The sequence below is a fragment of the Cupriavidus sp. 01L415 genome (assembly GCF_056400065.1).
In genome coordinates this window covers 394878-845737 of the sequence record NZ_JBFTSP010000001.1, presented here as the reverse complement: position 1 = coordinate 845737, position 450860 = coordinate 394878, and the positions used below count along the sequence as shown (strand labels likewise).

Annotated in this window: 405 protein-coding genes, 6 tRNA genes and 3 pseudogenes (2 of these 414 cut by a window edge); 211 read left to right on the top strand and 203 right to left on the bottom strand. The window is 64.9% G+C overall.

The window, feature by feature from the left end; genetic code table 11:
• On the top strand, positions 1-268 hold the end of the coding sequence (locus AC1DOX_RS03890) for a DUF6538 domain-containing protein (RefSeq protein WP_441615228.1). Its footprint begins 1187 nt before the window's first position; only the last 268 of its 1455 coding nucleotides appear in the window; its start codon lies off the left edge, out of view; the stop codon is at positions 266-268.
• Positions 269-273: 5 nt separating this feature from the next.
• Here AC1DOX_RS03890 and AC1DOX_RS03885 read toward each other — a convergent pair whose 3' ends face one another.
• Entirely contained in the window at positions 274-729 is a 456-nt protein-coding gene (locus AC1DOX_RS03885; RefSeq protein ID WP_441615226.1) for a DUF4145 domain-containing protein, read from the bottom strand.
• Positions 730-1598: 869 nt separating this feature from the next.
• Here AC1DOX_RS03885 and AC1DOX_RS03880 point away from each other — a divergent pair.
• The 5 genes and pseudogenes from AC1DOX_RS03880 to AC1DOX_RS03860 form a co-directional block, all read left to right on the top strand.
• A complete protein-coding gene (locus tag AC1DOX_RS03880) occupies positions 1599-2168 on the top strand; it encodes a recombinase family protein (protein WP_441615224.1) in 570 nt (189 codons plus the stop codon).
• Positions 2169-2377: 209 nt separating this feature from the next.
• Positions 2378-2614, top strand: coding sequence for a hypothetical protein (locus AC1DOX_RS03875; protein ID WP_441615222.1), 237 nt, complete (start codon positions 2378-2380; stop codon positions 2612-2614).
• A 223-nt stretch (positions 2615-2837) separates the two neighbouring features.
• Complete coding sequence (locus AC1DOX_RS03870) at positions 2838-3614, top strand: hypothetical protein (RefSeq protein WP_441615220.1); 777 nt, start codon at positions 2838-2840, stop codon at positions 3612-3614.
• A 901-nt stretch (positions 3615-4515) separates the two neighbouring features.
• Positions 4516-5022: a hypothetical protein gene (locus tag AC1DOX_RS03865; RefSeq protein ID WP_441615218.1), complete on the top strand. Its 507-nt coding sequence runs from the start codon at positions 4516-4518 to the stop codon at positions 5020-5022.
• A pseudogene (locus tag AC1DOX_RS03860) lies at positions 4955-6232 on the top strand (adhesin); the annotation flags it as partial. The gene AC1DOX_RS03865 and the pseudogene AC1DOX_RS03860, both read left to right, overlap by 68 nt.
• 245 nt (positions 6233-6477) lie before the next feature.
• Here AC1DOX_RS03860 and AC1DOX_RS03855 read toward each other — a convergent pair.
• Positions 6478-8079, bottom strand: a pseudogene (locus AC1DOX_RS03855) (efflux RND transporter permease subunit); the annotation flags it as partial.
• 410 nt (positions 8080-8489) lie between these two features.
• Between AC1DOX_RS03855 and AC1DOX_RS03850 the strand changes: the two are divergent.
• The 6 genes from AC1DOX_RS03850 (at position 8490) to AC1DOX_RS03825 (ending at position 16097) form a co-directional block, all read left to right on the top strand.
• Positions 8490-9782, top strand: a complete 1293-nt coding sequence (locus tag AC1DOX_RS03850) for a dicarboxylate/amino acid:cation symporter (protein WP_441615216.1) — start codon at positions 8490-8492, stop codon at positions 9780-9782.
• A gap of 4 nt (positions 9783-9786) precedes the next feature.
• Positions 9787-10689 carry an amino acid ABC transporter substrate-binding protein gene (locus AC1DOX_RS03845; RefSeq protein ID WP_441615214.1) on the top strand — a complete coding sequence of 301 codons (903 nt, stop codon included), beginning with the start codon at positions 9787-9789 and terminating at the stop codon, positions 10687-10689.
• Between the two features lie 218 nt (positions 10690-10907).
• Positions 10908-13220, top strand: coding sequence for an FdhF/YdeP family oxidoreductase (locus AC1DOX_RS03840; RefSeq protein ID WP_441615212.1), 2313 nt, complete (start codon positions 10908-10910; stop codon positions 13218-13220).
• A 52-nt stretch (positions 13221-13272) separates the two neighbouring features.
• A complete protein-coding gene (gene fdhD, locus AC1DOX_RS03835) occupies positions 13273-14163 on the top strand; it encodes a formate dehydrogenase accessory sulfurtransferase FdhD (RefSeq protein WP_441615632.1) in 891 nt (296 codons plus the stop codon).
• A 60-nt stretch (positions 14164-14223) separates the two neighbouring features.
• The gene (locus tag AC1DOX_RS03830; protein WP_441615210.1) at positions 14224-15651 is read left to right on the top strand and encodes an aminotransferase-like domain-containing protein; all 1428 of its coding nucleotides are present in this window, start codon (positions 14224-14226) and stop codon (positions 15649-15651) included.
• Positions 15648-16097, top strand: a complete 450-nt coding sequence (locus AC1DOX_RS03825; protein WP_441615208.1) for a hypothetical protein — start codon at positions 15648-15650, stop codon at positions 16095-16097. Before AC1DOX_RS03830 ends, AC1DOX_RS03825 begins: the two co-directional genes overlap by 4 nt.
• On the opposite strand, the gene AC1DOX_RS03820 is transcribed toward AC1DOX_RS03825, so the two are convergent.
• Genes AC1DOX_RS03820 through wrbA form a run of 3 tightly spaced genes read right to left on the bottom strand, consistent with a single transcriptional unit; the run spans position 16071 to position 18571 of the window.
• Positions 16071-17504, bottom strand: coding sequence for an FAD-binding oxidoreductase (locus AC1DOX_RS03820; RefSeq protein WP_441615206.1), 1434 nt, complete (start codon positions 17502-17504; stop codon positions 16071-16073). The genes AC1DOX_RS03825 and AC1DOX_RS03820 overlap by 27 nt on opposite strands.
• 30 nt (positions 17505-17534) lie before the next feature.
• Positions 17535-17972: a DUF2069 domain-containing protein gene (locus tag AC1DOX_RS03815; protein ID WP_441615204.1), complete on the bottom strand. Its 438-nt coding sequence runs from the start codon at positions 17970-17972 to the stop codon at positions 17535-17537.
• Positions 17969-18571 carry an NAD(P)H:quinone oxidoreductase gene (gene wrbA, locus AC1DOX_RS03810; protein WP_092138216.1) on the bottom strand — a complete coding sequence of 201 codons (603 nt, stop codon included), beginning with the start codon at positions 18569-18571 and terminating at the stop codon, positions 17969-17971. Before wrbA ends, AC1DOX_RS03815 begins: the two co-directional genes overlap by 4 nt.
• A 202-nt stretch (positions 18572-18773) precedes the next feature.
• On the opposite strand from wrbA, the gene AC1DOX_RS03805 reads away from it, so the two are divergent.
• Positions 18774-20204: a YihY family inner membrane protein gene (locus AC1DOX_RS03805; protein WP_441615201.1), complete on the top strand. Its 1431-nt coding sequence runs from the start codon at positions 18774-18776 to the stop codon at positions 20202-20204.
• 139 nt (positions 20205-20343) lie between these two features.
• Here the strand turns inward: AC1DOX_RS03805 and AC1DOX_RS03800 are convergent, their stop codons facing one another.
• The 3 genes from AC1DOX_RS03800 to AC1DOX_RS03790 are packed head-to-tail and all read right to left on the bottom strand — an operon-like array spanning position 20344 to position 22872.
• Positions 20344-20661 (bottom strand): Mpo1-like protein, encoded by a 318-nt coding sequence (locus AC1DOX_RS03800; protein WP_441615199.1) that lies wholly within the window; start codon positions 20659-20661, stop codon positions 20344-20346.
• A gap of 46 nt (positions 20662-20707) precedes the next feature.
• Positions 20708-21556: an alpha/beta fold hydrolase gene (locus AC1DOX_RS03795; protein ID WP_441615197.1), complete on the bottom strand. Its 849-nt coding sequence runs from the start codon at positions 21554-21556 to the stop codon at positions 20708-20710.
• Positions 21556-22872: an O-acetylhomoserine aminocarboxypropyltransferase gene (locus tag AC1DOX_RS03790; protein WP_441615195.1), complete on the bottom strand. Its 1317-nt coding sequence runs from the start codon at positions 22870-22872 to the stop codon at positions 21556-21558. The genes AC1DOX_RS03795 and AC1DOX_RS03790 overlap by 1 nt, the downstream gene beginning before the upstream one ends.
• 236 nt (positions 22873-23108) lie before the next feature.
• Here AC1DOX_RS03790 and AC1DOX_RS03785 point away from each other — a divergent pair, with 236 nt between their 5' ends.
• The 5 genes and pseudogenes from AC1DOX_RS03785 to AC1DOX_RS03765 form a co-directional block, all read left to right on the top strand.
• Positions 23109-23555 (top strand): CBS domain-containing protein, encoded by a 447-nt coding sequence (locus AC1DOX_RS03785; protein WP_092138211.1) that lies wholly within the window; start codon positions 23109-23111, stop codon positions 23553-23555.
• Between the two features lie 125 nt (positions 23556-23680).
• Complete coding sequence (locus tag AC1DOX_RS03780; RefSeq protein WP_441615192.1) at positions 23681-25582, top strand: MFS transporter; 1902 nt, start codon at positions 23681-23683, stop codon at positions 25580-25582.
• Positions 25583-25662: 80 nt separating this feature from the next.
• Complete coding sequence (locus AC1DOX_RS03775) at positions 25663-26445, top strand: glutathione S-transferase family protein (RefSeq protein ID WP_441615190.1); 783 nt, start codon at positions 25663-25665, stop codon at positions 26443-26445.
• A gap of 59 nt (positions 26446-26504) precedes the next feature.
• Complete coding sequence (gene aroC, locus AC1DOX_RS03770) at positions 26505-27614, top strand: chorismate synthase (protein WP_441615188.1); 1110 nt, start codon at positions 26505-26507, stop codon at positions 27612-27614.
• A 169-nt stretch (positions 27615-27783) separates the two neighbouring features.
• A pseudogene (locus AC1DOX_RS03765) lies at positions 27784-28973 on the top strand (MFS transporter); the annotation flags it as partial.
• Here the strand turns inward: AC1DOX_RS03765 and AC1DOX_RS03760 are convergent.
• Complete coding sequence (locus AC1DOX_RS03760; RefSeq protein WP_441615186.1) at positions 28895-30001, bottom strand: NAD(P)/FAD-dependent oxidoreductase; 1107 nt, start codon at positions 29999-30001, stop codon at positions 28895-28897. The pseudogene AC1DOX_RS03765 and the gene AC1DOX_RS03760 sit on opposite strands and share 79 nt — an antisense overlap.
• A 70-nt stretch (positions 30002-30071) precedes the next feature.
• Positions 30072-30773: a FadR/GntR family transcriptional regulator gene (locus AC1DOX_RS03755; protein ID WP_441615184.1), complete on the bottom strand. Its 702-nt coding sequence runs from the start codon at positions 30771-30773 to the stop codon at positions 30072-30074.
• Positions 30774-31159: 386 nt separating this feature from the next.
• On the opposite strand from AC1DOX_RS03755, the gene AC1DOX_RS03750 reads away from it, so the two are divergent.
• Complete coding sequence (locus AC1DOX_RS03750) at positions 31160-32095, top strand: flagellar brake protein (protein WP_441615182.1); 936 nt, start codon at positions 31160-31162, stop codon at positions 32093-32095.
• 81 nt (positions 32096-32176) lie between these two features.
• Here AC1DOX_RS03750 and AC1DOX_RS03745 read toward each other — a convergent pair whose 3' ends face one another.
• Complete coding sequence (locus AC1DOX_RS03745; RefSeq protein ID WP_477113987.1) at positions 32177-33856, bottom strand: electron transfer flavoprotein-ubiquinone oxidoreductase; 1680 nt, start codon at positions 33854-33856, stop codon at positions 32177-32179.
• A gap of 390 nt (positions 33857-34246) precedes the next feature.
• Here AC1DOX_RS03745 and AC1DOX_RS03740 point away from each other — a divergent pair, with 390 nt between their 5' ends.
• The 5 genes from AC1DOX_RS03740 to AC1DOX_RS03720 all read left to right on the top strand — a co-directional run bounded on the left by AC1DOX_RS03740 (position 34247) and on the right by AC1DOX_RS03720 (position 38785).
• A complete protein-coding gene (locus AC1DOX_RS03740) occupies positions 34247-35032 on the top strand; it encodes an SDR family oxidoreductase (RefSeq protein WP_092138203.1) in 786 nt (261 codons plus the stop codon).
• A gap of 286 nt (positions 35033-35318) precedes the next feature.
• Positions 35319-35945 carry a TRAP transporter small permease gene (locus AC1DOX_RS03735; protein ID WP_441615178.1) on the top strand — a complete coding sequence of 209 codons (627 nt, stop codon included), beginning with the start codon at positions 35319-35321 and terminating at the stop codon, positions 35943-35945.
• Positions 35942-37246, top strand: a complete 1305-nt coding sequence (locus AC1DOX_RS03730; protein WP_441615176.1) for a TRAP transporter large permease — start codon at positions 35942-35944, stop codon at positions 37244-37246. The genes AC1DOX_RS03735 and AC1DOX_RS03730 overlap by 4 nt, the downstream gene beginning before the upstream one ends.
• Before the next feature lie 55 nt (positions 37247-37301).
• Positions 37302-38330: a DctP family TRAP transporter solute-binding subunit gene (locus tag AC1DOX_RS03725; RefSeq protein WP_441615174.1), complete on the top strand. Its 1029-nt coding sequence runs from the start codon at positions 37302-37304 to the stop codon at positions 38328-38330.
• A 53-nt stretch (positions 38331-38383) separates the two neighbouring features.
• Entirely contained in the window at positions 38384-38785 is a 402-nt protein-coding gene (locus AC1DOX_RS03720) for an acyl-CoA thioesterase (RefSeq protein WP_441615172.1), read from the top strand.
• 15 nt (positions 38786-38800) lie between these two features.
• Here the strand turns inward: AC1DOX_RS03720 and AC1DOX_RS03715 are convergent, their stop codons facing one another.
• The gene (locus AC1DOX_RS03715) at positions 38801-39346 is read right to left on the bottom strand and encodes a PAS and helix-turn-helix domain-containing protein (protein ID WP_092138199.1); all 546 of its coding nucleotides are present in this window, start codon (positions 39344-39346) and stop codon (positions 38801-38803) included.
• Between the two features lie 195 nt (positions 39347-39541).
• Between AC1DOX_RS03715 and AC1DOX_RS03710 the strand changes: the two genes are divergently transcribed.
• Together AC1DOX_RS03710 and AC1DOX_RS03705 are read left to right on the top strand one after the other, a co-directional pair.
• Positions 39542-40240, top strand: coding sequence for a CoA transferase subunit A (locus tag AC1DOX_RS03710; protein WP_441615170.1), 699 nt, complete (start codon positions 39542-39544; stop codon positions 40238-40240).
• An 11-nt stretch (positions 40241-40251) separates the two neighbouring features.
• The gene (locus AC1DOX_RS03705) at positions 40252-40890 is read left to right on the top strand and encodes a CoA transferase subunit B (RefSeq protein ID WP_092138197.1); all 639 of its coding nucleotides are present in this window, start codon (positions 40252-40254) and stop codon (positions 40888-40890) included.
• 135 nt (positions 40891-41025) lie between these two features.
• Here the strand turns inward: AC1DOX_RS03705 and AC1DOX_RS03700 are convergent, their stop codons facing one another.
• Both AC1DOX_RS03700 and AC1DOX_RS03695 read right to left on the bottom strand, forming a co-directional pair.
• Positions 41026-41508, bottom strand: a complete 483-nt coding sequence (locus AC1DOX_RS03700) for a DUF411 domain-containing protein (protein ID WP_441615167.1) — start codon at positions 41506-41508, stop codon at positions 41026-41028.
• A gap of 10 nt (positions 41509-41518) precedes the next feature.
• Positions 41519-42295 carry a 3-hydroxybutyrate dehydrogenase gene (locus AC1DOX_RS03695; protein ID WP_441615165.1) on the bottom strand — a complete coding sequence of 259 codons (777 nt, stop codon included), beginning with the start codon at positions 42293-42295 and terminating at the stop codon, positions 41519-41521.
• Between the two features lie 298 nt (positions 42296-42593).
• Between AC1DOX_RS03695 and AC1DOX_RS03690 the strand changes: the two genes are divergently transcribed.
• From AC1DOX_RS03690 to AC1DOX_RS03625, 14 genes are all read left to right on the top strand, one after another.
• Complete coding sequence (locus AC1DOX_RS03690; RefSeq protein WP_441615163.1) at positions 42594-43475, top strand: alpha/beta fold hydrolase; 882 nt, start codon at positions 42594-42596, stop codon at positions 43473-43475.
• 39 nt (positions 43476-43514) lie between these two features.
• Complete coding sequence (locus tag AC1DOX_RS03685) at positions 43515-43877, top strand: RidA family protein (RefSeq protein ID WP_441615161.1); 363 nt, start codon at positions 43515-43517, stop codon at positions 43875-43877.
• A gap of 16 nt (positions 43878-43893) precedes the next feature.
• Complete coding sequence (locus AC1DOX_RS03680; protein ID WP_441615159.1) at positions 43894-46125, top strand: RelA/SpoT family protein; 2232 nt, start codon at positions 43894-43896, stop codon at positions 46123-46125.
• Between the two features lie 21 nt (positions 46126-46146).
• Positions 46147-46223, top strand: a tRNA-Val gene (locus AC1DOX_RS03675).
• A 141-nt stretch (positions 46224-46364) separates the two neighbouring features.
• The gene (locus AC1DOX_RS03670; RefSeq protein WP_441615157.1) at positions 46365-46562 is read left to right on the top strand and encodes a hypothetical protein; all 198 of its coding nucleotides are present in this window, start codon (positions 46365-46367) and stop codon (positions 46560-46562) included.
• 51 nt (positions 46563-46613) lie between these two features.
• Complete coding sequence (thrS, locus tag AC1DOX_RS03665; protein WP_441615155.1) at positions 46614-48521, top strand: threonine--tRNA ligase; 1908 nt, start codon at positions 46614-46616, stop codon at positions 48519-48521.
• Positions 48522-48567: 46 nt separating this feature from the next.
• The gene (gene infC / locus AC1DOX_RS03660) at positions 48568-49089 is read left to right on the top strand and encodes a translation initiation factor IF-3 (protein WP_441615630.1); all 522 of its coding nucleotides are present in this window, start codon (positions 48568-48570) and stop codon (positions 49087-49089) included.
• A gap of 168 nt (positions 49090-49257) precedes the next feature.
• Positions 49258-49455, top strand: coding sequence for a 50S ribosomal protein L35 (rpmI, locus tag AC1DOX_RS03655; protein WP_011297448.1), 198 nt, complete (start codon positions 49258-49260; stop codon positions 49453-49455).
• Between the two features lie 28 nt (positions 49456-49483).
• Complete coding sequence (rplT, locus tag AC1DOX_RS03650; RefSeq protein WP_008650487.1) at positions 49484-49840, top strand: 50S ribosomal protein L20; 357 nt, start codon at positions 49484-49486, stop codon at positions 49838-49840.
• A gap of 187 nt (positions 49841-50027) precedes the next feature.
• A complete protein-coding gene (gene pheS / locus AC1DOX_RS03645; protein ID WP_176860982.1) occupies positions 50028-51053 on the top strand; it encodes a phenylalanine--tRNA ligase subunit alpha in 1026 nt (341 codons plus the stop codon).
• A 63-nt stretch (positions 51054-51116) separates the two neighbouring features.
• A complete protein-coding gene (gene pheT / locus AC1DOX_RS03640) occupies positions 51117-53564 on the top strand; it encodes a phenylalanine--tRNA ligase subunit beta (RefSeq protein ID WP_441615152.1) in 2448 nt (815 codons plus the stop codon).
• Between the two features lie 77 nt (positions 53565-53641).
• The gene (locus tag AC1DOX_RS03635; protein ID WP_092138188.1) at positions 53642-54058 is read left to right on the top strand and encodes an integration host factor subunit alpha; all 417 of its coding nucleotides are present in this window, start codon (positions 53642-53644) and stop codon (positions 54056-54058) included.
• A gap of 174 nt (positions 54059-54232) precedes the next feature.
• Entirely contained in the window at positions 54233-54667 is a 435-nt protein-coding gene (locus tag AC1DOX_RS03630) for a MerR family transcriptional regulator (RefSeq protein WP_441615150.1), read from the top strand.
• Between the two features lie 55 nt (positions 54668-54722).
• Positions 54723-54799, top strand: a tRNA-Pro gene (locus AC1DOX_RS03625).
• 91 nt (positions 54800-54890) lie between these two features.
• Here the strand turns inward: AC1DOX_RS03625 and AC1DOX_RS03620 are convergent.
• The 10 genes from AC1DOX_RS03620 to cyoA all read right to left on the bottom strand — a co-directional run bounded on the left by AC1DOX_RS03620 (position 54891) and on the right by cyoA (position 67109).
• Positions 54891-55532: a YajG family lipoprotein gene (locus AC1DOX_RS03620; RefSeq protein ID WP_441615148.1), complete on the bottom strand. Its 642-nt coding sequence runs from the start codon at positions 55530-55532 to the stop codon at positions 54891-54893.
• Between the two features lie 249 nt (positions 55533-55781).
• Positions 55782-57239: a hypothetical protein gene (locus tag AC1DOX_RS03615; RefSeq protein ID WP_441615146.1), complete on the bottom strand. Its 1458-nt coding sequence runs from the start codon at positions 57237-57239 to the stop codon at positions 55782-55784.
• Between the two features lie 7 nt (positions 57240-57246).
• Positions 57247-58860, bottom strand: a complete 1614-nt coding sequence (locus AC1DOX_RS03610; protein WP_441615144.1) for an MBOAT family O-acyltransferase — start codon at positions 58858-58860, stop codon at positions 57247-57249.
• 408 nt (positions 58861-59268) lie between these two features.
• Positions 59269-60303, bottom strand: coding sequence for a class I fructose-bisphosphate aldolase (locus AC1DOX_RS03605; RefSeq protein WP_441615142.1), 1035 nt, complete (start codon positions 60301-60303; stop codon positions 59269-59271).
• A 512-nt stretch (positions 60304-60815) separates the two neighbouring features.
• Positions 60816-61355, bottom strand: a complete 540-nt coding sequence (locus tag AC1DOX_RS03600; RefSeq protein ID WP_441615140.1) for a DUF934 domain-containing protein — start codon at positions 61353-61355, stop codon at positions 60816-60818.
• On the bottom strand, positions 61348-63087 hold the full coding sequence (locus AC1DOX_RS03595) for a nitrite/sulfite reductase (RefSeq protein WP_441615138.1): 1740 nt from the start codon (positions 63085-63087) through the stop codon (positions 61348-61350). Before AC1DOX_RS03595 ends, AC1DOX_RS03600 begins: the two co-directional genes overlap by 8 nt.
• 28 nt (positions 63088-63115) lie before the next feature.
• Complete coding sequence (cyoD, locus tag AC1DOX_RS03590; RefSeq protein WP_441615136.1) at positions 63116-63493, bottom strand: cytochrome o ubiquinol oxidase subunit IV; 378 nt, start codon at positions 63491-63493, stop codon at positions 63116-63118.
• Entirely contained in the window at positions 63490-64134 is a 645-nt protein-coding gene (gene cyoC / locus AC1DOX_RS03585; RefSeq protein ID WP_441615134.1) for a cytochrome o ubiquinol oxidase subunit III, read from the bottom strand. Before cyoC ends, cyoD begins: the two co-directional genes overlap by 4 nt.
• A gap of 4 nt (positions 64135-64138) precedes the next feature.
• Positions 64139-66115: a cytochrome o ubiquinol oxidase subunit I gene (cyoB, locus tag AC1DOX_RS03580; protein ID WP_441615132.1), complete on the bottom strand. Its 1977-nt coding sequence runs from the start codon at positions 66113-66115 to the stop codon at positions 64139-64141.
• A gap of 1 nt (position 66116) precedes the next feature.
• Positions 66117-67109: a ubiquinol oxidase subunit II gene (cyoA, locus tag AC1DOX_RS03575; RefSeq protein ID WP_441615130.1), complete on the bottom strand. Its 993-nt coding sequence runs from the start codon at positions 67107-67109 to the stop codon at positions 66117-66119.
• A gap of 213 nt (positions 67110-67322) precedes the next feature.
• On the opposite strand from cyoA, the gene AC1DOX_RS03570 reads away from it, so the two are divergent.
• From AC1DOX_RS03570 to AC1DOX_RS03555, 4 genes are all read left to right on the top strand, one after another.
• A complete protein-coding gene (locus tag AC1DOX_RS03570) occupies positions 67323-68711 on the top strand; it encodes an aminotransferase-like domain-containing protein (protein WP_441615128.1) in 1389 nt (462 codons plus the stop codon).
• 88 nt (positions 68712-68799) lie between these two features.
• The gene (locus AC1DOX_RS03565; RefSeq protein WP_441615667.1) at positions 68800-68997 is read left to right on the top strand and encodes a hypothetical protein; all 198 of its coding nucleotides are present in this window, start codon (positions 68800-68802) and stop codon (positions 68995-68997) included.
• A 164-nt stretch (positions 68998-69161) separates the two neighbouring features.
• Positions 69162-69347 (top strand): hypothetical protein, encoded by a 186-nt coding sequence (locus AC1DOX_RS03560; protein ID WP_441615126.1) that lies wholly within the window; start codon positions 69162-69164, stop codon positions 69345-69347.
• A 2-nt stretch (positions 69348-69349) separates the two neighbouring features.
• A complete protein-coding gene (locus tag AC1DOX_RS03555; protein WP_441615124.1) occupies positions 69350-69613 on the top strand; it encodes a hypothetical protein in 264 nt (87 codons plus the stop codon).
• Positions 69614-69645: 32 nt separating this feature from the next.
• Here the strand turns inward: AC1DOX_RS03555 and AC1DOX_RS03550 are convergent, their stop codons facing one another.
• From AC1DOX_RS03550 to msrB, 4 genes are all read right to left on the bottom strand, one after another.
• Positions 69646-70134, bottom strand: coding sequence for a GAF domain-containing protein (locus AC1DOX_RS03550; RefSeq protein WP_441615122.1), 489 nt, complete (start codon positions 70132-70134; stop codon positions 69646-69648).
• An 82-nt stretch (positions 70135-70216) separates the two neighbouring features.
• Positions 70217-70951: a peptide-methionine (S)-S-oxide reductase MsrA gene (gene msrA / locus AC1DOX_RS03545; RefSeq protein ID WP_441615120.1), complete on the bottom strand. Its 735-nt coding sequence runs from the start codon at positions 70949-70951 to the stop codon at positions 70217-70219.
• A gap of 27 nt (positions 70952-70978) precedes the next feature.
• Positions 70979-72832, bottom strand: a complete 1854-nt coding sequence (locus AC1DOX_RS03540; protein ID WP_441615118.1) for a cytochrome c biogenesis protein DipZ — start codon at positions 72830-72832, stop codon at positions 70979-70981.
• Between the two features lie 25 nt (positions 72833-72857).
• On the bottom strand, positions 72858-73379 hold the full coding sequence (gene msrB, locus AC1DOX_RS03535) for a peptide-methionine (R)-S-oxide reductase MsrB (RefSeq protein WP_441615116.1): 522 nt from the start codon (positions 73377-73379) through the stop codon (positions 72858-72860).
• A 179-nt stretch (positions 73380-73558) separates the two neighbouring features.
• Between msrB and AC1DOX_RS03530 the strand changes: the two genes are divergently transcribed.
• The 3 genes from AC1DOX_RS03530 (at position 73559) to AC1DOX_RS03520 (ending at position 76357) form a co-directional block, all read left to right on the top strand.
• On the top strand, positions 73559-74302 hold the full coding sequence (locus AC1DOX_RS03530) for a response regulator transcription factor (RefSeq protein WP_441615114.1): 744 nt from the start codon (positions 73559-73561) through the stop codon (positions 74300-74302).
• Positions 74299-75756, top strand: a complete 1458-nt coding sequence (locus tag AC1DOX_RS03525) for a sensor histidine kinase (protein ID WP_441615112.1) — start codon at positions 74299-74301, stop codon at positions 75754-75756. Before AC1DOX_RS03530 ends, AC1DOX_RS03525 begins: the two co-directional genes overlap by 4 nt.
• A gap of 172 nt (positions 75757-75928) precedes the next feature.
• Entirely contained in the window at positions 75929-76357 is a 429-nt protein-coding gene (locus tag AC1DOX_RS03520) for a TOBE domain-containing protein (RefSeq protein ID WP_441615110.1), read from the top strand.
• Between the two features lie 3 nt (positions 76358-76360).
• Here the strand turns inward: AC1DOX_RS03520 and AC1DOX_RS03515 are convergent, their stop codons facing one another.
• Positions 76361-76855, bottom strand: a complete 495-nt coding sequence (locus AC1DOX_RS03515) for a molybdopterin-dependent oxidoreductase (RefSeq protein WP_441615108.1) — start codon at positions 76853-76855, stop codon at positions 76361-76363.
• Positions 76852-78126 carry a DUF2325 domain-containing protein gene (locus AC1DOX_RS03510; protein ID WP_441615106.1) on the bottom strand — a complete coding sequence of 425 codons (1275 nt, stop codon included), beginning with the start codon at positions 78124-78126 and terminating at the stop codon, positions 76852-76854. The genes AC1DOX_RS03515 and AC1DOX_RS03510 overlap by 4 nt, the downstream gene beginning before the upstream one ends.
• Before the next feature lie 102 nt (positions 78127-78228).
• Between AC1DOX_RS03510 and AC1DOX_RS03505 the strand changes: the two genes are divergently transcribed.
• Positions 78229-78639 (top strand): winged helix-turn-helix domain-containing protein, encoded by a 411-nt coding sequence (locus tag AC1DOX_RS03505; protein ID WP_477112293.1) that lies wholly within the window; start codon positions 78229-78231, stop codon positions 78637-78639.
• Positions 78640-78706: 67 nt separating this feature from the next.
• On the opposite strand, the gene AC1DOX_RS03500 is transcribed toward AC1DOX_RS03505, so the two are convergent.
• On the bottom strand, positions 78707-79033 hold the full coding sequence (locus tag AC1DOX_RS03500) for a hypothetical protein (RefSeq protein WP_441615102.1): 327 nt from the start codon (positions 79031-79033) through the stop codon (positions 78707-78709).
• A 553-nt stretch (positions 79034-79586) separates the two neighbouring features.
• Here AC1DOX_RS03500 and AC1DOX_RS03495 point away from each other — a divergent pair.
• The 4 genes from AC1DOX_RS03495 (at position 79587) to AC1DOX_RS03480 (ending at position 80919) form a co-directional block, all read left to right on the top strand.
• Positions 79587-79787 (top strand): hypothetical protein, encoded by a 201-nt coding sequence (locus tag AC1DOX_RS03495; protein ID WP_477101390.1) that lies wholly within the window; start codon positions 79587-79589, stop codon positions 79785-79787.
• Positions 79788-79828: 41 nt separating this feature from the next.
• A complete protein-coding gene (locus tag AC1DOX_RS03490; protein WP_441615098.1) occupies positions 79829-80062 on the top strand; it encodes a hypothetical protein in 234 nt (77 codons plus the stop codon).
• A 139-nt stretch (positions 80063-80201) separates the two neighbouring features.
• Positions 80202-80420 (top strand): hypothetical protein, encoded by a 219-nt coding sequence (locus AC1DOX_RS03485; RefSeq protein WP_441615096.1) that lies wholly within the window; start codon positions 80202-80204, stop codon positions 80418-80420.
• 79 nt (positions 80421-80499) lie between these two features.
• Positions 80500-80919 carry a hypothetical protein gene (locus AC1DOX_RS03480; protein WP_441615627.1) on the top strand — a complete coding sequence of 140 codons (420 nt, stop codon included), beginning with the start codon at positions 80500-80502 and terminating at the stop codon, positions 80917-80919.
• A 30-nt stretch (positions 80920-80949) separates the two neighbouring features.
• On the opposite strand, the gene AC1DOX_RS03475 is transcribed toward AC1DOX_RS03480, so the two are convergent.
• The 4 genes from AC1DOX_RS03475 to AC1DOX_RS03460 all read right to left on the bottom strand — a co-directional run bounded on the left by AC1DOX_RS03475 (position 80950) and on the right by AC1DOX_RS03460 (position 88316).
• Entirely contained in the window at positions 80950-85833 is a 4884-nt protein-coding gene (locus AC1DOX_RS03475) for an NAD-glutamate dehydrogenase (protein ID WP_477112292.1), read from the bottom strand.
• A gap of 119 nt (positions 85834-85952) precedes the next feature.
• A complete protein-coding gene (locus AC1DOX_RS03470) occupies positions 85953-86474 on the bottom strand; it encodes a MarR family transcriptional regulator (protein WP_441615092.1) in 522 nt (173 codons plus the stop codon).
• Between the two features lie 329 nt (positions 86475-86803).
• The gene (locus AC1DOX_RS03465) at positions 86804-87175 is read right to left on the bottom strand and encodes a hypothetical protein (protein WP_092138274.1); all 372 of its coding nucleotides are present in this window, start codon (positions 87173-87175) and stop codon (positions 86804-86806) included.
• A gap of 160 nt (positions 87176-87335) precedes the next feature.
• Positions 87336-88316: a tripartite tricarboxylate transporter substrate binding protein BugE gene (locus AC1DOX_RS03460; RefSeq protein ID WP_092138158.1), complete on the bottom strand. Its 981-nt coding sequence runs from the start codon at positions 88314-88316 to the stop codon at positions 87336-87338.
• Positions 88317-88353: 37 nt separating this feature from the next.
• Here AC1DOX_RS03460 and AC1DOX_RS03455 point away from each other — a divergent pair, with 37 nt between their 5' ends.
• Positions 88354-88683, top strand: a complete 330-nt coding sequence (locus tag AC1DOX_RS03455) for a hypothetical protein (RefSeq protein WP_441615089.1) — start codon at positions 88354-88356, stop codon at positions 88681-88683.
• A gap of 6 nt (positions 88684-88689) precedes the next feature.
• On the opposite strand, the gene AC1DOX_RS03450 is transcribed toward AC1DOX_RS03455, so the two are convergent.
• Positions 88690-88765, bottom strand: a tRNA-Lys gene (locus tag AC1DOX_RS03450).
• Between the two features lie 125 nt (positions 88766-88890).
• Here AC1DOX_RS03450 and AC1DOX_RS03445 point away from each other — a divergent pair.
• Both AC1DOX_RS03445 and AC1DOX_RS03440 read left to right on the top strand, forming a co-directional pair.
• Positions 88891-89790 (top strand): LysR family transcriptional regulator, encoded by a 900-nt coding sequence (locus AC1DOX_RS03445; protein WP_441615087.1) that lies wholly within the window; start codon positions 88891-88893, stop codon positions 89788-89790.
• Positions 89791-89906: 116 nt separating this feature from the next.
• The gene (locus AC1DOX_RS03440) at positions 89907-91298 is read left to right on the top strand and encodes an 8-oxoguanine deaminase (protein WP_441615085.1); all 1392 of its coding nucleotides are present in this window, start codon (positions 89907-89909) and stop codon (positions 91296-91298) included.
• A gap of 120 nt (positions 91299-91418) precedes the next feature.
• On the opposite strand, the gene AC1DOX_RS03435 is transcribed toward AC1DOX_RS03440, so the two are convergent.
• A tRNA-Lys gene (locus tag AC1DOX_RS03435) sits at positions 91419-91494 on the bottom strand.
• A gap of 299 nt (positions 91495-91793) precedes the next feature.
• Between AC1DOX_RS03435 and AC1DOX_RS03430 the strand changes: the two genes are divergently transcribed.
• Entirely contained in the window at positions 91794-92057 is a 264-nt protein-coding gene (locus AC1DOX_RS03430) for a DUF1488 family protein (protein ID WP_092138273.1), read from the top strand.
• A gap of 119 nt (positions 92058-92176) precedes the next feature.
• Here AC1DOX_RS03430 and AC1DOX_RS03425 read toward each other — a convergent pair whose 3' ends face one another.
• The 5 genes from AC1DOX_RS03425 to folD form a co-directional block, all read right to left on the bottom strand.
• On the bottom strand, positions 92177-94042 hold the full coding sequence (locus AC1DOX_RS03425) for a SulP family inorganic anion transporter (protein WP_441615083.1): 1866 nt from the start codon (positions 94040-94042) through the stop codon (positions 92177-92179).
• Positions 94043-94046: 4 nt separating this feature from the next.
• On the bottom strand, positions 94047-94844 hold the full coding sequence (xth, locus tag AC1DOX_RS03420) for an exodeoxyribonuclease III (protein ID WP_441615081.1): 798 nt from the start codon (positions 94842-94844) through the stop codon (positions 94047-94049).
• Positions 94845-94875: 31 nt separating this feature from the next.
• On the bottom strand, positions 94876-95283 hold the full coding sequence (locus AC1DOX_RS03415; protein ID WP_441615079.1) for a hypothetical protein: 408 nt from the start codon (positions 95281-95283) through the stop codon (positions 94876-94878).
• 39 nt (positions 95284-95322) lie between these two features.
• Entirely contained in the window at positions 95323-97410 is a 2088-nt protein-coding gene (locus tag AC1DOX_RS03410) for a M3 family metallopeptidase (RefSeq protein ID WP_477113986.1), read from the bottom strand.
• 116 nt (positions 97411-97526) lie between these two features.
• Positions 97527-98387 carry a bifunctional methylenetetrahydrofolate dehydrogenase/methenyltetrahydrofolate cyclohydrolase FolD gene (folD, locus tag AC1DOX_RS03405; RefSeq protein ID WP_441615075.1) on the bottom strand — a complete coding sequence of 287 codons (861 nt, stop codon included), beginning with the start codon at positions 98385-98387 and terminating at the stop codon, positions 97527-97529.
• Positions 98388-98537: 150 nt separating this feature from the next.
• Between folD and AC1DOX_RS03400 the strand changes: the two genes are divergently transcribed.
• Entirely contained in the window at positions 98538-99236 is a 699-nt protein-coding gene (locus AC1DOX_RS03400) for a hypothetical protein (protein ID WP_441615625.1), read from the top strand.
• A gap of 96 nt (positions 99237-99332) precedes the next feature.
• Here AC1DOX_RS03400 and AC1DOX_RS03395 read toward each other — a convergent pair whose 3' ends face one another.
• Positions 99333-99965, bottom strand: a complete 633-nt coding sequence (locus AC1DOX_RS03395) for a response regulator transcription factor (RefSeq protein ID WP_092138152.1) — start codon at positions 99963-99965, stop codon at positions 99333-99335.
• 138 nt (positions 99966-100103) lie between these two features.
• On the bottom strand, positions 100104-102806 hold the full coding sequence (locus tag AC1DOX_RS03390) for a PAS domain S-box protein (protein ID WP_441615073.1): 2703 nt from the start codon (positions 102804-102806) through the stop codon (positions 100104-100106).
• A gap of 407 nt (positions 102807-103213) precedes the next feature.
• Here AC1DOX_RS03390 and aceE (AC1DOX_RS03385) point away from each other — a divergent pair, with 407 nt between their 5' ends.
• The 5 genes from aceE (AC1DOX_RS03385) to AC1DOX_RS03365 all read left to right on the top strand — a co-directional run bounded on the left by aceE (AC1DOX_RS03385) (position 103214) and on the right by AC1DOX_RS03365 (position 110687).
• Positions 103214-105901, top strand: a complete 2688-nt coding sequence (aceE, locus tag AC1DOX_RS03385) for a pyruvate dehydrogenase (acetyl-transferring), homodimeric type (protein WP_092138150.1) — start codon at positions 103214-103216, stop codon at positions 105899-105901.
• A 192-nt stretch (positions 105902-106093) separates the two neighbouring features.
• Positions 106094-107764, top strand: a complete 1671-nt coding sequence (gene aceF / locus AC1DOX_RS03380) for a dihydrolipoyllysine-residue acetyltransferase (protein ID WP_477101388.1) — start codon at positions 106094-106096, stop codon at positions 107762-107764.
• A gap of 168 nt (positions 107765-107932) precedes the next feature.
• The gene (locus AC1DOX_RS03375) at positions 107933-108562 is read left to right on the top strand and encodes an Ntn hydrolase family protein (RefSeq protein ID WP_092138148.1); all 630 of its coding nucleotides are present in this window, start codon (positions 107933-107935) and stop codon (positions 108560-108562) included.
• A 39-nt stretch (positions 108563-108601) separates the two neighbouring features.
• The gene (gene lpdA / locus AC1DOX_RS03370) at positions 108602-110392 is read left to right on the top strand and encodes a dihydrolipoyl dehydrogenase (RefSeq protein WP_477101387.1); all 1791 of its coding nucleotides are present in this window, start codon (positions 108602-108604) and stop codon (positions 110390-110392) included.
• Between the two features lie 88 nt (positions 110393-110480).
• A complete protein-coding gene (locus AC1DOX_RS03365) occupies positions 110481-110687 on the top strand; it encodes a helix-turn-helix domain-containing protein (RefSeq protein WP_441620397.1) in 207 nt (68 codons plus the stop codon).
• 435 nt (positions 110688-111122) lie between these two features.
• Here the strand turns inward: AC1DOX_RS03365 and phaP1 are convergent, their stop codons facing one another.
• On the bottom strand, positions 111123-111701 hold the full coding sequence (gene phaP1 / locus AC1DOX_RS03360; protein ID WP_092138146.1) for a TIGR01841 family phasin PhaP1: 579 nt from the start codon (positions 111699-111701) through the stop codon (positions 111123-111125).
• A gap of 477 nt (positions 111702-112178) precedes the next feature.
• On the opposite strand from phaP1, the gene AC1DOX_RS03355 reads away from it, so the two are divergent.
• The 5 genes from AC1DOX_RS03355 to pbpG all read left to right on the top strand — a co-directional run bounded on the left by AC1DOX_RS03355 (position 112179) and on the right by pbpG (position 116815).
• Positions 112179-113186 (top strand): histone deacetylase family protein, encoded by a 1008-nt coding sequence (locus AC1DOX_RS03355; protein WP_441620399.1) that lies wholly within the window; start codon positions 112179-112181, stop codon positions 113184-113186.
• Positions 113183-114118 carry a DMT family transporter gene (locus AC1DOX_RS03350; protein WP_441620401.1) on the top strand — a complete coding sequence of 312 codons (936 nt, stop codon included), beginning with the start codon at positions 113183-113185 and terminating at the stop codon, positions 114116-114118. The genes AC1DOX_RS03355 and AC1DOX_RS03350 overlap by 4 nt, the downstream gene beginning before the upstream one ends.
• A gap of 105 nt (positions 114119-114223) precedes the next feature.
• Positions 114224-114673, top strand: a complete 450-nt coding sequence (locus AC1DOX_RS03345) for an acyl-CoA thioesterase (RefSeq protein ID WP_092138143.1) — start codon at positions 114224-114226, stop codon at positions 114671-114673.
• Positions 114674-114711: 38 nt separating this feature from the next.
• On the top strand, positions 114712-115467 hold the full coding sequence (locus AC1DOX_RS03340) for a nitroreductase (RefSeq protein ID WP_441620404.1): 756 nt from the start codon (positions 114712-114714) through the stop codon (positions 115465-115467).
• Between the two features lie 163 nt (positions 115468-115630).
• The gene (gene pbpG, locus AC1DOX_RS03335; protein ID WP_441620406.1) at positions 115631-116815 is read left to right on the top strand and encodes a D-alanyl-D-alanine endopeptidase; all 1185 of its coding nucleotides are present in this window, start codon (positions 115631-115633) and stop codon (positions 116813-116815) included.
• A gap of 78 nt (positions 116816-116893) precedes the next feature.
• On the opposite strand, the gene AC1DOX_RS03330 is transcribed toward pbpG, so the two are convergent.
• A complete protein-coding gene (locus AC1DOX_RS03330; RefSeq protein ID WP_092138141.1) occupies positions 116894-117679 on the bottom strand; it encodes an IclR family transcriptional regulator in 786 nt (261 codons plus the stop codon).
• A 236-nt stretch (positions 117680-117915) separates the two neighbouring features.
• On the opposite strand from AC1DOX_RS03330, the gene AC1DOX_RS03325 reads away from it, so the two are divergent.
• From AC1DOX_RS03325 to AC1DOX_RS03315, 3 genes are all read left to right on the top strand, one after another.
• Positions 117916-118653, top strand: a complete 738-nt coding sequence (locus tag AC1DOX_RS03325) for a (Fe-S)-binding protein (RefSeq protein ID WP_441620408.1) — start codon at positions 117916-117918, stop codon at positions 118651-118653.
• Between the two features lie 92 nt (positions 118654-118745).
• Positions 118746-120158, top strand: coding sequence for a LutB/LldF family L-lactate oxidation iron-sulfur protein (locus AC1DOX_RS03320; protein WP_441620410.1), 1413 nt, complete (start codon positions 118746-118748; stop codon positions 120156-120158).
• Entirely contained in the window at positions 120155-120421 is a 267-nt protein-coding gene (locus AC1DOX_RS03315; protein ID WP_441620412.1) for a hypothetical protein, read from the top strand. Before AC1DOX_RS03320 ends, AC1DOX_RS03315 begins: the two co-directional genes overlap by 4 nt.
• 172 nt (positions 120422-120593) lie before the next feature.
• On the opposite strand, the gene AC1DOX_RS03310 is transcribed toward AC1DOX_RS03315, so the two are convergent.
• The 15 genes from AC1DOX_RS03310 to AC1DOX_RS03240 form a co-directional block, all read right to left on the bottom strand.
• Positions 120594-121388: an ABC transporter ATP-binding protein gene (locus AC1DOX_RS03310; protein WP_092138137.1), complete on the bottom strand. Its 795-nt coding sequence runs from the start codon at positions 121386-121388 to the stop codon at positions 120594-120596.
• A gap of 1 nt (position 121389) precedes the next feature.
• Entirely contained in the window at positions 121390-122286 is an 897-nt protein-coding gene (locus tag AC1DOX_RS03305; protein ID WP_441620415.1) for an ABC transporter permease, read from the bottom strand.
• A gap of 200 nt (positions 122287-122486) precedes the next feature.
• Positions 122487-123467: an ABC transporter substrate-binding protein gene (locus tag AC1DOX_RS03300; protein WP_441620417.1), complete on the bottom strand. Its 981-nt coding sequence runs from the start codon at positions 123465-123467 to the stop codon at positions 122487-122489.
• A 292-nt stretch (positions 123468-123759) separates the two neighbouring features.
• The gene (locus AC1DOX_RS03295; protein WP_441620419.1) at positions 123760-124818 is read right to left on the bottom strand and encodes an aldo/keto reductase; all 1059 of its coding nucleotides are present in this window, start codon (positions 124816-124818) and stop codon (positions 123760-123762) included.
• Positions 124819-124956: 138 nt separating this feature from the next.
• On the bottom strand, positions 124957-126000 hold the full coding sequence (locus tag AC1DOX_RS03290) for a quinone-dependent dihydroorotate dehydrogenase (RefSeq protein WP_441620557.1): 1044 nt from the start codon (positions 125998-126000) through the stop codon (positions 124957-124959).
• A 174-nt stretch (positions 126001-126174) separates the two neighbouring features.
• Positions 126175-126972 carry an arginyltransferase gene (locus tag AC1DOX_RS03285; RefSeq protein WP_441620421.1) on the bottom strand — a complete coding sequence of 266 codons (798 nt, stop codon included), beginning with the start codon at positions 126970-126972 and terminating at the stop codon, positions 126175-126177.
• 340 nt (positions 126973-127312) lie between these two features.
• The gene (aat, locus tag AC1DOX_RS03280) at positions 127313-128056 is read right to left on the bottom strand and encodes a leucyl/phenylalanyl-tRNA--protein transferase (RefSeq protein WP_441620423.1); all 744 of its coding nucleotides are present in this window, start codon (positions 128054-128056) and stop codon (positions 127313-127315) included.
• 25 nt (positions 128057-128081) lie between these two features.
• Positions 128082-128666, bottom strand: coding sequence for an NUDIX hydrolase (locus tag AC1DOX_RS03275; protein WP_441620425.1), 585 nt, complete (start codon positions 128664-128666; stop codon positions 128082-128084).
• Positions 128667-128883: 217 nt separating this feature from the next.
• A tRNA-Met gene (locus tag AC1DOX_RS03270) sits at positions 128884-128959 on the bottom strand.
• Positions 128960-129082: 123 nt separating this feature from the next.
• Positions 129083-129835, bottom strand: a complete 753-nt coding sequence (locus AC1DOX_RS03265) for an RES family NAD+ phosphorylase (RefSeq protein ID WP_441620427.1) — start codon at positions 129833-129835, stop codon at positions 129083-129085.
• Positions 129795-130184, bottom strand: coding sequence for an MbcA/ParS/Xre antitoxin family protein (locus AC1DOX_RS03260; protein ID WP_441620429.1), 390 nt, complete (start codon positions 130182-130184; stop codon positions 129795-129797). The genes AC1DOX_RS03265 and AC1DOX_RS03260 overlap by 41 nt, the downstream gene beginning before the upstream one ends.
• 101 nt (positions 130185-130285) lie before the next feature.
• Positions 130286-131548 (bottom strand): benzoyl-CoA 2,3-epoxidase subunit BoxA, encoded by a 1263-nt coding sequence (boxA, locus tag AC1DOX_RS03255; protein WP_441620431.1) that lies wholly within the window; start codon positions 131546-131548, stop codon positions 130286-130288.
• Positions 131549-131616: 68 nt separating this feature from the next.
• Entirely contained in the window at positions 131617-133044 is a 1428-nt protein-coding gene (gene boxB / locus AC1DOX_RS03250; protein WP_441620559.1) for a benzoyl-CoA 2,3-epoxidase subunit BoxB, read from the bottom strand.
• 53 nt (positions 133045-133097) lie between these two features.
• The gene (gene boxC, locus AC1DOX_RS03245; RefSeq protein WP_441620433.1) at positions 133098-134795 is read right to left on the bottom strand and encodes a 2,3-epoxybenzoyl-CoA dihydrolase; all 1698 of its coding nucleotides are present in this window, start codon (positions 134793-134795) and stop codon (positions 133098-133100) included.
• A gap of 183 nt (positions 134796-134978) precedes the next feature.
• Positions 134979-135917 carry a helix-turn-helix transcriptional regulator gene (locus AC1DOX_RS03240; RefSeq protein ID WP_441620435.1) on the bottom strand — a complete coding sequence of 313 codons (939 nt, stop codon included), beginning with the start codon at positions 135915-135917 and terminating at the stop codon, positions 134979-134981.
• Between the two features lie 319 nt (positions 135918-136236).
• Here AC1DOX_RS03240 and AC1DOX_RS03235 point away from each other — a divergent pair, with 319 nt between their 5' ends.
• The 8 genes from AC1DOX_RS03235 (at position 136237) to AC1DOX_RS03200 (ending at position 145950) form a co-directional block, all read left to right on the top strand.
• Positions 136237-137952: a benzoate-CoA ligase family protein gene (locus AC1DOX_RS03235; RefSeq protein WP_441620437.1), complete on the top strand. Its 1716-nt coding sequence runs from the start codon at positions 136237-136239 to the stop codon at positions 137950-137952.
• Between the two features lie 28 nt (positions 137953-137980).
• On the top strand, positions 137981-138796 hold the full coding sequence (locus AC1DOX_RS03230) for an alpha/beta fold hydrolase (RefSeq protein ID WP_441620439.1): 816 nt from the start codon (positions 137981-137983) through the stop codon (positions 138794-138796).
• A 97-nt stretch (positions 138797-138893) separates the two neighbouring features.
• Entirely contained in the window at positions 138894-140087 is a 1194-nt protein-coding gene (locus AC1DOX_RS03225) for an ABC transporter substrate-binding protein (RefSeq protein WP_092138121.1), read from the top strand.
• Between the two features lie 100 nt (positions 140088-140187).
• The gene (locus AC1DOX_RS03220) at positions 140188-141054 is read left to right on the top strand and encodes a branched-chain amino acid ABC transporter permease (RefSeq protein ID WP_092138120.1); all 867 of its coding nucleotides are present in this window, start codon (positions 140188-140190) and stop codon (positions 141052-141054) included.
• A 27-nt stretch (positions 141055-141081) separates the two neighbouring features.
• Positions 141082-142170, top strand: a complete 1089-nt coding sequence (locus AC1DOX_RS03215; protein WP_441620442.1) for a branched-chain amino acid ABC transporter permease — start codon at positions 141082-141084, stop codon at positions 142168-142170.
• A 5-nt stretch (positions 142171-142175) separates the two neighbouring features.
• Positions 142176-142943 (top strand): ABC transporter ATP-binding protein, encoded by a 768-nt coding sequence (locus AC1DOX_RS03210; RefSeq protein ID WP_441620561.1) that lies wholly within the window; start codon positions 142176-142178, stop codon positions 142941-142943.
• Positions 142940-143662, top strand: coding sequence for an ABC transporter ATP-binding protein (locus tag AC1DOX_RS03205; protein ID WP_441620444.1), 723 nt, complete (start codon positions 142940-142942; stop codon positions 143660-143662). Before AC1DOX_RS03210 ends, AC1DOX_RS03205 begins: the two co-directional genes overlap by 4 nt.
• 389 nt (positions 143663-144051) lie before the next feature.
• Entirely contained in the window at positions 144052-145950 is a 1899-nt protein-coding gene (locus AC1DOX_RS03200) for a potassium transporter Kup (RefSeq protein ID WP_441620446.1), read from the top strand.
• Positions 145951-146053: 103 nt separating this feature from the next.
• Here AC1DOX_RS03200 and AC1DOX_RS03195 read toward each other — a convergent pair whose 3' ends face one another.
• Entirely contained in the window at positions 146054-148417 is a 2364-nt protein-coding gene (locus tag AC1DOX_RS03195) for a Tex family protein (protein WP_092138117.1), read from the bottom strand.
• Positions 148418-148582: 165 nt separating this feature from the next.
• Between AC1DOX_RS03195 and AC1DOX_RS03190 the strand changes: the two genes are divergently transcribed.
• The 3 genes from AC1DOX_RS03190 (at position 148583) to AC1DOX_RS03180 (ending at position 152131) form a co-directional block, all read left to right on the top strand.
• On the top strand, positions 148583-149377 hold the full coding sequence (locus AC1DOX_RS03190; RefSeq protein ID WP_441620448.1) for a hypothetical protein: 795 nt from the start codon (positions 148583-148585) through the stop codon (positions 149375-149377).
• Between the two features lie 51 nt (positions 149378-149428).
• The gene (locus tag AC1DOX_RS03185; RefSeq protein WP_092138115.1) at positions 149429-149632 is read left to right on the top strand and encodes a YdcH family protein; all 204 of its coding nucleotides are present in this window, start codon (positions 149429-149431) and stop codon (positions 149630-149632) included.
• A gap of 210 nt (positions 149633-149842) precedes the next feature.
• Complete coding sequence (locus tag AC1DOX_RS03180) at positions 149843-152131, top strand: DNA repair helicase YoaA (RefSeq protein ID WP_441620450.1); 2289 nt, start codon at positions 149843-149845, stop codon at positions 152129-152131.
• Positions 152132-152299: 168 nt separating this feature from the next.
• On the opposite strand, the gene AC1DOX_RS03175 is transcribed toward AC1DOX_RS03180, so the two are convergent.
• On the bottom strand, positions 152300-153130 hold the full coding sequence (locus AC1DOX_RS03175) for an outer membrane protein assembly factor BamD (protein ID WP_092138113.1): 831 nt from the start codon (positions 153128-153130) through the stop codon (positions 152300-152302).
• A gap of 15 nt (positions 153131-153145) precedes the next feature.
• On the opposite strand from AC1DOX_RS03175, the gene AC1DOX_RS03170 reads away from it, so the two are divergent.
• Both AC1DOX_RS03170 and pgeF read left to right on the top strand, forming a co-directional pair.
• Entirely contained in the window at positions 153146-154357 is a 1212-nt protein-coding gene (locus AC1DOX_RS03170; RefSeq protein WP_441620452.1) for an RluA family pseudouridine synthase, read from the top strand.
• The gene (pgeF, locus tag AC1DOX_RS03165; RefSeq protein WP_441620454.1) at positions 154341-155141 is read left to right on the top strand and encodes a peptidoglycan editing factor PgeF; all 801 of its coding nucleotides are present in this window, start codon (positions 154341-154343) and stop codon (positions 155139-155141) included. Before AC1DOX_RS03170 ends, pgeF begins: the two co-directional genes overlap by 17 nt.
• A gap of 43 nt (positions 155142-155184) precedes the next feature.
• Here pgeF and AC1DOX_RS03160 read toward each other — a convergent pair whose 3' ends face one another.
• The gene (locus AC1DOX_RS03160) at positions 155185-155430 is read right to left on the bottom strand and encodes a hypothetical protein (RefSeq protein WP_441620456.1); all 246 of its coding nucleotides are present in this window, start codon (positions 155428-155430) and stop codon (positions 155185-155187) included.
• Positions 155431-155762: 332 nt separating this feature from the next.
• Here AC1DOX_RS03160 and phaC point away from each other — a divergent pair, with 332 nt between their 5' ends.
• From phaC to AC1DOX_RS03115, 9 genes are all read left to right on the top strand, one after another.
• Positions 155763-157619: a class I poly(R)-hydroxyalkanoic acid synthase gene (gene phaC / locus AC1DOX_RS03155; protein WP_441620458.1), complete on the top strand. Its 1857-nt coding sequence runs from the start codon at positions 155763-155765 to the stop codon at positions 157617-157619.
• Positions 157620-157710: 91 nt separating this feature from the next.
• Positions 157711-158892: an acetyl-CoA C-acetyltransferase gene (locus AC1DOX_RS03150; protein ID WP_441620460.1), complete on the top strand. Its 1182-nt coding sequence runs from the start codon at positions 157711-157713 to the stop codon at positions 158890-158892.
• A 105-nt stretch (positions 158893-158997) separates the two neighbouring features.
• Positions 158998-159738: a 3-ketoacyl-ACP reductase gene (locus AC1DOX_RS03145; protein WP_092138108.1), complete on the top strand. Its 741-nt coding sequence runs from the start codon at positions 158998-159000 to the stop codon at positions 159736-159738.
• A 376-nt stretch (positions 159739-160114) separates the two neighbouring features.
• Positions 160115-160666, top strand: a complete 552-nt coding sequence (gene phaR, locus AC1DOX_RS03140; RefSeq protein ID WP_092138107.1) for a polyhydroxyalkanoate synthesis repressor PhaR — start codon at positions 160115-160117, stop codon at positions 160664-160666.
• A 333-nt stretch (positions 160667-160999) separates the two neighbouring features.
• The gene (locus AC1DOX_RS03135) at positions 161000-161980 is read left to right on the top strand and encodes a tRNA dihydrouridine synthase (RefSeq protein ID WP_441620463.1); all 981 of its coding nucleotides are present in this window, start codon (positions 161000-161002) and stop codon (positions 161978-161980) included.
• Between the two features lie 170 nt (positions 161981-162150).
• A complete protein-coding gene (gene rimO / locus AC1DOX_RS03130; protein ID WP_441620465.1) occupies positions 162151-163533 on the top strand; it encodes a 30S ribosomal protein S12 methylthiotransferase RimO in 1383 nt (460 codons plus the stop codon).
• Between the two features lie 123 nt (positions 163534-163656).
• Entirely contained in the window at positions 163657-164841 is a 1185-nt protein-coding gene (gene bktB / locus AC1DOX_RS03125; protein ID WP_092138104.1) for a beta-ketothiolase BktB, read from the top strand.
• Positions 164842-164877: 36 nt separating this feature from the next.
• Positions 164878-165522, top strand: a complete 645-nt coding sequence (locus tag AC1DOX_RS03120) for a hypothetical protein (RefSeq protein ID WP_441620468.1) — start codon at positions 164878-164880, stop codon at positions 165520-165522.
• A 189-nt stretch (positions 165523-165711) separates the two neighbouring features.
• Positions 165712-166923, top strand: a complete 1212-nt coding sequence (locus AC1DOX_RS03115; protein ID WP_441620470.1) for a cystathionine beta-lyase — start codon at positions 165712-165714, stop codon at positions 166921-166923.
• A 13-nt stretch (positions 166924-166936) separates the two neighbouring features.
• On the opposite strand, the gene AC1DOX_RS03110 is transcribed toward AC1DOX_RS03115, so the two are convergent.
• From AC1DOX_RS03110 to mfd, 7 genes are all read right to left on the bottom strand, one after another.
• Positions 166937-167383, bottom strand: coding sequence for a cupin domain-containing protein (locus tag AC1DOX_RS03110; protein WP_441620472.1), 447 nt, complete (start codon positions 167381-167383; stop codon positions 166937-166939).
• 221 nt (positions 167384-167604) lie between these two features.
• Positions 167605-169236, bottom strand: coding sequence for a PepSY-associated TM helix domain-containing protein (locus tag AC1DOX_RS03105; RefSeq protein ID WP_441620474.1), 1632 nt, complete (start codon positions 169234-169236; stop codon positions 167605-167607).
• 10 nt (positions 169237-169246) lie between these two features.
• Complete coding sequence (locus AC1DOX_RS03100; RefSeq protein WP_441620476.1) at positions 169247-169537, bottom strand: hypothetical protein; 291 nt, start codon at positions 169535-169537, stop codon at positions 169247-169249.
• A complete protein-coding gene (locus AC1DOX_RS03095; protein WP_441620478.1) occupies positions 169534-169839 on the bottom strand; it encodes a hypothetical protein in 306 nt (101 codons plus the stop codon). The genes AC1DOX_RS03100 and AC1DOX_RS03095 overlap by 4 nt, the downstream gene beginning before the upstream one ends.
• Before the next feature lie 229 nt (positions 169840-170068).
• On the bottom strand, positions 170069-170923 hold the full coding sequence (gene serB, locus AC1DOX_RS03090) for a phosphoserine phosphatase SerB (protein ID WP_441620480.1): 855 nt from the start codon (positions 170921-170923) through the stop codon (positions 170069-170071).
• Positions 170924-171167: 244 nt separating this feature from the next.
• Positions 171168-172382, bottom strand: coding sequence for an acetylornithine deacetylase (argE, locus tag AC1DOX_RS03085; protein WP_092138096.1), 1215 nt, complete (start codon positions 172380-172382; stop codon positions 171168-171170).
• Between the two features lie 81 nt (positions 172383-172463).
• Positions 172464-175916 (bottom strand): transcription-repair coupling factor, encoded by a 3453-nt coding sequence (gene mfd / locus AC1DOX_RS03080; protein WP_441620482.1) that lies wholly within the window; start codon positions 175914-175916, stop codon positions 172464-172466.
• A gap of 116 nt (positions 175917-176032) precedes the next feature.
• On the opposite strand from mfd, the gene ispD reads away from it, so the two are divergent.
• Together ispD and ispF are read left to right on the top strand one after the other, a co-directional pair.
• Complete coding sequence (ispD, locus tag AC1DOX_RS03075) at positions 176033-176833, top strand: 2-C-methyl-D-erythritol 4-phosphate cytidylyltransferase (protein WP_441620484.1); 801 nt, start codon at positions 176033-176035, stop codon at positions 176831-176833.
• A 39-nt stretch (positions 176834-176872) separates the two neighbouring features.
• Entirely contained in the window at positions 176873-177379 is a 507-nt protein-coding gene (gene ispF / locus AC1DOX_RS03070; protein WP_441620486.1) for a 2-C-methyl-D-erythritol 2,4-cyclodiphosphate synthase, read from the top strand.
• A gap of 22 nt (positions 177380-177401) precedes the next feature.
• On the opposite strand, the gene AC1DOX_RS03065 is transcribed toward ispF, so the two are convergent.
• The 6 genes from AC1DOX_RS03065 to ompR form a co-directional block, all read right to left on the bottom strand.
• Positions 177402-177983, bottom strand: a complete 582-nt coding sequence (locus tag AC1DOX_RS03065) for a GNAT family N-acetyltransferase (protein ID WP_441620488.1) — start codon at positions 177981-177983, stop codon at positions 177402-177404.
• A gap of 235 nt (positions 177984-178218) precedes the next feature.
• Positions 178219-178743 carry a carboxymuconolactone decarboxylase family protein gene (locus AC1DOX_RS03060; protein WP_441620490.1) on the bottom strand — a complete coding sequence of 175 codons (525 nt, stop codon included), beginning with the start codon at positions 178741-178743 and terminating at the stop codon, positions 178219-178221.
• 118 nt (positions 178744-178861) lie between these two features.
• Complete coding sequence (locus AC1DOX_RS03055; protein WP_092138091.1) at positions 178862-179410, bottom strand: peroxiredoxin; 549 nt, start codon at positions 179408-179410, stop codon at positions 178862-178864.
• A gap of 396 nt (positions 179411-179806) precedes the next feature.
• Positions 179807-181096, bottom strand: coding sequence for an MFS transporter (tcuC, locus tag AC1DOX_RS03050; protein ID WP_441620492.1), 1290 nt, complete (start codon positions 181094-181096; stop codon positions 179807-179809).
• Positions 181097-181351: 255 nt separating this feature from the next.
• Positions 181352-182701, bottom strand: coding sequence for an ATP-binding protein (locus tag AC1DOX_RS03045; RefSeq protein WP_092138089.1), 1350 nt, complete (start codon positions 182699-182701; stop codon positions 181352-181354).
• A gap of 24 nt (positions 182702-182725) precedes the next feature.
• Positions 182726-183448, bottom strand: a complete 723-nt coding sequence (gene ompR, locus AC1DOX_RS03040) for an osmolarity response regulator transcription factor OmpR (protein WP_006576352.1) — start codon at positions 183446-183448, stop codon at positions 182726-182728.
• Between the two features lie 284 nt (positions 183449-183732).
• Between ompR and AC1DOX_RS03035 the strand changes: the two genes are divergently transcribed.
• Complete coding sequence (locus AC1DOX_RS03035; RefSeq protein WP_441620494.1) at positions 183733-184131, top strand: hypothetical protein; 399 nt, start codon at positions 183733-183735, stop codon at positions 184129-184131.
• 53 nt (positions 184132-184184) lie between these two features.
• On the opposite strand, the gene AC1DOX_RS03030 is transcribed toward AC1DOX_RS03035, so the two are convergent.
• Both AC1DOX_RS03030 and hpnD read right to left on the bottom strand, forming a co-directional pair.
• On the bottom strand, positions 184185-185447 hold the full coding sequence (locus AC1DOX_RS03030) for a Zn-dependent hydrolase (RefSeq protein WP_441620496.1): 1263 nt from the start codon (positions 185445-185447) through the stop codon (positions 184185-184187).
• A 35-nt stretch (positions 185448-185482) separates the two neighbouring features.
• On the bottom strand, positions 185483-186319 hold the full coding sequence (hpnD, locus tag AC1DOX_RS03025; protein WP_092138087.1) for a presqualene diphosphate synthase HpnD: 837 nt from the start codon (positions 186317-186319) through the stop codon (positions 185483-185485).
• 406 nt (positions 186320-186725) lie between these two features.
• Between hpnD and AC1DOX_RS03020 the strand changes: the two genes are divergently transcribed.
• Positions 186726-187931 carry an efflux RND transporter periplasmic adaptor subunit gene (locus tag AC1DOX_RS03020; RefSeq protein WP_441620499.1) on the top strand — a complete coding sequence of 402 codons (1206 nt, stop codon included), beginning with the start codon at positions 186726-186728 and terminating at the stop codon, positions 187929-187931.
• Positions 187932-187941: 10 nt separating this feature from the next.
• Positions 187942-191052 (top strand): efflux RND transporter permease subunit, encoded by a 3111-nt coding sequence (locus tag AC1DOX_RS03015; protein ID WP_441620501.1) that lies wholly within the window; start codon positions 187942-187944, stop codon positions 191050-191052.
• A 95-nt stretch (positions 191053-191147) separates the two neighbouring features.
• On the opposite strand, the gene AC1DOX_RS03010 is transcribed toward AC1DOX_RS03015, so the two are convergent.
• The 6 genes from AC1DOX_RS03010 to AC1DOX_RS02985 form a co-directional block, all read right to left on the bottom strand.
• Positions 191148-191384, bottom strand: a complete 237-nt coding sequence (locus tag AC1DOX_RS03010; protein WP_092138084.1) for a hypothetical protein — start codon at positions 191382-191384, stop codon at positions 191148-191150.
• A gap of 113 nt (positions 191385-191497) precedes the next feature.
• A complete protein-coding gene (locus tag AC1DOX_RS03005) occupies positions 191498-192400 on the bottom strand; it encodes an HpcH/HpaI aldolase/citrate lyase family protein (RefSeq protein WP_441620503.1) in 903 nt (300 codons plus the stop codon).
• 8 nt (positions 192401-192408) lie between these two features.
• Positions 192409-193368: a Bug family tripartite tricarboxylate transporter substrate binding protein gene (locus AC1DOX_RS03000; protein ID WP_092138082.1), complete on the bottom strand. Its 960-nt coding sequence runs from the start codon at positions 193366-193368 to the stop codon at positions 192409-192411.
• Between the two features lie 42 nt (positions 193369-193410).
• Positions 193411-194427: a cyclase family protein gene (locus AC1DOX_RS02995; RefSeq protein WP_441620506.1), complete on the bottom strand. Its 1017-nt coding sequence runs from the start codon at positions 194425-194427 to the stop codon at positions 193411-193413.
• An 11-nt stretch (positions 194428-194438) separates the two neighbouring features.
• The gene (locus tag AC1DOX_RS02990) at positions 194439-195671 is read right to left on the bottom strand and encodes a CaiB/BaiF CoA transferase family protein (protein ID WP_441620508.1); all 1233 of its coding nucleotides are present in this window, start codon (positions 195669-195671) and stop codon (positions 194439-194441) included.
• Between the two features lie 24 nt (positions 195672-195695).
• On the bottom strand, positions 195696-196718 hold the full coding sequence (locus AC1DOX_RS02985; protein ID WP_441620510.1) for a tripartite tricarboxylate transporter substrate binding protein: 1023 nt from the start codon (positions 196716-196718) through the stop codon (positions 195696-195698).
• A gap of 117 nt (positions 196719-196835) precedes the next feature.
• On the opposite strand from AC1DOX_RS02985, the gene AC1DOX_RS02980 reads away from it, so the two are divergent.
• Positions 196836-197711: a LysR family transcriptional regulator gene (locus AC1DOX_RS02980; RefSeq protein ID WP_092138079.1), complete on the top strand. Its 876-nt coding sequence runs from the start codon at positions 196836-196838 to the stop codon at positions 197709-197711.
• On the opposite strand, the gene AC1DOX_RS02975 is transcribed toward AC1DOX_RS02980, so the two are convergent.
• Entirely contained in the window at positions 197683-198630 is a 948-nt protein-coding gene (locus tag AC1DOX_RS02975) for a LysR family transcriptional regulator (RefSeq protein ID WP_441620512.1), read from the bottom strand. The genes AC1DOX_RS02980 and AC1DOX_RS02975 overlap by 29 nt on opposite strands.
• Before the next feature lie 117 nt (positions 198631-198747).
• On the opposite strand from AC1DOX_RS02975, the gene AC1DOX_RS02970 reads away from it, so the two are divergent.
• On the top strand, positions 198748-199614 hold the full coding sequence (locus tag AC1DOX_RS02970) for an NmrA family NAD(P)-binding protein (RefSeq protein ID WP_441620514.1): 867 nt from the start codon (positions 198748-198750) through the stop codon (positions 199612-199614).
• A gap of 26 nt (positions 199615-199640) precedes the next feature.
• Here AC1DOX_RS02970 and AC1DOX_RS02965 read toward each other — a convergent pair whose 3' ends face one another.
• The 8 genes from AC1DOX_RS02965 to AC1DOX_RS02930 form a co-directional block, all read right to left on the bottom strand.
• Positions 199641-200960 carry a S1 family peptidase gene (locus AC1DOX_RS02965; protein WP_441620516.1) on the bottom strand — a complete coding sequence of 440 codons (1320 nt, stop codon included), beginning with the start codon at positions 200958-200960 and terminating at the stop codon, positions 199641-199643.
• Between the two features lie 205 nt (positions 200961-201165).
• A complete protein-coding gene (locus tag AC1DOX_RS02960) occupies positions 201166-201579 on the bottom strand; it encodes a DUF3830 family protein (RefSeq protein WP_092138076.1) in 414 nt (137 codons plus the stop codon).
• Positions 201580-201700: 121 nt separating this feature from the next.
• Positions 201701-202894 carry an amidase gene (locus AC1DOX_RS02955; RefSeq protein ID WP_441620519.1) on the bottom strand — a complete coding sequence of 398 codons (1194 nt, stop codon included), beginning with the start codon at positions 202892-202894 and terminating at the stop codon, positions 201701-201703.
• 35 nt (positions 202895-202929) lie between these two features.
• Positions 202930-204021, bottom strand: coding sequence for an ABC transporter ATP-binding protein (locus AC1DOX_RS02950; RefSeq protein WP_441620521.1), 1092 nt, complete (start codon positions 204019-204021; stop codon positions 202930-202932).
• An 18-nt stretch (positions 204022-204039) separates the two neighbouring features.
• Positions 204040-205116 carry an ABC transporter ATP-binding protein gene (locus tag AC1DOX_RS02945; RefSeq protein ID WP_441620523.1) on the bottom strand — a complete coding sequence of 359 codons (1077 nt, stop codon included), beginning with the start codon at positions 205114-205116 and terminating at the stop codon, positions 204040-204042.
• A 2-nt stretch (positions 205117-205118) separates the two neighbouring features.
• Positions 205119-206018, bottom strand: a complete 900-nt coding sequence (locus tag AC1DOX_RS02940) for an ABC transporter permease (RefSeq protein ID WP_441620525.1) — start codon at positions 206016-206018, stop codon at positions 205119-205121.
• A 9-nt stretch (positions 206019-206027) separates the two neighbouring features.
• Positions 206028-206978, bottom strand: a complete 951-nt coding sequence (locus AC1DOX_RS02935; RefSeq protein WP_441620527.1) for an ABC transporter permease — start codon at positions 206976-206978, stop codon at positions 206028-206030.
• A gap of 131 nt (positions 206979-207109) precedes the next feature.
• Positions 207110-208777 (bottom strand): ABC transporter substrate-binding protein, encoded by a 1668-nt coding sequence (locus AC1DOX_RS02930; RefSeq protein WP_176860980.1) that lies wholly within the window; start codon positions 208775-208777, stop codon positions 207110-207112.
• A gap of 188 nt (positions 208778-208965) precedes the next feature.
• Between AC1DOX_RS02930 and AC1DOX_RS02925 the strand changes: the two genes are divergently transcribed.
• Entirely contained in the window at positions 208966-210213 is a 1248-nt protein-coding gene (locus AC1DOX_RS02925; protein WP_441620529.1) for a Zn-dependent hydrolase, read from the top strand.
• Positions 210214-210277: 64 nt separating this feature from the next.
• Here AC1DOX_RS02925 and AC1DOX_RS02920 read toward each other — a convergent pair whose 3' ends face one another.
• A complete protein-coding gene (locus AC1DOX_RS02920; RefSeq protein ID WP_441620531.1) occupies positions 210278-211090 on the bottom strand; it encodes an IclR family transcriptional regulator in 813 nt (270 codons plus the stop codon).
• Positions 211091-211320: 230 nt separating this feature from the next.
• Between AC1DOX_RS02920 and AC1DOX_RS02915 the strand changes: the two genes are divergently transcribed.
• The 5 genes from AC1DOX_RS02915 (at position 211321) to AC1DOX_RS02895 (ending at position 215905) form a co-directional block, all read left to right on the top strand.
• On the top strand, positions 211321-212019 hold the full coding sequence (locus AC1DOX_RS02915; RefSeq protein WP_176860973.1) for a GntR family transcriptional regulator: 699 nt from the start codon (positions 211321-211323) through the stop codon (positions 212017-212019).
• Between the two features lie 35 nt (positions 212020-212054).
• Positions 212055-212732: a DUF2848 domain-containing protein gene (locus AC1DOX_RS02910; protein ID WP_441620533.1), complete on the top strand. Its 678-nt coding sequence runs from the start codon at positions 212055-212057 to the stop codon at positions 212730-212732.
• The gene (locus tag AC1DOX_RS02905; RefSeq protein WP_441620535.1) at positions 212729-214051 is read left to right on the top strand and encodes an amidase; all 1323 of its coding nucleotides are present in this window, start codon (positions 212729-212731) and stop codon (positions 214049-214051) included. Before AC1DOX_RS02910 ends, AC1DOX_RS02905 begins: the two co-directional genes overlap by 4 nt.
• 147 nt (positions 214052-214198) lie before the next feature.
• On the top strand, positions 214199-215524 hold the full coding sequence (locus AC1DOX_RS02900) for an MFS transporter (protein ID WP_441620537.1): 1326 nt from the start codon (positions 214199-214201) through the stop codon (positions 215522-215524).
• Between the two features lie 294 nt (positions 215525-215818).
• Positions 215819-215905: transfer RNA gene (locus AC1DOX_RS02895), tRNA-Leu, on the top strand.
• Between the two features lie 132 nt (positions 215906-216037).
• Here AC1DOX_RS02895 and aspA (AC1DOX_RS02890) read toward each other — a convergent pair.
• Positions 216038-217456, bottom strand: a complete 1419-nt coding sequence (gene aspA / locus AC1DOX_RS02890; protein WP_441617912.1) for an aspartate ammonia-lyase — start codon at positions 217454-217456, stop codon at positions 216038-216040.
• A 213-nt stretch (positions 217457-217669) separates the two neighbouring features.
• On the opposite strand from aspA (AC1DOX_RS02890), the gene AC1DOX_RS02885 reads away from it, so the two are divergent.
• Positions 217670-218572, top strand: coding sequence for a M28 family peptidase (locus tag AC1DOX_RS02885; protein WP_441617910.1), 903 nt, complete (start codon positions 217670-217672; stop codon positions 218570-218572).
• A 28-nt stretch (positions 218573-218600) separates the two neighbouring features.
• On the opposite strand, the gene AC1DOX_RS02880 is transcribed toward AC1DOX_RS02885, so the two are convergent.
• Entirely contained in the window at positions 218601-221432 is a 2832-nt protein-coding gene (locus AC1DOX_RS02880; RefSeq protein WP_441617908.1) for an AMP-binding protein, read from the bottom strand.
• Between the two features lie 213 nt (positions 221433-221645).
• Here AC1DOX_RS02880 and AC1DOX_RS02875 point away from each other — a divergent pair, with 213 nt between their 5' ends.
• Entirely contained in the window at positions 221646-222287 is a 642-nt protein-coding gene (locus AC1DOX_RS02875) for a TetR family transcriptional regulator (RefSeq protein WP_441617906.1), read from the top strand.
• Positions 222263-223351: a metal-dependent hydrolase gene (locus AC1DOX_RS02870; RefSeq protein WP_441617904.1), complete on the top strand. Its 1089-nt coding sequence runs from the start codon at positions 222263-222265 to the stop codon at positions 223349-223351. The genes AC1DOX_RS02875 and AC1DOX_RS02870 overlap by 25 nt, the downstream gene beginning before the upstream one ends.
• 115 nt (positions 223352-223466) lie before the next feature.
• On the opposite strand, the gene cuyB is transcribed toward AC1DOX_RS02870, so the two are convergent.
• Genes cuyB through aspA (AC1DOX_RS02855) form a run of 3 tightly spaced genes read right to left on the bottom strand, consistent with a single transcriptional unit; the run spans position 223467 to position 227778 of the window.
• On the bottom strand, positions 223467-224924 hold the full coding sequence (cuyB, locus tag AC1DOX_RS02865; RefSeq protein ID WP_477112286.1) for a cysteate racemase: 1458 nt from the start codon (positions 224922-224924) through the stop codon (positions 223467-223469).
• A gap of 51 nt (positions 224925-224975) precedes the next feature.
• Complete coding sequence (locus AC1DOX_RS02860) at positions 224976-226289, bottom strand: dicarboxylate/amino acid:cation symporter (protein WP_441617900.1); 1314 nt, start codon at positions 226287-226289, stop codon at positions 224976-224978.
• Between the two features lie 55 nt (positions 226290-226344).
• Positions 226345-227778 (bottom strand): aspartate ammonia-lyase, encoded by a 1434-nt coding sequence (aspA, locus tag AC1DOX_RS02855; protein WP_092138057.1) that lies wholly within the window; start codon positions 227776-227778, stop codon positions 226345-226347.
• Between the two features lie 255 nt (positions 227779-228033).
• Between aspA (AC1DOX_RS02855) and AC1DOX_RS02850 the strand changes: the two genes are divergently transcribed.
• Positions 228034-228987 (top strand): LysR substrate-binding domain-containing protein, encoded by a 954-nt coding sequence (locus AC1DOX_RS02850; protein WP_441617898.1) that lies wholly within the window; start codon positions 228034-228036, stop codon positions 228985-228987.
• A gap of 13 nt (positions 228988-229000) precedes the next feature.
• On the opposite strand, the gene pcp is transcribed toward AC1DOX_RS02850, so the two are convergent.
• A complete protein-coding gene (gene pcp / locus AC1DOX_RS02845; RefSeq protein WP_441617896.1) occupies positions 229001-229648 on the bottom strand; it encodes a pyroglutamyl-peptidase I in 648 nt (215 codons plus the stop codon).
• Between the two features lie 92 nt (positions 229649-229740).
• On the opposite strand from pcp, the gene AC1DOX_RS02840 reads away from it, so the two are divergent.
• Both AC1DOX_RS02840 and AC1DOX_RS02835 read left to right on the top strand, forming a co-directional pair.
• Positions 229741-230676, top strand: coding sequence for a LysR family transcriptional regulator (locus AC1DOX_RS02840; protein ID WP_441617894.1), 936 nt, complete (start codon positions 229741-229743; stop codon positions 230674-230676).
• A gap of 804 nt (positions 230677-231480) precedes the next feature.
• Positions 231481-231711, top strand: coding sequence for a hypothetical protein (locus AC1DOX_RS02835; RefSeq protein ID WP_441617892.1), 231 nt, complete (start codon positions 231481-231483; stop codon positions 231709-231711).
• On the opposite strand, the gene AC1DOX_RS02830 is transcribed toward AC1DOX_RS02835, so the two are convergent.
• Entirely contained in the window at positions 231708-233246 is a 1539-nt protein-coding gene (locus tag AC1DOX_RS02830) for a sensor domain-containing diguanylate cyclase (protein WP_441617890.1), read from the bottom strand. The genes AC1DOX_RS02835 and AC1DOX_RS02830 overlap by 4 nt on opposite strands.
• Positions 233247-233460: 214 nt before the next feature.
• On the opposite strand from AC1DOX_RS02830, the gene epsC reads away from it, so the two are divergent.
• Positions 233461-234396: a serine O-acetyltransferase EpsC gene (gene epsC, locus AC1DOX_RS02825; RefSeq protein WP_441617888.1), complete on the top strand. Its 936-nt coding sequence runs from the start codon at positions 233461-233463 to the stop codon at positions 234394-234396.
• Positions 234397-234450: 54 nt separating this feature from the next.
• Here epsC and AC1DOX_RS02820 read toward each other — a convergent pair whose 3' ends face one another.
• From AC1DOX_RS02820 to AC1DOX_RS02790, 7 genes are all read right to left on the bottom strand, one after another.
• Positions 234451-235803, bottom strand: coding sequence for an LLM class flavin-dependent oxidoreductase (locus tag AC1DOX_RS02820; protein WP_441617886.1), 1353 nt, complete (start codon positions 235801-235803; stop codon positions 234451-234453).
• Between the two features lie 2 nt (positions 235804-235805).
• Positions 235806-236735 carry a TauD/TfdA dioxygenase family protein gene (locus AC1DOX_RS02815; RefSeq protein WP_441617884.1) on the bottom strand — a complete coding sequence of 310 codons (930 nt, stop codon included), beginning with the start codon at positions 236733-236735 and terminating at the stop codon, positions 235806-235808.
• Positions 236736-236756: 21 nt separating this feature from the next.
• Positions 236757-237554, bottom strand: coding sequence for an ABC transporter ATP-binding protein (locus tag AC1DOX_RS02810; protein WP_477113985.1), 798 nt, complete (start codon positions 237552-237554; stop codon positions 236757-236759).
• Between the two features lie 20 nt (positions 237555-237574).
• On the bottom strand, positions 237575-238381 hold the full coding sequence (locus AC1DOX_RS02805) for an ABC transporter permease (RefSeq protein ID WP_441617880.1): 807 nt from the start codon (positions 238379-238381) through the stop codon (positions 237575-237577).
• A gap of 12 nt (positions 238382-238393) precedes the next feature.
• Positions 238394-239227: an ABC transporter permease gene (locus AC1DOX_RS02800; RefSeq protein WP_441617878.1), complete on the bottom strand. Its 834-nt coding sequence runs from the start codon at positions 239225-239227 to the stop codon at positions 238394-238396.
• Between the two features lie 2 nt (positions 239228-239229).
• Positions 239230-240330: an ABC transporter substrate-binding protein gene (locus tag AC1DOX_RS02795; RefSeq protein WP_441617876.1), complete on the bottom strand. Its 1101-nt coding sequence runs from the start codon at positions 240328-240330 to the stop codon at positions 239230-239232.
• 182 nt (positions 240331-240512) lie between these two features.
• Complete coding sequence (locus AC1DOX_RS02790) at positions 240513-241163, bottom strand: TetR/AcrR family transcriptional regulator (protein WP_441617874.1); 651 nt, start codon at positions 241161-241163, stop codon at positions 240513-240515.
• A gap of 180 nt (positions 241164-241343) precedes the next feature.
• Here AC1DOX_RS02790 and AC1DOX_RS02785 point away from each other — a divergent pair, with 180 nt between their 5' ends.
• The 3 genes from AC1DOX_RS02785 (at position 241344) to AC1DOX_RS02775 (ending at position 244255) form a co-directional block, all read left to right on the top strand.
• Positions 241344-241745: a nuclear transport factor 2 family protein gene (locus AC1DOX_RS02785; RefSeq protein ID WP_441617872.1), complete on the top strand. Its 402-nt coding sequence runs from the start codon at positions 241344-241346 to the stop codon at positions 241743-241745.
• A gap of 187 nt (positions 241746-241932) precedes the next feature.
• Entirely contained in the window at positions 241933-242859 is a 927-nt protein-coding gene (locus AC1DOX_RS02780) for a LysR family transcriptional regulator (RefSeq protein WP_441617870.1), read from the top strand.
• A gap of 289 nt (positions 242860-243148) precedes the next feature.
• On the top strand, positions 243149-244255 hold the full coding sequence (locus AC1DOX_RS02775) for an alkene reductase (protein ID WP_441617868.1): 1107 nt from the start codon (positions 243149-243151) through the stop codon (positions 244253-244255).
• Positions 244256-244338: 83 nt separating this feature from the next.
• Here AC1DOX_RS02775 and araD read toward each other — a convergent pair whose 3' ends face one another.
• Both araD and AC1DOX_RS02765 read right to left on the bottom strand, forming a co-directional pair.
• Positions 244339-246069 (bottom strand): L-arabinonate dehydratase, encoded by a 1731-nt coding sequence (araD, locus tag AC1DOX_RS02770; RefSeq protein ID WP_441617866.1) that lies wholly within the window; start codon positions 246067-246069, stop codon positions 244339-244341.
• An 18-nt stretch (positions 246070-246087) separates the two neighbouring features.
• Positions 246088-247494, bottom strand: coding sequence for an MFS transporter (locus AC1DOX_RS02765; protein ID WP_441617864.1), 1407 nt, complete (start codon positions 247492-247494; stop codon positions 246088-246090).
• 287 nt (positions 247495-247781) lie between these two features.
• On the opposite strand from AC1DOX_RS02765, the gene AC1DOX_RS02760 reads away from it, so the two are divergent.
• Positions 247782-248870, top strand: coding sequence for a mannonate dehydratase (locus AC1DOX_RS02760; RefSeq protein WP_441617862.1), 1089 nt, complete (start codon positions 247782-247784; stop codon positions 248868-248870).
• Between the two features lie 26 nt (positions 248871-248896).
• Here AC1DOX_RS02760 and AC1DOX_RS02755 read toward each other — a convergent pair whose 3' ends face one another.
• Complete coding sequence (locus tag AC1DOX_RS02755; protein WP_441617860.1) at positions 248897-249916, bottom strand: LacI family DNA-binding transcriptional regulator; 1020 nt, start codon at positions 249914-249916, stop codon at positions 248897-248899.
• A 221-nt stretch (positions 249917-250137) separates the two neighbouring features.
• Between AC1DOX_RS02755 and AC1DOX_RS02750 the strand changes: the two genes are divergently transcribed.
• The 4 genes from AC1DOX_RS02750 (at position 250138) to AC1DOX_RS02735 (ending at position 255156) form a co-directional block, all read left to right on the top strand.
• A complete protein-coding gene (locus AC1DOX_RS02750; protein ID WP_441617858.1) occupies positions 250138-251355 on the top strand; it encodes a UxaA family hydrolase in 1218 nt (405 codons plus the stop codon).
• A 47-nt stretch (positions 251356-251402) separates the two neighbouring features.
• Complete coding sequence (locus tag AC1DOX_RS02745; protein WP_441618048.1) at positions 251403-252932, top strand: UxaA family hydrolase; 1530 nt, start codon at positions 251403-251405, stop codon at positions 252930-252932.
• Between the two features lie 76 nt (positions 252933-253008).
• On the top strand, positions 253009-253998 hold the full coding sequence (locus AC1DOX_RS02740; RefSeq protein WP_441617856.1) for a Bug family tripartite tricarboxylate transporter substrate binding protein: 990 nt from the start codon (positions 253009-253011) through the stop codon (positions 253996-253998).
• Between the two features lie 24 nt (positions 253999-254022).
• Positions 254023-255156 carry an L-talarate/galactarate dehydratase gene (locus AC1DOX_RS02735; RefSeq protein ID WP_441617854.1) on the top strand — a complete coding sequence of 378 codons (1134 nt, stop codon included), beginning with the start codon at positions 254023-254025 and terminating at the stop codon, positions 255154-255156.
• A 293-nt stretch (positions 255157-255449) separates the two neighbouring features.
• Here the strand turns inward: AC1DOX_RS02735 and AC1DOX_RS02730 are convergent, their stop codons facing one another.
• The 3 genes from AC1DOX_RS02730 to AC1DOX_RS02720 all read right to left on the bottom strand — a co-directional run bounded on the left by AC1DOX_RS02730 (position 255450) and on the right by AC1DOX_RS02720 (position 258936).
• Positions 255450-256844, bottom strand: coding sequence for an IS1182 family transposase (locus tag AC1DOX_RS02730; RefSeq protein ID WP_441617852.1), 1395 nt, complete (start codon positions 256842-256844; stop codon positions 255450-255452).
• A gap of 173 nt (positions 256845-257017) precedes the next feature.
• Positions 257018-257908, bottom strand: coding sequence for a LysR substrate-binding domain-containing protein (locus AC1DOX_RS02725; RefSeq protein ID WP_441617850.1), 891 nt, complete (start codon positions 257906-257908; stop codon positions 257018-257020).
• Between the two features lie 71 nt (positions 257909-257979).
• The gene (locus AC1DOX_RS02720; protein WP_441617848.1) at positions 257980-258936 is read right to left on the bottom strand and encodes a TIGR03571 family LLM class oxidoreductase; all 957 of its coding nucleotides are present in this window, start codon (positions 258934-258936) and stop codon (positions 257980-257982) included.
• Between the two features lie 394 nt (positions 258937-259330).
• Here AC1DOX_RS02720 and AC1DOX_RS02715 point away from each other — a divergent pair, with 394 nt between their 5' ends.
• From AC1DOX_RS02715 to AC1DOX_RS02700, 4 genes are all read left to right on the top strand, one after another.
• Complete coding sequence (locus tag AC1DOX_RS02715; RefSeq protein WP_441617846.1) at positions 259331-259705, top strand: hydroxyquinol 1,2-dioxygenase; 375 nt, start codon at positions 259331-259333, stop codon at positions 259703-259705.
• Positions 259706-259783: 78 nt separating this feature from the next.
• Complete coding sequence (locus tag AC1DOX_RS02710) at positions 259784-260968, top strand: efflux RND transporter periplasmic adaptor subunit (RefSeq protein ID WP_441617844.1); 1185 nt, start codon at positions 259784-259786, stop codon at positions 260966-260968.
• Complete coding sequence (locus AC1DOX_RS02705; protein WP_441617842.1) at positions 260965-264156, top strand: efflux RND transporter permease subunit; 3192 nt, start codon at positions 260965-260967, stop codon at positions 264154-264156. The genes AC1DOX_RS02710 and AC1DOX_RS02705 overlap by 4 nt, the downstream gene beginning before the upstream one ends.
• Positions 264153-265544 (top strand): efflux transporter outer membrane subunit, encoded by a 1392-nt coding sequence (locus AC1DOX_RS02700; RefSeq protein WP_477101380.1) that lies wholly within the window; start codon positions 264153-264155, stop codon positions 265542-265544. The genes AC1DOX_RS02705 and AC1DOX_RS02700 overlap by 4 nt, the downstream gene beginning before the upstream one ends.
• A 214-nt stretch (positions 265545-265758) precedes the next feature.
• On the opposite strand, the gene AC1DOX_RS02695 is transcribed toward AC1DOX_RS02700, so the two are convergent.
• Positions 265759-266667 (bottom strand): LysR family transcriptional regulator, encoded by a 909-nt coding sequence (locus AC1DOX_RS02695; RefSeq protein ID WP_441617838.1) that lies wholly within the window; start codon positions 266665-266667, stop codon positions 265759-265761.
• Positions 266668-266794: 127 nt separating this feature from the next.
• Here AC1DOX_RS02695 and AC1DOX_RS02690 point away from each other — a divergent pair, with 127 nt between their 5' ends.
• The 5 genes from AC1DOX_RS02690 to AC1DOX_RS02670 are packed head-to-tail and all read left to right on the top strand — an operon-like array spanning position 266795 to position 272917.
• Complete coding sequence (locus AC1DOX_RS02690; RefSeq protein ID WP_441617836.1) at positions 266795-267799, top strand: Bug family tripartite tricarboxylate transporter substrate binding protein; 1005 nt, start codon at positions 266795-266797, stop codon at positions 267797-267799.
• A complete protein-coding gene (locus AC1DOX_RS02685) occupies positions 267792-269888 on the top strand; it encodes an acetate--CoA ligase family protein (protein WP_441617835.1) in 2097 nt (698 codons plus the stop codon). Before AC1DOX_RS02690 ends, AC1DOX_RS02685 begins: the two co-directional genes overlap by 8 nt.
• 3 nt (positions 269889-269891) lie before the next feature.
• Positions 269892-270662 (top strand): enoyl-CoA hydratase/isomerase family protein, encoded by a 771-nt coding sequence (locus tag AC1DOX_RS02680; protein ID WP_441617833.1) that lies wholly within the window; start codon positions 269892-269894, stop codon positions 270660-270662.
• Entirely contained in the window at positions 270659-272074 is a 1416-nt protein-coding gene (locus AC1DOX_RS02675; RefSeq protein WP_441617831.1) for an aldehyde dehydrogenase family protein, read from the top strand. The genes AC1DOX_RS02680 and AC1DOX_RS02675 overlap by 4 nt, the downstream gene beginning before the upstream one ends.
• A gap of 24 nt (positions 272075-272098) precedes the next feature.
• Positions 272099-272917, top strand: a complete 819-nt coding sequence (locus tag AC1DOX_RS02670) for an enoyl-CoA hydratase (protein WP_441617829.1) — start codon at positions 272099-272101, stop codon at positions 272915-272917.
• 238 nt (positions 272918-273155) lie between these two features.
• Here the strand turns inward: AC1DOX_RS02670 and AC1DOX_RS02665 are convergent, their stop codons facing one another.
• The 4 genes from AC1DOX_RS02665 to AC1DOX_RS02650 are packed head-to-tail and all read right to left on the bottom strand — an operon-like array spanning position 273156 to position 276236.
• Positions 273156-273449: a Dabb family protein gene (locus tag AC1DOX_RS02665; RefSeq protein ID WP_441617827.1), complete on the bottom strand. Its 294-nt coding sequence runs from the start codon at positions 273447-273449 to the stop codon at positions 273156-273158.
• The gene (locus tag AC1DOX_RS02660) at positions 273443-274930 is read right to left on the bottom strand and encodes an aldehyde dehydrogenase (NADP(+)) (protein WP_441617825.1); all 1488 of its coding nucleotides are present in this window, start codon (positions 274928-274930) and stop codon (positions 273443-273445) included. The genes AC1DOX_RS02665 and AC1DOX_RS02660 overlap by 7 nt, the downstream gene beginning before the upstream one ends.
• 18 nt (positions 274931-274948) lie before the next feature.
• Positions 274949-275410 (bottom strand): nuclear transport factor 2 family protein, encoded by a 462-nt coding sequence (locus AC1DOX_RS02655; protein ID WP_092138024.1) that lies wholly within the window; start codon positions 275408-275410, stop codon positions 274949-274951.
• 16 nt (positions 275411-275426) lie between these two features.
• On the bottom strand, positions 275427-276236 hold the full coding sequence (locus AC1DOX_RS02650; RefSeq protein WP_441617823.1) for an RraA family protein: 810 nt from the start codon (positions 276234-276236) through the stop codon (positions 275427-275429).
• A gap of 198 nt (positions 276237-276434) precedes the next feature.
• Between AC1DOX_RS02650 and AC1DOX_RS02645 the strand changes: the two genes are divergently transcribed.
• Positions 276435-278030 carry an IclR family transcriptional regulator domain-containing protein gene (locus AC1DOX_RS02645; protein ID WP_441617821.1) on the top strand — a complete coding sequence of 532 codons (1596 nt, stop codon included), beginning with the start codon at positions 276435-276437 and terminating at the stop codon, positions 278028-278030.
• 24 nt (positions 278031-278054) lie between these two features.
• Here AC1DOX_RS02645 and AC1DOX_RS02640 read toward each other — a convergent pair whose 3' ends face one another.
• The 4 genes from AC1DOX_RS02640 to AC1DOX_RS02625 all read right to left on the bottom strand — a co-directional run bounded on the left by AC1DOX_RS02640 (position 278055) and on the right by AC1DOX_RS02625 (position 280534).
• Entirely contained in the window at positions 278055-278306 is a 252-nt protein-coding gene (locus AC1DOX_RS02640; RefSeq protein WP_092138021.1) for a DUF1488 family protein, read from the bottom strand.
• Between the two features lie 73 nt (positions 278307-278379).
• Positions 278380-278697 carry a hypothetical protein gene (locus AC1DOX_RS02635; RefSeq protein ID WP_092138020.1) on the bottom strand — a complete coding sequence of 106 codons (318 nt, stop codon included), beginning with the start codon at positions 278695-278697 and terminating at the stop codon, positions 278380-278382.
• A gap of 110 nt (positions 278698-278807) precedes the next feature.
• Positions 278808-278945 carry a hypothetical protein gene (locus AC1DOX_RS02630; protein WP_441617819.1) on the bottom strand — a complete coding sequence of 46 codons (138 nt, stop codon included), beginning with the start codon at positions 278943-278945 and terminating at the stop codon, positions 278808-278810.
• 263 nt (positions 278946-279208) lie between these two features.
• Positions 279209-280534: an aminotransferase-like domain-containing protein gene (locus AC1DOX_RS02625; RefSeq protein WP_441617817.1), complete on the bottom strand. Its 1326-nt coding sequence runs from the start codon at positions 280532-280534 to the stop codon at positions 279209-279211.
• A gap of 79 nt (positions 280535-280613) precedes the next feature.
• On the opposite strand from AC1DOX_RS02625, the gene AC1DOX_RS02620 reads away from it, so the two are divergent.
• Together AC1DOX_RS02620 and AC1DOX_RS02615 are read left to right on the top strand one after the other, a co-directional pair.
• Positions 280614-281243, top strand: a complete 630-nt coding sequence (locus AC1DOX_RS02620; RefSeq protein WP_441617815.1) for a LysE family translocator — start codon at positions 280614-280616, stop codon at positions 281241-281243.
• A gap of 104 nt (positions 281244-281347) precedes the next feature.
• Complete coding sequence (locus AC1DOX_RS02615; RefSeq protein ID WP_441617813.1) at positions 281348-281872, top strand: metal-dependent hydrolase; 525 nt, start codon at positions 281348-281350, stop codon at positions 281870-281872.
• 43 nt (positions 281873-281915) lie between these two features.
• Here the strand turns inward: AC1DOX_RS02615 and AC1DOX_RS02610 are convergent, their stop codons facing one another.
• A complete protein-coding gene (locus AC1DOX_RS02610) occupies positions 281916-282749 on the bottom strand; it encodes a class II aldolase/adducin family protein (RefSeq protein ID WP_441617811.1) in 834 nt (277 codons plus the stop codon).
• Between the two features lie 253 nt (positions 282750-283002).
• Between AC1DOX_RS02610 and AC1DOX_RS02605 the strand changes: the two genes are divergently transcribed.
• Positions 283003-285228, top strand: a complete 2226-nt coding sequence (locus AC1DOX_RS02605) for a rhodanese-like domain-containing protein (RefSeq protein ID WP_441617809.1) — start codon at positions 283003-283005, stop codon at positions 285226-285228.
• A gap of 40 nt (positions 285229-285268) precedes the next feature.
• On the opposite strand, the gene metC is transcribed toward AC1DOX_RS02605, so the two are convergent.
• The 9 genes from metC to AC1DOX_RS02560 all read right to left on the bottom strand — a co-directional run bounded on the left by metC (position 285269) and on the right by AC1DOX_RS02560 (position 294085).
• Positions 285269-286468, bottom strand: coding sequence for a cystathionine beta-lyase (metC, locus tag AC1DOX_RS02600; RefSeq protein ID WP_441617807.1), 1200 nt, complete (start codon positions 286466-286468; stop codon positions 285269-285271).
• Between the two features lie 13 nt (positions 286469-286481).
• Positions 286482-287336, bottom strand: a complete 855-nt coding sequence (locus AC1DOX_RS02595) for an amino acid ABC transporter ATP-binding protein (protein ID WP_441617805.1) — start codon at positions 287334-287336, stop codon at positions 286482-286484.
• A complete protein-coding gene (locus tag AC1DOX_RS02590; RefSeq protein WP_441617803.1) occupies positions 287323-288144 on the bottom strand; it encodes an amino acid ABC transporter permease in 822 nt (273 codons plus the stop codon). The genes AC1DOX_RS02595 and AC1DOX_RS02590 overlap by 14 nt, the downstream gene beginning before the upstream one ends.
• Positions 288134-288880, bottom strand: a complete 747-nt coding sequence (locus tag AC1DOX_RS02585; RefSeq protein ID WP_441617801.1) for an amino acid ABC transporter permease — start codon at positions 288878-288880, stop codon at positions 288134-288136. The genes AC1DOX_RS02590 and AC1DOX_RS02585 overlap by 11 nt, the downstream gene beginning before the upstream one ends.
• The gene (locus tag AC1DOX_RS02580) at positions 288877-290106 is read right to left on the bottom strand and encodes an aminotransferase class I/II-fold pyridoxal phosphate-dependent enzyme (protein WP_441617799.1); all 1230 of its coding nucleotides are present in this window, start codon (positions 290104-290106) and stop codon (positions 288877-288879) included. Before AC1DOX_RS02580 ends, AC1DOX_RS02585 begins: the two co-directional genes overlap by 4 nt.
• Before the next feature lie 161 nt (positions 290107-290267).
• The gene (locus AC1DOX_RS02575; protein ID WP_441617797.1) at positions 290268-291149 is read right to left on the bottom strand and encodes a transporter substrate-binding domain-containing protein; all 882 of its coding nucleotides are present in this window, start codon (positions 291147-291149) and stop codon (positions 290268-290270) included.
• A gap of 9 nt (positions 291150-291158) precedes the next feature.
• Positions 291159-291932: a transporter substrate-binding domain-containing protein gene (locus AC1DOX_RS02570; protein WP_441618046.1), complete on the bottom strand. Its 774-nt coding sequence runs from the start codon at positions 291930-291932 to the stop codon at positions 291159-291161.
• Between the two features lie 174 nt (positions 291933-292106).
• Positions 292107-293099 carry a tripartite tricarboxylate transporter substrate binding protein gene (locus AC1DOX_RS02565; RefSeq protein WP_477112280.1) on the bottom strand — a complete coding sequence of 331 codons (993 nt, stop codon included), beginning with the start codon at positions 293097-293099 and terminating at the stop codon, positions 292107-292109.
• A 161-nt stretch (positions 293100-293260) separates the two neighbouring features.
• Complete coding sequence (locus AC1DOX_RS02560; RefSeq protein WP_441617793.1) at positions 293261-294085, bottom strand: MetQ/NlpA family ABC transporter substrate-binding protein; 825 nt, start codon at positions 294083-294085, stop codon at positions 293261-293263.
• A 219-nt stretch (positions 294086-294304) separates the two neighbouring features.
• On the opposite strand from AC1DOX_RS02560, the gene ydfG reads away from it, so the two are divergent.
• Positions 294305-295054: a bifunctional NADP-dependent 3-hydroxy acid dehydrogenase/3-hydroxypropionate dehydrogenase YdfG gene (ydfG, locus tag AC1DOX_RS02555; protein WP_441617791.1), complete on the top strand. Its 750-nt coding sequence runs from the start codon at positions 294305-294307 to the stop codon at positions 295052-295054.
• Between the two features lie 32 nt (positions 295055-295086).
• Here the strand turns inward: ydfG and rhmD are convergent, their stop codons facing one another.
• The 4 genes from rhmD to AC1DOX_RS02535 form a co-directional block, all read right to left on the bottom strand.
• A complete protein-coding gene (gene rhmD / locus AC1DOX_RS02550; RefSeq protein ID WP_441617789.1) occupies positions 295087-296274 on the bottom strand; it encodes an L-rhamnonate dehydratase in 1188 nt (395 codons plus the stop codon).
• Between the two features lie 65 nt (positions 296275-296339).
• Complete coding sequence (locus AC1DOX_RS02545) at positions 296340-297656, bottom strand: MFS transporter (protein WP_441617787.1); 1317 nt, start codon at positions 297654-297656, stop codon at positions 296340-296342.
• Between the two features lie 129 nt (positions 297657-297785).
• A complete protein-coding gene (locus AC1DOX_RS02540) occupies positions 297786-298538 on the bottom strand; it encodes an SDR family NAD(P)-dependent oxidoreductase (RefSeq protein WP_441617785.1) in 753 nt (250 codons plus the stop codon).
• Entirely contained in the window at positions 298535-299398 is an 864-nt protein-coding gene (locus AC1DOX_RS02535; protein ID WP_441617783.1) for an ureidoglycolate lyase, read from the bottom strand. The genes AC1DOX_RS02540 and AC1DOX_RS02535 overlap by 4 nt, the downstream gene beginning before the upstream one ends.
• A 116-nt stretch (positions 299399-299514) precedes the next feature.
• Here AC1DOX_RS02535 and AC1DOX_RS02530 point away from each other — a divergent pair, with 116 nt between their 5' ends.
• Positions 299515-300516, top strand: coding sequence for a LysR family transcriptional regulator (locus AC1DOX_RS02530; protein ID WP_441617781.1), 1002 nt, complete (start codon positions 299515-299517; stop codon positions 300514-300516).
• 54 nt (positions 300517-300570) lie between these two features.
• Here the strand turns inward: AC1DOX_RS02530 and AC1DOX_RS02525 are convergent, their stop codons facing one another.
• The 4 genes from AC1DOX_RS02525 to AC1DOX_RS02510 form a co-directional block, all read right to left on the bottom strand.
• A complete protein-coding gene (locus tag AC1DOX_RS02525; protein ID WP_441617779.1) occupies positions 300571-302064 on the bottom strand; it encodes an alginate export family protein in 1494 nt (497 codons plus the stop codon).
• Positions 302065-302196: 132 nt separating this feature from the next.
• Positions 302197-302823: an isochorismate family cysteine hydrolase YcaC gene (ycaC, locus tag AC1DOX_RS02520; RefSeq protein ID WP_092138008.1), complete on the bottom strand. Its 627-nt coding sequence runs from the start codon at positions 302821-302823 to the stop codon at positions 302197-302199.
• A gap of 28 nt (positions 302824-302851) precedes the next feature.
• Positions 302852-303529 carry an isochorismatase family protein gene (locus tag AC1DOX_RS02515; RefSeq protein WP_441617777.1) on the bottom strand — a complete coding sequence of 226 codons (678 nt, stop codon included), beginning with the start codon at positions 303527-303529 and terminating at the stop codon, positions 302852-302854.
• Positions 303530-303642: 113 nt separating this feature from the next.
• Entirely contained in the window at positions 303643-304518 is an 876-nt protein-coding gene (locus AC1DOX_RS02510; RefSeq protein ID WP_441617775.1) for a pirin family protein, read from the bottom strand.
• 130 nt (positions 304519-304648) lie between these two features.
• Between AC1DOX_RS02510 and AC1DOX_RS02505 the strand changes: the two genes are divergently transcribed.
• A complete protein-coding gene (locus AC1DOX_RS02505) occupies positions 304649-305557 on the top strand; it encodes a LysR family transcriptional regulator (protein ID WP_441617773.1) in 909 nt (302 codons plus the stop codon).
• A gap of 93 nt (positions 305558-305650) precedes the next feature.
• Here the strand turns inward: AC1DOX_RS02505 and AC1DOX_RS02500 are convergent, their stop codons facing one another.
• The 6 genes from AC1DOX_RS02500 to AC1DOX_RS02475 all read right to left on the bottom strand — a co-directional run bounded on the left by AC1DOX_RS02500 (position 305651) and on the right by AC1DOX_RS02475 (position 311412).
• On the bottom strand, positions 305651-306856 hold the full coding sequence (locus AC1DOX_RS02500) for an alpha-hydroxy acid oxidase (protein WP_441617771.1): 1206 nt from the start codon (positions 306854-306856) through the stop codon (positions 305651-305653).
• Between the two features lie 20 nt (positions 306857-306876).
• Positions 306877-307878 carry a Bug family tripartite tricarboxylate transporter substrate binding protein gene (locus tag AC1DOX_RS02495; RefSeq protein WP_441617769.1) on the bottom strand — a complete coding sequence of 334 codons (1002 nt, stop codon included), beginning with the start codon at positions 307876-307878 and terminating at the stop codon, positions 306877-306879.
• A 74-nt stretch (positions 307879-307952) separates the two neighbouring features.
• A complete protein-coding gene (locus tag AC1DOX_RS02490; protein WP_441617767.1) occupies positions 307953-308879 on the bottom strand; it encodes a fumarylacetoacetate hydrolase family protein in 927 nt (308 codons plus the stop codon).
• The gene (locus AC1DOX_RS02485; protein ID WP_441617765.1) at positions 308876-309754 is read right to left on the bottom strand and encodes a TauD/TfdA dioxygenase family protein; all 879 of its coding nucleotides are present in this window, start codon (positions 309752-309754) and stop codon (positions 308876-308878) included. Before AC1DOX_RS02485 ends, AC1DOX_RS02490 begins: the two co-directional genes overlap by 4 nt.
• Positions 309755-309830: 76 nt before the next feature.
• Positions 309831-310976 (bottom strand): iron-containing alcohol dehydrogenase family protein, encoded by a 1146-nt coding sequence (locus AC1DOX_RS02480; RefSeq protein WP_441617763.1) that lies wholly within the window; start codon positions 310974-310976, stop codon positions 309831-309833.
• A 4-nt stretch (positions 310977-310980) separates the two neighbouring features.
• On the bottom strand, positions 310981-311412 hold the full coding sequence (locus AC1DOX_RS02475; RefSeq protein ID WP_441617761.1) for a nuclear transport factor 2 family protein: 432 nt from the start codon (positions 311410-311412) through the stop codon (positions 310981-310983).
• A 127-nt stretch (positions 311413-311539) separates the two neighbouring features.
• On the opposite strand from AC1DOX_RS02475, the gene AC1DOX_RS02470 reads away from it, so the two are divergent.
• Positions 311540-312442 carry a LysR family transcriptional regulator gene (locus AC1DOX_RS02470; protein ID WP_092138000.1) on the top strand — a complete coding sequence of 301 codons (903 nt, stop codon included), beginning with the start codon at positions 311540-311542 and terminating at the stop codon, positions 312440-312442.
• Here the strand turns inward: AC1DOX_RS02470 and AC1DOX_RS02465 are convergent.
• On the bottom strand, positions 312417-313112 hold the full coding sequence (locus tag AC1DOX_RS02465; protein WP_441617759.1) for a dihydrofolate reductase family protein: 696 nt from the start codon (positions 313110-313112) through the stop codon (positions 312417-312419). The genes AC1DOX_RS02470 and AC1DOX_RS02465 overlap by 26 nt on opposite strands.
• A gap of 61 nt (positions 313113-313173) precedes the next feature.
• On the bottom strand, positions 313174-314103 hold the full coding sequence (locus tag AC1DOX_RS02460) for a LysR substrate-binding domain-containing protein (RefSeq protein ID WP_441617757.1): 930 nt from the start codon (positions 314101-314103) through the stop codon (positions 313174-313176).
• Between the two features lie 104 nt (positions 314104-314207).
• Between AC1DOX_RS02460 and AC1DOX_RS02455 the strand changes: the two genes are divergently transcribed.
• From AC1DOX_RS02455 to AC1DOX_RS02435, 5 genes are all read left to right on the top strand, one after another.
• Positions 314208-315227, top strand: coding sequence for an aldo/keto reductase (locus tag AC1DOX_RS02455; RefSeq protein ID WP_441617755.1), 1020 nt, complete (start codon positions 314208-314210; stop codon positions 315225-315227).
• Positions 315228-315237: 10 nt separating this feature from the next.
• Positions 315238-315663 carry an SRPBCC family protein gene (locus AC1DOX_RS02450; protein ID WP_092137996.1) on the top strand — a complete coding sequence of 142 codons (426 nt, stop codon included), beginning with the start codon at positions 315238-315240 and terminating at the stop codon, positions 315661-315663.
• A complete protein-coding gene (locus AC1DOX_RS02445) occupies positions 315660-315782 on the top strand; it encodes a hypothetical protein (protein WP_441617753.1) in 123 nt (40 codons plus the stop codon). The genes AC1DOX_RS02450 and AC1DOX_RS02445 overlap by 4 nt, the downstream gene beginning before the upstream one ends.
• 69 nt (positions 315783-315851) lie before the next feature.
• Positions 315852-316937, top strand: coding sequence for an alkene reductase (locus AC1DOX_RS02440; protein WP_441617751.1), 1086 nt, complete (start codon positions 315852-315854; stop codon positions 316935-316937).
• 190 nt (positions 316938-317127) lie between these two features.
• Positions 317128-317772: a glutathione S-transferase family protein gene (locus AC1DOX_RS02435; RefSeq protein WP_441617749.1), complete on the top strand. Its 645-nt coding sequence runs from the start codon at positions 317128-317130 to the stop codon at positions 317770-317772.
• Between the two features lie 18 nt (positions 317773-317790).
• On the opposite strand, the gene AC1DOX_RS02430 is transcribed toward AC1DOX_RS02435, so the two are convergent.
• The 6 genes from AC1DOX_RS02430 to AC1DOX_RS02405 all read right to left on the bottom strand — a co-directional run bounded on the left by AC1DOX_RS02430 (position 317791) and on the right by AC1DOX_RS02405 (position 322260).
• The gene (locus AC1DOX_RS02430) at positions 317791-318693 is read right to left on the bottom strand and encodes a LysR family transcriptional regulator (protein WP_441617747.1); all 903 of its coding nucleotides are present in this window, start codon (positions 318691-318693) and stop codon (positions 317791-317793) included.
• Positions 318694-318961: 268 nt separating this feature from the next.
• Complete coding sequence (locus AC1DOX_RS02425) at positions 318962-319957, bottom strand: TRAP transporter substrate-binding protein (protein ID WP_441618044.1); 996 nt, start codon at positions 319955-319957, stop codon at positions 318962-318964.
• 279 nt (positions 319958-320236) lie between these two features.
• Positions 320237-320503, bottom strand: a complete 267-nt coding sequence (locus AC1DOX_RS02420) for a DUF4148 domain-containing protein (RefSeq protein ID WP_441617745.1) — start codon at positions 320501-320503, stop codon at positions 320237-320239.
• A gap of 405 nt (positions 320504-320908) precedes the next feature.
• The gene (locus AC1DOX_RS02415; RefSeq protein ID WP_441617743.1) at positions 320909-321376 is read right to left on the bottom strand and encodes a cupin domain-containing protein; all 468 of its coding nucleotides are present in this window, start codon (positions 321374-321376) and stop codon (positions 320909-320911) included.
• 163 nt (positions 321377-321539) lie between these two features.
• Positions 321540-321764: a DUF2188 domain-containing protein gene (locus AC1DOX_RS02410; protein ID WP_441617741.1), complete on the bottom strand. Its 225-nt coding sequence runs from the start codon at positions 321762-321764 to the stop codon at positions 321540-321542.
• A 259-nt stretch (positions 321765-322023) separates the two neighbouring features.
• Positions 322024-322260, bottom strand: coding sequence for a GDCCVxC domain-containing (seleno)protein (locus AC1DOX_RS02405; RefSeq protein WP_441618042.1), 237 nt, complete (start codon positions 322258-322260; stop codon positions 322024-322026).
• Positions 322261-322418: 158 nt separating this feature from the next.
• Here AC1DOX_RS02405 and AC1DOX_RS02400 point away from each other — a divergent pair, with 158 nt between their 5' ends.
• Positions 322419-322886 (top strand): MerR family transcriptional regulator, encoded by a 468-nt coding sequence (locus AC1DOX_RS02400; protein ID WP_441617739.1) that lies wholly within the window; start codon positions 322419-322421, stop codon positions 322884-322886.
• A 51-nt stretch (positions 322887-322937) separates the two neighbouring features.
• Here AC1DOX_RS02400 and AC1DOX_RS02395 read toward each other — a convergent pair whose 3' ends face one another.
• Together AC1DOX_RS02395 and AC1DOX_RS02390 are read right to left on the bottom strand one after the other, a co-directional pair.
• A complete protein-coding gene (locus AC1DOX_RS02395; protein WP_092137992.1) occupies positions 322938-323177 on the bottom strand; it encodes a DUF2789 domain-containing protein in 240 nt (79 codons plus the stop codon).
• A gap of 266 nt (positions 323178-323443) precedes the next feature.
• A complete protein-coding gene (locus AC1DOX_RS02390; protein ID WP_441618040.1) occupies positions 323444-324172 on the bottom strand; it encodes an IclR family transcriptional regulator in 729 nt (242 codons plus the stop codon).
• Between the two features lie 161 nt (positions 324173-324333).
• On the opposite strand from AC1DOX_RS02390, the gene AC1DOX_RS02385 reads away from it, so the two are divergent.
• From AC1DOX_RS02385 to AC1DOX_RS02360, 6 genes are all read left to right on the top strand, one after another.
• Entirely contained in the window at positions 324334-325293 is a 960-nt protein-coding gene (locus AC1DOX_RS02385; protein WP_441617736.1) for a tripartite tricarboxylate transporter substrate binding protein, read from the top strand.
• A 30-nt stretch (positions 325294-325323) separates the two neighbouring features.
• On the top strand, positions 325324-326022 hold the full coding sequence (locus AC1DOX_RS02380; RefSeq protein WP_092137989.1) for an RraA family protein: 699 nt from the start codon (positions 325324-325326) through the stop codon (positions 326020-326022).
• Complete coding sequence (locus AC1DOX_RS02375; protein WP_477112278.1) at positions 326019-326960, top strand: NAD(P)-dependent oxidoreductase; 942 nt, start codon at positions 326019-326021, stop codon at positions 326958-326960. The genes AC1DOX_RS02380 and AC1DOX_RS02375 overlap by 4 nt, the downstream gene beginning before the upstream one ends.
• Before the next feature lie 84 nt (positions 326961-327044).
• Entirely contained in the window at positions 327045-328016 is a 972-nt protein-coding gene (locus tag AC1DOX_RS02370) for a Bug family tripartite tricarboxylate transporter substrate binding protein (RefSeq protein ID WP_441617732.1), read from the top strand.
• A gap of 14 nt (positions 328017-328030) precedes the next feature.
• On the top strand, positions 328031-328954 hold the full coding sequence (locus AC1DOX_RS02365) for an SMP-30/gluconolactonase/LRE family protein (protein ID WP_441617730.1): 924 nt from the start codon (positions 328031-328033) through the stop codon (positions 328952-328954).
• Between the two features lie 165 nt (positions 328955-329119).
• Positions 329120-329452, top strand: a complete 333-nt coding sequence (locus AC1DOX_RS02360; RefSeq protein WP_441618038.1) for a hypothetical protein — start codon at positions 329120-329122, stop codon at positions 329450-329452.
• Between the two features lie 12 nt (positions 329453-329464).
• On the opposite strand, the gene AC1DOX_RS02355 is transcribed toward AC1DOX_RS02360, so the two are convergent.
• Positions 329465-330817 (bottom strand): dicarboxylate/amino acid:cation symporter, encoded by a 1353-nt coding sequence (locus AC1DOX_RS02355; RefSeq protein WP_441618036.1) that lies wholly within the window; start codon positions 330815-330817, stop codon positions 329465-329467.
• 373 nt (positions 330818-331190) lie between these two features.
• Here AC1DOX_RS02355 and AC1DOX_RS02350 point away from each other — a divergent pair, with 373 nt between their 5' ends.
• From AC1DOX_RS02350 to AC1DOX_RS02340, 3 genes are read left to right on the top strand one after another with little or no spacing between them, the layout of a single operon-like run.
• Positions 331191-332594 (top strand): carotenoid oxygenase family protein, encoded by a 1404-nt coding sequence (locus tag AC1DOX_RS02350; RefSeq protein ID WP_441617728.1) that lies wholly within the window; start codon positions 331191-331193, stop codon positions 332592-332594.
• Entirely contained in the window at positions 332591-333175 is a 585-nt protein-coding gene (locus tag AC1DOX_RS02345; protein ID WP_441617726.1) for a septation protein IspZ, read from the top strand. Before AC1DOX_RS02350 ends, AC1DOX_RS02345 begins: the two co-directional genes overlap by 4 nt.
• A gap of 30 nt (positions 333176-333205) precedes the next feature.
• Positions 333206-333907: a TetR/AcrR family transcriptional regulator gene (locus AC1DOX_RS02340; protein ID WP_441617724.1), complete on the top strand. Its 702-nt coding sequence runs from the start codon at positions 333206-333208 to the stop codon at positions 333905-333907.
• Between the two features lie 55 nt (positions 333908-333962).
• On the opposite strand, the gene AC1DOX_RS02335 is transcribed toward AC1DOX_RS02340, so the two are convergent.
• The 4 genes from AC1DOX_RS02335 to AC1DOX_RS02320 form a co-directional block, all read right to left on the bottom strand.
• Positions 333963-334937: a Bug family tripartite tricarboxylate transporter substrate binding protein gene (locus tag AC1DOX_RS02335; protein WP_092137981.1), complete on the bottom strand. Its 975-nt coding sequence runs from the start codon at positions 334935-334937 to the stop codon at positions 333963-333965.
• A gap of 88 nt (positions 334938-335025) precedes the next feature.
• A complete protein-coding gene (locus AC1DOX_RS02330) occupies positions 335026-335784 on the bottom strand; it encodes an SDR family oxidoreductase (RefSeq protein ID WP_441617721.1) in 759 nt (252 codons plus the stop codon).
• Between the two features lie 58 nt (positions 335785-335842).
• On the bottom strand, positions 335843-336529 hold the full coding sequence (locus AC1DOX_RS02325) for a fumarylacetoacetate hydrolase family protein (RefSeq protein ID WP_441617719.1): 687 nt from the start codon (positions 336527-336529) through the stop codon (positions 335843-335845).
• 13 nt (positions 336530-336542) lie between these two features.
• Complete coding sequence (locus AC1DOX_RS02320) at positions 336543-337496, bottom strand: 2-hydroxyacid dehydrogenase (protein ID WP_441617717.1); 954 nt, start codon at positions 337494-337496, stop codon at positions 336543-336545.
• A 107-nt stretch (positions 337497-337603) separates the two neighbouring features.
• Here AC1DOX_RS02320 and AC1DOX_RS02315 point away from each other — a divergent pair, with 107 nt between their 5' ends.
• Positions 337604-338755, top strand: coding sequence for a citrate synthase (locus tag AC1DOX_RS02315; protein WP_441617715.1), 1152 nt, complete (start codon positions 337604-337606; stop codon positions 338753-338755).
• A 24-nt stretch (positions 338756-338779) separates the two neighbouring features.
• Here the strand turns inward: AC1DOX_RS02315 and AC1DOX_RS02310 are convergent, their stop codons facing one another.
• The gene (locus tag AC1DOX_RS02310) at positions 338780-339964 is read right to left on the bottom strand and encodes a GGDEF domain-containing protein (RefSeq protein WP_477113994.1); all 1185 of its coding nucleotides are present in this window, start codon (positions 339962-339964) and stop codon (positions 338780-338782) included.
• Positions 339965-340191: 227 nt separating this feature from the next.
• Between AC1DOX_RS02310 and AC1DOX_RS02305 the strand changes: the two genes are divergently transcribed.
• Together AC1DOX_RS02305 and AC1DOX_RS02300 are read left to right on the top strand one after the other, a co-directional pair.
• Positions 340192-341244 (top strand): CAP domain-containing protein, encoded by a 1053-nt coding sequence (locus AC1DOX_RS02305; RefSeq protein WP_441617713.1) that lies wholly within the window; start codon positions 340192-340194, stop codon positions 341242-341244.
• A 63-nt stretch (positions 341245-341307) separates the two neighbouring features.
• Positions 341308-341781, top strand: coding sequence for an isochorismatase family protein (locus tag AC1DOX_RS02300; protein ID WP_441617711.1), 474 nt, complete (start codon positions 341308-341310; stop codon positions 341779-341781).
• 72 nt (positions 341782-341853) lie between these two features.
• On the opposite strand, the gene AC1DOX_RS02295 is transcribed toward AC1DOX_RS02300, so the two are convergent.
• The 5 genes from AC1DOX_RS02295 to AC1DOX_RS02275 form a co-directional block, all read right to left on the bottom strand.
• Complete coding sequence (locus AC1DOX_RS02295; protein WP_441617709.1) at positions 341854-342789, bottom strand: hypothetical protein; 936 nt, start codon at positions 342787-342789, stop codon at positions 341854-341856.
• Complete coding sequence (locus AC1DOX_RS02290) at positions 342786-343697, bottom strand: LysR family transcriptional regulator (protein ID WP_441617707.1); 912 nt, start codon at positions 343695-343697, stop codon at positions 342786-342788. The genes AC1DOX_RS02295 and AC1DOX_RS02290 overlap by 4 nt, the downstream gene beginning before the upstream one ends.
• Before the next feature lie 130 nt (positions 343698-343827).
• The gene (locus AC1DOX_RS02285; protein WP_441617705.1) at positions 343828-345369 is read right to left on the bottom strand and encodes an efflux transporter outer membrane subunit; all 1542 of its coding nucleotides are present in this window, start codon (positions 345367-345369) and stop codon (positions 343828-343830) included.
• Complete coding sequence (locus AC1DOX_RS02280) at positions 345366-346442, bottom strand: HlyD family secretion protein (RefSeq protein ID WP_441617703.1); 1077 nt, start codon at positions 346440-346442, stop codon at positions 345366-345368. The genes AC1DOX_RS02285 and AC1DOX_RS02280 overlap by 4 nt, the downstream gene beginning before the upstream one ends.
• A 12-nt stretch (positions 346443-346454) precedes the next feature.
• The gene (locus tag AC1DOX_RS02275; RefSeq protein WP_441617701.1) at positions 346455-348080 is read right to left on the bottom strand and encodes an MFS transporter; all 1626 of its coding nucleotides are present in this window, start codon (positions 348078-348080) and stop codon (positions 346455-346457) included.
• A 236-nt stretch (positions 348081-348316) separates the two neighbouring features.
• On the opposite strand from AC1DOX_RS02275, the gene AC1DOX_RS02270 reads away from it, so the two are divergent.
• From AC1DOX_RS02270 to AC1DOX_RS02195, 16 genes are all read left to right on the top strand, one after another.
• Positions 348317-348790 (top strand): LysR family transcriptional regulator, encoded by a 474-nt coding sequence (locus AC1DOX_RS02270; protein ID WP_441617699.1) that lies wholly within the window; start codon positions 348317-348319, stop codon positions 348788-348790.
• Between the two features lie 390 nt (positions 348791-349180).
• On the top strand, positions 349181-352012 hold the full coding sequence (locus tag AC1DOX_RS02265; protein ID WP_441617697.1) for a 2-oxoglutarate dehydrogenase E1 component: 2832 nt from the start codon (positions 349181-349183) through the stop codon (positions 352010-352012).
• Between the two features lie 6 nt (positions 352013-352018).
• A complete protein-coding gene (locus AC1DOX_RS02260) occupies positions 352019-352597 on the top strand; it encodes an AraC family transcriptional regulator (RefSeq protein ID WP_441617695.1) in 579 nt (192 codons plus the stop codon).
• Positions 352598-352904: 307 nt separating this feature from the next.
• A complete protein-coding gene (ilvB, locus tag AC1DOX_RS02255) occupies positions 352905-354770 on the top strand; it encodes a biosynthetic-type acetolactate synthase large subunit (protein WP_441617693.1) in 1866 nt (621 codons plus the stop codon).
• A gap of 139 nt (positions 354771-354909) precedes the next feature.
• Positions 354910-355305, top strand: a complete 396-nt coding sequence (locus tag AC1DOX_RS02250) for a hypothetical protein (RefSeq protein WP_441617691.1) — start codon at positions 354910-354912, stop codon at positions 355303-355305.
• A 360-nt stretch (positions 355306-355665) separates the two neighbouring features.
• Positions 355666-356616: a Bug family tripartite tricarboxylate transporter substrate binding protein gene (locus AC1DOX_RS02245; protein ID WP_441618032.1), complete on the top strand. Its 951-nt coding sequence runs from the start codon at positions 355666-355668 to the stop codon at positions 356614-356616.
• A gap of 328 nt (positions 356617-356944) precedes the next feature.
• On the top strand, positions 356945-357316 hold the full coding sequence (locus tag AC1DOX_RS02240) for an XdhC family protein (RefSeq protein ID WP_441617689.1): 372 nt from the start codon (positions 356945-356947) through the stop codon (positions 357314-357316).
• A gap of 8 nt (positions 357317-357324) precedes the next feature.
• A complete protein-coding gene (locus AC1DOX_RS02235; RefSeq protein ID WP_441617687.1) occupies positions 357325-357657 on the top strand; it encodes a TIGR00366 family protein in 333 nt (110 codons plus the stop codon).
• 75 nt (positions 357658-357732) lie between these two features.
• Positions 357733-357930, top strand: coding sequence for a DUF3311 domain-containing protein (locus tag AC1DOX_RS02230; protein WP_092137965.1), 198 nt, complete (start codon positions 357733-357735; stop codon positions 357928-357930).
• Positions 357927-359429, top strand: a complete 1503-nt coding sequence (gene mctP / locus AC1DOX_RS02225) for a monocarboxylate uptake permease MctP (protein ID WP_441617685.1) — start codon at positions 357927-357929, stop codon at positions 359427-359429. Before AC1DOX_RS02230 ends, mctP begins: the two co-directional genes overlap by 4 nt.
• Positions 359430-359570: 141 nt before the next feature.
• Positions 359571-360647 (top strand): porin, encoded by a 1077-nt coding sequence (locus AC1DOX_RS02220; RefSeq protein WP_441617683.1) that lies wholly within the window; start codon positions 359571-359573, stop codon positions 360645-360647.
• 396 nt (positions 360648-361043) lie between these two features.
• On the top strand, positions 361044-363725 hold the full coding sequence (aceE, locus tag AC1DOX_RS02215) for a pyruvate dehydrogenase (acetyl-transferring), homodimeric type (protein WP_441617681.1): 2682 nt from the start codon (positions 361044-361046) through the stop codon (positions 363723-363725).
• Positions 363726-364035: 310 nt separating this feature from the next.
• Positions 364036-365085 carry a thiamine pyrophosphate-dependent enzyme gene (locus tag AC1DOX_RS02210; protein ID WP_441617679.1) on the top strand — a complete coding sequence of 350 codons (1050 nt, stop codon included), beginning with the start codon at positions 364036-364038 and terminating at the stop codon, positions 365083-365085.
• A 17-nt stretch (positions 365086-365102) separates the two neighbouring features.
• The gene (gene mug, locus AC1DOX_RS02205; RefSeq protein ID WP_441617677.1) at positions 365103-365711 is read left to right on the top strand and encodes a G/U mismatch-specific DNA glycosylase; all 609 of its coding nucleotides are present in this window, start codon (positions 365103-365105) and stop codon (positions 365709-365711) included.
• Between the two features lie 4 nt (positions 365712-365715).
• The gene (locus AC1DOX_RS02200) at positions 365716-366294 is read left to right on the top strand and encodes a hypothetical protein (protein ID WP_441617675.1); all 579 of its coding nucleotides are present in this window, start codon (positions 365716-365718) and stop codon (positions 366292-366294) included.
• A 210-nt stretch (positions 366295-366504) separates the two neighbouring features.
• Positions 366505-367500 (top strand): SLAC1 anion channel family protein, encoded by a 996-nt coding sequence (locus AC1DOX_RS02195; RefSeq protein ID WP_441617673.1) that lies wholly within the window; start codon positions 366505-366507, stop codon positions 367498-367500.
• A gap of 61 nt (positions 367501-367561) precedes the next feature.
• Here AC1DOX_RS02195 and AC1DOX_RS02190 read toward each other — a convergent pair whose 3' ends face one another.
• Positions 367562-368635, bottom strand: coding sequence for a GlxA family transcriptional regulator (locus tag AC1DOX_RS02190; RefSeq protein WP_255371273.1), 1074 nt, complete (start codon positions 368633-368635; stop codon positions 367562-367564).
• Positions 368636-368970: 335 nt separating this feature from the next.
• On the opposite strand from AC1DOX_RS02190, the gene AC1DOX_RS02185 reads away from it, so the two are divergent.
• Both AC1DOX_RS02185 and AC1DOX_RS02180 read left to right on the top strand, forming a co-directional pair.
• Positions 368971-369642, top strand: a complete 672-nt coding sequence (locus AC1DOX_RS02185; protein ID WP_441617671.1) for a GIN domain-containing protein — start codon at positions 368971-368973, stop codon at positions 369640-369642.
• Between the two features lie 383 nt (positions 369643-370025).
• Entirely contained in the window at positions 370026-372848 is a 2823-nt protein-coding gene (locus AC1DOX_RS02180) for a 2-oxoglutarate dehydrogenase E1 component (protein WP_441617669.1), read from the top strand.
• A 100-nt stretch (positions 372849-372948) separates the two neighbouring features.
• On the opposite strand, the gene AC1DOX_RS02175 is transcribed toward AC1DOX_RS02180, so the two are convergent.
• The 4 genes from AC1DOX_RS02175 to AC1DOX_RS02160 all read right to left on the bottom strand — a co-directional run bounded on the left by AC1DOX_RS02175 (position 372949) and on the right by AC1DOX_RS02160 (position 376795).
• Positions 372949-373956 (bottom strand): bestrophin family protein, encoded by a 1008-nt coding sequence (locus AC1DOX_RS02175; protein WP_441617667.1) that lies wholly within the window; start codon positions 373954-373956, stop codon positions 372949-372951.
• 77 nt (positions 373957-374033) lie between these two features.
• The gene (locus tag AC1DOX_RS02170; RefSeq protein WP_143018467.1) at positions 374034-374219 is read right to left on the bottom strand and encodes a hypothetical protein; all 186 of its coding nucleotides are present in this window, start codon (positions 374217-374219) and stop codon (positions 374034-374036) included.
• A gap of 114 nt (positions 374220-374333) precedes the next feature.
• Positions 374334-375773 carry a catalase gene (locus AC1DOX_RS02165; RefSeq protein ID WP_441617665.1) on the bottom strand — a complete coding sequence of 480 codons (1440 nt, stop codon included), beginning with the start codon at positions 375771-375773 and terminating at the stop codon, positions 374334-374336.
• A 77-nt stretch (positions 375774-375850) separates the two neighbouring features.
• On the bottom strand, positions 375851-376795 hold the full coding sequence (locus tag AC1DOX_RS02160; RefSeq protein WP_477113993.1) for an alpha/beta fold hydrolase: 945 nt from the start codon (positions 376793-376795) through the stop codon (positions 375851-375853).
• Between the two features lie 518 nt (positions 376796-377313).
• On the opposite strand from AC1DOX_RS02160, the gene AC1DOX_RS02155 reads away from it, so the two are divergent.
• Positions 377314-377823 carry a DUF1993 domain-containing protein gene (locus tag AC1DOX_RS02155; protein WP_441617661.1) on the top strand — a complete coding sequence of 170 codons (510 nt, stop codon included), beginning with the start codon at positions 377314-377316 and terminating at the stop codon, positions 377821-377823.
• Positions 377824-377900: 77 nt separating this feature from the next.
• Here the strand turns inward: AC1DOX_RS02155 and AC1DOX_RS02150 are convergent, their stop codons facing one another.
• The gene (locus tag AC1DOX_RS02150) at positions 377901-379109 is read right to left on the bottom strand and encodes an MFS transporter (RefSeq protein ID WP_441617659.1); all 1209 of its coding nucleotides are present in this window, start codon (positions 379107-379109) and stop codon (positions 377901-377903) included.
• Positions 379110-379206: 97 nt separating this feature from the next.
• On the opposite strand from AC1DOX_RS02150, the gene AC1DOX_RS02145 reads away from it, so the two are divergent.
• The 6 genes from AC1DOX_RS02145 to AC1DOX_RS02120 all read left to right on the top strand — a co-directional run bounded on the left by AC1DOX_RS02145 (position 379207) and on the right by AC1DOX_RS02120 (position 384785).
• Positions 379207-380136: a LysR substrate-binding domain-containing protein gene (locus AC1DOX_RS02145; RefSeq protein ID WP_441617657.1), complete on the top strand. Its 930-nt coding sequence runs from the start codon at positions 379207-379209 to the stop codon at positions 380134-380136.
• A gap of 165 nt (positions 380137-380301) precedes the next feature.
• Positions 380302-380937 (top strand): 7-carboxy-7-deazaguanine synthase, encoded by a 636-nt coding sequence (gene queE, locus AC1DOX_RS02140; RefSeq protein WP_092137950.1) that lies wholly within the window; start codon positions 380302-380304, stop codon positions 380935-380937.
• A gap of 3 nt (positions 380938-380940) precedes the next feature.
• Positions 380941-381417 (top strand): 6-pyruvoyl trahydropterin synthase family protein, encoded by a 477-nt coding sequence (locus AC1DOX_RS02135; RefSeq protein ID WP_441617655.1) that lies wholly within the window; start codon positions 380941-380943, stop codon positions 381415-381417.
• A gap of 17 nt (positions 381418-381434) precedes the next feature.
• On the top strand, positions 381435-382067 hold the full coding sequence (gene tadA, locus AC1DOX_RS02130; RefSeq protein ID WP_441617653.1) for a tRNA adenosine(34) deaminase TadA: 633 nt from the start codon (positions 381435-381437) through the stop codon (positions 382065-382067).
• Positions 382064-382987, top strand: a complete 924-nt coding sequence (ldcA, locus tag AC1DOX_RS02125) for a muramoyltetrapeptide carboxypeptidase (protein ID WP_441617651.1) — start codon at positions 382064-382066, stop codon at positions 382985-382987. The genes tadA and ldcA overlap by 4 nt, the downstream gene beginning before the upstream one ends.
• 175 nt (positions 382988-383162) lie before the next feature.
• On the top strand, positions 383163-384785 hold the full coding sequence (locus AC1DOX_RS02120) for an ABC-F family ATPase (RefSeq protein WP_441617649.1): 1623 nt from the start codon (positions 383163-383165) through the stop codon (positions 384783-384785).
• A 140-nt stretch (positions 384786-384925) separates the two neighbouring features.
• On the opposite strand, the gene AC1DOX_RS02115 is transcribed toward AC1DOX_RS02120, so the two are convergent.
• Positions 384926-385552 (bottom strand): hypothetical protein, encoded by a 627-nt coding sequence (locus tag AC1DOX_RS02115; protein WP_441617647.1) that lies wholly within the window; start codon positions 385550-385552, stop codon positions 384926-384928.
• 197 nt (positions 385553-385749) lie between these two features.
• Between AC1DOX_RS02115 and AC1DOX_RS02110 the strand changes: the two genes are divergently transcribed.
• The 4 genes from AC1DOX_RS02110 (at position 385750) to AC1DOX_RS02095 (ending at position 391353) form a co-directional block, all read left to right on the top strand.
• Positions 385750-387180, top strand: coding sequence for an aldehyde dehydrogenase family protein (locus AC1DOX_RS02110; protein WP_441617645.1), 1431 nt, complete (start codon positions 385750-385752; stop codon positions 387178-387180).
• A 189-nt stretch (positions 387181-387369) separates the two neighbouring features.
• Positions 387370-389838 carry a penicillin acylase family protein gene (locus AC1DOX_RS02105; RefSeq protein WP_441617643.1) on the top strand — a complete coding sequence of 823 codons (2469 nt, stop codon included), beginning with the start codon at positions 387370-387372 and terminating at the stop codon, positions 389836-389838.
• 37 nt (positions 389839-389875) lie between these two features.
• On the top strand, positions 389876-390625 hold the full coding sequence (locus AC1DOX_RS02100; protein WP_441617641.1) for a glutamine amidotransferase: 750 nt from the start codon (positions 389876-389878) through the stop codon (positions 390623-390625).
• Positions 390622-391353: an MOSC domain-containing protein gene (locus tag AC1DOX_RS02095; RefSeq protein WP_441617639.1), complete on the top strand. Its 732-nt coding sequence runs from the start codon at positions 390622-390624 to the stop codon at positions 391351-391353. Before AC1DOX_RS02100 ends, AC1DOX_RS02095 begins: the two co-directional genes overlap by 4 nt.
• Here the strand turns inward: AC1DOX_RS02095 and AC1DOX_RS02090 are convergent.
• The gene (locus tag AC1DOX_RS02090) at positions 391344-391598 is read right to left on the bottom strand and encodes a DUF1289 domain-containing protein (protein WP_441617637.1); all 255 of its coding nucleotides are present in this window, start codon (positions 391596-391598) and stop codon (positions 391344-391346) included. The genes AC1DOX_RS02095 and AC1DOX_RS02090 overlap by 10 nt on opposite strands.
• 255 nt (positions 391599-391853) lie before the next feature.
• On the opposite strand from AC1DOX_RS02090, the gene AC1DOX_RS02085 reads away from it, so the two are divergent.
• Positions 391854-392318 (top strand): PaaI family thioesterase, encoded by a 465-nt coding sequence (locus AC1DOX_RS02085; RefSeq protein WP_092137940.1) that lies wholly within the window; start codon positions 391854-391856, stop codon positions 392316-392318.
• 69 nt (positions 392319-392387) lie between these two features.
• Here AC1DOX_RS02085 and AC1DOX_RS02080 read toward each other — a convergent pair whose 3' ends face one another.
• The 5 genes from AC1DOX_RS02080 to prpB form a co-directional block, all read right to left on the bottom strand.
• Complete coding sequence (locus tag AC1DOX_RS02080) at positions 392388-393512, bottom strand: asparaginase (RefSeq protein WP_092137939.1); 1125 nt, start codon at positions 393510-393512, stop codon at positions 392388-392390.
• A 293-nt stretch (positions 393513-393805) separates the two neighbouring features.
• On the bottom strand, positions 393806-394999 hold the full coding sequence (gene prpF / locus AC1DOX_RS02075; protein WP_441617635.1) for a 2-methylaconitate cis-trans isomerase PrpF: 1194 nt from the start codon (positions 394997-394999) through the stop codon (positions 393806-393808).
• A gap of 76 nt (positions 395000-395075) precedes the next feature.
• The gene (gene acnD, locus AC1DOX_RS02070) at positions 395076-397673 is read right to left on the bottom strand and encodes a Fe/S-dependent 2-methylisocitrate dehydratase AcnD (RefSeq protein WP_441617633.1); all 2598 of its coding nucleotides are present in this window, start codon (positions 397671-397673) and stop codon (positions 395076-395078) included.
• 66 nt (positions 397674-397739) lie between these two features.
• Positions 397740-398897, bottom strand: coding sequence for a bifunctional 2-methylcitrate synthase/citrate synthase (gene prpC / locus AC1DOX_RS02065; protein ID WP_441617631.1), 1158 nt, complete (start codon positions 398895-398897; stop codon positions 397740-397742).
• 74 nt (positions 398898-398971) lie between these two features.
• On the bottom strand, positions 398972-399880 hold the full coding sequence (gene prpB / locus AC1DOX_RS02060; RefSeq protein WP_441617629.1) for a methylisocitrate lyase: 909 nt from the start codon (positions 399878-399880) through the stop codon (positions 398972-398974).
• A 415-nt stretch (positions 399881-400295) separates the two neighbouring features.
• Here prpB and prpR point away from each other — a divergent pair, with 415 nt between their 5' ends.
• Together prpR and AC1DOX_RS02050 are read left to right on the top strand one after the other, a co-directional pair.
• Entirely contained in the window at positions 400296-402242 is a 1947-nt protein-coding gene (gene prpR / locus AC1DOX_RS02055) for a propionate catabolism operon regulatory protein PrpR (RefSeq protein ID WP_441618030.1), read from the top strand.
• A gap of 127 nt (positions 402243-402369) precedes the next feature.
• Entirely contained in the window at positions 402370-402807 is a 438-nt protein-coding gene (locus AC1DOX_RS02050) for a carboxymuconolactone decarboxylase family protein (protein WP_441617627.1), read from the top strand.
• A 264-nt stretch (positions 402808-403071) separates the two neighbouring features.
• Here the strand turns inward: AC1DOX_RS02050 and AC1DOX_RS02045 are convergent, their stop codons facing one another.
• From AC1DOX_RS02045 to AC1DOX_RS02030, 4 genes are all read right to left on the bottom strand, one after another.
• Positions 403072-403527 (bottom strand): cupin domain-containing protein, encoded by a 456-nt coding sequence (locus AC1DOX_RS02045; protein ID WP_441617625.1) that lies wholly within the window; start codon positions 403525-403527, stop codon positions 403072-403074.
• Between the two features lie 9 nt (positions 403528-403536).
• Positions 403537-403974, bottom strand: coding sequence for a carboxymuconolactone decarboxylase family protein (locus AC1DOX_RS02040; RefSeq protein WP_441617623.1), 438 nt, complete (start codon positions 403972-403974; stop codon positions 403537-403539).
• Between the two features lie 265 nt (positions 403975-404239).
• The gene (gene egtB, locus AC1DOX_RS02035; RefSeq protein ID WP_441617621.1) at positions 404240-405529 is read right to left on the bottom strand and encodes an ergothioneine biosynthesis protein EgtB; all 1290 of its coding nucleotides are present in this window, start codon (positions 405527-405529) and stop codon (positions 404240-404242) included.
• 353 nt (positions 405530-405882) lie between these two features.
• Complete coding sequence (locus AC1DOX_RS02030) at positions 405883-406503, bottom strand: FMN-dependent NADH-azoreductase (protein ID WP_092137929.1); 621 nt, start codon at positions 406501-406503, stop codon at positions 405883-405885.
• A 158-nt stretch (positions 406504-406661) separates the two neighbouring features.
• On the opposite strand from AC1DOX_RS02030, the gene AC1DOX_RS02025 reads away from it, so the two are divergent.
• The 3 genes from AC1DOX_RS02025 (at position 406662) to AC1DOX_RS02015 (ending at position 408823) form a co-directional block, all read left to right on the top strand.
• On the top strand, positions 406662-407642 hold the full coding sequence (locus AC1DOX_RS02025; RefSeq protein WP_441617618.1) for a LysR substrate-binding domain-containing protein: 981 nt from the start codon (positions 406662-406664) through the stop codon (positions 407640-407642).
• Positions 407643-407798: 156 nt separating this feature from the next.
• Entirely contained in the window at positions 407799-408212 is a 414-nt protein-coding gene (locus AC1DOX_RS02020) for a DoxX family protein (protein ID WP_441617616.1), read from the top strand.
• A gap of 71 nt (positions 408213-408283) precedes the next feature.
• Positions 408284-408823, top strand: a complete 540-nt coding sequence (locus AC1DOX_RS02015) for a DUF4136 domain-containing protein (protein WP_441618028.1) — start codon at positions 408284-408286, stop codon at positions 408821-408823.
• 36 nt (positions 408824-408859) lie between these two features.
• Here the strand turns inward: AC1DOX_RS02015 and AC1DOX_RS02010 are convergent, their stop codons facing one another.
• A complete protein-coding gene (locus tag AC1DOX_RS02010; protein WP_441617614.1) occupies positions 408860-410101 on the bottom strand; it encodes an EAL domain-containing response regulator in 1242 nt (413 codons plus the stop codon).
• Positions 410102-410261: 160 nt separating this feature from the next.
• Here AC1DOX_RS02010 and AC1DOX_RS02005 point away from each other — a divergent pair, with 160 nt between their 5' ends.
• From AC1DOX_RS02005 to AC1DOX_RS01995, 3 genes are all read left to right on the top strand, one after another.
• Positions 410262-413981, top strand: a complete 3720-nt coding sequence (locus tag AC1DOX_RS02005) for an FtsK/SpoIIIE family DNA translocase (RefSeq protein WP_441617612.1) — start codon at positions 410262-410264, stop codon at positions 413979-413981.
• A 22-nt stretch (positions 413982-414003) separates the two neighbouring features.
• Positions 414004-414348 (top strand): cupin domain-containing protein, encoded by a 345-nt coding sequence (locus tag AC1DOX_RS02000; RefSeq protein WP_441617610.1) that lies wholly within the window; start codon positions 414004-414006, stop codon positions 414346-414348.
• 128 nt (positions 414349-414476) lie between these two features.
• A complete protein-coding gene (locus tag AC1DOX_RS01995; protein WP_441617608.1) occupies positions 414477-416051 on the top strand; it encodes an ABC transporter permease/substrate-binding protein in 1575 nt (524 codons plus the stop codon).
• A gap of 74 nt (positions 416052-416125) precedes the next feature.
• Here AC1DOX_RS01995 and AC1DOX_RS01990 read toward each other — a convergent pair whose 3' ends face one another.
• The gene (locus AC1DOX_RS01990) at positions 416126-417556 is read right to left on the bottom strand and encodes an aminotransferase-like domain-containing protein (protein WP_441617606.1); all 1431 of its coding nucleotides are present in this window, start codon (positions 417554-417556) and stop codon (positions 416126-416128) included.
• Between the two features lie 211 nt (positions 417557-417767).
• On the opposite strand from AC1DOX_RS01990, the gene AC1DOX_RS01985 reads away from it, so the two are divergent.
• From AC1DOX_RS01985 to AC1DOX_RS01975, 3 genes are all read left to right on the top strand, one after another.
• Positions 417768-417953: a DUF2970 domain-containing protein gene (locus tag AC1DOX_RS01985; RefSeq protein WP_092138242.1), complete on the top strand. Its 186-nt coding sequence runs from the start codon at positions 417768-417770 to the stop codon at positions 417951-417953.
• A gap of 81 nt (positions 417954-418034) precedes the next feature.
• Entirely contained in the window at positions 418035-419348 is a 1314-nt protein-coding gene (locus AC1DOX_RS01980) for a c-type cytochrome (protein WP_441617604.1), read from the top strand.
• Complete coding sequence (locus AC1DOX_RS01975; RefSeq protein ID WP_441617602.1) at positions 419345-421183, top strand: flavin monoamine oxidase family protein; 1839 nt, start codon at positions 419345-419347, stop codon at positions 421181-421183. The genes AC1DOX_RS01980 and AC1DOX_RS01975 overlap by 4 nt, the downstream gene beginning before the upstream one ends.
• Before the next feature lie 11 nt (positions 421184-421194).
• On the opposite strand, the gene AC1DOX_RS01970 is transcribed toward AC1DOX_RS01975, so the two are convergent.
• Positions 421195-422175, bottom strand: coding sequence for a glutathione S-transferase family protein (locus AC1DOX_RS01970; RefSeq protein WP_441617600.1), 981 nt, complete (start codon positions 422173-422175; stop codon positions 421195-421197).
• Positions 422176-422276: 101 nt separating this feature from the next.
• Between AC1DOX_RS01970 and AC1DOX_RS01965 the strand changes: the two genes are divergently transcribed.
• On the top strand, positions 422277-423194 hold the full coding sequence (locus AC1DOX_RS01965) for a LysR family transcriptional regulator (protein ID WP_441617598.1): 918 nt from the start codon (positions 422277-422279) through the stop codon (positions 423192-423194).
• 62 nt (positions 423195-423256) lie between these two features.
• On the opposite strand, the gene AC1DOX_RS01960 is transcribed toward AC1DOX_RS01965, so the two are convergent.
• Positions 423257-423697 (bottom strand): MarR family winged helix-turn-helix transcriptional regulator, encoded by a 441-nt coding sequence (locus AC1DOX_RS01960; protein ID WP_092137919.1) that lies wholly within the window; start codon positions 423695-423697, stop codon positions 423257-423259.
• 473 nt (positions 423698-424170) lie between these two features.
• Positions 424171-424710, bottom strand: a complete 540-nt coding sequence (locus tag AC1DOX_RS01955; protein ID WP_441617594.1) for a carboxymuconolactone decarboxylase family protein — start codon at positions 424708-424710, stop codon at positions 424171-424173.
• Between the two features lie 169 nt (positions 424711-424879).
• Here AC1DOX_RS01955 and AC1DOX_RS01950 point away from each other — a divergent pair, with 169 nt between their 5' ends.
• The 3 genes from AC1DOX_RS01950 (at position 424880) to AC1DOX_RS01940 (ending at position 427782) form a co-directional block, all read left to right on the top strand.
• On the top strand, positions 424880-425857 hold the full coding sequence (locus AC1DOX_RS01950) for an AraC family transcriptional regulator (RefSeq protein ID WP_441617592.1): 978 nt from the start codon (positions 424880-424882) through the stop codon (positions 425855-425857).
• Between the two features lie 171 nt (positions 425858-426028).
• Complete coding sequence (gene ku, locus AC1DOX_RS01945; RefSeq protein WP_441617590.1) at positions 426029-426928, top strand: non-homologous end joining protein Ku; 900 nt, start codon at positions 426029-426031, stop codon at positions 426926-426928.
• A 23-nt stretch (positions 426929-426951) separates the two neighbouring features.
• Entirely contained in the window at positions 426952-427782 is an 831-nt protein-coding gene (locus AC1DOX_RS01940; protein ID WP_441617588.1) for a tetratricopeptide repeat protein, read from the top strand.
• A gap of 24 nt (positions 427783-427806) precedes the next feature.
• On the opposite strand, the gene AC1DOX_RS01935 is transcribed toward AC1DOX_RS01940, so the two are convergent.
• The 3 genes from AC1DOX_RS01935 to AC1DOX_RS01925 all read right to left on the bottom strand — a co-directional run bounded on the left by AC1DOX_RS01935 (position 427807) and on the right by AC1DOX_RS01925 (position 432012).
• On the bottom strand, positions 427807-429144 hold the full coding sequence (locus tag AC1DOX_RS01935; RefSeq protein WP_441617586.1) for an Nramp family divalent metal transporter: 1338 nt from the start codon (positions 429142-429144) through the stop codon (positions 427807-427809).
• Positions 429145-429279: 135 nt separating this feature from the next.
• The gene (locus tag AC1DOX_RS01930) at positions 429280-431535 is read right to left on the bottom strand and encodes a xanthine dehydrogenase family protein molybdopterin-binding subunit (RefSeq protein ID WP_441617584.1); all 2256 of its coding nucleotides are present in this window, start codon (positions 431533-431535) and stop codon (positions 429280-429282) included.
• Positions 431536-431538: 3 nt separating this feature from the next.
• On the bottom strand, positions 431539-432012 hold the full coding sequence (locus tag AC1DOX_RS01925) for a (2Fe-2S)-binding protein (RefSeq protein WP_092137912.1): 474 nt from the start codon (positions 432010-432012) through the stop codon (positions 431539-431541).
• Between the two features lie 299 nt (positions 432013-432311).
• Between AC1DOX_RS01925 and AC1DOX_RS01920 the strand changes: the two genes are divergently transcribed.
• A complete protein-coding gene (locus AC1DOX_RS01920) occupies positions 432312-433370 on the top strand; it encodes a tripartite tricarboxylate transporter substrate binding protein (protein ID WP_441617582.1) in 1059 nt (352 codons plus the stop codon).
• A 29-nt stretch (positions 433371-433399) separates the two neighbouring features.
• Positions 433400-434377, top strand: coding sequence for a D-2-hydroxyacid dehydrogenase family protein (locus AC1DOX_RS01915; RefSeq protein ID WP_441617580.1), 978 nt, complete (start codon positions 433400-433402; stop codon positions 434375-434377).
• A gap of 92 nt (positions 434378-434469) precedes the next feature.
• On the opposite strand, the gene AC1DOX_RS01910 is transcribed toward AC1DOX_RS01915, so the two are convergent.
• Entirely contained in the window at positions 434470-435045 is a 576-nt protein-coding gene (locus tag AC1DOX_RS01910) for a redoxin family protein (protein WP_441617578.1), read from the bottom strand.
• Positions 435046-435451: 406 nt separating this feature from the next.
• Between AC1DOX_RS01910 and AC1DOX_RS01905 the strand changes: the two genes are divergently transcribed.
• The 5 genes from AC1DOX_RS01905 (at position 435452) to AC1DOX_RS01885 (ending at position 441190) form a co-directional block, all read left to right on the top strand.
• The gene (locus tag AC1DOX_RS01905) at positions 435452-436408 is read left to right on the top strand and encodes a Bug family tripartite tricarboxylate transporter substrate binding protein (RefSeq protein WP_441618026.1); all 957 of its coding nucleotides are present in this window, start codon (positions 435452-435454) and stop codon (positions 436406-436408) included.
• A 29-nt stretch (positions 436409-436437) separates the two neighbouring features.
• Complete coding sequence (locus AC1DOX_RS01900) at positions 436438-437235, top strand: enoyl-CoA hydratase/isomerase family protein (protein WP_441617576.1); 798 nt, start codon at positions 436438-436440, stop codon at positions 437233-437235.
• Positions 437236-437253: 18 nt separating this feature from the next.
• Positions 437254-439362 carry an acetate--CoA ligase family protein gene (locus AC1DOX_RS01895; RefSeq protein ID WP_441617574.1) on the top strand — a complete coding sequence of 703 codons (2109 nt, stop codon included), beginning with the start codon at positions 437254-437256 and terminating at the stop codon, positions 439360-439362.
• A 14-nt stretch (positions 439363-439376) separates the two neighbouring features.
• The gene (locus tag AC1DOX_RS01890; protein ID WP_441617572.1) at positions 439377-440258 is read left to right on the top strand and encodes an alpha/beta fold hydrolase; all 882 of its coding nucleotides are present in this window, start codon (positions 439377-439379) and stop codon (positions 440256-440258) included.
• Positions 440259-440383: 125 nt separating this feature from the next.
• Entirely contained in the window at positions 440384-441190 is an 807-nt protein-coding gene (locus AC1DOX_RS01885; RefSeq protein WP_441617570.1) for an IclR family transcriptional regulator, read from the top strand.
• Between the two features lie 56 nt (positions 441191-441246).
• Here AC1DOX_RS01885 and AC1DOX_RS01880 read toward each other — a convergent pair whose 3' ends face one another.
• Positions 441247-441516, bottom strand: a complete 270-nt coding sequence (locus AC1DOX_RS01880) for a zinc ribbon domain-containing protein (RefSeq protein ID WP_092137906.1) — start codon at positions 441514-441516, stop codon at positions 441247-441249.
• A 124-nt stretch (positions 441517-441640) separates the two neighbouring features.
• Between AC1DOX_RS01880 and AC1DOX_RS01875 the strand changes: the two genes are divergently transcribed.
• A complete protein-coding gene (locus AC1DOX_RS01875; protein ID WP_441617568.1) occupies positions 441641-442075 on the top strand; it encodes a MarR family winged helix-turn-helix transcriptional regulator in 435 nt (144 codons plus the stop codon).
• A 162-nt stretch (positions 442076-442237) separates the two neighbouring features.
• Positions 442238-442768 (top strand): DUF3016 domain-containing protein, encoded by a 531-nt coding sequence (locus AC1DOX_RS01870; protein ID WP_441617566.1) that lies wholly within the window; start codon positions 442238-442240, stop codon positions 442766-442768.
• 46 nt (positions 442769-442814) lie between these two features.
• Here AC1DOX_RS01870 and AC1DOX_RS01865 read toward each other — a convergent pair whose 3' ends face one another.
• Both AC1DOX_RS01865 and AC1DOX_RS01860 read right to left on the bottom strand, forming a co-directional pair.
• Positions 442815-444191, bottom strand: coding sequence for a sensor histidine kinase (locus AC1DOX_RS01865; RefSeq protein ID WP_441617564.1), 1377 nt, complete (start codon positions 444189-444191; stop codon positions 442815-442817).
• Positions 444188-444880 (bottom strand): response regulator, encoded by a 693-nt coding sequence (locus tag AC1DOX_RS01860; RefSeq protein WP_441617562.1) that lies wholly within the window; start codon positions 444878-444880, stop codon positions 444188-444190. The genes AC1DOX_RS01865 and AC1DOX_RS01860 overlap by 4 nt, the downstream gene beginning before the upstream one ends.
• A 217-nt stretch (positions 444881-445097) precedes the next feature.
• Between AC1DOX_RS01860 and AC1DOX_RS01855 the strand changes: the two genes are divergently transcribed.
• Positions 445098-446159, top strand: coding sequence for a porin (locus AC1DOX_RS01855; RefSeq protein ID WP_092137901.1), 1062 nt, complete (start codon positions 445098-445100; stop codon positions 446157-446159).
• A 93-nt stretch (positions 446160-446252) separates the two neighbouring features.
• Here the strand turns inward: AC1DOX_RS01855 and AC1DOX_RS01850 are convergent, their stop codons facing one another.
• Both AC1DOX_RS01850 and AC1DOX_RS01845 read right to left on the bottom strand, forming a co-directional pair.
• Complete coding sequence (locus tag AC1DOX_RS01850; protein ID WP_441617560.1) at positions 446253-447587, bottom strand: PQQ-dependent sugar dehydrogenase; 1335 nt, start codon at positions 447585-447587, stop codon at positions 446253-446255.
• Between the two features lie 125 nt (positions 447588-447712).
• On the bottom strand, positions 447713-448198 hold the full coding sequence (locus AC1DOX_RS01845; protein WP_441617558.1) for a GFA family protein: 486 nt from the start codon (positions 448196-448198) through the stop codon (positions 447713-447715).
• A gap of 323 nt (positions 448199-448521) precedes the next feature.
• On the opposite strand from AC1DOX_RS01845, the gene AC1DOX_RS01840 reads away from it, so the two are divergent.
• Positions 448522-448857, top strand: a complete 336-nt coding sequence (locus AC1DOX_RS01840; RefSeq protein ID WP_441617556.1) for a hypothetical protein — start codon at positions 448522-448524, stop codon at positions 448855-448857.
• Between the two features lie 71 nt (positions 448858-448928).
• Here the strand turns inward: AC1DOX_RS01840 and AC1DOX_RS01835 are convergent, their stop codons facing one another.
• The 3 genes in view from AC1DOX_RS01835 to garL are tightly spaced (at most 60 nt apart) and all read right to left on the bottom strand, a layout consistent with a single transcriptional unit that may run on beyond the window.
• Positions 448929-449864 carry a LysR family transcriptional regulator gene (locus tag AC1DOX_RS01835; protein ID WP_092137898.1) on the bottom strand — a complete coding sequence of 312 codons (936 nt, stop codon included), beginning with the start codon at positions 449862-449864 and terminating at the stop codon, positions 448929-448931.
• Positions 449864-450799, bottom strand: coding sequence for a 2-hydroxy-3-oxopropionate reductase (locus AC1DOX_RS01830; RefSeq protein ID WP_441617554.1), 936 nt, complete (start codon positions 450797-450799; stop codon positions 449864-449866). The genes AC1DOX_RS01835 and AC1DOX_RS01830 overlap by 1 nt, the downstream gene beginning before the upstream one ends.
• Positions 450800-450859: 60 nt before the next feature.
• Position 450860 carries a 1-nt sliver of a 2-dehydro-3-deoxyglucarate aldolase gene (gene garL / locus AC1DOX_RS01825; RefSeq protein ID WP_441617552.1) on the bottom strand. Its footprint extends 791 nt past the window's final position, so a 1-nt sliver of its 792-nt coding sequence is all that appears in the window; its start codon lies beyond the right edge, outside the window; the stop codon is cut by the window's right edge — 1 of its three bases falls inside, at position 450860.

Genomic DNA, 450860 nt, shown 5'->3' with positions numbered 1-450860 from the left:
CAAGCATGGGATCGTGTCTGCCGCCTTTTCGAAGCGCTATGGTCGGCTGCTGCGCAATACCCTCAAGATCAAGGACAAGCGCATCACCTTCCATTCGTGGCGACATGGTTTTGCTGACATGTGTCGGGCCGCTGGTGTGGCGCCTGACGTGCGCATGGCCTTGATGGGGCACGCAGAGCAGGGCGTTGCTGCTGCATATGGAGCGGGCGATGGGCTGCCCGCTCATCGGCTGATTGGCGCCATAGAACGGCTGACAACAGGCGGCTAGCTATCCTATGGATTCGGCTGAGCAGCACCCGCACCCTGAGTCGGACCAGCCTTCCGCGCGGCTTCTTTCTGGGCAGCTAATGCTTGGATTGCCGCATGGCGCTCTGCCCGTTGCTGACGTGCAATGTACCAGTCCTCGATCAGTGATTCGATCAATCCGATTAGCAAGCCAGCCTCCTCGGGTTCGACATCGACAATTACGTTGATGTCCTTCTCCATATGCGCGCCGATGTTCCCGATCTTGCGCACTGCTTCAATGGAGTCCCACGTTACCGGGTCAATCTTGTCCTTGATCTTCTCAATTTCTTTCGCCAAGGTGCCCTCCCTGACACCATGGAAGTCCCGAATCATCCCTTGTAGGCAACGACGAGAAAGTGTCGCAGATGCCTTGGGGCTGAGGTCGCGAATGCGGCATGCTTCCTCGTAGTCAACGACGATCGGACGAGGCACATAAGGCGGCATCGGCTTGGCGCTTGACTCGGGGCGCAGTCTCCAATCTTGGCGGGGTTTGCTGTCCCTTTCGTACGCCCCAGACTTTTTACTGTGCCCATACAACCTTACATCAATGGTGTATTCGCAGCACTGCGGGTTTGGGCAGACAATGATCGTCGTAGTCAGAGAAGATAGGCCATCCTTGTTCCCGCGATCGAAGTTGTGTGAGTCGCTGGATACGTTGCCCTCGCCGACCGTGGCGTGACGGCCGCAGTATGGACATTGCCAGGGAAAAGGCACGTTGCCCCCTTTGCACAAAATTGAGATTCGCCATTGTAATAATTTGAACCGTGATCCCCGGACCAAATTTCGCTTTGGCACATCGCGCGCAGTTGTGGCAACGAATGACGCGCGTTTTCCCCCGTAGGCCCGGCACTGATGCAGCCGATGCCGGGCTATCCCATCACTTGCCCTTCGTCGGTTTAGGCGGGGGCGACCGCTTCTCTGTCACCGTCGTGTTGGGGTGCGACTTCGCATATCCCGGCGTTACATACCGGCCCGTTACAGCGCTACGGTTATTCCCGTTGCCACTGCTTCCACCATTGCCTTTAGTTGCCATTTCGAACTCCTAAGGGACTTCCGTCAAACCTGCCGAAGCAGGGGTGGTGGCACTAGATCTTGTGGTGCAACGCAAAACAATTACTGCCAGTAGTGCCGATAGACAATCTACTCTTAATTTTTCGCTTTCGCCAGTGTTGACGACCTGCGCAGGAGTGGTAATTAATCGACCGTTTTGCTACCACCTGAGAGCGGGTGGCTAGGATGGTAAAGAAGTCCTTGTAAACGGATTGATTACCACATATGATTGCTACCACGTTTGATTACCACTTGGAGCAGTCATGTCCCGCACGTTCCTCTACGCTCGCGTCTCCACCGAAGACCAGACCACAGATAACCAAGTCCTCTTGGCAGAGCAGGCCGGGTACAAGGTGGATGCCAAGCGCGTGCATGCTGAAACGATTAGCGGCACAGTGCCCGCGATGGACCGTCCAATATTTGCCAAGCTACGCGACAAGCTGGAGGCGGGCGACGTTCTGGTTGTGACCAAGCTGGACCGCCTAGGCCGTAATGCTGCGGATATTGATCGCACAGTAGAGTCGTTGCGTGCCGATGGCATACGGGTTGTCGTGCTCGACTTGCCAGTCATGGAAGTTACTAGCCCTGCGGGTGAGCTAGTGCGCCGCATGTTCGCGGCCTTCGCCCAGTTCGAACGGGACCAGCTAGTGGAGCGGACACATGCCGGGCTGGCGCGGGCCAAGGCCGAAGGCAAGAAGCTGGGTAGGCGTGACGCACTGACAGACGACCAGAAAGCCGAGATACGAGACAAGCTGGCTGCTGGCGCATCTGCCCGAGCCTTGGCGAAAGACTACGGGGTGTCGCATCCCACCATACTCAAACTGGCCCAGTAGCCAGCCCAATACCGCCCCGGAATGGCCGCCTGTTGGCGGCTTTTTGCTTTTGCGGGCCGCTACACCCACCGGCTTGAATTCGTCCAGGCGAGGGGCGCGCGGTATTTCTGGACCCTACAACGACAGACAAGGACCAGCCTGTGTATTTCTGGACCCTTCAGAAAGGAACACGGCCCCGAATCCCACGATCAGTTCAAGGAGTTACCAGAATGACCAATGCCAAGAATTTCAGTGCAGCCCGTGGCGGTACCGGCTCACTTCATCCCCTTGAGGACAATGCCGCCGAGCAGGCTTACGCCACCACCCTGAGGGCCGCCAAGAACCACCACGCCATTGCTGCATACCGTCGCGCCGTGGAGCAGACCACGGGCTACCTGCCGACATGGCTACAGCGCAAGCGTACCGGCCCAAAGCCAAAGTTTCCGACCGCAGCAGAGGCGCTGTAATCGCTTCGGATCAGCGGCCATCCCATCAGCGGGGTTGGGACCGCGCAGGCGCATAGGGGGCGTGTACGCCAGCCAGAGGGGCCACTGCTCCCGCGCACCGATGGCGTAGGGCGAATACCGGCCACTGCACCCGACAGCCCTTGCAACTTTTCAGTGAATTGTGCGTGAGTTGCACAATGTTTTTTTAATCAACATTCGGCAACCGCCGCACGACGGGAGACCAATGACCCGAGCATTACCCGACCAAACGAAGGCCGACCACAAGGGCGTGCTGGCTGAGTTTGCCCAGCGCCGCCGCAAGCATGACGAGGTGCTTGCACAAGAGGCCGCCCGCCGTGGTGTATCCCTCGGGTTCACGCCATCGCATGCTTACGAGAAGAACAGTCCGAATGCGGGGTTGTGGCCTATGACCCTGACCGATCTGCTTATCGCCAATCCCGAGCGGGCCAAGGATTCTAACGAGGTGCTATTGGAGGAAGTCACCAAGGCACTTAGTCTCACAAAGCCGCTCAAGAAAGAACAGATGTCACGTCCGGTCACTGCGAAGCAATCCAAGCTGGTGAAGGAGAAACTAGATCGCGCTGGCTATGCCTCAGACATCCGCACGATGTCCGACACGAAGCGATCCGTGCGCAGCGGCAAGGCCCGCAAACCCACCGACACCGAGGAATCCCCGAGCATGCAGGGCAACAGCACAATTACCTTTCTGGCTGACGGCATCATCGTCAATGGCGACCAGTACCAATTCATTACGGCGCGGCGCGCTGCTACTGGCAACCTGCTTCGTGACATCACGGTGCGCATGCATGGAGCATACGTGCCGCTATCCGTGGTTCTGGCATCGGCTGGTGTGACTGAGGCGCAGGGTCTGCGAGGTATCGCAGCGGCGACAGAAATTGCTGCCAAGCGCAAAGAGGAACAGGCCAAGCGTGCGGCAGCTACGGCAGCGATAACCCAGCGCATGGCCGAGCAAGCCGAGCTAGATGCTATCGCGCTATGACGCGGCGGCACTCAACATCAATCCCTTAGGGTCGGCCTCGCGCTGGCCCTTGTCCTTTCTGGAGACCAATCAATGTCAGCAGCAACCATGGGGCACTTCATGATGGCCCGAGCAGCACGCAGCGCTGCCGCACACCGTGGCTGGGTTGGCCGCAGGACAAGAGCGCGCTATGCCCGGCAGCCGTAAGCCTGATCCACGATTCGTCCTACACGGCCAGCAGCCACGGGCCGACAAGTTATCCCTAAGGCAGCGCCGCATCGCGCGACTAGACCCGGCATTTGCAGAAGCGCTGCGGCAGCGGGTATCAAGCACGGCCCGATGGTCAGCATTCATGCTCGGCCAGCGCACATACACCGGCAAGCCATGCCCGAGGTGCGGAAGCGCGGAGCGCCGGGTGCGAGACCGCTCCTGTTTTGCTTGCCTACTGGCGAAGACCGAGCCAGCGATGCGCGCGATCCGACAAGGGCAGCGGCCACCAGCCACACGATCCCGAGACTCCCACATTCAACGGCTCGCAATGCTCAAGCAAGGTGCGCGCACTTTCAAGCGTGGCCCATGGACGGTGACTGTTACCGGAATTGACCGGACCACGCTGCATAACCCTGCGGCCAATATCGCATGCGCTGACTTGCTCAAGGCAGTACGCGACAACCCCGAACACTGGTTCACCCTCGCACAGAGGGACCGCCATCTACAGACCCTGCTGACTGCCGATCTTGGCTGGTGAGTAGGGCACCGACCTTCCCCGCAGTGTAGAGCCGCGCCGCGAGGCGCCCCGCCGGATAACTCCCGGCCCCCATTCCCTACGCTTGCGCTTGCGCGCTGGCGACATTCAACGGCTCAAAAATGAGCTACCACGGTGCGCGCGATTTGCGCGGCCACGTCCCAAAAGGAAATTGATATGAGCAACCTCCAAGGTACTCCCCGCTTTATCGACGGCCATGCATTCAGCAGCATGGAGGCCCGCATTGTCAGCATCAAGTCTGGTATCGCGGCGGTACAGAAGCTGGCCGATGACTTCGAGCGACTGCGCAAGGCAGCAGAAGAAGCCCAGGTACTGCGCGACGACCTCGCCAATGCCGAGCACGACCTTGCACAGATGCGGGCCGATAGCCTCGCCTACGCCATGCAGCGTATTGGCACTCCGGTTATTTCGTATCGTCCGCTTCCCGGCGACGACAACCCCATTACGGCACAGATTGACGTGACTTTCACCAGCCCGGAGGGGGGGTGCCGGACCGTTCCGCTGCGTAGCCTATCCGCATGGAGCAATGAGGCCAAGGCTCTGTATGCGCAGCCTGAAATCTGGCCCGGCTCGCTAATGGCGCTCGGCAACGGCAAACAACATCACGCTCAATGTAGCCGGAGCCATCACCAATACGCTGCCGCCGCCTGTACAAGCCCATGAGAACTACGGCACGCAGCAGCAGTACGCTGGCTGCATGACTGCTGGCGGTTACAAGGAGAGCTACTGCGAGGCCTACGTCGACCAACAGTCCGGTAGTTCCTCGGTGATCTCGGCCGGCAATACCCTGCAGATCAACGCGGGATCGCTGACTAACGTCGGCAGCCTGATCTCGGCAGGGGCCAAAGCCGTCATCAATGTGACGGGCCCGGTCGTCAACAGTGCGCAGACGCTCAATGCCTACTGGCACTCTCACTGGGTGCAGGAAACGGGCATGTTCAGTAGCGACAAGCGCCACGACATCTGGGCATGCGGATCACCCGAGCAGTGCGCGGCGCTGTATGGCAGCGCCTATGCGGCTACCGGGGGCGTGATTAACCCGCCGACGCCGGTGGGCAACATCGCCGCCACCATCCAGGCGCCTAACCTGACCATCACCTCGGGTGGCCAGATCCAGAACGTGGGCAACGTGATTGGCACGGAGGTGTCACTGACTGGCACACGGCTGATCAATGGCATTACGACGGCCAACACCTACACGCCGCGCGTGAACGCGCCGTCCCAGGTGATCTCGATTACGCCGCAGACGATGCCGGGCCTGAACCTGGGCGTGCCGCGGTCAGTGGGCACCGGCCAGTTGCCGACACCGGTGGCGGGCAAGGCATCCTATGTGGATGGACAGCTGAGCCCGGCGCTGTCGGCCGGCATCGGCCCGCAGACGCTGCTGGACAACCTGCCGCCAAGCCTGCAGCCGGGTTCGACGCTGTTCTACTACAACCCCGAGGAAGAGAACCTGATGCTGCAGCAGGCGGCGCTCGCCCAAACCGGCAAGGCGAGCTTTGTCGACGGCCTGTCCTATGACAGCAAGCAGAACCTGTCGACCACGCAGCAGGAGAAGGGCGTGCTGTACCAGAACGCGCTCGACTATGCGCAGGCCAACGGCCTCCAGTTGGGCACAGCGCTCACGCAGACGCAGGTCAATGAACTTGATAAGCCGATGCTGTGGTATGTGGAGCAGACCGTTCCGGACCCCAGTTGCAGGGCGAACGGTGCCGTTACCTGCCCGACCATCACGGCGCTGATGCCCCAGGTGTACCTGCCGGCGAACACGACGGCGATGACGGCGGGCGGGAACATCAGTGGCACGGATGTCACGCTGGATTTTGGCAAGGGTAGCGGCGGCAGCATCCAGAACACCGGCAGCATCACGGCAGGCGCTAACCGCTGAGCGGAACAAGCTTGCCCACCACTTTCTCGAAAATTGGCAGCCAGATTCAGCGGTCGCTATGGCAGCAACATCTGCCTATCTGGACGGACAGCACGAGAAGATAGTCGCCATGAGACAACGGCTCACGGGAATGCACAGGTCAATGGCCGCGCGATCTCGCGCAGTGACAACCCCTGGGCCTTGAGCACATGGATCTGCATCCACTGTTCCTTCAAAAGCATCGTCGGCCTTCGCAGGCGCCGGCGTTGCAGCCGTTGCACCCAGCCCGCGTAGCGATCCGTGAGCGCGGCAAAACGGTGCTCGAACCAGGCCAGCCTGCTGCGCGACGGCTGGGCGCCGTGGCGCAGCAGGCTGGCGCACATTGCCGGCGCGAGCGACAGCGCGAAGAACAGCGAGAACGCGATCGACACCGCCAGCGTGATTGCGAAATGGCGATAGATCACGCCCACTGCGCTGCCGAGGAAGGCCATCGGCACGAACACTGCGCAGAGCACCAGCGTGACGGCGAGCAGGGCGCCAGAGACCTCGCGCATGGACCGCGCGGCCGCCGCGCCCGCATCGATACCTTCCTCGCGCATGATGCGCTCGACGTTCTCGACGACCACGATGGCATCGTCGACGAGGATGCCGATGGCCAGCACCACGCCAAACAGCGTGATCACGTTCAGCGACAGGCCCAGCGCGTAGAGGCAGGCTACCGTGCCCAGCAACGAGATCGGCACCACGATGCAGGGGATCAGTGTGGCGCGCAGGTTGCCGAGGAACAGGTAGAGGATCAGGAAGACCAGCACCGTGGCTTCGGCCAGCGTGACCAGCACGCGCGTGATCGAGCTCTGCACGAAGTGGGCCGAATCGTAGGAGATGTCGTAGCTCACATCGGCCGGGAAGCCCTTGGCGGTGTCGTCGAGCGCGGCGCGCACGGCGCGCGAGGTGGCCAGCACGTTGGCGCCATCCGCCAGCTTCAGGCCCATCGACGCCGCGTCGCGGCCATTGAGCGTGGAGCTGTAGCGATAGTCGCTCGCCGCCAGTTCCACACGCGCGACGTCGCGCAGCAGCACCGCGGAGCCATCCCTAGCCGAGCGCAGCACGATCCGGCCGAACGATTCCGCATCGGACATCGGCGCCGGCGGGCGCACGATCGCCTGGTACGACTGGCCTGCGACAGCCGGTGCGCCGCCATGCTGGCCCGGCGTGACGCTGCCATTGCGAGCCCTGATGGCGGCCTCCACATCGGCGGTGGTCAGGCCGTAGGCATGGAGCTGGTCGGGGTCGAACCATACGCGCAGCGCGTACTCGGCTCCGTAGGGCTCCACCTTGCCGATGCCGGGCAGGCGCCGCAGCATCGGCAGCACCGTGCCGGCCGCATAGTCTGCCAACGCAGTCTCTGACAGCTGGCCGGACTTCGACACCAGCGAGACGTACATGAACGGGCTGGCGCTGGCCTGGTCGACATACACGCCGCCGCGCCGCACCGTCTCCGGCAGCAACGGCTCGGCCTGCGCGACGCGGTTGCGCACGTTCACCTGCGCCAGTTGCGGATCGGTGCCCTGGCGGAAGCCGATGGTGACCGTTGCCGTGCCGGCCTCGCTGCTGGAGTCGATGTAGAGCAGGCCGGGAATGCCGTGCATCTGCTGCTCCAGGACGGCAGTCACGCGATCCTCCACGGTGCGCGCAGTGGCCCCCGGATAGTCGGCGTAAAGGATTACCGTGGGCGGCGCCACGGCGGGATATTGCGCCACTGGAATGCGGGTCAGGGCAACCAGGCCCGCAACCATGGTGAGGATGGCCAGTACCCAGGCAAATGCCGGGCGGCGGAGAAAAAAGTGCGCCATATGCGACGAGCGACAACAAGCGACGGAAGTCTGGCCGCGCGTATGCGATGGCGCGGCCAGGCCCGGCGTGGGGTGGATCGGGAATCAAAAAATCTGGCGCCTGCGGGGAAGAATGGCAGGCGGCGGGCCGTCAGGCCCTGTGGCGCGGTCCGCGTGGCCCGGTGGCTCAGCCGGGCGGCACTGCGCGCTTGTCGGTATGACGCCCTGGCGGAAAGCTGCGGAGGCGAGTGTGCCGGATTATAGACATGGCACTCCTTTGGGGCAATCGATGGAAGGGTTGCGGAGGCTTCCGCAAGGCGTTCAATGCGGTCGGATTTGCGGATTCCGGTCCCCACGACCTATCGTTACCTAGGGTCACCTGAGTGCCGACCCCGACGCAGGACATCCACCCGGAAGCCCAAGGAGTCGTCATGAGCAAGAAGTCAAATATCACGACCTGGATCTTGATTGCGATGATCCTCGGCGCCGGGGTGGGCTATGCCTGCAACGCGGCGTTCCCCGATCCGAAAGTGGCCAAGGACATCGCCGGGTATATCTCCATCATCACCGACGTGTTCCTGCGGCTGATCAAGATGATCATTGCGCCGCTGGTTTTCTCGACCCTGGTGATGGGTATCGCGCACATGGGCGATGCCAGCACGGTGGGCCGCGTGGGGGTCAAGGCGCTCGCCTGGTTCATCACGGCATCGCTGGTGTCCCTGACGCTCGGGTTGATCATGGCCACGCTGCTACATCCGGGCGTGAACATCGGCCTGCCGCTGCCGGACGTTGGCGCGGCGACCAACCTCAAGACCAACGCCTTCACGCTGAAGGACTTCGTGGCCCACCTGGTGCCGAAATCCGTGGCGGAAGCGATGGCCAACAACGAAATCCTGCAGATCGTGGTGTTCTCGATCTTCTTCGGCACGGCCATCGCCACGCTGGGCGAACGTGGCGCACGCATGGCTGCGGTCATCGAGGATCTTGCGCAGATCATGCTCAAGATCACCGGGGCGGTCATGTGGCTGGCGCCAGTGGCCGTGTTCGCGGCGATTGCCTCCACGGTGACCACGCAGGGCCTGGGCATCCTGGTCACGTTCGCCAAGTTCATGGGCAGCTTCTACCTGGCGCTGTTCGTGCTCTGGGGGCTGCTGGCGCTGGCGGGCTTTATGTTCCTGGGCAGACGCGTGATCCAGTTGATTCGCCTGATCCGGGAACCGTTCCTGCTGTCATTCTCCACGGCCAGTTCCGAGGCGGCCTATCCGAAACTGCTCGATTCGCTCGATCGGTTCGGCGTGAACCGCAAGATTTCGAGCTTCGTGTTGCCACTGGGCTATTCGTTCAACCTGGACGGATCGATGATGTACTGCACGTTCGCGGTACTGTTCATCGCCCAGGCCTATGACATCCACCTGCCAATGGGCACGCAGATTACCATGCTGCTGCTGCTGATGCTGACGTCCAAGGGCATGGCGGGCGTGCCCCGCGCGTCGCTGGTGGTGATCGCCGCCACGCTGAACCAGTTCGGCATCCCCGAGGCGGGGTTGCTGCTGATCATGGGCGTCGACCAGTTCCTCGACATGGGCCGTTCCGCGACCAACGCGGTGGGCAATTCGATCGCCGCCGCCGTGGTGGCCAAGTGGGAAGGGCAACTGGCCTCCGGACCGGTGCCCGAGACGGAGCAGGACATCCCCGGCGCCAAGCCCGATGCCGCGGAGGCCTGATGCCATGCGCGGATTCGCTGCGAAATTTCTGATTGCACTGTGGCTGGGCTGCGCCGCGGCCACGCTGGCTGTTGCGCAGGATGCCGTGGTGCTGAGCGGCACGCTGAAGAAGGCCAAGGACACGGGGGCGCTGATCGTCGGCTACCGGGAATCGTCGCTGCCGTTCTCGTACCTGAACCAGGCGAAGCGGCCGATCGGCTATTCGATCGATATCTGCCAGGCCATCGTGGAGACCGCCGCCGCCGAAATCGGACGCGACCTGACGATCCAGTGGGTGCCGGTCACGTCCGAGAATCGCTTCGATGCGATGATGTCGGGCAGGATCGATCTCGAATGCGGATCGACCACGCGCAATGCCGAACGCATGCGCATCGTGGGGTTCTCGCCGGTGATCTTTATCGCGGGGACCAAGCTGATGGTGCCGCGCGGATCGCCGATCAAGTCGTTCCGCGACCTCAAGGGCAAGACTGTGGTCGCCACGGCTGGCACCACCAATGCCGACGCGATCGAGAAGGTGTCGGCACGATTCGGCCTGGACGTGAAGATCATCCGCGCGCGCGACCATGCCGACGCTTTCGAGATCCTGCGTCACGGCGGCGCCGACGCCTACGCCGGCGACGATGTGCTGCTCTACGGTTTTCTGGCGCACTACAACATGGCAAAGAAGTTTGACGTGACGCGCGATTTCCTGTCCTACGACCCATACGGGATCATGCTTCGCAAGAACGATCCGCAGTTCGCGGCCGTGGTCGACCGGGCGGTGCGGAACGTGATCACCTCGGGCGATCTGGAACGGCTCTACAAGCAGTGGTTCCTGAGCAAGCTGCCGACCGGCGAGCGGCTCGATATCCCCATGAGCGCCCAGCTCGAGGACATCATCCAGGCAACGCCGGAGCAACCGGAGTAGGGAAGAGTAGGGGGCGCGCCTCGTTCATGCCACCCCGATAAGCACAGTTCCCAATTTGTGCGCCGCAATGGTGCAAACTGTACTCTTCAATCCGTAGCTGTACTGTACGTTCCTCGGATCACTTTTCGGGCCTAGTCTGCATCCATCGCTTCGGGTGCTCTGGAAACACGGAAAACCGGGCCGGGCACTCGGGCAATTGTTCAGGAAGTCGCCCCCCGATGAGTACTCCGACCCCCGAAAAGGGACATGTCGCGCCCTACACGCACCCGGCCGCTGGCTGGGGCGCCCTCAAGTACGTTGCCATCAACCTGATCAAGGAGAAAGTTGCAGGCGGCAAGTACAAGACACTGTTCAAGCAGAACCAGCCCGACGGCTTTGACTGTCCGGGTTGCGCCTGGCCGGACAAGCAGCACGCGTCGACCTTCGAATTCTGCGAGAACGGTGTCAAGGCCGTGGCTGCGGAAGCCACCAGCAAGCGGGTCACGAACGACTTCTTCGCGAAGTACACGGTGACCGAGCTAATGCAGCAGTCGGACTACGAGCTCGAGCAGCATGGCCGGCTGACCCATCCGGTGGTCTACGACGCCGTCACGGACAAGTACGTGCCGGTAGCCTGGGACGATGCCTTCGCGCTGATCGCCAACCACCTGCGCAAGCTGGATGACCCGGATGCCGCCACGTTCTATACGTCAGGCCGGGCCAGCAACGAGGCCGCCTTCCTGTTCCAGCTGTTCGTGCGGATGTACGGGACCAATAATTTCCCCGATTGCTCGAACATGTGCCACGAGGCCACCAGCCGTGGCTTGCCGGTGACGGTGGGCGTGGGCAAGGCCACCGTGCTGCTGGATGATTTCCAGCTGGCCGATGCCGTGCTGGTGTTCGGCCAGAACCCGGCCACCAACCATCCGCGCATGCTGAATGAGCTGCGCGATTGCGCAAAGCGCGGGGCGACGATTGTGTCGATCAACCCGCTCAAGGAGCGCGGCCTGGAGCGCTTTACCAGCCCGCAGCACGCCACCGAAATGCTGACGGGGTCCAGCACGAAGATCGCGTCGATGTTCGTCCGGCCCAAGCTGGCCGGCGACTTCGCGCTGATCAAGGGCCTCGGCAAGCGTGTGATCGAGCTGGATGACGCCGCCATCGCCACGGGCAACAGGCACGTGGTGGACGTTGACTTCATCGCGCAGCACACGGCTGATTTCGAAGCCTTCGCGGCGGATCTGCGCGCCGAGAGCTGGGCGGACATCGTGGCCGATTCGGGCGTGACGCGCGAAGACATCGACGCGCTGGCGGATGTCTACGTGAAGAGCGAGCGCACCATCGCCTGCTGGGGCATGGGCCTGACTCAACACAAGAACTCGGTCCGCACGATCCAGATGCTGTCCAACGTAATGATGCTGCGCGGGAATATCGGTCGCCCGGGCGCCGGGCTGATGCCGGTGCGTGGCCATTCCAACGTGCAGGGTGACCGCACGATGGGCATCGAGGAGCAGCCGGACGGTGCCTTCCTGGACCGACTGGGCGCCACGTTCGGCTTCGAGCCGCCGCGCGAGCACGGCCAGGACGTGGTCGGTGCGATAAATGCGATGCTGGCGGGCAAGGTGAAGGTGTTCGTGGGGCTGGGCGGCAATTTCTCGATCGCCACGCCGGACACGCCGCGCACCTGGGAGGCGCTGCGCCAATGCGACCTGACCGTCAATATTGCCACCAAGCTCAACCGCAGCCATCTGGTGATCGGCAAGGCGTCGCTGCTGCTGCCGACGATGGGCAGGACGGAGATCGATCTGCAGGACGGCGTGCCCCAGGGTGTGACCGTGGAAGACTCGGTCTGCATGGTGCATATCTCCTATGGGATGAACAAGCCGGCATCGCCCGACTTGCTGTCCGAGACCGCGATCGTCGCCCGCATGGCCGCCGCGACGCTCGGTTCCGAAAAGGTCGACTGGCTCTGGTACGCGCAGGACTACGCGCGCATCCGCGACGCCATCGAAAAGGTGATTCCGGGCTTCGAGCAATTCAACGCACGCGTGAACCAGCCGGGCGGGTTCCACCTGACGCCGGCTTCGCGCAACCGCGTGTGGAAGACGGCGTCCGGCAAGGCCCAGTTCCTGGTGCATGCGATTGACAAGGACACCCCGATCCAGCGTGCCCGCGCGGCATACGGCGACGACCTGATGGTGATGATGACCACGCGGTCGCACGACCAGTACAACACCACGATCTATGGCCTGGACGATCGCTATCGTGGCGTGTTTGGTCTGCGTCGCGTGGTGTTTATCAACCCGGTGGATCGCGAGCGGCTGGGCTTTGCCGAGAGCGAGCGCGTGGACATCACCAGCGTCTGGGAAGACGGCATCACGCGCCACGCGCAGGACTTCCTGCTGGTGGACTACGACATTCCTGCCGGCTGCCTGGGTGCCTACTATCCGGAAACCAATCCGCTGGTGCCGCTGGAGAGCATCGGCGACCGGTCCGGCACGCCGACGTCGAAGTCGATCCCCGTGCTGCTGGCACGAGCCGGCGGCGCCTGATGGCCCTCCGGAGACACGCATGAACTCATCGTCCCGGGAGCCCGCCGCGACTCTGGCGCCGTCATCGTTGCAGTCGCCGCTCGGTTATCAGCAGCGGAGCACTCACCGCCACAAGGGCGACCTGAGTACGCTCGACCTTGACAACGTGGCCGAGGAGGTGCCGGTAGCGCTGGTTTACAACGGCATCTCCCATGCCGTGATGATGGCGACGCCGCTGGACCTGGAAGCATTCGCCTTTGGGTTCTCGCTGACCGAGGGGATCGTCGACGGCGTCAAGGAAATCTACGATGTCGAGGTCGTGCCGGGATGCGACGGCATCGAGGTGCGTATCGACATCAGCCAGCGCGCCTTCATGGCGATGAAGGCACAGCGCCGGGCGCTGGCCGGGCGCACGGGCTGCGGGGTCTGCGGCATCGAGAGCCTCGAGCTGCTGGACCTGGCGCCTGTGCCGATGGCGGTGCCGCGTCGCCGGATCGAGCCTTCCCGCGCGACGATGCAGCGTGCTGCCGCCGGGCTGCCTAGCCACCAGGTCCTGATGCGTGCCACGGGCGGCGTCCATGCCGCGGGCTGGTGCGCGCCTGATGGCGAAGTGCTGTGCGCCTTCGAGGATGTGGGCCGTCACAACGCGATGGACAAGCTGATCGGCCACTTGGCGAAGCGCCGGATGCCGATGGATGACGGCTTCGTCTTCTTGTCCAGCCGCGCCAGCTATGAGCTGGTCCGAAAGGCGGCACGCATGCAGATCCAGATGCTGGCGACGATTTCCGCACCGACTTCGCTGGCCATCCGCATCGCCGAACAGGCCGGTCTGCGTCTGCTGAGCTTCTGCCGCAAGGACGGGTTCGTCGAATACACAGGTGTCGCGCCGGCCACGCCCCAGGCCGGTCCGGCCGCCGGGACGGATTTCGTATTACGATCTGAGCCGCTGGCGCTGCCGGGCTGAAGACTGGCCTGCCGATCGCCAGCGTCCAGACAACTCCAGACGTGGCGAAAGGTTGGCGGTGTGACTCTGTATGAAAAGCTTGCGGCCGACATCGAGGCGCTGGTGCAGCAAGGCGTCTTGCTGTCCGGGGAAAAAATCCCCTCGGTGCGCCAGGCGGCCCAGCACCACCGCCTGAGCATCACGACGGTAGTCCGCGCGTATCTGCTGCTGGAATCGCGCGGCATCCTGGAAAGCCGGCCCCAGTCCGGGTACTTCGTGCGCTCCCGGCCCGGCGAGCCCACCATCGAACTGCAGCCAACCCGCCCGGCGGCCAGGCCGTCGCCGGTGGATGTGAGCGCGCTGGTGCTGTCGACGCTGCGCTCGATCCGCGCCGACGATGCCATTCCGCTCGGCTCGCCATACCCCGACCCCAAGCTGTTCCCCTGGCAGCGGATCATCCAGTATGCCAACACCATCGGCAAGCGCTATGACACGTGGAACCTGCTCGATGACCTGCCACCAGGGTCGCCGCAACTGATCCGCCAGATCACGCGGCGCTACCTGGAAAACGGCTACGCGGTCGATCCCAACGAGGTGATCGTGACCATCGGTGCCACCGAGGCGATCAACCTGTGCCTGCAGGCGGTGGCCAAGCCGGGCGACACCATTGCCGTGGAGTCGCCAACCTACTATGCGATGCTCCACGCCATCGAGCGGCTGGGCATGCGCGCCGTGGAGGTGGCTACCGATCCGGTGGAGGGCATCGACGTCCAGGCACTGGCGAAGCTGATCGACGAGCGCCCCATCGCCGCATGCATGGTGATGCCGAATTTCCAGAACCCGCTCGGGTTCCAGATGTCGGACGCGCGCAAGCAGGAACTGGTGACGCTGCTGACCGCGCGCGACATTCCGGTGATCGAGAACGATGTCTATGGCGAGCTTTACTACGGGGATGCCCATCCCACGTCGCTGAAGGCCTACGATACGGCCGGTATCGTGCTGCATTGTTCGTCGTTTTCCAAGACGCTCACCAACGCCTACCGGATTGGCTGGGCGTTACCGGGACGGTACAAGGAGCAGGTCGAGCGGCTGAAATTCCTGAACACGCTGACCACGCCGGCCATTCCGCAACTGGCCATCGCCGAGTTCCTGAAGAACGACGGCTACGACTATCACCTGCGCCGTGTGCGCAAGACCTACGCGCAACAGGCCAACATCATGGCCGCCGCGGTGCGGCGATTCTTCCCGGCGGGGACGCGGGTCTCGCGCCCGGCAGGGGGCTATGTCCTGTGGGTGGAATTGCCGGAAGAGGTCGACGCCATGGCGCTCTACCATGCGGCGCTGGAGCGGCGGATCACCGTGGCGCCGGGGCATATCTTCTCGCCAGTGCCGACCTACACCAACTGCATCCGCCTGAACTACAGTGGCGCATGGTCGGCGGAGGTGGAGTCCGCCGTCGTCACGCTGGGCAAGCTGGTGGCGTCACTACAAGACAAGGAGACAGAATGATGCGCAAATCCAACCGGGGCGATGCTGAAACGGACGCCCCCGGGATCGACGAGGCAGCAGACGGACAAGACGGACAAGAGGACGGACTAGACAGCGTCGGCGGACTGGACCCGGCGCTGGCCGGCATCCTGGACGTGCTCTGGCGCGAGGCGCAGATGCCCGAAGGCAAGGTGCTGTCGCTGGCGCGGATCAGCAAGCGGGCTTCGGTGCAGATGAGCGTGCTGCGTCGCGTGCTGACCCAACTGGCCGACGCGGAACTGGTCGTCATGACGATGGAAGAGGATGGCCGGGGAACGGCCAGCCTCACGCCGGAAGGCGAGGGGCTGTGCAGCCAGTTGTTCGGCGGCCCGGATGTGGGTCCGGAGGCCGATCCGGAGATGGGTCCGGATCAGGATCCGGATGCCAACCGATCGGCCGGATCAGATGACCTTCCCCGGATTCATTAGCCCCTGTGGGTCCAGCGCCTGCTTGATGGCCCGCATCATCGCCAGTTCCACCTCGCTCTTGTAGCGCTGGTTCTCCTCGCGCTTAAGCTGGCCAAGGCCGTGCTCGGCGGAAATCGAGCCGTTATGCGCCTGCACGCTGTTGTGGACGACCAGGTTGATGGCGTCCTGGTGCATCAGGAATTGGTCGTTATCGACACCCACCGGCGGCGATACGTTGTAGTGCAGGTTGCCGTCGCCAAGATGGCCGAAGGTCACCATCCGCGCACCGGGGAAGGCATCCTGCAGCAGCGCATCGGTGGTCTCGATAAAGTCGGCCACGCGCGAGATCGGCACGGCGATATCGTGCTTGATGTTCTTGCCTTCCTCGACCTGGGCCAGCGGAATGTGCTCGCGCAGGTTCCAGAAATCGCGCGACTGTTGCACGGACTCGGCGACCACCGCATCGATCACCACGCCGCCCGCGAACGCGGTTTCCATCATCTTTTCGAAGATCGCGCGCGCGTGTTCCTCGCCTTCGCTGTCGGACAGTTCCAGCAGCACCAGTTGCGGGTGCGTGGCGTCGAACGGGTAGCGTAGTTGCGGGAAGTGCTTCGTCACCAGTTCCATGCATAGCGCGGACATCAACTCGAAGCCGGTCAGCATCGCGCTGGCGTGTGATTGCGCGATGGCCAGCAGGGCCAGCGCCGCGCGCGGGCTCTGCACGGCGGCCAGCGCCGTGACGCGCGCGCGCGGGGCCGGAAACAGTTTCATGACGGCCGCCGTGATGATCCCCAGCGTGCCTTCGGCGCCGATGAACAGGTCACGCAAGTCGTAGCCCGTATTGTCCTTGCGCAGGCCGCGCAGGCCGTCCCAGATCTCGCCCCTGGCCGTCACCACTTCCACGCCCAGGCACAGTTCACGCGTATTGCCGTATCGCAGAACCGCGGTGCCGCCGGCGTTGGTCGACAGGTTGCCGCCGATCGTGCAGCTACCCTCGGCCGCCAGGCTCAGTGGGAACAGCCTGCCATGGGCCTGCGCCGTTTCCTGCAACTGCTGCAGGATCACACCGGCTTCCACGGTGATCGTGTTGTTCAACGGATCGACGTTGCGGATGCGGTTCATGCGCTGCAGCGACAGCACGACCACACCGTTTGCCGCCGCCTCACCGGCGGCCGGCGTCGCGCCGCCGCACAGGCCCGTGTTGCCGCCCTGAGGCACCACGGCCAGCTTGTGGGCATGGCAGGCATGGGCCACGGCGGCGACTTCCTCGGTGGAGCCAGGACGCAGCACGGCTACCGCGTCGCCCGTATAGCGCCGGCGCCAGTCGGTCAGGTAGGGCGCCTTGTCGGTGGCATCCGTCAGCACGTTTTGTGGGCCCACCGCGGCGCGGCAGAGATCGAGGAACGAGTCGAGGTGCGAGGCGGTCATGGCAGGAATGGAAGTTTCGGCGACGGCAACTTACCGGGGCGACGAGGGTGACGAGGGCGGCGCGACGGTATCCGACGCCTTCTGTGCCTTGGCACGTCGCTTGTAGGGTCGCAGGTAGAGAATCGTGCTGAAGAAAAACAGCACCGTGAGAGCGACTTCCGCCCACGCCAGGGTAGACGACGGCGCGCGGTCGCTGGTGGCGCGCACGATGCCTTCGGTGAAATACAGCAGGATCAGCATCGACGACCACTGCATAGTGTAGCGATTGCGCGTCAGAACGCCGCGCAATACCGGCAGCAGCAGGATGCACTTCAGGACCAGCCACGAGCCGCCCGGGCGCAATGGTGCGAGGAACCATTCCCAGGCGATGCACAACGCCATCAGCGCGATCACGCTGCCCACGCTCAGGCGCCATAGCCCGGGGCTGTGCAGGTCGCCGTCGCGTGCTGAGGCGTCGGCGGGTGTCATCGCGCGGCCCCGGCCAGCTTCAGCGCCGTTTCGGCCAGCCGGCGTCCCATGGCGGTCGCCAGCGCGGCTTCGTGGTCGGTTACCGGGCCGTGGTTGTCCACGTGGGCATGGTGGCTCGGGCCATAGGGCGTGCCGCCGGCCGTCGTCGTCATCAGGCCGGGCTCGGAATAGGGCAAGCCCATCAGCAGCATGCCGTGGTGGAACAGCGGCAGCATCATCGACAGCAGCGTGGTCTCCTGGCCGCCATGCAGGCTGCCGGTGGAGGTGAACACGCAGGCGGGCTTGCCGGTGAGCGCACCGGACAGCCATTGGGCGACGGTGCCGTCCAGGAAGTACTTCATTGGCGCGGCCATGTTGCCGAAGCGGGTGGGGCTGCCGAGCGCCAGGCCGGCGCACTCCTCGAGATCGCGCAATTCCGCGTACGGCGCGCCTTCGGGCGGGATATCGGGTGCAGTGGCTTCGCAGACCGTCGAGACTGGCGGCACGGTGCGCAGGCGCGCTTGGGCGCCGGGCACGCTCTCGATGCCGGTCGCGATCAGTTCGGCGAGTTTGCGGGTGCTGCCGTGGCGGCTGTAATAGAGGACGAGGATGTCGGTCATGGATGGGCTGGCAGTCCGCCGGCCGGCCGTGTTGCCGGCCAGGGCGGGCGCGGCCCGGAACGGCGCCGCAAAACAATGCGCGTATTATAGTTGGGCCCTCGCGTCGGGTGCCGGATGCGAGACGCGTTCGACGAAATGTCGCACGTTTCCTTGATCCGGTGGCCCTCACCCCTCGTTTTCAGATAATGGAGCTTGCCCCCGCATGACAGCCGCACGCATCGCCCGCCTGCGCAGGGAATGGAACCTGCAGAAGGTGCGCGCACTCGCGCGCTACGCGCTGCGTCGCGCCGGCGAGGATCGCCTGCCGCAGGTGTCCGCCAGCCTGACTTTCACCACCGTCCTGGCCGTGGTGCCGGTGCTGACCGTGGCGTTCGCGCTGCTGGCCGCGTTTCCGGTGTTCCGCGATTTTCGCGGCCAGATCGAGGGCTTCCTGTTCCAGAACCTGATCCCGGGCGGCAACATCAGTGACTCGGTCTCGCGCTACATCGGCCAGTTTGCCAAGAGCGCGCGCGGGCTGACCGCGCTGGGCCTGGGCGGCCTGATGGTGACGTCCGTGCTGACGATGCTGACCGTGGAAGACGCGCTCAATGCGATCTGGCGCGTCAAGCGGCGGCGTCCGCTGGCGCAGCGGGTGCTGGTGTTCTGGGCTGTGCTGACGCTGGGGCCGGTGCTGATCGGCGCTAGCCTGTCCATCAGTTCGTACCTGATCTCGGTCTCGATGGGCTACGTCGGCAATCTGCCGATGGGGATGGGTCTGATGGTCAGCGCCGTTCCTGTGCTCCTGTCGGCACTGGCGTTCGCCTTCCTCTATATGGCGGTGCCCTACGCCTATGTGGATTGGCGCGACGCCATCATCGCTGGGCTGGTTGCCGCCATCGCCTTCGAAGTCGCCAAGCGCGGCTTCGGCTACTTCATCACTCATATTCCTACCTACACGGCGGTCTACGGCACGTTCGCCGTGTTGCCGCTGTTCCTGTTGTGGATGTACGTCAGCTGGCTGGTGACGCTGCTGGGCGCCACGATTGCGGCCAATCTGCCGGTCATCCGGGAAGGCCACTGGCGCCGCCGCACGTTTGCCGGCAGCGAGTTCTTCGACGCGCTTGGCGTTCTGTACCTGCTGTACCGCGCCCGCGAGGAGGTGCCGCGCAGTGTTGGCGAACTCGACATGGGCCGCAAGCTGCGGATGGAGGCAGACTACCTGGCTGGCCTGCTGGCAAAGCTCAAGGGGATGCATCTGGTCGGCAAGCTCCAGCAGGATCGTGGGCAGGCACACTGGGCGCTGCTGTGCGATCCATCGCACGTCACGCTGCGCATGCTGCATGACCGGCTGGTGCTGAACCTGGCGCGCCTGCCTCGGACGGCGCTGGCGCAGCAGATGCAGGGCGTGGACCTGCTGAAATCGATGCTCGACAACCCTCAGCTGGACCAGTCGCTGGAGGCCGTGTTCCGCCAGCAGGCGTCGGCGCCGGCGGCCAATGAGGCGGGGCGAGAGGACCGTAAGGACGGCAAGGGCGATAAGGGTGATACGGGCGGTGAGGGTGGTGAGGGCGGAAAGGCCGCCAAGGCCGACGAGGGTGGCGGCCAGCGTCGTACGTTCGAAGTGGTGCCGCCGGGCTGGCACGGCCAGGTCTGACGGCGGCTCTCACGCCATGCGTCAGCAGGACCGGCCCGCTGGCATCGTCAGACTCGAATCGTCACCGATCTGATTCGTTGCAATATCGACCATACCGGTCTGACCGGCACCCTCCGGTCAAACCGGGACCATCACCCGGTCAGAACGGAATCCGGCCCCGCCAGATATCCGCGTACATGACCCAGTCGCCCATCAGGCTGTAGATCGGGTGGCGGAACGTGGCCGGCCGGTTTTTTTCGAAACCGAAGTGGCCAACCCATGCGAACGCATAGCCGGAAACTGCCGCACCGAGCAGCCACCACGCGTTGCCCGTGGTCATCAGCGCCACGAGGCAGAGCAGGGCGACCGTCGATCCGACGAAATGCAGGCGCCGGCAGGTCCGGTCGCGGTGTTCGTTCAGGTAGTAAGGGTAGAAGGCGGCAAAGCTCTCAAACTCTTTGGCGTGGGCGTGAGGCATGGTGGTCTCCGGCGGCTCCCTGACGTTGTCGTTGTTGTCACACCTGCTATGACGCTCGTGCCTGCGTCGGCGTGCCGCTCGCCACGACTTTCCGCGCGAAGGCTGCCAGCGTGTCGAGGACTTCGTCCGGCTTTTCTCCCATCATCGCGTGCCCGCAAGGGACGGTGGCGACGGCGGCACTCGCCATCCTGCTGGCCAGTCCCTGGGCGGCCTTGGGCGACGTCATCATGTCCTTCGACCCCACCACAAACAACGCCGGGCAGGCCACCGACGCCGCCGCTTCCTCGCCATGCGCATAGGCGTTGCAGGCGGAGAAATCATTGTGGAAGACATGGGCGCCCGGATTGCGCGCGGCCACGCGCTCCATCAGCCGCTGGCTGCCACCGTGCATCCACGCGCCGGGGCCTGGCGAGGACGGCTTATTGGCGAGACTGGAGATCGACCACTGGTTGACCATCGCGATGGCTTCGTCTTCGCGGTTCAGCGCGGCATCGAGCAGCGCATCGGAAACCTTCATCGGATAGGCCGTGGCCAGCAGCCCGATCGCGCGCACCGCGTCGGGATGGCGCGTGGCGCACTCGAGCGCGATCAGTGACCCCATGCTGTGGCCGAACACCAGCGCAGGCGCCTTGACGCCCGCGGTTGCCACCAGCGTCATCACCCAGTCGGCCATCGACTCGACGGTGGTCAGCGGTGCGCCCTGGCTGCGGTTGTGGCCGGGGAGGTCCACGGCCAGCACGGAGAAGCCGTGGTTGGCAAACCAGCGCGTTTGCAACGCCCACACGCTGTGATCGTTTTGTGCGCCATGCACGAAGACGGCGCAGGGCAGGGCGGGATCGAACGGCTTGCCGCCGGTGTAGGCATAGGCCTTCTGGCCGGAAACATTCAGTTCCATCAGGCTTTCCCTCCCTTTGCGCCGCCGCTCATGGCCTTCTCCGCGGCCTTCAGGCCGCGTTTCAGGTCGTCGATCAGGTCGTCGGGGTCCTCCAGCCCGATCGACAGCCGGATCGTGCCTTCGCCGATGCCGGCCGCGCGCAGCGCCGCGGCATCCATGCGGAAGTGCGTGGTGGAAGCCGGGTGGATCACCAGCGAGCGCGCATCGCCCACGTTGGCGAGGTGTGAGAAGAGCGAGAGGCTTTCGATGAAGCGCTGCCCGGCCGTGCGGTCGGCCTTGAGATTGAAGCTGAACACCGCGCCGCAGCCGCGCGGCAGCAGGCGTTTGGCCAACGCATGGTCCGGGTGCGACTCGAGCTCGGGGTAGGCCACGGATTCCACCATCGGATGGCCCGCCAGGAACTGCACCACGCGGCGCGTGTTGTCGACGTGGCGGCTCATCCGCAGCGGCAGGGTCTCGATGCCTTGCAGCAGTTGCCACGCGGCCATGGGGTTCATGCAGGCGCCGAAGTCCCGCAGGCCTTCGCGCCGCGCGCGCAGCAGGAACGGCGCCACCGTGCTTTCCTCGGTGAACACCATGTTGTGGAAGCCCTCGTACGGCTCCGACAGTTCCGGGAAGCGGCCGGATGCCTCGAAATCGAACGTCCCGCCCTCGGCCAGCACGCCGCCGATGGTGGTGCCGTGACCGCCCAGGAACTTGGTGGCCGAGTGGTAGAGCAGGCCGGCGCCGAGGTCGAACGGGCGCAGCAGGTAGGGTGTGGTGAATGTGGAGTCCACCAGCAGCGGAATCCGGTGGTCCTGGCCGATCTGGGCCACGGTCTCGATATCGAGCACGTCCAGCCCCGGATTGCCCAGTGTCTCGCCGAACAGCAGCCGGGTCTCGGGGCGGATGGCGGCGCGCCAGGCGTCGATGTCGCGCGGATTGACGAACGTGGTCTCGATGCCGAACCGGCGCAGTGTGTAGTGCAGCAGGTTGTGCGATCCGCCGTAGAGCGCGGTGGAGGCCACGATATGCGACCCCGCGCCCATCAGCGTGGCCACGGCCAGGTGCAGTGCGGCCTGGCCGGACGCCGTGGCGATGGCCCCGGCGCCGTTTTCCAGCGCGGCCACGCGTTCCTCCAGCACCGCCACGGTCGGATTGCTGATCCGGGAGTAGACATGCCCGGCGCGTTCCATGTTGAACAGCGACGCCGCATGCTCGCTGTCGCGGAATACGAAGGACGTAGTCAGGTGAATAGGTGTGGCCCGGGCCCCCGTGGCGGGGTCCGGGGCGGCGCCGGCGTGCAGGGCCAGCGTGTCGAATCGGGTACCGGACATGGCAGTTCGCTCGTTGTTGTCTCCGTCCGGCATCCTAGCACCGCGCGGCATGTGCGCAATTGGGGGGATTCTCAATCCGAGCCCGCTCGGGAAGTCTCGCTCGCTTTACTTGAGGCGGCCGTTTGGGCTAGCATCGCCGCATGGGCATTGCCCTCACAACGACAAACAAGCCCCCACGGCGGGACGCCGGCGCACACGGCGCCAGGCCTTTGCAACGCGGCAGCGGAGACACCACCATGAAAGTCAGTGACATCCTGCAGATCAAGGGCAATACGCTCTATACCGTCACGCCGGATACGTCCCTGCTGGTAGCCATCCATACGATGGCCGAGCACGACATCGGATCGCTGGTGGTCATGGAGTACGGCGACCTGGTCGGCATGCTGACCTTCCGCGAGATCATCGAGACCGTGGCCGCCAACGGTGGCACGCTGGGTACCCATAGCATCCGCAAGGTCATGGACGACGCGCCGCTGACCTGTACGCCGGAAACCGACGTCAACGAGGTGCGCCGCATGATGCTGGAGCGCCACACGCGCTACCTGCCGGTGCTGGACAGCCGCACGCTGATGGGCGTGATCTCGTTCTATGACGTGGCCAAGGCGGTGGTCGAGGAGCAGAGCTTCGAGAACCGCATGCTCAAAGCCTACATCCGCGACTGGCCGGAAGAAAAAGCCGACTGACAACGCCGGCTGGTTTTTGCGCAACATTTTGCGCAACAGTCTCATAGCCGGCGCCGCCGGGCGCTGGCATGATGGCGGCGAACTGAAGCCCCGGCGGTCGCCGGGGTCCACCAACGCCTGCCTCCATGAGCCAACAAAGCCAGTTCCGCCTCCTTGGCGTGCGCCGTTTCGCCCCGTTTTTCTGGACACAGTTCCTCGGGGCCATGAACGACAACGTCTTCAAGGTCGCCTTCACCTCGCTGGTCACCTACCATACCGCGCTGTTCGAGGGGGTGGATGCCCATAGCGCGGCCTTCCTGATCTCGGCGATCTTCATCGCGCCGTTTGTCCTGTTCTCCGCCACCAGCGGCCAGATTGCCGACAAGATCGAGAAATCGCGACTGATCCGGCTGGTCAAGTCGCTGGAGATCGGCATCATGTTGCTGGGGCTGGCCGGATTTGCCTGGCACAGTGCCCCGTTGCTCTATCTCGGCACCTTCCTGATGGGGCTGCACTCCACGCTGTTCGGCCCCGTCAAGTTCGCCTACCTGCCACAGCATCTGGACTCGACCGAGCTGGTGGGCGGCAACGGGCTGGTGGAAATGGGCACCTTCGTCGCCATCCTGATCGGCACGCTGCTCGGCGGGGAGCTGGCGGGCGTTACACGCGGCGGCATGGTGGTCGGTCCGCTCTACGTGGGCATCGTCTGCGTGGCCATCGCCGTGGCCGGGCGCGCCGTGTCGCAAAGGGTGCCGCTGTCGCCCGCGCCGCAGCCGGACCTGCGCATCAACTGGAACCCGTTCACCGAGACCTGGCGCAACCTGGCGCTGGCGCACGAGCGCCGCGTCGTATTCCAGAGCCTGCTGGGGATTTCCTGGTTGTGGTTCCTTGGCGCAACCTTCCTGACGTCGTTCTTCAGCTTTGCCAAGGATGTGCTGGGCGGGGACCAGAACGTGGTCACGCTGTTGCTGGCGATGTTCTCGGTGGGTATCGGCACGGGGTCGCTGCTGTGCGAGCGACTGTCGGGCCGCCACGTGGAGATCGGCCTGGTGCCGTTTGGCTCGATCGGCATGACGGTGTTCGCGGTCGATCTCTACCTGTCGACGCACGGCCAGACGGCAGGCCCCGCGCTGACCGGCATCGGTGGATTCCTGGCATATCCGGGGCACTGGCGCGTGCTGGTGGACTTGTTCTGCGTGGCGATGTTCGGTGGCTTCTACAGCGTGCCGCTGTACGCGCTGATCCAGAGCCGTTGCGCGCCGACGCACCGCGCGCGGATCATCGCCGCCAACAACATCCTGAACAGCTTCTTCATGATCGGCGCCTCGTTACTCGGCGTATTCATGACGCAGGCCGGCTACACGATTCCGCAACTGTTCCTGGTGGTCGGGCTGCTCAACGCAGTGGTGGCGATCTACATCTACACGCTGGTGCCCGAATTCCTGCTGCGCTTCATCGCCTGGATCCTGGTGCACACGGTCTACCGGCTGCGCCGCGTCAACGCGGAACGGATTCCGGACCAGGGCGCGGCAGTGCTGGTCTGCAACCACGTGAGCTTTGCCGATGCGGTGGTGCTGATGGCCGCCAGCCCACGGCCGGTACGCTTCGTGATGGACCACAACATATTCAAGGTGCCGCTGCTGTCGTGGTTCTTCCGCCAGGCCAAGGCGATCCCGATCGCGCCGGCGCATGAGGATCCAGAGATGCTGGCGCGCGCCTACGATGCCGTGGCGGCTGCGCTCGAGGACGGCGACCTTGTGTGCATATTCCCCGAAGGCAAGATCACGGCCACGGGAGACGTCAATCCGTTCAAGAGCGGTGTGCAGCAGATCATCCGCCGCACACCGGTGCCCGTGGTGCCGATGGCGCTGCGCGGGCTATGGGGCAGCTTCTTCTCGCGCAAGGGTGCTCCGGCGATGTCGAGGCCGTTCCGGCGCGGCATCCTGAGCCGGCTGGAACTGGTGGTCGGCGAACCCGTCGCGCCGGATGCCGCCACGCCCGAGGCGCTCCAGCAGATGGTGCTGGCGCTGCGCGGCGACTGGAAGTAACCGGGCAGCAAATCACCGACGGAAGTTACCAAAGGACGTCACTGAAGGAAGTCACTGAAGGACATCACCGAAAGGCGATCATGATCACGCTCTACACCTTCGGGCCGGCTTTCGGGCTGCCCGACGCCAGCCCGTTTGTCATCAAGGCCGAGATGCTGCTTAAGCTCGCTGGCCTGCCGTACCAGACCGGTCGCGGGAACCTGCGCCGCGCGCCCAAGGGCAAGCTGCCCTATCTGGATGACATGGGCCGGATCGTCGCGGACTCCACGATGATCCGCTGGCATATCGAGAAAACCTATCACGTCGACTTCGACAAAGGGCTGACCCCGACGGAACGGGGTGTGGCCTGGGCGGTGGAAAAGCTCCTGGAGGACAACCTGTACTGGGCCGTGGCCCGGGTGCGCTGGCTCGACGAGGGCAACTTCGACCGCGGCCCTGCCTTGTTCTTCAAGAGTGTGCCGGCCCCGCTGCGCGGGCTGGTGACGCGGCTGGTCAAGCGCAAGATCCGCCAGATGCTATGGGCGCAGGGGCTGGGGCGCCATAGCGACGAAGACGCCGCGGCGATGGCCATCCAGGGGGTAACGTCGATTGCCAGCATCCTTGGCGACAAGCCGTACCTGATGGGCGACCGTCCTTGCGGCGCCGACGCCACCTTGTTCGCGTTTGCCGCCAGCCTGCTGTGCCCGATGTTCGAGACGCCGATCCGCACGGCGGCGGCGTCGTACCCGAACCTGCAGGCGTATCTGGCGCGGATGCGGGCGCAGTTTTATCCCGAATTCGTGGGCAGCGGGGTGTTTGCGCCGATGGATGCCGCACCGGCGGGCCGGCCGGAGGCAGTTGCCAGCGCCCAGAACTCACTGTGAATTGGGTTCTCAATGGCCGTACAATGTAGGCTGTCCCCAATCTCTGTGCGGTTCCCATCATGTCTGGCAACACCCTCGGCCTGCTTTTCACTGTCACCACGTTCGGCGAATCGCACGGCCCCGCAATCGGTGCCGTCGTGGACGGCTGCCCCCCGGGCATGTCGCTGACGGAAGCTGACATCCAGATCGACCTGGATCGCCGCAAGCCCGGCACCTCGCGTCATGTGACGCAGCGCCAGGAAGCCGACCAGGTGGAAATCCTCTCCGGCGTGTTCGAAGGCAAGACCACGGGCACGCCGATCTGCCTGCTAATCCGCAATACTGACCAGCGCAGCAAGGACTACGGCAACATCGTCGAGACGTTCCGTCCCGGCCACGCCGACTACACCTACTGGCACAAATACGGCATTCGCGACCATCGCGGCGGCGGCCGCTCGTCGGCCCGCCTGACCGCGCCCGTGGTGGCTGCGGCGGCCGTGGCCAAGAAGTGGTTGCGCGAACACTACGGCACCGAGATCCGTGGCTACATGTCGCAACTCGGCGAAGTGGAAGTCCCGTTCATCGACTGGAAGCACGTGCCGGAGAATCCGTTCTTCGCGGCGAATGCCGACATCGTGCCCGAGCTGGAAACCTACATGGATGCGCTGCGTCGCGATGGCGATTCCGTCGGTGCGCGCATCGAGGTGGTGGCCAGCGGGGTGCCGGTCGGCCTGGGCGAGCCGCTGTTCGACAAGCTCGATGCGGACATCGCTCATGCCATGATGGGCATCAATGCCGTCAAGGGTGTGGAGATCGGCGCCGGGTTTGCCAGCGTGTCCCAGCGCGGCAGCGTGCATGGCGACGAACTTACCGCCGAGGGCTTCCGCACCAACAACTCGGGCGGCATGCTCGGCGGCATCTCGACGGGCCAGGACATCTCGGTGTCGCTGGCGATCAAGCCGACGTCCAGCATCCGCACGCCGCGCGAATCGATCGACAAGGCCGGCCAGGCCGCGACAGTCGAGACCTTCGGTCGCCACGATCCCTGCGTGGGCATCCGCGCTACGCCGATTGCCGAGGCCATGCTGGCCCTGGTGCTGATGGATCACGCGCTGCGCCACCGCGCCCAGTGCGGCGATGTGCGCGTGGAGACGCCGCGCATTCCGGCGCAGACGCCCGCCAAGCCCTGATTTGGGCCGCGCTCGGGACGGCAGCGGCGACCACCGGGGCGGTCAGGCCTCGGCGGGCAGCGCGTCCGCCACGCCGCCCGATAGCGCTTTCACGCCGGGATCGATCGATCCCGCGACCTACCTCCGCTTCGGACTTTTCTACCTCGGCTACTACGGCTACGTAGGCGTTATCTCGCCCTACGTCAGCCTGTTTTTCTCGGACCGTGGCTTTTCGCCGGTGCAGATTGGCGTGCTGATGGCGTGCTTCCAGTTGAGCCGCATCGTCGGCCCCTATCTGTGGGGCTGGCTCTCCGATGTCATGCACACACGTGTGCGCCTGCTGCGGCTGGCGGCGATCAGCTCGCTGCTCGCGTTCCTGATGGTTCCTGGCGTCCACAGCTATGGCGGCATGATGGCGATGATGATCGGGCTCAACCTGATCACCAGCGCGATGTCGCCGCTGGGCGATGCGCTGACGATTTCCACGCTGCGCCGGCATGGCGCCTTCGACCACCGCTACGGGCGGGTGCGGATGTTCGGGTCGGTGGGGTTTATCGGCGCGGTGCTTGCCGGCGGGGCGCTGTTCGAACACTTCGGCATGGTGGCCTTTCCGTGGCTGGCCAGCGGCATGCTGGCGCTGTTTGCCATCGTGGTCCAGGGCATGCGCGACGCGCCCGACGAAGGCCCGCGCGTGCGCCCGCCGCCGGCATTGCCGCTGTTGTGCCGGCCCGATGTGGCGTGGTTCCTGGCTTCGGCGTTCCTGATGATGTTCGCTCACGCGGCGCTCTACGTGTTCTATTCGCTCTACCTGGAGCAGCTGGGCTACAGCAAGCTGGCGATCGGCGTGATGTGGACCATCGGCGTGGTCGCGGAGATCGTGTTCTTCTTCTATCAAGGGCGGCTGTTCGGCAGCCTCGCATTGCGAACGATCCTGGCCGGCACCTTCGTGCTGGCGGCCATCCGCTTTGGCCTGACCGGATACCTCGCCCAGTACGCGTGGCTGATGGCGGCCGTGCAGGTGCTGCATGCCGCCACGTTTGCCGCACATCACAGCGCCAGCCTCAAGCGGTTGCAGCGCTGGTTCGCCGGTCCGCTGCAGGGGCGCGGGCAGGCGCTCTATACGGGCATTTCCTACGGCGTCGGCGGTACGCTGGGTGGGCTGACGATGGGCTGGACGTGGAAGTCGCTCGGGCCGTCGCATACCTTCGGACTGGCCGCCGCGGCTGCGCTGGCCGGCGCGTGCTGCGCCGTGCTGAGTTTCAGCGGCGAGCACGCCGCGGTGCGGCCAGGCTGAATCCGGCTCAGGCCGCCGCGAGTTGCGCCACGCGCTCGGCGATGGCCAATGACGACGTGAGCCCGGGCGATTCGATCCCGAACAGGTTCACCAGCCCGGAGACGCCATGCGTCGCGGGGCCGTCGATGCGGAAATCGGCCGCCACTTCCTTCGGGCCGCTGATCTTCGGGCGGATGCCGGCATAGCCCGGCTGCAACGCGCCGTCCGCCAGCCCCGGCCAGTAACGGCGCACCTCATCATAGAAGCCGTCGGCGTCGTGCGGCGGCACGCTGTACTCGATCTCGTCGATCCAGCGCACATTGGGACCAAAGCGCGCCTGGCCGCCCAGATCCAGTGTCAGGTGCACGCCTAGTCCGGCCGCTTCCGGCACCGGATAGATCAGGCGTGAGAACGGCGCGCGGCCGGCCAGCGTGAAATAGCACCCCTTGGCGTAGTACTGCGGCGGAATGTGTGCGGGCGGCATGCCGTCGATGCGGCGCGCCAGCTCGGGTGCGGTCAGCCCGGCGGCGTTGATCACAGTGCTCGCCAGCAGCGTGGTGGGCCCCTCGGTGCTGCCCACTTCCAGCCGGATGCCGTCAGCGGTGACCGCCCCGGACAGCACCGGTGACTGCACCGCCAGCATCGCGCCGGCGTTCTCGGCATCGCCCAGCAGCGCCGTCATCAGGCCGTGGCTGTCGATGATGCCCGTGGAGGGCGACAGCAGCGCGGCATGGCATTCGAGCTGCGGCTCGAGCGCGCGGGCTTCGTCGCGGCTCAGCGATTGCATGTCGTGCACGCCATTGGCGGCGGCCTTGGCGCGGATGCCATCGAGCGTGGCCACTTGTGCCGCACTGGTTGCCACGATCAGCTTGCCGCAGCGCTGGTGCGCCACATGGTGCGACGCGCAGTAGTCGTACAGCATCGCCTTGCCGCGCACGCAGAGCTCCGCCTTGAGCGAGCCGGCCGGGTAGTAGATGCCGGCGTGGATCACCTCGCTGTTGCGCGCGCTGGTGATGGTGCCAAAGGCGTTCTCGGCCTCGAGGATGATGACCTCGCGGCCCTGCAGCGCCAGGGCGCGGGCGATGGCCAGGCCAACCACACCGGCGCCGATGACGACGCAATCCACTTGTTCCATGAGGGGCTCCTTCTTTGGGTCTCGGTCGTTTGTGTTGATCGCTCGTCGTCGCAATGACTGTGAGCCGTGTTCAGGCCAGGCCCATGCGGGCAGCCGCGGCGGACAGGTGCGCGCCGGCAGCCGCGCGGGCCGCGATCGGGTCGCCGGCGGCGATCGCGTCAACCAGCGCCGCATGCTCGGCATCCGCCGCACGGGGCGTGCCGTGTTGCGCGTCCAGGCGCGCGCTGTTTTCCCACGCAAACTGGCGCGCCACCAGCAACTGCTGGCTGACGAAGTCGGTCAGACCGGTAAAGCAAGGGTTGTGCGCAGCCTGGGCGATGGCATGGTGGAACGCGATGTCTGCCGCAGCCGCGCTCGGAAAGTCGGCGGCGTGCGTCTGCATTGCCGTCAAGGCGGCGCGGATGGCGTCCAGGTCGGCATCGGTCCGGCGCTGGGCCGCCATCTCCGCGCAGGCGGTTTCCACCACGCGGCGCAGTTCGAGCAATTGGGCGAGGGTTGGGCCCCCGTCAGGTTGGCTGGCCACGCGCCAGACCTGCCCACCGGGCGTGTCCGACACATAGGCGCCCGAGCCCTTGCGGGTGACGAGCACGCCATCCGCCTTCAGCAGCGCAATCGCTTCGCGCACGATTGGCCGGCTGACGTCGAAGGTCTCGGCAAGGGCTGATTCGGCCGGCAGGCGGCCACCGGCGGCGAAGCGCCCGGCCGCGATATCGTCGCGCAGCGTCTGGGCGATACGGCTTGGCAGGGAGGCGGGGCGGGATAGGCGATCCATGCGGTGGGGGCGGAGAGTAATGGGTTGTCAGGCTGTCAGACAGACTTGATGTGGGTCAATTCTGGCGACTGGCGGGCCGGCCGTCAAGCGCGAATAAGGGCGATAAGTACGAGTGGCGCGAGATGGGCGGGAGCGCCTGGGACCGGTGCGCAGCGGACACCGCCGCTTGTCGGCGCCATGCCAGCCTGATGTCTGCCCGGCGTTCGACAAATGTCTGCACAAAGGTCTGCCTCATCGGGAGGGTTCAAGCTTTGGCGGCAACGGTCGATAGCAGACACATCAACGGGTGGGTGCTGCATGGGCAGCCACCCATGTCGAACACCATCGCGCCGGTTCTTGAGATCGTTCTCATGCCGGATGTGCCTTCATGGAGACGATTCCGCGCCATGATCCAGCTTTCTCCCCACGACTTGCCCGTCGGGCAGCCGTTACCCTGGTCGCTACTCGACGCAGAGGGCAATCTCATGCTCGGCAGCGGCAGCGTCATTCCGGATGCCCGCGACCTGGCACTCGTGTTTCGTCACGGCACCGTTTGTCGCCCGGATGACATGCCAGACGCCGGCAATGAGACCCGCAATGAATCCGGTACCCATGCGGGCTCCCGGCTGGCCGCCGGTCCGCTCGGCCTGCAGGTCGGCACGCTGCTGCACGTCAAGACGCCGGGCGAGGCGTCGCGCGCCGCCGCCAGCCGGCTGATCGGGTTTGTCGACCAGGGCCTGTTCGTGACGTGGCCGACGCTCGGCGGCCGGGAACTGACGTTGCAGGCCGGTGAAGACCTGCTGCTGCGCGGGTTCTCGGGGCAGTCGATCCACAGTTTCACGTCGACGATCACGGCGGTCTGCCGCAGTCCGTTCCGGTACCTGGTGCTGTCCGGGCCAGCGCAAGCGGAGCAGATGCCGGTGCGCCGAGCGGCACGCGTGCCAACGCGGCTGGCTGCGTATCTGGTTGAGAACACGGATGAGGCCGGTGCGAGAGACGAGCTGCCCGCCGCGGAGGGCGTCGACGTCGACCAGCATGTCATGAACGGTCTGGCGCGCCTGGGGTTGATGTCGGACCTGAGCACCGGCGGTGCGCTTCTGCAGACGTCATCGCCCGCGCCGGCGGTGGGGTGCAAGGTGCGTCTGCGGTTCCAGCTGCGTACGGCGTCGCTGGACAGCGAGATCACCGTCGACGGCTGGGTGCGCAGTGTGTCGGCATCGCAGGAAGATGCCGAGTTTCCGGCCTTCGGCGTGGCCTTCGACGCGTTGGGCGAGCGCGAGCTGACGCTGCTGCAGTGCTTTATCTACGAACAACTGCTGACGAGCACGCGCATGCCGGTCTGATCCGGCCGGGCACCCACATCGGAACGCCCAAAAGAAAAGCCGGCCATGGAGGCCGGCTTTCCTGCGTCGGTCGATCGCGGCTTACATGCCCACGTAGTTCGGGCCGCCGCCGCCTTCCGGCGTGACCCACACGATGTTCTGCGTCGGGTCCTTGATGTCGCAGGTCTTGCAGTGCACGCAGTTCTGCGCGTTGATCTGCAGGCGCTCCTTGCCGTCGTCGTTCTGCACGAACTCGTACACGCCTGCCGGGCAGTAGCGCGACTCGGGTCCGGCGAACCTTTCCCAGTTGATGTCCACCGGCACGCTCGCATCCTTGAGCGTCAGGTGCGCCGGTTGGTTTTCCTCGTGGTTCGTGTTGCTGATGAACACCGAGGACAGGCGGTCGAACGTCAGCTTGCCGTCCGGCTTCGGGTACTCGATCTTCGGGCACTCGGCGGCCGGCTTCAGGTACACGTGGTCCGGCTTTTCACGGTGGATCGTCCAGGGCGGGTTGCGGATGCCCAGCTTCGGCAGCAGCCACTGCTCGATACCGGTCATCAGCGTGGCCGTGGTGCGGCCCTTCTTGAACCATTGCTTGAAGTTCTTGGACTGCAGCAGTTCCTTGTGGAGCCAGCTTGATTCAAACGCGGCAGGGTAGGCAGTCAGCTCGTCGTGCTGGCGGCCGGCCTGCAGGGCGTCATAGGCGGCTTCGGCGGCCATCATGCCGGTCTTGATGGCGGCGTGGCTGCCCTTGATGCGCGAGGCATTCAGGTAGCCGGCGTCGCAACCCACCAGCGCGCCGCCCGGGAACACGGTCTTGGGCAGCGACAGCAGGCCGCCGGCGGTGATSGCACGCGCGCCGTAGCCGATGCGSKTGCCGCCTTCGARATRCTKGCGGATCKMCGGRTGGGTCTTGAAGCGCTGGAATTCCTCGAACGGCGACATCCACGGGTTGGTGTAGTCCAGGCCGACCACGAAGCCAACCGCGACCTTGTTGTCCTCCATGTGGTAGAGGAACGAGCCGCCGTAGGTGGCGGGATCCAGCGGCCAGCCGGCCGTGTGTACCACCAGGCCGGGCTTGTGCTTGGCCGGATCGATCTCCCACAGTTCCTTCAGGCCGATGCCGTAGCTTTGCGGATCCTTGCCGGCGTCGAGCTGGAACTTCGCGATCAGTTGCTTGCCGAGGTGGCCACGCGCGCCCTCGGCGAAGATCGTGTACTTGGCATGCAGCTCCATGCCGAGCTGGAAGTTCTCGGTGGGCTCGCCTTCCTTGTTGATGCCCATGTTGCCAGTGGCAACGCCCTTGACCGAGCCGTCGTCGTTGTACAGGACTTCGGCGGCCGGGAAGCCCGGGAAGATTTCCACGCCCAGCGCTTCGGCCTGCTGGCCCAGCCAGCGCACGAAGTTGGACAGGCTGATGATGTAGTTGCCTTCGTTGTGGAAGCACTCCGGCAGCAGCGGGGCGCCCTTGGAGCCGGTCTCGTCGAGGAATAGGAACTTGTCCTCGGTGACGGGCTGGTTCAGCGGCGCGCCGAGTTCCTTCCAGTTCGGGAACAGTTCATTCAGCGCGCGCGGGTCCATGATGGCGCCCGACAGGATGTGAGCGCCGGGCTCGGATCCCTTCTCCAGTACGCAGACATTGACGTCGCCGCCTTTTTCCGCAGCCAGCTGCTTCAGGCGGATGGCCGTGGCCAGGCCCGCGGGGCCCCCGCCGACGATGACGACGTCGTACTCCATGGCTTCGCGTGGGCCGAATTGCTCCAGGAGCTGTTGCTGATCCATTGTCTCTAACCCTCTGTTTCTTCTGGGCGGCAATACTGCCGCATGATTGCAGCGCGGGATGCGGGCCTGCGGTTGTGGGATGCGGTGATCGTGCTCTGCGGAACCCGGATCGGGCAGGGGGGTGAGGCGCAAGCCGGCGTGGGCGGCCGGAGCGCGGCACGCGCCATCCTGGAGCCATCGGCGGATAACCGGGGCACTCTAGGCGTTTTTCCTCTTTCCCTTTGGAGACCAAGTTCCTAGAATCTTCGGCATTGTCCGGGACTCGACACCCTCAGGCAAGATATTTTTTGGAACGACCGTTCTTTTTTTTGGTATGCTGCCTTCTGCCCATTCATGGCGGGCTGGCGGCGAGCGTCCGGCCGGGCCGGACGCCCCCACACCGAGGTAATCATGGGTTTGTCGATCAATCTGGAAGGCAAGGTCGCGCTGGTGACCGGTGCCTCGAGCGGGCTGGGCACGCGCTTTGCCAATGTGCTGGCGGCGGCTGGCGCCAAAGTTGTGCTGGCGTCGCGCCGCACCGAGCGGCTCAAGGAATTGCGTGCCTCGATCGAGGCCGATGGCGGCAGTGCCCATGTGGTGCGCCTGGACGTGACGGACCCGGCCAGCATTCGTGCCGCCGTGGCCCATGCGGAAACCGAGGCCGGCGCCATCGATATCCTCGTCAATAATTCGGGCGTGTCGACCACGCAGAAGCTGACGGACGTTACCGCTGACGACTTCGATTTCGTCTTCGATACCAACACCCGTGGCGCGTTTTTCGTGGCGCAGGAAGTGGCCAAGCGCATGATCGCGCGGGCCAAGGGTGCGGAAAAGCTCGGCAATCCGCTGCCGCAGGCGCGTATCGTCAATATTGCGTCGGTGGCCGGGTTGAAGGTGCTGTCGCAGATCGGCGTCTACTGCATGAGCAAGGCCGCGGTGGTGCACATGACCAAGGCCATGGCGCTGGAGTGGGCGCGCCACGGTATCAATACCAACGCGATCTGTCCGGGCTATATCGATACGGAGATCAATCACCACCATTGGGATTCCGAGGCCGGCCAGAAGCTGATCCAGATGCTGCCGCGCAAGCGGCTGGGCCAGCCGGAAGACCTGGATGGTCTGCTGTTGCTGCTGGCCTCCGATGCGTCGCGCTTCATCAACGGCGCGGTGGTCACCGCCGACGACGGCATGGTCTGACCTTTTCCCGAATTTCAACAGGGTCCGTCCGCCCCGCGATGCGCGCCACAAGCGCGCGGCGGGGCGTGGCGCGTGAATGTCCAGGGCTTATCCGGTCCCCTTGGGCATGGCGCCAGTCAGAGGGATCCGCGATTCCTCGAATGTCTTGCCCACCAGGGCGGTCTCGGCGCGGGGCGCCAGAATTGGCATAATCCGCTTTGACTTCGAATGAAGTCATTACATACATAAACAAGAAATGCCGCGGCGGCCGCAAGGGCCCGAGCGGACCGGACCGGAGGCCGGGGAGATGGAGCCAGACAGGGAGGCACGGCGCGAGGCCGTGTCGCAACACGTCGTCGAATCGGTGGTGATTCCCGAAGCGGGCGACGAAGCGCGCGACAGCGAATTCCGCTTTTCGCCGCGCATCGAGGACTGGATCGGCGTGATCGTCATGGTGCAGCTGGTGGCCATTACGTTCGCCAACGTGGTGGTCCGCTATTTCACGGACGAATCATTTGCCTGGACCGAGGAATTCTCGGTCTTCCTGATGATCGTGCTGGCACTGGTGGCCGGCAGCGCCGCCGTGGCGCGCGATCGCAATATCCGCATCGAATTCTTCTTCGAACGTGGCAGCGCCGCGCGGCAGAAGCGGCTGGCCATCGTTTCGGCCGTGGCCGTGGCGGTGATGTTCCTGGCACTGGCGGTGCTTGGTGCACGCGTCACGTGGGATGAGTACACATTCGGCGAAACCTCGCCGGGCATCGGCGTGCCAAGCTGGTGGTACTCGGTCTGGCTGCCAGTGCTGTCACTGGCAATCGCCCTGCGCGCGCTGGCACTGGCCCTGCGCAACGTCCGCGCGCTTCGTGCCCTGCATGCGCATGGGGCGACCGGGTCGCCGGTATCCAACGGGGCAAACGGGGAGGGCGCGCCATGACGCTGGTCGCCATTATCCTGTTCGTTGTCTTTATCGGCCTGATGCTGCTGGGCGTGCCCATTGGCGTATCACTGGGCCTGGGCGGACTGGTTGCCATCGGCCTGTCCAACCTCGATACGCAGATGTTCGGCTTGCTGGCCGTGCCGCAGAACTTCTACGCCGGGCTGGCCAAGTACCCGCTGCTGGCGATTCCGATGTTCGTGCTGGTGGGGTCGATCTTCGACCGCTCCGGTGTGGCGCAGCGGCTGGTCACCTTTGCCATCGCCATCGTCGGGCGTGGGCCGGGCATGCTGCCGCTGGTGGCGATCCTGGTGGCGATGTTCCTGGGCGGCATCTCGGGCTCCGGGCCTGCCAACGCGGCCGCCGTGGGCGGCGTGATGATCGCGGCGATGTCGCGCGCGGGCTATCCGGGTTCGTACAGCGCCGCGGTGGTGGGTGCGGCGGCTGCAACGGACATCCTGATTCCGCCGTCGGTGGCCTTCATCATCTACAGCGTGCTGGTCCCGGGCGCCTCGGTGCCGGCGCTGTTCGCGGCGGGCATGATCCCCGGCATCCTGGCCGGCGTGGCGCTGATCGTGCCGGCGGTCTGGCTGGCACGCAAGCACAACATGGGGCATATCGAAGCCGGGCTGCCGCGTCCGCCGTTCTGGAAGAGCCTGCGTGAAGCCGCGTGGGGCCTGGTGGCGCCTTTCCTGATTCTGGGCGGCATGCGTGCCGGCTGGTTCACGCCCACGGAGGCCGCCGTGGTGGCCGTGGTCTACGGCCTGTTCGTCGGCATGGTGATCTATCGCAGCATCGGCATGCGCGACCTGTTCGTGATCTTCCAGGAAGCGGCCGAGACCTCCGCGGTCATCCTGCTGGTCGTGGCGCTGGCCGGCATCTTTGCCTACGCGTTGTCCACGCTGGGTGTGATCGATCCGCTGGCCAACGCCATCGCGCACTCGGGGCTGGGCGAATACGGCGTGCTGGCGCTGATCGTGCTGCTGCTGATGACGGTGGGCATGTTCCTGGACGGCATCTCCATCTTCCTGATCTTCGTGCCGCTGCTGTTGCCGATTGCCACGGCATTCCACTGGAACCCGGTGTGGTTCGGCGTGGTGCTGACGCTGAAGGTGGCGCTCGGCCAGTTCACGCCGCCGCTGGCCGTGAACCTGATGGTGTCCTGCCGGATCGCCCGGGTGCGCATGGAAGAAACCGTGCCCTGGGTGATCTGGATGCTGCTCGCGATGTTCATCGCGATGCTGATGGTGTTGGCCTATCCGCCGCTGGCGACCTGGCTGCCCGAGTATCTGGGCTACTGACCGAGTCATTCATCACGATCGACGTACCACAAGACTGAAAAGAGGAGATTCCCAAATGAAACGCCGTGCCCTGATGTTGTCTGTTGCCGCCACCATTGCCGCCGCCGCGCTGGCGCCGGCTGGCGCGATGGCGCAGACCTACAAGTCCGAATACAAGATGTCGCTCGTGCTCGGCCCCGCCTTCCCGTGGGGCAAGGGCGGCGAGATCTGGGCGGACCTGGTGCGCCAGCGCACCAGCGGCCGTATCAACATCAAGCTTTACCCGGGCACATCGCTGGTGGCGGGCGACCAGACGCGCGAGTTTTCGGCCATCCGCCAGGGCGTGATCGACATGGCCGTGGGCTCGACCATCAACTGGTCGCCGCAGGTCAAGGAGCTGAACCTGTTCTCGCTGCCATTCCTGATGCCCGACTACAAGGCGCTGGACGCGCTGACGCAGGGCGACGTGGGCAAGTCGATCTTCTCCACGCTGGAGAAGGCTGGCGTGGTGCCGCTGGCCTGGGGCGAGAATGGCTTCCGCGAGGTGTCCAACTCCAAGCATGAGATCCGCAAGCCCGAGGACCTGAAGGGCCTGAAGCTGCGCGTGGTGGGGTCGCCGCTGTACATCGAGACCTTCAACGCGCTCGGCGCCAACCCGACGCAGATGAGCTGGGCCGATGCGCAGCCGGCCATGGCATCCGGCGCCGTGGATGGCCAGGAGAACCCGCAGAGCGTGTTTGCCGCCGCCAAGCTGTACACGGTGGGGCAGAAGTACGTGACGACATGGGGCTATGTGGCCGACCCGCTGATCTTCGTGGTCAACAAGCAGATCTGGGAAAGCTGGACGCCGGCTGACCGCGAGATCGTGAAGCAGGCCGCCATCGACGCCGGCAAACAGGAAATCGCGCTGGCTCGCAAGGGGCTGGTGGAAGCCGGCGCTCCGGCGTGGAAGGACATGGAGCAGCACGGTGTGAAGGTGACCCAGTTGTCCCCGGCCGAGCATGAAGCCTTCCGCAAGGCGACCACCAAGGTCTACGACAAGTGGAAGAAGCAAATCGGCACCGACCTGGTGGCGAAGGCCGAAACGGCGATCACCAAGCGTTAAGGAGCAGGGCGCCGGCCGGCCGAAATGGCGGGACGGCGCCTGAGGAATTGCCGATGAAACACGTCTTCACGCACGTCATGCCCATCCGGTGGGGCGACATGGACGCCATGGGCCATGTCAACAACACGGTCTATTTCCAGTACCTGGAGCAGGCACGGATTGAGTGGTTCTCCTCGATCGGCCGTAGCGGCAAGGATGCCAACGGCCACGGGCCGGTGATCATCAACGCCCACATGACATTCCTGAAGCAACTGCGCTTTCCGGGCGATATCGAATGCCGCGTGTATGCGGGCAACCTGGGTCGCACGAGCTTCGAAACGCGCACGGAGATCCGCCGCACGGACCTGCCCGACGTGGTCTGGGCCGAGGGCGGGGCAAAGGTGGTGTGGTGCGACTACGCGGCGGAGAAATCCGTGCCGGTGCCGGAGGCAATCCGCGCGTTGATCGAAGTGTAATCCAGCTGCCTGGGGTCAGTGGTTGACCAGCCGCTGCACCAGGTCCACCACCGTGTGGGCCCCGTACTTCTTCATCAGCCGCGCGCGATAGATGTCCACGGTGCGCGGGCTGATCGACAGCAGCTTGCCGATCTGCTTGCTGGTCTTGCCCTCCACCAGCTGCGCGGCGATGTCGCGCTCCCGGGCGGTCAGTTCCGCCGTCACCGGACGCTTCTGCGACAAGTCTTCGAATGTCCAGATGCCTGCGCCCAGCGGCTCGCGCCGGTCCAGCGCGCGGCCCGTGACGTGGCACCAGAACAGTTCGCCGCCGGCGCGTTTCATGATCCGCTCGTCCGAATACATGCCTCGGGTGTTCATGATCGGCACAATGCGTGCGCCGGTGCGCTCGAATTCGTCGGCGGTGGGGTAGAGCACCTGGAACGATTCGCCCACCAGCGCTTCGCGCGTCGTGCCGAAGATCCGGCAGACCTCGTCGTTGCAATCCTCGATCACGCGAGCGCGCGACAGCACCAGTCCGACGGGCGCCAGCTGGAAAGCGGTCTGGTAGTCGATGGGGGGCATTGTCCCTTATGTACTTTTACGTAATGGCGTTGCCGGCACCCGTTGACGTATGCTGTCGGTCGGCAACGGACGGCTACTGACCGCCGATTGTACCGTTACAATTTCCCCGCGTGGCCCACCGTGCATGCGGGGGCAGAACGTCGAGGGATTACCCGCAGGGGATATCTCCACGGGACTACCGAGGAAGGAGCAAATATGAACAAGGTCTACGCCAGCGCCGCCGAGGCGCTCGCGGGCGTCGTAAAAGACGGCCAGACGATCGCCGTGGGCGGCTTCGGGCTGTGCGGCATCCCCGAAGCGCTGATCGCCGCGCTGCGCGACAGCGGCGCCAAGCAGCTCACCTGCATTTCCAACAACGCCGGCGTCGACGGCTTCGGCCTTGGCCTGCTGTTGGCCACCCGCCAGATCAAGAAGATGATCTCGTCGTACGTGGGCGAGAACAAGGAATTCGAGCGCCAGTACCTGGCGGGCGAGCTTGAGCTGGATTTCACGCCGCAAGGCACGCTGGCTGAAAAGCTGCGTGCCGGCGGTTCGGGCATCCCGGCCTTCTTCACCAAGACCGGCGTGGGCACCATCGTTGCCGACGGCAAGGAAATCCGCGAATTCGATGGCCAGCAATATGTGATGGAGCGGTCGCTGACCGCCGACATCGCGCTGGTCAAGGCGTACAAGGCCGACAAGGCCGGCAACCTGGTCTTCCGTCGCACCGCCCGCAACTTCAACCCGATGTGCGCGATGGCTGGCAAGGTCACGGTGGCCGAGGTGGAGCATATCGTCGAGACGGGCGAGCTGGACCCGGACGAGGTCCACACGCCGGGCATCTTCGTGCAGCGCCTGGTGCTGAACGCCACCCCCGAAAAACGCATCGAACAGCGCACCGTGCGTGCCAAGTAAGGAGAGACATCATGGCATGGACACGTGACGAAATGGCGGCGCGCGCGGCGCGCGAGCTGCAGGACGGCTTCTACGTCAACCTGGGCATTGGCCTGCCGACGCTGGTGGCCAACCATGTGCCGGACGGCATGGAAGTGTGGCTGCAGTCGGAAAACGGCCTGCTGGGCATCGGACCGTTCCCGACCGAGGACGAGGTTGACGCTGACATGATCAACGCCGGCAAGCAGACGGTGACGACGCTGGCAGGTTCGTCGATCTTCTCGTCGGCCGACTCCTTCGCGATGATCCGCGGCGGCCATATCAACCTGGCCATCCTGGGCGCGATGCAGGTCAGCGAACGTGGTGATCTGGCCAACTGGATGATTCCGGGCAAGATGGTCAAGGGCATGGGCGGCGCGATGGACCTGGTGGCAGGCGTCGGCAGGGTCGTGGTCTTGATGGAGCACACCGCCAAGAAGAAGGACGGCACCGAAGACATCAAGATCCTCAAGGATTGCAACCTGCCGCTGACCGGCGTGGGCGTGGTCAACCGCATCATCACCGACCTGGGCGTCATTGACGTGACCTCGGACGGCCTGAAGCTGGTGGAAACCGCCCCCGGCGTCAGCCGCGAAGAGATCCAGTCGAAGACCGGCGCAACGCTGATCTGAGGCGGTCTCCCTGGCCAAACTGTGTCGACTTAGGTTGTCGACACAGTTTGGCTGACGTGGATTGCCGTCAGCAAAACGCCCCCGCCAGCGCAAGACGGGGGCGTTTTGTATAGCGGTCCGGCGGTGACCGGAGAATCAGCCGTTTGCCTTGGTCTTGTTGTAGCTCGAGAAGACCGATGCGGCGCCGTCCGACTTGACCAGCAGCACGTCGAACGGGTCCTTGCGCGGTCCCATCTCCATGCCCGGCGATCCGGCCGGCATGCCAGGCACGGCCAGACCGACGGCCTTGGGCTTTGTGGCCAGCAGCTTCCGGATGTCGGCTGCCGGCACGTGGCCTTCCAATGCATAACCGCCGATCACGCCCGTGTGGCACGACCCGAAGCGGTCAGGCATACCGTAGCGTGCGCGGTAAACGCCGGTATCCTCGACGTCGTGCGTGGTCACGGCAAAGCCGTTGGTGCGCAGATGCTTGACCCAGTCCTCGCAGCAGCCGCAAGTCGGACTCTTGTAGACGTCGATAGCCAGCGGGCGCGATGCCTGGGCGAGCGCGCTGGTGATCGGAGACAGGGCGAGAGCACCGGCGCCCAGCGTGCGAAGGAAATGACGACGATGATGCATGGCGCCTTCCTTATTGCGCGACCCAGCCACCATCCATATTCCAGATGGCACCGCGCACCTGCCTGGCTGCCTCGCTCGACAGGAACACCGCCAGCGCACCTAGTTCCTCGGGCGTGACGAACTGGCCCGAAGGCTGCTTTTCCAGCACCAGTTCCCGCTTGGCTTGTTCGACGGGGATGCCTTCCTTCTGGGCGCGCGCTTCCACCTGCTTCTGCACCAGCGGCGTCAGTACCCAGCCCGGGCAGATCGCGTTGGCGGTCACGCCGGTCTGGGCGGTTTCCAGCGCCGTGACCTTGGTGAACCCGACGATGCCGTGCTTGGATGCCACGTAGGCGGACTTTTCTGCCGACGCCACCAGGCCGTGAGTGGAAGCTACATTGATGATGCGGCCCCAGTTCTTGGCCTTCATCGACGGCAGCGCCAGGCGCGTGGTGTGGAATGCGGAGGTCAGGTTGATGGCGATGATGGCATCCCAGCGGTCGGCCGGGAATTCCTCGATCTTCGCGACGAACTGGATGCCGGCGTTGTTGACCAGGATATCCACGCCACCGAAGTCTTTCTCCGCGTAGCGCATCATGTCTTCGATCTCGGCCGCGCGGCTCATGTCGGCGCCGTGGTAGCCCACCTGAATGCCACCGCCGGCCTTGGCAATCTCGGCCTTTGCGCCGTCCGCGTCACCAAAGCCATTGACGATGATATTGGCGCCTTGCGCGGCGAGTGCCTGTGCGATGCCGAGTCCGATCCCACTGGTCGAGCCAGTCACCAGTGCCGTCTTGCCTTTGAGCATGTAAGCCTCCGTCGGAGAAAATGCGGTAAGGGCCGGGACCACCGGTGCCGGCCGGTCGGGATGCGCGCGCGGGCGGTGACCTGCCTTCCCCGGCCGGACTTCCGCTGCTTGTCAGTCGGTTGCCAGCCGGTTGCCAGCGGGTCACCCTACAGGAGGGGCCGCGTGCGCCAATGTGCTGTGGCATTGTACTCGCAGGGCGTACAATCCTGCTTTGCCAAAAGCCGTACCGCCAACAGTTTTTAACACCGCTCAACCTCCGCGCCGTCACGCTGTCGGCGGGGAATTGCAGGGAGTTCAGATGTCTTCCAGTCCGCGCCTCGGCTTTGTTCAGTGCATCAGTCCCGCAGGCCTGCATCGCATGGCTTATCACGAGTGGGGCGACCCCACGAATCCGCGCGTGCTGATGTGCGTGCATGGCCTGACCCGTACCGGCCGCGATTTCGATACGGTGGCGAAGGCCCTGTCCGACGAATACCGCGTGGTCTGCCCGGATGTGGCGGGCCGGGGCCGTTCCGAATGGCTGGCGGATCCGCGCCGCTACGTCGTGCCGCAATATGTGTCGGACATGGTCACGCTGATTGCGCGGCTGAACGTCGAGCAGGTGGACTGGTTCGGCACGTCGATGGGCGGCCTGATCGGCATGGGGCTGGCGAGCCTGCCCAGGTCACCGGTGCGCAAGCTGTTGCTGAACGACGTGGGCCCGAAGCTTGCCGCCCAAGCGGTGGAACGCATCGGCGCCTACCTCGGGCTGCCGGTGCGCTTCAAGACGTTTGAAGAAGGTCTGGCCTACCTGCAGACGATCAGCGCCTCCTTTGGCCGTCATACGCCGGAACAATGGCGCGAGCTCAACGCCGCGATTCTCAAGCCGGTGCAGGCTGCGGAGGGGATGGAGTGGGGCTTGCACTACGATCCCGCGCTGGCTGTGCCCTTCAAGGAAAGCACGCCCGAGATGGTGCAGGCGGGCGAAGCCGCGCTGTGGACGATGTTCGAGGCTATCCAGGGGCCGACGCTGGTGGTGCGCGGTGCGCAGTCCGACCTGCTGCTGCGCGAGACCGTGGCGGAAATGGTGGCGCGCGGCAAGCAAGTTTCCTCGGTGGAAGTCCCCGATGTGGGGCACGCGCCGACGTTCGTCGATCCGGCCCAGGTGGCGATCGCCCGGAATTTCTTCCTGGGCCCCTGAGCGGTCGGCTTATCACTTTAATCAAGTACACGGATTGCCATGAGTGCCAACACCCTGAAGCGAGCCCACGTGGGCGCACGCTTGTCTGAATACGCGGTCTACAACGGCGTGGTCTATCTGGCCGGCCAGGTGCCGGAGGTGGACCCGAAGGCCGACCTGCGCGGCCAGACCCGCGAGGTGCTGGGTCACATCGATCGCCTGCTCGCCGAGGCCGGCAGCGACAAGACGCGGATCCTCATGTGCCAGATTTTTCTGACCGACGTGACCCGCATCGGCGAAATGAACGAAGTGTGGGACGCCTGGGTACCGCAGCGCAACACCCCGCCGCGCGCCACCGTCGAGGCGAAGCTGGCCAACCCCGATTATCTGATCGAAGTGGTGGTGACGGCCGCCCTCAACTGATGCCAGGCGGTACGACATGGTGACGTCGACGGACGTAACGGGGAAGGTCGTCGGAGTGCCGGATGCCGGCCTCGTCGAGCGCGCGCTGGCATATGTGCGCGAGGTGGCGGATGGCGACAAGCCCGCGATGCTGCCGACCGGCGAGAGCGTTCTGTCGCACGCCGAGGGGATGCTGCGGATCCTGGATGGCTTGCGCGTGGACGACGCCGCGCGTGCCGCGGCGTGCCTGTTTGCCGTGGCAGCGTTCGTGCCGGGCACCGAAGGCCAGATGGAGGAGCGCTTTGGCGAGGAAGTTGCGCGCCTGGTGAAAGGGGTGCGGCAACTGCTGCGAATCGGTGCGATTGCCGTGACGCAGACGGACGTGTCCGAGTCGTCGAAGACAGAAGCCGCGGCGCGCCAGGAACAAGTGGAAGCGCTGCGCAAGATGCTGCTGGCCTTTGCCCAGGACATCCGCGTGGTGCTGGTGCGGCTGGCGTCGCGGCTGCAGACACTGCGCTGGCTGGCGCAGACCAAGAGTGCGCCATTGCCGGGCGTGGCGCGCGAGACGCTCGACATCTACGCGCCACTCGCCAACCGGCTGGGGATCTGGCAGATGAAGTGGGAGCTGGAAGACCTGGCGTTCCGCTTCGAGCAGCCCGAGACCTACAAGCGCATCGCCCGCCTGCTGGACGAAAAGCGCATCGAGCGCGAGAGCTATATCTCGCAGGCCATCGAGCGATTGCAGTCGGAGCTTGCCGCGGCGGGCATTCGCGCGGAGGTGACCGGGCGCCCCAAGCATATCTTCAGCATCTGGAAGAAGATGCGCGGCAAGGAGCTCGACTTCGCCGATCTCTACGATGTGCGGGCGTTCCGCGTGATCGTGGATGACATCAAGGATTGCTACACGGTGCTCGGCATCGTGCACCACATCTGGCAGCCGATCCCGCGCGAGTTCGATGACTATATCTCGCGGCCGAAGTCCAACGGCTACATGTCTTTGCACACCGTAGTGATCGGTGACGACGGCCGTGCCTTCGAGGTCCAGATCCGCACGCAGGAAATGCACCACTTCGCCGAGTACGGCGTTGCGGCGCACTGGCGCTACAAGGAGGCTGGCAGCAAGGGCTATAGCGGGCAGTTCTCCGCGAGCGAGCGTTACGACGAGAAGATCGCGTGGCTGCGCCAGTTGCTGGCATGGAAGGACGACGCCGACCATTCGGTGGCGCACGAGGACTCGCCCTGGGAGCAACTGAAGCACGCGGCCATCGACGACCATATCTATGTGCTGACTCCGCAGGCGCGCGTGGTGGCGCTGCCGCAGGGCGCGACGCCGGTCGACTTTGCGTATTACCTGCACAGCGATCTGGGGCACCATTGCCGTGGCGCGCGTGTGGATGGCGCCATGGTGCCCCTCAACACGCCGCTCAAGAACGGGCAGACCGTGGATATCGTCGCGGTCAAGCAGGGCGGGCCGTCGCGCGACTGGCTCAACGCGGAGCTGGGCTATCTGGCGAGCAGCCGCGCTCGCGCGAAGGTGCGAGCTTGGTTCAACGCGCTCGATTCGCAGGAAACCATCGCGCAGGGCCGGTCGCTGATCGAAAAGACGCTCCAGCGCGAGGGCAAGACCGCGGTCAACCTCGATGACCTGGCCACGCGGCTCAACTTCAAGACGCCGGACGAACTCTATGCCGCCGTCGCCAAGGAAGAGTTCAGCCTGCGTCATGTGGAGCACGCGCTGCGCCATCCCGAGGGGGAGGTGCAGCCGCAGCTGACCGAGGAGGAGGCCGTCACCAAGAAGAGCCGCGCGACCAGCGTGGCGCGCGGCGCCAAGAGCGGCGTGCTGGTGGTGGGCGTGGATTCACTGATGACGCAGATGTCGCGCTGCTGCAAGCCGGCGCCGCCGGACGAGATCGTCGGCTTTGTGACGCGCGGGCGTGGCGTGTCGATCCATCGCCGCAGTTGCAGCACCTTCCTGCAACTGTCGTCGCGTGCGCCCGAGCGGGTGATCCAGACCGAATGGGGCAAGCGCAGCGACGCGGTGTATCCGGTGGACATCCACGTGGAGGCGATTGACCGTCAGGGCCTGCTGCGCGATATCTCCGAAGTGCTGTCGCGGGAGAAGATCAACGTGACGGGTGTGAAGACGCTGTCGAGCAAGGGCGTCGCGCGCATGCAGTTTACGGCCGAGGTTTCCGAGGCCACGCAACTCCAGCGCGCGCTGTCATTGATAGAAGATGTGCAAGGGGTGTTGCAAGCAAAAAGAAAGTGATGCTATACTTGCGTCTTCGCTAGGCTCGTAGCTCAGCTGGTTAGAGCACCACCTTGACATGGTGGGGGTCGTTGGTTCGAGTCCAATCGAGCCTACCAACGAATTGCAGTAAAAACGTACTACCCGTCAGCAATCGAAGGCTGGCGTGACAGCAGATCCGATCAACCTGACAAGGCACGGAAACGCATCATGAACATGACAACTCGAACTACTACCGCTGGTTAGCGACAGTAGTCGAGGTGCGCCTTCGAACCGGAGCGATCCGGGAAAAGACAGAAAAACGCGGCCTTGGCCGCGTTTTTTTTCGTCTGTCGTTTGCCAGCTGGCTGATAAGCTGCCGCATCGCCCGCGATGTGGGCAAGAAAAGTCCGTTGCCGGTGCTGTCCGATGCGCGTCTCGCTGCATCGGGCGACACCGGCGCCACAAAAGTTGTTTGATCCGATCGTCGCGGCGCCATGCCGGCGGTTGGACTCCTCGAGAGGTGCAAGATGATCGTAATCACGCTGCCGGACGGTTCCCGTCGCGAATTCCACGGCCCCGTCACGGTGGCTGAAGTGGCCCAGAGCATCGGCTCCGGCCTGGCCAAGGCGGCGCTTGCCGGCAAGGTCGATGGCCGCATGGTCGATACGAGCTACACGATCGACCGCGATGCGTCGCTGGCTATCGTCACGGATAAGGACGCCGATGGCGTCGACGTGATCCGCCACTCGACGGCGCACTTGCTGGCCTATGCCGTGAAGGAGCTCTATCCGGATGCGCAGGTCACGATCGGTCCGGTCATCGAAAACGGCTTCTACTACGACTTCGCCTATAAGCGTCCCTTCACGCCCGAAGACCTTGCGGCCATCGAAAAGAAAATGACGGAGCTGGCGCGCAAGGACGAAAAAGTCACGCGCGAAGTCTGGAATCGTGACGAAGCCGTGGCGCTGTTCGAGTCGATGGGGGAAAAGTACAAGGCGGAGATCATCGCCTCGATTCCGGCCGACCAGGAAATTGGCCTCTATCGCGAGGGTCAGTTTGTCGATCTGTGCCGCGGGCCGCACGTGCCATCCACGGGCAAGCTGAAGGTATTCAAGCTGATGAAGGTGGCTGGCGCCTACTGGCGCGGCGATGCCAACAACGAGATGCTCCAGCGCATCTACGGCACGGCCTGGGCGAAGAAGGAAGACCAGGAGGCGTACCTGCACATGCTGGAGGAGGCCGAGAAACGCGACCACCGCAAGCTCGGCAAGACGCTTGATCTGTTCCATCTGCAAGAGGAAGCGCCGGGCATGGTGTTCTGGCACCCGAAGGGCTGGCAGGTGTGGCAGGCCGTGGAGCAATACATGCGCGAGCGGCTGGGCAAGGCCGGCTACGACGAGGTGCGCACGCCGCAGGTGATGGAYCGTTCGCTCTGGGAAAARTCTGGCCACTGGCAGAACTACAAGGAGAACATGTTYGTCACGGAGTCGGAAAAGCGCGACTAYGCGATCAAGCCGATGAACTGCCCGGGGCATGTCCAGATTTTCAATCACGGTCTGCGTTCTTACCGCGACCTGCCGCTGCGGTTTGCGGAGTTCGGCGCCTGCCATCGCAACGAGCCGTCTGGCGCGTTGCATGGTCTGATGCGTGTACGCGGCTTCGTGCAGGACGATGCGCACATTTTCTGCACGGAAGAGCAGATCGTGGAGGAGGCCAAGGCGTTTAATGAACTGGCTTTCTCCATCTACGACGACTTCGGCTTCAAGGATGTGGCGGTGAAGTTGTCGCTGCGCCCCGAGAAGCGTGCCGGGTCGAACGAGGTCTGGGATCATGCCGAAGATGGCCTGCGTCTGGCCCTGCGCGCCTGCGGCGTGGAATGGGAGGAGTTGCCGGGCGAGGGCGCGTTCTACGGTCCGAAGGTCGAGTACCACATCAAGGACGCGATTGGCCGATCCTGGCAGTGCGGTACGCTGCAGCTGGATCTGGTGCTGCCGGAGCGCCTGGGTGCGGAATACGTCTCCGAAGACAACGCCCGCAAGCGGCCGGTGATGCTCCACCGCGCAATCCTCGGTTCGTTCGAGCGATTCCTGGGCATCTTGCTGGAGAACCATGCGGGTGCGCTGCCCGCCTGGTTGGCGCCGGAACAGGTCGTCGTGATGAATATTGCGGAATCTCAGTCGGAATATGCCGAAAGCGTCGTGCAACTCTTGCAAAAACAAGGGTTTAGGGCCAAGGCCGATTTGCGTAACGAGAAAATTACGTATAAAATCCGCGAGCATTCCCTTCAGAAGATTCCCTACCTGCTGGTAGTGGGCGACAAGGAACGGGATGCCAATCAAGTGGCCGTGCGTGCCCGTGGCAACGTGGATCTGGGCGTAATGTCCGTCTCCGCGTTTATGGAGCGTCTGCAACATGACGTCACCAAAAAAGCCTGAGGTGTCGAGCACGGCTTGTTTTTTTGTCTTCTTGAGGTAACGGAACATCGCTACAGACAAAGGTCACCGTATCAACCGGGAGATCAGCGCGCCCGAACTGCGCCTGGTAGGGGTTGATAACGAGCAGCTCGGCATCGTCAAGTTTATGGACGCGCTTCGCCTGGCTGAGGATAAGGACTTGGATCTGGTGGAGATCGCCCCTAACGCGACTCCCCCCGTGGCCCGCATCATGGACTACGGCAAGTTCAAGTACGAGGAAGCCAAGCGCGCCCATGAGGCCAAGCTGAAGCAGAAGATCATCCAGGTCAAGGAAGTGAAGTTCCGCCCTGGCACGGATGATGGCGACTACAACGTCAAGCTGCGCAACCTGAGACGCTTCCTGGAAGAGGGTGACAAGACCAAGATCACGCTGCGGTTTCGCGGTCGTGAGATGGCTCACCAGGAAATCGGCGCGCGCATGCTGGAGCGTCTGAAGGCAGATCTGGAAGAGCAGGGTCAGGTCGAGCAGATGCCGAAGATGGAAGGCCGCCAGATGGTGATGGTTCTGGCCCCCAAGAAGAAGAAGTAATTCTTGCGCGGGGCGACGGCCGGGGTGCCAGTTGCATCCCGGCGTTGTCTCGTGCGGAAACCGTACGTGGTCTCCTGCAGGCTGCGTACAACAACAAGTGGATGCGGGTCTTGCAAGCGTCGGCGTCAGCCGTCCACCTGCATGCATGTCATAGAGCTGGAGTTTTTCATGCCTAAGATGAAGACCAAGAAAAGCGCTTCCAAGCGCTTTACGGCGCGCCCGAACGGTTCGTTCAAGCGCGGCCAGGCCTTCAAGCGTCACATCCTGACCAAGAAGACCACCAAGAACAAGCGTCACCTGCGCGGCACCCAGGACGTCCATGAGACGAACCTGAAGTCCGTTCGCGCAATGATGCCCTACGCATAACCCCAAACGATAACGAAAGGAGTATTACATGCCTCGAGTAAAACGTGGGGTCACTGCACGGGCCCGTCACAAGAAGGTTATCGACGCTGCCAAGGGTTACCGCGGCCGTCGCAATAATGTCTATCGCATCGCCAAGCAGGCGGTCATGCGTGCTGGTCAGTACGCGTACCGCGATCGTCGCAACAAGAAGCGCGTGTTCCGCGCTCTCTGGATTGCACGTATCAACGCTGCTACGCGTGAGCATGGCATGACCTACAGCGTGTTCATGAACGGTCTGAAGAAGGCCTCGATCGAACTCGACCGCAAGGTGCTGTCGGACATGGCCATCCATGACAAGCCTGCCTTTGCCGCCATCGTCAACCAGGTGAAAGCCACCGTTGCCTGATGCCGGCTGCGGAAGCGCCGTATAGCGCTTCCGGGCAAGCACCGACCGCAAGGTCTGCTGAAACGGGGCTCCTCACCGAGCCCCGTTTTCATTTCGAATGCCGTGTCGATCGCTGTCGATGCGAAACGGCATCCGAGATGCAATACCGCACGCACGTGCCAACCATTCCACGATCGCCGTCATGTCCCTGGATTTGGATCAAATCGTCGCCGACGCACAGGCCGCCTTCGCCGCTGCCAACGACAACGCCACGCTGGAAAACGAGAAAGCCCGCTTCCTGGGCAAGACCGGCGCGCTGACCGAGCTGCTCAAGGGCCTCGGCAAGCTGGACCCCGAGGCGCGCAAGAGCGAAGGCGCCCGGATCAACCAGGTCAAGCAGCAGGTGGAAGCCGCACTGCAGGCCCGCCGACAGGCGCTTGCCGATGCGCTGATGAACGCGCGACTGGCCGCCGAGGCCATCGACGTGACGCTGCCCGGCCGTACCGTTGCGCGCGGCAGCCTGCATCCAGTGATGCGGACCTGGGAGCGCGTGGAACAGATCTTCGGCTCGATCGGTTTCGATGTGGCCGATGGCCCCGAGATCGAGACCGACTGGATGAACTTCACCGCCCTGAATAATCCAGACAACCACCCGGCGCGTTCGATGCAGGACACGTTCTACGTGGATGGCCGCGATACCGACGACAAGCTCCTGCTGCTGCGTACGCACACCAGCCCGATGCAGGTCCGCTACGCGCGCATGCATGTGCAGAAATACGCCGGCAAACCGATGCCGCCGATCAAGGTAATCTGCCCCGGCCGTACCTATCGCGTAGACAGCGACGCCACGCATTCGCCGATGTTCAACCAGGTGGAAGGCCTGTGGATTGGCGACAACGTGAGCTTTGCGGACCTGAAGGGCGTCTACACCGATTTTCTGCGCAAGTTCTTCGAGCGTGACGACATCCAGGTGCGCTTCCGTCCGTCGTACTTCCCGTTCACCGAGCCGTCGGCCGAAATCGACATGGCCTTCGGCAACGGCAAGTGGCTGGAGATTTCCGGCTCGGGCCAGGTGCACCCCAACGTGCTGCGCAACATGGGCCTCGATCCCGAGCGCTACATCGGCTTCGCGTTCGGCTCCGGCCTGGAGCGCCTGACGATGCTGCGCTATGGCATCAACGACCTGCGTCTGTTCTTCGAAGGCGACGTGCGCTTCCTGCGCCAGTTCGCCTGATCGCGACCAGACTGCCCATCGTCCCAGAAGACACAACAGAATACCTACCGGATCAGAAGCGCCATGCAATTCTCGGAATCCTGGCTTCGTACGTTCGCCAATCCTGACAAGATCTCCACCGACGTGCTGTCGCACCGCCTGACCATGGCCGGGCTGGAAGTCGAAGAGGTCGGCCCGGTTGCGCCGCCGTTCAACAAGATCGTGGTGGCACGCGTCATCGCCACCGAACGCCATCCCAACGCCGACCGCCTGAACGTATGTCAGGTGGATGCGGGCACGGGCGAGACGCTACAGATCGTCTGCGGCGCGCCGAACGTGGCGCCGGGCATCCTGGTGCCGTGCGCGCTGGTGGGCGCTGTGTTACCGCCCGCCGAAGACGGCGGCCAGCCGTTCGAAATTAAGGTGGGCAAGCTGCGTGGCGTGGACAGCTACGGCATGCTGTGCTCGGCTCGCGAGCTCAAGCTGTCCGAAGACCACGGCGGCCTGCTGATCTTGCCGGAAGATGCACCGGTGGGGCAGGATATTCGCCAGTACCTGGACCTTGACGACCAGGTCTTCACGATCAAGCTCACGCCGAACAAGGCGGACTGTCTGTCGATCCACGGCGTGGCGCGTGAAGTCTCCGCGCTGACTGGCGCCGCGCTGACGCTGCCGGATATGTCGCCCGTGGCCGTGACGCTCCAGGAAAAGCTGCCGGTGAAGATTTCGGCGCCGGACCTCTGCGGCCGTTTCTCGGGCCGAGTCATCCGCGGTGTGAACGCCCGCGCCGCCACGCCAGCCTGGATGGTGCAGCGCCTGGAGCGCTCGGGCCAGCGCAGCATCTCGGCGCTGGTGGACATTTCCAACTTCGTCATGCTGGAGCTGGGCCGTCCGTCCCACGTGTTCGATCTGGACAAGATCCACGGCGGGCTGGACGTGCGCTGGGGCCGCAAGGGCGAACAGCTCAAGCTGCTCAATGGCAACACAGTAGAGGTGGATGAGCAGGTCGGCGTGATCGCCGACGACAAGGAAATCGAGAGCCTGGCCGGCATCATGGGCGGTGACAGCACAGCCGTGTCGCTGGACACTACCAACATCTACCTGGAAGCCGCGTTCTGGTGGCCCAATGCCATCCAGGGCCGCGCCCGCCGCTATAACTTCTCGACCGATGCCGCGCACCGCTTCGAGCGCGGCGTGGACTACGCCACGACCGTCGAGCATATCGAGCGCATTACGGCGCTGATCCTCCAGATCTGCGGTGGCCAGGCTGGTCCCGTGGACGATCAGATCGTCAACCTGCCGCAACGGACGCCGGTGAGCCTGCGCGTGGCGCGCGCCGAGCGCGTGCTGGGCATCGAACTGTCACCGGTCGAGATCGCCGACGTGTTCCAGCGCCTGAACCTGCCGTTCACCCGTTCGGAGGGTGCGGAAGGCGAGGTGTTTGACGTCACGCCGCCGAGCTACCGTTTCGACATCGAGATCGAGGAAGACCTGATCGAAGAAGTCGCCCGGATCTACGGTTTCGAGCGTATTCCCGCGCGCCCCCCGATCGCCGAAAACGAAATGCGCCCGACCAACGAGGCGCGCCGCTCGACCCACGCGGTACGCCACGCGCTGGCCGCCCGCGACTACCAGGAGGTGATCAACTTCGCCTTCGTGGAAGAGCAGTGGGAGCGTGACTTCGCCGCGAACGACAACCCGATCCGCCTGCTGAACCCGATCGCCAGCCAGCTGGCCGTCATGCGTTCCACGCTGATCGGCGGCCTGGTGGAAAAGGTTCGTTACAACCTCAATCGCAAGGCTGCCCGCGTGCGCCTGTTTGAAGTGGGCCGCGTATTCCACCGTGATGCCAACGTGACCGACGGCGGCCTGACCGTGGCGGGCTACCATCAGCCGATGATGGCCGCTGGTATCGCCTACGGCCCGGCGTTCGAAGAGCAATGGGGTATCGATACGCGCCCGGTGGACTTCTTCGACGTCAAGGGAGACGTGGAAACGCTGTTTCATCCGCGTACCGCCCGCTTCGAGCCGGTGGGGCACCCCGCGCTGCATCCGGGCCGTGCCGCCCGCGTGATCGTCGACGGCAAGCCGGTAGGCGTGGTGGGCGAGCTGCATCCGCGCTGGCTGCAGGAATACGAGCTGACCCATGCGCCAGTCGTATTTGAACTCGAACTGGATCCGCTGCGCGAGGTCGGCTTGCCAACCTACGCGGAGATCTCCAAATTCCCGGCCGCCGTGCGCGATCTGGCGGTGGTGGTCAAGCAGTCCGTGCGCGTGCAGGACTTGATCGACGCCATGCGTGCCGCGCTGGACAAGGCAGGGCTTGGCCACTTCGTGCAAAGCCTGGTGTTGTTCGACGAGTTCCGTCCCAAGGCAGCTTCGGCTGCGATCGGGGCGGATGAGAAAAGCCTTGCGTTCCGTCTGACCTTGCAAGATACTGGGGCGACCCTCCAGGACGAGACAGTCGACGGTGCGGTGCGCTGCATGATCGATGCGCTGGTGGCGGGATTTGATGCCCGCCTGCGCGGTTGAGCAGATCGCTGACATCTGGAGCGCCCGGGCACAGCTCCCGGGCGGATCGCCAGACAGACTCCCAAGAGCGATCAAGAATGAATGATCGAGACGCGAATTCCATGAATGCTGCAGACCTGGGCGAGGTGAGCGACCGGCACGCTGCCTCCCTCGACGATGCATCGCCGGAAGCCCGCGCGACCGAGGTGCCGACGCTGACCAAGGCCGAACTCGCAGAAATGCTGTTCGACCAGGTTGGCCTGAACAAGCGCGAATCGAAGGACATGGTCGAAGCATTTTTCGACGTGATTCGCGAAGCCCTGGAGCAGGGCGACAGCGTGAAGCTGTCTGGCTTTGGCAATTTCCAGTTGCGCGACAAGCCGCAACGGCCCGGGCGCAACCCCAAGACCGGTGAAATCATCCCCATTACCGCGCGCCGCGTGGTGACGTTCCACGCCAGCCAGAAACTCAAGGGCCTGGTCGAAGAGCGCGCAGGGCTGGCCGTACCTGGCTGATTGCCGATGCGATCCGGCGCGAGAAATTCGCGCCGTCGCTGCGCCAACACACCTGTTCCAGCTGACCCGTTTGGCGGATTGCTCGCGGCCCTTGCAGTCTGTATCCTGCAATGCCGCGTGCACGCCACGCCAACCGAGTCATGCCTTACGGCCTGACACCAGCCTTCCCATCGCATGACGGAAAAATCCAGCGAGCGCGTAGCGCTGCCGCCGATTCCCGCAAAACGCTACTTCACCATTGGTGAGGTCAGCGAGCTTTGCGCCGTCAAGCCGCACGTGCTGCGCTACTGGGAACAAGAGTTCACACAACTGAAGCCGGTCAAGCGTCGTGGCAATCGTCGGTACTACCAGCACCACGAAGTCCTGCTGATCCGACGCATTCGCGAGCTGCTGTACGAGCAGGGCTTCACGATCAACGGCGCGCGCAATCGACTCGACGAAGGACGCCACCACGGCATGGGTGCATTGCCCCAGGACGTGGCGGACGAACCGGCCGAAGCGATGACACAGGCGCCGGTTCTCTCGGTAGATCTGAACGCGCTGCGCAATGAAATTGTGGAAGTTCAACATCTGTTGGCGCAGTTGAAGGAGATCGCCCGGCACGGATAAATTGCCGGTGAATCACTAGCCATCGACGAAATGTCTCTGTTATAATCTTTTGCTTCGGGGCGTAGCGCAGCCTGGTAGCGTACCTGCATGGGGTGCAGGTGGTCGGAGGTTCAAATCCTCTCGCCCCGACCAAATAAAAGCCCGCGTAATCAATTGGTTACGCGGGCTTTGTCGTTTCCGGTCTCACTGGAATCTTCGGTTCACGCCGGACTTGTTGGGGTGGTCAGTTGCCGAGAATCTGTTTGGTCTGCTCCGATATTCCCGCTAGTCCCTTCTCCACGATCTCCCGCCAGTCTCCGGACGTTACGACCTGCTTGGATTCGCTGACGCGTGTCTTGATAGTTCGGGAACCATGAAGCCCGCCGACATCGCCAGCTAGCTGGACCTCGGCCTTGTGGTTTGTGGTGACGGACCAGAAGCCAGGTTGGAACCACGCCCAGAAATCAATGATCTGCGCACTCACCGGAGCAGCGCCGTCGAAGTTTGGATCCCCATTTGTTACCACGACGTAGCCAGCTTGCTGGAAGCCCGCAGCCAAGGCACTCTCAACCAATCCAGACACCGTCTTTCCTTCGGGGAGGACCACGTCTCCAAGCGCTTTTCCAAACGAGTTCCGCTTACGTCCGATCGCGCGCGCCTTGGATGCATCGCTCGTATCTTCGCCAGGATCCAACGACGCCATGTCCGCACTTGGCGGCGCGAAAGTAAAGGTGCGCTTGTCCAGGACCGGTTCGATGCGTACGTATTTGCCGGTTGAAGGGTTTGCAGCGTGTGGCGCCGTCAAATCGACTGTTCCGCGTCCAACCGCACATCCAGCCAGTACAGACGCGGCGATGCTGTAAGCAACGAGTCGCGTGAGAAACATGAGTGCGTCTCCTGTGAACTAATCTGGCCGCCAGGCCAATTGCTTCACGATACCGCAGACGAAATGTAACTCCTTCACCATGACTCGGCCATCAAGCGATCTCACCAGAACATCGTGACGATCTTGGAGCTCGGTGTAGGGTTCGGCGGCTACAAACTCGTTGTGCTTGACTCGCGGGCTCACCGTACCTCTGACGGGCATTTTGTGACAGATGTGCTCTTCGCAGCAGGTGGCTGGATGTCCGGCCGCTCACGAGGCTCGGCTCTGGGGCAGTTCGGCTCGACGGTCGGTTTCCTTCGCGGGGCTTGGCGATAGCAATAGTTCTCTGAACAAGGCGCTTATACCTGTCTCGCTCGTTGACGCGGAACTGGTTCGAATCGTAATCGTGTTGTGTCCACTCTTGAGCGGTAGCACTACCGCAATTCTCCTGAACTCATCAGCATTTGCCAGATGACCAGCATAGATTTCTCGATCATTTACGAGTATGTGCAACGGCTGTCCATTTGAAATGGGCGCGGCATCCAGTGTCAAAAGTCTCTGGTCGTCCCGATCCGTGTCCACCTGCAAGCGCAGTTGTGGAGATCCCCATGCCACCGCATTCAATTGGCGTTCAGGGTATGGGCCCTCGAATGTTCTCAAGCCAGCAATTGGCATCCAACCATTAAAGTGGCGCAGCACTTCGTCGACAGGGCTATCAACCGATGTGTCTTGAAACTTGCCATCCGTCCGCATAGGTGGCAATTCGCCGTCAAGCCAGTGAAGAAGTAGTTCTGTGTACTTACGCTTGCCCAGTTGATTGGCGTGATAGTTGGTATCGAAGAACAAATCGCGTTCCAACATCGCGTCGTATGGGTCGCCAATAAAGAGAACACCCCTGTCGCTGTACAGTCTCCGAACGGCTTCAATTCCCTTACGAAATTTTGGGTCTTGGTAAACATCAAATTTCATTGTGGCCGGTGGAACAGCCATGACTTTGACGCCTTGAGTTTTGCACCACGCCACGAAATCGGCTAATAAGGACCAATTATTTTGCTTATGGGAAATAGTTGGGATTCGATGCTCGACTAGTGCGCCTGCGCGGCCGTTCCTCATGGTTTCATTGAGGAAAACCAGGTTGTTCGCGTGCGTGTCACCGAACGGCGAGTAAAAGAAATCGGTATAAACGTTGAAGGGATACGGGCTCTCGCGAGGTTGCCAGGATTCCTTCTTGGCAGTCAGCAGGCGTTTCAGCGAGACGTGACCAATTATTTCGACCTTTTCCCGGAGGCCTCGGCTGCGAAAATATTCGGGGTCCCGGGAGATGAGGTAATCGAGATACGCCTCACTGAGGCGTTCATCACTCGCGAAATAAAGATACTCGAGTGCAAGTATTACTGTATCTCCGCGATGCAGTATTGGCCTCGCATGATCGAGCATGTACTCCAACGGCAGAATTGCGTGTGTACCAAGATTGACTGTTGATATACCCAGTTTCCTGGACATGAGTTCGGCATCGACGTTGAAATTCCCGCTGGATCCGGCAATGACTACAATCTTGTTGCCACTCGCATTCCGGGCTGCGGCGAGCTTTTGAGTAACCAGTGCGCTAGTCCAATAGCTGTGAGTCGTGGGCAGCCCCAATTGGCTATAGAACAGAGCACACCATGCGACCAACGCTATGAGGCAACCGCATAGCATGGCTGTCAGATAAGAACTGGCTTTGCGCATCAATCAATCAGAAGTTGAAGTACATGAACTCGGAGGGAGTGCCCGAGAACAGGCGCGATAGCGTGAACATGGCGACGATGCCGATGGCAAGACCTGCTTGTGGTGTCAGAGCGAATCCCCATCGCACCTTGACATTACTTCTATCTAGTCCAAGAGCAGGCTCGTGTTTCCTGAAGACCTCGGAGGTGTTTGGGAGAAACCAGACCACGAGCAAGAGCGTCGCAAGAGTCGCAAGTGTCCCGACGGTGCCGAAGTCGATTTTTTGGGCGGACAGAGTAAAGCTAATGGCCTTCTGGAGCCAATTTAGATTCTGGATTTTTTCTATTTCAAGGACGACTTGTTTGAGTGCGCCACTAATTGCCGCAAAATCAGCGGAAACTGGTGCGATAGAGAAGCCGTTTTTCCCAAGCATTGCGGACGCGATGGTTGTTGCGGAGTGCAATGTGTCTGCTCTAAAGAAAACCCAGGCAAACACGGTTGCCAGGAAGGTGAGCCCAACGGCCGACGCGGTAATCAGCGGCCGGATAAGCTTTGGTGGTTCGAGGTCGATTACGCCATGACACAGGGCACGCCATGCATGGTTGCAGACGAGATAAGCCCCGTGAAGCCCGCCCCAGACTATGAAATTAACGCTTGCTCCGTGCCATGCGCCTCCCAGCAGCATGGTCACCCAGAGGTTCAGGTAACGGCGAACGGGGCCTTTCCGATTGCCCCCAAGTGCTATGTACAGGTAGTCTCGCAGAAAGTTGGACAGGGTAATATGCCAGCGATGCCAGAATTCAATAATGCTGCGTGATTTATACGGCGAGTTGAAGTTGATAGGGAGCTTCACGCCAAACAGCAGTGACAGGCCAATTGCCATGTCTGAATATCCGGAAAAATCGAAATATAACTGCAACGTATAGGATAGCGTGCTTATCCATGCATGGATGAAGTCTGGATTTGCTGCTCCATCCACCCCGGTCGAGCCATAAACGTGAGAAACGCTCGAGCTAAGGCTGTCGGAAAGAATAATTTTCTTAAACAGCCCAAAAATGAAAATGGTTATTCCGATCGCGAACTGCTCAGTGTGGAAGCGCAGTTTTTCATCTCGTAGGAATTGCGGCAAAAGCTCTTTGTGGTGAACGATTGGCCCAGCAATCAGGTGTGTAAAGAAGGTGACAAACAGGCAGTAGTGCAGGAAATTGTACTCGTTTGCCTCGCCACGATACGAGTCGACCAGGAAGGCGATTTGCGTAAACGTGAAAAATGAGATGGCAAGCGGGAGGACAATGTGCTGAAAATTGAAATCCGTGGCAAGGGCGGAATTCAGCGTGCCGATGAAGAAATCATAGTATTTGTAATACCCGAGCGCCGCCAGGTTGGTAATAATTCCAACCATCAATCCCGCTCGCCTGAATCTTCCCGGGCGACTGATGAGTCGTCCGGTTGCGTAATTAAACGCAATGGATATGGTGATTAGCCAGAGGTGTGCGGGGTTCCACCACCCATAGAACGCCAACGAACACAAGGTCAGCCAGGCAAGCGTGAGTTCCCTGTGTGAAAAATATAACAGTGCGTAATATCCAGCCAGGGTAATCGGAAGAAAGGCGAATATAAATATCGCGGAATTGAAAAGCATTCTGTGTTTTTTGGTGGCGCGGGTGCCGTTTTCGGCTGTCTGGCTGCCATTTATCGAGATGGCATGGCTGCATATCAGGTGGCAGACGAGGCCCCTTGAGTGCGTGCGGGCTGCAATCTACCATACCGGCGCTCGACAGTCCCTATCAGCACTTTACGAATGTCTGTCGCTGTTTCGGAGCCTCAGTCACACTGTCAGCAGAATTGGATCTCCAGTTCGCTGGATAGCGCTTTATTCCCAATCGCGCTCAGAGGCCTTTGGGCCGAGGTCAGGCCCCGGCCTCTCATCAGCGTTGCTACCTGCTCGGCCAACGGGCTCCAAAACAAGTCGATTCTTCTCACATTGGGGCCGAATACAGACCTCCCACGCTGCTTGATACAACCCTCGATCCGCTGTCACTAGCATCCGTCAGGGCCCAATTCCGCCCCCCGCCTTCTCCATCGCCGCTTCATATTGCCCCAGGCAGGCCATGCCATTCAGCCGTGAGCGCTGCAGCAGCGCCCGTTGCGCTTGCGCCGTGTTGGCGGCCTCGCCGTGCCAGGCGTGCAGGGGAGGTTCCTGCAAGGCGCGGCCGTAGGAGAAGGACAGCCGCCAGGGCAGAGGGGCGAGCCGGTTCATGGCATCGAGGTTGGCGGTGGCCTCAGTCGGCGATTGGCCGCCGGACAGGAAGAATATGCCCGGCACAGCCGCCGGCACCGTGCGCTTGAGTACCTGCACGGTCTGCATGGCAACCTCGGCTGGCGGGGCGTGCCCGGCTTCCTTGCCGGGAAGCACCATGCTGGGTTTCAGCAGCATGTGTTCGAGCACCACTGCGTGCCGGTGCAAAGCGTGAAAGACTTCGTGCAACACGGCCTCGGTAACCTCGGCGCAACGTGCCATGGAGTGCGCGCCATCCATTAGTACCTCGGGCTCGACAATGGGTACTACGCCCGTCTCCTGGCAGATGGCGGCATAGCGAGCCAGCGCCTCCGCATTGGCCTGGATCGCAAGCCGTCCAGGCAGCGTGTCCGACACGTTGTACACCGCGCGCCACTTGGCAAAGCGCGCACCCTGCTGGCGATAGCCGGCAAGCCGCCTGGCCAGCCCGTCAAGACCCTCCGTAACCTCATCTCCCGGCGCGTGGGCGAGCGCGAGCTTGCCCTTGTCCACCTTGATGCCGGGCACGATGCCAAGGCGTGCAGCCAGTTCTGGCAACGGCGTGCCATCGTCGGCGCGCTGGCCCAGCGTTTCCTCGTAGAGGATCACGCCGCTGATGAATTCACCAAGACCCGGTGTGGACAGGAGCAGGTTGCGCCACACCCGGCGGTTTTCCTCGCTCGATTCCACACCGATGCGCTCGAACCGCTTGGCGATCGTCGGCCCGCTCTCATCTGCGGCCAACAGGCCCTTGCCCGCTTGTACTAGGGCATCCACGGTGGCTTGCAGTTCGCTTCCTGTGTCCATGATTGTTCCTCCGGCAAGGTGACACAGGAACAAGCATTGGCGCGCAAATGCAATCGCGCAAGTAAGCCGCGGGCACATGACCCGTGCTCATGGTGGTCGACCGAACGCTTCGTGTAGCTTGCACTTGCCTTGCTCGAGCGTGGCGCAACGCCCCCGGGGCAGATCGCGGACGCTGCGACCTCCTCGGGGTTATAGCGGACGGCCAAGCCGATACTTGTCCCAGAGGGCTTGCAGGAGGGATTTCGATGGCGGCGTGGAATCGAACCCCGCGACGTTTCCAAAGACGCGCAGAATCCGATCGCTGAATGAAGCAAGATCTGTCGGCGCGTTCGGTGAGACGAGCGCGATATCGACAATCGTATGCAGTTGCGCGCTGGACAGGTCTGCAATGGCAGACCACAGGTCGTCAGGCGGGGAGTGGGACGGGATGGCTTGGCAGTACATCGCTCATAAGCAGCCTGAAGGCTGGCTGTCTTCACGGGTGGTCATGGTGACAACGCCGCCGGACGGCGCTATCGGCTCGCGGGGCCATAGCTACGCTGGTATGACGACGAGAACGTCGCCAGGGCAAGCAGCGCCGCTTCCGGGTCGTGCCCAGGCTTGATCGCAAAGCTATTGAAGCCGCAACGCGCCAGGTAGTGCACGGTGTCGATCATCACATCGCCCACGGCGCGCAGTTCACCGGTCCAGCCCAACTGGTGTCGGAGAAGTTGCGCGATGGAATAGCCGCGGCCATCGGTGTACACCGGGAAGTCGATGGCAATCATCGCGATGCCGGCCGGATCGATGACCGTGGCACCGGGCGCGAGCAAGCACTGCGGCTCGGCATCCGGCGACAGGCAGATTGCAACCGGATGCCGCCGAACCCGGTACTGGTCGCGGCAGGCAACCCAGTTCTCCGGCGTTACCACGTAGCCGGGCGCATCGGGCGGACACGCAGCGTCCGCGTCGCGTGCGTCCCCGGTTGGCCAAAGCCAGCTATCCGCGATCAGGCGCCCGTCACGGATCACGTTGGGCCGGACTTGGCTCGCGGGATGGTCGTGCTCAGGCATTTTCCGTCTCCTGGCGCGAGCGCCGCGCGCCGGTATTGGCGTCCGGGTACACGGCGCGTTGGAATGGCTCGATGCCAATGCGGCCGACCACGTCGACGAAGCGCTCGGCTTCGCTGTCGCGATGCGAGAGATAGGTTTCGATCAGGCGCTCGACCACATCCGGCACCTGCTCCTGGGCGAAGGAGGGCCCGATGATGCGACCGATGGCCGCTCCGCCTGCCGCTCCGCCATCTGGGCGGCCCTGGCCGTCGGCGCCGTTCTGCCGGCCTCCGATGGTGATCTGGTACCAGGCCTGCCCGGCCTTGTCGACGCCGAGGATGCCAATGTGGCCGACATGGTGATGCCCGCACGAGTTGATGCAGCCCGAGATGTTCAGGTCCAGTTCGCCGATGTCGTGCACATGGTCGAGGTCGTCGAAGCGCTCCTGGATGGCCTGTGCGAGGGGAATCGAGACGGCATTGGCCAGCGAGCAGAAGTCGCCGCCGGGGCAGGCGATGATGTTGGTGATCATGCCCACGTTGGGCGTGGCCAGCCCGGCAGCGTCCAGTTCCTGCCACAAGGCGTGCAGGCCGCTGCGGCGGACGTCGGCAAGGATCAGGTTCTGCTCGTGCGATACGCGCAGTTCGCCAAAGCCGTGACGCTCGGCGAGGTCGGCCATCGTCTCCATCTGTTCGGCCGTCATGTCGCCCGGCGCCTGGCCGGTGGCCTTGAGCGACGCCGTGACGGCCGCGTAGCCGGGCATTCGGTGTGGATGCACGTTGCTTTTCAGCCAGCGACGGAAGGCGGGGTTGGTCCTGGCCAGTTCGGCGGAGTCATCCGGCGCTTCCGCGGCAGCGGGGTCATAGGGCGGGATCGTGAAGCGCGCCGCGATGGAGGCGACGAAGGCTTCGCTGACGGTGTCAGGCCCGCCACGGATCCGTTGCCACTGCTCGTCCACCTGGGCGCGAAATACCTCCGGGGTCAGGTCTTTCACCAGGATCTTGATGCGCGCCTTGTACTTGTTGTCGCGACGGCCGTGCAGGTTGTAGACACGCAGCGTCGCCTGCAGGTACGTGAGCAGGTCCTGCCACGGCACGAAGGGATGGATCAGCTTGCCGACCATCGGCGTGCGGCCCATGCCGCCACCGACCCAGACCTTGAAGCCGGTCTGCCCGTCCTGTTCCACGGCCTGCAGCCCGATGTCATGGACGCCGACCGCGGCCCGGTCCGTCACCGCGCCGCTGATGGCGATCTTGAACTTGCGCGGCAGGAACGCGAACTCGGGATGCAGCATCGACCATTGCCTGACGATCTCGCACCACACCAGCGGATTCACCAGTTCATCGGGCGCGATGCCGGCAAAGTGGTCCGTGGTGGTATTGCGGATGCAGTTGCCGCTGGTCTGGATGGCGTGCATCTGCACCGTGGCCAGCTCCGCGAGGATGGCGGGAGCATCCTCCAGCCTTGGCCAGTTGAACTGCAGGTTCTGGCGCGTGCTGAAATGCCCGTAACCACGATCCCAGCGGCGCGCGATCTGCGCGAGCTTGCGCAACTGCCGGGACGCCAGCATGCCGTAAGGAATCGCCACCCGCAGCATGGGCGCATGGCGCTGGATGTACAGGCCGTTCTGCAGGCGCAGTACGCGAAACTCATCTTCAGAGAGCGCGCCGTCCAGAAAGCGGCGCGTCTGGTCCGCGAACTGCACGACGCGTTCGTCGATGAGGACCTGGTCGATGGCGTCATAGACGTACATGGTGGTAGCACTCCTTGCGCACGCGGCGCTAGTCTTTTGCCCGTGCCCGTTCGATGGACATGTCGGTCGGCATCATGTTGAGGTCGGCGTTGTGCATCACCCACAGGGATCCGGCCACGACGATGACGATCAGCAGGCCGGTGCAGGCAAAGATGGCGGTGTTGCCACGCTGGCCGGGGCCGGTGCCAAGATGCAGGAAGTACACGAGCTGCACCAGCAGTTGCGCGACGCAGAGGCCAACGACCAGCGCGATCGCGACATGCGTCGACAGCGTTCCCGCCATCACGGTCGCGAAGGACGCGACGGTGAGCGCCACCGACAGCAGCAGGCCGATGGTGTAGCTGCGTACGCTGCCATGCGCGGCCGACTCGTTGGCGTGCACGGCGTGAAGATGGGATGGCTTCATGCGAACTCCCGCAGGTAGACAAAGGTGAAGACGCAGATCCAGACCAGGTCCAGGAAATGCCAGAACAGGCTCAGGCAGGCGAGGCGCCGGCGCACGATGTCGTCCAGCCCGAAATGCCGGATCTGGTGGATCATCACGGCGAGCCACAGCAGGCCTGCCGTGACGTGGAGCCCGTGCGTGCCGACCAGCGTGAAGAAGGCCGACAGGTAGGCGCTGACGCCAGGGCCCGCACCTTCATGCAGCAAGTGGGCGAACTCGTAGACTTCCATGCCAATGAACAGCGCGCCGAGCCCGAACGTGACCAGCAGCCAGCGGATCATCCGCGGCGCGGCATCGGCGTCCTGCCGGAGCATGGCCAGGCCGAAGGTGTAGCTGCTGAGCAGCAGCACCATGGTCTCGGCGAACACGAACCGCAGCTCGAATAGTTGTCGCCCGCCGGGGGCACCCGCCGTGTTGCCGGACAGTACGCCGAAGGTGGCGAACAGCACCGCGAAGATCAGGCAGTCGCTCATCAGGTAGAGCCAGAATCCCAGCGGGGTGTGGGATCCGGCGTCGTGATGGTGCTGCGCGGCGTCGTGGGTCGTGTCGTGCGTGGAGTCGGCCCCGGTACGATGCAGGGCAGGGGAAAGCGTCGGGTTCATGGTTTCAGGCAGCTTCCTGCAGTTGTGCGTAGCGCGCGCGTTCGATCCGTTCGACTTCGGCGGCGGGCACGTAGTAATCCACGTCGCGGTCATAGCTGCGCACGACGAAGGTCGCGATGGCGCCGATCAGCCCGGCGACGGCGACCAGCCACATGTGCCAGACCAGCGCGAAGCACAGCACCAGCCCGAACACGGAAATGAGGAAGCCTGCCGAGGTATTGCGTGGCATGTGGATGTCTTCGTAGTGAGCCGGCTGTCGCCATGCTCGCCCGGCTTCCTTGTCGTCCCAGTGCTGCTCGAGCGACGTGATGTGCGGCACATGGGCAAAGTTGTAGAACGGTGCGGGCGAGGCCGTCGACCACTCCAGGCTGCGGGCGTCCCACGGATCGCCAGTCAGGTCCTGGTTCGCCTTGCGGTCGCGGATGCTGACGGCAAACTGCACCACCATGGCCAGGATGCCGGCCCCGATGACGAAGGCACCGACCAGCGCCACCACGAGGTAGGGGTGCCAGTCGACATTGGCGTAATGGTTCATCCGGCGTGTCATGCCCTTGAAGCCGAGCACGTAGAGCGGCATGAAGGCGAGGAAGAAGCCAACCAGCCAGCACCAGAATGACACCTTGCCCCAGAACTCGTTGAGCTTGAAGCCGAATACCTTGGGGAACCAGAAGCTGATGCCGGCCAGGCAGCCGAAGAGCACGCCGCCGATGATCACGTTATGGAAATGCGCGACGAGGAACAGGCTGTTGTGCAGGACGAAGTCGGCCCCCGGAATTGCCAGCAGCACGCCGGTCATGCCGCCCACCGCGAACGTCACCATGAAGCCGATGGTCCACATGGTCGAGGTATGGAAGCGGATCCGGCCCCGGTACATCGTGAACAGCCAGTTGAACAGCTTCACGCCGGTGGGAACCGAGATGATCGAGGTCATGATGCCGAAGAAGGCATTGACGTTCGCCCCCGAGCCCATGGTGAAGAAGTGGTGCAGCCAGACGAAGAACGACAACACGCCGATCGAGGAGGTGGCGTACACCATCGACTTGTAGCCGAACAGCGGCTTGCGCGAGAAGGTGGCGATGATCTCGGAGAAGGCGCCGAACGCCGGCAGGATCAGCACGTAGACCTCCGGATGCCCCCAGATCCAGATCAGGTTCACGTACATCATCGCGTTGCCGCCAAGCTCATTGGTGAAGAAGTGCATGCCGAGGTAGCGGTCGGCGGTGAGCAGGGCGAGCGTGGCCGTCAAGACCGGGAAGATCGCGACGATCAGGATGTTGGTGATCAGTGCGGTCCAGGTGAAGACTGGCATCTTCATCAGGTTCAGGCCCGGTGCGCGCATGCGCAGGATCGTCACGATGAAGTTGATGCCCGTCAGCGTGGTGCCGAGCCCGGATATCTGCAGTGACCAGATGTAGTAGTCGACGCCCGGTGTCGGGCTGTAGCCCAGCTCGGACAGCGGCGGGTACGCGACCCAGCCGGTGGCCGCGAAGTCGCCCACGAACATCGACATCATGAGCAGCACCGCGCCCATCGCCGACATCCAGAAGCTCAGCGAATTGACGAACGGAAAGGCGACGTCGCGCGCGCCGATCTGCAGTGGCACGATCACGTTCATCAGCCCGAGCACCAGCGGGGTCGCCACGAAGAAGATCATGATCACGCCGTGAGCSGTGAAGATCTGGTCGTAGTGATGCGGCGGCAGGTAGCCCGCGGCATCGCCGTAGGCGAGCGCCTGCTGGGCGCGCATCATGATGGCGTCGGCAAAGCCGCGCAGCAGCATCACCAGCGCCAGGATGATGTACATCACGCCGACCTTCTTGTGGTCGACGGAGCAGATCCAGTCGTTCCACAGCGGCTTCCATTTGCCGAAGTAGGTAATGGCGCCCAGCATCGCCATGCCCAGCACGATCACGGCGGCCAGGGTCCCCATGATGATCGGCTCATGGAAGGGGATGGCGTCCAGGTTGAGTTTTCCAAGCATGTTATTGCTCCATGCGGCCCAGGGGCGCGGACGGGACGCGCTGGAAGGCCTGCAGAGATTCGAGGGCGTCTGCGCGGCAGATCTGGTCGTTGGCCATCATGTATTTGTCGGCGACCTGGTCGAACAGCTTCGGCGCGACCGAGCCGTAGAGCGTGACCGGGTCCTTGCTGCTGGGCTGTTCCAGCGCGCGGTAGGTTTTCAGGTCGAGCGCCTGGGACGAAGCACGAGCGGTGCGGATCCAGGCATCGAATTCCTCGCGCGAGGTGGCCAGCGTCTTGAAATGCATGTCCGAGAAGCCCGGGCCACTGTAGGCGGCCGACTGCCCGAGATAGACGCCCGGCGTGTCGGCGATCAGGTGCAGGCGTGTCTGCATCCCGGCCATGGTGTAGACCATGCTGCCCAGTTGCGGAATGAAGAACGAGTTCATCATCGATTCCGAGGTCAGCCTGAAGTTGATCGGCGTGCCGACTGGAATGGCGAGCTGGTTCAGCGATGCAACGCCGTACTCCGGATAGATGAACAACCATTTCCAGTTCAGCGCGACCACGTCGACCTCGATCGGCTTGACCTGCGACGCGAGCGGCCGATAGGGATCGAGCTTGTGCGTCGACTCCCAGATCAGCAGCGCCAGGCAGGCCACGATCACGCAGGGGATGCCCCAGACCACGACTTCGATCTTGGTGGAGTGTGACCACTTGGGGGCGTAGGTGGCGCGCGTATTGGTCTCGCGGTAGCGCCATGCGAACCACAGCGTCAGGACGATCACCGGGATGACGACCATCAGCATGATGAACAGGGCGACCAGGATCAGCCATTTCTCCTGTTCACCCACGCTGCCTTTCGGCGAGAGCAGCTCCAGGTTGCAGCCGCTCAGCAGCACGCTGCCGAGAGTGGCCACGAGCAGCGAGACGAGGCGCGGTGATTTTCCGGGGGACAAGCGGGGGAGCGGGCCATGTGGATTCTTGTCTGCCGGCCCGGCGGTTGGTTTGAGCATTTCGGACACCTTGGTTACGCATCACTGAGGTATCCGTCGATCCTTGCCGCCCGGCGCCTGCCACCTGCCATTTGCCAGCTTCCACCTGCCGCATTGGCGGGTTTGCCAAAGTGCGTCAGCCGGCATTCCGGCGTGAATCGTTGTATGGATTCCCGTGATGATGTCTGGCATGCTAATAGAAGACAAAACCCATACATCGAGGACTTTTTTCCCATGAAAGCCATGCAAGGCGGCGAGGCCAATGCGAAATGGGATTTGCGGATCACTCGTGGCGGTGCCCGCTATCTGCAGATTGTGGATTTCATCGAGCGGGCCATCGGCGAGGGGCGTCTCGTTGCGGGAGATCGCGTGCCGCCGCAGCGCAGTCTCGCGACTGCGCTTGGCGTGGATCTCACGACCGTGACGCGCGCCTATACCGAGGCCAAGCGGCGTCAGCTGATCGAGGCCCGGGGCGCGCTCGGCACCTTTATCGCCGCGCCCCGGGCCGAGCTGGCCAGGGTGGTCGACATGAGCATGAACGTTCCGCCGCCGCCCACGGGCCTGGACTTCCAGGACCTGCTGCGGCGCGGGTTGTCGCAGGTCTTGCTGCGCAGCGACCCGCACCTGCTGATGACCTACCAACTGGGTGGCGGCAGCGCTTCCGACCGGGCTGCCGGCGCGCTCTGGCTGGAGCAGGTATTAGGGCACGTCGACACCTCGCGCCTTGTGGCCTGTCCGGGCGCGCAGGCGGCACTGGCCGCCGTGATTCTGATCCGGACCCGGCCCGGCGATGCCATCGTCACCGAGCCGCTGGCCTATCCCGGCATTCGCGCGGCGGCGGCCCGGCTCGGGCGGCGCGTCGTTGTCGCGGCGTGCGACGCGGACGGGATGCTGCCTGAGGCGCTGGAGGCTGCCAGCGCCGACGGCGCGACGCTGGCCTACCTGAACCCGACCGCCCAGAACCCCACCACGCATACCATGCCGGCGTCGCGCCGGGAGGAACTCGCGCGGGTTGCCGGGCAGCGCCATATCACTTTGCTGGAGGATGATCCGTACTGGCTGCTGACCCCATCGGCGCCGCCACCGCTGGCTTGTTTCGCCCCGGCGCGCACCTACTACGTATCGACGCTGTCAAAGACCCTCAGCCCCGGCCTTCGCACTGCCTATGTCGTGTTGCCCGAGGGCACGCGCGGCGACGACCTGCTTGCGGCGCTGCGCGCCTTTGCGCTGATGGCCGCGCCCATGACGGCGGCGCTGGCCACGCAATGGATTCAGGACGGTTCGGCGATGGCGCTGCTCGATGGCATCCGCACCGAGGCATTGGCGCGATGCGAGCTTGCCAACCGATGGCTGAGCGGGATCGGGCAACTGCCGCCGAGCGCTATCCACGTATGGCACCGCCTGCCTGCCCACTGGTCCACGCATCAGCTCACCCGGGCAGCGCTGGCGGAGGATCTGCGGGTCACGCCTTCCGATGCGTTCCATGACGGGCCCAATCCGCCGAACGCCATCCGCATCTCGCTCGGCGGCGTCGATGACCGCGCGCAGTTGTCGCTGGCACTGCGCAAGCTGGCGGCGTTGCTGGAGCGCAGGCCGACCCCGGATTCAGAACTGGTTGTCTGAGGCTTGATGCTTCTGACCAATGGTTACAGTTACTCGCTCGGCCGCGCAGTATCCTCTCGTCACAAGATTCACCAATCAGGAGAAATCGTTGAAAGCCTTCCTTGCAATCATCGCCGCATGCGCAACTTTGCTAAGCGGCTGTGTTGTCGCCCCCTATCCCTACGACGAGCCGGCAGGCGGCCCGGGTTGCCCGCCCGGGCAGGCCAAGAAGGGCAACTGTCGTGTCGATCAATACGGCAACGAGTCTTTCTGCCCGCCCGGCAAGGCCAAGAAAGGGCAGTGCTAGAGCAGAACATGGCGCCGCGCCAAGCCGTTGCCCGTCGCCATGATCTGGCCAGTCAATGAGGGCGGCCGGGTCGATTGGCGGGGGGTATCCCCAGCCTGCCATGGCATCGATCAAAGGGCGATCTGCCATGCTACGATGTCGCGACTCCATATCGAAGAGCCGCCATGTCGACAACCAATCCTGGCTTTGACGTGCAATCTCTGGCAGACATCTCGCAGGCGCCGCAGCAATCCGCGCGAGAGCGGACGATAAATGTCATCGGCGATACCGCGGATTCCATTGAAGCCGGCGTCGATATCCTGGAGCTGGCTTCAGGTGTAGCCGAGTTCTTCGGGGTGCTGGGGAGCTGAACATGGCGAGGCAATATCGCTTCGACGATCTCCCCGACGCCGCGCGCGAAGGCTTCGAAAAAGCCTGTCTGCGGCACGGGTTCGTGCACGACGATTTCGAGGTCGACTGGGATGATCGGCCCGACAAGGCTGGCCGCAATCTGACCGTTACCCGCATCACCGGCGGCGATCTTCAGCACTACGCGCTGGACGGCAGCGACACCTGGCTACGCGATTTCGAACGCGATCTGCAGCAGGGCGTGTTCGGCGTCCCGCTTGCCGACTAACCGGTCGTGCCACAGCCAGGCGGCCGCACCCCTCAACTGAGCTCCACAAACGCCCGGCACAGCGCCTCCATGCCCCGTGCATCCTCCTCGTCAAACCTGCCGGGGACAGGGCTGTCCACATCCCACACGCCGATCAGCGATCCATTGGAGGCAAACAGCGGCACGACGATCTCCGAGCGCGACGCCGCGTCGCAGGCGATATGGCCCGGGAACGCGTGCACGTCGGGCACCACCTGCGTCTCGCGCGTTTGCGCTGCCGTGCCGCACACACCCTTGCCAATCGGAATCCTCACGCAGGCTGGCTTGCCCTGGAAGGGTCCCACCACCAGCTCGGTGCCATCGTAGAAGTAGAAGCCCGCCCAGTTCAGGTCGGATAGCGAGTGGTAGAGCAGTGCCGAGAAGTTGGCGGCGTTGGCGATGCGGTCGCGTTCATCGGCCAGCAGCGCACGCGCCTGTGTGACGAGTTCGGCGTAGTGATCGGCCTTGGAGCGGAACGACGCATCGTCGGAAAGCTGGAACATGATCAGGTCCGTGACGGAAATGACGCGCCCCACGCGGGGCACTGCGGGATTCTCGCATGGCGCGGAATCCCGCGTCGCCATGTCAGGTACCGGATTTGGTCAGCAGCACCGGGTCGTTGCGATAGAGGTCGGGGAAGACCTGCTTCAGGTTGCCGATCTTGGGAAGATCGTTGATCACGATGTACGGATAGTTCGGATTCTTCGTCAGGAAGTCCTGGTGATAGGCCTCCGCCGGATAGAAGCCCTTGTAGTCTTCCACGCGTGTCACGATGGGCGCGCGGAATGACTTGGCCGCGCCAAGCTGGGCGATATAGGCCTCGGCGATCTTGCGCTGTGCCGGCGTGACGGGGAAGATCGCCGACCGATACTGCGTGCCGTGGTCCGGGCCCTGATAGTTGAGCTGGGTGGGGTTATGCGCCACGGAGAAGAAGACTTGCAGCAACTTGCCGTAGCTGATCTGCGTCGGGTCGTAGCGGACCTCGACGGATTCCGCGTGGCCCGTGGTGCCCGAGCCGACTTTCTCGTACTGGGCCGTGCTGGCCGCGCCACCGGCATAGCCCGACGTGACGCGCGTCACGCCGCGAATATGCTGGAAGACGCCCTGGACGCCCCAGAAGCAGCCCCCGGCGAATACGGCCGTGGCGGTGTGTGCGTCGCCGGATTTTTCGTCCTGCGTGGGAGCGGGGATGCGTACGGCTTCCTCGGCGGACAGCGCGGGGCGCTCCCACACGGCGGCAACCGCCACCAGCATGGCCAGGCCCATGAATTTGAGCGTGGTGGGGCGCGTCCAGCGCTGCAGTGCTGCAATCGCGTTCATGATGAGCTTCCTTGATTATCGAAGGGGTTAGCCGAACGTGAAGGCATAGGCCTCCACGCCGGGATCGAGAAATTCAATCGCAAAGGTGCGGTCGCGGATGTCGCCGTCTTGCCGCACCAGCTGATAGAGCCGCTGGGCCGTGACCTTGCCGGCGCCATCCGGCGTGGTATCGGTGCCGTGGGACGCGCCCGGTGCCGCGCCGTCGATCGTCACGCGGAAGCGCACCGGCTTGCCGTCCTGGCCGGGGCCGAGCACGAGGTGCAGATCGCGTGCGTGGAAGCGGTAGACGATGCGGCCGTTCGCGTGGCCCAGCGTCGCGTGTTCCGCGCCGACGTGCCAGTTGCCGGCAAGGCCCCATTGGTTCAGATCGGGCTTTGCGGGCGCCGTGTAGTCCTTCGGACGGTCGTGCGCCGCGCCGCCGGGGGAGCCGAAGTTCTCCGCGCGCTCGTAGCCGATGTAAGTCTCCGGCGATTGCATCGCGTCGTTATCCGCCGCCATTTCCACCCCATTGCCGGCCTTGCTGTCCGGCGCGACAGTCATGGTCGTGGCCACCCTGGCCACGTCGGCGTGGCCGGCTTCGGCCAGCAGTTGGCGGATCACGGCTTCGGAGTGGGCATATTCGCCTTCGCCGAAATGATGAAAGCGGATGCGGCCCTGAGCATCGATGAAGTAGTGTGCGGGCCAGTACTGGTTGCCGAAGGCGCGCCAGATCGCAAAGTTGTTGTCGATGGCCACCGGGTAGGTCACGCCCAGGTCGCGCGTCGCCTTCTTCACGTTGTCGATATTGCGCTCGAACGCGAATTCCGGCGCGTGCACGCCGATGACGACGAGCCCCTGATCCTTGTACTTGTCAGCCCACGCCTTCACGTACGGCAGCGCGCGCAGGCAGTTGATGCAGGAGTAGGTCCAGAAGTCGATCAGCACGACCTTGCCGCGCAGGCCCTCGGCGGTGAGGGGCGGCGAGTTCAGCCATTCGACCGCACCGTCGAGCCCCGGGAACTGGCCCTCGACCGGCAGTGCCGCGGCTTGCCCTCCGGCGGCGCGCATCATCATCGCGCCACCATCGGCGGCAGGCGCTGTGCCCGACATCGCCACCGGATTCGTGCCTTGCGGATTGGCGCTCATCATCGCGCCGCCCTGGCTCCCGGCGGGTTTGTTATCGGCCAGCTTGTCGACGAGATGCTGTTCCAGCCCACCCGTGGCAATCGTCGACACACGCGCCAGCACACCGGTATCGAGACCCAGGCCGATCGCCACCACGCCAACGAGCATGGCGGCGCCGATTCCGCGGCGAATCCATTCGCCGGCGTCGAGCGAACGCTTCATGGCTGCGAACACGCGTCCGCCGATCAGCAGGGCCACCGCGAGCGACGTCGCCGCGCCGGCAGCGTAAGCCACCAGCAGCAGGGTGGTGTGCAGATTGGCGCCTTGCAGCGCCGCACCGGTCAGCACGAGGCCGAGAATCGGCCCCGCGCAGGGCGCCCAGAGCAGGCCGGTGGCGATGCCGAGCAGGAACGACGATCCCGGGCTGGCCGCGCGGCCATCGGATTGGGCAAAGTTGGAAAGGCGGCTACCGGCGTTGACCAGTGGACGCATCAGTCGCTCCGCAAACTTCGGCAGCAGCAGGGTCAGTCCGAAGACGGCCAGCAGCGCGATGGCGAGCCAGCGGCCGTACTGGTTGGCCTGCGCCACCCAGCCGCCACCCACGGCCGCCAGCGTGGCCACCAGCGCGAAGGTGAGGCCCATGCCGGCCAGCAGCGGCAGGCCGCTGCGCGCGAACGGCTGGTCGGCGCGGGCGAAGACGAACGGGAGCACGGGCAGGATGCAGGGGCTCAGGATGGTGAGCGCGCCGCCGAGATAGGCGAGGACGAGAAGCAGCATGGTTCGGTGTGCGTCAGGAGTGGAGTCAGGCGGCGGTGGGGCGGAAAGTCATGGCCACGCCGTTCATGCAATAGCGCAGGCCGGTCGGCTTGGGGCCGTCGTCGAAGACGTGACCAAGATGGCCGCCGCAGCGCCGGCAATGGACCTCGGTGCGCAGCATGCCGAAAGTACGGTCCTCGGTGGTGCCCACGGCGTGCTCCAGCGGCGCCCAGAAACTCGGCCAGCCGGTGCCGCTATCGAACTTGGTCTTCGAGGAAAACAGGTCAAGCTGGCAGCCGGCGCACGCAAAGACACCGGTGCGGTGCTCGTTGTTGAGCGGGCTGCTGAAGGGCCGCTCCGTGGCCTCATTGCGCAGCACGGCGTACTGGGCGGGGGACAGCTTCTGGCGCCACGCGTCGTCGCTCAGGGTGACCTCGAAGCGTTCCGCGGCCTTGCGGGTCTCGCCGGCATTGGCGGCGCCACCGACCAACGCACGCCAGCCGCCCACGGCGGCGAGCGTGGCAGTCAGGGTGCCACCCGACAACAAAAAGCGTCTGCTGATGCGCATGATGGACTCCCAGGCGGGGTTGAACCGATCGTGACGGCATCCTAGGCGCGGGGCCGTGTCGGAGTCCTCGCCAAACCTTAAACAATCCGTGATAACTCGCCAGGCCGGTTTTCTGCACAATAGGGCCGATGCCGGCGATTATCCGCTGTCGGCCACGGACCCACCCATCGCCCCCGCCCATGGAACATCTCAAGCGCATTCTGCTCGTCGAGGACGACATCGGCATTGCCACCGTGCTGGCCATGCATCTGCGCGACGAGCGCTACGAGGTCGTGCATAGCGCCGACGGTGCCGAAGGCTTGCGGCTGCTGGAGCAGGGCGGCTGGGATGCACTGGTGCTGGACCTGATGCTCCCCGGCGTGGATGGCCTGGAGATTTGCCGGCGTGCCCGGGCGATGACCCGCTACACGCCGATCATCATCACCAGCGCGCGTTCGAGCGAGGTGCATCGCATCCTCGGCCTGGAACTCGGGGCCGATGACTACCTGGCCAAGCCGTTCTCCGTGCTGGAACTGGTGGCGCGCGTCAAGGCGCTGCTGCGGCGCGTGGAGGCGATGGCCAAAGATGTGCGCGCCGATGCCGGCAGCCTCGAGCTCGGCGGGCTGACGATCGATCCCCTTGCGCGAGAAGCCACAGTCGACGGCAAGCGGCTCGACCTGACGCCCCGCGAGTTCGATCTGCTGTATTTTTTCGCGCGCCATCCCGGCAAGGTGTTTTCGCGGATGGACTTGCTCAACGCGGTTTGGGGCTATCAGCATGAAGGTTACGAGCATACGGTGAACACGCATATCAACCGCCTGCGGACCAAGATCGAGGCGGACCCGGCGCAGCCGCAGCGCATCCTGACGGTCTGGCGGCGCGGCTATCGATTCGTGGCCGAACCCGAGGCAGCCGGCGCGGGCGGAGCGGGAGAGCCATCGTGAATCTGTCGCTGACCCAGCGGCTGTCCGCCGTCTTCGTCGCGTTGCTGCTGGCCTGCTGCGGCGCGTCCGCCTGGTTGCAGGTGCGCGCCAATGCGATGCATGAGAAAGAGGTCGTCCAGGGTCTGTCGCGCGGGCTGGCGGCGTACATCGGCCGGAACGCGCTGGTGGCGGACCAGAGCGCGATCGAGCCCGAGGCACTGCGCCAGTTGTTCGGGCAGTTGATGGTGCTGAACCCGAGCGTGGAGGTCTATCTGCTCGACGATACGGGCCGCATTCGCGGGCACGACGCGCCGAGCGGCCATCTGATTCGTGACCGCGTGGACCTGGCACCGGTGAAGCGGTTGATCGATGGTGGCGCGCTGCCCATCCTCGGCGACGACCCGCGCAGCGCATCGGCGCGCAAGGTCTTCAGCGCGGCGCCGCTGCGGCAGGGCGGCTATATCTATGTCGTGCTGATGGGGGAGACCCACGACAGGCTGGCCGCGCAGGCAACGGAGAGTTCCGTTATGCGGACCACGTTGTGGTCGATGGCGCTCGTCGCGGCGCTGGGTCTGGTGGCCGGCTTGGTCGCGTTTGCGTTGATTACGCGGCCGCTGCGGCGGCTGACGCAGGCGATGCGTCAGTTCAATTCCGGCGACGTCCCGCAGCCCGCGATGGTGCCTGCGGCGCCGGCGCCGCGCGACGAAATTGCCGCGCTGGAGGCCGCCTTCCGGCAGATGGCGGATCGCATCGAGGCGCAGTGGCGCACATTGAAGCAGCAGGATCAGGAGCGCCGCGAGATGGTGGCCAATATCTCGCATGATCTGCGTACGCCACTGGCTTCGCTGCACGGGTACCTGGAGACGCTGTCGCTGAAGGCCGACAAGCTCGGGCCCGAGGAGCGTCAGCGCTACCTGGCCATCGCGCTGGCGCAAAGCGTCAAGGTGGGCGGGCTGGCACAGTCGCTGTTCGAACTGGCGCGACTGGAGCACGGCATGGTGCAGGCGGCGCCGGAGGCCTTCTCGATCGTGGACCTGACGCAGGATGTGCTCGAGAAATTCGCGCTGCCGGCGCAGGCCAAGCACCTGCAATTGCGCGCGGGGTTGCCGCCGGCGTTGCCGGCCGTGACGGCTGACCTCGGCATGATCGAGCGCGTGCTGACCAACCTGCTGGATAACGCAATCCGGCACACGCCCGCGGAGGGTGTGGTCGAAGTCGACCTGGCCTATCGCGACGGCAAGGTGGCGGTGACCGTCAGCGACAACGGGCCCGGCATTCCGCCGGCATTGCGCGAGTCGATCTTCCAGCGGCCGTTCCCGTCAGGCGGCGCCCATCGCGGGGGCGGACTGGGATTGCTGATCGTGCAGCGCATGCTGCAGCTCAACCATAGTCAGGTGCGGCTGGTGGAGGGCGGCAGTGGAACCACCCTGTGTTTCGAACTGCGCGTGGCCGGACTGCCCAAGTCGATGGGGTGAGTCGCGTCGTATCCGAATCGTCGATGGCGAGTGCAAGTCACGCGATGTGGACGGTGATGCGCAACAGGATGCAACCCAGTCGGATGGCAGGCTATCCACAACCCGTTGCGTGGGGCACACTCTGACGCGTCGCATCCCAATCGCATCCAACAACGCAGACGGAGGAAACACCATGCAAACCAGCGCGCGCAACCAGTTCTCGGGCGAAGTCGCCGGCGTCATCGCAGGTGCGGTCAACGACGAGGTCGTCATCAAGCTGGCCGGCGGTCAGCAGATCGTGGCGACGGTCACCAGCGACAGCACGGCCCGCCTTGGCCTGAAACCGGGCAAGAAGGCCGTGGCGATGGTCAAGGCGACTTCCGTCATCGTGATGATCGATGCTGATGCCAGCAAGGTGTCTGCCCGCAACTTCGTGCAAGGCAAGGTCACCGAGATCAAGAAGGGTGCCGTCAATACCGATGTGACGATTGCCGACGACGCCGGCCTGGCCGTGGCGGCCATCATCACCAACAGCAGCGCCGACCGGCTGGGGCTGGCGGTGGGCAAGGCCGCCGCCGCGTTGTTCAAGGCATCGAGCGTGCTCGTCGCAGTCGACGCCTGACGATCAGGCGCGCTGCCAGCGCGTCACCGAAATCCGGTTGAGCGCAATCGCCTGGCGCGGGCCCAGGCGGGTGTCGTGTAGCGAAATCAACTGCAGTCCGCCGGCGGCGAGGGGCAGGATCTCGCCGTCCTGTTCCACGAGGATGAGCACGCCCGCGCCGATCGGCGAGTTGTACAACTCGTGCCATGTGAACAGGCAGGCGTAGCCGTCGCCGGCCTGGGCGGCAATCACGAACTGCTTGCACTGGGAGCGCGGGAGCGATTGCATGCCGGCCATGTCGAGCAGCCGTGTGAGCGGCACGCCGCGAAACTGGCCGACGTCGCGGATATGCCGCCCGGAAAAGCACTGAATCGTGGCCGGTCCCGCGCTGACGTCGGCCAGCTTCAGCAGGGTGTCGCGGTCAAGCCGGCCACACGACGGCAGTGCGCCGTCGATAACCAGACTGACCGAGAAATTCACCGCGGTGTCTGGCGCGTCTGTCCATGCCGTGCGCGTCATGCCAGCCTCGCCGCCAGTTCCACGAAGCTCGCTACGCTGGCGGTCCGGACCGGGTGATAGCGCACGCCGTGCTGTTCGCAGACGCGCTTGAGCGTGTGCATCGAGTCGTGATCGATGCAATCCACCGGAAATACGACCATATTGGCGCGCGCCACCATCGCTGCCAGCAGGCCCTTGCGGTCTTCGATGCCGCCATCGTGCGCGTCGAAGGTGCCGCCGGCGGTTTCCACCAGGGTCTTGAGCCTGCGTGTGGGGCCGGGGCGGCCACCAACGTAGACGATGCGCTGGCCAGACAGGCGCAGTGCAGCCGGTTGCTGCATGGCGCTGTTATCCTCCCAGGCGGCGGAGAGCGCGGCCTCCATGGCGGCCGCTTCGGCACGCAGGGCGGCCAGTTGCACCATAGCGGTTTCGAGCGCCTTGTCACGCTGCTCCGCAAGGGCCTGCGCAGTCTGGGCGCGCTGCTCGGCTGCGTCCAGGCGGTCCGCTTGCAGCGCGAATGCCTCGTCGCGCTCCGCCAGCACGGCACGGAGCGCGTCGATGTCATGTGTCGTTTCGTCGCCGTGCGATGGCTCCAGCTGGGCCACGCGTTGCCGCAGTGCGGCGATGTCCCTGGCCGCATCGCGCAGGGCCGCTGCCTTGTCCACACTGGCCTGTTGGAGCCGAAGCTGCTGCGCGTCGATCTTGTCACGCAACGCCGCGTTCTCCGCCTCGAGTGCCACCAGCCGCTGGATATCGGCCCGGTTGGCGGCGCCCACCAGATGCGACAGCATGTGCACGTCGCCAAACGCGGCCTGCCGCAAGGCGACGGTGGATGCCGGATGCGTCATCGTTGCCCAGTAGTTGCCGGGAATATCGTCCGATTCCAGCTCCTGCTGCCACATCGCCTGGACAGCTTCGGCGCTTTTGGCGGCGGCAAAGCGGCGGATTGCCAGCGCGTGCCGATCATCGAGCGCCTTCTGCAATGCCTTGCACCCGTCACCGCCGGCAGTGGCCAGTGTGACCGCTTCGTGGTGAATATCGAGATCGCCGGCCTGTCGATCTATCGCGACGAACTTTGCCACCAGCTTGCGAAGTTCGCTGGTGGTCATACAGGTGCCGATCAGCGAGCAGTGGTAGCGCGTGTCGAACCCGGAAAGCGGCAGGCGGCGACGGGCCGGCGCTGCGCGCGACGCGGCGTCGGGCGTGCAGCAGTCCGGGCTGGCGAACGTGGTGGTGGCGCCCGAGGCCCCCAGGAGACCGGGGTGCGCCAGGCGAAATGGCAGTTGGTGCATGCGTTCCTCACTGGAATGCGACACCGAAATATACCATCGGATATAACGCTTTGGCGTGGCGTGCACCTCACGCGCGCAAGGTCATCAGGTAGACTCCCGCGCATGCCGACCACCAGAAAAATAAAACCTGCCTCCGCTACCGCAGACGCCGCGACCGGCGATCCGACGGTGGCCTTCCGCATGCGCGTAATGCTGGGAGACACCATCGCCATCGGCCCGGGCAAGGTCGCGCTGCTGGAAGCGATCCGCGACCACGGATCGATCTCGCGGGCCGCCAAAAGCCTGGAAATGTCCTATCGCCGAGCCTGGGTACTGCTGCAGGAGATCAACCAGTCCATGCGTGTGCCGGCCGTGTCCTCAGATCAGGGCGGGCAGCATGGCGGTGGTAGCGTGCTGACACCTGAGGGTGAAGCCGTCATCCGCCTGTACCGCACGATCGAGCAACAGGCGATGGATGGCAGCGCCGCGCAGATCAGGGATTTGCTGGCGCTGCTGGCAGGGCCGTCCCGCTAGCATCGCGCTGGCCGCAATGGCTGGTCAGACCCGATGCCGGGCTGATGGAATCTCTTCACCCCCTCCCTCACAACAACGCGAAGCGCGCCGCCTGTGGCCCAACCACGGCAGGGCGGCTGACCGGGTAGCGATGACGGTCGCCTCCGGCGTCGAAGGACAGATAGTCCGGTGTCCAGCGCAGCGCGCGCAGATGCCGGATTTCCACGCCATCCACGACGATTGCACCGCCTTGCACGGTGACGCTGGCGCAGGGCAGGCGCAGCATTTCGGCGTCATCGCCAAAGTAGTGGGCTTCCAGCAGGATCGAGGCGGGCAGGTAGGCGGTCATGGCGGATAGGTGGCGGCGATGTGGCGGCGTGGCGAACGGGATGGCGGTGGCGATTCTCGGCGTCAATTCGACGTCAATGCCGGACAGCGGGCAGTCGTCTGGAGGCCGGTCGAGCACTGTATGAATATACAGTATAGCCACGTCGCGCGGTCGATGAAGGTTCCGGATTCTCATTTGCCGCGACACCGGCAATGTCTTGGGAGGCGGGCATCCAGGCGGCGCCGGGCTGGCGTCCACGTCGCTTTGGTATAACCTGAACCAGGAACCTCCGATCATCCGGCGCGTCTTGTTATCGGAGAGCGTCGCTGCAAGGGGGATCGCGATGGGGCAACTTGACAGCCAACATGACAGGCAGTGGGAACGAACCGCGTGCTGGTTTGCCGTCGGCGTGCTGACGGGCGCCGTGGCGGCTTGCCTGTGCGCTGTGTTCGCTTGCGCGGGCCGCGCGCGACCGTCGGAACAGGATGGCGGAGAGGTCCAACCCGGGCGCGATCGCATGCCCGACCGAATGCCAGATGGAATATCCGAAAGAACGCCCGACCGGGCGTCGGCCGTGGCGCAGTCCGCGCCCCCGGCGTCGACGTTGGTGTCGGAGTCTGGGCCGGAATCCGGCGCGGATATGTTCGAGTACCGGGGCTTTGTCGTTCACCTGTTCTGGCAGGCCCTGGGTGCGGATCGGTACAAGGCATGGTGCGACATCTGGGAAGCCGGCGCGGTGGTGCAGGAGGCCGGAGGGCCGCCCGCAACCTATCCCACGCCGGCCGAGGCGCGCATGGCCGCCGGTGCCTGGGCGCGGCACTGGGTGCAGAGCAATGGCTGACGAAGCCGGTCAATCGTGAAGGACGATGACAGGAGACTGTGATGCAAGCCTGTGACCTTTGTCACCTGCTGGTGGGCGAGCCGGCGAGTGTGCCGCCTCATGAAGATCTTGCCGCGTCTGGCATCGGACTCAAGCCCAATCGCTGCAAGGTCGACAGCCGCTGGCGCTGCACGGGTTGCGGCGCGTGGATGTACCAGAGCACAGAGCTTGGCGAGCCGCCCAACATGTGGCGCATGGGGGCGCGGCCGAAGGACCCGGCCGAGGCCGGCACGTAGCGCTCGTCACGCGTCGGCGTGCGATGCAGTGGGGCGTGATGCGTGCCATCCCGCCAAGGTAGGGGCCGCCGGATGGGCTCGTGCGATGCGATGTCGCAGGCACGCGTGATACGATTCGCCGCGTCTTTCGGAGTCCACGATGTTTGTCTGCCAGAACCAATCCTGCGGTGCGCAATGGGCGCACGGCGAGGTAACGATCAAGAACGAAGGGCAAGGGCCCCTCTTTCGCTGTCCGCTGTGCGGTGCGCGCAACCGGCTGATGGCCAGTAACAAGAGCGACGGCAGCGTCGAATACAAGCAGCCCCTTCGCGATCAACCCGGCGCGGATACCGAGCGCCCCAACGGCCGACGGCCCTGATCCCCACGCAAGGGGGGCGACGTGGATTGCGATACACACGTTGGCTCAAGCCAGCCGAGGCGGGACCGTTAAGACAATGATGGACATTAGCGATCTATCCCACGATTCCGCCTCCAATGCCGAAGTCATTGGATGGGCGGGTGCATCGCCGCAAGTCATCGCGCGCGTGCTCAATGCCGCGCTGGCGGCACAGGATCTCTCCGGCTTTGCGGCGTTGATGTCCGACATCGCACGTGACCGCGGCCTCAAGGGCGCGCGCGGGGCGCACCAGTCGATCTATGACATGCCGTACGCGAGCCTTTTGCCACGCCAGAAGCACTTGCTGTCCGACGCGTTCGATCTCTTCTTGCGGCTTGGCCTGGAATTCCGCGCACGCGGCGATGGCAGCGACGATTTCGGCAGCGCTACCGACGACATGGAGCCGCTGCGCGATATGGACGACGATGACGTCATCGACGAAGAGGACGGTGACGAAGCGGGCGGAGGAAATCGCGCCTGACGCGGCGCGATTTCCTCCGGCCCGTCGTCTCTAGCCGCGTTCCAGCAGCCCGATTTCACGCACCGCGACCGACAGCATCGACAGCCCGGCAGCGCCCGAGGCGCCTGAAGCGCGCTGGTCGGTCAGCATCTGCGCGTAGCGGTCCAGGGCTACCTGACGGCTGCCACGCCAGCCCTCGATCAGCGCCTGGGCGTCGTCCATGTCGCGCGACTGGCCCAATACGCTTGTTGTCAACGCGCGTTTCAGGCGGCCCAGGTCTTCCAGCGTCGTGGTGCGCGCCAGCAGGTCCCAGTGCGTATCGGCTGGCAAGGAGAACGCGCGCTCGCGCAGCCACCCGAAGTTGAGTTCCGTGTCGAGGGCGAAGTAGACCCCGGCCACGGCGGCCAGGCTGCGGTCGCATATGGCCGCCACTTCGGCGATGTCGAGCGCCGCCGCGGCGATATCGCTGGCGGCCACGCGCAGGGCCAGGTCCTCGTCGACGCCGGCTTCATTCAGGGTCATGGCGCGCTCGGCCATCGCCTGTGCGGCGTCGGGCGGGAGCAGCGTGGACAACTGCGGCGTGAGCCACTGCGCGGCCTCCACGAAGCGCGTCGCACCCGGCTCCACCTTGCCGCCCCCGCGCAGATAGCGCACGAACCAGAGGGTGGCCCGTTCCAGCAGGCGGCCCAGCGCGCCGAACATGCGCGCCTGCACCGCGTCCTCGACCCGGTTGTCGAGCGCATCGATGCGTTCCCACAGCGCGGTCAGTCCGAAGACATCGCGCGCCAGCAGGCACGCCCGCACGATATCCGCGGGGCGCCCGTCGGTCTCTTCCATGAGGTGATGGACGAACGTGGCGCCGATGCGGTTGACGAGCATGTTGGTCAGGTGCGTGGCCAGGATCTCGCGCCGCAGCGGGTGGCGCTGCATCGTCTCCGCATGGCGCTGGCGCAGCGGCTGCGGGAAGTAGTCGGCCAGCAAGCCGTTGACGAGCGGGTCTTCGGGCACGTCGGAGGCCAGCAGTTCGTCGTACAGCCACATCTTGCTGTAGGCCAGCAGCACGGCGCGTTCGGGCGATGTCAGCCCTGCGCCCAATGCCTTGCGCTCGGCAATCTCTTCCTCGGCCGGCAGGAACTCCAGCGGACGGTTGAGCCGGCCCGCGCGCTCGAGCCAGCGGATCAGGCGCGCCTCGGGATCCACCAGCGTCGGCGCCTCGCGCCCGGCCACGGACAGCGCCTGGGTCTGGTAGTAGTTGTCCTGCAGCACCAGCAGCCCGACCTCGTCCGTCATCTCCGCAAGCAACTTGTTGCGTTGCTTCATGGTCATCTCGCCATCAGCCACCACGATGCCCAGCAGGATCTTGATGTTGACCTCGTGGTCGGAGCAGTCCACCCCCGCCGAGTTGTCGATGGCGTCCGTGTAGATCCGTCCGCCATTGCGTGCGAATTCGATCCGTCCGAGCTGTGTGAAGCCCAGGTTGCCGCCTTCGCCCACCACCTTGCAACGCAGTTCGGAGCCGTTCACGCGCACGGCATCGTTGGCGCGGTCGCCAACCTGCTGGTGAGTTTCCGCGCTGGACTTGACGTAGGTGCCGATGCCGCCGTTGTAGAGCAGGTCCACGGGCGCCATCAGGATCGCGTGAATCAGCTCCGCCGGCGACAACGATGCCGCCGTGATGCCGAGTACCGCCTGCACCTGCGGCGTCAGTGCGATGGTCTTGGCCGTGCGCGGATAGATGCCGCCGCCTGCCGAGATCAGCGAGGTGTCGTAGTCGGCCCAGCTCGAACGGGGCAGGGCGAATATCCGCGTGCGCTCGGCCAGGCTCTTCGCGCAGTCGGGATCGGGGTCCAGGAAGACATGGCGATGGTCGAAAGCGGCCACCAGCCGGATATGGGGCGACAGCAGCATGCCGTTGCCGAACACGTCACCCGACATGTCGCCGACGCCTACCACGCTGAATGGCGTGGTCTGAATGTCGATGCCCATCTCGCGGAAATGGCGCTTGACGCTTTCCCACGCGCCACGCGCGGTGATGCCCATTTTCTTGTGGTCGTATCCGACCGAGCCGCCCGAGGCGAAGGCATCGCCGAGCCAGAAGCGGTAGTCGGCCGAGATGGCGTTGGCGTAGTCGGAGAACGTGGCCGTGCCCTTGTCGGCCGCCACGACCAGGTAGGGGTCGGATTCGTCATGCCGGACGATCTCCGGCGGCGGTATCACTTCGCCGGCGACGAGGTTGTCGGTCAGGTCCAGCAGCCCGCACAGGAAGGTCTGGTAGCAGGCGATGCCCTCCGCCAGGAAGGCGTCGCGGTCGGTGGCGGGCGGCGGGCGCTTGACCACGAAGCCGCCCTTGGAGCCCACTGGCACGATGACCGTGTTCTTGACCATCTGCGCCTTCATCAGGCCCAGCACCTCGGTGCGGAAATCCTCGCGCCGGTCCGACCAGCGCAGGCCGCCCCGCGCCACGCGGCCGCCGCGCAGGTGCACGCCTTCCACGCGTGGCGAATAGACCCAGATCTCGAACATCGGCCGCGGCTCGGGCAAGCCCTGTACCAGCGCCGGGTTGAACTTGAACGAGACATAGGGGCGCGGCTGGCCCTCGGCGTCGCGGTAGAAATAGTTGGTCCGGACCGTGGCGTTGATGACGTTCAGGAACAGCCGCAGGATACGGTCCTCGTCGAGATTGGGGACCTGGTCCAGCGCGGCCTCGATGTCGGCCAGCACGCGCTGGCAACGTGTGTCGTCGGGTGCGCAGCCGGTGGTGCCGGGTGTGGCCGTGGCCGGGTCGAAGCGCGACACGAACAGCGACACCAGCATCGAGGCGATGGTCGGGTTGGCGGTCAGTGCGCGCTCGATATAGGCGTTGCTGAACGTCGAGCCGACCTGGCGCAGGTACTTGGCGTAGGCGCGCAGAATGGTCACGTCGCGCGCGGCCAGGCTGGCGCGCAGCACCAGGCGGTTGAAGTCGTCATTCTCGATCTCGCCGTTCCAGGCGCGCGCAAAGGCGTCCTCGAACAGCGGCTTGATGCGTTCGATATCGACGTCGGGCCGCTGGCCGTCCTGGTCGGCGACGATCTCCAGCCCGAAGTCGTGGATCCAGACCGGCGCGCCGGCGTCGGGTTCGATCAGGTACGGACGCTCCTCGTCCACACGCACGCCAAGGTGTTCGAGCATCGGCAGGCTCAGCGACAGCGCGATGGGTTCTCCCGCGCGAAACACCTTGAAGCGGAATGCGCCCGACGCGGCCTCGATGGGCCGGTAGAGGTTCATCGCCAGGCCGCTCGGGTGCTGGCGGGCCAGCTCCATCAGTTCGATGTCGCGCACCGCCGTGCGGGCGGCATAGTCTTCAAGATACCCGGCCGGGAACGAATCGCCATAGCGGCGCAACAGCCGGTTGCCCTGTTCCTCGCCGCGCGTGTCGTGCAACGCCTCGGCCAGGTCGTCCTGCCAGCGGCGCGTGGCCTGCACGATGCGGGCCTCGAGTTCGCGCGTATCGACTTCCGGCATCGTGCCTGGCTCGCCGCGCACGGTGATCTGGATGCGGGCAAGTGGCGACTCCGACAGCAGTGGCGTGAACTCGCAGCCGGTGCCGTTGAAGGCCTGCATCATCAGTTTCTGGATGCGCTGGCGCAGGTCGGTGTTGTACTTGTCGCGCGGCACGAATACCAGGCACGAGATGAAGCGGTCGAAGCGGTCGCGCCGCACGAACAGGCGCGTACGCTGGTGTTCCTGCAGGCGCAGGATGCCAAGCGTGATGTCGAACAGGTCGTCTTCATCGGCCTGGAACAGGTCATCGCGAGGATACTGTTCGAGGATCGTCACGAGCGACTTGTACAGGTGGCCCTTGGTCAGGAACCCCGCGCGCGCCAGGATGTTGGCGCACTTGCGCCGCAGCAGCGGGATCTCGCTGGTGCTGACCATGTAGGCCGTCGAGGTGTAGAGGCCCACGAATCGCCGTTCGCCGAACAGCTTGCCGTTGGCATCCAGCAGCTTCACGCCGATGTAGTCGAGGTAGCCGGGCCGGTGCACGGTGGCACGCGAATTGGCCTTGGTCAGGAAGATGGGCGATGCGCCTTCGATGATGGCCTTGGCGGCAAGGGGGAGCGGCGTCAGGTCATCCTCGCCGGGTTCGCGCAGCGCTTCGCGCAGAATGCCCGACCCGGAGCCCGGCACGCCGCGCAGGAAATACTGGCCGTCGCGCGGGACCAGTTCGTAGTCGCGCTGGCCCAGGAAGGAGAAATGGTCGTCGAGCAGCCATTCCAGGAATGCGCGCGCCTCGACCGCATCCGGCGCGGATGCGTCCGGCGCCTGCGCCATGCTGGCGATGGTGTCGCGCGCGATCTGCTGCATGCGGGGCCAGTCTTCCACGGCGGCGCGTACATCGCCCAGGATGCGGGCGATGCCGGTGCGCAGCGCGTCAAGCCGCGCGGCCTCGCCGGTGCGGTCGACCTCGAAATGGATAAACGATTCCAGCCGGCATGTGGCCGTGCTGGTTTCGCTGCCGCCCAGGCCGATGCTGTCGATGCCGCCGCTTGCATTGCGGCAGACGCGGAACACCGGATGAATGGCGGAATGAAGCGTCAGCCCGAGCCGGTTGATTTCCATCGTCACGGAATCGACCAGAAACGGCATGTCGTCGTTGACGATCTCGATGATCGTATGGTCCGAGTGCCAGCCGTGCTCTTCGAGGTTGGGGTTGTAGACGCGCAATCGCGCGGTGCCGGGAACGAACTTCTGCGCGGTCTGCCAGTGCGCCATCACGGCGCCGTAGAGGTCCGCGACGTTGCGCGCCAGCAGGTCTTCGGCATCCGCCAGATCGTAGTAATGCCGCAGGAACGGTTCGACTACATCGAATGTCGCGCCGGGCAATCGCTCGCGGGCGAATGCAACCAGATCCTCCAGCATCTGCGCGACTTTTTCTTCGTTTTCCGGGGGCATGGTGTCTCCTCGGCGAGTGCCGGTGCATGCTCACACTGTAGGAAAGATTTGCCGGTCCCGGGTGACAAAACGACGACGCCCCGTGGTGCGGGGCGTCATGTCGGCGGAAGCGGGGAAGTCTACGCGGCGATGGCCTGCCGCGCGGCGCGGCTGACGTCGGGCGGGACGACTACGGATAACTCGGAACGCTCCCACGCCGCGTGGCGGCTGTGGCGTTCGGCGTGGTCTCGCAGCGTGCCAGTCATGCGATTGAGCAGGCTGGAGAGCGCGGAGCGCTCCCCGCTGCTCAGATGGCCGACCGACACCGAGTGCAATGCCTTGACGGCCTGCGCGGCACGTTCCATGCGCGATACCGCGGTAGCGGCAAGGCGCGGCGTGCCGTCGGCGGCAAATTCGAGCCAGCCGGCATCGCTCAATTCGCGCAGCAATCGCTCGGTATGCGGCACATCCAGGAAGATGGCTGTCTCGCACGGCTTTCCGCGCCGGAATACATCCTGGCGGATTGCGCGCAACAACAGCCATTTCGGATAGGTCAGGCCCGATACGGACAGGGTCTGTTCAAGGGCGCCTTGCCACGCGGTAACGGCGTCGACAAGGGCGAGCACTACAGGTTCATTGACTTCGTGTGCTGTGGACTGCATCGCTCAGGTCTCCCAAAAAAGGATTTTGCCGCCTGAGGTATTTCTCTTGCCGGTGCTTGGCCGGCCCGGGCGGCACAGGCGCCTGCCTCTCAACACGGGCGGGTCGCTTCTGATAAGGCGAGACACTAACAGTAATGTCAGGACATTTGCGTGACAGATCGGGTATGTCCTAATCATCCTTTTGAACTAGGCGCCGTCAGCGCCGTATCGCGCGGCGTGCCGTGCAGTGCGAGCATCACATCGTGATGTTCTTTCGGGGGAAATGTATCGAGTACAAAACAAAACAGCCCGCGGGATACGCGGGCTGCGGTGCCGTCAGACGGGGCTGCTTACTGCTTCTTGGCGCCGTCGGTATAGGGATCGGCCTTGCCAGCCTTGGCACCGTCGGTGTACGTGTCGAACTTGCCGGACTTGGCGCCATCCGTATTCGGATCCACCTTGCCAACCTTTGCGCCGTCCGTGTACGGATCGACCTTCTTGCCAGGGGCCAGGTCCGAGCGCGTCGACTTCTTGGCGCCGTCGGTGTACGGATCGAATTTGCCGGACTTGGCTGCGTTGGAATGCGGGCTGGCTTTCTTGGTGTGGCTGCCACTGTAGAGGTCGCCGCCGTCCGTGTAGTTCTTCTGCGCGTGTGCCAGTTGCACGGTGCCCAAGGCTGCCAGCGCGGCAACGATCAGGGTCGGTACGGTCTTCTTCAGCATCTTCATCCTCGCAGGTAGTGTCCGCGTCGGCAGACGCGGACCATGGGAAAAATGACTTCCTCAGTACTGTACCGGGGTTCGCGGCGGCCCGCCTAGGGAAAGTTGTAGATACAAAGTTCAGGCGGCGGGGCAGCCACAATCCATGCGAGGCTGGCGACGCTTACTCCAGCGTGATTTTCTGATCCGTGGCGATCTTCTTGCGCAGGTCGAGTTCGCGCTTGATCTGGGCGGCGTACTGCTGCGACGTGTTGCCGTCCGGGTACGCGCCGCTGTCATGCAGGCGCTTCTTCACCGCGGGGTCCTGCAGCGCCTTCACGGCGGCGTCATGAACCTTGGCGACGATCGCGGGCGGCGTGCCGGCCGGGGCCACCAGGCCGTACCAGGCCATGTTGTTCATGTCCTTCATGCCTTCCTCGGCAAAGGTCGGCACGTCAGGCAGGCCTTCCACGCGCTTGGGCGCGGCGACCGCCAGTGCACGCAGCTTGCCGGTCTGGATGAAGGGCATCGACGAGGGCAGGTTGTCGAACTGGGCATTGACCTGGCCAGCCAATGTGTCGTTCAGCGCGGGGCCCGATCCACGATACGGAATGTGGACCATGTCGGCCTTGGTGATGTCCTTGAACAGTTCGCCATCCAGATGGGAGATGCTGCCCTTGCCGGCTGACGCGTAGCTGTATTTGCCAGGATTGGCCTTGAGCAGCGCGATGAATTCCTTGAGGTTCTTGGCCGGCACCTTCGGATTCACGGTCAGCACGTTCGGCACGTTCACCAGGTTGGTGATCGGCGCGAAGTCCTTGATCGGATCGTACGGGTTCTTGGCGTTGGTGGCAGGGTTGGTGGCCATCGTGCTCACGGTGGCGATGCCCAGCGTATAGCCGTCCGGCGCGGACTTGGCGAGTGCATCGGCACCAATGGCGCCGCCGCCGCCGCCTCGGTTTTCCACCACGACGGGCTGACCCAGTTCACGGCCCAGCGCATCGGATACCGCGCGTCCGACGATATCCGTCGTGCCGCCTGCGGCAAACGGGACGATCAGGCGGATCGGCTTGTTGGGGTACGACTGGGCGTGGACGATGCCAGCTTGCGCCAGGCCGAGCATGGCAAGGGCGGCTGCCGCGCCCGCTTTCAGGACTGCTTTCAAGAGATGCCTCCGTGTTGTATTCGGTGAGCGCCAAGGGGTGTCATGGCCGATCATCGACTCTTGGTTCCGCGATACGGAACGTCGTTCCGTGGTGTGCGTCGACAGGCATTCAACCGTGAAAGCTGGCGGGGCGGAATTGGGAAGAACCCGGGGAAACCCGGGGATCGAGACGTGGAAGGCTTCGATTCGTGCCCCGGGGCAGCGTGCGGGCGGCGGGCACGGCACAGGAATGCGCCGTTGGAAGCGCAGAAGCAAAATCGCGCGAGCAACCGGCATCCCGCAAGGCTACAAGATCGTTCGGGAAAACGTTCGAAAAACTTCGGAAAACAAAAAGGCCGGAAACATTGCTGTTTCCGGCCTTTTCTGAATTCGATGGTGGGGCGTGAGTGACTCGAACACTCGACCTACGGATTAAGAGTCCGCTGCTCTACCAACTGAGCTAACGCCCCAACGAAGATCGAAATTCTAGCAAGGTACCGAATGAGACGCAAGCCCCTGTGCGCACTTTTTCTCGCGACATTCGCATGCGGATTACAATGCGCCCACTTTCGATTCTGGCGTTGCCAGCTATCCCATGCACGCTCGCGTTCTCCGCTATCTCGACGAGGTGGTACGTCGCGGATCCATCCGCCGTGCCGCGGAGCACCTGCATGTGGCGCCGACTGCCATCAACCGGCAGATCCTGGACCTGGAAGCCGAACTCGGCGCGCCCCTGTTCGACCGGATCCGCAAGCGATTGCACCTGACGCCGCTGGGCGAAATGGTGCTGGCTCATGTGCGGCAGACGTTGCGCGAGCATGACGCGCTTTCCGCCCGCATCGCGGAGATCAAGGGCGCGCGGCGCGGGATGGTGACGGTGGCGACGACCTCAGGGCTGGCGGGCTCGCTGATGCCGTCACTGGTGCACGATTTCCGCCAGCATCATCCGGGTATCGTCGTGCGCGTGGCGGATCTGCCGGTCTCTGGCATCGTTGCGGCGGTGGAGCAGGGCGATGCCGACCTCGGCCTCGGTTATGACCTCCCGGAGGTGGCGGCCTTTCGTGTGGTCGCCCGCCGGGAGTGGTCGATCGGCGCGGTCGTGGCGCCGGGCCATCCGCTGGCCGCGCAGTCGTCGGCCTTGCTGGCCGAGTGTGCGGGCTACCCGTTGATCCTGCCCGCGCCATCGCTGTCGATCCGGGCCCTGGTGGACGATGCCTTCGCGCGGCAGTCGATCGAGGTAGCGCCTGCGGTGGAATCGACGTCCGTGGTGTTGATCCAGCGGCTCGTCGCGGCCGGCAGCGGCATCGCGTTGCTCAACCCGTTGGATGTCATGGAAGAGCGCGCGCGTGGCGCGGTGGTGTTCGTGCCACTGCGCGATGGCGATCTGCAGCGGCAGACCCTGCGTCTGGTGGCGCGCGTGCGCGGCCCGCTGACTGCGGCCGGCGAGTTGATGGCGGACGCCGTTGCCGGCGCGCTGGCCGGTCTGTTCCGCTAGCCGCGCACGGGGTTTGTCCACTATTTGTGGACACCCAGGGCGAAAATCTGTGCTTGGGCGCCGTCGTTTTCCACACGTAGACTCCGCGTGTTCACAACGACTGCACACGGCCCGCCATGCCCCTGATCCTCCAGCACGCTGACGTCCTGGTCACCATGGATGCCCACCGTCGCGAAATCGCCGATGGTGCGCTTGTCGCGGACGGCCCTGCCATCGAATGGGTCGGCCCGGCTGCCGACCTGCCGGCCAGGTATCGCCAACTGGCGGACGATGGTCGCGCCCAGGTGATCGACATGCATGGCCACGTGGTCATGCCGGGGCTCGTCAATACGCATCACCACATGTACCAGAGCCTGACGCGGGCCGTGCCTGCCGCGCAGGATGCCGAACTATTCTCGTGGCTGACCAACCTGTACATGCTGTGGTCGCACCTGACGCCGGAGATGATTCGCGTCTCCACGCAGACGGCCATGGCCGAGCTGATGCTGTCCGGCTGCACGACGACCAGCGATCACCTGTACCTGTACCCGAACGGCTCGCGCCTGGACGATTCGATCGATGCCGCGCGGCAGATGGGCATGCGCTTTCACGCGGCTCGCGGGTCCATGAGCGTCGGCCGCAGTCAGGGTGGATTGCCGCCGGACGTGGTGGTTGAATCGGAGGCGGCCATCCTGCGCGACAGCCAGCGTCTGGTCGAGCAGTACCACGATGCCTCGCGTCATTCGATGCTGCGCATGGTGCTGGCGCCTTGCTCGCCGTTCTCTGTTTCGCGCGACCTGATGCGCGAATCGGCGACCATGGCGCGCCACTTTGGCGTGTCGCTTCATACGCACCTGGCGGAGAACGACAGCGACATCGCTTACTCGCGAGAAAAGTTCGGCCTGACGCCGGCGCAGTATGCCGAGGAGCTCGGCTGGGTCGGCCACGATGTCTGGCATGCGCACTGCGTGAAGCTGGACGACGAAGGCGTGGCGTTGTTCGCGCGCACCGGCACGGGCGTGGCGCACTGCCCGTGCTCGAACATGCGGCTGGCGTCGGGCATCGCGCCGATCCGGAAGATGCGCGACGCGGGCGTGCCAGTGGGGCTGGGTGTGGACGGCAGCGCGTCGAACGACGGCGCGCACATGCTGGGCGAGGCACGCCAGGCCATGCTGCTACAGCGGGTGGGTCACGGCCCGGCCGCGATGAGCGCGCGGGAGGCACTGGAGATCGCCACGCTGGGTGGCGCGCGCGTGCTGAATCGTGATGACATCGGCGCGCTGGCGCCGGGCATGTCGGCCGATGTCGTCGCCTTCGACATGTCCGGGGTCGGCTTCGCGGGCGCTGGCCACGACCTGGTGGCGGCGCTGGTGTTCTGCACGCCGGCCAATGTGTCGACCAGCATCATCAATGGCCGTGTTGTCGTACGCGATGGCCAGTTGCTGACGGCCGACCTGCCGCAAGTGCTGGGCGATCATCGTCGCCTGGCGCGTACGCTGTTCGAGCGCGCGCGCGATGCCGGGGTTTGATGTGTGCGGCACATGAATCGGGGTGGCGGAGGGGGTCGCCCCGAAAAGCGAATCGCCCCGTGAAGCCCGGAATGCAAAAAGGCCGGAAACATTGCTGTTTCCGGCCTTTTCTGAATTCGCTGGTGGGGCGTGAGTGACTCGAACACTCGACCTACGGATTAAGAGTCCGCTGCTCTACCAACTGAGCTAACGCCCCAACGAAGAACGAGATTCTATCATCATTTTCGACTTTGTCAAACGCTTGGCGCAGTGTTTCGCAATGAGCGCGTGCGTGGCACCGCGTCGGTGCGCGAGCCGTTTCGAAGCGACGCTCACGACCCTGACATACATGCTTGCGACGATGCTCCGGAAGACCCATGTGGCGAGGAACTTGTGTCGTGTCCAGCGGGTCATTCAGACGAATCGCATTCGCATGGCGGCATGCAGGGGAACGAAGACGATTTCCGCCGAGCCATGTTAGGATGCTTCTCCACTTGCATATGGAGGGCTGTGATGATGGAAATCAAATTCCAAGAGCAAGAGCGCTACGACATCAATAATGAGGGCCTGCTGTTCCACGCGATTGTCGATGGTGAACAAGTGACATGCGTGGTCACGCGTGAGGCGCTGTGGGAAGGCTTCAGTGCCGACCAGGTGCTGTCGCTCGAAGAAGCGTTTCGCGCAGGCCGCGAGACGATCGAACGCGCGGCGGTGGTACTGATCGAGCAGGGCGTACCCCAGCCGGTCGTCGTCAAGCGCGCCCACGTGGCGCCAGTCTGAGCGACGAGAACAACCCTCCGCCGCCGGCTTCGGTCCGGGCTCCCCGCGGATCGGCCGGCGCGTATCTGTCCTACCCGTTTTCTCTCTTTCGGCGTTTTGGTGTTCGACGGTTGCCGTAGTCAGGCAGCCCGAGTCGTGTCTGGCGTGTCCCGCGTCTCGGGTGTGTCCTGGGTCTCCGGCGTGTCTGGCATGAGCGCCTGTGCGCCCCCCGGCCGCCGTGCGCATTCCTCGAAGATGCGCACGTGACACTGGGCGCAGATTTCGGGCGACAGCGTCGCGATGATCGTGTGCAGTGCTTGCCGCTTGGTCGGGAAGATGTGGTCGCGGCCGAGCTTCTCCGTGAAACCGGTTTGCTCCCAGGTCTCCAGCACTTGCGTGCGCGGGCGGTGGAAGTAGAGGCCGCCGCCGGTCGCACGCCGTTCGGCGAGTTCGGCGTCCCACATCTCGGCGCCGGCCAGGTCGATGAAGTTCATGCTCTTGGTCATCGCCAGCAGGTGTTTCTGGTTGGCGTTGACGGTGCGAAGCCAGTGCAGCCGGTCCGTCACGTACTGGACGGCGCCGAAGTAGATCGCGCCTTCCATGCGCAGCAGTTTCAGCTGCGGGCATTCCGGTTGCGGTCGGCGCAGTTCGTCCAGCGGCGTGAATCGGCGGCCCGGATCGTCGGCGTCCGGGACCAGGCTGCGCACGGCCGGGCGAGAGGTGCGATAGAGATAGGCGACGAGGGACAGGATTGTGCCGAGCAGCACCGCCATCTCCAGCCGGATCGCTAGTGTGGCGATGAAAGTGCCCACGGCGATGGCGAACTCCGTGCGCGAAAGCCGCGCGATGCGGTGCAAGCGGGCGAAGTCAAACAATCCCCAGGCGACGAGCATGAGCATGGCGGCGATGGCCGCCATCGGAATTTGCGCCAGCAACGGCGCGCTGACCGTGACCAGTACGACCAGCAGCAGCGCGGAGAACACACTCGCCAGCGGGGTTTGCGCGCCGGCCTCGAAGTTGGGCATCGAGCGATTCAGCGACCCGCACGAGATATAGCTCGAGAACAAGCCGCCGGCGATGTTGGACAGACCCTGGCCGATGAACTCGCGATTGGCGTCGATATGTTGGCCGGAACGGAGCGCCACCGCCTTGGCGATCGAGATCGATTGTCCCAGTGCAACGATCGTCAGCGCCGCGGCAATGCCGAGCAGGTCCGGGACGGTGCGCCAGTTGATGTCCGGCACGCCGAAAGGCGGGATGGCCGAGGGAATCGGGCCGACCACATTCACATGCTGCGCACCCGCCCAGCCGGAAGTGTTCAGCACTAGTGCCACGCCATAGCCGGCCAGCAGGCCGATCAGCATGAACGGCAGCCGGCGCGAAAACCGGCGGGACACCAGCGTCACGGCCAGCGTGACCGCACCGACGATCACTGCGCTCCCGTTGACGGTCTGAAAATTATCGAAGAGGAAGCGCACCACGCCGAAAGCGCTGGTGCCGGTCGGCACGGCCAGCCCGAACAGATCCTTCAGCGCGTAGAGCCCGATCAGCGTCGCCGCGCCGCAAGTAAACCCCAGCAACACCGACGGTGAAATGAAGTTGGCCAGCGATCCCAGTCGCAGTGCGCCCACAGCCAGTTGCAATACCCCCACCAGCATCGTCACTGCCAGCGCCAGCGCGATATAGGCCGGACTACCCGCAAATGCGACCGGACTCAGCATGGCAAACAATGCCAGCGAGTTGGCATTGGTCGGCCCGGACATCACATGCCAGCTCGATCCGAAGAGGGCCGCGACGATGCAGGGAATGACCGCTGTATAGATGCCGTATTGCGGCGGCAGTCCGGCCAATGTGGCAAACGCCACGCCCTGCGGCAGTACCAGCACGGCGCCGAGCAGGCCGGCAATCAGATCGGTGCGCAGCGTGGCCGGCGTGACCCGGCTGCGCCAGGGAAACAGGCGACTCAGGCGATTGCGGGAATCCGGCGAGGTGGCGGTCGCGGTCATCGGCTCAGTCGAGAGCGAGCGTTGCCACCACAGGCGTATGGTCGGACGGCTGCTCCCAGCGGCGCGGCTCCTTGTCGATGCCGCACGTGCTGCACCGCTTCGCCAGTTCGGCCGATAGCAGGATGTGGTCGATGCGCAGGCCGGCGTTGCGGCGGAAGCCCATCATCCGGTAGTCCCACCACGAGAACATTTTCTCGGGCTGGTCGAACATGCGGAAGGAATCGATCAGGCCTAGGTCGATCAGTGCCTTGAAGGCGTCGCGTTCCTGCGGCGACACCAGGTTCTGGCCGACCCACTTGGCCGGATCGTGGACATCGCGGTCCTCCGGGGCGATGTTGAAGTCGCCGAGCAGCGCAAGCTTCGGGTAGCGCGCCATTTCCTCGCGCAGCCACCTGGTCATGGCCTGCAGCCAGTCGAGCTTGTAGACGAACTTGTCCGAATCGAGCGATTGCCCGTTGGGAAAGTAGGCGCTGATCAGGCGCACATCGCCATAGGTGGCCGCGATCACGCGCTGCTGGGCGTCCTCGTAGCCGGGAATATTGCGGACCACATCGGCGGCAGCCGGCATGGCGCCGTTCCGCGCGACGATCGCCACGCCGTTGTAGGTCTTCTGCCCGGTAAAGACGCTGTGGAAGCCGGCGGCCTCCAGTTCGGCCAGCGGGTATTTGTCGTCAGGAAGCTTCAGTTCCTGCAGGCACAAGGCGTCGACAGGCGTGCCCGCGGCGTCCTGCGCGGACAGCCATTGCAGCACTTGCGGCAGGCGGACTTTCAGGGAGTTGACGTTCCAGCTTGCGATTCTCATGTTCTATTCAGTCGCTGTTTGTCGGTCTTGTTCACGGGGGCGAGCCGCCCAGCAGATCCCGTTGGTCGAGGATCTCATACGCGATTTCCGGGTGGGATTCCATGCTGCGCCGGATCGCCGCCGGAATGGCCTGCCGGGTCTTGCGGCAAAGCCCCGGCTGGTCGGCCAGTTCGATGCGGAAGCCGCGCGTGGTGCGGACTTCGTTGGCACTGGGCGTAATCGTGATCACGATGCCCAGCAACGCCTGCATGCGATCCTCCATCCGCCTGAGCTCCGCCAGGGTCGTTACCTGCTCCAGCCGGTCGATCAGCTTCTTCTCCTCCTGCTGGGTCAGCTGGAGGATGCGGAGGTCGGCGTTCGGATTTTCCAGCAGCGCCTCGCGATTGCAGACGCAGGCACCCGGCGGACACTCCTTGCGGATCGGGAAAGGAATGTTCATGAGCCGGGCGCCGGGGATGTTGGCTGACGGTGACTCTGCTTAGGCCGCCATGCCTCCGTGCCGCAGCAAGGCGTCGATCTGTGGCGCGCGGCCCCGGAAGGCCACGAACGATTCCATCGCCGGGCGGCTGCCACCCACCGACAGGATCTCGCGGCGATAGCGCTCGCCGGTTTCGCTGTCGAGGACGCTGCCGGAAAGCTGGCTGGCTTCCTCGAACGCGGCGTAGACATCGGCGGACAGCACCTCGGCCCACTTGTAGCTGTAGTAGCCGGCCGCGTAACCCCCCGCAAAGACGTGGCTGAACGTATTCGGCCAGCGCGACAGCGGCGACTGCGGCACGACGTGCTTGCGGTCGTTGATCTCGCGCGACAGCTCCAGCACGGACGTCTGGCCTTGCGGCTCGTAGTCGGTGTGCAGGTGCATGTCGAACGACGAATACACGATCTGGCGCAGCGTCATCATGCCGTTCTGGAAATTCCTGGCGGCCAGCATGCGGTCGAACAGCGCGCGCGGCAGCGGCAGGCCGGTGTCCACGTGGGCGGTCATTTCCGCCAGCACCTCGTATTCCCAGCAGAAGTTTTCCATGAACTGCGACGGCAGCTCCACCGCATCCCATTCGACGCCGTTGATGCCGGACACGCCGAGGTCTCCCACCTGCGTCAGCATGTGATGCAGACCGTGGCCAAACTCATGGAACAGCGTGATGACTTCGTCGTGCGTGAACAGCGCGGGCCTGCCGCCCACGGGTGCAGTGAAATTGCAGGTCAGATAGGCCACCGGCGTTTGCACGGTGCCATCGCCGCGTTCCTTGCGGCCGCGGGCGTCGTCCATCCAGGCGCCGCCTCGCTTGCCTTCGCGTGCGTAGAGGTCGAAGTAGAACTGCGCCAGCAGTGCGCCTTGCGGCGACACCACGCGATAGAAGCGCACGTCCTTGTGCCACGTCTGCGCCTCGTCCGGAAGGATGCGGACGGAAAACAGCTTTTCGACCACGCCGAACAGGCCTTCCAGGACCTTGGGCTCCTGCAGGTACTGCTTGACCTCGTCGTCCGAGAACGAATAACGCCGCTGGCGCAGCTTCTCGGAGGCATAGGCCACGTCCCACGGTTTCAGCTCGGACAGGCCGAGTTCGTCGGCGGCGAACTTGCGCAGTTCAGCCCAGTCCTTTTCCGCGTAGGGCCGGGCGCGATCCGCCAGCTCGTCGAGGAACTTCAGGACTTCGGCGGGGGACTCGGCCATCTTCGGCACGAGCGAGACTTCGCCGAAGTTGTTGTAGCCCAGCATCCGGGCTTCCTCGCGGCGCAGCGTCAGCTGTTCGCGCATGTTGGCGGTGTTGTCCCAGTCGGCCTGGCCGTTGCCATACTGCTGGCCCAGCTCGGACGCGCGCGTGACGCTTGCCTCATACATGGTCTGGCGCAGCGCGCGGTCATCGGCGTACTGCAGCACGGGGAAGTACGACGGAAAATGCAGCGTAAATTTCCAGCCGGTCTTGCCGTCCTTCTGGGCGGCCAGCGCGGCGGCTTCCTTCGCATCCGCCGGAATGCCGGACAGGCGCGATTCGTCCTCGATGATCAGGCCGTAGGCGTTGGTAGCGTCCAGCACGTGATCGGAGAATGCCTTCGACAGTTGCGCTTGTTGCTCCTGAATCTCGGCGAAGCGGGGCTTCTGGTCCTCAGGCAGCTCCGCGCCGCCCAGGCGGAAGCCGCGCAGCTCGTTTTCCAGCAACTGCTTGCGCGCAGGCGAGAGGCCGGCGAATTCCGGACCGGCGGCCACGGCCTTGTATTTTTCATACAGCGCCAGGCTCTGACCCAGCGACGACCAGAACTCGGTCATGCGCGGCAGGTTGTCCGTATGGGCCTTGCGCAATTCCGGCGTATCGGCCACGGCACTCAGGTGGCCCACCACGCCCCAGGCACGGCCCAGCGGTTCGGTGGCGGTTTCCAGCGCTTCCACCGCGCTGGCCCAGGTGGCCGGCGTGGCGGGATCCTCGGTACGGTCGACGGCGGCCTGTGCATCGGCCAGCAGCACGTCCAGGGCCGGGGCGATGTGCTCGGGCCGGATCTCCGCAAAGCGCGGGAGGTCGGAAAAATCCAGCAGCGGATTGTTGTCGCGGTCGTTGGTCACGGTCATGGCGGTTCTCGGTTGGCTGGCCTCGATCTGGCTCGATGTCTGCAAGATGAGGCCTCTGCGACGAAATATCCAGTACGGCTTTCCTATCGGCGCCATTGGGCGCCGGGCATGCCCGTTCAGGCGGCGATGCCCGCCTCGCGCTCGGCGGCTTCCAGCGTGTTGATCAGCAGCATCGTGATGGTCATCGGACCCACGCCGCCGGGCACCGGGGTGATATGGCCCGCCACTTCACGCACGCCGGCAAAGTCCACGTCGCCGCACAGCTTGCCGGCGTCGTCGCGGTTCATGCCGACGTCGATCACCACGGCGCCGGGCTTGACCATGTTAGCGGTAATGATGTTGCGGCGGCCCACCGCGGCCACGACCACGTCGGCCTCGCGCGTGTGGGCGGCCAGGTCGCGCGTCTTGCTGTTGCAGATGGTCACCGTGGCGCCGGCCTGCAGCAGCAGCATCGCCATCGGCTTGCCGACGATGTTCGACGCACCCACCACCACCGCACGGGCGCCGCGCAGCGGGTACTGGATCGATTCCAGCATTTTCATGCAGCCATACGGCGTGCAGGGGCGGAACAGCGGGGCACCGGTCATCAGCGCGCCGGCATTGGCCACGTGGAACCCGTCCACGTCCTTTTCCGGGGCGATGGCTTCCAGCACCTTGTGGCTGTCGATATGCTTGGGCAGGGGCAGTTGCACCAGGATGCCGTGGATCCGGGCGTCCTTGTTCAGGGCGTCGATCCGGGCCAGCAGGTCGGCCTCGGAGAGGTCGGCCGGGTAGCGGTCCAGCGACGAATGGAAACCGTTGTCCTCGCAGGCCTTGACCTTGTTGCGCACGTAGACCTGGCTGGCGGGGTCCTCGCCCACCAGCACCACGGCCAGGCCGGGCTGGTGACCTTTTTCGGTCAGGCGGGCGGCGCGCTGGGCGGCTTCGGTACGGATTTGTTTGGCAAGCGCGTTGCCGTCGATCAGTTGGGCGGACATGGGAATACGGGCTGGAGAGGCTTTCTGGAACGGGGCGGGCGCCGGGGGCGGCGTCGCGTGCAAAGCCGGATTATAAAGGGTCGCAGGCGTTCGGCAGCGCCTTGATCGGCCGTAAGCGTGCGCGGTGGGCAGGCTGCTAGCATGCGCCGCATGCACACGGCCAATTCGTCTTTTCCGGATATGTTGATGGCGTGGGGCCTGCCGGCCCTCTCGGTGTTGTCGCTCGCTTGGGCGCTGACGCGCCGGCCGTGGCAACTGTTACGCCGCGACGCCCTCCAGCACGCCTGGCTTGGCGGGCTGGTGCTGCTGGCGTTGCTCTGGACGGCTCGCGCCACACTGACCGGGGGACTGGTCATTCAGCTCATGGGTGCCACGCTGGCCGTCACGTTGTTCGGCTTGCCGCTGGCGCTGGTGTCGATGCTGATCGTCGACGGGATCTCGCTGCTTGGTCTGGCGTACCTCGCCGGGCAGGGTTGGGCGCAGGTCGAGTGGTCGACATTCTGGCCGCGCTTTGTCTGGCTGGGAATGCTGCCTGCGCTGCTCTCGGCCGTGCTGCAGGGCGCGATGCGACACCTGCTGCCACGGCATCCATTTATCTTCATCCTCGGACACGGGTACTTCGCGGCCGGACTGGCCGCGCTGGGCGCGGGTGCCTTGCAGGCGCTGTGGCGATATGAGATCGCAGGCGGTGGGGGCGGGGCGCTGAGCCTGGCAGATACGCTGACAGGTCTACTGGTCATCGCGTTCGGCGAGGCCTTCCTGACGGGGATGCTTGTGGCGGTTTTTGTGGCCCATAATCCACAATGGATCGTGTCATTCCGCGACGACGAATATTTGACGGGCAAGTAGCGGGGAGGGACGAGGCGGGGGCCGGGTTGCCATTGGCGAGCACGCCAATGGCAACGGTCAAGACAGAGCCGCCATGACAGCGGCCCGTTGACGGGTTTAGCTGTTGCGCGACAGCGCCAGGCGGAGCAGGTCGGCCACGGTGTTGACGTTGAGCTTCTCCATGATGTTGGCGCGGTGCGCCTCCACGGTCTTGATGGAAATGCCCAGATCGTCGGCGATCTGCTTGTTCAGGCGGCCGGCCACGATACGTTCCAGCACCTGTTGTTCACGCGTGGTCAGCTTGCCCAGCAGGTCCTTGGCGGCGCGCTGTTCACGAGCGGCCGAATGGTCCGTGCGGGCCTTCTGCAGCATGCGTTCCACCAGCGCGCGCAGCTCCGATTCGTCGAACGGCTTTTCGATGAAGTCGATGGCGCCGAGCTTCATCGTCGACACCGCCATCGGCACGTCGCCATGGCCGGTGATGAAGACGATCGGAATATCGATGTTTTCCGCGATCATGCGCTCCTGCAGCTCGGGGCCGCTCATGCCCGGCATGCGCACATCAAGAATCAGGCACGATACCTGGCCGGCATCGTAGGCGCTGAGGAACTGTTCGGCGCTGCTGAAGCTGCGAACCTGGTAGCCATTGCCTTCCAGCAGCCAAGTCAGCGAGTCGCGCATCGCTTCATCGTCGTCGACGATGAAGACGGTCTCGCCACGATGAGGCGTGGGGCTGGGCGTTGCGGTCATGAAGTCTCCTGGGGCAAAGTCGTTTGCAACGAAGTGTAACCGTCTGCGGCGGTGCGCAACACCCCCCGGCGGATGATTCGGACGGCCTCCCGATGCCCCGCGGCAGAGGGTCGTCCGGTTCGCCGGGAGCTGTCCGCGTTACTGCTCGGAAAGCGCAGGCTGCAGCGGCAGGGTGATTTTAAACGTACAGCCGATCCCGTCCACATTGTTTTCGACCCACAGGCGGCCCTGGTGGGATTCGATGATGGACCGGCAGATATTCAGGCCCATGCCCATGCCGTCGGATTTCGTGCTGAAGAACGGCTCGAACAGGCGCTCCTTGGTGGCCTCGTCCACGCCCGGGCCCTGGTCGATGACGTCGATGCAGACGCATTGGCCGAACTCGACCATTTCCACGCGCGCATGAAGTCGCACCACGCCGGCGGCGCGTATGGCCGGCAGGCCGGCCATCGCCTCGACGGCATTCTTGAGCAGGTTGACCAGTACCTGTTCGATCAGCACCGGGTCCACATACAGCAGCATCGGCGGTGCCGGCAGGCGGGTGAGGATGGTGACGCGGCGGCGCGTGGCTTCCAGGTCGGCCAGGCCAACGGCATCGGCGACGATGTCGTGCAGCGCGGCCTCGCGCCGCTGGGGCTGGCTGCGCTTCACGAAGCCGCGGATGCGGCTGATGATGGTGCCGGCGCGCACGGCCTGGGCCGAGGTTTTCTCCAGCACCGGGATCAGGTCCTCCGGCGTGCTGCGGCCGGAATGCAGGCGGGCCACGGCACCCATGCAGTAGTTGTTGATCGCGGCCAGCGGCTGGTTGAGTTCGTGCGCCAGCGACGACGCCATCTCGCCCATCGTCGTCAGGCGGCTGGTGAACTGCAGCCGTTCCTCGTGCTGGCGCGCCATTTCCTCGGCGGCCTTGCGCACCGTGATGTCCGTGGCGATCTGCATCTGGGCCAGGTGGCCATCCACCCACTGGATATAGCGGCGACGCACTTCAAACCATTTCTGCATGTCCGGCACGAAGACTTCGCGCGCGTCGGACGCATACGGCATCAATTCGGACGCGGGCAGGCCGGCGTAGGCATCGACATAGTCGGTGTTGTCGCTCGACATCTGCTCCTTGTCGAAGTCATCCCCGGCCAGCTTGAGGTGGCCTTCCGCCTCCCAGCCGAAGAGCTGGCGGTAGTAGCGGTTGGCGAACAGCAACTCCGCCTTGTCGGTGGCCAGCACGGACACGGCGGCGTCCAGGCTTTCCAGCACGGTGGTGAAGCGGTCGTGCGCGGCGGCCAGTTCTTCCCGGGCGCGCTTGGGCTCGGTGATGTCCGTCATCGAGCTCATCCAGCCCGTATGGCGTCCACGGCTGTCCACCAGCGGCGAGACGTACATCCGCGCGAAGAAGCTGCTGCCGTCGCGCCGCATCACGCGCATCTCGTAGCCGGTGGCGGGGGACTTGCCCTGCAGCGTCAGGTCGATCTGCTTCTGCATCTCCTGCTGGTCGTTGGGCGGCCAGTAGGGGAAAGGCGGCACGCGGCCGACCAGGTCGCTCTCGGTCCAGCCCGTCATGCGGCAGAACGCCGGATTGACGTAGGTGATGCGGCCGTTCAGGTCCAGTGCCCGCAGGCCGATCAGCATCGAGTTTTCCATCGCCCGGCGGAACGAGGTCTCGGCCAGCAGGGCGCGCTGCGCCTCGGAGCGGCGGCTGGTGTGCCGCCACATGCTCCACAGGCTCCAGAGCAGGAAGCAGGACAGTCCCACCACCAGCCACAGCAACATGTTGTTGGGCAGGTTGGATGGCGGCGGGTACGCATCGGCGCGCAGTGACAGCGAGTGGCCCGGCGGATCCAGCAGCACCTCGTAGGACAGCGCGTTGCCCGGTACCGGCCGTACCGACGTGCTCGCGCGCGTCTGGTTGTTCTTGTCGATCAGCGAAAAGCGGTATCGCTCGGTCAGCTCCGGCGGCAACAGGTGCGTCAGGATGCCGTTGATCGAATAGAGGGCGCCCAGCGTGCCGAGGAACTCGTTGTCGCGCACGATCGGCACTTCCATCAGCATGAAGCTGTCGCCGCGGTCGTTCATCAGCGGGCGCGAGTAGACCACGCGCTGGGTCTCGCGGGCGGCGTCGAAGGTGTCCAGCACCTCGGGTTCCAGCGGCTGGTCCACCGTTTCACGCAGGCGTCCTGCGAATTCGGAGGTGGACGGCAGGGACCAGCGGCCACGCCGGGTGGCATCGAGCCAGTTGACAAAGACGATCTCCGGATTCTCGCGCAGGATTTCCTGAGCGGCGGTGCGATAGGCGCCCTGGTCCATCTGGGCGGCGGCGATGTCGCGCGCCAGCGAGGCAAGCTGGTCCTGGTTGCTCAGCAAGGAAAGCCGAACGCGCTGCTGCGCCCAGGCGGCGTCGCGGTACAGCGCGTCGCGCTGCTGCTGGCGTTCGGTCTCGTGCAGCGACCACAGGATGACGCCCATCGCCACCGTGAACAGCACGATGGCCACGAGCGGGATGAACATGAACCAGCTGGTGGCCACCAGGTTACGCCAGCGCAGCCACCACAGGCGGCGGGGCGGGGCGGCGAAGGGGCCGTCGGCTTCGTGCGCGCCGTCGTGACCGTTGTCATGCGTCGCGTCATGGGGGCCGTCGTGGGAGGCGCCTTGCGCGACGGCGTGCGTCCCATGGTGCGCGGCCTCGTTGGCGGGGTGGCTGTGCAGCGCCTCGAGCGGACCCACGGCATGCAGCGACCCGCCCTTGCCGCCATGGGACGCGTCGGCGCCGGCCGGGCTGGCGGCCTCGGAAGCGTTGGGCGGGAGGACGGCCGTGCGCAGGCCAGAGAGGATTCGATTGAGAAACTGCATAGGGGATTGACGGCTGACTCGCCAGTGTATCGGGATTATTGCGGTGCGTCGCTTGGGGAAAGCGCCTACACAGAAAGGCACTTTCTTGCGGTCCTCCGGGTCATTAACGGCGTCGCGGATCGTTTTCTTGTGCGCTGCGACAATATTCCGCATTATAAAAAACGACACCGTAATCTGAAAATTTCACTTGTCAGCCGCTGCTGTGCTTCCATAGAATCGCTTCGACCGAACAATGCGGGCGGGCTCCACATGCCTGCCGGACGCGAGGATCCGGGACAAGGATCCGGCTCTGGCCAGACCGATGCCAGGGCAAGGCATGGACCCGCCGCGACGTCATCATCGTCACACCGGCCGAATCGACCCGCTCATGCTGCGGGCGCCGGGCAGGAATTCACCAGGAGACAGTCATGTCAGCTGTACCAGAGCAGATCCTCGGCGCCAGCAGCGCCAACGACGCAGATCCCCAGGAAACGCATGAATGGCTGGATGCCCTGCAGGGCGTCCTGAACGCGGAAGGCGCGCAGCGCGCCGCGTTCCTGATCGAAAAGCAGATCGAATACGCACGCGTGAACGGCGTCACCCAGCCGTTCCACGCGGAGACGCAGTACATCAACACCATTCCGGTCGAGCAGCAGGCCCGCATCCCCGGCGACCAGGACATCGAGCACCGCATCCGCTCGTACACGCGCTGGAACGCCATGGCCATGGTGCTGCGCGCCAACAAGCACACCAACGTCGGCGGCCACATCTCCTCGTTTGCCTCGGCAGCCACGCTCTATGACGTGGGCTACAACCACTTCTGGCGCGCCCCGTCGGAAGCGAGCGGCGGCGATCTGGTCTTCGTGCAGGGCCACTCGGCACCGGGCGTGTATTCGCGCGCCTTCCTGCTCGGCCGCCTGACCACCGAACAGCTCGACAACTTCCGCCAGGAAGTGGACGGCAAGGGCATCTCTTCCTACCCGCACCCGTGGCTGATGCCGGATTTCTGGCAGTTCCCGACGGTGTCGATGGGCCTGGGCCCGATCATGGCCATCTACCAGGCCCGCTTCATGAAGTACCTGGACAGCCGTGGCCTGGCCAAGGCCGGCGACCGCAAGGTGTGGGCATTCCTGGGCGACGGCGAAACCGACGAGCCGGAATCGCTAGGCGCGATCGGCATGGCCGGCCGCGAGAAGCTGGACAACCTGGTCTTCGTGATCAACTGCAACCTGCAACGCCTGGATGGTCCGGTGCGCGGCAACGGCAAGATCATCCAGGAACTGGAATCGGAATTCCGAGGTTCCGGCTGGAACGTGATCAAGGTCGTGTGGGGCAGCCGCTGGGATTCCCTGCTGGCGCGCGACACCAAGGGCCTGCTGATGAAGCGCATGATGGAATGCGTGGACGGCGAGTACCAGACCTTCAAGGCCAAGGACGGCGCCTATGTGCGCGAGTACTTCTTCAACACGCCGGAACTCAAGGCGATGGTGGCCGACTGGTCGGATGACGACATCTGGCGCCTGAACCGCGGCGGCCACGACCCGCACAAGATCTACGCCGCCTACAAGGCCGCCAGCGAGCACAAGGGCCAGCCGACGCTGATCCTGGCAAAGACCATCAAGGGCTATGGCATGGGCGATGCCGGCCAGGCCATGAACGTGGCGCACCAGCAGAAGAAGATGCCGGTGGAAGCCATCCGCGCCTTCCGTGACCAGTTCACGATCCCCGTGCCGGACGACAAGATCGAGGACGTGCCGTACCTCACGTTCGAGGAAGGCTCGAAGGAACTGGAATACATGCGCGCCCGCCGCATGGAGCTGGGTGGCTATCTGCCGGCCCGCCGCCTCAAGGCCGAGCCGCTGCCCGTGCCCGAGCTGACCGCGTTCGACGCGCTGCTCAAGGCCACCGGCGAAGGCCGCGAGGTTTCCACGACCATGGCGTTCGTGCGGATCCTGAACACGCTGCTCAAGGACAAGCAGATCGGCAAGCACGTGGTGCCCATCGTGCCGGATGAGTCGCGTACGTTCGGCATGGAAGGCCTGTTCCGCCAGGTCGGCATCTGGAACCAGGAAGGCCAGAAGTACGTGCCGCAGGATCACGACCAGCTGATGTTCTACAAGGAATCGCAGACTGGCCAGGTGCTGCAGGAAGGCATCAACGAAGCGGGCGCCATGTGTGACTGGATTGCCGCCGCCACGTCGTATTCGACGCACGGCGTGCAGATGATCCCGTTCTACATCTACTACTCGATGTTTGGCATCCAGCGTATCGGCGACCTCTGCTGGGCCGCTGCCGACATGCGCTCGCGCGGCTTCCTGCTGGGCGGCACCTCGGGCCGGACCACGCTGAACGGCGAAGGCCTGCAGCACGAAGACGGCCACTCGCACGTGTTCCACGCCGCGATCCCGAACTGCATTTCGTACGACCCGACGTTCCAGTACGAACTGGCCGTGGTCATGCAGGATGGCATGCGCCGCATGTACGCCGAACAGGAAGACGTGTACTACTACCTGACGGTGATGAACGAGAACTACGAGCATCCGGAAATGCCGGCTGGCGTGGAACGCGACATCGTCAAGGGCATGTACCAGTTCCGCAAGGGCGTGGAAAACAGCAATGCGCCGCGCGTGCAGCTGCTGGGTTCGGGCACGATCTTCCGCGAGGTGATCGCCGCCGCCGAACTGCTCAAGAAGGACTGGGGCGTGGAATCGGACCTGTGGAGCTGCCCGAGCTTCACCGAACTGGCCCGCGAAGGCCAGGCCACCGAGCGCTTCAACCTGCTGCATCCGACGGAGACGCCGCGTGAATCGTTCGTCGCCCAGAAGCTCAAGGGCGTGCGCGGTCCGGTCATCGCTTCCACTGACTACATCCGGGCATTCGCCGAGCAGATCCGTCCGTTCGTGCCGCGCCGCTACGTGGTGCTGGGCACCGATGGTTTCGGCCGCTCGGATACCCGCGAGAAGCTGCGCCACTTCTTCGAAGTGGATCGCCACTGGGTGACGCTGGCGGCGCTGAAGGCGCTGGCCGACGAAGGCGCGATCGGTCGTGAAAAGGTGGCCGAAGCCATCAAGAAGTACAACCTCGACCCGAGCAAGCCGAACCCGATGTCGGTCTGATTCCGTACATACCGACGCCTGAACCCCCCGTAGTGCGGCACCCGCTGCGCCGCGGGCGCCCCCGGTTGCCGGTGGCGCCACGCGGCGCAGGTGATGCGCGGCAGCGTGACAGATGCGTGCGGCCAGAGTAACCTCGCCGCTTGCGTTCGTCGTGTGTTGACGTGTGTGCCGGCTGCCCAGGAGAGACACTTAATGAGTCAAGCGATTGAAATCAAGGTGCCGGATATCGGCGACTACGACGCCGTTCCCGTCATCGAAGTCCACGTCAAGCCGGGCGACGCCATCAATGCGGAAGACGCACTGGTGACGCTGGAATCCGACAAGGCCACCATGGACGTACCGTCGCCGCAGGCTGGCACGGTCAAGGAAGTCCGCATCAAGGTGGGCGACAACGTGGCTGAAGGCTCCGTGCTGGTGATGCTGGAACCGGCTGGCGCCGCTGCCGCCGCCCCGGCACCCGCCGCTGCGCCGGCTCCCGCCCCGGCCCCGGCCGCCGCTGCACCGGCTCCGGCCCCCGCAGCCGCGCCGGCTCCGGCGCCTGCCGCCGCTGGTGGCGGCACGGTCGAAGTCAAGGTCCCGGACATCGGCGACTATGACGCCGTACCCGTGATCGAAGTCCACGTGAAGCCGGGCGACACCATCAGCGCAGAAGACGCGCTGGTAACGCTGGAATCCGACAAGGCCACCATGGACGTGCCGTCGCCGCAGGCCGGTACGGTCAAGGAAGTGAAGGTCAAGGTCGGTGACAACGTGTCTGAAGGCACGCTGATCCTGATCCTGGAAGCTGCAGGTGCCGCTGGTGCCGCTGGTGCCGCCGCAGCCGCACCGGCCGCCGCGCCGGCCCCGGCTGCCGCCGCTCCGGCGCCGGCCCCGGCTGCGAAAGCTGCCGCCCCGGCTCCGGCGGCTCCCGCCCCGGCGCCGGCCGCACAGGGCGTCACCGGCAAGGCCGCGCACGCCAGTCCGTCGGTCCGCAAGTTCGCCCGCGAACTCGGCGTCGATGTGTCGCGCGTGCCGGGTACGGGTCCGAAGGGCCGGATCACCCAGGAAGACGTCCAGGGCTTCGTCAAGGGTGTGATGAGCGGCCAGACCGCCGCACCGGCAGCCGCCGCAATGGGTGGCTCGGGCGTCGGCCTGGACCTGCTGCCGTGGCCGAAGGTTGACTTCACCCGCTTCGGCGAGGTGGAGAGCAAGCCGCTGTCGCGCATCAAGAAGATTTCCGGTGCCAACCTGCACCGCAACTGGGTCATGATCCCGCACGTCACGAACTGCGACGAGGCGGATATCACTGAACTGGAATCCTTCCGTGTCCAGCTGAACAAGGAAAACGAGAAGTCCGGCATCAAGGTCACGATGCTCGCGTTCATGATCAAGGCCACGGTCGCGGCGCTGAAGAAGTTCCCGAACTTCAATGCCTCGCTGGACGGCGACAACCTGGTGCTGAAGAAGTACTTCAACATCGGCTTTGCCGCGGACACCCCGAACGGCCTGGTCGTGCCGGTGATCAAGGACGCCGACAAGAAGGGCGTGCTCGAGATCAGCCAGGAAATGGGCGAGCTGGCCAAGCTGGCCCGCGACGGCAAGCTGAAGCCAGACCAGATGCAGGGCGGCTGCTTCTCGATCTCGTCGCTGGGCGGTCTGGGTGGCACCTACTTCACGCCGATCATCAATGCGCCGGAAGTGGCCATCATGGGCGTATGCAAGTCGTACATGAAGCCGGTCTGGGACGGCAAGCAGTTTGCGCCGCGCCTGACGCTGCCGCTGTCGCTGTCGTGGGATCACCGTGTGATCGACGGCGCCGAGGCAGCCCGCTTCAACACGTACTTCGCGGCGCTTCTGGCGGACTTCCGCCGCATCCTGCTGTAAGCGGTCGCTTGAAGATGATTCTGGCGTCGTTGCGCGGCCTTGCCGCACCACTTTTGCAGTCCGTGGCCGCGCGTCCAGCCAGAACCGCTCCGCTTCATCTTGAAGCAACCGCACTGCACACCGGCACCGCCGGTGTGCGAACTGCAGCGTGACGAGTGGAGGTGATCCATGACTACCTGCGTTGTCGTCAGAAAGGGTGCCGAAGTGGCGATCGCGGCGGACGCTCTGGTCACCTTCGGAGACACGCGCCTGTCGCGTGCCTATGAGCGCAACCAGAAGGTCTTTCCGGTAGGCGAGAGCTTTGTCGCGCTCGCCGGCACGACGGCGCACTTCCCGGTCATGCGCAGCCTGCTGGCCGGCATGGGCGAGGAATGCCGGCTGCTCACGCGCGACGACGTATTCCGGACCTTCCTGAAGGTGCATGAGCGGCTCAAGAACGAGTACTTCATCAACACCAAGGAAGACGAGGACGACCCCTACGAGTCATCGCAGATTGTCTGCCTGATCGCCAATCCGGGCGGCATCTTCGGTGTCTATTCCTACCGCGAGGTGTTTTCGTTCGACCGTTTCTGGGGCATCGGCTCGGGCCGCAACTATGCGCTCGGGGCCATGCATGCGGTCTACGACCGGCCCGACATGGACGCTGGCGCCATCGCGCGGATCGGAGTGGATGCGGGAGTGGAGTTCGACAAGAGTTCGGCAGGACCAATCGACGTGCATACCGTGCGGCTGCAGGCGCAGCCGTCGCCGGCGCAAGCCAGTGGCGACGCGGCAACCAACAACGAAGGCGCGGCCTGACCCGCGGGCGGGCAGGGCGCGCATCCCAGGAGGAAAAGCATGAGTGTGATCGAAGTCAAGGTGCCGGATATCGGCGATTTCGACGCGGTGGAAGTGATCGAGGTGCTGGTCAAGGCCGGCGACACGGTCGAGGAAGAACAATCGCTGATCGTGCTGGAGTCCGACAAGGCCAGCATGGACGTGCCGTCATCGGCCACCGGCAAGGTCGTCGACGTCAAGGTCAAGGTTGGCGACAAGGTAGCCAAGGGCACGGTGATCTGCACGGTGGAAGCCGGCGCAACCGCTGCGCCCGCACCGGCCCCCGCCGCAGCGCCCGCTCCGGTAGCGCCGACCCCCGCGCCGGCAGCCGCTGCGCCGGCGGCCGCTCCGGCTGCGGCAACGCATAGCGGCAGCGCCGATATCCAGTGCGACATGCTCGTGCTGGGCGCCGGCCCCGGTGGCTACTCGGCCGCTTTCCGCTCGGCCGACCTGGGTATGAACACCGTGCTGGTCGAGCGCTATGGCTCGCTTGGCGGCGTGTGCCTGAATGTGGGTTGCATCCCGTCAAAGGCGCTGCTGCATAACGCGGCCGTGATCGACGAGGCCAAGGCCCTGGCAGCGCACGGCATCCTGTTCGGCGAAGCCAAGATCGACCTGGACGGCCTGCGTCACTACAAGGAAACTGTGGTCGGCAAGCTGACTGGCGGCCTGGCCGGCATGGCCAAGGCCCGCAAGGTGCAGGTCGTGCGCGGTATCGGCAATTTCCTGGATCCGCACCACCTGGAAGTGCAGGAAACCGAGGGCGACGGCAAGGCGACTACCGGCAAGAAGACGGTGATCCGCTTCGAAAAGGCGATCATCGCCGCCGGCAGCCAGGCCGTGAAGCTGCCGTTCATCCCGGAAGACCCGCGCATTTTCGATTCGACCGGCGCGCTAGAACTGCGCGACATCCCGAACAAGATGCTCGTGATCGGTGGCGGCATCATCGGCCTGGAAATGGCCACCGTGTACAGCACGCTGGGCGCACGCATGGACGTGGTGGAAATGCTCGACGGCCTCATGCAGGGCGCTGACCGCGACCTGGTCAAGGTCTGGGACAAGATGAACAAGCATCGCTTTGACAACGTGATGCTGAAGACCAAGACGGTTGGCGTGGAAGCCAAGCCGGACGGCATCTACGTGAAGTTCGAAGGCGAGGCCGCACCGGCTGAACCGGTGCGCTACGACGCCGTGCTGGTGTCGGTGGGCCGCACGCCGAACGGCAAGAAGATTGGTGCCGAGAAGGCTGGTGTGGCGGTGACCGACCGCGGCTTCATCGACGTCGACAAGCAACTGCGTACCAACGTGCCGCACATCTTCGCAATTGGCGACATCGTTGGTCAGCCGATGCTGGCGCACAAGGCCGTGCACGAAGCCCACGTGGCCGCGGAAGCGGCGCATGGCGAGAAGGCCTACTTCGACGTCAAGCAGATTCCGTCGGTGGCCTATACCGATCCGGAAGTGGCCTGGGCTGGCCTGACCGAAGAGCAGTGCAAGGCGGAGGGCATCAAGTACAGCAAGGGCACGTTCCCCTGGGCTGCTTCGGGCCGTGCCATCGCCAATGGTCGCGACGAGGGCTTCACCAAGCTGATCTTCGACGAGGAAACCCACCGCATCATCGGCGGCGGTATCGTAGGCATGCATGCCGGCGATCTCATCAGCGAAGTCTGTCTGGCCATCGAGATGGGTGCGGATGCCGTGGACATCGGCAAGACGATCCACCCGCACCCGACGCTGGGCGAGTCGATTGGCATGGCCGCGGAGATCTACGAGGGCGTCTGCACGGACGTGCCGCCCCCGCGCAAGCGCTGAGAACCGGATCGCGCCGAAACGAAACAGCCCGCCTGATTGAACTGCACCCCAAAAGTTGGACACCGATCCAACCTTTGGGGTGTTTTTCATGGCGAAGTACGATGAGCGGTTCAAGCTCAAAGTGGTAAAGGAAGCTCTGTCTGGGCGCAACGCCGTTGAAGTCGTCGCGCTACGGTACGACGTGGATTATTCGATGGTGCGCCGTTGGATAGCGAGCTATCAAACGCATGGCAGGGCGGGACTTAGGAAGAAGTACACCCGCTACAGCGCCCGGTTCAAGCTCTCTCTGGCCTAGCCAATCAACTGTCCAACTTCAGGGGGTCAGTTCAGATGGCGGGCTGTTTTCATGTCAGCTTGGCAACTAACCGCTAGGCATTCTTGGCGACCGTAAAGGCTGGCTGGAAGGGGCGTGAATCTGGGTGAGAACGGGAAGGGGCGTTCAGCCTGGGATGCTAGCGGGGAGGCGGGAATTCGCGCTGCGTGCCCGTCGACCAGGCCAAAAAAAACCCGGCACCCTCTTTCAGGGCCGGGCTTGAACGATACCTTTGGAATCTAAGGAGACCGGGGTACCGAGGAGACATCGGCACGCAGCGAAGGCGGGACCTGGATGCATCGGATTCCCATCTTCACCACCGTTGGCAAAACGTCCATTGGAGCGGGGCGCTTTGCCAACGGACCGGCCGGAGCCGGTTCGCTGGTCTTGCCTGTTACAGCTTGCGACTTCTACAGCTTAGGCCGTGGTCGTCGGCTTCTTGGTTGCCGTGCGAGCCGTGGCGCTAGCTTGCTGGGCAGCCTTGGTCGCGGCGGTGGCGGCAGCCTGGAAGTTGCTTTCGGCCATTTCCACAGCTTGCTTCGTGGCCTTCTGGACCGACTCGTACGCGTTGTTGGCGGCCGAGATGGCCGACTTCACGATCGCGACGGTCGATTCCGAACCGGCCGGGGCGTTCTTGGCGAAGTTGTCGACGAGCGCTTGCACGTTCTTCGAGCCTTCGGCCAGTTGGGCTTCAGCCACCTTGGTGAATTCGCTTTGGGTTTCCGAAGCGATTTCGTACAGGTGACGCGTGTAGGCGAGGGTCTTTTCGGCAACCGGTTGCACCAGGGAGGCCTGAATGGCCAGCAGTTCCTGGGCGTCCTTGGCGGACAGTGCCTTCTTGGCGTTGTCGACGTTTTCGGCGAAGGTGGCCTTGACCACTTGCAGGTTCAACTCGACAAGCTTTTCGACGCCTTCGAATGCCTTGGTGGTCAGACCGAACAGGGTCTCCAGGTTGGCTTTTTGTGCGGCTGCAACTTGTTCCGGGGTCAGGATCATTGCTGGTCTCCAGTGGTGAACTTCAAGGTCAAGCAAAATAGAAAATTAGGCCGCCCAGATGTCAAAGCCATGACTTGTGTCGTAGCCGAGCCCGAGCGTATGTTCGTTTGCGGTCGATCCGAGGCCAGAAACCTTTGGTGCGCCGCAACAATTCCAATTCTAGAGAAACTTCGAACCGTGTCAAGCGGTTTTGGTGCGGTGCACAAAATGTCCTTCGGTTTGCACCCTTCTATGGGCAGTAATGTCCACGTATCCCGCATGGGGCAAGGGTTTATCCTGATATGGCGTGGTTGGTGCGACGCGAGAATTGCCGCGCTGATGGGGTGCCTTGAACGTGCTTTGAGTGGCGATGCTACTATCCCAGACTGCCCGGTCGGCGAATGGGGATCTCCCGCCACTTATCCGGGCCGGATCAGGCATTCCTGCCTCGAATCCTGATGTCCCATCTCGTCGCTACCCCGAAGCCGACCGCCATCGATGCTAGCTTTCTACGCCGACCACTTTGTCTTGCCGTTGCCGCCGGGGCACCGCTTCCCGATGCGCAAATACAGCATGCTGCGGGATGCGGTGGTGCGGGAGGTCGCGGGCATCGAACTGCGGGAAGCCCCGCGGGCGGACGACAATGCACTGCGGCTGGCCCATACGGCCGACTACATCGCGGAAGTGTCTTCCGGACGGCTTGACGCCGCACGCCAGCGAGAGATCGGCTTTCCGTGGTCCCAAGAGATGGTGGAGCGCTCGCGGCGCTCAGCGGGCGCCACGATCGCCGCCTGCAGGACGGCCATGGAAGAGAGTGTTGCAGTGAACCTGGCCGGTGGCACCCACCATGCCTACGCCGACAAGGGCGGCGGTTTCTGCGTCTTCAACGATGGCGCGATTGCAGCCCGCCAGCTCCAGCGCGATGGGCGCGTGCGCCGCGTCGCCGTGATCGATCTCGATGTGCACCAGGGCAATGGCACCGCGTCCATCCTGCGCGACGACCCGACAATCTTCACGCTGTCGCTGCATGGCGAGAAGAATTACCCCTTCCGCAAGGAGGCCAGCGACCTGGATGTGGGTTTGCCTGATGGGTGCGACGACGACGGCTATGCGGACGCGCTGGTGTCCGCGCTCGACGCGCTCTATGCACGCTTTAATCCTGAGCTCCTGATCTACCTGGCCGGCGCCGACCCTCACGAGGGCGACCGCCTCGGGCGGCTGCGCCTGACCCTGGCAGGCCTAGCGCGGCGCGACACGATCGTCTTCGAATCCGCGCTGGCGCGCCGCCTCCCCATTGCCGTGGCGATGGCAGGTGGCTATGGCAATCAGATCGAGGATACGGTGGCTGTTCACACGCAGACCGTTGGACTGGCTGCGCACTATCACGCGCGCTACCGGACTGTGGGCGCTGACAGCCGCGCTCCAGGTATCTCCGCGGACGTCGTTGCCGAAGGCTCCGCCGGTTTTCCCCCGGGCTCGTCCAACCTGGCGACGGCGGCGTCATGAGTTCGCGCGCAACGACCCGACCCAGCAACGCCGATATCTCCACGGGCGCGCGCCTATGGGTGGCTGGCATGCCCGCGCTGTTCGTCCTGATCTGGAGTACGGGCTTCATCGTCGCGAAGTACGGCATGCCCTATGCCGAGCCGATGACGTTTCTCTTCCTGCGCTTTGTCGGGGTGTTGATCCTGATGGTGCCGTTCGTGCTGCTTGCGCGCGTGCCGTTGCCACAGCGGCAGGCAGCCGATGGCCCACGCATTGACTGGGCGCGCGTCGGCCATATCGCCGTGGCGGGGCTGTTCCTGCAGGCGGGCTACCTTGGCGGCGTCTGGGCGGCCGTGAAGCTCGGCATGCCCGCCGGCTTGTCGGCGCTGATCGTTGGCATGCAGCCGCTGCTGACGGCACTCTTTGTCAGTCGCATGGGTGAACGCGTGAGTGGCAGGCAATGGATCGGGCTGCTGATCGGGCTGGCTGGCGTGGGCCTGGTCGTTGCCAACAAGCTCACGGCGACGGGATTGTCGCCCGCCAGCCTGGTGCTGGCCGTCGGTGCGCTGGTCTCCATCACGTTCGGCACCCTCTATCAGAAGCATTTCTGCCCGGTGTTCGATCTGCGCATGGGCTCGGTGATCCAGTTCGCGGCATCGGCAGTGGCGTGTCTGCCATTCATGTTTTTGTTTGAAACGCGTGAGGTGCATTGGAACCTTGCGATGGCGGGTGCGCTCTTATGGTCCGTCGTGGCGCTATCGATCGGCGCCATCTCGCTGCTGTTCGTGCTGATCCGGCAGGGTGCGGCGACCAAGGTTTCCAGTCTGATGTACCTGACGCCACCGACGACCGCCGTAATGGCCTGGCTGCTGTTTGGCGAGCGTTTCTCGCCGCTAGCCGCGGCGGGCATGGTGGTCGCCGTTGCGGGTGTCGCGCTGGTTATCCGCCGGTAGCGGCCCGGCAGGACGCCGCCAAGGCACCGCCAAGCCACCAACAAGGTACGGAAAACCGCCGATCGGCCCCAAAGACAGACCCAGACGAACGTTCTCTGACCCGCCATGAAGCCAGAACCCGATCGCCGCAGTGCCTTTGCGCACTTCCAGCCCATCACGACGCGTTGGATGGATAACGATGTCTATGGCCACGTTAACAACGTTGTCTACTACAGTTATTTTGATACGGTCGTTAACACGTACCTGATCCGGGCGGGCGCGCTCGACATCGAGTCGGGCGCCACCATCGGTCTGGTGATCGAGACGCAGTGCAACTATTTCTCATCGCTGACCTTCCCGGATACGGTCGTGGCGGGGCTGCGTGTAGCAAGACTCGGCAATTCGAGCGTGCGCTATGAAGTGGGGCTGTTCCGCAATGACGACGACGTCGCAGCGGCACAGGGGCACTTCGTGCACGTCTACGTCGATCGCGAGACGCGGCGCCCCGTGCCATTGCCGCAGGCATTGCGGCAGGCGCTGGAGCCGCTGGTGATGCAAGGCCAGGCGTCAGCCTGAAGCGTGTGCAACCGTACAAAACCTGGAGACGAAAGAGCATGTTCAACCCCGGTAACGCCATTCGCGCAACCCTTGAGGCCACCGCGGCCAATGGCGATACGTCCGTGACCGATGCCGCCGCGATCGTCGATCGCGCCATCACCACGCGCCGGTCGATCCGTGCGTTCCTGGACACCCCCGTGCCACGCGAAACCGTGGAGGAGATCCTGGCTGTAGCCAGCCGCGCGCCGTCCGGCACCAATGTCCAGCCGTGGAAGGTCTATGTACTGTCAGGGGATGCCAAGGCGCGGTTGTGCGCCGATGTGCTCGCCGCCTACGACGATCCCGAGCGCGATGACAAGTATCGCGAGGAATACCCGTACTACCCGCGCGAGTGGGTCAATCCGTACCTCGCCCGGCGCCGCAAGGTGGGCTGGGACCTGTACGGGTTGCTGCAGATCACCCGCGAGGACAAGGCGGCCATGCACGAGCAGCATGCCCGCAATTTCCGTTTCTTCGACGCACCGGTCGGCCTGATCTTCACGATCGACCGGATCCTGGAGCAGGGCAGCTGGCTTGACTACGGCATGTTCCTGCAAAGCATCATGGTGGCGGCGCGTGCACGCGGACTGGACACATGCCCGCAAGCCGCCTTCACTCAATTTCATAGTGTCCTGGCCAGGCAACTGCGGCTGACCGAGGACGAAATGGTCGTTTGTGGCATGTCGCTGGGTTACGCCGACCCGGAGGCCACCGCCAACCAACTGAAAACGGAGCGTGAACCGGTCAGTGGGTTCGCGCGTTTCCTGTCGTGATGACGAAAGTGTGGTTTTGAGGAATGATCTAATCGTCTCATTTCCCGTAATGTGGAAATGTATGCGAATCGAACTTTAAAGAGGCTTCGTAAGTCATTAATCTTGCTAACAATTTGTTATTTTCCTAAACTAGCGCAATTCCTATGCCGCGCTGAACAGAATCATGTTCCGGTCCGACCCTAATATGCCCCGACTCTTCGGCCTCTCCCAACTGACCGCCATCGCGACGACCGCGCTGGTGTCTGTTGCTTTGCTGGCCGCGCCGGCCACGTACGCAGCGACGAAGTCGACTGCGACGAAAACCTCGGCAAAAAAGCCAGTAAAAGCTACCAAATCCTCTAAAAAGGTTGCGACCGCGCAAGCGGAGGCTGCACCGTCACGAAAGGTGATCGTCCTGCGGGGCGGCAAGCGCACCGTGGTCGCCAGCCGCGCGGCGCCAGTGCGAGCCGTCTTCGTGCCAGCCAAGCCGTCGCTGGCCGAGTCCATGGGCCTGCGCGATACGGAAGACGCACTTGCGTTGCGTTCCTCCGTGGCGCTGGTGATGGACCAGAACACCAATGAGGTGCTGTTCCAGAAAAATCCGACTGCCGTGCTGCCGATCGCCTCGATCACCAAGCTGATGACGGCCGTGGTGGTGATGGATTCGCATCTGCCGATGGACGAAGTGCTGACGGTGAGCGAGGAAGATCGCGATACCGAGAAGCACAGCAGCTCGCGCCTGCGCTTTGGCACGCAGCTGACCCGCCAGGAGCTGCTGCTGCTGGCGCTGATGTCGTCGGAAAACCGTGCCGCGTCGGTGCTGGGTCGCAGCTACCCGGGCGGCCTGCCGGCATTTGTGGGGGCGATGAACCGCAAGGCACGCGAGCTCGGCATGAATGACAGCCACTTCGTGGATTCCAGTGGCTTGTCCAGCAGCAACGTCTCGAGCGCGATGGATCTGGCCCGCCTGGTCAATGCCGCGTATCGCAACCCGACCATCCGCGAGTTCTCGACCCAGACCGAACACGAAGTGAACGTCCTGGGCCGCACGCAGCACTACGTCAGCACCAATCGCCTGGTGCGCGGCGGCAACTGGGAGATCGGCCTGCAGAAGACCGGTTTCATCTCGGAAGCGGGCCAATGCCTGGTGATGCAGGCGCGCGTCAACGATCGCAACGTGGTGATGGTGTTCCTGGATTCCGTGGGGAAGCTGTCGCGCTTTGCCGATGCCACGCGCGTGCGCAACTGGCTTGAGCATTCGCCGGCAACGCCGACGCAGCAGCGTCCGTTCCCGTCATCCCCAAACCTTACGCAGGGTCCCCACACGCCTCAGGCGATCCTGGTCTCGCAGCAGGCACGCGGCACCTGACAGGTCGCCGCAGCCAATTGAAAACGCGCCGCGGGCAGAAGTCCGACGGCGCGTTTTTTTATGGTCCGCAGGGGGGAGTCAGGCAGCGGCTTCGACAACGTAGCCCATGCCGCGAGAGATCTGCAGTGCGGTGTCCTTGAGGTTCTGCAGCCAGCTGTCCTGCAGGCGGTCCGCGGGGGCTGACAGCGACAGGCCCGCCACAAGGCGCCGCGAGTCGTCATAGATGCCGGCCGCGATGCAGCGCACGCCGAGTTCCAGTTCCTCGTTGTCGCGGGCATAACCGTTGGTACGCACCCAGCTCAGCTCGCGCTCAAGCTTGGAGATATCCGTGATCGATGTGCGCGTATGGCCAGCCAGTCCGGTGCGCGTGGCGTAGTTTCGCACCCGGGCCGATTCGTCGGCGGCCAGAAACAGCTTGCCGACCGATGTCAGATGCAGCGGCGCGCGTCCGCCGATGGCGCGCACCACTTGCATGCCGGAGCGTTCGCTGTAGGCGCGCTCGATGTAGACAATCTCGTCGCCCTGCCGCACGGACAAGTTGACGGTCTGCCCTGTGACGCGGTGCAGCGCGCGCATCGGCGCCAAGGCCGCGTCGCGCACCGACAGGCGCGCCTTGACCAGATTGCCCAGTTCCAGCAGTCGCATGCCCAGCCGATAGCTTCCCGGATCGGATCGGTCTACGAACCGGCACGCCACCATGTCGTTCAGGATACGGTGGGCGGTGGAAGGGTGGAGGCCGGTGGCCAGGGAGAGTTCTTTCAGGCTGACGGGATCCGCGTGCTGGGCCAGTGCGTCCAGCAGCGTCATCATGCGTTCGATCACCTGGATTGAAGTCTTGCCGGGTGACTTGTCTGCTTCTGCCATAGGGAAAATGTTGCCGTGCGGCAAATTAAGCGGTTGCCTGATTCTATCTCACATCGTGAAAATTTCAATAGATGAAATGTGATTACCGAGGTCATCCTCGGGTGGGGTAGCAAATGGCCGGCGCGTGCATGAGCGGTGTTGTGTATCACGCTGAACAAGTTTGCGGCGCGTGCTGCCCGCAGCAACGGGCCGAAGGCGCATAATTGCGAGGTTTCGGGTCTGGAAAAAGGGAAGCGATGCGAATCGGACTGTTCGCCACCTGTCTGGTGGACCTCATGCGGCCGGAGATCGGGTTTTCCGTGCTGAAGCTGCTGGAATCCGCGGGCTATGAGGTGATGGTGCCGGAGGCGCAAACCTGCTGCGGACAGCCCTCGTACAACTCGGGCGAACGCGTCGTGTCGCGGGACCTCGCCGAGAAATTCCTGCGCGAATTCGAAATGTTCGACTACGTAGTGGTGCCGTCCGGCTCCTGCGGGGGCATGATTCGCCACCACTACCAGGACTTGCTGCGCGACGATCCCGAACTCCACGGCCGCTATGAGCGCCTGCGCGAGCGCGTGTACGAGTTGACCGATTTCCTGGTCAATGTGGCAAAGATCGAGGCGCTGGATGCCTCGCTTGGTCCCAGTTTCGCTGGCCATATCACCTACCACGACTCCTGCTCGGGTCTGCGCGAGCTGGGTGTCAAGCAGCAGCCGCGCGCGCTGCTGGGCAAGCTGCCCGGTGTGCAACTGACCGAGATGAAGGACTGCGAGGCCTGCTGCGGCTTTGGCGGGACGTTCTCGGTCAAGTACGGCAACATTTCCACGGCCATCGTCGACGAGAAGTGCGCCAACATCCAGGCCAGCGGCGCCGATGCCGTAGTGCTGGGCGACCTGGGCTGCATGCTCAATATCGAAGGGCGGCTGCGCAGGTCCGGCGATACGCGCACGCGCGTGCTCCATATCGCCCAGGTCCTTGCCGGCGACGCCTGACGACGACTCCTTGTGGCCAGAAGGCGATCCCCCAAGGCGATTCCCCAAGGCGAACCCCTAACCAAGCGAACAGCACCAAGCGAGCTCCCGCGATGCAAGTTCACAGCATGGAATTCAAGGCACGTGCCGGCCAGAAGCTGGCCGACCAGCGCCTGCAGCAGAACCTCAAGAAGCTCTCCACCAAATTCGTGACGGCGCGGGCCGATGCCATTCGCGACATCGATTTCGATGCCACGCGTGCCGCGCTGAAAGAGCGTCGCAATCGCGCGCTGGAAAATCTGGACGTGTGGCTGGCGACGTTCGAAGAAAACGCCACGCGCCGTGGCGCCACGGTGTTGTTTGCCGAAACCACGGCCGACGCGGCGAAGCTCGTGGCCGAGATCGCCCGGAACCACGGCGTGAAGAAGGTCATCAAGAGCAAGTCGATGGTGACCGAGGAGATGCGCCTGAACCAGGTGCTGGGCGAGATGGGTGTGCAGAGTATCGAGACCGATCTGGGCGAGTACATCCTGCAGATCAACGATGCCGAGCCGCCGTCGCACATCATTGCGCCGGTGATCCACAAGGACAAGGATGAGATTGCCGATCTCTTTGCCAAGGTCCACAACAAGCCGCGCCTGACGGACATCTCCGAGATGACGCGCGAGGCGCGCGAGGTGCTACGGCCCGAGTTCCTCTCTGCCGACATGGGGGTGACGGGTGGCAACTTCATCATTGCCGAGACGGGCTCGGTGGCGGTGGTGACCAACGAGGGCAACGAGGGCATGTGCACAATCATGCCGCGGGTGCACGTGGCCGTGACCGGTATCGAGAAAGTGTTGCCGACGCTGGAAGACCTGGTCACCGTGATGCGGCTGCTGCCGCGCTCGGCGACGGGGCAGGCCATCTCGAACTATTTCTCGATTCTCACCGGGCCGCGCGCCGAGGGTGAGCGCGACGGTCCCGAGCACATGTACTTCGTGCTGGTCGATGGCGGCCGCAGTGGGCTGATCGGCGGCGAATTCCAGGAGATGCTGCGCTGCATTCGCTGTGGCGCCTGCATGAATCATTGTCCGGTCTACCAGAAGATCGGCGGCCACGCCTATGGCTGGGTCTATCCTGGTCCGATGGGCAGCGTCCTGACGCCGAGCTATGTGGGGCTGGCCAACGCCTTGGACCTGCCGCAGGCGGCGACACTGTGCGGCGAATGCAATCGCGTGTGTCCGGCGTCGATTCCGTTGTCGGACCTGTTGCGCAAGCTGCGCGAAAAGCAGATGGAGCGCGGCTTGCGGCCGTGGCAGGAACGCGCAGCGCTGCAGGTCTGGGGGTACATCGCCCGACGGCCCGAACTTTATGCGTTCGCGACCCGGATGGGGGCGCGGATCCTGGCGCGCATGGGCGGGCGCAGCAAGCTCATCGCCAGCCTGCCGATGGTCGGCAAGGGCTGGACGGACACCCGGGACATGCCGGCGCCGGCCGGCCGGACGTTCCGCGAGCTTTACAAGGAAAGGAGGGCGCGGTCATGAGCGCGAATCAGGAGTCGCTGGCTGCCATGCGGGCGGCGCTGGACCAACATCTGGCCGGCGCATTGCCGGTCGCGGATCTCGTGGCCACGTGGCGCGGCTCGGCCAGCGGATTGTCATTGCCCCCGGTGTTCGGCCAGGCGATGGAGGAGTTGCTGCGCCGGATGGAGATGTCGGCCGTGTTTGCGCAGGACAGTTGTTCGTTCTCCAGCACTGCCGTGACGGATCAGTTGAAGCGGTGGATCGATAAGGCTGCCACGGTCTGAATGAGCGCCGCGGCGCGGCCCGGGGCGACGATCCTGGGCATTGTCGATGGCCCCCCCGGATGAAAGAAGGGCTGGCACATGCCAGCCCTTTCTTGTTGCCTGTCTGTCTATCCGCCTGTCTGTCGCCCGTTCCCCACGCGCGACCTGTGCCATCTGCGCGGCAGGCGCGGCGTCAGCCCAGCAGTAGTGCGTCGTCGTCCAGTTGCTCGTGGCGCGTTTGCTCGAACATCTTGAGCAGGTCAGGTACGTCGAGCCCCTTGCGCTGATCGCCAGACACATCCAGCACGACCTGGCCCTGGTGCAGCATCACGGTGCGCTGGCCGTAGTCCAGCGCCTGGCGCATCGAGTGCGTCACCATCATCGTCGTCAACTTGCTGTCTTCCACGATGCGCGCCGTCAGTTCCAGCACGAAGGCCGCGGTCTTGGGGTCCAGTGCCGCCGTATGTTCATCCAGCAGCAGGATGCGCGACGGCTGCAGCGATGCCATCAGCAGGCTGACCGCCTGCCGTTGACCACCGGACAGCAGGCCGATCCGGTCCGTCAGTCGGTTTTCCAGCCCCAGGTTCAGCAGGCGCAGCTTGTCGCGGAACAGTTCGCGCGATGCCTTGTTCAGCGCCGGGCGGAAACCGCGCCGCGAGCCACGCGCCATGGCCAGCGCCATGTTTTCTTCGATCGTCAGCGCCTCGCAGGTGCCGGCCATCGGGTCCTGGAACACGCGTGCTACCAGGTGGGCGCGATCCCAGGCGGGCTGGCGCGTCACGTCGGTATCGTCGATCGTGATGCGGCCGCTATCGACCATCTGGTCGCCGCTGATCGCATTGAGGAAGGTCGACTTGCCGGCGCCGTTGGAGCCGATTACCGCCACGAACTGGCCGCTCGGGATTTCCAGGTTCAGGCCGCGCAGCGCACGGTTTTCGATCGGTGTGCCCGGGTTGAAGGTCAGCTTCAGGTCTTGTGCGCGCAGCATCTCAGGCACCTCCGTTCTTGCGGGCAAACAGCTTCTTGCGCGTGGCCGGCAGCACCAGGGCCAGCGTCACCAGTGCAGCGGTCACCAGGTTCAGATCCTGCGCCTTGAGGCCGATGAACTCCGTGTTCAGCGCCAGCGCGATGAAGAATCGATAGAGGATGGCGCCCAGCACCACGGCCAGCGTTACGAGGACCAGGCGGCGCGCCGGCAGGATCGTCTCGCCGATGATGACCGCGGCCAGGCCGATCACGATCGTGCCGATACCCATCGAGATATCGGAACCGCCTTGTGTCTGCGCAAACAGCGCGCCGGCCAGGGCCACCAGGGCATTGGACAGCGCCATGCCGGCCAGCGTGGCACGGCCGGTCGGCACGCCCTGCGCACGCGCCATGCGCGGGTTGGCGCCCGTCGCGCGCATGGCCAGGCCAAGCTGCGAGGAGAAGAACCAGTCCAGCGCGATCTTCGCCACCACGACGACCACGAACAGCACCAGCGGACGCAGCACGTAATCCGGCATCCACTCGGGCTGCAGGATCGTGAACATCGTCGGCTCGGTGATCAGCGGGACATTGGGGCGGCCCATGATGCGCAGGTTGACCGAGTACAGCGCGATCATCATGAGGATACTGGCGAGCAGATCCATGATCTTGAGGCGCACGTTCAGCCAGCCGGTGATGAAGCCCGCCAGCGCGCCGGCGAAAATCGCCACCAGCGTGGCCAGGAACGGGTCCTGGCCGGCGGAGATAAGCGTGGCGGCCACGGCGCCGCCCAACGGGAAGCTGCCGTCGACGGTCAGGTCGGGGAAGTTCAGGATGCGGAACGAGATCAGCACCCCGAGGGCCACGAGGCTGAAGATCAGGCCGATCTCCAGGGCGCCCAGAAGGGAAAAGAGGGACATGGGGAAATCCTGTTGCGGGTTCCGGTCCGGTGCCCGCGCGTCGGGTTGGTGGCGGGCTGGCGGGTGCCGGATTCGGGTGACACGGCGGCGGCCCGGTCGGGCGGTGCGTCGTGGCGTCCGGGCTGGCCCGGATAGGGCCACGGGGGCGCGTCAGGCCATGCGACGGAGGTTCCGCCGTCGCATGGCAACTGCAGCGGGTCTTACTTGATAACGGTCTTGGCTTCCTTCACCAGGTCCGGGGCCAGCGTCACGCCTTGCTTTTCGGCGGCGCTCGTGTTCACGAACAACTCGAGATTGTCCGAGGTCTGCGAGGCAATCGCGCCCGGCTTCTCGCCCTTCAGGATGCGCACCACGACCTTGCCGGTCTGGTGGCCAAGGTCGCCATAGTTGATGCCCAGCGCGGCGATGGCGCCACGCTTCACGCTGTCGGTGTCAGCGGCCACCAGCGGGATCTTCGACTCGTTGGCCACCTTCACCAGCGCCTCATACGCGGACACCACGTTGTTGTCGGTGTTCGTGTAGATCACGTCCACCTTGCCGATCAGGCTCTTGGCGGCCGGACCGATGTCGACCGTACGCGGGGCGGCGGCTTCCTTGAGCGCCAGGCCCTGCTTGGCCAGCATCTCCTTCAGTTCCTTCACCACCACGACCGAGTTGGCTTCGCCCGGGTTGTAGACCATGCCCACGGTCTTGACCTTGGGCACCACGCGCTTGATCAGGGCAACCTGTTTGTCCAGCGGGAGCTTGTCCGATACGCCGGTCACGTTGGTGCCCGACGCGCCCCAGCCCTTGACCAACTGGGCGGCCACGGGATCGGTCACGCCGGAGTACACCACGGGCACGGCCTTGGTGGCAGCCACCACGGCCTGGGCCGAGGGGGTGGCGATGGCCACGATCGCGCTCGGCTGGTCGCCCACGAACTTGCGGGCGATCTGGGCGGCGGTGCCGGTGTTGCCCTGGGCGCTCTGGTATTCCCACTTCAGGTTCTTGTCGGCGTCGTAGCCGGCGGCCTTCAGTTCGTCGCGCACGCCGTCGCGGATGGCGTCGAGCGCGGGGTGATCGACGATCGACAGGACCTTCACGGTCGGGGCGGTCTGGGCCTGTACGGCGCCGCCATAGAGCAGGGCCAGGGCGACCGCGCTGCCGAGAATGGTTTGGGTGGATGCCTTGAGACGCAGCATGTAATTGTTCTCCCCCGAAGGATCGGTTCTTTGGTCAGCCGCGATGGGTCATAGGACCGTCGTCCTGGGCAGGTAGCCGCCGGGACGTCAAGGCGTACCGCGGGGCAACCCGGCCGGTCCTTGGCGGACGCATCGCGCCCGGCGGCAGGACGGAGGCGTGCGTGGTCGCATCGGATACGACGACGAGAAGGCTGGGAGGATACCATTTTCGCCGCGCCGGTGGCTCTCTTTTAGTGCTGCGCGGCGGCATATCCTGCTGAAAAACGCCTCAAGGGGCGAGGCGTGCCGCAAATTATTGCGCCGGATTGTGGATTTCGGCGTGAATGCGCTGGATGGCCGTTACCACCTCGTCCGGCAGTTTCACGTCCCACGCATCGATGTTTTCCCTGAGCTGCCCGAGGTTGGTGGCGCCGATGATCGTGCTGGCGGCGAACCAGCGCGAATAGGCCCAGGCCAGCGCCATCGTGGCGCCCGACATGCCATGCGCGCGCGCCAGTTCGACGTACCGGGCGGCTGCCGCGATCGTCTCCGGGCGCATGTAGCGCGGGCTCCAGTCGGCGGAAAAACGTGTCAGGCGGCCCACTGCATCCGGGTTGAAGACGGGTTGCCGCGCATCGCCGGTCAGGTACTTGCCGGTCAGTTGGCCAAAGCCGAGGGGGCTGTAGACCAGCAGGCTGACGTCGCTTCGGAAGCAGGCTTCGTCCAGTCCCTGCTCGAAGCTGCGGTTGAGCAGATTGTAGGGGTTCTGGATGGTCGGGATGCGCGGCAGGCCGTGCAGTTCGGCCTGCTTGATGAACTCGGCCACCCCCCACGGCGTTTCGTTGGACACGCCGACGTAGCGGATCTTGCCGGCGCGCACCAGGTCGCTCATGGCTTCCAGTTGCGACGCGACCGATGGGCACGCGCGCTCGGCGTCCGGGTTGAAGCTTTTCTGGCCGAAGATCGGCGCGTTGCGGGCCGGCCAGTGGATCTGGTACAGGTCGATATGGTCCGTCTGCAGGCGCCGGAGCGAATCTTCCGCTGCCGCGCGGATGCTGTCCGGCGTGAAGTCGCCGCCATTGCGGATCCACGGATTGCGCGCCGGGCCGGCCACCTTGCTGGCCAGCACCACGCGGTCGCGCGGCTGCGTCTTCAGCCAGGTGCCGATGATGCGTTCCGTGCTGCCGTAGGTTTCGGCGCGCGGCTTGACCGGGTACATCTCGGCCGTGTCGATGAAGTTGATGCCGCGCGAGAGCGCGTAGTCGAGCTGGCTATGGCCCTCGGCCTCGGTGTTCTGCTCGCCAAAGGTCATGGTGCCCAGGCAGATGCGCGAGACCTCGAGGTCGCTGCGGCCGAGTCGGATCTTTTCCATATCTTTTCTCCCTGCTATCCGCTGTCGCCTATCCCCCTTGTGCCCTTTGCGCCCGTTTCTTGTCCCTCAGGCATACCGGAATACCGGACGGCGCGCCGGACCGGGCGGGGAGGCAACCCGGTCGGCCGTCAGCATGCCTCAAATGCGCTGGCCGCGCAGCGCGGCGGCGCAATCGCGCACCAGCGCGGGGCCGCGGTAGATCAGGCCGCTGTAGACCTGCACGAGCTGCGCGCCCGCGTCGATCTTGGCGCGGGCATCGGCGCCGCCGAAGATGCCGCCCACGCCGATGATCGGCACCGCTTCGCCGACCACGGCGCGCAGGCCGCGCACCACGCGCGTGGAGGCTTCGAACACGGGCCGGCCCGACAGGCCGCCGGCTTCCTCGGCGTGCGGCAGGCCCTTGACGGCATCGCGCGAGATCGTGGTGTTGGTGGCGATGACGCCGTCGATCTTGTGGCGCACCAGCGCGTCGCCGATGTTGCCGATCTGGTCGTCGTCCAGGTCCGGCGCGATCTTCAGCGCCACGGGCACATAGCGCTTGTGCTGGTCGGCCAGGCGCTGCTGCGCCGCCTTGAGCGTGGAGAGCAGGCTGTCCAGCTCGCTCGCGCCTTGCAACTGGCGCAGGTTCTTGGTGTTCGGCGACGAGATGTTCACCGTGACGTAGCTGGCGTGCGGGTAGACGCGCTCCAGGCAGTGCAGGTAGTCATCTGCCGCACGTTCGATCGGCGTATCGGCGTTCTTGCCGATGTTCAACCCCAGTACGCCGCCCTCCGCCTTCCAGCGCGATGCGCTGACATTGGCGATAAAGGCGTCGACGCCGCCATTGTTGAAGCCCATGCGGTTGATCAGCGCATCGGCCTGCGGCAGGCGGAACATGCGCGGACGCGGGTTGCCCGGCTGCGCGCGCGGGGTGACCGTGCCGACTTCGATGAAGCCGAAGCCGAATGCGGCCAGGCCGTCGATATAGGCGCCATCCTTGTCCAGGCCGGCAGCCAGGCCGACGGGATTCGGGAAGCGGATGCCCATTACGGTGCGCGGATCGTCGGCAATCGCGTTGCCGATGCAACCGGCAAGACCCATGCGCTGGGCGCGCATCAGGTTGTTCAGGGTGAAATGGTGGGCGTCTTCCGCATCCATCGAAAAGAGGGCGGGACGAAACAGGGGATAGAGCGCGTTGAGCACGAGGGTGGGGCGCGGCCGCGGCCGGCGTGGAGTCTGAGCCAAGGCGGCATTGTAGCGGCTGGCGGACGGTGGCGGCCCGTCGACGCAGTGGGGTGTCTGTCGACCGGCCAGTTGTGCCGCCCGTCGAATGGCCCGTCGAATTGCCGGCGAGACGTGAGGCTGCGACGGTGTCCGCTATTCCTGCGCGGGGCCTGGCTCCGGTCGGGTGGGGGGCACGGGGGTGGCGGCGTCGCCCTCGAATGCGTGCCACTGGTTGCCGGTCAGCACCTGCAGGGGGCGGAAACGCGCCTTGTACGCCATCTTGCGGCTGTCGGCGATCCAGTAGCCGAGGTACAGGTGTGGCAGGCCCAGTTCACGCGTCTGGTTGATTTGCCAGAGGATGTTGTAGGTGCCATAGCTGGTACCCAGCGCCAGCGAGTCATAGAACGTGTAGACCGAGGACAGGCCGTCGTCGAGCACATCGATCATGCTGACCATGCGCAGCCTGCCAGCTTCCGGGGACCCGGGCGGCTCGCGGAATTCCACCAGGCGGGAGTTGACGCGGCTTTGCARCAGGAACTGTTCGTACTGGTCGCGGCTGTCCTGATCCATGCCGCCGCCGGCGTGCCGCATTGACTGATAGAGCAGGTACAGCGCGTAGTGTTCTTCGACGTACGTCAGCGGCGCCACCAGCGCCTGCAGGCCCTGGTGCTGTCGCCAGGCCCGGCGCTGGCTGCGGTCCGGCTGGAACTGGTCGACGAGTACCCGGCAGGGCGTGCATGCGCGGCATTCATCGCAATACGGGCGGTAAGTGAAGATGCCGCTGCGCCGGAAGCCGGCCCGGACCAGACGCGAATAGACATCGGCGTTGATCAGGTGAGCGGGCGTCGCCACCTGCGAGCGGGCCATGCGGCCGTCCAGGTAGCTGCAAGCGTAGGGCGCCGTCGCATAAAACTGCAGCGCGGATAGCGGAAGTTCCTTGAGCTTGCTCATGACGTCGAATAGAAGCCTGGCGCGGCCGTCACCGTAGATCGCGCGGGGCGAGGGGGCGGGTGGCGGACGATGCCCGGTGGTCGGGTCCTGTCTGGAGTCTATCAGAGCAAAACCGCGCGCGTCTGCAGCGGGACGTGCGGTGCGCAAATTTGAGGGCGCGACGGGCGTGGCGAGAATGGAGGAAGCGGAGGGTGCAATCCCGCGATTCCACGAACCTCGCCCGGTAGCCTGCGCGGTGAGATGTCTGCCGATCCGGAATGTGAGTCGCCTTCCACTTGAAATGTCTTGGCTGAGCGCGCATGCATGCCGGTGCGCGTCCCGATGCGTTGGCTCGTGCGGACTACGCGCCGTTGCCACTTGCCCACTGCGCCAGTACAGACTTGTCGAACTGCCACGGCACGATATCGGGCTGCATGGAGGCGGCGCGCACGTGGGCGACGAAATCCGACCGGGCGATCGGCCGTGCGCCGAGCGACGCCAGATGATCGGTCTCCTGCTGGCAGTCGATCATCGTCACGCCGTGGCCGTCCAGGAATGCGCAAAGAGCGGCGAGCGCGATCTTCGACGCATCGGTGCGATGGGCAAACATCGACTCGCCGTAGAACATTCGGCCCAGTGCCACGCCGTAAAGACCACCTACGCATTCGCCCTGATACCAGGCTTCCACGGAATGGGCGAGACCGTTGCGGTGGAGTGCCCCGTAGGCGGCGACGATATCGTCGGTGATCCACGTACCGAATTGACCGTCGCGCGGCGTCATGGCACAGGCGCGCATGACGGCGAGGAAATCGTTGTCCACATGGATTTCCCAGTCTGGATCGCGCAGCGTGCGGCGCAGCGTCTTGCGCAGCGAGGCGGAAACCTTCAGCGCACGCGGGGCGAGCACCATGCGTGGATCGGTGCTCCACCAGAGTACGGGCTGTCCTTCGGAATACCAGGGGAAGATGCCTTGCCGGTAGGCCAGCAGCAGGCGCTGCGGCGACAGGTCGCGGCTTGCGGCCAGCAAGCCGGGCGCGTCACTGGCGGAGCCCAGTGCCCGGTCGACGGGCGGAAACGGGTCCTGCGGGTCCAGCCAGGTGATCATGCGTCTGAGGCGGGGCGGGGCGCCCTCAGGGGGTAACGGTGGCTCGGCTCGTCAGCGGCCGCATCGGCTTGTCGATGTCGAGGCTATGCAGGCGGAAGCTGCCATCCGCAAGCTTGCCAGCCGCGCGATCGGCAAAGAAGCAGCGCAGCGTATGGATGACGGTCGGGAAGGCCAGGTCGTCCCACGGCACATCGGCTTCATCCACCAGCTTCACTTCCAGGCTTTCCTCGCCCGGGGCGATGTCGAGATCATCCAGTTGTGCCAGGTAGAACAGATGGACCTGATGCACATGCGGCACGTTCAGGATCGAAAACAGCTCGCCAACCTGCACGCGGGCGCCGGCTTCTTCCAGCGTCTCACGCGAGGCGGCCTGCGCCGTGGTCTCGCCGATCTCCATGAAGCCGGCCGGCAGCGTCCAGAACCCGTAGCGGGGTTCGATGGCGCGCTTGCAGATCAGGACCTTGTCTTCCCAGACCGGGATGGTGCCGACGACATTGCGCGGGTTCACATAGTGGATCGTGCCGCAGCCGTCGCATACGCTGCGCGGGCGATTGTCGCCATCGGGTACGCGCAGTACCACCGCATGACCACAGTTCGAGCAGAATTTCATGAGGGGCGTCCGGAAGGAATGGCGCCAAGTGTATCACCGCGCCGGGCGGCGGCCCCAGTGTGGATGTTGCCGTGCGAACGAATCCCGCAGGGGGTACGCAGTGCATCGCATGGGCAACCAGCGGGCAACCCGGGATGCGCGAAAGGACGGCAGAGGACAACAAAAACCGGGCAACAAAAAACCCGCCATGTGGCGGGTTTGCTGTACGACGGGTTGTTGGTTGCGGGGGCAGGACTTGAACCTGCGACCTTCGGGTTATGAGCCCGACGAGCTGCCAACTGCTCCACCCCGCGTCCGTCGAAGCTGAGAGTATATGGCAACTGTTTGCGCATTGCAACAGTTCATTTGCTCAGCCTGTAATGACGCGCCAACTGGTGCGTCATTACTAGGTTGGATTGCCGCGCGTGCGCCGTGGTTCAGGTTGATTTCGGACTTTCGGTTGTGCGCTGCCACAGGGCGGCTTCGAATTCGAAGCTCTCGCGTTGCTGCAGGTCATCGCGTTGCCAGATCACACGATCGCGGCGCACCGTCAGCATCCAGGTGGTGGTGGCCAGCGGATTCGGATGGTCGAACGCGCGCGGCGTCAGCACGGCGGCGCAGGGGCCGCGTTCCGGATCGCGCACGGACATGTACCGGATCAGGCCGATGCCAGCCTCCCGCGCAATCCGGCCAAAGTCCTGGCAGGACGCGTGATCGTCGGGGTTGGTCCAGCGAGCCGCGTCCTCGGCGAATGGCGGGGCGTCGAGGGCCACGCCGTCAGTCTTTACGCTGACCTGGAACAGCGTCTGCGCGCGTGCGTCGATGCGCGGCAAGGCGGGGCTGTCCAGCAGGAAGCGCCAGCGCCAGTAGCCCAGTTCCGCACAGGCGGTGCGGATGGCATCGGCGCCGTAGAACACGCCCGGGTCCTGTCCGCCACGGAAGCGGGAGCCCCAGGGCGACGGCGGGTAACGGAATGGCGTGAAAATCAGGTAGTGAAGATGGCGGGCGTCGGGCGGAATGACAGGCTTGCCGGCATCGAGCACCGCCTCCAGCACCGCCTGCTCTTCCAGGCTGTCCACGAGCGGCATGGTCGATACCACGTGCTGGGCCTCCACGGCCCGCCATAGCGTGAGCGCGAACGGCTTGCGCTCAGATGCGACCGCGGGTGGCGTCCAGGTAGTGAACGACACGTACGAGACCCTCAGTCGTGCGGATCAGCTCCAGCGGTTTGCCGCCGAGCGCGAGATTGTCATGGGTAAGCCAGAGACGGGCCTGCTCGTCGTGGCCCAGGATGGCATCGAGCGACCGGAACAGGCGGACGAACAGCACACCGAATTCCCACTCCTTGCGATGCGTATCGAGCACATAACCGCCCGAGGCCATGCGCGATACCGAAGCCGTGCTGATGCCGAGCACGCTGGCCACGATGGCCTGGCTGATGCCAAGGAAGGCGGCCGCGCGCATGACGGCCTTGGTGAGCGTGGTGCCGGGGTCGGGGCCGCCGACGGGTTCAGTCTCCGGAAGATGGCTGGATTGCATCGCCTATGCTCCTGTTTCTTGAGAAACATTATAGGCGCTCAGTTTCAGAAGGGAAGTGCGAAACGCGTACGATGCGGGGTCGCCAGCGGTGGATTAAGTGCTCAATAAGTCTCTATATGAAGGCGCCCTTCCGCGCGCAATGTGGCTTCCAGGTCCTGCCAGGATTGTCCGGCCGCGGCGCAGACCTCGGCGAATGCCGCCAGCACGCCATCCTCCATGCCTTTCAGACCGCAGATATAGACGTAGCCGTTCGGATCCGCCAGCAGCGCGGCCGTCTCGGATGCCGCTTCCCGAATGGCGTCCTGCACATATCGGCGCGGCACCTCCGGATCCCGCGAAAAGGCGAAGTGAATATCCAGGAAGTCCCTGGGCAGTTTCAGCAAGGGACCGAAGTACGGCAGTTCCTGCTGGTTGCGGGCGCCAAAGAACAACATGCGACGGCCGCCAAAGTGCGCCATGTTGCGGCGCATGCGCTCGGTCATCGCCCGCATCGGGGCGGACCCGGTGCCCGTGCAGATCATCATCACGCTGGCTTCGCGGTGGTTCGGCATCAGGAACGTATTGCCGAAGGGGCCCGCCACCTGGACGGTGTCGCCCTTGGCCAGGTCGCACAGGAAGTTCGATGCCACGCCACGCACTGGCTTGCCGTCATGATCCTGGTCCACGCGTTTCACGGTGAGGGCCAGGTTGTTGTAGCCCGGGCGCTCGCCGTCGCGCGGACTCGCCACCGAGTACATGCGGATGTAGTGCGCCTTTCCCGATGCATCGGTGCCCGGCGGCATGATGCCGATCGCCTGACCTTCCAGGATCGGGAAGAAGTGATTGCCGAAGTCCAGCACGATATGGTGGATGTCGCTCGATGCGTCCTCGGCCGTCAGGCGATAGTTGCCGGCGACGGTAGCGGTCAGGGGCTCGCGCACCCCGTGCAGGTTGACATAAGGATGGGCGGCGGACCACGGGGCCCTGGCCGATGTGTGGCGGCTTGTCTCCACTGCCTGCACGTCCGTGGCGGGGCCCCGGCTGCTTTCCGCCGCGGCGCCGATGACGGCATCGGCCGCGTCGGCTGCGGCGGCGGCATCCATGGCGGCCTCCGGCAGCGGCACCTCGTCCGGCAGTTCATCCCATAGCAGCTGGGCGTCGATCGTGTACGCCTGGCCCTTCAACATCGTGCGCCAGTTGTCGATCGCGCCGGTCGGGCAGGGCGACAGGCACGCATTGCAGCCGTTGCAGACGTCCGCCTTGACCACGTAGTTGCGGTCGTCGTGGGTGATGGCGTCGATCGGGCATGTGTCTTCGCAGGTGTTGCAGCGAATGCAGATTTCCGGATCGATCAGGTGCTGCTTGATGATTTCGGGGGCGCCCATGGCTTGTCTCCGTCTGTTGGCCGGGGCACACGCCCCGGCCCTGCGGTCTTGTGGTGTGGCTGGCTGCCTTAATTAAAGCGCACGTACTCGAAGTCCATGGGCTGACGGTTGATGCCGACGGCCGGCGGCGCGATCCAGTTGGCGTAGCGGCCCGGTTCCACGACGCGGCCCATCAGCGAGGCCACGAAGGCGCGATCCTCGTCCGAGGCCAGCCACTTGCGTTCGTTGGCCTGCCATTCGGCTTCGGTCAGCACCTCGCCGGTCGGGGACACGTGCACGTTGGAAAACGTGCCGATCTTGCGGTTGAACGCCTTGTGCGGCACCGTCAGCCGGAACGGAATGCCGGCTTTCTCGATCACCTTGTTCCAGCGCGACACGCCACCCACGGAATCCTTGATGTAGTCGTCGCGGAGTACTTCGTTGAGCGCATTGAGCATTGGCACCTCGCGCTCGGCCAGCTTGCCGTCGCGCACGTCGAGAATCCGGTACACGTCGCTCTTGAGCACGTGGTCGTCGGCGCGCTTGCCTTCCTCGAAGCGGCCCTTGAGGCCGGCGCTGTAGAACGTGGCCGCATTGGACGACTGGTCGGCGCCAAACAGGTCGATCGTCACGCTGTAGTGGAAATTCAGGTAGCGCTGGATCGTTTCCAGGTCGATTACGCCGGCGGCGCGCACATCGGCGGGGTCCTGGATGTCGCGTTCGCGCATAACCTCGCAGGTGCGCTGGATCACGCGGGACACGCCCGATTCGCCCACGAACATGTGGTGCGCTTCCTCCGTCAGCATGAAGCGCGTCGTGCGTGCCAGCGGATCGAAGCCCGATTCCGCCAGGGCGCAGAGCTGGAACTTGCCGTCGCGATCGGTGAAGTACGTGAACATGAAGAATGACAGCCAGTCCGGCGTACGTTCGTTGAAGGCGCCAAGAATGCGCGGGTTGTCCTCGTCGCCGGACCGTCGGCCCAGCAGCGCCTCGGCTTCCTCTCGGCCGTCGCGGCCGAAGTGGCGGTGCAGCAGGTACACCATCGCCCACAGGTGGCGGCCTTCCTCCACGTTGACCTGGAACAGGTTGCGCAGGTCGTAGAGCGACGGCGCGGTCAGCCCGAGGTGGCGCTGCTGCTCCACGGACGCGGGTTCCGTATCGCCCTGCGTGACGATGATCCGGCGCAGGTTGGCGCGGTGCTCGCCCGGCACTTCCTGCCATGCGGCTTCGCCCTTGTGCTCGCCGAAATGGATCTTGCGCGCCGCATCGGCGGGCTGCAGGAAGATGCCCCAGCGATAGTCGGGCATCTTGACGTGTTCGAAATGCGCCCATCCCGACGGGTCCACGGACACCGCGGTACGCAGGTACACATCGAACTGATGCGACCCCTCCGGTCCCATGTCGCGCCACCAGTCCAGGAACGCCGGCTGCCAGTGCTCGAGCGCGCGCTGCAGCGCGCGGTCGTCCGACAGGTTGACGTTATTGGGAATCTTCTGGCTGTAGTCGATGCTCATGATGCGGGTCTCCTTGGCCTTGTGTGCCAGTCGTTTGCCGTCAGGTGGCGAGGTCGTCAGACCCGATCCCAGTCGAAGCGTGCCTTGTTGCCGGTGCCGAACACCTTGAGCGCACCGTGTTCGCCGACCGCGTTGGGCCGGTTGAAGATCCAGTTCTGCCAGGCCGTCAGGCGGCCGAAGATGCGGGTCTCCATGGTTTCCCGGCCGCCAAAGCGCAGGTTGGCCTCCAGCCCGGTCAGGGCGTCCGGGGACAGGCTGGCGCGTTCCTCGATGGCGATGCGGATTTCGTCGTCCCAGTCGATGTCGTCGGGGGACGCGGTGATCAGGCCGAGCGACTCTGCCGCCGGGCCGTCGAGCGGCTGGCCGGTCCGCTCGCGCACGGCGGCGATCGCGTCGGCATCCTCATAGAAGCGCGCGGCCAGGCGCGTCAGCCCGTTCGGCATCGGATAGCGGCCAAAGTTGGCGGCGTCGGCCACCACGCGCGGGGCGGCATCGGGCGTATCGGGCAGTTGCAGCATGTAGGTGCGGTCGGCCGCCAGCGCCAGTTCCAGCAGCGTGCCGGCAAAGCACGATTCGGGTTCGATCAATGCAAACAGGCTGCGCGACGAGACGTCCAGGCGCGCCAGCGTGCGACGCAGCATGCCGAGCGTTTCGCGCACGAACCAGTGGCTCGCGTGGGTTTCCATCAGCGCGTCGGCGGCCAGCACGTTGGCGGCGTCGCCCTCGGTCTTGAGAATCCACATGCCGATGTCGAGGTGGTTGGCGCGCAACGTGAGGATCGCGTCGTCGAGTTCGCGCGCCATCTTGAGCGGCCACCATTGGGCCCCGGCGGCCAAGATGCCGGCGATGTCGGTCGGCTCGCCGCCGCCCGGTGCGGACACAGTCAGTGTGGCGCGGCGTCCGGCACGGTCGATGTCCACGCGCACGGTGTCGTAGCGATAGCCATCCGCTTCCACGGTACGGGAAAGCGGCGTCAGCGAGACGCCGGCCTCCCCGGCGGGGCGGTCGCTCTGCGCGGCCAGCGCCTGCGCGCGTTCCTGCACGTAGTCGGCAAAGCGCGCGGGCTTGACCACCTCGTCCACCAGTTTCCAGTCCTTGGCGCGCTGGCCACGCACACCTTCCGTGGTCAGGCAGAAGATGTCGGCGTGGTCGCGGCGCACGCGGCGCTTGTCGGTGACGCGCGTCAGGCCGCCCGTGCCGGGCAGCACGCCCAGCAGCGGCACTTCGGGCAGGCTCACTGCCGACGAGCGGTCGTCCACCAGCACGATTTCGTCGCATGCCAGCGCCAGTTCGTAGCCGCCGCCAGCCGTGGTGCCATTGCAGGCGGCGATGAACTTGATGCCCGAGTGCCGGCTGGCATCCTCGATGCCATTGCGGGTCTCGTTGGTGAACTTGCAGAAGTTGACCTTCCAGGCGTGGGTGGACTGGCCGAGCATGAAGATGTTGGCGCCCGAGCAAAAGATGCGCTCGCGGGCGCTGGTCATCACCACCGTGCGGACTTCCGGGTGCTCGAAGCGGATGCGCTGCAGCGCATCGTGGAGTTCGATGTCGACGCCGAGATCGTAGGAATTGAGCTTCAGTGCGTAGCCGGGGCGCAGCCCGCCGTCTTCGTCGACATCCATGGAAAGGGTGGCGACAGGGCCATCGAACGTCAGTTTCCAGTGGCGGTATTGATCGGGGTGACGCTCGAATGTGACGGGTGCGGGGGTCGCGGCGGCCTGGGCAGCCGGCGTCGTGGGGGCGAGGACCGACATGAGGTGTCTCCTTGATGCACTATAGTGCCTTATGGCTTTGCATGAAATATAGTGCATCGACGGAGGCGATGCAAGGCCGCCCCGCGAGCGGGCAGGGAAAGTCAGGAGAGGCTGCGAACGGGACTGCGGAAAGGGCTGCGGAAAGAGCTATGAGAGGATGGTGGCGTCGGGGCCCTGGGCCGCTCAGGCGCCGACCATCCGCATCTGGGAGAGCAGGGCCTTGAGCGAGGTATCGGCGTCCTGGCCGCTGGTGTCGATCGACACATCGGCCCGCGCGTAAAGCGGTGCGCGCGCCTGCAGGATGCGGCGCAGGTCGGTCATGGCTTCGCGGTTGCCTTCCATGGGTCGCATGTCGCCCTGGGCAACCACGCGGGCCATGTGTTCTTCGGGGGAGGTTCGCACCCAGACCGTATAGCAGCGCGACAGCAGCAGGTTGAAGGTGGCTGGCTCCGACACCAGGCTGCCCGGCGTGGCCAGTACCATCGTGTCGTGTTCGCGCAGCACGCGTTCCAGCGCGCGCATCTCGTAGCGGCGATACGCGGCCTGCCCGTAAAGCGAATGGATCTCCGACAAGCTGGCGCCAGCTTCCTGTTCGATGGCGGTATTCAGTTCGACGAACGGCATGCCCTCCGCGGTCGCCAGCGCGCGGCCAAGCGTGGATTTGCCGGCGCCGCGCAGCCCGATCAGCGCGATGCGGCGATGGCGCGCGTCGCGCGACTCGGCTGGCGACAAGGCGTGACGCGCGGCGTCGCGTACACGGGCCAGGTCGCCGGCGGGCAGTTGGGCGAGCCACTGCACGAGCTGGGAAAACTCGGCGGCGCGATGGCCGCTCTGACCGGCCGGATCGGCATGGCCGTCCACCTCCGCCAGCACGACCGGCAGCGGCACATCCAGCGCGCCGGCCACCTGGCGCAACAGCAGCACCGATGCATTGCCGGTGCCGGTTTCCAGATTGGCCAGATAGCGCTCGGAGACACCGGCGCCGCGCGCGAGATCCTTGCGCGACATGCCACGCGATGCCCGCAGCGAACGGATCCGGTCCCCCAGTTGCGTGAGGTAGGGATCGCGCTCGCCAGCCGGGCGGGCTTCGGCGTTCAACTGCGGTTCGGGATCGCGGCGCATGCGTGTCGGGGTGCGGTTCGGATGTGGCCTGAGGTCGGGCAGGGCGGCATTATACGTGCGGCGACGGAGCGTCCTGGGGAGCCGGATCAGATCCCGGCAGGCCCTCGGTCGCGCCGTGATCGACGACGATTGTGGCGGGCCGGATCGCTCTATTGCCTGTTATATAGTGCATACCCTTGCTTGCATAATAGTCGATATGAAATAAAATGCATCGACAACGGCGGCCCCAGGGCTGTCGGCACAAGAAGACAACCTGCTGTAGCCATGATGATCCGCGCGACGCCGGCGGACGCCAGAAAATGGCCAGAGGAGTGGAGACATGACGCCCCCGATCACTAGTGCCGCCCCGGCCGTTCCGGCTGCGGCGGCAGCGCTTGCGCGCCCGGCCACATCGATTGCATCTTCCCCACCGGCAACGGACGCCGAAGCGATTGTCGCCGTGCTGCCCGCCCGGTACAACGCCGCCGAGGATCTGTTGTCGCGGAACCTCGCCGCCGGACGTGGCGCCAAGACTGCCTATATCGACGACAACGGCCCGACCACCTTTGCCGGACTCGACGCTCGCTGCCGCCGGTTTGCGGGCGCGTTGCAGCAGGCCGGTTTCCGGCGCGAGGAGCGCGTGCTGCTATGCGCGCTCGACACCATCGATTTCCCCACTGCGTTCCTGGGTTGCCTGCTGGCCGGCGTGGTGCCGGTGGCAGTCAATACGCTGCTGACTGCCGATGACTACGCCTACATGCTGACGCACAGCGGTGCGCGCGCGGTGGTGGTGTCGGCGCCGCTGATGCCGGTCATGCAGGCGGCGATCGACAAGGCAGGCGTGAGCCCGGATCTCATCGTCGCCGCGCCTGGTGCGGACAATGCGGAGGCTACGGGCGATAGCGCTGGCGACGACAGGCCCGCCCGCACGGTGGCGAAGATGGTTGCCGCTGCCGACCCGCTCGCCGAAGCCGTGGCCACCGGCCCGGACGACATGGCGTTCTGGCTGTATTCCTCCGGTTCCACGGGGCGCCCCAAGGGCACGGTCCACACGCACGCCAACCTGTTCCATACCGCCGACCTCTACGCGCGCCAGGTGCTGGGCCTGCGCGAGGACGACGTGGTGTTCTCCGCCGCCAAGCTGTTCTTTGCCTACGGACTGGGCAACGCGCTGACGTTTCCGCTGTCGGTCGGCGCCACCACGATCCTGATGGCCGAGCGGCCCACGCCACAGGCGGTTTTCCGTCGCCTCACCACGTATCACCCCACCGTTTTCTGCGGCGTGCCGACGCTGTTTGCCGGCATGCTGGCCGCGGCGGACCTGCCACCGCGCGCCGACGTGACGCTGCGCGTGTGCACGTCAGCCGGCGAGGCACTGCCGCGCGACATCGGCGACCGCTTCCTGGCACATTTCGGCTGCGACATCCTCGACGGCATCGGCTCCACGGAGATGCTGCACATCTTCCTGTCGAATCGTCCCGGCGAAGTGCGCTACGGCACCACGGGCCGGCCCGTGCCGGGCTACGCGCTGAAGCTGCTCGACGAGCGCGGCGAACCCTGCGCCGCCGGCGAGATCGGCGATCTCTATATCAAGGGTCCGTCGGCCGCGCTGATGTACTGGTGCAACCGCGAGAAGAGCCGCGACACGTTCGTCGGCGAGTGGACGCGCAGCGGCGACAAGTATGTGCGCGACGAGGAGGGCTACTACACCTATGCGGGCCGCAGCGACGACATGCTCAAGGTGGGCGGCATCTACGTCTCGCCGTTCGAGGTGGAGGCCGCACTGGCGCAGCACCCGGCCGTGCTGGAAGCGGCCGTCATCGGCGTGACCGATGCCGACGAACTGGTGAAGCCGAAAGCCTTCGTGGTACTGCGCCCCGGCCAGCAATGGCATGACGGCATGGCGGCCGAGCTGCAGGCGTTCGTCAAGTCGCGGCTCGCGCCGTACAAGTATCCGCGTCAGATCGAATGCGTGGAGGAATTGCCCAAGACGGCCACGGGCAAGATCCAGCGCTTCCGGCTGCGCCAGCGCGAGGAAGTCGCGCGGCAGCCCTGAACCCGCAGCGTCCTTCCGCGAGACCGACATGCAAAGCGAACTGGTGACGATTCCGTTCGACGGGCGTCGCATCGACATCGAGTGCCAATGGCTGCGTCCGGAGCGTATCCGTCGGCCGCTGGTGGTCTTCCTGCATGAAGGCCTTGGCTCCGTCAGCATGTGGCGCGAATTTCCGCGCCAGCTATGCGAGGCTGGCGACTTTCGCGGGCTGGTGTTTTCCCGCTACGGCTATGGCCGCTCCACGCCACGTCCGCATGCGGAAAAGTGGGGCGTGGATTTTATGCACCGCCAGGCGCGCGAGGCGCTGCCGGCGCTGTTCGATGCGCTCGACATCGGCCCCGGTCGCCGCCATGGCAAGCCCTGGCTGCTCGGCCATAGCGATGGCGGCTCCATCGCGTTGATCCACGCGGCGAGCTTTCCCGATGCCATCGATGGCCTGACCGTGCTGGCGCCGCACATCATCGTGGAAGACATTTCCGTCCGCAGCATCACGGCCACGCGCGAAACCTACCTGACCACCGACCTGCGCGCCAAGCTGGCGCGCCATCATGCCGACGTCGACTCCGCGTTCTGGGGCTGGAACGATATCTGGCTGAACCCCGCGTTCCGGGAATGGGACTTGCGGCCGCTGCTGGCGGGCATCCGTTGCCCTGCGCTGGCCGTCCAGGGGGAGGACGACGAATACGGCACGATGGCGCAAATCGAGGGTATCCATCGATATGCCCCGCAGACCGTGCTGCTTAAACTCGCGCGCTGTGGACATTCGCCCCACCGGGACCAGACGGGGGCGTTGACGGCGGCCACGGTGGCGTTTATAACGACACATACTTCAATCCTAAAATAATTCGGCCGACGGGTTGGACACCACGGCTCGGGCATCGCTTGCATGCCCAGGTGTCGCACGGGCCAAACATGGCTTCAGACCACCAGGAGGAGATCCCATGCATCGCATTGCATCGCGCAAGCTGCTGCCCGTCTGTCTGGCCGCCGCCACGCTGCTGGCTGCTGCCGGCGGCGCGCTGGCCCAGAGTGCCCCGGCCGCGTCCGGCAAGATCAAGGTTGGCTTCATGCTGCCGTACACGGGCACGTATGCGGCGCTCGGCACAGCCATCGAAAACGGCTTCCGCATGTATGTGCAGCAGCAGGGTGGCAAGCTCGGCGGGCGCGAGATCGAGTACTTCAAGGTGGATGACGAATCCGACCCGGCCAAGGCTCCCGAGAACGCCACCAAGCTGATCAAGCGCGACCAGGTCGACGTGGTCGTCGGCACGGTGCACTCGGGCGTGCAGATGGGCATCGTCAAGGTGGCCAAGGAAAACAACACGCTGCTGATCATTCCGAACGCCGGCGTGGACGAGGCCACGGGTCCGCTGTGCGGCCCCAATATCTTCCGTTCGTCGTTCTCCAACTGGCAGCCGGGCTATGCCATGGGCCACGTGCTGGCCGACCGCGGCATGAAGAAGGTGGTCACGCTGACGTGGAAATACGCGGCGGGCGAGCAATCGGTCAAGGGCTTCAAGGAAGCCTTCGAGGCCAAGGGCGGCAAGGTGGTCAAGGAACTGAGCCTGCCGTTCCCCAATGTGGAATTCCAGGCGCTGATCACGGAGGTGGCATCGCTCAAGCCCGATGCCGTGTTCGTGTTCTTTGCCGGCGGCGGCGCGGTCAAGTTCGTGAAGGACTGGCAGGCGGCAGGGCTCAAGGACAAGATTCCGCTGTACGGATCGGGCTTCCTGACCGATGGCACGCTGGAAGCGCAGGGCACCGCCGCACAGGGGCTGGAGACCACGCTGCACTATGCGGATGGCCTGACCAACAACCGCGACAAGGGCTTCCGCCTGGACTACGCCAAGACCTACAAGCTGCAGCCGGACGTGTACGCGGTGCAGGGCTACGACGCCGCGCAGTTGCTGGCCGCTGGCGCCAATGCGGTCAAGGGCGACATGACGCGCAAGCCCGAGGTCATCAAGGCGATGGAGGCCACCCGGGTCGACAGCCCACGCGGCAGCTTCACATTGTCGAAGGCGCACAACCCGGTGCAGGATTTCTATCTGCGCAAGGTCGATGGCCGCGAGAACAAGGTCAGCAGCGTGGCCGTGAAGGCGCTTGCCGACCCGGCTCGCGGCTGCCGCCTCTAAGAGGCACTGTCCCGGCGTCCCGCGCGCTCCGACTTGCGCGAGCGCCGGGACAAACGCCGACAGACGCCGGCATCGGCATCATCAAGGATTGGCCCGCAGCATGGACATCGTTTCTTTTCTCATCCAGTGCCTGAACAGCGTGCAGTACGGCCTGCTGCTGTTCCTGGTGGCGAGCGGCCTGACGCTGATCTTCGGCATCATGGGCGTGATCAACTTGGCCCACGGCAGCTTCTACATGCTCGGCGCCTACCTGGCGTTTGCGCTCGCCAGCCTGACGGGCAACCTGTTCATCGCCATTCCGCTCGGCATTGTGCTGGCCGTCGCATTCGGCTACGTGCTGGAGTGGTTTTTCTTCAGCTACCTGTATCAGCGCGATCACCTGCAGCAGGTGCTCATGACCTACGGGCTGATCCTGGTGTTCGAGGAGCTGCGCAGCATCCTCGTCGGTGACGATGTGCACGGCGTGGCCGTGCCGGCGCTGCTGGACGGTGCGCTGCCGATCGGCAACGACATGACGTATCCGGTCTACCGGCTGTTTATCTCCGCGGTCTGCCTGCTGGTGGCCGGGGCGATGTACTACGTCATCCGCCGCACGCGCCTCGGCATGATGATCCGCGCGGGCGCCACCAATCGGGAGATGGTGCAGTCGCTCGGTATCAACGTCACGGTGCTGTACCGCTTCGTGTTCGCGCTGGGCGTGGCGCTGGCCGTGCTGGCCGGGATGATCGCGGCCCCGGTCTCGTCGGTCTATCCGGGCATGGGGGGGCAAGTGCTGATCGTCTGCTTCGTGGTGGTGGTGATCGGCGGGATCGGGTCCGTCAAGGGCGCGCTGGTGGCGTCGCTGCTGCTGGGCTTTGTCGACACCTTCGGCAAGGTGTTCTGGCAGGATGCGGCCGGCGTGCTGATCTACCTGCTGATGGCGGTGATCCTGCTGTGGAAACCGCAGGGCCTGTTCCGGGCCGGCTGACCCGGACGAGAGGAAATGACGATGGCCATGCAACCGAATTCTTCCACGCCACCGCTGCAGGACGTCCGCCGGCCAGGCTGGCTGGCCGCGCTGGGCTGGATCCTGGCGCTGGCAGTGCTGTGCGCCGCACCGCTGGTGCTGACCGCCGACAGCAACAAGTTCTATATCGAGCTGCTCAGCAAGGTCATGATCATGGCCATCTTCGCGCTGTCGCTGCAGCTGCTGATCGGCTACACCGGGCTGGTGAGCCTGGGCCATGCCGCCTACTTTGCCGTGGCGGCCTATGCGACGGCGATGCTCGCGCCCGAGGGCGGGGCGGGCAACGGCTGGCTGCTGCTGCTGGGTGCGCTGGCCGCCGCGGCCGCGCTGGCGCTGGTGGTGGGTGCGCTGGTGCTGCGCACGCGCGGCGTGTACTTCATCATGGTCACGCTGGCCTTTGCGCAGATGGTTTACTTCGTCTTCCACGACACCAAGATCGCGGGTGGCAGTGACGGGACGTATATCTACTTCCGGCCCGAGTTCCAGGTATTTGCCGATCGGCCGCTGACGGTCAACGACCCCGTGCAGTTCTACTGGATGGTGCTGGTGGCGCTGATCCTGACCGTGGTGGCGCTGGCGGTACTGCTGCGCTCGCGCTTCGGGCATGCGCTGGTCGGCATCCGGCACAACGAGCAGCGCATGCGCGCCGCCGGGTATGCCACCTATCGCTACCAGCTTGGCGCGTTCGTGGCCGGCGGCATGTTCGCGGGGCTGGCGGGCTATCTCTACGCCATCCAGTTCGGGTTCGTGAATCCGGAGATTGCGTCGTGGCACCAGTCCGGCAACGCCATGCTGATGGTGATCCTGGGCGGTGTGGGCAGCCTGGCCGGTGCGGTGCTGGGCGCGTTCTCGTTCGTGCTGCTGGCCGAGTGGTTCAGTACGCTCACCAAGCACTGGCAGCTGCTGATGGGCGGCTTCATCGTCCTGGCCGTGGCGCTGCTGCCGCGTGGGCTGGTCAGCGTGCCGGCGGTGCTGCGCCATCGATCGCCCCGCCGCAGGGGGAATGGCGCCGGCGCAGGCGAGGATGCCGCGGGGACCAACGCGGAGACCAATGCGCGCAGTCGGGAGGCAACATGACCGAGATGACGACCACCCCGCCCGTGCTGCAGGCGGAGGGCCTGACGCGCCGGTTCGGCGGCCTGACCGCTGTCAACGACGTGACCCTGGCGCTGCAACTACACGAGATCCACGCGGTCATCGGCACCAATGGCGCCGGCAAGTCCACGCTGATCAACATGCTGTCGGGCGAACTGCCGCCATCGTCCGGCCGGCTTCATCTGCAGGGGCAGGACGTGACCGGCTGGACGCAGCCAAAGCTGGCGCGCCACGGCATTGGCCGCAGCTACCAGCGCAACAACATCTTCTTGCCGCTGACCGTGCGCGAGAACTGCCGGCTGGCGGCGCAGTCGCGTGCGCAGCGGGCATGGCGGCTGTGGGAGCCGGCGCAGGGTTGCCGCACCAGCCACGCGCTGGCCGATGAAGCGCTGGAACGCGCGGGCCTCGCGGCGCATGCCGGGCGTCTCGCCAGCGAACTCGCGCACGGCCAGAAGCGCCAACTGGAGGTGGCGATGTGCCTGGCCACGCAGCCCGTGGCATTGCTGCTCGACGAGCCGCTGGCGGGCATGGGTGCCGAGGAATCCGCACGCATGCTGGATCTGCTGCGCGGCCTGCGCGACGGTCACGCGATCCTGCTGGTGGAACACGACATGGAGGCGGTCTTCGCCGTGGCCGACCGGATCACCGTGATGGTCAATGGCACGGTCATCGCGTCGGGTAACCCCGCCGAGATCCGCGCCAACCACGAAGTGCAGCTGGCCTATCTGGGCGAGGAAGAGGAGACCCACGCATGAACGCCCACTCGCCGGACATCATCGACGCGATCGGCGTCAACGCGTGGTACGGATCCAGCCATGTCCTGCGCGGCGTGGATTTCCATGTCGGCGCGGGCGAAACCGTCGGCCTGCTGGGCCGCAACGGCATGGGCAAGAGCACGCTGCTGCGGACGCTGCTGGGCCATGTGCGCCAGCGCGAGGGCGATATCCGCGTGGCGGGCCGCGACATGTCGCGCGCGCAGCCGCATGAGGTGGCGCGGCTCGGCGTGGCGTATGTGCCGGAAGGTCGCGGCATCTTCCCGAATCTGTCCGTGCGGGAAAACCTGCTGATGGCCGCCCGGGCCGGCTGCAATGGCCGCAAGGACTGGGACGAGGCCCGCGTGCTCGATTTGTTTCCGCGCCTCAAGGAGCGCCTGTCGCATGGCGGCCAGCAACTGTCCGGCGGGGAGCAGCAGATGCTGTCGATTGGCCGGGCGCTGATGACCAATCCCGAATGCCTGGTGCTGGACGAGGCCACCGAAGGGCTGGCGCCAAAGATCGTGCGCGAGATCTGGAACGTGATTGCCACGGTACGGGCCACGGGCATCGCATCAGTGGTGGTGGATCGCAACTATCGCGCGGTGCTGGCCCATGCGGACCGCGTGGTGGTGCTGGAGAAGGGGCAGGTCGTGCTGACCGGCCCCGCGGCCGAGCTGGCGGCGGCGCCCGCCGCGCTGGACCGCTACCTGGGCGTTTGAGCGCCACCTGTCTGAGCGCCGCATGAGGGGTGCTCCGGCAAGTTGCGGATGCAGCATTTGTCGCGCGCGAGCAACGATCGCTGCGTGGCCCAGCCCACCCCCGCCTCCCGGACAGGGCTTGACCCTGCCATGCTTCCCTTCCATGCTTCATGGGTTCCGGGCCGGGACACCGGCATCTTCCACAGTGGTCGTCTTACCGCACTTCATCTAGAATGCGCCCGTTTGTGCAATGCAATAGAGGCCATAACGCCCCATCGCGGACCGGAGCCGCTTGCGTGAGAGTACCCGTGCCTAGGACGTCACATTTCCTGGGTTGCATACCTGGCATCCTGCCGGGCTAGCCGAAGTCAGGCCGGGGAGGCGCGAGCCGGTCCACCAGACCCAAATCCATGACTCAATCCGCAACCAGTCACTACTTCGTCGAAAGTCCGAGTACGCGCGCGCTCGTCGTCAGCGCGATCGGCGTCGTCTTCGGCGACATCGGCACCAGCCCCCTGTACGCCCTCAAGGAATGCTTCAGCAAGGAGCACGGGATTCCATTCACGCCCGATGCCGCGCTCGGCATCATCTCGCTGCTGTTCTGGGCGATGATCATCGTGGTGTCACTGAAGTACGTGGTGTTCGTGATGCGCGCGGACAACGACGGCGAGGGCGGCGTGCTGGCCCTGATGGCGCTGGTGTTGCGGACGGCCGCGCCGCGCTCGAACAAGGCGCGGTTCCTGATGATGCTGGGTATCTTCGGCGCCTGCATGTTCTACGGGGATGCGGTCATCACGCCGGCGATCTCGGTGCTGTCGGCCGTGGAGGGCCTGGAGATCGCCACGCCGCAATTATCGAACTTCGTGATCCCGATCACGCTGGTGATCCTGATCGCGTTGTTCCTGATCCAGCGCCACGGCACGACCGCGGTAGGCAAGTTCTTCGGCCCCATCATGACGGTGTGGTTCATCACGCTGGGCGCGCTGGGCGTTTTCAACCTGATGCAGGCGCCGGAGATTCTCAAGGCGGTCAACCCGTACTACGGCATCCACTTCCTGATCGAGCATTCGCTGCAGGCCTTCATCGTGCTGGGCGCGGTTTTCCTGGTGCTGACCGGTGCGGAGGCGCTGTATATCGACATGGGCCACTTTGGCGCGCAGCCGATCCGTATCGGCTGGTTCGTGCTGGTCATGCCGTGCCTGATGCTGAACTACTTTGGCCAGGGCGCGCTGTTGCTGATGAACCCGGAGGCGGCTTCGAACCCGTTCTACCTGATGGTGCCGGGCCCGCTGCTGATCCCGATGGTGCTGCTGTCCACCTGTGCGACGGTGATTGCGTCGCAGGCGGTGATCTCCGGCGCATTCTCGCTGACCAGCCAGGCCATCCAGCTGGGCTTTGTGCCGCGCATGCGCATCCGCTACACGTCGGCAGCCGAAATCGGCCAGATCTACCTGCCGGTGATCAACTGGGTCCTGCTGGTGATGGTGGTGGCCGTGGTGATCTCGTTCCGCAAGTCGGAAAACCTGGCTGCCGCGTATGGCATCGCCGTGACCACGACCATGCTGATCACGACCTTCCTGGCCGCGGTGTGCATGCGCAACGTGTGGAAGTGGAATCCGCTGCTGGTGACGCTGCTTGGCGCGGGCTTCCTGCTGGTGGACCTGACGTTCTTCGCGGCCAACCTGCTCAAGGTGGCGGAGGGCGGCTGGTTCCCGCTGCTGATGGGCAGCGTGGCGTTCTTCCTGCTGATGACGTGGTACAGCGGCCGCAAGCTGCTGCGCGCGCGCAGCCTGGAGGACGGGATTCCACTGGAGCCGTTCATCGCGGGCCTGCTGGCGCACCCGCCGCACCGCGTGGAAGGGACCGCCGTGTTCCTGACCGGCAACACGGAGTCGGTGCCGGTATCGCTGCTGCATAACCTCAAGCACAACCGCGTGCTGCATGAGCGCGTGGTCTTCCTGAGCTTTGTCACGCGCGACATCCCGTTCGTGGACGACGACCACCGCCTGACCTGCAAGGACCTTGGCGGCGGCGTGTTCATCCTGAAATCCGAGTACGGCTTCAAGGAAACACCGGACGTGCAGCGCGTGCTGGACCTGGCGCACCGCAAGCTGAACATGGACTTCGAGCTGATGGAGACGTCGTTCTTCATCGCGCGCGAATCGGTGATTCCGTCGAAGCTGCCCGGCATGTCGATGTGGCGCGAGAGCCTGTTCGCATGGATGCATCAGAACGGCGCCAAGCCCTCCGACTTCTTCTCGATCCCGGCCAACCGGGTGGTGGAACTGGGGACCAAGGTCGAGATCTGAATGCCGGCGCTGCTGTCCACCGCGATGGCTGTGGACAGAACGTAAAAACGCCCCGCACGTGCAAACCGTGCGGGGCGTTTTTGCTTTGCAGCGCGGGTCTGGCTCAGCGCTTCAGCTTGGCGAACGCGGCCGCCATTGCGCCAGCCGGTTCCGGATCACGGCTGCGGCCACCGCCAAAGCCCTTGGCGCCACCGCCATTGCGCTGGCCGCCCCGGTCGTTGCCGCGCTCCGCACCCGGACGCGACGACGTCTGGCCCGGCTCGTCGTCCAGCCGCATGGTCAGGCCGATCCGGTTGCGCTTCACGTCCACTTCCATGACCTTGACCTTGACGATCTGGCCGGCCTTGACCACTTCGTGCGCGTCCTTGACGAACTTGCTGGACAGCGCCGAGATATGCACCAGGCCATCCTGGTGCACCCCGATGTCCACGAATGCGCCGAACGCCGCCACGTTGGTCACCACGCCTTCCAGCACCATGCCGGGCTGCAGGTGCTTGATGTCCTCCACGCCGTCCTGGAACGTGGCCGTCTTGAACTCGGGGCGCGGATCTCGGCCCGGCTTTTCCAGCTCGGCCAGGATGTCGCGCACCGTCGGCAGGCCGAAGGTCTCGTCCGTGAACTGCTGCGGCGACAGGCCGCGCAGCGCGTCGCGGTTACCCATCACGTCGGGCAGGCCGCGCTTGATGTGGTCGAGGATGCGCTGCACCACCGGATAGGCTTCCGGGTGAACCGACGAACGGTCCAGCGGGTTGTCGCCGGTGTTGATGCGCAGGAAGCCGGCAGCCTGCTCGAACGTCTTGTCGCCCAGGCGTGGCACCTTCTTCAGCGCGTCGCGGTTGGCAAACGCGCCGTTGGCATCGCGGAATTCAACGATGTTGCGCGCCAGCACCGTGTTCAGGCCGGACACGCGCGCCAGCAGCGGGGCGGAGGCCGTGTTCACATCCACGCCCACGGCATTCACGCAGTCTTCCACCACGGCGTCCAGTGCGCGTGCCAGCTCGCGCTGGTTGACGTCGTGCTGGTACTGGCCCACGCCGATCGATTTCGGGTCGATCTTCACCAGTTCCGCCAGCGGGTCCTGCAGGCGGCGAGCGATGGACACCGCGCCGCGCAGCGACACGTCGAGCTCCGGGAATTCCTTGGCCGCCAGCTCGGAGGCCGAGTACACCGATGCGCCGGCCTCGCTCACCACGATCTTGGTCAGCTTGAGGTCCGGGGCGCGCTTCATGAGGTCCTGCACCAGCTTGTCGGTCTCGCGGCTGGCCGTGCCGTTGCCGATCGAGGCCAGGGCCACGTTGTGCTGCTTTGCCAGGCGTGCCAGCGTGGCCAGCGATCCCTCCCAGTCGCGACGCGGCTCGTGCGGATAGATCGTGGCCGTTTCCAGCAGCTTGCCGGTGTGGTCCACCACCGCCACCTTGCAGCCGGTGCGAATGCCCGGGTCGACACCCATCACGGACTTCGGGCCGGCCGGCGCGGCCAGCAGCAGTTCGTGCAGGTTGCGGCCGAACACCTTGATGGCTTCGTTCTCGGCGGTCTCGCGCAGTTGCGTCAGCAGCTCCGTCTCGATATGGGGCTGCACCTTCACGCGCCAGCACCAGCGGCACACATCGCCGAGCCATTTGTCGGCCGGGCGGTTCAGGTTCTGGATGCCTACGTGGCGGGCGATCATGCCTTCGCACGGATGCGGCACCATCGCGTCCTGTTCCTCGCCCAGCCCCAGCTTGACCATCAGCACGCCGGCATTGCGGCCGCGGAACAGTGCCAGTGCACGGTGCGACGGCACGGTGCGAATCGTCTCGCTGTAGGTGTAGTAGTCGCGGAACTTCTCTTCCTCGGCGTTTTCCTTGCCTTCCATCACGGTGGAGACGACGATGCCGTGATTCCAGAGGTGCTCGCGCAGCTTGCCCAGCAGCTCCGCGGTCTCGCCGAACTGCTCGGAGAGGATGTCGCGCGCGCCGTCCAGCGCGGCCTTGATGTCGGGCACGCCGCCTTCGGCGGTCGGGTTGCCGTTGACGTACTTCGCTGCCTCGGCCTGCGGGTCGAGCGTCGGGTCGGCCAGCAGCGCCTGGGCCAGCGGCTCCAGGCCGCATTCGCGGGCGATCTGGGCGCGCGTGCGGCGGCGGGGCTTGTACGGCAGGTAGAGGTCTTCCAGCGTCTGCTTGGTGTCTGCGGCTTCGATCGCCGCGCGCAGTTCGTCGGTCAGTTTGCCCTGTTCCTCGATCGAAGACAGGATCGTCGCGCGGCGTTCTTCCATGTCGCGCAAGTACAGCAGTCGTTCTTCCAGGTTGCGCAGCTGCGTGTCGTCCAGGTTACCGGTGACTTCCTTCCGGTAGCGGGCGATGAACGGCACGGTGGCGCCTTCGTCCAGCAGGTCGACGGCCGCCGCGACCTGGCGGGGTTGCACGGACAGTTCGGCCGCGATGAGCGACACAATCTTTTGCGAGACGGAAGCAGGCAAGTTGGACATCGGGAATCGAGTCAGTCGAAAGCGGGGCATTTTGCCACAAGCGGGCGGGGCTTCCCGTGACGGGCAGGCACCTTTTCCCATGCCTGTTTCCTGGCGCGCCTGCGGACACACATTGCAACGTCCGCGGGTGGGGCCCGCAGGCCCCCCGGGTGATAGAATCCAGCCATGATCGTCAAGCCCCAACCGGCCGCCGTGGCCGCCACATTGCCGGCTGCCCGCGAGCTGGCCACCGTCACCGTTTCCGCCCTGGCGCTGGCTGCCGCATTGCTGGCCGCGCCCGTGTCCCGTGCGCATGCCCAGGCCTCCGCGCCCGCTGTGCCCGCTGCCGCAGCGCCGGCCCCCGTCGCCACGACTGGTGCCCCGCGTGACTTCGCGGCCGAACGCAAGGCCATCGGTGATTCCCGGACATGGACCAACTATCGCTTTGCCACGGCCGAACACGACTGCTACAGCAAGTTCCTGGTCAACAGCTGCATCGAGAAGGCCAAGGAAATCCAGCGCGACGAACTGCATGTGCTGCGCGCGAAGGAGCTGGAAGTGGGCGACGCGGAGCGCGCCTACAAGGCGGCCGAGCGCGATCGGGAGCAGGCCTTGCGCCGTGCCGAATACGAAGCCGGCCAGCCCGGCCGCACGGCCAACGAACAGGCCAGCAAGGCGTCCTACGATCGCAAGCAGCAGGATCAGGCGCTGCGCGACGCCCAGCATGGCGCCGATGCGCCACAGCGTGCCGCCAACGCCCAGGCCTACGACAAGAAGCAGGCGGACTTCGACGCCAAGATAAAGGAAGCCCAGCAGAAAGGTGCCGCAGACGCCCGCCAGCGCCAGGAGAACACCAAGGCATATCAGCAAAAGCAGGCCGATGCCGCGCAGCGGCAGAAGGACCTGGATGAGCGCCGTGCCAAGGCCGAGGAACAGAAAAAGCAAGGGCAGGGGTCCACCCCGAGCCCGTTCGGGTTCTGAGCACCGGCGACGCGGCTTCGGCCGCCGCCGGGGAGCAGGGGGAGTCGCACCATGGATGAAAACCTCAATACGCTGGCGCGCCAGATCATCGAACTGCAGATCGAGCACCGGGACCTGGATTTCCTGATCGACCGTCTCTCCGAGGACGCCGCCGGCGACGAGCTTCAACTGCGCCGGCTCAAGAAGCGTCGTCTCAAGCTCAAGGACGCCATCACGCTGCTGCAGCTTCAACTGGAGCCCGACGTTCCCGCATGACGTTCCTGTACGAGTTGGGCGGCGCCACCTGCAACGCCACGCCGCAGTCCCACCTCGCATTGCTACCTCGTGATACGAAATTCGAGGCGTTGTCGGAATGAACGAAGCGGTACCGCCCCGGCGCGTCGCCGCGGACAGTCAAACCATGGGGTGAGCCCGCCCCGGTCGCCGGAACCACCCTGACAGCGCCCTCAAGCAGAAAACCGCACCTTGCCTGAATCGATCGACGACACGCTTCCCGACTCCGCACAAGCGCCAGACATATCCGGCGACGCCGCTTCCATTGGCGACGCGATTGCCGCAACGTCGGCCAGCCAGGCCGCCCTGCAATCCGGGCAGCTGGGCACCGTCTTTGCCGATACGGGGACGCTTGCCACTGCGATCCCGGGCTACCGGCCGCGCGCGTCGCAGCGAAAGATGGCCGAAGCCGTCGCCGGTGCCATTGCCCAGAACGACACGGTCATCGTGGAAGCGGGGACCGGCACGGGCAAGACCTTTGCCTACCTGGTGCCCGCGATGCTCTGGGGCGGCAAGGTCATCCTGTCCACGGGAACCAAGAACCTGCAGGACCAGCTATTCCTGCGCGACATCCCCACGGTGCGGCATGCGCTGAACGTGCCGATTTCGGTGTCGTTGCTCAAGGGGCGCGCCAACTACGTCTGTCACTACCATCTGGAGCGCGCCCAGGCCAACGGGCGCCTGGCTTCGAAACAGGATGCGGCCTGGCTGCGCGATATCGCGCGATTTGCCAAGACTTCCGCATCCGGCGACAAGGCCGAGCTGGCTGCCGTGCCCGAGAACGCTCCGGTCTGGCAGATGGTGACCTCCACGCGCGACAACTGTCTTGGCAGCGAGTGCCCGAACTACAAGGAATGCTTCGTGATGAAGGCGCGCAAGGAGGCCCAGCAGGCGGACCTCGTCGTGGTCAATCATCACCTGTTCTTTGCGGACGTGGTGCTGCGCGATACCGGCATGGCCGAGCTGCTGCCGGCTGCCAACACGGTGATCTTCGACGAAGCCCACCAACTGCCCGAAACCGCCACGCTGTTCTTTGGCGAGACGCTGTCCACGAGCCAGTTGCTCGAAATCGCACGCGACACGGTGGCGGAGGGCCTGTCCCACGCGCGTGATGCCGTGGACTGGGTGGCGCTGGGTGCGCCGCTGGAGCGCGCCGCGCGTGACTTGCGGCTGGCCTTCAGCAAGGACAACGCCCGGCTGGCGATCGGCCAGATCGAGGCCGATCCGCGTACGCGCGAGCCGTTCTTCGAGACACTGGATGCGCTGGATTCGGCGCTGTCGGATTTCGTGGAGGCGCTGGAGACCCAGGCGGAACGCGCCGAGTCGCTCGAGCAGTGCCACCGTCGCGCCGTGGAGCTGGCGCAGCGTCTGGCCGCATGGCGCGATGACCGTGGCGGCACGGCGCCGGCGCCTGCCATCGGCGGCGACGGCGAAGCGAATGCGGACGGTGCGCAAGATGGTGCGCAAGGTGCGGCAAGCGGGGAAAGCACGAAGGCGGGCGACGCCACGGCCAGGGCTCCCGCGGCGCCGGCGCAGTTCGGCCCCGATACCGTGCGCTGGGTGGAAGTCTTCTCCCACACGGTGCAGTTACATCGCACCCCGCTGTCGATCGCGCCGATCTTCACGCGCCAGCGCGAGGGCCAGCCGCGCGCGTGGGTCTTCACCTCGGCAACGCTGTCGGTGAAGGGCAATTTCACGCACTACGCGGCGCAACTGGGCCTGGACAAGGACCGGTCGCTGACGTTGCCTAGCCCGTTCGACTACGCGCAGCAGGGCCTGCTCTATGTGCCGCGCGACATGCCGGCGCCGCAGTCGCCCCAGTTTACCGAGGCGGTGGTGGAGAAGACGCTGCCGCTGATTGAAGCCGCTGGCGGACGGACGTTCCTGCTCTGCACAACGCTTCGCGCCGTGCAGAAGGCATCGGACATGCTCTATGACCTGTTTGCCGAACGCGGGCTGGATCTGCCGCTGCTGGTACAGGGACAGGCCAGTCGCACCGAATTGCTCGACCGTTTCCGCCAGTTGGGGAATGCCGTGCTGGTGGGTAGCCAGAGTTTCTGGGAAGGCGTGGATGTGCGGGGCGAGGCGCTGTCGCTGGTGATTATCGACAAGCTCCCGTTCGCGCCGCCAGACGATCCGGTGCTGGCCGCGCGCATGGAGGTGCTGCAGAAGAAGGGCCTGAGTCCGTTTGCCGTCCATCAGCTGCCGCACGCAGTCATCACGCTGAAGCAGGGCGCAGGGCGGCTGATCCGTTCCGAGTCTGACCGTGGCGTGCTGGCGATCTGCGATACGCGGCTGGTGGAAAAGCCTTATGGCCGTCAGATCTGGCAGAGCCTGCCGCCGTTCACGCGTACGCGGGAGGCTGATACCGTGATTCGCTTCCTGGAAGGCCTGCGCAATCCGGTGGAGAAGGCTGAAGGCGCCGGGCAGGCGGAACTCGCCGGCAACGCGGAGGGGGAAGGGGAGGCGGAGGCCGGTTAGTCCCGGTCGACGCGGGCTCGCAGCTCACGGCCGACGGCCGTGGTCCCGGCGCGCAGCCCATTGCGCACGTTTCCTGGCGCCAAAACAAAAAGCCCGACGGTCACCGTCGGGCTTTTTGTTGGCTGTGGCTGCCGGCGGGGAGTCAGCTGCAGCGTGCCGCTGCGTGCCTCAGAACACTTCCCACCAGGCCTTGTCCTTGCGGCGCTCGCCGTATTTGATGAAGTCACTGTTCGGATAGTTGCGCTCCATCACGCGGGCGGCATCGTCGCGGAGGTCCTTCATGCCAAGCGAATCGTACGAGCGCACCATGATGTACAGCGCTTCCTCGTTGGCCGGCGCGCCGTCGTAGTCCTTCAGGGCTTGCTGCGCGCGGTTCACGGCGGCCAGGTAGGCGCCACGGCGATAGTAGTAGCGGGCCGCATGGACTTCGTGCAGTGCCAGCGAGTTGATGATGTACTGCATGCGCAGCGTGGCGTCAGGCGTGTACTTGCTGTCCGGGTAGCGGGTGATCAGCGTCTGGAACGCATCGTAAGCGGCACGTGCCGCCTTCGGGTCGCGTTCGCTCAGATCCTGCCCCGAGAAGCGGCCGAGCCAGCCCAGGTTGTCGTTGAAGTTGATCAGGCCCTTGAGGTAGTAGGCGTAATCGATGTTCGGATGGCTCGGGTGCAGCTGGATGAAGCGATCGACGGCGGCCAGGGCGGCAGCGGTTTCGCCATCCTTGTAGCTGGCGTACGCGGTATCGATCTGGGCTTGCTGGGCATAACGGCCAAACGGGTACCGCCCTTCCAGCTTTTCATAGAGCTTGACGGCGCGGGTGTAGTCGCCGCCATCCAGGGCATCCTTGGCTTCCGAATATAATTTGTTCGCCGACCAGCCGGCCGTTTCGTCGGGCTGGTCTGCAAGCAGGCCGCATGCAGACAGCATGACGCAGCCGCCTGCGAGCAAAATCGCTCCAAATCTCGCGCGCCAGTCAGCGCGTTTCATGCTCTGCAATTGCATGGCAACCTGTTCCGGATGAAAAATAGCGTCAAGCATTATAGCCGAAGCCCCAGGGCCGAAAACGGTCTGGCACGCCACACGCAGGCAACCGGTGAATCCGCCGTCGATGCCGAAGATCTCGATGACTTCGGCGATGAGACGGCGGCCGCACCGGCTACCTCCGATCTGGTCCCGTTGTACCTGGAAGTCGACAGCGCCGCGCATGGCGAACGCCTCGACAAATTGCTTGCACGCCACTTCAGCGAATTCTCGCGCAGCCGCATCCAGCAATGGATCGAGGACGGCGCGGTACGCGTGGATGGCGAGCCAAGCCGTGCCAAGGCAGCGGTGCAGATGGGCCAGAAAATCGAAATCCAACCCCAGGCCGCACCCGAGTCGCAGGCCTTTACGGCCGAGGATGTGCCGCTCGACGTGGTGTTTGAAGACGATACGATGCTCGTCATCAACAAGCCAGCCGGGCTGGTGGTCCATCCGGCTGCGGGCAACTGGAGCGGCACGGTGCTCAACGGCCTGCTGCACCGCGACCCCGCGGCGGCGCGCCTGCCGCGCGCAGGCATCGTGCACCGGCTCGACAAGGAAACGTCCGGCCTGATGGTCGTGTCGCGCACGCTGACCGCGCAGACCGACCTGGTGCGCCAGTTGTCGGCGCGCACGGTCAAGCGGACGTACCTCGCGCTGGTGTGGGGGGAAACGCCCGACGAAGGCACCATCGACGCGCCCATCGGCCGCGATCCGCGCGAGCGCACGCGCATGGCCATCGTCCATACCAACAGCGGCAAGCCGTCGCGCACGCATTTCCAGACGCTCGGTACCGTGCCGCTGGGCCGCGGCAAGGTGTCGATGGTGATGTGCCAGCTGGAGACCGGCCGCACGCACCAGATCCGCGTGCATTTCGAGTCGATTGGCCACCCGTTGGTGGGGGATCCGGTCTATCACAAGGCGACCCAGCGCGGCCAGCGTCCGGCGATCCGCGTGACGCTGCCCGTGCCGTTCACGCGCCAGGCGCTGCATGCGTACAAGCTGGGGCTGGTCCATCCGGTGACTGGCCGCAAGGTGTCGTGGGAGGCCGATCCTCCCGAGGATATGCAGGCCCTGATCGACGCGCTGGACTTCGAAGGCCACGCGGACGAGGAGGGCGACGAGGACGACTACGGCTATGACGATGGCGACGCTGACGATGATGACGAGTCAATCGACGGGGAAGAAGGCGATGGCGACAAACGCTGACGCATCCTGGATCGTCCCGGACTGGCCCGCACCGGCGCGCGTGCGCGCGTTATCGACGACCCGTGATGGCGGTGTCAGCACCGGACCCTACGGGCTGGCCGATGGCAGCGTGGGCGGGCTCAACCTGGGCACGCACGTCGGCGACGATCCTGCGGCCGTTGCCGCCAATCGCGCCCGGCTGGCGGCGCGGTTGCCGGCCATGCCGCGCTGGCTGGAGCAGGTGCACGGCTGCGCCGTCGCCACGGCCGACGACTTCAATGCTGACCGCGAAGCGCCGCCCCGCGCGGATGCGAGCGTCGCAATCACGCCCGGCCACGTCTGCGCGATCATGACGGCCGATTGCCTGCCGGTCCTGTTGTGCGATGCGGCGGGTACCGTCGTGGGTGCCGCGCATGCGGGATGGCGGGGGCTGTGCGATGGGGTCATCGAGGCCACGCTGGCGCGCATGAGCGCGCAATCCGGCCCGAATCCGGTGTGGCTGGCGTGGCTGGGTCCGGCGATCGGTCCCTCGGCCTTCGAGGTGGGTGCGGAGGTGCGCGAGGCCTTCCTGCAGAAGGCGCGCGACAACGAACGGCAGGCCGTCGAGTCGGCGTTCCGGCCCGGTGCGCCGGGCAAGTACTGGGCGGATATCTGCGCACTGGCGCGCACGCGACTGGCCCGCGCAGGTTGCACGCAGGTCTTTGGCGGCGACGCCTGCACGGTCACCGACGCCGACCGCTTCTACTCGTATCGCCGCGACCGCACCACGGGCCGCATGGCCTCGCTGGTCTGGCTGGATCGCTGATCCGGCCCTGCGGCGCGCGCGTCAGGTTCGGATCAAACTCGACTCAAACCGCGCCGCCGTCCTTCTCCCCGGTGGGCTTGCTGGCCGCTGCATCACGCGCGGCGGCCAGTTCCGCTTCCTCTTTCGCCTTGCGCCGCTGACGGCGGCCGGGCGTGCCCATGATGTACAGCACGATCGATACCGGCGCCAGGCCGTAGAACAGGAACGTGGCCATGCCCGCCACGACATTGGTCTCGGTGATGGCCATCATCATGGCCACGTAGAGCCAGCCAATTGCCACGATATACATCAGGCTTTCATCTCTTTCGTGTACAGGGGTGGGGTTGCCCGGTAACCCGCGCCGGGCTTACCGTCCGGTAGGTCGGGCGTCGAATCGAGGACAACTGTTCGCCGTGCGGAATTCCGCATTGACAGCGTCTCCATTGCAAGGCAACAATGCCTTCAAATGTATCGGAACCGCGGAGGTTCTCCAGGGTTTCGCCGGCAAGCATAGCGTATGACGGAAGGCGCCCAGAGGCGCCCAGGCAGTCGCAGTCAGACGCAACCCGGATCAGGGGCGGGTCGGGAGACAGTTACCCCGAGCCCGTCTTCATATCACGACGGCAGAGAGACGAATACATCATGGCGACCGGCAAAGGTGCGGCAGCTTCCACTCAGGAAGGCAAGTCCCAACCGTTTCAGTTTGTGCCGGGGCCATTTGATCCAGCCGCATGGCTGGAGTGGTCCCGTCAGTGGGCACCCGAGACCAACGGCAACTTGCCGCCCGGTTTCCCGGCAGGCATGGCTGGCGGGTTTCCCGGCAGCGACGCGATTGCCAAGGCGTTCCAGGGCGCCCTCCAGGGCAGCGCGGCCGCCGGGCTCAAGATCGATCCCGCATCGCTCGCACAGATCCAGCAGCGCTATTTCAAGGATTTCTCCGAGCTCTGGCGCGAGATGGGCGAGGGCGTCGGCATCGATGGCAAGCCGAAGGACAATGCCGACGCGGCCAGCCACCGGCTGTCCGACCGACGCTTTGCCAGCCCGGCCTGGCGCAATAACGCGCCATATCGCTACGCCGCAGCGTTCTATCTGCTGACTGCGCGCGCGATGACCGAACTGGCCGATGCCGTCGACGCCGACTCCAAGACGCGCCAGCGCATCCGCTTTGCGGTATCGCAGTGGGTCGACGCGATGTCCCCCGCCAACTTCCTCGCCACCAATCCGGATGCGCAGCAGCGCCTGATCGAATCGGGCGGCGAATCGTTGCGCAACGGCGTGCGCAACATGCTGGAAGACCTGAGCCGCGGCAAGATCTCGCAGACCGATGACACCGCCTTCGAAGTGGGCCGCAACGTGGCAGTCACCGAGGGCGCGGTGGTCTACGAGAACGAATACTTCCAGCTGCTCCAGTTCAAGCCGCTGACCGACAAGGTCTATGCGCGCCCGCTGCTGCTGGTGCCGCCGTGCATCAACAAGTACTACATCCTCGATCTGCAGCCGGAAAGCTCGCTCGTGCGGCATGCGGTGGAGCAGGGCCATACGGTGTTCCTGGTGTCGTGGCGCAATCCCGATGCCTCGATGGCCGAGCGTACCTGGGACGACTACCTCGAACACGCGGCCATCCGCGCGATCGAGGTGGTGTGCGACATCAGCGGGCAGGACAAGATCAACGTACTGGGCTTCTGCGTCGGCGGCACGATCATCGCCACCGCGCTGGCGGTGCTGGCCGCGCGTGGCGAGCATCCTGCGGCCAGCCTGACCCTGCTGACCACGCTGCTGGATTTCAGCGACACCGGCATCCTGGACGTCTTTGTCGACGAGGCGCATGTGAAATTGCGCGAGGCCACGCTTGGCGGCGCGGCCGGTGCGCCGTGCGGCCTGCTGCGTGGCGTGGAACTGGCGAACACGTTCTCGTTCCTGCGTCCGAACGACCTGGTCTGGAACTACGTCGTCGACAACTACCTGAAAGGCAACACGCCGGTGCCGTTCGACCTGCTGTTCTGGAACGGCGACGCCACCAACCTGCCGGGCCCCTGGTACTGCTGGTACCTGCGCCACACCTACCTGCAGGACGAGCTCAAGGTGCCGGGCAAGCTGACGGTGTGCAACGCCCCGGTGGACCTCGGCGCGATCGATGTGCCGACGTACATCTACGGTTCGCGCGAAGACCATATCGTGCCGTGGGCGGCTGCATATGCCTCCACCGCGCTGCTGAAGAACAAGTTGCGCTTCGTGCTGGGCGCGTCGGGCCACATCGCCGGCGTGATCAATCCCCCGTCGAAGAAGAAACGCAGCCACTGGATCAACGACGCACTGCCGGCCACCGCGCAAGAATGGATGGCCAACGCCAAGGAACAGCCCGGCAGCTGGTGGCCGGACTGGATGGCGTGGCTGGGCAAACAGGCCGGCCAGAAGCGCGTCGCGCCGGCCGACTACGGCAACCCGCACTACCGGGCCATCGAGCCCGCGCCAGGGCGCTACGTCAAGCATCGCGCCTGACACCCCCTGACAACCCCGTGTGGGCCGGCGGCACCGCCGACGGCCCGGTTTTCGCACCAATCTGCATATCGCTTTCTCGAAAGGACCTCAAATGACTGACATTGTCATCGTTTCCGCAGCCCGTACCGCAGTAGGCAAGTTTGGCGGTTCCCTGGCGAAGATCCCGGCACCGGAATTGGGTGCGCTCGTGATCAAGGCGGCGCTGGAGCGCGCCGGCGTGAAGCCGGACCAGGTGAGCGAAGTCATCATGGGCCAGGTGCTGACCGCCGGTTCGGGCCAGAACCCGGCCCGCCAGGCATCGCACAAGGCAGGGCTGCCCGATATGGTCCCGGCCATGACGATCAACAAGGTGTGTGGCTCGGGCCTGAAGGCCGTGATGCTGGCCGCCAACGCCATCGTGGCGGGCGAGGCCGAGATCGTGGTCGCCGGCGGCATGGAGAACATGAGCGCCGCACCGCACGTGCTGCCGGGCTCGCGCGATGGCTTCCGCATGGGCGACACCAAGCTCGTCGACACGATGATCGTGGACGGCCTGTGGGACGTCTACAACCAGTACCACATGGGCATCACCGCCGAGAACGTGGCCAAGGAATACGGCATCACGCGCGAGGCGCAGGATGAATTCGCCGTGGCCTCGCAGAACAAGGCCGAAGCCGCCCAGAAGGCCGGCAAGTTCGACGAGGAAATCGTCCCGGTGCTAATTCCGCAGCGCAAGGGCGACCCGGTGGCCTTCAAGACCGACGAGTTCGTGCGCCACGGCGCCACGCTGGACAGCCTGGCTGGCCTGAAGCCCGCCTTCGACAAGGCCGGTTCGGTGACGGCCGCCAACGCATCGGGCCTCAACGACGGCGCCGCCGCGGTGGTGGTGATGTCCGCCGCCAAGGCAAAGGAACTGGGCCTGAAGCCGCTGGCTACCATCAAGGCCTACGCCAACGCCGGCGTGGACCCGGCCGTGATGGGCATGGGCCCGGTGCCGGCATCCAAGCGCTGCCTGTCGCGCGCGGGCTGGGGCGTGAAGGACCTGGACCTGATGGAAATCAACGAGGCGTTTGCCGCGCAGGCGCTGGCCGTGCACAAGGAAATGGGCTGGGATCAGTCCAAGATCAACGTGAACGGCGGCGCAATCGCCATTGGCCATCCGATCGGCGCCTCCGGCGCCCGGATCCTGGTCACGCTGCTGCATGAAATGAAGCGCCGCGATGCCAAGAAGGGCCTGGCCTCGCTGTGTATCGGCGGCGGCATGGGCGTGGCACTGGCCGTGGAACGCAATTAAGTGCACTGAGGGGTGTGCTGGCGCACGCACGCGATCGTGCGCCGGCGTCTATAACGAAGATCGTCGAATCGACAACATCGATAAGCGAGCCAACAAGGAGTGGATATGACTCAGCGCATTGCATATGTGACCGGCGGCATGGGCGGCATCGGGACCGCGATCTGCCAGCGACTGGCCCGTGACGGCTACAAGGTGGTGGCGGGCTGCGGCCCGAATTCGCCGCGCCGCGAGAAGTGGCTCGAGCAGCAACGTGCCCTCGGTTTCGAGTTTGTGGCGTCCGAAGGCAACGTGGCGGACTGGGATTCGACCAAGACGGCCTTCGACAAGGTCAAGGCCGAAGTAGGCGAGGTCGACGTCCTGATCAACAACGCCGGCATCACGCGGGACGTGGTGTTCCGCAAGATGACGCGCGCCGACTGGGACGCCGTGATCGACACCAACCTGACCTCCTTGTTCAACGTGACCAAGCAGGTCATCGACGGCATGGCGGACCGCGGCTTTGGGCGGATCGTCAACATCTCGTCGGTGAACGGGCAGAAGGGCCAGTTCGGCCAGACCAACTACTCCACGGCCAAGGCCGGCCTGCATGGCTTCACGATGGCGCTGGCACAGGAAGTGGCCACCAAGGGCGTGACCGTGAACACGGTGTCGCCGGGCTACATCGCCACGGACATGGTCAAGGCCATCCGCCAGGACGTGCTGGACAAGATCGTCGGCACCATCCCGGTCAAGCGCCTGGGCCTGCCGGAGGAAATTGCGTCGATCTGTGCCTGGCTGGCGTCGGACGAATCCGGCTTCTCCACCGGGGCCGACTTCTCGCTGAACGGCGGCCTGCACATGGGCTGACGTGGTTCGCGCCGCACCGCTTGGTGCGGCGCAGCCAGCGCGGTGCACAAGGGCTGCGCCGCGCTCTGCAACCCCACGCAATGCGGGTCGCCTGCCAGTCGGGACGGCCCGCATTGGCTTTCTTGCTGCGGGTTTTCCTTAAGCGTGGCGACTTTCCATAGTGCTTTCTTGAGCATAGAATCAGGGCAGCGGCGCAACCGGCACCAAAGTAGAGCGGAGCGCGGTCCTGTCGGGTCGATCGGTCCTGTCTGGTGATATTCCCGGTTGTGTCAGGCGCGGAAAACCGCGCTGTTTGCGCACTGCACCGCATGCGGTGCAGCAGCGGGTAACGGCCATGCCGGCCCGGCATCAGCGACGACAAAAGGATAGAGCACCGATGGCCACGACCAAAAAAGGCGCAGAGCGACTGATCAAGAAGTATCCCAATCGCCGGCTCTACGACACGCAAACCAGCACGTACATCACCCTCGCGGATGTCAAGCAGCTGGTCATGGATACCGAAGACTTCAAGGTCGTCGACGCCAAATCCGGCGATGAGCTCACGCGCAGCATCCTGCTGCAGATCATCCTGGAAGAGGAGACCGGCGGCGTGCCGATGTTCTCCAGCGCCATGCTTTCCCAGATCATCCGTTTCTATGGCCATGCCATGCAGGGCATGATGGGGACGTACCTGGAAAAGAACATCCAGGCGTTCATCGACATCCAGAGCAAGCTGGCCGAGAACTCCAAGGGCCTGTATTCGGGCGAACCTTTCAGCCCCGACATGTGGTCGCAGTTCATGAACATGCAGGGCCCGATGATGCAGGGCATGATGAGCAACTACATCGAGCAGAGCAAGAACCTGTTCGTGCAGATGCAGGAGCAGATGCAGAACCAGGCCAAGAACATGTTCGGCACGTTCCCGTTCAACCAGCCGGACAAGAAGTAAGCCCGCCACCCCGCCGGCGGTGCGCCGCCGGTGTCATCGCCACTCCCCCGAATTTCCTGTGCTACCGGGCCCGCCCACGCGGGTCCGGAGTGCTGCTGTCGGCTGCACGGCGAGGGCCGGAGCCGGGCGAAGCCGGCATGAGGGCGATCGGTTAGAATCGCGCCAATTCGGGTGATGTGCGCCAATATCGAGGTGCCTCCCCATTCTCAAACGTGGCGGCTCATATTGCGGACTCGCCTGTACAGCGCGATTCCCAATGTCCTCCCACATCCCATCTTTTCACCAGGCGCTTGTCATCGAGGCCGGGCCCCATGCTTCGGCGAAGGCTTTCGCATGAGCCGGCTGTTTCTTGCCCCGATGGAAGGGCTTGCGGACTACGTGTTGCGCGACGTGCTGACCGCCACAGGCGGCTACGACGGTTGCGTATCCGAGTTCGTCAGGGTGACGGGATCGCTGCTCCCCGCGCGTGTCTACGAGCGCGATACCCCCGAGATCCTCGATGGGGGATATACGCGCAGCGGCACGCCGATGGTGATCCAGTTGCTCGGCAGCGATCCCGAATGGCTCGGACGGAATGCGGCGTACGCGGCAACCTTGTCGCCGCATGGCATCGACCTGAACTTCGGCTGCCCTGCGAAAGTCGTCAACCGGCACGGTGGCGGCGCGATGCTGCTGGCGACGCCTGAGCTGCTGAACCGGATCGTTGCCTCCGTGCGCGCGGCGGTGCCTGCCAGCATCGCCGTCACGGCGAAAATGCGGCTTGGCGTATCCGATACCTCGCTGGCCGTCGACTGCGCCACCGCGCTGGAGGAAGGCGGCGCGGCCTCCATCGTCGTGCATGCCAGGACGCGGGATCACGGCTACCGGCCGCCGGCGCACTGGGAGTGGATCGCGCGGATCGACGCCGCCGTGGACGTGCCGGTCATTGCCAATGGCGATGTCTGGACGGTCGCGGACTGGGAGCGATGCCGTGCTGTCAGCGGCTGTGCCGATGTGATGATCGGGCGGGGCGCGGTGTCCGATCCTTTCCTGGCCCTTCGGATACGCGGGCAGATGGACGCCACGCCGTCCGACGAGGATTGGCCGCTCGTGCTCCGCCAGATCACCGATTACCTGAAGAAATTGCAGGCCCGCATCGCCTCCTGCCATGAGCACGGGCGCGTCAAATTGTGGCTTAGCTATCTCAAACGGACGTGGCCGCAGGCCGCCGAGTTGCACACGGCCATCCGGCGCATGCAGGATTCGAGCGAGATTTACGCCCTGATCGAACGTGCGCTGCAGGGCTACCCGCGGACATCTTCCGCCCTGGACTGACGCCGCCTCGTCGCGGTTTGTCGCGGCGTGTGGCCGATCGTATGACCGACGTTTGGCCGATGTGTGGGGTTAGGCGCCGGGAATCCCCGGCGAACGGTTAAAATGGTCGATTCGCCTTGATCGCCTGACGGCCATGTCCCGCCAGGCCAGCCCCACATTCGGATAGCCCTGTGAAAAACCCTTCAGAATCAACGATCCAAAAAGACCATAGTCCGCGTGTGGGATTTGTGTCGCTCGGCTGCCCGAAGGCGCTGGTCGACTCCGAGCAGATCATTACGCAGTTGCGCGCCGAGGGCTATGCCATCAGTGGCACCTATGACGGCGCCGACCTGGTCGTGGTGAACACCTGTGGCTTCATCGACGAGGCCGTGCAGGAAAGCCTGGACGCGATTGGCGAGGCGCTGACCGAAAACGGCAAGGTGATCGTGACCGGCTGCCTGGGCGCGAAGAAGGACGCCGCGGGGCATGACATCGTGTCGTCGGTGCACCCCAAGGTGCTGGCCGTGACCGGCCCGCACGCGCTGGGCGAAGTCATGCAGGCCGTGCACACCCACCTGCCCAAGCCGCACGACCCGTTCACGGATCTCGTGCCGCCCGCCGGCATCAAGCTCACGCCCAAGCACTACGCCTACCTGAAGATCTCGGAAGGCTGCAACCACCGCTGCTCGTTCTGCATCATTCCGTCGATGCGCGGCGACCTGGTGTCCCGCCCGGTGGCGGAAGTCATGCTGGAGGCCGAGAACCTGTTCAAGTCCGGCGTCAAGGAATTGCTGGTGATCTCGCAGGACACCAGCGCCTATGGCGTGGACGTGAAGTACCGCACCGGTTTCTGGAACGGCCGTCCGCTGAAGACGCGCATGACCGAGCTGGTGGCCGCGCTGGGCGAACTGGCCAGCCAGTACGGCGCCTGGGTGCGCCTGCACTACGTGTACCCGTACCCGCACGTCGACGAGATCATTCCGCTGATGAACCAGGGCAACGTGCTGCCGTATCTGGACGTGCCGCTGCAGCACGCGCATCCGGATGTACTCAAGCGCATGAAGCGCCCGGCCAACGCCGAGAAGACCCTGGACCGCATCCGCGCCTGGCGCGAGGTCTGCCCCGACCTGACCATCCGCAGCACGTTCATCGCCGGCTTCCCGGGTGAGACCGAGGAAGAGTTCCAGACCCTGCTGGATTTCATCGCCGAAGCGGAACTGGACCGCGTGGGCTGCTTTGCCTATTCGCCGGTCGAAGGCGCCACGGCCAATGACCTGCCCGGCGCGCTGCCCGACGAGGTTCGCGAGGAGCGCCGCGCCCGCTTCATGGAAGTGGCGGAGGCGGTTTCCGCCCGCCGGCTGGAGCGCAAGGTCGGCCAGACGCTGCGCGTTCTGGTGGACGAGGTCAATCAGGAAGGCGGCATCGGCCGGTCGTCCGCGGACGCCCCCGAGATCGATGGGCTGGTCTATATTGACCCGGCCGCCAAGCCGTCGCAGCGCTACAAGACCGGCGATTTTGTCAACGTCAGGATCACCGGCGCCGACGGTCACGACCTCTGGGGTGAAATCGTCTGACGGCTGACGAAGTGGCAGGTGAGTTGCCTGCCTGTCGAGACAATTAGGTAAAAGTACGGTCGTTCGTTTATGAGGCGCCCGGACTATACTGTGCGCCGCAACATGAATTCATGGAGACCAGACATGACGCGTGAAGTGGTGGTTGTCAGCGGTGTACGCACCGCAATCGGCACCTTTGGCGGCAGCCTGAAGGACCTCGCCCCGACCGAGCTGGGCGCAATGGTGGTGCGCGAGGCGCTGGCGCGCGCCAATGTGTCCGGCGACGACGTCGGCCACGTGGTGTTCGGCAACGTCATCCAGACCGAACCCAAGGACATGTACCTGGGCCGCGTGGCGGCCGTGAACGGCGGCGTGACGATCAACGCCCCGGCGCTGACCGTGAACCGCCTGTGCGGCTCCGGCCTGCAAGCCATCGTGAGCGCCGCGCAGACCATCCTGCTAGGCGATACCGACGTGGCGATCGGCGGCGGCGCGGAAAGCATGAGCCGCGCCCCGTACCTGGCGCCGATGGCGCGCTGGGGCGCCCGCATGGGGGACGCCAAGCTGGTCGACATGATGCTCGGCGCGCTGCACGACCCCTTCCACGCGATCCACATGGGCGTGACCGCCGAGAACGTCGCCAAGGAATACGACATCTCGCGCACGCAGCAGGACGAGGCCGCGCTGGAATCGCACCGCCGTGCATCGGCGGCGATCAAGGCGGGCTACTTCAAGGATCAGATCGTCCCCGTCACGCTGAAGTCGCGCAAGGGCGATGTGGTGTTCGATACCGACGAGCACGTGCGCCATGACGCGACGATCGACGACATGACCAAGCTCAAGCCGGTCTTCGTCAAGGAAAACGGTACCGTGACCGCGGGCAATGCGTCTGGCCTGAACGACGCCGCCGCCGCCGTGGTGCTGATGGAGCGTGCCGAAGCGGAGCGTCGTGGCCTGAAGCCGCTGGCGCGCCTGGTGTCCTACGGTCATGCCGGTGTGGATCCGAAGACGATGGGCATCGGCCCGGTGCCGGCGACGAAGATCGCGCTGGAACGCGCCGGCTTGTCGGTCAAGGACCTCGATGTCATCGAGGCCAACGAGGCGTTCGCCGCCCAGGCGTGCGCGGTGACCAAGGCGCTGGGTCTCGATCCGGCCAAGGTCAACCCGAACGGCTCCGGCATTTCGCTCGGCCACCCGATCGGTGCGACGGGTGCGCTCATCACCGTCAAGGCGCTGCACGAGCTCCAGCGCGTGCAAGGTCGCTATGCGCTGGTGACGATGTGCATCGGTGGCGGCCAGGGCATTGCCGCGATCTTCGAGCGCGTTTAAAGTCACACGACGACGCACCATTCCCGAGGTTCCGCCTTGCCCCGACCGATCCCGTTTCTGTTCCGACTGACCATTGCCGCGACGCTTGCGCTGATCGTTCCAATTGCCGCGCAGGCGGCAGGCGGCACGGCGCTGTCATCCGGCCCGGTGGCGGGCGGCACGGCGGGCGGGCAGGGTGGCGCGCTCGGTATCAATGAGGCGATCCGTGATGGCGAGGCCCGGCGTGGTGCCGCGCTTTCCACGGGCCCGATCGGCCCGCTGGCTCCGCGGGCGGAGTACGCCAGGTTGCCGGTCTACGTCGGCAACGTCGGCGACAAGTCCGTGCGGCTGCGCATCGGGCCCAAGTCCGACACGCGAGACAGCCTGCAAGGCGAGTACACGACCGGCGATGCCAAGGGCGTACGCCTGCTTTCCGGAGAGTGGGAAAACGGCGCATTCCTGATGGAGGAGTCGGACGACGGCACGCGCGTGTCCGGCAACTGGGAAGGCCAGATCGACCAGAACGGCGCGGTGCGCGGGACATGGACCGACGCGTTCAACCCGGCGATCGTGCTGCCATTCTTCATCCGCCCGTTCGGCGGCTACCTCGTGATTCCGCCGTTCGACATGCGGCCCAATAGCGGCGTTACCTACGCGCCGCCGCCGCCCAAATCGTCGATCTCGGTCGGCAACCCGCGCTAGGTTCCGTCGCTGCCGACATCATCGCGACAATCGCCATCAAGGCGGCGTCTCTCCGGGCCGCAATGGTGCCGTAATGGATGTGGCGCAGTGGATACCCCTGCATTTGCTGGTAAGCTCGGACGTCTGAACTGACTTCTCGTGCGCGGTCCATACATTGACCCGCGCCATCCAGATAGCAAGGAATCCGCCGTGTCCGACCGCTCCGAATCCGACTCGTCCCATTACCTGCAGACCGTTGCCGTCCAGCCAGACCTGGATATCGCGCCCGGTTTCCAATCCTTTTCCACACCGACCTATCGCGGCTCCACCGTGGTGTTCCGCAACCTCGCGGAACTGCGCGCCTATGGCGACCGCTCCACCACGTACTGGCGCTACGGCCTGCACGCCACGCCCACCAGCGAGGCGCTGTGCCAGCAACTGGCCCAGATCGAGGGCGGCAGCCAGACGCTGCTGCTGCCATCCGGGATGGGTGCGATTTCACTGGTCTATTTTGCTTTCCTGAAGGCCGGCGACGACGTGCTGGTGCCGGACAACGTCTACGGTCCGAATCGCGACCACGGCGAATGGCTTGCGCGGGACTTTGGCGTGACGGTGCGCTACTACTCACCGATGATCGGCGCGGGCATCGCGTCGATGATCCAGCCGAACACGAAGCTGATCTGGCTGGAAGCACCGGGATCGGTAACGATGGAAGTGCCGGATACGAGCGCCATCGTGGCCGCGGCCAAGGCGCGCGGCGTGGTGACCGCCATCGACAACACATGGTCTGCCGGCGTGTACTTCCGCCCCTTCGACAAGGGCATCGACATTTCCATGCAGGCGCTGACCAAGTACCAGTCCGGCGGCAGCGACGTGCTGATGGGCGCGGTTATCACGCGCGACGGCAAGCTCTACGACCGCCTGAAGCGCACACGCATGATCATGGGCTGGGGGGTCTCCGCCGATGACTGCTACCTGGTATTGCGCGGGCTGTCGAGCATGCCGGTCCGGTTGGCCGCTCACGACCGCGCCGCGCGCGAGGTCGCCGAATGGCTGACCCGGCGGCCGGAAGTCACGCGCGTGCTGCATCCCGCGTTGCCCGACTGTCCGGGGCATGCTGAATGGCGACGCGACTTCACCGGTGCCAGCGGCCTGTTTTCGATCATCCTGCACAGCCGCTACACGCGCGAACAGGTCGATGCGTTCGTGGAGGCGCTGAAGCTGTTTGCAATCGGCTGGTCGTGGGGCGGGGCGCACAGCCTGGCGGTGCCTTATCACGTGGAGACCATGCGCCCGGCCGGGACCTGGCCACCAGCGGACTGGGAGAATGCCGGCGAGCTGGTGCGGCTGTACATCGGCCTGGAAGACACGCGCGACCTCATCGCCGATATCAAGCAAGCCATGGAGCAGCACCTGCGCTAAGAGGCGGGGCCGGTCAGGGCGAGGGTTTTGCCGGCACCAGCCCATATCCGGCCATGACCGCGAGCAGCTTTGCGCGGTCGGGCGGCCCGCCGGCGTTGACGATGGCGCCGACATCGCGGAAATACTGCGCGCCAATGTCGGGCGAGATGACGATCAGCGCGCGGGCGATGTCGCCGTGCGGATTGCTGAACTGATGCACAGATCCGCGCGGGGTTGACATCCAATCCCCCCGCGACAGGTCCCGGCTGACGCCATCGACCGAGTACCGAAGGACGCCATCCAGGACGTAGACGCACTCTTCGTTATGGGTATGGCTATGGGGTGGCGGCACCTGCGCGCCGGGCGGCACGGTCAGTTCGAACATGCCCATTCCGCCGGTTGCCGCGCCATCGAGCAGGTAGTGGATGGTCAATCCGCCCACCTTGATGGGTTCGCCGGATGTTGCGCCGCCAGAAGTCATGGTTGGTCTCCCTCAAGTTCCTCGGGGTGAGGATTGCGGTGCGTACTTCAGACCTTGCATTGTAGGTCGGCGATGCCAGGTACATATCAAAACAAGAGGGCTGGGTCCCGTGTACGGGATCCAGCCCTTCTCAGTTTGACCAACCGATTGTGGCCAACCGATTGGCCGACTTTCTGGGTCAGTGCATCAGTCCGATTTGTGATGGTGCGACGGCGTCACGCTCAGGACGCATCCACCTTGCGCATCGTCGCCTGCGGGGCGCCTTCCGCGGACGCGCTGCGTAACGCCCACACGGATTCGGCGGGGCCGTTGCGCGCCCGGCGAGCCGTGGCGCGGGCCAGCGCGACATAGCCCACGGCCATGGCGATGGCGCCGATATCGAATCCTGCCACGGCCCAGCGGCCATGCAGGGCTGCCGTGAACAGATGATCCCCCGTCAGCAGCGCGTTCGACAACGGCACGGTCAGCGAGGCGAGGGCTGCCACATAGAGCAGTTCCACGGCGGCCCTTACGGGCGCACGCAGCAGTGACCAGGCGATCGCCACGAAGAATACCGGCCAGAACACCACGCTGACGGCGCGCTCCGGCCAGAGCAGCGCGGCCGGGAAGCACAGGGCCACGCCGATGCAGGTGCCGATGCATACGCCCACCGTGGCCTGCGCCAGCAGCCGATGCACGCGCGGCTGCTCGGCCTGGCGCGTCTTGCGGCGGGTCTCGATCCAGAGCAGGTTGCCCGAGTAGAACAGGAACGCACCTGCCAGGCCGGCCAGCAGGTAGACCAGCCGCACAGCCAGGTCGCCGAAGGTGCCGAAATGCAGCGCGTACATCGCGCTGTAGAGCGCATGGTTGCCATCGCGCCCGCCGGCGGTCTGGTTCGCGATCAGTTGCCCCGCATTCGGCTCGTTGGCGGCGGCGTGGATGCCCACCGCGCCGCCGTTACCCAGCGCGCGGCTGCTGTCGCCGCGCACCTCGGCCACGGCGTTGGCATCGCCATAGCGCTGGAAGCGGATGGCTTCGGGCGTGAAGCGTTCGCCGCCATGCTCGCGCGCGATGGCCAGCAACTGCGCCGTGGGCATCGTCGGCGAGAGGCGGCCGGCGGCGGTGACTTCCGGCGCGGCACCGATCACGCGCGGCACCACTTCCATCAGCTTGCCGTCGAACGTCAGCACGTTGAAGACCATCACCATGATCAGCGACAGGCAGAACAGCGCGCCCGTCACCGCGAAGATCAGGTGGAAGGGCAGGCTGAACAGGCCGATCACGTTATGCGCGTCCATCCAGAAGCGCTTGAGGTTGCGTCCCGGGCGCACGGCAAACAGGTCCTTCTTCAGGCGCGGCAGGTGCAGCAGCACGCCGGAGACCAGTGCCAGGCCGTACAGCACCGAAATCACGCCCATGAAGTACATGCCGCCGGTATCCAGCCCCAGCGAGTAGTGCAGCGAATTCAGGAACGCCGACAACTCGCCGGTCACGTGATCGAGCGATGTCTGTTGCTGCGCGGCCGCGTCGCCATTCAGGCGTGCGCCGTTCATCGTCAGCCATTCGCCGGCCTTGTTCTGCCAGTAAGCGTTGAAGTCGGGCTCTTCCTTGCTGGGCAGGCCGACGAAGACGCTGTTCGCGGCATCGGGATGCACGGCGACGAGCTTCTGCACGAACGCGTCGATGGCGGGGCCTTCGACCTGCACTTCCGTGGCATGGCGGCCCTCCAGGCGGGCGGGGTTCTGCCACACGTGGAGTTCGTGGTGGAAGACCGTGATGGCGCCAGCGAAGAAGGCGATGAACAGGGCCCAGCCGGCCATCAGGCCCACCCACGTATGGAGGGTGTTGTACAGGCGCAGGGTCTTGGGTTTCATGCGGGGTGCCTCACGATCCGAACAGCGTGGATGCGGCCGGCATGGCATGCATCAGGCGCAGCGCCCAGAGGATGCCAAAGCAGGCGAGATTGGCGCCGGCCAGCCACAGCCAGGCGCCCCGGCTGGTGGCGAATAGCAGGCTGACGCTGACGATGGCCACATAGAGCACGAAGCTCAGCGTGACGGCCGCGACGACGCCGCCTTCCCAGCCGCCAGGCAGCCACAGGATGCCGAGTGTGCAGAGCGCGATCGCCAGCGGGAATCCCAGCAGTGCGCCGGCGAGCCATTTGGTGCCCATCATGACGTGCTCTCCTCGCGTTGCAGGCCGCGCCGGTGCTGCAGCCACGTGCCGATGAATGGCCACAGCGACAAGCTGCAGGTCAGCGTGATCAGCGTGGCGGCGATGGCCACGGGCCAGCCCTCGGGCACGCTCATGGTCCATGCGCTGGCCAGCGTCAGGGCCAGGCCCAGCCAGCACAGCAGGGTGGGCGCCACGGGCGATCGGCCGTCGCCGCTGGCGGTCACGAACAGGACCTGGTTGGGCGCGGCAAGGTACAGGCACGCGGCCGCGGCCAGTCCGAGCAATACGGCTAACGCTTGCATGCGGTCGGCATCAGAAGAGTCGGGGAATCCTCAATAATAATGATTCGCATTTGTTTTCACAAGCAAATCACGATGTTGTGAGGCGTTTCAGTGCGCTTCTGAGCCGATCTGCGGAGAAAGGGCGCGGAAGGGGAAAAGCGTGAGGGGAGTTGCGGACGACGTCCGGCGCGGGTGGCCGGACGTCGTGGAAAAACGGGGGCGGGGGAAAAGCGGAGGAAGCAGACGGGGATTAGCCGGGGAAAAGATTCAGCAGGCCGTCCAGTCCGACATGGTTGAATGCGACGCCAGCCTGTGCGCGAACCACGGGCTTGGCGCGGAACGCCACGGACAGCCCCGCCACGGCCATCATCTTGAGGTCGTTGGAGCCGTCGCCCATGACGATCGCTTGCGACACATCGGCGCCGATCTGCTCGCACACCTCGCGCACCGTGCGTGCCTTGACGTCGGCATTGACGATTTCGCCCACGACATTGCCGGTGAGCTTGCCGTCGACGATCTCGAGCGTGTTGGCGCGCGTGAAGTCCAGCTTCAGGCGCGGCTTGAGCTTGTCGGTGAAATGCACAAAGCCGCCCGAGACCAGGAGCGTACGCAGGCCCAGCGCCTGCACGGCCTGCAGCATGCGCTCGGCGCCCGGCGACAGGCGCAGGCGTTCCTCGTAGACGCGATCCAGCACGCTGGCATCCAGGCCCTTGAGCAGCGCCACGCGACGGCGCAGGCTCTCGTTGAAATCGGTGATTTCACCGCGCATGGCGGCTTCGGTGATGGCCGAGACCTCCGCCTTGAGCCCGCAGAAGTCGGCGATTTCATCGATGCACTCGATCGTGATCAGTGTCGAGTCCATATCCATCGCCACAAGCCGGAAATCCGACAACTTGCGCCCGGCCGGCACCACGGCCCAGTCGATGCCGCGCGGGGCGCACACGGTGTCCAGTGCTTCACGCAGCGCTGGCGACAGCGGGGCGCATGCGTCGGCGGCTGCGACGGTCTCCGACCGCAATACGAATGCGGAGGCGCCCGCAATGGGGCGGATGGCGTCGAGATCGGCGGGGGTCAGCGGGGCGAGGCTCTGGAGAATCAGGGGCATGACGGCAGGGACGAGGCGAGCTTAAATCGAGGGCACGGCGGGACCGGTCTGGGCAGGTCAGGATCAGGGCGGATGACATCCGGCCGGGTTCGGCAGACCGGGGAAAGGCGACATTGTAAACCTTCCGGCAGGCCGGGCAGGCACTTTGCGCGGGGCTGTTGCCCGGGTCGCGGCCCAAGGTCGCAATCCCAGATCGCCCAGGCCGCAATCCCAGGCCGCAATCAGGCTGCAGTCGGTGCGTGGCTCAGGCTGCCACGCGCAGGCTGTCCACCACCTTGTGCAGGAACGCCTCGCAGGCTTCGAGCTGTTCCAGCGCCACGAACTCGTCGGGCTTGTGGGCTTGCTGGATATCGCCGGGGCCGCAGACCACGGCCGGAATGCCGGCGCGCTGGAACAGGCCGGCCTCGGTGCCGTACGCAACCTTGTTGGTTTCGCGATCCGCGGTCAGCGTACGGACCAGTTGCGTGATGGCGTCCGATTCCGCGGCGTCCAGCGACGGCGCCGCGGCAATTTTGGCAAGCGTCAGGGCCGCGTCGGCATGCTCGGCGCGCATTTTCGGCAGCAACACGTCATTGGCGTAGCCCTGGACGCGCGCGAAGATGGCTTCCGGATCGACGCCTGGCAGGTTGCGGAACTCGAACACGAATTCGCACAATGCAGGAATCGTATTCAGTGCGATGCCGCCCTGGATCGTGCCCGTCGATGCGGTCGTGAATGGCACGTCGAATGCCTGGTCGTACGGCCCGTTGGCCTTGAACTCGTCCGCGATGTCGCGGATGAAGCAGATCATGCGTGCGGCGTATTCGATCGCGTTCACGCCCTTCGGCGTCAGCGACGAGTGCGCGGCCTGGCCCTTCACGCAGCAACGGTAGGCATTGATGCCCTTGTGCGCCACGATCACGCGCATGCTGGTCGGTTCGCCGACGATGCAGCCACCCGGTCGCACGCCCCGGTCGCGCAACTCGGCCAGCAGGTACGGCGCACCCATGCAGCCGATTTCCTCGTCGAACGACAACGCGTAGTGCACCGGTTCGCGCAGCTTCGCTTCAAGGATGGTCGGCAGCAGCGCGAGGCTGGTGCCGATGAAGCCCTTCATGTCGCAGGTACCACGGCCATAGAGCTTGCCGTCGCGGATCACGGGCTTGAACGGGTCCGTGGTCCAGTTCTGGCCATCGACCGGTACTACGTCCGTGTGGCCGGACAGCACGATGCCACCGTCCGTGGCGCCATTCGCGGCCGGCACGGTAACGAACAGGTTGGCCTTGTCGCCCTGCGGGTTGTAGCTCAGATGCGGGCGCAAGCCCTTGGCCAGGAAGTGATCGCGCGCGGCCTCGATCAGGCCGAGGTTCGAGTGGCGCGAGGTGGTATCGAACGACACCAGCCGCTGGGTCCATTCGAGCGCGCTGCCGCGCTTCGGGGCTTCGGTGGCGGGGCGTTGGGTGTCGGCGTGGGCGTGCATGGGGCTTGAAACCGGTTGATTCGTCAAGGGGTTGATCCTACACCCGGCGCTGGAAACGAGCCAGTTCCGGGCCGGGAACGGTCAGGCCAGTTGACGCAGCGTGTGCTTGATGGTCTGGGCTCGCACGGCCACATCGGGCATCTTGGCCTCGATCTTCAGCTTGTCTTGTCCCGCCAGCTTGATATGGCGGTTCTTCTGCACCAGGTCGATGATGCGAATCGCGTCGATCGGTGGATTCGGCACGAACTGCATGCTGATGCTGGCCTCGCCGGCGTCGATCTTGCGCACGCCCAATGGCGCGGCCGCGATGCGTAGCCGGTGCGTCTCCACCAGTGCCTGGGCCTGCGCGGGCAGGCGGCCGAACCGGTCGATCAGCTCCTCCTGGATGTCGTCCACGCGTTCCGCCGTCTCGCAGTTGGCCAGCCGCTTGTAGAGCGACAGGCGCTCGTGCACATCGGCGCAGTAGTCGTTGGGCAGCAGTGCCGGGGTGCCGAGGTTGATCTCCGTGGTGGCCGCCAGGGGGGCCATCAGGTCAGGTTCCTTGCCGGCCTTGAGCGCCTTCACCGCGGCATTGAGCATGTCCGTGTAGAGCTGGAAGCCGATTTCGTGGATTTCGCCGGACTGCTTGTCGCCCAGCACCTCGCCCGCGCCACGGATCTCCAGGTCGTGCATGGCCAGGTAGAAGCCGGAGCCCAGCTCTTCCATCTGCTGAATGGCTTCGAGCCGGCGCTGCGCCTGCTTGGTCAGGCCGTCGACGTCATGGACGAGGAGGTAGGCATAGGCCTGATGGTGCGACCGGCCCACGCGGCCGCGTAACTGGTGCAGCTGGGCCAGCCCGAACTTGTCGGCGCGGTGGATCAGGATGGTGTTCGCGGTCGGCACGTCGATGCCGGTCTCGATGATCGTCGTGCACAGCAGGATGTTGTCGCGGCGTGCGACAAAGTCGCGCATCACGCGCTCCAGCTCGCGTTCATGCATCTGGCCGTGCGCCACGGCAATGCGTGCCTCAGGCACCAGCTCGGCCAGCCGCGCGCGCTTGTTGTCGATGGTCTCGACCTCGTTGTGCAGGAAGTAGACCTGCCCGCCGCGCTTCAGCTCGCGCAGGATGGCCTCGCGGATCACGCCGTCTTCCTCGCGCCGCACGAAGGTCTTGATCGCCAGCCGCTTCTGCGGCGCGGTGGCGATGACCGAGAAATCGCGCAGGCCTTCCAGTGCCATGCCCAGCGTGCGCGGGATCGGTGTGGCGGTCAGCGTCAGGATGTCGACCTCGGCGCGCAGCGTCTTCAGCGCTTCCTTCTGGCGCACGCCAAAGCGGTGTTCCTCGTCGATGATGACCAGCCCCAGCCGCTGGAACCTGACTTCGTCCGACAGCAGCTTGTGCGTGCCGATGACGATGTCGACCGTGCCATCGTTGATCTGCTTGATGGCGGCGTCGATCTCCTTTTTCGTCTTGAAGCGCGACAGTTCCACGATGCGCACCGGCCATTCCGCGAAGCGGTCGGAGAGTGTCTGGAAATGCTGCTCGGCCAGCAGCGTGGTGGGCGCCAGCATGGCCACCTGCTTGCCACCGAGCACGGCCACGAACGCCGCGCGCAGCGCCACCTCGGTCTTGCCGAAGCCGACGTCGCCGCACACCAGGCGGTCCATGGGTTTGCCGGAAGTCATGTCGGCGATGACCGCGGCGATGGCGGCGGCCTGATCCGGCGTTTCCTCGAAGCCGAAGCTCTCCGCGAACGTCTCGTAGTCCTTCGGCGACAGCGGGAATGCAAAGCCTTCGCGCGCGGCGCGGCGCGCGTAGAGGTTCAGCAGTTCGGCGGCGGTATCGCGGATCTGCTGCGCGGCGCGGCGCTTGGCCTTGTCCCACTGGCCGGAGCCCAGATGGTGCAGCGGCGCGGTATCGGGATCGGCGCCCGAGTAGCGCGAGATCACGTGCAGCTGATGCACCGGTACATAGAGCTTGCTGCCCTTGTCATAGTCCAGGTGCAGGAATTCCTCGTCGCCCTGGCCCATGTCGAGCGTGACCAGACCCTGGTAGCGGCCGATGCCATGATCGCTATGCACGACCGGATCGCCGATCTTGAGCTCGGCCAGGTCGCGCACCATCGAGTCGACGGCGCTGGCCTGTTCCTGCTTGCGGCGTCCCGCGCGGCGCGCCGTGCCGGCGTAGAGCTCGGCCTCGGTGACGAAAGCCAGCTGTACCGACGGCAGGGCGAAGCCGCTCTGCAGCGGCGCCACGACGATTGAGAAATGCGCGTCGCCGGCCAGGAATGCGGCGAAGTCATCCACCGCCTGCGGACGCAGGCCGCTTTCGGCAAAAAGCTGCAGCAGCGTTTCGCGTCGACCGGCGGAGTCCGCGCACATCAGCACGCGCGTGGCCTTGTCGAGCAGCAGCGACTCCAGATTGACAAGCGGATCCTCGGCACGCCGGTTGACCGAGACATCGGGCAGCGTGCCGGAGAAGGATGGCTGCCCGGACGGCGCGGCGTCGCGTTGCAGCACCAGCCGGGCCAGCGGCTTGGCCCCCACGAAGAACTGCTCGTCGGACAGGAACAGGTCCGATGGCGGCAGCAGCGGGCGTTCGCGGTCGTGCCGCATGAACGTATAGCGTTGCGTGGTATCGGCCCAGAAGCGGCGGATCGCCTCGTCGACATTGCCGGCAAACGCGAGTTGGGTGCCTTCCGGCATGTAGTCGAACAGCGTCGCGCTCTGCGCGAAGAACAGCGGCAGGTAGTACTCGATGCCGGCGGACGGCACGCCGTTGCCGATGTCCTTGTAGATCGGCGATTTGGTCGGGTCACCTTCGAAGACCTCGCGCCAGCGGCCGCGGAAGGCCGTGCGCGCGGCCTCGTCGAGCGGGAACTCGCGGCCCGGCAGCAATCGGACTTCCTTGACGGGATAGAGGCTGCGTTGCGTGTCGGGGTCGAAGGCGCGGATGGTCTCGATCTCGTCGCCGAACAGGTCGATCCGGTACGGCAACGCGGAGCCCATCGGGTAGAGGTCGATCAGCCCGCCGCGCACGCTGTATTCCCCGGGCCGCATCACGGCGCTGACGTGCTCGTAGCCCGCGAGCGTGAACTGCGCCTTGAGCGCATCCTCGTCCAGCCGCTCGCCCTGTTTGAAGAAGAACGTGTAGGCCGCCAGGAAAGAGGGCGGCGCCAGGCGGTAGAGCGCCGTGGTGGCCGGCACCAGCATCACATCGCACTGGCCGCCCTGGATGTCGTGCAGGGTTGCCAGACGCTCCGAGACCAGGTCCTGGTGCGGCGAAAAGCTGTCGTAGGGCAGGGTTTCCCAGTCCGGCAGCAGGCGCACGCGCAATTCCGGCGCGAACCACGGAATTTCCTCGGCCAGGCGCTGGGCGTCCATCGCGCTGGCGCAGACCACGGCCAGCATCGGCATGCTGCCTTTGTGCTGGCGCGCGTAGGCGGCCACCAGCAACGCGTCGGCGGAGCCGGTCAGGCCGGCCACGGCATGGCGCATGCCGGGCTTGACCAGTGGCAGGTTGGCAAAGGGGAAAGCGGCTTGGGTGTCAGGCATTGGCAGCTGGGCGGTCCAAAACGACGACGCCCCGCCGGCAATGCGGGCGGGGGGATGCAATCATGGCCCGGCGCTCGCGGTCAGGCCGTGGCGGCGGGCAAGGGCCGTATTATAGAATGCGCACCGGCTGGCTCGCTGGCCGGTTTCCTAATTCCATGCCCCTCACGCCCGTGTCAGATCGCCGATTTGCCTTGATTCCCTGTGCCGGTACCGGCAGCCGCGCTGGCGGCCATGTCGCCAAGCAGTACCAGACGGTCGCTGGCCGTCCGATGATCTGGTACGCGCTGGCGGCGTTTTCCGCGAGCGAGGCCATCAGCGCCACCGCACTAGTGCTCGCCCCGGACGACATGCCGCTGGAATCGCGCTTTGGCGCCGAAATGTTCGCGGGGCTGCGCTTCGACACCGCTTTCGTGGGCGGCGATACGCGCCACGCCTCGGTGCTTGCCGGCCTGCATCACCTTGCGCAGCTGGGCGCGGTGGATACGGACTGGGTGCTCGTTCACGATGCCGCCCGCCCCGGACTGACGCCCGCCATGATCGATTCTCTCGTTCGGGCGGTAGAGACCGACGACGATGCCAACGAAGCTATTGGTGGCATCCTGGCCGTGCCGGTCCCGGACACGCTCAAGCGCGCCGATGCCGGCGCCCGCATTGGCACCACGGTCTCGCGCGAGGGCCTGTGGCAGGCACAGACGCCGCAGATGTTCCGCGTGGGCGTGCTGCGGCAGGCGCTGCAGGATGCGATGGCCGCCGGCGCGGTCGTCACGGACGAAGCCAGCGCGATCGAGCGCCTGGGCCTGCATCCGCGTCTGGTCAACGGATCGCTGCGCAATTTCAAGGTGACCTACCCGGAAGACTTTGCGCTGGCGGACGTGCTGCTCGGCACGGGCGCGAGCCATACGTCGCCCAAACGGTAATCCGACGCCAACCCCAACATACTTCCGCAAGGAGCCGCATTGAATCCATTTGATTTCCGTATTGGCCAGGGCTATGACGTGCACGCCCTGGTGCCGGGCCGCAAGCTGATCCTGGGCGGCGTGGACATTCCCCATGACCGCGGGCTGCTGGGTCATTCCGATGCCGACGCGCTCCTGCACGCCGTGACGGACGCATTGTTCGGTGCAGCGGCGCTGGGCGATATCGGTCGCCATTTTCCGGATACGGACCCCAACTTCGCTGGCGCGGATAGCCGCGTGCTGCTGCGCGAGGCTGCGCGGCGTGTGCGCGAGGCCGGCTATGAACTGGGTAACGTGGATGCGACCGTGATCGCGCAGAAGCCCAAGCTGGCGCCGCATATCGCGGGCATGGTGGCGAACCTCGCGGAAGACCTGGGACTGCCCGTCACGCGTTGCAACGTGAAGGCCAAGACCAACGAGAAGCTTGGGTTCGAAGGGCGCGAGGAGGGCATCGTCGCGCAGGCTGCGGTACTGATCTACCGCAGGAGCGGCGACGCCCAGGACTGAGCGGTCGCCTCAAAAAGCCTGTTCATGCCGGTGGCGGCGCGGGGGCCGGCGCTTCTTCCGGCGTGATCGCGTATGTGTAGTCGATCAGGCGCGCCATGGCGCCGCTGCGCGCGCCGGCCTCGGTGTGTTTCTGAAACCCCATCTGCTGGCAGAGGCGATTGGCCGAATCCATCTCCGGCATCGTGCGCACCACCAGCGTCGCGGCGCCGATGTCGCGGGCGCGCTGGATGCAGATCTGCATCAGCGTGTGGCCCAGGCCCAGTCCGCGCGCCTGCGGGCTCACGGACAGCAGTCGTGCCTCGGGTTGCGTCAGCGTGATGGTGCTGTCATCCAGCGCGGGCAAAGTAGCGCCCGGATGGCAAAACAGCACGGCACCGCTGATGCCGTGGTCGCTCTCGGCCACCCACCATTCCATGTCGGGATTGTCCTTGGCGGCCAGCACGGATTGCATGCCGCGCTGGAACGACGCGCGGCAATCTTCCATGATCCCCAGCTCATACTGACCGTAGGCTTGCTGCGTGACCGTGGCGATGTCGCCCCAGTCGTAAGCCGCCGCCAGACGAAAGCGGAAGCGGGGCGAAGTATGCGAAGGCAAGGTGCTCATGGCGGGGAAAGTCTCCGTGTCCTTTTGTCGATTGTAGGCCGTCCGATGCACAAATGCACCGGTGACATCCGACTGTTTCCGTAGCCGGGTATCGCGCCGTGTTGCGCATCCGCCAATGAAAAGCCGGCAGCACCTTGCGGTGGCTGCCGGCTTGTCTCGTGCACATGGCGTTGTCGGTGACGTCGACAGTGTGGCAACGTCGTGACAACTTGCCGCGCGATGTTTACCGTCGTGTTTATTCCGCGGCAATAACGTTGGCGGCGGCGCCGATGACGGCCGCGATACGGCCCACGTCACGCAACTGCTGCGCGCTCATCCCTTGCTCGTCCTTGAGCAGCTGGTAGTAGTGCGACTTCACGCAGAAATGGCACTTGCCGATGATCGACGCGGCCAGTGCATACATCTCGAAGCGGCGCTTGTCCACACCACCATGGGTGGCGTAGGCGTTCATGCGCAGGCCGGCGGGCTGGCTGGCCAGATCCGGATCCTCGGCCATCTCGACAAACGGATACCAGATGTTGTTCATGCCCATCAGCGCGGCAGCGGTTTGCACGGCGGTGACTTCCTCGGGCGACAGCACGTTCGCGTTGCGAATCACATCGACGATGACCTTGCTCTTGGCGGCAAAGGCGGCGGCCAGCGCCACGGCAACGGCATCGTTGCCTTCCAGCGAGGAGCGCGCGATGGTGCCATCGATGTTCAGGCGAATGTCCTTCGCGAAGTCGGGGATTCGGTTCTTAATCGTGCTGAGGAATTCCATTTATTTCTCCTATCGTCCAGGGCTCAAAAAACCCGCACAGAGCGGGTTTTGACGTGGAGGGACGCCGCCCTCCACGTGCGCCGGTCCGCCCCGGAGGGCGGTTGGCAGGTAAAGCAGATTACAGCGTGGCGCCACCGACCGCGCGGTTGCACGGGCACAGCTCGTCCGTTTGCAGGCCGTCCAGAATACGCAGGACTTCTTCCGGATTACGGCCGACGTTCAGGTTGTTCACCGACACGTGCTGGATCACGTTGTCCGGGTCGACGATGAAGGTGGCACGCAGGGCCACGCCGGCAGCCTGGTCGCGCACGCCCAGCTGGTCCACCAGCGAGCCGGTCACGTCGGCAAATTGCCACTGGTTCAGCTTGTTCAGGTCCTTGTGTTCGCGGCGCCATGCCAGCTTCACGAATTCGTTGTCGGTCGAACCGCCCAGCACGATCGCGTCGCGGTCGGCGAAGTCATTGTTCAGCTTGGCAAAGGCCACGATTTCGGTCGGGCACACGAAAGTGAAGTCCTTCGGGTAGAAGTAAATGATCTTCCACTTGCCTTCGAACGACTTTTCAGTGATGTCTTCGAAAGCCGACTGGCCGTTCTCTTCGTGGTTGTTGAAACCCGGCTTGACGCCAACGACGTGGAAGGCTTCGATCTTGTCACCAACGGTCTTCATAGACTTCTCCTGATACGGTTGAACAGAGTGAGGCGGGCGATACGCGCCGGGTCTCGAAGTGAAGTCTTCGGGACGTGCGATGCGAGTCGCGAAAAAATAGAATTATCCGTCGTCAAAGGGGGCGCGGCCAATTGATATTCTCAAACAGGCCGATAGGGACAGGCACGACGGAAGGAAAGAGCGGCATGTGCCCGAGGGGCGGGCGGGGGAAGCGCGAGTATGCCACGCACGGACGCGCATGGCGAAAGGATGGAAAAGATTCGAGGTGACACGCGCCACCTTGATATTCCTGCGTGCCACCGGTGAGGCACCAGTGTGTCAGGCGTATGAAGGCGGCGTCTTGATGCGCTTCGCCAGCGGCGATGGCGAAGCGCCGCTGGGTTTGTCAGTCGTGCGTCAGGCGGTGCGCAGCTCGGCTTGCATCCGGCTGGAGCGGAAGATGACCAGCGTGGCTACCAGCCCGCACGCGGCGGCAAACATCAGCCACAGGCCCGGTGCTGCCTTGTTGCCGGTCTCATGGATCAGGTACGTGGAGATGGCCGGCGTGAAACCGCCGAACAGCGCCGTGGCCAGGCTGTACGCCAGCGAGAAGCCCGCAGTGCGCACGGCGGCCGGCATCACTTCGGTCAGCGTGACGACCATCGCGCCGTTATAGCTGCCGTACAGGAAGGACAGCCACAATTCCACCATCAGCAGGCGCCCAAACGAGGGCTCGGCTACCAGCCACGACACGGCCGGGTAAGCCGTCACCAGCGTGGCGATGGTGAAGATGATCAGCAGTGGCTTGCGTCCCACGCGGTCGGACACCGCGCCCATCAGCGGCAACCAGATGAAGTTGGACAGGCCCACACACATCGTGACGATCAGGTTGTCGACGTCGTCGAGTTTCAGCACGGTCTTGCCGAACGTCGGCGTGTACGCGGTGATCATGTAGAACGACACCGTCGTCATCACCACCATCAGGCAACCGGCGATGATGATGCCCCAGTTGTCGAGCATCGAGCGATAGATCTCGCCGATCGACGGGCGATGCTTGCGCGTGAGGAATTCCTCGGTCTCTTCAAGCGAACGGCGGATCAGGAACAGGAACGGCACGATCAGGCAACCGATCAGGAATGGCACGCGCCAGCCCCAGCTATCCATCTGCGCCGGTGCCAGCGTGGCGTGCAGGATCACGCCCAGCAAGCCGGCGAAGATCACCGCCACCTGCTGGCTGGCCGATTGCCAGGCCACGTAGAAGCCCTTGTGGCCGGGCTTGGCAATCTCGGACAGGTACACGGACACGCCGCCCAGCTCCACGCCGGCGGAGAAGCCCTGCAGCAGCCGGCCAAACAGCACCAGCAGCGGCGCGGCCACGCCGATCGATGCGTAGCCCGGCACGAGTGCGATCAGCAACGTGCCAAGGGCCATCAGGATCAGCGTGACGATCAGGCCCTTGCGGCGGCCATGATGGTCGATGTACGCGCCGAGCACGATGGCACCCAGCGGGCGCATCAGGAATCCGGCGCCGAACGTGGCCAGCGAAAGCATCAGCGACGCGAATTCATTGCCGCTGGGAAAGAACGTCTTGGCGATGGCGGCGGCATAGAAGCCGTACACCATGAAGTCATACATTTCCAGGAAGTTGCCGCTGACGACGCGGAACACGGTGCGAAACCCGTGCTGAGTATTGGGAGTGCTGGACATGGCTGTCTCTCGGTCACCGCCTTGGGGTCGGCGGCATGTTGTTCGATCGATTCAGCCAGGGCGTAGGGGGTGTTGCGGCAGGCGGCGCCATGGCTGGGGATGCAACGGTATGCATCGGCCTGTCGATGGCGGCAAGTGTGCGCTGTGACGCTGTCAAATCCCTGTCAACAGCCTTTCAAATCCCTATCAAATGCTGTCGAAAACCTGTCAGTGGCGCGGGGATGTGCACCGGAACCAGCTTTCCGGCGAAGACGCTCAGGCGCGGCGAAAGAAGGCGCTGACGACGAGACCGCTCTTGGGAGGCTGGCGGTTGGCCAGCACCAGGCGGCCGCCATTGCGCTGCAGGATGCGATTGACGATGGACATGCCCAGCCCGGCGCCCTTGGCCTCGCTGCGGGCGCTGTCAAGGCGATAGAACGGTCGCGTCAGTAGGGACAATTGCGCGTCGGGCACGCCAGTGCCGCTGTCGGCCACGGTGAGCACTGCTTCCTTGTCCTCCAGCCGCGTGGAGATTTCCACCTCGGCCATGCCGCTTTCCTCGTCCTTGGCATAGCGGCGCGCATTCTCGACCAGGTTGTCGAGGATTCGTTGAATCTCCATGCGGTTGGCCACGGCCATGACGGGGCCGTTGGCACGCACGTGCACGCGCACGTCATCGTGCGCTGCATAGACGCCGACAGCGTCCTGCACGAGCGCGGAGAGGTCCACGGGTTCCACCATTTCCTGGCCCGGGCGCGCGTAGTTGAGGAACTGGCCGATGATGGCGTCCATTTGTTCGATGTCGGCGATCATGGCTTCGCGCGTGGTGTTGTCCACCGGTGACATCTCGGTTTCCAGCCGCAAGCGCGTGAGCGGCGTGCGCAGGTCGTGCGAGATGCCGGCCAGCATCACCACGCGGTCGTCGTCCAGTTGGCGCAGGTCGCGCACCATCTGGTTGAAGCTGTGGTTGGCCTGTGCCACTTCGCTGGCGCCGTGCTCGCGCAGCGGCGGCGCGTCGCCACCGGCGCCAATCAGGCGCGCCGCGTTGGCCAGGCGTTTGAGCGGGTAGTTGACGCGCGCCGTGATGAAGGCCGCGCCGATAATCGACAGCAGCAATGCGGCAATACTCCACCACAGCCACTGGATGCCAGGCACGCGCTCGAACCGCTCTGGACTGATCGCCACCCAGTAGTCGTCGCCCTCGATCTCGAAGCTGACCCAGACGCCGGGAATGTCGTTGACCGTGGTGGCGATGACGGTGTCCTCGCCGAGCCGGCCGCGAATTTCCTGCTGCACGAGTTGCGTCAGGAACGGGTTGGCCGTGGGTGCGGCGAAATCGTCGTCCTTTTCGCGCGGATAAACCTTGATGCCCTCGTTCTGGACGAGGTCGAGCAGCAGGAACCGACGCCGCGCGGGATCGGAGTAGAGCAGGGCCGCGCGGGTGAGCTTGACCACGCTGACCACCTGCATGGCGATCTGCTGGGCACGCGGTGCGCGTTCAAAGAGCCGATAGCTCTGGAACCAGATGCCCAGCGAGATCGCCAGCAACAGGGCGATCAGCATGAAGGTTCGCCAGAACAGCGAACCAAAGAAGCGCGTTGCGGTTCGGCCGAGAGCGGTCGCCACGATACTGACTGCGGACGACCGGGATTACTTCACGCCATCGGGAATGAAGACATAGCCCAGGCCCCAGACCGTCTGGATGAAGCGCGGGTTGCCCGGGTCCGGCTCGATCAGCTTGCGCAGGCGCGAGATCTGAACGTCCAGGCTGCGGTCGAATACTTCGTATTCGCGGCCGCGCGCCATTTCCATGAGCTTTTCGCGCGACAGCGGCTGGCGCGGATGGCGGGCAAACACCTTGAGCACCGAGAATTCCCCGGTGGTCAGCGTGATTTCCTCGTCGTTCTTGGTCAACGTGCGCGTGGCCAGGTTCAGCACGAAATCGCCGAACGCGAAGGTCTCCGGCGTTTCCGACGGAGCGCCCGGGACTTCGGCCGGGCCCTTGCGGCGCAGCACGGCGTGAATGCGCGCGATCAGTTCGCGCGGGTTGAATGGCTTGGGCAGGTAGTCGTCGGCACCCATCTCCAGGCCGACGATGCGGTCCACATCCTCACCCTTGGCGGTGAGCATGATGATCGGCGTCTGGTCGTTGGCGCCGCGCAGCCTGCGGCAGATGGACAGGCCATCTTCGCCGGGCATCATCAGGTCGAGCACCAGCAGGTCAAAGCGCTCGCGCAGCCAGAGCTTGTTCATGGCGGTGGCGTTCTCCGCCACGAGGACCGTGAACCCCTGTTCGCCAAGGTAGCGGCGCAGCAGGTCGCGCAGACGCGGGTCGTCGTCCACGACGAGAATCTTGTGGCTGGTATTTTCCATGGCGGTATCTTAGCGATTATCGCTTTCGCTCAAAATGGCTTAACAAAACGTTACATACTTTACCCCGTGGTATGGCAGCGTGCACCTTTCGTGCATTTACACTCCGCAAACCGTTTCCTGATCGCGCCTTCGCGCACTCGGAAAACTCGGTCACCACGGGCATCCATTCCTCATCACGGCGACGTTGGCACAGCTGCCTGCCGTCGGGCAGAGAGCGGCGGATGTGCCAGCGGGTGGCGGTCAAGGGGACCGCCGGGGGCTACAGTCAAAACCGCCATTATCTAATGAAAGTGAAGCAAAACCGGCACGGGCAAACCCTGCGTCGCGCTATTGGCGCGCGGCTTGCATGGATTGCCGGCCTGGCCATGGTTGTCATCCTGGTGCCAGGGGGCACACGCGCCCAGTCGGCCGGGATGGCACACCTGCTTCACCCCAAATCCCAACAGGGCGAGGACGCCAACGCCAGCGCCGCGGCCGCTCCCCCACGGGAACGCGAACGCGAACAGGCCGATCAGCGCGAGGCCCGCGGACGCGCCGAAAAATACCGCTCGGAACGCGACATGGCCGAACGCGCCGGCCGACAGGGCCCGGCGGGCGGCAAGCCCAAGCTGTCGCCAGACGAGCGTAAGACGCTGCGCAAGAACCTCTACGACCTCGGGCGGGAGATGTACCAGGGCGGCTGACCGCCACGCTGCCCCCTCCCGCGCCCGAGCTGCGGCACTCTGCCGCCCTCGCATCAGTCCTGTGGCCGGAAGTGCCGCAGGAAATCCACAAAGACTTCCGCTGCCTGCTGGGCGTCCTCCACGGTGATGGTTTCCAGCGGATTGTGGCTGATGCCCCCGTTGCCGCACCGGACAAACAGCATCGCCACATCGGTCATCCGCTGCATCATCATTGCGTCGTGCCCGGCGCCGGATGGCAGCTCGAAGGCCTCCAGCCCACGCTTCTTCAATACCGCGGCGAACTGATCCATCAGCCAGCGCGCGCACGGCGCGTTGTTGACCGGGGTCACGCGTTCCACCGTTGCGGTCAGTCCGCGCCTTGCAGCGATCCGCTCGATGCCGCCCAGGATGTCGGCGATCGCGGTTTCGCGAATGCCATCCTCGCCCGCACGAATATCCATCGAAAACTGACATGCCGCCGGAATCACATTGCTCGATCCGTTCGGCACCTGCAACTGGCCTACCGTACCGACCAGCGTCGGCACCTGCGCGCACCGGTCCTCGACCAGCAGGATCATCTCGGCTGCGCCCGCGGCCGCGTCGCGCCGCATGCCCATTGGCGTGGTGCCGGCGTGGCTGGCCAGGCCGTCCACGCGGACCTGGAAGCGGCTGCTGCCGGCAATCTGCGTGACGATGCCGAGCGGTAGCCCGCGATGCAGCAACACCGGTCCCTGTTCGATATGCACTTCGACAAAGCCGGCCAGCGTGGCCGGGTCGATGGCGGCCGCGCGCAGCGCCCCAACATCGCCCGCGCCCGGCAGACCGGATTCGGCCAGCGCCGCGCGCATCGTCACGCCATCGGCGTCCTCGCGGTCCAGCAGGGCGGGATCGAACCGGCCGGCCAGCACGCTGCTGGCCAGGAAACTGGTCTTGAAGCGCAGGCCTTCCTCTTCGGCAAAGCCCACTACCTCAAAGTGATAGGGCAGCCGGATGCCGGCGGCATTGAGCGCGCCCACCACGGCGATCGGCAGCAGGATGCCCAGCCGACCGTCGTACCGACCCCCGTTGCGTACGGTATCGAAGTGCGATCCCGTCATCAGCACTTTCGGATCGGCCACGGCCGGATCGGCGGCATAGCGGCCGATGACGTTGCCGATGGCATCCACGCGCACCGTCATGCCGGCGGCTTCCATCCATTGCACGAGCTGCGCCTGCGCCTGGCGATGCGCCGGCGTCAGGAACGCGCAAGTCAGGCCGCCCTCCATATCGGAAAAACGGGCGAGGGCGTCGGCGCGGTCCAGAATCGACTGGCCGAGCGAGGGCGTGGGGGTGGTCATGGTGTCAGTGCGGGCAATTCAGGGAAAGGTGAATCTCAGCCGTTGCGCAGCCAGGTCTTCCAGGCGATCCAGAGCTTGCGCAGCGGCGTCAGGGCGATCCGTTGGGTCAGCACCTGGAACTGGCTGGCCTGCACTTCGTCCAGCAACGCATGGTAGATCGCGGCCATGACAAGTCCGGCGCGCTGGGCGCGGCGGTCTTGCCGGGGCAGCAACGCCAGGGCTTCACGATACAGCGCGCGCGCCTTGTCCGCCTGATCCTGCATCAGCGCGACGAAGCGGTCCGAATGGCGTGCCTGCAGGATATCGGCGGCCGGTACCTGGAAGCGCTGGAGCGTATCCACGGGAATATAGATCCGGCCGCGGCGCGCGTCTTCGCCGACGTCGCGAACGATATTGATGCGTTGCAGCGACAGGCCGAGCTTGTCCGCGAATGCGAGCGTCTTCGGATCGGTGAAGCCGAAAATCCGTGCCGACAGCATGCCGACAACGCCCGCCACGCAGTGGCAGTAGCGGTTCAGGCCGGCTTCATCGAGATAGCGCGACTGGGCCAGATCCATTTCCATGCCATCAAGCACCTCGGCCATTTCCGACTGCGGCAGGCCGCAGGGCGCCAGGTGTGGCTGCAGCGCCTGCGTCACGGGATGTGTCGGGTTACCGTCATACAGGCGACGCAGTTCGGCGCGCCACCAGTCCAGTCGCTGGTGGGCGACGCCAGCGTCATGGCTGTCGTCGACGATGTCGTCGACCTCGCGGCAGTAGGCATAGAGTGCCGTGATGGCGCGGCGGCGTTCGGGCGGGAGGAACAGGAAGCTGTAGTAGAAGCTGGAGCCGCTCTGGGCGGCCTTGTCCTGGCAATACTGATCGGGCGTCACGCCAGTCTCTGTGTAGTGGGGCGGCGGCGGGGGCGCCAAAGCGGCGAATTGTAACATCGCCCGTCGTCGGCCCGGATCGGGTGCCGCTGAGTCGAGAATTTCGTCTATTCGTCGCCCGGCGTTTGACGCACCCGGGGCCGATCGCTATATTACTGACCGGCCAGTTATTTATTCCACGGCAGGCTCCCCAGAGGGCCACCGCGAGACGCCTTCCTCATTCGCCGCATGGCAGCACGGGTCGCCTGTCGATCGCTTTTTGATCGATTTCCGGTCGCCTCGCTGTCGCGCGCTGGTCGCCCCGCTGTAACAGGCTTCATCCGACGTTCTACCGACTCAAGACGCTTAATTCATGCCAGTGCCTCATCCCAGGCCGGAAGTCGCGGCCGCCGACGTTGATGTATCTCCGATGCCAGCCGGACGCCTCGGCGCCGTTGCAGCCCGCCGTGCGTGGCCGCAAGGGGGGCTGGGGGCGCTGGCGGCGGCTGCCGTCGTCGCAGGCATTCTCGCGCTGGCGGGCTGTGGCAAGAAGGCAGAACCGGTGGAGGACGTGCGCCCGGTCCGGTTGATGCAACTGCACCCGGCGGCCGGCAAGACGTCGTTCGAGTTTTCCGGCGATGTCCGCCCGCGCATCGAATCCCGGCTGGGGTTCCGCGTCGGCGGCAAGATTTCCGCCCGGCTGGTCGATGTGGGCGCCGCCGTGAAGAAGGGCCAGCCCCTGGCCCGGCTGGATCCCACGGACCTGGCGCTGGCCGAAGCCGGCGCGCGTGCCCAGTACGAGGCCGCCAGGACCGATCGCGACCTCGCGGCGTCGGACCTCAAGCGCTACAACGAACTGGCGGCCAAGGGCTTTATCAGCGCCGCCGAGCAGCATCGCCGCCAGGCCACGTTCGACGCCGCGGCGGCGCGCCTGAATCAGGCGCAGGCCAATCTGCGCAATCAATCCAACCAGACCACCTATGCCGTGCTGACGGCCGACGGCGACGGCGTGGTGACGGGAGTGGACGCCGAGGTCGGCCAGGTCGTCACGCCCGGCCAGCCTGTCATCCGCGTGGCGCAGACCGCCGAGAAGGAAGTGGCGATCGGCCTGCCCGAAGACCAGGTGGACATGCTGCGCGGCACCACCGACGTTAGCGTCCGCACCTGGTCCGAGCCGGACCGCGTGCTGCCGGGCCGCGTGCGCGAGATCTCCGCAGCCGCCGACCCGGTCACGCGCACCTATCCCACCCGTGTATCCGTGCAGAATGCACCCGCCGACCTGCGCTTCGGCATGACCGCCGTGGTGACGTTCACCCGATCCGGCGAGGCCGCCGCCATCCGCATTCCGCTGACTGCGTTGCTGCAGGAACGCGGCAACAACCAGGTCTGGATTTACCAGGGCGGGCAGGGCGGCAGTGGCACGGTCAAGCCCGTGACGGTGACGCTGGGCGAGCCGCAGGGCAACGAGGTCGAGGTGCGGCAAGGCCTGACGCCGGGCCAGACCATCGTCACGGCGGGCGTGCACCTGCTCAAGGCAGGCCAGAAGGTCAAGCCGATGCAGGGCGTGACGCCGGCGCAGCCGGCATCCAGCCCGGGCGCCGCGGACGCGAGCGCCTTCGCAAGCCGCCAGGGCTGAGGGCGGCCGGATGGAACATTCCCGCTTCAATTTGTCGCGCTGGGCGCTCGAGCACCAGCCGCTGACCCGTTACCTGCTGGTCGTGCTGCTGGTGGGCGGCCTGCTGGCGTTCTTCCAGCTCGGGCAGGACGAAGATCCGCCGTTTACGTTCCGCGTGATGGTGGTGCAGGCCTTCTGGCCGGGCGCCACCGCGGAACAGATCGCCGCGCAGGTCACGGACAAGATCGAGCGCCAGCTCCAGGAAGTGCCTTACGCCGACAAGATCCGCAGCTTCTCCAAGCCCGGCGAAACCACCGTGATCTTCCAGCTGGCGGACAACTCGCCGGCCAAGGACACCGCGCAGATTTGGTACACGGTGCGCAAGAAGATCGGCGATATCGCGCAGACGTTACCGCAGGGCGTGCGCGGGCCGTTCTTCAACGATGAATTCGGTGACGTCTACGGATCGATCTACGCACTTTCCGCGGATGGCTTTACCTACAAGGAACTGCGCGAGTACGCCGACCTGGTGCGCCAGGAACTGCTGCGGGTGCCGGCGGTGGCCAAGGTCACGCTGCTGGGGCTGCAGGACGAAAAGCTCTACGTCGAGTTCAACCAGACCCGCTTTGCCCAGCTGGGGCTGGATATCAACGCCATCGCCAACCAGATCGCCGAGCAGAACAACCCGACGGGCAGCGGCGTGCTGGTCACCCCCTCCGACAACCTCCAGGTCCGCATCACCGGCCAGCTCGGTGGCGTGGAAGACCTGCAGAACCTGGTGCTGCGCGGCCCCAACGGCATTGCCAACATCCGGCTGGGCGACATCGCCCATGTCTACCGCGGCTACATCGATCCCCCCGCCAGCCGCATGCGCTTCAATGGCAAGGATGTGATCGGGCTGGGCATTTCGATGGAAAAGGGCGGCGACATCATCGCGCTGGGCAAGGAGCTGCGCCGCGTGGTGGACGGCCTGCACAACCAGTTGCCGATCGGCATCGAGATGGACCAGGTCCAGGACCAGCCGCAGGCCGTCAAGCGGTCCGTCGGCGAATTCGTGCATGTGCTGATCGAGGCCGTGGTGATCGTGCTGGGCGTGAGCTTTGTCTCGCTGGGCCTGCATACGCGGCCGCTGCGGCTGGATGTGCGCCCCGGGCTGGTCGTGGCGCTGACCATCCCGCTGGTGCTGGCCGTGACGTTCCTGTTCATGAATATCTTCGGCATCGGGCTGCACAAGATATCGCTCGGCGCGCTGATCGTGGCGCTGGGCCTGCTGGTGGACGATGCGATCATCGCCGTGGAGATGATGGTCCGCAAGCTGGAGGAGGGCTTCTCCAAGATGGAGGCGGCTACCTTTGCCTACACGTCGACGGCCATGCCGATGCTGACCGGCACGCTGATCACCGCGGCGGGCTTCCTGCCCGTGGGACTCGCCAAGTCGACGGTGGGCGAATATACGTTCGCGATCTTCGCCGTGACCGCGCTGGCGCTGGTGCTGTCATGGCTGGCGGCGGTGTATTTCACGCCGTATCTTGGCTACCTGCTGCTGAAGACCCGCGCGAATGACGGCGGCCATCACGAGGTATTCGATACGCCGTTCTACTCGCGCTTCCGCCAGTTGGTGAACTGGTGCGTGACGTGGCGCAAGTCCGTGATCGCGGTGACGCTGGTGACCTTTGCGTTTGGCATCTACGCGTTCAATTTCGTCGAAAAACAGTTTTTCCCCGATTCCAGCCGCCCGGAGCTGATGGTGGAGCTGTGGATGCCCGAGGGCACGAGCTTCGCCCAGATGGAGAAGGAGGCCAAGCGCTTTGAGGTGGCCATGCGCCGCGACAAGGCCGTGGACAGCCTGACCACCTTCGTCGGCGCGGGCGCACCACGCTTCTACCTGCCGCTGGACCAGATCTTCCCGCAGAGCAACGTGGCGCAGGTCATCGTCATGCCGGTGACGGTGGAGGCGCGGGATGCGCTGCGCAAGCGGATCATGCAGGTGCTGGCGGCTGAGTTCCCGCAGATGCGCGGGCGCGTGAAGCTGCTGCCCAACGGGCCGCCGGTGGCGTATCCGGTGCAGTTTCGCGTGATCGGGCCGGACGCCGCCGGCGTGCGCAAGGTGGCCGACCAGGTGCGTGCCGTGATGAGCGCCAACCCCAACACGATCGGCGTGAACGACAACTGGAACGAGAACGTCAAGATGCTGCGCCTGGAGATCGACCAGGACAAGGCGCGTGCGCTGGGCGTGACGACCAACGCCATCGCCCGCGCCACGCAGGCCGTGCTGACGGGGGTGCCGGTGGGGCAATACCGCGATGCGGACAAGCTGATCGACATCGTCATGCGCACGCCCAAGAACGAGCGCGATGCGATGTCCGACCTGACCAACGTGCTGGTGCCGACCAACACGGGCAGGGCGGTGCCGCTCACGCAGGTGGCCCGCGTCACGCTGAAGTCCGAACCGGGCGTGATCTGGCGCGAGAACCGCGACTTCGGCATCACCGTGCAGGCGGACGTGGTGGATGGCATCCAGGGGCCGACCGTTACCGCGCAGATCAATCCGAAGCTGAACGACTTGCGCGCCAACCTGCCGCCGGGCTACCTAATCTCCGTGGCCGGCGCCCAGGAGGAAAGCGGCAAGGCCGGGGCGTCGATTGCCGCGCAGCTGCCGCTGTGCATTTTCCTGATCTTCACGCTGCTGATGCTCCAGCTGCACAGCTTCTCGCGTGCCGTAATGGTGTTCCTGACCGGACCGCTGGGTTTGATCGGCGCGGCGGCCACGCTGCTGCTGTTGCGCGCGCCGATGGGGTTCGTGGCCCAGCTCGGGATCACGGCGCTGCTGGGCATGATCATCCGCAACTCGGTGATCCTGGTGGACCAGATCGAGCAGGACATCAAGGCCGGCGTGGCGCCGTGGCATGCCGTCGTGGAGGCCGCCGTGCGCCGCTTCCGCCCGATCATCCTGACCGCCGCCGCTGCGGTGCTGGCCATGATCCCGCTGTCGCGCTCCGTGTTCTGGGGGCCGATGGCGGCAGCCATCATGGGTGGGCTCGTCATCGCCACCGTGCTGACGCTGCTGTTCCTGCCGGCGCTCTATGCAGCGTGGTTCCGGGTCAAGCCGCCAGAGGAAGATTCGGGGGTGATGGCGGGCTAGCAGTGACGGGTCGATGGGATGGGGAGCCACAGCCCGGACCACCCGGCCCGGGACGAGCTCCGAGATGGCCCTGAGACAATGCAAAGCGCCGGCGACTACCGCCGGCGCTTTTTCCATTCATAGTCCGCTGGCGGGTCGGCCGCCCCCGGCTTGCCGACGGCGTTGGGATTCTCCGAGCACAGGGTGACAAAGCTCACGGGCTCCCCGGCGAATTGCCGCCGCCGCAGCGCTTCGGTGAACTGCAGCGCCTCCTTCAGCGCATCGCCCGGGAACGTCTGGGCATGCGGGGCGAGTCCTTCGCTGGTGGCCTCGGTCCAGTAGATCATATACATACGGGTTGTCCTTCCGCTCGCTTCCCAGGCAGCATCGCGGCCCAGCGCCGTGATGCTTCAGAGATTGCGGAATAGCGTACACCTCCGTCGCAAGACTACCGATGCAGCCCGTTTCAGCCGCCGATCAGCCCCAGCGAGCGCGCCTGCGCCAGCACCACGCGGGCGCGGTCAACGAACGGGCGGTCGACCATCTTGCCGTCGACGAGATATGCGCCGACGCCACTGGCATCGGCCTCGTCGGCCGCCGCGACGATGCGCTGCGCGGCGGCGATCTCCGCTTCGGACGGACGGAACACGTCGTTGGCCAGCGCGATCTGGCTTGGATGGATGCAGCTCTTGCCGAGGAAACCCAGACGGCGCGCAAGGGCAGCCTCGGCGCGGAAGCCGTCCGCATCGCGCACGTCGGCAAATGCGGAGTCGTAGGCGAACACGCCGGCTTCGGCGGCGGCGATGCGCAAGCCGAACATCGCCTGACTGATCGCGGCGATCTCGCGACGATGGATGCCGGCGGGCTCGAACAGATCGGCCAGCCCAAGCTGCAGCCCGGCCACGCGCGGGTCGGCGGCGGCCAGTTCATACGCCAGCCGCAGGCCGCGCGGCGATTCGATATTGAGCAGCAACTTCACCGGCGTGGCCGTGCCAGGCGTGCCGGGGGGGATGCCAGAGTCGAAGCCATTCGCGGCCTCGGCCCGTGCCACGGCCTGCGCGGCTTCGCGGACCTGGTCCACATGCTCCACTTTCGGCACGTTGATCATGTGCAGGCCGGGCCGGACCACGGCGGCGACATCGGCCTGAAAGTGCGGCGTCTCGGGGCCGTTCACCCGCACGATCAGCGTCTTGCCCGACGGCGTGGCGCGTCCCGATGTCAGCAGGTCCTGCAAGGCGGCGCGGGCCTCGGCCTTGCGCGGCTCGGCCACCGCGTCCTCCAGATCGAAGGACAACGCATCCGCCGCGCTGACCAGCGCCTTGTCGAACAATTCCGGGCGCGATCCCGGCACAAACAGCTTGCTGCGCATGGCGTTCCTCACTCCGCGTTGATATGACGAGCCTTGACCAGCGCACCCCAGCGCGCGGCCTCGGTCTGCACGAACTTGCTGAACTGCTGGGGCGAATTGCCCACCGGTTCCAGGCCGAGCTGACGCAGCTTGTCTTGCACCTTGGGATCGGCCACCGCCGCCTGCACTTCCTTTGCCAGGCGCTGGACGATCTCCGGCGACGTGCCGCGCGGGACGAAGATGCCATTCCACTCCAGCACCTCGAAGTCGGGCAGGCCGCTTTCCGCCAGCGTCGGCGTATCCGGCAGCCCGGCATTGCGCTTGAGCGACGTCACCGCCAGCGCGCGCAGCTTGCCGGTGCTGGCGTAGTTGAGCGTCGATGCGACGTTGCCGAAGTAAGCCGACACCTGATTGCCCATCACATCCGTCAGGGCCGGGGCGCCGCCCTTGTACGGCACATGCATCAGGTCGATGCCGGCCTTGGCGTTGAGCATTTCCCCGGCCAGATGGGACCCGCTGCCAGCGCCGGCCGACGCAAACGTCAGCTTGCCCGGGTGCGCCTTCGCATAGCTCAGGAACTCCTTGATGGACTTGTACGGCGCATTGGGCGGCACCACCAGGATATTGGCGGCGGTGGCCACCAGCGAGATCGGGATGAAGTCCTTGAGCGGGTCGAACGACAGCTTGCGAAGGCTCGGATTCACGGCGAACGCGGACGCGTCATACAGCACCGTATAGCCATCGGGCGTGGCCTTCGCCACGGCTTCCTCGCCGATCACGCCGGCCGCTCCGGGGCGGTTGTCGATGACCACCTGCTGACCCAGCGTGGTGCTCAGATGCTGCGCGATCACGCGCGCGGTGTTGTCGGCGCCGCCACCGGCGGAATAGGGCACGATCATCCGTATCGGGCGGTCGGGCCAGGCCGCGGCGGCCAGCAGCGGCATGCAGGCGGCCGCCGCAACCAGCAGTTTCCGGCAGGTCGGTGTCATCGGTTGTCTCCAGTTGGAATGGGTTGTCTGTTGTCTTCTGGTTCAGACGGTGGCAATGGGATTCGCGGGCGAGCCCACCGCGCGCGGCAGGTGCAGCGGCGGTGCGGTCAGCAGGAACGACGAGCGCCCGGCCGCGCGCAGCCATGCGGCCAGTGGTGTGAGATGCCACATCTCGCCGAGCGGGATGCCCAGCTTGACCAGGCAGAGTTCATGCAACGGCAGCAATGGCCCCGTGGTGCCCGGCGGCAGGCTGTGCCGGCGCTCCTCGACGGCGTGGTTGTCGGCGGCGATGGCCGCGATGCCGGCGTCGTCGATCCAGCGCAGCAGCCGCGCATCGGTGCCGTCCAGCACGGCGCAGGCGTTGCGCAGCGGCGTATGGTCGTCGTCGGCCGACAGGGCCAGCGCCATCGCGGCCAGGCCGGTGTGCAGGCACAGGATGTCGCCACGCTGCACGTCCGCGCCACCGGCTTCCAGTACGCGCATCAGGTCGTCATAGCCCACGGCATGGCGCGCGTTGCCGAAGTGATGATGCAGATCCGCCAGCGTGCCGCGCCCCTGGATGCCGCGCGCGGCCATCGGCGCGACGGAGAGTGCATCGGCGCCGATGAAGGTCCCGTCCGCCGCCGCGCCCGACCCGACCGAGAAGCCGTTGTAGCCGACGGTCTCCGGGGTGCCGTCGCCGTTCGCGTCGAACATGCAATTGACGTGCCCCAGCGCGTCCCATTGCGTCGAATATTGCGGAGACAGCGTGACATGGTCGTCGCTGATGACATCGGTGGCGCCAGGTACGTCCCCGCCCATCGGACGATTGAATACGCGCTGGCCGTCTTTTTCCGACGCATGCAGCACGGGCGGGCGGCGGCGCGGGTTCAGCACGCCGGCGCGCGGCACGTCGAGCGGCAGGGAAAGCGAGAACGTCAGCCCTTCGCGGACCTCGCGCACGGCGGCCAGCACCTGTTGCGGGCCGATGAGATTGAGCCGGCCCAACTGGTCGTCGGGGCCGAAGTCGCCCCAGTTGGCGCCGTCCGGACGATGCGTCCAGCGGGGATGTGCGGTCATGGCGGCGATCCTCAGGTCGGGCCGTTGCCGTCGATGACCACGCCAGCGGCCCGCAGCGCCGCGATCCGGTCTTCGTCGTAGCCGGCGGCGCGCAACGCCTCGGCCGAATGCTCGCCCAGCGCCGGCGCCGCGCGGCGGAAGGCGCCGGGCGTGCCGCCGAGCCGCGGCGTGATGTTGTGGACGGGAATCTGGCCCATGTCGGCATCGGGCAGTTCCACCACGATGTCGCGCGCACGGAAGTGCGGGTCGCGTTCGATATCCGACATGTCGTAGATCGGCCCAATGGTCACGCCCGCCTTGTCGAAAAAGGCCACGCAGTCGTCCTGCGTCATCGTGCCCAGGAATTCGCCGATGATGCCGTCGAGCAGCGCGGCATGCTTCACCCGTTCCGCATTGGTCGCGAAGCGCGGGTCGACGATCAGCTCGGCGCGGCCGATCGCGCGGAACAGGCGCTCGGTCATCGCCTGTGTGGACGCCGACAGGCAGACCCACTTGCCGTCCGAGGTCTGGTATGCATTGCGCGGCGCGCTGTTGGTGGACCGGCTGCCCGTGCGCGGCTTGACCTTGCCGGTCAGGCGGAAGTTGGCCGCTTGCGCGCCAAGGATCGCGAACACGGGGTCGAGCAGCGGCAGGTCGATGACCTGGCCCTGGCCGCCGCGCACCTCCACGTTGCGCACGGCGGCAAGCACGCCGACGGCGCCGTAGAGGCCGGCCGTCATGTCGCCGAGGTAGATCGGCGGCAGCACCGGTTCACGATCCTCGAAGCCGTTCATCGACGCAAAGCCCGACATGCCTTCCACCAGCGTCCCGAAGCCCGGACGGTGGGAATAGGGCCCGTCCTGGCCCCAGCCGGACACCCGCACGATCACGAGCTTCGGGTTGCGTGCGAGCAGCGCCTCGGGCGCCAGCCCCATCGCTTCCAGCGTGCCGGGCTTGAAGCTCTCGATAAAGACATCGGAGTGGCCGACGAGGTCCAGCACGACATCGATCGCGCCTGGCGCGCGGAAGTTCAGGCACAGGCTGCGCTTGTTGCGGCAGTACGCCTTCCACGCGGTGGAGACCTCCCTCACCTTCCAGTCGCGCAGCGTGTCGCCGCTGGCGGGTTCCACCTTGAGCACGTCGGCGCCCAGGTCGCCCAGGGCCATCGTCAATGTGTTGCCTGCGACCAGGCGGGAGAGATCGAGGATGCGGATGCCGTCCAGCGGTCCGGTGGCATCGGGGGCAAAGGCTTGCTGCGTGAACATGGGGCGTGACCGGCTGGCAATGAATTAATCGGCGGTGATGTGGCGGGCCTTGGCCACCTGCTTCCAGCGCGCGGTGTCCGCGCGGATATGGTCGGCAAACTGGGCGGCGGTCATCGCGGACGGCTCGGCGCCTTCGCGGGCAAATATCTCGCGCATTTCCGGCGTGGCGATGATGTCGCGGATCTCGGCGTTGATCCTGTCGACCAGCGCCTGCGGCGTGCCGGCGGGCGCAAAGACGCCCCACCACAGTTCGGCCGAGTAGTTCGGCACCGCTTCCGCGACGGTCGGCCATTGCGGCGCGAACTTCGAGCGCGTCGGCGACGTCACGGCGAGCGCGCGTACCTTGCCACCCTTGACCTGACCCGCCACGGACGGAAAGCTCGCGATGACAAATTGCACCTGGCCCGCGATGAGATCGGTCAGCGCGTTGGAAATGCCTTTGTAGGGCACGTGCGTGAACTCGCTGCCGCTGTCGCCGGCCAGCAATTCGCTGGCCATCTGGTTGATCGAGCCGATACCGGCCGAGCCGTAGTTGATCGCGCCGCGATCCTTGCGTGCGGCGGCCACCAGTTGGGCGACGGTCTTGTACGGGGACTTCTCCGCCACGGCCAGCACCATCGGGCCGCTGGCCAGCATTGCCACCGGGGCGAAGCTCTTGACCGGGTCGTAGTTCAGCTTGGGCTGCACCGCGGCGTTGGCGGTCAGCGTGGAGGACGTTACCAGCAACGTCGCACCGTCCGGTGCCGACCGTGCCACAAATTCCGCACCGATGGCGCCACCGGCGCCCGGCTTGTTGTCGACGATCGCGGTGACCTTGAGTCGAGTGGACAGCTTCTCGCTGAGCAGGCGCGCGAATACGTCGTTGCTGCCGCTGGGCGGGAATGGCACGACCATGCGGATCGACTTGGGCACGACCGGTTCCGCGGCTTGCGCGGCGGGCAGGGTGGCGATCGACACGATGGTCATGGCCACGGCGGCCAGGGCTGACATGGCGCCCAGGGTGCGGGCACGCGGCGTGAAGGAAGGCAGCGCAGAAGGGTGCAGCATCACGATGGTTTGTCTCCGAAGGGTCTTGTCGCGGCGCATGGCCGTCTGCATGGCATCGTAGTCGTGGCCGTTGTTGAGATAAAGTGACGTTTTTAAACCTATCGGTGAGGAAAACTCATGAAGGTCGAGTTCTTCCAGACCCTGGCCGCCGTGTTGCGGTGCGGCAGTTTTGCCGGGGCGGCCACGGAAATGAGCCTGTCGCCCAGCGCGGTCAGCCTGCAGATGAAGCAACTGGAGACGTACTTTGGCCAGCCGCTGTTCGACCGCTCCGCGTTGCAGGTCCGGCCCACTGCCTTCGCGCATGAGGTCAGCGCCACCGTGCAGGGGACGATGGACGCGCTGGAGACGCTGCGGCGCCGCTCGGCGCCGGTCGTCGAAGGCAGGATCCGGCTGGGCGTCATCGAACCAATGCAGGTGACCGTGCTGCCGGGCTTTACGGCGCTGGTGCGGGAGTCGTATCCCAAGCTGGATGTCCGGCTGGAGCGGGGGCGCTCGTCGGCACTCGTCGACGCCTTGCGGTCGGGCACGATCGATGCCGCAGTCGTGGCTCAGCCGGAGACGGGCGCGTCCACGCGGATCCGGTGGACGCCGCTGTTCCGCGAGCCGTGCGTGCTGGTGGCGCCGCCCGACTCCGGCAGCAAGGGTGTGGCGGCGCTCCTCAAGTCATATGAGTGGATTCGTTTCGATACGTCGACGATCGCCGGGTCGGCCGCCGCCGACTACGTCAAGCGTGTGGCGCCCGAAGTGCGGTCGCGAATCGAGCTACTGTCGATTCCGGCCATCGTGGCGATGGCGTCGCGCGGACTCGGGGTCTCGGTGCTGCCGGTGCCCGATTCCTATCTGCTGTCGGCATTTCCGGTACGTGTGCTGACGCTCGGCGACAGCGCGCCCTCGCGGCAGATTTCGTTTGTCTCGCGCGTGGCCGAGGCGGAGGACCGGCTGGTGCAGGCGCTGCTCGATTGCGTCAGCCGCGCCGTGGCGGCGCGGGGCTGACTGGCGCGGACCGGCGCTGGCAGATCTCCACCACGAAATCCACGAATGCCCGCACTTTGGCCGGCAGGTGCTGCCGCGACGGATAGAGCGCATACAGCGGAAACTTCTCGTCGGGCCAGTCGGTCAGCACGGGTACCAGGCGGCCCTCGGCGATCAGCGATTCGGCGCCGTAAGTCAGCGTCTGGCAGATGCCGTGGCCGGCCGCGCAGACGCTGTGCATGGTGCCGCCTTCGTTGACCACCAGCCGCCCGCGCGCCTGCACGACCACGTGTTCGTCGCCACGCCAGAATTCCCACGGGAACGGGCGGCCGGTTTCCGGATCGCGGAAATGGATGCAGGTGTGCCGGTCGCCCTCCAGGTCCGCCGGCGTGCGCGGCTTGCCGTGCCGCTTGAGATAGGACGGCGCCGCCAGCGTCGCCACCGGCACGTCCATCAGCTTGCGGGCGACCAGCGTGGTCGCGCGCGGATGGCCGAAGCGGAACGCCACGTCGAAGCCATCGGCCACCATGTCCCCCAGCGTGTCCCGCGTCACGAGGTCCATCGTCAGGTGAGGGTGGGCGTCGACGAAGGCCCCCAGGTGCGGCGCGAGGACGAGCCGCGAGAAGAACGGATCGACGTTGGCGCGCAGCCGGCCACGCACCGCCGACACACCCTGGGAGGCCGCCGTGGTGACTTCCTCCAGTTGCGCCAGCAGCGGCGTCACCTCCTCATAGAACCGGCGGCCGTCGTCGGTCAGCGTGACCGAGCGGGTGGTCCGGTCGAACAGCCGGATGCCGAGCCTCGCCTCCAGTCGCGCCACCGCCCGGCTGACACCGGACTGGGTCATGTCGAGCGTCTCGGACGCCCGCACGAAGCTGCCGTTTTCCACGATCGCCCTGACGACCCCGAGGCCGTCGAGCAGGCGTGCGTCGAATCCCATCTTTGATGCCTCGCAGTCATCAATCAAGTGACGGGCATGTTATCGCGGAATCGTCGCGGATTGACCAGAATTCGGTCACCGCAGCCGTGACGCGCTGCATCCCGACAGGAGAGAAACATGTTTGCTGTGACTGGAATTACCGGACAGGTGGGCGGTGTGGTGGCGCTGGCACTGCGGGCGGCGGGGCACGACGTGCGGGCCGTGGTGCGGTCCGCGGAAAAAGGCAGGACCTGGGCCGGCGAAGGCTGCGACGTGGCGGTGGCCGAGATGCATGACGCCCAGGCATTGGAGCGCGCATTCACGGGCACCGACGGCGTGTTTATTCTTCTGCCGCCGAACTTCGACCCGTCGGATGGCTTTCCCGAATCGCGCGCGATGATCGATGCGATCCGCCGGGCGCTGGAGGCCGCCGCGCCGAAGCGCGTGGTGTGCCTGTCGACAATCGGCGCGCAGGCCGGGCAGCCCAACCTGCTGCGTCAGCTGTCACAGCTTGAGGCGGCGCTTGGCACGCTGCCGATGCCGGTGGCGTTCCTGCGCGCGGGCTGGTTCATGGAGAACACGCTCTGGGATATCGAGCCGGCCCAGCTCACGGGCGTCATCGACAGCTACCTGCAGCCGCTGGACAAGCCGGTGCCGATGGTCGCCACCGCGGATGTTGGCCGGGTGGCGGCGGAACTGCTGCAGGACACGTGGGAGGGCCGTCGCGTGGTGGAGCTGGAAGGCCCTGAGCGCGTGAGCCCGCTGGATATCGCGGCGGCGCTTTCCATGCTGCTGGGGCGGCCGGTGCGGGCCCGCGCGGTGCCGCGCGCGAGCTGGGAGGCGCTGTTCCGCGCGCAGGGCATGCGCAATCCCACGCCCCGCTTGCAGATGCTCGACGGCTTCAACGCGGGCTGGATCCGCTTTGAAGCGTGCGAAGGGCACACCCGCAAGGGCCAGCTACCGCTGACGGCGGTGCTGGCGGGACTGACGGCGCGCGTGGACTGAGCAAGCCCGGCGCTGGCCGGGGGGCGTTACTCGAAGCGATGCGAGACCAGTTGCAGCGTTTCGTTGACCCGCTCCCAGCTGGAGTAGGTGGCCTCGAAACGGACCACGCGCCGCAGTTCGGGCGCATACCAGGCCGACGCCTTGTAGCGCGAGTTGCTCGACGAGTTGCTGCCCGCGCCGTAGAACGGCCGACTGACCCAGCCCACGTAGTTGATGCGGATCGTGCGGAGGTCCTTGCCATCGACGCTGAGCGAACCTTCCGAGGCCGCCGTGCCTTCGAGTTCGGTGCGGAAGCCGTTGCCCGGTTGACGGTAGGCGGCCTTCCACCGCATGCCAACCTTGACGTCATCCGGCACCCAGCCACCGGTGGGCGAGGCGATGTCGAACTCGCCGCCGATCGGCGTGGTGATGCTCGAGACGCGGCCGTCGCGGGTCTCGACGCGGGCGCCCTGGTTGATGATCACGCGGTCGCCGTCGAGGCGGTCCACGCGGTACGTCACCGGGCGGCGCGTCTTGGTATGGTTGTCGATCAGCTCGTATTGCCAGACTTCGCCCACACGCGGCGATTCCGTGCCGCCGGCCTGCGCCGCCTGGGCGGCCACGCCTGCCGCAACCGTTTGCGCCGCCGGGGCGGCCAGGGCCTGCGACGGCTGGAAGGTGGCCATCGCGACACTGCCGCGCGCCTTGATTTCGGAGATCCACGTCGCGGGCAGGGCGCGCGTCAGCGTGTCGCCAGCGGTCGGTCGGGACAGGATGCCGATCAGGCGGCCACTGTCGTCGAACAGGGCGCCGCCGCTGCTGCCCGGCGCGTCGGGCATGGAAGCCTGGATGCGTTCCAGCTTGCCGGTGGATGCGGCCTGGAGACCGGTGACCGTGCCCTCGCGCACGCTGACGACACTGCCATCGACCACGGAGGCCGCGTAGACGCGTTGACCGAACGCCGGGGCGGCCGACGGGCTCACCGCGGCCGCAGGCGCCGTGAAGTTGGCGACGTTGAGCAGGCAGAGGTCGCGCTCCACATCGGGCGCGGCGAGCGTGGCGCCATAGCTGACGTTGTCACGGCGCACCGCGATCGACCGCGCGCCGGCCAGCAGATGGCAGGTGGTGACCAGTTGCCCCGGCCCGATCACCACGGCGGACCCGGATTGCATCGGCGTTTCCTGTGCGCCGTAGGTGCGAATGGCGTAGACGCTCGGCGATACCTTTGCGATCAGCGGCGCCGATTCCAGCGCGGCCGCCGGTGACGCGGCGAGACCCATCCACAAGCAGGACATGGCGCCAAGCGCGATGGCGCGATGAATTGGCAGGCGGCGCGCCTGCATCCCCGATGTCTTGAACGGCTTCATTCTTCTTTTCCCCGGAATATTCTTATTGCGTGCCGGCGGCATTCTGCGCCGGCCGGCCGCTACTCTACCGTGAGCACCGGGGAAACGCCACGCGGCGGCCGCGCGCCGTTGTGCCATCCGCAACAGGTTTCGCCAGTCCCGCAGCGTGCCCCGTCCGCCGTGGCGGCGATGCAGGACGGCCTGCGGGCCGCGGCGTAGTGACCGGCTACTCGGCCAGTTCGAATACCACGTCCTGCGCGCCTTCCCACAGCACCTTGGTACCTAGCGCGCGCAGGTGCTCGCGGCCCTCGACGATGGTCAGGAAGTGGTTGCCGGCCAGCTGGCCCATCTTGCTGGCAAAACAGCAGCTGCCATAGGCCAGGATGATCTCGGTTTCGCTGTAGCCACCGGGGTAGAACAGGATGTCGCCCACCGAGGGGTGGCTGGTATGGTTTTCGAAGCCGACCCCGAGCCGGAATTCGCCGAGCGGGATCCAGCAGCCTTCGCCGCTCCAGCGCACGTGGATCAGTTTCTGGCGATAGGGCAGCAGTTTCAGGAACGCCTCCACGGTCTGCGGAGCGTCGGGGTGGGTCTCGGCGATGAAGGTTTGGCCGGCGGCGGTGATGCGAAGACGGGGCATGGTGGTCTCGATGTCGGTCGACGTAGGGTTTCGGGGCGCCTGGCAGGACGCATGCGGGGATCGCACTCCCCGCATGGAACCAGCGGGAAGCGCGATCCCGGCATCCGGGACTGTACGCGCGTCAGACCACTGCCGTCATTAGCTTTTCAGCGAGGGCGATCAGGCTGCGATCGCTGCCCCTCGGGCCGAGCAACGAGATGCCCAGCGGTGCCCCTGCGCGGCCGGACAGCGGCAGGTTCAGTTGCGGAAAGCCGGATAGCGGCGTCAGGCACAGCACGTGGGCTGAGGCGGTGCGATAGTCCTCCAGCGTTTCGCCGGCCGCCGTGCGCAGCGGGGCGATATCGGGCATGGTCGGCAGCACCAGCACGCCGTCGTGACCGAGCAAGCGGCCCAGGTGCGCCGTGAATTCGCGCCGGATCGCGGTCGACTGCTCGAACTGCACCGCTGTCACGCTCTTGCTGAACGCAAAGCGCGCGGCGATATCCGCCCCCAGATGCAGGCCGTATTGCTCGATCAACGCCCCATTGGCCTGCCACGCTTCCCGTCCCTGCACGTAGCGGAACGCCCAGTACAGGTCCGACAGCGGCCGGTCGGCCACGTCCACCGGCGTGGCCTGGCCGAGCGCAGCCTCGACACGGGCGACCGTTGGCGCCAGCGCGGCCCGGGCTTCGGGCGTGGGCAGCTCGAACAGGTCCGAGGCCAGCAGCAGGCGCGGCGTGGCGGGCAGCGGATCGGCATCCTTGGCGCCGAACAACGCATCCGCCACGCGCGCGAACGTGGCGACGTCTCGCGCGAAGAAGCCACAGGTGTCCAGCGTCTCGCACAGCGGCATGCAGTGGGAGAGCGAAATCCGCCCATGCGACGGGCGGATGCCGAACAACCCGCAGTGGCTCGCGGGCGCGCGGACCGAGCCGCCGGTGTCGGTGCCGAGCGCGAAGTCGCACAGGCCGTTGGACACCGCCGAGGCGGACCCCGACGACGACCCGCCGGTGATGCGGTCGGGTGCGGCGCCGTTGACGGGCCCGCCATAGTGCGCGTTCTGGCCGTTCATCGAGAACGCCAGCTCGTCGGTATGCGACTTGCCGATAAAGCGGGCGCCGGCGTCGAGCAGTTTCTGGACCGTGGGTGCGGTCACGGTCTTGATACCCGAGCGCGCCAGGACGTGCGGATTGCCACCGCCAGTGGGATAGCCCGCCACGTCGAACAGGTCCTTGACGGCAAACGTCAGGCCGCGCAATGGACCGGTGGACGCGTTGGGCACCGCCACATCGGGATAGGGCATGAAGGCGCGGGCGGGATGAGTGGCCAGGGTCATGGGGTTCGATTTCCTTGTTCCGGTGAGGGGTGGATTCAGGCGGCCACTTCGGCTTCGGTGGCCAAGGGCTGGTTGACCAGCACGCAACTGACGCGATGGCCATTGCCGAGCGATGTGGCGCGCGGCACGTCTGTCAGGCAGGCGGGGCGCGCATGCGGGCAGCGTGGCGCAAAGGTGCAGCCCGGTGGCAACGCGGCGAGGTCGGGCGGGGCGCCACCGATTGTCTGCAGGCGCTGGCCGCGATCCATGCCGTGCTGGCGGCTTTGCAGCAGGGCGATCGTGTAGGGGTGGCGCGCCTCGCGCAGCAGCGTGCGGATGGGTCCCTCCTCGACGATGCGCCCGCCATACATCACCGCGACACGGTCGGCAATCTCCACGGCCGCGCCGATGTCGTGCGTGACGAAGACGATCGACAGGCCCAACTCGCGTTGCAGCTCGCGCAGCAGGATCAGCACCTGGATCTGCACGGTGGCATCCAGTGCCGTGGTGGGTTCATCGGCCAGCAGGATCCTTGGCTGCGCCGACAACGCCAGCGCGATCATCGCGCGCTGCCGCATGCCACCGGACATTTCGTGCGGATAGGCCGCCAGCCGGCGCTCCGGGCTCGGAATGCGCACGGACTCCAGCGCCTTGAGCGCCAGCGCGCGCGCTTCCGTGCGGGAGACCTTCCGGTGTGTGCGGATGCATTCGACGATCTGCTGGCCAACCGTATAGACCGGGTCCAGCGCCAGCAGCGGCTCCTGGAACACCATCGCGACGGTGCCGCCACGCAGGCGGGCCAGCGCGCGTTTGTCGAGCTTGAGTACATCCTGGCCATCGATGCGGATCTCGCCGTGCATGCGCGTGCGGCGCGGCGGATGGAGCCGCATCAGCGCGCGCAGCGTGACGCTCTTGCCCGATCCGGACTCGCCGATTAGCGCGACGGCCTCGCCGGGCGCCACGTCGAGGGACACGCCGTTGACGGCCCGGATGGTCTTGCCGCCCCCGGAAAACGTCACGTGGAGATCGCGCAGCGATACCGCGGGTGAGGCGGGCGAGCCAGGTGAGGCAGGCGAGATGGAGCGGGCATCCGCCGCATCCACGGACGAGGTGGCGCTGGGGGCGATGAGTGAGGTGTTATCGGACATAGGGGTCTCCCGGCGCGATCAGGGTGTGGCCGCGTGCAGGCCGGGCGTCATGCGCCGCAGCGGCAGCGAATGGCCACCGTCTGGCATCGTCATCAGGCACGAAACGGGATGGCCGGCGAGGGCGTCTGACAGCACCGGCGCGCGGCGTTCGCATACCGGCTCGGCGCGTACACAGCGCGGGTGAAAGCTGCAGCCGGGCGGCGGGTTGATCGGGTTCGGCGGGTCGCCGGCCAGCGGCGCGGCCAGCGTGCGCTGGTCGGGGTCCATCGACGGCATCGAGGCCAGCAACGCGCGCGTGTAGGGGTGGGCCGGGTTGGCGTAGATCGATTCGGTGTCGCCAATCTCGACGACCTTGCCCAGGTACATCACCATCACGCGGTCGCACAGGTAGCGGATCACGTTGAGGTCGTGACTGATAAAGACGTAGGTCAGGTCGAATTCCGCCTTGAGGTCCAGCAGCAGGTTCAGCACCTGGGCCTCCACGGATTTGTCGAGGGCGGACACGGCTTCGTCCAGGATCACCAGCCGCGGCCGCAGCGCCAGCGCGCGGGCAATGTTCACGCGCTGGCGCTGGCCGCCGGACAACTCGTGCGGATAGCGGCCGGCGAAGCGCGCCGGGTCCAACCCGACCCGCTCGAGCAGATAGCGCGCGCGCTCTGTGGCCTCCCGCGCCGGCACGCCGTGCACGCGCGGCGTGAACGCGATCGATTCCTCGATGGTCAGCCGCGGGTTCAGCGACGAATAGCTGTCCTGGAACACCATTTGCACCTGGCTGCGGAACGCCTTCATCGGCAGTTGCGGCGAGCCCACGCCTTGCGCATCGAAGATCAGTTCGCCGCTGTCGTGCGGCGTCAGCTGCATCAGCAGCCGCGCCGTGGTGGATTTGCCGCAGCCGGATTCGCCGACCACGCCAAGCGTTTCGCCCTTGAGCACGTCAAAGCTGACGCCATCGACGGCGCGCACCACGCCGGCCTTGCGCAGGGGGATCGCCGACTTGAGCGGGAAATGCCTGACCAGGTCGCGCGCGATCACAAGCGGCTGGGCCGGGCCGCCGACGTCCTGCGCGTGGGCCGGCGCTACGGGAATATCGTTCATGCTTAGTCCTTGATTTCCATGGCCGAGCGGATGCCATCGGCCAGCAGGTTGAAGGAGATCGAGGTCAGGAAGATCATCGCCCCCGGCAGCGCCGCGACCCACGGCTGCGTGTAGATGGCGGTGCGCAGCGTGTTCAGCATCAGGCCCCATTCGGGCTCGGGCGGCTTGACGCCGAGGCCGAGGAACGACAACCCGGACGCCAGGATCATCGACACCGAGATCAGGCTGGTGGCGTAGACGAAGATCGGGCCGAGCACGTTGTTGAGCACGTGCGCGCGCACGATGGTCAGCGACGACGCACCGGAGGCGCGCGCCGCATCGACGAATTCCCGGTTGCGGACCTGCGTGGTCACGCTCTCCGCCACGCGCACGATTTGCGGCACGAAGACGATGGTCAGCGACAGCAGGGCATTGCCCACGCCGGCCCCCAGCGTGCCCGACAGCGCGATGGCCAGCAGCACCGACGGGAACGCGTAGAGGATGTCGGTCAGCCGCATGATCACGGTGTTGGTCCATCCGCCCGCGTAGCCGGCGACGATGCCGAGCGCACTGCCGATCACGAAGGCGAGCAGCACGGGTGTGATACCCATGAACAGCGACAACCGTCCACCGAGCATCAGCCGCGAGAGCATGTCCCGGCCCAGTTCGTCGGTGCCGAGCAGGTAGTGCTCCGTGCCGACTGGCTTGAGCCGCTTGAGGATCGACGACGCGTAAGGATCGGCGGGCATCAGCGCCGGGGCGAAGATCGCCATCGTCACCAGCGCGATGAGGATCAGCGCGGCAGCCATCGCCAGCCTGTTGCGCAGCAGGCGGCGGCCCACGGTGGCCCAGTAGCCGGGCGAGCGCTGCACGGGCAGCGGCGCCGGGGACCGGGCAAGGTTGGTCATGTCGGTCGTGTTCATGGCGGCGCCTCAGTTGCGCTGGATGCGGGGGTCGAACAGCGTCTGCAACGCGTCCACCAGCAGGTTGAGCAGCACGAAGAACACCGCCAGCACAAGGATCGTGCCTTGCAGCAGCGGGAAATCGCGCTGGAAAATGGCCGAGTTCAGCAGGAATCCGGTACCGGGCCACGAGAACACGGTCTCGATGAGGATGGAGCCGCCGAGCAGGTAGCCGAGCTGCAGGCCCATGACGGACAGCGCGGTCGGCGCGACGTTCTTGACCACGTGGCGGAACACCGCGAGATCGGACAGTCCGCGCGCCCGCAGGCCGACGATGAATTCGTTGGAGAGAATCTCCGCCACCAACGCGCGGATCGTGCGCGCCACGATGCCCATCGGAATCACGGACATCGTCACGGCCGGCAGCAGCATGTACTGCAGGTGCTCCCAGTCCCATGTCCAGTCGCCGGAGCCGCCCGGACCGGCGCCCGTCGCCGGGAGCCAGCCCAGCAACACCGAAAACGCGATCACCAGCACCATGCCGAGCCAGTAATGCGGAATGCTCACACCGAGCACCGAGAGGAACGAGGCGACGCGGTCCGACACGGAATCGCGCATATAGCCGGCCACGAAGCCGAACAGGCAACCGAACGTGAAGCCGATCAGCGTGGCGACGGAGGCCAGGCGGATAGAGTTGATGACGGCACCCGATACCTCGGAGATCACGGGGCGGCTGGTGGCGATGGATGTGCCCAGGTCACCGTGCAGCGCGCGCACGAGCCAGTGGGAAAATTGTTCGAGGAACGGCTTGTCGAAGCCGTACAGCGCGGTCAGCTGACGCCGGAGGTCTTCGGAGGCGTCGGGCGGCAGGACGGAGACCAGCGGATCGCCGGGCGCGATATGGACCAGGGAGAAGCACAGCAGCGCGACCCCCAGCAGGATTGGCAACGCATACAGGATGCGGCGGAGCAGGTAAGTCATGGTCTGTGGCCGGCGAGTGGACGAGTAGGCGAGCGGGGAGGCGGGAGGGCGACAGGGCGCGTGTGCCACTTGTTCGTGCCTCGCTCCCGCCCGGCGGGAGCGAGGCACCAAACCTTGGCAACGCGGCGAGCTCAATCCATCGACATGGTCGCGATATCGATGAACCAGCTCTGCGGTTGCACGACGCCCTTGACCTTCTTCGATATCGCGCGCGGGCCCACGTCATGGGCGATCAGCACGAACGGGGATTCCTCGACGATGCGCGCATGCAGCCGGGCCAGCGCCGCGTCACGCGATTTTTCGTCGAACGAGGTGCGCGCGTTCTCGATCAGCTTGTCGAACTCCGGATTGCCAAAGAAGCCCCAGTTGTTCGACACCGGCGGCTGCGTCTTGGTGCTGACGAAGCGCACCATCGCAAAGAACGGGTCCATCGCCGCGAAGCTCACGTTGATCGCATTGGCGCCGTGCGCGCTCGGGTCCTTGGCGCCGATTCGCCAGTTGGTGAACAGGGTGTTCCACTCGACCACATCGAAATCGACGTCGAAGAAGCATTCCTTGAGGTTCTGCTGCACATACTCGTTCATCGGCAGCGGCTGCATCTGGCCGGACCCGGACGCCGAGACCTGCACCTTGACCTTGAGCGGCTTGGCGGCGGAGTAGCCGGCTTCCGTCATCAGCTTGCGCGCCGCGTTGGCGTCGTACTTGATGTCGAACGTCGGATTGCCCCACCACGGGTTGCCGGATTCCACAATCCCCTTTGCCTCGGCCATGTAGCCGCCCAGCAGTGTCTTCAGGCCCGCGCGGTTGACGCAGAGGTTGGCGGCCTGGCGCACGCGCTTGTCCAGCCACGGGGAATTCGGCGCGAACGAGAGTTGCCACGGCCACATGTGCGGCTGGGCGTTGGCGTAGACCTCGAAGCCGCGGCTCTTGATCTGCGCAATCGCATCCGGGGCGGGCGCCTCGATCCAGTCCACCTGGCCCGAGAGCAGCGCGGCCGTGCGCGCGTTGGCCTCAGGCATCGGCACCATCACGACCTTGTCGATCTTCGGCACGCGCCTGGCGTCCCAGTAGCTCGCGTTCCTTGCCACTTCCAGGCGCTCGCGCGGCACGAAGCGCGTCATCCTGAACGGACCCGTGCCGGAGGCATCGGCGGCGAATGCGACCCACGCCTGCTTGCTGCGCTCGGCCGGGTCCGTGACCGACGCCGGCACGGCGGCCAGCTTCTTTTCCCATTGCGTGGGTGACGCCATGAACAGGTTCGACACGTTGTACGGCAGGAACGAATCGGGCTCCGCCGTCACCAGTTCGACGGTCATGTCGTCGATCTTCCTGGCGCTGCGCAGCGTGGGCATGCGCGATGCCGTCACGCCAACCTGGCTCGGGTCGAATTGCCTCGCGGTCTTGTCGAGCACCTTGTTGACGTTCCACACCACGGCGTCCGCATTGAATGGCGAGCCGTCGTGGAACTTCACGCCGGGACGCAGCCTGAAGGTCCATTTGGTCTTGTCGGTGGCCTCCACCTTCCACTCGGTGGCCAGGCCTGGAATCAGCAGGCTGGGGCCGTTGCCCTTGGAGAGATCCCATTGCGTCAGCGCGTCGTACAGGGGGATGCCGGTGAAGCGGTTGCCCTCGAAGCCCTGGTCGGGCTGGCCGAGCGTGCGCGGGATATCGGCGGCGGTCATGCCGATGCGCAGCACCTTTTCAGCCATCGCGGCGCCGGGCAGGGCGAGCAGGGACAGGGCGACGGCGGCGGATACGGACCGGATGGCAGCGGAGAAACCTTTCGCGTGGGAGGACATGGGGTGGTTCACAGGCATTGCTCCTGGTTGGGGGAAGGGCTGCGTCCATTCAAGCAAGTCATGTGCCAGTCGGAGGACATCGCTGTCGGCGATCCGCTGGCCGCGGCGTTGGCTGTCGAAGGTTGGCCGGTGGTCTGCTTCTTGCAATACGGGTATTCGCCATTCACTCAAGAGCAAACAAGGCAGATATGGATTCGCACCACCTTCCCCGCATCAATGGCGCCCGGCTGTGGCAATCGCTGATGGATCTGGGCGCGATTGGCGCCACGCCCAAGGGCGGCGTATGCCGCATCGCGCTGACCGACGAAGACGGCAAGGGCCGAGACCTGGTGGTGCAGTGGTGCCGCGACGCGGGACTCGATGTGCGCGTGGACGAGATCGGCAACGTGTTTGCGCGGCGCGCCGGCAGCGACCCCCGTGCCCGTGCGGTCGCCACGGGCAGCCACATCGATACGCAGCCCTCCGGCGGCAAGTTCGATGGCAATTTCGGCGTGCTGGCAGGGCTGGAGGTCATGCGCACGCTCGATGACCTGGGCATCGTCACGCGCGCCCCGCTGGAGGTGGCGTTCTGGACCAACGAGGAGGGCACCCGCTTCACGCCGGTCATGATGGGCTCGGGGGTGTTTGCCGGCGTGTTCGGGGCCGAGGACGCGCGCCGGCAGCAGGATCGCGACGGCGTGAGCGTGGGCGATGCGCTGACCGCCATCGGCTATCGCGGCGAGCACCCGGCTGGCGAGGTGCCCGGTGGCATGTTCGCGGCCTACTTCGAGGCGCATATCGAGCAGGGCCCTGTACTGGAAGCGGCCGGGCTGCCGATCGGCGTGGTCTCCGGCGCGCTCGGCCAGCAGTGGTATGACGTGACGGTGACCGGCCAGGACGCGCATGCGGGGCCCACGCCGCTGGCATTGCGCCATGACGCGCTGCTGGCGTCGGCGCGGATGATCGAGGCCGTGAACCGCATTGCGCGGGACGAAGCGCCGCACGGCCGCGGCACGGTGGGCTATGTGGAGGTCAAGCCGAATTCACGCAACGTGATTCCAGGGCGCGTGGACTTCACGGTGGATTTTCGCAACCTCTCGCAGGACGGGCTGGATCGCATGGATGCCGCCATGCGCGCGGCGTTCGCGGGCATCGCCGATATGGCGGCGGTGCGCGTGGAGATCCGCCAGGTCGTCCAGTTCGAGCCGTGCCTGTTTGCGCCCGAATGCGTGGACAGCGTGCGCCGCGCGGCGGCGGCGCTGGGGCTGCCGCACATGGACGTGGTGAGCGGGGCGGGGCACGATGCGGTCTACGTGGCCCAGCGCGCGCCGACCGGGATGATCTTTGTGCCTTGCAAGGACGGCATCAGCCACAACGAACTGGAGGATGCGTTGCCCGAGCATATCGAGGCGGGCGCCAATGTCCTGCTGCAGGCCATGCTGGCCCACGCACGCTAAGAGGCAGACGTTCCGGAGAGGGGGGCTGCGGCCCCTTGCTGCCCTCAATCCCTCTCAGTGCGCTTCAGTGCCCGATCGATCGGGAAATCGCCCACGCGCATTCGATCACCAGGGGCGCGAGCTTGCGCTGCGCCTCGGCCATCGTCCAGCGGCTGGCCGGCGGCGACACGTGTACCGCGCCAACGGCCACGCCCTGGCTGTTCACGATTGGCGCGCCGACGCCCATGTCACCCAGGAACAGTTCCTCTTCATTACAGGCATAGCCCACGCCACGACAGGCCACCACGCGCTCGAAGATCGCATCGACATCGGTGAGCGTGGCCGGCGTGCGCGGCACGCGCGTGGACGCCTCGAGCATCGCCCGCACCTGCGCGTCGGGCAGCGTGCTCAGGTAGGCCCGGCCGGAGCTCGTGCAGTACATCGGAATCCGCATGCCCACGGGCGTGAGTACGGGCATGTGCTTGGCGGTCATCAACTGCGCCACGTAGACCATGTCGAGCCCCACGGGCTCGGTCAGGTTGGCCGTCTCGCCGCTCGCATTGGCCAGTTGCGACAGGTAGGGGCTGGCAATTGGAATCAGCGCGTCGGCGGCCAGGTAGTTGTAGCCGATCTCCATCACCTTTGGCGTCAGGCGGAAGCGGCGCGTCTGCGGATGCTTGTCGACGTAGCCGAGCCGCTCCAGCGTATGCACGGTCCGCTGCGCCGAGCTCTTGGTCATGCCGGTCAGCGCGGCCAGCTCGGACAGTGTCAGCGTGCGATGCACGGCGCTGAAGGCGCGCAGCACTTCCAGGCCTTTTTCTAGCGACTGGTTGAAGAGCGGGTCGGGGCGCTCGGTGTCGGCAACGGCAACGGCGTGTGAGCCGGCGGGGGCGTTCATGAGAAGGATCGGATTCCGGCACCACCGTCGGGACCGCTGCACCACGATGGCTGCATATTGCACCAAGATATTTATGAATCGATTATCGATTCACTGCGGATTGCCCATGATACGGGTTGCCATGGCTTCTGGCGCAGGATCAGCGTTTACCCCTAGGAAATACCGGGTTGTGCACAGTGAAATATCACACTAGTATCACAGCAACTTCAAACGAATCAGAGCGAGATCCCGTGGCCAATCCCATCCGGCTGGTCGGCAATCCCGATCCCACCGCAGCAGTTCCAACGCCGGCCCAGAGCGGTGCGGCGATGCGCGAGCACGCCTACACCGAAATCAAGCGCCGCATCATCGCGTGCGAGTTCCGTCCCGGCGAGCCGCTGAACGAAGCGCAGGTGGCCGCGCTGCTGGGCCTGGGGCGCACGCCGGTCCATCAGGCGCTGCATCGGCTGGAAGTGGAAGGGCTGGTGTCCATCCTCCCGCGCAAGGGTGTGCTGGTAACGCCGCTGTCCCTGAACGAAGTGCTCGACATGATCGAAGTGCGCGCGACCAACGAGGTGCTGTGCGCCACGCTGGCCTGCGAGCGCGGCCACGACAGCGATTTCAAGGCGATGCGCGACATCGTCGACCGCTCGCCGGACCTGATCGCCAGGCGCGATATCCCCGCGCTGGCCTCGCTGGATCTCAAGTTCCATACCGCCATGTCGGCCGCATCGCGCAACCGCGTGCTGGCCGAACTGCTGCGCGGCCTGCATGAAAAGCAGGCGCGATTCTGGTTCCTCTCGCTGTCCGATCCGCAGCACCTGGAGAACGTCTACCAGGAGCACCTGGAGATCGTCGACGCCCTCGAGCGGCGCGACGTGCCGGCGGTGCGCGAGGCCATCCGCGAACACATCGACGAATTCCGGAAGAACATCATCCGGACGCTCTGACCGACCCTTTTCCTCTCGTAACAAGGTAGTACGCAATGCCGACACTGAATTTCCAGGTAGCCGGCGGGGGCGCGCTCGCCCTCGACGTTGAACGTCTGATCATCGCCGGCTGGACCGGCCGCGACAAGGACGCCGTCCAGCATCACATCGAGGAGCTGCAGGCGCTGGGCGTGAAGCCGCCCGCCACCGTGCCGACGTTCTATCCGCTGGCCGCATCGCTCCTGACCACCGACACCACCATGGAAGTCCCGCGCGACGACTCCTCGGGCGAAACCGAGTTCGTGCTGCTGCAGGGCGACGATGCGCTGTACATCGGCATTGGCTCGGATCACACCGACCGCAAGGTCGAGGCCTATGACGTGACCGTTTCCAAGCAGATGTGCGCCAAGCCGATGGGCCGGGAGATCTGGCGCTTCGATGAGGTGATGGATCACTGGGATAGGCTGGAAATGCGTTGCTGGCGCGTGCGCAACGGTCAGCGTGCGCTGTATCAGGAAGGTAAGGTCACGCGCCTGCTGGACCCGCGCGACTTGATCGAACGGCTGACCGGCGAGCCGCAGTTGCCGCCGGGAACGGCGATGTTCTGTGGCACGCAGGCCGTCATCGGCGACCTGGGCCACGGCGAGGCCTTTGAAGTGGAACTGCACGACCCGGTACGCAACCGGACGCTGCGCCACGCCTATCGCGTGGAAAGCCTGGCGGTGGCCGGATGAGCGCCCCGACCATTGCCGCGCTGGCGGCATCGCTCGCGGCCGGTCGCACCACGAGCGTGGCGCTGACCGAGGACGCGCTGGCCCGCATCGACCGTCACATGCAGGCAGGCGGTGCCGCTTTCATGCAGGTCGACGCCGACGGCGCACTGGCGCAGGCCCGTGCCGCCGACCAGGCGCGCGCCGCAGGGCTGGTGGCGTCGCCGCTGGCTGGCTTGCCGGTGTCGATCAAGGATCTGTTCGATGTGCGTGGGCAGGTGACGCGCGCCGGATCGAAGGCCCTCGACGGCCATGCCCCGGCGCAGGCCGATGCCCAGGCCGTGGCACGCCTGCGTGCCGCCGGCGCAGTGCTGATCGGCCGGACCAATATGAGCGAGTTTGCGTTCTCGGGCCTCGGCCTGAACCCGCACTACGGCACGCCGCGTACGCCATTCGATCCGGAGCGTGTTGCCGGTGGATCGACCTCGGGTGGCGCGGTGAGCGTTGCCGGGGAGATGGCCGTTGCCGCGCTCGGCACGGATACGGGCGGTTCGATCCGCATTCCGTCGGCATTTTGCGGGTTGACGGGATTCAAGCCGACCGCGCGCCGTGTGCCGCTCGATGGCGCGGTGCCGTTGTCGACCTCACTCGACTCGGCCGGCCCGCTCGCGCGTTCGGTGGCCTGCTGCGTGGCGATGGACGCGGTGCTGAGTGGCCAGACGCTCGACACGCGGCCCGCCGACCTCGCCGGCCTGCGCCTGTACGTGACGCACGATTTCGTCTGCGACGGGCTCGATGCGGAAGTGGCGGAGGCGTTCGAGGCCACGCTGTCGCGCCTGTCGGCGCTGGGTGCCCGCATCGTATCGTTCGATTTCCCCGAGCTGTGCCGCCTGCCCGAGATCAACGCCGGTGGCGGCCTGACCGCTGCCGAGGCGTGGACGTGGCATCGCGCGTTGCTGGCCGAGCAGGGCGATCGCTATGACCAGCGCGTGGCCCAGCGCATCCGCAGGGGGCAGCAGCAGACCGCGACGGACTACATCGAACTGCTGGCGGCACGCCGTGACATGCAACGCCGCGCGGCCGACCGGTTGCGTGATGCCGACGCCTGGCTGATGCCGACCGTCGCCGTGCGCGCACCGCGCCTGGACGCGCTGGAGCGTGACGAAGACTTCTTCGCCACCAACGGCCTGGTCCTGCGCAATCCGAGCGTGATCAATTTCCTGGACGGCTGCGCGGCATCACTGCCCGTGGCGCAGGGGATTGGTCTCGGCGTGTGCGGCTTGCACGGGCAGGACGCACGCGTGCTGCAGGTGGCTGGCGCCATCGAGCAGGGACTTTCGTGAAGTGATGCAGTCATTGATCTAGCAACCTGGCAATTTTGCAATCGGCCGGATTCCCACGGCCTGCCGCCGCGCGCCAGCACAGCGCCCAGCGAGAGGGCCCCGCCAATGTAGCGGGGCCCCGCCCACCACACCAAGGAGTAGTCACCGATGTCTTCCGTGATGACCGGCGCCCCGGGCGCCCTGGAGAGCCTGCCTCCCGCGCAACTGGCTCAGCAACGCAACGAGGCGTATCGCAAGATCACCGTGCGCCTGATTCCGTTCCTCGTCTTCCTGTTCATCCTGGCCTGGATCGACCGCGTCAACGTCGGCTTTGCCAAGCTGCAGATGCTGCAGGACCTGCAGTTCAGCGAGGCCGTCTACGGCCTGGGCGCGGGGATTTTCTTCATCGGCTACTTCCTGTTCGAGGTGCCGAGCAACCTGCTGCTGGAGAAGATCGGTGCCCGCAAGACGCTGGCGCGGATCACGATCCTCTGGGGCCTGGCCTCGATGGCGATGATTTTCGTGAAGACGCCCGCGCAGTTCTACGGGATGCGCTTCCTGCTGGGGATTTTCGAAGCGGGCTTCTTCCCGGGCGTGGTGCTGTACCTGACGTACTGGTTTCCGGCCGAGCGCCGGGCCCGCATCAATGGGCTGTTCATGACGTCGTTCGCCATCGCCGGCGTGATCGGCGGGCCGCTGGCGGGCTTCATCATGAGTGCGATGGATGGCGTGGACGGCCTGGCCAACTGGCAGTGGCTGTTTGTCATCGAGGGCATTCCGTCGGTGCTGGCCGGTATCGCCGTGCTGATGTACCTGCCGGAAAAGCCCGCCAATGCCGGCTGGCTGACCCAGGCGGAAAAGGACATCGTGACGCGCGATGTGGAAGCCGAGGCACGCGACCCCGCCAAGCATTCGGCCCTGAAGGATGCCTTTGCCAACGTCCGGGTATGGATCTGCGCCGCGATCTACTTCTGCGTGGTGAGCGGCAACGCGACGATCGCGTTCTGGTCGCCGTCGATCATCAAGGAGCTGGGCGTGCAGGGCAACCTGCAGATTGGACTCGTGTCGGCGATCCCCTTCGTGGCGGGAACGATCGCAATGGTGCTGAACGGCATTCACTCGGACCGCTCGGGCGAGCGCCGCATGCACTGCGCGATGGCGACGCTACTGGCCGCCGTGGGCCTGACGCTGACCGGCCTCTGGCTGCATAGCGCGGTGCTGGCACTGGTGGCGCTGACGGTGGCGTCGATCGGCATCCTGGCCGCGTTCCCGGTGTTCTGGTCGCTGCCGTCGGCCTTCCTGGCCGGTACGGCCGCCGCCGGCGGCATTGCGCTGATCAACTCGATCGGCAACCTGGCCGGCTTCGTGGCCCCGTACATGATCGGCTGGTTCAAGACCAATACGGGCCGGCTGTCGTCGGGCCTGTATTTCGTGGCGGCGCTGGAGGCCTGCGCGACGGTGCTGGTGCTGGCGTTCATCCGCGCCAGGCGCTGACGGCACAAGGGTTGACGCCACGGGCTGACGGCACGAGGTTTGGCCCCGTGGCTGACGACGCACGTGTTGGCGCCGTGGCTGGCGGGCAGGGGGCTGGATTCCCGTGGCGCCTTGCGCTACAATCCGCAGCCTCGTTGCACCGCAGGCGGAAGTTACGCCGGCGGCACGGCCGGACCCCCGGCAAGGCAGCCAGTGAAAGGCGGGCAGTTCCAGCCGCCTTTTTTGCTTTGTCAGGGCGCATCGCGCCCGCCAACGAGACCGCGGCCCCCCGTCAGGGTTGGCGCCGCAAGGACCGCGAGGGTGGCGAAATTGGTAGACGCACCAGGTTTAGGTCCTGACGCCAGCAATGGTGTAGGGGTTCGAGTCCCCTCCCTCGCACCAACCACATCAAAAGTTGCGTATCTGCAACTTTATCTCTTCCAGTAGTTCCACACCCCTAAACATCGCAAAGTCAAGCCAGACAAGGCCTGGCGGGCGAATCCCACGCATTCGGATCACCCCCTTAACAACACTTCATGTCTTGGCGCGCATGTCCGCGCGTGGCTGGATCAGTGCTTCGGGTCGTAGCGCGTCTTCCAGGGCCTCCGGGGTCATCAGGCCGCGCGCCAGCACGACTTCACGGATCGTCTTGCCCTCCGCAAAGGCCTGGGAGGCGACCGAAGTCGCGTTCTTGTAGCCAATGACGGGGTTAAGGGCCGTCACCAGTGCGATGGATCGTTCGATGGTCTCGCGCAGGCGCTCGGGGTTGGCGGTAATGCCATTCACGCATTTCTCGGCCAGCGTGTGGCAACCGTTGGTCAGATGCCGGAAGCTCCGGAACAGGCTCGCGGCGATCACCGGCTCGAATGCATTGAGCTGCAGCTGGCCTGCTTCGGCGGCAAACGTGATGGTGATGTCGTTGCCGAATACCTCGAAGGCGATCTGGTTGACCACTTCCGGAATGACCGGGTTGACCTTGCCGGGCATGATGGAGGAGCCGGCCTGCATCGGGGGCAGGTTGATCTCGCCGAGTCCTGCGCGCGGGCCGCTCGACAGCAGTCGCAGGTCATTGCATGTCTTCGAGAGCTTGACGGCGATCCGCTTGAGCACGCCGGAGATCTGGACGAAGGCGCCGCAGTCCTGCGTGGCTTCCACAAGATTCGGCGCCAGCGCGAGATCGAGGCCGGTGATGCGCCGCAGCGCGGCCAACGCCTTCGCGGCATAGTCAGGATGGGCCGTGATGCCGGTACCGATGGCTGTCGCGCCGAGATTGATCTCGCGAATCAGCGACGCTGCTTCGCGCAGCCGCGCCATGTCTTCTTCCAGCATGACGGCATAGGTGGAGAACTCCTGCCCGAGCGTCATCGGCACCGCATCCTGAAGCTGCGTACGGCCAAGCTTGAGCAGACCCGCGAATTCCGTTGCCTTCCTGTCGAAGGCGCTGCGCAGCACTTCCATCGCTTCGAGCAGGTGTTCGATCGCAAAGCACGTGGCGATGCGGAGTGCCGTTGGATAGACGTCGTTGGTGCTCTGCGCCATGTTTACGTGTTCGTTCGGATGGAGGTAGGCGTATTCTCCCTTCCGATGGCCCATGTGCTCGAGCGCCCGGTTGCAGATCACCTCGTTGGCGTTCATGTTGGTCGACGTGCCCGCGCCCCCCTGGATCGTGTCGACGATGAACTGATCGTGCAAGCGGCCATCCCTCAAGTCATGGCAGGCGGCGATGATGGCCTCGCGCAACGCGGCAGGTAGCAGGCCCAGCTCGGCATTGGCCTCGGCGGCGGCCTGCTTGACGGAGGCCAGCGCAATGATGAGTTGTGGCCACGAAGAGATGGGTGTACCGGTAATCTGGAAGTTCTCCCAGGCCCGCAGGGTATGGACGCCATAGTAGGCGTCGGCCGGCACCCGACGTTCGCCAAGCAGGTCGGCTTCGGTGCGATAGGTGGTAGTCACGATGCACTCCGATAGAGGGTTGGCGAGAAGCCATGCGATCGACCTGGGCAGTGTCTGCCCGGCGAGGAACGGCTGGAGACGTCTTCATTAGAGTCAATGGATGGCCATCGGTAAAGCCCTCGGATCACGCCGAATCTGCGATGTACGCGTCGCGGAGAGATCGTTCGGTCCAGCGCATCGCCATCCCGTAGATAAGAAGGACTATCGAACTGTATGCTGACTGCGCACGACCCCGACCTGGCTGCGGCGTTGGAGCGTCATGTAAAGGTCCTTGCCGGAGACATTGGCGAACGCAACGTGTTTCGGCCGGACGCGCTGCATGCGGCAGCCGACTATATCGCACAGGTATGGGCCAAACTTGGCTGTGCGGTGATGCGTCAGGAATATCAGGTGCGAGGCGTCCCCTGCGCCAATATCGAGGTTGCGCTCGCAGGCCGCGGTCAGCCTGACGAAATCATTGTGCTGGGCGCGCACTACGACACCGTGCGGAACAGCCCCGGGGCCGATGACAACGCCAGCGGGGTCGCCGCGCTGCTCGAGATCGGGGGAATGCTTCAGGCATTCTCGCCCTGGCACACGGTACGCTGCGTTGCGTTCGTGAACGAGGAAGCGCCGTTCTTCTTTCGCAAGGACATGGGCAGCCTGAGGTATGCAAGAGCCGCACGGCTGCGCGGAGATCGCATTCACGTGATGCTATCGCTCGAGATGCTGGGTTACTACCTGGACGAACCTGGCACCCAACGCTATCCGCCTCTGCTACGTTACTTCTATCCTACGCGTGGCAACTTTATCGCTTTTGTTTCCAATCTTCGCTCGTGGCGTCGATTGCAATGGGTGGTCAACGCGTTCCGGGCCTCATCCGGTTTTCCGCTCGAAGCAGCGGCGCTGCCGTGGTGGGTACCCGGGGTCGCCTCGAGCGATCACTCCTCCTTCTGGCGCCAGGGCTATCCGGCCATCATGGTGACGGACACCGCCTATCTGCGTAATCCGAACTACCATACCGCGCACGATGTACCCACCACGCTCGACTATGGTCGCATGGCCGCGGTGACGCACGGGTTGGCCGCGAGCGTCGCGTCGCTGAGGCCAGGAGGCGCGAGCCCTGACAAGGCGTAGGCCGAAGGTTTGCGTCAGTGGCCACGGGCTAGGCCAGCCTCGGGTTCTGGTGTTTCACGCGCAAGGCATCGGGTTCGCCGCAGTAGTGCAGGATCTCCATGCGCGCCGTGTTGCGCAGGCGCAAGACGGCCGGCCAATCATTTCCGTTGGGCCATAGCGGGTTGCCGATGACCACGCCGACCGGCCCGCGGCGCGGCAGCCATTGCCCGTCCCGCAGGGCGGACCGCGTGCCGCGGATGGCGACCGGCACCACCGGCGCGCCGGCACGCGCGGCCGCCAGGAAGGCACCCGTGCGGAAGGCCTGCAGTCCTGGCGCACGCCCGAACGTGCCTTCCGGGAAAAACAGCGCCGAATGCCCGGCGCGCACCGCCGCCACCAGGCGCTCCACGTCCTCGTGCTCGCGACGAGTGTCGGCGCGATCGAAGAAGTCGGCGCCGATGCTGGCCAGGTACACGCCCGGAATGGGCTGGTTTCGCAGTTCGCGCTTAGCCACCAGGCACACCGGCGAGCGCAAGGCTGCTACCAGCACGATGCCGTCCAGATAGCTGGCATGGTTCGACACCAGGATGCATGGCCGGTCTCGTGGCAAGCGATCGAGCCCCTCCACGAACCACGGCACGGCGCCAAGCCTGAGCAGGAGGCGGGCGGCGCGATGACTGAGCGCCCAGCCCAATTCCGGCCGGTGCAGCACGACCGCGCCCAGCCAGGTTGCCGGAGCCAGCGCGGCGAACAGGGCCCAGACATAGAGGGCATATGACAGGCTCGCGGCAGTCTGCCGGCCGCGCCGGAACTGCGGCAGCAGCGCCTGCCAGCCGAAGCGCGCGATCTGCAGCCAGGGCGCTTCCTGGCCCCGGTCGAGGCGCCCGTGCTCGAACCGTTCGCGGCATGCGGCGCGGCGGATCTTGCCGCTCGACGTCTTGAGGATGCTGTGCGGGGCCACCAGGGCGACATGGTCGGGCGGTATGCCCAGCACGTCGATGGCGGTCTTCAGTACCTGCCGGTGCAGCGTGTGGCGCGCAGGCTTGTTCTTCTCGGCGGTTTCCGCCATCACCACGATGCGCTCGGTGCCGCTGCCCGGATCGGCACTGCCAAAGACGGCGACGCAGCCCTTCCGTATTCCGGGAATGGCGCCGACCGCCTGCTCCAGCTCGTAGGGATAGATATTGCGGCCGCCGCGCACGATGGTCTCCTTGGCTCGCCCGGTGATGAAGATCTCTTCACCCGCGACATAGGCATAGTCCCCCGTGTTCAGCCAGTCGCGATCGAACAGCAGCCGGGTTTGCTGCGGGTTGCGGAAATACCCGCTGGTGGCCGAGGGGCCGCGGAACTGCAGCAGCCCCTCGTGACGCTCGGCCAGCTCCCGGCCGGTCGCGTCGACAATGCGGACCTCGTGGCCGGGCAGGGGGCGGCCACAGGAGGGGTATTCCAGCAGGTCGTTCTCGTCCGCGCCGGCGGGAACCGCCACGGCAGCGCGCGCGAATTCCGCACGGCCGATACGATCGACAACCAATCCGCGGCCCGGCGGCGGAAAGGTCAGACCCAGCGAAGCTTCCGCCAGACCGTACACCGGGCTGGCGGCTTCCGGACGCAGGCCGTACCGGGCAAAGCGCTGCAGGAAGGCGCGCACGGTCGGCACGCTCACTGGCTCGGCGCCATTGAAGGCAAAGCGCCAGCTACTCAGGTCGAGCCCCTCCAGTTCGGCATCGCTCAGCTTGCGGACGCAGCGTTCATAGGCAAAGTTGGGGCCGCCGGACAGCGTGCCCCGATATTTGTGGATGGCCCAGAGCCAGCGCTCGGGCCGCGCCAGGAAGGCCAGCGGCGACATCACCACCAGCGGATAGGCGTAGTAAAGGCTGCCCAGCCATGCCCCGATCAGACCCATATCGTGGTAGAGCGGCAGCCAGCTGACGAAGACGTCCTGCGCGCTGACGTCCAGCGCCTGGCCCATTGCCCGCAGGTTGGCCAACAAGTTGGCATGCGTGAGGACGACGCCCTTGGGCGAGCCGGTGCTGCCCGACGTGTACTGCAGCAAGGCAATGTCGTGCGCGCGTACGGTGGCGTGGACTGGCGCGCCGGCAGTGGCTTCCAGCTCCGCCGGCGTTAGCACGCTGTGCAGCATCCCGGTGCTGGCCTTGAGCAGAGCGGCCAGCGGCCTGGCCTGCGGGACCGTGATCAGGATCGGCACCTGCGCATTGGCCAGAATGCCTGCATGGCGCTGCAGATGATCGCCAATCTGCGCCAGCCGCGCCGGCGGATAGAGCGGCACCGGAATGCCGCCCGCCAGCAGGACGGCGCAGAAGCAATAGAAGTACTCGGGGCTGGTGGGCAGCATGATGGCCGCGGTCATGCCCGGCCGCAGGCCGTGCTCGGCCAGCCTTGAGGCGACGGCCGTGGCGCGGCGGTGCAATTGCGCAAAGCTGATCGACGTGTCCTCGCCCGCGCCATCGTGCAGGATGATATGGGTGCGATCAGGGTGGCGGCGCAGGTGCCAGTCCAGTACGTCCAGCAAGGTGTCGGCGCTGTCGGGGGCTTGCGCCGGCAGCGGACGGGCGCGCTGCAGGATCGCCCCACTTGTGCCGGGGGGCAGGTCCTTGGCGGCGAGCAAGGCGCGCAGCAAGGCGCGCGGCGTGTCGGCCTGGGCCAGAACCTGTTCGGGCAGGCTGACGCCGAAGCTGTGCTCGATGCGGGTCAACAGCTCGGCGCGCGTGAGGCTGTCGAAGCCCAGATCCCCTTCGAGGGTGCTGTCCAGCGACACCGGCATCTCGGCATCGGCCGGCTGGCGCATGGCCACCGACATCTCCCGGACAAGGCCGAGCAAGGCGTCATCGAATGTTTCCCGAGGAGGTAAATCCTGTCTCATGCGGGGGACTGCGGCTGGGACTGACACACCCTTAAGATAGGCGGCGTGGAGGAATTGTCGAGGCAGGTACAAGGCCGCAACTGTCGGATTCAGCACTCGAAGGCGGGATTGCGGATTTGACGCAGGGATTCGCCCAGGCACCGTGCCACTGTCCGGCATGCATCTCTATCCTTGGAGGTAACGCAGATGCGGATTCCCGGGGAAAGCGAAGCCATGAACGAAGACGCGGTCCAGGCCAACCAGATTCTGGAGGCCGCCCTGACACTGGCCGAGCGCATAGGCTGGGATGCCTTGCACCTGCATGAGGTTGCCGAATCCATGCAGATCGGGCTGGCCGAGATCCATCGGCACTACCAGCAGAAGGACGACCTGGCCGAGGCCTGGTTTGCCCGGGCCGATCTTGCCCTCGTTCGCGCGGCCGGGCGAGAAGGCTGGGCCGCCTTGCCGGCGAGGGAGCGCCTTGAGCAAGCCATCCTCGCCTGGCTGCAAGCACTGGCCCCCCATCGGCGGCTCACCGTTGAGATGCTGCGCTACAAGCTGCAGCCGGAGCACTTGCACCTGCAGGTGCAAGGCCTGCTGCATATCAGCCGGACCGTGCAGTGGATCCGCGAGGCCGCCCACTTGCCAGCATCCGGCTGGCGCAGGGAACTGGAGGAGGTGGTGCTGACCGGTATCTTTGTCTCTACCTTCGGCCTCTGGTTGCGCGACGACTCGTCGGACGCCGGTCGCTCGCATGCCTGGCTCCAGCGGCAGCTGCGCTGCGCCGAATGCCTGGCGCCGCGCCGCGCCGGCGGCACGCGCGCAGTACGCGAAGGACCGACAGGACCCGCATGGACACAGTCACCCATGCCCTGATGGGGGCGCAAGCCGCGCTCGCCGTCCCCGCTGGCAGGCACCTCGGCACACGCGAGCGGCTGCTGCTGGGCGCCGTCGCCGGGGCCTTCCCGGATGCCGATTTCCTGGGTTTCCTGATAAATCCCCTGCGCTTTCTGGCGGACTGGCATCAAGGACCCACGCATTCCCTGCTGCTGCTCCCCGCCTGGGGGGCGCTGCTGGCCGCCTCGTTCTGTCTGGCGGCACGCCGCCGACAGGCCTGGGCAGAGGCGCTGGCCGTGAGCGGTCTGGGCCTGGCCAGCCACATCGTGCTGGATCTCATCACCGTTTATGGCACCCAGGTCCTCTATCCCTGGTCGGAGCGGCGCTTCAGCCTTGGCACTACCTTCCTGATCGATCCGGTCCTGAGCGGCATCATCATCGCCAGCCTGGGCATGCCCTGGTATCACGCACCTGCCCGGCGCGGCTGGGCGCTGGCGGGCATCGCATTGCTTTGCGCCTACGTGGGCTTGCAAGGCGTGCTCAAGCAGTGGGCGCAGCGGCTCGGCGCCGAGTCCCTACGCGCCAACGGCATCCAGGTGCTGAGTCTGGATGCGCTTCCCCAGCCGTTCTCTCCGTTCAACTGGAAACTGATCGCCATCCGGGAGGAGGACTATCGCATCGCCCACGTCAATCTCGCAGGCCATCCGCCCTTGCTGCCGCGATGGGAATTGCTAGGGAATCTGCCTGCCATGGCGCAGTCCTATGTGTCGCCCGAGCGCATCGACTGGGTGCGCAGGCCACGCTGGCCGGAAGCGCCGCAAGACCAGGCACAGGCGCGGCAACTCTGGGCGCGGCAGGATTTTGCCGGCTTCCGGCGCTTTGCGGTCTACCCGGCCTTGTCGGACTCCAATGTGTCCGGTGAGGCCATATCGTCCATGCCGGGGGAGCCCACGCCCTGCCTTTGGTTCACAGATCTGCGCTATGACCTGCCTGCGTCGAAGGACACCTTTCGCTACGGCTTCTGCCGCGGCAGCGCGCAGGCGCCATGGCGCCTCTACCGGCTCGCTTACTTCAGCCAGGACGAACGCCGGCTGCTCGAATAGGACGGCATGAAGTGGCTAAATAAGCCTCGGCCTGGCCTGTCAGGATGGCCACGGTGCAGGCGTCAATCAGCGTGGTATCGCCAACCTGACGTTCCACGACACTCGACCGAGGCGATCAGTCGCCAGGCTGAGATGCAGCAGCCCCTGGCCGAGCAAGCTGAACGCAGCGCTTTGCGAGCACGTCCGTGGGGTCCACCAATGCAACGGTCTCCTCGGCAACTCGAAAGTTGTCGGTTTGAGCGAAGATAAGTGGAAGCTCGGTGCAGCCAAGGATCTGGACCCTGGCATCTCGGCCTTGAAGGTGCGAGATGGCGGCCCGCAACTGGTCTGCACAATGGCCTTGGGTGTAGCCCGCCTTTACGCCTTCGGGCCCATAGATGGCATCCATGACCATCTCCTGGTACGCGGGCTCCGGTGCAACCAGCTCCAACTGTCCTGCCGCGGCATCGTGATAGACCCGGCTTTCGACAGTGCCCGACGTCGCTAACAATCCCACCTTGGTACCTTTCCCGTACTTGTTGACGATGTGCGTGACCGTCTCGGTCAGCATATTCACAATCGGCACGGAAAGATGTGGCTGGATGCGTTCTACATACGCATGCGCCGTGTTGCAAGGTATTGCGATGGCATTTGCCCCCTCGGACTCGAGGCGCTTGCAGGTCGCGTAGAGCGCGACAGTGGGGTCGGCCTCGTGGCGAAGCAGGTTTGCCGTCCGGTCGGGAATCTGAGGATTCTGCTCGACAACCATCTTGATATGGTCCTGGTCCTTTGACGCAGTCGTGTTCTTCACCACCTTGCCCATGAAGTCCACGGTTGCAGCGGGGCCCACTCCGCCTACGATGCCGAGCTTGAAGACAAGGTTGACCTGCCCGTCGGCAAGCGAGGTTGCGTAGTCGGCGTAGACCTGGTTCACATCGACGATTGCGATTCCGCGCCGCTGCAGCGCCGAGGCGACCAGGGAAAGCTCGGTCATGCCCGGAACAATCAGTGCCGCTCCGGCATCGACCAGTTCCTGGCATGCCTGATGTACGTGCTCGAGGCACAGGCCTTCGGTATTCCCCGCCTTGATGCCGTCAATGCCGTACATCGCCTCCATCAGCGTTGCCTGCGCGGCATCGGTTGGATAGACGATCTCGTAGCGCTCTCCGAATTGCGCCTCGAAGAGCCGGGCATGGCGAACGTAATCGGAAGCCAGTATCCCAATTCGACCTCCGTCAGGAAGGGCGTCTCGCAGAGCTTGTCCGAGCGCGTCCATCATGTTCACGATGCGCACGGACAGTTCCGCCTGAAGCTCCTCGCGGAACGTGTGCGAGGCAAAGCAAGGCATCAATACAGCATCGGCCTTCCTGCTCTCGAACGACTGACAGGTCTTGAAGACGTAGAGCTTTCGTCCCGTCATGCTCGCATCGCGCGTCAGCGGCACGGCAACGTCGCGAAACGGGTGCTGCTCGAACAGGAAGTGATACCGGCCCTGGTCGGCCATGACGGCACGGCTTTTCACGAGCTTGAGGAACAAGTCAGCCCCGGCAAGCGTCCCAAGGCCGCCGATGATTCCGAAGGTAAGGTCTTGCATTCTGTTTGGAGGATTTGGTTGTCGAGACTGACTTCAATACTCAGTTCAAGCTTAGGTGATGGATACGCGGTTTGTCGTCTGAACCGCGAGAACGCCTTCTGCAGCGCCCACATCCTCTGCATCATGGGTTGCAGGTGATGTTTCATTCTCAAGTTTGGCAACAACGGCGGTAGCGACGCTGTTTCCCACGACATTGGTAGCGGTTCTGCCCATGTCAAAAAACTGGTCAATACCGATGATGAGCAGCAAGCCAGCTTCCGGCAGATGGAACATGGGCAAGGTTGCGGCGACGACCACGAGCGATGCCCGCGCGACGCCTGCCATGCCTTTGCTTGTCACCATGAGAACCAGGAGCATGGTCAGTTGCTGCATCAAGCTCAGTTCGATGTTGTACGCCTGGGCGATGAACATCACCGCAAACGCCTGATACATCATCGAGCCGTCGAGGTTGAACGAGTAGCCCAGCGGCAGAACAAAGCTCGAGACGCGCTTGGACACACCAAATCGCTCAAGGGCGGTAATGGTCTTCGGATACGCGGACTCGCTGCTGGCCGTGGAGAACGCAAGCAGGATGGGTTCGCGAATGAGCTTGGCGAGCTGACCCGTGCTGCGGCCGAGAAACAGAAACCCTACGCCGAACAAGATTGCCCAGAGGATGGCAAGACCGAGATAGAACTCGCCAATCAGCTTGCCATAGCTGACGAGGACGCCGATGCCTTCCACGGTAATGGACGCAGCCATGGCAGCGAAGACACCAACCGGCGCGAAGCGCATGACATAGTCGGTGATGCGAAACATGACCTTGGTCAGCTCTTCAATGGCGCTGACGATGGTCGACTTGCCAGTGCCCTTGACGAATGCGAGTGCCGAACCGAAAAACAGCGAGAACACCAGGATTTGCAGTATCTCGTTGCCGGCCATGGCCTCGAAGATGCTCTTCGGGAACACATGGGTAATGAATCCCCTGAGACTGAAGTCTCCGGTCTTGAGATTCGTAGCTGCAGCACTCGCTTCGGGAATCGTCAGGTTCAGGTGCGCGCCGGGCTGGAACAGGTTGACCAGCAGCATGCCCAGTGCCAGGGAGATTGCCGAGGCAGAGACAAACCAGATCATGGCCTTGAGGCCGATTCGACCAACGGCGCCCCCGTCGGCCATGCTGGCCAGGCCGCCAACAAGGGTTGCAAAGACCAGCGGCGCGATAATCATCTTGATCATGCGCAGGAAGATGTCGGTCACGATACTGAAGTAGCCGGCAATCTCCTTGGCGGATTGAGCATCCTTGGCCAACGTGTGGCACAGCCAGCCAACGGCTATACCCGCAACCATCGCGGCCACGATATGCGTGGTCAATCGTTTTGTGTTCATTGTTTCCTCCACCCACTGATAGTGTTGCCAGGAATTCTCGGGGTTCCCTGGTTCTTTACTTGCTGAAGGCAATCGGCGCGCGGGGAGCGGTCAGCACCTCAGGCCGAAGAATCTCGCTTAGCGCTTCCTTCGAGAGAAGGCCGCGCTCGAGAACGATGTCAGCCACCTTCCGTCCTGTTTCCAGGGCCTCTCTGGCGACTTCAGTCGAATTGGCATATCCGATATATGGATTCAGCGCGGTGACGAGCACGATGGAGCGGTCCAGCATGTCGCGCATATGCTCGCTGTTTGCGGTAATGCCGCGCACGCACTTTTCTTCGAGCGTCGCGCAGGCCTGCGTCAGGTGGCTGATGCTCCGGAAGAGCGAGTAGGCGATGATGGGTTCGAAGGCATTGAGCTGCAGTTGGCCTGCCTCGGCTGCCATCGTGATGGTCATGTCGTTGCCGATGACTTCAAATGCCACCTGGTTCACGACTTCCGGAATGACCGGGTTGACCTTGCCGGGCATGATGCTTGAGCCGGCCTGCACCGGAGGCAGGTTGATTTCGCCCAGGCCAGAACGGGGACCACTCGAGAGCAGCCGCAGGTCGTTGCACACCTTGGAGAGCTTTACCGCAATGCGCTTGAGGACGCCCGATAGCTGGACGAAAGCGCCGCAATCCTGAGTCGCCTCGATGAGATAGGGGGCAGTGTGCAGCGGCAGCCCGCTGACGGCACACAGATGCTGTCGGACCAGTACGGCGTAGTCAGGGTGGGCGTTGATGCCTGTGCCGATGGCTGTGGCGCCAAGGTTCATCTCGCTAATCAGCGGTAGTGCCTCGCCGAGGCGCTGCCGGTCTTCGTTGAGCATGACCGCATACGTGCCAAATTCCTGTCCCAGGGTCATGGGAACGGCGTCTTGCAACTGTGTCCGCCCCACCTTCAGCATGTCGCGGAACTCGGCAGACTTGCGGGCGAAGGACGACTCGAGCAGCGCCATCTGGTCAAGCAGGCGCAGCACGCTGCGGTACGTGGCAATTTTCAACGCCGTCGGATACACGTCATTGGTCGATTGACTCATGTTGACGTGCTCATTCGGATGCAGCAGGTCGTATTCGCCGCGCTGGTGGCCCAGGATTTCCAGAGCTTTGTTGCAGACGACCTCGTTGGCATTCATGTTGGTCGACGTACCCGCGCCACCCTGAATGAGATCGACGGCAAACTGGTCGGCATGCTGGCCTGCGCGAATCGCCTTGCACGCCTCGATGATGGCGTTGCAGCGTTTTTCATCGAGCAGTTCGAGCTCGCGATTCGCAAGCGCCGCCGCTTCCTTGATGTCGACCAGGGCGACAATCAGTTCCGGATGCTTGGAAATCGGGTCGCCGGAAATGGGGAAATTCTCGAGCGCCCTCAGGGTGTGAATGCCGTAGTAGGCGTCTGCCGGCACTTCGCGGTAGCCCAGCAAATCATGCTCGCGCCGCGTTCCATTGAAAGTTTGTTGAATAGCCATCGCGTTCCTCATCAGTGCGCCTCGTTTGCGCAAACGGATTCTAGGAGCGCAAGAGAATCCACTTGATGAGGATGTAAAATGAAACTATTCCATACCAGAATAGTTTTAGAAAGTCGGTTATCGTGCTCGGCTTTTGAAGCGGCTTTGTGCCTTAACCGGCTTTTTTGAGGGGAATGTCCGGGATTTTTCCGGGTTTACGATAAGCGAAGCTGGCTTCGCGAGATTCGTGGTCGTTCGGCCGCGCGGAGACGCACCATGCAGTTGAAGTGGATAGAAGACCTCTTGGCCATCGAGCAGACCCGAAGCTTCTCAAGGGCGTCCGAGCTTCGATTTGTGACGCAATCGGCCCTGTCACGAAGGGTCAAGTCGCTCGAGGACTGGGTTGGCGTCGAACTCGTGGACCGCGGCACATACCCGGTGGAGCTGACCCCTGCTGGTCGACGTTTCTGCGAGCAAAGCAAAGAGTCGGTCGGCGCTCTGACTGAACTTCGCTCGGAGCTGCGCCAAGAAGCGAGGATGCCGGGCCGGTCCATCCAGATCACCGCTGGGCATACGCTCTCACTGACCTTCTTGCCCAAATGGCTGAAGCAGTTCCATCAGCAGACCGGCGACTTCAATGCGCGGGTTGTAGCAGCCAACGTCCATGATGCCGTTGTGGCGCTGGCAGAAGGTAGTTGTGACCTGATGATTGGCTACCATCATCCGCTGGTGCCGATTCTGCTCGACCGGGACAAGTTCGTCAGTCTTACTCTGGGTCACGAAGACTTCATTCCGGTATCTGCGCCGGACGACCGAGGGAAACCGCTTTTCTCTTTGCCTGGTTCACCTGACGCGCCACTTCCCTATTTGGCATACACGGCCACGACTTTCATGGGTCGTGTGGTCGAGATGATTCTGAACAGCGCAGATACTCGATATCACCTGCGAAGTTGCTATGAGACTGACATGGCGATGCTGCTGATGAAGATGGTCGTGGAGCGCTATGGAATTGCCTGGTTACCTGTCAGCGCGGTATCCGGGGAGATTGAAGCCGGGCGTCTCGTTCGCGCTGGCGGCGAAGAATGGAGTGTCCCGCTGGAGATTCGGTCGTATCGGGCCATATCGAACACAAATCCGACGATGCAAGCCCTCTGGGCATCCCTGGATACGACGGTTTCGGTTGCCTTCCCCGACGACGAGCATGATCACGTAAGCAAACAAGGAGGGTGAGTGGCGTTATGCCTCAGTGCGTAGCGCCTCCCGCAACCTTGACATCCTCGGTGACGGCGAGAGACGTGCTAATCATGACCTCGATGGCTTGTATCAGCGTATTGACGTCGAGGCTCGGTGCGCCGGGGTGGCGAGCGGCCATTTGCGGCAGGTATGGCACGTGGATGAAGCCGCCACGCAGGGAAGGGCGCTCCGTCGCAATGAAATGAAGCAACGAGTAAAAGATGGCGTTGCAGTTGTAGGTCCCCGCTGTCTGAGAGACGCAAGCGGGAATGCCCGCTTCGCGCAGCTGCTTTACAAGTGCCTTGATCGGCAGCGTTGAAAAGTATGCGGCTGGGCCGCCTTCGATCACAGGTTCGTCGACCGGCTGCTTTCCGGCGTTGTCGGGAATTCGAGCATCGACGACGTTGATGGCGACGCGCTCGACCGACACGTCGCAACGCCCACCAGCCTGGCCGAGGCACAGCACGAGAATCGGATCCGCCTCGGTGATGGCTTCGATAAGTGCTTGCCGTACTTCGGAAATCACGCAGGGGAGTTGTCGTGCCACCACACGCACGCCGCTGACCATTTGCCCGTGCACGGCCCGGGCAGCTTCCCAGGAGGGATTCAGCAATTCGCCATCGAATGGCTCGATGCCGGTGACAAGCACTGTATTCATGAGCGCGGTCCAGGTGGTGGATTGGAGCACCCATCGTAAGGATTTGTGTGGAATTCTTGAAATGGATATTCAATATCCGTTAAATTCACGGCATGAATCTGTCCCGTGTCGATCTCAACCTTCTCGTGGCCTTCGAGGCGCTGTATCAAACACGCAATGTCACGCTGGCCGGCAAGCGGCTGAATCGGGCCCAGCCGTCGGTAAGCAACGCGCTGACCCGGCTGCGGGTTCTATTTGGGGACGATCTGTTTGTGCGCAGCAATGCGGGTATGCAGCCTACTGAGCTCGCTCATACCCTGATGCCTGCGATATCGCTCGCTCTGGATCAGATTCGCCAAGCCATGGGCCAATCGGTGGCATTCGACCCAGACGCACCGGCAGGGCGACGCTTCACCATCGCAGCCAGTGACTATGCCGACATCGTCCTGCTTCCGCATGTCATCAGCCGACTCCGTCGATTGGCGCCCGGCATCGATTTGCGGATCATGGCTTTGGATCGGGTGTCCATCTATGAGCAACTGGATCACGGCATGGTCGATGTCGCGATTGGCGGGCACCTCTCCGCGCCGAAGCGAATGGTGCGGAGCAAGCTTTTTGAGGAAGACTTGGTATGTATTGCGAGTCGCGACCATCCGTTGCTCGGTGGGACCCGCCGCCGCCGTAGCCTGGACCTCGATACTTACTTGCGATTGCCGCACGCACTGTTTGTGCCGAGCGATGACGGGTCGCGGCGAGGTATTGTCGACGCCAAGCTGGACGGTCTGGGGAAGCAGCGACGCGTCGCTGCAACGTTCTCGCACATCGCAGCGTTGCCGCTTGCTGTCGCACACAGCGATCTGGTGGCAACGATTGCCAGGCGAGTCGCGCATCGCGTGGCATCCGCCAACTTGCAGATTTATGAGGTGCCGGCCGAGCTCACTAGCATGGCTTTTGATATCGAGTTGATTTACAACCGACGAACCCAAGCCGATGCTGCTGCCACCTGGCTAAGAGGCGAGATCAAGTCCGCGATAGCTGACATGCATTGAAACTCCACACGTGCATACGGATGATCGGGGGCACCATAGGGTCGCCAAGGATCGTCGAGCCATAGCGCCTCGCATGGAAGCGTTGGTGTCGAGCCTGCGTACCGTGGGCGCTAGTTAGCCTGACAGGCGGCGTCCGACCCTAGGCGGCGATTAATGCCGGTGTGAGTCAATGGCGGATGGCGGCCGCTCCTGGTCAGCTTGGGTAAAGAGGGTGCAGGTCGGCGCTTTCCCGGCCCGAAACAAGCGATTCTGGATCTGGATAGCGGTCAGTCGACGGTTACCGAGCCCTGCAATCTAATGTCGGCGCTTGCGTAGGCCTTGAAGTTGATCTCTGGCGGCTCCTTGCCCCCACCAGATGCAAAAAGCTCGCGCAGACGGTACTCGCGGCTGCCACCGGCATTCTAGGCAGCTTACTGAAGGGTCAGGTCTCTCTGCCGGGCTCTTATTTTCTCAAACACTGGGAATGCTGAATCGAAATTGATCGCTGCGAACTATCGCGAGCGCGGGGTGGGGCGCGGAGGATATGGTTGCGGTACAAAACCAGGCACCTGGATGTACGGCGCGACGATATACGGGTATGGCGTAGATCCATTAGCCGACTGCTCATAGGGTGCCGCAATTGGCTGTGTTGCGATGACACCCTGGCGCCAAAGCGGCCCGGTGTACAGCTCAGTCCCGTCGCTCCGGCCGTCGGTGATCCCGCGTTGGGTACTCAGAATCTGTGGTCGACTGCTCGCTTGTGGAGCGGCAATTACCGGAGCCAATCCCGCCGTCCAAAGCACGATTATTGCTGCGGATCTCAACATGTTCACTCCTCATATTTCCACGCTCGAGCTGGCCAATACGGAGCACCTGCATGCCCATACTCGTCCTTCTGCCGACAAGGCCGGCAGCCTCCGAATTCGGGGAGCAAGGTACTCAATCGACAATCATACCGGGATAGTCAGTATTCGTATTCATCCGGGATTTGCCAAGGCAGCGGGCACCAACGAGAACCAGGCTTTCCTTGGCGCCAGGTATCCGGTGCGGCCTTAAATGGCCATGATGGCCGTGACAGTGGCGTCGGCACTGGCCACGCGGTTCCGGCCGGTGCGCTTTGACTGGTAGAGTGCCTCGTCGGCGGCGCGCAGGAATGCGCGCAGGTCGGCGAAGGTCCGGTCGCCGCTTGAGTCGGTCGTATCGGTTACCGCGCCAATGCTGACAGTCAGTTCGCCGAACGTGCTGCCGGCGTTCGGGATATGCATTGCCTGCACGGCAGCGCGAATGGTCTCTGCAACGGCTGCGGCACCAGCCGCCTCGGTACTCGGCAACAGAATCGCGAACTCCTCGCCGCCATAGCGGCCGGCAAAATCTCCCGGCCGGCGGATGGTCTGCTGGATGCAGCGCGCCACCGATGCCAGCGCGTCGTCGCCGGACAGATGCCCATAGCGGTCGTTGAACTGCTTGAAGTGGTCCACGTCCACCATCAGCAAGGAGAGCGGCTGGTTGTGGCGCCGGGCGCGGCGCCATTCCAGATCGGCGGCGTCGTCCAGCGCGCGCCGGCTGCCCAGGCCGGTCAGGCCATCGGTATCCACCATCAGGCGCAGGTGCCGTTCGATGTCCATGCGGCGGCGCCATTGGAGCGACAGCAGCACCGACAGCGCGATGACCAGCACGTCCATGGCAGCGATCAGCGCGGCGGATAGCCAGGCGCGGGCGCGCCAGGGCGCCAGCACGTCGTCGACGGAAAGGCCCACCACGACAATCAGCGGGAAGCCGGGCACCCGGCGGAAGCTGTAGAGACGCTCCATACCATCGAGTGCCGCCGTGCCAAGAAAGGTGTCATTTTCTCCCTTCAGCAGGGGCGCAAACGAGGGGCTGCTCGAGATGTTGCGTCCGATCGATGCATCTTCATATGGCCGGCGCATGACGATGGTGCCGTCGGTATGCACCAGCGTCAGAGAGCCTCTCGGCCCCAGGATCATGCCGTCAAAGAGCTTGCGGAAATAGTTCAGGCGCAATGTCCCCACCACGATGCCGGCAAAGCTGCCATCGGGCGCCGACAAGCGGCGGCTGATGCCGATCGACTTGTTATCTGCCGTCATGCGCGGCTGGAACGGCTGGCTGACGAACACGCCCGCAGTCGGTGACTTGAGGTGTGCCTGGAAGTAGTCGCGGTCGGCCACGTTCACTGGCCGGGGAGGCCAGATGCGCGAGTCCAGCACAAGGTCGCCGTGGGCGTCCGTGACCAGCAGCGACCCCATGTCCTCGGCATTCATCGACCAGTCAAACAGTAGCCGCTGGCGGACGGACGGCGTCAACGCCATGATCTGCGGGTCCTGCACGGCATCCGTGACGCCGTGAATGGACAGTTCGTAGATCTGCAGATTGCGCGTGATGCTGCGTTCCAGTGTCAGCGCAAGGTTGGACGAGGCCTGGCTGGCATGCTCGATGGCGTCCCGCCGCATCTGCATGAGGGCGACGGCACCCAGCCCCGCGATGGCAACCGCCAGCACGATACTGGTGGCGACGATCAGGGTCGGCGGATTGATTCTGGTGCGGAAGCCTTTTCCTCTTGCGAGGTGGAACATTGGGCGCAAATGTGGCAAGACCTTGGTTTGGATAGCGCGTATTGTAATGCCGCAAGTGGGCGTGCCAGTGGCGCGGCTCTGAACCCGATGTTCCGCCGGCGCATTTGGATAGCCGGTTTTCCTGCTTGGGTTCCGGACGCCGTTCCTTCATAGTGGCCGCCTGACGGCAGCAGGCATACGCCTGCCGTACAGAAAGGGAAGCAGGAGAACAACCGTGGCTGTGTTCAACGTAGCAGAGATTGTCGATGCGCTGCACGCCGTGCGCCATCAGTGGCGCGAGGCGCAGAAGCGCTCGCTGGACCCGGGCGGCCGCGATCTGCCGGCGCGCGAAGCGCTAGGGGAAATTGTCGATACGCTGAAAGGCGTGCTGTTTCCGATGCGGCTGGGCCCGCCGGATCTGCGTCAGGAAACCGAGGACTTCTATGTTGGCCATGCGCTGAATGCGGCACTGCACGCGCTGTGGGCGCAGGCGCGGCTCGAGCTGCAATTCAAGGCGCGACACGGGCGTGTGGATGCTACGGAGATCGACGCGCGCGCGGGCGAGGCCGTGCGTGCATTCGCCGGGCGACTGCCGGCTATCCGGCGGTTGCTCGACAGCGATGTGCTGGCTGCATTTCATGGCGATCCGGCCGCCGGCAGCGTGGACGAGGTGCTGCTGTGCTATCCCGGCGTGCTCGCGCTGATTCATCATCGGCTTGCACATGAACTCTACAAGCTCGGCCTGCCGCTGCTCGCGCGGATCATCTCCGAGCATGCGCATGCGGCGACCGGCATCGATATTCACCCGGGTGCGCAGATCGGTGGAAGGTTCTTCATGGACCATGGCACTGGCGTGGTGATCGGAGAGACCGCGATCATTGGCGAGCGCGTGCGGGTCTATCAGGCCGTCACGCTCGGTGCCAAGCGTTTTCCGCGCGATGCGGACGGCCATCTGGAGAAGGGCCACCCCCGGCATCCGATCGTGGAGGACGACGTGGTGATCTACGCGGGGGCCACCATCCTCGGGCGGGTGACGCTCGGGCGCGGCGCAGTGATCGGCGGCAATGTCTGGCTGACCGAGAGCGTGCCGCCGGGCGCGCATATCACGCAGGCCACCTCGCGCCACGAGGCGCGGCCTGCCGGCGCTACCGAATCACCAGGTAGCGTGTAGCCGGCAGGCGCCCACGCGCGCCCGATCGCAATGGCATCGCGCGTGGGTGATGGATCAGGCGGTCTTCGCGTGGTCGCGGCGCAAATGGCCGGGCCGCGCGAGTCCCAAGTGCTCACGCAGCGTGGTGCCCGTGTACTGATCGCGGAACAGGCCGCGCCGGCGCAGTTCGGGCAGCACCAGTTCGATGAACTCATCGAGACCGCCGGGCAGCCATGGCGGCATGATATTGAAGCCATCGGCCGCCTCGCCCTCGAACCACGCCTGCAACTGATCGACAATCTGTACCGGGGTGCCATGGATGGACCAGTGGCCGCGCGCCGTCGCCACGCGCCGGCACAACTGGCGAATGGTCAGGCCTTCATCGCGCGCGAGGCCGGTCACCAGCTGGAAGCGGCTCTTCGCGCCATTGGGCTCCTGAAGGTTGTCCGGCAGCGGGCCATCGAGTGGATAGCCGCTGAGGTCGATACCGCCCAGATGTTGCGACAACAGCGCCAGTCCCACTGACGGCAGGATCAGATCCTGCAACGCCTCGAACTTCTCGTGCGCCTCCGCGGCGCTACGGCCCACGACCGGAAAGACGCCGGGCAGGATCTTGAGCTGGTCCGGCGAGCGGCCGTAGCGTGCGAGCCGCCCCTTGAGCCCCTTGTAGAAAGCCTGTGCGCCCTCCAGCGACTGCTGCGCGGTAAAGATGACCTCGGCGGTGCGCGCGGCCAGTTCCTGTCCGGCTTCCGAGGAGCCTGCCTGCACGATGACGGGGTGACCCTGCGGCGGTCGGGAGACGTTGAGCGGTCCGCGCACCTGGAAATGCTTGCCCCGATGATCAAGCCGATGCAGCTTGGTGGCGTCGAAGTGCACACCGCTGGCCTTGTCATAGACAAAGGCATCGTCTTCCCAGCTATCCCAGAGTCCGGTCACGACATCGACAAACTCCTCGGCACGCGCATAGCGGTCCGCATGTTCGGGGTGCTTGTCGAGATTGAAGTTGCGGGCTTCGGCGTCGGACCACGACGTCACTACGTTCCAACCCGCGCGGCCGCCACTCAGATGGTCCAATGATGCGAACTTGCGCGCCACGTGGTACGGCTCGTTGTAGGTGGTGGACACCGTCGCCACGAGGCCGATGCGCTGCGTGACCGCGGCCAGCGCCGACAGCAACGTTAGTGGTTCGAATGTCGCCGCGCGGGCGGTGTGCGGCAACGTCGTGTCGTCCATGCCGCGAATGGCGACGCCATCGGCGAGGAACAATGCATCAAAGCCGGCCGCTTCGGCACGCCTGGCCAGCGCCGCGTAGTGGGCCAGGCTGCGGCCCGCGTCGGCGTGCGCGTCGGGATGGCGCCATCCGGCGACATGGTGGCCAGTGGCCATCACAAACGCACCGAGGTGGAGCTGTCGTGAAGCAGAGGTCATGATCAGGCGGCCTTGCGTTGTTCGGTTGCGTGGGATTGCACAGGAACTGGCTTGATCGCGCGGCTCGGCTGGCCGTCGACACTGACCGGTACGTCGCCAGCGATCGTTACGCGGCGCACCACGCGGTGGGCATCGCCATAGTCATTGATCGCATAGTGCTGCGTGGCCCGGTTATCCCAGATCGCGACGTCGCCGGCCTGCCAGCGCCAGCGCACGGTATTTTCGAGCCGATGCACATGGCCCTGCAGCAGCGATACCAGATGCGCGGAGTCCGTCGACGAATAACCCAGCAACTTCTTGACGAAGTGACCCAGCACAAGCGTGCGTTCGCCGGTTTCGGGGTGCACGCGCACCACGGGGTGCTCGGTCTCGTAGACCGTGGAGGTAAAGACTTCGCGATAGCGGCGCGCACCTTCGCTGTCAGGTTGCGGCCGCGATGCCGCGTAGTCGTAGTCGTTGGTATGGAGCGCCCAGAGATTGTCGGCAAGGTCGCGCAGCGGCGCCGGCAAGTCCTGGTACGCCGTAGCGGTGTTGGCCCATACGGTGTCGCCGCCCGCTGCGGGAACCTTGACCGCGCGCAGCACCGAGACCTGCGGATAGGCGAGGTCGAATGTCACGTCGGTATGCCACGAATTAGCACGGCCGCCATGTTCGGAATCGAGCTCCAGCAGATAGCGCGTGCCGTCGCGTACGGGGACCGTCGGGTGTGCCACGGGCGTGCCGAACAGCTTGCCGAACGCTTCCTGAGTGGCATCGTCAAGATGGTCCTGGCGGCGGAAGAACAGGACCTTGTGCCGCAACAGTGCGGCGAGGATCGCGTCAAAGGTGTTCGGCGGCAGATCGCCATCGAGCCGCACATCGCGGACTTCGGCGCCGATGCGGCCTGCTACCGGATGTATATCGAGATCGACCTGGGAAAGGGCTTGCGTCATCTGGATCTCCTGTGAGGACATTTAGTAGGACAGCGCTTCGTGTTGTTCAGGTGCCGTGGCAGTCAGCTGTGCGCCGAACTCGCGCATGACACTGTCCCGTACGCGTGCAAAGGCGGCGGATGCGCGATCGCGCGGATGCGGCAGTTCCACTTGAAGGATGCGGCGGATGCGGCCGGGCCGAGGTTCCATGACCACGACCCGATCGCCAAGAAACACGGCCTCTTCCACATCTTGGGTGACCAGGATCATCGTGATGCCCTCCGCCTGCCAGATCCGGCGCAGTTCCTGCTGCAGATGCGCGCGCGTCAAGGCGTCGAGCGCGCCAAATGGCTCGTCGAGCAGCAGGATGTCCGGCCGCGTGACCAACGCGCGTGCAATGGCCACGCGCTGCGACATGCCGCCCGACAACTGGTATGGATAGGCATTCTCGAAACCGTTGAGACCGACGAGCTCGATATGCGCATGCACGATGCGGAACTTCTCGCCTTCGCTGATCTTGCTGTTGATCAGCGCCAGCGCGATGTTTTGCGACACCGTGAGCCACGGAAACAGCCGATGCTCCTGGAACACGATGCCGCGCTGCAGGCTGGTGCCCACCACGCGACGGCCATCCACGCGGATCTCGCCGCGATAGTCGTCCTCGAGGCCCGCCACGAGCCGCAGCAGCGTGGACTTGCCGCAGCCGCTCGCGCCGACGATGCTCACGAATTCGCCGGGGGCGATTGACAGCGAGATATCGTCGAGAACAGGCAGTGCCTTGCCATTGACTTCGTATTGCTTGTGCAAATGCGTGATATTGAGGGTGCCGGCGTGGGGCATGACAACTCCGGTTGAAAGATTCAGGCAGCCGCGACGGAGCGGCCGCGCCAGCGCAACAGATAGGCTTCGATGCGTGCGGCAATCCAGTTCAGCGTGAAGCCGACCAGGCCCACCACGATCACGCCAAAGATCACGAGATCCATCCAGAAATTCTCGCGGCCGTCGATCATCGTGTTGCCGATACCCTTGCCGGCGACGAGCAGGTACTCCGCGCCGAGCGTGGCCAGCCACGCATAGATGAGTCCGAGGTGAATGCCGGCAAAGATCGAGGGCGACGCGGACGGCAGCACCACGCGCCAGAATGTCTGCCGGCGTGTAAAGCGCAATACGCGCGCCACTTCGAGCAGGTCCGCCGGTACCGCGCGTATGCCCTCGAAGGTATTGAGCACCACCGGAAAGAGCGCGGCGAGCGACAGGAACACCACCTTGGCCGCATCGCCAAGGCCGAACCAGACCGAGATCAGCGGAATCCATGCAAACAGCGAGATCTGCTTCACGGTATGGAAGGTGGGGCCGACGAGCTTTTCGAACAGACGCGAGAGGCCCAGCGCGGCACCGAACGCCAGGCCGGCCGTGGCGCCGATGGCAAAGCCAACCAGATCGCGCCACAGGCTTGCTTGCAGCGCCCCGAACAGCTTGCCGCTGCCGACCTGGTCGACCGCGGTGGTCCACACTTTCGAGACCGGTACCAGCAGCGGCGAGGTCGACCAGCCGAACGCCACGGCGGCCCACCACAGCGCAAGCAGGACCAGCGGCAGCACCCATCCGCGCAGCGCGCGAGGAATACGAGGAATACGAGCTTTGCGAGCTTTCTGAACTTCCTGCATGACCGGGGCTCCTCAGAAGCCAGGCTTTCGCCAACGCAGCACGGCGCGTTCCGCGAGTGCCAGGCTCTTGTCGAGCGCGAACCCCACGATGCCAACCACGATCACGGCGGAAATCACCATATCGAGCTGAAACAGCTGGCGGCCGTAGACAATCATGTAGCCAAGTCCCTCGGACGATGCGAGCAGCTCCACGACCACGAGGGCCAGCCATGCGTGCGTCAGGCCATAGCGCACGCCATTCCAGACCGGCGCCGCCGCGGCGGGGAACACCACGCGCGACAGCGTTTGCCAGCGCGTCAGCCTGAGCACGCGCGCGACTTCCAGGTAGCGCACTGGGACGTTGTGGATGCCTTTAAAGGTATTGATGGCGATCGGCACGAGTGCCGCCTTGGCGATCAGAATGATCTTGAGCGCCTCGTCGATGCCCACAAGCAGCATCAGCAGTGGCAACCAGCCCAGCACCGGCACCTGGCTGAATGCCTTGAACGTCGGATAGACGTAGTCGCGAAAACGCGGCGACAGGCCCATTGCCGCACCCAGCGTCAGACCCCCTGCGAGCCCCACTGCAAAGCCACCGGCCACGCGCAACGCGCTGACCTGGAGGTTCGCCCAGAGCTCGCCGCTGCGATACAGCTCGCCGAAGGTCTGCGCCACCGCCTCGGGCGTGGGCAGTACCTGTGGCGGCACCCACTCGTAGCGCGCGGCGATATACCAGATCGCCAGCAGGGCCAGCGGCACGGGCCACGCCAGCACGGCGTCCGCGAGCCAGCGGCGATGACGTGCCGGCGCCTGTGCGGGCGCCGGCAAGTCGTAGGGGGCTTCGAGCGCGATGGGGTTGGCCGCCATGGTTATGCTCCGAGGATCTTGCCGTTTGGTTGATAGATCGGCCAGTAGCTCTGCAGACGCAGGTCGTCCAGCGCGGCCCGGAGGTAGCGCTGGTCGATCCATTGGTCGACATCGAATCGTGCGCGGCTCAGGCGAAAGCGGAACGCCTGCTCGCTGGCGTCCTTGTAGCGCGAGACCAGGAACGGGTCGAAGTTCGGATTGAGTCGGACGCGTAGCGGCTCGCCGTCGAAGTCCTCTTTCCAGTGCTCGTAGGGCGTACCCGCGCGCGCCCAGGTGCGCAGCACCTCTTCACGATGGGATTCGTCGGACGCCCAGCGTGCGGCTTCGACGGCGGTCTTGACGAACTGCTGCGTCGCTTCGGGGTAGCGGGTGCTGAAGTCTTCGGTCACCAGCACGTGGCTCTGCCGCGTGTAGATCGGCGACTGGTTCTTGCTGGTATAGAGGATGCGCACGGCGCCCTTGTCACGGAGCCGCAGGATGTCCATCGCGCCGATCGCCGCATCGATATCGCGCGTGCTCAGCGCGGCCAGATAGCCGGCGGTGTCCAGGTTCAGCAGGCGCAGGTCCTTGTCGCTGAGCCCGTTGGCCTCGAGCAGACGCAGCGCCGGCAGATGCATATTGGTGCCTTTGAACAGCGACACGCGCTTGCCGCGCAGATCGGCAACGGTCTTCAGCGGGGAGTCCGGCGGCACGCCGATATAGATATTCGAACGCACGCCCGTGGCCAGCACGAGCCGCGTCTTGAGGCCGGCGGCGCGTGCCACGATCGACGGCAGGTCGCCCTGCAGCGCGAAGTCTAGCTGGCGATTGGTCAGCGCTTCATTGACCGCGGGGCCAGCGCCCTTGAAGAAGAACCACTCGACCTTGGTCCCGGCCGGCTTGAACGCCTCCTCGAACCAACCCTTGGCGTGGGCAATTGACAGCGAGCTGCCCGCGAACGTCGGCGGTGTGCCCGTGGCGGGTTGCGCCACACCAATGCGGATCACATCGGGACGTGTGGCGGCCGACGCGTGGAACGTCGAGAACAGCGCGGCGGCACCGAGGCCATATCGGCCAATCTGGCGCATGGCGGCGCGGCGTGCGGGATTGAGGCGCAGGGTCATCGGGGCGTTTATCGATTGAGAGGGCGGGTCTCACGATAAGCGCCATGACCTTCTGTACTGAAGGAATGATTCTGGTATTAGTTATCGGCTGCGCCGGTATATCGGCATGCGGATTCCTTTGTTCCCGTCCGCGCGTGCGCTGCCTATCCTCATAGTCCTGGCATGGACGTTCACGCCATTGGTCAGCCTTTCGCTGTTCGATGGCGGTGCTCGCCCTGTTCCGCATCCAGCGCGAAATTCCTGATAAGCATCTCACGGCTCGCGTTCAGTATTTCCGCTCCGAGCTGGGGGTCGGCGCTGGAAATCGCCCGGGACAGGATGAGCGCACCCACCATCTCGCTGTAGAACGCGATGGCCTCCCGGCGCGCTTCCTGGGTGTCTCCGCTTTCAGCGTGCTGCGCCGCGACGAGCCCCGTCAAGGTTTCGAACATCGCCTGCAAGCCATTCGCAAAGTGCGCTTGCGCCTCGTGGCCTAGCCGGCGGACGTCCGCGGTGAGGCCGGCGATCGCGCACCCTTGCTCGATATCACTGCAATGCGTGCCGGACAGGTAAAAGTCGACCTGTCGCCTCAAACGGTTGCCGCCCGGTGCAATGGGCGCTGCGATGGCTTCCTGCAGATCGTGGTTCGCCTTGTCCATCGCAGTCGCCACGACTGCGGCCGCTAGCGCCTCCTTCGATTCGAAGTGGTTGTAGAAGCCACCCTGGGTGAAGCCGGCGGCCTTCATTAGTGCGCTCAGGCCGACACCATCGATTCCGTGTTCACGGAACAACTTCTCCGACGCGGCAAGGATGGCCTTTCGGTTCTCCACCGCCTGCTGTTTTGACACGCCCATCGCTGAATGCTCCTTTGTGCGGTTGTCATCTCAAGTATAGCCGTCCTCGGGAAAGACAATGGTGATCGACCTTGACTTTTCAGGCTTGGTCGACAAGACTCAATGTTGATCACCATTGTGTTTGGGTGGGCGCGCAGTCCAGACGCGCCGCCACGGCACCCACCCCTCAGGAGAAACAATTTGACCACTACCACCGAAGCCGCCAACAAGGCGCTCGTGCGCGAAGCGTTCGACACGCTCTTCAATCAACGCAACTACGCCGCCGCCGAACGATTCTGGTCGCCCGACTACATCCAGCACAGCGCGCATATCGAACCGGGCCGCGACGGCCTGTTCAACCTCATCAAGACCCTGCCACCGACCTTGCGGTACGAGCCCGGCGTGATCGCGGCGGATGGCGACTACGTGATCATCCACGGGCGCTTCTCCGGCCATGGCCGTCCCGTCGCCTGGATCGCCGCCGACATCCTGCGGATTGCCGATGGCGTGCTCGCCGAGCATTGGGATGTGTTGCAGGACGAGGCAGGGGAGGCCGAATCGAAAAGCGGCCTGCCCATGTTCGGGAACAGCTTTCCGCGCTGACTCCGAACAACTGGGCGCAGAATCCAACGAAGTACTGGTGGGCCCCGCCGTGAACATGCGCGCCAATCCGGGACCAAACGAGCACGCCTGGACTTCAACGAGTTCAACGAGAGGATGGCTGCCGGTTGAGCACGGGATTGCCTGGACGAAGGCAGCCAATCCTCCGATAACCCATACCTAATGCGCCATGGACAGACTTGGATCCGTCGATGCCTTCGTCAGGGCTGCGGAGCTTCGCAATTTCAGCGAAGTAGGCAGGCAACTGGGCATCTCGTCGTCAGCCGTGGGCAAGGCCATTTCGCGGCTGGAAAAGCGGCTCGGTGTCCGGTTGTTTCATCGCAGCACGCGCAGCATTACGCTGACGCCGGAGGGGCAGCTATTCCTGAGCCGTTGCCTGCGCATCGTCGATGAGCTTGAGGCCGCGGAGTCGGAATTGTCTGCGGCGTCCTCCCCGAAAGGGCGGCTGCGTGTGAGCATTCCACTGGTCGAGACCTTGCTGTCGCCGGTACTCAGTTCATTCGTGCGCGACTATCCCGACATACGGCTCGAACTCGATTTTTCGGACCGCATGGTCAATGTGATTGACGAGGGGTTCGATGTGGTGATCCGCACCGGCGAAGCCACGGATTCCAGGCTGATGACGCGCGCGCTCGGTTACTACACGCCGTTGATCGTGGCGTCACCCGTGTACCTGTCGCGACGCGGCGTACCCAAGGTGCCGGACGATCTGCGCAAGCACGCCTGTTTGCTGCATCGCTTCCCATCGACCGGCAAGGTCGATCGCTGGCTGCTGCGCGACGGCGACAACGTGCTGGAAATGGACCTGCCACCGCTGCTTACCGCGAATACCGTCGAGCCGCTGATCGCGTTTGCCGAACAGGGACTCGGCCTCGCCTATATCCCGAACTTCCTCGTGCGGCAGCAACTCGCCGATGGCCGGCTGGTGCCGGTGCTGCCCGACTATGCCACCGACCGCAAGGCGTTTCGTGCGGTCTGGCCATCCGGCCGACATCTGTCGCCGAAGATCCGGGTGTTTGTCAGTTACATGGCAAAGCACCTGTTCCCGGACAGCGCGACGGAACGCAAGGCTGCAAAGTCGCGCTCCGCTGGCTGATCCCTGCAAAGGGGACTCGCGGCGGCCGGTCGTACTTCGCCGGCACATCTCCACTTTGGAATTTTCTGTCTGAAATGCCCGGACCCATCGCCGGGCACGCCGGTTTGATGGCCACCATTGCCTCGCCACTCGCCATTGTCCCCGGGCTGATCTGCATCCCGATTTCGGACACGGAAGTCCGAAGTGTTCGGAGCCGGACCGAGATTTTCAGCCTTCCATCCTTGCGTACATTGTCCTTGTCGCGTGCCCCTGGCACGCACGTCCATTCCATCACAAGCAGGAGTTATCGATGTCCAGGCTGTTCACACCTGTCAAGGTTGGTGCCTACGAGTTCAAGCACCGCGTCGTGCTGGCGCCGCTCACACGCATGCGCGCAGAGGAGGGTGCGATCCCCGGCCCGCTCATGGCCGAGTACTATGCCCAGCGCACCTCACCTGGGGCGTTTCTGATCGGTGAGGCGACTATCGCTGCTCCCAATGGCAACGGCTACCTTGGCGCACCAGGTCTCTATGACGACAGCCAGATTGCCGGCTGGAGGCTGGTCACGGAAGCCGTGCATGCCAGGGGCGGCAAGATTTTCCTGCAGCTATACCATGCAGGTCGCCAGTCGCATTCCGAAGTACAGCCCGACGGTGCCCAGCCGGTAGGCCCATCGACCATTTCTCACGGCGGCGTGGCCTATACAAAGTCGGGCTGGACGCCCACCACGCCGAATCGTGCACTGGGGATCGAGGAAATTGCGGAGCTCGTTGAAAGCTTCCGTCGCGCCGCCGAGCGCGGCCTTGAAGCCGGATTCGACGGCGTGGAAATACACGGCGCCAATGGCTACTTGTTCGACCAGTTCTTGCAGGACGGCAGCAACAAGCGCACGGATATCTATGGCGGTTCGTTCGAGAACCGCGCGCGCTTCCTGCTCGAGGTCACGCAGGCACTGATCACTGTCTGGGGTAGTGACCGGGTTGCGGTGCGCCTGGGCCCGAGCGGCTCGTTTGGCGACATGTCCGATAGCGACCCCGAAGGCCTGTTCACCTACGTGGCCACCGAACTGGGCAAGCTCGATCTCGCCTATCTGCACTTGATCGAGCCGCGTGTGCGCGGGGAATCCGACGACGAATCCAGGAACCCGAACCCCGTGGCCTCGCAACTCATCCGCAAGTTCTATAGCGGGACGATCATCGCCGCAGGAGGCTTCAACGGCGACAACGCCGAAGCGATCATCGCCGCGGGCGACGCCGACCTGGTGGCATTCGGTCGCCACTTCATTGCCAACCCCGACCTGCCCGAACGGCTGCGCCGCAGGCTGCCACTGAACCACTACGACCGCGACACGTTCTTTGGCGGTATGGACGTCGGTTACATCGACTATCCGTTCTACGAGGAACGCGCTGCCGCCTGACGCGGCCCTGACGAGACCTCCTCTCCATCGGGAGGTCTTTGCCTTTCGGGATTGATGCGAGTCGCGTATGGGATGTGGCGAATCTAGAAAATGTCCGGTTCGCCCGCGGTTTCGCCAAACGATGTCTGCAAGAAGTCCATGTCACACCCTTCGTCAGCCTGGAGAATGTGCTCGGTGAACATCCATCCGTAGCCGCGTCCGAAACGAGGCTTTGGTGGTTCCCACGTCGCGCGGCGCCGTGCCAGTTCCTCGTCCGAAACCCTGAGCTCGATGCGTCGGTTTGGCACATCGATCGCGATGAGGTCGCTGGTCTTCACGAGCGCCAGGTTCCCACCGACAAACGCTTCGGGCGACACGTGCAGGACGCAGGCGCCGTAACTCGTGCCGCTCATGCGTGCATCGGAAATGCGAAGCATGTCGCGCACTCCCTGCTTCAGGAGCTTTTGGGGGATCGGAATCATGCCCCACTCGGGCATGCCGGGGCCGCCCTTGGGGCCAGCATTGCGCAAGACGATCACATGATCCGCGGTGATGTCGGCGTGCTCGTCTTCGAGCATGGCTTTCAGGCTGGGATAGTCGTCGAAGACAATGGCCGGCCCCTGATGGACGAGGAACTTCTCGCTCATCGCGCTCGGCTTGATCACGCAGCCGTCGGGTGCAAGGTTGCCACGCAGTACAGCCAGTGACCCTTCCGCATAGACCGGGTTGCCAAGTGGGCGAATCACGTCATCGTTGAAGACGCGCGCATCGGCGATGTTTTCACCGATCGACTTGCCAGTCACGGTCAATGCATCGGTGCGCAGGTACGCGCCCAGCGTCTTCATCAGCGCCGGCAGCCCACCCGCATAGTAGAAATCCTCCATCAGATACTGGCTGGTGCCACTGGGCCTGACATTGGCGATGACCGGAATCTCGCGGCTGATACGGTCGAAATCGTTCAGGCCGATGTCGTGGCCGGCGCGGCGCGCCTGGGCAATGACATGGATGATGGCGTTGGTGGAGCATCCCATCGCCATGGCTACCGTAATCGCGTTCAGGAAGGCGTCGCGCGTTTGAATGCGCGAGGGGCGGAGGTCCTCGGCCACCATCTCGACGATGCGCCGGCCCACGTTGGTGGCCATGCGTTGGTGACTGGCGTCAACGGCGGGGATCGACGAGGCACCGGGCAGTGTCATGCCAAGCGCCTCGGCAATCGCGGTCATGGTGCTGGCCGTGCCCATCGTCATGCAGGTGCCGTGGCTGCGGGCGATGCCACCGACGATGGCGTCCCATTCATCGTTGCTGATGATGCCGGCGCGCTTGTCGTCCCAGTACTTGAACGCATCGGAGCCGGAGCCGAGCGTCTTTCCACCCCAGTTGCCGCGCAGCATCGGCCCGGCCGGCAGGAAGATGCTCGGCAGGTTGGCGCTGGTGGCGCCCAACAGCATCGCGGGCGTAGTCTTGTCGCAACCGCCTATCAGCACCACGCCGTCGGCCGGATAGGCGCGAATCATTTCCTCGACTTCCATCGCCAGCATGTTGCGATAGAGCAGGGCGGATGGCTTGATCAGGTTCTCGCCCAGGGATACCGTCTGAATTTCGAGGGGAAATCCGCCCGCCTGCAGGACGCCGCGCTTGACCTCCTCCACGCGGTGCTTGAAATGCATGTGGCAGGGGTTGTAGTCCGACCAGTTGTTCAGGATCGCAATGACCGGCTTGCCTTCCCAATCCTTCTTGTCGTAGCCCATCTGCATCACGCGGGAGCGATGATTGAAGGTACGAAAGTCGTCTCGCCCAAGCCAGCGCTCGCTGCGCAGCGTCTTCAGTTCAGCCATGATGTTCTCGGTTGCGCGTCATGCGGACGATTTGGCGTCGGTGGCCGTAGCGCCGAAGCCATGGACTCGCTGAGGGGATGAGTCCGGCCTGCGCGGGGCAGCTTCCCCGGCCAACTCCATGCGCTCGATGCGGCCTACCACGAGCCAGTAGCAGAGGATCGCGATGAGGCCGTGGGCGCCGACATAGACCAGCGCGCCGTTGAACGAGTGCGTCTCGGCAATGATGTAGCCGATGACGATTGGCGTGACGATGCCCGCCACGTTGCCCACGGCATTGAACACGCCGCCCGTGCTGCCGACGATACGCGCCGGCGCCGTGTCGGCCACGACAGTCCAGCCGAGCGAGCCGAAGCCCTTGCCGAAGAACGCGAGACTCATCAGCGCGATCACCAGCCAGTCGGTATTGACGTAGTTGCAGGCGATCATGCTGGCGCTTAGCAGCAGGCCCACGGTGATCGGCAGCTTGCGTGCGAGCGTGAGCGAACCCGTGCGACGCAGCAGTGCATCCGAAACAAAACCCGTGGAGACGCAGCCGATGAAGCCGCAGATGGCCGGCACGGCGGCAACGAAGCCCGCTTGCAGGATCGAGAAGCCGCGCCCGTTGACCAGATAGCTCGGAAACCACGACACGAAGAACCACGTGATCGACGTGATGCAGTACTGCGCAATGAAGATGCCCACCAGCATCCGGCTGCGAAATAGTTGCCCGAGATCGCCCAGTCGCGGCGCGGCTGTATCGCTGCTGCGCTTGCCGCCGAGGTGGACCAGTGCGCCACCCGCCTCGATATGTGCGATTTCCGCTGGCGACACGCGTGGATGCTCGGCTGGCGAAAAATATTTGCGCATCCAGACCAGCGCCAGCAGGATGCCCAGGCCACCCATCACCGTGAAGATGTGGTTCCAGCCGAACTGGTGGTCAAGCCAGCCCATCAGCGGTGTGAAGATGACCAGTGAAAGGTATTGGGCGCTGTTGAAGATGGCGCCTGCCACGCCTCGCTCGGATGCCGGGAACCACGCGGCGATGACGCGCCCAGAGGCCGGGCCCACCGGAGACTCCATCGCACCGAGCAGGAAGCGCAGCACCAGCAGCGCGGCAAACGCGAAGCTGAACCAGTGGACGGCACCCATCAGCAAGGTGGTGGCCGACCAGAGCAGGAGGCCGGCCGTGATCGCTGCCTTCGCGCCGATGCGATCGACCAGCCAGCCGGCTGGCACCTGGCTCAGCACATAGGCCCAGGCAAACGAAGAAAACAACCAGCCCATCTGCACGGCGTCCAGACCAAGATCCTTCGACATATGCGGACCGGCCACCGACAGCGTGGCGCGGTCGCCTGTGCTCAGTGCCAGCACGATGGTGATCAGCGCGAGGGTGATGTAGCGATGGAAGCCGGCTTTAGGGGCAGCCGGGTGATGTGAAGCGGACATACAGCGTCTCCGAATAGATCTTGTCGTGCCCGTGACATGCTGTTTCGGGCTACCTGGCCGCATCGTAGTGAACACGTGCACATCGGGAAAGGCTGGATTCGCCGAGCATTGGAAAGCGTCCCACACAGTGGGACAAACGGCGCCCTCGCAGCAGAGGGTGCTGCCAGCGCTCCTTGCCGCTCCAGCCCGTAGCGGCAACAATGAACACGTGTTCATTTGAAGATTTGTGGCTGGCCCGGGGACGCGTTCCCCCACCAACCCGCTAACGGAAGTAACGGAGACGTCTCATGTATATCAGCGAACAATTGCTCAACCCCGATGCGCGACGCCTCACGCTTTCCACGCAGCTCGGCGTGGAAAGCGTGGTGCTCGACAATCGCGGCACCGACCTTGTCTCGGCGTCCGGCGGGGTCAGCGCGTGGGACGCGTCGAAGTTGGCCGACTATCGCAAGTGGGTGGAGAGCTTCGGTCTCAGGCTCGATGTGTTCGCACTGGACGTGGAATCGATCCTGCTCGACGCGCTGGTGGATCTCGACAGCGCCCGCAAGCAGCGTGATGTACTGGCGCAGAACATCCAGAAGGCCGCCGACGCGGGCATCACGTGCCTCAAGTACAACGTGCAGATGGTGGGCATCACGCGCACGGGCCTGAAGCCGGGCCGAGGGGGCGCACGGAACTCGGGCTTTGTCTATGCCGAATATTCGCCGGAGGAGGATCGCAAGCACTCGTACTGGGGAGTGGGCTATCCCACCAACCAGGAAGAGGGGGATGCGCGGAGTGCAATGTTGTGCGGCCAGAAGATGGCGCGCGATGTGCCGCCGGTGACGGAAAAGGCCGGCTGGGACGCCATCGAGTTCCTGGTGGAGGGTCTGGTGCCGGCAGCGGATCGCGCTGGCGTGCGACTGGCCTGCCATCCGCATGATCCCGCCTATCCGGTGGGTGGGCTGAACGGTATCGAGCACGTGGTGGGATCGGCCGACGGCATCCGCAAGTTCCTGGCGCTGAGCCCGAGCAAGAACCACGGCCTGAATTTCTGCCAGGGCACCGTGGCCGAGATGTTCACGGAGCCCGGCGAGGCGATGATTCCGGTGATCGAGGAGTTTGCGTCGACGGGCCGCATCTTCATGGTCCACTTTCGCAATATTCGTGGCGGATACCTGGACTTCCAGGAAGTGTTTCCCGACGAAGGCGATGTGGATATGTTCCAGGCCATCAAGGCTTATCAGCGCGGCGGCTATCAGGGCCCGCTGTGTCCCGATCACGTGCCGGTTTCAGACCTCGACGAGAACCGTGAGCGCTTCATGTCGTTTGCGCTCGGGTATACGCGTGGCCTCTTGCAGGCCGCCGGTGCCTGGTCGACGCCGGGCAGGGCCTGAGGCTGGCGCGAGTCGCCAGGCGGGCGTTAGCTGCTTTCGCGGCCGATCACGCTGAAGCCGAGATCGGCTACTGCGGGCATCGGTGTGTCGGCAACATCGGAAAGGCGGGCGAGCAGCATGCGCGCTGCCTGCCGGCCCATTTCACGCGCCTGCACCCGCACGCTCGATAGCGCAGGCTGGCTTGCCGAAGCGATGGCCAGGTCCGAGAAGCCCACCACGGCCATCCGCCCTGGAACGGCCCAGCCTTCCTGGCGGCATGCCAGCAGGGCGCCAACGCCGAGGGTGTCATTGCTGCAATACACAGCCCGCAGTTCGGGGGAACGTGCCACCAGCACCCGTAGCATCCGTGCGCCATCGTCGATGGTCGAAGGGGGCGCCACCACCTCGGCGTCGATGTCGGGCAGGCCCAGTCTGGCCGCTTCGCTGCGGAAGCCTGCCAGCCGTTTGTTGGCGCGATGTTCGTGTGCGCCGAGAAAGCCGAGATGCCGATAGCCGCGTTCCGCCAGATACCGCGCCACAGCCGCCCCCGCGCCTTCGTTCGAGAACCCGGCCACCATGTCGATGGGGTCATCGGTCAGGTCCCAGGTCTCGACCACCGGCTTGCCGAAGGCCCGCAGCTTTCTCCGCACCGCGTCGCCATGGTCGACACCTGTCAGGACCAGTGCATCGACCTGACGGCCGATGAAGGTATCGATCAGCGCCTCCTCGCCGGCGTCGCGGTAGCGCGACTGCCCCAGCAGCAACTGGTAGCCGCGTGCCTCGAGCACCTCACCCAGCCCATCCATGGTCTCCGCGAACCATGCGTTCGACAGCGTGGGAACAATGGCGCCGATGATGCGCGAGCGACGCGTGGCCAGGCTTCCTGCATTGAGGTTCGGCACGTAGCCGAGTTGGGCGATGGCCGCCTGCACTTGCGCGAGCGTTTCGGGCGATACGAGCTCGGGGTGGCTGATGGCGCGGGATACCGTGACACGCGACACGCCGGCCATCCGGGCCACGTCGATCATCTTGCTGCCGCTGGTGTGCGAGGGCGAATCGGTAGGCATGGAGTCTGTGGTGCGATGCGGAAAGTGTCGTTCCCGTCGGGTCTGCCGTGCCGACCGGGCATTCCGTCCCAATGGCTGGGACGCGCTGCGCGCCGGGCGTGCGGACGGCTTGTATTGTCCGTGAGCTTCTCGAAGAATGGAAGCACGACAGATCCACAGAGAATCGTCTGCCGCCGTGTCGACCCACGGGAACACGACAAGACGGACATCGCGAGACACCCATGCAGTCAGATTTCATCCTCCAGGCAGATACGGTGAAGCAGGCCACGTTCGACGGCATCGTGCGGGCCGACGGCCGCGTGGCCACCCGCAACTACCTGGGCGTGTTCGTGGTTGGCAACTGCGGCGCGACCGTGGCCCGCAAGATCGCCGACTGGTTCGCCGAAGCGCGCCTTGCCACCTTTCCCAATGTCGATGGCGTCGTGCCATTCGTCCATGAAATTGGTTGTGGCATGGAGATGACCGGTGAACCGATGGACCTGCTGCGCCGGACCATCGCCGGCACGCTGCGCAATCCCAACATCGCCGGCGGCCTCGTGATCGCCCTGGGCTGCGAGCGCAACAGTATCTATGGCTTCATGGAGCAGGAGAAACTGGTAGCCGGCCCCTTGCTCAAGACGCTGGTGATGCAGGAGCTGGGCGGTACGGCGAATACGATCGAGGCGGGGATCGCCGCGATCCAGCAGATGCTGCCCATTGCAGACGACTGCCGCCGCGAACCGGTGTCGGCGGCGTATCTGACGGTTGGCCTGCAAACGGCTGGCCGCGAAGGCACCGTTGCCACGCATGCCGATCGCGCACTGGGTGCCGCCGTGGATCTGCTGGTGGCCGTCGGCGGCACGGCGCTGCTCTCTGGCACCGCCGATGTCGTGCAAAGTGGCGCGGACCTGGCTGCACGCGCTGCGTCGGCGGAAGTTGCAGCGGCGTTGCAGGCGCGTGTCGACTGGTGGCGCAGCTATCACGCGGGCCGCGACACACGACTGAAGCCGGCCAGTACGCGCTCGGCCGGGATCGCCGCTGCCGGCCTGCAACGCGCCGGCCACACCGCGCTGGAAGCGGTTACCGCGTACGCGCAGCCGGTCACGTCGCACGGACTCGTCTTCATGGATGCGCCGGCCTATGTTGCGGTATCCGCGACGGGCCAGGTCGCCGCGGGCGCCAACCTGATCTGCGTGACCACCGCCACGGGCACGGCGTTTGGTGCCTTGCCAACGCCCACGCTGAAGCTGGCGGACAGCAGTGCGCTGTATGCGAAGTTCCAAGACGATCTCGATATCGACTGCGGGCCCGTTGCCGACGGGGCGATCTCCGTGGAGGCCATGGGGCAGCGCATCTTCGCCGAGATTCTTGCGCACGCATCGGGAAAACAGACGCGCAGCGAAGACCTTGGGGTGGGGGAGAACGAGTTCGTCCCCTTGCCTATCGGTGTGCTCGCATGATCGCCACCACCACGTCCGCCGCCACGCCACCGATATTCGCCAACATCATGAACACCAACCGCAATCCCTTCATCCGGCTCGACCCTCTCGACAATGTCGTGGTGGCCCGCATGGAGGTTCCCGCCGGAACGCCCGTTCCGTCCGAGAACCTGATTACGCTGCATGACGTGCCGTCGGGCCACAAGATTGCCGCGCGCTTCATCGCGAGGGGCGAGCCGGTCCTGAAATACAACACGGTGATCGGCTTTGCGACGGAAGATCTGCCGCCGGGCACCTGGATGCACAGCCACAACATTGCGTTTGGCGACCTGGAGAAGGACTACCGCCACGGGATGGACTATCGCGCCACGGACGTCGTGCCGCAGGCGGAGCGTGCGACGTTCCAGGGTATCGTGCGCGCCGATGGGCGGGTGGCCACGCGCAACTATATCGGCATCTTCGTGGTGGGCCATGGCGGCGCCACCGTTGCACGCAAGATCGCCAGCTCGTTCGATGCCGAGGCATTGCGTGGCTTCCCGCACGTCGACGGCGTGGTGCCCTACATCCACGAGCAGGGGGCGGGCATGGAGCGCAGCGGGGAACCGATGGATCTGCTGCGCCGCACGCTCGGTGGCTACATCCGCCACCCGAATACCGCGGGCGCGCTCGTGATCGCACTCGGCGACGAACACAACGACCTTGACGACTTCCTCGCGCATCAGCAGTTGCAGACCGGCCCGATGCTGAAAACACTCAACATCGCCGATGCGGGCGGCACGCGTCGCGCCATCGCGGCAGGCGTGGAACTGGTGCGCGAGATGCTGCCGCAGGCTGAAACGGCACGACGCGAGCCGGTGTCCGCCGAGCACATCATGATCGGCATGCAATGTGGCGGCTCGGACGGCTTCTCGGGCTTGTCCGCGAATCCCGCGCTGGGTGCCGCGATGGAGATCCTGATCCGGCACGGCGGCACGGCGATCCTGTCCGAGACCTCCGAGATCTTTGGCGTCGAGCACACGCTGACCGCGCGCGCGGTGACGCCCGAGGTCGGCAAGAAGCTGGTGGCACGCATCGACTGGTGGCTTGACTACAACAAGGGCCGCGACACGCAGATCAATGGCCGCGTGAGCCCCGGCAACAATGCCGGCGGCCTGGCCAATGTGTTGGAAAAAAGCCTGGGTGGCGCGAAGAAGGGCGGCAATGCGCCGCTGATGGAAGTCTATCGCTATGCAGAACCCGTGACCCAGCATGGCCTGGTCTTCATGGACACGCCCGGTTACGACCCGGTTTCCGCGACGGGCCAGATCGCCGGTGGCGCCAATCTGATCTGCTTCACGACGGGCCGCGGTTCGTGCTTTGGCTCCGTGCCCGCGCCGACCATCAAGCTGGCCAGCAACACGCCCATGTACACGCGCATGGTCAACGACATGGACATCAACTGTGGCGTCGTGATTGACGGCGACGCCACCATCGCGGAAATGGGCGAGCGCATCTTTGCGCAGATCCTGCGCCACGCGTCCGGCGAAGCGACCCGGAGCGAAGCGCAGGGCGTGGGCCTCAATGAATTCGTGCCCTGGCCGATCGGGGTGGTCGACTAGCGCGGAACCGTTTTCGACATCGGGCCCGCGCCGCAAGAGCCTTCACAAAGCGGGCCATTCACAATCAGGAGACAACATGCTGCACCGCAGAGGATTTCTCGCGGCGTGCACGGTCACGGCCGTCGCCACGCTTTGCACACTGCCTGGCGCATTCGCGCAGGCTGCCGATAACTGGCCTTCCCGCCCCGTGCGGATCATCGTGCCATTCCCCGCTGGTGGCACCAGCGACATCATGGGGCGCCTGATCGCCGACCAGCTCGGCAAGGCGCTGAAGCAGCCGTTCATCGTGGAAAACAAGGGAGGCGCGGGCGGCACCATCGGTGCGGAGCAAGCGGCCAAGGCACCGGCCGACGGCTACACGCTGCTGCTCTCGGGCATCGGCAGCAATGCCATCGCCCACGGCATGACGCCCAAGCCCAACTACGATTCCTCGAAAGACTTCATCCACATTTCGCAGCTCGAATCGGGGCCGAATGTGCTGGTGGTCAATCCATCCGTTCCGGCCAAGACCTTCAAGGAATTCATCGCCTACGTGAAGGCCAACCCGGGGAAGGTCAACTACGGCGTGACCAATGCCTCCTCGGGCCATCTGGCGATGGAACTGCTGCGGCAGACGGCCAAACTCGATATGGTGGGCATTCCGTATCGCGGTGGTGGCCCGGCGCTGACCGATGTGCTTGCCGGGCAGATCCCGACCATGTTCGTCAATCAGGATGCGGTGCTGCCGTATGTCAAGGCGGGCAAGCTGCGCGCACTGGCTGTCACGAGCGAGCAACGCAATGTGCTGTTCCCCGATGTCCCCACCGTGGCGGAATCGGGCTTCCCCGGCTTCACGGCGGTGTCGTGGGTGGGTCTGTCAGCGCCGAAGGGTACGCCCAAGCCGATCGTCGACAAGCTCGAGGCGGCGATGGTCGCCTCGTTCAGGCAACCCGCCGTGCGGGACAAGCTCGAAGCCAACGGCTTTGTAGTCGTGGCTTCCAACTCGCACGACTACACCTCCTTCATCAAGGCGGAAACGGATCGCTGGACCAAGGTAATCCAGACCGCCGGCATCAAGGCCGAGTAACGTTCATTCCTTCTCTCGCAAACCATGTCCACTTCAGACCGCATTGATTCCATCGACCTGTCTCTGGTCATCCTGCCGCTGGCCGCACCGATCAGCGATGCCAAGGTACTGACGGGCCGCCAACGTCCATTGACCGAGATCGCCTTCATATTCGCGGAGATCTCCACGCGGGATGGCCACACCGGAATGGGCTTCGGCTACTCCAAACGCGCCGGCGGCCCGGGGATGTTCGCCCATGCCCAGGAAATCGCGCCCGAGCTGATCGGAGAAGATCCCAGCGATATCGGCCGATTGTTCAACAAGCTGCTATGGGCGGGGGCGTCGATGGGGCGCAGCGGCATGACCACGCAAGCCATCGCACCGTTCGACGTGGCGCTTTGGGACCTGAAGGCAAAGCGGGCGGGGCTGCCGCTGGCCAAGCTGCTCGGCGCCCATCGTGACTCGGTGCAGTGCTACAACACGTCCGGCGGCTATCTGTCGATGCCGCTCGATCAGGTGCTCAAGAACATCGACAAGTCGCGCGACAACGGCATCGGCGGCATCAAGATCAAGGTGGGGCAGCCCGACACCGCGGAGGACCTGCGACGCGTCAAGGCCGTGCGCGAACATCTGGGCGACGCGTTCCCGTTCATGGTCGATGCGAACCAGCAATGGGACCGCGCCACGGCGCAACGCATGGGTCGGACGCTGGAGCCCTACAACCTGGTGTGGATCGAGGAGCCGCTCGATGCCTACGACATGGAAGGGCATGCGGCGCTGGCCGCCTCGCTCGACACGCCCATCGCCACCGGCGAGATGCTGACGAGCTTTGGCGAACACGCGCAGTTGATCACGGCCGGCGCCTGCGACTTCGTCCAGCCCGATGCCCCGCGCGTGGGAGGTATCACGCCGTTCCTGCAGATCATGAGCCTGGCCGATTTCAAGGGCCTGCGGCTGGCGCCGCATTTCGCGATGGAGATCCACCTGCACCTTGCCGCCGCCTATCCGCGCGAACCATGGCTCGAGCATTTCGAATGGCTGGAGCCGATGTTCAACGAGCGGCTGCAACTGCGCGACGGGCGGATGGTGGTGCCGGACCGGCCGGGCCTGGGGTTCAGCCTCAGCGAACAGGCCCGGCGCTGGACGAAGGAGACAGCGAGCTTCGGCAAGCGGCCTTGACGGAAAAGAAGGGCCAGAAAAGGCTCTTCGCTGATTTGCGGGGTGAGGGGTCGTCTCGGAACGACCGAGGCTGTGTGGAAACGTCACTTGAATTGCACCATTGCTCGCCCTGTCCGAGGCGCAGCCCCCCCTTATCGAATTCTCGGCCAATCTGGTCAGGGACGACGTCGAAACGGGTGCGAACGGCGCTAATGGACCCCTGAGGGGGTTCATCGGCCCATTTTTTGAGCGCAAATGAGTGCTTACGCACCCACCAGGCGCATGGCCTTCATTGTTTTCGAGAACCCGAGAATTCAAAGGACGCGCTTCAGGTTGTACGCCAGAATATGAAGGCTCACTTCAGTACCTACATTCGGTAGCGTGCGCGTCAGGAAGTGCGTGTAGCCCATCCAATGTTTGAAGGTTCCGAAGACATGCTCGACGGTTCGCCTACGAATCGTCATTGCATCCGGCGTCTTGTCGAGCCGGCGCTGGACGGCCTCCAGCACTTCCTCATGCTCCCATCTGGAGATGCGCCGGTACGGACTAGGCGTGCATTGAGACCGGATGGTGCACTGAGGACAAGCACTACTCCAATAGCGGCGAAGCCGCAGTCCATGCTCTTCTCTGGTGAAGCGGTATATCGCACGTTCACCGGCGGGACATTGATATTCATCATCTCGGGCAACGTAGATGAAGTCTGCCCGAACGAATCGACCTCCCACCTTCGCGCTGGACCTTGCTGGCTTTGGCAAGATGGCAGTAATGCCAGTATCCGCGCACGCCTTGATCTCCTGCGCACTGAAGTAGCCACGATCAGCTATGGCTTTAAGCTTGGTCCTACCCATCGCATCGCGAGCGGCTCGAGCCATCGAACTGAGTTGCGCCCGATCACTGCCAATATTGGTGACCTCATGGGCGACGATCAGATGGTGCTTGGCATCCACGGCCATCTGTACGTTGTAGCCGACCATTCCAGAGCCCTTGCCACTCGTCGCCATCGAGCGCGCATCAGGATCGGTCATCGAGATCTGACCATCTGGCAGCGTCTTGAGCTCTTCCTTTATCTGTTCAAGGCTATGCATCTGCTGACGCAGTTGCACGATCTTCTCGCGCAGTCGAGTTGTCTTGAGTTCTATCTCCGCTGGCTGCGTGCGATCCGCAGTCTCCAGCGCGCTCAGATATCGCTGGATGCTTTCCTCGATTTGCTGCTGGCGCTTGTCGACCTTGCCGGTAGTGAAATTGCGGTCCCGTGTATTGACTGCCTTGAACTTGCTGCCGTCGATGGCAACTAGGGCCTGTGAGAACAACTTTAAATCGCGGCACAGAACTACGAAGCGTCGGCAGACATTGCGAATGCCGGTTCCGTTATCCCGGCGGAAGTCAGCAATCGTCTTGAAGTCCGGCGCCAATCGACCGGTCAGCCACATCAGCTCTATATTGCGCTGGCATTCGCGCTCCAGGCGGCGGCTGGACTGGATCCGGTTGAGGTAACCATAGATGTAGATCTTTAACAGGACGGCCGGATGATATGAGGGGCGACCTGTAGTCGAAGGATTGGCTCCTTCGAATCCGAGCGACTCGAGATCCAACTCTTCAATAAACGCGTCGATGATCCTGGCGGGGTTGTCCTCGGCGATGAAGTCATCGAGGCATTTTGGAAGCAGCGTAGCTTGCTTGCGGTCTTCTCCCTCTATGAATCGCTTCATCCGGGCCCCCAATCTGAATGCGTTGATCCAGTCTAGGTGATCGGGACGTTTTCACACACCCTCGACCCTTCTGGGACATCCGGCCACCTTGATGCGAGTGACAGGTCCGGCCGAAACGCGGTCATCCGAGTGCCGCTGGTGAAGGTCACCAGAATTCTTCTATGAAATTGTTGCTATTTGTTGGCTAGAGTTTCGCTCAAATAGTTAATGAAGAACGCGATGCGATGGGATAGTTGTGTGTTTCGATAGTAGACCGCGTGAATGGGTTGCCGAATCTCGATAGCATGACTCGGCAGGAGCTCGACCAAATCCCCTTTGGCTCGATCCGCATCCGTCATGAAATCGGCGAGGCAAGCGATACCCTCGCCAGCTAGCGCCAGCAGTCGCAACGTCTCGCCGCTCGAAGCCCTGATGGTTGGCTCGATCTGAAGCAAATCGCCGTGTTCATCGCGTACTGGCCACTGGTTGAGCGATTCAGGGTGCGTAAAACCCAGCAGACGGTGATTGACGAGAGACGCCGAATCTTTTGGGGTTCCATGCGCCTTGACATAGGCAGGGCTCGCCAGCAGCCTGAGTTGGCTAGTGCATAGCAACCTTGCGTGAAGCGTGGAGTCCCGAAGTGTGCCGATCCGGATGGCAACGTCTGTTCGGTGTTCCAGAAGGTCGATGATTTGATCACTGGTGTTCAGTTCCAGTTCGATTTCCGGGTATAGCTTCAGAAATTCGCCAATCCTTGGCAGGATGCCGTGATGCATGAAGGGCGTCGCGGCATTTACCCGGAGCTTTCCCGCAGGCTTCAGCCTGCGTATCGCCATTTGTTCTTCCGCGGTGTCTACGGCTTCGAGGATATGGCGAGCGTGTGTAAGGAAGGCAGCACCTTCCTCCGTGAGCTCCAGCCGACGTGTGGTTCTGCGAAGCAACGTCGTCGCCAGCTTGTCCTCCAGCCTGCCGAGCGCGCGACTGACGGCTGATACCGTTTGTCCGAGTTGCTCGGATGCTGCGGTGATGGAGCCAGAATCCACCACCACGGTGAATGTGAGTAACTCGTCGAGCGTTGTTTTCATGATGGAGTAGGGGCGGGCAGCGTGTGGCCCGTGGCTGGCATTGTTCTGTGAGTGGCCAAGCCCCGATGCCGTTATGCCACCTCGAAAGCATGGCGTGAAATTGGATCGTCCGAATGGAAGTGCGGCAGCACGTAAGCAGCGATCTCTTCCATGGCGTCCTTTACGGGCCGCTGATTGCGACGGAAGTGCAAGCCAATGTGATTGACGCCTGCCTCGCGCATGGCGTGAAGCTCCGCCACAAGGCCGTTGCGCCCCACGGCGCCACCGAAACGGTGGCGTTGCATCGGTGCGTCTGGGTTGGCCAGTAGATCCAGGTGGATGAACGTGATGTAGGGCTTGTTGCCGGCGACACCGCGCCACAAGCCGCTGCGCCGGACATGGTCTTCAGGCGTGCCGGGATAGGCAAGCCACCCGTCCATGTGCTGTCCGACCCAGTTTGCCGTCTGTTGTGCCAGGCCTGCGACAAGCAAGGGCAACGCGCCCCGCGTACGTGGCAGCAGCGTGACGCCGGAAGGAAGATGAGATGCGCCGTCGCGCAGCATCGATACCTGCGTCCGGAAGTTGACGCCTCTGTTCTCGAAATCCCGACCGAAGATGGGGTACTCGACCGGCCGGTCGCCACTCGCTACGCCAAGCAAGAGACGGCCATTGCTAAGGTGATCGAGTGTGTTTGCCGCCTTCAGCGTCAAGAGCGGATCGCGAATGGGCAGCACGACTGCAGCCGTGCCAAGCAGTATGCGATCGGTGATGCCGGCCAGATATCCCAAGTAGGAGAAGGCTTCGAAGACCTGGGCGGCATCGCCGAACTGGGGGTCGTAGAGCGGTACATCGCGGACCCAGAGCGCACGAAAGCCGGCGCGATCCGCCAGGCGTGCCAATTCGTCGTGATGTGCAAGATCAGGCTCGCCGGGCAGTCGACCATCGCGCTGGCGGGCGGCCTGGCCAGCCGGCGTCCAATCGTTATCCAGTGGCAGCTCCACACCGATACTGAAGCTGCCGGAAGTCAGTGTTTCCAATGCGTTTGCCATATGACGGATCGTTTTCCTCATCTGAGTGATGCCATCCGGTACGACGTCGGATCGCACCTGTCAGGCTATGAGGCGATTGTCGGCATGGTTCCTGCCTCGAAAAACCCGGGCTTCTGCAAATGATCCTTGCGCCAGGATCAACGATCGCGGCCCCGATGCTTCCGATCGGCTGCGCGGCTTGCCCTGCGTGCGCGCGATCAAGGTGATCGGATTGTTGCCTGGGATTCAAATCATTTCTGTTCCTTCGCGGGTTTTTCTCGCGACTGTCGCTGTCCATACTTCGCCCTGTCGGCTCGCGAGCCCTGGTGTTGAACCCCTGCATGCCGACGACACGGAGATGTTCGTGTCAGCGGCTCAATGCGAAGTTCCACACCTTTCTCGAATGGAGATGTTCATGAATACCAAGATCCTTGTGATTTCCGCCGCGCTTCTGGCAGCGTTCTTCGGCAGTCAAGCCCATGCGCAGGCCGGTTACGGCAATGTTCTGCGGGACCGTAGTCCCTTTGTCGATGGGGCACGCACGACCGTGAACACCAACGATGACCGCAATCGCCAGGTCGATATGTTCACAGATGGCGCGCAAATCGCCGGAATGGACCGTACCGGTCCTTCGGCAGATCCGTCCCGCCAGCGGGATGTCTTTTCTGACGGCGCACGCGAAGTCAGCCCCTTCACGGATGGTGCACGTTTGGCTGGTATGGACCGTACGGGCGTGTCGGCACCGCCTGCCCGGAAAGACGACAACCACGTCCACGCCACAACCGTCTGATATCGGAAGGGCTGCTGAGGGGAGCATCCGGCGAGTACCTGGCCGGTGCTCCCTCACTGGTTCTGAAGAGGGGAAATCATGAAGCAACGACTGAACGCCGGTGCGTTGAAGAGGGTGGTACTCGCCGCGATCCTGCCGCTGAGCGTGGTCGCGATCGTTACGGGCTGCAAGTCCGAGGCCACCGCCGAACCTGCCGCCCAGGCAGTGGTGGTGAGCCAGCCTGTGGTTCGGCAGGTGACCGACGTCGATACTTTTACCGGGCGGTTCGAGGCCATCGATACGGTGGAAGTCCGATCACGCGTGGGCGGCTATCTGGAGAAGATTGCCTTCAAGGATGGGGCGATTGTAAAGAAGGGTGACCTTCTCTTTGTCGTCGATCCGCGGCCATTCCAGGCGACTGTGACGGAGGCGGAAGGCGCGCTCGCCCGGGCACGCTCGCAACTGAGCCTGAGTCTGCAGGAGTACGAACGCGCCAGGGTGCTGATCAGTACCAACACGATTGCCAGGAGCCTGTTTGACCAGCGTGAGCAGGCGGTACAGGGTGCGCGGGCGGAAGTGGCCAGTGCCGAGGGCGTCTTGTCCCGCGCAAAGCTCGATCTGTCGTTCACTCGCATTACCGCACCCATGTCCGGCCGGATCAGCCGCAAGCTCGTGAGTGAAGGAAACCTGATCACGGGCGGCAATACCAGTGCGACGTTGCTGACGACCATCGTTTCGCAGGACCCCATCGATTTCTACTTTGATGTCGATGAGCAAAGCTACCTGCGCTATACGCGAGATGCTGGCGGCGGCCAGGCAACGGCTCGCGAAGTCAGGATTTCCCTGCCAGGCGATACGCAACCGACCCTGGTCGGTGGCATGAATTTTATTGACAACCGCCTGGACAACTCCACCGGCACGCTCAGGCAGCGCGTGCGGTTGGCGAATCCCCAACTGAAACTGACGCCGGGTCAGTTCGGCCGGGCGCATGTCGCGGGGAATGGTGCACACCAGGCCCTGCTGGTGCCGGATGTGGCCGTTGCCACCGATGCAACACGACGCGTGCTCTATATCGTCAAGCCGGACCAGACCGTGGAAGTCAGGCCAGTCGAGCTTGGCAGACTGTTTGGTAATCTGCGCGAAGTCTCCACAGGGCTGAAGGCGGGCGAGAACGTCATCGTCGAAGGCGCCCAGCGCGTGCGGCCAGGAGAAATGGTCAAGGTCACTACACGCGCTGCCGCAAGGCAGGATGATCTGCAGGCTTCCAGGGGAGTCAAGCCATGAACATCGGCCGAATCTCCGTCGAACAGCCGGTGCTGGCCATCGTGCTGTCCATTGTCATGACCATTGTTGGCGGGCTTGCATATTTTTCGCTCGCAGTATCCGAGTATCCGGAGATTGCACCGCCTACCGTAGTCGTTCAGGCCAGCTATCCCGGCGCCTCTGCCGAGACCGTGTCCGAGACGGTATCGACTCCCATCGAACTCGAGGTGAACGGGGTCGAGGACATGATGTACATGTACAGTCAGGCTACCTCGGACGGTGGCCTGAACCTCACCGTAACGTTCAAGCCCGGAACCGATGTGGACAAGGCGCAGGTGCTGGTGCAGAACCGTGTGGCGCTAGCCACGCCACGCCTGCCGGAGCCGGTGCAGCGCAGTGGCGTATCGGTTCGAAAGTCTTCGCCCACACAATTGGGAACGATCTTCCTGTACTCCCCGGACAAGAGCTATGACCAGCTCTACGTATCCAACTACGCGATCCGCAACGTGTCCGATGCGCTCAAGCGCATCGATGGTGTAGGAGACATCAACCCACTGGGGGCACGCGAGTACTCGATGCGGATCTGGCTCGATCCGGGACGCGTGGCATCGTTCAATCTGAGCCCGCGCGACGTGATCGCCGCGGTGCGCTCGCAGAACACGCAGGTGGCCGGCGGGGTTGTGGCGCAGCCGCCCGTGACGGACCAGGCCTTCCAGCCAAACCTGATCTTCGAGGGCCGATTGAAGGAGCCGGCGAAGTTCAGTGACATCGTGGTCAAGCAGGGCAACGACGGCCGCGTGGTACGCCTCAAGGACGTTGCTCGTGTGGAGGTTGGAGCTCTCGCCTATTCGACCGACAGCTACATGCTGCGCAATCCGACCATTGCACTTCAGGTGCTGCAGCGCCCGGGCGCCAATGCCGTCGCGACGATGGATGCCGTCCAGAAGAAGATGAAGGAGATCAGCAAGGAATTCCCGAAAGGCATTGTCTATAACATCGGCTACAACCCCACGGAGTTCATCGGCGACAGTATTCGCGAACTCGTGAAGACGATCTACGAAGCGGTGGTACTGGTGGTTCTCGTGGTGCTGGTGTTCCTCCAGGGCTGGCGACCGTCGATCATCCCGATTCTGGCGATTCCCGTATCGCTGGTCGGGACGTTCGCGGTCATGGCGATGCTTGGCTACTCGATCAACAACCTCACGCTGTTTGGCCTGGTGCTGGCTGTCGGCATTGTGGTCGACAACGCGATTGTGGTCGTGGAAAACGTCGAGCGACACCTGGCCCTTGGCGCCACGCCGAAGGAAGCCACGCTGCTGACCATGAAGGAAGTGGGGGGCGCGCTGTTCGCGATTACGCTGGTGCTGTGCGCGGTGTTCGTGCCGACGGCGTTTATTACCGGTATTTCGGGTCAGTTCTTCCGCCAGTTCGGCATCACGATTGCCGTATCGACGGCAATTTCGCTGTTCAGTTCACTGACGCTGGCGCCAGCGCTTTCCGCAGCCATCCTGAAGGCTCACAAGAAAGAAGACGATCACGGCCGTGGGGGTGTGTCCCAACTGGGCGGCCTACGTGCGCGGGTCGCGCGGTTAGCCGGGGCTTTCAACGCCGGATTCGACAGGTTGTCCACCGCCTACGCCGCGCTCGTGCGTCGTGTGGTGGCGATCACGCCGACCATGCTCGTGCTTTATGTGCTGCTAATCGCGGGAACGGTGTACCTGATGATCTCCACCCCAAAGGGCTTTATCCCGCCTCAGGATCGCGGCTATGTGGTGGTGCTGATCCGCATGCCGGATGGTGCGACGCTCGAGCGTACCAGCGCCGTGGCGCGCAAGGTGGAAGACATCGCCCTCCAGGTGCCAGGGGTGGCCCGTGTGCCCGTGTTCTCGGGTGTGTCCGCCGCGACGGGTACAAACTCGGCAAGCAATGCCGGCTTGTTCCCTGTGTTCCAGCCGTGGGAGGAGCGCAAGCCGCTGGGCCTGACCATCGAGAAGATCGCGGCCGATCTGCGCCAACGCCTGGCAAGCATCACGGAGGCTTCCATTGTTGTAGCGATGCCGCCGCCGGTGCAGGGTCTCGGCAGTACGGGGGGCTTTGCGATGCGGCTGGAGGATCGCAACGGGCTGGGCACTACGGCACTGGCGAAGGCGACCGAGGACCTGATTGCGGCGGCCAACAAGACGCCGGGGATGGTCGGGGTGTATTCCCCGTACTCTGCCGCGACACCACAAGTCTTCGTGGAACTGGACCGCGAGAAAGCCGAGATGCTGGGCGTGGCGAGCCAGGAGATCAATGACGCTGTCGAGACGTACTTCGGCTCGACCTACATCAATGACTTCAACATTCTGGGTCGAACCTATCGCGTGACCGCGCAGGCGGACTTGCCATTCCGAATCACTGCGGACGACCTGGCTCGCCTGAAGGTTCGTAACAACGATGGGGCGATGGTACCGATTGGCACCGTGGCGCACGTTCGGGAACGACTGGGTGTGGACCGTGCCCCGCGCTACAACCTCTATCCCGCCACCGAGATCAACGGCGATACTTTGCCTGGATTGGGTTCGGAGTACGCGATCAGCACCATGGAAAAACTGGCTGCGGAAGTGCTGCCGCCAGGCATCACGTTCGAGTGGACCGACCTGTCTTATCAGCAGAAAACTGCGGGCAATGCGGGGCTGCTGGTGTTCCCGCTGTGCGTGCTGCTGGTCTATCTCGTGCTGGCAGCTCAGTACGGTAGCTGGAGCCTGCCCGTGTCGATTCTCCTAATCGTACCGATGTGCCTGCTGGCTGCTTCGCTTGGTGTGCGGGCGATGGGGCAGGACATCAACATCCTTACGCAGATCGGCTTCATCGTGCTCGTAGGCCTGGCTGCAAAGAACGCCATCCTGATTGTGGAGGTCGCGCGGCAGCTCGAGATGCAAGGTGCCAGGGTCGTGGAGGCGGTCGTGGAAGCCTGCCAGCAGCGTTTGCGACCGATCATCATGACGTCGCTGGCGTTCATTCTCGGTGTGCTGCCGCTGGTCATCTCGGAAGGCGCCGGTGCGGAAATGCGCCAGGCGGTAGGCGCGGCGGTGTTTTTCGGCATGATTGGCGTCACCGTTTTCGGCCTGCTCTTTACGCCAGTGTTCTATGTCGTCGTGCGAAACCTTGCGGGTGCGGGGAAGTCGGCGGCCTCAATGACGAGCATGGCGCAGGAGGCAGGAAAATGAGATTCATACGATTGATCTCGGCGCTCGCCGCCAGTGGTGTCTTGCTGGCGGCATGCGCGACACCGGAGGCGATCACGCCAACGCCTTTGCCGCTGGCCAGCAACTATGTCAACGAGTCGCTGGCGCAGGCTGGCGCCGTGCCAGACATGGCGAACTGGTGGCAACGCTTCAACGATCCAGTGTTGAATCAACTGGTCGATGCGGCGCAATCCGGGAACCTCGAGTTGAAGCTGGCAGTCTCGCGCATCGATGCAGCCAGAGCCATTCGCCTTGGGGCATCGTCCGCCGGCTTGCCCCAGGTTGACTTGAGCGCAAGCGCCGGTCGACGACGCCAGTCCGATTCGCAGGCAAGCTCCGGCATCGCCAACGTCAACAACAACTTCGAGGGTGGGCTGGGTGCGTCATGGGAAGTGGATCTGTTCGGCCGCATTCGTCAGAACGTGGCGGCCGCAGAAGCGGACGTCCTGTCGGCGACCGAGATGGCCAGCGCAGTCAGGCTGGCCATCACGAGCGAGGTGGTGCGGACCTACCTGACGGTGCGTAGTCTGGAGCATCGTCTGTCATTGGTTGGCGACAATGCGCGAAGTCAGACGGAGACAGCGCGGCTCACAAGGCAGTTGTTCGATGCCGGTGCTATCCCTGTTGCCGATGTGGACCGTGCAGATGCCCAGGCGGAAGCAACGCTTGCGGAACTCCCCGTTCTCGAACTCGAGCGGCAGAATGCCCTGCATCGTCTGTCGATACTTGCGGCTTCCAGACCACAGGACGTCTATGCGCAGATGGATGCCCTGGCGGCAATGCCACACTGGACGGCGCCGTCAGGGGTCGGCACGCCTGCCGATCTGCTGCGACAGCGTCCGGACGTGAAGTCGGCGGAGGCTGCCGTGGTAGCGGCCTACGCGCGCGTGGGTGTGGCGCGGGCAGAGTTGCTGCCGCATCTGCAACTGGCTGGCTTCATTGGTGCGGCGGCGGACGGCCTCTCTGGTGCCGGACTCGCGCGTTCCCTGGCATGGGCCTTTGGTGCCGGCGCCACTGCGCCGATCTTCGACGGTGGACGCCGGCGCAGCAACGTCCTGCTGCGTCAGGCCGAAGCGGAGCAGGCGCTACAGCGCTATCGGTCGACCGTGCTGATGGCGGTCAACGACGTTGAGGGTGCTATCGCGGCAACGGCCAGGAATCGGGATCGTGTCGTGCGCCTGCGCAAGTCAGCCATTAGCGCACGCGCTGCGTATGAGCAGATCAACCAATCCTGGCGCGCGGGGGAGTCAGCATTTATTGACACCCTTCAGGTTCAGCGATCGCTGCTTGAAGCAGAGAATGCACTATCAATTGCCGAGGTACAGCAACTTCATAGTGAGGTGAGTTTGGTTACCGCACTTGGTCAGTAAACGGCGGTTACTGGCTGAACTCGGTCAGCTGGGGCGTAGCTAGCGGTAATGGTCGCTTCCCGCCCCTTCTCTGCCATCTAACTCTTGGCGATCCAGGACGGCGCTACGCTGCAGAATGGTCTCGGCGGCTGGCTCAGCAGCGCGAAACCTTGCCGGTCCGCGTTTCTTCGAAATTAGCGTCGCAGTCATCGCGCGGATGCCATGCACAATCCAGCTAGGCAGTACTGCTCCTTGCGACTTCAGGCACCAGGTCATGAAGGCGAGAAAGAACGAGTCGTGCTGCCCGGGACAATGGATGATGGCGCGTGACGCCCATGGCAATGGTCCGCGGCAAGCGCGGGTCGACAATCTCGACTGCGCATAGACGTCCGGCGGCAACTTCGCTATCGACCGCGAGGATCGGAAGTATCGTCAACGCGCTCCCCGAAAGCGCTACCTCCTTCATCGTATTCAGCGATTCGACTTCCAGCGGCACATCCAGTGAGATGCCGAGCTGACGCGCGTGCTGGTCGAGAATCGACCGCAGACCGTTGGGGGCCGGCGGCAGGACAAGCGGAAGGCCATCGAGCTTGCGGAACGACACCGTCGGCACACCGGCGAGGGGATGCCCGGGCGTGCAAATCAGGTAAGTGGCGACCTCCGCAAGCACGTCTTCTCCCTGGCGGGGCCCGGGACCATAGCGGTTGATGACCGCGAGGTCCAGATGGCCCGATTCCAGCTCCTCGTCGAGTTGTCCGCTAAAGCCTTCGGCCACGCGCAGGCGGACACCTGGCGCCGTAGCGCGCAGGTTCTCGAACAGCGCCGGGATCAGGCGTGGCGCCATTGACGGCAGCACGCCGATTCTCACCTGCCCGAACGGGACGCCCGCCGCATCCTTGACCTCGTCGCGCAGCCGTGCCGACTGGGCCAGCAGCAACTGGACATGCGGGAAGATTCGCTGGCCGAATTCCGACAGCACCACACCCCGGCCGGTTCGTTCGAACAGTCGGTCGCCCCATTCCGCCTCGATCTGGGCAATCGCACGGCTTACCAGTGACTGGGCAATCCCTTGCGAACGTGCCGCACGTGACAGCGAGCCCACTTGTGCCACCAACGCCACGGTTTCGAGCTGTTTCAGGTTCACGCTGGTGCTCCATCCAGAAAATCGATATCAGATATCGACGATTCTACTCTTTTGAGTTGGCTTGGGACTCCATACACTGAGGGCATCCCTCCCTGTAGAGAGGGCCTACGCAACATCTGGAGACAACATGCCGTGCCTTTCCGCTGTGCTTCGCGCATTCCGGCGACCGTTATGCGCCTTGCTGGTCGCTGCCACCCCGGCCGCCTTCAGTGCCGCCGCTGCCGCCTCGACCGGCTATCCCGCCAAACCGATCCGCCTGGTCGTGCCGTTTCCGGCCGGCGGGCCCACTGACGCGATGGCGCGACTGATCGGCCAGCACTTGTCGCAGCAGCTTGGCCAGCCGGTGCTGGTCGATAACCGCGGCGGCGCTGGCGGCACCATCGCGACCGAGGCCGCCGCGCAGGCGGCACCCGACGGCTATACGCTCTTCTTCTCCACCACCGGCACCATGGCGATCAACCCGTGGCTCTACCGCTCGCTGAAGGTGGACCCCCTCAAGTCGTTCGATGCCGTGGGTTCGGTGGCCTCCACGGTCAACGTGCTGGTCGTGCCGAACAACCTGCCGGTCGGCAACATCAGGGAACTGATCGCGCTGGCAAAGCAGAAGCCGGGCACGCTGACGTTCGGTTCGGCCGGCAACGGCAGCTCCAACCATCTGTCCGGTGAACTGTTCAAGTCGATGGCCGGCATCGATATCGTCCATGTGCCGTACAAGGGCTCGGCCGCGGCGTTCACGGATCTGCTTGGCGGACGCATCTCGATGATGTTCGACACTGTGTCGAGCCAGGGGCAGTACATCAACGCGGGCAAGGTCAAGGCGCTAGGCGTGACCGGCGCGACCCGTTCGGAAGCGCTTCCGAAGGTGCCGACGATTGCCGAGGCCGGCCTGCCGGGCTTCGACGTGACGATCTGGTTCGGCCTGTCGGCACCGAAAGGAACCACACCAGACGTGATCCGCCGCCTGAACAGCGAGCTGCAGGCCGTGCTCGCGCTGGCAGACGTGCAGAAACAGCTTGCCGCGCTGGGTGCCCGGCCGCTGCCGGGTACGCCCGCCGACTTCTCCAGGCTGATCCAACATGACGCGGGCAAGTGGTCGCCGGTGGTCAAGGCATCGGGAGCGAGCCTTGACTGAGACCACTGCAACCTTCCACGCCCTGTTCTCGCCGGCCTCGGTGGCCGTGATCGGCGCCTCGGACAACCCCAACAAGGTAGGCGGACGGCCGATCCACTACATGCGCACCTTCGGGTACACGGGCGAGGTGTTTCCGGTCAACCCGGGGCGCGAGGTCATCCAGGGCTATCGTGCGTACCCGGATCTCGGTGCGATCGGCAAGGCGCCGGACGCCGTGGTGATTGCCGTGTCCGGCGATGCCGCGCTTGAACAGGTGCGTCAGTGCGGCGCCGCCGGCGTCAAGGCGGCCGTCATCATGGCATCCGGTTTCGCCGAAACGGGCGAGGCGGGACGCCAGCGGCAGCAGGAACTGGTGGCGGCGGCCAAAGACAGTGGCATGCGGCTGGTCGGGCCGAACGCGCAAGGCACGGCCAACTTTGCCAGTGGAGCGGTGCTCAATTTCTCGACCATGTTCATGGAGGTGGCACCCCAGGACGGCCCGATCGCGATCATCAGCCAGAGCGGCGCGGCGAGCGTCATGCCCTATGCGTTGCTGCGCCAGGCCGGCTACGGCGTGCGCTACCTGGTAGCGACCGGCAACGACGCCGATCTCGACGCCTGCGCGATGACCGCGGCCGTGGCGGCGGACCCCGAGGTGCGACTGATCCTGGTCTACCTCGAATCGGTGTCCGACCCTGCCCAGCTCGCCCGCGCGGCGGAGGTGGCCCGAGCGCGTGGCGCGAGCATCGTGGCGATCAAGGCCGGCAACAGCCAGCGCGGCGCAAAGGCGGCTGCCTCGCATACCGGTGCGCTGGTCGGCAACGACGCCGCGATCGATGCCTTCCTGGCCCGTCACGGCATCTGGCGTGCGCGCGACATCGGCGAACTGGTCCGCGCGGTGCCGCTGTATTTGCAGCAGCGCGCCCCGGGGCAGGGCCGCACGGTCGTGATGAGTCATAGCGGCGCGGTGGGTGTGATGGCGGCCGACCTGGCCGAACGGCACGATCTGCCGCTGACTGAGCTTCAGCCAGCGACGCTGCGCGAACTGGGCGCGATCCTGCCCGAGTTCGGCACGGCCAGCAATCCGCTCGACATGACCGCGGCGCTGCTGGGCAAGGGCGACATGTTTCCGCGCGTGCTCCAGGCGCTGGGCGCCGATCCGCAGGCCGACATGGTGATGGTCGGCATTCCGGTGGCAGGTCCCGGCTACGACGTCGAGGCACTGGCGCGCGACGCCGCCGCCTTCAGCGCGAGCCAGCCCAAGCCGTTGGTGACCAGCGCGCCGCAACAGTCGGTCCGCGAGGTCTTTGTGCGACACGGCGTGCCCGCTTTCGTCACCGAAGCCGATGCCATTGCAGCGCTGGCGCAATTCGCCGCGCATCATCGGCTGGCCGAGGCGGCACCGGCGACGGCGCCGGTCTGCCCCGACGCACAGCAGCTTGACGGCAGCGGCTTGCAGGATGAAGTCCATAGCCTGGCCTTGCTAGCGGAAGCCGGCGTACCGACCGTGCCGCACCGGCTATGCGACAGCGTGGATGCGGCAGTGATGGCGTTTGACGCGCTCGGCGGGGTACCGGTGGTGGTCAAGGGCTGCGCGGCGGAGGTCCCGCACAAGAGCGAGCATGGCCTCGTGCACCTTCGACTCACCGATGCCGCGAGCGTGGCCCGCGCGACGCAGGCCTGCCTCGACACACTGCAGCGGTTGGGCGTGGCATTGCCACGGGTGGTCGTGGCGGCGATGGTCAAGGGCCAGCATGAGTTCGCGCTGGGCGTCTCGGTCGATCCCGTGTTCGGGCCGCTGGTCATGATCGGGGAGGGAGGCACGCTGCTCGAACTCCGCAAGGACGTCGTGACACTGCTCGCGCCGTTCACGGCGCAAGACGTCAAGGTGGCCTGCGCGCGGCTGCGGCTGGCACCGCTGTTCGACGGCTATCGCGACATCCCGGCGCTCGACCTGGAGGCGCTGGCGTCGTCGGCGGTCGCGCTCGGCGATTGGGCATTGCGTCATCGAACTGCGCTAGCATCGGTCGACATCAATCCACTGATGGTGATGGCGGCCGGCAAAGGCGTCATGGCGGTCGATGCCGTGGTGGAACTCAAGGGGAGTTGAAGCATGGAAGCTGTACGTGTCGAACAGGATGGCGAGATCGCCATCGTCACGCTAAATCGCCCGACTCGCATGAACGCGGTCAACGATGCCCTGCGCGGCGAGCTGATCGAAGCGCTGGGCCGGCTCAACGCCGATTCGTCCGTGCGCGCCGTCATGCTGACCGGTGCCGGCGAGCGGGCGTTTTGCGCCGGGCAGGACCTCGATGAGGCGTCCACCGTGACCTGGCAGCAGCTCGTGCCCTGGCTGAACCGGCAGCGGGCGATGTACCAGGCCGTCCGCGACCTGGACAAGCCCTGTGTGGCCGCGGTGCGGGGTGTGGCTGCCGGCGCGGGCTTTCAGTTGGCGCTGTGCGCCGACTGGCGCCTGACAACGGCGGATAGCCGCTGGGGACAGCCGGAGGTCAAGGCAGGCCTGGCGAGCATCGTCGGGTCCTATCTGATGACGCTGCATGTGGGGCACACGCATAACGTGCAGATGTCGCTATCGGGCGAACTGGTCAGTGGCCAGCGCGCCTTCGACATTGGCCTGGTGACGGCGCTGTGCGGCGAGACCGAACTGATGACGCAGGCGCTCGCACAGGCCAGGTCGCTCGCGGCGCTGCCGCCGACCGCCGTGCGCCTGTCCAAACAGCGCCTTCGCGCCATGACGCAGCCGGGTTTCGATGAGGCCTGTGTCGCCGGCATCCGGGCGCAGCTCGAATGCTATGCCGACGGCGAACCGCAGCGCGTGATGGCTGCGTTCCTCGATCAACGCAAGACAAGGGAGTCGCAGTGAAGCAGTTGAACCAACACTACATAGACGGCGCACGTCGCCCGATGCGAGGCGGCGAATCCATCCGCGTCTACGATTCGGCGACCGAAGCCCCGTTGGCCGAGATCCGTCTCGGCACCGCAGACGATGTGACCGAAGCCGTGGCGGCGGCCGTGCGGGCGCGGCCAGACTGGCAAGCGCTGGGGGCAGGCGGGCGGGCGCCGTATCTGCATGCACTGGCCGACGCGCTGGAAGGCTGCGCGGCGGAGCTGGCCCATGAGATATCGCGCGAAGTTGGCATGCCGCAGAAGCTGTCGCGCCGCATCCAGGTCGATGCGCCGATCGCCGCGTGGCGCGCCACGGCAGCGCTGGCCGATACGTTCGCCTTCGTCCGGACGATCGGCAATTCGCGCGTGACGCTGGCACCGGTTGGTGTGGTGGCCGCCATTACGCCGTGGAACTACCCGTTGCACCAGATTACCGCCAAGCTGGCGCCTGCGTTGCTGGCCGGCTGCACGGTGGTCCTGAAGCCGTCAGAGTTGGCGCCCGCCGTCACGGAACGGCTGATGATCGCTTGCGAGCAGGCGAAGCTCCCGCCCGGCGTCCTCAATCTCGTGCTGGGTGGCGCTGCGGTTGGTGAGGCGCTGGTTTCGCATCCCGATATCCACATGGTGTCGTTCACCGGCTCCACGGCGGTCGGCCGCAAGGTCGCCGCGCAGGCAGCCGGCGACATGAAGCGCGTGTCGATGGAGTTGGGCGGGAAGTCGGCGGCCGTCGTGCTGCCGGGCGCGGATCTCGCCAGGGCAGTCAAGGCGACGATCAGTTCCTGTTTCCTCAATTCGGGACAGACCTGCAGCGCCACCACCCGGCTGATCGTTGCACGCGAGGACTATCCGCGCTGCCGGCAACTGTTGGCGGAAGCTGCAGCGGCGATGAAGCTCGGCGACCCCGCCGATGGCGAAACCCGAATCGGCCCCTTGCTGTCGGCGCTGCAGCGTCAGCGCGTGCAGGCGCATATCGCGGCAGCGGAAGAGGCCGGCTTCGACCGGATCGCCGGCGGTGCCGACGCACCCGTGCCAGCGACCGGCTACTTCGTCGCGCCGACCATCTACGGCAACGTCGCACCAGACAGCCGGCTGGCCCAGGAGGAAGTCTTCGGGCCGGTGCTGGCGGTGCTGTGCTACGACAGTGTCGACGAGGCGATCGCTCTGGCCAACGGCACGCGCTACGGGCTGGCCGCCACGGTCTGGGCTGCCGATGACAGTGCCGCCGAAGGCGTCGCCAACGCGCTGCGGGCAGGGCAGGTGGACATCAATGGCGCCCGGTTCAACCCCGTGGCACCGTTCGGCGGCTTCGGTATGTCCGGCGTTGGGCGAGAAGGCGGCGTGTATGGGCTGGAGGAGTTCCTGGAGCCCAGATCCGTTCAGCTCCCTTAGTACGACATCGAAAGGAATCGCAACATGTACAGTCAGGTTACCGTTGCTCGCGCGGGAAAAAGCGAGCGGATCGCCGTGATCACGATGAACCGGCCGGACAAGCTCAACGCGCTGACCAAGGTCATGGAGGCCGAACTGCGCGACGCTATGGAGGCCGTTGATCGCGACGACAACGTCCGCGTGGTGGTACTGACCGGCGCCGGCAAGGGCTTCTGTGCCGGCATGGACATCAACGAACTCGAAGTGCTGCCGCCTGGCGACATCCGCGCCGCCCAGTGGATGCGCCCGTTCGACATGAACCGGCGCGCCGACTACCAGACGCGCTATGGCTACTTCCCGGCCATGCGCAAGCCCGTGATCGCGGCGATCAATGGTGCGGCAGCGGGGCTGGGGCTGGTGTTCGCGCTGTACAGCGACATGCGCTTCGCCAGCGCCAACGCCGCGTTCAGCACTGCGTTCGCACGTCGGGGCTTGATTGCCGAGCACGGCATCTCCTGGCTACTGCCGCGCGTGGTCGGCCCCGGCCATGCGGCCGACCTGCTGTACTCGGCGCGAAAGGTGCTGGCAGACGAGGCGCTGCGAATCGGCCTGGTCGACCGTGTGGTGGACGCGGACGCTCTCATGGCGACGACGCTCGACTATGCTGACGACCTGGCCGAGAACGTTTCGCCCCGATCGATCCGCGTGATGAAGCGGCAACTGTGGGAGCAACCGTTCCAGTCATTGGCCGAAGCCACACGGGTTGCCAATGCCGAGATGTTCGAAAGCATCCAGAGCGAGGACTTTACGGAGGGGGTTGCGCACTTCATCGAGCGCAGGCCTGCCCGGTTTACCGGCCGCTGATGGTCCCACACCCGACGTACTGCAAGCGTTACCTTTGATGCTGACCGGGAAGTCCCCGCGGCTTCTCAGCCGTCTTACCCGAACCTGCATTGCCGCTCGGAGATACTGGTTAGAGAAGCCGGATTGCTCCCGATCCAGGCGACCTTCCCACGGAATTCTTCGAAGACTCCAAACAAAGGGGGCGCCTGGTTCACAGGCGCCCCCATTTACTACGGCCAACGCAACCCGTGTCGCACGATCACACGGTGTAATCCGCCGCCGCCCATTCGAAGTACGGCTTCAGATCCGCCACCAATGCCTGGTGCAACGGATGAAACAGATAGTCATCAAGTGCCTGTGCATCGGCCACTTCGGATTCCAGCACGTAGTCCCAGCAGATTGGCCGGTCCATTTCGTTCTTCGCGAAGCGCCAGGAGGTGATGGCCGGAATCGTTGCGCCGAGTGCCAACATGCGCGCAGCCAATGCGGATTCCAGCGCAGCGTCCTGCTCCACGTCGGGCTTGCGTCGAAACAACACGACATGTCTCAGCATGGCACCCCCTTGCGGTCGATCAGCCAGGCCGGTGCGTCCTGCAGCGCGACCGGGCGCAGGAAGCGATCGAGCGCGGCGTAGCCTACAGAGGTCGTGGCGGGTGCGGTGGAGGCTGGAAACGGTCCGCCATGGTGTTGGGCGGACGTGACGGCTACGCCAGTGGGCACGCCGGCAAACAGCACGCGCCCGGCGATTTGCGTGGCGGCGCGCACCAGATCGAGCGTCGTGTCGTCAGGCGACGTTGCGCTCTTCTCGATGCCCCACAGCGTCACCGTCAGCGATCCGCCCACCGCACGCAGTATGTCGATCGCCTGCGACGACGTGTCGGTGCGCACCACGAGCGCTGCGGCGCCGAACACTTCCTCATGCAATGTGGCGTTAGCCACAAAGTCGCTGCCATTGATTTCGGCCAGATACGGACGCGGCGTCGCATTGGCCTCGGCGATGTCGGACACCAGCGGCCGAACGCCGGCCGTATCGCGCCAACGCACGAGGCCCTTGTCGAAGGCGCCACGAATGCCTGGCGTCAGCATCGCGTGTGGAGACAGGCTGGCCAGATGCGTGGCGAGCGCGTCAACGAACGCATCGCCTCCCGCGCCTTTCATAACCACGATCGCGCCAGGGCTGGTGCAGAACTGGCCGCTTCCCAGGCAGATCGAACTGGCCAGCGATTGCGCGAGTTCGGTGCCGCCTTCGCGCAATGCATCGGGCAGCACGATCAGCGGATTGACGGAACCGAGTTCACCGAAGAAGGGAATGGGTCGTGCACGTTCCGCGGCGAGCCTCGCCAGTGCGGTGCCGCCGGCGAAGGAGCCGGTGAATGCCACCGCCGCGATGCCATCGGCTTGCACCAGTCGAACGCCGGCTGCGATCGACGTGCCTTCCACGAAGCCGATCAGGCCGGAGGGCAGTCCCTGCGATGCAATGACCCGCCGCGCGAGCGCCACGGTCTGCCGGGATAACTCGGGATGTGCCGGGTGGCCCTTGATCACGACCGGGCAACCGGCGGCGAGCGCCGATGCGGTGTCACCGCCGAGCACCGAGAACGCGAACGGGAAGTTGCTGGCCGCGAACATGGCCACGGGGCCCAACGGTATGCGCACGCGCGTGAGGTGAGGCCGGCCTGCCGGCGGTGCACCGGCCACGGCCGGGTCGTCCAGAAAGGCAAATGCGTCGCCACGTTCGGCGACGTCGGCAAATCCGCGTAGCTGGAACGCGGTGCGATCGAGCTCGCCGTTCAGGCGCGGCAGGCCCAACGCCGTTTCGCGGTCGGCCAGGGGCACAAGGTTTTCGCGCGCGGATTCAAGGGCATCCGCCAGGCCGCGCAGCAGGCGGGCGCGGGCGGCGCCATCGCTGGCTGCCCAGGCGGGTGCCGTGGTGGCAGCGGCCGCAACGGCTGCGTCGATCTGTGCCGGTGTCGATTCCGGCCACGCTTCCCCCACGGGTTGTCCCGTGCGGGCATCGATGGATTGCAAGGTCATGGTCTGTGGCACTCGCGACTACTCGCTCTTGAGGTGATAGCCGCGCGCGGCGTAATCGAAGTCCACCAGTTCATTGATGGGCGCTGTCTTGTCCGCGGGCGAAGCGTAGTACGCGCGGATTTCCTTGATCTTACCCGTTGCCGGATCGAAGTCATACCATTCCGCGCCGCGCAGCGCGGTGCCGCTCTTGTTCTTCCAGTGCGTCCATTCGATCATCGCCTCGGGGCGGTTGTGGCTGATCAGGATCCGCTCGATAGTCCATTGCGAACCCAGCGTGTCGACGCACCAGACCCATTTCCTGGCAATCGTATCGGCGGAGCGCCAGGGCACTTCGGGCAGGCCGGCCGGGAAGTAGTGCACGGCGTCGGGCGTGAAGCAATCCACCAGTGCCTGGTAGTCGGCCGCGTTGCAGGCGTCGAAGTAGCGGCGGATCAGTGCTTCGTAGTACTCGGGGGTGAAGGTCTCGTTGACTGGGGGCATGTGAGTGTCCGTGGGTTCATCGGCTGCCGGCGGGAACTGCCGGGGGGATGGGCGGGCGGCCGGATGCCACCCACTCGCGGTGCTGGGCACGCGTGGTCTCGCTGGGCGGGTAGAGGCCCCACAGTGCTTCACCAGCCTGCACGCGCAGGGCCAGGTAGGCTTCGATGTCATCGCGGCGTTCGCACAGATCGGCCATTTCCTCGGCGAGGTGGGCGGGCACCACGGTGATGTTGTCGCCGTCGCCATGGATGACGTCGCCGGGATAGATCGCCACGCCGGCGCAGCCGATCGGCACCTGGAGATCGGCCACGTGATGGTAGGACAGGCGCGTGGTGGCGGTCACGCCGGTGCACCAGATCGGGAAATCCATCTGTGACAGCTCGGTACCGTCGCGGAACGAGCCATCCGTGATCACGCCACGCGCACCACGCATCATCATCCGCGTGATGAGCATGTTGCCCATCGACGCGGCACGGCCGTCGCGGTTGCTGTCGATCACGAGCACATGGCCCGGCTCGATCTGCTCGACGCCCACCCACTGCAGATTGTCCGCCGACGGCTCGGTGGTCAGGTTGCCGTACACGTCGATGTCCTCGCGCGCCGGTATGAAGCGCATGGTGTAGGCGCGCCCCGCAAAGGGCTTGATCTTCGTGTTCAGCGGCGTCAGGCCGTGAAGCACAGGTTGCCGGAAGCCCTTGATGTAGAGCTGGGTAGTCAGGGACCCGCTGGTGACCTTGGCCAGGCGATCCAGTACGGAGTCGGGCACATGGGGCGCGGGAGCGCGTTGCGGAATGTTGGTTAGCGGGGGCGGAGTGGTGATACGCATGCTCGGACTCATCGGAAGGAAGGGAGGGAATTCACCGTTTTGTCCCATATACTGGGAATCGCGTTGGCGGGCGCCAGTTGCTGCGTCACGCCGTTGCCTCGCTCGCATCCTAGTCAGCTTTCCGCGGTTTTAGAATGACTGCCAGGCCGTCTCCCATCGAGATTGGCCGCTGATTTCCAGATACTGAGACAAACCGATATGTCCGCGAATCCTGGTGACGGCACCGGCGCAATCGAAAAGGCGATCGACGTGCTCGAAGCCGTGGGGGCCGCCCCCGATGGCCTGAGCCAGACCGACCTGAGCACGCAACTGGCGCTGCCCCGAACGACCATCTACCGATTGCTGGCAACGCTGGTGGCGCGCGGCATGCTGCGTCGTGATCCGGCGCGCAAGGTCTACCGGCTGGGCTTCCGCTGCTTCGAGATGTCCCGGCAGGCCTATACGATGCCCGATCTCGTGGCCGCCGCCGCCAACGAGATGCGTGGCCTGCGCGACCTGACCGGCGAAACGTGCTACCTGGCTACCCTCGATGGGCTCGAAGTGATATCGCTTGAACGCTGCGATGGCGCGCACAGCGAGCGCTCCGCCGCCGCGTTGGGGGAACGCAAGCCACTGCATTGCACCAGTCAGGGCAAGGCCATTCTCTCGGCGATGGCCGGTCCTGCGCGAGACGCCATCGTGCGCGATCTCACGCTGAAGCCACTGACGCCCCTCACGATTACCGATCGCCGCCGTCTCAATGCCGAGCTGAACATCACGGCTGCACGCGGCTATGCCATCGACGACGAGGAGATCGTGCTGGGTGTGCGTTGCGTGGGCGCGCCCATCGTCGATCCGCAGGGCGCGGTGCGCGGCGCGATCAGCGTGGCGGGCCCGGCATACCGCCTCACCCGTGAAAGGCTGGAACTGCTCGGTCCGGAGATCGCCCAGGCCGCCCGGCGCATCGGTGCGGAAATGGGGGCGCTCAAGCCAGCGATCCATGACACTGCGGTGCAACCCGTAGCGGGCCCGTGGGCATTCCAGGGCGGCTATCCATTCTGGGATGCCGCCACCCGCCGGCTGCTTTGGGCGGATGTGCTGGCGCCAGCGGTGCGTTGCCTGGACGTGGCGCCGGACGGTACTTCGCAGGATCGCGTGCTTGCGCGAATCGAGGCACCGATCCGCGCGCTTTTGCCAGATGGCAGCAATGTACTGGTATTGCACGATGGCGGGGTGGTCAGCGTCGCCCCCGACGGCACCGTCAGTCCTGTCGAAGGATGGCCGGCCACAGTACGGGAAGCCATGGCGCTATGCGAGGGGGAGAGCGGCGTCCTGTGGGCAGCGGTGGCGGCTTCCTCCGGGAGCTGTATCGTCGGCTCGTATCGCCGTGGCGGTGCGTGGCAACCGCAGTGGACCATTGCCGAGCCTGTGCAGGCCCTGCAATGGTCGGCGGTGGAAGGGCGCCTGTATGCCACCACGCCAGAATCCGGATCCATCCTCGTACTGGAGCCCGAGAGTCAGTCCATACGGCGGCTGGCAACGGTGCCGAAGGGAGCCGGCAAGCCGCATGGCCTGGCCCTCGATGCGGGTGGCGGGATCTGGACCGCGCTCTGCGAGGGTTGGTCCGTAATGCGCTTCCTGCCCGATGGGACACTCGACCGTGTCGTCGGCATGCCCGTACCTTGCCCGTCTGATGTCTGCGTTGGCGGTGAGAACGGCGATCGCTTGTTCATCACGTCATCGCGGCAGCAGGTCCCACTCGACGTACTTGGCAAGGCAGTGTCGTCAGGATGCCTCTTCGAGCTGGCGTTCTGATCGCCTTGACTCAGGCGGGGCTTCCTAGTGCAGCGTATAGATTGTCTGTTGCCCCTCGGCATAGAGGGCCATCGCGATTCTCAGGATCTCGTCGCGATGCCGGTCGAAGGAGGCCAGCGCCGTGGATTCGTCAGAACTGAGCGTGGAGTCGAGACTCATCAGCACGCGGTCTTCCACAAGGAAAGTAATCTCGCGTGCGTTGTCATAACCCCAGAACCACACGCCATGCCGGGCTCCGTCATAGCTGCGGCTGGGGTTGGGAAAACTAAGTGCCATGTTGTCGTCCTGTGTGCTACGCCTTTGACGGACCAGATCGCTACGATCACCGCCCGGCGCCAAATGCCCCCCGCTAGTGCATATCTCCTTTCATGCTCTCGGCTTCCATCGCGGCATGCAATTCCTCGTACGCCTCGATTGGCTCCATGTCCTGGTCGACGAACGCGGCCGCGCGCTCTGCGGCGGCGAACGCGTCGCGGGGAATATCGCTCTGGTTGTCGTCCTCGGTACTCGGCGGCAGCAGCATGTCCTCAAGCATTCCGCGTAGCTCGGGGGTATTCCATGGCTTGCCCAGCCTGGTCTTCCTGTTCAGGTAGTGACGAATTTCCGAGTCTTGCTCGGCGGTGAGTGGAAGCCCGCGAAAAGTGGGGTCCGTGTTGTGATGAATCATGATGCGCCTCCCGAAGCGGTCTGCGCTTTCAATGTAGAGGTATCGATGCCCTGCGGTGAGCGCTACAAGTTGCGTGTGATCACTGTGCCGCGTCTCCGCGGCCCCCGGATTTACGACTTTTTCTTGGCGACACCTTCGTTGCCAACCCTCGAATGAACCGTGCTGAACGGGGTTGCCGGCACTGACGGCTTTTTGGGCTGCTTGGGCTTTTTTGCTTCGCGAGTGCTGCGTAGTTGACTCTTGGCCATGATTGGCTCCTGGTGCGTTGCTTGCCAAGGTGGCAGTTCCAGCATACGCGCTTGTTAGCGCTCACGGCAGAATTTCATGATGTCCGCACGAAAAAGGGCGCTGGCCGCCCGCGCTGTCCCCGGCGCTCATGCGTGCGCGGAGCCAACCCGGCGGATCGGGGAAGAGGAGGGTGCGACGGCGCTTGCCTGTCCCTTGGGGTGCTTCGCGCAACGCAATCCGGCCGTTCGGTTGGCAGCATCGAACGGGCGGGACGCGCTCCCGATCACTGCCTGACCACGGCCCGGATTTCACAAAGCGCCCGCTGCAGCGTTCCCAGCCCTATCGATCCCAGCGCCACCCGCAATGCGTGAGGGACGTAAGGCGCCGCGGCAAATGGCTCCGCGGTTGTCACCAATACCCCCTTGCGCTCAAGTTCGGCCACGACACGGTCGGCGCGCAAGCCTTCTCCAAGTTCCAGCCAAAGGTAATAGGAGCAAGGGTGGGCAATGACCGTGCAGCCTTGCAAGATCTGGCGGGCAAGGTCCTGGCGTTGCCTGGCGTCCTTGCGCTTGCGGTCCTCCAGGGCATCCACGGTACCCGCTTCGATCCAGCGGCAGGCCAGGGCGACGGTCAGCGACGGGGTGTTCCAGGTGGATACGCGAATGGCCTGTTCGAGGGCGGGAATATGGGCGTGAGGTGCCGCGACGAATCCAAACCGCAATCCGGACGCCACGCTCTTTGAAAGGCCCGACACGTAGATGGTCCGGTGCGGGGCATGGGTAAAGACGGGTTTCGGCGACGGCTCGGCCAGGAAGGCATAGGCGCCATCCTCGATGATCAGAAAATCGTGCGCATCGGCAAGCGCCGCCAGGCGGGCGCGATCCGGCTCCGGCATGACCGTTCCCAGCGGATTGTGCAGCGTGGGCATCGTATAGATGGCCCGCACGGGCCGCCGCTTGCAGAGCGCGGCCAGGGCATCAAGGTCAGTGCCGCGGGCGGACTGGGGGAGCGGCTCGAGATCCAGCCGATGCGCGTGCGCCAGCGCCTTCATGCCGGGATAGGTGAGGGCGTCGACGGCCAGTACGTCGCCAGGCTTGAGCAGGGCCATGACCGTCACGGCCAAACCTTGCTGGGCGCCGTTGACGATCAGTACCTGGTCGCCGCCGACGCGGATATCCCGGTTCCGCAAATGCCTCGCCACGGTCTGCCGCTCGTGCAGCCGGCCGCCCTGGGGCGCCGAATGCAGCAGCGCATCGAGATCGCCCGACACGGCCAGACTGCGCAGGCCCTCACGCAGCAATTCCGCCTGGTCCGGCAGCGAAGGGTAATTGAACGTCAGGTCCACCGCGCCGGCATTGAGCGGGTGCTGCTCCAGCCCGAGCCCGCGCGGTAGCGAGGTATCACGTACGAAGGTGCCGCGGCCGGGTTCACAGACCACCAGCCCGACCGCTTCGAGTTCGCCATATACCCGCAAGGCCGTGGCCAGCGCGACGCGATGCTCCCGCATCAGTGCGCGAACTGTGGGCAGTTGCGTGCCCGGTAGTAGTTCGCCCGCGCGGATGTGTGCCGCTATCCGATCCACGATCGACTTGTATCGCGCCCTGGCCATGGTTGTATCTAGAACAATTTTTTGGTTGTTTCAGGTTGTGGCCTTACTCTACCAGCATTCAACCAACAGGCAGCACTGCATGACGGATCTGGCAACCCTCTCTGTATTCGCCGTGGCGGTGATGTTCCTGCTGATGTCCCCCGGGCCCAATATGATGTTCGTGGTCACGCATGGCGTGACCTACGGCTGGAGCGGCGGCGTGGCTTCGGCGCTGGGCATTGGCGCGGCGGACCTGGTACTCACGATACTCACCGCCACCGGCATCGCGGCCGTGGTCGGCAGCATGCCGATGGCCTTCGACGTCATTCGCTATTGCGGGGCCGCGTACCTATTGTGGATGGCCTGGAAGTGCCTGCAGGCACCGGCGGCACCGGGCGGCGCCATCGCGTCGCAGGCAACGCTGAAAGCCGTGTTCGCGCGTGCCATGCTGAACAGCCTGCTCAACCCCAAGGCCTTGCTGTTCTTCGTGGTGTTCCTCCCGCAATTCGTCGTGCCGGGCCATGGGCCGGTCGCGCGGCAATTGCTGATCCTCGGGGCCGTGCTGACCGCGATCGCCATCGTGTTCCACGCCGCCCTCGGCGTGGGCAGCGGCGCCGTCCGCCGCTTCCTGGATGGCAATCCGAAGTTCGCTCGCCTGCAATCGCTGGGGCTCGCCACCGTACTGGTGCTGCTGGCCCTCCGGTTGATCGTGATGGTGCGTCCAGCCTGAGTGGCGGAGCGCGGCAACAGGCAGCCCGGCGCTGGCGTTTCACGGGCATATCTGCCAAGATTGCGGCCCTTCATTGACCACCGGCTCACCAGCGCAGCTCCATCATGGCCTCAAGCAAAGCACACCACGCCACCGGATGGGCGGCAGCCGTCATCGCCGCCGCCGTGATCGCGAAGCACGGTGGTGGAGGGTGGCACTGGGCAAGCGCGGCTGGCTTCGTGATGGCGCTGCTCGGCAGCACCGCCCCCGACTGGCTGGAGTTGGCCTGGTGGTCAAAGTCGCGCCGCCTGTGGATTACCCATCGGACCTGGACGCACTGGGGCATCGCCTGGATCGGCCTCCTGGTGTGGGCATACCGCGCACTGGGAACCCATACGCTGGCGGCGCCGGCATTCGGCTTCGCCTGCGGTGGCGTCATGCACCTGCTGGCCGACTGGCCAAATCCGCTGGGTGTGCCCTGGATCGCCGGCCGCCACTCCCTGAACTGGTGGAACAGCGGGCGCTGCGACCTTCTCATCGTCGCAGCGTCATGGCTGATTGCCCTGGTTGTTTCCGATGACCTCTGGTTTCACGGGCAACATAGCCTCGAGCTCATCCATCATCTGCGCCTTGGGCAGGCTTTCTTCTGATGATGGCGATGCGGCAGCCCCGTCGGAGCGCCGCATTGATCGGCTAGTCGAGCAGGTCGGGCTCTGCTTCCACCAATCCCGCGAACAGGCTTTCGAACGCGTGCAACGAGCCTTCGTTGCCACCCACCTGGCCGTGCGTATGCCGCGCGGTGGCCTCGTCGATAGGTTGCGGCGTGCCGGCAGCCTCGGCAAGCAGTTGCGTGTGCGCGGCGTTTTCCAGCGCGATATACCACCATGCAGTGGCTTCGACGGTGGGGCCCGCCGTCAGGATGCCGTGATTCTTCAGGATCGCACCTTTGTGCGTCTGGCCGCCTCCCTTGTCGAGCGCCCGCGCAATGCGATCGCCTTCCGAGCTATCGACGACCATGCCGGTGAAGTCATCGAACAACACATGGTCATCGAAGAAGGAGCAGGAATCCTGCGTCAGCGGATCGAGCTTGCGACCCAGCGTGGACCACGCCTTGCCGTAGGTCGAATGCGTATGCGCGGCCGCGACGATATGGGGATGCGCTTCATGAATGGCCGCATGGATCGCGAACGCGGCCTTGTTCAGAGGCTGGCTACCGACCACCGTCTCGCCGCGGGCGTTGACGAGTAACAAGTCGGAGACGCGGATGCGCGAGAAGTGCACGCCGAGCGGATTGACCCAGAAGTGATCGGAAAACTCGGGGTCTCGCGCGGTGATATGTCCGGCGAGCCCGAGATCGAAGCCCTGGTGCGCAAAGATTCGAAACGCGCCGGCCAGACGCTCCTGACGGTGCCTGCGTTCTGCCTCCACGCCGGGACGCTGGGGTAGCGGGTCGAACCAGAATTTCTGCCGGGGCACGGCGTTGGGCGTGAATGATGCCCGGTGTTCGAACGGAAATACGGAGTTCACTGTGGGGTCCCTGCGGCATGGTTGACCCCGGAACCCTACGCCACGGCCACGCGAAGCGGAACGAAGAAATCGCTCCGTCGATATGACGGCGCCGCCGTGTGCCCATGCTCCCGCGCGATCCCGGTCGACGCGGATCATTGAACTCTTTGCATAACCGTCTGCGGTTTTGTTCGTTCCGCGTTTGCGGCGAATGCCCTAGAGTCGGAGGCTTGTCGCGCGCTTTGCCGCGGCGCCTACCCGCGAGTTCAATGTCATGACCCAAGTCCAACTGGAAGCCGCAGAATCCTCCGTCAACGATATCGCGAGCCGGCGCCACGCCGCTGTTGCCGCGTTCCTCTTGAAAGCCAGGCGGCTGCTGCGCCACGAAGGGGAGGTCACCCACGACCACCTGCAGCCCGTGGCGCAGGCGCTGGAGGCCTTGGGCCAGCAGCACGAGCTGTTTCCGCATGCCCATTTCCCGGTTTCGGACTCCCATCCGGCGCAGGTGTACCGGTTGGCCGAAGACCTTGACGGCGGCTTTGCGCTGTATGTATCGGCCGGCCTTCCCGGCAAGAGCCAGCCGCCGCATGACCATACCACCTGGGCGATCATCGCCGGCGTCTCCGGCCGCGAGCGCAACGTGTTCTACACGCGCGAGCGCACCGACGACCCCGCGCACGACAAGCTGCGCGAAAGCGGCCGTCGCGATGTGGTGGCCGGCACGTCCGTTACCTTGTTGCCGGCCGACGTCCACACGATTGAATTGATCGGCGAGGAGCGCGGTCTGCATCTCCATTTCTATGGCCTTGCGCTGGACCGCCTGCACCGGCGCGTTGTTTTCGAGAGCAAGGACGGCGGCGCGTATCGTCAATTCGGGCCGCCCAGGCACATCGCCGCGCCAGCGGTGGATGTTGCCGCACTGCGTGCCGCACTGGCCGACGGCGAGGAGATTGCGCTGCTCGACGTGCGTGAAACCGGGGTCTTCGTGCGAGGCCATCAATTGCTCGCGGCGTCGGCACCACTGTGGCGCCTGGAGCTGCTGATCGACCGGCTGGTGCCGCGGCGCGACACGCGTATCGTGCTGACCGATGGCGGAGAAGACGGCGACAAGCTCGCGCATGACGCGGCCGCCAAACTCGTCCGCCTGGGCTGGCGCAATGTCTCGGTGCTGCAAGGCGGCGTAGCGGCGTGGATCGAGGGCGGCAACGAGCTGTTCTCCGGCAGCAATGTGCCAGGCAAGGCGTTCGGTGAAGTGATCGAGCATCAGAAGCGAACGCCGTGGATCGACGCCGACGACCTCCACCGACGCATCGAGCGGGGCGACGATCTCGTCGTCGTGGATAGCCGCACCACCGAGGAATTCGCGGATTTCAGCCTGCCGTTCGCACATAGCCTGCCCGGCGCCGAGCTGGTCTACCGGATCGGGGAACTGGCGCCGAACCCCGACACGCTGGTCGTGGTCAATTGCGCCGGCCGCACACGCAGTATCGTGGGCGCGCAGACGCTGATCGATGCCGGCATACCCAATCCAGTGGCCTCGCTCAAGGACGGCACCATGGCGTGGCTGCTGGCCGGGCGCACGTTGTCGCATGGCCGTGTCACGCCGCTGCCCGAGCCTTCCGCGTCGACACTCGACGACGCACGTACGCGCGCCGAGCGGGTTGCATCGCGCGCCGGCGTGCGCCGCCTCGATGCCGTGGCGCTTGCGCGCCTGGAATCTGAAGCCGGCACGCGTACGCTCTATCGCTTCGACGTGCGGACACGCGGGGAGTACGAGGCTGGCCATCTGCCAGAGTGGCGCTGGGCGCCCGGTGGGCAACTGGTTCAGGCGACCGACGAATACCTGGCCACGCGCCGTGCGCGTATCGTGCTGGCCGATTTCGATGGCGTGCGCGCACTGACCACGGCCGCGTGGCTGGCACAGCTTGGCGGACACGAGGTGTTCGTGTTTGCACCGCCCGCCGGCGCCGAGCTGGTGACTGGACCGGAGCCGGTCCGGGTGCTGGCGTCGCGGCTGCCCGCCGCCTCGGTGTCTGCCCGGCAAGCCTCGTTGCTGCTCGAATCGGGTGCGGCAAGACTGTTCGATGTGGAGCGGCGCTCCGCATATGAAAAGCGCCACGCTGCGGGCGCGTACTTCGCGGTGCCTGACAAGCTCGAGGCGTTGCTCGCCGATCTCCCCAATGATCACGTGGTGCTGGTGACGTCGTCGGACGGGGTGCTGGCTCGGACCGTGGCGGCGGAGCTCGCGGCGCGCACCCGGCGCGACGTGCGTGCCATCGCGGGCGGCACGCAGGCATGGGCGGCGGCAGGCCTTCCGCTGGGCAACGGATCAGGGAAGGTGCTGACTGGGGACGACGACTACTGGTTCAGCCCCTATCAGCACGCCGATGCTGCGCAGCGCGATGCGGGCTTTCAGGCATACCTGGACTGGGAAGTCGGCCTGGTGGAACAGCTCGGACGCGAAGGCGATATTGGCATTCGATTGATTACGAAGGCCTAGGCCAAAACGGAAAGGGGCGCCGTGTGGCGCCCCGATCGTGTCAGGCAATGGTTCGCTGGAACGCTTGCCTGAGGTCGGCAATCAGGTCGCCGGCGTCCTCGAGCCCCACGTGCAGCCGGATCACGGGCGCGTGCTTGCCGTGGTCCTGCCAGCTTCGGTATTCGTTCAGCCGGTCGGGCGGCGCCACCAGCGCCAGGCTTTCATAGCCACCCCACGAAGCGCCGATCGAAAACAGGCGCAACGCATTGACGAAGCGGCCCGCAGCGGTGTCATCGCTGCCATGCAAGGCAAACGACACCAGTCCGCTGGCGCCGCTGAAATCGCGCTTCCATCGTGCATGGCCCGGATCTTCGGGCAGTGCCGGGTAGAACGTCCGGGCCACCTGCGGATGCTGCTGCAACCATTGGGCCACCTGGGTGGCGTTGCGCTGATGCTGGGCCAGACGCACTGGCAGCGTGCGCAGGCCACGCAGTGCCAGATAGGCGTCGTCCGCGCCGATGGTCAGGCCCAGCGCTTCGTGTGCGGTGCCGATGCGTTGCGCCAGCGCCGGGCTGTCGACGATCACGGCGCCCTGCATCACATCGGAATGGCCGGCAATGTACTTGGTGGCGGCCTGGACCGAAATATTCGCGCCGAGCCGAAGCGGCTGCAGGAACCACCCGCCACTCCATGTGTTGTCGACCGCCACGGGTACGCCCTTCGCGCGTGCGATTGCCGTCAGCGCCGGCAGGTCCAGCACCTCGAACAGCAGCGAGCTTGGCGACTCCAGGTAGACCAGGCGGGTTTCGGGCCGGATCAGCGCGTCCAGATCGTCATGCGCCGGCGAGAAATACTCGACGTTGACGCCGAGACGCTTGAGCAGGGTCTGGTCGACACGACGCAGCGGCGCGTAGACGCTGTCCGAAACCAGCGCATGATCCCCGGGACCGAGCAAGGCCAGCAACACCAGCGAAATCGCCGAGAGACCGGATGGCGCGAGGAACGCGCGGTGTCCGCCTTCGAGCGTGCAGAGCGCTTCCTCAAGCGCCTCGTGCGTGTCCAGGCCATGCCGGCCGTAGGTGGCGATGCGTTCGCCGTCGGCGCGCCGGTGGTGCCGGTCTGACAGCGTTTCGACGTTGTTGAAGCGTACGGTGCTGGTGCGCACCACCGGTACGTTGACCGGGCCGGCGCCATCTTGCAGGCGTGCGGCGCCGGCATGCAGCAGTCGTGTATGGATGCCGTCCGTGGGAGCCTGGCTCATCGGTTGTCCTTTGTCAGCCGCGTGCCGCTTCAGGGGCGGGCACGAATGCGGCGTTGAATTCGGCGGGCAGGCGCGGTATCGCGCCGAGTGCTCGCCGCAGGAAGGCGCGTGTCCGTTCGTGCGCCGGATTGCCGAAGATCTGCTCGGGCGGCCCGTGCTCGACAATGCGTCCGGCCTCGGTGAAATAGATGTGGTCGCTGATCTCGGCGGCGAAGCGCATTTCGTGCGTCACCAGCACGCAGGTCATGCCGTCCTCCACGAGCTCGCGGATCACGGTCAGTACTTCGCCGACAGTTTCCGGATCGAGTGCGGAGGTAACTTCGTCAAAGAGGATCAGTTCCGGACGCATGGCCAGCGCGCGGGCAATTGCGACGCGCTGCTGCTGGCCGCCCGACAGTTCACCGGGATAGGCACCCGCCTTGTCGGAGAGCCGGACCTTGGCCAGCAACGCATGCGCCTCTTGTTCGGCTTCGCGGCGGCTGCGTCCGATCACGCGGGTCGGGGCGATGACCAGGTTCTCCAGCACGGTCAGGTGTGGAAACAGGTTGTACTGCTGGAACACGAAGCCCACCCGCTTGCGCAGCGCAATCAGTTCATCTTCCGTGCGTAGCGTCTCCACCGCGGTATCGCCCACGCGGAGGCGTCCCTGCTGCGGCCGCAGCAGGCCGGTGATGCACCGCAGGATTGTGCTCTTGCCCGAGCCGGACGGTCCGATGATGGTCACGGCCTCGCCACGGCATACCTCGACATCGATGCCCTTGAGTACGGCGTTGTCTCCGAAGCTGAGGTGGACGTCGTGAAGCTCGACCAGCGGTACGTCAGGCGTCGCAGGTTGGTGGGTGCGGAGGAAGGAATCAGTGGCGGTCATGGCGACGCTCCAGCGCGCGGGTAGCGCGTGCAATCGGATAGCAATAGGCGAAGAACAGGGCCAGCAGCGTGAAATAGACCAGCACCGTGAAGTCGGTGCGTGCCACGGTGTTGCTGGCCACCTGGGCGGTATCGACCACGTCATGCACGCCGACCAGCGACGCGAGCGACGTGCTCATGGTGATGCTCGCGTAGAGGTTCATCCAAGGCGGCAACATGCGCCGCAGGCACTGCGGCAGCACGATCAGCCGAAAGATCTGGCTGCGTCGGAAGGCCAGCGACTGTGCGGCCTCCCACTGGGCGCTCGGTATCGACTGGATGGCGCCACGGAAGATCTCGGCGACGTTGGCACTGGCCGGCAGCGCCAGCCCCAGCACCACCTTGATCCAGTCCGGAAACGGCACGGTCCAGTGCGCGATGTGCAATTCGAACGGGAACACATACGTGGTGAAGTACACCAGCACCAGGATCGGCGCGTTGCGGAACGCCTGGACCCACAGGCGGGTGCCATGCCGCACCCAGGCATGTGCCGACAGCGACAGGGCGCCGATGACCAACCCGACCAGCGTGCCGACCGCCATCGCCAGGATGCTGATCTCGATATTGGCCCACATGCCGCGCAGTAGTGCCGGAGACCACGTCCACAGGTTGCGGAACGCGGGCGGCGTACTGTCCGTGGCAGTCCAGAACGCGATCACGACGCATACGCACAATGCGGCCAGTGCCCAAGGATTGCGGAACGTATAGGTGGAGAAGGTGGCGACCAGGGGCGCTTGCCGCCACGGCAGGGCAACAGGTTTACTGGCCATATCCGGGCATCCTCAGTTGGGTTTCCAGCCATCGGCCGAGGCGACTGACGATCCAGGTCAGCAGTCCGAAGAAGGCCAGGATCAGGAGCAGTAGTTCCAGCACGTTGTCACGCTGGGTCCAGATCATGATCGATTCATAGGTCACGTCGCCCACGGCAATGGCCGACGCCACCGCCGTCATCTTGACCAGATCGACCAGATTGTTGACCAGTGCCGGTAACGCAAAGCGCACGGCCAGCGGCAGTTCAACCTGCAGCAGCAACTGCCTGCGCGAGAAGCCCAGCGACCTCGCCGCTTCAAGCGTGACGTGTGGCACCGCTTCGATGCCGGCGCGCAGCGCTTCCGCGTGAAACACGGCCTTGTGCAGCGACACCACCGCCACCACCCAGAAGAACGGCGTGAGCGGATTGCTGCTGCCGTGGCTGGTCAGGTGCTGCGTGATCAGCGTGTTCAGCACCAGGAAGCCGCAATAGAGCTGCACCAGCGTGGGGGTGTTGCGCGTCAGTTCCACGAAGGCGCGAGCCGTGGCGGCCAGGGAGCGCCTGCCCGAGGTCAGCAGCGCCGCCAGGATGGCGCCGGCCACCAGGCTGCATGGAATGGTCAGCGCGCAGAGCTGCAGCGTGACGATCAATCCATGGAGAAAGGCGGAACGCTCGGTGGCATCGAGCACGAACGCGTAGTTCAGGCCCAAGGGTTTCACCGCCGCCACGGTAGCGGCCAGCCATCCGTCCATCATGCCGATACCTCCACGGATGAAGGTTGCAGCGTCTGGACCGCCGCCGCAATGCGCTGCAGCGCGTCCTGCAATACAGCGTCGGCTACTGCAAACGACAGCCTGAAGTACGGTGACAAGCCATAGGCCGTGCCGTCGACCACGGCAACGCCTGCCGTGTCCAGCAGCCAGCCGACGACGTCGCCATCGCTCCCGAGCGTGCGGCCGTCAGGACGCATTCGCCCCAGCAGGCCCTCGCAGTTGACATAGGCGAAGAACGCACCCTGCGGCGGCAGCAGTCGCAAGCCCGGGATGGCATTGATCGCCTCCACGGCGAATGCCGCGCGTCGTGCGTAGGCCTCGCGCGCGACATGCACGAAATTCTGGTCGTTGGCGTGCAAGGCGGCAGCGGTGGCGGCCTGCCCGATGGCGTTCGCACCCGATGAAACCTGCGACTGGATTGCAGTCATGGCTTGCACCAGTTCCACCGGGGCAATGCCCCAGCCAATGCGCGAGCCAGTCATCGCATAGGTCTTCGACGCGCCATTGACGATCAGCGTGCGAGCGCGCAGGTCCGGCGCGAGATGCAACCAGTGCAGAGTTGCGGCCACAAAGCGGATCTGATCGTAGATTTCGTCGAGCAGCACCAGCACCTGCGGATGCCGGCGCAGCACGGCGGCCAGTGCCGTCAGTTCGTGGGCGCTGTAGACAGCGCCGGTCGGATTGGACGGGCTGTTCAGAACCACCCAGCGCGTGCGTGCCGTGATCGACGCCTCCAGCTGCGCCGCACCGAGCTTGAAGCCATCCTGTTCGTTGCACGGGACGATCAATGGTGTGCCGTCGTTGACACGCACCATATCCGGAAACGACGACCAGTACGGCGCGGGCACGATGACTTCGTCGCCCGCATCAAGCGTGGCGGCCAAAGCGCTGAAGATAACCTGCTTGCCGCCATTGCCGATGAACACTTCGTTCGGCGCGACATCGAGCGCGTGGTCCGCGGCAAAGCGCTCGGCTACCGCGCGGCGCAGTGCGGAGGTGCCGGGCGTGGGGGTGTAGCGCGTTTCGCCGCGCTCCATCGCCGCAATCGCGGCCTGCCTGATCGGTGCCGGCGTGTCGAATTCAGGCTCGCCAGACGTCAGGGTCAGGATGTCCCGGCCCTGGCTGGACAAGGCAGCGGCACGTTGGCCGGCTGCGGCAATCGGCGACAGTCGTACGCGGCGCGCACGCTGGGAAATGGAAATGGTCATGGTGCTGCCGATTGGGGGTCGAATATGGGTTCGACGGCAGGGCCTTGCCCGGATTGGGCAGGTTGCGCGGATCGAATACCGGCTTTGGCCGCCTCATCCGTTCGCGGCGCCGGGCAGCGTGGCTGCCACGGCTCCACGAGCGAGGTTGTGTGCGAGGCGGTTCATGACTTGCGGGCTTCCGCATAGACGGCGAAGTCCTGCGGTGCCACGTCGAACTTTCCCTGTCGCGCCCGTTCGCCGGCCGGACGGATGTAGGCGCCGTCGGGCACGCCGAATTTGCGTGCGACGTTGAGCAGGAAGCCCGAGCGATGCCAGTCGCGAATGGCCTTGTCGACAAAGGCGACCGTGTCCTGCTCGCCGCGCCGCGTCCAGACCACCGTTGGCGACGGAATCAACTGGTCTTCGGTGGCCAGCGCGAATGCGGTCCATTCCGCCTTGTTCGGCCCATGCAGCGTCTGATGGAGCGCGGGCTGGATATGTACCGATGCCGCGCAGGTACCGCCCTTGAGGGCCAGCAGCGATTCCGGAATGCCGCGCAGACCCTTGACGATGGCGCCATATTGCTCGGCCAGAGGCCGTGCGAAATTGCTGCCCTGCGATACGCACGCCACCTTGCCGCGCAGATCTTCCCAGCGCCTGATGCCGCTCTGCCGGGACACCATGGCCGCGCCCCCTATCAGGTCGTAAGGCGTTGGGGTGAAGCTCAGGATCTCGCTGCGCTCCTGCGTCCACTGGATATTGGCGACCAGCAGGTCGACCTTGCCAGCCTGCAGGAACTGCACGCGCGTCGACGCCGTCACCGGGACCGTTTCAAGTTCCACGCCGAGGCGCCGCGCAAGGTCGGCCGCAAGTTCGGTCTGGTAGCCACCGGTCTTGCCGGTGGCAGTATCGAGAATGCCGAATGGCGGACTCGGTCCGTCGATGCCGACCGACAGCTTGCCGCGCTGCCTGATCTTGTCGAGCGTGGCGTCGGCCCACGCCAGGTTGGCCAGCGCCAGGCCGCCCACGCTCAGGGCGGCCGCTATCAGGTAATGCCTCTTCATCGTCACCGCTCAGCCCTGCTGTTTGAACTGCTTCTGAAGCTCCGGCAGCACCGGCTGCGGCGGCGTGATGCCGAGCCGCTTTTCGGTGCCGATGAGCCAGCCGCTGCGGTGCCATTCCTGCACGACCTTGTCCACGGCCGCGACGGTGTCCGTCTCCCCCTTGCGCGCCCAGACCACGGACGGTGCGGGCAGGATTTCCGTGGGAATCGGTGCAGCGTAGTTCGCCCACTCGGCATTGGTGCGCAGCAATGGGTGGATCAGTGTTGCGTCATGCACCGCGGCGACGCACTGGCCGCCGCGCAGCGCCAGTAGCGATTCCGAAGCGGTCTTGAAGCCGCGCACCTGCGCGCCGTATTGTTCCTGCAGCGGTTTCACGAAGCTGCTGCCCTGCGATGCGCATACCGTCTTGCCGCGCAGGTCCTCCCACTGGTGGATGCCGCTGGTCTTCAGCACGGCGGCTGTGCCGCCCACGCGATAGAACGGAGTCGGTGCATAGGACAGCAGCTCGCCACGATCGGCGTTGTATTCCATCGATGCAATCAGCAGGTCGACCTTGCCTTGCTGCAGGAACTGCACGCGATTGGACGGATTTACCTGCACGAGGTCGGCCCCGACACCTAGCCGTTTGGCAAGATCGCGCGCCAGTTCAGGATTCCATCCCACCAGCTGCTGCGTGGCGGGATCGATCGAACCGAACGGCCCGCCATTGACGAGCACGCCGATCGATACCTTGCCGCGCTGCCTGATCTTGTCGAGCGTGGTGTCCGCCCATGCCGACTGCATGCCGAGAACGGTGAAGGTGAATGCTGCAATGGCGCGCAAGGGAAAAGAGTTCTTCATGGGAATCGATGAGAGGAGGGCAGGTCAGCCGATGCTAGCGGCTGCAGGCTGCGCGGACAAAGAAGGCTTTTGGATATGGATATGTGGGGGCGGCGCGTTGGCGGACGCGCCAGGCGGCTAGTTCAGCTTGATGCCGGCCGACGCAATCACCGCCGCGTAGCGCGGCAGGTCTTTCGACAACGTCTCGTCGAGCGCCTGCGCCGACGAGGCCACCACCACGAATCCGGCCTCTTCCAGCTGCTGGCGCGTGGCGGGCTCGGCCAGCACGGCCGCCACATCGCGATTGATCTGCGCGACGATCTCGCTCGGCGTGGCCGCAGGCGCCAGCAGGCCCTGCCAGCTTTCCACCGCAAAGCCCGGCGCACCGGCTTCGGCCATGGTCGGCACCTGTGGCAGCGCCTTCGATCGATACGGCGTGGTGACGGCCAATGCCGTCAGCCGCCCGGTGCGCACATAGTCCGTGACGGCCGCGAGCGTGATCAGCGTCGCGTCGATATGGCCGCCAAGCAGGTCGAGCGTGGCAGGACCGCCGCCGGGGTAGGGGATGTAGTTGACCTCGATGCCAAGCTGGCGCGCCAGCATTTCATGCGCGACATGGGCGATGCCCCCGTTGCCGGGTAGCCCCAGCGCCAGCGCGCCGGGTTGACGGCGCGTCAGTGCGAGATAGTCCTGGAACGTACGCACGCCCAGGTCGGGACGCACGACGAGGACCTGCGGACTGACCACCGCTTTGATCACGCCGCGGAAGGCGTGGTTCGGGTCATAGGGCAGGCGCTTGAACAACGAAGCGTTCAGCGTCACGCCTTCTCCGCCGAGCAGCAGTGTCTGCCCATCGGGCGCGGCGCGCGCGACCTGTGCCGCGCCGATGGTGCCACTCGCGCCCGCTACATTCTCGACCACCACGGTCTGGTGCCAGCGCTCGCCGAGTTTCTGCGCGAGCGTTCTGGCCAGCTTGTCGGCGCTGCCGCCTGCGGCAACCGGCACGATGATGCGAACCGGTTTGGCGGGAAACGCCCTGGCCGGCGCGTTGGCAAGGATCGGCGTCGCCAGCGTGGCCACGGATGCAACGGAAAGAGAAATCAGCGTGTAAAGCAGTTTGCGGCGCGACATGATAGAGACAGGTGAATCGGGCATGCCTGTCGACACGATGTCGGCAATCACTGGAGCGATGTCCCGGATCTGTCAGCTTATGGATGGATCTGCCGGATACGAACAAATCTTTTCGTCATTGGATATGCGGGCGCGGGGGGGGCGTTGCCGCCGCSCACGGCTCAGAACGCCGGGATGATCGATCCCTTGAACTGCGCATTGATGAAGTTGCGCACTTCGTCGGATTGATAGGCCTTGACGAGCCTGCCTACCCACGGCTTGTCCTTGTCCTGAGGGCGCGTGGCAATCAGGTTGGCATACGGGCCGCGCGCATCCTCGATGGCGATGGTGTCCTTCTGCAAGGACAGTCCCGCCTGGTAGGCATAGTCATTGTTGATCGATGCCGCCGCGAGGTCGGGCAGCGCGCGCGGCAGTTGGGCGGCGTCGAGCTCCACCAGCCTGAGCTTGCGCGGATTCTCCACCACATCGAGCGGCGTCGCGTTGACACCATTCTGGCCCACCCCTGCCTTCAGCTTGATCAGGCCCGCCTTCTGCAGCAACAGCAATGCCCGGTTGCCGTTCGACGGATCGTTCTGGATGCCGATCCTTGCGCCCTCCGGGAGTTCATCGACGCTGCGATACTTCCTGGAGTAGATCCCCAGTGGTGCAGTGATCGTCAGGCCAACCGGCACGATCTTGTAGCCGCGCGTCTTGATCTGGCTGTCGAGGAATGGCTTGTGCTGGAAGGCGTTCGCGTCGAGGTCGCCGGATGCCAACGCCTCGTTGGGCTGCAGATAGTCGTTGAACACCACCACGTCGATCGTCAGGCCGTCGCGGGCGGCCACCTTCCGGACCAGGTCGAAGATCTGCTCCTGGTTGCCGGCCGAGATGCCCACCTTGATCTTCGTCTTGTCCGGCGCACCTTGCGCCGAGGCCGATCCGATGCCTGCGATCACGCCAATGCCAACCCCAAGCGCCACGATGAGGGCGCGCACCCGCTTGTTCATTGTTATGGTCCCCGAATGGAAATGAGTCGGAAGCGGACGGCGCGGGACCTGCGTGCCCCGCGCAAGCGCCCGCATTGCCGACGGTGGCTCATTGTCGGGGGCGGGCGCGCCGGCGCAAAGGAAGGATTCGGCATGACGTTAGTCGCGCGGCGCCGAATCAGCCGGCGCGAGACCAACGGTGTAGTATCTTGGCCGAACCTGTCCCAGTTGGAGAGCAAGATGATCGTATTCGTTACCGGCGCCACCTCAGGATTTGGCGCCGCCATTGCCCGACGTTTCGCCAATGCGGGCCATCGCGTGATTGCGGCCGGGCGCCGCGAGGATCGCCTGGCAGCGCTGGCCGCCGAGCTTGGCCGCGACAAGGTGTTGCCGCTGATCCTGGATGTACGCGACCGCGATGCCGTGGCCGCCGCCGTGGCCAACTTGCCGGCCGATTTCGCCGATATCGACCTGCTGGTCAACAACGCCGGCCTGGCACTCGGGCTGGAACCGGCACAGAGCGCCGACCTGGACAACTGGGACACGATGGTCGACACCAACGTGAAGGGGCTGATGTACATGACGCGTGCCGTCCTGCCGGGCATGGTGACGCGCAACCGGGGCCATGTGATCAACATTGGCTCGACCGCAGGCGCCTACGCCTATCCGGGCGGCAACGCGTATGGCGCGACCAAGGCATTCGTGCGCCAGTTCTCGCTGAACCTGCGCGCCGACCTGCAAGGCACCCGCGTACGCGTTACCGATGTGGCGCCGGGTCTGGTTGGCGGCACCGAGTTTTCGGCGGTGCGATTCAGCGGCGACCAGGCACGTGTTGAGAAGGTCTATGAAGGCGCCGACGCCCTGACGCCCGACGATATCGCGGATACGGTGTTCTGGGCCGCGACGCTGCCCGCGCGCGTCAACATCAACTTCGTGGAACTGATGCCGGTCACGCAGTCGTTCGGACCGCTGGCGATTCATCGGCAGTAAAAGCCGGCCGGCGCCGGCAGTCCGGAGGCGCCTCAGCGTGTGAACGGCCGGTGCAACGGCAGTTCGGGGTTGAGGCGCACACCGAAGCCGGGGGCATCCAGCGCGGAGGCCTTCATGCGCCCGTTCACCGGTACGGGCTCGTCAAGCAGCTGAGGATGGAACATCGGCACGATCTCGTCCGCGCCCGGCGACATGTTGAGGAATTCGGCAAATGGACTGTTGTGGCGCGTGATGACGAAGTGATAGCTGTAGACCGATGAGCCGTGGGGGACCACCAGCTTGCCCCGCGCGTCGGCCAGTGCGGAGATCTTGATCAGCTCGGTAATTCCGCCGCACCAGCCGACGTCCGGTTGCAGGATGTCGCAGCACTCCATCTCCAGCAGCATGCGAAAGCCCCAGCGCGTTGCCTCATGTTCCCCGGTGCTCACGAGCATGCCGCGCGGCACATTGCGGCGTAGCTCGGCGTAGCCCCAGTAGTCGTCGGGCGGCAAGGCTTCCTCGATCCATTTCAACCCGAACTCGTTGTAGGCGGCCTGCGCGAGACGCGTCGCATAGTCGACGTCCAGGCTCATCCAGCAGTCGTACATCAGCCAGAAATCCGGGCCGCATTTCGCGCGCATGTCGGCGAGCAGCTCCAGGTTTTTCCTCAGGCCTTCCTTGCCTTCCGCGGGGCCGTGGTGCAACGGCAGCTTGCCGCCGATGAATCCCTGCTCTCTGGCGAAGTCGGGCCGCGCGCCCGTCATGTAGAACTGCAGCTCGTCGCGCACCGGACCGCCCAGCAGCGCGTGGACGGGCTCCTTGCGGACCTTGGCCAGCAGATCCCACAGCGCAAGGTCCACGCCAGAGATGGTGTTGAGGACGATGCCCTTGCGGCCGTAGTAGAGCGTCGCGTTGAACATCTGGTCCCAGATCTTCTCGATGTCCGTGACCTTCTGGCCCTCGATGAAGCGGGCGAGGTGCTTCTCGACAATCCAGCAGCCAAGGTCGCCGCCAGTGGTGACCGAGAAGCCCACGGTGCCATCGCTCGCCTCGATCTCGACCACCAACGTGCCAAGGACGTTGATGCCGAAACTCTGGCGGCTCTGCCGGTACTCGGGATACTTCGACATTGGCGTGGCGATGTGATCGTCGATCCAGTGGCCATCGCCCTGGTCATGGTAGTCAGCGCCCGCGCCGCGCAGCGTGAAAGCGCGAACGTGCTTGATGGTAGGCATGGACATCTTGGGGACTCCTGCAGAAAGCTCGGATTGTTGGGTCGGAGATATTCGGGGCGAACCGGCTGGGTTCAGGCCGAGTGCGTTCCAGGATTCGCCACCGGGGCGGCGGCACCCGGGCTTCGGAGTTTCAGGAACAGCAGTGCGCCGATCGCGGTGGTCACGGCAAGAATGTTCAGTCCGGCACTCGGCGATGCGAAGGCATGCTCCGCCCACGTCTTGACGTTCGGCGCGACAAATCCGCCGAGCGCGCCGAGCGAATTGATCAGGGCGATGCCGCCGGCCGCCGCGGCACCGCCGAGGTAGTTGGTCGGGAAGGTCCAGAACAGCGGCTGCACGCCGATGAAGCCAGCCGCCGCCAGGCACAGGGCGAACAGTGCGACGACCGGAGATGCCGTATTGACGGAGAGCGCGATGCCGGCGGCGGCCACGGCCAGCGTGGCGAGCGCGATGCGCTCATGGTGGCCGTGCCGCTCGGCCATCCGGGGCAGGAAGTACGCCGCCGCGAGCGCACAGACCCAGGGGATCGCCGTCACCAGACCGACTTCGAAGCCGACTTTCTTGCCCAGCAGCGCCGCCACTTGCGTCGGCAGGTAGAACACCACGCCGTACACGCTGACCTGAATCAGGAAGTAGATGAGCGACAGGAACAGCACCCGGCCATTGCCCAACGCGCGCAGTACCGTGCTTGGCCCGTGCGAGGATTTGATGTGCTCTTCGCTTTCAATGGCCGAAGCGAGGACATCGCGCTCGGCGGGGGAGAGCCATTTCGCATCGCGCGGGGCATTGTCGAGATACCAGTACGCCCACACGCCCACAACGCTTGCCAGCAGCCCTTCGACCATGAAAAGCCATTGCCAGCCCTTGAAGCCCAGCAAGCCGTCGAGTTCGAGCAGCATGCCGGAGAGGGGGCTGCCAAAGATGAATGCCAGGGGCGCGCCGAAGTAGAACATCCCCATCACGCGGGTGCGTGCGCTCGCCGGAAACCACTTGGTCAGGAAGTAGATGACGCCGGGGAAGAATCCCGCCTCCGCAACCCCCAGCAGGAAGCGCAGCACATAGAAGGCGATTTCGCCGTGGACGAACATCAGGGCTGCGGAAACCATGCCCCACGTCACCATGATGCGGCACATCCAGATGCGGGCGCCCACGCGGTGCAGGATCAGATTGCTCGGCACTTCGAGCAACGCGTAGCCCAGGAAGAACACACCGGCGCCGAGCGCAAACATGGCATCGGAGATGCCGGTGTCGAGCTGGAACGCCTTCTTTGCGAAGCCCACGTTGGCGCGGTCCAGAAAGGCAAGCACGTACATCAACAGCAGAAAAGGCACCAGGCGTACGATCGCCTTGGCGGTCACCGACTCAAGGGTCGGGCGATGGGCATTCATGATGGGTGTCTCCGGGGCGCGCGGGCCTTGCAGGCGGGCGCGCCCTTTTTATGATGTCGGGTCCGTGGCATCGCGGCCTGTCTGATGCAGGCCTGCGTCCAGGCTCAGTGTGTTGCCCTAGTACGTAGCTCAGTACGTGGCGCGCCCGCCTGAGAGATCGAATACGGCGCCGGTGCTGAACGCGCAATCTTCGGTGCCTAGCCAGGTGATCATCGAGGCCGCCTCATCCACCTCGAGGAAGCGCCCCATGGGGATCTTGGACAGCATGAACTCGATGTGCTCGGCTTTCATCGAGTTGAAGATCGGCGTCCTGGCGGCGGCGGGCGTCACCGCGTTGACCAGCACGCCGCTCTTGGCCAGCTCCTTGCCGAGCGACTTGGTCAGCCCGATCAGGCCAGCCTTGGAAGCGCTGTAGTGCGAGGCGTTGGGGTTGCCCTCCTTGCCGGCGACGGACGCGATGTTGACGATGCGCCCGTAGGCCTGTTTGATCATCTTGGGCACGACGGCGCGGCACGTCAGGTAGCTGCCGATCAGGTTCACCTCGATCACGCGGCGCCACACGTCGGGTTCCAGTTCCCACGTCGTGCCGTTGCCGCCCGTGATGCCGGCGCTGTTGACCAGCACATCGATGTGGCCGAGCTTGCTCAACGTCGCTTTGGTGGCGGCGTCAACGGAAGCTTCGTCGGTCAGTTCCACCACTTCGGTGGTGACCTTGCCAAAGTCGGCCAGGGCGCTGCGCGCCGTGGCGAGCTGGACCTCGTTGATATCCCACAGCTCCACCTCGGCGCCCGACCTGAGCATGCGTTCCGCGACGGCGTATCCGATGCCCTGTGAGCCGCCGGTGACGATGGCCACGCGACCTTTCATGTCGAGCTGGTTCATTGTGCGGCCTCCACGTTGGCCGGCACGGTGCGCTGGCGCTGCTCACCGAGCCCGGTGATGCCGAGGCGCATGACCTGGCCCACGCCCAGATAGACCGGATGCGGCTTCTGGCCGAGACCCACGCCCGGCGGCGTGCCGGTGGAGATCACATCGCCCGGCTGCAGGCTCATGAACTGGCTGATATAGGACACCAGCGTCGGCACGTCGAAGATCATCGTGCTGGTGTTGCCGTTCTGGTAGCGCTTGCCGTCTACCTCGAGCCAGAGTGCGAGCGCCTGCGCGTCGGGGACTTCGTCCCGGGTCACCAGCCACGGGCCCAGCGGGCCGAAGGTGTCGCAACCCTTGCCCTTGTCCCACTGGCCACCGCGTTCGAGCTGGTAGGCGCGCTCCGAAACATCGTTCACGATGCAATAGCCGGCCACGTGGTCCAGCGCATCGGCCTTCGACACGTAGCGTGCGGTCTTTCCGATCACCACGCCGAGTTCCACTTCCCAGTCGACCTTCTCGGCGCGGGGCGGGATTTCGACGTCGTCATTGGGGCCGACGATCGCGCTGGTGGCTTTCATGAACAGCACCGGCTCGGTCGGTATCGCCATATTGGATTCCGCCGCATGGTCGGAATAGTTCAGGCCCACGCAGATCATCTTGCCCACCGCGCCAACGCAGGCGCCGATGCGGGGCGAGCCTTCCACCAGCGGGAGCGTCGCCGGATCGATGGCGGCCAGGCGTGCCACCGATGCCGGGGAGAGGGTGTCGCCCGTGACATCGGGGATATGGGCGGAAAGATCGCGGATGCGGCCCTCGGCATCGACCATCCCTGGCCGTTCCTGCCCTGCGGCGCCATAGCGGATCAGCTTCATCGTGTCTCCTGTCTTGTTTGTGTGGAATGCGTTGAACTGTATGCGGGCGCGCTATATCATTCCAATCGAAATTTACGAGGAAGCAATTCCATTTTGGAATAGGAAGAGGGCTGGAAATGTCGCTGACGCCGCGTTTGGTGAACCGTCTCAAGCTCAAGCACTGGGCTTTGCTGAGTGCGTTAAGCGACACGCCGACGCTGAATCAGGCTGCAGCGCTCATCAATGTGACCCAGCCTTCCGCCACGAAGATGCTGGCCGATATCGAGCAAGCCTTTGGCTTCCCCATTTTCGAGCGTCACGCGCGCGGCATGCGGGCGACGCCGCTCGGGCAGGAAGTCGTGACGTACGCGCGGCAAACGCAGGCTGGCCTTACCCGCTTTCTCGAGGATCTCGACACCAAGCGGCGGGGCGGCCATGGCCAGCTCGTTTTCGGCGCGATCATGGGGGCGGCCCCGGATCTCGTCGCCGCAGCGGTGGCGGATATCAAGCGCGAACGGCCCCGGTTGAATGTGCGAATCCTTGGCGAGACCAGCGACCAGATTGGCGTTCTGCTGGAGCGGCACGAGATCGAACTCGCCGTGGGCCGATTCACCGGTCCGCTGGACCACAACAAGTTCGATTTCTCGGCGCTGTCCGACGAACCGCTACGCATCGTCGTACGCAATGGGCATCCGCTCGCGCAGAGGGAGCAACTGGATTGGGAAGAGCTGGTGCGCTGGCCGTGGGTGCTGCAGACGCTGACCAGCCCGGCGCGCCTGATGCTGGAAGGGCAGTTCGCGCAGGCGCACGTGTCGACGCCGGAAGACGTGATCGAGTGCTCTTCGATTTTTGCAACCTTGCAGCTCCTGCAGTCCGGTGACGCCGTCGCGATGTTGCCGGAGTCGGTCGTGCGGGATCACGTCAGGGCGAGCCTGCTGGTCACGCTGCCGATCGTCATCGGGCTGGACTTGCAGGCGTTCGGCATGCTGACCCGCAAGAACGAGCCACTGTCGGAAGTGGCGGAGAGTTTCATCTCACATCTTCAACGCCGGGCGCAGTCGAAGGCGGCCGCGAGGGACCATGAGGGGCGAGGCGGGGCGCCGGCACCTGCAAACGAGGATGCTCACCAGGCTCAGTGAATCGCCAGGGGCGGTGCGCCTCCGGTAGTTGGAAAGACGCGGATTGGGCTCACGTCAGAACGTATAGCCGGCAGCCAGATAGATAAAACTGGTGTTGTGCCCGCCGACGGCCCGCAGCAACTTGCTCTCGTCGACGTAGACGACGCCAGCGTTGACCGCGACGTGACGGCTTGCCTGCCAGAAGATATCCAGTGAAATCTGGCTGCTGCTGTACTTGCCCGGCTGTCCCGCAGTGCCTGCAACGGGTATGCCGACAGATGTGTAGACAGCGTCGTTGGTGGTCTCTCGCCAGATGAAGTCGCAGGCTAGCGTCAGCCTTACGCTTGCAGCGGGATGCAAGGTCAGCGAAGGTTGGATGTCAATCACATTCGAAGCCCCAATGAGGCCTGCCTGATTGAAGTAGGCCAGTTTCGGGAACAGCCCGTTGTAGGTGCCGACCGTGCCGTCATGGGGATCCTTGTCGCCACTGCCGGCGGTGGCCTTGAAGCCGCCGCGGATCTTCCAGTCTGAGCTGGGGAGCGTATAGCCAGTATCCGTTGAGAATCCCCATGCCCGGATGGCCTGTGGTCCGAAGCTGCCGAATTGCACCAGGGTCTCCCAGTCCCAGTCGAAGCCGGCCGCCAGGCCAAAGACGCGGGTTCCAATCGAGTGGCGTCTCTCGACACCGCTGCTGGCGCCAAAGAGTGCGTGACTGTTCTCGAATCCCAGGTAATAGAGGTCCATGCCGGAAGCGGGGATGATGCTTCGCGGCAAGGTGGCGTAGAGGCCCCAGAATCCTTGGGATTGGTTGGGCCGGTCATCGAAGTTCCCCGATTTCAGGAGGACCGGGCGCGTGGCGAATGCGTCCAGGCGAACCTGATCGACGGTGCCGCTCAGGCGAGCGCCCTCGAACGCGCGGCGAACGTTAGGCGCATCCCGGATCGAAACTACTCTCTGCGATCCGAATGCCATTTCCTGGCGACCCAATCGCAAGACGGGATCGGCGCCGGCGGCGTCGTTCAGCGGCATCCGCACGTCAAGGAAGGCTTGCTGCACGTCGACGCGATCGAGGTATGGGGGCGCCGCGGCAGTCTTTCCAGGGGCCAGCTGATTGCCGAGTTGGACGAATCCACGCAGATAGTCGCCTGCATGCAAATCGGCATGCAGGAGGATGCGATGCAGCAGGTAGCTGTCCGCCGATTTTCCGGGCACGCCGAAATTGGCGGCCGAGTAGTCTTCGAAGCGCTCTCGGACTTCCCCGCCAAGGTTCAGGAACCACCCATGCGGGCCTGCCGGAATATGCTTGATGCGATCCGAGGCATCCTGCCTCTTCGAGGTGTCCTCCAGGTAGCTGTAGTCCTCGTCATAGCGCAGGAGCTTGTACGGTGGCGCGCTGCCAGCCGATGTCGGCGGCGATTGCGCGAGCGCATCGCTGCTGCCTGTCAACATGGCAAGGCAAACAACCGACAGCGGTGCAATGCAGCTAGCGGCCTTCCTGACCGGGAATCGGCGCGACTTGCCGATGAGGACGGTGAGAGGTGCAGGAAGCATTGCAGAGGGGCAGGCCATCTTCGACGCGGTTGGCGTACCGCGGCACGCTCGGCACGACAGTAGCGGCGTCCCGCAGCGGACGATCGCCGGGAACGAGGGCAAAGCCCCGTTCCCGACGCAGATCGCCAGTCGCAGAACGATTGGCGGGGTCTACTTGGCGGCCTTCGCCATCGTGTAGGCCGTTATCAGGTTGCGGTAGTCCGGGATATGGTTCGAGAACAGCGTACCGAGCCCTTCGATATCGTTACGCCAGTCGCGATGCAGCTCGCATGCCACGCCGAACCAGGTCATCAGTTGCGCACCGGCTTCGGCCATGCGGTTCCATGCGGAATGGCGCGTTACCTCATTGAACGTACCGGATGCGTCGGTCACCACGAACACGTCAAAGCCCTCGGCGATGGCCGACAGTGCGGGAAACGCAACGCAGACCTCGGTCACCACGCCGGCGATCAGCAGCTGCTTCTTGCCCGTGGCCTTGACCGCCTTGACGAAATCCTCGTTGTCCCACGCATTGATCTGGCCGGGCCGGGGAATAAACGGCGCCTGCGGAAAGATTGCCTTCAGTTCCGGCACCAGCGGTCCATTCGGACCGTCTTCGAAACTGGTGGTCAGTACCGTGGGAAGCTTGAAGTACTTGGCCAGGTCAGCCAGTGCCAGCACGTTGTTCTTGAACTTGTCCGGCTCAATGTCCCGCACCAGAGAAAGCAATCCAGCCTGGTGATCCACCATCAGGACGGCGACGTCGTTCTTGTCCAGTCGCTTGTAGGTCTTGGTCATCATTAACTCCTAGGGAAGGATCTTTTGATCAGCGTTGCGAGTCGAGCGTCTCGTGATGAGTCACGACGTCCTGCGCCTTCGCGTAACTCTCGATCAGCAACTGATAGGCGGGAAAGATCCGGGTATACACATCCGCCCATTCCTGCGCGTCCGGCCGGTTCCAGGTCTGCTGCAACTCGGAGGCGACCGCGGCGGTATCCATCGGCACCACCCCCGCCTGCACGACTCGGGCCAGCGTGATTTCCTGCGCCATCTTCGAGTAAGTGCCGGAAGCATCTACCACGGCAAAGACCCGATAGCCATCCGCCACCGCGCTGATGGAGGGGAACGCCATGCAGACACTGGTGATCGTGCCGGCAATGATCAGCGACTTGCGGCCGGTCTCCCGGACCGCCGCGACGAACTCCGGGTTGTCCCAGGCATTGATCTCGCCCTTGCGTGCGACGTAGCGTGCGTGGGGCGCGTTCTCGTGGATCTCCGGAATCAGCGGGCCATTGGGCCCTTGCGGCACCGACGCCGTGGTGATGACGGGGAGTTTGGACAAGGTGGCCATCTTGGCCAGTGCCGCGGCGCGTGCGCGCAACTCTGGCATGGGCATGTCGCCCACGGTCTGGAACAGACCGCTCTGGTGATCGATCAGCAGCATGGCGGTATCTGCAGGGTCGATCTTCGGAACCTTGCCGTTGAAGTTGACTGGAGCGCTCATGGTAAATCTCCTGGAACTGCGTTGTTTGGCATGCCGGAAACGGGCCGGCTGCCAGGCGATGGCGCGCGACGAGCTGCCGCACGCCAGGACGTGAGTTGACCTCGGCGGCGATATCAGGCGATGCCGGCGGGAATGCGCCCAAACTGACCGCTGCGATAGTCCGACAGGGCCTGCTCGATCTCCTGCTGTGTATTCATGACAAACGGCCCGTAGCTCACCACCGGTTCGGCGATCGGCTCACCGGAGAGCAGCAGGATCGTGGCGTCGCTGTCGGCTTCGAGCGTGAAACCGGTGCCCTCCTGTTCAAGCACGACCAGCTGGGCTTCATGTGCCGACTGCGTGCCGTTGACCGTTACCTTGCCGTGCAGCACGGTCATCAGCGCGGTGCGCCCGGCCGGGACCGTGAACTCGGCACGACTCCCTTGCAGCAGGCGAACATCCCACACGTCGATCGGCGTGAACGTACGCGCTGGCCCGCGGGCGCCACCAAATTCGCCCGCAATCACTCGCACCGATCCCGCGCCGCGAGGCAGCGCAACTTGCGGGATGCTCGCGTCAAGCAGCGTCTGGTAGCCCGGATCGCTCATTTTTTCGCGCGCAGGCAGGTTGACCCAGAGCTGCACCATCTCAAGCGTGCCGCCCTGTCTTGCGAACGCCTCCGAGTGGAATTCCTCGTGAAGAATCCCTGCCGCGGCGGTCATCCATTGCACGTCGCCAGGGCCGATCTTTCCGCCTTGACCGGTGGAGTCGCGGTGCTTCAGTTCGCCTTGATAAACAATGGTGACTGTCTCGAATCCGCGATGCGGATGCTCGCCGACACCACGGCGCGCGACCGTCGGCGCAAAGTGAGCCGGGCCCGCGTAGTCCAGCATGAGGAAAGGGCTGGCGCGATTGCCGAGGTTTGCTTGCGAAAACAGCGTGCGTACGGGGAAGCCATCGCCGACCCAGTGGCCATGTGGACTGCTATAGATACCCAGAATCTTCTTCATCCGATGCTCCTGATTGGTCGGCCGGTTTGTCCGGTGGCGGTGATCAAAAGCATAGGCATGCAATGCGCATATCGGTAGACCGCGTCGGCTATCCTCTGTGTTCTATCCATAGGACGATGACGATGCCGCGATGCAACAGGACCTGAACGATCTCTTCTACTTTGCGCAGGTGGTGGACCATCAAGGCTTCGCGCCCGCCAGCCGCGCACTCGGCATCCCGAAGTCAAAGCTCAGCCGTCGCATTGCCCTGCTGGAGGAGCGACTCGGTGTACGCCTGATCCAGCGCTCCACGCGGCGCTTTTCGGTGACCGAGATCGGGCGCAGTTACTACGGCCATTGCAAGGCGGTGCTGGTGGAAGCCGAAGCGGCACAGCAGGCGATCGACCAGACGCGATCGGAGCCACAGGGCATTGTCCGGGTCACCTGCCCTGTGGCGCTGCTTCACGCGAGAGTTGGCGACATGGTGGCGGAGTTCATGGCTGCGTGCCCCAAGGTGACCGTGCATCTCGAGGCCACGAACCGGCGCGTCGACGTGATTGCCGAGCGCATCGATGTGGCCATCCGGGTACGGGTGCCGCCGCTGGACGACAGCGACCTCGTGATGAAGGTGCTGGCCGAGCGGGCATGGTGCGTGGTAGCCGCCCCCAGCCTCCTGGCGGGTCAGGCCGATCCGCAGTCTCCGGCGGATCTGGCGCACCTGCCCACGCTCGACCTGGGTCCGGCCCAGCCCAGCCACGTATGGCGACTGGAAGGCCCGGAAGGCGCCTCCGCCGAAGTGCGCCACGTGCCCAGGCTGGTGACAGATGACATGCTCACGCTGCTTCGCGCGGCCATGGCGGGGGTCGGCGCCGTGTGCTTGCCGTCCATGCTGATCCCGGATCAGCTCAGGCAAGGAAGCCTTGTCCATCTCGTCCCCGCGTGGCAGCCGCGGGGTGGCGTCATCCATGCCGTGTATCCGTCGCGCCGCGGCCTCTTGCCGTCCGTTCGTGCGCTGATCGATTTCCTCGCGGCCCGCTTCCTCGAGATCGACGAGGCATAGTCGTGCGGCGCAACGCCGTGCGCGCAGACCCGGAGGGCAAGGGCGCCAACCGGCTATCGGCGTCTCCGGCCGAATTCGGGTGACGTGACGGCGTCAGGCGCGGACGGCGACGCGGGGTTGGGCGGTGGGCTCTGGTGAGCGCGGTCCGCCGTCGGCCATCTGGTGCTCGCCGAGGATCAGGTCGCGCGAGATTGCCTCGGTGCGCGTCACCCCGCACAGTTGCATCGTTCGCATGTATTCGTCCTGCAGGATCGTCAACGCACGGCGCGCACCTTCCTCGCCCGCTGCGGCCACGCCGTAGAGCGTGGCGCGGCCGACGAGCACGGCTTGCGCACCCAGTGCGCGCGCCTTGAGGATGTCGCTGCCGCGCCTGACGCCACCATCCAGCAGCACCGGCACGCAGCCCTTGACTGCCTGGACGACATGGGGCAATGCATCGATCGATGCCTGCACGCCGTCCAGCTGGCGCCCGCCATGATTGGATACGACGATCGCATCGGCGCCCAGCGCCGCCGCACGCACGGCATCGTCGGGCCGGAGAATGCCCTTGACGATCAGCTTGCGCGGCCAGCGGTCGCGCAGCGCGGCGAGCGCATCCCAGTCGAATGCGGGATCGTAGTTGCGGCCGACCGACGATGCCACGGCGCTGGCGCTCCGGGCTTCCGCCTCCAGGCCCTGCAGGTTCTCCATCACCGGCATGCCGTGGGCCAGCAGACTCATGGCCCAGCGTGGGCGCGTCGCGAAGTCGAGGAGGTTTCGCGATGTGAAGCGGAACGGTACGCGGAAGTCGTTGCGGAAGTCCCGCTCGCGCTTGCCGCCCACGGGCAGATCCACCGTAATGACCAACGCCTCGTAGCCGGCCGCGTAGGCGCGGTCGATCCAGGCATGCAGGAATGGCTTGTTGCGCAGGATGTAGGCCTGGAACCAGAGCCGTCCCGGAGCCGCGTCGGCAATCCGCTCGATCGAGGCCGTGGCGGTGCTCGACAACGTATACGGCACACCGGCCGCCGCGGCCGCACGCGCGATGGCCACGTCGCCGCCGTGCCGGCCAAAGCCGACCGCGCCCGTCGGGGCGATGGCCAGCGGCATCGCCGCCGGGGCGCCTAGCACCGTGGTGCCGGTGTGGACCGAGGACACGTCGACGAGCGTGTGCGGCGCCAGGCGAATGCGCCGGAAAGCAGCCACGTTGTCATCCAGCGTGATTTCGTCTTCGGCGCCGCCATCGAAGAAATCGAAGATGGCGCGCGGCAGATACCTGCGCGCCGCCTCCCGCAGGTCACCAATCGAATAGGCGTTCATAGTCGCGCTCATCTTCGCGCTCACTCTGCCTTGATGCCGGCCGACTGGATCACACGCTGCCACCGCTGCTGATCCTGTTTCAGGTAGGCAGCGAACTGGGCCGGCGTGTCGCCAACCGGGATCGCGCCCAGGCTGCGCAGGCGCTCCTTCACCGCGGGCTTGGCCAGTGCCTTGACCATCGCATCATGGAGTTTGTCGACGGCCTCCCTGGGCGTGCCGGCCGGCGCGAGCAGTCCCACCCACGGTGCCGTTTCCTCGAAACCGGGAAAGCCGGATTCGGCCATCGTCGGCGCATCGGGAAACTCGGGCAACCGTTTGGCGGTGCCGACGGCCAGTACGCGCAGGCGCTTCTGGTTCACATAATCGGCAATGCCGATGATCGGGTAGAACGTGAACGATACGCGGCCGGCCATCACTTCGGTCAGTGCGGGACCATTGCCTCGGAACGGCACGTGGGTCATATGCACTTTCGCCGTCGTCCCCAGCAGTTCAGCGGCCAGGTGTCCCGAGCCGCCGTTTCCGGCCGAACCGAAACTCACGACGCCGTCGCCAGTCTTGGCTGCCTTGATCAGCTCGGGCAACGTCTGATAGGGCGAATTCGCCGCCGTGACGGCCACCAGCGGCAGCATCGCCGCGTTCGATACGGGTACGAAGTCCTTGAGCGGGTCGTAGCCGGCGCGCTCCTTCATCAGCAGCGCGTTGACGTTGTGCGAAAGCGAGGCGAACAGCACCGTGTAGCCGTCGGCATCGGCGGCCTTGACTTCCTTGGTGGCGATCAGCGAGTTGGCGCCGGTCTTGTTATCGACCAGTACCGATTGCCCGAGTGTGACGCTCATGTCCTGCGCCAGCACGCGTGCAATGACGTCGGTCGGGCCGCCGGCCGCGAAGCCCACGACCATGCGGATGGGCTTTGATGGATAGGTGCCGGCGGCGCCGGCTGGCGCGGTGCCGAACAGTGCGCCGACTGCGACGAGTGTGGCGGCCATTCGCTGCCAGGCGGCGATGTGCGGGGGGCATTTCATGGTTGTCTCCTTGGGTGTCGTGCATGCGGCGTCTGGTGCGCCGGTTTGTTGCTGCTGATGCTGCTGATGCTGTGTCAGGCGATGCCGTGCTCCAGCACGCCCACGCCCGAAACCGCCAGGCGCAGCTTGTCGCCGGCGCGCAGGTAGCGTGGAGGATTGCGAAAGGCACCGCTGCCGGCGGGCGTGCCGGTGGCCACCACGTCGCCCGGTTCCAGCGTCATGAAGCGCGACAGGTAGGCAATCAGCGTGTTGACGGGAAACAGCATGTCCGAGGTGTGGCCATGCTGCATCGGCTCGCCATTGAGCCAGGCTTCCACCGTGAGCGCCTGGGGATCGGGCACTTCGTCGCGCGTGACCAGCCATGGGCCCATCGGCGCAAAGCCGTCGTGACTCTTGGCAAACGTGGTCTGCGGCGGCGACACGTCGAACTGGAACTCGCGCGCGCTCATGTCGTTGAGTACGGTATAGCCGGCGACGACCGCCGGGACGTCATCCGCCTCGATATGCCTCGCGTGCACGCCGATGACCACGGCCAGCTCGGCTTCGAAATCGAGCTTGGTCACGTCGGGCGGGCAGGGGATTGCCGTGCCCGGTGCCGCGACGCTCGAGGGCAGCTTGGCGATGATGCGCGGCTTCTCGAACGGCGCCACGCCGGTTTCCTTCGCATGGTCGGCATAGTTGCGCCCGATGGCGACGATCTTGCCGGGGCGCGGAACTGGCGCCAGCAGCGTCACGGCATCGAGAGGAATCATCCTGGCGCGGCCGGTTTCGCGCATGGCTTCCACATGCAGGGCCAGCGCGGCCAGCGCCGAGGGGCCGGCCTGCAGGAGCCGCAGCATGCCACCGGCCGCCGGTTCGATGCCAGCGGCGGCACAGCGTTGGGCGACGGCTTGCGTCACCTGCGTCTCGCGGATCCAGTCGGCCACCGGAAGCAGGCGGTCGTCCCCGGCTACGACGCCGACGCCAGGCCTGCCCTCGTGCAGGTATGTCGCGATCTTCATGCCATGGCCTCCGGGAAGAAGCGGTTCGCCATGACCTGGCAACGCTTGATCAGCCGGCGCTCGTCGGGTCGGTAGTCGGCCACGGCGTTGTGGATCGTGCCCATGTTGTCCCACATCAGCACATCGCCGACGGTCCAGCGGTGGCGGTAGCGGTACTTGTCCTGCAGCTGGTGCGCGAACAGGTACGCCAGCATCTCGTCGCTTTGCTGCGGCGGCAGCTCATTGATACGTACCGAATAGCCCGGGTTGGCATAGAGCACCTTGCGCCCCGTGATTGGGTGCGTCAGGAACACCGGATGCGACACCGGGGGCTTCGCGGCGCGTTGCGCCTCGGTGAGCGGCGGGCGCTGGCTGCCTTTCTCGCGCCTCATCATTTCCCAGAACTTGTTGAAGTCGTGCAGCACGGTCATGCCGTCGAGTCGCGCCTTGATGTCGGCCGGAAGATCGTCATAGGCGGCGTGCATGTTGCAGAACTCGGTGCAGCCGAGTGGCTCGCCATTCCGATGCGGGATCTCGATGCCGTAGAGGATGTTGCAGAACGCGATCATGCGGCTGTACGACATGTCCGTATGCCAGTCCTGCCCGGCGTCGGCGAGCCCGATCGGCTTGCTGTCCTCGACAATGTTCGACAGGATCATCACCTCGGGTATGTCCGGTTCCTGGTACTTGCCGGCCACGTTGATCTCGAGCTCGCCGAAGCGCTCGCTGAAAGCCTTCAGGCTGGCGGCATCGAGCGACTGGTTCGGGAAGCTGACCACGCCATAGCGGCCGAGCACCTGTTCGACCTGCGACTGGTCGGTGTCGGTCAGCGGCCGGGACAGGTCCAGGCCTTCGATGCGGGCGCCGAAGCCGTCGGCGTTGGGCACGATATTCATGAGGTGTGTCTCCATGTTGGGGCTTTTGTTGGGGCCTATATGGGGGCTTATATGGGGGCCTGTGCGGCAAGACGCCTTACCACGCAGCCATCAGGATCGAAAGGACGTCCTCGGGGTCTGTCACCGGACGCGGGTTGAACGCCAGGCCGCGCTCGCCCATCACGTGATGGGCGACGGCGGGCAGGGCGTCGCGGGCGATGCCGAGGTCGCGCAGACGTGCGGGTACGCCGGTGTCCGCCTGCAGGGCCATCAGGCACGCCGGCAGGTCGTTGCCGCCGAGTGCGTGCGCGGCCGCATCGGTTTCGGCCTGCGCCGCCGGCGCGTTGAAGCGCACTGCGTGGGGCAGGATCACGGCATTCGCCGCGCCATGTGGCACGCCAAAGGTGGCGCCGAGCACATGGCAGATCGCGTGATGGAGACAGCTTCGCGCGCTGGCCAGCACCATGCCGGACATATGCGCAGCCAGCATCAGTTCCGCGCGCGCCGCTTCGCTTTGTGCGTCGCGCGCCAGTTCTCGCATTGCGCTGCCAAAGCGGCTTGTGGCGTCGAGCGCGAGCACGGAAGCAATCGGCGAACGCGCCGTCGAGTAGAGGCCTTCGATGCAATGCGCCAGCCCGTTCATCGCCGTGCTCAGCAGCAGCGCCGCCGGGATATCGCGCGTGGCCGCCGGGTCCGCCAGCGCGACGCGGCTGGCGAGCTGCGCGTCCCAGAACAGCAGCTTGGTGCCGGCATCGGTGCGGATGCCGAAGGACGGTGTCACTTCGGCGCCCGAAGCGGTGACCGGTATCGAGACGATAGGCAGCTTCGGCGCCAGCAGCGCGGGAATGATCACCTGGCGCGGCGGGATGAAGCGGCTGGCGTGCCGGGCCAGCTCGCCACCCTCGGCCAGCAGCAGCGTCACGGCCTTGGCCGTATCGCTGACGCTGCCGCCCCCGACGGCCACGACACCGTCGATCTGCGCGCAGCGGGCGGCATCGGCGATACGGGTCGCCGTCTGCACCGACGAATGCGCTGGGATATCGCTGACCGAGAGTGCGACGCCATCCTGCAACAAGTCCTGCACGGTGGCATACAGCGCCGATGTGGCCGTGCGCGGGCTGGTCAGCAACAGGGGGCGCTTCACGCCAAGGCGGTCAAGCTCTTCGCGCAGCGCATGGACGGCCCCGGCGCGCAACACCAGACGCGTGCGCAGGGACTGGTGGGCGAATTCGTGCGCGTTCATGGCCTCAAGCCGCCGCAACAAAGCGGAATTCGGGGGTGATGGTCAGCGCCACCAGCGTGGCATCGTCCGCGGCGAGCCGGATCGTCGCCTGCACGGCGTAGAGCTGTGACGGGCCGTCGATCGTCACCAGGCCGTCCTGCGGTTGGCCATTGTCGAAGCGATAGACCGCCATGTAGCCGCCCACCTCGGCGACGTGGTCGTCATGCCTGTGCACGAGGACATTGCTCAGAACATGGCGGATGCGCTGCGTCGCCGATCGTGCTCGCAGCGCTTCGGCCATCGCCGCGTGGCCGCGCAGCGCCACCCCTTGCCGGTGCCAGACGCCGTCCGGATCAAACAGCGCGAGCAGGCCGTCGTAGTCCGACTGGTCGAGGCAGTGGAAGAAGCGGTGCAGCAGTTGCTGGCAAAGAGGCAGCAGGGCGTGGGGGCGCGACATCGATTGTTTTCGTGTTGGAAGCAAGCGAAAGCGCTTGCATCGGTGCCAAGACTACCGATCCCACTTGCGACCGGGAAGCACATGGACGAGAATTTGTTGTTTCCAGACTGGAAACAAAGAGGGTGATATGGACCGGTTGCGCTGTATCGAGGTCTTTCTGGAAGTCGCCAGGGGCCGAAGTTTCTCGGCGGCCGCCGAGCGGCTGGGCATGTCCAAGGGGAATGTGACCAAGCATGTGGCCTGGCTGGAAGAGTCGCTGGGCGCAAGGCTGCTGACGCGCACCACCAAGAGCGTGGCGCTGACCGATGCCGGACTGTCGCTGCTCGACGCCGGCACGGACCTGCTCGAACGCTACGACCAGGCGCAGGCCGCGATCGAGGGATCGATCACATCGCCGCGCGGTGCCTTGCGGGTGGGGACGCCGCCGTCGTTCGGCGCGTTCCACCTCGTGCCGCTGCTGACGGAGTTCTCCACGCTGCACCCCGACGTGCAGGTGATCCTGCACCTGGACGATGGTCGGGTCGATCTGGTCAAGGATGGACTCGACCTTTCCGTCCGCATCGCGCCATCGCTGCGGGACACGAGCTATGTCGCGCAAAAGCTCGCCGTGGTGCCACAGATCCTGGTGGCGTCGGACCGCTATCTCGCCGCGCGCGGCCATCCCGCGACGCCGCAGGACCTGCTGCGGCACGATTGCCTCGTGCATGCGCTGAAGTCGCCGACCAATACCTGGGCTTTCAAAGGACCGGAGGGCAATACGTCAGTGCGCGTGACCGGCACGATTCGCGCGAACTTTGGGGAAGCGCTGCGGCATGCGGCGATCCTGGGGCACGGCATCGCCATGCACCCGATCTACATGGTCAGCGACGACCTGCGGGAAGGGCGGCTGCGGCATGTGATGCCCGACTACCAGCCCACCGTGCTGGACATCTTCGCGGTGTTTCCGAGCCGCCAGCATATGCCGACCCGCGTGAGGGTGTTCATCGATTTCCTGAAGACGCGCTTCAGCGATGTTTCGGGGTGGGGCTGAACCCGCCCGCCTCGCGCGCCAGCCTGGCGCGCCTTTCCACTTCCTTGGCGCTCGGCTCGTCCTGCGCAAACGATCCGAGCGGGACCTCGCCGGTCGGCACGTAGGTGCTCATCACGACGCCGGTGGTCGAGACTTGCGAAGCGACGAGCTGCAGCGCGCAGGGTGTCGCATCGGTTTCGAACAGCCGCTTGCCGCGCCCGAGCACGACAGGGAAGGTCCACACGTTGTATTCGTCGATCAGCGCCGCGGCCTGCAGCGTCTGGATCAGGTTGCCGCTGCCGATGATCTGCAGGTCGAGTCCAGCCTCTGACTTGAGCGCCGCGACTGCCGCGACAACGTCGCCGTGCAGGAGCGTCGAGTTGTGCCAATCCAGGGTCTTCAGCGTGCGCGAGGCGACGTGCTTCCTGGCCGCATTCAGCGTCTGCGCAATCGGGTGGTCGGCCGGCTGGTACGGCCAGTACGCCTCGAAGATTTCGTAGGTCCTGCGGCCGAGCACGAGCTCGCGGTTCTTGCCGTCAAAGCCGCTCATGGAGCGGCCCATGTTCCCGTCCCAGTAGTTGAACACCCAGCCGCCGAAGGCGAAACCGCCAGTGGGATCTTCCTCCGGGCCGCCCGGCGCCTGCATGACGCCATCGAGCGAGACGAAGGTGGATGCGATGAGCTTTCTCATGGGGCGACTCCGTGGGTTGGGCGCGGCAGGCAGGGAAACGGGAATGAGGGTGACCGGAGCGTCAGCCGTCCACCTCGGCAGGCGCGGGCTCCGGCGCCACGCCGCTGGTTTGCAACAGCGTCATGCGGAATTGTTCCACCAGAGGCCGCAGGTTGATCCGGTGCCAGGCTGCCCAAAGCGGTGTGCGGTAGGTGAGCCAGGACAACTCGCGCAGTACCACGCCGTCCGGTGCCTGGTGACGCAGGCTTTGCTGGATTGTCGTGATGCCGAGTCCGGCGGCGACAAGTCCAAGCGCAGCGAGCGGTTCCGTGGCTTCCATCGTGATCGCCGGCGTGAAGCCGGCCTTCGCACAGGCCGCGATGAACGTGTCGTGCCGCAGCGCGCTCTCCTTGTGCATCACGCCGATCCATTTCTGCGCCGCGAGGTCGTCCGGCGTGAGGGCCTTTGCGCTGGCAAGCGCGTGCCCCTTTGGTATGGCGAGCAGCATCGGGTCATTGAGGACCTGGGCGGCGTCGAGGTCCGGATCGTCCGCGTGCGGGGGCTCGCACACGAGGGCGATATCGAGACTGCGTTGCCGCAAGCCCTCGAGCTGGACATCCGATTGCTGGTTGTACAAGGCGATATGCACCGCGGGGCGACCTTCCCGTAGCTCACGGAGTGCATTGGGCAACACGCCGGAGTGCATCGCGTACTCGAGATAGCCGATGCAGAGGCCACCCTCGTCGCCTCTGCCAAGGCGTCGCGCCAGCGACTCGAGCCGATTGCCGTGCGTCAGGAAGGCGCGGGTCTCGGCCAGGAAGGTTCGGCCATCCCGCGTCAGGCGAATCCGTTGCTGGGAGCGCTCGAACAGCACCAGCCCGAGCTTTTCCTCGAGCTGGGCAATCTGTCGGCTAAGTGGCGATTGGGAGATATGGAGCCGCTCGGCAGCGCGCCCGACGTGCTCTTCCTCGGCGACCGCCACGAAATAGTGAAGTTGTCGGATATCTAACATTTCAGACCTCGCGGGACTCAAGTCTTCCATATTCTGTCTTGGACAGACTCAATTCGCAACCCTAGACTGCGTTCAACCTCAACTCATTTCGATATGGAGCAGTCATGACCATCAAGGACAAACTCGCAGGCAACGTGCTGGGCTTCGGTACCGCCCCGCTGGGCAATATGTTCCGCGACATCCCGGAAGCGGAGGCGCGGGCCACCGTGGATGCGGCATGGGAGCAGGGCGTTCGCTACTACGATACAGCGCCGTTCTACGGTGCAGGCCTGGCCGAGATCCGGCTTGGCGACGCACTGAGCAAACACAAGCGCGACGACTATGTGCTCAGCACCAAGGTCGGCCGTCTGATTCTGGATGACGTGGAAAACGCCAGCGCGCGGGCGCTTGGCGAGAAAAGCGGCTTGTTCGCGACTGGCCGTCCGAACCGGATGGTCAATGACTACTCCGCCGACGCCACGCTGCGCTCGATCGAGGACAGCCTGAAGCGCTTGAAGACAGATCGCATCGACATCGTCTGGATCCACGACATTGCGCAGGATTTCTACGGCGACGAGTGGCTTTCCTACTTCGAGACCGCCCGCAAGGGCGCCTTCCGTGCCCTGACCCGCCTGCGCGAAGAGGGCGTGATCAAGGCCTGGGGCCTGGGCGTGAACCGCGTCGAGCCGATCGAGCTGACGCTGGACCTCGCCGAAGCGCAGCCCGACGGCTTCCTGCTGGCCGGCCGCTATTCGCTGCTCGATCACGAGCGTGCGCTGCAGCGCCTGATGCCCAAGGCAGCCGAGCACAAGACCGAAATTGTGGTCGGCGGTCCCTATAGCTCCGGCATTCTCGCCGGGGGCGCGCACTTCGAGTACCAGAAGGCATCGCCCGCGATCATCGACAGGGTCGAGCGCATCAAGGCGGTTGCGCAACGCCACGGCGTGAGCGTCAAGGCCGCAGCCTTGCAGTTCGTGCTGGCGAATCCGGCCGTCGCCGCCGTGATTCCTGGCGCCAGCCGGCCCGAGCGCATCGCCGAAGACGTCGCGGCGCTGAAGGAAGCCATTCCCGCCGACTTCTGGCGTGACCTGCGTGCGCAGGGCCTGGTGGCCGGAAACGCGCCGCTGCCCGGCGATCGCGCCTGAGGAGCCCGTCATGGCACAAGCTTTTGCAACCCTGACACTGCCCGTTGCCCCGGATCGTGTATGGCAACTGATTGGCGGCTTCCATTCGTTACCCGACTGGCTGCCCTACATCCCGAAGAGTGAACCGAGCGAGGGCGGGCGCGTGCGCCGCCTCGTCAATCCGGACGGCGATGCCATCGTGGAGCGGCTGGAAGCCTTCGACAACAGCGGTCGCAGCTACAGCTACTCGATTCTCGAGGCACCGTTTCCGGTGACCGGCTACCGCTCGACGCTGCGTGTGGTGGGTATCGACGGCGATCAGGCATCGCGCGTCGAATGGTCTGGCGAGTTCACGCCGGCTGGCGTGAGCGATGAAGAGGCTTCGCGCCTGTTCGACGGGATCTATCGGGATGGACTGAAGGCCCTCGAAGCATCGTTGGCGGGGAGCCGGCCATGAAAGGATTCATGGCGGCATGGATCGCCCTTGCGATCCTGCTCGGTGCGCTGCCGGATACCGCTGCCGCGGTTGCCGGCCGGCCCGGAGAAGGGCGCCTGCTATTCCCGTACGGCGAATAAATCGACGGAACCCTGCCGTGGCCACCATGGCTGCGGCGGGGCATCGTTTCCTGACTTGGAGATTTCATCATGCAACATGGCAATCGCGCCTCGGCCTTGTTTCAGCCGCTGCAGTTGGGCGGCCTGACGCTGCCAAATCGCATCGTGATGGCGCCGCTGACGCGCCTGCGCGCAGCGGACCCGGTTCATGTGCCCAACGCGCTGATGGCGCAGTACTACGCGCAGCGGGCATCCGCTGGCCTGCTGATTTCCGAAGGCATTCCGGTGAACGAGGAGGGTGTGGGTTATCCGAACGTGCCGGGTTTGTGGTCCGAGGCGCAGGTGGCGGGTTGGAAGCTGGTCACCGACGCCGTCCACCAGGCCGGCGGCCGTATCGTGGCGCAACTCTGGCACGTGGGTCGCATCTCCGACCCGGATCTGATCCAGGGCCGCCAACCGGTGGCACCGAGCGCGATCGCCGCCGAGGGCCATGTCAGCCTGTTGCGGCCGATGCGTCCCTACGCCGTGCCACGTCCGCTGACGCGCGAGGATATCGCCGGCATCGTCGCCGCATTCCGGCAAGCCGCCGCCAATGCTCAGGCCGCGGGCTTCGATGGGGTGACGATCCACGGCGCCAATGGCTACCTGCTCGATCAGTTCCTGCAGGACGGCACCAATCGACGCACCGATGACTACGGCGGCCCGATTGAGAACCGGGCACGGCTGCTGCTGGAGGTGGCCGATGCGGTCACGACGGTATGGGAGCCCCATCGCGTCGGCGTGCACTTGTCGACGCGTGCCCCCATGAACTCGATGTCGGACAGTGAACCGGAAGAAACCTTCGGCTACGCCGCCCGGGCGCTCGGCGCGCGCGGCATCGGCTTTCTGTTCTTGCGTGAGACGGCAGGCGAGGGCGCATTGTTGCCGCGACTCAAGCGCGAGTTTGGCGGCGTGATCATTGCGAACGACGGGTTCGATCTGGATGCGGCCGAGCGGGTCATCGACGAAGGCCATGCCGATGCCGTCGCGTTCGGCCGTCCGTTCATCGCCAATCCGGATCTGGTCGACCGGTTGCGGAAGCGTGCCGAACTCAATCCAGTCGATACCTCGAGGCTCTATCACATGGACGGGGCGCCCGAGCGCGGATACACGGACTATCCAACGCTGGCGGCATGAGCGCTGGCTGGGCGATGAGAGCCTGAGCGACACGTAAGTCGGAAAATTGTCTCCAAATTGGATTCAGTGTGGAGAAAGATTTGCGCTTTATCTCTCCAATGGCGATTAGTACAGTTGCAGCGTGATGTCGCGAAGCGCAAGACCGCCTCCGGCACACGCCAACACCTCAATGCAACGACGGACCATTGTCATGAAGCTCTATATCGCCCAAGCCACCTGCTCGCTCGCTGTGCAAGTCATTGCCAACGAACTCGGTCTCCAACCTGAATTGGTTCACTACGATGTGTTCGGCAAGAGCACCTCGGCCAACGACGACTTCGCTGCGGTGAATCCGTTGGCCTACGTGCCGGTGCTGGTGCTCGACGACGAGGCGCGGACCCACCTGACCGAAACGACCGTTATTACGTCCTATCTGGCCGATCAACATCTGGCCGCCGGCCTGATCCCGCCGCATGGCACGCTCGAGCGTGTGAAGTTCGACCAGTTGCTGACGTTCCTGGCAACCGAAATCGCCCAGAAACACATTCCGCTGATGCGCAAGCTGCAGACGGAATTTGGTACGGAATGGACGCGCAACAAGCTCGTCGCTGCCTACACGAAGCTGGACGCCCAGCTTGCCGACGGTCGGGCCTATCTGACCGGCGACAAATTCACGGTGGCGGATGCGTATGTCTGGGCGACGCTGTGGCACGAACGCTCGGGCGCGCCGATCACCCACTTGAACAACCTGTTCCAGTACATCGCGCGTATCGAGGCGCGTCCGTCGGTGCAAAAGGCGCTGCGCGACGAAGCTGAGATGGTGGCCGGGCATGAAGCGGTGAAGCAGGCCGCGTAACTCGCGTAACGCATCGGCTTACTCCCGCAGGCTGTCCGCGAGATGGTTGAGCACGGCGCGCGTCTTCGCGGGCATCCGGAGTCCTAGCGGGATCATTGCGTGGACCGGCGGACCGTCGACGTCTGCGGCAGGCAGGATATGGACCAGGCGTCCGGCCTCCACATAGGGCCGGGCCACGCGGTCGTTGATCTGCACGATCCCGAAGCCGTTGGCGGCCGCGTCGACCAGCGCCTGCCCGTCGGCGAGAACCAGCACGGGCTCCATCACCATGTCGCGGACATTGCCGGCGTCGGAAACGGTCCACGGGCGCAGCCGGCCGCTGGGGCCGCGGAAGATGACGGCGTCGTGGGTGTTCAGTTCTGCAAGCGAGTCGATAGGACCCTTGCGTTTCACGTAGTCCGGCGACGCATACAGGCCGAGGCGCAAGTCACACAGCTTGCGCACGGTCATTTCGCCGTCCGCGGGCAGATGGCCGATTCGCACGACGATGTCCCAGCCTTCCGCGACGGGGTCCGACATCCGGTCCGACAGGGCCATCTCGAGTGTGAGCTTCGGGTGCCGGCGCTGCAGTTCCGCAAGCCCGGGCAGCAGCAGCCGACCGAACCCGGCCGGCACATCGAGTCGGACCCGGCCGATCGGCTCGGACTTGCGGGCCGCCAGTTCCTGCTCCGCATCCCGCAATCCCGCCAGCGCCACGTGTGCCGCGCGCAGATAGGTCTCGCCGTCCTCGGTCATGCGCACAGCGCGCGTCGTGCGCTGGAACAGCCGCGTGCCGAGCCGCTTCTCGAGCCGCTGCACGGCCTTACCGACATTCGACTTGCTGGTCCCGAGCGACTCCGCCGCGCGGGTGAAGCTGCCCGTCTGCGCCACGGCCAGGAACGCCTCGATGTCCTGTACAGCCGCTTCAACTCGCTCGACCATTGTGGCCCTCCGGGCGACAAAGAAAACCAGATTCGGAAGTTTATCAGCGCACGGGCGGTAGCCAGAATGCCCGGCGCCCGGCGCCCGGTTGCCCCGTGGCAAGTTGCGCGCGGACATGTCCGGGTCGATTGGCAAGCATGGTCAGCGCTATGTCCGGATACCGGTCGTGGAAGTCCTCGAGCGCCGGCACAACCAACAGCATTGGCGCGTCGAAAACCGTTGGTGCCCAGGTCGCTCGTTCCGGCTTCCCATCGCTAGCAGCTAGCTGCTAACGGAGTCCGGCTTCCGCACTGAGGTAGGTCTTCAGCAATGCCGCGCCGCGCTCGCCCACGCGCGATTGCCAGATTGCCACCGCGCTCTGTCCGGCGTCGCGCAGCGCCTGCTGCACGGCCGGCGCCGGATTGTCCTGGATCGTTACGCCGTTGGCACGCATGCGGGCGGTGTTCTCAGCCAGCCGCGTGTTCAGTCGCAGCCACTGCTTGTCTTCCGTCGCCCTGGCCGCGGTGGTCACTACATCCCGCTGGGCTGGCGTCAGCGCCTGCCATGCGGCGGCGTTGACGGTCGTGAACGACAACGGCATGGCATAACCGATGGCCGTGAAGCAGGGCAGGTAGTCCCACAGCTTGCGGCCGGCGCCGCCATCGCCGGACGACAGCACAGCGCTCACCGAGCCGTCCTTCAGGTGCGGCATGGCGTCGGCAAACGATAGGTTCTGCGCCTTCGCCCCCGCCGCGCGCATGACCTCGGCCGAGGTCTCGTCATAGGCGCGCACCGACAGCGCGCGCAGATCTTCCAGCGTGTTCACGGGATTGCGCGACCACAGGCCTGTGGGCGGCCAGGGCGTGATGTAGAGCAGATGCTGGCCCTGTTTCTCGAAGGCGCGCGCATAGTGCGCGCGGGCCAGGTCGGCCAGCCGGTGTGCGCGGTCAACGGACGTCGCCACAAACGGCAGTGACGACAGCAGGAAAATCGGATCGACCTCGCCCAGCGCACCGCCGAACGCGTCGCCGGCTTGTAGCTTGCCGTCGCGGATCGCGGCCGGCATCTGCGCGGACTTGAATCCCGCGCTGGCGTCGAAGCTCGGTTGCGGGGCCATCGCGCCCTGCGTGCGGGCGGCAACCTCCTGCGCAAACGTGGTCAGTCCCTCGCCCGGCATCGACGTCGCGGGGTATTCGGTGGCCATTTGCCAGACCACCGGCGCAGGCTGCGCATGGGCGACGGGCGCGAGCGCGGCCGAGGTGGCGACGGCAAGGCCGGCGGTCATCGCAAACAGTAGGGTGGCCTGGGCAAGACGATGGGGAAGATGGCGCATGGCGGGCGGATGGAAGGGTGGGGAGGTTTCGGCGTGCCGGCTCCACCATCGTGGGGATGCGGCCGGTGTGCATTATAGGCATCCCCATGCCGGGATGACGGGGGCGGCCCCCGGCGTTGCGTAAAGAACGCGCGCCAGAAAGGCCGCCATCATCAGTTGAGCGCCTTCATCTCCAAACTGCGGCATCCGCCAAAGCCAGGGAGCGGTCCCGGGCGCTCGGTCCCCGGTCGGTCAACGTGTAGGCGAGGCACTCCAGGTCGCTCGCAGGCGTTCATAGGTGGCCATTTTTCGCAGGTATTCCGCGCTGTAGATGTCCGGCGTGCCATCACCGCGCCATTCGTCGGCGAGGCCTGCACGCTGCCACGCCTCAAGGTCCGCACGCACTTCGGCGCGCGTCAAGGGATGGATTGGATTGTTGACGTCGGCTGCGTGTGCGGCGCAAGAGAGGGTCGACGCGAGGAGCGCCGCGGCAAGCGAAGAGAGAGCGAGGAGTTTCATTCTGTGCATTTCTATGGGGATGTGCTGGGCGCCACGATTTCGACGCGCAGGACACCAGCACGACGGTGTGAGCGTCGTTATCGGAAGGATGAATCTGGATGGATGTTTGCCTGGGGTTGCCCGGGGGCTGATGTACCGGTGTTGTTGCGGTACAGGACTCAGTGTAGCGACGTCACTCCGATTCACAAAATGAATTAATCATCGTCAGATAAGTCGATTTTTTCATGTGTAAGGCTGCGGGTCTCGCCACGTTGCGATGCAGCTGAGCAGCGGCTGGCCGCCGTCAGCTTGCCATGGGCCTTACGGACATCTTCGGGGCATCTGCGGGGAAATTGCGACTGCGAATCCGGTCTGGCAGCGACTCGGCTTGGGGGAGCCAGAGTCGCTGCCTCATGTGTGGAGGTATCAGGGCAGCAGGTGCGTATCGCCGGCGGCCTGCGGTGGCAACTTGATTGCCAGTGCCTTGAATTCGCCGCTGGTGGCGATCGAACCCGCGTGGGCGGCGCCCTTGGGAATGACAATCAGGTCACCGGGGCCGACCTCGCGCTGCTCGGTGCCCAGCCAGAATGTGCCCTTGCCCGAAATGACGTACTGGATCTCGTCGGCGCTGTTATGGAAGTGCTTGGGAACGTTGCCGGATTGCACGGCAATGGTCCCGTGTGGTGTCGCCACCAGACCTTTCGTACGCAGCGTGCCCATATTGGGAACCTGCGGCCCGATGTCTTCATTGGTCATGGCCGCGAGGTTGATGATCTGCGGCGCCAGCGTGGCAGGCGGGGTTTGCGCGTGGGCCGGCGGCAGTCCCATGTGGGCGGCAAGGTAACCACAAGCAAAAGCGACCGCGACAGCGGCAAGAGCGGCATAGCGACGCATGTTTTTCTTCCTTTGGTTGGCCTGCGATCGGTGCGTCGCCACGATGCCTGGGCCGTGCGACACGGCAGGATTGTCTCACCGCGATCCGCACCCAGAAGTGGGGGAAACCCGAGATCCGACGCCAGCACTGCCATGGCCGATATGCGGTCGGGCTAGGGCGGCGTCACCGCTGCGGCTCCTGTTCCTTGTCACCGCATGCGGCGCGCAGGTGCACGTCGCCGTCGTGACGATGGATGTGCAATTCGGCGTTCTCTCGCCTGGCTACGTCCCAACCGGCGGCGATTGCCGCTTCCATCGTCGGAAATATCTGGGTCTTGATATCGAGGCCGCCGAACTCCAGTGCCCAACCACGCTCCGCGGGTAGAACACGAATGATCCGCGATTGCATAGAGCCCCCCTGAATGTCCCGCGACGTACCGTGACGTATTGCGGGCGTGGCGTACTAACGAGCAAAAACGCGTTACCGTGGACAAGCGTGGCTGGGTAAGGGCCGGGATCTACCGAAAGGAACCGCATCGAGGCTATGTGTCATGCAGCGCTGCACCTGCGCCGGCAACAGCAGTGTTGCCGTTTCGTACACCCGTTTTATTGATCGCGCCCGCCTGGCTTCCGGGCCGGAACGACCGTCGCCTGCGGGGTGATGCGAGTCAGCGCGGCGTCCCAGCTGTCGCCAAACAGCACGAACAAGACTGCTGCTGCATGGGCGGACACCTTTCGGTGCCATACGAACAGAAGACGCAGCAATCACCAGCCTTGGGCCTTAGCATCGCGTGGCAGCGCTCGCACTCATAGCACCACTGGCAGGCATCGATAGGCATGGTTTCTTCTTTTGCATGCGCGCACTCGGGGCAGGTGATGATGGATTGCAGCTTGACGGCGTTCATCATGTCTCTATACCTCACCGCCGATCAGCAACTGACGGCAGGCGGCCACCATGGCTGGCGACCTGATCCCCGGCGTTGCCCATCGACATGCAATCCGTCCTTCCCATATGCGCTGTTTACGCCTAGCCTAGGTCCGTACCCAGGTACGGAGTCAAGCGATGGAGCACACACTGACAATCGGGAAGCTGGCCAGGGCGGCTGGTGTTGGCGTGGAGACGGTGCGCTACTACCAGCGGTGCGGGTTGCTGCCGGTGCCGGAACGCGCCTATGGCGCCATTCGCCAGTATTCGGAACAGAGCCTGCAGCGGCTTCATTTCATTCGCCAGGCCCAGTCGCTCGGCTTCACCCTGGATGAAGTCCGAATACTGCTGCGACAGAACGATGGCAACACGTGCGGCACGGCCCGCGCGCTGGCCGAACAAAAGCTCACGCTTGTGGAAGAGAGATTGAAGGATCTGCGGCGATTGCGCGCGGAACTGAAGACTCTCATCGGGCAATGCCACACCCATGGCAATGAGACGTCTTGCCCCCTGATCGACACGTTGTCGGCCCATATGAGATCAGAGGGCGCGCGTGAACCCTCCGTTTCGGCGTCGGTGAACGCTCGTCAGTGTTGCGGTGAATGAGCGCGATTCCACCGCCCGGGAATCATGAATGAAAGCTGGCTTCCGCGCCGCTCAAGCCGGCGCGCGCAGCGCGAGATTCAACTGGTCCACGGTCTCCACCCAGTCGGCATCCTCGATGAACTCATCGCGCAGCAGAGTCGCCTGGGCCGGCGTCCAGAATGGCGCCTCCCATAGATCAATGTCCTGCGAGAGCGGGGAGTGTTTGGCAATGAAGGCGCGAATGTCGGCCTCTTCGGATGGCAGGCCGAGCTGCGCGAACAGATCGGAGAAGTGGTGGAAGGAAGTGTCCATCTAGAACTCCTGACAAGTCGACCGGGGTCGTGCGCGGGACGCTCTGGCAGCGTGGTGCCTGATTCTCGCTCCGCATCGATGCGCTATCAATCTCCGGCAGAGCCCTCGTTATGCGCGTGGCAACCAGACTAGTCCTGTTGCGCATCTTCGCGCGACTGCGCGAAATCCGGGGCCATGCCTGTGGAGGGACGCATCATGCATACCGTTGCCAGAACTGATTACGGAAGCGGCGCAAGGGAGTCATTCGACGCGCTGGAAAAGCACAGTCATGGTTTTTGCGATGCCCGCTCTCCATAGATGCGCTCGCACCAGCCTGGGCTCGCCCCGAGCATGCGTGACAGCTTGGTGGCGGCAACCAGCTGCACGCGCACGATTTCGGCGCGATCGGCAGCTTCCAGTCTTGAAGCCGGACCCGAAAGCGCCAGCGCTGCCATGAACTTGTCGCCGGCGCCAAAAAGCGGGGTGGCGAACGCGGCCGTATAGACGTCGCGCGCACCAGAGGTGAACCACGGGAGCGGGTCGGCTTTCTGCGCGGTTTCCTCGCCCTTGCCCCAGAACTTCAGCACCGACCCGATCGCGGTGTCATCGAGCGGAAGGATGGTGCCGGGCAGCCGCGTTTCGCGGAGGCCTTCACTCGGTTCGGCACGATACAGGCACATCCGCTGCTCGTCGCCGTGAAGCACGTAATAGGAGGCGCTCTCCTTCGTCGCGGCCGCGAGGTCCTGGAGAACGGGTTCGATGACCGAGCCGAGCTGGAACGACTGCTCGTACAGCTTGCCGAGGTAGAGCACGCGCGGGCCGAGCGTATAGCGGCCGTCCGCCGCGCGCACCACGTAGCTCATCCGTTCCAGTGAATTCAACAGGCGGAAGACGGTCGTCTTGTGCATGCCGGACGCGGCGGACAGTTGCGCGAGTGACAGCATCTCCGCGCCCAGCCGGAAACAGTCGAGCAGGCCGAGCGCTTTCTCGACTGCAGCTACCCCGTGGTTACTCATAGATCGTTCCAGTGCAGATTTTTTGCATTGTACGATGTACAACGGCATTTTGTATCGTACACGGGTAAACGATAAATGGAATGGCAGCGTGATCGGATTATATTTGTCTCACGGAAATACAACGACGTTGTACAGAGTACAACGCAACACGGAGACAACGAATGCGTTCGACGCGATCCCTTCTTCTGGTGGCCCTTGCGGCCACATCGATGTCGGCCCATGCGGCCTGGCCGGACGACCGGCCCATCGAGGTTTATGTCGGCTTTGCGGCAGGTGGCGGCACCGACCTGCTGGCGCGTGCGATGGCGCCGTACCTGCAAAAACACCTGGGCGGCAAGGCGCGCATCGTCGTGGTGAACAAGCCCGGCGCGTCCGGCGAGATTGCCTATGTGGGGCTATCGCGCGCCGCCGCGGATGGCTACACGCTCGGGATCATTTCCACGCCGTCCTTCCTCACCATTCCCATCCAGCGCAAGCCGAAGTACGAACCCGCTGCGATCGTTCCGCTGGCCCGCGTGATCGATGACCCCGCGATGTTCGTGGTGGCAGGGGACAGCAAGCTGACTTCCATGGCCGACCTCGTGGCGAAGCTCAAGGCCAACCCTGAAGGCCTGTCGATGGGCAGCAACGGCATTGGCACCAACGGGCACATGGCGGCGCTGGCGCTGCAGCAGTCCACGGGCGCCAAGGTCAACCACATTCCGTTCGCCGGCACGTCGCAGACCAAGACCAGCCTGCTCGGTCATCACATCGACGTGATGGCCATGAGCACGACCGAATACACCGAGGCCGATCGCGCGTCGAAGGACGTGAAGATCCTGGCCCAGCTCGGCGAGGCGCGCCGTCAAAGCGTGGCCGATGTGCCGACCGCCCGCGAGCAGAAGCTCGACATCGTGATCTCTTCCGAACGTGGCTTCGCCGCGCCGCGCGGCTTGCCGCCGGACGTCAGCAAGCGTCTGCAGGCCGCCATCGAAGCCACGACCAGGGACCCCGAATTCCTGGCGCGCGCCGTCAACGAGGCGCGCGGCATCTCCTATTTGTCCGGCGCGGCGTGGAGCCAGCACATGGCCATGCAGCGCGGCAAGTTCGAAGGCCTGTGGAAGACCGCTTCCACCAAGTAATCCCTGTGTCTGCAATATCTGGAGTCGTACATGAGCACCCAAGCCAAAGCATCTCCCGCGATTCGTCGCGAATATGAGCGCGTCTCGCCCGAACTGGTGGCGCGTGCGTCGCAATTTCAGGCCGCCATCCTGGCCGACGTCGTGGGCCGTCGCGGCACGCTGAATGCGCGCGTACAAGGCCTGTCGGCTTCGATGAAGATCGCCGGCCCCGCACTGACCGTGGAAGTCCGCCCGGGCGACAACCTCATGTTTCACGTGGCCCTGGCCATTGCAAAGCCGGGCGATGTGATCGTTGTCGACGGAAAGGGCGACCAGACCGCCGCCCTGTGCGGCGAGATCATGGCGACCCAGGCGCAGGAATCCGGCGTTGCAGGCTTCGTCATCGACGCGGCCGTGCGTGACTCGCATGAGCTGGCCCATGGCAAGTTTCCGGTTTTCTCCGCTGGCACCAACCCGTGCGGCCCGACCAAGGCCATTGGCGGCCTGGTGAACTGGCCCGCGTCGGTGGCCGGTGTGGCGATCAACCCCGGCGACCTGATCGTTGGCGACGCCGACGGGGTCGTGGTCATCCCGCGTGAAGACGTGCCCGCCATTCTCGAACTGGCGCAGAAGAAGGTGGATGCCGAAGCCCGACGCATCGCCGCCATCAAGGCCGGTGACCTGCGCCCGGGCTGGCTGGACGGCGAACTGCGCGCGGCGGGTGTCCTGGCCGAGGGGGAATCGCTGTGACCGGAATCAAGAAGCCCGCCGTCCTGGTCACGGGGAACGATCTCGCGCCGGAGGCCCTGCATCTGCTCGCGGACTTTGAAGTCTGCTTCGCCGGCAAGCAGCCAGCCGAGGACGCCATCGTGTCGCTGGCGCGTGAGAAGGATCCCGTCGCCATCATCGTGCGCTACGGCAAGGTCGGCGCCGGCGTCATGGACGCGGCGCCGTCGCTCAAGGTGATTTCGAAGCACGGGAGCGGCATCGATGTGATCGACCAGCAGGCTGCGGCCGAGCGGGGCATTGCGGTGAAGGCAGCCGTTGGCGCGAACGCCGCCGCGGTGGCGGAGCATGCGTGGGCGCTGATCCTCGCGTGTGCCAAGGCCGTCCCCTTCCTGAACGACCGGATGCACGGCGGGCACTGGGACAAGGCGACCCACAAGACGATCGAGCTGAACGGACGCACGCTCGGCATTGTCGGGCTCGGCGAGATTGGCCGTCGCGCCGCGGCGATCGGCGTCGCCACCGGCATGCGCGTCATCGCCTTCGATCCCTATGCAAAGACGGCGCCGGACGGCGTGACGCTCGTGGACCTGCCGCAGTTGTACCGGGAATCGGACGTGGTGTCGCTGCACTGCCCGCTGACGGAAGAGAATCGCGGCATGCTGAACCGCGAGACGCTGGCGACGTTCAAGCATGGCGCGATCCTCGTCAACACGGCGCGCGGCGGTCTTGTCGACGAACCAGCGCTGGTCGAAGCCCTGCAAAAGGGCCAGTTGTACGCCGCCGGCCTGGACAGCTTTGCCATCGAGCCGATGCCCGCGTTGCACGCGTTTCGCGAGATTCCCAACCTCATCCTGTCTCCGCACATCGGAGGCGTCAGCGACGCGGCCTACGTCAACATCGGGGTGGGCGCCGCAAGGAACGTGCTTGCGGTCCTGCAGCACGCGAACCAGCCCGCGTAAGTGCCGCAGGGCGCATTCCGATAGTCAAAACAAGCGTGTCGCGGCAAGATAGACGCGTCTGCCGCGGCACCAGGGGACAACATCATGATTCACCGAACAGTTGCTTACGTCGTCATCATGGCGACGCTCTTGTGCACTGGCATGGCACCCGCCGCCGCGGCTTACCCCGACAAGCCGGTGCGGATCGTCGTGCCAAATCCTCCCGGCGGCGCCGTTGACGTGGTGACCCGCAAGATCGCCCAGAAGCTGACCGAGCAGACCGGGCAGAGCTTTGTGGTCGAGAACAAGCCGGGAGCATCGGGCACGATTGGGACGTCACAGGTCGTCAACGCGGCGGCCGACGGCTACACGCTGCTGGCGAACGACAATTCCTATACGACGCTGCCCTATGTCTTCAAGAAGCTGAACTGGGATCACCAAACGGCGCTGGTGCCGATCGCGCCGTTCGCGTTCTCGCCGGTCGTGCTCGGCGTCAAGGCCGATTCGCGTTTCAAGGATCTCGCCTCGCTGGTGAGCTACGCCAAGGCACATCCGGGAGAGGTGACATTCGGAACCGGCGGCCCGGGCAGTTCGCCGCATTTCGCCGCCGAGGCGTTCCAGCAGGCGGCGGGCATCAAGCTGATGCACGTTCCGTACAAGGGCGCGGGCGAAGCCATGGTCGGGCTGCTGTCCGGCAGCGTAGATCTGCTGGTCGTGTCGACGCCGACCGCGCTGGCGCCCGTGAAAGGCAAACAGATGCGTCTGCTGGGCATCAGCGGAAAGAGCCGGGTGGATGTGTTTCCGGGCGTTCCGACCTTTGCGGAAGCCGGCGTCCCCGCCTTCAGCCTGTTCAACTGGTCCGGCCTGGCTGCACCGAAGGGCACGCCAGCCGATGTCGTGACCCGGTTGCAAGCCGAGATTCACAAGGCGCTCCTGGCCCCCGACATGAAGTCATTCCTGGCGTCGATGGGCGCGCAGCCAGGCAATATGGACAGCCCCGCGTTTGCGCAACTGATCCAGCGGGAAACCGCGCAGTGGGCTCCCGTCGCCCAGCGGGCCCAGATCGAAAAGCAATAAGCCAGGAGCCAGCCATGTTTCTCGCCCAGCAACCCGTCGTGCGTGACGCAAAGGTGCTGACAACGCTTCCGGATTCATTCCGTCGGCACGACAAGGACAATGCGTGGACGCACGCCAATCGCGGCGGGGCCACCATCGACTCGTTCCTCGAAGGGCCGGTGTGGGCCGATGACCATCTCTGGGTGACCGATATTCCCTATGGCCGCGTGTTCCGCGTGTCGATGCAGGGCGACTGGGAACTCGTCGCGGAGTATGACGGCGAGCCGAATGGCATGAAGCGCCTGGCCGGCGGGGACTTCCTGATCACCGACTATCGCAACGGCCTGGTTCGCCTGGATATCAGGACGGGCAACGTGAGCCCTTTCCTCGAGCGCAGGAATTCGGAGCGGTTCCGCGGCGTCAACGATCTGACGTTCGATTCGGCGGGCAATCTCTATTTCACCGACCAGGGCCAGACCGGCATGCATGATCCTGCCGGTCGCGTGTATCGCCTGAGCCCGGGGGGCAAGCTCGACCTCCTTCTGGCCAATGCCCCCAGCCCGAACGGATTGGTGCTGTCGCCGGACGAAAAGGTGCTGTTTGTCGCGATGACACGTGGCAATTGCGTCTGGCGCGTGCCATTGCAGGCGGATGGTTCGGTGAGCAAGGTCGGCCAGTTCTTCACGTCCTACGGGCCGAGCGGCCCCGACGGCCTCGTCATGCGTTTGGACGGGCATCTGCTGGTGGCGAACCCCGGGCTCGGCTATGTCTGGGTTCTCAATCATCGCGCCGAGCCTGTGGAGGTGATTCGTAGTCCGACCGGCGCATCGCTGACCAACCTTTGCTTCGGCGGCGAAGACGGCAAGACGCTGCTCATGACCGAATCGACCACGGGCACCATCCTGTGCATCGACATGCCGATTGGCGGCGCGCCCGTGCACGGAGGCCGGCTCGCCTGAGCCGGCTTCGAGTCTGATTCGCGCCTGATTGACAGCGCCGTGACGGTGGTGGACAGTTGCCTCCATCGGTGCCGGAAGGAATTTGAGGCACTTTTGCTGGCATCGGCGCGCCAGGCCAGGGTTCAGCCCTGGCCTCCGCCTCGACTATAGGAGGATGTCATCATGATGCGCACGCCTATTGCCCTGGTATTCGCTGCCATGCTCGCGCTGCCGGGCTGCACTTACTACGGATACCCGGCCCCGGCGGGGGCGCCGGCCAGCTACGACCGTTCGTTCTACGCGGCCGCGGACGCCATGCGGGACCAGGGCCTGACGGTCACCAACCAGGACCCCGGCAGCGGCATCGTCGTTGGCACGCAAGGGGGCGACACCGTGACGGCCAGTGTCCGCCAGCAGGGTGACGGCAGCGTGCGCGTGGAATTCAACGCCGCCAACCCGCGCGATTCCGGACTGCTCGACCGCGTCTCACGCAGCTACGACCGCCGGATGGGACGCTGAAGCCGGACTTGCTCACCGGCTGATCGTGGTGTCGGCCACCGGCATATGGGCCGCGGTCTGGTCGAGCACCACTTCCGGCTCGTCGGCCTCGATGTCCGACTCGCCATCCAGCCTGCGGTGCATCCGCTCGATATCGAGATCACCGGTCCATTTCGCCACGACCACCGTGGCCACGCCGTTGCCGATCAGATTGGTCAGCGCGCGCGCCTCCGACATGAAGCGGTCAATGCCGAGAATCAGGGCCAGCCCCGCCACCGGAACATGCCCCACCGCCGACAGCGTGGCCGCCAGCACGATGAAACCACTCCCGGTGACGCCGGCGGCGCCCTTGGAGGTCAGCAGCAGCACGGCGAGCAGCGTGAGTTGCTGCGTCAGGGTCATGTCGGTGTTGGTTGCCTGGGCGATGAACACCGCCGCCATCGTCAAGTAGATGGAGGTGCCATCGAGGTTGAAGGAGTAGCCGGTCGGGATCACCAGTCCGACGACGGACTTGCGCGCGCCCAGGTTCTCCAGCTTGGCCATCATCCGCGGCAACACGGATTCCGACGACGACGTGCCCAGCACGATCAGCAATTCCTCCTTGATGTACTTGATGAATTTCCAGATCGAGAAGCCGTGCACCCGGGCGATGGTGCCCAGCACGACGAAGATGAAAAACAGGCTGGTGGCGTAGAAGGTCGCCATCAGCTCGCCAAGCTGCAACAGCGAGCCCACGCCGTACTTGCCGATGGTGAAGGCCATGGCGCCGAAGGCACCAATCGGGGCGACCTTCATGATGTAGCCGACAATGGTGAACAGCACGTGCGAGAACTTCTCGATGAAGTCGAACACTAGCGTGCCGCGGCCGCCGAACCTGTGCAGCGCGAAGCCGAACATCACCGCGAACAGCAGCACCTGGAGGATCTCACCCTTGGCAAAGGCATCCACCACCGTGTTCGGGATGACGTGCAGCAGGAAATCGACCGTGCCTTCCAGTTTGCCGGGCCCGGTGTAGGCGGCGATGCCCTTCGTGTCGAGGGTGGATGCGTCGACGTTCATGCCGGCGCCGGGTTTGACGATGTTGATGATCAACAAGCCAACCAGCAGGGCAATACTGCTCACGACCTCGAAGTACAGCAACGCCAGCCCGCCGGTCTTGCCGACCTTCTTCATGTCCTCCATGCCGGCGATGCCTACCACGACCGTGCAGAAGATGATCGGCGCGATGATCATCTTGATCAGCTTGATGAAGCCATCCCCCAGTGGCTTCATCGCCTCGCCGGCGTGCGGATAGAAATGGCCGAGGATGACGCCGAGAATAATGGCGGTGATGACCTGGAAGTAGAGGGATTTGTAGAGCGGCTTCCGGTGATCGGCTTTGTCCATCATCGTCTCCATTGCTGGTTCACTGTCGGCATCCGGATGCCCAGCCGGGTCAATCGGTTGGACATGCCTGTGCGCGCTGCGCGTTGGCATCAGCCGTCGTCACCGCCGCATCCTGGCGTTGCGGAGAACGGTCGAGGAAATGTCAGTATATGCACGGGGCGCACGGTGCCAAACCGTCGTTCGGCCGAGCGCTGCCGCGAGGACGCCCGGCGGTAGCGGGACAATCGTCTCTTTCGATCCGAAGCAGCCGTTGATTTTTCCATCCCGGCGCCGCTCCGCGCCGCGTCCTCCCACAACAATCTCCTTGACTTGTCGCTATCGGGCACCTTCAATACCGCGAACTATGCAGTGATTAGTTCAACGGGAGACGGGCATGAGCGAAGAAAATACAAGTGCTCCGGAGAGCATATGGTCGGTCGGCAACTTTGCGCCGGTGGCGCGGGAGATCGAGTCGTCCAGCCTGGTTATTCGTGGCGAACTGCCGCCAGCGCTCACGGGCACGCTGTTTCGCAATGGCCCCAATCCCCGTTTTCCGACGCCTGCGACGCACTGGTTTGGCGGCGACGGCATGATCCATGCCATTTCGCTGGCCAATGGCCGCGCCGCCTATCGCAACCGATGGGTCCGCACGCCGAAGTGGCTGGACGAGGACCGGGCCGGGCGCGCGCTGTTCCGGACGTTCGCCGGCAAGGTGCCGGACGCGCCCGAATGGGTGGGCGATGACCGGGGCGTCGCCAACACAAATATCGTCTGGCACGCCAACCGGTTGCTGGCACTGGAAGAAGGGCACCGGCCCACTCTGATGGCGCCGCGCACGCTGGACACCCTGGGTTATGCGGACTATGGCGCGCAGCAGGGCCCCTTCACGGCCCACCCGAAGATCGATCCGCAGACCGGGGAAATGTTTTTCTTTGGCTACAACGCCGATGGGCCGCTCACGCGCGGCATCACGGTGGGCACGATTGGCCCCGACGGGCGCCTCGCGCGCTATTCGAAGTTCGATGCGCCGTATTGCAGCATGGTGCACGACTTCATGATGACGTCGCGGCATCTGCTGATACCGATCCTGCCCCTGACCGGCAGCCGCGAGCGGGCGGAGAAGGGGCTGCCGGCCTATGCGTTCGAGGCCGGCCGCGCGGCGATGATCGGCGTCATGCGTCGCGACGCGCCTGTGGCGGACCTGCGCTGGTATGAAGGCCCCGCCTGCTATGTATTTCACGCGATGAACGCCTGGGAGACCGACCACGCGCTGGTGGCCGATGTGATGGTCTACGACGAAGCGCCGATGTTTCCAGGCCCCGACGGATCGCCCGGCGAACCCTCGCGGCAACAGGCCTACCTGGCCCGCTGGACCTTCGACCTCGCCGACGGATGCGATGCGTTCACAAGCGAGCGCCTGTGCAATATCCCGGGCGAATTTCCGCGTATCGACGAGCGCTTCGCGGGGCGTCCATACCGGCATGGCTGGTTCGCGGCGTCCAGGCCCGGCGAGGAGGGGTTGAGCGGCATTGTCCATATCGACGCCTCGACAGGTGCGTGGCGCACCTGCTGGCTGCCATCGGACGACGCCACGTCGGAACCGGTGTTCGTGCCGCGCGGCATCGAGGAAGGCGACGGCTGGATCCTGGCCGTGGTGTGGCGCGGCGCCTCAAATTCCAGCGAGCTGCTGGTTTTCGACGCGCGCGACATGGAAGCCGGCCCCGTGGTGACGGTGGAGCTGCCACAGCGCGTGCCATTCGGCTTCCATGGCAATTGGGTGGAAGGAGAGTTCGCATGAGCCAGCTCTTGCGTGTGGCCAAACCGGTCGTGTTCGATACACTCGGCGTCCTGGTGTTTGCGGTGCTGATGGCACTGGGCGTGGACGTGCGGATCGCCACGCTGGCGGGGCTGGTGGTGGCGCTGGCCGTGGTGGGCCGGGAACTGATGCATCGGCGGCCCGTGGCGGTGCTTCAGTGGATCAGCCTGGCGTCGGTCGTGGTGTCGTCGGTGGCGACGTGGCTGACGTCGGCCCCGCGTTTCGTGATGGCCAAGCCCAGCGTCCTGTTCCTGATCATCGGCCTGGTCATGCTGCGCAAGGGTTGGATGAACCGCTACGTTCCGCCCGCCGTGGCCCCGCGCGTGCAGCCCGAGATGACCTTCTTCGGCTATGTCTGGGCGGCGCTGATGCTGGTGTCGGCCGCGCTCAATGTGGTCGTGGCGGTCTGGCATGCGGCGTCGTGGCCGGCCTTCATCGCGGTGTTTCCGGCGGCACCCAAGGGGCTGCTGTTCTGCGTGCAGTACGCCACCGTGAAGGCGGCGCTGCGCAGGCGTTCGGCGGCGCAGGCATCGGAGCCCGTAGATAGCCAGGTCGCCTTGTAAGATGGCGGCCCTTGCTTTTCCTGTTCAGGCATGACCCAAGACTCCAACGCCGCCGTTCGGCAACGCCGGTCTCGCAAGGCGGCACCGGGCGGTGCGACCAAGCCGGAAGGGCAGTGGCACCATGGCGACCTGCGTGCGTCGCTGATTGCCTGGGGGCTGCATCTGCTGGATACCGAAGGCATTCCCGCCATGAGCATGCGGACGGCAGCGAAGCTCGCGGGGGTGTCGCCCGGCGCGCCGTCCCATCATTTCCACGATCGCAATGGCCTGCTGGCCGCGATTGCGGCGCAGGCGTTTCGCGAACTCAAGGATTTCAAGAGCACCCGCGCGGCCAGGCTGCCGAACGCGACGCCGGCGGACCGGCTGCGAGGGCTGCTGGTGGGCTACGCCGAGTTTGCACAGGCATACCCTGCGCGCTTTCACCTGATGTTCGGTCCCACCATCGAACGGCGCAACGAATATCCGGAGTTGATCGAGGCGGCCGGCAACTCGTTCTCGCGAGTGCGGCACGCCGTGGAGGCATGCCTGGCAGGGCGGACGCCGGCCCACTTGTCGGAAGACAAACTCGCGTTCGCGGTGTGGATTGCCGCGCACGGCCTTGCCACGCTCACGGCCAGCAACGAGCGTGTGACGACCATCTCCGCCGAACCGCTCGATGTCGACCAGATGGCCGAGGTCGTCGCCGAATTCTGCCTGCAGGCATTGCGGGCATGCTCGGAAGCCGCGCGATGACGCGCACCGTGAGCCGGCGCGCGCCGGCCACCGAACAAGCCCGCCCGAGCCATCGTTATTCCGGCTGGATTCCCGCTTCCTTGACGACCTTCCCCCACTTCGCCAAATCTGACTTGATCTGTGCCGCATAAGCTTGCGCAGTGCCGCCCTGGACCTCGATGCCGGCGGCCTCCAGCTTGGCGCGTACCTCGGGCAGCTTCAACGCGGCATTGATCTCGGTGTTGAGTTTGGCCGCGATGTCTTTCGGCGTGCCCGCAGGCGCCAGGAAGCCGCCATTGGTGCTGGCGTCATAGCCCTTGAGACCTTGTTCTTCAGCCGTCGGGACATTGGGCAGGGTTTTGGATCGGTTTCGGCTCGATACCGCGACGGCGCGAACGTTGCCGGCCTTGACCTGTTCCTGGATGGCGCTGATGGTGTCGATGTAGAGGACCGTGCGGCCTGCCACGAGGTCGGGCTGGGCGGCGGACGAGCCCTTGTAGGGAATCAGCAGCATGGGCACGCCGCTCACCATGCGGAACATTTCCGCAGCCATCTCCTGGGCGCTGCCGCGGCCGGAGGTGGCAACCTTGGCCTCGGCGGGATTGGCCTTCATCCAGTTGACGAGTTCGGGCATCGTCTTGACCGGAAGTTTCGGATAGATCGCAAACACCAGCGGGATTTCATGGGTGTAGACGATTGGCTCGAAGCTCTTTTCCGGATCCCAGCCAAGGTTCTTGAAGAGGAATTTATTGATGTTGTGGCTGCCGCCCACGATGCCGATGGTGTAGCCGTCGGGTTTGGCGTTGGCCAGCACCGCGGTCCCCAGGTTGTTGGATGCACCCGGACGGTTTTCGACGATAAAGGGCTGCCCAAGCTTGACCGACAGTTTTTCGCCGACGACACGGGCGATCAGGTCGATGCCGCCTCCGGCCGGTGCCGGGACGATGATGGTGACGGGTCGCGTCGGGTAGTTCTGTGCCGACGCCAGGCCTGCCGCCATCATCAGGGCAGCAGGGACGGCCAGGGTCTTGATCAGCGTGGTGAATTGCATCGTTGTCTCCTTTTATGTTCTGGGTGGCTATGTCTCAAGTCCGACGCCCCCGCCGATGCCAGGCGGCTCGGGGGCGCGATATCCGGTGTCAGCCGCGCCCGACGAATGGCATGGCGCTGGCCATGACCGTCATCGTCAGCACATTGGCGTCGAGCGGGAGCGAAGCCATATGGCGCACGGCATTAGCGACGTGGCTGGCATCCATCATCGGCTCTGGCGCGATGGTGCCGTTGGCCTGCAGGACGCCGCGCGTCATGCGTTCCGACAGTTCGGTCAGCGCGTTGCCAATGTCGATCTGGCTGGCAACGATGTTGAACGCGCGGCCGTCCAGCGCCAGCGCCTTGGTGAGGCCGGTGACGGCGTGCTTGCTGGCGGTGTAGGGCGCCGTGTAGGGGCGCGGCGTGTGCGCGGAGATGGAGCCGTTGTTGATGATGCGTCCGCCCTGCGGTGACTGACGTCGCATGAGTCCGAACGCCGCGCGCGCGCAGAGAAAGACGCCGGTGACGTTGGTGTTGATGACGTTGAACCATTTGTCCAGCGGCAGCTCGTCCATCGGCACGGCGGGAGCATTGACGCCGGCATTGTTGAACAGCAGGTCCAGCCGCCCGAACTCGCGTTCGATGGTGTCGAACAAGGCTTGCACGCTATCCGGGTCGGTAACGTCGGCGGGCACGGCCACTGCGGTCTGGCCGCGCGCGGCGGCCTCGGCGGCCAGCGCTTGCAAGGGTTCGGCGCGCCGGCCGGCCAGCACGACCGTCCAGCCGTCGTCGAGCAAGGCCGTTGCGGTGCGGTGGCCAACGCCGCTGCCTGCACCGGTGACGAGGGCAATTTTTCGGGAAGCGTTCAAGAGTGGTCTCCTGTGGCGATGTGAGGTCGAAAGGCAGGATCGAAGGGACGTCCTGCAGTCAGTGAGTGACGGTGAGGGAGAATTCGCCGATGCCGGCCACGCTGGCGCTGACAACGTCGCCTCGCTGCAAGGGGCCTACCCCGGCCGGCGTGCCGGTAAAGATGAGGTCGCCGGGCATTAGCGTTACGGAGCGCGACAGCATGGCCACCAGTTCCGGCACCGGCCATATCAGCCCCGACAAGTCGGCATGCTGGCGTTCGGCGTCGTTGACCGTCAGCCGTATCGACCCTTCCCGAGGGTGGCCGCAGATGGCCGCGGGCACGACAGGGCCGCAGGGCGCCGAGTGGTCAAAGGCCTTGGCGGGTTCCCAGGGGCCGCCCACGCGTTTGGCTTGCTGTTGCAGGTCCCGTCGCGTCAGGTCCAGCCCGACGGCATAACCCCAGATATGGTCGGCCTCGGCCTGCGCCGGATCGATGTCGCGCCCGCCACGGCCAATGGCGACGACCAGTTCGATCTCGTGGCAAAAGTCTTCCGTGCCAGGCGGATAGGGCAACAAGCCCTCGGCCGGCACGACGGCCGTGGCGGGCTTCATGAACCAGGCTGGCATTTCCCGGGGCGCTGGCTCGTCCGGGGCCCAACGGTAATTGCGCCCGATACAGAAGACCCGGCCGATGGGAAACCGATCCGTACCGCCGGAGACGGGCAGGGAGCACGGCGCGGCGGGTGGGAAAACGAAATCCGTCATGGTGACCACGCGCTCAGGTGGTCAGGCTCATGGTCGGACGGTCGCCGGCCAAGGCCTGGGCGACGCTGTCGAGCACCATTCGCGCCATGGCGGCACGGGTTTCCCAGGTTGCGCTGGCGCGGTGGGCCTGCAGCGTCGTGCGGTCGGACTGGCGCAACGTCAACGGCACGCGCGGCTCGTCGACGAACACGTCGAGGCCCGCGCCCGCAATGCGGCCGGCCGCAACGGCTTCGGCCAGATCGGCCTCGTTGACGAGTCGGCCGCGTGCCACGTTGACAAGAAAACCGCGTGGGCCGAGCGCATCCAGCACGGCGGCATCGACGATGCCTTCGGCCTTGTCAGCCGCCGCGCACAGCACCAGCGCGTCACTGTTACGCGCAAGGTCTTGCAGGGTCGCCACGAATTCGTATGGCAAGTCATCCATGCGGTGCAGGTCGGTATAGCGGATGGGGCAGCCAAAGGCCGTCGCCCGCGTCGCCACCGCCCGGCCGACGCGCCCCATGCCCACGATGCCGACGCGCATGCCACTGAACCGGCGGGCAAGCGGGATGGCACTGGGCTGGGGATGCAGTTCCCACTGGCCATCGCGCACAAAGCGGTCGCCAGCGCAGATATTGCGGCAGGCCGCGATCAGCAAGCCAATGGCCAGGTCAGCCACGTCCTCGGTCAGCGCGCCAAGGGTGGCGGTGACCGGCAGGCCCCGGCTGCGGCAGTACGCCAGGTCCACCGCATCCGTCCCCACGCCATTGATGGCCACCACCTTCAGGGCAGGCAACCGTTCCAGCATCTCCCGCGAGATTCCGGTGTGACCGCCGGTAATCACGGCCTCGATCGACGCGCCATGTTGCTGAAGCCACGCCGCCTGGTCTGTGATCTCGAAGTACTTGTGAACCTCGTAAAGGGCGGCGAGTTCGTCATTTATCGCCGGGATCAGGATGGGATTGAGTTGCAGGATCTGGGTCTTCATATCCGGGGAAGAGGGGCGCGTTAAAGATTGATTGCATGGTAGTAATGATTGATTGACAAGAAAATATTGATATATAAAATCAACATAAAAATTTGTAACAAGACACCATGGCATCCTGGATAACGATGGACGAGGTGTGCAGCCGCCTCGGCGTGCGGCCGCAGACGATCTACGCCTACGTCAGCCGAGGCAAGCTGGAAGCGGTTTCCGATCCGGCCGACACGCGCCGCAGCCTCTACCGAGCCGACGACGTCGCCAACCTGGCCAAGCGCAAGCAGGCCGGGCGCAAGCACGAGACCCTCGCGACCAATACGCTGTTTGGCGCGGAGCCCAGCATCCCGACTGCGCTTTCCACATTCCTGCGCGAGCGGCTTTACTACCGCGGGCAGGACGCGGTGACCCTGGCCGGATCGGCCAGCCTGGAAGAGGTGGCGCAATTGCTGTGGAACGCCGAGCAAGCCGTCGACTTTTCATCCTCGGCGCGCATCGCCAAGCCCGGGCGCGTGGCGGCGTTCACGGGGCTGGCCGCGCTGGCCGCCACCGGACACTCCACGCATGGACGCATGACGCGCGTCTTGCATCTCGAATGCCAGAGCCTGGTGGGCCAGCTGGCCAATGCCTTCGGCGCGCACGCGGGGCAGCAGCCCTTGCACCTGCGCTTTGCGCAAGGTTGGAAGCAATCCCCGCAGGTGGCGGATCTGTTGCGGACCGCCATGGTGCTGCTGGTCGACCACGAGCTGACGAGCTCGGCCTTTGCCGCGCGTATTGCGGCGTCCACTGGCGCATCGTTGCCGGCCTGCCTCCTGTCCGGCCTGACTACACTGTCCGGGCCGTTGCATGGCGATGCCTCGGGTCGCGTCAAGGCGCTATTCAATGAACTGGAGCGGCAAGGCGAGGATCAGGTGATCGCCCACCATCTGTCCACCGGCTTGCCGTTGGCCGGTTTCGGACATCACCTCTATCCTGAGGGCGATCCTCGCGCGACAACTCTTCTCGCGCTGTTCGATCCACCGGAAGTCATCGCGCGCTTTATCGAGAAGGCGACCCGCCTGACCGGGTTGCAGCCCAATATCGACGTGGCGCTGGCGGCCCTGGTCACCCATTGCGGGCTACCCGAGGACGCCGCGTTCGGGATGTTTGCCACGGCACGCAGCATCGGGCTGCTGGCGCACAGCCTGGAGCAATTGGGGGTGGGGCAGGTGATACGTCCGAGGGGGCGCTATGTCGGAGAAATGCCGGAGCGGGCTGGCGAGCGTTGAATCGCCATGATCCCGCCCTGAAAATCAGGCGACGGCGGAAGCCGCGATAGCCTGCGCCAATTCCAGGCGATTGCCACCCAGCGATTTCGCGCGGTACAACGCCTGGTCCGCAGCGGCAAGTCCGTCGGCAAGCGCGGGCACGTCATTGTCGAACTGCGCCAGACCAATGCTGACCGTTGTCGGTATCCCGATACCGTCGATCTGGTTGGGGATGGTCTCGGCGAAACGCTTCGCGACGGTTTCGCCCAGCGCCCTGGCGCGGCGTGCATCGTCGCCTGACAGCAGCGCGGCGAACTCTTCGCCGCCGATACGCGCGAGGATCGCGTCGGGCCCCACCACGCTGCGGGCGATTTCAGCAAATGACTTCAGCACCTTGTCACCGGTCTGGTGACCATATCGATCATTGATGGCCTTGAAGCGATCGAGGTCGAACGCGAGCACCGAAACTGGCCCGCATCCTCCCATGCCGCCAATGATGCGTGCGCCCTGTTCAAAGAACCATCGGCGATTGCCCAGGCGGGTCAGATAATCGGTCTGGGATTCGCGCAAGAGCTGGCCGTGGGTCTCCTCGCGAATGAGCTTCAGCAGGGTCATCGGCAAGATGACCGAATACAGGACGCCCTCGTACATCGTGATCTTGCTGGCGAGCGACTGTATCGGCTGCCCGTACGCCGCCACCAGCCAGGGCAGCACAAATGCCCTCGCGGCATAAAGCAGGGCATGGATGCCCGTCACCACCACGACGATATGCCGCGAATGCAGCGGCTTCATCGCGTCACATCGCCACATCTCCCGAGCCGTCATCGCGCTCACCACGGCGATCGGAATCGCGCTGACGTAGTTCCACACGACGTCCTGCCACCGCGCGCCCAGGGCCGCCCACACCAGCGCCATCCCAATGAGCACACCGGCCGAAGCGGCACGATACCGCCGGCCGCTCAACGACGCGACGCCGTTGAGGACCAGTAGATAGCCGCTGAGAATGACGAGATTGCTGATGGCGGAGCCGACCGCTCCGGGCAGGTCACGCCGGAACAGCACCGTTGCGCAGCCGATCGCCAGCGTTGCGAAGCCTGCCGCCAGAATCCGCAGCGACTTGCTGCGCGTGGGATGGGTCAGATGCTCCCAGAACGTCATGCCGGCACTGGCGAGAAGCGTTCCGATCGCAAGGAAATAAAGAGTCAGAAGATCGACGTGATCGACGTACATCTCAAATGTAAAGACATTGCGCCGATGCATCGCGGCCGGCAGGTGAATTCTACGTTGGAAATTCGACGGAGAGAGGGAGCGATTTGGCTGCGGGACGTTGTTCTGCACCGGGCTAAATGATTTGCGCCGCCGTGTCGATAGTACTGCGGTCGACATACAAGTGAGCAGCCGGTGCCCGGCCGCTCCGCCCATCCCCAATGAGCGGCAATCCACCTGCCTGCAGGCCTATGACGGTGAGGAAGAACACGCCGCGCGTCACGGCACTCGCGGTCGTGCTGGGCGCGGCAAGCGCCGCGTGGGCTGGCGGTGACGTACCGCCGGCCACCCAGGCCCCGATGGCCTTCGGATTTCTCGCGCCGAGGATGAGCATCCCGGAGCCAAGCTACAGTGACGGGTCCGGTCACCTGGCTTTGTTCATGTCGGTCAACGCCTTGCGCCAGAGCCTTGGAGTTGGCCTGCTTGCGCAGGACGTGGCGCTGGACGCCGCGGCCCAGGCCCACGCGGTTTACCTGAACACCCACAGCGTCGCCCAGCACGACGAGACAGCGGGGGAGCAGGACTTCTATGACGCGACGCCGCTGCAGCGAGCGCGCAAGGCCGGCGCCGCCGAATCCCAGTGGGTGGGGGAAGTCGTCGGTGCCGCGAGGGGCGCGAACGACAGCGAGATCGGCCTTGGGTGCTTCAACCAGTGGTACGCAACGATCTACCACCTGCAATCGCTGGTGACGAACCAGGAGTCGATTGGCGTCGGGTACAGCACCACGGGAGCCCTGGGTTTGAACCTGTGCGTCCTGGAGTTCGGCACGCACACCGCAGCGCAGGCGAACCCCGCACCCAACGGTGTGCCCTATGCCGGCGGGCAACACTTCGACGCCGGCATGTTCGTCACGGTGCCGAGGAACGGGGAGGGCGACGTGCAGGGGGAGTTCAATGCCGCCGGCGAGACGCCACACCCTGCGCCCGATCTGCCGGCGCCAGGCCGGCCGCTCATGGTCTACGCCAACGGCGCGCTCGCCGAGGTGCTGGCGGTGACGGCGTTCAAGGTCGTGGGCAGCAACGGCGCCGAGGTGCCGGCGCGGATCCTGGTATCCCCGGCTGCCAAGGCGGATGGGTCTGACGGGGTGGCCGACGCCTATATTCGCAACAATGCGGCCTTCCTGCTGCCACTCTCCCCATTGGCCGCGCGCGAGACCTACACCGCGACGTTCTCCGGGACGCGGGCCGGGAAGCCGGTGAGTTTCTCGTGGTCGTTCAAGACGGCTGCGCTGCCAGGGGGATGACGCCGAACCCGCTCCGCCATCAGGTATCCTTTTGTCGTGATACCTCGAAAATCAACCAGAGTCATGCGCCAGGTCCTTCTTATCGTCGACGTGCAGGCCACTTTCTCGCCGCCAGAATGGCTGATCGAAGGCATCGGCGATCTGGCAAAACGCGTTCCGTCGGTGGCAACGATCGAATTGCATGACGAGACGCGGACGCCTTTCCTGAGTCAGCTAGGCTGGTGCCCCGCCATCGAGGACAAGAGCCTCGTGGAGGCAGACCAGGTTTTCGTCAAGCATGGGTATGCGCCGTCGCCGGCAACAATCGAATATCTAAGGCAAATGAATCCGGAGCGCGTGCTGGTCTGCGGAATCCAGACCGAGACTTGCGTGCTTGCAGCGGGTTTCGCCCTGTTCGACGCAGGGCTGTATCCGACACTCGTTACCGATCTCACCGTCGGCTCGTCGCTCGACAGGTCAGGGCAACTCGGGGTCAATCTGTGGAAGCATCATTTCCGCCAAACCACCACCAAAGCCGAGTTGTTGGCCGCCTTGTGAGCCTGATGCACGTGAAGCCGGGCTATCCGATAGCGACCGATAGCGACAGGACGTAGCGAAAATCGCACGTATCTATACCAACGCAGATTCACCCCGCACGGCTGTTGCAGCGGCTGCGGATGCACTGGGTAGCGTGTAGCCGATCATGAACAGCGCCGCTTCCAGTGCTCGCAATCTTTCGCGTCGCGCTCCGATCTTTCTGAATTGGCTGTCCTGCGCGTCGGAATGGTCGAGGACCGCTGCGAGCAGCCAGCTTGCGCGCAGATTCCATTCGGCGTGCAGCGGACCGGACCTCAACCGGCGGAAGATCAGCGACCCTTCACTGGGATTCCGACGCTTCGGGTTTTTCTCCCCGACGCCTTCCTTGGCCGGCGCCCAGGGGAAAGCCAGTCCGTCGGGTACGGCGTCTTGGCCTGTAGCCTGACAGAACTTCGTCACCGCCCACCCGAGTGCCGCAGCGACCCGGCTGTCGTAGATCACGAGATCGTCGCAGACGAGTGCGTAGACCTTGGTCATGCCCGCATTGAAGCGCAGCTCGCGCGACGCGAGAAGCGGGTGACACATGTCGCCTTCGTTCAACACGTTCCGCACATCGATAATGCGTTGCGCAAGGCCTGCCTGATTCGAATGCAGCCAACGCACGTTGCCGCCAGTCACGCCGCCCCATTTCATGACGTCGACCGCAGCGAGGCATACGGCAGCGTCATCGGCAGGCGTGCCGAGGGATCGAAGCAGATCTTGTCGAAGGGCTTCCCGTGCGGCGAAGTTCGATTGAAACGTCCGACCAGCCGCCACCCCGAGGCGTGCGATGGCAGGGTGGCCCCATTCGTATCTGGCAAACGCATCGTACAAGCTGTCGCACCGCCACTGCCGTCCCGATTGCCGATGGGGGTACGCGTGTTGAAACATGGCGGTGTCGAGATGCTGGCTCATCCACGCGACAAATTCCTGCACGTCGCTGTTCGATACCGAAGCGCGCGTCGTGGGCGCGAACGTTTCATTCATCATCTGTCGATTTGCAAGACATCGAACGCGCTCAGCAATGCGCGTACCTTGGGCGGCACGAGTCTGCGCGCCGGTGTCAGCGCATAGACCTTGAGTGGAGACGAAAGCAGGGAGGGAAACAGGCGAACCAGCTCCCCTCGCTTGATATGATCTTCGACGTACCTTGGCAGCAGCCTGACAACGCCCAGGCCTTCCATGGCGGCGCGAACCCGAATCTCGACGTTCGGCGTCCTGATGCTCGGGCGTACCGCGATCCGCGCGATCTCGCGCCCATCTTCGAATGCATCCCAGAAGCTGTCATCGGTATCGACCATCATCGGCCATGCTTCGATATCTTGCAGTTGTCGCGGCAACCCCCGTTTGGCGATCATTTCCGGCGCGGCATAGAAGGCGCGCTCCATCGCCACAACGTACTTGCTGACTAACGAACTGTCAGGGAGTCTGGCGTCGGTCTTGACGAATGCAATGTCGTATCGTTGCTCGAGGAGATCGGGAATCTCCCGCGTATCGTCGATCTCGACCTTCAGCTCCGGATAAGCCTTGAGGAGCTTCACCAGCGCGGGCGCCAGATGAAGCCAGCCTGTCTCGTAGGGCGTCGCCAGGCGCAAGGTGCCGGACACCTCTTGCTGGGTCGACTTCGCATCGTTGTCTGTTTCGCGAAGCTCATTCAGCAACGGTGCGATCCGCGCATACAGCGTCTGGCCGAGATCCGTTACCCGGACCCTGCGTGTAGTGCGGTCGAGCAGCCTGTTGCCCAGCCGCGCTTCCAGGCGGGCAAGCGACAAACTGATCGATTGCTTGGGAATGCCGGCACGATCACCGGCCGCCGTAAAGCTCCCGGCCTCCACGACCCGGCAGAAATTTTCCCAATCTCCCCAGTTCGCGCTTTCATCAGCTTTGTTGTGCAACATGATTTCCACCAGACGTGGTGTCTTCAATCTCCAGGGCGCCGTGACAGATCAGGGCGCGGCACCTTCGGACAAACGGCTTGATCCGGCGCCTTCGCAACGGAAACCGCAGCGGAGGCGCCCGGATCTCTCGTTAGCGCTCAGCCTGCGGGCTCGCGAAGGTCGACTCCCAGCCGCCGCCGAGCACCTTGCACAGCGTAATGAGGTTGGCGGCAGCGGTTGCCCGGCTTTGTTCAAGATTGCGCTGCGCTTCGAGCAACTGCTTCTGCACGTTCAGGACGTTGAGGTAATCCACCGCGCCGGCCTTGTACCGTTGCTGCGCGATCGAAAGCGCGCGCTGGTTCAGCTTCACGACTTCCGTGAGCCGATCGTGCCGCCGCTGTTCGGCGCCGTAGGTGACGAGCGCATCGTCAACCTCGCGCCAGGCATCCAGCACGGTGTGCCGGTAGACAATCGCGGCTTCCTGTTGTTGCGCCTCCCGCAAGTGCAGCATTCCCTTGAGACGGCCGCCCTCGAAGATGGGCAGCGTAATCGACGGTCCGACCACAAACTGACCGGATGCCCAGTTCGCGAGGTTCGAGAGCTGGAGACTCTGGAACCCGGCGCTGCCATTCAGCGTGATGCGGGGATAGAAGTCGGCCTTCGCCATGCCGATCGACGCCGTGGCCGCGTGCAGTTGCGCCTCTGCCCGCCGGATATCCGGTCTGCGCTGAAGCAGTTCCGAGGCGAAGCCGATGGGCACCTGCCTGGGGAGCTCGGGAATATCACCCGGCTTGCCAAGCGACTGCCGCAGCGCGCCCGGTTCCTGGGCCAGCAACAGCCCAATCGCGTTGATCATGGCCTCGCGACGCGCTTCAAGCGTCGGAATCAGGCTTTCGATCGATGCCACCTGAGCGGAAGCGTTGGCCACGTCCAGATCCGTCGTGACGCCCTCACGCACGCGAATCTGCGTGAGCTTCGTGCTGTCACGGGCAATGTCAAGGTTCTGCCTCGCGATTTCCAGAAGGGACTGCGTGTCACGCAACTCGATATAGTCTCGCGCGAGTTCGGCGCGGGCGGACAGGAGCACCGCGTTCCGGTCTTCGAACGAGGCGGCGGTCAAGGCGGTCGCCGCTTCGACACCGCGTCGTACGCGGCCCCAGATATCGACCTCCCACGACGCATCGAAGCCGAACTGGTACACGTCAAAGGCAGGGGAACCCTTCGAGCCCGGCAATGGCGCGACGCCGAGCGGCGCGGCGCCCGATGCCGATTGGGGCTGAGCACCCGTCGGGCTGACGCCGAGCAACGAAAGAATGCCGTTTGGACTCCCGCGCTCACGGTTATAGGATGCTGCGCCTTCCAGCGTCGGATACTCGGCGGCACCCGCCACCCGTTGCGTAGCCCGGCTTTGCCGCAGCCGCGCCGACGCGGCGGCCACGTCCAGATTCGCGTCGGCCAGTTGTGCCTCGAGCGAATTCAGCAGGGGATCATTGAACAGTGTCCACCATTCCGAATTGAAGTTGGCTTCGACGGTCTTGCTCGGTGCTTCCGCAGGCTGGGTGCGTTCGAAGATGTCGGGCGGCGTGGTTGTGCTCGGACGTTCGAAGTCCGGCCCGACGGCGCAGCCCGCCATCGCGAGGCTCGCCAGTATCGCCAGCGCAGACGCGCGGATAGAGAGTTCGCTCGTGTTCATGTTCTGTTCACCCCCTTGGCCAGCGCGCCGCCACGGTGGCCAACGGCCACATCGGCATCGACGGAAAGTCCCACGCTCAATTCAGACGCGGCTTGTTGCCCACGGTCGATGGTGATCTTGACCGGCACACGCTGCACGACCTTGGTGAAATTGCCCGTGGCGTTGTCGGGGGCGATCGGCGAGAAGCTCAGCCCGGTCGCAGGGGCGAGGCTATCGATATGGCCTTGGATCACGACGCCAGGAAAGCTGTCGACCTTGATACGCACGCTGTCGCCAGGCCGCATGTGGGTGATCTGGTTCTCCTGGAAGTTGGCGACGATATAGGCATCGGTAATCGGCACAATCGCGAGCACCGGTGCGCCAGGCGTCACGAATGCGCCGACCCGCGCCGAGCGTCTGCCAACCTTGCCGTCTACCGGCGCGTGGATCTCCGTATAGGACAGATTGAGTCTGGCCTGCTCCTGTGCCGCTTCGGCGTGCGCCAACGCGCTGGCCGCCTTGTCGCGTTGGGTGCGCAGCACGTCGAGGTTCTGCTCGGTCGTACTCAACACGGCGCGATCGTGGGACTGCTGCGCAAGCTTCTCGGCGAGCGCGGTCGATGCGTGCTGTTGCTCTTGCGTGGTTCCGGCACCGGCGTCGGAGAGATTCTGGTAGCGCGAAGCGTTCGCCTTTGCAAACGCAATCGAGGCCTCGTCGGATCGAAGCGTGGCACGGGCCTGTTCGACGAGCGAGGGGTGCCGCGCAATCTCGGCGTCGTAGTTGGCGACGGATGCCCTGGCTGCCGCCACATCCGCCTGCGCACTCAGCAACGCCGCCCGGAAATCGCGGTCATCGATGCGCACCATCAATTGGCCGGCTTTGACCCACTGATTGTCGCTGACCAATACTTCGGATACCTGGCCGGCGATACGTGGTGCGACGAGCGTGAAATCAGCCGTGACGTAGGCGTCGTTGGTGGATTCGGTATCCGGGTTGCCGAGAAGCTTGACACAAGCCCAGACAGCGATGCCGGCGGCAACGATGGTCGCGGTGGCGCGAGCGATTTTGAGAGGAGATCGGGTGGCGGAAGACATGATAATCGTCCCTTAATGAGAAGAGGGCGGCGTAGTGCACCAAGGCGGATAGATACGCACGGGTAATATCGGCACAAGAACCAGCGTGGCAACGGCAACACCTGCCATCACGCGATAGAGATCCGCGGAGGTCAGCACCACGACCTGCTCGTGAATGCGGTGGGCGAGTTGACCGAGACTGTGTGCGGCATTAACGCTATAGCTCGTCACGAGCGCGTGGTTACCCAACTGGTCCACCAGCATGTTCGAATGAAAGTGCTCGCGGCTCGTGCCCAATCCTTCGATCAGGCCAGTGGCTGCAGCCGCGGAGAAGGTCTTGAGCGAGTTGAACATCGCCGATGCAAACGGACCTTCGGTTGGCGGCAAGCCCGTCGTCACGCCCATCAGGATCGACATGATCACCATCGGCTGCGCGGCGATCTGCAAGGACTGGAGCAGGTAGAAATTCTCGCGAACCCACTCGGCGGTCATGAAGCTACCCATCAGGCAGGTCGTGACCATGAGCGACAGCCCAATGGCCAGGACCGATCGATAATCGACGCGCCGGAGATTCAGGACAGCGGCCGTCAAAGGAAGCGCAACCAGTAGCGGGATCGCAACCAGCAACGACAAGGGCGCCGTTTGAAGCGGCCGGTAGGTGTGAATCTTGGCGAGATACTGGCCCGGTATGGCCGCCACGCCCACCAGCAATGTCACCGCGCCGGCGAGTGTCAGCAGCCCGTGCGAGAAGTTTCTTCGCGACAGCAGCTGGAGCTTGAAGAAAGGCGTCGGCTGAAACCATTCGTTGACGAGGAACGCCACGAACAGGAGCACCCCTCCACCAAACATCACGCGGATGAACTCGGAATTCAGCCAGTCAAGACGATCGCCCTGCAGGAGTCCGATCACGAGCATGGCCACCGCCGGGAATCCCGTCAGGAATCCGGCCAAGTTGAAGGAACGGAGTCGCTCGAGCTTGAGCGGGTCCGCCGGAAGGCCCAGCTGGATGGCCACGCAGCTCACGATCCCAAGCGGGACGATTTGCCAGAAGACCATTTTCCAGCTGACATATTCGGTCCACAGCGCTGCGAGCGGGGTGCCGACCGCTGGACCGAAGGTCGCGGTGAGTGCATATCCGGCGAGCCCGTACAGCTTGACCTTCGGCGGGAGATAACGCAGCGCGACGATAATCAGCATCGGCGGCAGGCATCCGCCGGCGATTCCCTGGAGGACGCGCAGCAGATAAAGCGTCGGGAGATTCGGCGCGAAGGGGCAAAGGACCCCAAAGAGCATCGTAGCCAGCACGGCGCCAATCGTGAATCGCTTCAGCGTGAAGGTGATCCCGAACCACGGCGCAAATACCATCGTGGCGACGTTTGCCGCTTCGAACAATGTGGTCAGCCAGGTCCCGTCGTCACGTCCGATAGAAAAGACGCCGCGAATATCGGCCAGTGCCAGCGCAGTGACCTGTTCGTTAAGAATGGCCAGCAAGGACGCAAGCAGCATCCCAATCAAGCCGGAAGCAAGACGAAGGGATAGCGCGGCTTGGGCGGGCGTCGCCTGTGCGGGAGTCGCTGCCTCCCGCATGGAAGCCGGCGCCGCCGGTTGTGCGACCGTCGGCGCTTCCGTTCGAGCTGTCAAAGGGTTGGCGGTGGTCATAAGGGTTCTACTTGCTACTCGTGTTCATCAAGTCATCGCATCTGGAAGCGCTGTTCATTGCCGTGTCGCATTCGAGCGGCTGGTGCGTTCCAATGTACGAGATGGACAGTCTTTATTGAAGCCAAACCACGTCAGGTATTGGGCCAATGCGTTCGCGAATTTTGCCAAGGCAACTGTGAATACCTCGACTACACACGTCTGCTGAAAGAGTCCCTTGCGATTTGCCCAATAATGCGATGCTCACGAATGACGATGACTCACGTGCAGCCGCCTTATGTCGCCGCGAAGAAAATGAGGGCGGCTTAGGTCAACCTGATTCTGTTTTGAGCCAATCGAAGACGGGCGCGATCACCGTGCTGGACGCGCTGCCTACAATCGCGAGGTGGATTTACGTGATTCGGATTGGAGTCGAAATGGACAAGTTGCGCGAGATGGAGATCTTTGTGGCCGTCGTCGATCGGGGTAGCCTTCCCGCCGCGTCGGAAATGCTTGGAATGTCGACTCCTGCCGTCTTGCGGGCGCTGAATTCGCTCGAAGCGCGCCTCGGCGCCCAGTTGCTCGTGCGGACCCCGCGCGCGGTCAGGCTGACGGAAGCGGCGACGTCATACCTTGAAGCCTGCCGCAGGATATTGGGCGCCGTGACGGCTGCGGAAGACTGCGTCACCGAGAGTTTTCGCAAGAATCCGCACCTTCAAAGCGTGGATGCTTGAAGTCAATCCGCGCAAGCCGCGAAGTGACGAAACCCATCGCGAGACGTCGTATCCGGTAAATGACTTTTGCGTCGGTGTAATAAGACCCGGATCGGGCGGTGCCCGATGCGCAACGTCGTCGACGCGATGTGATCCACGGCGATACCCGTGACGTGACGTGGCCAGAATCGTGCAGCGAATGGCCAGTCAATGCGCCATGTGCGTGTTTCCGCTGCGGTGTCGGCTTACTAGACTCAATCTCAAGAATGCGGCTGGGAACAAAACCCACGCGTGCCAGGAAATCGCAAGAGCCCTGGTTGCACTCTGGTGTAGCCGGGATGGGGCTACAGCCGCCTCACCATACGTCGCGATTGAAGTCGAGACCGGACACCAAGCAAGGACGGATTCATCATGTTGATCCAGGAACGTCAGACCTCTTTTCTCTTCGGGGGAAATGCCCCTTATGTCGAGGAACAATATGAGCTCTACCTGACCGACCCCACATCAGTCACGGACGGGTGGCGCGCATATTTCGATGCGTTGCGGGAAACCCCCGCAATCGATGGCAGCGACCGCGACGACCAGCGGCACGCACCGGTAGTTTCCAGCTTCGTCGAATTGGCCAGACGGCCGGCCGGCGCAGTCATGCGGCGCGATGACGGCCTTGGCCTGGCCAGAAAGCAGGTGGCAGTCCAGTCGCTGATCGCCGCATTCCGGATGGTTGGCTCGCGCGTGGCCAATTTGGACCCGCTGCTGTGGAGTCCGCCGCAGGCGCTGGTGGAGCTGACGCCCGCGTACTACGGCTTGTCGGACGCAGACATGTCCACGCGATTCAGCACAGCCGACACGTCCTTGTTTGATGACGACGCGTCGCTGCGCGATATCGTCTCCGCGCTCAAGCAGACCTATACCGGCACGCTGGGCGCCGAATTCATGCATTTATCCGATGCCGACGAGCGGCGCTGGTGGCAGATGCGGCTCGAATCCACGCGAGCCAAGCCATCGCTCTCGGCAGAGGAGAAGCGCCGGATTCTTGAGCGTCTCACGGCAGCTGAAGGGCTTGAGAAGTACCTTCACACCCGCTTTGTCGGGCAGAAGCGGTTTTCGCTAGAAGGTGGGGAATCGCTGATCGTGCTGCTGGATGAGCTTGTCCGCTATGGCGCATCGAAGAAGGTGCGTTCGGTCGTGATGGGCATGGCGCACCGCGGCCGCCTGAACGTGTTGGTGAATGTTGCCGGCAAGCCGGTGCATTCGTTGTTTGGTGAATTCGACGGCAAGTACACCGAGGATCTTCCGGCGGGAGACGTCAAGTACCACAAGGGTTTCAGCAGCATCACGCAAACCAGCGACGGGCCAGTCGACGTCGTGCTGGCGTTCAATCCCTCGCACCTGGAAATCGTGAATCCCGTGGTGGAGGGCATCGCACGCGCCAAGGCGGAGACCTTGCCAGCCGGAGACGGCAGTGATGTGCTGCCCGTCGAGATTCATGGCGATGCGGCGATGTCCGGGCAGGGCATCGTGATGGAAACCTTGAGCCTTTCGTACACCCGCGGGCACGGGACGGGCGGCACCGTCCACGTGGTCGTCAACAACCAGATCGGATTCACGACTTCGGATCCGCGCGACACGCGCTCCTCGTTCTACGCGACGGACGTCGCCAAGATGATCGAAGCCCCGGTTCTGCACGTCAATGGCGATGACCCTGAAGCGGTGGCGATGGCGGTGCGCCTCGCGCTCGACTATCGCACGGCGTTCAGGCGCAGCGTCGTGATCGACCTGGTTTGCTTCCGCAAGTATGGGCATCAGGAGCAGGACACACCGGGCATCACACAGCCTTTGATGTATCGCGCGATTGCAGCGCATCCGGGTGTGCGGACCCTTTTCGCCAGGAAGTTGATCGAGCAGGGCGTGGTGACATCGGAGCAGGTTGGTGGCTATGTCAGCGCAAGCCGCGACAGTCTTGAGCATGCGCACAACGGTGACACCGCCGTGGCATCAGATCCATCGCAAGACACGGCGGCGGTGGCCAACCTTGCCGAAGACGCTGCCGGCAAGGCCAGCTACAGCCCGCCGTCGCCCGAGCAACTGCGCGGCCTGGCACAACAGATTTCCAGTGTGCCGGACGGCTTCGACCTGCATCCGTTGGTCGGCAAGATGATGGCGTCTCGCCGCGAGATGGCGGCCGGAAGGAAGCCGCTCGATTGGGGGATGGGCGAGCATCTCGCATTCGCCTCCCTGCTCGACGCGGGAGTCGATGTCCGGCTGAGTGGCCAGGACAGCGCGAGAGGGACGTTCAATCACCGTCACGCGGTGCTGCACAATCAAAAGCGGACGAGCCGCTTGGACGGCGTGCTGATCCCGCTCGATCATGTCAGCGAAACGCAAGGCCGGTTTTCCGTCACTAACTCGATTCTCTCGGAGGCGGCTGTGCTGGCTTTCGAGTACGGTTACTCGACCGTGAATCAGAATGCGCTCGTGGTGTGGGAAGCGCAGTTTGGTGATTTCGCGAATGGGGCGCAGGTGGTGATCGACCAGTTCATCGCCGCAGGCGCCGCGAAGTGGGGGCAGCGCGGCGGATTGACGATGTTCCTGCCTCACGGGCAGGAGGGGCAGGGGCCGGAACACGCGTCGGCCAGGCTCGAGCGATACCTCCAGCTTAGCGCGCAAGACAATATGCGCGTGGCCCAACCGACCACGCCTGCGCAGTTGTTTCATTTGCTGAGAATGCAGGCGCTCTCGTTCGATCGCCGGCCGCTGATCGTGATGACACCCAAGTCGCTGTTGCGGCACGCGGAAGCGGTGAGCACGCTTGACGAGCTGGCCGACGGCGCGTTCCATGAAATCCTGGTGGACGCACCGGCCGAGCCGTCGCGGGATGCGAATGTCGAACGCGTCATCGTGACGTCGGGCAAGGTTTACTACGAACTGCTCGAACATCGCCGGACGTCGGGCATTGTCGACACGCCGATCATTCGTGTGGAACAGTTGTACCCGTTTGCGTCCGGGCAACTGGCCGCCGAGCTTGCGCGATATCCCAACCTGAAGACCGTTGTGTGGAGTCAGGAGGAAGCACGCAACCAGGGTGCATGGAGCTTCATCGAGCCGCAGTTGCGTGAGATCGTGCCTTCGGGTGCAACGCTGCGGTACGCGGGGTCGCCTGAAGCCGCGTCGACGGCGCCGGGTTCACACGCTGCGCATGCGGCGAGGCAGGCGGCGATTGTTTCCAGTGCGTTCGCGGAGTAACGGCGCATGCGTGTCGCGATGATGTTGTATGCCGGTTTTCAGTTACTCGACGTAACCGGCCCGATGGATGTGTTTCATCAGGCGAACCGCTTGTGCGGCGGTACGTTCTACGAACAGCATCTCGTCGGGCCGTCGCCCGGGCCTGTCGTGTGCTCGAACGGCGCGGCGGTGAGGGCGCCCGAGTGCCGGCTGGATGTGCATACGCCGTTCGACATCATCGTGGTACCCGGTTCGCCGGACATCGGCGCCGGGGGACATCATCAGGAACTGGTGGACTGGCTCAGCGATGCCGGCCGTCATACACAAAAGCTGGCATCCGTGTGCAATGGCGCCTTTCTAGTCGCGCGTGCCGGGCTGGCCGACCATCGCTGGCTCACCACGCCTTTGCGCTACGCACAACGCCTGGCGGCTGAACATCCATCGGTGCACGTCTTGCCCAATCTGAGCTGCCTGAAGGACGGTAACGTCTATTCGGCCGGCGGCGCGAGCGCGGGCATCCGACTGGCCCTGGCCCTGGTCAGGGAGGATCTCGGGGAACGGATCGGCAGAAGCATTGCCGAACGGTTGCTGACGCCGAACCATTGAACGGTGAGGTCATGGACGATCGTGGCCCAGCACCGTGGCCAGGAAACGGCCCATTTTGGCCAGTGACCAGCCTCCTTGAGCGGGCGCGCGGTCCGGATCGTAGGCACAATGGTTAGCACCAACCCCCTCACAATTCTCCCAGAAGCACATCAAGAAAGTGCTGGATGGACCGGGCTAGTACGGAGAACCCGTCGAAGCGAGCGTCCATAAGCTGGTGTCGAACATACGCTGTTCTCGAGTTGGAAGGGAAACCTCCCTCTGATGTTGCCGCTGATCCTGTCAGTGGCGGTTTCCATGCGAGCCAGCCGTGACCCGAAATCCAAAGTCTGCTTCCCCCGCCACCCTGCAACCCGCGCCTGCGAGCGAATCGATGTCGGGTGCCGACATCATCCTGCGTGTTCTCAGCGAACAAGGCGTCGATACCGTGTTCGGATATAGCGGCGGCGCCATATTGCCGACGTATGACGCGGTCTTTCGCTTCAACGAGATGCACGCGAACAATCCCGAGCGCCAGATCAAGCTCGTTGTGCCAGCCAATGAACAGGCCGCGGGTTTCATGGCTGCTGGTTACGCGCGCGCCAGCGGGAAAGTCGGCGTGTTCATGGTGACGTCCGGCCCGGGTGCGACGAATGCGGTGACCCCGATTGCCGACTGTAACGGTGATTCGGTTCCCGTGGTTCTGATCTGCGGTCAAGTGCCTCGCGCCGCGATCGGCACCGACGCCTTCCAGGAAGCGCCGGTCTTCAACATCATGTCGGCGTGTGCAAAACAGGTCTTTCTGGTGACCGATCCGGCGAAACTTGAACAGACGCTGCGGACGGCGTTTGAAGTCGCCCGGAGCGGCCGTCCGGGTCCGGTTGTCGTGGACGTGCCGAAGGATATCCAGAACTGGACGGGTCCCTATTATGGGCAAGGTACGCTGGTGTTTCGAGGCTATTCCGATCGTCTTCGCATGGTTGCCAATCGCGCACATCTCAAGGAAGACAAACGGGCGGAATTCTTCAGTCTTCTGGGCCGGAGCAAACGACCGCTGCTGTATGTCGGTGGCGGCGTGATCACGGCCGCCGCAACGGCCGAACTGCGTCAATTCAGCGAGCGGTACCGGATTCCTGTCGTGACGACGCTGATGGGTCTTGGCGCCATGCCGGCGAAACACGAGCTGAATCTGGGCATGCTCGGCATGCACGGTGCCGCGTGCGCGAATTATGCCGTCGAGGATTGCGACTTCCTGATCGCGGTGGGCGCGCGATTCGATGACCGCGTCGCTGGCGGGCGCCCCGAAACATTTGCGCCCGGTGCGCGGTATGTCGCGCACATCGACATTGACGAAGCGGAGATCAACAAGGTCAAACGCACGCAGTGGAGTCATATCGGCGATGCAAAGAGCGCGCTGCTGTCATTGATGGAGCATGGCCCGGTTGCGTTATCGCATTCGGACTGGCTCGACCAGGTGATTACACTGAAGCAGACCTACGGGATGAATTACAACCGAAACAGCCCGCTCATCCAGCCGCAGTTCGTGATCGAAAAGCTCGGCGAGATAACCGGCGGGCGCGCCATCATCACCACGGGCGTCGGCCAGCATCAGATGTGGGCTGCGCAGTTCTTCGACTTCGTCGAGCCTCGCAGTTTCCTGACGTCGGGCAGCATGGGAACGATGGGCTTTGGACTGCCCGCGGCGATTGGTGCACAAATGGCGCGGCCGGACGCGCTTGTCATCGATATCGACGGTGACGGCAGCATCCGGATGAATATTGGCGACCTGGAGACCGCAACCACATACGGGGCTCCCGTCAAAGTGCTGCTGCTCAACAATCGCGGAGACGGGATGATCCGGCAGTGGCAGCGTCTCTATTTCGAAGGACGGTTTTGCGTGAGTGACAAGGCGCTGCATCGCAAGGATTTCATCATGGCTGCACGGGCCGACGGCTTTGAATTTTCCCGTCGCGTGGAAGCGACCAGCGAGCTCGAGGACAGCCTCAAGGCTTTCGTGGAATTTGACGGACCCGCCTTCCTCGAAGTGATGATTGACGAGAATGCTGACGTGTTTCCGATGGTGGGGCCAGGCCAAAGCTACTCGAGCATGATCACCGGACCGTTTATCCCGTCGCGCTCAGGGCAAGGCGCGGGAGATCAGGGGGCGGTTAGCCAGCCTGCAGCGGATATGTTCTAGCCATCATTCGTTCTCGCGTGGCATCGCGCGCCACGCGGGGAGCTCTTCTGAATTCAAGAAGAGTCTATTCTTTGGCGGCTCATTTTTCAGATGCCTTGCAACGGCTAGGATACCTGTAAGAGATCGATCTGCTATCGACATGAACCTGCAGTCGATCTCGATGTTTTGTAATCATTCCGGAGTCTGTGATGAAAACCTCCATCCTGTCTGTTCTTGGTCGAGTCCCCTGTCGGCCGCAATCACGCCACTTCTGGCAACCGCTGCAGTCGCTGAACCTCCAGCCGCCAACGTTCCGCAAGCAATGCGCTCGTCGGCAGCTATCGTGAAGGACATGCGTCCGGTGATCGTCCGGGTCGCTGCCGCCCGCAAGAATATTGACCCCTACACCGATGGTGCAGTGGGGACTCGCACGCCGGACCCGTGGGCTGATGGCGGACACGGGATTGGCAAGCCGGATCCATACACCGATGGTGCATATGGCACGCGCAAGCCGGATCCCTATACCGACGGTGCGCGCACGGGAAGTGAGGCGTAACCCGTTCGAGGTCCGGCGGCATGGTTGCCTCTTTCCTGATTGGACGCGTGGGCATGTAGACCCCGGGGAGTCACATGCCCAGATAACCTGATGTTTTGTCGCGGACGACTTGTCCGGCAATCTGCACGACACCCCCTCTGACCGGCTCCCGCGCGCGCGTCACACGAGTGCTTCGGGTGTGCGCTTATCGCACGAAACCATCTCCTGCCACGCAAAACTGGTGCTCTTCATTGCGGCGATGCCGAACACGGTCTCGCATAATTGCCGTACCGGAGTGAATCCGGCCGCAAGCCCGCCGCGCGGGCACAAGTCCAATGAAGGAGATGCGTTTTGAGTATCAAGATTTGCACGGCGCTCGCTTTGCGCCTGGTTACTGTTGCCATCGGTGCGCTCGCCGCCGGCCAGGTGGTCGCGGCGGAGTGGCCAACAAAGCCGATCAAGGTCATCGTCCCATACACGCCGGGGGGCTCGACCGACACTGTCTCCCGGGTGGTGTTCGAGAAGGTTTCCCAGAGCCTGGGTCAGCCCATCGTGATCGAGAACAAGCCGGGTGCCAACAGCACGCTAGGCGTTTCGGTTGCCGCGCGTTCGGCACCTGATGGCTACACATTCGTCTCCGTGCTGGCGGCCTACAGCGCCAACATGTCGCTGTACTCGAAGCTGAGCTACAAGCCCTCGGACCTGGCGCCGGTGGCCCAGATGGCCGAGTTGCCGCTGTTCCTCTTCGCAAGCAAGAAGCTGCCGGTGAAGACCGTGGGAGAACTGGTCGACTATGGCAAGAAGCATCCCGATACGCTGACGTTTGGATCGAGCGGCGTGGGTAGCTCTGCCCACCTGACGGGCGAACGACTGGCGATGGAATCGAAGGTCAAGATGACCCACATCCCGTACAACGGCAGTGCGCCGATCCTGCCGGCATTGATGTCGGGCGAGGTGTCCGTTGCGTTCGATCCACTGCTCGTGCCGATGCCACATGTGAAGTCCGGCAAGATCAATGTGCTGGCCGTCGCGTCGGCCAAGCGCTGGCCGGGTGAGCCGAATATTCCGACCATGGAGGAAGCGGGATTCCCGGGCTTCATCATGAGTTCGTGGACAGGGCTTCTGGCGCCGGCCGGAACGCCGCAGCCAATTGTTGACCGCATGGCCAAGGCAATCGCCGCTGCCACGCGTAGCCCGGAGGTTGCGAAGAAGCTGACGGATCTGGGCTTCATACCGGTGACGGGTAGCTCGGAAGAGTTCCGCAAGCTCATCGAGCGGGACACCACGCGTTACGCGGAGATCGTCAAGGCGGGGAAAATCACGCTCGATTGACGTCGGCACTCAGAGCACAAAAAGGCGAGCACAATGCTCGCTTTTTTTTGTCCTGCGTCCATCCTTATACATCACATAATGATGTAAAGACGGGAACAGGCTCGATGCATTGTCGTTCCCGGCTTTGGCCAATAGCTCGCATACGTTGGCCAGAGATTCGCCTATTTGCCCCAGCCCGCACGCTCTCGCTTCACTATCATTCGAATCATCGGTGCCCCGGGACGATTCAATGCAGAGGGCTCCTGAAAGCATCGAATCCTGATTCATCCGCAGCAGGGCTGCGACGTGGTGCGCCTTGAGGTGGCACCACTCATTTGGTAGGCAACGTATGACCAGTGATCCTGTCGACATCGCTTCCGCGCTTATCGCAAACCGGCGGCCATTTGTCCTGGCACTGGTAATCGGTGTTGCCGGACTCGCGAATGAATATGCGGGCGACATGACGATCTTCGCGTCCAACGGCACGGTGCTTGCCGGGAATGCATGTGGACTCGGCGCCGAGAGCCAGTTGCAGGAGGGCGTCAGACAGTGCTTCGCGAGCGAGTCTCCGATGGTTATGGATATCGAGCTGGTCGATGGTGTCATTGACGACTGCGACGCGCGGCCTGCCGGCGTGCTGAAGATTTACCTGGAGGCCGTCGTGCCGCGCGCGCGTCGCTGGCAACCTCCTCTGGAGAGGCTGGCGAATACGGCGGCATAAGGCGTGAAATGATTCAGCGTATTTCGTGGTTCTTCACACAGGCTGCACCTCGCGCGCTGCCTCATCCCCTGATCTCTTCAATCTTCGTGGCCATCGCGACATTCGTGCTCGCATTCGGCCTGACGCCTCAGGCACCGGGCGAACGCGTACTGATGTGGGGTTTCGGTTTCTGGAATCTGCTCGCGTTCTCGATGCGGCTTACGGTCAGGCGTGGACGAACATGGTGGCACCGCTCCGGGCATCGGCGGCGGAATAGCCGTGCGCGACATCAAGGGCTATTGCGTGACTGCGGTCTGCTGTTCGCTGGTGCCGTGTTTGCCGCCGGCCTGTACTTGTTCTGATGCCATTGCCACAGGTGACTGACATCGTTGAAGCATCGGTGCTTGTATCCGCTCAACAATCCTAGGAGAGCAAATATGGAGACACGAAAGAAAGGAGACCGCGGCTGGATCTGGCTGCTCCTCCTCGCCCCCTACATCGGCCTGTTGTGGCTGCCGTTCTATAACAGCGCCCAGCCAGAATGGTTCGGCTTTCCGTTCTTCTACTGGTATCAGTTTCTCTGGGTGCCAGTCACCTCCTTGCTGCTGTTCGTTGCCTATCGGAGCATGAAATGATCGACACATCGGCAGTCAACGGCGTGGCGATGACGGTATTCATTGCGTTCTTCGTGCTCGTCACTGTGCTGGGCTTTGTTGCGGCGCGCTGGAAGCGCGGCGACCTGTCACAGCTTCACGAATGGGGACTCGGTGGCCGGCAATTCGGCACGGTGATTTCATGGTTCCTGGTCGGCGGTGATTTCTATACGGCCTATACGGTGATCGCGGTCCCTGCAGTGGTGTATTCCGTGGGCGCGTATGGTTTCTTCGCAATGCCGTACACGATCATCGTCTACCCGTTCGTGTTCGCGGTGATGCCGAAACTGTGGGAAGTCTGCCACCGCAAGAACCACATCACGGCGGCTGACTATGTTCAGGGCGAATTCGGCGGCAAATGGCTGCCGGCGGCAGTTGCCATCACGGGGATCGTCGCCACACTGCCGTATATCGCGCTGCAACTCATCGGCATGCAGGTGGTGATCAAGGGTCTCGGTGTCGACGGCGAATTGCCATTGATCGTCGCCTTCGCAATCCTGGCGGTGTACACCTATTCGAGCGGCCTGCGTGCGCCGGCCATGATCGCCTTCGTGAAGGACATCATGATCTATATCGTGGTCATCGCCGCGATATCGATTATTCCGAGCAAACTCGGTGGCTACGGGGCACTGTTCCATGCAGCCGATACGTATTTCGCTGCGAAGGGCGGCGCCACGGGCATCATTCTGAAGCCGTCACAGTTCACGGCGTATGCGACGCTGGCGCTCGGATCGGCGCTGGCGGGATTCATGTATCCGCACACCATGACGGGTGTGTTGTCGTCGAGCTCGGCAAACACGGTGCGCAAGAATGCCATCGCGCTGCCGGCTTACACGCTGTTGCTGGGTCTGATCGCAATGCTCGGTTATATGGCAATCGCGGCCGGCGTACACGTGACGTCCGCTTCGGATGTGGTGCCAGCGCTGTTCTTCAAATTGTTCCCGTCGTGGTTCGTGGGATTCTCGGCGGCGGCCATCGCCATCAGCGCACTGGTGCCAGCAGCCATTATGTCGATTGGCGCGGCAAACCTTTTCACGCGCAATCTCTACAAGCCGTTGATCTCGCCGAACGTGACACCGGAGAAGGAAGCGAAGAGCGCCAAGTTGTTCTCGCTGGTCGTGAAGTTTGGCGCGTTGCTCTTCATCATCGTGCTGCCGACGCAATACGCCATCGACCTGCAGTTGCTCGGCGGGGTCTGGATTCTCCAGATATTCCCGGCGGTTGTGTTCACGCTTTACTCGCGGCGCCTGACTGCAACCGGGCTATTTGCCGGCTGGGCTGTCGGCATCGTCACCGGCACGAGCCTGGCGATCTCCCTGGGGCTGAAGCCGGTGTACACGCTGCATTTTGGCGACGCTTCCTATCCGACATATATCGGCGTGATTGCGCTGGTGGTCAATATCGTCGTGTCGACGGTGGTATCGGCGGTGACACAGAAACACCGTGTTGCCGACGACAGAGCCTCCATCGCCGCACGGTAACAAGTCCGCCTTCCGGCCTGGCGGGCTGGAAGGCGGCACCGGTTGCCTGGTGCGGCCCTGGGGTCTGGCGGACAGATGTACCGAAGAAGGTCGCTGTTATCGCCATGTAGTGGTGTTCCAATAAAATGATCTGGAGATTTGATGAAGAAGGTTCTTGCGGTATTTGCCGCATCCGTTGCAGCTAACGCCGTATATGCCCAATCGAACGTGACGCTGTATGGTGTCGCGGACGCTGGCGTTGAATACATCAACAATGCAGGGCGCAACGGGAATGGTCTCGCACGGGTAACTTCGGGGAATCAGTCCGGCTCGCGCTGGGGTATTCGCGGCGCGGAGGACCTGGGCGGCGGGATGAAGGCGGTCTTCCAGCTGGAAAGCGGCTTTGATATCGACACCGGTAATTCCGGTCAAAGCGGTCGCCTGTTTGGCCGCGATGCGTACGTGGGGCTGGAAAGCCGGTATGGCGTGCTGCGTCTGGGACGGCAGCAGACCTCGATGCGCGAATTCGGCTCTGCCTACGATCCCACCGTCATTGCCGACCGCTACGGCATGCTGTCGATTGCGCCGGAGTTTGGCGCACGCGCGGATAACGCCATCAAGTATCTTGCCGCGTTCGGCGGCTTGACCGCCCAGGCGTTCTACTCGTTCCAGGCCAACGGCACCGAGGTGGCTGGCAGCAACGTGTTCGGCCGCGAGTTTGGCGCATTCGTCAATTACGCGAACGGACCGTTCTCGGTGGGTGCGGCGTATGACGATATCCATGTCGGTACGCCGACGAATCAGGCACCAGTGCTCCGCCGGGTTTCGGTAGGGGGCGCTTATGCCGTGGGGGCCGCCAAGGTATTCGCAGGGTATCGCCTGGCCAAGGCGTACGACGGTGCGAGGTTGCCTGGCGCGCAAGCGGCCGACGCGGGCTCCAACTTCTACTGGCTGGGGGTGGTCTACAAGCTGACGCCGGCATTCTCGCTGATGGGCACGGCCTACTATCAGGACTTCCGGCAGACCGGATCGGACCCGTGGCAGTTCGTGCTGACTGGCGACTACGCGCTCTCCAGGCGGACCGATGTCTACGCTTCGGTGTCCTACGCGCTCAACAAGGACAACTCGCAACTTGGCGTCAACGGCTACAACAGCGGCAGCGGCACAACCGCCGTCTTTAACGTCGAGCCTGGCAAGAACCAGTTCGGCGCGGTGATGGGTGTGCGTCACCGGTTCTGACGCGCGTTGCCCCGGCGACGGGGCGTCGTCTTTGTACGATCGGCAGGCGACGGGGCAATCCCGACAGGGCGTGCCTTCGTCGCATCGACTGCGCATCCGGATGGCACATCGTTGCGTGAAGCGAGACAAAGCCTGCTGCCGGGTGGCGAGCAAGCCATGCTGATGCGCTGCAGCATGGCAGCGTCGCCTGGCGCCCGGGCCTTTGGCGTCTCCTGGCAAGAAGAGATGCTCGTCGATGGAAAAAGTCGTACCGGGTGGCGAACCATCACGAATCGCCATCAATCGCCTTACCGTGGCGAGTTCCGGGTGCTAACCTTGCCTAGCTACCCCTGCCTTCGCCCTCTGTGCAACGAGGGCGGGCGCTTTGCGTGATTGACGCATGAGAGGAGTCCTATCATGGCGGAAGCCAACCCAGCCAATTCCCGCAACGACGAGATCGACGCTCAGGAAACCGCCGAATGGCTGGATGCGCTCGACTCGGTGATTGCCTCCGAGGGACCGGAGCGCGCGCATTACCTGATAGAACGGCTGATCGAGCGGGCGCATGGTGCCGGCATCTACCTGCCGTTCAGCGCCAATACCGCCTACCTCAATACCATCCCGCTGGAGGCGCAGGCCCGCAGCCCCGGAGACCAGCGGCTCGAACATCGCATCCGCTCCTATATCCGATGGAACGCGCTCGTGCTGGTGCTGCGGGCGGCGCGCGAGACCAATGTCGGCGGCCACATTGCCAGCTTTGCCTCGGCGGCAACGCTGTACGAGATCGGCTTCAACCATTTCTGGCATGCGCCGTCGGCACAGCACGGCGGCGACCTTGTCTATTACCAGGGGCACTCCGCGCCGGGCTTCTACGCGCGGGCCTTCCTGGAGGGCAGGCTGACGGCCGAGCAGATGGACAACTTCCGCCAGGAAGTGGGCGGCAAGGGCATCTCGTCCTACCCGCATCCGTGGCTGATGCCGGATTTCTGGCAGTTCCCCACCGTTTCGATGGGTCTGGCGCCGATCATGGGCATCTACCAGGCGCGCTTCATGAAATACCTGCAGGACCGGGGGTTCGGCCAGCACGAAGGTCGCAAGGTGTGGGTGTTCTGCGGCGATGGCGAGATGGATGAACCCGAGTCGCGCGGCGCGCTGGGCATGGCCGGGCGCGAGCATCTCGACAACCTCATCTTCGTCATCAACTGCAATCTGCAGCGGCTCGATGGTCCGGTGCGTGGCAACGGCAAGATCATCCAGGAGCTGGAATCGGAGTTCCGCGGCGCGGGCTGGAACGTGATCAAGGTGGTGTGGGGCAGCAAGTGGGATGCGCTGCTGGTGCGCGACAAGGCCGGTATCCTTGCGCGCCGCATGATGGAATGCGTCGACGGCGACTATCAGACCTTCAAGTCGAAGGACGGCGCCTACGTGCGCGAACATTTCTTCAATACGCCCGAACTCAAGGCGCTGGTGGCGGACTGGTCCGACGACGATATCTGGGCGCTGAACCGCGGCGGCCACGATCCGCACAAGGTCTACGCCGCGTACAAGGCCGCCAGCGAGCATCGCGGCCAGCCCACAGTGATCCTGGCCAAGACCATCAAGGGCTATGGCATGGGCGAGGCCGGCGAGGCGCAGAACATCACCCACCAGCAGAAGAGCATGCGGGTGGAGGCGCTGATGCATTTCCGCGACCGCTTCCAGTTGCCGCTCACGGAACAGCAGCTTGACGAGTTGCCGTACCTCTGCTTCGAGAAGGGATCGAGCGAACACGCCTACCTGCATGAGCGCCGCCAGTCGCTGGGCGGCTACCTGCCGGCGCGTCGCCGGCGCGGGCCGGCGCTGGAGGTGCCGCCGCTATCGGCGTTCGAGGGGCAGCTCAAGGCCAGCGGCGAGGGCCGCGAGTTTTCCACCGCGATGAGCTTCGTGCGCATCCTCAACACGCTGCTGCGCGACAAGGCGCTGGGCCGGCGCATCGTGCCGATCGTGTCGGACGAGTCGCGCACCTTCGGCATGGAAGGGTTGTTCCGGCAGATCGGCATCTGGTCGCAGCAGGGGCAGAACTACACGCCGCAGGATGCCTCGCAGCTGAGCTTCTACAAGGAATCGAAGGACGGCCAGATCCTGCAGGAAGGGATCAGCGAGGCGGGCGCCATGTCGGACTGGATCGCCGCCGCCACGTCGTACTCCACGCACGCCGAGCCGATGATCCCGTTCTTCATCTTCTATTCGATGTTCGGCTTCCAGCGCTTTGGCGACCTGGCATGGGCGGCCGGCGACCAGCGTGCACGCGGCTTCCTGCTGGGCGGGACCGCCGGGCGCACCACGCTCAACGGCGAAGGGCTGCAGCATGAGGACGGGCACAGCCTGGTGTGGGGCGGCACCATCCCCAACTGCATCAGCTACGACCCCACCTTCGCCTATGAACTCGCCGTGATCATCCAGGACGGCCTGCGCCGCATGGTGCAGGAGCAGGAGGATGTGTATTACTACCTCACGGTGATGAACGAGAACTACGAGCATCCGGCCATGCCGCAGGGTGCGGAGGCGGACATCCTGAAGGGGATGTACCTGTTCCGGCGTGGCAAGGAGGGTGCGGCCGGGCAGCCTCGCGTGCAGTTGCTGGGTGCGGGCACCATCTTCCGCGAGGTCATCGCCGCGGCGCAGCTGCTCGACGAGGACTGGGGCGTGCAGGCTGACCTGTGGGGCTGCCCCAGCTTTACCGAGCTGGCGCGCGAGGGCAATGCGGTGACGCGCTGGAATCTGCTGCATTCGGGCGAGACACCGCGGCGCTCGCACGTGGAACAATGCCTGGCGCCGATGCAGGGGCCGGTGATCGCCGCCACCGACTACGTGCGCGCGCTGGCGGACCAGATCCGTCCGTTTGTACCGCGCCGCTACGCCGTGCTGGGGACCGACGGCTACGGTCGCTCTGACACGCGCGAACAGTTGCGGCACTTCTTCGAGGTCGATCGCTACTGGATTGCCCTGACGGCGCTGAAGGCGCTGGCGGACGACGGCTCGATCGACAAGGCGCTCGTACAGAAGGCGTTGCAAAAGTATGGTCTCGATGCAGAGAAGCCATATCCGCTGCATGTCTGAAATCTGACGGGCAGGTCTGGCCGGAAGGGCGCAATGCCTGAGTACGTGACTTGACGTGACGTGAAGTGGTGACTTGAGGGGCGTGGCCGGCGGAACAGCGCCGGCCAGCATGCCCAGGTGCGTCATGCGCGGCGAGACATTCCATTGGCCCACAACCGACCGACTATGGCCAGTTTCTGGCCTATCTTCAACGCCCTGAACTACGGGTCTTCCCTATAGTTGAATCATCCGTTGCACCCCAGTCGGTGCGGCGCGCAAGAAAGCCGGTCGCGTACCCGCTTGTTTCTTGATGCTGCAGGGATGATTGAACATGGACTTTGGAAGATTTCACGGGAAGACGCTGACAGATCGGGAACGGAAGCGGATTTTGTGGACGCTCGTCGAGACCGAGGGCTTCGGGAGATTTCTCGAAGAAAGGTTTGCCGGAACAAAGCGATTCGGACTGGATGGCGCCGAAGCCGCCATCCCGGCATTGGAGGAAATTCTTCGTCGCGGATCGTCTCTTGGCCTGACCGACGTGGTCATCGGCATGGCGCACCGTGGCCGCTTCAATGTCCTCGGCCAGATTTTGCGGAAGCCTCCCAGAGCCATATTCAAGGAACTCAGGGGTGGTCCATTGGTTTCCGAATCGGGAGCATCCGCCGACCGCGAATTCGATGGCCGCATGCTTCATCTCTCCTTGACAGGAAATCCTTCGCATCTCGAAATCCCGGATCCCGGGGATGTCATCGATCGTTCCAGTGTTCTTTCGCTACGCATCCATGATGATGCAGCCTTTGCGCATGGAGGTGTTGTCGAGGGCTTCGATGGCTTGAAGGGCGATTGCACCGGTGGTTCCGTACATCTGGTTATCAATCGTCAGATCGGTATTCCCACGGACCCCCGCCATTCGCGTTCCTATCGCGATCGATCGGACTTCGCCATGACATTGGAAGCGCCAGTCTTTCAAGTGAATGGGAACGACCCAGAGGCGGTCGTTCGCGTTGCCGCGATGGCAATAGCGTTCCGGCAGAAATTCCGCAAGTCGGTGGTGATCGAGATGCTCTGCTTCCGCCGCGACGGGGATAGCGAGGGAGATGAACTGGCATTCACGCAACCCGGGGTGAACAAGACCATTCGCGCTCGCGAGTCGGCGCTGGACATCTACGGCCGGAAGCTGATTGAAAAGGGCGCTATTACCCAGGCGTTCATCGACAGTGCGAAGGCTTCCTGGGCGGCTCGCCTCGCGTCGGAATATGACGCCAGCTACGATGACATGCCTGCCAGGGCCGATTGGCGTGATGGGCAGTGGGCTGGCCTCTCACTGATCTCGCTCTTTAAACCTCGGCCATTGCACGTGGCATCTCCGTGTGTGACTTGAGGGTGAAGGAAAGACAAATGAAATCTCTACATCTGGTCCCGGCGCCGGGACCTTCCGGGCGCTTGCAGGACCTGATGAAGACAGGACTTTCGGCGGTGTTCTGTGGATTGAATCCCGGATTGCAGGCCGCGACGACTGGCTATCACTTCGCTGGCCATGGAAACCGATTCTGGCAGGCCATCTATCTTGCGGGATTCACCGACCATGAGATCAAGCCTGCGGATTGCCATCGACTGCTGTCATATGGATACGGGCTGGCAACCGCGGTGAGTCGACCGACCGCCAGTGCGAGCGAACTCTCGCATGAAGAGTATGTCGCTGCTTCGCGGCAGTTCGCCGTGAAGCTCGAGTACTTCGGCCCCGCCTACGTTGCATTCCTGGGTAAGGCCGCTTATGCGGCGATGACCCATCAGCGAATAGTCAATTGGGGGCCGCAGTCGCAGTCAATAGGCGGTTCGAAGGTATGGGTATTGCCCAACCCAAGTGGCCGGAATCGTGGATTCAGTCTTGCCAATCTGGTTGATGCCTACAGCGAATTCCGTCGAGCCGTGGAGAGTGAAAGCGCCGACGAGGATTCTCTTGCGGCTTTCGGCAAACAACGCCAACGCGAGTTGAACGGGAGGTAGTGCAATGGTATGGACGACCGACGAAATCGTCGAGCGGGCAACAACGCATCTCAATGATGGAGAGTTTGTCTATCTGGGCCCCGGGTTACCCGCGGCTGTAGCGAGCCGGATTCCGGCAGATACCGAAGTCTGGCTGCATGTGCATGACGGCGTTCCAGGAATGATGTCCTATCCAACGGATGATTATATGGACGCGGGGTTCATCGCTGGCAGTCGGGAGCGACATGCCGATGCGCGCCAACGGGAGGTATACCACTCCACGGATTCTTTCGCGGAGATGACCAGCGCATCCATGGACATGGCGATCATTGACGCAAGTGGCCAGTATGGAAATGGGGTGGCGATTGCCCAGTGGGCGATCGGCAGCGGCGCCAGAAACGTTGTACTTCTGCTTCAATCGGCGCGCGGGATCAAGGACATCGCCGATTCGTTGATGGGCAGCGAGGGCGATGGTGTCAGCTACAGAATCATCTCCGACTCGGTGGTCGTGGATGTCACCCCAAAAGGCGTGACATTTGTCGAGGCCATGAACGGCACAACGCGCGCTGATATCGAGGCACTGACATCGCTGGGATTTGCATGAAACTCGTGCTGGGCGTGTCGCGGAAGGCTTGAACGGTCGCGTCCATCGAACGAATTTTCCTGATTCCGCGATTCACGGTGGCCAGAAACCGGCAAAGGTTGTCTCCAAACAGCCTCGCGCAGCGGAAACTCCACTCAGTACCAAACCTATACTCGGCACATCGCTACAGGGTAACGATGTCCGTGTGTAGTCCTTTACTGAGGAGAACCGATGCAGACTGTCCCACCACCTATTGAGCGCAGCATTGAGGACCGAGAGATATCGGTAAAGCATCTCCCTGTGAATCTCTTTGCCTCGGTCATGGGAATCTCGGGGCTTGCCCTTGCCTGGCGACTCGCCGCACATCAGTACGGCGTCAGTCCGGTCGTCTCTGGCGTGATCGGCCTGGTGGCCGTGATCGCGTTTCTGATTCTGGCCATCTCGTACACGGTGAAACTCGCAAAGTATCCGAATGCGGTGATGCACGAGTTTCGGCATCCCATTGCCGGGAATTTTTTCGGCACGGTGCCTATTGCGGTCTTGCTGATTTCTTCGATTATCGGCGAGGCCGATCACGACGTGGCGGAGGTGGTGTGGGCCATCGGGGCCATCGGTACCATTGCGCTCTCGTTCACCATTTTCAGTCGGCTTTTCCAGGGAAAGATCGATTCCGGGCACGCGCTGCCAGCCTGGCTGATCCCCGGTGTCGCAACGCTCGATATTCCTGTTGCAGGCGGGGCAATGCGCATGCCGTGGGCGCACGAGCTCAATATCTTTTCACTGGCTGTCGGGACGATTCTTGCTCTGGTGTTCTTCACCATGATTGTTTCCCGGTTGATTCATCATGAGAAGCTGGCGAGCAATATGATTCCGTCGCTCATGATCCTCATTGCGCCATTCGAAGTGGGCTTCCTGGCGTACACGAACTTCATGCAGCGAATCGATGTGTTCGCGGCAGTCTTGTTCTATTTCGGATTGTTCCTTTTCTTTACCCTGGTGCTCAAGGTGTTCCGCCGAAGCATTCCATTTACCGCGGGCTGGTGGGGTGTCAGCTTTCCGATTGCGGCATTGTCGAATGCGGCATTGAAATATGCGGATACGGTGAGCCTCTGGCCGATTACTGTGCTGGCGATTCTTCTGCTGGCGTTCTTGAACGTGGTCATCGTCATGCTGTTCATACGAACCATGCGGACTGTGTTCAACGGTGACTTGCTATCGGGCAGGTGATGCGCCTGTTGCAATAGAGGCTTGAGAAATAGGGCGCGCGTCGTACGACGGCTCGCGCCTCTTAGTGCTCGACGATGGCGGCTGCGTGCGATGCCGAAATCCGGCCCACCCGGCGCGGCTTTTGCGGCATCGGATGCTCGCTGTTGTTGCGTTGCTCCGCGGCGTCGCGTGACGCGCCCTCGCTCTCCAGGAAGCGCAGGCGATATTCCTTGGGCGTGATATCGAGGCGTCGCGAGAATATCATCCGCATGTGCGTGGAGCTATGGAATCCGCATCTGAAGGCGATGGTTTTCAGAGGCACATCCGTCTGCTCAAGCAGTTTTCTCGCAAAGTCAACGCGTACCTGCTCGACGAAGACAGAAGGCGAAACCTTGGCGTGCTTGGCGAAGGTGCGGCTGAACGTGCGTCGGCTCACGCCTACGGCGTCCGCCAATTCCTCGATCGAGAAGGCGTCGGCAATATGGTCGTTGACGTACCGCAGCGCCTTGCTGACGATGGAATCCTCTTCCGGGCCAACGGCGAGATATGGGCTGTACTGGGATTGCCCGCCATCGCGGCGGATATAGACAATCAAGCGCTTTGCAACTTTCACCGCCAGCGCGTGCCCCAGGTCTTCCGCGACCAATGCGAGGCACAGGTCAATGCCGGCGGTAACGCCGCCACATGTAAACAAGCTGCCGTCACGGACAAAAATCTTGTCTGGCCGTACGCAGGCGCGGGGGAAGTGTTCCTGGAGCCGTTTCGTTTCAGACCAGTGCGTGGTGACTTCCCGCCCGTCAAGCAGCCCCGCATGGGCCAGCAAAAATACGCCGTTGCAAACTGCACCGAATCGCTGTGTCGACAGTGCCTTGTCGTGAAGCCAGGACAGGAATTCCGGGTCGGGCTGCATCTCAGGGGCACGTGGGCCCCCGGCTACCAGCAACAGATCGCAGTTGTCGGCGTAATTGCGATAGTCCACCGGCACGCTGATTTGCATGCCATTCGAACAGGTGACGCTATCGGGACGCACACCCACCAACGAAATCTCGTATCGCTTGTGGGGTGGCAATAGCGCATTGGCCTCAGCAAAAACATCCATCGGACCAGCAATGTCCAGCGCTTGTACGCCATCAAACACAACAACAGCGAGTTTCATTAATTGATCTGTTCGTTCACTTCTAGACTGACGTCACGGCTATCGCATTCTTGAGCGCAGCTGTCAGGGTTGTTCGAACAAAGTCAAACGACCGACGGCTTGCCAAGTGCGTCAGGAGACATTTCGCCGTCAACGCGCTTGCATCTATTCCACGCTGTTTAGAATATCAGATGTTGATCCGGCAGCGTGGACCGAGCCACCGATCCATCATTCGATCTCCAATGCATCTGCGGTGTCACTTTAGCGATCTAAATGAGGTCAGCGTGACGAGATATCTGCAATTCGCCCAGATCACTATGCTAGCCGTTACAGGCTGCGCCCGTGCGGATAGCACGGTGATCGTCAATGGTGATCGGGTTACGGTCACCGGCAACAACAGCTATGTCGAAGTGAACGGAACGGTATATCGAGACACCGGAGGCGTGACGGAGGAGGCAAAAGGCCCTATCGCGATGGAAACCCGCTCGCTCGACAAGTTCACGGCCGTTTCACTGAACATCCCGGCCAACGTCACTTATCGGATCGGGCCCACGCCGCGCGTGACGGTGACGGCGCAGGCCGACATCCTGGCGAAAATCCGAACCGCTGTGGAAGGGAAGGTCCTGGTCATCGGGGTATCCGGTCCCATCGTGACGAGCAAGCCCATCCATCTCGATATCGAGGGGCCGGACCTCACGGGCGTTGGTGTAACGGGCGCGGGGCAGTTCAGTGCGTCCCGTCTGCGCGGAAAGGCCGTGAAGTTTGATGTCTCCGGCGCGGGGCACATCATGGCGGACGGCGTGGTCGAGCGTGCGGACGTTGATGTGAGTGGAGCCGGGCAGGTGGACCTCACGGACCTTCGCACGAAAGAAATACGTATTGATGTTTCCGGCGCCGGCCGCGTGCAGGCTCACGCCACCGAGATAGCGGACGTGAATGTCAGCGGCGCGGCAGATGTTCGCGTCGCGGGCAACCCAGCCAGGCGCCACGTGGATCGAACCGGGGCCGCCTCGGTCAAATTCGAATAGCCCGCGGCACCTTGCCGTTGACGCCTGTTCGACGTGCAGACATACGAGATTTCGGAGAATCCGACGCCATGGCCAGAAATGAGCAGGGAATGTCCCCAAACCAACATAGCTAGGGCGTCAATGAAAATCCGCAAAGCGTAATCTGGTCCCCATCAGCAGTCAGGAGATTGCTGATCCTGGCGGGCACAGGGACCTGGTGGCAGAAGTCACGGGGTTTTGCACAAGCTGACGCGGACCGGATCGCACCGAAAGTTGCCTCTTTTCGCTGTCGGAACTTTGTCTTCGTGTACCTGTGGAAGCATTGGCTTGGCCAAGGCGGCAGCAGGTGCTGCCTTGGGCTATGGCAGACACCGGGCGTGAGCCCGACTGAGGACAGAGTCATCATGATGATGCGGAATCGGAATACCTCCTTTCTATTTGGAGGCAATGCTCCATACATCGAAGAGCAATACGAGGCATACCTTGCCGACCCAAACACGGTGTCGGAGGAGTGGCGCGGATATTTTGACGCATTGCAGGGCATGCCGGCGGTTGATGGATCCGACGCGGGTGACGTCGCGCACGCGCCGGTGGTGTCTCGTTTTGTCGAGTTGACCAGGCAGGCGCGCAGTGGCGGACGCTCAGAGAACGAAGTACTGGGTTTCGCCCGGAAACAGGTCGCTGTTCAGGCACTGATTTCGGCGTATCGCATGGTCGGTACCCGCAATGCCCATCTCGATCCGCTGCGCTGGACCGCGCCGGTGCCGTTGCCTGAATTAATCCCGAGCTACTACGGTCTGTCCCAGGCGGACATGAACACGAAGTTCAGCATGTCGGGCGCTTATTTTTCACACGACGATGCAACGCTCGGCGATTTGGTGCAGGCGCTGACAGAGACCTATTGCGGGACACTGGGCGCCGAGTTTATGCATCTGGCCGATCCGAACCAGCGTAACTGGTGGCCAATGCGTCTTGAGCCTTCGCGTTCAAAAGCTACCCTGGATGACGGCGACAAGCTGCACATTCTCGAACGGTTGACGGCTGCCGAGGGTCTTGAAAAATACCTGCATGCACGCTACGTCGGCCAGAAGCGCTTTTCGCTCGAGGGCGGTGAATCGCTCATCGTCCTGCTGGATGAATTGGTTGCATACGGCGCTACGAAGGGCGTCAAGAGTTCGATTCTCGGCATGGCACACCGTGGACGCCTGAACGTTCTCGTCAATATTGTCGGGAAGCCGCCGGCTGCGTTGTTCGACGAGTTCGAGGGGAAGACCGCGCATCTTCTTCTGGCTGGCGACGTCAAATATCACAAGGGCTTTACCGGCTTGCTCCCGACGGCAACCGGACCGGCGGAAGTCACGCTCGCGTTCAACCCGTCGCACCTCGAAATTGTCAACCCGGTTGTTCAAGGCATCGCTCGCGCGCGCGCCGAAGTATTGGGGCAAGGCGCGAGCGCAGTCCTGCCGGTGGAAATCCATGGGGACGCTGCGATTTCGGGGCAGGGCATTGTCATGGAGACGATGAATCTGGCGAATACCCGGGGATACGGCACGGGCGGCACGATACATGTGGTCGTGAACAACCAGGTTGGCTTTACCACTTCCGACCCGAGGGATGTCCGGTCTTCGTTTTATTGCACCGACATCGCCAAGATGATCGAGGCACCGATCCTGCACGTGAATGGCGACGACCCTGAGGCGATTATTGCCGCGACGCGTCTGGCGATTGATTTTCGTGCGACGTTCGGGAGGAGCGTCGTGATCGAACTGGTTTGCTTCCGTCGCCATGGCCACCAGGAACAGGACACGCCGAGCATCACGCAACCGCTGATGTATCGCTCCATTGCAGGACACCCCGGCGCCCGTACGATCTACGCCAGGAAGCTGGTGGGGGAGGGGATTCTGACGGCGGAAGACGTGGAGAAATATGTCCATGACTACCGCGACCGTCTCGACGCCGCGCAAACCGCCGAAGAGAAGAATCCGGTCGATCAAAACGAAGAGGTGAGCTGGCCGCGACTGCTCGATGGAAACGCTGATCGTATTTACTACACGGCGCCCTTGCCTGATCTCGTTCAAAGCCTGGCACTCAAGATCACGAGCATTCCCGAGCAGTATTCGGTGCATCCGCTGGTCGGAAAAGTCATGACTGCCCGTCGCGAGATGGCGGAAGGCAAGCGTCCGCTGGACTGGGGCATGGGCGAACATCTGGCCTTCGCGTCTCTTCTCTCCGCGGGCATTGACGTGCGCCTGAGCGGGCAAGACAGTGAACGCGGCACCTTCAGCCATCGGCACGCGGTGCTCCACGATCAGAAACGGTCGGCTCGGGGAGAGGGCACATACGTCCCGCTGCACCATGTGTCCGATAACCAGGGACGATTTTCAGTCACCAACTCGGTGCTGTCAGAGGCTGCGGTGCTTGGCTTCGAGTACGGATACTCGATTGTTCGACAAAACGCGCTCGTATTGTGGGAGGCGCAGTTCGGCGATTTCGCGAACGGGGCGCAGGTTGTTATCGACAACTTTCTGTCCGCAGGCGCTGCAAAGTGGGGGCAGCATAGTGGAGTGACGATGCTGCTTCCGCACGGCCAGGAGGGGGAAGGTCCGGAACACGCGTCGGCGCGCCTCGAGCGCTACCTGCAACTGTGCGCACAGGGAAATATGCGGGTCTGTCAGCCCACGACGCCGGCTCAGATTTTCCACCTGCTGCGGATGCAAGCCATGTTGCGCGATCGCGTTCCGCTAATTGTGATGACGCCAAAATCCCTTCTGCGCCATCCGGAAGCTGTCAGCAGCCTCGAGGATCTCGCCACGGGGCAATTCAACGAGATTATTGCCGAATCGTCCGCGAAGGAAGTGGCGGCCAACGTCGATCGGGTCATCCTGTGTTCGGGCAAGGTCTATTTCGAACTTCTGGAGCGTCGGCGCAAGTCCCAGAAGGACAATATCGCGTTGATTCGCATCGAGCAGTTGTATCCGTTCCCGGCGAAGCAGATCAGTTCGGAACTGGAGCGCTATCCGAATCTGAAGCAAGTCGTCTGGTGCCAGGAAGAGTCAAAAAACCAGGGCTCGTGGCATTTCGTCATGGAACAGTTGCTGGAAATCGTGAAAGCCCCCGCGGCGCTGCGCTATATCGGACCCGAGGCAACCGCATCGACCGCACCGGGTTACCGGTCGATGCACCTTGCGCGTCAGGAAAAGTTCCTCCACGCAGCGATTGACGAGTAATGCGATGGCCAGGGCGAATCGGAGACGATGTCACCGATTCGCCTTGCCCGGTAGGTGCGGCCGATGCCGCGAGCCGTCCGACGATTGCGATGATGGCGGTCTAGAGAACAATACCGTGGGGAGACGCCGGCTCGGGGATCTGGCTCTTCTCGCCGAGCATTTCCATGAGTTCGCGCTCGATCTTCCGGCAGATGAGTGCAATCGGGACATCGTTGGGGCTTCCTTCGAATGGATTCTCGGTGCTTTCGCCCACCTGCTCCAGTGCGAGATACATCCAGGAGATCATCGTGCTGAATGGAATGACCAGCCAGATCATGTTGCCATGCATGAAACCTGAGACGACATCGTTGAGCTTTTCGAACTCCGTGAGAATGCCAAAGGGAAGCAGGACGCAAAAGGAGCGGACAAACAGCTTGTTGATGACCGCATACTGCCTCGGATACGGATAATCCTTGATTCGCTCCGCCCGTCCTTGCTGTTCGAAGGCATCCCGGATCGAACTTCCAAGCTCCATATAGAAGGCGTTGCTGATCTCGCCAGTTTCCAGAAGCCGCTTGATGGCCGTTGCCTGCGTCCCCAGCAACCGGGTTGTCTTGCTCTCGGCGTGCATGAGCGCGTCGATCTCGGCCTGCGGCAGATACCGTGCAAGTTCCTGTTCCAGCGGCGTTTCCCATTCGGGAACCCGGTAGTGCTTACGGTATTCCACGTTGGATATGTTGTCCGCGTTTTCCCAGATCTTCGGGCTTCTCAGTTGATAGCGGAGCGCCGTCAGCCATGCGCAATGACGGAGAATCAGTTTTCGCCCGGCTGCCGGTCCCGCTGGAAAATCCCGGCTGATCACTCCCAGGAACCGGCTGCCAGTCAGGATGGCAGTCCAGACCTGTTGCGCCTCCGACGCCCTGTTGTAGGTCTGCACATTCTTGAAACCCACGATGAATGACGTGGCCGTGCCCAGCAGCACCACGACCGAAAGCGGGATCGACAGCCATTTCAGTCCGAGGAACTGATACAGGACGATCGGCAGCGCACCGCATGCCAGCAAGGCATAGAGTTGCCGTCTCGACCAGATGATGAACTCGGGCAACGTGTACGATTTTCCCAGGTGCATGGTGTGCATCTCGCGGTGGTTTGGCAGCGCTCGGCGCCGAGGTCGGGGCTGCCAGCAAACAATATGGGCAGTCGGCTTCACCCCTGATACGAAGACGGCCGGAGCCCCGGTTTTGTGACAGCAACCAGTGCCTGGGGCTGCTGCCGGGCAGCCCGTGTAGCCGCAGTTTCCGTCTCGCGATTCAGTATTTCATACAGGCCGGACAGCGCGATAGCAGCGATGGAGCTGGCAAACCAGAAGGCGATGGCGCTCAGGAATTTCATGCGGCAGACACAAAAAGAGGCGCGCCCGGGGGGGCGCGGTTTAAAAAGGACGAAGAACGAGTCGGGACGAACCACTCTCGCACCGGATCATGCGATCCGGTCAGCGGCGCGTGGTCACCCCGCGATGCCCAGGGCGCTCGCCACGCCGGCACCGTAGGCGGGATCGGCCTTGGCGCAGTTGTTGACGTGCCGTTCCTGGATATGGCGAGACACCCCGGCCAGTGCACGCGCGGTGTTCTCGAACAGCGCTTGTCTTTCCTGAGGCGACATCAACCGGAACAGATTTCCCGGCTGTTCGTAGTGATCGTCGTCGACACGATGATCCCAATGGGCCGCCGCGCCGCTCAGTGCCATGGGCGGTTCCCGGAAGTCCGGCTGCTCCGCCCATTCGCCCTGGCTATTCGGGGAATAGGAGACGGTCGCGCCGCTGTTCCCGTCGATGCGCATGGCGCCATCGCGATGGAAACTATGGACCGGGCAGCGTGGCGCGTTGACGGGAATCTGGTGATGATTCACGCCCAACCGATAGCGCGCCGCATCGCCATACGAGAACAGGCGGGCCTGCAGCATCCGATCCGGCGAAAAGCCGATGCCCGGGACGATGGTCGAGGGCGCGAAGGACGCTTGCTCGACCTCCGCAAACACGTTTTCCGGGTTGCGATTCAACTCGAGGACGCCAACTTCCATCAGCGGATACGTCTGGTGTGGCCACACCTTGGTCAGGTCGAACGGATTGACCTCGTGCGCCAGTGCCTGCTCCTCGGACATGATCTGCACATACAGGGTCCAGCGCGGATACTCGCGACGCTCGATGCTCTCGAACAGGTCACGATGGTGGCTTTCGCGGTCGCGTCCGATCACCTCCGCCGCTTCCGCATCCGTCAGGTTCTCGATGCCCTGGTGCGTTTTGAAGGTGAACTTTACCCAGTGACGCTCGTTGTCCGCGTTGATGAAGCTGTAGGTATGGCTGCCAAAGCCGTGCATATGGCGAAAGCTCTTGGGAATGCCACGGTCGCTCATGACAATCGTGACCTGGTGCAACGCCTCGGGGAGAAGCGACCAGAAGTCCCAATTGTTCTCGGCGCTGCGCATGCCGGTACGCGGGTCGCGCTTGACCGCATGATTCAGGTCCGGGAAACGCAGCGGATCGCGGAAGAAGAAGACCGGGGTGTTGTTGCCAACAAGATCCCAGTTCCCTTGATCGGTGTAGAACTTGAGCGCAAAGCCCCGGATGTCCCGCTCGGCGTCGGCCGCGCCACGTTCCCCGGCGACAGAGGAGAAGCGAGCAAACAACGGCGTCTGCTTGCCGACGCGCGAGAAGATGCTGGCCCTCGTGTAGCGGGTGATGTCGTGCGTGACCGTGAAGGTGCCGTAGGCGCCCGCGCCCTTGGCATGCATGCGGCGCTCGGGGATGACTTCGCGGTCGAAGTGAGCGAGTTTCTCAAGCAGCCAGACATCCTGGAGCAGGGCGGGTCCGCGTGGGCCGGCGGTTTGTATATTGAAGTTATCGACGACCGGCGCGCCGTTCGACGTGGTCAGTTTCCGATTGGACATTGTGGCTTTCTTCAGATGTTCTGCGGGAACAGCGCGACGGTGGGAACCGCGTCGGCGAGTTCCCTTGTTGATTCGGATCAGCTACGCAGGAAGGCCAGAAGGTCCTGGTTGAGCTGGTCCTTATGGGTCTCGGCCAGGCCGTGCGGCGCACCCTTGTAGATCTTCAGGATCGCATGCGGAACCAGTTTCTTCGCCGCGCGTCCGCCCACGTCGACCGGCACAACCTGGTCGTCGTCGCCGTGCACGATGAGCGTCGGCTTGTCGAACTTCTTCAGGTCCGCGGTGAAGTCGGTTTCCGAGAACGCGCGAATCGATTCGTAGGTGTTCTTGAAGCCGCCCATCATGCCCTGCAGCCACCACGACTCGATCATCCCTTGAGACGCCTTTGCGCCAGGACGATTGAAGCCATAGAAGGGGCCGCTCGCGATATCGCGGAACAGCTGCGAGCGGTCTGCGATCATCCCCGCGCGGATCCCGTCAAACGCCTCGATCGGCACGCCGCCCGGGTTGCTGGCGGACTTGACCATCAGCGGTGGGACTGCCGAGATCAGGCCGATCCTTGCCACGCGCGAGGTGCCATGGCGGCCGACATACCGGGCAACCTCGCCGCCGCCGGTCGAGAAGCCGATCGCCGTCACGTTCTTCAGGCCCAGCGCCTCGATGACCGCGGCGAGGTCGTCGGCGTAGTGGTCCATGTCGTTGCCGTCCCAGGGCTGGCTGGACCTGCCGTGTCCGCGCCGGTCATGCGCGATCACCCGGAAACCGTTCGAGGCAAGGAAGAATGCCTGGTTCTCCCAGCTGTCCGAGGAGAGCGGCCAGCCGTGGCTGAGCGTGACGACCGGACCGTTCTTCTGGCCCCAGTCCTTGTAGTAGAGCTGGACGCCATCTTTGGTGGTGATCCTGTCGCCGGATGGGTTTCCCGCCGCGCCATGCGCAGCGGCGGACGTCGACGGGCGGCTGGTGCCGGCCATCGCGGCAGTCGGTACAACGGACGCAATCGTCGCAGCGACGCCGCCCAGCATGAGGTTTCGACGGCTTGCGTCGTCGGGAGACAGGGTAGGTTCAAGCTTCAAGGTACAGGCTCCGGTGGTGGATGGCCTCGCCATCGCGGTCGAATGGCCCAGGATGGATCGATCGGGCGAAGCGACGCCGCCGTTGACGGGTGACGGTGCGAGTTGGGCGATGTAAGACGAGATAGCCGTCGCAATCGACGTTGCGCGGCGCGAAGTGAATCGTACGAGTGCCGCCGTGCCAGCGGTAGATACGCGAAGATGCACACGCTGTTGTCCAGATCGCACCAATCCGGACCGCAGGGCCATGTCCTGCCGGAGCGACGGAAGGGGATCGCCACGCGCTGTGGCGTCTTGCCGGCAAGCACACCAGCGGTCCGAAGTTCGGCGTTCGCCCAATCCCCAAGGGGCTCCCGAGCAACCTTTCCCAATCCGATCTATGCTCACGCCTGCGGGGCCGGCGGGCGCGCGAGGTGACGCCGGACAACACGCAATTCCAGACACGACACACGACACAGCAAGGAGCCCTCATGGCCCTCTCGATGTACGAGGTATCGATCCCGGTATTTATCCGGGGCCTGACCAATCTGTCCGCGATCCTGGAGAAGGGCGCCGCCCATGCCCAGGCGCAGGGCACCGATTCTTCGGACCTGATTCAGACGCGGCTGATTTCCGACATGGACGCGCTGCCGGCCCAGATCCAGCGCGCCAGCGATTCCGCCAAGGGCTGCGCGGCGCGGCTTGCCGGGATCGACATCCCGTCCTATGCCGACGACGAGGTGACGTTCCCGGATCTGCAGGCGCGCATCGCCAAGACCATTGGTTTCCTGAAATCGATTCGCCCGGAGCAACTGGAAGGCAGCGAGACCCGCACCGTCGAGCTCAAGCTCCGTAGTGGCCCGGTTACGTTCGACGGCAAGAGCTACCTGCTGGGCTTTGCGCTGCCCAACTTCTATTTCCACGTGACCACCGCCTACGACATCCTGCGTCATAAGGGCGTGCAGATCGGCAAGATGGACTTCCTCGGCGCCCCACGCTGAGCCAGCACTGACGCGCCCCGGCGCGCCAACGGCCAAAGGGCCGGCAACGGATGGTTCCGATGCCGGCCCTTGCCATTTCAGTGCTGTATCGCGCCGGCCGGTACGCCGCCGCCGCGAAGTTCGATGCCGGCGGCACGGTCCAGCCGGCCGCTCCATTCGGTCAGGCCCAGCGCCACGAGCACCACCAGTGCGCCGATCCATGGCGTATGCATCAGCCCCAGGTGTTCGACGATCAGGCCACCCGCCCACGCCGCGCCGGCAATGCCGAAGTTGAACGCGGCGATGTTCAGGCCCGATGCCACATCGACCGCCTGCGGCGTATGGCGCTCCGCCTGCTTGACGACGTAGACCTGCAGGCCCGGCACGTTGCCAAAGGCGACGGCACCCCAGGCCAGCACGGTTGCGACCACCAGCCACCGATGTGGCGCGGTGAACGTCAGCATGAACAGCACGGCGGCGAGCAGCAGGAAGACGATGCGCAGCGCAGGAATCGGGCCGTGGCGGTCCGCCAGGCGGCCGCCCCAGATATTGCCGATGGCCACGGATACGCCATACACCAGCATCACCAGCCCCACGGCGCCCGCGCTGAACCCGGACACGTCCTGCAGGATCGGGGCGAGGAACGTGAACGGGATGAAGGAACCACCATAGCCGATGGCCGTCTTGGCATAGACCAGCAGCAGTCGCGGTTCCGCCAGCACGCGCGCCTGCTCCAGCAGGGACGCCGGCGGGGTATGGCGGATTGCCGATGGCACGAAGAGCAGGCTGCCGATGAACGCGATCACGCCCAGGCCGGATACGGCCAGGAAGGTTTCGCGCCAGCCGAAGTGCTGGCCGACGAAGGTGCCCAGCGGCACGCCCGTTACCAGTGCCACGGTCAGGCCCGTGAACATGATGGCGATGGCGCTGGCGGCGCGCTCCCGGGGTACCAGGCCCGTGGCGATGGTCGATCCGATGGAGAAGAACACGCCATGCGCCAGCCCGGTCAGGATGCGCGCCACGATCAGCGATTCATAGCTTGGCGCCTTCCATGCCAGCAGGTTGCCGGCGGTAAACAGCGCCATCAGGGACAGCAGCAGAAGCTTGCGGGGCAGGCGGCCGGTGAGCGCGGTCAGCACCGGCGCGCCAATGGCCACGCCCAGTGCGTACAGGCTGACCAGCAGGCCGGCCGAGGGCACGGTGATATGCAGATCCGCGGCAATGGTGGGAATCAGCCCGACGATCACGAATTCCGTCGTGCCGATGGCGAAGGCGCTGATCGTCAGCGCCAGCAAGGCGATAGGCATGGTGTGCCTCCAGGTTTTTGGATGGACGCAGTGTGCCCGGTCGTTTCTTGCAGAAAAACTGGCTGATCTGCAGAAGATATTTGACTAGAATTCAAGAATGAAACTGACGCTCGAAGAACTGCTCGGCTTTGTCACGGTGGTGGATAGCGGGTCGATCACCGCCGCGGCGGAGCAACTTGACCAGACGGTGTCCGGCATCAGCCGCGCGCTGTCACGGCTGGAAGAGAAACTGGAGACCACGCTGCTGCGCCGGACCACGCGCCGGCTGGAGCTGACCGAGGAAGGTGCGGCCATGCTGGCCCACGCACGCCAGATCCTGGCGGCTGCCGATCAGGCGGAGGAACAGATGCGCTTGCGGCGTCAGCGGCCCGCCGGACGGCTGCGCGTCAACGCCGCGTCGCCATTCATGTTTCACGTGGTCGTGCCGCTGGTGGGCGCGTTTCGCGAGGCCTATCCGGAGATCGAGCTGGAGCTGAACACGAACGACCAGATCATCGACCTGCTGGAACACCGCACCGATGTGGCCATCCGGATCGGCGCCCTGCGCGACTCCACGCTCCATGCGCGCCCGCTCGGCAACAGCCGGATCCGCGTGGTGGCGACGCCGGATTACCTGAAAGCCCACGGCCGGCCGAAGACCGTGGCCGATCTTGCCGCGCATTCCCTAATCGGCTTCACGCAGCCGGAATCCCTGAATCGCTGGCCCTTGCGCGATGCGCAGGGCAGCAATGTGCAGATTCGTCCGCATATTGCGGCATCGAGCGGCGAAACGCTGCGCCAGCTCGCGCTGGCCGGGCAGGGTATCGTTTGCCTGGCGGACTATATGATCGATGCGGACCGTCGCGCTGGCAACCTGGTGCAAGTGCTGGTGAAAGAGACCGTCGACGTGCGCCAGCCGATCCACGCCGTGTACTACCTGAATACCCAGCTTTCGGCACGAATCGCGGTATTTCTGGACTTTCTGGCCGACCGGCTGGGGGCGCTGGCCGAGGGCGGCAAGGGCATGGAGCGTCACGGCGTGGCTTAGCGAAAACCCTACGTTGTTGCTGTATACTTCTAGGTTGCCCGCTCGCCGGACATTCGCCTCTTCTGGTGATGCCCGGACCCGCCGCGAGGCCGCGGTGCCCCATCCGCGTTACCTGGTCATACACTGGCCGCAGAACGATCGAATCCCGGTCTCAGGACCCCAAGCATGACTTACGCCGTCAAGGAAATCTTCTACACGCTGCAGGGCGAAGGCGCCAATGCCGGCCGCGCCGCGGTGTTCTGCCGCTTCTCGGGCTGCAACCTGTGGACCGGGCGCGAGGAAGATCGCGAACGCGCGGTGTGCCAGTTCTGCGATACCGATTTCGTCGGCACGGATGGCACGCGCGGCGGCAAGTACAAGACGGCCGGCGATCTGGCTGCGACCGTGGCGTCCGAATGGCCGCAGGGTGCCGGCGGCAAGCCGCTGGTGGTCTGCACTGGCGGCGAGCCGCTGCTGCAGCTGGATGCGGCGCTGATCGACGCGCTGCACGCGCAGGGCTTCGAGATCGCCATCGAAACCAACGGCACGATCCCGGTTCCGGACGGCATCGACTGGGTGTGCGTGAGCCCCAAGATGGGCTCCGAACTTGTCGTGAAGAAGGGTGACGAACTCAAGGTCGTCATCCCGCAGGACGGCCAGGACTTCGCGGCATACGAGCAACTGGATTTCCGCTATTTCATGGTGCAGGCCATGGATGGCCCGCTGGCCCGGCAGAATACGGTGGCGGCGGTCGATTTCTGCCAGCGTCATCCGCGCTGGCGCCTGTCGCTGCAAACCCACAAGCTGCTGGGCATTCGCTGACACATGAGCAAACAAGTCTCCATCACCCGCCGGCTGGAATTCGATTCCGGCCACCGCATCCCGAGCCACGGCGGCCAGTGCCGCAATATCCACGGCCACCGCTATCGGCTGGATCTGACGTTGTCGGGCGAGGTCCTGCACAAGGAAGGCGCGTCCGACGACGGCATGATCCTGGATTTCGGCGACATCAAGACGCTGGCCAACGAGCACCTGGTCTCCAAGTGGGACCATGCCTTCCTGATCTATCGGGGCGACACGGCGCTGCTGAATTTCCTGCAGTCGATGGACAACCACAAGACCGTCGTCATCGACAGCATTCCGACCGTTGAAAATCTGGCGCAGGTGGCGTTCGACATCCTGGCGCCGGTCTTCAAGGACTGCTTCGGCCATCATCTGCAATTGACGAAGCTGGTGCTGTTCGAAACGCCGAACTGCTGGGCCGAGGTCAGTGCGCCGGTCTATCTGCCGGCGCAGGACTGAGGGGCGTCCCGAGTCCGATGTCCGACGCAACGTCTATCGTGTTTGCCGACGCCGCGGCGCGCGACCGCCACTACATGGCTGCCGCGCTGGACGAGGCTCGCCTGGCTGGGGCCGCCGGCGAAGTGCCGGTTGGCGCCGTGGTGGTGTGGAACGATACGATCATCGCGCGTGGGCACAACCTGCCGATCCGCTCCGTGGACCCGTCCGCCCATGCCGAGATGCAGGCGCTGCGCGCCGCCGCGCAGGTGCTCGGCAACTACCGCATGCCCGAGTGCGAGCTGTATGTGACGCTGGAACCGTGCGCGATGTGTAGTGGCGCGATCCTCCACGCGCGGCTGCGCCATGTGGTGTTTGGCGCGACCGATCCCAAGACCGGCGCGGCAGGCAGCGTGGTGGACCTCTTCGCAGAGGCCTCGCTGAACCACCAGACCACCGTCAGCCGGGGCGTGATGGCCGACGAATGCGGCCAGCTGTTGCGCGATTTCTTCGGCGCGCGCCGTCGGGCGCAAAAATCGGCCCGCGCGGCGCAGGCCACGCTGGATCCGGCACAAGTCCCGGCGCAAGTCTCGCCAACGGCCGCCGATTCGGACAAAATCCCGGCTTCCGATCCGACACCTGACGCGTCACACGGCGCGACCCCCGACGCATGAGCCAGCCCACCGAAGTCCGCCTGATCGCCTCGTCCGGCTACCCGCATGACGTGGCCATTGCCGCGCATGGCTGTGCCTGGCTCAAGCACCATGGCTACCACGTCAACAATCCGGACGTCCTGGCGCGCCGCTACCTGCGATTCGGCGGCACGGACGACGAGCGTCTGGCGGATCTGCATGCCATCGGCACGGGTCCGGCCCGCGAGCTGACGCTGGCCGTGCGCGGCGGCTACGGACTGGCGCGCCTGCTCGACCGGATCGACTTTGGCCGCATTGCCGAGCAGGCGCGCGCCAGCGGCACGCCGATCGTCGGCCACAGCGACTTCACCGCCTTCCAGATGGCCTATCTGGCGGCCACGGGTGGCGTGACATTTGCCGGCCCGATGCTGCTGGCGGATTTTGGCGCCGAGCCCGTCGACGCATTCATGTGGCAGCACTTCGAGGCCATCCTGCACGATCCGGCGTACACCGTCGATGTGCAGGCGCCGCAGGTCGGCAAGCTGCCGGCCACCGTCGAGGGCACGCTCTGGGGCGGCAACCTGGCCATGCTGTGCAGTCTGCTGGGCACCCCGTACATGCCCAACATCGATGGCGGCATCCTGTTCCTGGAGGACATCAACGAGCCGCCTTACCGTGTGGAGCGGATGCTGCTGCAGCTGCTGCAAGCCGGCGTGCTGGCGAACCAACAGGCCATTGTGCTCGGCGATTTCTCGAACTACCGCACCACGGACTACGACAACGGCTACGACATGGACGCCGTGTTCGACTACGTGCGTGCCCGGCTGGGCATCCCCGTGCTGACGGGGCTGCCGTTCGGCCATTGTGTACGCAAGCTGACGCTGCCGGTGGGTGGCCATGCCCGTCTCTCCGCGCATGCGGAGGGCTTTTCGCTGGCCCTGTCGGGCTATCCGACCCTGTAACGCACAGGTGGCGGCCGCTGCCGCCATCGCTCTTCCGGCCCGCGAGTGGTAAAATCGCGGGTTACTTCCTCATGATTGCTCCGCCGGACGCGCTGATGGGCTGTTCTTCCACGCGATCCCGCCGCCAGCAAACAGGCCAGGCGCACCCCGCGCCGCTTCACACAAGGTTTCAGACGTGCTTTCTACCGCAAACATCACCATGCAGTTCGGCCCGAAGCCGCTGTTCGAGAACATCTCGGTCAAGTTCGGCGAGGGTAACCGCTACGGCCTGATCGGCGCGAACGGCTGCGGCAAGTCCACCTTCATGAAGATCCTCGGCAGCGACCTCGAGCCGTCGTCCGGCAACGTCATGCTGGAGCCGGGTATCCGCCTGGGCAAGCTGCGCCAGGACCAGTTCGCCTATGAAGACAATCGCGTGCTGGACGTGGTGATGATGGGCCATACCGAGATGTGGGGCGCCGCTGCGGAGCGTGACGCGATCTACGCCAATCCGGAAGCCACGGACGAGGACTACATGAAGGCCGCCGAGCTGGAGGCCAAGTATGCCGAGTACGACGGCTACACGGCCGAGGCGCGCGCCGGTGAACTGCTGCTGGGCGTGGGCATCCCGACGGAACAGCACCAGGGTCCGATGAGCGATGTCGCGCCGGGCTGGAAGCTGCGTGTGCTGCTGGCACAGGCGCTGTTCTCGAACCCGGACGTCCTGCTGCTGGACGAACCGACCAACAACCTGGACATCAACACGATCCGCTGGCTGGAAGACGTGCTCAACGAGCGCAACTCCACCATGATCATCATCTCCCACGATCGCCACTTCCTGAACTCCGTGTGCACGCACATGGCCGACATGGACTACGGCACGCTGAAGGTCTACCCGGGCAACTACGACGATTACATGGAAGCGTCGATGCAGGCCCGCGAGCGCCAGGTGGCCGCCAACGCGCGCGCCAAGGAACGCATCAGCGAACTGCAGGACTTCGTGCGCCGCTTCTCGGCCAACAAGTCCAAGGCCCGCCAGGCCACCTCGCGCGCAAAGCAGATCGAGAAGATCAAGGTCGAGGACATCAAGCCGTCGTCGCGCCAGAACCCGTTCATCCGCTTCGAGTTCGAGAAGAAGCTGCACAACCTGGCCGTCGAAGTGGAAGGCGTCACCAAGACCTACGACCGCAAGATCATCAACAACCTGTCGCTGGCGATCCAGGCCGGCGAGCGCGTGGCGATCATCGGCGAGAACGGCGCGGGCAAGAGCACGCTGCTGCGCAGCCTGCTGAACAACGTCGTGCAGGACGGCGTGCAGCGCGGCGTGGAGGTGGACCGCGGCACCGTGAAGTGGGCGGAGAACGCCAACGTCGGCTACATGCCGCAGGACACGTACGAGGAATTCCCGGTAGACCGCGACGTGATGGACTGGATGAGCCAGTGGACGCAGGCCGGCGATGACGAAACGTCGCTGCGCGGCACGCTGGGCCGCCTGCTGTTCTCGGCCGACGACATCAAGAAGTCGGTCAAGGTGCTGTCCGGCGGCGAAAAGGGCCGCATGATCTGGGGCAAGCTGATGCTGGGCCGCCACAACGTGCTGGCGCTGGACGAGCCGACCAACCACATGGACATGGAGTCGATCGAGTCGATGCAGATCGCACTGGACAAGTTCCAGGGCACGCTGGTCTTCGTATCGCACGACCGTGAGTTCGTGAGCGGTCTGGCCACGCGCGTGATCGAAGTGCGCACCGACGGCACGCTGACCGACTACCTCGGCACGTACGACGAGTACCTGCAATCGCAAGGCATCAACGCCTGATCGTGACTTGCGGACGGTGATCCGCCCGCAAATCCGTGCTTGCCATGAAAAAGGCCGCGACTCTGAACGGAGTCGCGGCCTTTTTCATTGGGTGCCCGGGATGCTGCCGCCGGGCAGTGTGACCACCGCAGCGTGCGGCACTACCGCGCCGGTGCCACCCCCATATCCGCCAGCATGGCGTCGAGCTGGTCGATGATGGCCCGGGCGGTGATGTCGCCCTTGGCCTTCTGCAGCGCGGCGCCGAGCGCATCGCGTAGCGCGGCCAGCTCGACGATCGTGCCGGCCTTTTCCACCTTGACTTGCATGACGTAGCCGCGCAGCCCGAGGTGGTTGCCGATCACATCCGTAAAGAAGTGATAGAGCTGCTGGTATCCGTCCGGCGCGGCGGCCGCGCGCGCAGGTGGGGCGGGTGGTGCGATCGTGGTATCGGCGAGCACGTCGTCGATGCCCTTGCCGAGTGCCGAATAGGCGGCAAACAGATTGGTGTCCGCCGGGGCGCTCTGGGGCGCGGGTTTGCTCTGGCGTACCGGTGCGGCCGCTGCCGGCGCGACTTCTTCTGACGAAGGGGCGATCAGACCCAACGAAAGCAGGGTATCGAAAGATTCCTCGCCAACACCCATTCCGCCAACCTGCGCCAACAGGTCCGATTTGCGGCGTTCCCCGTTCACGATCAGCAACAATGCACGCACCTTCTGGTCCAGCTTGCGTGCACGCGTGCGGATCTCCTCTTGTCCTGCGTCCGTCTTCTGGTAAGTCGGATCGACCATGCCTCGCTCCTTTGTTATGGATCGGCCGTCCGTGGCGGGCGCCCTCGGGTGAGACTTCGCGGCCGATTTTCGACTTCTGCTTGTTCGAGGGAGAGGGCGGCGAAATAATCGATGCCGCAATCCGCTCTACAATGTGGTGCACCATAAAAGTAACAAAAAAATTGCAACCGCCGATCCACCTATTGAGAACTGTGGCCATGCAACAACGAGACAAACTATTTATCAACGGTAAATGGGTCACCCCGCACGGTACGGGGCTGATCGACGTCATCCATTCGGCGACCGAGGCGGTCATGGGCAAGATTCCCGAGGGCCATGCCCGCGACGCCGAGGATGCCATCGCCGCCGCACGCGCGGCATTCGATGGCTGGTCCACCACGCCGCCCGCGGTGCGCGCCGGCTACATCCGCAAGATCGCCGAAGGCCTGAAGGACCGGACCGAGGAACTGGCGCAACTGATCGCCGGCGAAGTTGGCATGCCGATCAGGCTTGCCCGCGCCATCCAGGTCGGCGGGCCCGTCTATAACTGGGGCCAGGCGGCCACGCTGCTGGAATCGTTCGAATTCGAGGAGCAGGTGGGCAACTCCCTCGTCGTGCGCGAGCCGATGGGTGTGGTGGCGGCCATCACGCCGTGGAATTACCCGCTGAACCAGATCACGCTGAAGGTGGCGCCCGCGCTGGCGGCGGGCTGTACCGTCGTGCTCAAGCCGTCCGAGGTGGCGCCGCTGAATGCGTTTGTGCTGGCGGAGGTGATCGAGGCCGCGGGCCTGCCGCCGGGCGTGTTCAACCTCGTGACCGGTTTCGGGCCGGTGGTGGGCGAAGTGCTGGCCAGCCATCCGGAAGTGGATATGGTGTCGTTCACGGGCTCGACGCGCGCCGGCAAGCGCGTATCGGAGCTGGCGGCCCAGTCGGTCAAGCGCGTGGCGCTGGAGCTGGGTGGCAAGTCGGCATCGGTGATCCTCGACGACGCGGACCTGCCGCAAGCCGTCAAGGGGACCATCAATGCGTGCTTCCTGAACTCGGGCCAGACCTGTTCGGCGCACACCCGCATGCTGGTGCCGCGTGCCCGCTATGACGAGGTCAAGGCCATCGCGGCCAAGGTGGCGGAGGGCTTCACCGTCGGCGATCCGCTGGCCGAGACGAGCAAGCTCGGGCCGCTGATTTCGGCGGCGCAGAAGGAGCGCGTCACGGGCTACATCCGGCGCGGCCTGGAAGAGGGCGCGGAGCTGGTGGCCGGCGGCCCGGATACGCCGGCGGGGCTGGACAAGGGCTTTTTCGTCAAGCCGACCGTGCTCGGCAACGTCGATCCCCGGGCTACCGTGGCGCAGGAAGAGATCTTCGGTCCGGTGCTGTCGGTGATCTGCTATGACACGGAAGACGACGCGGTCCGTATCGCCAATGACAGCATCTACGGGCTGGGCGGCGGCGTGTGGTCCGGCGACGAGGCTCGCGCGATCCGCGTGGCGCGCCGCATCCGTACTGGCCAGGTTGACATCAACGGCGGGCCGTTCAATATGAACGCGCCGTTCGGTGGCTACAAGCAATCCGGCAACGGGCGCGAGGCTGGCAAGTACGGCCTGGAGGAATTCCTCGAGTACAAGTCCCTGCAGATGAAAAAACCGGCCTGACGTGGCGGGTTTGGATGTGTCCTGACGCGTCCCGGAAGAATGCCCGGCTGGTCCGGGCATTTTTTCGTGGATGAGATCCGCGATCCTCTGAAGCTTCGGGAGCCGTGATCGCACAAGGTTGCCTGGGCGGAAGCCTGCGATCATTCGAGATTCCGATCCTTGCGATCGCATATGACTGGAGAGGTTCCGATGGGCTGGTTCAAACGGCTGGGCTGGTGGCTGGCGTCGATCGCGCTGCTGGCGGTCACGGGCGCGGCTGGCGGCTATATCTGGTATCGCCAGGCCTCGCAGCCGGATTCGGCCGGCACGCTGCGGCTGCCCGGACTGAAGGACCGCGTGGTGGTGGTCCGGGATCGCAACGCCGTGCCGCACATCCAGGCCGCCAACGCGCTCGATGCTTACTACGCGCTGGGCTACGTCCACGCGCAGGACCGGCTGTGGCAGATGCAGATGAACAAGCGGATAGTGGCGGGCCGGCTCGCGGAGATCCTGGGGCCGAGTGCGCTCGATACGGACCGCTTCCTGCGCACGCTGGGCGTGCGGCGCAACGCCGAGGCAATCCTGGCCCAGTCTTCGCCCGAGACCCGCGCGGTGCTGCAGGCCTATGCCAACGGCGTCAATGCGTTCATCGATACCCGCAAGTCCGCGTTGCCACCGGAATTCCTGATGCTGCGGACCCGCCCGGAGCGCTGGGAACCGGCCGATACGCTCGGCTGGCAGACCATGATGGCGTGGGACCTGGGCGGCAACTGGACCCAGGAGGTCTTGCGCATGGGGCTGGCGCAGCAACTGCCGACCGCCCGCATCGCCGAGATCCTGGCGCCGTACCCCGGCGACAAGCCGCTGCGAACCATGGACTACGCCAGCTTCTACCGGCAGCTGGCGCCCGTCGCGACGGCGATGGCAAGCGTGGTGCAGCGCGCGCCGTCGGGTTACGTGGAGGGCATGGGCTCGAACAACTGGGTGGTATCCGGCGCCCATACGCGCAGCGGCAAGCCCCTGCTGGCCAACGATCCGCACCTGGGGCTGCAGGCGCCGGCGCTGTGGTACGTCGCCCGCCTGCAGGCGCCGGGACTCGACGTCACCGGTGCCACGCTGCCCGGCGTACCGCTCGTGGTGCTGGGCCATAACAAGCGCATCGCGTGGGGCTTCACCAATACCGCGCCCGATGTGCAGGATCTCTATATCGAACGCGTGGCGCCCGGCAACCCGGGCCAATACCAGACGCCGGACGGCTGGGCCGACTTCGAGACCCGTACCGAGATCATCCATGTAAAGGGCGAGAATGACGTCACGCTGACCGTCCGCGCCACGCGGCATGGCCCGGTGTTGTCCGATGTCGCCGAACCGCTCGTCGCCGCCGCGAAGCCGCTTGGCGCGCAATATGTGGTGGCGTTCCAGTGGACGGCGCTCCGGCCTGACGATCGTACGTTCCAAGGCGGCCTGAAGCTCGGCCAGGCCTCTGACTGGAACAGTTTCCTGGCGGCGATGCGGGATTTCCACGCGCCGCAACAGAACATCGTCTATGCCGATGTCGACGGCAATATCGGCTATATCGCACCGGGACGCGTGCCGCTGCGGCGTGCCGACAACGACCTCAAGGGGCTGGCGCCGGCGCCGGGCTGGGAGGCCCGCTACGACTGGACGGGCTTCGTGCCGTTCGAGCAGTTGCCGCGCAGCTATAACCCGCCGACGGGCATGATCGTCACCGCCAACCAGAAGATCGTGGCGGACGACTACCCGTACTTCATTACCAGCGAATGGACGGTGCCGTATCGCTACCAGCGCATCAAGGCGCTGCTGGAGGCCAATCCGCACCATACCCCGGACAGCTTCGCGGCTATCCAGAAGGACGTGGTGTCGCTGGCCGTGCGCGAAGCCCTGCCGCTGTTGCTGGCGGCGCCGGTGGCGCAGGACGCCAGTCTCCCGCCGCGCGAACGCGGGCTGCTGGATGCGCTGCGCAAGTGGGATGGCACGATGGCGGCGGATCGCGCCGAGCCGCTGGTGGTCACCGCTTGGCTGCGCGAGTTGTCTCGCCTGCTGTTCGAGGACAAGGTCGGTGAGGTGCAGTTCAACCGGCTCTGGGATCAACGTAATGTCCAGTTGCCGATGCTCAACGCCATGCGCGATCCCGACGGCGCGGGCGCGTTCTGGTGTGACAACACGCGAACTCCTGCGCGCGAGACCTGCGGCGAGACGATTAGCCTGGCCTGGCGACGTGCCATCGCGGACCTGGACGCGCGCTATGGCGACAATGCCGAACGCTGGCGCTGGGGCAAGGCGCACACGGCACGCGCGGAGCACAAGCCATTCGGCAAGGTCCCGTACCTGGCCGGCTTGTTCAACGTGCGCGTCCAGACCGGTGGTGATACGTATACCGTCGACGTCGGCCGCCACAACCTCCGTGACGAACGCGCCCCGTTCGAGAGCACCCATGCCGCGAGCCTGCGTGCCATCTACGATCTTTCGGATTTGTCTGAATCCCGATTCATGACTTCGACGGGACAATCGGGCAATGCGCTCTCGCCCCACTACCGGGACTGGACGGACAAGTGGGCGGGAGTGCAATTCATCACGGTCGGCGTGCACCGGCGCAATCCCGGTGGCGACAGCTTCGACACGATGGTGCTGCGTCCCGTGGCGGAGGCGCTACCATGACGCACGCTTTTCGCACCGAACTTTCAGGAGTGGATTCATGACCGAAATTCCCGGCATTCCCAACGATGCGGCCCCGGGCAGCACGGCGCGCCGTACCGATGTCATCCAGCATGTGGCGTTCGAGCACGCCGGCGTCATCGCCAATGCTGTGCGGGCGCGTGGGCACGGTATCCGCATCTACCAGGCCGGCGTCGACGACCTGACGCCCGTGATGGCGGACCCGGCCGACCTGCTGGTGGTACTGGGCGGGCCGATCGGCGTGTACGAGACGCAAGCCTATCCGTGGCTGGAGGCCGAGATCGCCGTGATTCGCGAGCGACTGGCATCGCGCCGCCCGATGATCGGCGCATGCCTTGGCGCGCAACTGATTGCGGCGGCGTCGGATGCACGGGTGTATCCCGGCACGCGCGAGATCGGCTGGGCGCCGGTGACGCCGACCGAGGCCGGATTGCGGTCCCCGCTGGCGGCGCTGGCCGACGCCGACTGGCAGGTGCTGCACTGGCATGGCGATACGTTCGACCTGCCGGCGGGCGCCGAACTGCTGGCTTCCACGGCGGGCAACACGAATCAGGCCTATGCCATCGGCAAGCATGTGCTGGCGCTGCAATTCCATCCGGAAGTGCTTGCCGGCGATATCGAGACTTGGCTGATCGGCCATACCGTGGAGCTGGCCAAGGCCGGTATCGATCCGCGCACGATTCGCCGGCGTACCGCGGAGATCGGGGCGACCGTCGCGGCGGCTGGCGAGCGGATGTTCACTCGTTGGCTGAGCGAGGCCGGGCTGTGAGTCTCGCGGTCATCGATATCGCCATTGACGCCGTGCTGGCGGGAAAGGTTCGCCCATACGGGCCCAAAGGGCTGCCGAGCGGCATCGACAAGACCGAAGTCCACGACGCTGTGCGCGTGACGACAATCGGGCTTGCGATCGACGAGCAAGGGGACCCGAAGCACCATGGCGGCCCGGAAAAGGCCTTGCATCACTATGCACGGGATCACTACGCTCACTGGCAGACCGAACTGTCGGCTTACGCCGACGCGGCCGTCGATGTCCTGGCCCGTCCGGGCGCGTTTGGCGAGAACCTGAGCACCCGGGGTTTGACGGAAGCGGACGTCTGCGTTGGCGACCGGTTCCGGCTTGGCACGGCGCTGGTGGAGGTTTCACAGGCCAGGCAGCCGTGCTGGAAGCTCAATCACCGCTTTGGTTATGCCGGCATGTCACGCGCGGTCCAGAGCAGCCAGCGGACAGGCTGGTACTACCGCGTACTGGAAGAGGGCGAGGTGCGTCGCGGCGACCGGCTGATCCTGCTTGCGCGGCCCTGTCCGCAGTGGAGCCTGCAGCGGTTGCTGCGCGTGCTGTATGTGGATCGGCTCGACTACGCGGCGCTGGCCGAGATGGCGGAGCTGCCAGTGCTGGCGGAAAGCTGGCGCAAGCTGGCCCGGCAGCGCGTGGCGCGCCGCGAAGTGGAAGATATGGAGAAACGGTTATCCGGCAGCCCGGCTGCGGATCAGTCCTGACGGAAGCGTCGCGCGGTGCCTTCTCGCGTGATGCGTTCCCAGATGACCTGTTTTTCGTCGTCGCTGTAGAACACCCAGTTGCTGACTTCCGCCGCGGTGCGGCCACAGCCCTGGCAGATTTCGTCGAACAGCGTGGAGCAGATGCCGATGCACGGACTGTCCGGACGGTTGCTCAGCCCGCCCTGGCCCTCGGAAGTGGCGGCTGCGGCAGGTGACAGGACGGAATCGGACGGAATGACGGGCATGCGGTCGGCGGGTGGAACGGCTGGGGGCACATTATAAACGGGGCGGATGGCCGGCCCGGCGATGGCGATATGACGTTTCCGGTCAGGTCGGCCAGGGTCGGCCAGGATCGGTCATGGTCGGCCGGGAACCAGTCAACGCGGACCGCCGGTGTCTGCAGGGATTACCCCGGAAGTTATTGAGCTGGGCGCGGTGGTTGGCTACGCTGGCAATGTCTCGATTCACGATTCATTCCCCATCCTTTCCGGAGTTTGCCGATGTCTGAAGCCTCTGCTGGCATTTCCCGCCATTCGGACGGCACCGTCGCGCCGCGCGTGGCGGCCGTGGTGGAGTCCGTGTTGATGCAGTCCCCGGTGGCGCGTGCGCTAGGCATCCGCCTCGATGCCCTCGCACCCGATCACGCCGAACTGCTGCTCCCGTTCAGCATGGAACACACCACGGTGGCGGACATCGTGCACGGCGGCGTCATTGCGACGCTGATCGACATCGCGGGCGCTACGGCCGCATTCTCCAATATCGATCCGGATGTGGTGCGCAGTGGCGCGACAGGAAACTTGTCGATCCAGTATCTGGCGCCGGCAAGATCGGCGACGCTGCGTGCGGTGGCGGTGGTGATCCGTCGCGGCAAGCGGCAGGTATCCACGGATGTGTCCGTCTATGCCGAGGGCCCGGATGAGGGCGTGCTGGTCGCCAAGGCGCTGATGAGCACCACGTTGTTCTGAAATACCGGAGAGAAAGGGCTGGCGTATCCGCCTGCGACGACGCCAACCCTTCCGCGCGACTTCCGCCGATCAGTACTTCCAGAAGATCTGCTGCAGCGCCTTCGGATCGTTGGTCTGCGTGAGCGCCAGCGCCATCAGGATGCGCGCCTTCTGCGGCAGCTGGTCGTCAGTGACAATCCAGTCGTACTTGTCGTCCGGCTGCTCGGCGTTGCGAACCACCACGCCACTGCCCGTGCGCGAAGCACGAACGATCTGCACGCCCTTGGCCCGCGCGGCTTTCAGCGGTTCCACCATGTAGTCGCCCACGCTACCGTTGCCGGTGGCCGCATAGACGATGGCCTTGGCGCCATTCTTCACCGCGGCGTCGATGCTGGCCGGGTTGACGTTGCCGTAGGCATAGACCACGGCGACCTCGGGCAGCTTGTCGATCTTGTCGATGTCCCATTGGGTTTGCATCGTGTGCGGGCGGGCCGGGATGCGATAGAACAGCGTGCGGCCTTCCACCACGTAGCCCAGCGGGCCGAACGGCGAGCGGAACGTCTCGGTCTTGAACGTGTTGGTCTTGGTCACGTCGCGGCCTGTGTGGATCTCGTCGTTCAGCACGACCAGCGTGCCCTTGCCGCGCGATGCCGGATTCGATGCGACCAGGACGGCGTCATACAGATTCAGTGCGCCGTCCGCGCCCAGCGCGGTACCCGGACGCATCGAGCCGACCACCACCACTGGCTTGTCGCTCTTCAGCGTCAGGTTCAGGAAGTACGACGTTTCCTCGATGGTGTCGGTGCCGTGGGTAATCACGATGCCATCCACGTCCGGCTGCTTCAGCAACTCGGAAACTCGCTTGCCCAGCTTCAGCAGGCGCTCATTGTTGAAGCTCTCCGAGCCGATCTGGAAAATCTGCTCGCCCTTGACGTTGGCGACCTTCGAGATCTCCGGCACCGAGGCGATGATCTTGTCGACCGGTACCACGGCGGACTGGTAGGCCGCCGTGTTGGTGGCCGATGCACCCGCGCCGGCAATGGTGCCGCCGGTGCCGATGATGACGATGTTGGCCTTGCGGGCTTCGGCGGTGGCGCCGGCAGGTGCCGCGGTCGGGGCCGAAGCCGGAGCCAGCTGGGCGTGGGCCACGCCGGACAGCAGGCTGGCCGACAACAGCAGGGCGGCCAGGGACTTGAGATGGGCAGTACGTTTCATGATTCTCCTCGTATCGGCGATTGACGCGTGTCTTATGGAACGCGTTGCCACTTGTCATCGATTCATGGGTTCCGCCCGTCGGGGGTCATGGGGATTGCCAGGGACCGCCGTCCCGGACGGAGCGTGCACTATACCGAGGCACGCGCGTTGCGTCGACAACCTCGTCGTTGCCATGAATGACCGGAAACGTATGCCCAGTAAGACAAAGCGGCATCTTTCCCTATGGAAAGATGCCGCTTTTTCAAGGCATTGCCGATGCGAGATTGCGCCCTACATTGCGCCCCGTTTTGCGCCTAGAACGCGTCGCCCGGCACGCGTACCCAGCCTTCCATCAGCACGCGCGCGCTGCGGCTCATGACGGCCTTTGTCACCGTCCATTCGCCATCGACCTGGCTGGCTTGCGCGCCCACGCGCAGCGTGCCAGACGGATGGCCGAAACGCACGGCCTCGCGTTCACCACCACCGGCGGCCAGGTTGACCAGCGTGCCGGGAATCGCGGAGGCGGTGCCGATGGCCACGGCCGCCGTACCCATCATCGCGTGGTGCAGCTTGCCCATCGACAGCGCGCGCACCAGCAGGTCCACGTCGCCGGCGTTGACCGCCTTGCCGCTCGATGCCGTATAGGTCGCCGGCCGGGCCACGAAGGCCACCTTCGGCGTGTGCTGGCGCCGGGCGGCTTCGTCGATGTCCTGGATCAGGCCCATTCGCTTGGCGCCGTAAGCGCGAATCGTCTCGAACATCGCCAGCGCCTTGGGGTCGCCGTTGATGGCGTCCTGCAGTTCCGTGCCCGTGTAGCCGATGGCCTCCGCGTTGACGAAGATCGTCGGAATGCCGGCGTTGATCATCGTCGCCTTGAGCGTGCCGACGCCAGGCACTTCCAGGTCATCGACAAGGTTGCCGGTCGGGAACATCGCGCCGCCGCCATCGTCCCCTTCCTCGGCGGCCGGATCCCTGAACTCGAGTTGCACCTCGGCGGCGGGGAACGTCACGCCGTCCAGTTCGAAATCGCCGGTTTCCTGCACCGCGCCCTCGGTCACCGGTACGTGCGCGACGATGGTCTTGCCGATATTGGCCTGCCAGATGCGCACGGTCACCATGCCGTTTCGCGGGATGCGGGCAGCATCGATAAAGCCGTTGCTGATCGCAAACGGCCCGACGGCGGCCGAGAGATTGCCGCAGTTGCCGCTCCAGTCGATGAACGGCTGGTCGATCGATACCTGGCCGAACAGGTAGTCGACGTCATGGTCCGGGCGCGTGCTCTTCGAGATGATCACCGTCTTGCTGGTGCTCGAGGTGGCGGCGCCCATGCCGTCGATCTGCTTGCCATAGGGGTCGGGGCTGCCGATGACGCGCAGCAGCAGCGCGTCGCGGGCGCGGCCCGGGACCTGCGCCGCCTCGGGCAAATCCTGCAAGCGGAAGAAGACACCCTTGCTGGTGCCGCCCCGCATATAGGTTGCGGGAATCTTGATCTGGGGTACGTGAGGCATCGTGACTTGTCCACTTGTCCAATAGCGCGGGGCGGCATGTCGCCATGCCGCCCACCTTGCGCTGACTGCTTAACGTTTAAGCCGCGGCGCGCGAGGATTCCAGGAAATCCTGCGCAAACCGCTGCAGCACGCCGCCGGCCTCGTAGATCGAGACCTCTTCGGCCGTATCCAGCCGGCACAACACCGGCACCTCCACGCGCTCGCCGTTCTGGCGCCGGATCACCAGCGTCAGTTCGGCGCGCGGCTTGCGCTCGCCGATCACGTCGAACGTCTCGGTGCCGTCGATGCCAAGCGTGAGGCGGTTGACACCCGGCCCGAATTCCACGGGCAACACGCCCATGCCGATCAGGTTGGTGCGGTGGATGCGCTCGAAGCCTTCCGCGACGATCGCTTCCACGCCCGCCAGCCGCACGCCCTTGGCCGCCCAGTCGCGCGACGAACCCTGGCCGTAGTCGGCCCCGGCAACCACGATCAGCGGCTGCTTGCGGTCCATGTAGGTCTCGATGGCTTCCCACATGCGCACGACCTTGCCCTCCGGCTCGACGCGCGCGAGCGATCCCTTCTTGACCGCGCCATCGACCACCGCCATCTCGTTGATGAGCGTCGGGTTGGCAAACGTCGCGCGCTGGGCCGTCAGGTGATCGCCACGATGCGTGGCGTAGGAGTTGAAGTCCTCTTCCGGCAGGCCCATCTTCGCCAGGTACTCGCCGGCCGCGCTGCTGGCCAGGATGGCGTTGGAGGGCGACAGGTGATCGGTCGTGATGTTGTCGCCCAGCACCGCCAGCGGCCGCATGCCCTGGAGCGTGCGCTCGCCGGCCAGTGCGCCTTCCCAGTACGGCGGACGGCGGATGTACGTGCTTTGCGGGCGCCAGTCGTAGAGCGGGTCGATCGATTCGCCGGAGGCCGCCGTGATGGCGAACATCGGCTCGTAGACCTTGCGGAACTGCTCGGGCTTCACGCTCTTCGTCACGATCGCGTCGATTTCCTCGTCGCTCGGCCAGATGTCCTTCAGGTACACCGGCTTGCCGTCGGCATCCGTGCCCAGCACGTCGCGCTCGATGTCGAAGCGGATCGTGCCGGCGATGGCGTAGGCCACCACCAGCGGCGGCGAGGCCAGGAAGGCTTGCTTGGCGTAGGGATGGATGCGGCCGTCAAAGTTGCGGTTGCCGGACAGCACCGCCGTCGCGTACAGGTCGCGATCGACGATTTCCTGCTGGATCTTCGGATCCAGCGCACCCGACATGCCATTGCAGGTGGTGCAGGCAAACGCCACGATGCCAAAGCCAAGTTTTTCCAGGTCGGGCAGCAGGTTGGATTCCTGCAGATACAGTTCCACGGCCTTGGAGCCCGGCGCCAGCGACGATTTCACCCACGGCTTGCGGGTGAGGCCGCGCGCGTTGGCGTTGCGCGCCAGCAGGGCCGCGGCAATCACGTTGCGCGGGTTGCTGGTGTTGGTGCAGCTGGTGATCGCGGCAATGATCACCGCGCCATCGGGCATCTGGCCGGGGACTTCCTCCCACTTGCCCGCGATGCCGCGCGCAGCCAGGTCGGCGGTGGGCAGGCGCTTGTGCGGGTTCGACGGACCGGCCATGTTGCGTCCGACCGTGGACAGGTCGAACTTCAGCACGCGCTCGTATTCGGCGGCATCCAGTGCGTCCGCCCACAGCCCGGCGGTCTTCGCGTAGGTCTCCACCAGGCTGACCTGGGCGTCCTCGCGGCCGGTGAGGCGCAGGTACGACAGGGTCTGGTCGTCAATGAAGAACATGGCGGCGGTGGCGCCGTATTCCGGGGCCATGTTCGAGATCGTGGCGCGGTCGCCCAGCGTCAGGCTGGATGCGCCTTCGCCACGGAACTCCAGATAGGCGCCAACCACCTTTTCCTTGCGCAGGAACTCGGTCAGGGCCAGCACGATGTCGGTGGCGGTAATGCCGGGCTGGCGGCGGCCGGTCAGTTCCACGCCGACGATGTCCGGCAGGCGCATCCACGACGCGCGGCCCAGCATCACGTTTTCCGCTTCCAGCCCGCCCACGCCGATGGCGATGACGCCGAGCGCGTCCACGTGCGGGGTGTGGCTGTCGGTGCCCACGCAGGTGTCGGGGTAGGCCACGCCGTGGTCGGCATGGATCACCGGGGACATCTTCTCCAGATTGATCTGGTGCATGATGCCGTTGCCCGGCGGGATCACATCGACGTTGCGGAACGCCTTCTTGGTCCAGTTGATGAAGTCGAAGCGGTCTTCATTGCGGCGGTCCTCGATGGCGCGGTTCTTCGTGAACGCATCCGGATCAAAGCCGCCGCATTCCACGGCCAGCGAATGGTCGACGATCAGCTGCACCGGCACCACCGGATTGACCAGCGCGGGGTCGCCACCCTGGTCGGCAATGGCGTCGCGCAGGCCGGCCAGGTCCACCAGCGCGGTCTGGCCCAGGATGTCGTGGCACACCACGCGGGCGGGGAACCACGGGAAGTCGAGATCGCGGCGCCGCGCGATGATCTGTTTCAGGGAGTCCGTCAGCGTGGCGGGGTCGCAGCGGCGGACGAGGTTTTCGGCCAGCACGCGCGACGTGTAGGGCAGCTTGTCATAGGCGCCCGGCTGGATGGCGTCGACCGCGGCGCGCGTGTCGAAGTAATCCAGTTTGGTGCCGGGCAGCGGCTTGCGGTATGCAGTGTTCATGGCGTGTGGAGGACTGGCGTGCCTGCCACCCCGGCGGGGTGGCGGCACTGTTGCTTTTGCTGTGAATCAGGCGCGCTTTTCGATGGGCACGAACTTCAGGTCTTCCGGGCCGGTGTAGTTGGCCGTCGGACGGATGATCTTGTTGTCGATCCGTTGCTCGATCACGTGGGCCGCCCAGCCCGACGTGCGGGCAATCACGAACAGCGGCGTGAACATCGCGGTGGGCACGCCCATCATGTGGTAGCTCACGGCGCTGAACCAGTCGAGGTTCGGGAACATCTTCTTGGCGTCGGCCATGACCGTCTCCAGGCGTTCGGCGATGTTGAACATCTTCATCGAGCCGGCGTCCTTCGACAGCTTGCGGGCCACCTCCTTGATCACCACGTTGCGCGGGTCGGAAATCGTGTACACCGGGTGACCAAAGCCGATCACCACTTCCTTGTTTTCCACGCGGCGGCGGATGTCGGCCTCGGCCTCGTCCGGGGTGTCATAGCGCTTCTGGATCTCGAAGGCCACCTCGTTGGCGCCGCCATGCTTCGGGCCACGCAGCGCACCGATGCCGCCGCAGATGGCCGAGTACATGTCGGAGCCGGTGCCCGCCACCACGCGGCACGCGAACGTCGAGGCGTTGAACTCGTGCTCCGCGTACAGGATCAGCGACGTCTGCATCGCGCGCTCCCACAGCTTGGACGGCGACTCGCCGTGCAGCAGATGCAGGAAGTGGGCGGCGATCGAGTCGTCGTCGGTTTCCACCTCGATGCGGCGGCCGTTGTGGCTGTAGTGGTACCAGTACAGCAGCATCGAACCGAGGCTCGCCATCAGGCGGTCGGCGATGTCGCGCGCGCCCGGCGTGTTGTGGTCGTCCTTCTCCGGCAGCACGGTGCCCAGCACCGACACGCCGGTGCGCATCACGTCCATCGGGTGGGCGCTGGCCGGCACCCATTCCAGCGCGGCCTTCACGTTGGCGGGCAGGCCGCGCAGCGCCTTGAGCTTGGTCTTGTAGGCGGCCAGCTCGGACTTGTTCGGCAGCTTGCCATGCACCAGCAGGTGGGCGATTTCCTCGAATTCGCAGGTGTCGGCGATGTCGAGGATGTCGTAGCCGCGGTAATGCAGGTCATTGCCGCTGCGGCCCACGGTGCACAGGGCGGTGTTGCCGGCGGCAACGCCCGACAGGGCGACGGACTTCTTGGGCTTCGGCGTGGCCAGCGGTTGGGCTTCGGACATTGGGGTCTCCTTGGTATGTTGGTTTGGCTTGCGTGCGGGCATGTTGGTTTCAGAAACGGATGAGATTCCGCAGCTTACTTGCCCTTGCCCTGCGCGAACAGGGCATCCAGCTTTTGTTCGTAGACGTGATAGCCGATGCGCTCATACAGCTCGTTGCGCGTCTGCATGGTGTCGACCACGTTTTTCTGCGTGCCGTCGCGGCGGATGGCTTCGTATACGTTCTCGGCGGCCTTGTTCATCGCGCGGAAGGCGGACAGCGGGTACAGCGTCATCGCCACGCCGATATCGCGCAGCTCGTCCACGGTGAAGTACGGCGTTGCGCCGAATTCGGTCAGGTTGGCCAGCACCGGCACCTTGACGGCATCGACAAAGCGGCGATACATGTCCAGGTCCGTCATGGCTTCCGGGAAGATCGCGTCGGCGCCGGCTTCCACGCAGGCCACGGCACGCTCGATGGCCTTGTCGAGGCCTTCCACGGCCAGCGCGTCGGTACGGGCCATAATCACGAAGTTCTGGTCGGTACGGGCGTCCACGGCGGCCTTGATGCGGTCGACCATTTCGCCTTGCGTGACGATTTCCTTGCCCGGGCGGTGGCCGCAGCGCTTGGCGCCGACCTGGTCTTCGATATGCATGGCGGCTGCGCCGAACTTGATCAGCGAGCGCGTGGTGCGGGCCACGTTGAAGGCAGAGGCGCCGAAGCCGGTGTCCACGTCGACCAGCAGCGGGGTGTCGCAGACGTCGGTGATGCGGCGGATGTCGGTCAGGACGTCGTCCAGGTTGGAGATGCCCAGGTCGGGCAGCCCCAGGGAGCCGGCAGCCACGCCGCCACCCGACAGGTAGATGGCGCGATAGCCGGCGCGCGTGGCCAGCAGCGCGTGATTCGCGTTGATGGTGCCGGGAATCTGCAGTGGGCTTTCATCGACCAGGGCCTGGCGGAAGCGGGCGCCGGCGGAGCGGGCGAGTTCGGATGCAGAAAAGGTCATGGCGTGGAGTTGAAATATCGGATTCGAAACGGACCCATATGGCGCAAGGGGTGTGCCAGCCCGGAATCCACCCTCGGCGGGCGGGCTCCGGTCGGTCCATAAACCCTTACAGCTCAGAGGGTTAGGTCATACCGACACTGAAATTCCACAAGTTTCACGAGCCGATTACTTCCCTTCGGTATTTCAACATTGAAATTCAGATGTTTCAATATTGAAATGCCGGCGGCGCCGGCGCACAATCCAAATCGACCCCAACCGATCCAAATCGACTATACGCCCGAACGCGTCGCCAATCCCGGCGGTTCGCGCGCCTGCCATCCCCGTCAATCGTGGCTGCACCATGACTCCCTCGCAGAATCAGATTCCTCTCAATGCGCCCGCCATTCCGGTCGGCGCCCGACCCCGTATCTGGGCCATGGGCATCAGCCGATTGTCGCGCGCCTTTGCCGAACTGATCCCGGCCTATTCCGGGCGCGCCGAGTTTCGGATCGTCGGGCGTGCGTTCGAGGCCGCCGCCAGCGCGATCAACCGGGAGGCCCGCGAGGGCCGGGTGGACGTGGTGGTGGCGGGCGGCTCCAACGGTGCCTACCTGCGCCAGCACGTGGATGTCCCCGTGGTGCTGGTGAAAGTGACCGGTTTCGATGTGATGAATGCGCTGGCCACTGCGCGGCGCATTTCGCCGATGGTGGCACTGGTCACCCATGCGTCGACGTATGCCGAAGTCGACGAATTCGTGCGGGCCTTCTCGCTATCCATTCCCACCTACACCTACCTGACCGAGGACGATGCCACGGCGCGCGTGCGGGCGCTCAAGGAGGAAGGCGTGCGCGTGGTGGTGGGGCCGGGCATGGTGACGGATCTGGCGGACAAGTATGGCCTGCTGGGTGTGTTCCTGTACTCGGGCAATGCCGTGCGGCTGGCGCTGGAAGATGCCATCGAGGCGGCACGGCTGCGGCGCATCGAGTCGACCCGCCGCGACTACGTCAACACCATCCTCGCGCACCTGAACGAGGGCGTGGCGGCCGTGGATCCGGAGGGTCGGGTGCAGGCGTTCAACCCGGCCATGGAGCGCTTTCTGGGCACGCCCGCCGGCGCGGCCGTGGGGCGCAAGCTGTCCACGCTGGCGCCCGGGCTCTCGCTCGACGGGGTCATGCAAAGTGGCACGCGGGAACTGGAGGCGATCCATCGGCTGGGCGACAAGATGGTGGTGGTCAACCGGATTCCGATCGTCGGCGAGGCCGGCACCACCGGCGCGGTGCTGACGATCCAGGACGCCAATGCGATCCATCGCGCCGACCGCAACCTGCGTTCGCGCACACGGACGCGGCCAGCGGGCGTGCGTTACTCGCTGGATGACCTGGCCGGGACGTCGGCGGCGATGACGGACCTGCGGGCGCTGGCGCGGCGGTATGCGATGGTCGATTCCACCGTGCTGGTGGGCGGGGAGAGCGGCACCGGCAAGGAGGTGCTGGCGCAGGGCATGCATGACGCCAGCCCCCGGCGCGCGTTCCCGTTCGTGGCCGTCAATTGCGCGGCATTCCCGGAAGCGCTGCTGGAATCGGAACTGTTTGGCTATGAAGAGGGCGCGTTCACCGGTGCGCGGCGTGGCGGCAAGGCCGGGCTGTTCGAATCGGCGCATGACGGCACGTTGTTCCTCGACGAGGTGGGCGACATGCCGCCGGCCTTGCAGACGCGGCTGCTGCGCGTGCTGCAGGAAAAGCAGGTCCTGCCGATTGGCGGCATCGAGGCCGTTCCCGTCAACGTGCGGGTGATCGCCGCCACCCACCGGGACCTGGCCGCGCTCGTGCGCGAGGGCACGTTCCGGCAGGATCTCTACTACCGGCTCAATATCCTGCGGATCGAGATGCCCCCGCTGCGGGACCGCGCCGCGGACCTGGCCGATCTGGCCGAGATGCTCTACCGGCGCGCGCAGGAGCGGCTGGGCGTCGCCGATCCGCTGCAGTTGCCCGCGACGGTGCGCACGCGGCTGGCACGGTATTCGTGGCCCGGGAATATTCGCGAGCTGGAAAACGTGACGGAGCGCATTGCCGTGCTGGTAGCCGGCGCAAGGCTGGAGCCGGCCGCACTGCAGCGCGAATTGCAGTCCGCCGTCCCCGAGCTGTTTTCCACGGATTCCCGGGATCCGGCCAGCGCAGGCATGGCGGCGATCGATGCGCCCGTCTTGTCCACCGCGGTGGCGTTGCCGGCGGGTGCGAGCCAGTCGCTGGCAGGCGTCGCGCGCGTTAGCCAGGCCGAGCATATCCGTCGGGTCCTGGCGGAATGTGGCGGCAATCGCGCGGCCGCTTGTGCGCAACTCGGCATCAGCGCCACCACGCTTTGGCGCCGCTTGCGCGGCGACTGAGCCGCGCCGGGTGGCTACCTGAAAAACGGCGGATAGTGGCTATTGGCCGGACCGCTCCGGACGCCTAGTGTGAGAGGCGTCGGATCGGGTTTGCCGATCCTTTTCCGGATGCATTTCAAGGCACGACATGACCCAGCGGCTGGATTCCTACCGGGCGAACCGCCCCAGCATCGAGCTATTGCTGCGGCTGGACAAGCGTAGCGACGCCTATCGGCTCGAACATTCGCTGGCGGACCTGGTGCGGCTACGCGTGTCGCAGGTCAATGGGTGCCCTTACTGCATCGACCTGCACACGGCGCGCGCGCGGCGGGCAGGGGAGATGGCCGGGCGTATCGACATGCTGCCGGCATGGCGCGAGAGCAAGCTTTATACGGACCGCGAGCGGGCGGCCCTCGCCTGGGCGGAAGCCGTGACGCGCGTGGCGGAAACCGGGGTGCCGGACGATCTGTGGGAGGCGGTCCGGCCGCTGTTCAGCGACCGGGAACTGACCGACCTGACGCTGCTGATCAGTGCGATCAACGGGTTGAACCGTTTTGGCATCGCTTTCCGGCGCTCGCCTGAATAGACATTCGAAGTAAAGGAAGCCCAACCGCATGCGGGATCGCCGATCGTTCGGCACCCGCAATGTTTTTGCTCTATGTTTGCAATTAACGGCCATGAATTCCCAAAATCTTCGTTCCGAGATTTGCCGATTGGAGAAGCTCCTGGCTGGCGGCATGCCAGGCGATAGGAAACGATCAGAAGATCAGGCCGAAGCAGAAAACCTGAAAGCGAGGGCGCCGCGAAAAACCCGGAAAGCCCTGGACGGCGCTGCTCGCCAGCAGATCCGCTATTGCGGCAGCGGCAGCTTTACCGGCGCCTTGTCCGACACGATCGCGTACACGAGCAGCTTGGCGGGGCGGGTCTGGCTCGCGTTGCGGGAAACCAGGTGGCGAGCGTTGGGCGGCTCATACCAGGCCTCGCCTTGCTTGAATACGCGTGCTGGCTGGCCATCGAGCTGGGATTCCACTTCGCCCTCTAGCACGTAGGCGAAGATCGAACCCGGGTGCATATGCGGCGTGGAGGCCTGGCCCGGTGCGTAGCTCACCGTGATCATCAGCGCATCGCGGCCGGCGGCTTCGGGAAGCGCTTGTTTCATGATCGGGGCGATTGTTTCCTCGCCACGGCCACCGGCGGTCTCGTGCGCCTGGGCGGGGCGGGCAACGCCGAAGATCAGCGCGCCGAGCGTAGCCAGCACGGTCAGCGCCAGCCCGGCGCCGGCCCCCTTCAGAATCTGTCGGGACATGGCGTTGCCTCAGGCCGGCGTCTTGCGGAACGAGATCGCAAAGCGGTTCCACGCGTTGATCGTGGAAATCAGCAGCGTCAGGTCCACCAGTTCCGCGTCCGAGAAGTGCGGGCGAACAGCCTCCCACGCGGCGTCGGGCACATGGTCTTGCGACACCAGCGTCACGGCTTCGGTCCAGGCCAGCGCGGCGCGCTCGCGATCCGAGAAGAACGGCGTTTCGTGCCAGACCGACAGCGTGGCCAGGCGGCGATCATCCTCGCCGGCCTTGCGGGCGTCCGAGCTGTGCAGATCGACGCAATAGGCGCAGCCGTTGATTTGCGAGGCGCGCAGGCGAACCAGTTCCACCAGCGACTGTTCCAGACCGGCTTCGCTGATGCGCTTTTCCAGGCCGAGCATGGCTTTGATGGCAGCGGGGCTGGCGTTATAGAAATCAAGACGTTGTGCCATGACTTGCTCCTGTCTTATCAGTTGGCTTCGCCGGATTGGCGTTGCGACAGGATCAAGATTAGGCGCGGCAGTGGCTTGCTGGAATAACCGGTTTTTTCTATTTTGAGGTAGCCACCTAACTGGCGTTGCGGGTCCGGACTAGAGGTTGTTTCAAAACGAAGCGAAGCGGTCCTGGCTAGACGCGAGGCCGCAGACAGTACAAGTGGTACTGCAAGCGAGTGTGGCTAACCCGGCAACGACGCCAGAATCATTTTGATAGTGCCTCTTAGATGTCGTCGGCCAGGCGCACGCCGGTGAATTGCCAGCGCTGATGCGGGTAGAAGAAGTTGCGGTAACTCGCGCGGATGTGGGACTCCGGCGTGACGCAGGAACCGCCGCGCAGCACCATCTGGCTGCTCATGAACTTGCCGTTGTATTCGCCGATGGCGCCGGCGCTGGGCCGGAAACCGGGGTAAGGTAGGAAGGCGCTGCCGGTCCATTCCCAGACATCGCCAAACATCTGGCGCAACGCGCCGGCGGTGTTCTGGCGATCCGGCAGCGGGCGCAGTACCCGGCCATCCAGGAAATTGCCGGTGGCGGGCAGATTGCGCGCCGCGTGCTCCCATTCAGCCTCCGTGGGCAGGCGGCGCTCGGCCCAACGGGCGAAGGCGTCGGCCTCGAAGAAACTCACGTGCGTGACGGGGCTGTCCGGATCCACCGGCTGCATGCCGCGCAGGCTCATTTGCCACCAAGTGCCCTCGCGTTCCTCCCAGTACAGCGGCGCCTGGATGCCGTGATCGCACACCCAGCGCCAGCCGTCGGACAGCCAGAGCCCAGCCGTCTGATAACCCCCGTCCTCGATGAATTCGAACCACTGGTGATTGCTCACGGGGTGCGAGCACAGCGCGTACGGTTGCAGCAGCACGTTATGGCGCGGCGTCTCACAGTCGAACGCAAAATCGTCGCCGCCATGCCCGATGGCAACCACGCCGCCCGTGAAGCGGATCCACTCCGGCGCGGGACGCGGGTCCGCGATCACCGGCGCCGCCAGCTCCGGCGCGAAGGCCGGGCGCAACGGGTTCTGGGCGAACAGGTGCAGGATGTCGGTCAGCAGCAGCTCCTGGTGCTGCTGTTCGTGGTTCAGGCCGAGCGTGATGAGCGCCGCCTCGTCGTCGGTCTGCGCCTTCGTCAGCAGGGACAACATGGTCTCGTCGACGGCCTCGCGATACGCCAGCACCTCGTCGAGCGAGGGACGCGACAGCAGGCCACGCCGGGGACGTGGATGGCGCGCGCCCACGGCCTCGTAGTACGAATTGAACAGGTAGCGATACTGGGGGTCCACCGGCTCATAGTCCGGCAGTCGCGCCGCCAGCACGAATTCCTCGAAAAACCAGGTGGTATGCGCCAGGTGCCACTTCGCCGGGCTGGCATCTTCCATCGACTGCACGGTCGCATCCGCATCGGACAGGTCCGCCACCATGGCTTCCGTTGCGGCGCGCACATGGCGGTACTGGCCAAGCAGGGCGGGCTCGTGCGGGGGATGGTTCGCGGCGGCAGGCAACAGTGCTGAGGTCATGCAGGCTCCCGGAGACGGATCAAGGCAGAGACGACACGGGTGAGACGGCGCTGCGCAAGGCAGCACGGACAAGGCAGGCGGCGGAGGGCGTGCCATGCGGCACGGCGCTGGATGAATCCGCCAGATTTCGAATCATCATAGACCTGATCGCCGGGCGGGGCGAGCCGGGGCGGGGCGCGAACGGCTGCAGCGCAAGGCCCGGGGCGGCGCGCGGGAAGGGCCGGCGCCTGCAAACGCGCATGCCAATGCACGCGCGCGCAAGAAAAAACGGGCCGCACCAATAAAGGCGGGGCCCGGCGGGAAAGCGCCGGTACCGCGGAGGGCGGCACCGGACACGGAGGAGAGAGTCAGGTTCAGGCGGCGGCGCGGGTGCCATCGTTCAGCGCGGCGATGGCCGTGCGGGCGGCGGCGAGGCCGGCTTCGCGGGCATCCGGGCCCATGGCCAGGCCGTGCGCGCGGACGATGGTGACGTCCGTGATGCCCAGGAATCGCAGCACCGTGTCGACGGTGATTTCATGCAGATCCAGCGCGTTGGCGTCCTGGCGCACACCGCCGCGGGACGACACCACGATGGCGCGCTTGCCCTTGGCCAGGCCTTCCGGGCCGTTGGCCGTGTATTGGAACGTGCGGCCGGCCTGGGCGATACGATCGATCCAGGACTTCAGCTGGCTCGGAATGCCAAAGTTGTATTGCGGGGCGCCAATGACCAGCACGTCGGCGGCCATGAACTCGGCCAGCCACGCTTCCGTACGCTGCAGCTCAGCCTCTTGCACGGCGTTCAGGCCGTCCTTCGGGCCGCCCAGCACGGGCAGCAGGTTGCCGGTCAGGTGAGCGGGGGCGTCCTGGTCCAGATCGCGGACGGTCACCTTGGCCTGGGGGTTCTTGGCAACCAGGTCGGCGACCACGCTGGCCGTCAGGCCACGGGAAACGGAGTTATCGCCAAGTACGCTGGAATCGATTTGCAGGATGTTCATGTCTGGCTCCACGGGGGCTGTGTTCGGTTGGGATGACTGAAAGATAAGCCCTGGCCATTGGTGCCGGTAGTGAGGCAAAATGCAAATAATTGTTCTACCTGCGCAACGCCGCGACCTGAGCCTTTGTGGCAGCGCGCGATGTCCGATGGAGATTCGGCATGCAAGACCTCAACGATCTGTCGCTGTTTGCCCAGGTGGTGCAACACGGCAGCTTTTCGGCCGCCAGCCGCGCCACCGGTGTGCCCAAGTCGCGGCTGTCGCGCCGGATAGCCCAGCTGGAGCGGGACCTGGGCGTGCAACTGCTGCGCCGGACCACGCGTCAGGTGCGCGTTACGCCGCTCGGCGAGTCGTATTACGAACATTGCCGGGAAATGCTGCAGGCGGCGGAAGCGGCACGCGAGGTGATCGAGCATGCGCGAGAGCAGCCGGGCGGTTCGCTAAAGATCAGTTGCCCGGTGGCGATCACCCAGATCCTGCTGGCACCCGAGATCGGCACCTTCATGCGCGCCAATCCGGGCATCCGGCTGGAGATCGACGCCACCAACCGCCGCGTCGATGTGATTGGCGAGGGCTACGACCTGGCGCTGCGCGTGCGCGATGTGCTGGAGGATTCCAGCCTGGCGGTGCGCACCTTCGGCAAGAGCGACATGAAGCTGGTGGCCAGCCCGGCGCTGCTGGACAGCATCGGGAGGCCGCGCACGCCGCAGGCGCTCGACGGCATGCCGGGGGTCGGCCAGAAACCGCATGACGGCAAGCACGCCTGGACGCTATTCAGCAAGTCCGGCGAATCCATCCATATTTCCTACGATCCGCGGCTGGTGTCGGATGAGTTCGCACTGCTGCGCGAGGCCGCCATGGCCGGCGTTGGCGTGGCCATGCTGCCGCGCATGTACTGCCGGGACGAGATCGAAAGCGGAGAACTGGAGGAGTTGTTGCCGCAATGGGATTTGCCGATGGGAGTGCTGCACGCCGTATTCCCGTCGCGCAAGGGCGTGACGCCCCCGCTGCGCCGCTTCCTGGAATTCCTCGCCGAAGTGCTGCCCGAGCATGCGCGCCGCGTCGGCATGATGACGGCGACGACCCCACCCATGCACGTGGCACCGCCGACGGAGCCACCTGCGCGCCACGGCCCACCATGAGAAACCTCGGGATGCGGTGTGCCGGAAGTACGACGTTTGTCGCCGCTGCGCCTTTACCTTCACGCCAGTGCGCACTAAGGTAGTTGTGCAGGTCACTTGCGCGAGGGCAAGGGCGCCCGGCGCGCGCACCAAATTTCACGGCAAGGAGCAGAGTTGATGAGTCGCACGCAAGGATCGCAGGACGTGGGCAAGGCGATACTCCGTATCGCACTCGGTGCGCTGATCCTGGTGCACGGGATTTCCAAGCTGATGACGGGGCCGGGCTTCATCGTGCAGGTGGTCACCAAGGCGGGGCTGCCGGAATCCGTGGCCTATCTGGTCTACGTCGGTGAAATCGTCGCGCCCATCCTGCTGATCATTGGCCTCTGGACGCGGCTTGCCGGCCTGATCATTGCCGTCAACATGATCGTGGCGCTGGCGCTGGTGCACGCAAGTCAGTTCGGTGATATGGCCCCGACCGGCGGCTGGGCGCTGGAGTTGCAGGGCATGTACCTGGCGGGGGCGCTGGCCGTGGCGCTGCTGGGGGCGGGCCGCATGAGTGTCGGCGGCATTGATGGCAGATGGAATTAGCGCCGCGGAGCATTGCCATGGGACCCCGACTGCCTGATCGTCTGCACATCCAAAGATGCGCGCTCGGCGCCATGACGCTGTTCGCGCTGGCCGGGTGTGCCACCGGGCCCGACATCCGCACCGACTACAACCGCGCCGTGGATTTCTCGGCGTATCGCACCTTCGGATTCGTGGCGCGGCCGGGCACCGACCGCGAGGGCTATGAAAGCCTGACCACGCAATACCTGAAGGCGGCGGTCCAGCGGGAGATGACCGCGCGCGGCTATCGCTACGCCGCCGGGTCCTCCGACCTACTGGTCAACTTCAATGCCCGCTTGCAGCAGAAGATCGTCGGCGATCCCATGCCAATGGCGCCGGGCTACATGGGCTATTACGGTTATCGGCGCGGCCTCTATGCGCCGTGGCCCGGATACGGCTTCTATAGCGACACCTATTCGTACACCGAAGGCACGCTGAACATCGACCTGATCGATGCGAAAAGGAACCAGCTGGTCTGGGAGGGCGTGGCGCAAGGCGATGCCAGTCAGGCCGATCCAAAGGGCAACCAGCAGGCGCTGGACAAGGTGGTGTCACAGATCTTTGCGAAGTATCCGTTCCGGGCCGCGCCGTAGCACACCGGCGCCCCTTGCATGCCTATCACGCACCTATCACGCGGCCGGGCCGTCGGCGGTCCGCCAGTCGCCGGCCTGCGACAGGGCATTGGCGACGAAGGCGTCGATCGGCAGCGGGCGTGACCACAGATAGCCCTGGCCCACATCGCACCCCAGCGCCAGCAACGCGTCGCGTTGCGATTCTGTTTCGATTCCCTCGGCCACACACGTCAGCCCCAGCTCCCGCGCGAGCCGGATCATGCTGCGGCAGATCACGGTGCGCTGGTTCTCCGCATCCACGTTGACGACGAACGAGCGGTCCAGCTTGACCTGCGTGAAAGGCAGGTCCGCCTGCAGCTTGAGCGTGGCGATGCCCACGCCGAAATCGTCGATCGCCACCCCGTAGCCGAGTAGCCGCAAGCGGTTCAGGGCAACCGACAGCGCCACGGTATCGGCGACGGGAAATCCTTCGGTCAGCTCGATGGTCAGCAGGCGCCGCGGAACGCCCGCGGCCTCGACCATGGCTTCCACCCGTTCCAGCACATCCGGCCGGCACAGCGTCTGCGCCGATGCATTGATGCCCAGCTCGATCTCCATCTCCACGCCGGCGGCGCGCAGGCGCTGGTGCACGTCGAGACAGCGTCGGGCGGCCAGGAACAGGATCGGGTCGGCGGCACCCAGCGCTTCCAGGCGCGGGATGAACAGATCCGGGCGGATGTTGCCAAGCGCAGGGTGGTGCCAGCGGCAGAGCGCTTCGGCACCTGCCAGCCGCCCCGTCGCCAGATGGAACTGGGGTTGCAGCACGATCTCGAAACTGGCGTCGTCGCGCACGGCGGCGAGTAGCGCCTCGTCGTCCGGCATGCCTGCATGAGCCGGCGCCACATCGTCGCGCGCCGCGGTTTGCGTCAGGATGGATTCCAGCAGCGTGGCCACCAGGGGCTTGTGCAAGGCGTGCACGTACGGCAATCCGAGCGTCTCAGCCAGGTCGCGGTGCGATGCGAGGATGTCGTCGGCCAGCAGGGTCATCCAGGCCCAGACGGGCGAGGCTCCGGCAAACGCGCTGCTGCCTCGCCGAGCAAGTTCTGCCATCAGTTGGGGGCCATTGATCACGGGCATCTCGATATCGCAGAGCACCACGTCGAATGGCGACGCCGCGAGCATGGCCATCGCTTCGCCGCCGTCGCACGCCAGCGTGACCTGCGTCACGCCCAGTCCGCGCAGCAGGTCGGCGGCCACCGTCCGCTGGACCGGATGGTCTTCGACCACAAGGACGCGAAGGTCGGCGAGGGGAGTTGGCATCGGTACGGCAACGGCATCGGGCAGTGGAACGATGGTACCGCAGGTGTTGCGGCTGCCACGCATCGAGCAAGAAAAGGGTGAAAAACCTTTACGCCAGGCGTGCGGCGAGCCCAGACCCGCTACAATCGCTGCCCGTAGTTTTGAACGTGTCATATCAATCATGGGTCTGGGCTGGTTCGGATTATCGACCTTCTGGCTGTTGCCGCTTGTCTGGCGAATGGTGGGGCGCGCGCTTGCAGGCGATCGCCGGCTGTTCGGTCGTGGCTCGTTGCGCGTCTGGCTGGGTACGCTGCTGGTGCTGGGCGCCAGCGCAACGCTGGAGTCGCTGACAGGAGGCGAGGGCGAGGGCGCTGCCGCGGGCGGCGCAGTGGGCCATGCGCTGGCCGGCGGCGCGGCAAACCTGCTTGGCTGGACGGGTTCGCTGCTGATGATGCTGGCCGTACTGGGCCTGGCTGCACCGATGGTGTTCGGCGAGACCTGGCGCAGCCTGTTCCTGCTGCGCAAGCCGCGCGCCGCCGCCGACGAAGGCCGCCCCGAGGTGCGTAACGACACCCGCGCCGAAGCCCGCGCCGATTTCCGTGGGGCCGGTCGCAGCGAGCTTCGTGGCGACGTCAGTGGAGATTTCCGCGCCGACATCGGCACGTCGCATGCCGCTACCTCCGCGCAGCCCGGCTCACGCGAGTCCGTGGATCGCTGGGAGACCACGTCGCTGCCGACGCATTCGTCGGCGGGCTGGAATCCCACGCCGCCGCGACACAAGGGCATCGAGGCCGTTTCCGCACGCCGTCAGCCGGCGTGGGAGCCGCCGCCACGCACACGCCAGTCGCCGCCGCAGCCGGGTGAAATCTGGCTGCATCATGGCGAGGCACCGGGTGCGGTGAAGCCAGCACCCGCCCGCGCCGCGACGCCGGCATCCGCTGCGCCAGCGCCTGTTGTGCCGTCCACGTCGTCGGGTGCGTCCAGTGCGTCCGGTACGTCTGGTGTGTCGGCTGCGTCGACCGCATCGGCACGCGCGGCGAAGCCGATGACGCCCGCCGGTCACGTCGGCCACATGTCTCACGCTGCATCGATGCAGTCAGCCACATCGGCAATCTCATCCGCAGCCGCGCGTCCGTCGCCGGCCGCTGCGACGTCGTCGAAACCGGCGCCTGCGCGAGCCACCGTCGTCAGCAGCCCCTTCCGAAATCCGCAGCTCGGCCTGCGTGCCGCCGTCACCACGCTGCCCGAGGCGATGGCGACATCCGCGGCGGTTGCCGTGGCACCAGTCGCGACGGTTCCGGCAACGATGGACGAAGCGCCGGAAGTCGTCGTCATCGATCCGGCCGCAGTTGCCGTGCCCGCCACATCCGAGGACGTCTCCAGGGCTGAAGCGGAGGCTGGAGCCGAGGCCGCAGCCGAGCCAACGTCCTTATCAGAATCCTCGTCCACGTCCGAACCCTTGTCCGAGTCCGCGGCTTCGTCCGAATCCGGGACCGGGGCTGGTGTGGTGGCACGGGCCGAGGCGATCGTGACGGAAATCGACGACATGGCCGAAGCCAGCGACGAAGACCGTGCCGCGTCGCCCGTGACCATGGCGGCCATCCGGCAGGAAGCCATGGAGCTGCTGGCCGAGCTGCGCGCGCTGGCCGCACGGCCGCTCGATGCTGAAGATATGGAGCAGCGCGATACGGCGGAAGCCGTGTCGGCCACGGAAGCCATCGACGCCGTGGAAGCCGTTGCGGCAGTGGAAGCCGTCGTAGTCGGAGAAGCCGTCGCAACAGGAGAAGCCGCAACCATCCAGGAAACGGCAGCGCCCGGGGTCGAATCGGATACCTCGGCGCCCGTCGCCGAAGCCGTGCCGGCCGTTGTACCGGGCAACGAGGCTGCAGAAGACGGTGTTCCTGCGGCCGCGCTTGATGCGGTTGCTACGGCTGCTACGGCGGCTGATGCCGCAGTGGCAGACGAGGTGGCGGACGTGGTGGTCGAAGCCGGCTCACCAGTGCAATCGTCGGCTGAGGCGGTCGCGCAGGCCATGGTGTCCGCTGCCGATGCCATGGAGTCCGACACCGAGGACAGCACCGATACCACCAACGCTGCCGACAACGACAACCATACCGACCATCCCCATAACGCCGACAACACCGACGCCAGCGACAACACCGATGCCCTGACCGCCGTCGCGGCCGAGGTGCGTTCGGCGAACGTCGAGCCAGTCGAAGAGGATGCCGCCGCCGCGGTGCTCGACGCCAATGCGCTCGTGCAGGCCACCCCCAAGCCGCGCATCGTGTTGCAGGCGGTGGTTGGCAAGACCGTGCCGCTCGCGCCCGCGCCGGCCATCCAGTCGCCGTCTCCGCTGGTTCCATCGCTGCCGGTGTCTTATCCCGTGCCCCCGGCACCCCCGGCGCCGCCGCGCATCGTCGACTATCGCCTGCCTGGCGGCGACCTGCTGGAAGCGGCGATGGATAGCGGGGAACAGGTATCCGAGGAGCGGCTGCAGGAGACGGGCGAGCTGATCGCCCAGCGTCTGGCCGAGTTCAAGGTGCCCGTGTCGGTGGTCGGCGCCAGTGCCGGTCCCGTCATTACGCGATTCGAGGTCGATCCGGCCATGGGCGTGCGCGGCGCGCAAGTGGTGGGTCTGATGAAGGATCTGGCGCGCGCGCTGGGCGTGACGTCGATCCGCGTGGTGGAAACCATCCCCGGCAAGACCTGCATGGGGCTGGAGCTGCCAAACGCCAAACGGCAGATGATCCGGCTGTCGGAGATCGTCACCGGCGCCGCGTTCCAGGCGCACGCATCGCGTCTGGTGCTGGCGATGGGCAAGGACATCACCGGCAACCCGGTGGTGACCGACCTGGCCCGGGCGCCGCACCTGCTGGTGGCCGGCACGACCGGCTCCGGCAAGTCGGTCGCGGTCAACGCCATGATCCTGTCGATGCTGTACAAGGCCACGCCGGAAGACGTGCGCATGATCATGATCGACCCGAAGATGCTGGAACTGTCCGTCTACGAGGGCATCCCGCATCTGCTCGCGCCCGTGGTCACGGACATGAAGCAGGCCGCGCACGCGCTCAACTGGTGCGTGGGCGAGATGGAGAAGCGCTATCGGCTGATGTCCACGCTGGGCGTGCGCAATCTGGCCGGCTACAACCAGAAGATCCGCGCGGCCGAGGCCGCCGGCGAGAAGGTGCCCAACCCGTTCTCGCTGACGCCGGACGCGCCTGAGCCGCTGTCCACGTTGCCGTTGATCGTGGTGGTGATTGACGAGCTGGCGGACCTGATGATGGTGGCCGGCAAGAAGATTGAGGAACTGATCGCGCGGTTGGCGCAGAAGGCCCGCGCCGCCGGCATCCACCTGATCCTGGCCACGCAGCGCCCGTCGGTGGACGTGATTACCGGCCTGATCAAGGCGAACATCCCCACGCGCGTGGCGTTCCAGGTGTCGTCGAAGATCGATTCGCGCACGATCCTGGACCAGATGGGCGCGGAAAGCCTGCTGGGACAAGGCGACATGCTGTTCCTGCCACCGGGTACCGGCTATCCGCAGCGGGTGCACGGCGCCTTCGTGGCCGACGACGAGGTGCACCGCGTGGTGGAGCACTGGAAGCAGTTTGGCGAGCCGGACTACGACGAGGCCATCCTGGCCGGAGATACGCCGGATGCCGGCGGCGCCGACCTGTTTGGCGATGGCGGAGGGGATGGCGAGGCCGATCCGCTCTACGACGAGGCGGCCCAGTACGTGCTGACCTCGCGCCGGGCGTCGATCTCGTCGGTCCAGCGGCAATTGCGGATTGGCTACAACCGGGCTGCGCGGTTGATCGAGCAGATGGAGGCGGCCGGGCTGGTATCACCGATGGGTCGCAACGGCACGCGCGAGGTGCTGGCACCTGGGTCGGGCGACTGAGGCCACCGCGCGCATGGCGATCATGGCGACCTCCCACGGCAACCTCCTGCACGATGTACCGTCCGGCGCGCCGGACGAGGTCTTCACGGCGCTGCTGCAACGGCAGGCCGCCGGCGAGGTGACGATCGAGCGCATCGTCTCCAATGGCCAGTCCAGTCCGCCCGGATTCTGGTACGACAATCCGCAGGACGAATGGGTGCTCGTGGTCGCCGGCAGCGGGGCCGTGGAGACCGATGCCGGCGCCATGCACAAGATGGTGCCGGGGGACTGGCTCCATTTGCCCGCGCATTGCCGGCATCGCGTCGCCTGGACCGATCCGGCGCAGCCAACCGTCTGGCTGGCCGTGCATTTCACGGCGAAACCCTAGGCGCGGCAGGCGCTGGGCGGGGGATCCCCTTATGATGGCGGGAAATCCCGATGCGAGATCCCCGCTTGCCATTGCTTCCGCAGCGTTTCCGAATCTCCGTACCGCGCCTCCGGCGGCCATGCCCGCCAATGCCGGCGGCGTGGCTGGTGGCGCTGTTGTTGGCGCTCACCGGGCATGCCGCGCAGGCGGACACGCTGCGCGTCGGCTCCAAGCGCTTCACCGAGTCCTACATCCTGGGCGAAATCCTCACCCAAACGGCATCCGCCGCCCACGGCGAAGCCCGGCACCTGCAAGGGCTGGGCAACACGGCGATCGTCTTTGAAGCGATCAAGGCCGGAAGCATCGACCTCTATCCCGATTACACCGGCACGCTGGCCAGCGAGATCCTGAAACTGCCGCTCGGCGCCACGCTCGCCCAGATCAACCTGGCGCTGGCGCCGATGGGGCTGGCCGTCGCTATCCCACTGGGGTTCGAGAACACCTACGCGATTGCGGTGTCCGAGGCGCGTGGCCGCGACGTTGCCACGCTCTCCGATCTGGCCCGGCATCCCGCGATGCGGCTGGGGCTGTCGCACGAATTTCTTGGTCGAGTGGACGGCTGGCCCGGACTCGCGCGGCGCTATGGCTTGCCGCAGCGACCGGCAGGCATTGATCACGGCATTGCCTACGAGGCGCTGGCGCAGGGGCAGATCGATGCAACTGACATCTATTCCACCGACGCCAAGATCCGCAGGTTCCATCTCCGCGTGCTGGAGGACAACCTGCATTTCTTCCCGCGCTATGACGCGGTGGTGGTCTACCGGCTCGATGTGCCACGGCGTTACCCGGCGATGTGGCAAGCGTTGGAGGGCCTCGCGGGCAAGATTCGCGTGGCGGACATGATCGACATGAACGCAGCGGCGGAGATCGATGGCCAGTCTTTTGTCGCCGTGGCGCGCCAATTCCTGGCCGGCAATCCGCAAGGCAACCCGAATGCCATGTCGAATGCCAACCCGGGCGCCAACCCGGGTGCCAGCGCGAATACGGAGTCGAAGGGCGCCAATGCGCAGGCGATCCCGGCGGACGCGCGACGCGGCGGCCTTGCCGCCACGCTATTCAGCGCGGACACATGGCGACTGACGGTTCGCCATGTCGCGCTGGTGGTGGGGGCGGTGGGCGTGGCGACGCTGATTGGTGTGCCGCTGGGCATCGTCGCGGCGCGGCGGCGCCGGCTCGGGCAGGTTGTGCTGGCTACCGTCAGCGTGCTGCAGACGGTCCCGTCGCTGGCGCTGCTGGCGATGTTGATACCGTTGCTGGGTCGTATCGGCGTCTGGCCGGCGATGGTCGCGCTGTTTCTCTATGCGCTGCTGCCGATCGTTCGCAACACATGCACGGGCCTGCAACAGGTGTCGGGCGGGATGCGCGATGCGGCGCGGGCGTTGGGATTCCGGTCGATGCAGGTGCTCCGGTATGTCGAAGTCCCGCTGGCGATGCCGATCGTCCTGGCCGGCATCAAGACGGCCGCCATTATCAGCGTGGGCACGGCGACGATTGCCGCCTTCGTGGGGGCCGGTGGATTCGGCGAACGCATCGCCACGGGACTGGCGCTGAATGATTCCACGCAATTGCTGGCCGGGGCGATTCCCGCCGCCGTGCTGGCGTTGGTGGTGCAGGCAGGCTTCGGCCTGCTGGAGATGTTCTGGGGCCGCGAGCGGCACGCCTGACCGCGCCCGATCGTGCCGCATGCACGCCCGCATGCCGTGATGACCGTGGGTGCCGGCCTCAGGCCCGCGCGTCATTACCGTCGCGCCGCCGCGACTGACTGCGCGCGTGCCAGCGCCCCCAGCGTGGCCACCGCCGCTTCGGCGCGTGCATCCCATGCGTGGCCGTAGTTCAGCCGGATGCAATTCCGGTATCCCTGCCGTGCGGAGAAGATCGGACCGGGTGCGATGGCGATGCCTTCCGCCAGCGCCGCGCGATGCAGCGCCAGCGCGTCAAAGCCGCTGGCGAATTCGACCCACAGGAAGTAGCCACCGTCCGGCCGCGAGACGCGTACCTCGTCCGGAAAATGCTGGCCGATGGCGGTGATCATTTGCCCCTGCCGCGTCTCCAGCACATGCCGCAGGCGGCGCAGATGCTTGTCGTAGCTGCCGTGTTGCAGATACTCGGCCAGCGCGACCTGCGTCGGCACACCGGCTGACAGCGTAGTCATCAGCTTCAGGTGGCGAATGGCCTCGCCAAACCGGCCCGGCGCCACCCAGCCGATGCGGAAACCCGGCGAAAGCGTCTTGGAGAACGAGCTGCAGTGCATGACCAGCCCGTCGGTATCGAACGCCTTGGCCGGCAAGGGGCAGCGATCGCCAAAGTACAGCTCGCCATACACGTCGTCCTCGATCAGCGGCACCTGGTGCCGGGTCAGCAGGGCCACCAATGCCTGCTTCTTGTCCTCCGGCATGCTGGCGCCAGTCGGGTTGTGGAACTGCGTCATGAACCAGCACGCCTTGATCGGATGCCGCCCGATTGCGGCTTCCAGGGTGTCGAGGTCTACGCCGTCGACCGGATCAACGGGGATTTCCACGGCCTTGAGCTTCAACCGTTCCAGCGCCTGGAGCGCGGCGTAGAAGCCTGGCGACTCGATGGCCACCACGTCGCCCGGCTGGGTGACCGCCATCAGGCAAAGGTTCAGCGCTTCCAGGGCGCCGTTGGTAACGATGATGTCGTCGGTGGGCTGCGGCGCACCGGCGCCGAGGTAACGCAGGCCGATCTGCTGGCGCAGTACCGGGTTGCCGGGTGGCAGGTCGTTGACGGAATACCACGGGTCCAGATCCCGGCCGGCGCGGGCGAGCGACTTGCCCAGGCGATTCCACGGGAACAGTTCGGGTGAGGGGAAGGCGGAGCCGAACTGCACCAGTTCGCGGTCCCGCGCGCCCTCCAGCACGGCGAAAACCAGTCGGGAGATATCCACCTCCGTGGACACCTTTTGCGATGGGCGCGCCTTGGGCGGGGGCAGCGTACGGCCGGTCGGGCCTGCCACGTAGTAGCCGGACCGCTCGCGGGCGCGCACCAGGCCGCGTTCTTCCAGCCGGTAGTAGGCCTGGAAGGCCGTGGAAGGGCTCACGCCATACTGGGCCACGGTCTTGCGGATCGACGGCATCCGCGTGCCGGCTGGCAGGCTGCCGTTGCGAATGTCTTGCGCCAGGGTTTCGGCCAGGGCTTCGTATCGTTTCATGTGGGGGCGTTCGGGGGCGTTCCGGGTCGTCGGGGGCGGACAACTGATACGCAGAATTATTGCAGATCATGTGCCGATCCGATAACTCTGGGTCGATTTTCCGGGCTTCTGATCCGTATGAATCGCGCAAGGCTGATTCTGTTCCCTCACGGTGCATCGCGGCATGATTGCGATATCTGCCGAAAGGCATGGCCATGACGGGAGCTCGCACGTGCATCCACTCAGACTGATTGCCACTGTCCTCTGGGGCTTCTTCGGCCTGCGCAAGGGGCAGGCGTACGAACAAGACCTCCAGAACGTGCGGCCGGTGCCGCTGATCCTGACCGGAATCGGCATGGCGGCGGGGCTGGTCGGATGCCTGGTATTGCTGGCACACTGGGCTGTCTCGCACGGCTGAGCTACGCTCATTCCGTGACCCGTGATTACTGAAGCGCCTTGCCCCGACGGCCAACCTGACGCCAACCCTCACGCCCTCCTCATGCGCCCCTACGGCCGGTGGCTGTCAGCCGCCATCCTTGTCTTGACCAGCGCCGGCGCGCACGCGGCGGCGTCCGCGCCGGCAGACCAGATCGCACGTGGCCGGTATCTGGCGAGCATCGCCAACTGCGCCGCCTGCCATACACGCGAGGGCGGGGCGCCGATGGCGGGCGGGCTGGCCCTGCGCACCGGCGTCGGCACGGTCTATTCGACCAATATCACGCCGGATGCGGAGACCGGGCTCGGCAAGTATTCCCTCGACGATTTCGACCGCGCGGTGCGCCATGGCATGGCGCGCGACGGCAAGCGGCTGTATCCGGCCATGCCGTATACCTCATACGCGAAGATGTCGCGGGACGACGTCGCTGCGCTGTATGCCTATCTGCGTGCCGATGTGAAACCGGTCCGCCAGACCAACACGGATGCCGACATGCGCTGGCCGTACAGCATGCGCTGGCTGCTGGTGCCGTGGAACTGGCTGAATCTCTCCGATCGCCCGGTGCGGACGGATGCGGCGAAAGGCGCGGCGTGGAACCGTGGCGCGTATGTGGTGCAGGCGGTGGCGCATTGCGGCGCCTGCCATACGCCGCGCGGCATGCTGCACGGGGAAAAAGGCACCGACGAACGCAGCGGGCATTTTCTGGCGGGAGCGTCCGTGGAGGGCTGGTCGGCCACCAACCTGACCGGCGACCAGATCACCGGCCTGGGGGCATGGTCGAAGGCGGAGATCGCCGAATACCTGCGGACCGGACGCAATGCCCATGCCACGTCATTCGGCCCGATGTCGACGGTCGTGGCTTCCTCCACGCAACACATGGCGCCCGATGACCTGGACGCCGTGGCGACCTACCTCAAATCCTTGCCCGGCGCCCGGGGTGAAGCCCAGCCGTTCCGCTACGACCCGACGATGACGGCGCAACTGGAGGCCGGCAGGTTCGACACCGCCGGATCTCGCCAGTACGCCACGTTCTGCATGCCTTGCCATCACGCCAGCGGCAAGGGCTTTGCACGCGTTTTCCCGCCGCTGGCTGGCAATCCGACGGTGGCCGACCCGGACCCGGCATCGCTGATCAACCTGCTGCTGGACGGCGCGGTAACCGCGCGTGTCAACACGGCGCCCACGGACTACCACATGCCGGGTTACGGCTGGACGATGGAAGACCAGGAGATTGCCAACGTGCTGACCTTCATCCGCAGCAACTGGGGCAATCGCGCCAAGCCGGTTTCGGAAGGCACGGTCGCCGCGCGCCGGCAGGCACTGGGTACGCGTGCGCCCGAGTCGGCCAACGCCAACAAGCCGCTCTCATCCCCATGACCATCACTCGCAGAGACTTCCTGAACGGGAGCGCGCTGGCCATCGCCGCAGGCATGACGCCCGCCGGGCTGCTCCGGGCCGCACAAGCCGCGGCGCCGGTCTATCCGCCGGCGCTGACTGGGCTGCGTGGCAATCATGCCGGCACGTTTACGCTGGCGCACAGTCTTGCGCGTGAGGGCGCGAAGTATCCGACGGTCCTGGCCCGGGAGTCCTATGACCTCGTGGTCGTGGGGGGCGGCATCAGCGGGCTGGCGGCGGCCTGGTTCTACCGGCGCAAGTTCGGTGCCGACCGGCGAATCCTGATTCTCGATAATCACGATGACTTCGGCGGGCACGCCAAGCGCAACGAGTTCACGGTCCGGGGCCGCACGCTGGTGACCTATGGCGGCAGCGCCGAGATGCCGCCTTCCGCCACCGACAATGCAGCGATGCGCGAGATGCTGTCGGGTCTCGGCCTGACGCCGCCGATTCCGGCGCAGACCCGCCCCGGCGACGGCTACGTCCGGCGCGGGCTGGGCAGGGCGGTATTCCTCGATGCGGAGCATTTCGGGCGCGATCAGTGGCTGTCCGGCGACCCGTTGGCCGACTGGATCGATGCCAGCAATACCGGGGCGCCGACGTCTTCCGATGGATTGGCGCGTTTCCTGGATGCCGCGCCGCTACCGGCCGCGGACCGCCAGGCCCTGATACGGCTGGCGCAGGCACAGGTCGACTATCTGTCCGGCATGCCGCCCGAGAACCGGTCGGCTTACCTGCGGACCACGCGTTACGCCACGTTCCTGCGCGACAAGGCCGGCGTGGGCCTGGCCGGTGTGCGTTTCCTGCGCAGCCGCAGCCAGGATGCCTATGCGCTCGATGCCGATGGTATTTCCGTGGCGCAGGCGATCGCCATCGGCCTGCCTGCCGGGGCGAACATGCCAGCGCCGGCGGTGGATCCGCGCCTTGGCAAGTCGCCGGCTTCGCGCCTGTGGTTTCCGGACGGCAATGCCTCGCTGGCACGCGCCCTCGTCAACAGCCTCGTGCCCGGCGCGGCGTCGGGGCGAGCGGGCGAAGGCGCAAATGCTCGTTTCGACTACGGCCGGCTGGATGTCAACGGCAGTCGCGTGCGCATCCGGCTCAACAGCACCGCGCTTGCCATCGAGCCCGATGTACGGCTCACCCGCGTCACCTACGGCTGGCAGGGCAATCTGCAGCGGGTGGAAACCCAGCACGTGGTGGTGGCCGGCTACAACATGATGGTGCCGTTCATCCTGCCGACGCTGCCGGACGCCGTGAAGGCGACGCTACGGTCCTGCGTTAAGGCGCCCGTCGTCTACACCAAGGTGGCGCTCGATCACTGGCGCGCGTTCGATGCGCTCAAGACCTGGCGCATTCACGCGCCAACCATGGCCTATTCCGATCTGTGGCTCGAGGCGGCCGGCGATCCCGGCGACCCGGTCGTCCTGCACATGCTTTACGTGCCGACCGTGCCGGACAGCGGGATGAGTGCACGCGAGCGCTTCCGCGCCGGACGGGCGTTCCTGCTGGGGACGCCATTCGATGCGCTGGAGCACGAGATCCGCGCGCAACTGGATCGCATGCTCGCGCCGGGTGGCTTTTCCTCGGCAGCGACGATTCGCGGGATCACGGTGAACCGCTGGGCGCACGGCTACAGCTACATGCCGGGCAGTCTCTCGCCCGATGACGCCACGCTGCAGGCCGCACTGGAGCAGGCCGGACGCGGCGTGGGCAGTATCCGCATTGCCGGCGCCGATACGGCGGGGAGTCCGTCGGTCACGGGCGCGGTGGAGCAGGCCTCGCGTGCGGTGTCATCGTTGACCGCTCCCGCAGCGTAGCGACGCCACAGTCAGGCCAGCCGTGCGCGATCATGCGGGGCCATGAAGTCCTGAATCGGTCCCACCGGCACGATGCCCGCCGGATTCAGCGTGAGATGGCTTTCGTAGTAGTGCCGTTTGACGTGTTCCAGGTTGACCGTCGGCGCCACGCCGGGCCACTGGTAGATATCGCGCACGTAGCCGGACAGGTTCGGATAATCGGCAATCCTGCGGATATTGCATTTGAAGTGGCCCACATACACCGCATCAAAGCGGATCAGCGTGGTGAACAGGCGGATATCGGCTTCGGTCAGCGCGTTGCCGACCAGAAAGCGGCGCGTCGCCAGATGGTTTTCCAGCCAGTCCAGCGTATCGAACAGGGGGGCGACCGCTTCCTCGTACGCCGTCTGCGAGGTGGCGAATCCCGCCTTGTACACCCCGTTGTTGACGTTGTCGTAGATGCGGGGATTGATCGCATCGATCTCCACGCGCAATGCCTCCGGGTAGTAGTCGCCGGGGGCGGCGCCCACGCCGTCGAATGCACTGTTGAACATCCGGATGATCTCGGACGATTCGTTGTTGACGATGGTCTGGCGTTGCTTGTCCCAGAGCACCGGCACCGTGACGCGGCCCGTGTAGTCCGGCGCCGCCGCCGTGTAGACCTGATGCAGCACGCGTGCGCCGTTGACCGTGTCGGACGCGACACCCGGCCCATCGGCAAATGTCCAGCCTTCCGCGCGCATCAGCCAGTGCACCACCGACACGCCGATCATGTCCTCCAGCCCTTTCAGCTTGCGCAGGATCAGCGTCCGGTGCGCCCACGGGCAGGCCAGGCTGACGTAGAGGTGGTAGCGGCCCGGCTCGGCGCGGAATCCGCCGGTGCCGCTCGGGCCCGGCGCGCCGTCGGCCGTTACCCAGTTGCGGAACGCGGCGTCCTTGCGGACAAAGCGGCCGCCGGTGGAGGCCGTGTCATACCACTTGTCCTGCCAGTGGCCGTTGACCAGAAGTCCCATGATGCATCCTTGGCGATGTGAAATCAGATAGCGCCAGTGTGGACGATCCGCGACCGCCTGCCGTACGATTCTGCTGACCAAGACATTCGACAGGATTGAACATGTTGAGCGAGGACGAACTGGCGTTGCTGGAAGCCATCCGGGAGAGCGGCAGTTTGTCCCGGGCGGCCGCGCGGCTGGGCAAGGCGCCGTCGACGGTATCCCACGCCGCCCGTCAACTGGAATCGCGCTTCGATGCCTTGCTGTTCGATCGGCGCCGCTACCGGCTCCAGCTCACGCCGGCGGGCCGGCTGCTGGCGCAGGAGGCGGCGCGCCTCATGGTGGATGTGTCGCGCATGACGCAGCGCGTGCGCCAGATCGCGAGCGGCTGGGAAGACCGGCTCTGGATCGTGTCCGACGAATTGCTGGAATTCGAGCTGCTGTTGCCCGTTATCCGCACCTTCGATGGCCTGAAATCGGGCGTCGCGCTGCGTCTCACGACGGAAGTGCTCGGCGGCACCTGGGAAGCGCTGCGCGACGGTCGCGCCGACCTGGTGATCGGCGCAACCAACGAACCGCCCGGCATGCCCGATCTGCGCTGGGCCGAACTGGGGGTGATGGAGTGGGTATTCGCGGTGTCGCCGCGCCATCCGCTGGCGGCGGTCAAGACGCCGCTGACGCGCGATCAGATCGCCGAACATCGCGCCGTGGTCGTGGCGGACACCTCGCGCCAGACGGCGGCACGCGGCTATGGCGTGGTAGGCGGGCAGGCCGCGCTGGCAGTACCCAGCATGCGCGCCAAGATCCTGGCGCAGCGCGAAGGACTGGGCGTCGGCTGGCTGCCACGGCAGCGGGTGGCCGGATTGATGGCCAAGGGCGAGCTTGTGGAAAAGAAGACGGTGGATCCGCGCGAGCCCAATGTGCTCTATCTGGGCTGGCGGGGGGACAACGATGGCCGGGCCCTGCAATGGTGGCTCGATCAACTCAGCCAGCCGAGACTGGCCAAGCGCCTGGTCCAGGGTGCCGAGGTGCGCTTCTGACAACGCCAGTCGCGGCGATGGCAAAAAAAAAGCCACCGGTGACGGCGGCGGTGCGGTGCCTCTTAGCGCGTTGAGACGAATTTCTGCAGGAGCCGGCGGAATTCCAGGAATTCCGCTTCGGAAAACTCCTTCAGCCGCTGATTCAGCACTTCCGGCGCAATTTCGGGGATCTGGGCAGCGACGGCCTTGCCTTTTTCGGTCAGCGTCAGATTGACCACCCGGCGGTCATCGATGCTGCGGCTGCGCTCGAGGAGGCCTTTTTCCTCAAGCTTGTCGAGCATGCGGGTCATCAGGCCGCTGTCGATCCCGAGCAGCTTGCTGATCTCGAACGGTGTGCTCGCCACGCCTCGTGTCAGGGAGAGCAGGATACCCATCTGCTGACCGTTGATGTCGAGCGGGCGCAGCGCCGAATCCATTTCCATCAGCAGGCTGTTGCGTGCCTTGTTGAGATGGAAGCCGATGCTCTGTGTGAGCTGAAAGTTGTCTCGTGTGTAGTGCTTCACTGCCGTTTCCTTGTGTTGCACTGAAAACTATTTGATAAGTCAGAAAGTGTCAAGACGCCTTCGGCGTCCTGTCACCCGAATCACTTTGACGGAGCCGTTTGGCGGAGCCGCTTTCGTCCCGCCCGTCGCGCTCGTCGCGCAACATCATCCGCAACGCCCCGGACTCCCACGGTGAATCCACTGCTCATCCATCGTCCTGCATCTGGCTCGGACGATCTTCGGACACCAGTCTGGCAAATTCTGCGCAGATTGAGAATTCAATTTTGTTGTTTGTCGATGTAGAAGGAATGCATTGCAAAGACTAAAACTGCCGCGCAGTACGAAATCCGGCCGGTATGGTAGAAATAATCGAGCATTCCAATGCAAATCGACGCCGCGCGCCGGTCAGGGCGCTGCAGCGTCGGCAACGGGTTGCAGTTTTCGTGATCGCCGGAACGTCAGAACGTGGCGGTGTAGCGCTCCGGTGCGCGACCTCAGTTGACCGCAGGGAAGTCCAGCGTCGTGTCGTTGACGCGGTTGATCATGTTCGTGAACAGGATCGCGCTGATCGCCTGGACGGCCTCGACAACCTGGCGGTCCGTGTAGCCGGCCGCCTTCAGGCCATCCACGCTGCTGGCCGGCAGCGTACCCCGCGTAGTCACCAGTTCCACGGCGAAACGCGTCAATGCATCGATCTTTGCGTCTTCCGGATAGTTACCCTGGCGCAGCTGGCGGGTCTGCTCGGTGGTATAGCCAGCCCCCTTGGCCATCAGCGTATGGGCCGCCAGACAATAGTCACACTCGGTGGCCTGGCTCACGGACAGGTTGATGGCTTCGAGTTCGCGTGCCGACAGTGTGCCGCTCTTCAGCACCTGGCCGGTTTGCAGCGCCTGGGCCAGTACGGCGGGGGCGTTGCTGCCGATGGTTGCGTAGGCGTTCGGTACCTTGCCGACGGCCTTGCGGATGGCGCCGAACAGCTCGGCGGTCTGGCCGGTGGCGTCTTCGATGGCGATGGTGTGCAGGCGGGTGGTCATGATCGTATCTCCTTGGGGGTTCCGGTTAGCGGATTCGCCGGTGAGTGTGTGGCGCTTCCTTGGACTCAATGGTAGGTGTGGAGGCGATACGTATTGACTAGAATAGGTTCACGTTTTTGCTTATTCGTCTCAACTCTATTTCCACGCAAGGGTGGCTCATGGATAGCGTATGGACAGCCTGAGTGAACTGGTCCGCCTGCTGGCGCCGTCAGGCACCGTGGATCTGCATTGCCGCGTGGCTGGCGCGTGGTCGGCGTTCAATGCGCAGGCCGCGCCGGGCCACATCCCGTATCACGTCGTTCTGGACGGGCAAGCCGAAGTCACCGTGGGCAAGGATCGGCTGCGGGTGTCGGCAGGAGACGTGCTGCTGTTTCCGCACGGTGCGGCCCATACGCTGACCGGGCGACATGCGAGCAAGCGGCGCATCACGGAATCGCGCCATTTCAATGGCGTGGTGACGGAAGTCACCGTTCCTGGCGCGGCCGCGCCGCTGGACATCCTGTGTGGCACCTTCGTGCTAGGCAGCGCCGCAGACATCCTCCTGCGCACGCTGCCGGAGGTGCTCTGCATTCCGACGACCGATCCGGACCCGTCCGCAGCAGGCAGCGATGGCAGCGATGGCAACGATGGCGGCTGGTTGCGCGGGTTGATCGGCATGATGCACGCGGAGACGGACCGTCCACGGCCCGGCGGGGCGGCGATCGTCGCGGATCTGTCCACCACGTTGTTTACCGTGCTGTTGCGCACGTTGATCGCGCGCGGTGGCGTGGCGCACAGCCTGATCGCACTGATGGCCGACGCACGCATGGCGCGCGCGGTCGAAGCCGTGGTGCGAGCGCCGGAGGCGCCGTGGACGGTCGACAGTCTGGCCGAGATCTGCAATGTCTCGCGTGCCACGCTGGCGCGGCGCTTTGCCCAGCTCGGCGGCATCACGCCACTGGAGCTGGTGACCACGCTGCGCATGGAACGCGCTGCGCGGCTGCTGCGCCAGGACGGGCTGTCAGCCGCCGCAGTCGGCGAGCAATGCGGCTATGCCTCGCAAGCGGCGTTCGGTCGCGTCTTCACACAGCATTTCGGGATCGGCCCCGGCGCGTACCGGCGGCAACATCGGGCGCAACGCGCGGGCGGGGCGCTGGCCAGCGCATGATGCTTGCCGGCGGTTGGCAATGGCGTGCCCTGTCAGTCCGAGTCGCTCAATCGCCACTGCACGCCTGCTGGCGCGGCCCCTCCGGCACTTGCGCTGTTGGCGGCTGGAACTGACCGGGCGTGGCGGACTAGACTGGCCAGAATGACAGGTGCTTCACCGGAGGTATGCGCCATGGCCGCACGTTCCATCGCCTCGCTATCCATCAGCTTCGGGCTCGTTTCCATCCCGGTGAAGGTTTACTCGGCCACCGAGAGCAAGTCCGCGATCAGCTTCAACCTGTTGCACAAGGGCTGCGGATCGCGGCTGCGCCAGCAGTACATCTGCCTGAAGGAAGACGTGGTCGTGGAACGGTCCGAGATGGTCAAGGGCTACGAGTTCGACAAGGACCGCTACGTGACCTTCGACCCGGAGGAACTCAAGGCGCTGGAAGAGGCGGCCGAGCAGACCATCGACATCGTGTCCTTCATGCCGGCCGGTGCCATCGATCCCATTTACTACGACAAGGCCTACTACCTGGGGCCGGACAAGCGCGGCGCCAAGCCCTACAACTTGCTGTCGGAGGCCATGCGCAAGACGAAGACCTGCGCGCTGGCCAAGTGGTCGTGGAAGGGCAAGCAGTACATGGTGCAGATCCGCGTGGGCGACGACGGCCTGATCCTGCAGCAACTGCTCTATGCGGACGAGGTGCGCGACATGGCGGACCTGCACGTGGAACGCACGGACGTGCTACCGGCCGAACTGGCGCTGGCGCAGCAGCTGATCGAGCAGAACTCGGTGAAGGGGTACGACGCGTCGGCCTACACGGACGAGGAGAAGCAGCGGATCCTGGCGCAGATCGACAAGAAGATCGCCGGCAAGAAGATCACCGTGGCCGCTGAAGCCCCGCCGGCAACAGGCGGCGAGGTGATCGACCTGATGGAGGCGCTGCGCAAGAGCATCGGCGCCAACAAGCGGCAGCCGGCAGCCGGCAAGACCGCCGCCAAGGCCACGGCGGAGCCCGCGCCACGCAAGACCGCCAAGCGGGCGGCGGCGACGGTGGCCGAGGCGCCCCGGCGCGCGGCGCGCAAATAGCAGGCAAGGGGACTGGCGCGACAATGGAAGCCTATTCCATGCGGGATGTTCAGGCGCTGCTTGGCATCCCGCGTACCGTGGTGACCGCGATGATCGCGGCGGGCGTCATCGCCCCCCGGCGCGGCACGCGGCATGAGTACCGGTTTTCGTTCCAGGACATCGTGCTGCTGCGGACGGCGCAGTCATTGCGAGAGTCCCGCATTCCCACGCGTCATATCACGCGGTCGCTCAGGCGCTTGCAGGGACTGGGCGAGGGGCGTCCGCCGACTGGCCTGCGCGTGACCGCCGTCGGTGGCGACGTCACAGTCCACGACCGGCAGGGGCGCTGGCATGTCGATACCGGGCAGTTCGTGCTGGACCTGGACGCGGCCGGCAGCGATGAGGCGGCGGGCAGTGGTGCCGTCGTCGATCTGCGCCGGCCACGCAAGCAGGCGCCGCCGGATGACCCCGTCACGTGGTTCGACCACGCCGTGTCGCTGGAACCGACCGACCCGGCCGGCGCGGTGGCGGCTTACCAGCGCGCGGTGACGGCTGCGCCCGACTACCTCGATGCGTGGATGAATCTGGGCTGCCTGTTGTGCGAACAGGGACGATTCGACGAGGCCGTGACGCGCTACCGCGTGGCGCTGGAACACCTGCCGACGCAGCCCATGCTGCATTTCAACCTTGGCGTCGCACTGGAGGATGCAGGCGCCAGGCGCGAGGCGCTGGCGAGCTACCACGCGTGCATCGACCTCGCCCCGGACTTTGCCGATGCGCACTACAACGCCGCGCGGCTGCACGAGGAACTGGGCGACCCCCATCGCGCCATCCGTCACTACAACCAGTACCGCAAGCTTGAGCCGGTGGTGTAGACGCGCTGGCGGAGATGCCCGCCCTCAGGCCATCGCGCCTTGCCAGAGCAGCGCGCCGTTCAGCAGCACGATCAGGCCGGCGGATGCCCAGGCCAGTGCCAGCGCCACCCCGCGCACGCGCCATTCGCCCATCAGGCCGCGATCGGCGCCAAAGCGGATCAGCGGCACCACGGCCAGCGGCAGCGACAAGCTCAACACCACCTGGCTGGCCACCAGCAACTGGGCCGACCCATGTTCGCCGAACAGCCAGACCGCCAGCAGTGCCGGCACGATGGCCAGCCCGCGTGTCAGCAGTGCGCGGCGCACGCGCGACATCTTCAGGTTCAGGAAGCCTTCCATCACCGCCTGGCCGGCGAGCGTGCCCGTCAGCGTGGAATTCAGTCCGCAGGCCAGCAACGCCACGGCGAACATCAGGCTGGCCAGGTCCGAGTGCAGCAGCGGGGCCAGCAGGCGATGGGCATCGGCCAGGTCGCTGACCTCGGTGATGCCGTTGGCGTGGAAGACGGCGGCGGCCACGATCAGCAGCGCCGCGTTGATCAGGAAAGCAAAACCCAGCGAGCCGAAGGTGTCGAGATTGACGCCGCGCAGCGTTTGCACCATGGCCCGGCGACGCGTGCCGGCGCTGCCTTGCCGGGGCGCGTGGCGGCGCACCAGCGACGAGTGCAGGTAAAGGTTGTGCGGCATCACCGTGGCGCCGACGATGCCTGCCGCCAGCCACACCATGCCGGCATTCCGCACCAGTTCCGGGGAGGGCGCGAAGCCGCCGGCCACGGCGGCCCAGTCGGGCTGGGCCATCGCCAGTTGCGCGACAAAGCACAGCGCCACCAGCAGGATCAGCCCGGCCACCATCGCTTCCATCGTGCGCTGCCCGTGGCGCTGGACGGCCAGCATCGCCACGGTGGCGACGGCCGACATCAGCACGCCGACCCACAGGTTCACATGGAGTAGCAGTTGCAGCGCCACGGCACTGCCGACGACCTCCGCGACATCGCAGGCGATGATCGCGATCTCGCTGGCGATCCAGAGTGCCACCACGGTGCGCCGCGAAAACCGTTCGCGGCTCAGTTGCGCGAGGTCGCGCCCGGTGACCACGCCCAGGCGCGCGGCGATCCACTGGAGCAGGATCGCCACCAGGCTGGCGGTGGCGACGACAACCAGCAGGCTGTAGCCGTACTTGGCTCCGCCGGAGATGGCGGTCGCCCAGTTGCCCGGGTCCATGTAACCCACGGCCACCAGCGCGCCGGCGCCCAGGAAGGCGGCGCGCGAACGCGGGACGCGTGCCGCCGGCGTATCGGCTATGGTGGCGCCGACGGTGGCGGGCGAGGCAGCGGGCAGGGTGGCGGTGTCGAGGGTCGGGGGCATGGTCGGGCGCGCACAAATGTCTCGTACAGGTGGCAAGGCTGGCAAAGCCACCTATGCGAAGCATTGTGGGCGCGCCCGCCCATGATTCCCAATTGGATATCGCTAATACCCCGATAAGCGATGTCCGCGGGCCGCTCAGGCCGTCGCGCGCCCCTTTGCCGGTGCGGCCTTCAGCCCGGCCAGCAGCTTGGGTGGCAGGAACGGCACCGAGCGCAGGCGCACGCCCGTGGCGGCGAAGACCGCGTTGGAGATCGCAGCCGGGATCGTCGCCGGCGCCATTTCCCCGGCGCCCCAGGGTGGCGCCTCGGGGCGGTCGATCAGGCTGACCGTGATCCGGGGCACGTCGGGAAAGCGCAGGATCGGATAGCTGGCCCAGTCAAGCGACGTCACGCGATGCGCATCGAACTGCAATTCCTCCAGCAGCACGCGACTGATGGTCTGGACGATGCCGCCTTCGATCTGGTTGCGCGTGCCGTCCGGGTTGATGATCTGCCCGCAGTCATGGCTGCACCAGACGTCGGTCACGCGGATATGGCCATCCTTCTTGTTGACGGCCACTTCCAGCACGGTGGCCACGTAAGTCCGGTCGTTGTCGTAGCGGACGAATGCCAGACCACGGCCGCGCACCACATCGCGCGGGTCGCCCTTGCGGCGTATCGCGCGGGCGGTCTTCGCATTCCAGCCGGCCAGCCTGGCCACGTCCTCCAGCACGGCGCGGGCGCGCGGATCGGGCAGGTAATCCAGCCGCCATTGCAGCGGGTCCGCACCGGCCGCGGCGGCCAGTTCGTCGAAGAAGGCTTCGTTGGCAAAGGCGTTCTGCAGGCGGCCCGGCGAGCGCAGGTGCGCCGTGCGGAATGCGCTGTCGGTCAGCTTGTGAACCTTGGTGCTGACGTTGGGCAAGGTGTAGAGGATGTCCGCGTTCTTCTGGATATTGCCGGTAACGTAGGAGGCGCGCGGAATGCCGGACGTGATCGTTGCCAGCAGCGGAAATTCCTCGATGGTGCCTTTCTGCGCCGCCACGTAGAAGTCCGACTTCCAGGCCAGCGGACGGTGCTGCGCGTCCAGGCCGCCCTCGAGGTCGACGGCGGTGGGCGGGCTCTTGGGGTCCCAGCCGTGCTCGTCGGCGCGCATCCATTGCACACGCACCGGCGCGCCGGCCAGTTGCGAGACCAGCGCAGCGTCGGCCGAGCAATCCTCGTGGCCATTGCGGCCATAGCAGCCGGCGCCGTCCAGATAGATCAGCCGGACGCTCGCCTTGTCGAGGCCAAGCGTGACGGCGATCTCCCCCTGCAGCGAGTGGGTGGACTGCGCGGCCGACCAGATCGTGCACTGGCCGTCGTGGAAGTCCGCCACGGCGCAGGCGGGTCCGATCGACCCGTGCGTATGCGGCGGAAATTCGTAGGTCGCCTTGAGCCGCTTGCTGGCGCCGGCCAGCGCCGCGGCGGTGTCGCCCTTGTCGGCGGCGGTTTCCACCTTGTTCACCGGCAACCCGCGCCAGTAGGTGTACATCTGATCCTGCGGAGGGAAGTGCGGTTGATCGTCCCACTGCACCTTCAGCAGGTGCGCGGCCTTGACCGCGCCCCATTCGCTCGGGCTCAGCACGGCCAGGAAGTCCTGCTTGCGGACGATGCGCACGCCGGGCAGGTCGCGGATCGAGTTCTCGTCGACGCTGACCAGCCGCGCGCCGGGTCCGGCCGGGCGGATGACCCGCGCATGCAGCATGCCGGGCAGTTTGAAGTCTTGCATGAAGGTGAACTGGCCGGTGACCTTGCCGGGGATATCGACGCGCGCCACGGTCTTGCCGACCAGCTTGCGGTCCGCCGGCGCCTTCAGCGGCACCTTGGGGTCCAGCGCCACCTCCAGTGGCTTGCCGGCGACGAGTTCGCCATAGCCGATGTGGCGATCCCCGGCACGCGTGGCGATGACGCCGTCGATGACGGTCAACGCGTCCGCCGTGACGGCCCACTGCGCCGCGACGCGCGACACCAGCGCCTGTCGCGCGCTGGCGGCCGCCCGTCGCAGCGTACCGCCGCCATCCTGGATCGTCAGGCTGCCGGCAGTCTGGCCCTGGTCCAGCGTCAGCAGCGTGTCGCCCATGATCATGTCGACGTTGCCGAATGGCACGTCGAGTTCCTCGGCCACCATCTGCGCCAGGGCCGTGCGGGCGCCCGTGCCCAGGTCCACCTTGCCGCTATACACCGTCACGCGGCCGTCCGGCGCGATCGCCAGCCAGGCGTCGACCTGGCCCTTCACCGTGGACGCCTTCGTCACGGTCTGTCCGGCGGCATCGACGGCGGTCAGCCCCCGGGCACTGGCAGGGGCCAGCAGCCCCGGCAGCGTGAACGACACCACCAACCCGCCTGAACCCTTGAGAAAAGTGCGGCGATCCATGGCTCAGGCCTCCTTCACCGGCGTGCCGGCGGCACGTTGCACGGCCTTGATGATCCGGGTGTGCGTGCCACAGCGGCACAGGTTGCCGGCCAGCGCGTCGCGAATCTGCGTTTCCGTGGGCTTCGCCGTCTGGGACAGCAGCCCCACCGACGTCATCACCATGCCGTTGATGCAGTAGCCGCATTGCGCCGCCTGTTCGGCGATGAAGGCGGCCTGCACGGGATGCGGGTGCTCGGGCGTGCCGAGTCCTTCCAGCGTGGTGACCTTGGCGTCGCCGACGGACGACACGGGCAGCACGCATGACCGCGTGGCCGCGCCGTTAAACAACACGGTGCAGGCGCCGCACTGGCCGAGCCCGCAACCGAATTTCGGGCCGTGCAGGCCAAGGTCGTCGCGCAGGACGTAGAGCAGGGGGGTATCGCTATCGACGTCGACGGTCCGGGTCTGGCCGTTGACCTGCAATGTGTAGGCCGGCATGGTGCTCCTCTGTTTGTCTTGTGATTGTCAGGGTGCTGGGGACATACGCGCGCGCCCGGCACGGCAGCGGCATAGCGGCATGGCGGAAATGCCCATGCGGCGGCGCGGGCGCGAGGCGCAACAGGTAATCTAGGCGACGCACGGCACGCCGGACAGCCGTGGCCGCGCATCATTTCCACGGCATGGAAATCGATGCTTCTGGCCGGTGGATTTCTTCCTACACTGTGCGGATTCAATAACAGCCGGACCCCGATTGCGACAAGGCAACGGGCGTACCGGAGACTGCCGGAGACTTCCGCATGACCCGTTTTGCCCTCCCGCCCATCGATCCGACGGCACCGACGTCACCGACAGAGTCGACGGCATCGACAGGAGGCCCCGTGGATGCCCGCCGGCGCGTGCTGCTCAAGGCGGCGCCCGCCGCGCTGGCCGCCGGCTGGCTGCCATCGGCCCGCGCGGCCACGTACCCCGACAAGCCTTTGCGGCTGGTCGTGCCGTTCGCGGCTGGCGGCCCGGTCGATGCGATTGCGCGGCTGCTGTCGCGCCAGATGGGCGGCAGCCTGGGTCAGCCCGTCGTCGTGGAAAACCGGCCGGGCGCCGGGGGCGTGATCGGATTGGGACAGGTCACCAGCGCGCCGGCGGACGGCTACACGATGGTGCTGTCGTCGATCCAGCTCGTCACCAACCCCGCGCTGATGCCGTCCGTGCCCTACGTGGCGGACAAGGACTTCGCGCCGGTGACGGTCGTCGGCTTTATTCCCCACGTGCTGGTGGTGCGCGCCGACGCGCCCGCCAGGACACTGCAGGAACTGGTGGCGCAGGCGAAGCGCGCGGGCGGGTCGATGAGCTATGGCTCCTCGGGGCCCGGCACCTCCGCGCACCTGGCCGGCGCGCTATTTGCGGACCGTGCCGGCATCCAGGTCGTGCACGCGCCGTATCGCGGGGCTTCGCCCGCCGTCACGGACCTGCTGGGCGGCCAGATTCACTTCATGTTCCTCGACACGCCCACGGCGCTGCCTTACCTGCGAGCGGGCAAGCTGCGTGCGCTGGCCGTGGCGCCGGCCAGCGGGGCGAAGGTGTTGCCCGACGTGCCGACGGTGGCCGCATGCGGCTATCCCGGCTTCGATATCCACGCGTGGTACGGCATGCTGGTGCGCGCTGGGACGCCGGCACCGGTGCAGCAACGGCTCTACGACGAGATCCGCGCCGCGCTGCAAAGTCCCGCCGGCGTGCAATACCTGCACGAGCAGGGCATCGATCCCGGCGGCATGCCCCCGGCGGAGTTCGGCGCGCTGATCCGCAAGGATCTGGCGAGCTGGCAAGACGTCGTCCACCGCCTCCACATCACCCTCTCGTAATTTCACCGCCTGTAACGCCTACTTCCATCATGCGAATCGCCATTCCCGATGACTACCAGGACTGCGTGCGGACCCTGGATTGCTTTGCCCGGCTGGCCGGTCACGACGTGACGGTCTACCACGACAACGTCAAGGATATCGACGCGCTGGCTGCCCGGCTGGGCGATGCCGATGCCATCGTGCTGACGCGCGAGCGTACGGTCATCACCGCCGCATTGCTGGATCGCCTGCCGCGCCTGCGGCTGATCAGCCAGACCGGCAAGGTTGCGGGCCACATCGACCTCGCGGCCTGCTCCGCGCGCGGCATTGCCGTGGCGGAGGGCAGCGGGTCCGGCGCCGCAACGGCCGAACTGGCCTGGGCGCTGATGCTGGCCAGCCGCCGGCATCTGGTGGCCGAGGTCAACCGCTTGCGCGCCGGCCAGTGGCAGGGCCATCTGGGGCAGCAGTTGCGCGGCCAGCGCCTGGGGGTCTGGAGCTATGGCCGCATTGGCAAGCAGGTGGCGGGCTTTGGGCGCGCGTTCGGCATGAAGGTGTGGGTATGGGGGCGCGAAGGCTCCACCGCCGATGCCCGCGCGGACGGCTTCGAGGTGGCGCCTTCGCGCGAGGCGTTCTTTGCCGACAGCGATATCGTCACGCTCCATATCCGCCTGACAAAGGACTCGGAGGGCATCGTCACGGCCGCCGATCTCGCCCGCATGAAGCCGACGGGATTGCTGGTCAATACGAGCCGCGCGGAGCTGATTCCGCCCGGCGTGCTGGCCGATGCGCTGCGCGCGGGGCGGCCGGGCTTTGCCGCCGTGGACGCCTACGAACGCGAGCCGGTGCTCGGCGCCGACGATCCGCTGCTCACGCTCAATAACGCGCTCTGCACGCCCCACATCGGCTTTGTCGAGAAGGATAACTACGAGGCCTACTACGGCACCGCCTTCGACAATCTCAACAGCTTCTTCGCCGGCAAACCGGTGAACCTCGCCAATCCTGATGTCGTAGCGCACCTGCGCGCCTGACCACTCCGCTTACGCTCCACTTGAGCTCCACTTAAGCTCCCTTAAGGACGGCCATTCGCTCTCTCTCGCGGCCGTCCATTTTTTTGCCTGCTTCACGACGCCTCGCGCGCGCAGGCGCCGGTGTCGCAGCCTGTTGCCGGTCGCTCGCCATTCGCCATCGGGGCCTGTTCCGCAGGAGCATCGGACGGCGGCGTCTCGCCCACCAGTTGCCCGATCAATGCGCCGACCGCCATGTCATCGGCTTGCCCGAAATGGTGGAGGCGAATATTGCCCGCCTTGTCCAGCACGATCAGGCTTGGCGTGCCACGCATGCCATAGGCCTGCATCGTCATCGGCACCGCTTGCCCGGGCGTCGGCTGATCCACGCCGATCGGGATGCTCACGCGATATTCGTGGAGAAAGACCTTCAGCGCGTCGACGGTCATGACGGCATGGTGCTCGAAGACCGAATGCAGGCCGATCACCGCCACGTCGTCGCGAAACGTCCGGCGAATGCGTTCCGCCTGCGGAATCCCATGTGAAACGCAGCCGGGGCAAAGCATCTGGAATGCGTGGATCACCACCACCTTGCCGCGCAAGTCGCGCAATGTGATGGGCTGCGGCGTATTCAGCCATTCCGTCACATGGAGTTCCGGCGCCGGCATCGACGATAAGCGGGATTGAGTCATCTTTTACCTCCAATGGGTAGTCTGGGAACGTTGCGACAAGGGGTGCCGCGCTGGCATCCGGCGGGGTCGCGCATGACGCGCGGCCATCCCTGTCTGGCTGGTTTCCAGTATGGATCGCAAGGCCGGGGCATTGGATACGTTCCGTCCGTTCCGCATACCCATTCGTCCAGGTTTGGCCGTCGCTTGCGGACCTGGCGACGCCGCCTCCATGCGGTACTCGCGTGCGATTCAATTCCACCAAACGGAATTGACGGGCTGCGTGAAACGACGCATGCGCCTACGCTGTAGCCATTGAAGACGTGCCGTCCGATCCCTGCGGGTGACGCGACAACAGCAACAGGAGACAGCCTTGGCATTCCCTTATTTCCGCGCCGCCGGCCGGCTGGCCGTGGTATCCGCATCCGCGATGTTCGCGATCCTGGGCGCCTCGGCGCCCGCCACCACGCACGCCGCGGCCTCCACGTTCCCCGACAAGCCGATCCGCATCGTGGTGCCGTTCTCGCCGGGTGGCGGAACGGACCTGATTGCCCGCGCGATGGGCGTGGCGATGGGGCAGGACCTGGGCCAGACCGTCGTCGTCGACAACCGCCCCGGCGGCGGCACGATTATCGGCACGGACAACGTGGCCAAGAGCGCGCCGGATGGCTACACGCTGGTCATGGCCACCTTCGCGCATGCCGTCAACCCGAGCCTGCAGCCCAAGCTGCCGTATACCACCGACAAGGCGTTCGCGCCCGTCATGCTGGTGGGCCGCTCGCCCAATGTGCTGGTGGTGCGCGCGGACAGCCCGTACAAATCGGTGCGCGACGTGATCGCGGCGGCCAAGGCCCAGCCGGGCCGCATCTCGTTTGCCTCGCAAGGCCCGGGCACGTCCGCGCATCTGGCCGGGGAACTGTTCAAGAGCCTGGCCAAGGTCGACCTGAACCACATCCCCTACAAGGGCGCCGGCCCCGCCATTACCGACCTGCTGGGTGGCCAGGTGGACCTGATGTTCGCCACGGCCTCCGCTGTCGGCAACCTGCTGGAATCCGGCAAGCTGCGCGCGCTCGGCGTCACCAGCGCCCAGCGTTCGGCCAGCCCCGATCTGTCCAAGGTGCCGACCATCGCCGAGAGCGGCGTGCCCGGCTACGTCGCCGAAAGCTGGTATGGCCTGTTCGTCCCCGCCGGCACGCCTGCGCCGGTGATCGCCCGCCTCAACGCCGCCGCGCACAAGGCCGTGACCACCGAGGCATTCCGCAAGCGCGCCGATGCCGAGGGCCTGATCGTCAGCCCCGGCACACCCGAGGAACTCGCCCGCTACGTGCGCGGCGAAGAGGTGCGCTGGAGCAAGGTCGTCAAGGACGCCAGGATCACCCTGAACTGATTTCGCCCGAATTTTCCGAGAACTTCACCATGACCGATTTCAACCTGATCCAGCTCGACGTCCGCGACGGCATTGCCGTGCTGACCCTGAATCGTCCCGAAAAACGCAACGCGATCAGCGACGACATGCGCACCGAGCTGATTACCGCGCTGGAACGCGTGACCGCCGACCGCGCCATCCGCGCGCTGGTGCTGACCGGTGCCGGCAAGGGCTTCTGCGCGGGTGGCGATGTCGCCGGCATGCAGCGCCGCATGGACGCGCCGCCGGGAGAGGTGGGCTTCAATGGCTGGACCCGCCAGCAGCGCGTGCATCATTCCGTGGGCTTGCTGCACAACATGCCCAAGCCGACCATTGCCGCCGTCAATGGCGGCGCCAACGGGCTGGGTGCCGACATGGCGATGGCCTGCGATTTCGTGATCGCATCGGACGCCGCCAGCTTCACGTGGTCGTATATCCACCGTGGCCTGATTCCCGATGGCGGCGGCATGTACTTCCTGCCGCGCCGCACGGGCCTGCCTGCGGCCAAGGAGCTGATTTTCTCGGGCCGCAAGGTGGACGCTGCCGAGGCGCTGAAGCTTGGCATCGCCGACCGGCTGTCGTCGTCAGAGACGTTGCTCGGCGATGCGCTGACGTGGGCCGCCGAACTGTCCCACGGCTCGCCGACCGCACTGGCGCTGGGCAAGAGCATCCTGAACCAGACCTTCGAGCTGACCGCCGACCAGGTCTTCGGGCAAGGCAGCCAGGCACAGGGCATCTGCTACACCAGCGCCGAGCACCGGGAATCCGTGCTGGCCTTCCTGGCCAAGACGGCCGCTGCAAAGGGCTGAGCGATGGCGACCGAACTGATGACCTCCACGTCCGCCGCCATCGCGCGCCTGGTCAAGCCGCGCAGCGTGGCCGTGATCGGCGCATCGGCCGATCCCAACAAGACGGCGGGCCGCCCGGTGTCGTACCTGACGCGCCACGGCTTTGAGGGCGCGATCTATCCGGTCAATCCCAAGGTGGATGCCATCGACGGGCTGCGCTGCTATCCGGATATCGGTTCGCTGCCCGAGGTGCCGGACGTCGGCATCGTGCTGCTGGGCGCGGAACGCGCGCATCACGCGGTGCGCGAGCTGGCACGGCGCGGCACGGGCGCGGCGATCGTGCTGGCCAGCGGCTATACGGAAACGGGTGCCGAGGGCGCGCGCCGGCAGGCGGAACTGATCGAGGCCGCGGGCAGCATGCGCTTGCTCGGGCCCAACACCATCGGCCTCGTCAACCTGACCGACAGCATTCCGTTGTCGGCCAGCGGCGCGCTGGAAATGGAACACTTTCCGGCGGGCAGCATCGGCGTGGTGTCGCAGAGCGGCGGCATCCTCGGTGCGCTGCTGTCGCGTGCGGCGGCGCGTGGGATCGGGCTGTCCAAGCTGGTTTCCACCAGCAATGAGGCGGACCTGGACCTGGCCGACTTCATCGACTACCTGGCCGATGACGACGCCACGCGGGTGATCGCGCTGTACGTGGAAAGCGTGCGGCATCCCGAGAAATTCCGCGCGGCGGCGCTGAAGGCCGCGGCGGCGGGCAAGCCCGTGGTGGCGTTCAAGATCGGCCGCTCGGAAGCCGGGGCCCGCGCGGCGGTGTCGCACACGGGCGCCATGGCCGGGGCCGACAAGATGTACGACGCGCTGTTCCGGCAGGTGGGCGTGATCCGCGCGCAGACCTTCGCGGATCTTCTCGATATTCCCGCGGCGCTTGCCACGGGCCGCGTGCTGCATGGCAATCGCGTGGCGGTGCTGACCTCGACGGGCGGCGCCGGCACGCTGGTGTCCGACAGCCTGGGCGTGTCCGGCTTTGAAACCCCGGCGCCCGACGCGGCCACCGCCGATCGCCTGCGGGGGCTGCAGAAGGGCGACCACGCGGCGCTGGACCGCAACCCCATCGACGTGACGCTGGCGGGCCTGCAACCCGACCTGCTGCGCGGTGCGATTCGCGCATTGCTGGCCAGCCCGTCGTACGACGCAGTGGCGATCATCGTCGGCTCATCCGGGCTGGCCATGCCGGACCTGATGGCCAATGCGATCCGCGACTGCCTGCCGGAGAGCGACAAGCCGGTGCTGGCCTACGTCAGCCCGCACGCGCCGCAGGTGGCGGCGGTGCTGAACCAGCGCGGCGTGCCGGCGTTCAGCGCGCCGGAATCGTGCGCCGTGGCGCTCGGCGCGATGCTGGCCGCCGGGCAACTGAAGTCGCTGGCACCCGCGCAGGGCGCCGCGATCCGTGCCGACGTCGATACGTCCGACCTGCAGCCCGGATCGCTCGACGAGGCCGGCGCCAAGCAACTGTTTGCGCGCTTCGGCCTGCCGGGCGTGCGGGAAGTCGTGGTGACGGATGCAGACGCCGCCGCCAGGGCCGCGCGCGATCTCGGTGATCGCGTGGTGCTCAAGATCCTGTCGTCCACCATCACGCACAAGAGCGACATCGGCGGCGTGGCGGTCAATATCGCGCCGCAGGACATTCCGGCCCGGCTGGCCAGGATGGCCGATGACGTGAAAGCGCACACCGGTGACGCGCCGACGCGCTTCCTGGTGCAGGAGATGGTCAGCGGTGGCGTGGAGCTGATCCTCGGCATGCACCGCGATGCGCTCGGCACGGCGATCCTGCTCGGCATGGGTGGGGTCACGGCCGAATTGTTCCAGGACACCACCATGCGCCTGCTGCCGCCAACGGGTGGCCTCTCGCGTGACGAGGCCCTGTCCATGATCCGCGACCTGAAGACGTGGCCGCTGCTCGATGGCTACCGTGGCCGGCCTAAAGCCGACGTGGAGGCGCTGGCGGATGCTATTGTCGCGTTTTCGGTGATGACGGCATCGGTTGGCACACGGCTGGTCGAGGCGGAAATCAACCCCGTCTTCGTGCTGCCCGCCGGGCAGGGCGTGCGCGCGGCGGACGGCGTGGTGGTGATTGGCGAGGCATGACAGGGAAGGGAGCGATGATGACGGCATCCGCGGAGCGCGTGACGGTAAATGAGGCAGGCGTGGCAAACGCGGCAAGCGCAGCAAACGCGGCGGCGGAGGTCGAGTGGCTGATGCAGCAGGCCACGACCTTTATCACGGACGCGGGCGGCTGCCGCATCGTCTGGCGGCGTTTCGGCAGTGGCCCGGCCGTGCTGCTGGTGCATGGCGGCCACGGCAGCTGGCTGCATTGGGTCCGCAATATCGAGGCGCTCGCGGCGCGGCATACGGTCTGGGCGCCGGACCTGCCGGGTTACGGCGAATCGGGCGATCCGGCGGACGGGGCGCTGCAGTCCCTGATCGACGCGGTGGTGGCGGGCTTTGCCGAATTGCCCGGCACGCACGCGGTGGATCTGGTCGGGTTCTCTTTCGGCGGGCTGACGGCGTCGCATCTCGCCAGCCAGTTGCCGGGTGTGCGCCGTCTGGCACTGCTTGGGCCGGGCGGCCACGGCGGCGTCCGGCGGCAGCAGACGGCGCTGGTCGACTGGCGCCGCGCCGAAGGGGCCGAGGCGCTCACGCAGGCGATGCGCCACAACGTCGAGGCATTCATGATCGCGGACCCCGCCAGCGTGGATGCGCTGGCGCTGCTGGCCTACACGGAGTCCTGCCGTCATGCGCGCTTTCGCAGCAAGCACATTTCGCGCGCCGGCGGCCTGGCGGATGCGCTCGACCGCTTCGGCGGCCCGGTGCTGGTGGCCTACGGCGAGCACGACGTGACGGCCGATCCGCGCGCGGTGCTGGACCAGCTGGTGACAGGCCGTCCCGATCGCCGGGGCGCATTTATTCCGGGTGCGGGGCACTGGGTCCAGTTCGAGGCCCACGACGCCATCAACACCGTGCTGGCCGAGTGGCTGGCCTGAGAGCCCTCCAGCCCGAGATCCGGCCCGCACGGGCGCTCCTGATTTGTGCGAGACTCGCGTCTGACATTTCCGCTTGACGGAATTGCAGAACAACAACGCAAAAGCGACGCGCAGGAGACAGCACCGTGGATACGCAGGACGCCCGCAGCCGGGCTCGTGGCCGCCCGGCCAGCACGCTGGCCAATCGCTCGCTCGAACGCGGCATCGAGATCCTGCGGGCCTTCCGGCCCGGTTCCGATGTGCTGGGCAACGGCGACCTCGCCGAGCGTACCGGACTGGCACGTTCGACCGTCTCGCGGCTGACCCAGAGTCTCGTTGATACCGGCTTTCTTCAATACGATGCCGCGCTGCGCGCCTACCGGCTCGGGGCACCGGTCCTCAGTCTGGCGCACGCGATGCACACCGGGTCCGCGGTGTTGCATGTGGCGGCACCACTGATGCGCGAACTGGCCCAGGCCGAACATCTCAACGTCGGGCTGGCGATGGCCGACCGCGACGAGATGGTCTATCTCGAATCGATCCGCTACAGCCGCAAGGTGTCACTGCGCACCGTCGTGACCGGGCAGCGCGTGCCGATGGCGCTGACCTCGCTCGGACGTGCCTGGCTGGCCGTGGCGCCCGCCGACGAGCGGCAGGGCCTGATGGCCGTGTTCGCGCGGCGGTTTCCCGCCGGCTGGGCCGAACTGGAGGCGGAAATCCTCGATGCCGTGGCGCAGGTCCAGCGGCGCGGCTGGTGCGCGGCCAGCTGGCAACCCGAAGTGGTGGCGATGTCCGCGCCGCTGCGGCTGGGACATCATCCGGTGCATGTGCTTAACGTCAGTCTGTCGACCCGCGCCTCCGTGGCGGAGGCCGCTCGCGAACTCGAGCCGCACCTGATGCGGCTGGTCACGCAGATTGGCGACGCGTTCCGCGCGGGAACCGGGGGCCTCTAGGTCGAATCCATGGGCGCTATGCTCGTCGCGATTTGGCCGTCGCGGTCTGGCGTCGATCAGCGCGCGCCGCCCCTGCGCATTCCCGGCCCATCCGAGCGGCCGGCCAGCTTGACCGGCCCGCAGCACGCACATCCCGCGCCGTGGCTCGATGATTCGTTCGATGCCGATCCGCTGCTGTCACTGCCCGCCAGCGCCGGTGCGGCCACCAGCGCGCGTGCCGCCATCGCCCCGCACCGAGGGCAGGCCGCCGGCTCATCGCGCCGGGCAATCGGCCGCATCAGCGCGAAGTCGCCACAGTCATCACACCGATAGTCATAGGTGGGCATTGCTTCTCCGCCTGAAGGGGTCGCATCAGGCTACCAGCTTAGATCAGGTCGCGCCACAATGTGGCGGCCCCGCTGTCGCGCCGCGACAGTACGTTTCGGGCGACGAACTCCCTCTCACCGCGCGATGGAAATGAATCTCGAAAAGCGCTTCGGCTTCCTGGTGGCGGACGTCGGCCGGCTGTCCGGCAAGCGGTTCGACGAGCTCGCCCGCACCTCGCTTGACCTGACGCGGGCCCAGTACCGGGCGCTGGCCTACCTGTCGCACTACGGCGAAGTGAATCAGGCATCGCTGGCGGACCTGATGGAAGTCGCGCCGATCTCGGCCGGGCGGCTGCTGGACCGCATGGAAGAGGGCGGATGGATCGCACGCCGGCCCAACCCCGAGGATCGTCGCGAGCGCATGGTACGCATGACCGACAAGGCGGGCCAGGCGCTGGACGCGGCACGCAGGGTCGGAGACCTGGTGGCCGAGCAGGCGCTCGACGGCCTGACCCCGGCCGAAGCCGACCAGTTCATCGGCCTGTTGCAACGCGTACGCGCCAACCTGTCGCGCACATAGATCCCCGGAGCGCGCACCGGTCGGGGCCTGCGTCCCGCGCCTCGGGCAGGCGGGTGAACTATGCTGTAGACAGCCCGGCCTCGCCGGCTGGACGCCGGGCGGCGGATGTTGTCATCTGCCGCTATTCCCAGCCGTGCAGACCTGTAGCGAGGCATTGATGCCATGTCCAGGTACACCATTCCCACGCTGGCCGCGATCGTGTCGCTGGGGCTGCCGGCCATCGTCGGCGCCGCACCGTCTCCACCCGTGGCCGACCATCCGTCCGGCACACTGTCCGTGACGTTTATCCACCCCGAGACCTTTACCGATGCAGCATGGTCGCAGTCGTACGGTAGCGACCGGCAAGTGCTCGACGACATCAGCCAGCACCTGGCCAGGCTCGCCGCCCGGAACCTGCCCGAAGGCTATGCGCTCAGCATCGAGGTACTCGACATCGATCTGGCCGGCTACGTCGACTGGCGCTACTCATCGCAGGTCAGGGTGATTCGCGATGCGGCGTGGCCGCGCATGTCATTGCGCTACGTGCTCAAGCATGGCGAGGAAGTCGTCGCCAGCGGCCAGGAGCGTCTGGCCAACATGAACTTCACATGGGGCGTCAACCTGTATGGCTACGCGGACCGGCTGCGGTATGAAAAGGCGATGCTCGACGAGTGGTTCGAGCGCCGGATCACCAAGGTCACTGGCCACGCCTGACCGGGCGGATTGGTCCGATTGGTCTGACGGGCCGCGCCCGTCGTCGTCAGGAAGCTGGCGGGAACCGCACCGCGACGGTCAGCCCGCCGCCTTGCGTTTCCGCCAACGCGACCGTGGCGTCATGCAGGCGCGCGATCTCGCGAACGATCGACAGCCCCAGCCCGCTGCCCGCGCGTGCCGCGCTGGCCTCGCCGCGATAGAAGCGATGGAACACCGAATCCCGCTCGAACGTGGCGACTCCCGGGCCGTTATCCTCGACGAACAGGCACGGTCCATCGATCCGCACCGTGACGATGGACCCGGCCCCCGCATAGCGGATCGCGTTGTCGATCAGGTTGCCCAGCATCTCTTGCAGCAGGTCCGGCTGACCGTTGATCTCCACCGCCGTGTCGCCTTCAAAGCCCAGGTCCACCCCATCGCGCCGCGCGAGCGGTGCCCATTCCAGTGCCACGGCCTGCGCGATCGTATCGAGCCGCAGCCGCCGCAACGTAGGCGCGTAGCCGCTGTCCGGCTCCAGCCGCGACAGGGACAGCAGTTGTTCCACTTCCTTGGCGGCCTGACGGACGGAGCCATGCAGCCGCTCGACGTGCGCGCGCACGCCCGGCAGGTCCTGCTCGCGCAGGGCCAGTTCGGATTCGGCCTGGATGATGGCCAGCGGCGTCTTGAGCTGGTGCGCCGCGTCCGCAAAGAAGCGCTTGCGTCCCTGCACCATGCCGTGCAGGCGGGCCACGTACTGGTTGACGGCCAGCACCAGCGGCTTGGTTTCGACGGGCAGGGCGGCGTCCGCGAGTGGCTCGAGGTCGTCGGGGCCGCGCGCGGTCATCGTATCGGAGAGGCGCCGCAATGGCCGCAGGCCGCGCTGCACGCCGAACCAGACGATGACGAGCGCCAGGCTGACCAGCATCAGCTCCTGCAGCAGCGACCCCACCAGGATGTCCTGCGCAAGCTGCTCGCGCGGCTCGGTGGTCTCCGCCACGAGCACCCAGACCAGTTGCGTGCGCGCGGATCGCACATCGTGCAGCGGTAGTGGCATCGCGGCCATGCGCAGCGGCTCGCCACGGTATTCGGCGTCGTAGAACTGGGTGCGATAGAGCGAGCGCACCGGCTCGGGCGGCATCGGCAGGCCCTCGTAGCCGGTGATCGTGACGCCATGGTCGTCGCGGATCTGGTAGTAGATGCGCGATCCGGCTTCGGCATCGAAGACCTCCAGCGCCAGGTAGGGGACTTCCACTTCCACGCGGCCATCGCGCAGGCTGATGCCTTCGCGCATCGACTTGAGCGATGCGGCCAGCGTGCGGTCGAATGCATGATGCGCCGCCGCCATGGCGCGCCGGTCCGTCAGCCAGGCATCCAGCGCCAGCAGGCCCAGCAGCGGCAGCAACAACCAGAGCGTGAGTTGCAGGCGCAGGCTGGCGGCCCTCATGGGCGCGCGGCCTCGGCAGGGGATTCGCGCGCTTCCAGCAGGTAGCCCAACCCGCGCAGCGTGACAATGCCCACGCCGCTGCCTTCCAGCTTCTTCCGCAGGCGATAGACGTAGATCTCGATGGCATCCGCGTTGACCGATTCGTCGATCCCGAAGATCTTCTCGGACAGCGCCGCCTTGTTGACGGCGCGGCCATCGCGCAGCAGCAGGATTTCCAGCACTGCGCGTTCGCGGCCGGTCAGCGCCAGCAGTTCGCCATGCAGCGTGAAGGCGCGGCTGACGCTGTCGTAGTGGAGCGGGCCGCAGTGGAGTTCGGTCCGGTCGTGCCCGTGGCTGCGGCGGATCAGCGCGCGTGCGCGCGCCTCCAGCTCGCTCAGGGCGAATGGCTTGGCCAGGTAGTCGTCGGCGCCCAGGTCGAGCCCGCGCACGCGGTCTTCCACCGATCCATGGGCCGTCAGGACCAGCACGGGCACCGCATTGCGCCGCTGGCGCAGCCGACGCAGCACCTCCAGCCCGTCGAGGCGCGGCAGGCCGATATCGAGGATCGCCAGCGCGTAGTCCTGCGTGGTCAGCAAGTGGTCCGCACTGGCCCCGTCATGCATGCAATCGACCGTGAAGCCGGTCTGGCTCAGCGACTCCACAAGGGAGGCGGCCAGTTTCAGGTTGTCTTCGGCAAGCAGGATACGCATGGCAGGGATACGGCACGACGGCAGGGAGGGATGATGCGGCCGACAGATGGCCGCGTGGAGTGATACCCGCAAGCGACAGTCCGTGCCTAGCTAGGGAAACCCCCAATCCGAGGCCGTGCAACAGCCTGAAATGACGGGAATTTCGAAAGCGATCTGAAAGTGAGGCTCCCATACCATCCGTGCCGTTCCACAACTAGAACGACACTGGGAGACTGGTATGAAAGGGAAGGCATTGACCCTGGCCGCGTTGGGTTGCGCGGTATCGGGTGGCGCGGCGGCGCAGTCCAGCGTGACGCTGTACGGCCTCGTCGACTCCGGCATCGAGTACGTGAATCATGCGGGCCCGGGCGGCACCTCCACGGTCAAGATGACCTCGGGCGGCAAGAACACGTCCCGCTGGGGCCTGCGCGGCACGGAAGACCTGGGCGGTGGCCTGAAGGCCGTGTTCGTGCTCGAATCCGGCATCGCGGTGGATACCGGCAAGCTCGACACCGACAACACGCTGTTCGACCGCCGCGCGACGGTGGGCCTGTCCGGCAAGTACGGCCGGGTACTGATGGGCCGCGACTTCACCACGACTTACGATTTCATGCTGCCGTTCGACCCGATGGGCTACGCGCCGAACTACTCGTGGGCGACGTCGTCCAACGCCACGGGCGGCCGCAAGGATGGCATGTTCACGCGCGCCACCAACATGGTCCGCTATGACGGCACGTTCGGCGGCGTCAAGCTGGGCGCCACCGTGGCGCTGGGCGAGGTGGCGGGCAGCTTCAAGAGTTCGTCCAAGTACGACCTGGGCGTCGGCTACAACGCGGGCGGCTTTGCGGCGGCCGTGACCTGGGATCGCCAGAACGGCGCGGGCACCAGCACCACGCCGGCCGACAGCGTCGACTACATCCAGGGCATCCACGCCGGGGCGAGCTACGACTTCGGCTCGCTGGCGGTGTACGCCGGCTACCGCAACTACAAGCGCACGTTCACCACGGCCGCGGCTTCGCAGCTGAGCGACATGTACTGGCTGGGTGCCGCGTATGACTTCACGCCCGCCTTCACGCTCTACGGCGCGGTGTACAAGCAGAACATCAAGGGCGATACCGACGCAGACCCGATCCTGTTTTCGCTGCGCGCCCAGTACAACCTTTCCAAACGCACCATGGCCTACCTGTCAGCCGGGTATGCCAAGGCGCGCAATGGTCAGAACGTGAGTGTCTCGCGTGATTTCGTTGGCTACGCCAACAATCAGGTCGGCGTGACGGCGGGCTTGCAGCACCGCTTCTGATCGTTGTTTCAACCGTCGTGGTGGACGGTTTCCGGCAGCGCGAGGGGCTCGCGCTGCCGGTTTTTGTTTGGCCGGTTGGCCTGGATTCCTGGCCTATTTCGATCCTGTTACGCGCCAGACCATGTCGCCGACATCGTCGGCCACCAGCAGGCCACCGCGCTTGTCCACGGCCACGCCCACCGGGCGGCCCTGTGCATTCCCGTCCGCATCGAGGAAATCCGTCAGTACGTCGAACGGCGCCCCCTTGGGCCTGCCCTGATCGAACGGGACGAAAATCACCTTGTAGCCCGCGCGCGGCTTGCGGTTCCAGGAGCCATGCTGGCTCACGAACATCCCGTCATGGAAGCGCGCCGGCAGACTGTTGCCGGTGGCACCAGTCATGCCAATCGACGCCGTGTGCGCACCCACCGCGTAGTCGGGCACGATCGCCTTGGCCACCATGTCCGGCGCGGGCGGCTTCACGCGCTCATCCACATGCTGGCCGTAATAGCTGAACGGCCAGCCATAGAAGCCGCCGTCACGCACTGACGTGATGTAGTCCGGCACCAAGTCGCTGCCAATCTCGTCGCGCTCGTTCACGGAGGTCCACAACATCTTCGTGGCCGGCTCCCAGGCCATGCCATTGGGATTGCGCAGGCCGCTGGCATAGACGCGATGCTGGCCGGTCTGGCGGTCCACCTCCCAGATGGCCGCGCGGCCCGCTTCCTTGTCGAGGCCGTTCTCGCCGACGTTGCTGTTGGAACCCACCGTGACGTAGAGCTTGCTGCCATCCGGGCTGGCGATGATGTTCTTGGTCCAGTGATGATTGAGCTTGCCGGCGGGCAGGTCCACGATCTTCTGTCCCGCGTCCGTAATGCTCGTCTGGCCCGGGGAGTAGGGAAAGCGCACCACGGCATCGGTATTGGCGACATAGAAATCGTTGCCCACCAGTACCATGCCGAATGGCGAATTCAGGTCCTTGAGGAACACCGAGCGTGTGTCCGCCACGCCGTCGCCATCGGTATCGCGCAGCAGGGTGATGCGGTTGGCGCTGGGCACCCCCGCGCCGGCACGCTTCATGACTTGCTTCATCACCCAGCCACGTATGCCCTTGCCATCGTCCGGCTTGGGCGGCGCGTTGGATTCCGCCACCAGCACGTCACCATTGGGCAGCACATAGATCCAGCGTGGATGATCGAGCTTGTCCGCGAACGCGGCCACCGACATGCCATCGGCGGCGACCGGTGTCTTGCCATTGGCCCAGCCCTTCGCCGGGGCGATATGCACCGTCGGGATCATGGTTTTGTTGGGTGCCGGCAGCTGCGGGGTGGGGCCGAAACCTGCGGAATCCGGCAGCGTGGCGGACTCGCCGCAACCGGTCACCACACCCGCGACAAGCAGCACCACTGCCGTGGCCGCGAGGGCCGGGGGGAAGGGAGAACGCAGCATGATCACACTCCTCGCGCCGCCGGGCGTACGCGGCGTCACTGCCCATGATCTTCGTATCGACCCTACACGGACTGTTGTGTAGCGTCTGTCGGTGCGGTGGCGAGGCGATGTCGGAGGATGTCCGACTAAGAGAGCAATCCATGGTTCTCATGCCATTCGCGTAGCGATTCATGCGGCCATGTGCGGGCGTGTTTGTGTGCGCGTCCGCGCGGCACATCGACCCATGGCGCCGCGAAGTCCAGCGCGGCTTCGACCACCTCCGGCGGCTTTGGCAGCGGCGTGTCGATGGCGCTGGCATTGGGATGGACGAGTTCCGGCCAGCGTGGGTCCAATAGCCAGAGCGGGCTGCCGCATTGCGTGCAGAAGTGCCGGAACGCCTTTGATCGTGTCGGGCGCTTGCCCGCCTCGCGCATCACCGCATGGAAGAAGCCGACGTATTTCTTGCCGCGCACGCGCAGGGTGGCGGCATCGCCGCCGAGGTTGATCGCATAGCCGCCGCCGCCACCGGTCTTGCGACAGATGCTGCAATGGCAGTGCATGAACGGGTAAGGCGAATCCGATTCCAGGCTGAAATGCACGGCGCCGCATTGGCAAGAACCTTCGAGATGCATGGCGATGTCTCCACGAGATCCTGCCGGCAGTGTGTGGCACGCGCGAGGCTGCCACAAGCGCTTTTTTCCTCGAAAACTGTGGCGTTGTCAGGCGCCGTCTGTCAGCGCGGATGAGTTTTTGTAAGGAGATGTGTGGATGCGGCACGCAGGGCACGGCGCGACTTCTAGACTTCGGTGCGCGGTGCAGGAGCGGCAACGCTGCTGCGCACGGCATGTGTGGTGTCTTCTCCGTGTGGCCGATGCGTCTATGCACAAGCGCGAGCAGCGCGTGCACGACGCCGGCGGAAGACACCGTCCGCCAACAACATCATGAGAGGTCTCATATGTCTTCGAACCGAATCATCCGTACTACCTCGCTGATCGGCACTCTGGCAGCCGGCCTGATGTCCGCCACCGCCTTTGCCCAGACCACCACGGCACCGGCCGATGCCAATGCGGTGCCGCCGGGCATGACCCAGATTCAACCGCCGAAGGATCCGCTGGTGGAACGCCGCGAAGCGCGCAAGGTCGCCAAGGATCAGTACAAGGCCGAGAAGTCAGCCGCCAAGGCGGAATACAAGCAGGACGTCGGCGCCGCCAAGCAGGAACGCAAGGACGCGAACAAGGCGGCCAATGAGACGGCTAAGCAGGAAATGCAGCAGGGCACGATGAAGCAGTAACGATGCCCGCATGATGTGTGCTGGCCTGACGCTCCTGCGCCTGGCCAGCGCCTCCGACGCGACACCCCCGGCTACACCAGCCGCGCCCCTGGCCACGCACCGGACATCACGATATTACGCACGGACTGCCTGACGGTCTGCATGATGTCCCACAACTCCGGCACCGCCGGGCGGTTTCGTGCGGTGGCCAGTGCCACCTGACGCGTCACTACCGGATCGATCAGTCGCGCCGAATGCAGGCGACCTTGCGCGACGCGGTCCGCCACGGCCGCGAACGGCAACAGCGTCGCGCCGCATCCGTCTTCCACCAGCCGCATCGCCACCGTATTCGACGCATCGCACTCCAGCGCCATGTTCAGCGTGGTGCCGACGCGCGTGGCGAGCGATTCGGCCAGCATGCGCAAGCCGTGTCCGGTGCTCGGCAGGATCAGCGGCACTTCGGCAAGCCGGCGCGCGGGGAAGGTCGGCCCGAGATGACTCCACGAGGTCGGCGCGACCAGCGTCAGGTCCTCTTCCAGCAGGATGTCCACCTTCAGCCCGCCTTGTTGCTCGGGCAGGTAGAGCAGGGCGACATCGATCTCGCCCGCCGCCAGCCACGCCAGGACCGGGCTCGCCAGGCCTTCGACAAAACGCAGCTTGGTGGCCGGGAATCGCTGCTTGAGCGCGGTGCCGATGGCGGCGAATGCCGTATTGGCGATGGTCGGCTGCGCGGCGATCACCAGTTGCGTGGGGCCCTGCGCGGTGGAGGCGCGAACGGCCGCGCGCGCTTCCGTCAGCGTGGCGGCCACCTGTCGCGCATAACCGAGCAGCGTGGTGCCGGCTTCCGTCAGCACCACACCGCGCCCGCTGCGATGGAACAGTCGCGTATCGAGCGCCGCCTCCAGCCGCGCAATCTGGCGGCTGACGGTGGACTGGTCGGCACCAAGCTCCAGCGCCGCGCGCGAAATGCTCTGCGTGTTGGCCACGCAGACAAAGCACGCCAGGTCGTCGGAGTTCAGGGTCGTCATCAGCCCGCTTTGCCCGCCTTTTTCACTGCGTCCCCGGCGACGTCCTTCGGCTTGTCACCGATCGCGAACGACGACAGGTGCTCGATCGCCTTGACCAGCCCCGAATGGTCCCAGCCCGCGCCGCCCTGCGCCACGCAGACGTTGAACAGCTGCTGGCACGATGCGGTGTTGGGCAGGCCCAGCCCCAACGCTTTCGCGGTGGACAGCGCCAGGTTCAGGTCTTTCTGGTGCAGCTCGATGCGGAAGCCCGGATCGAAGGTCCGCTTGATCATGCGTTCGCCGTGCACCTCCAGGATGCGCGAGCTGGCAAAGCCGCCCATCAGCGCCTGACGCACGCGCGCCGGATCGGCACCGGCCTTGGCGGCCAGCACCAGCGCTTCGCTGACGGCCTCGATCGTCAGGGCGACGATGACCTGGTTGGCCACCTTTGCTACCTGCCCGTCGCCAACGTTGCCGACCAGCGTGATGTTCTTGCCCATCAGTTGCAGCAGCGGCAGCACGCGGTCGAATACATCCGGCTTGCCGCCGGCCATGATCGACAGCGTGCCGGCCTTGGCCCCGACCTCGCCGCCGGATACGGGCGCATCCACATAGTCGCAGCCGAGCTGTTCGATGCGCGCGGCGAACGCGCGGGTCTCGATCGGCGAGATCGAGCTCATGTCGACCACGATCTTGCCTGCGGTCAGCCCTGCGGCAACGCCGTTTTCGCCGAACAGCACGCGATCCACGTCGGGGGTGTCCGGCAGCATCAGGAAGATGACGTCCGCCTGCCGGGCGACCTCGGTGGCGTTGGCGCAGGCCTGCATGCCGGCGTCCTGGAGCGCCTGCGGTACACCGCTGCGCGTGTGCGCGCAGACCGTGTGGCCGCCGGCCTGCAGGTGCTGTGCCATCGGCGTGCCCATTACGCCGAGTCCGATAAATCCAATCTTGCTCATGTCAGTGTCCAGTTGTGATGCGGGTGATGCCGGGAATGCGGGTGATGCGACGGCGGTGGGT

What these genes read in the sequence shown, in the direction of transcription:
- AC1DOX_RS03145 (WP_092138108.1), top strand. Translation starts at nt 158,998, where the DNA reads ATGACTCAGCGCATTGCATATGTGACCGGCGGCATGGGCGGCATCGGG.
- AC1DOX_RS02440 (WP_441617751.1), top strand. Translation starts at nt 315,852, where the DNA reads ATGCAACATGGCAATCGCGCCTCGGCCTTGTTTCAGCCGCTGCAGTTG.
- AC1DOX_RS02595 (WP_441617805.1), bottom strand. Translation starts at nt 287,336, where the DNA reads ATGACCGCCACTGATTCCTTCCTCCGCACCCACCAACCTGCGACGCCT.
- mctP (WP_441617685.1), top strand. Translation starts at nt 357,927, where the DNA reads ATGATCGACACATCGGCAGTCAACGGCGTGGCGATGACGGTATTCATT.
- ycaC (WP_092138008.1), bottom strand. Translation starts at nt 302,823, where the DNA reads ATGACCAAGACCTACAAGCGACTGGACAAGAACGACGTCGCCGTCCTG.
- AC1DOX_RS02275 (WP_441617701.1), bottom strand. Translation starts at nt 348,080, where the DNA reads ATGACCACCGCCAACCCTTTGACAGCTCGAACGGAAGCGCCGACGGTC.
- AC1DOX_RS03530 (WP_441615114.1), top strand. Translation starts at nt 73,559, where the DNA reads ATGGAACATCTCAAGCGCATTCTGCTCGTCGAGGACGACATCGGCATT.
- AC1DOX_RS01980 (WP_441617604.1), top strand. Translation starts at nt 418,035, where the DNA reads ATGCGCCCCTACGGCCGGTGGCTGTCAGCCGCCATCCTTGTCTTGACC.
- AC1DOX_RS02560 (WP_441617793.1), bottom strand. Translation starts at nt 294,085, where the DNA reads ATGAACAAGCGGGTGCGCGCCCTCATCGTGGCGCTTGGGGTTGGCATT.
- AC1DOX_RS02005 (WP_441617612.1), top strand. Translation starts at nt 410,262, where the DNA reads ATGGGTCTGGGCTGGTTCGGATTATCGACCTTCTGGCTGTTGCCGCTT.
- AC1DOX_RS02900 (WP_441620537.1), top strand. Translation starts at nt 214,199, where the DNA reads ATGTCTTCCGTGATGACCGGCGCCCCGGGCGCCCTGGAGAGCCTGCCT.
- AC1DOX_RS02310 (WP_477113994.1), bottom strand. Translation starts at nt 339,964, where the DNA reads ATGTACGTCGATCACGTCGATCTTCTGACTCTTTATTTCCTTGCGATC.
- AC1DOX_RS01950 (WP_441617592.1), top strand. Translation starts at nt 424,880, where the DNA reads ATGGACAGCCTGAGTGAACTGGTCCGCCTGCTGGCGCCGTCAGGCACC.
- AC1DOX_RS03555 (WP_441615124.1), top strand. Translation starts at nt 69,350, where the DNA reads ATGGCGAGGCAATATCGCTTCGACGATCTCCCCGACGCCGCGCGCGAA.
- AC1DOX_RS03795 (WP_441615197.1), bottom strand. Translation starts at nt 21,556, where the DNA reads ATGGAACTGAATGTTTCCGGCCAGAAGGCCTATGCCTACACCGGCGGC.
- AC1DOX_RS02410 (WP_441617741.1), bottom strand. Translation starts at nt 321,764, where the DNA reads ATGCAATCGCGGATCATTCGTGTTCTACCCGCGGAGCGTGGTTGGGCA.
- AC1DOX_RS03340 (WP_441620404.1), top strand. Translation starts at nt 114,712, where the DNA reads ATGTTCAACCCCGGTAACGCCATTCGCGCAACCCTTGAGGCCACCGCG.
- AC1DOX_RS02775 (WP_441617868.1), top strand. Translation starts at nt 243,149, where the DNA reads ATGTCCAGGCTGTTCACACCTGTCAAGGTTGGTGCCTACGAGTTCAAG.
- AC1DOX_RS02435 (WP_441617749.1), top strand. Translation starts at nt 317,128, where the DNA reads ATGAAGCTCTATATCGCCCAAGCCACCTGCTCGCTCGCTGTGCAAGTC.
- AC1DOX_RS01975 (WP_441617602.1), top strand. Translation starts at nt 419,345, where the DNA reads ATGACCATCACTCGCAGAGACTTCCTGAACGGGAGCGCGCTGGCCATC.
- AC1DOX_RS03190 (WP_441620448.1), top strand. Translation starts at nt 148,583, where the DNA reads ATGATCGTCAAGCCCCAACCGGCCGCCGTGGCCGCCACATTGCCGGCT.
- AC1DOX_RS03345 (WP_092138143.1), top strand. Translation starts at nt 114,224, where the DNA reads ATGAAGCCAGAACCCGATCGCCGCAGTGCCTTTGCGCACTTCCAGCCC.
- AC1DOX_RS03480 (WP_441615627.1), top strand. Translation starts at nt 80,500, where the DNA reads ATGGACATTAGCGATCTATCCCACGATTCCGCCTCCAATGCCGAAGTC.
- AC1DOX_RS03615 (WP_441615146.1), bottom strand. Translation starts at nt 57,239, where the DNA reads ATGCGCAAAGCCAGTTCTTATCTGACAGCCATGCTATGCGGTTGCCTC.
- pbpG (WP_441620406.1), top strand. Translation starts at nt 115,631, where the DNA reads ATGTTCCGGTCCGACCCTAATATGCCCCGACTCTTCGGCCTCTCCCAA.
- AC1DOX_RS02680 (WP_441617833.1), top strand. Translation starts at nt 269,892, where the DNA reads ATGGAAGCTGTACGTGTCGAACAGGATGGCGAGATCGCCATCGTCACG.
- AC1DOX_RS02740 (WP_441617856.1), top strand. Translation starts at nt 253,009, where the DNA reads ATGCTGCACCGCAGAGGATTTCTCGCGGCGTGCACGGTCACGGCCGTC.
- ispD (WP_441620484.1), top strand. Translation starts at nt 176,033, where the DNA reads ATGCGCACCGGCTGGCTCGCTGGCCGGTTTCCTAATTCCATGCCCCTC.
- AC1DOX_RS02265 (WP_441617697.1), top strand. Translation starts at nt 349,181, where the DNA reads ATGTTGATCCAGGAACGTCAGACCTCTTTTCTCTTCGGGGGAAATGCC.
- AC1DOX_RS02690 (WP_441617836.1), top strand. Translation starts at nt 266,795, where the DNA reads ATGCCGTGCCTTTCCGCTGTGCTTCGCGCATTCCGGCGACCGTTATGC.
- AC1DOX_RS02525 (WP_441617779.1), bottom strand. Translation starts at nt 302,064, where the DNA reads ATGGCCTGCCCCTCTGCAATGCTTCCTGCACCTCTCACCGTCCTCATC.
- serB (WP_441620480.1), bottom strand. Translation starts at nt 170,923, where the DNA reads ATGCCCCTGATTCTCCAGAGCCTCGCCCCGCTGACCCCCGCCGATCTC.
- AC1DOX_RS02405 (WP_441618042.1), bottom strand. Translation starts at nt 322,260, where the DNA reads ATGAACGCCGTCAAGCTGCAATCCATCATCACCTGCCCCGAGTGCGCG.
- AC1DOX_RS03350 (WP_441620401.1), top strand. Translation starts at nt 113,183, where the DNA reads ATGAGTTCGCGCGCAACGACCCGACCCAGCAACGCCGATATCTCCACG.
- AC1DOX_RS02735 (WP_441617854.1), top strand. Translation starts at nt 254,023, where the DNA reads ATGTCCACTTCAGACCGCATTGATTCCATCGACCTGTCTCTGGTCATC.
- rhmD (WP_441617789.1), bottom strand. Translation starts at nt 296,274, where the DNA reads ATGTCCATGCCTACCATCAAGCACGTTCGCGCTTTCACGCTGCGCGGC.
- AC1DOX_RS01865 (WP_441617564.1), bottom strand. Translation starts at nt 444,191, where the DNA reads ATGAGGGCCGCCAGCCTGCGCCTGCAACTCACGCTCTGGTTGTTGCTG.
- AC1DOX_RS02490 (WP_441617767.1), bottom strand. Translation starts at nt 308,879, where the DNA reads ATGAAGATCGCGACATACCTGCACGAGGGCAGGCCTGGCGTCGGCGTC.
- AC1DOX_RS02500 (WP_441617771.1), bottom strand. Translation starts at nt 306,856, where the DNA reads ATGAACGCCTATTCGATTGGTGACCTGCGGGAGGCGGCGCGCAGGTAT.
- AC1DOX_RS03610 (WP_441615144.1), bottom strand. Translation starts at nt 58,860, where the DNA reads ATGCTTTTCAATTCCGCGATATTTATATTCGCCTTTCTTCCGATTACC.
- AC1DOX_RS01940 (WP_441617588.1), top strand. Translation starts at nt 426,952, where the DNA reads ATGGAAGCCTATTCCATGCGGGATGTTCAGGCGCTGCTTGGCATCCCG.
- AC1DOX_RS01995 (WP_441617608.1), top strand. Translation starts at nt 414,477, where the DNA reads ATGCCGGCGGCGTGGCTGGTGGCGCTGTTGTTGGCGCTCACCGGGCAT.
- AC1DOX_RS03310 (WP_092138137.1), bottom strand. Translation starts at nt 121,388, where the DNA reads ATGCTGCGCGCACAAGACCTGAAGCTGACCTTCAACCCGGGCACACCG.
- AC1DOX_RS02510 (WP_441617775.1), bottom strand. Translation starts at nt 304,518, where the DNA reads ATGAAGAAGATTCTGGGTATCTATAGCAGTCCACATGGCCACTGGGTC.
- folD (WP_441615075.1), bottom strand. Translation starts at nt 98,387, where the DNA reads ATGTCCGCCCAACTGATCGACGGCAACGCGCTTGCCAAACAAATCCGT.
- AC1DOX_RS02285 (WP_441617705.1), bottom strand. Translation starts at nt 345,369, where the DNA reads ATGAACACGAGCGAACTCTCTATCCGCGCGTCTGCGCTGGCGATACTG.
- AC1DOX_RS02840 (WP_441617894.1), top strand. Translation starts at nt 229,741, where the DNA reads ATGAATCTGTCCCGTGTCGATCTCAACCTTCTCGTGGCCTTCGAGGCG.
- AC1DOX_RS02160 (WP_477113993.1), bottom strand. Translation starts at nt 376,795, where the DNA reads ATGCTGGGCGGCGTCGCTGCGACGATTGCGTCCGTTGTACCGACTGCC.
- AC1DOX_RS03275 (WP_441620425.1), bottom strand. Translation starts at nt 128,666, where the DNA reads ATGAAATTCTGCTCGAACTGTGGTCATGCGGTGGTACTGCGCGTACCC.
- argE (WP_092138096.1), bottom strand. Translation starts at nt 172,382, where the DNA reads ATGCACGCCCACGCCGACACCCAACGCCCCGCCACCGAAGCCCCGAAG.
- AC1DOX_RS02170 (WP_143018467.1), bottom strand. Translation starts at nt 374,219, where the DNA reads ATGAAATTCCTGAGCGCCATCGCCTTCTGGTTTGCCAGCTCCATCGCT.
- AC1DOX_RS02100 (WP_441617641.1), top strand. Translation starts at nt 389,876, where the DNA reads ATGACCGAAATTCCCGGCATTCCCAACGATGCGGCCCCGGGCAGCACG.
- AC1DOX_RS01935 (WP_441617586.1), bottom strand. Translation starts at nt 429,144, where the DNA reads ATGCCCCCGACCCTCGACACCGCCACCCTGCCCGCTGCCTCGCCCGCC.
- cyoC (WP_441615134.1), bottom strand. Translation starts at nt 64,134, where the DNA reads ATGAACCCGACGCTTTCCCCTGCCCTGCATCGTACCGGGGCCGACTCC.
- AC1DOX_RS02975 (WP_441620512.1), bottom strand. Translation starts at nt 198,630, where the DNA reads ATGGGATTCGACGCACGCCTGCTCGACGGCCTCGGGGTCGTCAGGGCG.
- AC1DOX_RS03680 (WP_441615159.1), top strand. Translation starts at nt 43,894, where the DNA reads ATGGTGACGTCGACGGACGTAACGGGGAAGGTCGTCGGAGTGCCGGAT.
- AC1DOX_RS03865 (WP_441615218.1), top strand. Translation starts at nt 4,516, where the DNA reads ATGAGCAACCTCCAAGGTACTCCCCGCTTTATCGACGGCCATGCATTC.
- AC1DOX_RS01900 (WP_441617576.1), top strand. Translation starts at nt 436,438, where the DNA reads ATGACCGATTTCAACCTGATCCAGCTCGACGTCCGCGACGGCATTGCC.
- AC1DOX_RS03550 (WP_441615122.1), bottom strand. Translation starts at nt 70,134, where the DNA reads ATGTTCCAGCTTTCCGACGATGCGTCGTTCCGCTCCAAGGCCGATCAC.
- wrbA (WP_092138216.1), bottom strand. Translation starts at nt 18,571, where the DNA reads ATGACCGACATCCTCGTCCTCTATTACAGCCGCCACGGCAGCACCCGC.
- bktB (WP_092138104.1), top strand. Translation starts at nt 163,657, where the DNA reads ATGACGCGTGAAGTGGTGGTTGTCAGCGGTGTACGCACCGCAATCGGC.
- AC1DOX_RS03100 (WP_441620476.1), bottom strand. Translation starts at nt 169,537, where the DNA reads ATGATGGGCACCAAATGGCTCGCCGGCGCACTGCTGGGATTCCCGCTG.
- egtB (WP_441617621.1), bottom strand. Translation starts at nt 405,529, where the DNA reads ATGACCTCAGCACTGTTGCCTGCCGCCGCGAACCATCCCCCGCACGAG.
- AC1DOX_RS02485 (WP_441617765.1), bottom strand. Translation starts at nt 309,754, where the DNA reads ATGAATATCGTGCCCAACGCCGACGGCTTCGGCGCCCGCATCGAAGGC.
- AC1DOX_RS02455 (WP_441617755.1), top strand. Translation starts at nt 314,208, where the DNA reads ATGACCATCAAGGACAAACTCGCAGGCAACGTGCTGGGCTTCGGTACC.
- AC1DOX_RS01920 (WP_441617582.1), top strand. Translation starts at nt 432,312, where the DNA reads ATGACCCGTTTTGCCCTCCCGCCCATCGATCCGACGGCACCGACGTCA.
- pcp (WP_441617896.1), bottom strand. Translation starts at nt 229,648, where the DNA reads ATGAATACAGTGCTTGTCACCGGCATCGAGCCATTCGATGGCGAATTG.
- AC1DOX_RS02045 (WP_441617625.1), bottom strand. Translation starts at nt 403,527, where the DNA reads ATGTCCCGACAGATTCTGAAGGGGGCCGGCGCCGGGCTGGCGCTGACC.
- AC1DOX_RS02290 (WP_441617707.1), bottom strand. Translation starts at nt 343,697, where the DNA reads ATGTTGCACAACAAAGCTGATGAAAGCGCGAACTGGGGAGATTGGGAA.
- AC1DOX_RS02450 (WP_092137996.1), top strand. Translation starts at nt 315,238, where the DNA reads ATGGCACAAGCTTTTGCAACCCTGACACTGCCCGTTGCCCCGGATCGT.
- AC1DOX_RS03425 (WP_441615083.1), bottom strand. Translation starts at nt 94,042, where the DNA reads ATGACCGCGACCGCCACCTCGCCGGATTCCCGCAATCGCCTGAGTCGC.
- AC1DOX_RS03035 (WP_441620494.1), top strand. Translation starts at nt 183,733, where the DNA reads ATGAAAGTGAAGCAAAACCGGCACGGGCAAACCCTGCGTCGCGCTATT.
- AC1DOX_RS03750 (WP_441615182.1), top strand. Translation starts at nt 31,160, where the DNA reads ATGATCCAGCTTTCTCCCCACGACTTGCCCGTCGGGCAGCCGTTACCC.
- AC1DOX_RS02870 (WP_441617904.1), top strand. Translation starts at nt 222,263, where the DNA reads ATGGACACAGTCACCCATGCCCTGATGGGGGCGCAAGCCGCGCTCGCC.
- AC1DOX_RS03095 (WP_441620478.1), bottom strand. Translation starts at nt 169,839, where the DNA reads ATGCAAGCGTTAGCCGTATTGCTCGGACTGGCCGCGGCCGCGTGCCTG.
- AC1DOX_RS03365 (WP_441620397.1), top strand. Translation starts at nt 110,481, where the DNA reads ATGGCGAAGTACGATGAGCGGTTCAAGCTCAAAGTGGTAAAGGAAGCT.
- AC1DOX_RS02360 (WP_441618038.1), top strand. Translation starts at nt 329,120, where the DNA reads ATGCGCACGCCTATTGCCCTGGTATTCGCTGCCATGCTCGCGCTGCCG.
- AC1DOX_RS03105 (WP_441620474.1), bottom strand. Translation starts at nt 169,236, where the DNA reads ATGAAACCCAAGACCCTGCGCCTGTACAACACCCTCCATACGTGGGTG.
- AC1DOX_RS03020 (WP_441620499.1), top strand. Translation starts at nt 186,726, where the DNA reads ATGCCAGCCGGACGCCTCGGCGCCGTTGCAGCCCGCCGTGCGTGGCCG.
- prpR (WP_441618030.1), top strand. Translation starts at nt 400,296, where the DNA reads ATGGGCATCAGCCGATTGTCGCGCGCCTTTGCCGAACTGATCCCGGCC.
- AC1DOX_RS02040 (WP_441617623.1), bottom strand. Translation starts at nt 403,974, where the DNA reads ATGGCACAACGTCTTGATTTCTATAACGCCAGCCCCGCTGCCATCAAA.
- AC1DOX_RS02645 (WP_441617821.1), top strand. Translation starts at nt 276,435, where the DNA reads ATGTCCGCGAATCCTGGTGACGGCACCGGCGCAATCGAAAAGGCGATC.
- AC1DOX_RS02010 (WP_441617614.1), bottom strand. Translation starts at nt 410,101, where the DNA reads ATGCCAACTCCCCTCGCCGACCTTCGCGTCCTTGTGGTCGAAGACCAT.
- AC1DOX_RS02190 (WP_255371273.1), bottom strand. Translation starts at nt 368,635, where the DNA reads ATGAAACTCGCTGTTGTTGTGTTTGATGGCGTACAAGCGCTGGACATT.
- AC1DOX_RS03315 (WP_441620412.1), top strand. Translation starts at nt 120,155, where the DNA reads ATGAGCGCGAATCAGGAGTCGCTGGCTGCCATGCGGGCGGCGCTGGAC.
- AC1DOX_RS02945 (WP_441620523.1), bottom strand. Translation starts at nt 205,116, where the DNA reads ATGAACGATATTCCCGTAGCGCCGGCCCACGCGCAGGACGTCGGCGGC.
- AC1DOX_RS02810 (WP_477113985.1), bottom strand. Translation starts at nt 237,554, where the DNA reads ATGCCCCACGCCGGCACCCTCAATATCACGCATTTGCACAAGCAATAC.
- AC1DOX_RS02425 (WP_441618044.1), bottom strand. Translation starts at nt 319,957, where the DNA reads ATGACCGCCGGCCTTGCCGTCGCCACCTCGGCCGCGCTCGCGCCCGTC.
- AC1DOX_RS02590 (WP_441617803.1), bottom strand. Translation starts at nt 288,144, where the DNA reads ATGGCCAGTAAACCTGTTGCCCTGCCGTGGCGGCAAGCGCCCCTGGTC.
- AC1DOX_RS01955 (WP_441617594.1), bottom strand. Translation starts at nt 424,710, where the DNA reads ATGACCACCCGCCTGCACACCATCGCCATCGAAGACGCCACCGGCCAG.
- AC1DOX_RS02980 (WP_092138079.1), top strand. Translation starts at nt 196,836, where the DNA reads ATGAAGGTCGAGTTCTTCCAGACCCTGGCCGCCGTGTTGCGGTGCGGC.
- AC1DOX_RS02670 (WP_441617829.1), top strand. Translation starts at nt 272,099, where the DNA reads ATGTACAGTCAGGTTACCGTTGCTCGCGCGGGAAAAAGCGAGCGGATC.
- AC1DOX_RS02240 (WP_441617689.1), top strand. Translation starts at nt 356,945, where the DNA reads ATGACCAGTGATCCTGTCGACATCGCTTCCGCGCTTATCGCAAACCGG.
- AC1DOX_RS03490 (WP_441615098.1), top strand. Translation starts at nt 79,829, where the DNA reads ATGCAAGCCTGTGACCTTTGTCACCTGCTGGTGGGCGAGCCGGCGAGT.
- AC1DOX_RS02780 (WP_441617870.1), top strand. Translation starts at nt 241,933, where the DNA reads ATGGACAGACTTGGATCCGTCGATGCCTTCGTCAGGGCTGCGGAGCTT.
- AC1DOX_RS03390 (WP_441615073.1), bottom strand. Translation starts at nt 102,806, where the DNA reads ATGCAGTTTCTCAATCGAATCCTCTCTGGCCTGCGCACGGCCGTCCTC.
- AC1DOX_RS02720 (WP_441617848.1), bottom strand. Translation starts at nt 258,936, where the DNA reads ATGGCAAACGCATTGGAAACACTGACTTCCGGCAGCTTCAGTATCGGT.
- AC1DOX_RS02705 (WP_441617842.1), top strand. Translation starts at nt 260,965, where the DNA reads ATGAACATCGGCCGAATCTCCGTCGAACAGCCGGTGCTGGCCATCGTG.
- AC1DOX_RS02790 (WP_441617874.1), bottom strand. Translation starts at nt 241,163, where the DNA reads ATGGGCGTGTCAAAACAGCAGGCGGTGGAGAACCGAAAGGCCATCCTT.
- AC1DOX_RS03690 (WP_441615163.1), top strand. Translation starts at nt 42,594, where the DNA reads ATGTCTTCCAGTCCGCGCCTCGGCTTTGTTCAGTGCATCAGTCCCGCA.
- AC1DOX_RS03150 (WP_441620460.1), top strand. Translation starts at nt 157,711, where the DNA reads ATGACTGACATTGTCATCGTTTCCGCAGCCCGTACCGCAGTAGGCAAG.
- AC1DOX_RS03010 (WP_092138084.1), bottom strand. Translation starts at nt 191,384, where the DNA reads ATGTATATGATCTACTGGACCGAGGCCACCAGCGAAGGACTCGCCCCG.
- AC1DOX_RS01890 (WP_441617572.1), top strand. Translation starts at nt 439,377, where the DNA reads ATGATGACGGCATCCGCGGAGCGCGTGACGGTAAATGAGGCAGGCGTG.
- AC1DOX_RS02990 (WP_441620508.1), bottom strand. Translation starts at nt 195,671, where the DNA reads ATGTTCACGCAGCAAGCCTTTGCCCCCGATGCCACCGGACCGCTGGAC.
- rpmI (WP_011297448.1), top strand. Translation starts at nt 49,258, where the DNA reads ATGCCTAAGATGAAGACCAAGAAAAGCGCTTCCAAGCGCTTTACGGCG.
- AC1DOX_RS03295 (WP_441620419.1), bottom strand. Translation starts at nt 124,818, where the DNA reads ATGGAAAAGATCCGACTCGGCCGCAGCGACCTCGAGGTCTCGCGCATC.
- AC1DOX_RS03515 (WP_441615108.1), bottom strand. Translation starts at nt 76,855, where the DNA reads ATGACGCGCACGGCATGGACAGACGCGCCAGACACCGCGGTGAATTTC.
- rplT (WP_008650487.1), top strand. Translation starts at nt 49,484, where the DNA reads ATGCCTCGAGTAAAACGTGGGGTCACTGCACGGGCCCGTCACAAGAAG.
- AC1DOX_RS02755 (WP_441617860.1), bottom strand. Translation starts at nt 249,916, where the DNA reads ATGCCTACCGATTCGCCCTCGCACACCAGCGGCAGCAAGATGATCGAC.
- AC1DOX_RS03210 (WP_441620561.1), top strand. Translation starts at nt 142,176, where the DNA reads ATGACGACCACCCCGCCCGTGCTGCAGGCGGAGGGCCTGACGCGCCGG.
- AC1DOX_RS02970 (WP_441620514.1), top strand. Translation starts at nt 198,748, where the DNA reads ATGTTTGCTGTGACTGGAATTACCGGACAGGTGGGCGGTGTGGTGGCG.
- AC1DOX_RS02155 (WP_441617661.1), top strand. Translation starts at nt 377,314, where the DNA reads ATGGCCCTCTCGATGTACGAGGTATCGATCCCGGTATTTATCCGGGGC.
- AC1DOX_RS02345 (WP_441617726.1), top strand. Translation starts at nt 332,591, where the DNA reads ATGAGCCAGCTCTTGCGTGTGGCCAAACCGGTCGTGTTCGATACACTC.
- lpdA (WP_477101387.1), top strand. Translation starts at nt 108,602, where the DNA reads ATGAGTGTGATCGAAGTCAAGGTGCCGGATATCGGCGATTTCGACGCG.
- AC1DOX_RS02445 (WP_441617753.1), top strand. Translation starts at nt 315,660, where the DNA reads ATGAAAGGATTCATGGCGGCATGGATCGCCCTTGCGATCCTGCTCGGT.
- AC1DOX_RS03410 (WP_477113986.1), bottom strand. Translation starts at nt 97,410, where the DNA reads ATGACCGTGACCAACGACCGCGACAACAATCCGCTGCTGGATTTTTCC.
- AC1DOX_RS03520 (WP_441615110.1), top strand. Translation starts at nt 75,929, where the DNA reads ATGCAAACCAGCGCGCGCAACCAGTTCTCGGGCGAAGTCGCCGGCGTC.
- AC1DOX_RS02320 (WP_441617717.1), bottom strand. Translation starts at nt 337,496, where the DNA reads ATGAAGACCCAGATCCTGCAACTCAATCCCATCCTGATCCCGGCGATA.
- AC1DOX_RS02080 (WP_092137939.1), bottom strand. Translation starts at nt 393,512, where the DNA reads ATGAAACGTACTGCCCATCTCAAGTCCCTGGCCGCCCTGCTGTTGTCG.
- AC1DOX_RS03715 (WP_092138199.1), bottom strand. Translation starts at nt 39,346, where the DNA reads ATGCCCCCCATCGACTACCAGACCGCTTTCCAGCTGGCGCCCGTCGGA.
- AC1DOX_RS03790 (WP_441615195.1), bottom strand. Translation starts at nt 22,872, where the DNA reads ATGTCCGGTACCCGATTCGACACGCTGGCCCTGCACGCCGGCGCCGCC.
- acnD (WP_441617633.1), bottom strand. Translation starts at nt 397,673, where the DNA reads ATGAACACTGCATACCGCAAGCCGCTGCCCGGCACCAAACTGGATTAC.
- AC1DOX_RS02665 (WP_441617827.1), bottom strand. Translation starts at nt 273,449, where the DNA reads ATGCTGAGACATGTCGTGTTGTTTCGACGCAAGCCCGACGTGGAGCAG.
- AC1DOX_RS03720 (WP_441615172.1), top strand. Translation starts at nt 38,384, where the DNA reads ATGAAACACGTCTTCACGCACGTCATGCCCATCCGGTGGGGCGACATG.
- AC1DOX_RS02545 (WP_441617787.1), bottom strand. Translation starts at nt 297,656, where the DNA reads ATGAATGCCCATCGCCCGACCCTTGAGTCGGTGACCGCCAAGGCGATC.
- AC1DOX_RS02515 (WP_441617777.1), bottom strand. Translation starts at nt 303,529, where the DNA reads ATGAGCGCTCCAGTCAACTTCAACGGCAAGGTTCCGAAGATCGACCCT.
- aceE (WP_092138150.1), top strand. Translation starts at nt 103,214, where the DNA reads ATGTCAGCTGTACCAGAGCAGATCCTCGGCGCCAGCAGCGCCAACGAC.
- AC1DOX_RS02655 (WP_092138024.1), bottom strand. Translation starts at nt 275,410, where the DNA reads ATGCCCCCAGTCAACGAGACCTTCACCCCCGAGTACTACGAAGCACTG.
- ku (WP_441617590.1), top strand. Translation starts at nt 426,029, where the DNA reads ATGGCCGCACGTTCCATCGCCTCGCTATCCATCAGCTTCGGGCTCGTT.
- AC1DOX_RS02535 (WP_441617783.1), bottom strand. Translation starts at nt 299,398, where the DNA reads ATGAAGCTGATCCGCTATGGCGCCGCAGGGCAGGAACGGCCAGGGATG.
- AC1DOX_RS02905 (WP_441620535.1), top strand. Translation starts at nt 212,729, where the DNA reads ATGAGCGCCCCGACCATTGCCGCGCTGGCGGCATCGCTCGCGGCCGGT.
- AC1DOX_RS03705 (WP_092138197.1), top strand. Translation starts at nt 40,252, where the DNA reads ATGGCATGGACACGTGACGAAATGGCGGCGCGCGCGGCGCGCGAGCTG.
- AC1DOX_RS01835 (WP_092137898.1), bottom strand. Translation starts at nt 449,864, where the DNA reads ATGACGACCCTGAACTCCGACGACCTGGCGTGCTTTGTCTGCGTGGCC.
- AC1DOX_RS03630 (WP_441615150.1), top strand. Translation starts at nt 54,233, where the DNA reads ATGACGGAAAAATCCAGCGAGCGCGTAGCGCTGCCGCCGATTCCCGCA.
- AC1DOX_RS03775 (WP_441615190.1), top strand. Translation starts at nt 25,663, where the DNA reads ATGATCACGCTCTACACCTTCGGGCCGGCTTTCGGGCTGCCCGACGCC.
- AC1DOX_RS03135 (WP_441620463.1), top strand. Translation starts at nt 161,000, where the DNA reads ATGAGCCGGCTGTTTCTTGCCCCGATGGAAGGGCTTGCGGACTACGTG.
- AC1DOX_RS03375 (WP_092138148.1), top strand. Translation starts at nt 107,933, where the DNA reads ATGACTACCTGCGTTGTCGTCAGAAAGGGTGCCGAAGTGGCGATCGCG.
- AC1DOX_RS02315 (WP_441617715.1), top strand. Translation starts at nt 337,604, where the DNA reads ATGGCATCCTGGATAACGATGGACGAGGTGTGCAGCCGCCTCGGCGTG.
- AC1DOX_RS02760 (WP_441617862.1), top strand. Translation starts at nt 247,782, where the DNA reads ATGTATATCAGCGAACAATTGCTCAACCCCGATGCGCGACGCCTCACG.
- AC1DOX_RS03620 (WP_441615148.1), bottom strand. Translation starts at nt 55,532, where the DNA reads ATGTTTCTCACGCGACTCGTTGCTTACAGCATCGCCGCGTCTGTACTG.
- xth (WP_441615081.1), bottom strand. Translation starts at nt 94,844, where the DNA reads ATGAGAATCGCAAGCTGGAACGTCAACTCCCTGAAAGTCCGCCTGCCG.
- AC1DOX_RS02570 (WP_441618046.1), bottom strand. Translation starts at nt 291,932, where the DNA reads ATGCAGTCGGCATGGGCGGACACCACGCTCGACAAGATCAGGCAGCGC.
- AC1DOX_RS03355 (WP_441620399.1), top strand. Translation starts at nt 112,179, where the DNA reads ATGCTAGCTTTCTACGCCGACCACTTTGTCTTGCCGTTGCCGCCGGGG.
- AC1DOX_RS02110 (WP_441617645.1), top strand. Translation starts at nt 385,750, where the DNA reads ATGCAACAACGAGACAAACTATTTATCAACGGTAAATGGGTCACCCCG.
- AC1DOX_RS03225 (WP_092138121.1), top strand. Translation starts at nt 138,894, where the DNA reads ATGCATCGCATTGCATCGCGCAAGCTGCTGCCCGTCTGTCTGGCCGCC.
- AC1DOX_RS03055 (WP_092138091.1), bottom strand. Translation starts at nt 179,410, where the DNA reads ATGAAGACCGTTGGTGACAAGATCGAAGCCTTCCACGTCGTTGGCGTC.
- AC1DOX_RS01925 (WP_092137912.1), bottom strand. Translation starts at nt 432,012, where the DNA reads ATGCCGGCCTACACATTGCAGGTCAACGGCCAGACCCGGACCGTCGAC.
- AC1DOX_RS02145 (WP_441617657.1), top strand. Translation starts at nt 379,207, where the DNA reads ATGAAACTGACGCTCGAAGAACTGCTCGGCTTTGTCACGGTGGTGGAT.
- AC1DOX_RS03430 (WP_092138273.1), top strand. Translation starts at nt 91,794, where the DNA reads ATGGAAATCAAATTCCAAGAGCAAGAGCGCTACGACATCAATAATGAG.
- AC1DOX_RS03260 (WP_441620429.1), bottom strand. Translation starts at nt 130,184, where the DNA reads ATGCAATCCAGCCATCTTCCGGAGACTGAACCCGTCGGCGGCCCCGAC.
- AC1DOX_RS01895 (WP_441617574.1), top strand. Translation starts at nt 437,254, where the DNA reads ATGACCTCCACGTCCGCCGCCATCGCGCGCCTGGTCAAGCCGCGCAGC.
- AC1DOX_RS03485 (WP_441615096.1), top strand. Translation starts at nt 80,202, where the DNA reads ATGTTTGTCTGCCAGAACCAATCCTGCGGTGCGCAATGGGCGCACGGC.
- AC1DOX_RS01845 (WP_441617558.1), bottom strand. Translation starts at nt 448,198, where the DNA reads ATGCATCTCGAAGGTTCTTGCCAATGCGGCGCCGTGCATTTCAGCCTG.
- AC1DOX_RS01990 (WP_441617606.1), bottom strand. Translation starts at nt 417,556, where the DNA reads ATGAAACGATACGAAGCCCTGGCCGAAACCCTGGCGCAAGACATTCGC.
- phaP1 (WP_092138146.1), bottom strand. Translation starts at nt 111,701, where the DNA reads ATGATCCTGACCCCGGAACAAGTTGCAGCCGCACAAAAAGCCAACCTG.
- AC1DOX_RS02745 (WP_441618048.1), top strand. Translation starts at nt 251,403, where the DNA reads ATGAACACCAACCGCAATCCCTTCATCCGGCTCGACCCTCTCGACAAT.
- AC1DOX_RS03695 (WP_441615165.1), bottom strand. Translation starts at nt 42,295, where the DNA reads ATGCTCAAAGGCAAGACGGCACTGGTGACTGGCTCGACCAGTGGGATC.
- AC1DOX_RS02795 (WP_441617876.1), bottom strand. Translation starts at nt 240,330, where the DNA reads ATGACCCTGCGCCTCAATCCCGCACGCCGCGCCGCCATGCGCCAGATT.
- AC1DOX_RS02020 (WP_441617616.1), top strand. Translation starts at nt 407,799, where the DNA reads ATGAGTCGCACGCAAGGATCGCAGGACGTGGGCAAGGCGATACTCCGT.
- AC1DOX_RS02335 (WP_092137981.1), bottom strand. Translation starts at nt 334,937, where the DNA reads ATGCAATTCACCACGCTGATCAAGACCCTGGCCGTCCCTGCTGCCCTG.
- queE (WP_092137950.1), top strand. Translation starts at nt 380,302, where the DNA reads ATGACTTACGCCGTCAAGGAAATCTTCTACACGCTGCAGGGCGAAGGC.
- AC1DOX_RS02765 (WP_441617864.1), bottom strand. Translation starts at nt 247,494, where the DNA reads ATGTCCGCTTCACATCACCCGGCTGCCCCTAAAGCCGGCTTCCATCGC.
- AC1DOX_RS02115 (WP_441617647.1), bottom strand. Translation starts at nt 385,552, where the DNA reads ATGGTCGATCCGACTTACCAGAAGACGGACGCAGGACAAGAGGAGATC.
- AC1DOX_RS03845 (WP_441615214.1), top strand. Translation starts at nt 9,787, where the DNA reads ATGCGCGGATTCGCTGCGAAATTTCTGATTGCACTGTGGCTGGGCTGC.
- msrA (WP_441615120.1), bottom strand. Translation starts at nt 70,951, where the DNA reads ATGAACGCGATTGCAGCACTGCAGCGCTGGACGCGCCCCACCACGCTC.
- AC1DOX_RS02815 (WP_441617884.1), bottom strand. Translation starts at nt 236,735, where the DNA reads ATGACGCAAGCCCTTTCCCAGGTCGATCTCGATATACATCCGGTAGCA.
- metC (WP_441617807.1), bottom strand. Translation starts at nt 286,468, where the DNA reads ATGAGCCAGGCTCCCACGGACGGCATCCATACACGACTGCTGCATGCC.
- AC1DOX_RS02300 (WP_441617711.1), top strand. Translation starts at nt 341,308, where the DNA reads ATGCGCCAGGTCCTTCTTATCGTCGACGTGCAGGCCACTTTCTCGCCG.
- AC1DOX_RS02835 (WP_441617892.1), top strand. Translation starts at nt 231,481, where the DNA reads ATGTTCACTCCTCATATTTCCACGCTCGAGCTGGCCAATACGGAGCAC.
- AC1DOX_RS03110 (WP_441620472.1), bottom strand. Translation starts at nt 167,383, where the DNA reads ATGACTTCTGGCGGCGCAACATCCGGCGAACCCATCAAGGTGGGCGGA.
- AC1DOX_RS02260 (WP_441617695.1), top strand. Translation starts at nt 352,019, where the DNA reads ATGCGTGTCGCGATGATGTTGTATGCCGGTTTTCAGTTACTCGACGTA.
- AC1DOX_RS02150 (WP_441617659.1), bottom strand. Translation starts at nt 379,109, where the DNA reads ATGCCTATCGCCTTGCTGGCGCTGACGATCAGCGCCTTCGCCATCGGC.
- AC1DOX_RS02370 (WP_441617732.1), top strand. Translation starts at nt 327,045, where the DNA reads ATGATTCACCGAACAGTTGCTTACGTCGTCATCATGGCGACGCTCTTG.
- AC1DOX_RS02420 (WP_441617745.1), bottom strand. Translation starts at nt 320,503, where the DNA reads ATGAAACTCCTCGCTCTCTCTTCGCTTGCCGCGGCGCTCCTCGCGTCG.
- tadA (WP_441617653.1), top strand. Translation starts at nt 381,435, where the DNA reads ATGTCCGACGCAACGTCTATCGTGTTTGCCGACGCCGCGGCGCGCGAC.
- AC1DOX_RS02220 (WP_441617683.1), top strand. Translation starts at nt 359,571, where the DNA reads ATGAAGAAGGTTCTTGCGGTATTTGCCGCATCCGTTGCAGCTAACGCC.
- AC1DOX_RS02750 (WP_441617858.1), top strand. Translation starts at nt 250,138, where the DNA reads ATGCAGTCAGATTTCATCCTCCAGGCAGATACGGTGAAGCAGGCCACG.
- AC1DOX_RS03740 (WP_092138203.1), top strand. Translation starts at nt 34,247, where the DNA reads ATGGGTTTGTCGATCAATCTGGAAGGCAAGGTCGCGCTGGTGACCGGT.
- AC1DOX_RS03195 (WP_092138117.1), bottom strand. Translation starts at nt 148,417, where the DNA reads ATGTCCAACTTGCCTGCTTCCGTCTCGCAAAAGATTGTGTCGCTCATC.
- boxC (WP_441620433.1), bottom strand. Translation starts at nt 134,795, where the DNA reads ATGTCGGTCCTCGCCCCCACGACGCCGGCTGCCCAGGCCGCCGCGACC.
- AC1DOX_RS03185 (WP_092138115.1), top strand. Translation starts at nt 149,429, where the DNA reads ATGGATGAAAACCTCAATACGCTGGCGCGCCAGATCATCGAACTGCAG.
- AC1DOX_RS02625 (WP_441617817.1), bottom strand. Translation starts at nt 280,534, where the DNA reads ATGGCCAGGGCGCGATACAAGTCGATCGTGGATCGGATAGCGGCACAC.
- AC1DOX_RS03030 (WP_441620496.1), bottom strand. Translation starts at nt 185,447, where the DNA reads ATGACCACCCCCACGCCCTCGCTCGGCCAGTCGATTCTGGACCGCGCC.
- prpF (WP_441617635.1), bottom strand. Translation starts at nt 394,999, where the DNA reads ATGCCTCACGTACCCCAGATCAAGATTCCCGCAACCTATATGCGGGGC.
- aroC (WP_441615188.1), top strand. Translation starts at nt 26,505, where the DNA reads ATGTCTGGCAACACCCTCGGCCTGCTTTTCACTGTCACCACGTTCGGC.
- AC1DOX_RS03780 (WP_441615192.1), top strand. Translation starts at nt 23,681, where the DNA reads ATGAGCCAACAAAGCCAGTTCCGCCTCCTTGGCGTGCGCCGTTTCGCC.
- cyoA (WP_441615130.1), bottom strand. Translation starts at nt 67,109, where the DNA reads ATGCTCAAACCAACCGCCGGGCCGGCAGACAAGAATCCACATGGCCCG.
- AC1DOX_RS03560 (WP_441615126.1), top strand. Translation starts at nt 69,162, where the DNA reads ATGTCGACAACCAATCCTGGCTTTGACGTGCAATCTCTGGCAGACATC.
- AC1DOX_RS03235 (WP_441620437.1), top strand. Translation starts at nt 136,237, where the DNA reads ATGACGCCCCCGATCACTAGTGCCGCCCCGGCCGTTCCGGCTGCGGCG.
- AC1DOX_RS03505 (WP_477112293.1), top strand. Translation starts at nt 78,229, where the DNA reads ATGCCGACCACCAGAAAAATAAAACCTGCCTCCGCTACCGCAGACGCC.
- AC1DOX_RS02730 (WP_441617852.1), bottom strand. Translation starts at nt 256,844, where the DNA reads ATGAAGCGATTCATAGAGGGAGAAGACCGCAAGCAAGCTACGCTGCTT.
- AC1DOX_RS02295 (WP_441617709.1), bottom strand. Translation starts at nt 342,789, where the DNA reads ATGATGAATGAAACGTTCGCGCCCACGACGCGCGCTTCGGTATCGAAC.
- AC1DOX_RS02580 (WP_441617799.1), bottom strand. Translation starts at nt 290,106, where the DNA reads ATGACCATTTCCATTTCCCAGCGTGCGCGCCGCGTACGACTGTCGCCG.
- AC1DOX_RS03325 (WP_441620408.1), top strand. Translation starts at nt 117,916, where the DNA reads ATGCGAATCGGACTGTTCGCCACCTGTCTGGTGGACCTCATGCGGCCG.
- araD (WP_441617866.1), bottom strand. Translation starts at nt 246,069, where the DNA reads ATGGCTGAACTGAAGACGCTGCGCAGCGAGCGCTGGCTTGGGCGAGAC.
- AC1DOX_RS02650 (WP_441617823.1), bottom strand. Translation starts at nt 276,236, where the DNA reads ATGCGTATCACCACTCCGCCCCCGCTAACCAACATTCCGCAACGCGCT.
- AC1DOX_RS02635 (WP_092138020.1), bottom strand. Translation starts at nt 278,697, where the DNA reads ATGATTCATCACAACACGGACCCCACTTTTCGCGGGCTTCCACTCACC.
- AC1DOX_RS03220 (WP_092138120.1), top strand. Translation starts at nt 140,188, where the DNA reads ATGGACATCGTTTCTTTTCTCATCCAGTGCCTGAACAGCGTGCAGTAC.
- AC1DOX_RS02700 (WP_477101380.1), top strand. Translation starts at nt 264,153, where the DNA reads ATGAGATTCATACGATTGATCTCGGCGCTCGCCGCCAGTGGTGTCTTG.
- AC1DOX_RS03635 (WP_092138188.1), top strand. Translation starts at nt 53,642, where the DNA reads ATGAATGATCGAGACGCGAATTCCATGAATGCTGCAGACCTGGGCGAG.
- AC1DOX_RS02940 (WP_441620525.1), bottom strand. Translation starts at nt 206,018, where the DNA reads ATGAACACGACCGACATGACCAACCTTGCCCGGTCCCCGGCGCCGCTG.
- AC1DOX_RS03065 (WP_441620488.1), bottom strand. Translation starts at nt 177,983, where the DNA reads ATGAGCACCTTGCCTTCGCATACTTCGCCCCGCTTCCGCTTTCGTCTG.
- AC1DOX_RS02250 (WP_441617691.1), top strand. Translation starts at nt 354,910, where the DNA reads ATGAACCTGCAGTCGATCTCGATGTTTTGTAATCATTCCGGAGTCTGT.
- aspA (WP_092138057.1), bottom strand. Translation starts at nt 227,778, where the DNA reads ATGGCTATTCAACAAACTTTCAATGGAACGCGGCGCGAGCATGATTTG.
- AC1DOX_RS03685 (WP_441615161.1), top strand. Translation starts at nt 43,515, where the DNA reads ATGAGTGCCAACACCCTGAAGCGAGCCCACGTGGGCGCACGCTTGTCT.
- AC1DOX_RS03200 (WP_441620446.1), top strand. Translation starts at nt 144,052, where the DNA reads ATGACTCAATCCGCAACCAGTCACTACTTCGTCGAAAGTCCGAGTACG.
- AC1DOX_RS02195 (WP_441617673.1), top strand. Translation starts at nt 366,505, where the DNA reads ATGCAGACTGTCCCACCACCTATTGAGCGCAGCATTGAGGACCGAGAG.
- AC1DOX_RS02575 (WP_441617797.1), bottom strand. Translation starts at nt 291,149, where the DNA reads ATGAAGAGGCATTACCTGATAGCGGCCGCCCTGAGCGTGGGCGGCCTG.
- AC1DOX_RS03175 (WP_092138113.1), bottom strand. Translation starts at nt 153,130, where the DNA reads ATGCAATTGCAGAGCATGAAACGCGCTGACTGGCGCGCGAGATTTGGA.
- AC1DOX_RS03735 (WP_441615178.1), top strand. Translation starts at nt 35,319, where the DNA reads ATGGAGCCAGACAGGGAGGCACGGCGCGAGGCCGTGTCGCAACACGTC.
- AC1DOX_RS02985 (WP_441620510.1), bottom strand. Translation starts at nt 196,718, where the DNA reads ATGCTGCACCCTTCTGCGCTGCCTTCCTTCACGCCGCGTGCCCGCACC.
- AC1DOX_RS03445 (WP_441615087.1), top strand. Translation starts at nt 88,891, where the DNA reads ATGCACGCTCGCGTTCTCCGCTATCTCGACGAGGTGGTACGTCGCGGA.
- AC1DOX_RS03475 (WP_477112292.1), bottom strand. Translation starts at nt 85,833, where the DNA reads ATGCCCCCGGAAAACGAAGAAAAAGTCGCGCAGATGCTGGAGGATCTG.
- AC1DOX_RS02365 (WP_441617730.1), top strand. Translation starts at nt 328,031, where the DNA reads ATGTTTCTCGCCCAGCAACCCGTCGTGCGTGACGCAAAGGTGCTGACA.
- aceE (WP_441617681.1), top strand. Translation starts at nt 361,044, where the DNA reads ATGGCGGAAGCCAACCCAGCCAATTCCCGCAACGACGAGATCGACGCT.
- AC1DOX_RS01830 (WP_441617554.1), bottom strand. Translation starts at nt 450,799, where the DNA reads ATGAGCAAGATTGGATTTATCGGACTCGGCGTAATGGGCACGCCGATG.
- AC1DOX_RS02530 (WP_441617781.1), top strand. Translation starts at nt 299,515, where the DNA reads ATGTCGCTGACGCCGCGTTTGGTGAACCGTCTCAAGCTCAAGCACTGG.
- AC1DOX_RS02305 (WP_441617713.1), top strand. Translation starts at nt 340,192, where the DNA reads ATGACGGTGAGGAAGAACACGCCGCGCGTCACGGCACTCGCGGTCGTG.
- AC1DOX_RS01970 (WP_441617600.1), bottom strand. Translation starts at nt 422,175, where the DNA reads ATGGGACTTCTGGTCAACGGCCACTGGCAGGACAAGTGGTATGACACG.
- ompR (WP_006576352.1), bottom strand. Translation starts at nt 183,448, where the DNA reads ATGGAAAATACCAGCCACAAGATTCTCGTCGTGGACGACGACCCGCGT.
- AC1DOX_RS02925 (WP_441620529.1), top strand. Translation starts at nt 208,966, where the DNA reads ATGGATTCGCACCACCTTCCCCGCATCAATGGCGCCCGGCTGTGGCAA.
- pgeF (WP_441620454.1), top strand. Translation starts at nt 154,341, where the DNA reads ATGGCGACAAACGCTGACGCATCCTGGATCGTCCCGGACTGGCCCGCA.
- AC1DOX_RS02860 (WP_441617900.1), bottom strand. Translation starts at nt 226,289, where the DNA reads ATGAACACAAAACGATTGACCACGCATATCGTGGCCGCGATGGTTGCG.
- AC1DOX_RS02380 (WP_092137989.1), top strand. Translation starts at nt 325,324, where the DNA reads ATGAGCACCCAAGCCAAAGCATCTCCCGCGATTCGTCGCGAATATGAG.
- AC1DOX_RS03470 (WP_441615092.1), bottom strand. Translation starts at nt 86,474, where the DNA reads ATGCAGTCCACAGCACACGAAGTCAATGAACCTGTAGTGCTCGCCCTT.
- AC1DOX_RS03465 (WP_092138274.1), bottom strand. Translation starts at nt 87,175, where the DNA reads ATGCTGAAGAAGACCGTACCGACCCTGATCGTTGCCGCGCTGGCAGCC.
- AC1DOX_RS02235 (WP_441617687.1), top strand. Translation starts at nt 357,325, where the DNA reads ATGATTCAGCGTATTTCGTGGTTCTTCACACAGGCTGCACCTCGCGCG.
- AC1DOX_RS03595 (WP_441615138.1), bottom strand. Translation starts at nt 63,087, where the DNA reads ATGTACGTCTATGACGCCATCGACCAGGTCCTCATCGACGAACGCGTC.
- AC1DOX_RS02430 (WP_441617747.1), bottom strand. Translation starts at nt 318,693, where the DNA reads ATGGTCGAGCGAGTTGAAGCGGCTGTACAGGACATCGAGGCGTTCCTG.
- AC1DOX_RS03700 (WP_441615167.1), bottom strand. Translation starts at nt 41,508, where the DNA reads ATGCATCATCGTCGTCATTTCCTTCGCACGCTGGGCGCCGGTGCTCTC.
- AC1DOX_RS02025 (WP_441617618.1), top strand. Translation starts at nt 406,662, where the DNA reads ATGCAAGACCTCAACGATCTGTCGCTGTTTGCCCAGGTGGTGCAACAC.
- AC1DOX_RS01910 (WP_441617578.1), bottom strand. Translation starts at nt 435,045, where the DNA reads ATGACTCAATCCCGCTTATCGTCGATGCCGGCGCCGGAACTCCATGTG.
- AC1DOX_RS02800 (WP_441617878.1), bottom strand. Translation starts at nt 239,227, where the DNA reads ATGGCGGCCAACCCCATCGCGCTCGAAGCCCCCTACGACTTGCCGGCG.
- aat (WP_441620423.1), bottom strand. Translation starts at nt 128,056, where the DNA reads ATGATCACCTGGCTGGACCCGCAGGACCCGTTTCCGCCCGTCGACCGG.
- AC1DOX_RS02850 (WP_441617898.1), top strand. Translation starts at nt 228,034, where the DNA reads ATGCAGTTGAAGTGGATAGAAGACCTCTTGGCCATCGAGCAGACCCGA.
- AC1DOX_RS02135 (WP_441617655.1), top strand. Translation starts at nt 380,941, where the DNA reads ATGAGCAAACAAGTCTCCATCACCCGCCGGCTGGAATTCGATTCCGGC.
- AC1DOX_RS02805 (WP_441617880.1), bottom strand. Translation starts at nt 238,381, where the DNA reads ATGCAGGAAGTTCAGAAAGCTCGCAAAGCTCGTATTCCTCGTATTCCT.
- AC1DOX_RS03825 (WP_441615208.1), top strand. Translation starts at nt 15,648, where the DNA reads ATGATGCGCAAATCCAACCGGGGCGATGCTGAAACGGACGCCCCCGGG.
- AC1DOX_RS01875 (WP_441617568.1), top strand. Translation starts at nt 441,641, where the DNA reads ATGGAAATGAATCTCGAAAAGCGCTTCGGCTTCCTGGTGGCGGACGTC.
- AC1DOX_RS03510 (WP_441615106.1), bottom strand. Translation starts at nt 78,126, where the DNA reads ATGCACCAACTGCCATTTCGCCTGGCGCACCCCGGTCTCCTGGGGGCC.
- AC1DOX_RS03415 (WP_441615079.1), bottom strand. Translation starts at nt 95,283, where the DNA reads ATGAACATTCCTTTCCCGATCCGCAAGGAGTGTCCGCCGGGTGCCTGC.
- AC1DOX_RS02475 (WP_441617761.1), bottom strand. Translation starts at nt 311,412, where the DNA reads ATGTCGCGCCCCCACGCCCTGCTGCCTCTTTGCCAGCAACTGCTGCAC.
- AC1DOX_RS02210 (WP_441617679.1), top strand. Translation starts at nt 364,036, where the DNA reads ATGGACTTTGGAAGATTTCACGGGAAGACGCTGACAGATCGGGAACGG.
- AC1DOX_RS02465 (WP_441617759.1), bottom strand. Translation starts at nt 313,112, where the DNA reads ATGAGAAAGCTCATCGCATCCACCTTCGTCTCGCTCGATGGCGTCATG.
- AC1DOX_RS03605 (WP_441615142.1), bottom strand. Translation starts at nt 60,303, where the DNA reads ATGGACACAGGAAGCGAACTGCAAGCCACCGTGGATGCCCTAGTACAA.
- AC1DOX_RS03005 (WP_441620503.1), bottom strand. Translation starts at nt 192,400, where the DNA reads ATGCGCAGCAAGCTGTTTGTGCCGGGATCGCGCCCGGAATTGTTCGAC.
- AC1DOX_RS02725 (WP_441617850.1), bottom strand. Translation starts at nt 257,908, where the DNA reads ATGAAAACAACGCTCGACGAGTTACTCACATTCACCGTGGTGGTGGAT.
- AC1DOX_RS02715 (WP_441617846.1), top strand. Translation starts at nt 259,331, where the DNA reads ATGAATACCAAGATCCTTGTGATTTCCGCCGCGCTTCTGGCAGCGTTC.
- AC1DOX_RS03840 (WP_441615212.1), top strand. Translation starts at nt 10,908, where the DNA reads ATGAGTACTCCGACCCCCGAAAAGGGACATGTCGCGCCCTACACGCAC.
- AC1DOX_RS02565 (WP_477112280.1), bottom strand. Translation starts at nt 293,099, where the DNA reads ATGTCGCGCCGCAAACTGCTTTACACGCTGATTTCTCTTTCCGTTGCA.
- AC1DOX_RS02930 (WP_176860980.1), bottom strand. Translation starts at nt 208,777, where the DNA reads ATGTCCTCCCACGCGAAAGGTTTCTCCGCTGCCATCCGGTCCGTATCC.
- AC1DOX_RS02105 (WP_441617643.1), top strand. Translation starts at nt 387,370, where the DNA reads ATGGGCTGGTTCAAACGGCTGGGCTGGTGGCTGGCGTCGATCGCGCTG.
- AC1DOX_RS02400 (WP_441617739.1), top strand. Translation starts at nt 322,419, where the DNA reads ATGGAGCACACACTGACAATCGGGAAGCTGGCCAGGGCGGCTGGTGTT.
- AC1DOX_RS03205 (WP_441620444.1), top strand. Translation starts at nt 142,940, where the DNA reads ATGAACGCCCACTCGCCGGACATCATCGACGCGATCGGCGTCAACGCG.
- AC1DOX_RS02880 (WP_441617908.1), bottom strand. Translation starts at nt 221,432, where the DNA reads ATGAGACAGGATTTACCTCCTCGGGAAACATTCGATGACGCCTTGCTC.
- AC1DOX_RS02630 (WP_441617819.1), bottom strand. Translation starts at nt 278,945, where the DNA reads ATGGCCAAGAGTCAACTACGCAGCACTCGCGAAGCAAAAAAGCCCAAG.
- AC1DOX_RS01840 (WP_441617556.1), top strand. Translation starts at nt 448,522, where the DNA reads ATGTCTTCGAACCGAATCATCCGTACTACCTCGCTGATCGGCACTCTG.
- ydfG (WP_441617791.1), top strand. Translation starts at nt 294,305, where the DNA reads ATGATCGTATTCGTTACCGGCGCCACCTCAGGATTTGGCGCCGCCATT.
- AC1DOX_RS03395 (WP_092138152.1), bottom strand. Translation starts at nt 99,965, where the DNA reads ATGACCGCAACGCCCAGCCCCACGCCTCATCGTGGCGAGACCGTCTTC.
- AC1DOX_RS02505 (WP_441617773.1), top strand. Translation starts at nt 304,649, where the DNA reads ATGCAACAGGACCTGAACGATCTCTTCTACTTTGCGCAGGTGGTGGAC.
- AC1DOX_RS02605 (WP_441617809.1), top strand. Translation starts at nt 283,003, where the DNA reads ATGACCCAAGTCCAACTGGAAGCCGCAGAATCCTCCGTCAACGATATC.
- AC1DOX_RS01850 (WP_441617560.1), bottom strand. Translation starts at nt 447,587, where the DNA reads ATGCTGCGTTCTCCCTTCCCCCCGGCCCTCGCGGCCACGGCAGTGGTG.
- mfd (WP_441620482.1), bottom strand. Translation starts at nt 175,916, where the DNA reads ATGCCTGACACCCAAGCCGCTTTCCCCTTTGCCAACCTGCCACTGGTC.
- AC1DOX_RS02710 (WP_441617844.1), top strand. Translation starts at nt 259,784, where the DNA reads ATGAAGCAACGACTGAACGCCGGTGCGTTGAAGAGGGTGGTACTCGCC.
- AC1DOX_RS03060 (WP_441620490.1), bottom strand. Translation starts at nt 178,743, where the DNA reads ATGGAATTCCTCAGCACGATTAAGAACCGAATCCCCGACTTCGCGAAG.
- AC1DOX_RS03885 (WP_441615226.1), bottom strand. Translation starts at nt 729, where the DNA reads ATGCCGCCTTATGTGCCTCGTCCGATCGTCGTTGACTACGAGGAAGCA.
- AC1DOX_RS02090 (WP_441617637.1), bottom strand. Translation starts at nt 391,598, where the DNA reads ATGCCCGTCATTCCGTCCGATTCCGTCCTGTCACCTGCCGCAGCCGCC.
- AC1DOX_RS02875 (WP_441617906.1), top strand. Translation starts at nt 221,646, where the DNA reads ATGAACGAAGACGCGGTCCAGGCCAACCAGATTCTGGAGGCCGCCCTG.
- AC1DOX_RS02995 (WP_441620506.1), bottom strand. Translation starts at nt 194,427, where the DNA reads ATGACCGCACATCCCCGCTGGACGCATCGTCCGGACGGCGCCAACTGG.
- AC1DOX_RS03760 (WP_441615186.1), bottom strand. Translation starts at nt 30,001, where the DNA reads ATGGAACAAGTGGATTGCGTCGTCATCGGCGCCGGTGTGGTTGGCCTG.
- AC1DOX_RS02950 (WP_441620521.1), bottom strand. Translation starts at nt 204,021, where the DNA reads ATGTCCGATAACACCTCACTCATCGCCCCCAGCGCCACCTCGTCCGTG.
- AC1DOX_RS02165 (WP_441617665.1), bottom strand. Translation starts at nt 375,773, where the DNA reads ATGTCCAATCGGAAACTGACCACGTCGAACGGCGCGCCGGTCGTCGAT.
- AC1DOX_RS02030 (WP_092137929.1), bottom strand. Translation starts at nt 406,503, where the DNA reads ATGAACATCCTGCAAATCGATTCCAGCGTACTTGGCGATAACTCCGTT.
- AC1DOX_RS03730 (WP_441615176.1), top strand. Translation starts at nt 35,942, where the DNA reads ATGACGCTGGTCGCCATTATCCTGTTCGTTGTCTTTATCGGCCTGATG.
- AC1DOX_RS03880 (WP_441615224.1), top strand. Translation starts at nt 1,599, where the DNA reads ATGTCCCGCACGTTCCTCTACGCTCGCGTCTCCACCGAAGACCAGACC.
- AC1DOX_RS02395 (WP_092137992.1), bottom strand. Translation starts at nt 323,177, where the DNA reads ATGGACACTTCCTTCCACCACTTCTCCGATCTGTTCGCGCAGCTCGGC.
- AC1DOX_RS03850 (WP_441615216.1), top strand. Translation starts at nt 8,490, where the DNA reads ATGAGCAAGAAGTCAAATATCACGACCTGGATCTTGATTGCGATGATC.
- aceF (WP_477101388.1), top strand. Translation starts at nt 106,094, where the DNA reads ATGAGTCAAGCGATTGAAATCAAGGTGCCGGATATCGGCGACTACGAC.
- AC1DOX_RS02885 (WP_441617910.1), top strand. Translation starts at nt 217,670, where the DNA reads ATGCTGACTGCGCACGACCCCGACCTGGCTGCGGCGTTGGAGCGTCAT.
- AC1DOX_RS02935 (WP_441620527.1), bottom strand. Translation starts at nt 206,978, where the DNA reads ATGACTTACCTGCTCCGCCGCATCCTGTATGCGTTGCCAATCCTGCTG.
- AC1DOX_RS02660 (WP_441617825.1), bottom strand. Translation starts at nt 274,930, where the DNA reads ATGACCTTGCAATCCATCGATGCCCGCACGGGACAACCCGTGGGGGAA.
- AC1DOX_RS02340 (WP_441617724.1), top strand. Translation starts at nt 333,206, where the DNA reads ATGACCCAAGACTCCAACGCCGCCGTTCGGCAACGCCGGTCTCGCAAG.
- AC1DOX_RS03215 (WP_441620442.1), top strand. Translation starts at nt 141,082, where the DNA reads ATGCAACCGAATTCTTCCACGCCACCGCTGCAGGACGTCCGCCGGCCA.
- AC1DOX_RS02965 (WP_441620516.1), bottom strand. Translation starts at nt 200,960, where the DNA reads ATGAAGCCGTTCAAGACATCGGGGATGCAGGCGCGCCGCCTGCCAATT.
- AC1DOX_RS02640 (WP_092138021.1), bottom strand. Translation starts at nt 278,306, where the DNA reads ATGGCACTTAGTTTTCCCAACCCCAGCCGCAGCTATGACGGAGCCCGG.
- boxA (WP_441620431.1), bottom strand. Translation starts at nt 131,548, where the DNA reads ATGGGCGCCCCCGAAATCATCAAGCAGCACCTGATCGATCCGGAAATC.
- AC1DOX_RS02390 (WP_441618040.1), bottom strand. Translation starts at nt 324,172, where the DNA reads ATGAGTAACCACGGGGTAGCTGCAGTCGAGAAAGCGCTCGGCCTGCTC.
- AC1DOX_RS03805 (WP_441615201.1), top strand. Translation starts at nt 18,774, where the DNA reads ATGACAGCCGCACGCATCGCCCGCCTGCGCAGGGAATGGAACCTGCAG.
- AC1DOX_RS03870 (WP_441615220.1), top strand. Translation starts at nt 2,838, where the DNA reads ATGACCCGAGCATTACCCGACCAAACGAAGGCCGACCACAAGGGCGTG.
- AC1DOX_RS02015 (WP_441618028.1), top strand. Translation starts at nt 408,284, where the DNA reads ATGACGCTGTTCGCGCTGGCCGGGTGTGCCACCGGGCCCGACATCCGC.
- AC1DOX_RS02270 (WP_441617699.1), top strand. Translation starts at nt 348,317, where the DNA reads ATGCTCACGAATGACGATGACTCACGTGCAGCCGCCTTATGTCGCCGC.
- AC1DOX_RS03300 (WP_441620417.1), bottom strand. Translation starts at nt 123,467, where the DNA reads ATGCTGCGTCTCAAGGCATCCACCCAAACCATTCTCGGCAGCGCGGTC.
- AC1DOX_RS03305 (WP_441620415.1), bottom strand. Translation starts at nt 122,286, where the DNA reads ATGTCCCTCTTTTCCCTTCTGGGCGCCCTGGAGATCGGCCTGATCTTC.
- AC1DOX_RS03785 (WP_092138211.1), top strand. Translation starts at nt 23,109, where the DNA reads ATGAAAGTCAGTGACATCCTGCAGATCAAGGGCAATACGCTCTATACC.
- AC1DOX_RS02085 (WP_092137940.1), top strand. Translation starts at nt 391,854, where the DNA reads ATGTCTGAAGCCTCTGCTGGCATTTCCCGCCATTCGGACGGCACCGTC.
- AC1DOX_RS01855 (WP_092137901.1), top strand. Translation starts at nt 445,098, where the DNA reads ATGAAAGGGAAGGCATTGACCCTGGCCGCGTTGGGTTGCGCGGTATCG.
- cyoD (WP_441615136.1), bottom strand. Translation starts at nt 63,493, where the DNA reads ATGAAGCCATCCCATCTTCACGCCGTGCACGCCAACGAGTCGGCCGCG.
- tcuC (WP_441620492.1), bottom strand. Translation starts at nt 181,096, where the DNA reads ATGTCCAGCACTCCCAATACTCAGCACGGGTTTCGCACCGTGTTCCGC.
- AC1DOX_RS02180 (WP_441617669.1), top strand. Translation starts at nt 370,026, where the DNA reads ATGATGATGCGGAATCGGAATACCTCCTTTCTATTTGGAGGCAATGCT.
- AC1DOX_RS02495 (WP_441617769.1), bottom strand. Translation starts at nt 307,878, where the DNA reads ATGAAATGCCCCCCGCACATCGCCGCCTGGCAGCGAATGGCCGCCACA.
- AC1DOX_RS02385 (WP_441617736.1), top strand. Translation starts at nt 324,334, where the DNA reads ATGCGTTCGACGCGATCCCTTCTTCTGGTGGCCCTTGCGGCCACATCG.
- AC1DOX_RS01930 (WP_441617584.1), bottom strand. Translation starts at nt 431,535, where the DNA reads ATGGATCGCCGCACTTTTCTCAAGGGTTCAGGCGGGTTGGTGGTGTCG.
- AC1DOX_RS02830 (WP_441617890.1), bottom strand. Translation starts at nt 233,246, where the DNA reads ATGTTCCACCTCGCAAGAGGAAAAGGCTTCCGCACCAGAATCAATCCG.
- ldcA (WP_441617651.1), top strand. Translation starts at nt 382,064, where the DNA reads ATGAGCCAGCCCACCGAAGTCCGCCTGATCGCCTCGTCCGGCTACCCG.
- AC1DOX_RS02350 (WP_441617728.1), top strand. Translation starts at nt 331,191, where the DNA reads ATGAGCGAAGAAAATACAAGTGCTCCGGAGAGCATATGGTCGGTCGGC.
- AC1DOX_RS02540 (WP_441617785.1), bottom strand. Translation starts at nt 298,538, where the DNA reads ATGAACCAGCTCGACATGAAAGGTCGCGTGGCCATCGTCACCGGCGGC.
- AC1DOX_RS03820 (WP_441615206.1), bottom strand. Translation starts at nt 17,504, where the DNA reads ATGACCGCCTCGCACCTCGACTCGTTCCTCGATCTCTGCCGCGCCGCG.
- AC1DOX_RS03440 (WP_441615085.1), top strand. Translation starts at nt 89,907, where the DNA reads ATGCCCCTGATCCTCCAGCACGCTGACGTCCTGGTCACCATGGATGCC.
- AC1DOX_RS02000 (WP_441617610.1), top strand. Translation starts at nt 414,004, where the DNA reads ATGGCGACCTCCCACGGCAACCTCCTGCACGATGTACCGTCCGGCGCG.
- prpB (WP_441617629.1), bottom strand. Translation starts at nt 399,880, where the DNA reads ATGACCTTTTCTGCATCCGAACTCGCCCGCTCCGCCGGCGCCCGCTTC.
- phaR (WP_092138107.1), top strand. Translation starts at nt 160,115, where the DNA reads ATGGCCACGACCAAAAAAGGCGCAGAGCGACTGATCAAGAAGTATCCC.
- AC1DOX_RS02415 (WP_441617743.1), bottom strand. Translation starts at nt 321,376, where the DNA reads ATGCGTCGCTATGCCGCTCTTGCCGCTGTCGCGGTCGCTTTTGCTTGT.
- phaC (WP_441620458.1), top strand. Translation starts at nt 155,763, where the DNA reads ATGGCGACCGGCAAAGGTGCGGCAGCTTCCACTCAGGAAGGCAAGTCC.
- AC1DOX_RS02325 (WP_441617719.1), bottom strand. Translation starts at nt 336,529, where the DNA reads ATGACGGATTTCGTTTTCCCACCCGCCGCGCCGTGCTCCCTGCCCGTC.
- AC1DOX_RS03800 (WP_441615199.1), bottom strand. Translation starts at nt 20,661, where the DNA reads ATGCCTCACGCCCACGCCAAAGAGTTTGAGAGCTTTGCCGCCTTCTAC.
- AC1DOX_RS03170 (WP_441620452.1), top strand. Translation starts at nt 153,146, where the DNA reads ATGAAAAATAGCGTCAAGCATTATAGCCGAAGCCCCAGGGCCGAAAAC.
- AC1DOX_RS02480 (WP_441617763.1), bottom strand. Translation starts at nt 310,976, where the DNA reads ATGAACGCGCACGAATTCGCCCACCAGTCCCTGCGCACGCGTCTGGTG.
- AC1DOX_RS02955 (WP_441620519.1), bottom strand. Translation starts at nt 202,894, where the DNA reads ATGACCCTGGCCACTCATCCCGCCCGCGCCTTCATGCCCTATCCCGAT.
- AC1DOX_RS01870 (WP_441617566.1), top strand. Translation starts at nt 442,238, where the DNA reads ATGTCCAGGTACACCATTCCCACGCTGGCCGCGATCGTGTCGCTGGGG.
- AC1DOX_RS03815 (WP_441615204.1), bottom strand. Translation starts at nt 17,972, where the DNA reads ATGACACCCGCCGACGCCTCAGCACGCGACGGCGACCTGCACAGCCCC.
- AC1DOX_RS02585 (WP_441617801.1), bottom strand. Translation starts at nt 288,880, where the DNA reads ATGATGGACGGATGGCTGGCCGCTACCGTGGCGGCGGTGAAACCCTTG.
- mug (WP_441617677.1), top strand. Translation starts at nt 365,103, where the DNA reads ATGAAATCTCTACATCTGGTCCCGGCGCCGGGACCTTCCGGGCGCTTG.
- AC1DOX_RS01860 (WP_441617562.1), bottom strand. Translation starts at nt 444,880, where the DNA reads ATGCGTATCCTGCTTGCCGAAGACAACCTGAAACTGGCCGCCTCCCTT.
- AC1DOX_RS03710 (WP_441615170.1), top strand. Translation starts at nt 39,542, where the DNA reads ATGAACAAGGTCTACGCCAGCGCCGCCGAGGCGCTCGCGGGCGTCGTA.
- AC1DOX_RS02050 (WP_441617627.1), top strand. Translation starts at nt 402,370, where the DNA reads ATGACCCAGCGGCTGGATTCCTACCGGGCGAACCGCCCCAGCATCGAG.
- prpC (WP_441617631.1), bottom strand. Translation starts at nt 398,897, where the DNA reads ATGTCCGAAGCCCAACCGCTGGCCACGCCGAAGCCCAAGAAGTCCGTC.
- AC1DOX_RS02355 (WP_441618036.1), bottom strand. Translation starts at nt 330,817, where the DNA reads ATGGACAAAGCCGATCACCGGAAGCCGCTCTACAAATCCCTCTACTTC.
- AC1DOX_RS02230 (WP_092137965.1), top strand. Translation starts at nt 357,733, where the DNA reads ATGGAGACACGAAAGAAAGGAGACCGCGGCTGGATCTGGCTGCTCCTC.
- AC1DOX_RS03240 (WP_441620435.1), bottom strand. Translation starts at nt 135,917, where the DNA reads ATGCGCCGCGATCCCGAACCGCAGTTGAACGCCGAAGCCCGCCCGGCT.
- AC1DOX_RS03230 (WP_441620439.1), top strand. Translation starts at nt 137,981, where the DNA reads ATGCAAAGCGAACTGGTGACGATTCCGTTCGACGGGCGTCGCATCGAC.
- AC1DOX_RS02910 (WP_441620533.1), top strand. Translation starts at nt 212,055, where the DNA reads ATGCCGACACTGAATTTCCAGGTAGCCGGCGGGGGCGCGCTCGCCCTC.
- AC1DOX_RS03320 (WP_441620410.1), top strand. Translation starts at nt 118,746, where the DNA reads ATGCAAGTTCACAGCATGGAATTCAAGGCACGTGCCGGCCAGAAGCTG.
- AC1DOX_RS03875 (WP_441615222.1), top strand. Translation starts at nt 2,378, where the DNA reads ATGACCAATGCCAAGAATTTCAGTGCAGCCCGTGGCGGTACCGGCTCA.
- AC1DOX_RS02615 (WP_441617813.1), top strand. Translation starts at nt 281,348, where the DNA reads ATGGCCTCAAGCAAAGCACACCACGCCACCGGATGGGCGGCAGCCGTC.
- AC1DOX_RS01915 (WP_441617580.1), top strand. Translation starts at nt 433,400, where the DNA reads ATGCGAATCGCCATTCCCGATGACTACCAGGACTGCGTGCGGACCCTG.
- AC1DOX_RS02460 (WP_441617757.1), bottom strand. Translation starts at nt 314,103, where the DNA reads ATGTTAGATATCCGACAACTTCACTATTTCGTGGCGGTCGCCGAGGAA.
- AC1DOX_RS03495 (WP_477101390.1), top strand. Translation starts at nt 79,587, where the DNA reads ATGTTCGAGTACCGGGGCTTTGTCGTTCACCTGTTCTGGCAGGCCCTG.
- AC1DOX_RS01880 (WP_092137906.1), bottom strand. Translation starts at nt 441,516, where the DNA reads ATGCCCACCTATGACTATCGGTGTGATGACTGTGGCGACTTCGCGCTG.
- AC1DOX_RS03015 (WP_441620501.1), top strand. Translation starts at nt 187,942, where the DNA reads ATGGAACATTCCCGCTTCAATTTGTCGCGCTGGGCGCTCGAGCACCAG.
- AC1DOX_RS03000 (WP_092138082.1), bottom strand. Translation starts at nt 193,368, where the DNA reads ATGACACCGACCTGCCGGAAACTGCTGGTTGCGGCGGCCGCCTGCATG.
- AC1DOX_RS02175 (WP_441617667.1), bottom strand. Translation starts at nt 373,956, where the DNA reads ATGCACCTGGGAAAATCGTACACGTTGCCCGAGTTCATCATCTGGTCG.
- AC1DOX_RS02200 (WP_441617675.1), top strand. Translation starts at nt 365,716, where the DNA reads ATGGTATGGACGACCGACGAAATCGTCGAGCGGGCAACAACGCATCTC.
- AC1DOX_RS02820 (WP_441617886.1), bottom strand. Translation starts at nt 235,803, where the DNA reads ATGACCTCTGCTTCACGACAGCTCCACCTCGGTGCGTTTGTGATGGCC.
- AC1DOX_RS03570 (WP_441615128.1), top strand. Translation starts at nt 67,323, where the DNA reads ATGAAAGCCATGCAAGGCGGCGAGGCCAATGCGAAATGGGATTTGCGG.
- AC1DOX_RS03400 (WP_441615625.1), top strand. Translation starts at nt 98,538, where the DNA reads ATGCACACGGCCAATTCGTCTTTTCCGGATATGTTGATGGCGTGGGGC.
- AC1DOX_RS02920 (WP_441620531.1), bottom strand. Translation starts at nt 211,090, where the DNA reads ATGAACGCCCCCGCCGGCTCACACGCCGTTGCCGTTGCCGACACCGAG.
- AC1DOX_RS03160 (WP_441620456.1), bottom strand. Translation starts at nt 155,430, where the DNA reads ATGTATATCGTGGCAATTGGCTGGCTCTACGTGGCCATGATGATGGCC.
- AC1DOX_RS03540 (WP_441615118.1), bottom strand. Translation starts at nt 72,832, where the DNA reads ATGCTGCTTCTCGTCCTCGCCTATCTCGGCGGCGCGCTCACCATCCTG.
- AC1DOX_RS03725 (WP_441615174.1), top strand. Translation starts at nt 37,302, where the DNA reads ATGAAACGCCGTGCCCTGATGTTGTCTGTTGCCGCCACCATTGCCGCC.
- AC1DOX_RS02620 (WP_441617815.1), top strand. Translation starts at nt 280,614, where the DNA reads ATGACGGATCTGGCAACCCTCTCTGTATTCGCCGTGGCGGTGATGTTC.
- AC1DOX_RS02960 (WP_092138076.1), bottom strand. Translation starts at nt 201,579, where the DNA reads ATGCCCCGTCTTCGCATCACCGCCGCCGGCCAAACCTTCATCGCCGAG.
- AC1DOX_RS02280 (WP_441617703.1), bottom strand. Translation starts at nt 346,442, where the DNA reads ATGTCTTCCGCCACCCGATCTCCTCTCAAAATCGCTCGCGCCACCGCG.
- AC1DOX_RS03600 (WP_441615140.1), bottom strand. Translation starts at nt 61,355, where the DNA reads ATGCCTGAGCACGACCATCCCGCGAGCCAAGTCCGGCCCAACGTGATC.
- AC1DOX_RS03330 (WP_092138141.1), bottom strand. Translation starts at nt 117,679, where the DNA reads ATGGCAGAAGCAGACAAGTCACCCGGCAAGACTTCAATCCAGGTGATC.
- AC1DOX_RS03755 (WP_441615184.1), bottom strand. Translation starts at nt 30,773, where the DNA reads ATGGATCGCCTATCCCGCCCCGCCTCCCTGCCAAGCCGTATCGCCCAG.
- pheT (WP_441615152.1), top strand. Translation starts at nt 51,117, where the DNA reads ATGCAATTCTCGGAATCCTGGCTTCGTACGTTCGCCAATCCTGACAAG.
- AC1DOX_RS02470 (WP_092138000.1), top strand. Translation starts at nt 311,540, where the DNA reads ATGGACCGGTTGCGCTGTATCGAGGTCTTTCTGGAAGTCGCCAGGGGC.
- AC1DOX_RS01965 (WP_441617598.1), top strand. Translation starts at nt 422,277, where the DNA reads ATGTTGAGCGAGGACGAACTGGCGTTGCTGGAAGCCATCCGGGAGAGC.
- cuyB (WP_477112286.1), bottom strand. Translation starts at nt 224,924, where the DNA reads ATGCAAGACCTTACCTTCGGAATCATCGGCGGCCTTGGGACGCTTGCC.
- msrB (WP_441615116.1), bottom strand. Translation starts at nt 73,379, where the DNA reads ATGCGCATCAGCAGACGCTTTTTGTTGTCGGGTGGCACCCTGACTGCC.
- AC1DOX_RS01905 (WP_441618026.1), top strand. Translation starts at nt 435,452, where the DNA reads ATGTTCGCGATCCTGGGCGCCTCGGCGCCCGCCACCACGCACGCCGCG.